The sequence below is a fragment of the Roseixanthobacter finlandensis genome (assembly GCF_043195105.2).
GTDB lineage: Bacteria > Pseudomonadota > Alphaproteobacteria > Rhizobiales > Xanthobacteraceae > NCEH01.
On record NZ_CM195536.1, the window covers coordinates 962,695 to 1,424,067 of the forward strand.

At 65.4% G+C, this 461,373-nt stretch carries 390 protein-coding genes, 6 tRNA genes and 13 pseudogenes (2 of these 409 cut by a window edge); 214 read left to right on the top strand and 195 right to left on the bottom strand.

Annotation, left to right across the window (positions count from 1 at the left end; translation table 11 throughout):
• Window positions 1-557: the 3' portion of a 2'-deoxycytidine 5'-triphosphate deaminase gene (locus V5G24_RS04625; protein ID WP_394080000.1), read on the top strand. Its footprint begins 556 nt before the window's first position; the window shows 557 of its 1,113 coding nt (coding positions 557-1,113); its start codon lies off the left edge, out of view; its stop codon occupies window positions 555-557.
• 261 nt (window positions 558-818) lie between these two features.
• Here the strand turns inward: V5G24_RS04625 and V5G24_RS04630 are convergent, their stop codons facing one another.
• Window positions 819-3,080, bottom strand: coding sequence for an FUSC family protein (locus tag V5G24_RS04630; protein ID WP_394080002.1), 2,262 nt, complete (start codon window positions 3,078-3,080; stop codon window positions 819-821).
• A gap of 127 nt (window positions 3,081-3,207) precedes the next feature.
• Window positions 3,208-3,522 (bottom strand): hypothetical protein, encoded by a 315-nt coding sequence (locus V5G24_RS04635; RefSeq protein WP_394080004.1) that lies wholly within the window; start codon window positions 3,520-3,522, stop codon window positions 3,208-3,210.
• Between the two features lie 308 nt (window positions 3,523-3,830).
• Here V5G24_RS04635 and zapE point away from each other — a divergent pair, with 308 nt between their 5' ends.
• The 7 genes from zapE (at window position 3,831) to lpdA (ending at window position 14,504) form a co-directional block, all read left to right on the top strand.
• A complete protein-coding gene (gene zapE, locus V5G24_RS04640; protein ID WP_394080006.1) occupies window positions 3,831-5,012 on the top strand; it encodes a cell division protein ZapE in 1,182 nt (393 codons plus the stop codon).
• A gap of 221 nt (window positions 5,013-5,233) precedes the next feature.
• Window positions 5,234-6,199 carry a malate dehydrogenase gene (gene mdh, locus V5G24_RS04645; protein ID WP_394080008.1) on the top strand — a complete coding sequence of 322 codons (966 nt, stop codon included), beginning with the start codon at window positions 5,234-5,236 and terminating at the stop codon, window positions 6,197-6,199.
• 131 nt (window positions 6,200-6,330) lie between these two features.
• Window positions 6,331-7,533, top strand: coding sequence for an ADP-forming succinate--CoA ligase subunit beta (gene sucC / locus V5G24_RS04650; RefSeq protein ID WP_394080010.1), 1,203 nt, complete (start codon window positions 6,331-6,333; stop codon window positions 7,531-7,533).
• Window positions 7,533-8,417 (top strand): succinate--CoA ligase subunit alpha, encoded by an 885-nt coding sequence (sucD, locus tag V5G24_RS04655; RefSeq protein ID WP_394080012.1) that lies wholly within the window; start codon window positions 7,533-7,535, stop codon window positions 8,415-8,417. Before sucC ends, sucD begins: the two co-directional genes overlap by 1 nt.
• 341 nt (window positions 8,418-8,758) lie before the next feature.
• Window positions 8,759-11,713 (top strand): 2-oxoglutarate dehydrogenase E1 component, encoded by a 2,955-nt coding sequence (locus V5G24_RS04660; protein ID WP_394080014.1) that lies wholly within the window; start codon window positions 8,759-8,761, stop codon window positions 11,711-11,713.
• 51 nt (window positions 11,714-11,764) lie between these two features.
• On the top strand, window positions 11,765-12,988 hold the full coding sequence (odhB, locus tag V5G24_RS04665; protein ID WP_394080016.1) for a 2-oxoglutarate dehydrogenase complex dihydrolipoyllysine-residue succinyltransferase: 1,224 nt from the start codon (window positions 11,765-11,767) through the stop codon (window positions 12,986-12,988).
• A 112-nt stretch (window positions 12,989-13,100) separates the two neighbouring features.
• Window positions 13,101-14,504, top strand: coding sequence for a dihydrolipoyl dehydrogenase (gene lpdA, locus V5G24_RS04670; RefSeq protein WP_394080018.1), 1,404 nt, complete (start codon window positions 13,101-13,103; stop codon window positions 14,502-14,504).
• 94 nt (window positions 14,505-14,598) lie between these two features.
• Here the strand turns inward: lpdA and V5G24_RS04675 are convergent, their stop codons facing one another.
• Both V5G24_RS04675 and V5G24_RS04680 read right to left on the bottom strand, forming a co-directional pair.
• Window positions 14,599-14,796, bottom strand: a complete 198-nt coding sequence (locus V5G24_RS04675) for a hypothetical protein (RefSeq protein WP_394080020.1) — start codon at window positions 14,794-14,796, stop codon at window positions 14,599-14,601.
• A gap of 345 nt (window positions 14,797-15,141) precedes the next feature.
• Window positions 15,142-15,549, bottom strand: a complete 408-nt coding sequence (locus V5G24_RS04680; protein WP_394080022.1) for a VOC family protein — start codon at window positions 15,547-15,549, stop codon at window positions 15,142-15,144.
• Window positions 15,550-15,745: 196 nt separating this feature from the next.
• Between V5G24_RS04680 and V5G24_RS04685 the strand changes: the two genes are divergently transcribed.
• Window positions 15,746-16,306 carry a hypothetical protein gene (locus tag V5G24_RS04685; RefSeq protein WP_394080024.1) on the top strand — a complete coding sequence of 187 codons (561 nt, stop codon included), beginning with the start codon at window positions 15,746-15,748 and terminating at the stop codon, window positions 16,304-16,306.
• Between the two features lie 12 nt (window positions 16,307-16,318).
• On the opposite strand, the gene V5G24_RS04690 is transcribed toward V5G24_RS04685, so the two are convergent.
• Entirely contained in the window at window positions 16,319-17,302 is a 984-nt protein-coding gene (locus tag V5G24_RS04690) for a tyrosine recombinase XerC (RefSeq protein WP_394080357.1), read from the bottom strand.
• A 155-nt stretch (window positions 17,303-17,457) separates the two neighbouring features.
• Between V5G24_RS04690 and V5G24_RS04695 the strand changes: the two genes are divergently transcribed.
• Window positions 17,458-18,093, top strand: coding sequence for a PadR family transcriptional regulator (locus V5G24_RS04695; RefSeq protein ID WP_394080026.1), 636 nt, complete (start codon window positions 17,458-17,460; stop codon window positions 18,091-18,093).
• A gap of 303 nt (window positions 18,094-18,396) precedes the next feature.
• Here V5G24_RS04695 and V5G24_RS04700 read toward each other — a convergent pair whose 3' ends face one another.
• The gene (locus V5G24_RS04700; RefSeq protein ID WP_394080028.1) at window positions 18,397-18,906 is read right to left on the bottom strand and encodes a YaiI/YqxD family protein; all 510 of its coding nucleotides are present in this window, start codon (window positions 18,904-18,906) and stop codon (window positions 18,397-18,399) included.
• Between the two features lie 119 nt (window positions 18,907-19,025).
• Here V5G24_RS04700 and V5G24_RS04705 point away from each other — a divergent pair, with 119 nt between their 5' ends.
• Window positions 19,026-19,826, top strand: coding sequence for a phosphatase PAP2 family protein (locus V5G24_RS04705; RefSeq protein WP_394080030.1), 801 nt, complete (start codon window positions 19,026-19,028; stop codon window positions 19,824-19,826).
• 67 nt (window positions 19,827-19,893) lie between these two features.
• On the opposite strand, the gene V5G24_RS04710 is transcribed toward V5G24_RS04705, so the two are convergent.
• From V5G24_RS04710 to lgt, 5 genes are all read right to left on the bottom strand, one after another.
• Window positions 19,894-20,826 carry a ribose-phosphate pyrophosphokinase gene (locus tag V5G24_RS04710; RefSeq protein ID WP_394080032.1) on the bottom strand — a complete coding sequence of 311 codons (933 nt, stop codon included), beginning with the start codon at window positions 20,824-20,826 and terminating at the stop codon, window positions 19,894-19,896.
• Window positions 20,827-20,936: 110 nt separating this feature from the next.
• Window positions 20,937-21,626: a hypothetical protein gene (locus V5G24_RS04715; protein ID WP_394080034.1), complete on the bottom strand. Its 690-nt coding sequence runs from the start codon at window positions 21,624-21,626 to the stop codon at window positions 20,937-20,939.
• Between the two features lie 108 nt (window positions 21,627-21,734).
• The gene (gene pgeF / locus V5G24_RS04720; RefSeq protein WP_394080036.1) at window positions 21,735-22,502 is read right to left on the bottom strand and encodes a peptidoglycan editing factor PgeF; all 768 of its coding nucleotides are present in this window, start codon (window positions 22,500-22,502) and stop codon (window positions 21,735-21,737) included.
• On the bottom strand, window positions 22,499-23,638 hold the full coding sequence (locus V5G24_RS04725; protein ID WP_394080038.1) for a class I SAM-dependent methyltransferase: 1,140 nt from the start codon (window positions 23,636-23,638) through the stop codon (window positions 22,499-22,501). The genes pgeF and V5G24_RS04725 overlap by 4 nt, the downstream gene beginning before the upstream one ends.
• A complete protein-coding gene (lgt, locus tag V5G24_RS04730; protein ID WP_394080040.1) occupies window positions 23,635-24,474 on the bottom strand; it encodes a prolipoprotein diacylglyceryl transferase in 840 nt (279 codons plus the stop codon). The genes V5G24_RS04725 and lgt overlap by 4 nt, the downstream gene beginning before the upstream one ends.
• Before the next feature lie 199 nt (window positions 24,475-24,673).
• Here lgt and V5G24_RS04735 point away from each other — a divergent pair, with 199 nt between their 5' ends.
• The 5 genes from V5G24_RS04735 (at window position 24,674) to V5G24_RS04755 (ending at window position 27,835) form a co-directional block, all read left to right on the top strand.
• Window positions 24,674-24,991, top strand: coding sequence for an accessory factor UbiK family protein (locus V5G24_RS04735; protein WP_394080042.1), 318 nt, complete (start codon window positions 24,674-24,676; stop codon window positions 24,989-24,991).
• 278 nt (window positions 24,992-25,269) lie between these two features.
• Window positions 25,270-25,770: a type III secretion system chaperone family protein gene (locus tag V5G24_RS04740; protein WP_394080044.1), complete on the top strand. Its 501-nt coding sequence runs from the start codon at window positions 25,270-25,272 to the stop codon at window positions 25,768-25,770.
• Window positions 25,771-25,835: 65 nt separating this feature from the next.
• Window positions 25,836-26,672, top strand: a complete 837-nt coding sequence (gene proC / locus V5G24_RS04745) for a pyrroline-5-carboxylate reductase (RefSeq protein WP_394080046.1) — start codon at window positions 25,836-25,838, stop codon at window positions 26,670-26,672.
• Between the two features lie 71 nt (window positions 26,673-26,743).
• Window positions 26,744-27,424 carry a TetR/AcrR family transcriptional regulator gene (locus V5G24_RS04750; protein WP_394080048.1) on the top strand — a complete coding sequence of 227 codons (681 nt, stop codon included), beginning with the start codon at window positions 26,744-26,746 and terminating at the stop codon, window positions 27,422-27,424.
• Window positions 27,425-27,469: 45 nt separating this feature from the next.
• The gene (locus V5G24_RS04755; protein WP_394080050.1) at window positions 27,470-27,835 is read left to right on the top strand and encodes a tRNA-binding protein; all 366 of its coding nucleotides are present in this window, start codon (window positions 27,470-27,472) and stop codon (window positions 27,833-27,835) included.
• A gap of 51 nt (window positions 27,836-27,886) precedes the next feature.
• Here the strand turns inward: V5G24_RS04755 and fae are convergent, their stop codons facing one another.
• Both fae and V5G24_RS04765 read right to left on the bottom strand, forming a co-directional pair.
• Window positions 27,887-28,396, bottom strand: a complete 510-nt coding sequence (gene fae / locus V5G24_RS04760; RefSeq protein WP_348844499.1) for a formaldehyde-activating enzyme — start codon at window positions 28,394-28,396, stop codon at window positions 27,887-27,889.
• Between the two features lie 245 nt (window positions 28,397-28,641).
• Complete coding sequence (locus V5G24_RS04765) at window positions 28,642-29,922, bottom strand: glycoside hydrolase family 2 TIM barrel-domain containing protein (RefSeq protein ID WP_394080052.1); 1,281 nt, start codon at window positions 29,920-29,922, stop codon at window positions 28,642-28,644.
• A gap of 163 nt (window positions 29,923-30,085) precedes the next feature.
• On the opposite strand from V5G24_RS04765, the gene V5G24_RS04770 reads away from it, so the two are divergent.
• The 5 genes from V5G24_RS04770 (at window position 30,086) to V5G24_RS04790 (ending at window position 35,559) form a co-directional block, all read left to right on the top strand.
• Complete coding sequence (locus tag V5G24_RS04770; RefSeq protein WP_394080054.1) at window positions 30,086-31,453, top strand: NAD(P)H-dependent oxidoreductase; 1,368 nt, start codon at window positions 30,086-30,088, stop codon at window positions 31,451-31,453.
• A 97-nt stretch (window positions 31,454-31,550) separates the two neighbouring features.
• Complete coding sequence (locus V5G24_RS04775) at window positions 31,551-32,471, top strand: metallophosphoesterase family protein (protein ID WP_394080056.1); 921 nt, start codon at window positions 31,551-31,553, stop codon at window positions 32,469-32,471.
• Between the two features lie 149 nt (window positions 32,472-32,620).
• Complete coding sequence (locus tag V5G24_RS04780; protein ID WP_394080058.1) at window positions 32,621-33,187, top strand: Spy/CpxP family protein refolding chaperone; 567 nt, start codon at window positions 32,621-32,623, stop codon at window positions 33,185-33,187.
• A 417-nt stretch (window positions 33,188-33,604) separates the two neighbouring features.
• On the top strand, window positions 33,605-34,930 hold the full coding sequence (locus V5G24_RS04785; protein WP_394080060.1) for an MFS transporter: 1,326 nt from the start codon (window positions 33,605-33,607) through the stop codon (window positions 34,928-34,930).
• 167 nt (window positions 34,931-35,097) lie between these two features.
• Window positions 35,098-35,559, top strand: a complete 462-nt coding sequence (locus V5G24_RS04790) for a hypothetical protein (RefSeq protein WP_394080062.1) — start codon at window positions 35,098-35,100, stop codon at window positions 35,557-35,559.
• Between the two features lie 53 nt (window positions 35,560-35,612).
• Here V5G24_RS04790 and V5G24_RS04795 read toward each other — a convergent pair whose 3' ends face one another.
• Complete coding sequence (locus tag V5G24_RS04795; RefSeq protein ID WP_394080064.1) at window positions 35,613-36,620, bottom strand: LysR family transcriptional regulator; 1,008 nt, start codon at window positions 36,618-36,620, stop codon at window positions 35,613-35,615.
• Window positions 36,621-36,717: 97 nt separating this feature from the next.
• Between V5G24_RS04795 and V5G24_RS04800 the strand changes: the two genes are divergently transcribed.
• The 8 genes from V5G24_RS04800 to V5G24_RS04835 all read left to right on the top strand — a co-directional run bounded on the left by V5G24_RS04800 (window position 36,718) and on the right by V5G24_RS04835 (window position 48,085).
• Window positions 36,718-37,140 (top strand): DoxX family protein, encoded by a 423-nt coding sequence (locus V5G24_RS04800; protein ID WP_394080066.1) that lies wholly within the window; start codon window positions 36,718-36,720, stop codon window positions 37,138-37,140.
• 620 nt (window positions 37,141-37,760) lie between these two features.
• Entirely contained in the window at window positions 37,761-38,612 is an 852-nt protein-coding gene (locus tag V5G24_RS04805; RefSeq protein WP_394080068.1) for a hypothetical protein, read from the top strand.
• Between the two features lie 55 nt (window positions 38,613-38,667).
• A complete protein-coding gene (locus V5G24_RS04810) occupies window positions 38,668-42,045 on the top strand; it encodes a beta strand repeat-containing protein (RefSeq protein ID WP_394080070.1) in 3,378 nt (1,125 codons plus the stop codon).
• Between the two features lie 83 nt (window positions 42,046-42,128).
• Window positions 42,129-42,863, top strand: coding sequence for a SapC family protein (locus V5G24_RS04815; protein WP_394080072.1), 735 nt, complete (start codon window positions 42,129-42,131; stop codon window positions 42,861-42,863).
• 11 nt (window positions 42,864-42,874) lie between these two features.
• Window positions 42,875-43,708: a SapC family protein gene (locus V5G24_RS04820; RefSeq protein ID WP_394080074.1), complete on the top strand. Its 834-nt coding sequence runs from the start codon at window positions 42,875-42,877 to the stop codon at window positions 43,706-43,708.
• A 2-nt stretch (window positions 43,709-43,710) separates the two neighbouring features.
• On the top strand, window positions 43,711-44,946 hold the full coding sequence (locus V5G24_RS04825; protein ID WP_394080076.1) for a glycosyltransferase: 1,236 nt from the start codon (window positions 43,711-43,713) through the stop codon (window positions 44,944-44,946).
• Window positions 44,947-45,035: 89 nt separating this feature from the next.
• Complete coding sequence (locus tag V5G24_RS04830) at window positions 45,036-46,763, top strand: type I secretion system permease/ATPase (protein WP_394080078.1); 1,728 nt, start codon at window positions 45,036-45,038, stop codon at window positions 46,761-46,763.
• Window positions 46,763-48,085 carry an HlyD family type I secretion periplasmic adaptor subunit gene (locus V5G24_RS04835; RefSeq protein WP_394080080.1) on the top strand — a complete coding sequence of 441 codons (1,323 nt, stop codon included), beginning with the start codon at window positions 46,763-46,765 and terminating at the stop codon, window positions 48,083-48,085. The genes V5G24_RS04830 and V5G24_RS04835 overlap by 1 nt, the downstream gene beginning before the upstream one ends.
• 157 nt (window positions 48,086-48,242) lie before the next feature.
• On the opposite strand, the gene V5G24_RS04840 is transcribed toward V5G24_RS04835, so the two are convergent.
• The 4 genes and pseudogenes from V5G24_RS04840 to V5G24_RS04855 form a co-directional block, all read right to left on the bottom strand.
• Entirely contained in the window at window positions 48,243-50,726 is a 2,484-nt protein-coding gene (locus V5G24_RS04840) for a hypothetical protein (RefSeq protein ID WP_394080082.1), read from the bottom strand.
• On the bottom strand, window positions 50,723-53,182 hold the full coding sequence (locus tag V5G24_RS04845) for a glycosyltransferase (RefSeq protein ID WP_394080084.1): 2,460 nt from the start codon (window positions 53,180-53,182) through the stop codon (window positions 50,723-50,725). The genes V5G24_RS04840 and V5G24_RS04845 overlap by 4 nt, the downstream gene beginning before the upstream one ends.
• A 35-nt stretch (window positions 53,183-53,217) precedes the next feature.
• Window positions 53,218-53,748, bottom strand: coding sequence for a class I SAM-dependent methyltransferase (locus tag V5G24_RS04850; protein WP_394080086.1), 531 nt, complete (start codon window positions 53,746-53,748; stop codon window positions 53,218-53,220).
• 641 nt (window positions 53,749-54,389) lie between these two features.
• Window positions 54,390-56,213: pseudogene (locus V5G24_RS04855) on the bottom strand (tetratricopeptide repeat protein); the annotation flags it as partial.
• Window positions 56,214-56,427: 214 nt separating this feature from the next.
• On the opposite strand from V5G24_RS04855, the gene V5G24_RS04860 reads away from it, so the two are divergent.
• Window positions 56,428-57,297 (top strand): 4-(cytidine 5'-diphospho)-2-C-methyl-D-erythritol kinase, encoded by an 870-nt coding sequence (locus tag V5G24_RS04860; RefSeq protein WP_394080088.1) that lies wholly within the window; start codon window positions 56,428-56,430, stop codon window positions 57,295-57,297.
• Complete coding sequence (locus V5G24_RS04865) at window positions 57,294-57,614, top strand: YnfA family protein (RefSeq protein ID WP_394080090.1); 321 nt, start codon at window positions 57,294-57,296, stop codon at window positions 57,612-57,614. The genes V5G24_RS04860 and V5G24_RS04865 overlap by 4 nt, the downstream gene beginning before the upstream one ends.
• Window positions 57,615-57,618: 4 nt before the next feature.
• Here V5G24_RS04865 and V5G24_RS04870 read toward each other — a convergent pair whose 3' ends face one another.
• Both V5G24_RS04870 and V5G24_RS04875 read right to left on the bottom strand, forming a co-directional pair.
• The gene (locus V5G24_RS04870) at window positions 57,619-60,573 is read right to left on the bottom strand and encodes a DUF4114 domain-containing protein (protein ID WP_394080092.1); all 2,955 of its coding nucleotides are present in this window, start codon (window positions 60,571-60,573) and stop codon (window positions 57,619-57,621) included.
• 189 nt (window positions 60,574-60,762) lie between these two features.
• Window positions 60,763-61,770 (bottom strand): polyprenyl synthetase family protein, encoded by a 1,008-nt coding sequence (locus V5G24_RS04875; protein WP_394080094.1) that lies wholly within the window; start codon window positions 61,768-61,770, stop codon window positions 60,763-60,765.
• 113 nt (window positions 61,771-61,883) lie between these two features.
• Between V5G24_RS04875 and V5G24_RS04880 the strand changes: the two genes are divergently transcribed.
• From V5G24_RS04880 to V5G24_RS04910, 7 genes are all read left to right on the top strand, one after another.
• The gene (locus V5G24_RS04880; RefSeq protein WP_394080096.1) at window positions 61,884-62,105 is read left to right on the top strand and encodes a putative signal transducing protein; all 222 of its coding nucleotides are present in this window, start codon (window positions 61,884-61,886) and stop codon (window positions 62,103-62,105) included.
• 112 nt (window positions 62,106-62,217) lie between these two features.
• Entirely contained in the window at window positions 62,218-62,988 is a 771-nt protein-coding gene (locus V5G24_RS04885; protein ID WP_394080098.1) for a tRNA1(Val) (adenine(37)-N6)-methyltransferase, read from the top strand.
• A gap of 114 nt (window positions 62,989-63,102) precedes the next feature.
• Window positions 63,103-63,993 (top strand): S49 family peptidase, encoded by an 891-nt coding sequence (locus V5G24_RS04890; protein ID WP_394080100.1) that lies wholly within the window; start codon window positions 63,103-63,105, stop codon window positions 63,991-63,993.
• A gap of 22 nt (window positions 63,994-64,015) precedes the next feature.
• Window positions 64,016-64,228: a hypothetical protein gene (locus V5G24_RS04895; protein WP_394080102.1), complete on the top strand. Its 213-nt coding sequence runs from the start codon at window positions 64,016-64,018 to the stop codon at window positions 64,226-64,228.
• 527 nt (window positions 64,229-64,755) lie between these two features.
• Entirely contained in the window at window positions 64,756-65,919 is a 1,164-nt protein-coding gene (locus V5G24_RS04900) for an FAD-dependent oxidoreductase (protein WP_394080104.1), read from the top strand.
• A gap of 316 nt (window positions 65,920-66,235) precedes the next feature.
• Window positions 66,236-67,456, top strand: coding sequence for an efflux RND transporter periplasmic adaptor subunit (locus V5G24_RS04905; protein WP_394080106.1), 1,221 nt, complete (start codon window positions 66,236-66,238; stop codon window positions 67,454-67,456).
• 65 nt (window positions 67,457-67,521) lie between these two features.
• Complete coding sequence (locus V5G24_RS04910) at window positions 67,522-69,492, top strand: MacB family efflux pump subunit (protein WP_394080361.1); 1,971 nt, start codon at window positions 67,522-67,524, stop codon at window positions 69,490-69,492.
• A 199-nt stretch (window positions 69,493-69,691) separates the two neighbouring features.
• On the opposite strand, the gene V5G24_RS04915 is transcribed toward V5G24_RS04910, so the two are convergent.
• Complete coding sequence (locus V5G24_RS04915; protein WP_394080108.1) at window positions 69,692-70,834, bottom strand: DMT family transporter; 1,143 nt, start codon at window positions 70,832-70,834, stop codon at window positions 69,692-69,694.
• 433 nt (window positions 70,835-71,267) lie between these two features.
• Entirely contained in the window at window positions 71,268-72,320 is a 1,053-nt protein-coding gene (moaA, locus tag V5G24_RS04920; RefSeq protein WP_394080110.1) for a GTP 3',8-cyclase MoaA, read from the bottom strand.
• Window positions 72,321-72,456: 136 nt separating this feature from the next.
• Here moaA and V5G24_RS04925 point away from each other — a divergent pair, with 136 nt between their 5' ends.
• Complete coding sequence (locus V5G24_RS04925) at window positions 72,457-72,834, top strand: gamma-butyrobetaine hydroxylase family protein (protein WP_394080112.1); 378 nt, start codon at window positions 72,457-72,459, stop codon at window positions 72,832-72,834.
• A 21-nt stretch (window positions 72,835-72,855) separates the two neighbouring features.
• Here the strand turns inward: V5G24_RS04925 and V5G24_RS04930 are convergent, their stop codons facing one another.
• Complete coding sequence (locus V5G24_RS04930; RefSeq protein WP_394080114.1) at window positions 72,856-74,586, bottom strand: formate--tetrahydrofolate ligase; 1,731 nt, start codon at window positions 74,584-74,586, stop codon at window positions 72,856-72,858.
• Between the two features lie 386 nt (window positions 74,587-74,972).
• Between V5G24_RS04930 and V5G24_RS04935 the strand changes: the two genes are divergently transcribed.
• Window positions 74,973-75,755: a 3-hydroxybutyrate dehydrogenase gene (locus V5G24_RS04935; protein WP_394080116.1), complete on the top strand. Its 783-nt coding sequence runs from the start codon at window positions 74,973-74,975 to the stop codon at window positions 75,753-75,755.
• 25 nt (window positions 75,756-75,780) lie between these two features.
• Window positions 75,781-77,064 (top strand): patatin-like phospholipase family protein, encoded by a 1,284-nt coding sequence (locus tag V5G24_RS04940; RefSeq protein ID WP_394080118.1) that lies wholly within the window; start codon window positions 75,781-75,783, stop codon window positions 77,062-77,064.
• A 76-nt stretch (window positions 77,065-77,140) separates the two neighbouring features.
• Here the strand turns inward: V5G24_RS04940 and V5G24_RS04945 are convergent, their stop codons facing one another.
• From V5G24_RS04945 to V5G24_RS04955, 3 genes are all read right to left on the bottom strand, one after another.
• A complete protein-coding gene (locus V5G24_RS04945; RefSeq protein WP_394080120.1) occupies window positions 77,141-77,281 on the bottom strand; it encodes a hypothetical protein in 141 nt (46 codons plus the stop codon).
• A gap of 69 nt (window positions 77,282-77,350) precedes the next feature.
• Entirely contained in the window at window positions 77,351-79,033 is a 1,683-nt protein-coding gene (locus V5G24_RS04950; RefSeq protein WP_394080122.1) for an NAD+ synthase, read from the bottom strand.
• A gap of 49 nt (window positions 79,034-79,082) precedes the next feature.
• The gene (locus V5G24_RS04955) at window positions 79,083-79,547 is read right to left on the bottom strand and encodes a tRNA (cytidine(34)-2'-O)-methyltransferase (protein ID WP_394080124.1); all 465 of its coding nucleotides are present in this window, start codon (window positions 79,545-79,547) and stop codon (window positions 79,083-79,085) included.
• Window positions 79,548-79,814: 267 nt separating this feature from the next.
• On the opposite strand from V5G24_RS04955, the gene petA reads away from it, so the two are divergent.
• Genes petA through V5G24_RS04970 form a run of 3 tightly spaced genes read left to right on the top strand, consistent with a single transcriptional unit; the run spans window position 79,815 to window position 82,504 of the window.
• Window positions 79,815-80,339 (top strand): ubiquinol-cytochrome c reductase iron-sulfur subunit, encoded by a 525-nt coding sequence (gene petA, locus V5G24_RS04960; protein ID WP_394080126.1) that lies wholly within the window; start codon window positions 79,815-79,817, stop codon window positions 80,337-80,339.
• Between the two features lie 36 nt (window positions 80,340-80,375).
• Window positions 80,376-81,647 carry a cytochrome b gene (locus tag V5G24_RS04965; protein ID WP_394080128.1) on the top strand — a complete coding sequence of 424 codons (1,272 nt, stop codon included), beginning with the start codon at window positions 80,376-80,378 and terminating at the stop codon, window positions 81,645-81,647.
• A gap of 20 nt (window positions 81,648-81,667) precedes the next feature.
• Complete coding sequence (locus V5G24_RS04970) at window positions 81,668-82,504, top strand: cytochrome c1 (protein WP_394080130.1); 837 nt, start codon at window positions 81,668-81,670, stop codon at window positions 82,502-82,504.
• A gap of 286 nt (window positions 82,505-82,790) precedes the next feature.
• Here V5G24_RS04970 and V5G24_RS04975 read toward each other — a convergent pair whose 3' ends face one another.
• The 9 genes from V5G24_RS04975 to V5G24_RS05015 all read right to left on the bottom strand — a co-directional run bounded on the left by V5G24_RS04975 (window position 82,791) and on the right by V5G24_RS05015 (window position 90,763).
• Window positions 82,791-83,840, bottom strand: coding sequence for a sulfate/molybdate ABC transporter ATP-binding protein (locus tag V5G24_RS04975; protein ID WP_394080132.1), 1,050 nt, complete (start codon window positions 83,838-83,840; stop codon window positions 82,791-82,793).
• The gene (cysW, locus tag V5G24_RS04980) at window positions 83,837-84,745 is read right to left on the bottom strand and encodes a sulfate ABC transporter permease subunit CysW (protein WP_394080363.1); all 909 of its coding nucleotides are present in this window, start codon (window positions 84,743-84,745) and stop codon (window positions 83,837-83,839) included. Before cysW ends, V5G24_RS04975 begins: the two co-directional genes overlap by 4 nt.
• A gap of 5 nt (window positions 84,746-84,750) precedes the next feature.
• On the bottom strand, window positions 84,751-85,608 hold the full coding sequence (cysT, locus tag V5G24_RS04985) for a sulfate ABC transporter permease subunit CysT (protein WP_394080134.1): 858 nt from the start codon (window positions 85,606-85,608) through the stop codon (window positions 84,751-84,753).
• A gap of 159 nt (window positions 85,609-85,767) precedes the next feature.
• Window positions 85,768-86,784, bottom strand: a complete 1,017-nt coding sequence (locus tag V5G24_RS04990) for a sulfate ABC transporter substrate-binding protein (RefSeq protein WP_394080136.1) — start codon at window positions 86,782-86,784, stop codon at window positions 85,768-85,770.
• A gap of 146 nt (window positions 86,785-86,930) precedes the next feature.
• Window positions 86,931-87,656, bottom strand: a complete 726-nt coding sequence (locus tag V5G24_RS04995) for a phosphoadenylyl-sulfate reductase (protein WP_394080138.1) — start codon at window positions 87,654-87,656, stop codon at window positions 86,931-86,933.
• 9 nt (window positions 87,657-87,665) lie between these two features.
• Window positions 87,666-88,166, bottom strand: a complete 501-nt coding sequence (locus V5G24_RS05000; protein WP_394080140.1) for a DUF934 domain-containing protein — start codon at window positions 88,164-88,166, stop codon at window positions 87,666-87,668.
• Window positions 88,153-89,808: a nitrite/sulfite reductase gene (locus tag V5G24_RS05005; protein ID WP_394080142.1), complete on the bottom strand. Its 1,656-nt coding sequence runs from the start codon at window positions 89,806-89,808 to the stop codon at window positions 88,153-88,155. The genes V5G24_RS05000 and V5G24_RS05005 overlap by 14 nt, the downstream gene beginning before the upstream one ends.
• Before the next feature lie 23 nt (window positions 89,809-89,831).
• Window positions 89,832-90,146 (bottom strand): DUF2849 domain-containing protein, encoded by a 315-nt coding sequence (locus V5G24_RS05010; RefSeq protein WP_394080144.1) that lies wholly within the window; start codon window positions 90,144-90,146, stop codon window positions 89,832-89,834.
• Window positions 90,147-90,352: 206 nt separating this feature from the next.
• Window positions 90,353-90,763, bottom strand: coding sequence for an ArsR/SmtB family transcription factor (locus tag V5G24_RS05015; RefSeq protein WP_394080146.1), 411 nt, complete (start codon window positions 90,761-90,763; stop codon window positions 90,353-90,355).
• A 144-nt stretch (window positions 90,764-90,907) separates the two neighbouring features.
• On the opposite strand from V5G24_RS05015, the gene V5G24_RS05020 reads away from it, so the two are divergent.
• A complete protein-coding gene (locus V5G24_RS05020; protein WP_394080148.1) occupies window positions 90,908-91,888 on the top strand; it encodes a quinone oxidoreductase family protein in 981 nt (326 codons plus the stop codon).
• A gap of 56 nt (window positions 91,889-91,944) precedes the next feature.
• Window positions 91,945-93,036 carry an NADH:flavin oxidoreductase/NADH oxidase gene (locus tag V5G24_RS05025; protein ID WP_394080150.1) on the top strand — a complete coding sequence of 364 codons (1,092 nt, stop codon included), beginning with the start codon at window positions 91,945-91,947 and terminating at the stop codon, window positions 93,034-93,036.
• Window positions 93,037-93,046: 10 nt separating this feature from the next.
• On the opposite strand, the gene V5G24_RS05030 is transcribed toward V5G24_RS05025, so the two are convergent.
• The gene (locus V5G24_RS05030; RefSeq protein ID WP_394080152.1) at window positions 93,047-93,979 is read right to left on the bottom strand and encodes an NAD(P)H-dependent flavin oxidoreductase; all 933 of its coding nucleotides are present in this window, start codon (window positions 93,977-93,979) and stop codon (window positions 93,047-93,049) included.
• A 228-nt stretch (window positions 93,980-94,207) separates the two neighbouring features.
• Between V5G24_RS05030 and V5G24_RS05035 the strand changes: the two genes are divergently transcribed.
• Window positions 94,208-94,999 carry an enoyl-CoA hydratase-related protein gene (locus V5G24_RS05035; RefSeq protein ID WP_394080154.1) on the top strand — a complete coding sequence of 264 codons (792 nt, stop codon included), beginning with the start codon at window positions 94,208-94,210 and terminating at the stop codon, window positions 94,997-94,999.
• A 103-nt stretch (window positions 95,000-95,102) separates the two neighbouring features.
• Entirely contained in the window at window positions 95,103-95,288 is a 186-nt protein-coding gene (locus tag V5G24_RS05040) for a hypothetical protein (protein WP_394080156.1), read from the top strand.
• 206 nt (window positions 95,289-95,494) lie between these two features.
• Here V5G24_RS05040 and V5G24_RS05045 read toward each other — a convergent pair whose 3' ends face one another.
• A complete protein-coding gene (locus tag V5G24_RS05045; protein ID WP_394080158.1) occupies window positions 95,495-96,091 on the bottom strand; it encodes a protease inhibitor Inh/omp19 family protein in 597 nt (198 codons plus the stop codon).
• A 298-nt stretch (window positions 96,092-96,389) separates the two neighbouring features.
• Between V5G24_RS05045 and V5G24_RS05050 the strand changes: the two genes are divergently transcribed.
• The 7 genes from V5G24_RS05050 to V5G24_RS05080 all read left to right on the top strand — a co-directional run bounded on the left by V5G24_RS05050 (window position 96,390) and on the right by V5G24_RS05080 (window position 104,311).
• On the top strand, window positions 96,390-97,160 hold the full coding sequence (locus V5G24_RS05050; protein WP_394080160.1) for an SDR family NAD(P)-dependent oxidoreductase: 771 nt from the start codon (window positions 96,390-96,392) through the stop codon (window positions 97,158-97,160).
• Window positions 97,161-97,198: 38 nt separating this feature from the next.
• Window positions 97,199-97,786 (top strand): CDP-alcohol phosphatidyltransferase family protein, encoded by a 588-nt coding sequence (locus V5G24_RS05055; RefSeq protein WP_394080162.1) that lies wholly within the window; start codon window positions 97,199-97,201, stop codon window positions 97,784-97,786.
• Window positions 97,787-97,827: 41 nt separating this feature from the next.
• Complete coding sequence (locus V5G24_RS05060) at window positions 97,828-98,916, top strand: AI-2E family transporter (RefSeq protein ID WP_394080164.1); 1,089 nt, start codon at window positions 97,828-97,830, stop codon at window positions 98,914-98,916.
• Between the two features lie 4 nt (window positions 98,917-98,920).
• Entirely contained in the window at window positions 98,921-99,667 is a 747-nt protein-coding gene (locus tag V5G24_RS05065) for a P-loop NTPase family protein (protein ID WP_394080166.1), read from the top strand.
• A gap of 49 nt (window positions 99,668-99,716) precedes the next feature.
• Window positions 99,717-101,912: an RNA degradosome polyphosphate kinase gene (locus tag V5G24_RS05070; protein ID WP_394080168.1), complete on the top strand. Its 2,196-nt coding sequence runs from the start codon at window positions 99,717-99,719 to the stop codon at window positions 101,910-101,912.
• A 34-nt stretch (window positions 101,913-101,946) separates the two neighbouring features.
• Window positions 101,947-103,434: an exopolyphosphatase gene (ppx, locus tag V5G24_RS05075; protein ID WP_394080170.1), complete on the top strand. Its 1,488-nt coding sequence runs from the start codon at window positions 101,947-101,949 to the stop codon at window positions 103,432-103,434.
• Between the two features lie 214 nt (window positions 103,435-103,648).
• Window positions 103,649-104,311 (top strand): class I SAM-dependent methyltransferase, encoded by a 663-nt coding sequence (locus tag V5G24_RS05080; protein WP_394080172.1) that lies wholly within the window; start codon window positions 103,649-103,651, stop codon window positions 104,309-104,311.
• Window positions 104,312-104,403: 92 nt separating this feature from the next.
• Here V5G24_RS05080 and rnd read toward each other — a convergent pair whose 3' ends face one another.
• Together rnd and V5G24_RS05090 are read right to left on the bottom strand one after the other, a co-directional pair.
• Window positions 104,404-105,573: a ribonuclease D gene (gene rnd, locus V5G24_RS05085; RefSeq protein ID WP_394080174.1), complete on the bottom strand. Its 1,170-nt coding sequence runs from the start codon at window positions 105,571-105,573 to the stop codon at window positions 104,404-104,406.
• Window positions 105,574-105,630: 57 nt separating this feature from the next.
• Window positions 105,631-107,955 (bottom strand): bifunctional diguanylate cyclase/phosphodiesterase, encoded by a 2,325-nt coding sequence (locus V5G24_RS05090; protein ID WP_394080176.1) that lies wholly within the window; start codon window positions 107,953-107,955, stop codon window positions 105,631-105,633.
• Between the two features lie 234 nt (window positions 107,956-108,189).
• Between V5G24_RS05090 and aspS the strand changes: the two genes are divergently transcribed.
• Window positions 108,190-109,962 carry an aspartate--tRNA ligase gene (gene aspS / locus V5G24_RS05095; RefSeq protein ID WP_394080365.1) on the top strand — a complete coding sequence of 591 codons (1,773 nt, stop codon included), beginning with the start codon at window positions 108,190-108,192 and terminating at the stop codon, window positions 109,960-109,962.
• Window positions 109,963-110,021: 59 nt separating this feature from the next.
• Here the strand turns inward: aspS and V5G24_RS05100 are convergent, their stop codons facing one another.
• Window positions 110,022-112,034: an aq_1923 C-terminal domain gene (locus tag V5G24_RS05100; RefSeq protein WP_394080178.1), complete on the bottom strand. Its 2,013-nt coding sequence runs from the start codon at window positions 112,032-112,034 to the stop codon at window positions 110,022-110,024.
• Between the two features lie 157 nt (window positions 112,035-112,191).
• On the opposite strand from V5G24_RS05100, the gene V5G24_RS05105 reads away from it, so the two are divergent.
• Window positions 112,192-114,474, top strand: coding sequence for an NADP-dependent malic enzyme (locus V5G24_RS05105; protein WP_394080180.1), 2,283 nt, complete (start codon window positions 112,192-112,194; stop codon window positions 114,472-114,474).
• Between the two features lie 227 nt (window positions 114,475-114,701).
• On the opposite strand, the gene V5G24_RS05110 is transcribed toward V5G24_RS05105, so the two are convergent.
• The 3 genes from V5G24_RS05110 to V5G24_RS05120 all read right to left on the bottom strand — a co-directional run bounded on the left by V5G24_RS05110 (window position 114,702) and on the right by V5G24_RS05120 (window position 120,474).
• The gene (locus V5G24_RS05110; RefSeq protein WP_394080182.1) at window positions 114,702-117,890 is read right to left on the bottom strand and encodes an autotransporter domain-containing protein; all 3,189 of its coding nucleotides are present in this window, start codon (window positions 117,888-117,890) and stop codon (window positions 114,702-114,704) included.
• Window positions 117,891-118,163: 273 nt separating this feature from the next.
• Complete coding sequence (locus V5G24_RS05115) at window positions 118,164-119,471, bottom strand: cell wall hydrolase (protein ID WP_394080184.1); 1,308 nt, start codon at window positions 119,469-119,471, stop codon at window positions 118,164-118,166.
• A 67-nt stretch (window positions 119,472-119,538) separates the two neighbouring features.
• Entirely contained in the window at window positions 119,539-120,474 is a 936-nt protein-coding gene (locus tag V5G24_RS05120; protein ID WP_394080186.1) for an ArgK/MeaB family GTPase, read from the bottom strand.
• A gap of 445 nt (window positions 120,475-120,919) precedes the next feature.
• Between V5G24_RS05120 and chrA the strand changes: the two genes are divergently transcribed.
• The gene (gene chrA / locus V5G24_RS05125; RefSeq protein WP_394080188.1) at window positions 120,920-122,128 is read left to right on the top strand and encodes a chromate efflux transporter; all 1,209 of its coding nucleotides are present in this window, start codon (window positions 120,920-120,922) and stop codon (window positions 122,126-122,128) included.
• A gap of 98 nt (window positions 122,129-122,226) precedes the next feature.
• Entirely contained in the window at window positions 122,227-122,568 is a 342-nt protein-coding gene (locus V5G24_RS05130) for a rhodanese-like domain-containing protein (RefSeq protein ID WP_394080190.1), read from the top strand.
• A gap of 53 nt (window positions 122,569-122,621) precedes the next feature.
• Here V5G24_RS05130 and V5G24_RS05135 read toward each other — a convergent pair whose 3' ends face one another.
• Genes V5G24_RS05135 through V5G24_RS05145 form a run of 3 tightly spaced genes read right to left on the bottom strand, consistent with a single transcriptional unit; the run spans window position 122,622 to window position 125,720 of the window.
• On the bottom strand, window positions 122,622-123,782 hold the full coding sequence (locus V5G24_RS05135; protein ID WP_394080192.1) for a response regulator: 1,161 nt from the start codon (window positions 123,780-123,782) through the stop codon (window positions 122,622-122,624).
• Window positions 123,782-124,219, bottom strand: a complete 438-nt coding sequence (locus tag V5G24_RS05140) for a response regulator (RefSeq protein WP_348847424.1) — start codon at window positions 124,217-124,219, stop codon at window positions 123,782-123,784. The genes V5G24_RS05135 and V5G24_RS05140 overlap by 1 nt, the downstream gene beginning before the upstream one ends.
• Complete coding sequence (locus tag V5G24_RS05145) at window positions 124,212-125,720, bottom strand: CHASE3 domain-containing protein (protein WP_509292286.1); 1,509 nt, start codon at window positions 125,718-125,720, stop codon at window positions 124,212-124,214. Before V5G24_RS05145 ends, V5G24_RS05140 begins: the two co-directional genes overlap by 8 nt.
• Before the next feature lie 228 nt (window positions 125,721-125,948).
• Between V5G24_RS05145 and V5G24_RS05150 the strand changes: the two genes are divergently transcribed.
• Window positions 125,949-127,334: a glutamine synthetase family protein gene (locus V5G24_RS05150; protein ID WP_394080197.1), complete on the top strand. Its 1,386-nt coding sequence runs from the start codon at window positions 125,949-125,951 to the stop codon at window positions 127,332-127,334.
• A 367-nt stretch (window positions 127,335-127,701) separates the two neighbouring features.
• On the opposite strand, the gene rpoD is transcribed toward V5G24_RS05150, so the two are convergent.
• From rpoD to V5G24_RS05165, 3 genes are all read right to left on the bottom strand, one after another.
• Window positions 127,702-129,705, bottom strand: a complete 2,004-nt coding sequence (gene rpoD / locus V5G24_RS05155) for an RNA polymerase sigma factor RpoD (RefSeq protein WP_394080199.1) — start codon at window positions 129,703-129,705, stop codon at window positions 127,702-127,704.
• Window positions 129,706-129,909: 204 nt separating this feature from the next.
• The gene (dnaG, locus tag V5G24_RS05160; RefSeq protein ID WP_394080201.1) at window positions 129,910-131,832 is read right to left on the bottom strand and encodes a DNA primase; all 1,923 of its coding nucleotides are present in this window, start codon (window positions 131,830-131,832) and stop codon (window positions 129,910-129,912) included.
• A 246-nt stretch (window positions 131,833-132,078) separates the two neighbouring features.
• Window positions 132,079-132,537, bottom strand: coding sequence for a GatB/YqeY domain-containing protein (locus V5G24_RS05165; RefSeq protein ID WP_394080203.1), 459 nt, complete (start codon window positions 132,535-132,537; stop codon window positions 132,079-132,081).
• Window positions 132,538-132,778: 241 nt separating this feature from the next.
• On the opposite strand from V5G24_RS05165, the gene carA reads away from it, so the two are divergent.
• Window positions 132,779-133,984 (top strand): glutamine-hydrolyzing carbamoyl-phosphate synthase small subunit, encoded by a 1,206-nt coding sequence (gene carA / locus V5G24_RS05170; protein ID WP_394080205.1) that lies wholly within the window; start codon window positions 132,779-132,781, stop codon window positions 133,982-133,984.
• A 177-nt stretch (window positions 133,985-134,161) separates the two neighbouring features.
• Here the strand turns inward: carA and V5G24_RS05175 are convergent, their stop codons facing one another.
• Window positions 134,162-134,851: a GntR family transcriptional regulator gene (locus V5G24_RS05175; protein WP_394080207.1), complete on the bottom strand. Its 690-nt coding sequence runs from the start codon at window positions 134,849-134,851 to the stop codon at window positions 134,162-134,164.
• Between the two features lie 319 nt (window positions 134,852-135,170).
• Between V5G24_RS05175 and V5G24_RS05180 the strand changes: the two genes are divergently transcribed.
• The 4 genes from V5G24_RS05180 (at window position 135,171) to oxlT (V5G24_RS05195) (ending at window position 140,281) form a co-directional block, all read left to right on the top strand.
• Complete coding sequence (locus tag V5G24_RS05180) at window positions 135,171-135,638, top strand: CBS domain-containing protein (protein ID WP_394080367.1); 468 nt, start codon at window positions 135,171-135,173, stop codon at window positions 135,636-135,638.
• 244 nt (window positions 135,639-135,882) lie between these two features.
• Window positions 135,883-137,112 carry a formyl-CoA transferase gene (gene frc, locus V5G24_RS05185; RefSeq protein ID WP_394080209.1) on the top strand — a complete coding sequence of 410 codons (1,230 nt, stop codon included), beginning with the start codon at window positions 135,883-135,885 and terminating at the stop codon, window positions 137,110-137,112.
• A gap of 89 nt (window positions 137,113-137,201) precedes the next feature.
• The gene (gene oxlT / locus V5G24_RS05190; RefSeq protein WP_394080211.1) at window positions 137,202-138,506 is read left to right on the top strand and encodes an oxalate/formate MFS antiporter; all 1,305 of its coding nucleotides are present in this window, start codon (window positions 137,202-137,204) and stop codon (window positions 138,504-138,506) included.
• A gap of 467 nt (window positions 138,507-138,973) precedes the next feature.
• A complete protein-coding gene (gene oxlT / locus V5G24_RS05195; protein WP_394080213.1) occupies window positions 138,974-140,281 on the top strand; it encodes an oxalate/formate MFS antiporter in 1,308 nt (435 codons plus the stop codon).
• Between the two features lie 141 nt (window positions 140,282-140,422).
• Here the strand turns inward: oxlT (V5G24_RS05195) and V5G24_RS05200 are convergent, their stop codons facing one another.
• The 6 genes from V5G24_RS05200 to V5G24_RS05225 form a co-directional block, all read right to left on the bottom strand.
• The gene (locus tag V5G24_RS05200) at window positions 140,423-140,656 is read right to left on the bottom strand and encodes a hypothetical protein (RefSeq protein WP_394080215.1); all 234 of its coding nucleotides are present in this window, start codon (window positions 140,654-140,656) and stop codon (window positions 140,423-140,425) included.
• A 182-nt stretch (window positions 140,657-140,838) separates the two neighbouring features.
• On the bottom strand, window positions 140,839-142,500 hold the full coding sequence (gene pgi / locus V5G24_RS05205; protein ID WP_394080217.1) for a glucose-6-phosphate isomerase: 1,662 nt from the start codon (window positions 142,498-142,500) through the stop codon (window positions 140,839-140,841).
• Window positions 142,501-142,513: 13 nt separating this feature from the next.
• The gene (gene pgl / locus V5G24_RS05210) at window positions 142,514-143,224 is read right to left on the bottom strand and encodes a 6-phosphogluconolactonase (protein ID WP_394080219.1); all 711 of its coding nucleotides are present in this window, start codon (window positions 143,222-143,224) and stop codon (window positions 142,514-142,516) included.
• Between the two features lie 49 nt (window positions 143,225-143,273).
• Complete coding sequence (zwf, locus tag V5G24_RS05215) at window positions 143,274-144,749, bottom strand: glucose-6-phosphate dehydrogenase (RefSeq protein WP_394080221.1); 1,476 nt, start codon at window positions 144,747-144,749, stop codon at window positions 143,274-143,276.
• A gap of 365 nt (window positions 144,750-145,114) precedes the next feature.
• Window positions 145,115-145,345: a 30S ribosomal protein S21 gene (gene rpsU, locus V5G24_RS05220; protein ID WP_348847404.1), complete on the bottom strand. Its 231-nt coding sequence runs from the start codon at window positions 145,343-145,345 to the stop codon at window positions 145,115-145,117.
• A gap of 222 nt (window positions 145,346-145,567) precedes the next feature.
• Window positions 145,568-148,930: an Rne/Rng family ribonuclease gene (locus V5G24_RS05225; protein WP_394080223.1), complete on the bottom strand. Its 3,363-nt coding sequence runs from the start codon at window positions 148,928-148,930 to the stop codon at window positions 145,568-145,570.
• A 701-nt stretch (window positions 148,931-149,631) separates the two neighbouring features.
• Between V5G24_RS05225 and V5G24_RS05230 the strand changes: the two genes are divergently transcribed.
• From V5G24_RS05230 to prfB, 3 genes are all read left to right on the top strand, one after another.
• A complete protein-coding gene (locus V5G24_RS05230; protein WP_394080225.1) occupies window positions 149,632-151,146 on the top strand; it encodes an N-acetylmuramoyl-L-alanine amidase in 1,515 nt (504 codons plus the stop codon).
• Window positions 151,147-151,383: 237 nt separating this feature from the next.
• Entirely contained in the window at window positions 151,384-153,834 is a 2,451-nt protein-coding gene (locus V5G24_RS05235) for a penicillin-binding protein 1A (protein WP_394080227.1), read from the top strand.
• 241 nt (window positions 153,835-154,075) lie between these two features.
• Complete coding sequence (gene prfB, locus V5G24_RS05240; RefSeq protein WP_394080229.1) at window positions 154,076-155,206, top strand: peptide chain release factor 2; 1,131 nt, start codon at window positions 154,076-154,078, stop codon at window positions 155,204-155,206.
• A gap of 57 nt (window positions 155,207-155,263) precedes the next feature.
• Here prfB and bcp read toward each other — a convergent pair whose 3' ends face one another.
• Window positions 155,264-155,734, bottom strand: coding sequence for a thioredoxin-dependent thiol peroxidase (gene bcp / locus V5G24_RS05245; RefSeq protein ID WP_394080231.1), 471 nt, complete (start codon window positions 155,732-155,734; stop codon window positions 155,264-155,266).
• Window positions 155,735-155,868: 134 nt separating this feature from the next.
• On the opposite strand from bcp, the gene V5G24_RS05250 reads away from it, so the two are divergent.
• Entirely contained in the window at window positions 155,869-159,426 is a 3,558-nt protein-coding gene (locus V5G24_RS05250; protein WP_394080233.1) for a YhdP family protein, read from the top strand.
• Between the two features lie 148 nt (window positions 159,427-159,574).
• Window positions 159,575-159,979: a PRC-barrel domain-containing protein gene (locus tag V5G24_RS05255; protein ID WP_394080235.1), complete on the top strand. Its 405-nt coding sequence runs from the start codon at window positions 159,575-159,577 to the stop codon at window positions 159,977-159,979.
• A gap of 53 nt (window positions 159,980-160,032) precedes the next feature.
• On the opposite strand, the gene tyrS is transcribed toward V5G24_RS05255, so the two are convergent.
• Window positions 160,033-161,277 (bottom strand): tyrosine--tRNA ligase, encoded by a 1,245-nt coding sequence (gene tyrS, locus V5G24_RS05260; protein ID WP_394080237.1) that lies wholly within the window; start codon window positions 161,275-161,277, stop codon window positions 160,033-160,035.
• Window positions 161,278-161,368: 91 nt separating this feature from the next.
• Between tyrS and V5G24_RS05265 the strand changes: the two genes are divergently transcribed.
• Window positions 161,369-162,478, top strand: coding sequence for an anhydro-N-acetylmuramic acid kinase (locus V5G24_RS05265; RefSeq protein ID WP_394080239.1), 1,110 nt, complete (start codon window positions 161,369-161,371; stop codon window positions 162,476-162,478).
• Window positions 162,479-162,545: 67 nt separating this feature from the next.
• Here the strand turns inward: V5G24_RS05265 and V5G24_RS05270 are convergent, their stop codons facing one another.
• Window positions 162,546-163,208, bottom strand: a complete 663-nt coding sequence (locus V5G24_RS05270) for an alpha/beta hydrolase (RefSeq protein ID WP_348847392.1) — start codon at window positions 163,206-163,208, stop codon at window positions 162,546-162,548.
• Between the two features lie 318 nt (window positions 163,209-163,526).
• On the opposite strand from V5G24_RS05270, the gene V5G24_RS05275 reads away from it, so the two are divergent.
• From V5G24_RS05275 to V5G24_RS05305, 7 genes are all read left to right on the top strand, one after another.
• The gene (locus tag V5G24_RS05275; protein WP_394080241.1) at window positions 163,527-164,714 is read left to right on the top strand and encodes a cysteine desulfurase family protein; all 1,188 of its coding nucleotides are present in this window, start codon (window positions 163,527-163,529) and stop codon (window positions 164,712-164,714) included.
• Window positions 164,715-164,873: 159 nt separating this feature from the next.
• Complete coding sequence (gene sufB / locus V5G24_RS05280) at window positions 164,874-166,343, top strand: Fe-S cluster assembly protein SufB (RefSeq protein WP_394080243.1); 1,470 nt, start codon at window positions 164,874-164,876, stop codon at window positions 166,341-166,343.
• A 145-nt stretch (window positions 166,344-166,488) separates the two neighbouring features.
• Complete coding sequence (gene sufC, locus V5G24_RS05285; protein WP_394080245.1) at window positions 166,489-167,244, top strand: Fe-S cluster assembly ATPase SufC; 756 nt, start codon at window positions 166,489-166,491, stop codon at window positions 167,242-167,244.
• A gap of 10 nt (window positions 167,245-167,254) precedes the next feature.
• Window positions 167,255-168,595, top strand: coding sequence for a Fe-S cluster assembly protein SufD (gene sufD / locus V5G24_RS05290; RefSeq protein ID WP_394080247.1), 1,341 nt, complete (start codon window positions 167,255-167,257; stop codon window positions 168,593-168,595).
• A gap of 388 nt (window positions 168,596-168,983) precedes the next feature.
• Window positions 168,984-170,231, top strand: coding sequence for a cysteine desulfurase (locus tag V5G24_RS05295; RefSeq protein ID WP_394080249.1), 1,248 nt, complete (start codon window positions 168,984-168,986; stop codon window positions 170,229-170,231).
• Window positions 170,228-170,602, top strand: coding sequence for an SUF system Fe-S cluster assembly protein (locus V5G24_RS05300; protein WP_394080251.1), 375 nt, complete (start codon window positions 170,228-170,230; stop codon window positions 170,600-170,602). The genes V5G24_RS05295 and V5G24_RS05300 overlap by 4 nt, the downstream gene beginning before the upstream one ends.
• Before the next feature lie 6 nt (window positions 170,603-170,608).
• Window positions 170,609-171,073, top strand: a complete 465-nt coding sequence (locus tag V5G24_RS05305) for a VOC family protein (RefSeq protein WP_394080253.1) — start codon at window positions 170,609-170,611, stop codon at window positions 171,071-171,073.
• A gap of 393 nt (window positions 171,074-171,466) precedes the next feature.
• On the opposite strand, the gene V5G24_RS05310 is transcribed toward V5G24_RS05305, so the two are convergent.
• A complete protein-coding gene (locus V5G24_RS05310; RefSeq protein WP_394080255.1) occupies window positions 171,467-172,393 on the bottom strand; it encodes a formate/nitrite transporter family protein in 927 nt (308 codons plus the stop codon).
• Window positions 172,394-172,568: 175 nt separating this feature from the next.
• Between V5G24_RS05310 and V5G24_RS05315 the strand changes: the two genes are divergently transcribed.
• Window positions 172,569-172,955: a HesB/IscA family protein gene (locus V5G24_RS05315; RefSeq protein ID WP_394080257.1), complete on the top strand. Its 387-nt coding sequence runs from the start codon at window positions 172,569-172,571 to the stop codon at window positions 172,953-172,955.
• Between the two features lie 70 nt (window positions 172,956-173,025).
• Window positions 173,026-173,110 (top strand) — tRNA-Leu (locus V5G24_RS05320).
• Window positions 173,111-173,148: 38 nt separating this feature from the next.
• Here V5G24_RS05320 and V5G24_RS05325 read toward each other — a convergent pair.
• The 3 genes from V5G24_RS05325 to V5G24_RS05335 form a co-directional block, all read right to left on the bottom strand.
• The gene (locus V5G24_RS05325) at window positions 173,149-173,850 is read right to left on the bottom strand and encodes a DUF938 domain-containing protein (RefSeq protein ID WP_394080259.1); all 702 of its coding nucleotides are present in this window, start codon (window positions 173,848-173,850) and stop codon (window positions 173,149-173,151) included.
• 515 nt (window positions 173,851-174,365) lie between these two features.
• Window positions 174,366-175,139: an SDR family NAD(P)-dependent oxidoreductase gene (locus V5G24_RS05330; protein WP_394080261.1), complete on the bottom strand. Its 774-nt coding sequence runs from the start codon at window positions 175,137-175,139 to the stop codon at window positions 174,366-174,368.
• 42 nt (window positions 175,140-175,181) lie between these two features.
• On the bottom strand, window positions 175,182-176,408 hold the full coding sequence (locus V5G24_RS05335) for an MFS transporter (protein WP_394080263.1): 1,227 nt from the start codon (window positions 176,406-176,408) through the stop codon (window positions 175,182-175,184).
• A 134-nt stretch (window positions 176,409-176,542) separates the two neighbouring features.
• On the opposite strand from V5G24_RS05335, the gene V5G24_RS05340 reads away from it, so the two are divergent.
• The gene (locus V5G24_RS05340; protein WP_394080265.1) at window positions 176,543-177,463 is read left to right on the top strand and encodes a LysR family transcriptional regulator; all 921 of its coding nucleotides are present in this window, start codon (window positions 176,543-176,545) and stop codon (window positions 177,461-177,463) included.
• A gap of 643 nt (window positions 177,464-178,106) precedes the next feature.
• Here the strand turns inward: V5G24_RS05340 and V5G24_RS05345 are convergent.
• Entirely contained in the window at window positions 178,107-179,069 is a 963-nt protein-coding gene (locus V5G24_RS05345) for an AraC family transcriptional regulator (RefSeq protein ID WP_394080267.1), read from the bottom strand.
• 203 nt (window positions 179,070-179,272) lie between these two features.
• On the opposite strand from V5G24_RS05345, the gene V5G24_RS05350 reads away from it, so the two are divergent.
• The 3 genes and pseudogenes from V5G24_RS05350 (at window position 179,273) to V5G24_RS05360 (ending at window position 181,011) form a co-directional block, all read left to right on the top strand.
• On the top strand, window positions 179,273-180,043 hold the full coding sequence (locus V5G24_RS05350) for an alpha/beta hydrolase (protein ID WP_394080269.1): 771 nt from the start codon (window positions 179,273-179,275) through the stop codon (window positions 180,041-180,043).
• Between the two features lie 197 nt (window positions 180,044-180,240).
• A pseudogene (locus V5G24_RS05355) lies at window positions 180,241-180,432 on the top strand (alpha/beta fold hydrolase); the annotation flags it as partial.
• Between the two features lie 75 nt (window positions 180,433-180,507).
• Window positions 180,508-181,011 (top strand): annotated as a pseudogene (locus V5G24_RS05360) (DUF302 domain-containing protein).
• Between the two features lie 292 nt (window positions 181,012-181,303).
• Here V5G24_RS05360 and V5G24_RS05365 read toward each other — a convergent pair.
• On the bottom strand, window positions 181,304-181,732 hold the full coding sequence (locus V5G24_RS05365) for a winged helix-turn-helix transcriptional regulator (protein ID WP_394080271.1): 429 nt from the start codon (window positions 181,730-181,732) through the stop codon (window positions 181,304-181,306).
• Window positions 181,733-181,823: 91 nt separating this feature from the next.
• On the opposite strand from V5G24_RS05365, the gene V5G24_RS05370 reads away from it, so the two are divergent.
• Entirely contained in the window at window positions 181,824-183,197 is a 1,374-nt protein-coding gene (locus tag V5G24_RS05370; RefSeq protein WP_394080273.1) for an amidohydrolase family protein, read from the top strand.
• A gap of 594 nt (window positions 183,198-183,791) precedes the next feature.
• Here the strand turns inward: V5G24_RS05370 and V5G24_RS05375 are convergent.
• Window positions 183,792-184,058 carry a helix-turn-helix domain-containing protein gene (locus V5G24_RS05375; RefSeq protein ID WP_394080275.1) on the bottom strand — a complete coding sequence of 89 codons (267 nt, stop codon included), beginning with the start codon at window positions 184,056-184,058 and terminating at the stop codon, window positions 183,792-183,794.
• Between the two features lie 253 nt (window positions 184,059-184,311).
• Here V5G24_RS05375 and V5G24_RS05380 point away from each other — a divergent pair, with 253 nt between their 5' ends.
• Together V5G24_RS05380 and V5G24_RS05385 are read left to right on the top strand one after the other, a co-directional pair.
• On the top strand, window positions 184,312-185,631 hold the full coding sequence (locus V5G24_RS05380; RefSeq protein WP_394080277.1) for a hypothetical protein: 1,320 nt from the start codon (window positions 184,312-184,314) through the stop codon (window positions 185,629-185,631).
• A 277-nt stretch (window positions 185,632-185,908) separates the two neighbouring features.
• On the top strand, window positions 185,909-186,934 hold the full coding sequence (locus V5G24_RS05385) for an aldo/keto reductase (protein WP_394080279.1): 1,026 nt from the start codon (window positions 185,909-185,911) through the stop codon (window positions 186,932-186,934).
• Window positions 186,935-187,047: 113 nt separating this feature from the next.
• On the opposite strand, the pseudogene V5G24_RS05390 reads toward V5G24_RS05385, so the two are convergent.
• Window positions 187,048-187,829 (bottom strand): annotated as a pseudogene (locus tag V5G24_RS05390) (IS5 family transposase).
• A gap of 135 nt (window positions 187,830-187,964) precedes the next feature.
• Here V5G24_RS05390 and V5G24_RS05395 point away from each other — a divergent pair.
• A complete protein-coding gene (locus tag V5G24_RS05395; protein ID WP_394086234.1) occupies window positions 187,965-188,177 on the top strand; it encodes an Imm27 family immunity protein in 213 nt (70 codons plus the stop codon).
• A 79-nt stretch (window positions 188,178-188,256) separates the two neighbouring features.
• Here the strand turns inward: V5G24_RS05395 and V5G24_RS05400 are convergent.
• Window positions 188,257-188,457 (bottom strand): annotated as a pseudogene (locus tag V5G24_RS05400) (DDE-type integrase/transposase/recombinase); the annotation flags it as partial.
• Window positions 188,458-188,535: 78 nt separating this feature from the next.
• Here V5G24_RS05400 and V5G24_RS05405 point away from each other — a divergent pair.
• The 7 genes from V5G24_RS05405 (at window position 188,536) to V5G24_RS05435 (ending at window position 192,380) form a co-directional block, all read left to right on the top strand.
• A complete protein-coding gene (locus tag V5G24_RS05405; protein ID WP_394085885.1) occupies window positions 188,536-189,027 on the top strand; it encodes a DUF8051 family protein in 492 nt (163 codons plus the stop codon).
• A 195-nt stretch (window positions 189,028-189,222) separates the two neighbouring features.
• Window positions 189,223-189,771 carry a TetR/AcrR family transcriptional regulator gene (locus tag V5G24_RS05410; protein ID WP_394085886.1) on the top strand — a complete coding sequence of 183 codons (549 nt, stop codon included), beginning with the start codon at window positions 189,223-189,225 and terminating at the stop codon, window positions 189,769-189,771.
• On the top strand, window positions 189,761-190,138 hold the full coding sequence (locus V5G24_RS05415; protein WP_394085887.1) for a nuclear transport factor 2 family protein: 378 nt from the start codon (window positions 189,761-189,763) through the stop codon (window positions 190,136-190,138). The genes V5G24_RS05410 and V5G24_RS05415 overlap by 11 nt, the downstream gene beginning before the upstream one ends.
• Entirely contained in the window at window positions 190,135-190,473 is a 339-nt protein-coding gene (locus V5G24_RS05420; RefSeq protein WP_394085888.1) for a TfoX/Sxy family protein, read from the top strand. The genes V5G24_RS05415 and V5G24_RS05420 overlap by 4 nt, the downstream gene beginning before the upstream one ends.
• Window positions 190,474-190,647: 174 nt before the next feature.
• Complete coding sequence (locus V5G24_RS05425) at window positions 190,648-191,019, top strand: DUF2239 family protein (protein WP_394085889.1); 372 nt, start codon at window positions 190,648-190,650, stop codon at window positions 191,017-191,019.
• Window positions 191,016-191,456 carry a DUF1330 domain-containing protein gene (locus V5G24_RS05430; RefSeq protein WP_394085890.1) on the top strand — a complete coding sequence of 147 codons (441 nt, stop codon included), beginning with the start codon at window positions 191,016-191,018 and terminating at the stop codon, window positions 191,454-191,456. Before V5G24_RS05425 ends, V5G24_RS05430 begins: the two co-directional genes overlap by 4 nt.
• An 18-nt stretch (window positions 191,457-191,474) precedes the next feature.
• Window positions 191,475-192,380, top strand: coding sequence for an alpha/beta fold hydrolase (locus tag V5G24_RS05435; RefSeq protein ID WP_394085891.1), 906 nt, complete (start codon window positions 191,475-191,477; stop codon window positions 192,378-192,380).
• A 420-nt stretch (window positions 192,381-192,800) separates the two neighbouring features.
• On the opposite strand, the gene V5G24_RS05440 is transcribed toward V5G24_RS05435, so the two are convergent.
• The 3 genes from V5G24_RS05440 to V5G24_RS05450 form a co-directional block, all read right to left on the bottom strand.
• Complete coding sequence (locus V5G24_RS05440) at window positions 192,801-193,457, bottom strand: SDR family NAD(P)-dependent oxidoreductase (RefSeq protein ID WP_394085892.1); 657 nt, start codon at window positions 193,455-193,457, stop codon at window positions 192,801-192,803.
• A 157-nt stretch (window positions 193,458-193,614) separates the two neighbouring features.
• Entirely contained in the window at window positions 193,615-194,508 is an 894-nt protein-coding gene (locus V5G24_RS05445) for an alpha/beta fold hydrolase (RefSeq protein WP_394085893.1), read from the bottom strand.
• Between the two features lie 65 nt (window positions 194,509-194,573).
• The gene (locus V5G24_RS05450) at window positions 194,574-195,437 is read right to left on the bottom strand and encodes a type 1 glutamine amidotransferase domain-containing protein (protein WP_394085894.1); all 864 of its coding nucleotides are present in this window, start codon (window positions 195,435-195,437) and stop codon (window positions 194,574-194,576) included.
• A gap of 16 nt (window positions 195,438-195,453) precedes the next feature.
• Here V5G24_RS05450 and V5G24_RS05455 point away from each other — a divergent pair, with 16 nt between their 5' ends.
• Window positions 195,454-195,603, top strand: coding sequence for a hypothetical protein (locus V5G24_RS05455; RefSeq protein ID WP_394085895.1), 150 nt, complete (start codon window positions 195,454-195,456; stop codon window positions 195,601-195,603).
• Window positions 195,604-196,140: 537 nt separating this feature from the next.
• Complete coding sequence (locus tag V5G24_RS05460) at window positions 196,141-198,972, top strand: helix-turn-helix transcriptional regulator (protein ID WP_394085896.1); 2,832 nt, start codon at window positions 196,141-196,143, stop codon at window positions 198,970-198,972.
• 75 nt (window positions 198,973-199,047) lie between these two features.
• On the opposite strand, the gene V5G24_RS05465 is transcribed toward V5G24_RS05460, so the two are convergent.
• The 9 genes from V5G24_RS05465 to V5G24_RS05505 all read right to left on the bottom strand — a co-directional run bounded on the left by V5G24_RS05465 (window position 199,048) and on the right by V5G24_RS05505 (window position 209,739).
• Window positions 199,048-201,165, bottom strand: coding sequence for a xanthine dehydrogenase family protein molybdopterin-binding subunit (locus V5G24_RS05465; protein ID WP_394085897.1), 2,118 nt, complete (start codon window positions 201,163-201,165; stop codon window positions 199,048-199,050).
• Entirely contained in the window at window positions 201,162-202,151 is a 990-nt protein-coding gene (locus V5G24_RS05470) for an FAD binding domain-containing protein (protein WP_394085898.1), read from the bottom strand. Before V5G24_RS05470 ends, V5G24_RS05465 begins: the two co-directional genes overlap by 4 nt.
• A gap of 3 nt (window positions 202,152-202,154) precedes the next feature.
• Window positions 202,155-202,631, bottom strand: a complete 477-nt coding sequence (locus tag V5G24_RS05475; protein WP_394085899.1) for a (2Fe-2S)-binding protein — start codon at window positions 202,629-202,631, stop codon at window positions 202,155-202,157.
• Window positions 202,632-202,639: 8 nt separating this feature from the next.
• Complete coding sequence (nicT, locus tag V5G24_RS05480) at window positions 202,640-203,776, bottom strand: Nickel transporter NicT (RefSeq protein WP_394085900.1); 1,137 nt, start codon at window positions 203,774-203,776, stop codon at window positions 202,640-202,642.
• Between the two features lie 112 nt (window positions 203,777-203,888).
• Window positions 203,889-204,920 carry a DUF4331 family protein gene (locus tag V5G24_RS05485; protein WP_394085901.1) on the bottom strand — a complete coding sequence of 344 codons (1,032 nt, stop codon included), beginning with the start codon at window positions 204,918-204,920 and terminating at the stop codon, window positions 203,889-203,891.
• 27 nt (window positions 204,921-204,947) lie between these two features.
• The gene (locus V5G24_RS05490) at window positions 204,948-205,769 is read right to left on the bottom strand and encodes an alpha/beta fold hydrolase (protein WP_394085902.1); all 822 of its coding nucleotides are present in this window, start codon (window positions 205,767-205,769) and stop codon (window positions 204,948-204,950) included.
• A gap of 108 nt (window positions 205,770-205,877) precedes the next feature.
• Window positions 205,878-206,924, bottom strand: a complete 1,047-nt coding sequence (locus tag V5G24_RS05495) for an alpha/beta hydrolase (RefSeq protein ID WP_394085903.1) — start codon at window positions 206,922-206,924, stop codon at window positions 205,878-205,880.
• A gap of 365 nt (window positions 206,925-207,289) precedes the next feature.
• Entirely contained in the window at window positions 207,290-208,363 is a 1,074-nt protein-coding gene (gene cydB / locus V5G24_RS05500) for a cytochrome d ubiquinol oxidase subunit II (RefSeq protein WP_394085904.1), read from the bottom strand.
• Window positions 208,364-208,365: 2 nt separating this feature from the next.
• A complete protein-coding gene (locus tag V5G24_RS05505; RefSeq protein ID WP_394085905.1) occupies window positions 208,366-209,739 on the bottom strand; it encodes a cytochrome ubiquinol oxidase subunit I in 1,374 nt (457 codons plus the stop codon).
• 505 nt (window positions 209,740-210,244) lie between these two features.
• Here V5G24_RS05505 and V5G24_RS05510 point away from each other — a divergent pair.
• A complete protein-coding gene (locus V5G24_RS05510) occupies window positions 210,245-211,222 on the top strand; it encodes an AraC family transcriptional regulator (RefSeq protein ID WP_394085906.1) in 978 nt (325 codons plus the stop codon).
• A gap of 166 nt (window positions 211,223-211,388) precedes the next feature.
• On the opposite strand, the gene V5G24_RS05515 is transcribed toward V5G24_RS05510, so the two are convergent.
• Window positions 211,389-212,009, bottom strand: coding sequence for a sensor histidine kinase (locus tag V5G24_RS05515; protein WP_394085907.1), 621 nt, complete (start codon window positions 212,007-212,009; stop codon window positions 211,389-211,391).
• Window positions 212,010-212,247: 238 nt separating this feature from the next.
• On the opposite strand from V5G24_RS05515, the pseudogene V5G24_RS05520 reads away from it, so the two are divergent.
• Window positions 212,248-212,987: pseudogene (locus V5G24_RS05520) on the top strand (helix-turn-helix domain-containing protein); the annotation flags it as partial.
• A gap of 58 nt (window positions 212,988-213,045) precedes the next feature.
• On the opposite strand, the gene V5G24_RS05525 reads toward V5G24_RS05520, so the two are convergent.
• Window positions 213,046-213,642 carry an NAD(P)H-dependent oxidoreductase gene (locus V5G24_RS05525; protein ID WP_394085908.1) on the bottom strand — a complete coding sequence of 199 codons (597 nt, stop codon included), beginning with the start codon at window positions 213,640-213,642 and terminating at the stop codon, window positions 213,046-213,048.
• A 644-nt stretch (window positions 213,643-214,286) separates the two neighbouring features.
• On the opposite strand from V5G24_RS05525, the gene V5G24_RS05530 reads away from it, so the two are divergent.
• A complete protein-coding gene (locus tag V5G24_RS05530) occupies window positions 214,287-214,376 on the top strand; it encodes an NAD(P)-binding protein (protein WP_394085909.1) in 90 nt (29 codons plus the stop codon).
• Window positions 214,377-214,614: 238 nt separating this feature from the next.
• On the opposite strand, the gene V5G24_RS05535 is transcribed toward V5G24_RS05530, so the two are convergent.
• Window positions 214,615-215,628 (bottom strand): SDR family NAD(P)-dependent oxidoreductase, encoded by a 1,014-nt coding sequence (locus V5G24_RS05535; protein ID WP_394085910.1) that lies wholly within the window; start codon window positions 215,626-215,628, stop codon window positions 214,615-214,617.
• 51 nt (window positions 215,629-215,679) lie between these two features.
• The gene (locus V5G24_RS05540) at window positions 215,680-216,741 is read right to left on the bottom strand and encodes an aldo/keto reductase (protein ID WP_394085911.1); all 1,062 of its coding nucleotides are present in this window, start codon (window positions 216,739-216,741) and stop codon (window positions 215,680-215,682) included.
• Between the two features lie 60 nt (window positions 216,742-216,801).
• Between V5G24_RS05540 and V5G24_RS05545 the strand changes: the two genes are divergently transcribed.
• Window positions 216,802-217,812 carry an AraC family transcriptional regulator gene (locus V5G24_RS05545; protein WP_394085912.1) on the top strand — a complete coding sequence of 337 codons (1,011 nt, stop codon included), beginning with the start codon at window positions 216,802-216,804 and terminating at the stop codon, window positions 217,810-217,812.
• 1,204 nt (window positions 217,813-219,016) lie between these two features.
• Here the strand turns inward: V5G24_RS05545 and V5G24_RS05550 are convergent.
• Window positions 219,017-219,906: pseudogene (locus V5G24_RS05550) on the bottom strand (LysR family transcriptional regulator).
• Window positions 219,907-220,125: 219 nt separating this feature from the next.
• Between V5G24_RS05550 and V5G24_RS05555 the strand changes: the two are divergent.
• From V5G24_RS05555 to V5G24_RS05565, 3 genes are all read left to right on the top strand, one after another.
• On the top strand, window positions 220,126-221,061 hold the full coding sequence (locus tag V5G24_RS05555; RefSeq protein WP_394085975.1) for an aldo/keto reductase: 936 nt from the start codon (window positions 220,126-220,128) through the stop codon (window positions 221,059-221,061).
• A 42-nt stretch (window positions 221,062-221,103) separates the two neighbouring features.
• A complete protein-coding gene (locus tag V5G24_RS05560) occupies window positions 221,104-221,655 on the top strand; it encodes a nuclear transport factor 2 family protein (RefSeq protein WP_394085913.1) in 552 nt (183 codons plus the stop codon).
• Between the two features lie 133 nt (window positions 221,656-221,788).
• Entirely contained in the window at window positions 221,789-222,124 is a 336-nt protein-coding gene (locus V5G24_RS05565; protein WP_394085976.1) for an Atu4866 domain-containing protein, read from the top strand.
• Window positions 222,125-222,152: 28 nt separating this feature from the next.
• Here V5G24_RS05565 and V5G24_RS05570 read toward each other — a convergent pair whose 3' ends face one another.
• The 3 genes from V5G24_RS05570 to V5G24_RS05580 form a co-directional block, all read right to left on the bottom strand.
• Window positions 222,153-223,178 carry an SDR family oxidoreductase gene (locus V5G24_RS05570; protein ID WP_394085914.1) on the bottom strand — a complete coding sequence of 342 codons (1,026 nt, stop codon included), beginning with the start codon at window positions 223,176-223,178 and terminating at the stop codon, window positions 222,153-222,155.
• Window positions 223,175-224,143: an AraC family transcriptional regulator gene (locus V5G24_RS05575; protein ID WP_394085915.1), complete on the bottom strand. Its 969-nt coding sequence runs from the start codon at window positions 224,141-224,143 to the stop codon at window positions 223,175-223,177. The genes V5G24_RS05570 and V5G24_RS05575 overlap by 4 nt, the downstream gene beginning before the upstream one ends.
• 134 nt (window positions 224,144-224,277) lie before the next feature.
• On the bottom strand, window positions 224,278-225,285 hold the full coding sequence (locus V5G24_RS05580) for a LysR family transcriptional regulator (protein ID WP_394085916.1): 1,008 nt from the start codon (window positions 225,283-225,285) through the stop codon (window positions 224,278-224,280).
• A gap of 43 nt (window positions 225,286-225,328) precedes the next feature.
• Between V5G24_RS05580 and V5G24_RS05585 the strand changes: the two genes are divergently transcribed.
• Window positions 225,329-225,658 (top strand): nuclear transport factor 2 family protein, encoded by a 330-nt coding sequence (locus tag V5G24_RS05585; protein WP_394085917.1) that lies wholly within the window; start codon window positions 225,329-225,331, stop codon window positions 225,656-225,658.
• On the top strand, window positions 225,655-226,443 hold the full coding sequence (locus tag V5G24_RS05590; RefSeq protein ID WP_394085918.1) for an SDR family oxidoreductase: 789 nt from the start codon (window positions 225,655-225,657) through the stop codon (window positions 226,441-226,443). Before V5G24_RS05585 ends, V5G24_RS05590 begins: the two co-directional genes overlap by 4 nt.
• 275 nt (window positions 226,444-226,718) lie before the next feature.
• On the opposite strand, the gene V5G24_RS05595 is transcribed toward V5G24_RS05590, so the two are convergent.
• The 3 genes from V5G24_RS05595 to V5G24_RS05605 form a co-directional block, all read right to left on the bottom strand.
• Window positions 226,719-227,528: an NAD-dependent epimerase/dehydratase family protein gene (locus V5G24_RS05595; RefSeq protein WP_394085919.1), complete on the bottom strand. Its 810-nt coding sequence runs from the start codon at window positions 227,526-227,528 to the stop codon at window positions 226,719-226,721.
• 4 nt (window positions 227,529-227,532) lie between these two features.
• Window positions 227,533-227,904 (bottom strand): MarR family winged helix-turn-helix transcriptional regulator, encoded by a 372-nt coding sequence (locus V5G24_RS05600; protein ID WP_394085920.1) that lies wholly within the window; start codon window positions 227,902-227,904, stop codon window positions 227,533-227,535.
• 235 nt (window positions 227,905-228,139) lie between these two features.
• On the bottom strand, window positions 228,140-229,039 hold the full coding sequence (locus V5G24_RS05605; protein WP_394085921.1) for a LysR family transcriptional regulator: 900 nt from the start codon (window positions 229,037-229,039) through the stop codon (window positions 228,140-228,142).
• Window positions 229,040-229,134: 95 nt separating this feature from the next.
• Here V5G24_RS05605 and V5G24_RS05610 point away from each other — a divergent pair, with 95 nt between their 5' ends.
• On the top strand, window positions 229,135-229,968 hold the full coding sequence (locus V5G24_RS05610; RefSeq protein ID WP_394085922.1) for an SDR family oxidoreductase: 834 nt from the start codon (window positions 229,135-229,137) through the stop codon (window positions 229,966-229,968).
• A gap of 45 nt (window positions 229,969-230,013) precedes the next feature.
• Window positions 230,014-230,511 (top strand): lipocalin-like domain-containing protein, encoded by a 498-nt coding sequence (locus V5G24_RS05615; RefSeq protein ID WP_394085923.1) that lies wholly within the window; start codon window positions 230,014-230,016, stop codon window positions 230,509-230,511.
• A gap of 63 nt (window positions 230,512-230,574) precedes the next feature.
• On the opposite strand, the gene V5G24_RS05620 is transcribed toward V5G24_RS05615, so the two are convergent.
• Window positions 230,575-231,507: a LysR family transcriptional regulator gene (locus V5G24_RS05620; protein ID WP_394085924.1), complete on the bottom strand. Its 933-nt coding sequence runs from the start codon at window positions 231,505-231,507 to the stop codon at window positions 230,575-230,577.
• A 169-nt stretch (window positions 231,508-231,676) separates the two neighbouring features.
• Here V5G24_RS05620 and V5G24_RS05625 point away from each other — a divergent pair, with 169 nt between their 5' ends.
• The 3 genes and pseudogenes from V5G24_RS05625 to V5G24_RS05635 all read left to right on the top strand — a co-directional run bounded on the left by V5G24_RS05625 (window position 231,677) and on the right by V5G24_RS05635 (window position 234,416).
• The gene (locus tag V5G24_RS05625) at window positions 231,677-232,669 is read left to right on the top strand and encodes an MBL fold metallo-hydrolase (RefSeq protein WP_394085925.1); all 993 of its coding nucleotides are present in this window, start codon (window positions 231,677-231,679) and stop codon (window positions 232,667-232,669) included.
• 30 nt (window positions 232,670-232,699) lie between these two features.
• Entirely contained in the window at window positions 232,700-233,782 is a 1,083-nt protein-coding gene (locus V5G24_RS05630; protein WP_394085926.1) for an aldo/keto reductase, read from the top strand.
• Window positions 233,783-233,831: 49 nt separating this feature from the next.
• Window positions 233,832-234,416: pseudogene (locus V5G24_RS05635) on the top strand (dioxygenase family protein).
• An 85-nt stretch (window positions 234,417-234,501) separates the two neighbouring features.
• Here V5G24_RS05635 and V5G24_RS05640 read toward each other — a convergent pair.
• A pseudogene (locus tag V5G24_RS05640) lies at window positions 234,502-234,849 on the bottom strand (SDR family NAD(P)-dependent oxidoreductase); the annotation flags it as partial.
• 128 nt (window positions 234,850-234,977) lie between these two features.
• Between V5G24_RS05640 and V5G24_RS05645 the strand changes: the two are divergent.
• Window positions 234,978-235,286 carry a hypothetical protein gene (locus tag V5G24_RS05645; RefSeq protein WP_394085927.1) on the top strand — a complete coding sequence of 103 codons (309 nt, stop codon included), beginning with the start codon at window positions 234,978-234,980 and terminating at the stop codon, window positions 235,284-235,286.
• Between the two features lie 28 nt (window positions 235,287-235,314).
• Here the strand turns inward: V5G24_RS05645 and V5G24_RS05650 are convergent, their stop codons facing one another.
• The 5 genes from V5G24_RS05650 to V5G24_RS05670 form a co-directional block, all read right to left on the bottom strand.
• Window positions 235,315-235,926, bottom strand: coding sequence for a class I SAM-dependent methyltransferase (locus tag V5G24_RS05650; protein ID WP_394085928.1), 612 nt, complete (start codon window positions 235,924-235,926; stop codon window positions 235,315-235,317).
• Entirely contained in the window at window positions 235,920-236,561 is a 642-nt protein-coding gene (locus V5G24_RS05655; RefSeq protein ID WP_394085929.1) for a DedA family protein, read from the bottom strand. The genes V5G24_RS05650 and V5G24_RS05655 overlap by 7 nt, the downstream gene beginning before the upstream one ends.
• A 3-nt stretch (window positions 236,562-236,564) precedes the next feature.
• Entirely contained in the window at window positions 236,565-237,545 is a 981-nt protein-coding gene (locus V5G24_RS05660; RefSeq protein WP_394085930.1) for an SDR family oxidoreductase, read from the bottom strand.
• A 21-nt stretch (window positions 237,546-237,566) separates the two neighbouring features.
• Complete coding sequence (locus tag V5G24_RS05665; RefSeq protein WP_394085931.1) at window positions 237,567-237,935, bottom strand: DUF1330 domain-containing protein; 369 nt, start codon at window positions 237,933-237,935, stop codon at window positions 237,567-237,569.
• A gap of 291 nt (window positions 237,936-238,226) precedes the next feature.
• Window positions 238,227-239,150, bottom strand: a complete 924-nt coding sequence (locus V5G24_RS05670; RefSeq protein WP_394085977.1) for an AraC family transcriptional regulator — start codon at window positions 239,148-239,150, stop codon at window positions 238,227-238,229.
• Window positions 239,151-239,313: 163 nt separating this feature from the next.
• Between V5G24_RS05670 and V5G24_RS05675 the strand changes: the two genes are divergently transcribed.
• Window positions 239,314-240,630, top strand: a complete 1,317-nt coding sequence (locus tag V5G24_RS05675) for an MFS transporter (protein WP_394085933.1) — start codon at window positions 239,314-239,316, stop codon at window positions 240,628-240,630.
• Window positions 240,631-240,736: 106 nt separating this feature from the next.
• Window positions 240,737-241,588: an SDR family oxidoreductase gene (locus V5G24_RS05680; protein ID WP_394085934.1), complete on the top strand. Its 852-nt coding sequence runs from the start codon at window positions 240,737-240,739 to the stop codon at window positions 241,586-241,588.
• Window positions 241,589-242,952: 1,364 nt separating this feature from the next.
• On the opposite strand, the gene V5G24_RS05685 is transcribed toward V5G24_RS05680, so the two are convergent.
• The 5 genes from V5G24_RS05685 to V5G24_RS05705 all read right to left on the bottom strand — a co-directional run bounded on the left by V5G24_RS05685 (window position 242,953) and on the right by V5G24_RS05705 (window position 255,364).
• Window positions 242,953-243,729: a response regulator transcription factor gene (locus V5G24_RS05685; protein WP_394085935.1), complete on the bottom strand. Its 777-nt coding sequence runs from the start codon at window positions 243,727-243,729 to the stop codon at window positions 242,953-242,955.
• Between the two features lie 64 nt (window positions 243,730-243,793).
• A complete protein-coding gene (locus tag V5G24_RS05690) occupies window positions 243,794-245,803 on the bottom strand; it encodes a sensor histidine kinase (protein WP_394085936.1) in 2,010 nt (669 codons plus the stop codon).
• 390 nt (window positions 245,804-246,193) lie between these two features.
• The gene (locus V5G24_RS05695; RefSeq protein ID WP_394085937.1) at window positions 246,194-247,402 is read right to left on the bottom strand and encodes a TIGR03032 family protein; all 1,209 of its coding nucleotides are present in this window, start codon (window positions 247,400-247,402) and stop codon (window positions 246,194-246,196) included.
• A 24-nt stretch (window positions 247,403-247,426) separates the two neighbouring features.
• The gene (locus V5G24_RS05700; protein ID WP_394085938.1) at window positions 247,427-253,879 is read right to left on the bottom strand and encodes an autotransporter outer membrane beta-barrel domain-containing protein; all 6,453 of its coding nucleotides are present in this window, start codon (window positions 253,877-253,879) and stop codon (window positions 247,427-247,429) included.
• Between the two features lie 675 nt (window positions 253,880-254,554).
• Complete coding sequence (locus tag V5G24_RS05705) at window positions 254,555-255,364, bottom strand: phospholipase D-like domain-containing protein (RefSeq protein WP_394085939.1); 810 nt, start codon at window positions 255,362-255,364, stop codon at window positions 254,555-254,557.
• 89 nt (window positions 255,365-255,453) lie between these two features.
• On the opposite strand from V5G24_RS05705, the pseudogene V5G24_RS05710 reads away from it, so the two are divergent.
• The 6 genes and pseudogenes from V5G24_RS05710 to V5G24_RS05735 form a co-directional block, all read left to right on the top strand.
• Window positions 255,454-255,773 (top strand): annotated as a pseudogene (locus V5G24_RS05710) (DUF932 domain-containing protein); the annotation flags it as partial.
• A pseudogene (locus V5G24_RS05715) lies at window positions 255,773-256,102 on the top strand (S26 family signal peptidase); the annotation flags it as partial. The pseudogenes V5G24_RS05710 and V5G24_RS05715, both read left to right, overlap by 1 nt.
• A 46-nt stretch (window positions 256,103-256,148) precedes the next feature.
• A pseudogene (locus V5G24_RS05720) lies at window positions 256,149-256,495 on the top strand (DUF736 domain-containing protein).
• A 215-nt stretch (window positions 256,496-256,710) separates the two neighbouring features.
• Window positions 256,711-256,971, top strand: coding sequence for a lytic transglycosylase domain-containing protein (locus V5G24_RS05725; protein ID WP_394085940.1), 261 nt, complete (start codon window positions 256,711-256,713; stop codon window positions 256,969-256,971).
• 690 nt (window positions 256,972-257,661) lie between these two features.
• Window positions 257,662-258,363, top strand: coding sequence for a hypothetical protein (locus tag V5G24_RS05730; protein ID WP_394085941.1), 702 nt, complete (start codon window positions 257,662-257,664; stop codon window positions 258,361-258,363).
• A gap of 793 nt (window positions 258,364-259,156) precedes the next feature.
• Window positions 259,157-259,432, top strand: a complete 276-nt coding sequence (locus V5G24_RS05735) for a helix-turn-helix transcriptional regulator (protein ID WP_394085978.1) — start codon at window positions 259,157-259,159, stop codon at window positions 259,430-259,432.
• On the opposite strand, the gene V5G24_RS05740 is transcribed toward V5G24_RS05735, so the two are convergent.
• The 7 genes from V5G24_RS05740 to V5G24_RS05770 all read right to left on the bottom strand — a co-directional run bounded on the left by V5G24_RS05740 (window position 259,407) and on the right by V5G24_RS05770 (window position 266,326).
• On the bottom strand, window positions 259,407-260,663 hold the full coding sequence (locus V5G24_RS05740) for a tyrosine-type recombinase/integrase (RefSeq protein WP_394085942.1): 1,257 nt from the start codon (window positions 260,661-260,663) through the stop codon (window positions 259,407-259,409). The two genes, V5G24_RS05735 and V5G24_RS05740, sit on opposite strands and share 26 nt — an antisense overlap.
• Window positions 260,664-260,957: 294 nt before the next feature.
• Window positions 260,958-262,520 (bottom strand): glutamine-hydrolyzing GMP synthase, encoded by a 1,563-nt coding sequence (guaA, locus tag V5G24_RS05745; RefSeq protein WP_394085943.1) that lies wholly within the window; start codon window positions 262,518-262,520, stop codon window positions 260,958-260,960.
• A gap of 384 nt (window positions 262,521-262,904) precedes the next feature.
• Complete coding sequence (locus V5G24_RS05750; RefSeq protein WP_394085944.1) at window positions 262,905-263,126, bottom strand: hypothetical protein; 222 nt, start codon at window positions 263,124-263,126, stop codon at window positions 262,905-262,907.
• A gap of 78 nt (window positions 263,127-263,204) precedes the next feature.
• Complete coding sequence (locus V5G24_RS05755) at window positions 263,205-263,861, bottom strand: hypothetical protein (protein WP_394085945.1); 657 nt, start codon at window positions 263,859-263,861, stop codon at window positions 263,205-263,207.
• A gap of 72 nt (window positions 263,862-263,933) precedes the next feature.
• Window positions 263,934-265,232 (bottom strand): RsmB/NOP family class I SAM-dependent RNA methyltransferase, encoded by a 1,299-nt coding sequence (locus tag V5G24_RS05760; RefSeq protein WP_394085946.1) that lies wholly within the window; start codon window positions 265,230-265,232, stop codon window positions 263,934-263,936.
• A gap of 5 nt (window positions 265,233-265,237) precedes the next feature.
• The gene (locus tag V5G24_RS05765) at window positions 265,238-265,909 is read right to left on the bottom strand and encodes a 5'-methylthioadenosine/S-adenosylhomocysteine nucleosidase (RefSeq protein ID WP_394085947.1); all 672 of its coding nucleotides are present in this window, start codon (window positions 265,907-265,909) and stop codon (window positions 265,238-265,240) included.
• A 72-nt stretch (window positions 265,910-265,981) separates the two neighbouring features.
• The gene (locus tag V5G24_RS05770) at window positions 265,982-266,326 is read right to left on the bottom strand and encodes an MAPEG family protein (protein ID WP_394085979.1); all 345 of its coding nucleotides are present in this window, start codon (window positions 266,324-266,326) and stop codon (window positions 265,982-265,984) included.
• A 196-nt stretch (window positions 266,327-266,522) separates the two neighbouring features.
• Here V5G24_RS05770 and V5G24_RS05775 point away from each other — a divergent pair, with 196 nt between their 5' ends.
• Window positions 266,523-267,155: a low affinity iron permease family protein gene (locus V5G24_RS05775; protein WP_394085980.1), complete on the top strand. Its 633-nt coding sequence runs from the start codon at window positions 266,523-266,525 to the stop codon at window positions 267,153-267,155.
• A gap of 125 nt (window positions 267,156-267,280) precedes the next feature.
• The gene (locus V5G24_RS05780; protein WP_394085949.1) at window positions 267,281-267,811 is read left to right on the top strand and encodes a gamma carbonic anhydrase family protein; all 531 of its coding nucleotides are present in this window, start codon (window positions 267,281-267,283) and stop codon (window positions 267,809-267,811) included.
• 122 nt (window positions 267,812-267,933) lie between these two features.
• Here the strand turns inward: V5G24_RS05780 and V5G24_RS05785 are convergent, their stop codons facing one another.
• Window positions 267,934-268,590 carry a transglutaminase-like cysteine peptidase gene (locus V5G24_RS05785; protein WP_394085950.1) on the bottom strand — a complete coding sequence of 219 codons (657 nt, stop codon included), beginning with the start codon at window positions 268,588-268,590 and terminating at the stop codon, window positions 267,934-267,936.
• A gap of 186 nt (window positions 268,591-268,776) precedes the next feature.
• Between V5G24_RS05785 and V5G24_RS05790 the strand changes: the two genes are divergently transcribed.
• On the top strand, window positions 268,777-269,529 hold the full coding sequence (locus V5G24_RS05790) for a rhomboid family intramembrane serine protease (RefSeq protein ID WP_394085951.1): 753 nt from the start codon (window positions 268,777-268,779) through the stop codon (window positions 269,527-269,529).
• Between the two features lie 149 nt (window positions 269,530-269,678).
• Window positions 269,679-270,110, top strand: coding sequence for a CBS domain-containing protein (locus tag V5G24_RS05795; RefSeq protein ID WP_394085953.1), 432 nt, complete (start codon window positions 269,679-269,681; stop codon window positions 270,108-270,110).
• 89 nt (window positions 270,111-270,199) lie between these two features.
• On the opposite strand, the gene V5G24_RS05800 is transcribed toward V5G24_RS05795, so the two are convergent.
• The 3 genes from V5G24_RS05800 to folE all read right to left on the bottom strand — a co-directional run bounded on the left by V5G24_RS05800 (window position 270,200) and on the right by folE (window position 272,646).
• Window positions 270,200-271,258, bottom strand: coding sequence for a patatin-like phospholipase family protein (locus V5G24_RS05800; protein ID WP_394085954.1), 1,059 nt, complete (start codon window positions 271,256-271,258; stop codon window positions 270,200-270,202).
• Between the two features lie 143 nt (window positions 271,259-271,401).
• Window positions 271,402-271,887, bottom strand: coding sequence for a phosphoribosyl-AMP cyclohydrolase (gene hisI / locus V5G24_RS05805; protein WP_394085955.1), 486 nt, complete (start codon window positions 271,885-271,887; stop codon window positions 271,402-271,404).
• A gap of 45 nt (window positions 271,888-271,932) precedes the next feature.
• Window positions 271,933-272,646 carry a GTP cyclohydrolase I FolE gene (gene folE / locus V5G24_RS05810; protein WP_394085956.1) on the bottom strand — a complete coding sequence of 238 codons (714 nt, stop codon included), beginning with the start codon at window positions 272,644-272,646 and terminating at the stop codon, window positions 271,933-271,935.
• A 355-nt stretch (window positions 272,647-273,001) separates the two neighbouring features.
• Between folE and V5G24_RS05815 the strand changes: the two genes are divergently transcribed.
• The 6 genes from V5G24_RS05815 (at window position 273,002) to V5G24_RS05840 (ending at window position 282,041) form a co-directional block, all read left to right on the top strand.
• On the top strand, window positions 273,002-273,469 hold the full coding sequence (locus V5G24_RS05815; protein ID WP_394085957.1) for an iron-sulfur cluster assembly scaffold protein: 468 nt from the start codon (window positions 273,002-273,004) through the stop codon (window positions 273,467-273,469).
• 328 nt (window positions 273,470-273,797) lie between these two features.
• On the top strand, window positions 273,798-274,067 hold the full coding sequence (gene yidD / locus V5G24_RS05820; RefSeq protein WP_394085981.1) for a membrane protein insertion efficiency factor YidD: 270 nt from the start codon (window positions 273,798-273,800) through the stop codon (window positions 274,065-274,067).
• Between the two features lie 122 nt (window positions 274,068-274,189).
• Window positions 274,190-275,407: an alpha/beta fold hydrolase gene (locus V5G24_RS05825; protein ID WP_394085958.1), complete on the top strand. Its 1,218-nt coding sequence runs from the start codon at window positions 274,190-274,192 to the stop codon at window positions 275,405-275,407.
• Window positions 275,408-275,551: 144 nt separating this feature from the next.
• Window positions 275,552-277,528: a threonine--tRNA ligase gene (gene thrS / locus V5G24_RS05830; RefSeq protein WP_394085959.1), complete on the top strand. Its 1,977-nt coding sequence runs from the start codon at window positions 275,552-275,554 to the stop codon at window positions 277,526-277,528.
• 410 nt (window positions 277,529-277,938) lie between these two features.
• Window positions 277,939-278,808 (top strand): outer membrane protein, encoded by an 870-nt coding sequence (locus V5G24_RS05835; RefSeq protein ID WP_394085960.1) that lies wholly within the window; start codon window positions 277,939-277,941, stop codon window positions 278,806-278,808.
• Between the two features lie 248 nt (window positions 278,809-279,056).
• Complete coding sequence (locus tag V5G24_RS05840; RefSeq protein ID WP_394085961.1) at window positions 279,057-282,041, top strand: autotransporter outer membrane beta-barrel domain-containing protein; 2,985 nt, start codon at window positions 279,057-279,059, stop codon at window positions 282,039-282,041.
• Window positions 282,042-282,085: 44 nt separating this feature from the next.
• Here the strand turns inward: V5G24_RS05840 and V5G24_RS05845 are convergent, their stop codons facing one another.
• Window positions 282,086-282,562, bottom strand: a complete 477-nt coding sequence (locus tag V5G24_RS05845) for a DMT family transporter (RefSeq protein WP_394085962.1) — start codon at window positions 282,560-282,562, stop codon at window positions 282,086-282,088.
• A gap of 37 nt (window positions 282,563-282,599) precedes the next feature.
• A complete protein-coding gene (locus V5G24_RS05850; protein ID WP_394085963.1) occupies window positions 282,600-283,619 on the bottom strand; it encodes an RgsD C-terminal domain-containing protein in 1,020 nt (339 codons plus the stop codon).
• A 220-nt stretch (window positions 283,620-283,839) separates the two neighbouring features.
• Here V5G24_RS05850 and V5G24_RS05855 point away from each other — a divergent pair, with 220 nt between their 5' ends.
• Together V5G24_RS05855 and V5G24_RS05860 are read left to right on the top strand one after the other, a co-directional pair.
• The gene (locus V5G24_RS05855) at window positions 283,840-284,403 is read left to right on the top strand and encodes a nitroreductase family protein (RefSeq protein ID WP_394085964.1); all 564 of its coding nucleotides are present in this window, start codon (window positions 283,840-283,842) and stop codon (window positions 284,401-284,403) included.
• A gap of 47 nt (window positions 284,404-284,450) precedes the next feature.
• On the top strand, window positions 284,451-285,437 hold the full coding sequence (locus V5G24_RS05860) for a rhamnan synthesis F family protein (protein WP_394085965.1): 987 nt from the start codon (window positions 284,451-284,453) through the stop codon (window positions 285,435-285,437).
• Between the two features lie 20 nt (window positions 285,438-285,457).
• Here V5G24_RS05860 and V5G24_RS05865 read toward each other — a convergent pair whose 3' ends face one another.
• The 9 genes from V5G24_RS05865 to V5G24_RS05905 all read right to left on the bottom strand — a co-directional run bounded on the left by V5G24_RS05865 (window position 285,458) and on the right by V5G24_RS05905 (window position 295,564).
• Window positions 285,458-286,561, bottom strand: coding sequence for an alginate O-acetyltransferase AlgX-related protein (locus V5G24_RS05865; RefSeq protein ID WP_394085966.1), 1,104 nt, complete (start codon window positions 286,559-286,561; stop codon window positions 285,458-285,460).
• Window positions 286,562-286,565: 4 nt separating this feature from the next.
• On the bottom strand, window positions 286,566-287,984 hold the full coding sequence (locus V5G24_RS05870) for an MBOAT family O-acyltransferase (protein WP_394085968.1): 1,419 nt from the start codon (window positions 287,982-287,984) through the stop codon (window positions 286,566-286,568).
• Between the two features lie 42 nt (window positions 287,985-288,026).
• Window positions 288,027-288,809, bottom strand: a complete 783-nt coding sequence (locus tag V5G24_RS05875) for an NAD kinase (protein WP_394085969.1) — start codon at window positions 288,807-288,809, stop codon at window positions 288,027-288,029.
• A gap of 665 nt (window positions 288,810-289,474) precedes the next feature.
• On the bottom strand, window positions 289,475-290,488 hold the full coding sequence (locus V5G24_RS05880; protein WP_394085970.1) for an amino acid ABC transporter substrate-binding protein: 1,014 nt from the start codon (window positions 290,486-290,488) through the stop codon (window positions 289,475-289,477).
• A gap of 88 nt (window positions 290,489-290,576) precedes the next feature.
• Window positions 290,577-291,218 carry a L,D-transpeptidase gene (locus tag V5G24_RS05885; protein ID WP_394085971.1) on the bottom strand — a complete coding sequence of 214 codons (642 nt, stop codon included), beginning with the start codon at window positions 291,216-291,218 and terminating at the stop codon, window positions 290,577-290,579.
• A gap of 340 nt (window positions 291,219-291,558) precedes the next feature.
• Window positions 291,559-291,633: transfer RNA gene (locus tag V5G24_RS05890), tRNA-Thr, on the bottom strand.
• A 228-nt stretch (window positions 291,634-291,861) separates the two neighbouring features.
• Complete coding sequence (locus V5G24_RS05895) at window positions 291,862-293,532, bottom strand: MFS transporter (protein ID WP_394085972.1); 1,671 nt, start codon at window positions 293,530-293,532, stop codon at window positions 291,862-291,864.
• A gap of 311 nt (window positions 293,533-293,843) precedes the next feature.
• On the bottom strand, window positions 293,844-294,692 hold the full coding sequence (rlmB, locus tag V5G24_RS05900; RefSeq protein ID WP_394085973.1) for a 23S rRNA (guanosine(2251)-2'-O)-methyltransferase RlmB: 849 nt from the start codon (window positions 294,690-294,692) through the stop codon (window positions 293,844-293,846).
• An 89-nt stretch (window positions 294,693-294,781) separates the two neighbouring features.
• Window positions 294,782-295,564: a molybdate ABC transporter substrate-binding protein gene (locus tag V5G24_RS05905; protein WP_394085974.1), complete on the bottom strand. Its 783-nt coding sequence runs from the start codon at window positions 295,562-295,564 to the stop codon at window positions 294,782-294,784.
• A 297-nt stretch (window positions 295,565-295,861) separates the two neighbouring features.
• Here V5G24_RS05905 and V5G24_RS05910 point away from each other — a divergent pair.
• The 12 genes from V5G24_RS05910 to rpoC all read left to right on the top strand — a co-directional run bounded on the left by V5G24_RS05910 (window position 295,862) and on the right by rpoC (window position 310,903).
• Window positions 295,862-295,946, top strand: a tRNA-Tyr gene (locus tag V5G24_RS05910).
• Between the two features lie 331 nt (window positions 295,947-296,277).
• Window positions 296,278-296,351 (top strand) — tRNA-Gly (locus V5G24_RS05915).
• A gap of 268 nt (window positions 296,352-296,619) precedes the next feature.
• Window positions 296,620-297,810: an elongation factor Tu gene (gene tuf / locus V5G24_RS05920; RefSeq protein ID WP_509292236.1), complete on the top strand. Its 1,191-nt coding sequence runs from the start codon at window positions 296,620-296,622 to the stop codon at window positions 297,808-297,810.
• A gap of 242 nt (window positions 297,811-298,052) precedes the next feature.
• Window positions 298,053-298,129: transfer RNA gene (locus V5G24_RS05925), tRNA-Trp, on the top strand.
• A 309-nt stretch (window positions 298,130-298,438) separates the two neighbouring features.
• A complete protein-coding gene (gene secE / locus V5G24_RS05930) occupies window positions 298,439-298,636 on the top strand; it encodes a preprotein translocase subunit SecE (protein ID WP_394085982.1) in 198 nt (65 codons plus the stop codon).
• A gap of 8 nt (window positions 298,637-298,644) precedes the next feature.
• Entirely contained in the window at window positions 298,645-299,175 is a 531-nt protein-coding gene (gene nusG, locus V5G24_RS05935) for a transcription termination/antitermination protein NusG (protein WP_394085983.1), read from the top strand.
• A gap of 255 nt (window positions 299,176-299,430) precedes the next feature.
• On the top strand, window positions 299,431-299,880 hold the full coding sequence (gene rplK, locus V5G24_RS05940; protein WP_394085984.1) for a 50S ribosomal protein L11: 450 nt from the start codon (window positions 299,431-299,433) through the stop codon (window positions 299,878-299,880).
• A 5-nt stretch (window positions 299,881-299,885) separates the two neighbouring features.
• Window positions 299,886-300,584, top strand: coding sequence for a 50S ribosomal protein L1 (gene rplA, locus V5G24_RS05945; RefSeq protein WP_394085985.1), 699 nt, complete (start codon window positions 299,886-299,888; stop codon window positions 300,582-300,584).
• Between the two features lie 667 nt (window positions 300,585-301,251).
• Window positions 301,252-301,770: a 50S ribosomal protein L10 gene (gene rplJ / locus V5G24_RS05950; protein WP_394013499.1), complete on the top strand. Its 519-nt coding sequence runs from the start codon at window positions 301,252-301,254 to the stop codon at window positions 301,768-301,770.
• 54 nt (window positions 301,771-301,824) lie between these two features.
• Window positions 301,825-302,199: a 50S ribosomal protein L7/L12 gene (rplL, locus tag V5G24_RS05955; protein ID WP_394085986.1), complete on the top strand. Its 375-nt coding sequence runs from the start codon at window positions 301,825-301,827 to the stop codon at window positions 302,197-302,199.
• Between the two features lie 264 nt (window positions 302,200-302,463).
• Window positions 302,464-306,594, top strand: a complete 4,131-nt coding sequence (gene rpoB, locus V5G24_RS05960; RefSeq protein ID WP_394085987.1) for a DNA-directed RNA polymerase subunit beta — start codon at window positions 302,464-302,466, stop codon at window positions 306,592-306,594.
• A gap of 127 nt (window positions 306,595-306,721) precedes the next feature.
• Window positions 306,722-310,903: a DNA-directed RNA polymerase subunit beta' gene (rpoC, locus tag V5G24_RS05965; RefSeq protein ID WP_394085988.1), complete on the top strand. Its 4,182-nt coding sequence runs from the start codon at window positions 306,722-306,724 to the stop codon at window positions 310,901-310,903.
• 185 nt (window positions 310,904-311,088) lie between these two features.
• Here rpoC and V5G24_RS05970 read toward each other — a convergent pair whose 3' ends face one another.
• From V5G24_RS05970 to V5G24_RS05980, 3 genes are read right to left on the bottom strand one after another with little or no spacing between them, the layout of a single operon-like run.
• Complete coding sequence (locus V5G24_RS05970) at window positions 311,089-312,513, bottom strand: ATP-binding protein (RefSeq protein ID WP_394085990.1); 1,425 nt, start codon at window positions 312,511-312,513, stop codon at window positions 311,089-311,091.
• Entirely contained in the window at window positions 312,510-313,232 is a 723-nt protein-coding gene (locus tag V5G24_RS05975) for a response regulator (RefSeq protein WP_394085991.1), read from the bottom strand. The genes V5G24_RS05970 and V5G24_RS05975 overlap by 4 nt, the downstream gene beginning before the upstream one ends.
• A gap of 11 nt (window positions 313,233-313,243) precedes the next feature.
• Window positions 313,244-313,792, bottom strand: a complete 549-nt coding sequence (locus tag V5G24_RS05980; protein ID WP_394085992.1) for a MarR family winged helix-turn-helix transcriptional regulator — start codon at window positions 313,790-313,792, stop codon at window positions 313,244-313,246.
• A 213-nt stretch (window positions 313,793-314,005) separates the two neighbouring features.
• Here V5G24_RS05980 and V5G24_RS05985 point away from each other — a divergent pair, with 213 nt between their 5' ends.
• The 3 genes from V5G24_RS05985 (at window position 314,006) to V5G24_RS05995 (ending at window position 318,179) form a co-directional block, all read left to right on the top strand.
• On the top strand, window positions 314,006-314,896 hold the full coding sequence (locus V5G24_RS05985) for a branched-chain amino acid aminotransferase (protein WP_394085993.1): 891 nt from the start codon (window positions 314,006-314,008) through the stop codon (window positions 314,894-314,896).
• Between the two features lie 143 nt (window positions 314,897-315,039).
• Window positions 315,040-316,335 carry a dicarboxylate/amino acid:cation symporter gene (locus V5G24_RS05990; protein ID WP_394085994.1) on the top strand — a complete coding sequence of 432 codons (1,296 nt, stop codon included), beginning with the start codon at window positions 315,040-315,042 and terminating at the stop codon, window positions 316,333-316,335.
• 527 nt (window positions 316,336-316,862) lie between these two features.
• Window positions 316,863-318,179, top strand: a complete 1,317-nt coding sequence (locus V5G24_RS05995; RefSeq protein WP_394085995.1) for a dicarboxylate/amino acid:cation symporter — start codon at window positions 316,863-316,865, stop codon at window positions 318,177-318,179.
• A gap of 188 nt (window positions 318,180-318,367) precedes the next feature.
• Here V5G24_RS05995 and V5G24_RS06000 read toward each other — a convergent pair whose 3' ends face one another.
• The 4 genes from V5G24_RS06000 to uvrC form a co-directional block, all read right to left on the bottom strand.
• Window positions 318,368-318,865 carry a molybdenum cofactor biosynthesis protein MoaE gene (locus tag V5G24_RS06000; RefSeq protein ID WP_394085996.1) on the bottom strand — a complete coding sequence of 166 codons (498 nt, stop codon included), beginning with the start codon at window positions 318,863-318,865 and terminating at the stop codon, window positions 318,368-318,370.
• Window positions 318,866-318,869: 4 nt separating this feature from the next.
• A complete protein-coding gene (gene moaD / locus V5G24_RS06005; protein WP_394085997.1) occupies window positions 318,870-319,121 on the bottom strand; it encodes a molybdopterin converting factor subunit 1 in 252 nt (83 codons plus the stop codon).
• A complete protein-coding gene (gene pgsA / locus V5G24_RS06010) occupies window positions 319,118-319,756 on the bottom strand; it encodes a CDP-diacylglycerol--glycerol-3-phosphate 3-phosphatidyltransferase (protein WP_394086043.1) in 639 nt (212 codons plus the stop codon). The genes moaD and pgsA overlap by 4 nt, the downstream gene beginning before the upstream one ends.
• Before the next feature lie 88 nt (window positions 319,757-319,844).
• Window positions 319,845-321,947 carry an excinuclease ABC subunit UvrC gene (gene uvrC / locus V5G24_RS06015; protein WP_394085999.1) on the bottom strand — a complete coding sequence of 701 codons (2,103 nt, stop codon included), beginning with the start codon at window positions 321,945-321,947 and terminating at the stop codon, window positions 319,845-319,847.
• Window positions 321,948-322,154: 207 nt separating this feature from the next.
• On the opposite strand from uvrC, the gene V5G24_RS06020 reads away from it, so the two are divergent.
• From V5G24_RS06020 to cobT, 9 genes are all read left to right on the top strand, one after another.
• Window positions 322,155-322,748, top strand: a complete 594-nt coding sequence (locus tag V5G24_RS06020) for an outer membrane protein (RefSeq protein WP_394086000.1) — start codon at window positions 322,155-322,157, stop codon at window positions 322,746-322,748.
• 206 nt (window positions 322,749-322,954) lie between these two features.
• A complete protein-coding gene (locus V5G24_RS06025; RefSeq protein ID WP_394044221.1) occupies window positions 322,955-323,653 on the top strand; it encodes an outer membrane protein in 699 nt (232 codons plus the stop codon).
• Window positions 323,654-323,859: 206 nt separating this feature from the next.
• Window positions 323,860-324,495: an outer membrane protein gene (locus V5G24_RS06030; RefSeq protein ID WP_394086001.1), complete on the top strand. Its 636-nt coding sequence runs from the start codon at window positions 323,860-323,862 to the stop codon at window positions 324,493-324,495.
• Between the two features lie 251 nt (window positions 324,496-324,746).
• Window positions 324,747-325,739 carry a Gfo/Idh/MocA family protein gene (locus V5G24_RS06035; RefSeq protein ID WP_394086002.1) on the top strand — a complete coding sequence of 331 codons (993 nt, stop codon included), beginning with the start codon at window positions 324,747-324,749 and terminating at the stop codon, window positions 325,737-325,739.
• Between the two features lie 23 nt (window positions 325,740-325,762).
• Window positions 325,763-326,917, top strand: a complete 1,155-nt coding sequence (locus tag V5G24_RS06040) for a DegT/DnrJ/EryC1/StrS family aminotransferase (protein WP_394086003.1) — start codon at window positions 325,763-325,765, stop codon at window positions 326,915-326,917.
• A gap of 173 nt (window positions 326,918-327,090) precedes the next feature.
• On the top strand, window positions 327,091-328,659 hold the full coding sequence (gene murJ / locus V5G24_RS06045) for a murein biosynthesis integral membrane protein MurJ (protein WP_394086004.1): 1,569 nt from the start codon (window positions 327,091-327,093) through the stop codon (window positions 328,657-328,659).
• 140 nt (window positions 328,660-328,799) lie between these two features.
• Window positions 328,800-329,987 (top strand): efflux RND transporter periplasmic adaptor subunit, encoded by a 1,188-nt coding sequence (locus tag V5G24_RS06050; protein WP_394086005.1) that lies wholly within the window; start codon window positions 328,800-328,802, stop codon window positions 329,985-329,987.
• 12 nt (window positions 329,988-329,999) lie between these two features.
• Window positions 330,000-333,206, top strand: coding sequence for an efflux RND transporter permease subunit (locus V5G24_RS06055; protein ID WP_394086006.1), 3,207 nt, complete (start codon window positions 330,000-330,002; stop codon window positions 333,204-333,206).
• A 63-nt stretch (window positions 333,207-333,269) separates the two neighbouring features.
• On the top strand, window positions 333,270-334,295 hold the full coding sequence (gene cobT / locus V5G24_RS06060; RefSeq protein WP_394086007.1) for a nicotinate-nucleotide--dimethylbenzimidazole phosphoribosyltransferase: 1,026 nt from the start codon (window positions 333,270-333,272) through the stop codon (window positions 334,293-334,295).
• 42 nt (window positions 334,296-334,337) lie between these two features.
• Here cobT and V5G24_RS06065 read toward each other — a convergent pair whose 3' ends face one another.
• Window positions 334,338-335,537: a sensor histidine kinase gene (locus V5G24_RS06065; protein WP_394086009.1), complete on the bottom strand. Its 1,200-nt coding sequence runs from the start codon at window positions 335,535-335,537 to the stop codon at window positions 334,338-334,340.
• 143 nt (window positions 335,538-335,680) lie between these two features.
• On the opposite strand from V5G24_RS06065, the gene V5G24_RS06070 reads away from it, so the two are divergent.
• From V5G24_RS06070 to V5G24_RS06090, 5 genes are all read left to right on the top strand, one after another.
• The gene (locus V5G24_RS06070; RefSeq protein ID WP_394086044.1) at window positions 335,681-336,166 is read left to right on the top strand and encodes a thermonuclease family protein; all 486 of its coding nucleotides are present in this window, start codon (window positions 335,681-335,683) and stop codon (window positions 336,164-336,166) included.
• 69 nt (window positions 336,167-336,235) lie between these two features.
• Entirely contained in the window at window positions 336,236-336,847 is a 612-nt protein-coding gene (locus V5G24_RS06075) for a glutathione S-transferase family protein (protein WP_394086010.1), read from the top strand.
• 84 nt (window positions 336,848-336,931) lie between these two features.
• Window positions 336,932-337,627, top strand: coding sequence for a uracil-DNA glycosylase family protein (locus tag V5G24_RS06080; RefSeq protein ID WP_394086011.1), 696 nt, complete (start codon window positions 336,932-336,934; stop codon window positions 337,625-337,627).
• Between the two features lie 151 nt (window positions 337,628-337,778).
• Window positions 337,779-338,921: an Mrp/NBP35 family ATP-binding protein gene (locus tag V5G24_RS06085; protein WP_394086012.1), complete on the top strand. Its 1,143-nt coding sequence runs from the start codon at window positions 337,779-337,781 to the stop codon at window positions 338,919-338,921.
• 157 nt (window positions 338,922-339,078) lie between these two features.
• On the top strand, window positions 339,079-340,170 hold the full coding sequence (locus V5G24_RS06090) for a TRAP transporter substrate-binding protein (protein WP_394086013.1): 1,092 nt from the start codon (window positions 339,079-339,081) through the stop codon (window positions 340,168-340,170).
• 80 nt (window positions 340,171-340,250) lie between these two features.
• Here V5G24_RS06090 and V5G24_RS06095 read toward each other — a convergent pair whose 3' ends face one another.
• Window positions 340,251-340,664, bottom strand: coding sequence for a hypothetical protein (locus V5G24_RS06095; protein WP_394086014.1), 414 nt, complete (start codon window positions 340,662-340,664; stop codon window positions 340,251-340,253).
• A gap of 261 nt (window positions 340,665-340,925) precedes the next feature.
• Between V5G24_RS06095 and V5G24_RS06100 the strand changes: the two genes are divergently transcribed.
• The 3 genes from V5G24_RS06100 (at window position 340,926) to sciP (ending at window position 344,859) form a co-directional block, all read left to right on the top strand.
• The gene (locus V5G24_RS06100) at window positions 340,926-341,858 is read left to right on the top strand and encodes a glycine--tRNA ligase subunit alpha (RefSeq protein WP_394086015.1); all 933 of its coding nucleotides are present in this window, start codon (window positions 340,926-340,928) and stop codon (window positions 341,856-341,858) included.
• Window positions 341,859-342,022: 164 nt separating this feature from the next.
• Window positions 342,023-344,257 (top strand): glycine--tRNA ligase subunit beta, encoded by a 2,235-nt coding sequence (gene glyS / locus V5G24_RS06105; protein WP_394086017.1) that lies wholly within the window; start codon window positions 342,023-342,025, stop codon window positions 344,255-344,257.
• Between the two features lie 326 nt (window positions 344,258-344,583).
• Window positions 344,584-344,859, top strand: a complete 276-nt coding sequence (sciP, locus tag V5G24_RS06110; RefSeq protein WP_348847339.1) for a CtrA inhibitor SciP — start codon at window positions 344,584-344,586, stop codon at window positions 344,857-344,859.
• A gap of 37 nt (window positions 344,860-344,896) precedes the next feature.
• Here the strand turns inward: sciP and phnN are convergent, their stop codons facing one another.
• The 9 genes from phnN to phnG form a co-directional block, all read right to left on the bottom strand.
• Window positions 344,897-345,481, bottom strand: a complete 585-nt coding sequence (phnN, locus tag V5G24_RS06115) for a phosphonate metabolism protein/1,5-bisphosphokinase (PRPP-forming) PhnN (RefSeq protein ID WP_394086018.1) — start codon at window positions 345,479-345,481, stop codon at window positions 344,897-344,899.
• Complete coding sequence (locus V5G24_RS06120) at window positions 345,478-346,632, bottom strand: alpha-D-ribose 1-methylphosphonate 5-triphosphate diphosphatase (protein WP_394086019.1); 1,155 nt, start codon at window positions 346,630-346,632, stop codon at window positions 345,478-345,480. The genes phnN and V5G24_RS06120 overlap by 4 nt, the downstream gene beginning before the upstream one ends.
• Before the next feature lie 71 nt (window positions 346,633-346,703).
• Window positions 346,704-347,453 (bottom strand): phosphonate C-P lyase system protein PhnL, encoded by a 750-nt coding sequence (phnL, locus tag V5G24_RS06125; RefSeq protein WP_394086021.1) that lies wholly within the window; start codon window positions 347,451-347,453, stop codon window positions 346,704-346,706.
• Window positions 347,454-347,465: 12 nt separating this feature from the next.
• A complete protein-coding gene (gene phnK / locus V5G24_RS06130; protein WP_394086022.1) occupies window positions 347,466-348,257 on the bottom strand; it encodes a phosphonate C-P lyase system protein PhnK in 792 nt (263 codons plus the stop codon).
• Entirely contained in the window at window positions 348,254-348,730 is a 477-nt protein-coding gene (locus V5G24_RS06135; RefSeq protein WP_394086023.1) for a GNAT family N-acetyltransferase, read from the bottom strand. Before V5G24_RS06135 ends, phnK begins: the two co-directional genes overlap by 4 nt.
• Window positions 348,727-349,647 carry an alpha-D-ribose 1-methylphosphonate 5-phosphate C-P-lyase PhnJ gene (locus V5G24_RS06140; protein WP_394086045.1) on the bottom strand — a complete coding sequence of 307 codons (921 nt, stop codon included), beginning with the start codon at window positions 349,645-349,647 and terminating at the stop codon, window positions 348,727-348,729. Before V5G24_RS06140 ends, V5G24_RS06135 begins: the two co-directional genes overlap by 4 nt.
• Before the next feature lie 5 nt (window positions 349,648-349,652).
• Window positions 349,653-350,834, bottom strand: coding sequence for a carbon-phosphorus lyase complex subunit (locus tag V5G24_RS06145; protein ID WP_394086024.1), 1,182 nt, complete (start codon window positions 350,832-350,834; stop codon window positions 349,653-349,655).
• A gap of 3 nt (window positions 350,835-350,837) precedes the next feature.
• A complete protein-coding gene (phnH, locus tag V5G24_RS06150; protein ID WP_394086025.1) occupies window positions 350,838-351,437 on the bottom strand; it encodes a phosphonate C-P lyase system protein PhnH in 600 nt (199 codons plus the stop codon).
• Entirely contained in the window at window positions 351,437-351,895 is a 459-nt protein-coding gene (phnG, locus tag V5G24_RS06155; RefSeq protein ID WP_394086026.1) for a phosphonate C-P lyase system protein PhnG, read from the bottom strand. The genes phnH and phnG overlap by 1 nt, the downstream gene beginning before the upstream one ends.
• Before the next feature lie 149 nt (window positions 351,896-352,044).
• Between phnG and phnF the strand changes: the two genes are divergently transcribed.
• The gene (phnF, locus tag V5G24_RS06160; protein ID WP_394086027.1) at window positions 352,045-352,809 is read left to right on the top strand and encodes a phosphonate metabolism transcriptional regulator PhnF; all 765 of its coding nucleotides are present in this window, start codon (window positions 352,045-352,047) and stop codon (window positions 352,807-352,809) included.
• 109 nt (window positions 352,810-352,918) lie between these two features.
• Here phnF and V5G24_RS06165 read toward each other — a convergent pair whose 3' ends face one another.
• The 7 genes from V5G24_RS06165 to V5G24_RS06195 all read right to left on the bottom strand — a co-directional run bounded on the left by V5G24_RS06165 (window position 352,919) and on the right by V5G24_RS06195 (window position 359,911).
• A complete protein-coding gene (locus tag V5G24_RS06165; protein WP_394086028.1) occupies window positions 352,919-353,116 on the bottom strand; it encodes a c-type cytochrome in 198 nt (65 codons plus the stop codon).
• A gap of 26 nt (window positions 353,117-353,142) precedes the next feature.
• Window positions 353,143-354,003, bottom strand: a complete 861-nt coding sequence (phnE, locus tag V5G24_RS06170) for a phosphonate ABC transporter, permease protein PhnE (protein ID WP_394086029.1) — start codon at window positions 354,001-354,003, stop codon at window positions 353,143-353,145.
• Complete coding sequence (phnE, locus tag V5G24_RS06175) at window positions 354,000-354,896, bottom strand: phosphonate ABC transporter, permease protein PhnE (protein ID WP_394086030.1); 897 nt, start codon at window positions 354,894-354,896, stop codon at window positions 354,000-354,002. Before phnE (V5G24_RS06175) ends, phnE (V5G24_RS06170) begins: the two co-directional genes overlap by 4 nt.
• 62 nt (window positions 354,897-354,958) lie before the next feature.
• Window positions 354,959-355,879: a phosphonate ABC transporter substrate-binding protein gene (phnD, locus tag V5G24_RS06180; RefSeq protein ID WP_394086031.1), complete on the bottom strand. Its 921-nt coding sequence runs from the start codon at window positions 355,877-355,879 to the stop codon at window positions 354,959-354,961.
• A gap of 192 nt (window positions 355,880-356,071) precedes the next feature.
• Window positions 356,072-356,884, bottom strand: a complete 813-nt coding sequence (gene phnC, locus V5G24_RS06185) for a phosphonate ABC transporter ATP-binding protein (RefSeq protein WP_394086032.1) — start codon at window positions 356,882-356,884, stop codon at window positions 356,072-356,074.
• A gap of 725 nt (window positions 356,885-357,609) precedes the next feature.
• Window positions 357,610-358,869, bottom strand: a complete 1,260-nt coding sequence (locus V5G24_RS06190) for an amidase (protein WP_394086033.1) — start codon at window positions 358,867-358,869, stop codon at window positions 357,610-357,612.
• A gap of 49 nt (window positions 358,870-358,918) precedes the next feature.
• The gene (locus tag V5G24_RS06195) at window positions 358,919-359,911 is read right to left on the bottom strand and encodes a polysaccharide deacetylase family protein (RefSeq protein ID WP_394086034.1); all 993 of its coding nucleotides are present in this window, start codon (window positions 359,909-359,911) and stop codon (window positions 358,919-358,921) included.
• A 222-nt stretch (window positions 359,912-360,133) separates the two neighbouring features.
• On the opposite strand from V5G24_RS06195, the gene V5G24_RS06200 reads away from it, so the two are divergent.
• From V5G24_RS06200 to V5G24_RS06220, 5 genes are all read left to right on the top strand, one after another.
• Window positions 360,134-360,961, top strand: a complete 828-nt coding sequence (locus V5G24_RS06200) for an SDR family NAD(P)-dependent oxidoreductase (RefSeq protein WP_394086035.1) — start codon at window positions 360,134-360,136, stop codon at window positions 360,959-360,961.
• Window positions 360,962-361,104: 143 nt separating this feature from the next.
• Window positions 361,105-361,953 carry a pyridoxal kinase PdxY gene (gene pdxY, locus V5G24_RS06205; RefSeq protein WP_394086036.1) on the top strand — a complete coding sequence of 283 codons (849 nt, stop codon included), beginning with the start codon at window positions 361,105-361,107 and terminating at the stop codon, window positions 361,951-361,953.
• A gap of 67 nt (window positions 361,954-362,020) precedes the next feature.
• A complete protein-coding gene (locus V5G24_RS06210) occupies window positions 362,021-362,917 on the top strand; it encodes a PhzF family protein (protein WP_394086037.1) in 897 nt (298 codons plus the stop codon).
• A gap of 122 nt (window positions 362,918-363,039) precedes the next feature.
• Window positions 363,040-364,137 (top strand): alkene reductase, encoded by a 1,098-nt coding sequence (locus V5G24_RS06215; protein ID WP_394086038.1) that lies wholly within the window; start codon window positions 363,040-363,042, stop codon window positions 364,135-364,137.
• Window positions 364,134-364,883 carry an NUDIX hydrolase gene (locus V5G24_RS06220; RefSeq protein WP_394086039.1) on the top strand — a complete coding sequence of 250 codons (750 nt, stop codon included), beginning with the start codon at window positions 364,134-364,136 and terminating at the stop codon, window positions 364,881-364,883. Before V5G24_RS06215 ends, V5G24_RS06220 begins: the two co-directional genes overlap by 4 nt.
• 406 nt (window positions 364,884-365,289) lie before the next feature.
• On the opposite strand, the gene V5G24_RS06225 is transcribed toward V5G24_RS06220, so the two are convergent.
• A complete protein-coding gene (locus V5G24_RS06225; protein WP_394086041.1) occupies window positions 365,290-365,628 on the bottom strand; it encodes a hypothetical protein in 339 nt (112 codons plus the stop codon).
• A 536-nt stretch (window positions 365,629-366,164) separates the two neighbouring features.
• Here V5G24_RS06225 and V5G24_RS06230 point away from each other — a divergent pair.
• Window positions 366,165-367,757, top strand: a complete 1,593-nt coding sequence (locus V5G24_RS06230) for a 2-isopropylmalate synthase (protein ID WP_394086042.1) — start codon at window positions 366,165-366,167, stop codon at window positions 367,755-367,757.
• Between the two features lie 267 nt (window positions 367,758-368,024).
• On the opposite strand, the gene V5G24_RS06235 is transcribed toward V5G24_RS06230, so the two are convergent.
• Window positions 368,025-370,250 carry a DUF6600 domain-containing protein gene (locus V5G24_RS06235; protein ID WP_509292287.1) on the bottom strand — a complete coding sequence of 742 codons (2,226 nt, stop codon included), beginning with the start codon at window positions 370,248-370,250 and terminating at the stop codon, window positions 368,025-368,027.
• Between the two features lie 292 nt (window positions 370,251-370,542).
• Between V5G24_RS06235 and V5G24_RS06240 the strand changes: the two genes are divergently transcribed.
• From V5G24_RS06240 to V5G24_RS06255, 4 genes are all read left to right on the top strand, one after another.
• Window positions 370,543-371,523, top strand: a complete 981-nt coding sequence (locus V5G24_RS06240; protein ID WP_394086049.1) for a tripartite tricarboxylate transporter substrate binding protein BugD — start codon at window positions 370,543-370,545, stop codon at window positions 371,521-371,523.
• Between the two features lie 160 nt (window positions 371,524-371,683).
• On the top strand, window positions 371,684-372,145 hold the full coding sequence (locus V5G24_RS06245) for a tripartite tricarboxylate transporter TctB family protein (RefSeq protein ID WP_394086050.1): 462 nt from the start codon (window positions 371,684-371,686) through the stop codon (window positions 372,143-372,145).
• Between the two features lie 10 nt (window positions 372,146-372,155).
• Complete coding sequence (locus tag V5G24_RS06250) at window positions 372,156-373,655, top strand: tripartite tricarboxylate transporter permease (protein WP_394086051.1); 1,500 nt, start codon at window positions 372,156-372,158, stop codon at window positions 373,653-373,655.
• A 107-nt stretch (window positions 373,656-373,762) separates the two neighbouring features.
• A tRNA-Lys gene (locus V5G24_RS06255) sits at window positions 373,763-373,838 on the top strand.
• Between the two features lie 492 nt (window positions 373,839-374,330).
• Here the strand turns inward: V5G24_RS06255 and V5G24_RS06260 are convergent.
• Window positions 374,331-374,909, bottom strand: coding sequence for a TetR/AcrR family transcriptional regulator (locus V5G24_RS06260; protein ID WP_394086052.1), 579 nt, complete (start codon window positions 374,907-374,909; stop codon window positions 374,331-374,333).
• Window positions 374,910-375,013: 104 nt separating this feature from the next.
• On the opposite strand from V5G24_RS06260, the gene V5G24_RS06265 reads away from it, so the two are divergent.
• The 4 genes from V5G24_RS06265 to V5G24_RS06280 all read left to right on the top strand — a co-directional run bounded on the left by V5G24_RS06265 (window position 375,014) and on the right by V5G24_RS06280 (window position 377,545).
• Window positions 375,014-375,415, top strand: a complete 402-nt coding sequence (locus V5G24_RS06265) for a thioredoxin family protein (RefSeq protein ID WP_394086054.1) — start codon at window positions 375,014-375,016, stop codon at window positions 375,413-375,415.
• A gap of 10 nt (window positions 375,416-375,425) precedes the next feature.
• Window positions 375,426-376,148: a cytochrome c biogenesis CcdA family protein gene (locus V5G24_RS06270; protein WP_394086055.1), complete on the top strand. Its 723-nt coding sequence runs from the start codon at window positions 375,426-375,428 to the stop codon at window positions 376,146-376,148.
• A 177-nt stretch (window positions 376,149-376,325) separates the two neighbouring features.
• Entirely contained in the window at window positions 376,326-377,015 is a 690-nt protein-coding gene (locus tag V5G24_RS06275; protein ID WP_394086056.1) for a haloacid dehalogenase type II, read from the top strand.
• A gap of 242 nt (window positions 377,016-377,257) precedes the next feature.
• Window positions 377,258-377,545, top strand: a complete 288-nt coding sequence (locus V5G24_RS06280; protein ID WP_394086057.1) for a hypothetical protein — start codon at window positions 377,258-377,260, stop codon at window positions 377,543-377,545.
• 181 nt (window positions 377,546-377,726) lie between these two features.
• Here the strand turns inward: V5G24_RS06280 and V5G24_RS06285 are convergent, their stop codons facing one another.
• Complete coding sequence (locus tag V5G24_RS06285; RefSeq protein WP_394086058.1) at window positions 377,727-378,335, bottom strand: short chain dehydrogenase; 609 nt, start codon at window positions 378,333-378,335, stop codon at window positions 377,727-377,729.
• Window positions 378,336-378,392: 57 nt separating this feature from the next.
• On the bottom strand, window positions 378,393-379,340 hold the full coding sequence (locus V5G24_RS06290) for an AEC family transporter (protein WP_394086059.1): 948 nt from the start codon (window positions 379,338-379,340) through the stop codon (window positions 378,393-378,395).
• Window positions 379,341-379,689: 349 nt separating this feature from the next.
• Between V5G24_RS06290 and V5G24_RS06295 the strand changes: the two genes are divergently transcribed.
• From V5G24_RS06295 to V5G24_RS06330, 8 genes are all read left to right on the top strand, one after another.
• On the top strand, window positions 379,690-380,475 hold the full coding sequence (locus V5G24_RS06295; RefSeq protein WP_394086060.1) for an alpha/beta hydrolase: 786 nt from the start codon (window positions 379,690-379,692) through the stop codon (window positions 380,473-380,475).
• A 65-nt stretch (window positions 380,476-380,540) separates the two neighbouring features.
• On the top strand, window positions 380,541-382,211 hold the full coding sequence (gene mdcA, locus V5G24_RS06300) for a malonate decarboxylase subunit alpha (protein WP_394086061.1): 1,671 nt from the start codon (window positions 380,541-380,543) through the stop codon (window positions 382,209-382,211).
• A gap of 11 nt (window positions 382,212-382,222) precedes the next feature.
• Entirely contained in the window at window positions 382,223-382,540 is a 318-nt protein-coding gene (gene mdcC, locus V5G24_RS06305) for a malonate decarboxylase acyl carrier protein (protein ID WP_394086062.1), read from the top strand.
• Window positions 382,533-383,462, top strand: a complete 930-nt coding sequence (locus tag V5G24_RS06310) for a biotin-independent malonate decarboxylase subunit beta (RefSeq protein WP_394086063.1) — start codon at window positions 382,533-382,535, stop codon at window positions 383,460-383,462. Before mdcC ends, V5G24_RS06310 begins: the two co-directional genes overlap by 8 nt.
• The gene (gene mdcE / locus V5G24_RS06315) at window positions 383,449-384,180 is read left to right on the top strand and encodes a biotin-independent malonate decarboxylase subunit gamma (protein WP_394086064.1); all 732 of its coding nucleotides are present in this window, start codon (window positions 383,449-383,451) and stop codon (window positions 384,178-384,180) included. Before V5G24_RS06310 ends, mdcE begins: the two co-directional genes overlap by 14 nt.
• Window positions 384,173-384,847: a malonate decarboxylase holo-[acyl-carrier-protein] synthase gene (mdcG, locus tag V5G24_RS06320; protein WP_394086065.1), complete on the top strand. Its 675-nt coding sequence runs from the start codon at window positions 384,173-384,175 to the stop codon at window positions 384,845-384,847. The genes mdcE and mdcG overlap by 8 nt, the downstream gene beginning before the upstream one ends.
• Complete coding sequence (gene mdcB, locus V5G24_RS06325; RefSeq protein WP_394086067.1) at window positions 384,823-385,719, top strand: triphosphoribosyl-dephospho-CoA synthase MdcB; 897 nt, start codon at window positions 384,823-384,825, stop codon at window positions 385,717-385,719. Before mdcG ends, mdcB begins: the two co-directional genes overlap by 25 nt.
• Before the next feature lie 47 nt (window positions 385,720-385,766).
• Window positions 385,767-386,648, top strand: a complete 882-nt coding sequence (locus V5G24_RS06330; RefSeq protein WP_509292288.1) for an acyltransferase domain-containing protein — start codon at window positions 385,767-385,769, stop codon at window positions 386,646-386,648.
• Between the two features lie 71 nt (window positions 386,649-386,719).
• Here V5G24_RS06330 and V5G24_RS06335 read toward each other — a convergent pair whose 3' ends face one another.
• The 4 genes from V5G24_RS06335 to V5G24_RS06350 form a co-directional block, all read right to left on the bottom strand.
• On the bottom strand, window positions 386,720-388,288 hold the full coding sequence (locus V5G24_RS06335) for an MDR family MFS transporter (protein ID WP_394086069.1): 1,569 nt from the start codon (window positions 388,286-388,288) through the stop codon (window positions 386,720-386,722).
• A 1-nt stretch (window position 388,289) separates the two neighbouring features.
• Window positions 388,290-389,519 (bottom strand): HlyD family secretion protein, encoded by a 1,230-nt coding sequence (locus V5G24_RS06340; protein WP_394086070.1) that lies wholly within the window; start codon window positions 389,517-389,519, stop codon window positions 388,290-388,292.
• A 128-nt stretch (window positions 389,520-389,647) separates the two neighbouring features.
• Window positions 389,648-390,307, bottom strand: a complete 660-nt coding sequence (locus tag V5G24_RS06345; RefSeq protein ID WP_394086109.1) for a response regulator transcription factor — start codon at window positions 390,305-390,307, stop codon at window positions 389,648-389,650.
• The gene (locus V5G24_RS06350) at window positions 390,301-392,007 is read right to left on the bottom strand and encodes a two-component system sensor histidine kinase NtrB (RefSeq protein ID WP_394086071.1); all 1,707 of its coding nucleotides are present in this window, start codon (window positions 392,005-392,007) and stop codon (window positions 390,301-390,303) included. The genes V5G24_RS06345 and V5G24_RS06350 overlap by 7 nt, the downstream gene beginning before the upstream one ends.
• A gap of 228 nt (window positions 392,008-392,235) precedes the next feature.
• On the opposite strand from V5G24_RS06350, the gene V5G24_RS06355 reads away from it, so the two are divergent.
• Entirely contained in the window at window positions 392,236-393,081 is an 846-nt protein-coding gene (locus tag V5G24_RS06355; protein ID WP_394086072.1) for a helix-turn-helix domain-containing protein, read from the top strand.
• A 344-nt stretch (window positions 393,082-393,425) separates the two neighbouring features.
• Here V5G24_RS06355 and V5G24_RS06360 read toward each other — a convergent pair whose 3' ends face one another.
• Window positions 393,426-393,800: a response regulator transcription factor gene (locus tag V5G24_RS06360; RefSeq protein WP_394086073.1), complete on the bottom strand. Its 375-nt coding sequence runs from the start codon at window positions 393,798-393,800 to the stop codon at window positions 393,426-393,428.
• 266 nt (window positions 393,801-394,066) lie between these two features.
• A complete protein-coding gene (locus tag V5G24_RS06365) occupies window positions 394,067-394,315 on the bottom strand; it encodes a hypothetical protein (protein WP_394086075.1) in 249 nt (82 codons plus the stop codon).
• 523 nt (window positions 394,316-394,838) lie between these two features.
• Between V5G24_RS06365 and V5G24_RS06370 the strand changes: the two genes are divergently transcribed.
• Window positions 394,839-395,264, top strand: a complete 426-nt coding sequence (locus tag V5G24_RS06370) for an organic hydroperoxide resistance protein (RefSeq protein WP_394086076.1) — start codon at window positions 394,839-394,841, stop codon at window positions 395,262-395,264.
• 23 nt (window positions 395,265-395,287) lie between these two features.
• Window positions 395,288-396,067: an SDR family NAD(P)-dependent oxidoreductase gene (locus V5G24_RS06375; protein WP_394086077.1), complete on the top strand. Its 780-nt coding sequence runs from the start codon at window positions 395,288-395,290 to the stop codon at window positions 396,065-396,067.
• A gap of 121 nt (window positions 396,068-396,188) precedes the next feature.
• On the opposite strand, the gene V5G24_RS06380 is transcribed toward V5G24_RS06375, so the two are convergent.
• Window positions 396,189-397,613 carry an aldehyde dehydrogenase family protein gene (locus V5G24_RS06380; RefSeq protein WP_394086078.1) on the bottom strand — a complete coding sequence of 475 codons (1,425 nt, stop codon included), beginning with the start codon at window positions 397,611-397,613 and terminating at the stop codon, window positions 396,189-396,191.
• A 257-nt stretch (window positions 397,614-397,870) separates the two neighbouring features.
• Window positions 397,871-400,759 (bottom strand): ATP-binding protein, encoded by a 2,889-nt coding sequence (locus tag V5G24_RS06385; protein ID WP_394086079.1) that lies wholly within the window; start codon window positions 400,757-400,759, stop codon window positions 397,871-397,873.
• A gap of 386 nt (window positions 400,760-401,145) precedes the next feature.
• Here V5G24_RS06385 and V5G24_RS06390 point away from each other — a divergent pair, with 386 nt between their 5' ends.
• From V5G24_RS06390 to V5G24_RS06405, 4 genes are all read left to right on the top strand, one after another.
• A complete protein-coding gene (locus tag V5G24_RS06390) occupies window positions 401,146-402,285 on the top strand; it encodes a C4-dicarboxylate TRAP transporter substrate-binding protein (protein ID WP_394086080.1) in 1,140 nt (379 codons plus the stop codon).
• Window positions 402,286-402,330: 45 nt separating this feature from the next.
• Complete coding sequence (locus V5G24_RS06395; RefSeq protein ID WP_394086081.1) at window positions 402,331-402,852, top strand: TRAP transporter small permease; 522 nt, start codon at window positions 402,331-402,333, stop codon at window positions 402,850-402,852.
• Window positions 402,849-404,156, top strand: a complete 1,308-nt coding sequence (locus tag V5G24_RS06400) for a TRAP transporter large permease (protein ID WP_394086082.1) — start codon at window positions 402,849-402,851, stop codon at window positions 404,154-404,156. Before V5G24_RS06395 ends, V5G24_RS06400 begins: the two co-directional genes overlap by 4 nt.
• Before the next feature lie 225 nt (window positions 404,157-404,381).
• Window positions 404,382-404,552: a hypothetical protein gene (locus V5G24_RS06405; RefSeq protein ID WP_394086083.1), complete on the top strand. Its 171-nt coding sequence runs from the start codon at window positions 404,382-404,384 to the stop codon at window positions 404,550-404,552.
• 95 nt (window positions 404,553-404,647) lie between these two features.
• Here V5G24_RS06405 and V5G24_RS06410 read toward each other — a convergent pair whose 3' ends face one another.
• The 10 genes and pseudogenes from V5G24_RS06410 to V5G24_RS06455 form a co-directional block, all read right to left on the bottom strand.
• Complete coding sequence (locus tag V5G24_RS06410; RefSeq protein ID WP_394086084.1) at window positions 404,648-405,376, bottom strand: SDR family NAD(P)-dependent oxidoreductase; 729 nt, start codon at window positions 405,374-405,376, stop codon at window positions 404,648-404,650.
• Between the two features lie 151 nt (window positions 405,377-405,527).
• Window positions 405,528-405,739, bottom strand: a pseudogene (locus V5G24_RS06415) (IS3 family transposase); the annotation flags it as partial.
• A 69-nt stretch (window positions 405,740-405,808) separates the two neighbouring features.
• Window positions 405,809-406,840: an alcohol dehydrogenase AdhP gene (adhP, locus tag V5G24_RS06420; RefSeq protein ID WP_394086085.1), complete on the bottom strand. Its 1,032-nt coding sequence runs from the start codon at window positions 406,838-406,840 to the stop codon at window positions 405,809-405,811.
• Window positions 406,841-407,044: 204 nt separating this feature from the next.
• Entirely contained in the window at window positions 407,045-408,562 is a 1,518-nt protein-coding gene (gene adh / locus V5G24_RS06425) for an aldehyde dehydrogenase (protein ID WP_394086086.1), read from the bottom strand.
• Window positions 408,563-408,806: 244 nt separating this feature from the next.
• Complete coding sequence (locus tag V5G24_RS06430) at window positions 408,807-409,772, bottom strand: helix-turn-helix domain-containing protein (protein ID WP_394086087.1); 966 nt, start codon at window positions 409,770-409,772, stop codon at window positions 408,807-408,809.
• Window positions 409,773-410,097: 325 nt separating this feature from the next.
• Window positions 410,098-410,625, bottom strand: coding sequence for a GNAT family N-acetyltransferase (locus V5G24_RS06435; RefSeq protein ID WP_394086088.1), 528 nt, complete (start codon window positions 410,623-410,625; stop codon window positions 410,098-410,100).
• Window positions 410,626-410,640: 15 nt separating this feature from the next.
• Window positions 410,641-411,201 (bottom strand): phage tail protein, encoded by a 561-nt coding sequence (locus V5G24_RS06440; RefSeq protein WP_394086089.1) that lies wholly within the window; start codon window positions 411,199-411,201, stop codon window positions 410,641-410,643.
• Window positions 411,202-411,246: 45 nt separating this feature from the next.
• Window positions 411,247-411,783 (bottom strand): phage tail protein, encoded by a 537-nt coding sequence (locus V5G24_RS06445; RefSeq protein WP_394086090.1) that lies wholly within the window; start codon window positions 411,781-411,783, stop codon window positions 411,247-411,249.
• 37 nt (window positions 411,784-411,820) lie between these two features.
• Window positions 411,821-412,366, bottom strand: a complete 546-nt coding sequence (locus tag V5G24_RS06450) for a phage tail protein (protein ID WP_394086091.1) — start codon at window positions 412,364-412,366, stop codon at window positions 411,821-411,823.
• 267 nt (window positions 412,367-412,633) lie between these two features.
• Window positions 412,634-412,924, bottom strand: a complete 291-nt coding sequence (locus V5G24_RS06455; RefSeq protein WP_394086092.1) for a hypothetical protein — start codon at window positions 412,922-412,924, stop codon at window positions 412,634-412,636.
• 181 nt (window positions 412,925-413,105) lie between these two features.
• On the opposite strand from V5G24_RS06455, the gene V5G24_RS06460 reads away from it, so the two are divergent.
• The 6 genes from V5G24_RS06460 (at window position 413,106) to serA (ending at window position 420,366) form a co-directional block, all read left to right on the top strand.
• The gene (locus V5G24_RS06460) at window positions 413,106-413,756 is read left to right on the top strand and encodes a sigma-70 family RNA polymerase sigma factor (protein ID WP_394086093.1); all 651 of its coding nucleotides are present in this window, start codon (window positions 413,106-413,108) and stop codon (window positions 413,754-413,756) included.
• On the top strand, window positions 413,753-414,394 hold the full coding sequence (locus V5G24_RS06465; RefSeq protein ID WP_394086094.1) for an NrsF family protein: 642 nt from the start codon (window positions 413,753-413,755) through the stop codon (window positions 414,392-414,394). Before V5G24_RS06460 ends, V5G24_RS06465 begins: the two co-directional genes overlap by 4 nt.
• Window positions 414,395-414,490: 96 nt before the next feature.
• On the top strand, window positions 414,491-416,506 hold the full coding sequence (locus V5G24_RS06470) for an acyltransferase family protein (protein WP_394086095.1): 2,016 nt from the start codon (window positions 414,491-414,493) through the stop codon (window positions 416,504-416,506).
• 202 nt (window positions 416,507-416,708) lie between these two features.
• On the top strand, window positions 416,709-417,119 hold the full coding sequence (locus V5G24_RS06475) for a DUF3597 domain-containing protein (protein WP_394086096.1): 411 nt from the start codon (window positions 416,709-416,711) through the stop codon (window positions 417,117-417,119).
• 273 nt (window positions 417,120-417,392) lie between these two features.
• The gene (locus V5G24_RS06480; protein ID WP_394086097.1) at window positions 417,393-418,568 is read left to right on the top strand and encodes a phosphoserine transaminase; all 1,176 of its coding nucleotides are present in this window, start codon (window positions 417,393-417,395) and stop codon (window positions 418,566-418,568) included.
• A gap of 211 nt (window positions 418,569-418,779) precedes the next feature.
• A complete protein-coding gene (gene serA, locus V5G24_RS06485; RefSeq protein WP_394086099.1) occupies window positions 418,780-420,366 on the top strand; it encodes a phosphoglycerate dehydrogenase in 1,587 nt (528 codons plus the stop codon).
• A 78-nt stretch (window positions 420,367-420,444) separates the two neighbouring features.
• Here serA and V5G24_RS06490 read toward each other — a convergent pair whose 3' ends face one another.
• The 6 genes from V5G24_RS06490 to V5G24_RS06515 all read right to left on the bottom strand — a co-directional run bounded on the left by V5G24_RS06490 (window position 420,445) and on the right by V5G24_RS06515 (window position 423,581).
• Complete coding sequence (locus V5G24_RS06490) at window positions 420,445-421,416, bottom strand: DMT family transporter (protein WP_394086100.1); 972 nt, start codon at window positions 421,414-421,416, stop codon at window positions 420,445-420,447.
• 113 nt (window positions 421,417-421,529) lie between these two features.
• The gene (locus tag V5G24_RS06495; RefSeq protein ID WP_394086101.1) at window positions 421,530-422,087 is read right to left on the bottom strand and encodes a disulfide bond formation protein B; all 558 of its coding nucleotides are present in this window, start codon (window positions 422,085-422,087) and stop codon (window positions 421,530-421,532) included.
• Window positions 422,088-422,097: 10 nt separating this feature from the next.
• Window positions 422,098-422,253: a DUF5993 family protein gene (locus V5G24_RS06500; RefSeq protein WP_394086102.1), complete on the bottom strand. Its 156-nt coding sequence runs from the start codon at window positions 422,251-422,253 to the stop codon at window positions 422,098-422,100.
• Window positions 422,254-422,351: 98 nt separating this feature from the next.
• A complete protein-coding gene (locus V5G24_RS06505; RefSeq protein ID WP_394086103.1) occupies window positions 422,352-422,957 on the bottom strand; it encodes a nitrile hydratase subunit alpha in 606 nt (201 codons plus the stop codon).
• A 9-nt stretch (window positions 422,958-422,966) separates the two neighbouring features.
• Window positions 422,967-423,251 carry an SH3-like domain-containing protein gene (locus V5G24_RS06510; RefSeq protein ID WP_394086104.1) on the bottom strand — a complete coding sequence of 95 codons (285 nt, stop codon included), beginning with the start codon at window positions 423,249-423,251 and terminating at the stop codon, window positions 422,967-422,969.
• A 24-nt stretch (window positions 423,252-423,275) separates the two neighbouring features.
• A complete protein-coding gene (locus V5G24_RS06515; protein WP_394086105.1) occupies window positions 423,276-423,581 on the bottom strand; it encodes a nitrile hydratase in 306 nt (101 codons plus the stop codon).
• Window positions 423,582-424,049: 468 nt separating this feature from the next.
• Between V5G24_RS06515 and V5G24_RS06520 the strand changes: the two genes are divergently transcribed.
• From V5G24_RS06520 to V5G24_RS06530, 3 genes are all read left to right on the top strand, one after another.
• On the top strand, window positions 424,050-424,895 hold the full coding sequence (locus tag V5G24_RS06520) for an ABC transporter permease subunit (protein WP_509292289.1): 846 nt from the start codon (window positions 424,050-424,052) through the stop codon (window positions 424,893-424,895).
• Window positions 424,895-425,698: an ABC transporter ATP-binding protein gene (locus tag V5G24_RS06525; protein WP_394086107.1), complete on the top strand. Its 804-nt coding sequence runs from the start codon at window positions 424,895-424,897 to the stop codon at window positions 425,696-425,698. Before V5G24_RS06520 ends, V5G24_RS06525 begins: the two co-directional genes overlap by 1 nt.
• Window positions 425,699-425,793: 95 nt before the next feature.
• Window positions 425,794-426,810 (top strand): ABC transporter substrate-binding protein, encoded by a 1,017-nt coding sequence (locus tag V5G24_RS06530; protein ID WP_394086108.1) that lies wholly within the window; start codon window positions 425,794-425,796, stop codon window positions 426,808-426,810.
• A 151-nt stretch (window positions 426,811-426,961) separates the two neighbouring features.
• Here the strand turns inward: V5G24_RS06530 and V5G24_RS06535 are convergent.
• Together V5G24_RS06535 and V5G24_RS06540 are read right to left on the bottom strand one after the other, a co-directional pair.
• Window positions 426,962-427,713 (bottom strand): IS5 family transposase gene (locus V5G24_RS06535; protein WP_509292270.1). Its coding sequence is split into 2 segments (ribosomal slippage): window positions 426,962-427,383 and window positions 427,383-427,713, totalling 753 coding nucleotides; the frame shifts between segments, so codons are not numbered across the junction.
• A gap of 237 nt (window positions 427,714-427,950) precedes the next feature.
• Window positions 427,951-428,829, bottom strand: a complete 879-nt coding sequence (locus V5G24_RS06540; RefSeq protein WP_394085384.1) for a VOC family protein — start codon at window positions 428,827-428,829, stop codon at window positions 427,951-427,953.
• Between the two features lie 334 nt (window positions 428,830-429,163).
• Between V5G24_RS06540 and V5G24_RS06545 the strand changes: the two genes are divergently transcribed.
• Together V5G24_RS06545 and V5G24_RS06550 are read left to right on the top strand one after the other, a co-directional pair.
• Entirely contained in the window at window positions 429,164-429,781 is a 618-nt protein-coding gene (locus V5G24_RS06545; protein ID WP_298309107.1) for a TRAP transporter small permease subunit, read from the top strand.
• 139 nt (window positions 429,782-429,920) lie between these two features.
• Window positions 429,921-431,729: a TRAP transporter large permease gene (locus tag V5G24_RS06550; protein WP_394085481.1), complete on the top strand. Its 1,809-nt coding sequence runs from the start codon at window positions 429,921-429,923 to the stop codon at window positions 431,727-431,729.
• A gap of 93 nt (window positions 431,730-431,822) precedes the next feature.
• On the opposite strand, the gene V5G24_RS06555 is transcribed toward V5G24_RS06550, so the two are convergent.
• Together V5G24_RS06555 and V5G24_RS06560 are read right to left on the bottom strand one after the other, a co-directional pair.
• Window positions 431,823-433,796: a methylmalonyl-CoA mutase family protein gene (locus V5G24_RS06555; protein WP_394085385.1), complete on the bottom strand. Its 1,974-nt coding sequence runs from the start codon at window positions 433,794-433,796 to the stop codon at window positions 431,823-431,825.
• A 121-nt stretch (window positions 433,797-433,917) separates the two neighbouring features.
• Window positions 433,918-434,157, bottom strand: a complete 240-nt coding sequence (locus V5G24_RS06560) for a GlsB/YeaQ/YmgE family stress response membrane protein (RefSeq protein ID WP_394085386.1) — start codon at window positions 434,155-434,157, stop codon at window positions 433,918-433,920.
• 352 nt (window positions 434,158-434,509) lie between these two features.
• Between V5G24_RS06560 and ccrA the strand changes: the two genes are divergently transcribed.
• Both ccrA and V5G24_RS06570 read left to right on the top strand, forming a co-directional pair.
• Window positions 434,510-435,796 carry a crotonyl-CoA carboxylase/reductase gene (gene ccrA, locus V5G24_RS06565; protein ID WP_394085387.1) on the top strand — a complete coding sequence of 429 codons (1,287 nt, stop codon included), beginning with the start codon at window positions 434,510-434,512 and terminating at the stop codon, window positions 435,794-435,796.
• 256 nt (window positions 435,797-436,052) lie between these two features.
• Window positions 436,053-437,231, top strand: a complete 1,179-nt coding sequence (locus V5G24_RS06570) for a TIGR03862 family flavoprotein (RefSeq protein WP_509292317.1) — start codon at window positions 436,053-436,055, stop codon at window positions 437,229-437,231.
• Here the strand turns inward: V5G24_RS06570 and V5G24_RS06575 are convergent.
• The 11 genes from V5G24_RS06575 to rpsT all read right to left on the bottom strand — a co-directional run bounded on the left by V5G24_RS06575 (window position 437,221) and on the right by rpsT (window position 454,111).
• Window positions 437,221-437,784, bottom strand: a complete 564-nt coding sequence (locus V5G24_RS06575) for a DUF924 family protein (protein ID WP_394085389.1) — start codon at window positions 437,782-437,784, stop codon at window positions 437,221-437,223. The two genes, V5G24_RS06570 and V5G24_RS06575, sit on opposite strands and share 11 nt — an antisense overlap.
• Window positions 437,781-438,956, bottom strand: a complete 1,176-nt coding sequence (locus V5G24_RS06580; RefSeq protein ID WP_394085390.1) for a CobW family GTP-binding protein — start codon at window positions 438,954-438,956, stop codon at window positions 437,781-437,783. Before V5G24_RS06580 ends, V5G24_RS06575 begins: the two co-directional genes overlap by 4 nt.
• Window positions 438,957-439,656: 700 nt before the next feature.
• Window positions 439,657-441,123 carry a D-alanyl-D-alanine carboxypeptidase family protein gene (locus V5G24_RS06585; protein WP_394085391.1) on the bottom strand — a complete coding sequence of 489 codons (1,467 nt, stop codon included), beginning with the start codon at window positions 441,121-441,123 and terminating at the stop codon, window positions 439,657-439,659.
• Window positions 441,124-441,320: 197 nt separating this feature from the next.
• Entirely contained in the window at window positions 441,321-443,105 is a 1,785-nt protein-coding gene (locus V5G24_RS06590; RefSeq protein WP_394085392.1) for a glucan ABC transporter ATP-binding protein/ permease, read from the bottom strand.
• A 152-nt stretch (window positions 443,106-443,257) separates the two neighbouring features.
• Complete coding sequence (gene gyrB, locus V5G24_RS06595; RefSeq protein ID WP_394085393.1) at window positions 443,258-445,681, bottom strand: DNA topoisomerase (ATP-hydrolyzing) subunit B; 2,424 nt, start codon at window positions 445,679-445,681, stop codon at window positions 443,258-443,260.
• Between the two features lie 335 nt (window positions 445,682-446,016).
• Window positions 446,017-446,697 carry an arsenical resistance protein ArsH gene (gene arsH, locus V5G24_RS06600; protein ID WP_394085482.1) on the bottom strand — a complete coding sequence of 227 codons (681 nt, stop codon included), beginning with the start codon at window positions 446,695-446,697 and terminating at the stop codon, window positions 446,017-446,019.
• A 945-nt stretch (window positions 446,698-447,642) separates the two neighbouring features.
• Window positions 447,643-448,296: a L,D-transpeptidase gene (locus V5G24_RS06605; RefSeq protein WP_394085394.1), complete on the bottom strand. Its 654-nt coding sequence runs from the start codon at window positions 448,294-448,296 to the stop codon at window positions 447,643-447,645.
• Between the two features lie 136 nt (window positions 448,297-448,432).
• Window positions 448,433-449,614, bottom strand: a complete 1,182-nt coding sequence (recF, locus tag V5G24_RS06610; RefSeq protein WP_394085396.1) for a DNA replication/repair protein RecF — start codon at window positions 449,612-449,614, stop codon at window positions 448,433-448,435.
• A gap of 178 nt (window positions 449,615-449,792) precedes the next feature.
• A complete protein-coding gene (gene dnaN, locus V5G24_RS06615) occupies window positions 449,793-450,917 on the bottom strand; it encodes a DNA polymerase III subunit beta (protein ID WP_394085397.1) in 1,125 nt (374 codons plus the stop codon).
• Window positions 450,918-451,228: 311 nt separating this feature from the next.
• The gene (dnaA, locus tag V5G24_RS06620) at window positions 451,229-452,650 is read right to left on the bottom strand and encodes a chromosomal replication initiator protein DnaA (RefSeq protein WP_394085483.1); all 1,422 of its coding nucleotides are present in this window, start codon (window positions 452,648-452,650) and stop codon (window positions 451,229-451,231) included.
• A gap of 1,194 nt (window positions 452,651-453,844) precedes the next feature.
• The gene (gene rpsT / locus V5G24_RS06625; RefSeq protein WP_394085398.1) at window positions 453,845-454,111 is read right to left on the bottom strand and encodes a 30S ribosomal protein S20; all 267 of its coding nucleotides are present in this window, start codon (window positions 454,109-454,111) and stop codon (window positions 453,845-453,847) included.
• A gap of 340 nt (window positions 454,112-454,451) precedes the next feature.
• On the opposite strand from rpsT, the gene V5G24_RS06630 reads away from it, so the two are divergent.
• From V5G24_RS06630 to V5G24_RS06660, 7 genes are all read left to right on the top strand, one after another.
• Complete coding sequence (locus V5G24_RS06630) at window positions 454,452-454,841, top strand: hypothetical protein (RefSeq protein ID WP_394085400.1); 390 nt, start codon at window positions 454,452-454,454, stop codon at window positions 454,839-454,841.
• A 185-nt stretch (window positions 454,842-455,026) separates the two neighbouring features.
• Window positions 455,027-456,010 (top strand): complex I NDUFA9 subunit family protein, encoded by a 984-nt coding sequence (locus tag V5G24_RS06635; protein WP_394085484.1) that lies wholly within the window; start codon window positions 455,027-455,029, stop codon window positions 456,008-456,010.
• Window positions 456,011-456,062: 52 nt separating this feature from the next.
• On the top strand, window positions 456,063-456,767 hold the full coding sequence (locus V5G24_RS06640; RefSeq protein ID WP_394085401.1) for a phosphoribosylanthranilate isomerase: 705 nt from the start codon (window positions 456,063-456,065) through the stop codon (window positions 456,765-456,767).
• The gene (gene trpB, locus V5G24_RS06645) at window positions 456,764-457,975 is read left to right on the top strand and encodes a tryptophan synthase subunit beta (protein ID WP_394085402.1); all 1,212 of its coding nucleotides are present in this window, start codon (window positions 456,764-456,766) and stop codon (window positions 457,973-457,975) included. The genes V5G24_RS06640 and trpB overlap by 4 nt, the downstream gene beginning before the upstream one ends.
• Window positions 457,972-458,325: a hypothetical protein gene (locus V5G24_RS06650; RefSeq protein ID WP_394085403.1), complete on the top strand. Its 354-nt coding sequence runs from the start codon at window positions 457,972-457,974 to the stop codon at window positions 458,323-458,325. Before trpB ends, V5G24_RS06650 begins: the two co-directional genes overlap by 4 nt.
• Before the next feature lie 67 nt (window positions 458,326-458,392).
• A complete protein-coding gene (trpA, locus tag V5G24_RS06655) occupies window positions 458,393-459,232 on the top strand; it encodes a tryptophan synthase subunit alpha (RefSeq protein ID WP_394085405.1) in 840 nt (279 codons plus the stop codon).
• A gap of 131 nt (window positions 459,233-459,363) precedes the next feature.
• Entirely contained in the window at window positions 459,364-460,449 is a 1,086-nt protein-coding gene (locus V5G24_RS06660) for a linear amide C-N hydrolase (RefSeq protein WP_394085406.1), read from the top strand.
• A 77-nt stretch (window positions 460,450-460,526) separates the two neighbouring features.
• Here the strand turns inward: V5G24_RS06660 and mctP are convergent, their stop codons facing one another.
• On the bottom strand, window positions 460,527-461,373 hold the 3' portion of the coding sequence (mctP, locus tag V5G24_RS06665) for a monocarboxylate uptake permease MctP (RefSeq protein WP_394085407.1). It continues 641 nt past the right edge of the window; the window shows 847 of its 1,488 coding nt (coding positions 642-1,488); the start codon falls outside the window, past its right edge; its stop codon occupies window positions 460,527-460,529.

Genomic DNA, 461,373 nt, shown 5'->3' on the forward strand with positions numbered 1-461,373 from the left:
TGAATGCGGAAAAGCCCGATGTGGTGGGCGGCGGCATCGCGGTCGGGGTCGATCTGGCGGGGGAGGCCTGGGGCGGGCTTCTCGGCTTCCGCGCCAAGCGGCACACCGGGGTTGTCGACGTGGATCGCCGCAACGCGCTCGATGTCGAGGATTTCTGGGAGCCGATCCGGGCGCGCGGGCGCACCAGCCTGGTGCTCGATCCCGACGCCTTCTACATCCTCGCTTCGCGCGAGGCGGTGCAGGTGCCGCCGGCGTTTGCCGCCGAGATGGTGCCGTTCGACCCGCTGGTGGGCGAATTCCGCGTGCATTATGCCGGCTTCTTCGATCCCGGCTTCGGCCATGCGGCGGCGGGCGGCAGCGGCGCGCGCGCGGTGCTGGAAGTGCGCTCGCGCGAGGTGCCGTTCATCCTCGAACACGGCCAGACCGTGGGGCGCCTGGTCTATGAGCGCATGTCCGATCGGCCGAAGGCGCTGTACGGGGAAGGGCTCGGCTCCAATTACCAGGGCCAGGGGCTGAAGCTCTCCAAGCATTTCCGCGCCTTCGTGCCGGCGGCGTGAGGGTGCGCCATCCGGCGGGCGGGATCCTCGGACAGATCGACATTCGTGGTCCGGCGCTTTTGCAGCAGAACATCGTCATGCACGGGCTTGACCCGTGCATCCACGCAGGCCCGTTGGTGCCATCCGTTCAAGACCGGTGGGTCGGCCCGGCGTGGGTGGCCGGGACACGCCCGGCCATGACGGCCGGTCAAAAAAGGACAATCGCGCGCACCTGCCGTCAGGCGCCTCGACGATGCACCACGCGCTGAATGTCGATCGGCTCTAAGCCGCCTCCAGCTCCTTGTGGGCGACGGGCTTTGTGGCATGGGCCTCGGCGGCGGGATTGAGCAGCGCGCGCAGGTCGGCGAGCGGGCGCAGCACCGCTTCGGAAAAGCTCAGATAATCCGCCACGAACGGCAAGAGGCGGCGGGTGCCCTGGTCGTTCGCCATCTCCAGCGCGATCGACACCGCCGCGTCGAGTTCCGGCGCGGCGCCGGGATTGGCGGCCGGGGTCGCCAGCCCCAGTGCCTGGTCGAACGCGGCGAGCGTGCGGGCGCGCGCGGCCTCCAGGATGGTCACGGTCTCCGGCGGGGGCGAGAGCGTGTCGAGCCGGTGCGCCACATCCTCCAGCAGCGCCAGATAGGTGATGAGGATTTCCAGCGTGGACACCAGCGTCACCACGTCCCCGGCCGAGCGATGGCCGAGCGAGGTTTCCGCGCCAATATGCGGCAGGCGTTCCGACAATTGCCGCAGGTCGGCGGACAGCGCGGCGGTCACATTGCCGATCTCGCCGGGAACACTGCCCTTGCGGGGCCAGCAATTGGCGAAGGCGGCGCGGCATTGGCTGACCATGCCCACCACCTGGTTGCGGATCTGGTCTGCCACATAGACCGGCAGCACCACGAACGAGACCACCAGCGCGATGACGGCGCCGATGGCGGTCTCATAGATGCGCGCGACCATGCCGTCTGCGCCGAGGCCGGTGACGAGGTGCAGCCCCACGATTACGGACAAGCCGGTGGCGGCGGAGGCGACGTCGTAGCGGTCGCGCTGGGTGACGAGGCCGATCATCTGCGCGATCAGGCAGGCGGCGGCCAGCAGCCAGACGTTCCTGTCCAGCCCCACCACGAGGGCGATGCCGATGACCGCGCCGGCGAGCGTTCCCACGGTGCGATAGCGCACCCGCACATAGGTTTCGCCCAGGCTGTTGCCCAGCACGAACATCACCGTCATGGTCGCCCAATAGGCATGGTCCAGCCCCACCACCAGGTCGAGCGTGGTGGTGATGGCGGTGGCGACCAGGCCCTGGATGGCGACCTTGACGTAAAACGGCATGCCCTGCGGCGCGGCCGGAGCCGTCGCCATGCCGGGCGGCGGCGGGCCGGGCGTGATCAGGCCGGCGGCGGAGCCGGGCGCCACATGCCAGCGGGAGGTATCGACGCTTTCCAGGCGCGAGAGATCGCTGACCACCAGGAACAGCCGGTCGAAGGCGGTGACAGCGCGCAGCAGCGCCAATTGCTCCTGGGCGGGGATATCGGGCGCCATCGCCGCCTCGCGCAGCCGGCCGATGGCCTTGCGCATGCGCTCGGTTTCCTCGAACGGCTGGCCGAGGCCGCGCTCCAGGTGACGGGCGAGCTGATCGGCGCAGGCGGCGAGCGGCAGACGCCAGGCGCCCTCCGAGCCCCGCGGATCGGGAATGCAATCGCCCAGCAATTGGGTCGCCACCCGCAGCCGGTACACCAGCGAGCGCACCGCCTCGATATATTCGCGGGCCTGTGGATCCTCGGCGGCGGCGTTCACCAGCGCCGCGCGCACGCGGATCTTGATCCGCTCCAGCATGTCCGCCGGTGCCGGAGGCACGTGCACGCCCGCCCGCACGCAGGCGCCCAGCAGCCGAAGGTATTCGCCGACCGTCTCGCCGGCTTCGATCACGCAGCTGGAATAGACCTTCAGCGCCGAGGGCCGCCCAAGGGTGAAGCGGACCAGGAAGGTCACGATCCCGCCCTGCACCGCCGCGAGCAGCAGCCAGGCGGCCTGGGTGCGGGTGGGGTGCAGCACGGCGGCGACGGTGGCGATGATGATGAGCGCGATGCCCATCCGCTGGCCTTCCATGCCGAAGCGCCGCAGATACAGCGCGATGCAGGTGAGCGGCACCAGCATCAGCTTCATGGCCAATTCGTTGGCCGGCGCGTTTCCCGGCGCCGCGATCACCACGGCCACCAGCAAGGCGATGGTCATGGCGAACAATTTGCAAAAGCTGATGGCTTCCGCCTTGCGGCTGGCCGAGGGGGTGAAATTGATCAGCACCAGCGCCGTCATCGCGCCCGCCATGGGGAAGATGACGTCGAGATTCAGCGCGAAGGTGCGGGAGGTTGCGTAGCCGAGGCAGATGACCAGGATGAAGGAGATGGCGAGGTGCAGCGCGCGCGTGCTGTCAATGCCGCCGGGGTCGTGGTCCGACAGCCAGCGCGCGAGCCGTCCGACCAGCGTCGGGGCCGCACCGCTGCCGGGCTCGTCGAACGCGCCGACCTGCGGGTCCTGCATCGCTTCACCCCTTCGCGATTCAAGTCGTCGGATCGCAAAGGTTCATGGCGCGCGGCAAAAGTCCAGAGACCCGCCGCGGTGTCCCGCGCGGCGTGCGGCGGCGGGGTCGCTACTTTGCGGGAACGGGCTATTGAACGACATAGCCGCCCCGCGGCACGACCATCACGGGAGCGCTCTCGATCTGATACTGATAGGCCGGCACATAGACGCGCGGCGCCGGCAGGATCATGGTGGAATTGCGCCCGCCCACCGACTGCGACTGCTGGTCCTGGATCAGCATGTATCCGCCATGGGCGCGCAGATAATCCATCTGGCGCAATTGCACTTGGCTGTCATTGACTTGGTTCACGGAATCGTCGGCACGCGCGGCGGCGGACATGCCGGACGCGGCCGCCAGGGTGAGCGCGACGAGGGCGGTGCCGGTGGCGATGAACTTGTTCATGGCGAACTCCTTCAAACGGGCGCACCTCCTCGTTCGCGAGGAACCGCGCCGTTGCGGGGCATGCCCGCAGATTGCGATGTGATGTGCGGCCCGGGAGGGAGCGCGGCGCGCTCGGCTCGGGCCGGTCTGTCAAGGAAACGCACGAGCGCGCGCTTGGTTTCCTCGGATCCTGCGCATTTCGCCGGTCCGCCCTGCGCCGGCGGGTTCTTTCGCGATGCAAAATCGCGTGCGAAAATCGTTCAAATTTTACCGCGCATGCTCTAAAGCGGCGCTCGGTGCCGCGCGTCACGCCCGGCCCTGGAGGAGACATGATGGCGGCTGGCGCGCGCGTTCTTTCCCGCTATGAAGCCATGGTGCGCGCGGGGGAGATCACGTCCGATCCCGCGCAGGCCGCCGTGGTCCAGGCCTTCGCCCGTCTGGAGGTGGAACTGCGCGACCGCCTGCTCGCCCGCAAATCCTCCGCGCTCGGCTGGCTGTTCCACCGCCGCACCCCCACCGCGCCGCGCGGCCTCTATGTCTACGGCGAGGTCGGGCGCGGCAAGACCATGCTCATGGACCTGTTCTTCGAGAGCGTGGAGGTGCGCGGCAAGCGGCGCGCGCATTTCCACGAATTCATGGCGGACGTGCATGATCGCATCTTCGCTGAGCGCCAGGCGCAGAAGCGCGGCGAGCGCAAGACCTCGGACCCGCTCCAGCCGGTCGCCGACGATCTCGCCAAGCAGGTGCAACTGCTGTGCTTCGACGAATTCCACGTCACCGACATCGCCGACGCCATGATCCTCGGCCGGCTGTTCCAGAAGCTGTTCGCCGACGGCGTGGTGGTGGTCGCCACCTCGAACGTGAAGCCGGACGATCTTTATGCCGGCGGCCTCAATCGCGCGCTGTTCCTGCCCTTCATCGCCATGATCGACGAGAAGATGGAGGTGCTGAACCTCGACGCGCGCACCGACTATCGCATGGAGAAGCTGGAAGGCCTGCCGGTATGGTACGAGCCGCTCGGCCCCGCCGCGCACGAGGCGCTGGATCGCGCCTGGGCGAAAATCGCCGGGCCTGACGGTGGGCGGCCGACGGCGATCGCCAATCACAGCCGGCTGATTCCGGTGCCGCTGGCCGGCAATGGCGCGGCGCGCTTCTCGTTCGCCGATTTGTGCGCGCAGCCGCTGGGGGCAGGGGACTATCTGCGCATCTCGCGCGCCTTCCACACCGTCGTCATCGAGGGCATTCCGGTGATGGATGGCGACCATCGCAACGAGGCCAAGCGCTTCATCTCGCTGATCGACACCTTTTACGACGGCGGCGTGAAGCTGATCGCCTCGGCGGCGGCGGAGCCGGAACAGCTCTATGTGGGCTCACAAGGCGCGGAAGCGTTCGAATTCGCCCGCACGGTCTCGCGCCTGCACGAGATGCGCTCCACCGAATATCTCGGGCGCACCCACGGCCGGGCGGATTCGGCAGCCTCCGGCAATACCACCGGCCTGGTGGAGACCTAAAGGCGCGCGTCATCACCCTGTCGCGGGCGTCGGCAAACACTGCCGGCTGCGTGTTCGTCCTTGGACCAATTGGCAGCTTCGGGGCGATGTCTATAAGCAGAGCCGGGGCTTGGACGGCAATTGTGCGGTGCGCGCGTCTTGAACCCCCTGCCGGATGGGAGTAGTCAAGCCCCGCTCGGCCTTGGCCGCTCCTTTTTGCCCGTATCCGAGGATCCTCTCACATGGCGCGCAATAAGATTGCTTTGATCGGAGCCGGCCAGATCGGCGGCACGCTCGCCCTTCTGTCCGGGCTGAAGGAACTGGGCGACGTGGTTCTGTTCGACGTGGCCGAAGGCACGCCGCAGGGCAAGGCGCTGGATCTCGCGGAACTCTCCCCGGTCGAAGGCTTCGACGCCAAGCTGACGGGCGCGAATTCCTATGAGGATATCGCCGGCGCGGATGTGGTAATCGTCACCGCCGGCGTGCCGCGCAAGCCGGGCATGAGCCGCGACGATTTGCTCTCCATCAATCTGAAGGTGATGGAGCAGGTGGGCGCCGGCATCGCCAAATATGCGCCGAATGCCTTCGTGATCTGCATCACCAACCCGCTCGACGCCATGGTGTGGGCGCTGCAGAAATCCTGCGGCCTGCCCAAGGAGAAGGTGGTCGGCATGGCCGGGGTGCTGGACAGCGCCCGCTTCCGCTATTTCCTGGCCGACGAGTTCAAGGTCTCGGTGAAGGATGTGACCGCGTTCGTGATGGGCGGCCACGGCGACACCATGGTGCCGCTGATCCGCTATTCCACGGTCGCGGGCATCTCGGTTCCCGACCTGATCAAGATGGGCTGGACCACCCAGGAGCGCATCGACACCATCATCCAGCGCACCCGTGACGGCGGCGCGGAGATCGTCAACCTGCTGAAGACCGGCTCCGCCTTCTATGCCCCGGCCGCCTCCGCCATCGCCATGGCCGAGAGCTATCTGAAGGACAAGAAGCGCGTGCTGCCGGCGGCGGCCTATCTCTCGGGCGAATACGGCCTCAAGGACCTCTATGTGGGTGTCCCGGTGGTGATCGGCGCCGGCGGCGTCGAGCGCATCGTCGAGGTCGAGCTGGACCGCACGGAGCGGGCGAATTTCGACAAATCGGTATCGGCCGTGCAAGGCCTTGTGGATGCTTGCCTCAAGATCGCGCCCGATCTGAGCAAGTGAATGAAGTGCGCGACGGCGGTCCTCGGGCCGCCGTTTCCCTGTCGGGCGGGTTCAACCGCCGGCTTTGACACTCCGAAATGTTCCACTCCATCCGGGGTGGGTCACTTCGAAACCCTTAGGGACGAAGCCCCATGAACATCCATGAGTACCAGGCGAAGGCGCTGCTGAAGAGCTACGGCGCGCCGGTTTCCCGCGGCATCGCGGTGTTTAATCCGGACGAGGCCGAGAAGGCCGCGACCGAGCTCGGCGGTCCGCTCTGGGTCGTGAAGTCCCAGATCCACGCCGGCGGGCGCGGCAAGGGCAAGTTCAAGGAAGCCGCTGCGGGCGAAAAGGGCGGCGTGCGGCTCGCCAAGTCGGTGGAGGAGGTGAAGGCCTTCGCCGGCCAGATGCTGGGCAACACCCTCGTCACCATCCAGACCGGCCCGGCCGGCAAGCAGGTGAACCGCCTCTATATCGAGGACGGCTCCGACATTGAGAAGGAATTCTACCTCTCGCTGCTGGTCGACCGCACCACCTCGCGGGTGTCCTTCGTCGTGTCCACCGAAGGCGGCATGGACATCGAGGACGTGGCCCACAATACCCCTGAGAAGATCATGAGCTTCTCGGTCGATCCGGCCACCGGCGTGCAGCCGTTCCACGGCCGCAAGGTGGCCGACGCGCTCGGCCTTGGCGGCGATCTCGCCAAGCAGGCGGGCAAGCTGACCGACGTCCTGTTCAAGGCGTTCGTCGCCACCGACATGGAAATGCTCGAGATCAACCCGCTGATCGTCACCAAGGACAATCGCCTGGTGGTGCTCGACGCCAAGGTGAGCTTCGACGGCAACGCTTTGTTCCGTCATCCCGATCTGGTCGAACTGCGCGACCTGACCGAGGAAGACGCCAAGGAGATCGAGGCCTCCAAGTATGACCTCGCCTATATCACGCTCGACGGCACCATCGGCTGCATGGTGAACGGCGCGGGCCTCGCCATGGCGACCCTCGACATCATCAAGCTGTACGGCGAAAGCCCGGCCAACTTCCTCGACGTGGGCGGCGGCGCCACCGAAGAGAAGGTGACGGCGGCGTTCAAGATCATCACCGCGGATCCCAATGTGAAGGGCATCCTGGTGAACATCTTCGGCGGCATCATGAAGTGCGACGTGATCGCGCGCGGCGTCCTTGAGGCGGTCAAGGCCGTCGGCCTGGAAGTGCCCCTGGTGGTGCGCCTGGAAGGCACCAATGTTGAACTGGGCAAGCAGATCATCCGCGAGAGCGGTTTGAATGTGATCCCCGCCGATGATCTCGACGACGCCGCGCAGAAGATCGTGGGCGCGGTGAAGAAGGAAGCTGCGTGATGTCCGTGCTTATCGACGCCAATACCAAGGTCATCACCCAGGGCTTCACCGGGAAGAACGGCACCTTCCATTCCGAGCAGGCGATCGCCTACGGAACGAAAATGGTCGGCGGCACCTCGCCCGGCAAGGGCGGCACGACGCACCTCGGCCTGCCGGTGTTCGACACCGTGATCGAGGCGCGCGAGGCCACCGGCGCCGACGCCTCCGTGATCTATGTGCCGCCTCCGGGCGCGGCGGACGCGATCCTGGAAGCCATCGACGCGGAAATCCCGCTGATCGTGTGCATCACCGAGGGCATCCCGGTGCTCGACATGGTGAAGGTGAAGCGCGCGCTCTCCGGCTCCAAGTCGCGCCTGATCGGGCCCAATTGCCCGGGCGTGATGACCGCCGGCGAATGCAAGATCGGCATCATGCCGGGCAACATCTTCAAGCAGGGCTCGGTGGGCGTTGTGTCGCGCTCGGGCACGCTGACCTATGAGGCGGTGTTCCAGACCACGCAGGAAGGCCTTGGCCAGACCAGCGCGGTGGGCATCGGCGGCGACCCGGTGAAGGGCACCGAATTCATCGACATCCTGGAGCTGTTCCTGGCGGACCCGAAGACCTTGTCGATCGTGATGATCGGCGAGATCGGCGGCTCGGCGGAAGAGGATGCGGCGCAGTTCATCGCGGACGAGGCCAAGCGCGGGCGCAAGAAGCCGATGGTTGGCTTCATCGCCGGCCGCACGGCGCCTCCGGGCCGTCGCATGGGCCATGCGGGCGCGATCATCTCGGGCGGCAAGGGCGGTGCGGAAGACAAGATCGCGGCCATGGAAGCGGCCGGCATCCGCGTCTCCCCCTCGCCCGCGCGCCTCGGAAAGACCCTGGTCGAAGTCCTCAAGGGCTGATCGCAACCGGCCCGGCGGCCGTGCTGCCGGGCCCTTTGCTCCTTTTGCGGGCCTGCCGCTCATTTCGCCACGGCGGCGTGGCCTGCATGGGAGGCAGTTCGGCCCTGCGGATAAAGCTGCCAAAAGGACACGGATTGTCCCTTCCGTGCACCCTGCGGCAGGTTTATGTACGGGGCGTCGATCGTCGCGCCTCCGGCTGAGCCGGGGCGTTTCGGTCGAAAGGCTGGGATCTTAGCCGTCCCAGTCTCAACTTTGTGGCAGCGCTCGGCGCTTGGGGCTTGGTTTTCGGAGCCAGTTGCGCTCTTAAAGCCACGGCGCCAAGGCCATCCGGGATTAAGCCCATGTCGCGTGCGGACCAGAACGAACAGCTTCTCGCCACCTCCTTTTTGTATGGAGGTAACGCTCAGTGGATCGACGATCTCTATGCCCGCTACGAAGCTGATCCAGCTTCGGTGGATGCGCAGTGGCAGAGCTTCTTCGCCGCCCTGAACGATGATCCCGCCCAGGTTCGCAAAAATGCCGACGGCGCCTCCTGGAAAAGGCCGAACTGGCCGATCCATGCCAATGGCGAACTGGTCTCGGCCCTCGACGGAAACTGGATCGAGGTCGAGAAGAAGGTCGCGGACAAGGTCCAGGCCAAGGCCCAGAAGGCCGGCATCGAATTCTCCTCCACCGACGTGCAGCAGGCGACCCGCGATTCCGTGAAGGCGCTGATGATGATCCGCGCCTATCGCATGCGCGGCCATCTGCATGCCGACCTCGACCCGCTCAAGCTCACCCCGCCGCGCGAGGCGCCCGAGCTCGACCCGGTGTCCTACGGCTTCTATGAGGCCGATCTCGACCGCAAGATCTTCATCGACAACGTGCTCGGGCTCGAATTCGCGACCGTGCGCGAGATGATCGCCATCCTGCGCCGCACCTATTGCCGCACCATCGGCGTCGAATTCATGCACATCTCCTCGCCCGAGGAGAAGGCCTGGATCCAGGAGCGCATCGAGGGGCCGGACAAGGAAGTCAGCTTCACCCGCGAGGGCAAGCGCGCGATCCTGAACAAGCTGGTGGAAGCCGAGGGCTTCGAGAAGTTCCTCGACGTGAAGTACACCGGCACCAAGCGCTTCGGCCTGGACGGCGGCGAGAGCCTGATCCCGGCGCTGGAGCAGATCATCAAGCGCGGCGGCAGCCTCGGCGTCGAGGACATCGTGTTCGGCATGGCCCATCGCGGCCGCCTGAACACGCTGACCCAGGTGATGGGCAAGCCGCACCGCGCCCTGTTCCACGAGTTCAAGGGCGGCTCCTGGGCCCCCGACGAGGTCGAGGGCTCGGGCGATGTGAAATACCATCTCGGTGCTTCGTCCGACCGCGAGTTCGACGGCAACAAGGTCCATATCTCGCTGACCGCCAACCCCTCCCATCTCGAGATCGTCGATCCCGTGGTGCTCGGCAAGGCGCGCGCCAAGCAGGACCAGTTGAAGGACAGCGAGCGCGTGAAGGTGCTGCCGCTGCTGATCCACGGCGATGCCGCCTTCGCCGGCCAGGGCGTGGTCGCCGAATGCCTCGGCCTGTCCGGGCTGAAGGGTCACCGCACCGGCGGTTCGATCCATTTCATCATCAACAACCAGATCGGCTTCACCACCAATCCGCGCTATTCGCGCTCCTCGCCTTATCCTTCCGACGTGGCGAAGATGATCGAGGCGCCGATCTTCCACGTGAACGGCGACGATCCCGAGGCGGTGACGTTCTGCGCAAAGGTGGCGATCGAGTTCCGGCAGCGGTTCCACAAGCCTGTCGTGATCGACATGTTCTGTTACCGCCGCTACGGCCACAACGAGGGCGACGAGCCTTCGTTCACCCAGCCGCACATGTATAAGGTGATCCGCCAGCATCCGAGCGTGCTCGATCTGTATTCCGGCCGCCTGGTGGAAGAAGGCGTGCTGGAAACCGGTGAGGTGGACAAGCTCCGCGCCGCCTGGCGCGAGCGGCTGGAAGGTGAATATGAGGCGGGCCAGGCCTATAAGCCCAACAAGGCCGACTGGCTGGACGGGCGCTGGGCCGGCTTCAAGGCGACCCACGAGGATGATGATCCGCGCCGGGGCGACACCGGCGTCGCGCTCGATCGCCTGAAGGACATCGGCGCCAAGATCACCCGCGTGCCGGAGGGCTTCACCGTCCACCGCACCATCCAGCGCTTCCTCGACAATCGCCGCAACGCGATCGAGACCGGCGAGGGGATCGACTGGGCGACCGGCGAGGCGCTGGCCTTCTGCAGCTTGCTGGAGGAGGGCAGCCCGGTCCGCCTGTCGGGCCAGGATGTGGAGCGCGGCACCTTCTCCCAGCGCCATTCGGTGCTGACCGACCAGGAGAACGAAGCACGCTACAAGCCGTTCAACCATCTCACGGCCGACCAGGCCAAGTACGAGGTCATCAATTCGATGCTCTCGGAAGAGGCGGTGCTCGGCTTCGAATATGGCTACACCCTCTCCGAGCCCAACACGCTGGTTCTGTGGGAAGCCCAGTTCGGCGACTTCGCCAACGGCGCGCAGGTGGTGTTCGACCAGTTCATCTCCTCGGGCGAGCGCAAGTGGCTGCGCATGTCGGGCCTCGTGTGCCTGCTGCCGCACGGCTATGAGGGCCAGGGGCCGGAGCATTCCTCCGCCCGCCTGGAGCGTTATCTCCAGATGTGCGCGGAAGACAATATGCAGGTGGCGAACTGCTCCACCCCTGCCAATTACTTCCACATCCTGCGCCGCCAGATGAAGCGCGAGTTCCGCAAGCCGCTCATCCTGATGACGCCGAAGTCGCTGCTGCGCCACAAGCGGGCGGTCTCCAGCCTGGCGGACCTGGCTGAAGGCACCACGTTCCACCGCATCCTGTTCGACGATGCCCAGTCGCATCCGACCGCGGATTCGGTGAAGCTGGTGGCGGACGACAAGATCCGCCGCGTCGTGCTGTGCACCGGCAAGGTCTATTACGATCTCTATGAGGAGCGCGAGAAGCGCGGAACCACCGACGTGTACCTGATGCGCGTCGAGCAATTGTTCCCGTTCCCGCTCAAGACCCTGGTCCAGGAACTCTCGCGCTTCAAGAACGCGGAAGTGGTCTGGTGCCAGGAAGAGCCGAAGAACCAGGGCGCCTGGGCCTTCGTGCAGCCGTATCTGGAATGGGTGCTGGAGAATATCGGCGCCGTTTCCAAGCGTCCGCGTTATGCCGGCCGTCCGGCGTCCGCGGCCACCGCCACCGGGCTCATGTCCAAGCATCTCGCGCAGCTGAAGGCGTTCCTCGAGGACGCCCTCAGCTGAGGACTGGCTCTCTCGCTCGATAACCCGCCCCAACGAAAGAAGACGATCCCCATGGCCACCGAGATCCGCGTTCCAACGCTCGGCGAATCCGTGACGGAAGCGACCATCGGCAAGTGGTTCAAGAAGCCGGGCGAGGCGGTGAAAGCCGACGAGCCGCTGGTGGAGCTTGAAACCGACAAGGTCACCGTGGAAGTGCCGGCGCCCGCCGCCGGCGTGCTGGCCGAAATCGTCGCCAAGGATGGCGAGACGGTCGGGGTCGGCGCGCTGCTCGGCATGCTCGGCGAAGGCTCAGGCGCTGCCGCGGCGCCCGCTCCCAAGGCCGAAGCTCCGAAGGTGGAAGCGCCCAAGGCTGCCGCCGCGCCCGCCAAGCCCGCGCCCGCCAAGGCGGCTGCCACCGACGCCAACGGCCCTGCCGTCGCCCGCCTCGCGGCGGAGAGCGGCGTGTCGCCGGCCGGCGTGGACGGCTCCGGCAAGGACGGCCGGGTGACCAAGGGCGACATGCTCTCGGCCATCGCCGCCGTGCAGGCCGCGCCCGCCCCGGTCGCCGCCCGCGCGCCGTCCTCGGCGAACGAAGCCGCGCTCGAAGAGCGGGTGAAGATGACCAAGCTGCGGCAGACCATCGCCCGCCGCCTGAAGGACGCCCAGAACACCGCCGCCATGCTCACCACGTTCAACGACGTGGACATGAGCGGCGTCATGGGCCTGCGCGCCCAGTTCAAGGATGCCTTCGAGAAGAAGCACGGCACCAAGCTGGGCTTCATGGGCTTCTTCACCAAGGCCGTGATCCAGGCGCTCAAGGACATCCCGGCGGTGAATGCCGAGATCGACGGGCAGGATCTGGTCTATAAGAATTATTACAACATCGGCATCGCGGTGGGCACCGAGAAGGGCCTTGTGGTTCCGGTGGTGCGCGACGCCGACCAGATGTCGGTGGCCGAGATCGAGAAGGCCATCGCCGCCTACGGCCGCAAGGCCCGCGACGGCAAGCTCGGCATCGAGGACATGCAGGGCGGCACCTTCACCATCACCAATGGCGGCATCTACGGCTCGCTGATGTCCACCCCCATCCTCAACGCGCCGCAGTCGGGCATTCTCGGCATGCACCGCATTGAGGAGCGGCCGGTGGCCATCAAGGGCCAGGTGGTGATCCGCCCGATGATGTATCTCGCGCTCTCCTACGACCATCGCATCGTCGACGGCCGCGAGGCCGTGACCTTCCTGGTGCGCGTGAAGGAAACCCTGGAAGATCCGGCGCGCCTCGTTCTGGATCTGTGAGTTCAAGCAACATCTTCCGCCGTCATGCCCGGGCAGTGCCCGGGCATCCACGCGACGCCCGGCGGACGTGGATGGCCGGGCCCGGCCGTGACGACCTGATCGGAGTAGTCTCATGTCCTACGATCTCCTCGTCATCGGCACCGGCCCCGGCGGCTATGTGTGTGCCATTCGCGCGGCCCAGCTCGGCCTGAAGGTCGCGGTGGTGGAGAAGCGCGCCACCCATGGCGGCACCTGCCTGAATGTGGGCTGCATCCCCTCCAAGGCGCTGCTCTACGCCTCTGAATTCTTCGAGGAAGCGGGCCACAAGTTCGCCTCCATGGGCATCGGCGTCAGCACGCCCACGCTCGACCTGCCCGCCATGCTCGCCTTCAAGGACAAGGGCGTGGACGGCAATGTGAAGGGCGTCGAATTCCTGCTGAAGAAGAACAAGGTCGACGTGTTCTTCGGCGCCGGCAAGATCCTCAGCGCCGGCAAGGTGGAAGTCACCCTCAATTCCGATGGCTCCAAGCAGGTGGTCGAGACGAAGAACATCGTCATCGCCACCGGCTCCGACGTGGCGCAGCTTCCCGGCGTGACCATCGACGAGGAGCGTATTGTCTCCTCCACCGGCGCGCTGACTTTGGCGAAGGTGCCGGGCAAGCTTGTGGTCGTGGGCGCGGGCGTGATCGGCCTTGAGCTCGGCAGCGTGTGGCGCCGCCTTGGCGCGCAGGTGACCGTGGTGGAATATCTCGACCGCATCCTGCCCGGCATGGACGGCGATGTGGCGAAATCCTTCCAGCGCATCCTGGCCAAGCAGGGCTTCGACTTCAAGCTCGGTACCAAGGTCACGGGCGTCGACACCAAGGGCAAGACGCTGAAGGTGTCCATCGAGCCCGCCGCCGGCGGCGCGGCCGAGACGCTGGAGGCGGACGTGGTCCTGGTGGCCATTGGCCGTGTCGCCTACACCGCCGGGCTCGGCCTCGCGGACATCGGGGTGGAGACCGACACACGCGGCCGCGTGGTGGTGGATACCCACTTCAAGTCGAGCGTGGACGGCATCTATGCCATCGGCGACGTGATCGCCGGCCCCATGCTCGCCCACAAAGCCGAGGACGAAGGCGTCGCGGTGGCGGAGATCCTGGCCGGCAAGGCGGGCCATGTGAATTACGACGTGATCCCCGGCGTGGTCTACACGTTCCCGGAAGTGGCCTCCGTCGGCAAGACCGAGGAAGAGCTGAAGGAAGCGGGCATCGCCTATAACGTCGGCAAATTCCCCTTCACCGCCAACGGCCGCGCCAAGGTGAACAACACCACGGACGGGTTCGTGAAGATCCTGGCCGATGCCACCACCGACAAGGTGCTCGGCGCCCATATCATCGGCGCCGAGGCGGGCGAGCTGATCCACGAATGCGCCGTGCTGATGGAGTTCGGCGGTTCGTCCGAGGATCTGGCCCGCACCTGCCATGCCCATCCCACCCGCTCGGAAGCGGTGAAGGAAGCGGCTATGGCGGTAGAAAAGCGCGCCATCCACATGTGAGCCGAGGGGCTGGCCGCCGTTCCGGTGGCCGGCCCTTTCGCGAAAGCGGCGTCGTTAAATCGGCGTTGCGAGAGCTGCGTCGCGAGAGCCAGGCTCAGGTGCGCTTGCTGGGAATCGGCGCGGACACCGTGGCGGTGGAATCCGTGGTGCTGACATCGGCCGCGGCATCGGGCGGGCAATTGGCGAACGCGGCACCCGCCGAAGCGGCGGCGAGGATGCCCACGGTCGAAAAGGCCAAGATCGAAAGCGCCAGGATCGGGAGCGCGCGCAGGGCGATTGCAGTCGGTCTCATTCGTCTCACTCCCGTTGTATCCAGGGTGTGAGGCTAGATCCGCGATTGCGAGCCGGCGAAGCCCGAATAAATCGCATGTGCCCGCGAAAGCGGCAAATCACCGGCCGCGCCGCTTCCGATCACGGAAAGGTGAGGCCCAACGCTGGGTTGTGCCCCTTTCGCCGCCTTCGGATGACGGGACGCGCGCCCGGCCAAGCCGGCGTTGCCGGCAAAAAACGCACCAAGCCGGCGTTGCCGGCAGCACGTGAGAATCCCCGCAAGGGCAGCATCGGCGGCGTGGGTCCGGGGGGCGAAAAGCCGGCCGCGCGGGGCCGGCCTTTCTGTTCGGGGTGGCGCGCGTCGGCCTCAGTCCGGGCTGAAGGTCACGGCTTCGATCCGCCAGCCGTCCGGGTCGGTGAGGAAGCCGGCATAATAGCTGGGGCCATAGGCTGGGCGCGGTCCGGGCGCGCCGTTGCAGGCGCCGCCGGCCGCGAGGCCCGCCGCGTGGAAGGCGTGCACGCCGGCCCGCTCCGCCGCCTTGAAACAGAGATGCGTGCCCGCCGGACACGCGATGGCGGCGCCCTTGCGCTCCTCCAGCCAGAACGGCGGTGTGTCCTCCGGCGCCGCCGTGGCGCGGCTGAAGCCGGCCGAGCGGGTGCCGGTGGGCTCGTCGTAAAGCACGGCGGCGACGAAGCCGAGGGGCGCAAGCGCGCGCTCGTAGAAGGTGAGGGAGCGGTCGAGATCGGTAACGCCGATCGAGATATGGTCGAACATGAAAAAGCGGTCTCCGGAAAAGCCACGACGGAGGCTGCGCGCCGGCGATTTCCCGTGCACAAGGCGTCTCGCGCCGCACGCCGGCCGCAGCCCCCCGCGCATGATTTGCAATCCCCGCGCCAATTGCCCGCGCGCCAATTGCGGCTTGCGCCACGCGGCCATTGAAACGCACCCGGCAATGGGCCATGTCTGGGCCATGGTTTCTTCCCCTCCGCCGCCCGAGGCGCGCAGCCGCCTGCATCCGCTGTTCGTGTTGCTCGCCGTGGTCTTCCTCGTGGAGGCGTGGCTGTGGCGCAAGCTGGCGCCCATGGTGCGCTGGTGTGCGGATCTGCTGCCGTTCGAGGCGTTCAAAGCCGCCCTGTCGCGCTGGGCGCATCGCCTGCCGCCCTATGGCGCGTTCGCCCTGTTCGTGGTGCCGCTGCTGCTGGTGGAGCCGCTCTACGTCGTGGCGCTCTGGGCGTTCGCGCATGAGCGCTGGATGTTGGGCAGCGTCGCCGTGGTGATGGAAAAGCTGGTGGGCGTCGCGCTCATGGCGTTCCTGTTCGATGTGTGCCGGGCGCAGCTTCTCTCCATCGGTTGGTTCGCGCGGCTGTTCAACTGGCTGGTGCGGGTGAAGAACTGGGCCGAGGCGGAAGTCGCGCCGGTGAAGCTGCGGATCCAGGAGATGATGGCGCGCATCCGCGCCGCGACGCCCGGCGGCGGCATCTGGCTGCGGGTGCGGGCGCTGCGGCGCCGGGCCTTTTCCTCGCGTTCCTGACTCTCAAGAATCTCAGGCGCGGGGGTGGGCGGCGCGATAGGCCGCCATCAGATGGCTTTCGTCCAGCGCGGTATAGATCTGCGTGGTGGAGAGCGAGGCGTGGCCCAGCAATTCCTGGATGGCGCGTAATTCTCCGCCCCGCGCCAGCAGATGGGTGGCGAAGGAATGGCGCAGCGCGTGCGGCGTCGCGCTATCGGGCAGGCCGAGCGCGCCGCGCATGCGCTCCACCGCGAGCTGCACGATGCGGGGCGAGAGGGGCCCGCCGCGCACGCCGACAAACAGCGGGTCGTCGCGCTCCAGCAGGTGGGGGCAGGCTGTCACATAGGCGCGCACCGCGTCCACCACCGGCGCGATCAGCGGCACCATGCGCGTCTTGTTGCCCTTGCCGGTGACGATGATGTGGTCCACCGGCCCATCGGGCGGGATCTGGCCGGCGGTGAGGCCGAGCGCTTCGGAGATGCGCAGGCCCGCGCCATAAAGCAAAGCGAGCACCGCCGCGTCACGCATCAGCACCCAGGTTTCCCGTTCTTCCCCGGCGCGGGTCTGTGGATCGGTGAGCGCGCGGGCGGCCTCGACGCCGACCGGCCGTGGCAGGGCGTGCGGCACCTTGGGCGCCCGCACGGCGGTGAGCGCGCCCACCGCGCCCTGGCCCTCGCGTTCCAGATGGCGCGCGAACGAGCGCGCGGCGGCGAGCAGCCGCACCAAGGTGCGCGGGGCAACGCCCTCGGCCTTGCGGCCGGCGATCACGGCGCGCACGTCGGCCGGGGTGAGGGCGGCAAGATCGGCGAGCGTGGGCGCGCCGCCGAGATGCAGCGCGAGCCGGTTCAGCACCAGAGCGAGATCGCGCGCATAGGCCTCCTGCGTCTTGGCGGAGAGCCGCCGTTCATGGGCGAGGCGCGCGAGCCAGGCTTCCACGGCGGCGCGCATCTCCGCGCTCAGGGGCGCGAGTAGGCCCTTAATGGCGCGGGCTGCCTTCTGCGCATCGGTCATGGCCATGGCGGCGTTGTCTCCCTGCAAGCCCAGCAGCATCCCATCCGCATCCTAACCTGCGCCTTTTAACGAAGGGCTGCACGCCCCCTCTTGCGGAAAAGATATATCTAACGATATAAAAAGGCGTGAACCTATCTTTAGATATATCTCAGGAGTCCAAAATGTTTGGATGCAGACACCACAACGGCGGACACCACGGCGAAGGCCGTCGTTTCGAAATGGCGCGCGGCGATGAAGGCGGCTTCGGCCGGGGCGGCGGCCATGGTCGCGGCCGGGGCGGCGGCGGCGACATGTTCCGCCTCGGGCGCATGCTGGCCCAGGGCGATCTCAAGCTGCTGGCTCTCGCGCTGATCGCCGAGCAGCCGCGCCACGGCTATGAGCTCATCAAGCTGATCGAGGAAAAGACCGCCGGCTGGTATTCGCCGAGCCCCGGCATCGTCTATCCCACCCTCACCTTCCTGGAAGAGGCGGGCTATGTGACGGCCGAGAGCGAGGGCGCCAAGAAGCGCTATGCCATCACCGCCGAGGGCGAGGCCTATCTGTCGCAGAACCGCGATTTCGCCGATGCCCTGCTCGGCCGTCTCGCCGAGATCGGCAACAAGATGAGCCGCTTCCGCCGCTGGATGGGCCGGGGCGAGGGCGAGGGATCTTCCCACGCCGAGCTGCCGCGCCTCGTGGAAGCCGCGCTGGAAAACCTGCGCGATGTGTCCGGCCAGCGGCTGGAGGCCAATCGCGGCGCCGAGACGCGGATCGTCGAGATCCTCGCCCGCGCCGCCGCCGACATCCGCGAGGCGTGAGCGCCGCCGCTCCGCTCCGCGTGCCGACCGCGCGCGGAGCGCAGGCGAACCGGATGCCGGTTCGCGGGCAAAAACCAGCCGTCCCGGCCCCTCCGCCGGGGCGGCCGGGCGGGATCCGATGGCGCGCCTGCGGTTCGCGCGGGGCGCGGATTCATTCGCGCCGAACGTTCGGCCGAAATCGGGGTTTCATCGGCCGCAGACCCACGGCGAAGCGTCCGTAAACCGCTGTTCGTCCGCGCTAAGTCATTGTTTCACGTGAAACATTTTTCATGAAACGCGCCTGCGCCACGCGTTTTCGCGGGCTTATTTGCCACCTGCCGCACCATAGCCGGCCCGTTTCAGCCGCACGATGGCGAGATCCAGCGCGGACAAAAATTGCGAGCGATCGCGCGGGGAAAACGGCGGCGGCCCGCCGGTGGTCGCGCCGGCGGACCGCAATTCGTCCATGAGGTTGCGGGTCGCCAGCGCCATGCCGATGCTGTCGGTGGTGAAGGGCCGCCCGGTGGGGCTGATCACATCCGCCCCCGCCTTCACGCAGCGGCTGGCGAGGGGCACGTCGGCGGTAATCACCACATCGCCCTTCGACACCCGCTCGGCGATCCAATCGTCCGCCACGTCCGGCCCGCTCGGCACCAGCACCCGCTCGATATTCTCCGAGCGGGGCAAGGCGATGGGGCTGTTGGAAACCACGAACACCTTCAGCCCGTGACGCTCCGCCACGCGATAGATTTCCGCCTTCACCGGGCAGGCGTCGGCGTCCACATAAAGCGCGATGGGTGCTTCCCTTGGGGCCTGTTTCGCTGGCACGATCATGGCCGCTGCATCGCATCCTTCCCCGCCCGCCGCAACCCGGCTTGCGGCGGCGCGTTGACGGGCGAAGCGAACTTCTGCATGGGACGGCCAAAAATGGGACAGGCAAAAATGGGACAGGCATGAACCCGCTGCTGACCGCCGTGCGCACCCGCCTAAAGGCCGTTCCGCTGCTCGGGCCTGTGTTCACGCGGGTGAGCGGGCTGGAGCGCACCACCCTCGCCATCGTCGGCCTCACCGCCGCCGCGCTCTATGCCTTCCTGGCGCTGGCCGGCGAGGTCATGGAGGGGGAGACGCGCGGCCTGGACGAAGCCATCCTGCTCGCCTTGCGCAATCCGGCGGACAAGTCCGATCCCCTCGGCCCGCCCTGGCTGGAAGAGAGCATGCGCGATCTCACCGCGCTCGGCGGCATCACTGTGCTGGTGCTGGTGACATTGGCGGCCATCGCCTATCTGCTGCTGGTGCGCCGGCGGCTGACCGCGCTGATGGTGCTCGGCTCCATCGCCGGCGGCGCGGTGCTGAGCAGCACCGTCAAGATCCTGTTCGATCGTGCTCGGCCGGATCTGGTGCCGCACGGCATGGCGGTCTATTCGGCGAGCTTTCCGAGCGGCCATTCCATGATGTCCGCCGTTGTCTATCTCACGCTCGGGGCCTTGCTCGCCCGCGCGCAGGTGCGCCAGCGGGTGAAGGTGTATCTGCTGGGGCTGGCCGCCTTCGTTACCGTCATCGTCGGCTTGAGCCGGCTGTATCTCGGCGTGCACTGGCCGACCGACGTACTCGGCGGCTGGGCGCTGGGCGCCGCCTGGGCCGCCGCCTGCTGGCTGGTGATGCTGTGGCTCCAGACCCGCGGCGAGATGGAGCCGGAAGCCCCGACCCCGGCGGAAATCCCCGAGGCCAACGTCTCCTCTCAGGCCGACGTCTGAGGGCAGCGGCGCCGAAAACGGCAAGGGCGCCCGTGGGGCGCCCTTTTCTCGGGGGAAGCTGTGCCGGTCAGTCGAACAGGCTGGAGACCGATTCCTCGTGCGCCGTGCGGGCCACCGCCTCGCCAATCAGCGTGCCGATGGACAGCACGCGGATGTTGCGCGCCACCCGCACCGCCTCGGTGGGCTGGATGGAATCGGTGATCACCAGTTCCTTGAGCTTGGAGGCGGTGATGCGCGCCACCGCGCCGCCCGAGAGCACGCCGTGGGTGATGTAAGCGTGCACTTCCTTGGCGCCGCGCGCCAGCAATGCGTCCGCCGCATTCACCAGCGTGCCGCCGGAATCGACGATGTCGTCCACCAGGATGCAGGACCGGCCGTCCACATTGCCGATCACGTTCATGACTTCGCTTTCGCCCGGCCGCTCGCGCCGTTTGTCGACGATGGCGAGCTGGGCGTCGATGCGCTTGGCCAGCGCCCGGGCGCGCACCACGCCGCCCACGTCCGGGGAAACCACCATGACATTGTTAAGGTCGAACCGGTCCTTGATGTCGCGCACCATGACCGGCGCGGAATAAAGATTGTCGGTGGGGATGTCGAAGAAGCCCTGGATCTGGCCGGCGTGCAGGTCGAGCGTCATCACCCGGTCGGCGCCGGCATGGGTGATGAGATTGGCCACCAGCTTGGCGGAAATCGGCGTGCGGGGGCCGGGTTTGCGATCCTGGCGGGCATAGCCGAAATAGGGCAGCACCGCCGTGATGCGCTTGGCCGAGGCGCGGCGCAGCGCATCGATGATGATCAGCAATTCCATCAGATGGTCATTGGCCGGGAAGGATGTGGACTGGAGGACGAACACGTCCTCGCCGCGCACATTCTCCTGGATCTCCACGAAGATCTCCATGTCGGCGAAGCGCCGGACCACCGCCTTGGTCAGGGGCGTGGAGAGATAGGCCGCGATGGCTTCGGAGAGCGCGCGGTTCGAATTTCCAGCCACAAGCTTCATGGATACAGTCTCGGTCGACACCGGCACGCCGTCCGCACGATGCAGTGGCCGCCTTAAGAATTCGGGCAACCTGTAGGCACCCGCCACGGCTTTTGTAAAGCCTGCGAAACTCAGTGCTGCGCGAACGCGAGCGTTGTCGTGGGCTGCGGCGCGTCCTGCGGCTCCGCCTGCGCGATGGGCGGGCCATCGGTACCGATCGGCGCGCCCGCCGGGGCGGCCGGTGCCGCAGCCGGGGCCGGATCCGCCGCCGCAGGTGCCGCCGCCTGGCTGGACGCTGCCTGGCTGGGCGCCGCGGGCAGGCCGGCGGAAACCCGGCCGCTGGCCGGCACTCCCAGGGTTTCGGCGAGGCTCGCCATGGACTTGCCAGCGATCTTGGCGAGCACGGCTTCGTCGCACACCGCCCAGGCATCGCCCTTGACGCGCTTGGTGGTCTCTTCCCCGGTGATGCGGGCGACGCGCTGCTTGTCCGCGTCGAACACGTCCCAGGCGTAGGCGACTGAAGTGGTGGCCTTGTCGGAATGGACGGCGAGATAGCCGCGCACCCGATAGGCGGCCTTATCGGTTCGGGAGACCACCGCCACCTGCTGTGCGTCGGCTTCCGCGCTGAGGCGAGTCACGAGCTTGTCGAAGGTGGGCTTGGGCGGGCCGTCGATGGATTCGAAGGACAAAGTGCGGCTGGCAGAACTCGCCGTGCCGCCATCGGTCTGGCATCCGGCGAGCGCAAGTCCAACACCAAGGACCAGAAGGCGCGAACCAAAGCGCACCGTTTTCCAGCGTGTGTTGGTGCTTGCGTCCGGCATGCGGCGCTCCCCGTCTGTGATCCACAGGAGGGTTAGCGGCAATCCGGCATCAGGTCCAGAGAAACGGTTAAGGCATCGTTAACGGGGGTGAAAATCTTGTGCGCCGGCTCAAATCAGGGCGATAGCGGCCACCATTCGGCCGTAATCGGCCTCCCGCCGATGGGTCGAGCGGCGATAGCTGAAGAAGCGGTCGGGGTCGGAATAGGTGTCGAGCTTCAGGTCCTCCACGGCGGTAACGCCGGCCTCGGCGAGGCGGTGGGCGATGAAGCCCGGCAGGTCGAACAGGGCATGGCCCTCCCGCTCCGCCGCAATGAAGAAGCGCGCGAAACTGCGGTCCGTATCGATGAATCGGGTGATGAAATCTTCGCCGACCTCATAGCTCGGCTGGCGAATCAAAGGGCCGATGGCGGCGCGGATGTTGGCGCGTCTCGCGCCCAATTCCTCCATGCGGCGCAAGGTGGAGTCGAGCACCCCGCCGAACGCGCCCTTCCAGCCCGCATGCGCCGCCCCCACCACTCGGGCCACCGGATCGGCGAACAGAACCGGGCCGCAATCGGCCACCGTTATAGTGGCGCCGAGGCCCGCAACGGCGGTCACGACCGCATCCGCCTGGGGCGCGTCCTCCCGCGTCCAGGGCGTGGAGAGGATGACCGCGTCGGGCGAATGCACCTGCCAGCAGGCGACAAGCGCCTGCGGGGCGACGCCGATCTCCCGCGCCATGCGGGCGCGGTTTTCCAGCACGTTGGCGGGATCGTCCTTGGAGCCAAGCCCGCCGTTGAGGCTGTCGTAGAGCCCCTGCGAGACCCCGCCGCGCCGGGTGAAGAAGCCGTGGCGGATGCCGGGGAGGGCGGCGAGCGAGGGGGCTTCGACCTTCATGGCGTGTTCTCCGCAAAAGCTTCGGACGGGGCAAACCCCGGCGGTGGATCGCGCGGCGCGGCGAAGGCCGGGCCGGTGAGGCAGAGCACCTTGAACAAGGCGCCCATTTCCTTCTCCCCCGTGCCGGCGAGGCGGGCGAGGGCGGCAGCGATCGCGTCAGCCTGGAGGGGAGATGCGGTCGCCTGAAGGCGCTCGGCCCGTTCGCGCAGGCCGAGGCGCAGCAGGAATTCGCCCTGGGGCACCGGGCCGAACGCACCGGCTCCGGCCGCGCGCGCGGCGCGGGCGAGGGCCGCGAAATCCACATGGGCGGTGAGATCCGCTTCCCCCGGCTCGGCCAGGGGATCGACGAATGCATGGGCCTTCATGGCCTGGAGCGTATCGCCGAAGCCGCTTTGCGCATGGCCGTAATCGATCACCAGCGCCGCGCCGTCCTGAGCCGCGAGGCGGTGGGCGAGCGCTGCCAGCGCGGGGCTTTCCAGCCGCTCCAGCAGGACGCCGGGCGGATGCGGCGGCGGGATATGGCGCGCCAGTACTTCCACCAGGCGGGCAGGGTGGGGATCGACGCCGAAGGTGAGGTCCCCGGCGGCATCCAGCCCGACCCGCCGCTCGTGCCAGCCTGCGGTGCTGCGGATGAACTGGGAAATGGGCAGGGCGTCGAAGAATTCGTTGGCGAGCACCAGGACCGGGCCGTCGGGCACGTCCTCCAGCCGCGTGTGCCAGGAGATCGGATGGACGGTCGCCGCGTTTGCCAGGGTCGCCTGCTGGCGCGCGCGCAGCACCGGGCTCATCTCCACCAGATGCACCCGTACCGCATCGCTGAAGCCGGGCAGCAGGCGGGTGGCGCGCAGGGCATCGGCCATCAGCGTGCCCCGGCCGGGGCCGAGTTCCACCAGATGTATGGGATTGGGGCTGCCCATCTGCTGCCAGGCGGCGAGCACCCACAGGCCGAGCAGTTCCCCGAACATCTGGCTGATCTCGGGGGCGGTGATGAAATCGCCAGCCGCGCCGAACGGGTCGCGCGTCATGTAATAGCCATGGCGGGGATGGCCGAGGCACAGGTCCATGTAGCGCGCGAGCGAGATCGGCCCCTCGCTCGCGATCAGGGCCTTGATCTCCCGCCCGAGGGGGCTCGTCACCTCTGCGGGCCCGGATCGAAGCCGTGGACGGGACGGCTCAGGGCATAGATCACGATGCCGAGGCCGGCGATCACCACCGGCAGGGAGAGGATCATGCCCATGGTGGTGCCATAGGCGAGATAGCCCACCTGCGGGTCCGGCTCGCGGAAGAATTCGCCGGTGATGCGCCCGAGCCCGTAGCCGATGCCGAATATGCCGGCGGCAAGGCCGGGACGGCGCAGGCCGCCGAGCCGCACCACCAGCAGCATCACCAGGAACAGGAGCACACCCTCCATCGCCGCTTCGTAAAGCTGGCTCGGGTGGCGCGGCACATTGCCGCCGGTGGGAAAGATCACCGCCCACGGCGCGTCGGAGGGGCGGCCCCACAATTCACCATTGATGAAATTGGCGATGCGGCCGAAAAACAGCCCGATGGGTGCCACTACGCCCGCCACGTCCAGCAGCGAGGGCACGGGGATTCGCCGTGAGCGGGCGAACAGCACCAACGCCAATATGGTGCCCGCAAGCCCGCCGTGGAACGACATGCCGCCCTTCCACACCATGACGATCTCGGCCGGATGGGCGAGGAAATAGGGCAGGTTGTAGAACAGCACGTAGCCGATGCGGCCGCCGAGGATGACGCCGAACGTCGCCCAGAACAAAGCGTCGTCGAGATCCACCGGCTTCATGGGCGGGCGCCCGCCCCACAGGGCGTTGCGCGTCACCAGCCAGCGCGCGAGCTGCCAGCCGATCAGCAATCCGGCGATATAGGCCAAGGCATACCAGCGGATGGCAAGCGGGCCGATTTCGATCAGCACCGGGTCCAGGGCCGGGAAGGGAATGGCGAAATTGATCATGAAACCCCCAGCAGGAGGTGGGCCGGACGGGCGTTCACCATGGGCGGGCGCTTGCCCGCCGACCCGTGGCATGTGCCCGCAGGCGCGCCGTCCGTCAAGGTGACGCAGGGGCGCTCTTGCAGTGCGGCGCGCCTATGCCCATTGTCTTTCCAGGTATAAGGCATGCGCCGTGTGCGCAGTGGAACGAGAGTTTGCTCCCATGACCCAGACCACAGGCCGGATTTTCGACGAGATGGCGCGCCTGGTGAATGACGCGGCCGGCGTCGCCCAGGGGATGCGGCGTGAGGCCGAAACCGTGGCGCGCTCGCAGATGGAGCGGTTCCTGCGCGACATGGACCTTGTGAAACGCGAGGAATTCGACGTCGTGAAGGACATGGTCGCCGCCGCCCGGCTGGAGAATGAGCGCCTTGCCCAACGACTCGCCGAACTGGAGGCGAAGCTCGCCGCGCAGGCGCCCCACGCGCCGGGCGAGGGCGGCTTTTCCGGCACGCCGGGCGCCGGTCCCGGCCCGGTGTGAGCAAGGTTCTGGCAAGGTGTGAAGACTAAACCACAATCTGTCGTAGCGGTGCCACGTTGCGCCGCGATATAGTGGGTCTATTGGCGATTCGTAGCCGGATCGTCGCGCTGAGCGCGACGGGGCGCAGCTTCGTCAAGGCAAACCGGTCTCAGGCGGCCGGTGCAGCCGCCGGTACGCTGCGTCGCGCAAATCCTGGCTGGCTTTGAGTGCCCTGGCTTTGAGTGTCGTTGCTGCCGTAACCGACCCTCTCCGCGTCCCTCAAACCGCGAGGTCGAGGCATGTCTCTCATCGACATCGAAGCTGAAGCTCCGGCTAATCCCGTGGATCTGGTGGAACGGCTCGCCGCCGTGCACGACTGGTCCTTCGAGCGTTCCGACGAGGACGAGATCACCCTCTCGCTCAACAGCCGCTGGACGGACTGCCATGTCTCGTTCCAATGGATGGATGAGATCGAGGCGCTGCATCTCGCCTGTGCCTTTGACTTCAAGGTGCCGGACAACCGCCGCACCGAGGTGCTGAAGCTGCTGGCGCTCATCAACGAGCAGATGTGGCTTGGCCATTTTGACATTTGGTCGCAGGAAAACGTCATCATGTTCCGTCATGCCCTGGTGCTGACGGGCGGGGCGACAGCGAGCGACCGCCAGTGCGAAGCCATTCTCGGCGCCGCCATCGATGCCGTGGAACGCTATTATCCGGCGTTCCAGTTCGTGGTCTGGGCCGGCAAGTCCGCCCGCGAGGCCATGGACACGGCGCTTTTCGATACGGTCGGAGAAGCTTAAGACTGAGCCACCCACGATCGCGCGCGGAGCCGGGCACCGGCTCCCGCGCCCATTCAGGTGTGCCCATGTCGGTCGATCTTCTGAAGTCTTTGAACGGTCCCGTCGTCCTCGTGGGCGCCGGCAAGATGGGTGGGGCTTTGCTCGACGGCTGGTTCCGTCTGGGCCTTGAGCCCGCCAAGGCGGTGGTGCTGGATCCCAACCTGCCGGGGCCGGCCGCCGCCGCGCTTCTTGCCTGTGGCGCGCAGCCCAATCCCGAACTCTCGCAGATCCCCGATCCCGCCGTGCTGGTGCTGGCGGTGAAGCCGCAGGTCGCCCCGGCGGTGCTGGCCACCGTGCGCTCGCTGGTGAAGCCCGGCACGGTCGTGGTCTCCATCATGGCCGGCCGCACCCTCGGCTTCCTGCAGGAAGCCCTGCCGCGCGGCAGCGCCGTCGTGCGCACGATTCCCAATACGCCCGCCGCCATCGGCCATGGCATCACGGTGGCCGTCCCCAATGCGGCGGCGACCGCGGCGCAGCGCGAGGTCGCGGCGGCGCTGCTCGGGGCCGTCGGCCCGGTGGAATGGATCGAGGATGAGGAACTGATGGACGCGGCGACCGCCGTCTCCGGCTCCGGTCCCGCTTATGTGTTCCTGCTGGCCGAGACCCTCGCGAAGGCCGGCGTCGCGGCAGGCCTGCCGGCGGCGCTGGCGGATCGGCTCGCGCGCGCCACCGTCTCCGGGGCCGGCGCGCTGATCGCCCAATCGGGCATCGAGCCTTCGACCTTGCGCGAGAACGTCACCTCGCCCGCCGGCACCACAGCGGCCGCGCTGGGCGTGCTGATGGATCCCACGACCGGCTTCGCCCCGTTGCTGGAAAAGGCGGTCGTGGCGGCGACGCGCCGCTCGAAGGAACTGGCGAACTGATTCTGCGTCCTGGCCCCTTGCCGCCCGCCGGTTGAGGGGCCACCTGGATTCGGGGCCTCAAGGAGCACGCCATGACTTGCGAGACCACACGGGACGCGTGCCTGCGGGCGTTTCTCGACCTCCTGGCGGACCGCCCCTTCGAGCGCATCGCCCTCGCCGACGTGGCCGAGCATGCGGGCGTGCCGCTCTCGCAGCTGCGCGTGGAATGCGCTTCGACCTCTGACCTGCTGGACGCATTCGCCCGCGCCACGGATCGCCATGTGCTGGCGGAAAGCGGCGCTGACCAGTCCGGGCCAATTGAGGGGGAAAGCCCGCAGGAGCGCCTGTTCGAGGTGCTGATGCGGCGGCTCGATGCGCTGGAGCCCCATCGCGAGGCGGTTCGCTCGCTCCTGGCCTCGGCCCGCCGCAACCCGCTGCTGGCGGCGCATTTGCTGAAGATCGGCACCCGCTCCCAGCATTGGATGCTGGCGGCCGCCGGCATCGACACCACGGGACTTGCCGGCGACGTGCGCGCCCATGGGCTCGCGCTGCTGTTCGCGCGCCTGCTTGACACCTGGCTGAAGGACGAGGACCCCGGTCTCGCGCGCACCATGGCGGCGCTGGACCGGGAACTCGGCACCGGGGCGAAGATGCTGGATATGCTGGACGATCTCGCCTTCATCGCGCTGCCCTGGCGCAAGCGGCGGCGCTCGGCGGTGGAGCCGCCGCCCCCGGGCGCGCAGGCCCCTGGCACGCAAGCCGGCGCCGCTTGACCGGCCTTTGCTGCCCACGCTTAAGTCGGTGCGCACGGAGAGCGGATGATGAGCGACGACACGGCGACCGGGACGGCGCCGATCACCTATGACGATTTCCTGAAAGTGGACATCCGCGTCGGCACCATCGTCGGCGCCGAGCCGTTTCCGCAGGCGCGCAAGCCGGCGATCAAGCTGCGCATCGATTTCGGGCCGCAGATCGGCATCAAGAAATCCTCGGCGCAGATCACGGTGCATTATGCGCCCGAGGAATTGATCGGCCGGCAAGTGGCGGCGGTGGTGAATTTTCCCCCGCGCCAGATTGGTCCTTTCCTGTCGGAGGTGCTGACCCTCGGCTTTCCCGATCCCGACGGCGCCGTGGTGTTGATCGGCCCGAGCCATGTGGTGCCGGACGGCGGACGCCTGTTCTGAAGAGGCGAGCAGCCCGGCGGACCGGGCTGCCTTGAGGCCGGGGCAGGCTCCTCAGGAGGCCGCGAACGGGTGATGGGCGGTCTTCGCCTTGGCCACTACGTCGGCGGCCTTGGGCTCGCCGCTCACCGCGCGGGCGATGGCTTCCTTGGTGGCCTGATAGTTGAATTGCTGGATCTTGGCGTCGTCCGTGGCTTCCCAATGGATGAACACGCCGACGCAGATGAAGATGTCGTCGGCTTCCTCGGCGGGAATGGTGCCGTCCTCGACGGAATCGGTCACCGCCTTGGCGACCGCATATTGGGCCGGGCCGAACATTTGCACCGCCTGGCGCGCATCCTTGATGGTAACTTTGTTGAACAGCACCGTATTGGGCTTGGCCAGCAGGTTGGGTTCCACCACGGCAAGCAGGGTGGTGAAGCCGTCCTTATTGTTGGTCAGCGCGTTGACGAAGGCGGTTTCGGCCGAGGAGCCGCGCGGGCCCATGATGAGGTCGATATGCGCCACTTCATTGCCGTCGCCGACGAGGGATTCGCCGACCAACAGCTTGTTGATCTTCGCCATGAGAGCGTTCTCCATGCGTGAAAAGACCGAGACACCGCGCTTGGGTACGCGGTCCGTTATGCCTCGGCTATCCTTGTTGCGGCGTTCGGCGTCGTGTCGAACCGGTTGGCTAGATAGCGCTTTGACCGGACAAGCCTAAGCCCGTCGCGCGCCTGGGCGCAAGCAGTGCACCGCGCCGCGCCCCGGTCCGCGCACGCCCACGAAAGGGCGCGCGCTTCGGGCCGCCGCCGGCCGCATTGGGCGATCTATCTCACCTCGAACGGAATATTTCCGGTGGCGGCGGCGCCGCGTCCATCGCGCAAGGTGACAAAGACGCGATAATGTCCGGCGGCAAGCCCCTGGATCCGCACGCTGGTCAGCGTCGGATCGTGCAGCCCCTCGGGAAACAGCGGGGGCACCGGCTCGGCATCGCCGCCAACGCCGCGCACCGGGGTTTCGCCCATGATCTGCCATTCCACCTTCAGCGGGTCCCCATCGGGGTCGGTCGCGGCCAGCGCCACCTGCACTGCGCCCGCGCGATCGAAGCTGTTCGGTCCGCGCAGCTGAAGCGAGAGAATGCGCGGGGCGTGATTGATGCCGATCGGCAGGCTGCCGTCGAGCTTGGCTTTCGGGTCGGCGGGCGGCTGGCCGCCCCAGGATTCGGCCATCGCCTCAACCGTCTCGGTCCATTCGCCGGAGGGCAGGAACAGGCTGTGCCAGGTGGGCGTCACCTCTTGCTTCTGACCCCAATAGAACGGCAGGGCGCCGGTATGGCTCTGCTTCAGCGCGGTGAGATAGCGTCGCACCTGGTCCGCCTTGGCGGTGGAGGTGGGCTCGATGGGGGCGCCCCACGGGGTCTTGCCGGCCTGCCATTGGCCGATCGCGCCGAGTTCGGTGACGATGATCGGCCCGGTCCAGCCTTGCGTGCGGGCGCGGCCGACGATGGTGAGCAGGCTGTCGCCATAAGCATTGAGGCCGAGTACATCAATGCTCGGGGCGAGCCGCTTGAGGGTCGACACCTTGTCGGTGCCGGTATCCGCCAGAACGGCCATCACCGGATGGGCGGGGTCCAGGGTCTTGACCAGTTTCGCGGCCTGCTCGATGGCCGGCCACACCGGCTCCGCCTCGGCGGAGGTCAGTTCGGTCTCCACTTCATTGCCGACGCCCCAGAGCAGCAGCGCCGGATGGGTCCGGTAGCGCTCGACCATGCGCTGCAACTCGGCCAGCTGGCCCTCCGCTGCGGCGCGATCGCCATAATTGAAGCCGCGCCGGGGATGCTCCAGCCAGAAGCCGACGATCACCTTCAGCCCCGCGCGCTGGGCGCTGTCGAGGATGTCGCCGGGGTCCTGGCCGTAGGTGCGCACCACGTTCGCGCCAGTCGCCTTGAGGTCCGCCAGCCGTTTCACGCCGGCCGCGCCATTGGGCACGAAGGGCACGCCATCCAGCAGCAGTTCGGTGCCCCGCACGGTGACGCCGCTCGCCATCACCGGGGACGCGCCCGCGAGCGCGAGCAGAAACGATAGGGCGGACGCAAGGGTAAGACGCACGGGTGACTCCTGAGGAACGGGCGCTTTAAGCAGAGATAAGATCCACGACGCAGAGGAAGACAAGCGAAGCAAGCTCACCTTATTGTGGCAAGAGCCGCTCTGCGCGCGATGCAGACAAGACGGCAAAGGCTCGCACCGGGCCAAATAACAGGAGGACGCCCGCATGAATCTTGCCCGCAAACTCAAAGCCCGTGCCGCCGAAGGCCGCCCCGTGCGGGTCGGCCTGATCGGCGCCGGCAAGTTTGGTTCGATGTTTCTGGCACAGGTGCGCACGACGCCGGGCATGCATCTGCTCGGCATCGCCGACCTGTCGGCAAGCCGGGCCCGCGCGGCCTTGACGCAGACCGGCTGGGACGTGGAGGCCGCTGTCGCCGCCGATTTCGACACCGCCCGCCGCACCGGCGGCACCGTGATCACCGAGGACGCGAATGCGCTGATCGCCGCCGACGGGCTGGAAGTGATCGTCGACGCCACGGGCAGCCCCTCCGCTGGCATCCGTCACGCGCTCGCGGCCATCGACCACGGCCGCCATGTGGTGATGGTGACGGTGGAGGCGGATGTTCTCGCCGGCCCGCTGCTGGCGCGCCGGGCCGATGCGGCGGGGGTGGTCTATGCTGCCGCTTATGGCGATCAGCCGGCGCTGGTCTGCGAGATGGTGGACTGGGCGCAGACCTGTGGCTTCCGGGTGGTGGCGGCGGGCAAGGGCACGCGCCATCTGCCCATCTTCCACCAATCCACCCCGCAGACGGTGTGGAAGAACCTCGCCATTTCCGAGGAGATGGCGCAGGCCGGCGGAATGAACCCGCAGATGTTCAACTCGTTCGTGGACGGCACGAAATCCGCCATCGAGATGGCCGCGATCTCCAACATGACGGGATTGAAGGCGCCGCGCGACGGCCTGCTGTTCCCGCCCTGCGGCGTCGACGACCTGCCGCGCATCCTGTGCCCGCGCACGGACGGGGGCATTCTGGAGGAGGCGGGCATGGTGGAAGTGGTCTCCTCGCTGGAGACCGACGGGCGGCCCGTGTTCCGCGACCTGCGCTGGGGCGTCTATGTGGTGCTGCAGGCGGACCCCTCCCAGCGCGGAGATTATTCGCGGCGTTGCTTCAAGGAATACGGAATGATCACGGATCCCTCCGGCCGCTATACTGCGCTTTACCGTCCGTTCCATCTCATCGGCATGGAGCTGGGTGTCTCGGTGGCGGCAGCGGCCTTGCGGCACGAGGCGACCGGCAGCGCCATCGGCTTCTTCTCGGATGTGGCGGCCACCGCCAAGCGCGACCTTAAGGCAGGCGAAATGCTCGACGGGGAGGGTGGCTATACGGTCTACGGACGGATCATGCGGGCGCAGGATTCCCTGCGCGACGGGGTGCTGCCGATCGGCCTTGCTCATCATGTGAAGCTCAAGCACGACGTCCCGAAGGGGCAGGCGGTGCGCTGGGCGGATGTGGAGATCGCCGACAGCGACACGGTGCGCTTCCGCCGCCAGATGGAGGCCGAGTTCGCCCTTGCGGAGCCGCTTCCGGCCTGAATTTACGGAACTTTCCACCGCCGGCGCGAGTCCTGCTCGCGCCGGCTCCAGCGATGGTTTAAGCAGGGCGCCGCAAGGATCGGAAGGACCGCCCGCAATGTTCGTGCTCGCCCATCTCTCCGACCCGCACCTTGGCCCCATTCCCGAGGCGCGGCTCTCCGAAATCCTGGGCAAGCGCTTTTTCGGCCTCATGAACTGGATCGGCGCGCGGCGTCGGAACTTCGGCGCCACGACGCTCGCCGCGCTCATGGATGACCTCAAGGCACAGGCCCCGGACCATATCGCCGTGACCGGGGACCTGGTGAATCTCAGCCTGCCGACCGAATTCGACACCGGCGCAACCTTTCTGGCGTCGCTCGGCACCCCGCAGGATGTCTCGGTCATTCCCGGCAACCATGATGCCTATGTCCGCTCCGCCTTGAGCTATCATCTTGAAAGATGGGCGCCTTTCCTGGCTGGCGATGAGTCCTGCCCGGATACGCCGCTGGATGTGGGATCGTTTCCCTATGTGCGACGGCGCGGGCCGGTGGCGCTGGTGGGCGTCTCCACCGCCATCCCCACGGCGGTGTTCCTGGCCAGCGGGGAAGTCGGCGAGGCGCAGTTGCATCGCCTGCGCGAAATATTGATTTCGTTGAAGAAAGAAGGCCTGTTCCGGGCGGTGATGATCCATCATCCGCCGGTCGGCGAGCGGCGTTACCATCGCGACCTGCGCGATGCGGTGGCGTTCCGGCGGGTGGTGGCGGAGGAGGGCGCCGAATTGGTGCTCCATGGCCATGACCATCGCGCCTCGCTCGGCACGATCGAAAGCGTGGACGGGCCGGTTCCGGTGGTAGGCGTCCCCTCCGCGTCCGCCGGGCCGGAGGATGGGCGCGGGCCTGGCCGCTATAATCTCTACCGTATTTCCGGCGCACCCGGTGCCTGGCAGTGCCAGATGGAAAGCCGGGGCTATCTCGCCGGAGACACCGACGTGGCGCGGCGCGACCTGCGCCAGCTCGTGGGCTCGGAGCCCGCAATCTGACCGCGCATCACCAACGCGCCTTTCCAAAGTGTAATGTTGATGAACATGTATTAAGTAACGTCTTAAGCAGAGCTATATTTAAGTTACCGAAGTTTAAGTTGCGAAATAACGCTGCGAATTTAAGAGTCGGGTCATCCCAGGAGGATGACATGAAGACCTCGATTATCGCCGCAGCCACTGCCGCCGCTCTCGCCAGCTCGCTTGCCGGTTTCGCGACCGGCGCTTCCGCGCAGACCGCCGCGCCTGCGACCCAGGCGACCCCCGCCCAGGCCGCTCCGGCCGGCAAGGGTCAGGCGCCCGGCTCGGAAGATCGCGGCGGCTGGCGTCCGAGCCCGGCCGACCGCGCCGCGCTGACCGATGCCCGCATCGCCGCCATCAAGACCGGCCTGAAGCTGACCCCCGAGCAGGACAAGCTGTGGCCGGCGGTGGAAACCACCCTGCGTGACGTCGCCAAGGAGCGCGCCGCCCGGTTCGCCGCCTTCCAGGCCGAGCGCAAGCAGGGCGCCAAGCCGGACGCGATCGAGCGTCTGCGCGATGCGGCCAAGGGGCTCAATGCCCGCGCGGCTGATCTGGTGAAGATCGCCGATGCCGCCGATCCGCTTTACAAGACCCTCGACAACGGCCAGAAGCGCCGGCTCCAGATCCTGGTGCGCCAGGAAATGCCGCGTGGCCCGGGCCACAAGATGCATGAGGGCCGCCCGCACCAGCGCGGTTGACCCTGCGGCCGGCGCGACGGCACACGAAATCGCCGCCGCGGGTGCCACATACCGGACCTAAGGCCGAGGAATGACGCGCTCGAACGCCAGCCCCCCAAAGGCTGGCGTTTTGCTTTTGCCCGGATTGCGCTAGCGCCTCTCGGGGTAGGTCCGGTCAACCGCGGCGCCAGACCTTCCCTCATTCGTCATCGGCCCGCAACTCGAACCCACGCACCACTCATGAACGCTACGCATGGACGACGTGACGAAGATTGATTTTTCGTTGGTTCCGCTCGGTCATAGTCTGCGTTAATCGGGAGACTGGCTTTGCTCGCCGGCGCGTGTGGCGTCGGCGCGCTGCCAGGGCCTCTCGTTTGAAATTCCCGGGTCTGGGAAAATCCCTTCCACGCCCGCAGGTGACCGGCAATGCGCTCTTCCATGGAACCTTATCCTCCGGCGCATTCTCCCGCCGCCGCGCAAACATCCGCCGCGCAAACGCCCGCCGCGCAAACGCCCGTCGCCCGAGAGCCGGGCGCCCCGCAGAAGGGCGGCGCGGCGGTGCCTGTGCTGCTGGTGCTGTGTGCCGGATGCCTCATCGCGCTGATTTCGTTCGGGCCGCGCGCCTCCTCCGGCTTTTTCCTGCTGCCCATGTCGAACCAGTTCGGCTGGGGCCGCGACGTGTTCGGCTTCGCGCTGGCCTTGCAGAACCTGTTGTGGGGCCTGGGTTCGCCGTTCGCCGGGGCGATCGCCGACCGGTTCGGCATCGTGCGGGTGATGTGCGTCGGAGCGCTGGTCTATGCGGCGGGCCTCGCCCTGATGTCGGTCGCGATCACGCCGGGCCTGCTCAATCTCAGCGCTGGCGTGCTGGTTGGCTTCGGTCTTTCCGCCTGTTCGTTCAATCTCGTTCTCGCGGCCTTCGGCAAGCTGCTGCCGGAGCGCTGGCGCTCGCTCGGCTTCGGCGCCGGCACGGCGGCGGGCTCGTTCGGCCAATTCCTGTTTCCTCCGCTCGCCACCGGCCTGATCTCCCAGGTGGGCTGGCAGGAAACCCTGATCGTCTTTGCCGCCGTGATTCTGCTCGTGGTGCCGCTCGCGTTCGCGCTCTCGACTCGCGGCACGCAGACGGCAGGGGGCGGGCCGGTGGCCGCCCCGCGCCAATCCATTCGCGGCGCGCTCGGCGAGGCGTTCGGCCATCCCAGCTACGTGCTGCTGGTGCTGGGCTTCTTCACCTGCGGCTTCCAGCTCGCCTTCGTCACCGTTCATATGCCGGCCTATCTGGCGGACCACGGCATCACCGCCGGGGTCGGGGCCTCCACCCTGGCGCTCATCGGCCTGTTCAACGTCGTCGGCTCGCTGAGCGCAGGCGCGCTTTCGAACCGCTTTTCCCGCAAGTATCTCCTGGCGGCGATCTATGCGGCACGCGGCATTGCCATTGCGGCCTTCATTCTTTTTCCCATCACCCCGCTCACCTGCCTGCTGTTCGGGGCGGCGATCGGCCTGCTGTGGCTCTCCACGGTTCCGCCCACGTCCGGGCTTGTGATGCTGATGTTCGGAACGCGCTACATGGCCATGCTCTATGGCTTCGCCTTCTTCAGCCATCAGGTGGGCGGCTTCCTGGGGGTGTATCTGGGCGGTGTGCTTTATGAGGCGTTCGGCTCCTATGACGTGGTGTGGTGGCTCTCGGTGGCGCTTTCCTTTGCGTCGGCCGCGATCAACCTGCCGATCCGCGAGCGGCCCGTGGAGCGCCTGGTGCCCAGCGGCGCTTAATCGATTGTCGCGCGAATTCCATGATTTTCCGGCGGTTCCAGCACCTTGCGCGGCGCGGCGCGGGCGGGGCGGCGGCGTGGGCCGGCAAAAGCCGGCTTTGCATCCTTGCCCCGGCTGGCGAGTCCGGTGCATGGTCTTTGTTAACCAAAATCGCTTATCGAAGAGACATGCGAAGCATTTTCCTTGCGGCCGCCGGATGGACCTTGATCGGGATAGGTTCGGCTGGCGCTCAGAGCCTCAGTCCCGATCAGGCGCGCGCCTTCGTCGTGGGGCGGACATTCGCGTTCAATTGCTTTGAAGGCACGACCGGTGCCGGCCGTATCTTCCCTGACGGTTCCGTTGCGGGAACCATCACGCTGCGCGCCCAGGGCCCGGCGCGCTATGTGCGCCTGCCGCCCAATACGGTGCGCGTGCGCGGAGAGAATGTATGCGGCTTCATCGAGGGCATGACCTTCGAGCCGTGCTTCGAGGTCAACAAGACCGGTGCCGCCACGTTCCGCGGCTCGCTCGCCGGCGTGAACACCATGTGGTGCGAATTCACGCGCCTCGGCGCCGAGGCGCCGCAGGTCGCCACCCGTCGCCGGCCCAAGGCGCGGGACAATGCAGTAGCGCAGACCTCCGCCGAATAGGGGCCTGCCAGCGCCTCCCCCGTGCCGTTTGGCCGGTGGAGGGGGCCGCCGTGTCAGTCCGCGTCGACGGGCGGGATCCCGTCGTCCGCCTCCTGTGCCAGATCCCAGGCGCCCGTTCCCCGTGCCGGCGCTGATCGGGCCTCCCTCAGCTCGCTTTCCGGCGGGAGGGCTTCTTCCTTTCCCTCGATGGCGGAGCGGTGGCGCATCAGCTCGCGCCCCACATGATCCATGAAGGCGCGCACCCGCGCCGTCGCGCGCAGGTCCGGATGGGTCACCAGCCACAGGCTCGCGACCATCGCGGCATCCGGGGCCACGAGGCGTACCAGGCCAGGCGTCGCTGCGCCGATGAAGCAGGGCAGCACTGCGAGCCCGATACCCGCCGCCGCCGCTTCCGCAAGCCCGAGCACGGTGTTCACCCGATAGACGATGCGATCGTCGCCCGCGCGCTCGCGCAGCCATTTCATGGCGCCGACCTGGGCGAAGTTCTCGCTGAGCCCGACCCATGGGTGCGCCCGCAGGTTCGCGGCATCGAACGGGGCCTGGGTCAGCAGGTCCGGCCGACCGTAAACGCCCCAGCCGATGGTCGCGATGCGCCGCCCCACGAGCGTGTCGCCGGGGCGCTCGCTGGCGCGGATGGCGATGTCCGCATCACGCTTGGTCAGGCTGAGGGATTGGTTGGAGACCAGCACTTCCAGCCGGATTTCCGGATAGGCGGCATGGAACGAGGCGAAGATCGGCGTGAGCAGGTGCACCAGCAGCGTATCGTTGGTGGTCACCCGCAACTCGCCCGACGGCCGCAGATCCTGGCCCGTGATGCGGCGCTCGACGGCGAGAATGTCCTCGGCCATGCGATCGGCCAGCCGCACCATCTCCTCGCCGGTTGGAGTTGGGGCATAGCCGCTGCGTGCGCGCTCGAACAGGCGCGTGCCGAGCGAGGCCTCCAGCGTGCCCAGGCGGCGGAACACCGTGGAATGATTGACGCCGAGCATTTCCGCCGCCCCGGCGAGAGAACGCGTCTCGGCCACGGCCTTCACGAGGCGAAAATCATCCCAGGCGATCATATGTGCATCCGTGCAAGCGAGACCAGGCAATTCCGAGTATGGCTGTGCGTGGAGGGAAAAGCTACCTAGGGACCAGTTTAAATCCCTGGAGGTTCCAATGATCGATCTTCGTACCGCTCCCTACGGCCTGTTTCTCCTGCGCGTCGCCCTGGGGGCCATGTGGGTGTCACATGCGCTCATCAAGTATTTCGTGTTCACCGTTCCCGGCTTTGCCGGCTATCTGGCAAATGTGGGCATGCCGGGGTTCCTGGCGGTGCCGGTGATCGGGGTCGAACTGATCGGCGGCTTGCTGATCATCGCGGGTGTCTACGCCCGGCCGGTCGCGCTGCTTCTCATTCCGGTGATGCTGGGCGCCCTTTCGGTACATGTGGGCAACGGGTTCCTGTTCTCCAGCGCCGGCGGCGGCTGGGAATATCCGGCATTCCTGGTGATCGTTTCGGTTGTGGTGGCGCTGGCCGGGGAGGGTGCGTTTGCGCTGCAGCGGAGCGCGCAGGGCGGCCGGATTAATTTTGCCAGCTAAATTTATTGAGGCATTCCGCTAAGGGAATCGATTCCGGACCATCTCCCCCAAAAAATTGTTTCCGAAATGGCGGCTTTTTCTCTCACCGGCGAAGGCCGCCATCGCGAATGAGGCGCGTTCCAACGGCGGGAAAGTTAAATAGTACCGACCTTCTGTGCCATTTTGAACGCCTTCTCTGTTAATCCGGCCTTTGCCGGAAAAAGAGGCAAAAAAATCACGCGCACAATTAATGCCCTCTGGCATGAAACCTGCTGCCTTATTTTCTCCCCTTTGTCTGCATCCGGAGGTGGAGTTTCGGCTCGATGCGCGCTGTGTGTAGTATTTATTTTTGTTTTTATTTCATCAATTTCGAAAAAAATAAGTAATTCAAAGATCGTATCATTGAAACTTTAATTATGACGCAATAGATTTTGAAATCTATCTACTTTCTATAAAAATTAATGAACTTTTATACGCAATTTTGAGAGCGAATAGAGCGTAAATTGCGTTTATTTTGTTGAACTTGTGCGCTGCCGCGAAGCATTGGGCGATTGACGCTGCCCAGCCGGCCGGGCATAATTGTGATTAGTAAATTCCAGGGCTAAATGGGGGCTTCTGTGGCGGCTGACGGCGACATCCGAGTGTCGAGCGTGAATGTAGAGCCGGGACTCTACATTCTTCGCTATGCCTCCGGCGCCGCTGTCCGGTCGTCCCCGCTCGTGGAAGTTGCGTGCGATCCCCGGGCGCAGCAGGTCGTTTCGATCATATCTGATCCGCGGGTTGCGGCTGGGGTGCTTTCGGGGCCGGGTGCGGCGCTGGTGGTTCGGGCCGTCGCGCCGGCGAGTTTGCGTTTGGCTGTCCGGGCGGCAGAGCCTGGCGGTTCGCTGGAAGCACGAATTACGCTTGAGGCGGTGTCTCGTATCGCGGCTGCTTCGGCGCCTGTCGCGGATCTGGATGGGCGGGCGCCGCTTGGTGTCGTTCCGGTGATTCCGGCCGCCGGGGCGATGGCGTCCGCGGCGGTGCAGATTTTGGGTCATCTGGCGCGGCGCGGCGATGTCCGGGTCGGTTCAGGCGAATGGCTGGGCGGTCCTGCGGCGCCGCTCCCCATCGAGGGCGTTGCGGTTGCGGGCGTGCCGTCGTCGCTTGGTCTTGAATATCAGGTACGCAGTGGCGGGCGGAAGGTGCAGTGGTCTCCCTGGGTTCCAGCTGGGAGCTTTGCGGGGTCTCGCGGCCGGGCGATGCCGCTTCTTGGAATTCGGTTCCGTCTCGGATCTGCCGGGGCGGAGTTGCGGGCGGAAGCCCTGTTTCTTGGTTCACCTATTGTATCGCGTAGCGGGTCTGAGGTGGAGCTGGTCGGATTGTCGGATCTCGATCCGATGGTCGGGCTGTCTTTGTCCTTGTTGGACGCCGAAGTGAAATACGCGGGTGACGTTTCATCCGTGACGCGAGATGCGGCAGCCAAGGTTCGTGTGTTCAGGGCTGGTGCGCTTTAAAATCTAATTTTTGATTTCGTCACGCTGATGGCGAGCGGCGTGGTGGGGGTGTTTCATGGCGATCTATAATCTGACCGAAGCGCAGTTAGTTGATGGCGCCCAGGCCCAGGGCTGGGAGCCTTTGACCGACAGTGGAATCATTACCTCCGAGCAGCAGGAGCAGATCATTGCCGCGCTGACGCAGGCGGGTGTCTATAGCGACACGGACCCTGACGCCACGGCGAAGATCGAGGCTTTTGAGACCGGCGGCGCGGGTAGCATTCCCACTGACCCATCCGTCAAGGCCGTCATCTACGAGACGTCCGACAATGTGGAAGTGGATATTCCCGACACCAATTCCGCGGCCGGCCTGATTTATGTGACCGGTAGCGGCGATGATGTGCTGTTCACCAGCGCCACATCGACGGTGCTCATCGCCGGCTCCGGCAGTGACTTTCTGGATGCATTTTCGACTGGCAATATCCTGTACGGCGATGACGGCGACGACGGCCTCATCTCCGAGGTCGGCGGCAACACGCTTTATGGCGGCGGGAATGATGACGCCATCGTCACCACGGTCGGCTCGAACCTCGTTTATGGCGACGCCGGGAACGATACCATCACGGGCGGCGTCGGAGGCGAAGGCGGCAACGACGTCGACACGCTCTATGGCGGGGATGGCGCCGATTCCATCACGTCGCTCGGCACTTACAGCGCGCTGTATGGCGATGCAGGCAACGATACTCTGGCTGGCTTGAGCGGGCAGGATACGCTCTATGGCGGCGCCGACAATGACTTGCTGACGGTTTCCTCGGGCAGAAACCTTCTATACGGCGACGCGGGTAACGACACGCTTGTGGGCGGCGGCACTGGTGCAGATACGCTGTATGGCGGCGACGGCGTCGATCAGTTGAGATCCGCCGGCAGCTTCGACTTGCTTTATGGCGATGCCGGCGCGGATATCCTTCAGGGCTTCAGCGGTAACGACACCCTCTACGGCGGTGACGATGGAGACAACCTGTTTGTTCTGTCGGGCACGAACGTCCTTTATGGCGATGCAGGCAATGACAGCCTGACCGGCGGCACGGGCGCCGAGCCGGGCGTTGGCAGCAATCAATATTATGGCGGCGACGGCAATGATCAGATCATTTCCGTCAACTCCTACTCTTCCCTTTATGGTGGAGCCGGTACCGATGCCCTGACGGGCTTCAGCGGCAAGGATACGCTCTATGGCGGTGACGACGGCGACAGCCTGACCGTCGCGAACGGTAATAATATCCTCTACGGCGATGCTGGCAACGACACGATGTCCGCGGGCAGCGGCGGCGGCACGGATACGCTTTATGGCGGTCTGGGCAATGACGCGCTCTATGCCGTCGGGTCGCATGGATTGCTGTATGGCGACGCCGGAAAGGATGTCCTGGTCGGCTATAGCGGGCAGGATACCCTTTACGGTGGCGACGACGAAGATAATCTGGTTGTCGGAGCCGGCAGCAATATTGCGTATGGCGGGGCTGGGGTCGATACGATCCTCGGTGGCATCGGTGGCATCGCCGGATTGGGCGTGAACCAGCTCTACGGCGATGATGGCGCCGACAGCATCACCGCATTGAATGTCTATGCTTCCGTGTATGGCGGCACTGGAAACGACACGCTCACCGGCTTCAGCGGTCAGGACACGCTCTATGGCGGGGCCGACGATGACCGCATCGCTGTCGCCTCTGGAAACAATTTTCTATATGGCGATGAGGGCAACGATACGCTGAATGGTGGCAGCGGCGGCGGAACCGATGCCCTCTACGGCGGCGCTGGTACCGACACTCTCTATGCCACCGGATCGTATGCGGTCATGTACGGCGATGCCGACGCGGATAGCCTGAACGGCTTCAGCGGCCAGGATACGCTCTATGGCGGCACCGAAAACGACACCCTGAATGTATTCTCCGGCAACAACCAACTGTACGGCGGATATGGCGACGATACGCTGGTCGGCGGAATGGGCGCGGCCCTCGGCGTGGGGAGCAATCTGTTCCACGGTGATGACGGCGACGATACCATTACTTCGGTCAATTCCTACTCGCTGCTATATGGCGACGCCGGCGCGGATAGACTTCAGGGCTTCAGCGGCCAGGATACGCTCTACGGCGGGGACGACAACGACAGGCTCGATGTCGCGACCGGAAACAATCTTCTGTATGGCGATGCCGGTGCGGACACGCTGAATGGTGGCAACGGCGGCGGTACCGATGCGCTGTACGGCGGCGCTGGTACCGACAGTCTCTATGCCACCGGATCGAATGCCGTCATGTACGGCGATGCCGACGCGGACCGTCTGTTTGGCTTCAGCGGCCAGGATACGCTCTATGGCGGCACCGAAAACGACAATTTGACGACCTTCGACGGCAACAACCAGCTGTACGGCGGATATGGCGACGACACGTTGATCGGCGGCACCGGCGCAATCCTGGGCGCGGGAAGCAATCTGTTCCACGGCGACGATGGCAACGACACCATTATTTCGGTCAATTCCTACTCGCTGCTGTATGGCGATGCCGGGGCCGACACGCTGACCGGCTTCAGCGGCCGGGACACGCTCTACGGCGGGGCCGACAACGACACCCTGATCGTCGCTAATGGCAGTAACCTGCTCTATGGTGATGACGGCTCCGATCTTATGACCGGCGGTAACGGCATCGGCGCCAATACGCTCTTTGGCGGCCTCGGCGATGATCAGCTGTTTAGCGGCGGATCCAATGGCGAGCTGCATGGCGATGCGGGCAATGACTTCCTGCGCGGCTATAGCGGCGCGGACACGCTATATGGTGGTGACAACAATGACAGCCTCCAGGTCATTAGCGGCGGAAACCTGCTCTATGGCGATGGCGGTAATGATACGCTGACCGGCGGCGCGAGTGGTACTATCGACCACTTGTTCGGCGGCGCTGGTGCCGACAATCTTACCTCGCTCGGCACCCATGCGGAAATGTATGGCGATGATGGCAACGATAACCTGACCGGCTTCTCGGGCCAAGACACCTTGTTCGGTGGCGTCGGCAGCGATCAGCTGGTTGTGGTGAGCGGTGATAACCTGCTGTACGGCGACGCAAACAACGATTACCTCACGGCGGGCTCGGGCAATGACACCCTGTTCGGCGGCTCAGGGAACGATCAGCTGAATGTGCTTGTGAACGGCACTTCGGCGCTCTATGGCGGCGATGGCAACGACGTGTTCTTCCTGTCCTCCCAGACGGGTGACCATACCGTCGATGGCGGCATTGGCGGCGACACCTTGTTTCTCTTCGGACGTGACTATAATCCCGCTGACGTCAGCACCAATTCATCCACGGGCCATACCACGATCACCTTCACGGATCAGGTCATCTCCGTGGACAATATCCAGGATGTGTACTTCGTGGGGTCGACCACCCAGCATATTACTCTGCCTGGCAGCTGAGGCGCCGAAGCGCTTTCTTGCTCTTGACACTCTCAAGGCGCCCCGGCATTGCCGGGGCGTTTTTGTTTCCTGAAAGACCGCTTATGTTCGAGGGCCTTTATTCGCGCCTGTTACGATTGGAAGGCGATGTGGGGTATCGCCGGATCTTCTCGCCGTGGGCTTACCAGGTGGTCCGCGAACAACAGGTCATCCCGGTCGTGCACATGGAGGCGCTTGACCTGGCGGCTTGGTATCCGCTCGTGTGGTTGCGCGACGAAGGCGGAGCTGAGCTGCTTGCGCTCCGCTCGTTTCTGACCCGCGGCGAAGGGCATGCGCCCAATGCGTTGCGCATCACCCGCGCGCTGCCGCTGCTGCTCCAGGCATATCCGTTCGCCAGTCCACCAGACCTGCCGACCAGCAGCATGTTCGTGGATGATGCGGTCGCCGACGAACCGGATAACAACGGGGCCACGATCCTGGCGTCGAACGGGACGCCGAGCAAAGCCAGCACGCAGCGCATGTACGCCGCCGCATATTTTCGTTCCGCCTATGACATCACCCGCGAAATGAGCGCGCATCTGGATGCCGCGGGCCTGCTCGAGCCCTGGGTGATGGGATTGCCCGAGGAACCGCCGCTCGGCCCGTTCCCTGCGTTTCTCATCCTGCGGCCGAGCGCCTTTGCCAGCGATGCGTTCCGGCCGTTCGTGCAGACTTTCGGCCTTGCCGGCATGCGCCTTCTGAACGCGCACGCCCTCTCGCTGTATCGTGCCAGCGTGCTGTACCAGAATGCGCGGCGGGCCCTCGCCCCGCGGCAACTTGCAGGCCTTGCCTCGGCGTGAGAAGAGAAAACGTGGATCAGGATATCTTCGGCTTTCGGCCCATTCGGCAAAGTGAGACGAGCCTCTGGTCTCGCCCGCGCAGCTTTGCTTTTGCCGAAGCGATGGAGCGCGTCGCGCTTGCCGAATCCGAATTGCTCCAGGCCAGCCATCATTTGCCGATCCTGGTGGAAACCACGCGCCAGAAAGTCCAGGTCGTGGCCGGCCTCTCTGGGCGCCTGCTGCGGCACCCGCTCCTGGATGGCGAGGGGCGGTGGTCGCGCCCCTATGTGCCGCTGCGGCTGCGCTGCCTTCCGTTCACCATCGCCCTGACTCCGGGCGAGGGCGACCCCAAGGTGACGGTCCTGGTCTCCGACATGCTTTTGTCGACCCAGATGCAGTCGGAGGGCATGCCGATCGTCAGCGAAGACGGCACCGCCAGCCAGGCGGTGGTCGAGCTGATGCGGCTGTTGTTGCGCGCGGAGGCGGGAAACGCGGCCCTGGCCCTTGCGGCCGAGCAATTGATCCTGGCCGATCTGCTGCTGCCCATCGGCCCCTCGCGCGAGGGGGGCACGCTCTGGACGGTCGCAACCGAGCGCCTGGCGGCGGTTACGGCGGCGCGTGCCGCGCTGCTGGCAAAGCCCAGCATGCTGGGCTCGCAACTGCTGTTCTGCCTGCTGTTCTCGCGGCGAATGCTGCATGCGAATCTCGGCACGGAGGTCCATCGCATCGAGACGCCGGAGACCGGAACGCCGCAGGCCGTGCCCGCCGCGGACTCGGCCAATCTCAGCGCCCTGAATTTCGCGATGGATGAGAGTGACCTCGTGCCCCTGGATGCCTTGGCCGCAAACGGGGCGGAGTCGACCTGAGCATGCCCACCGCTCTGTTCGTGCACAATAGTTTCCCGGCGCAATATCGGCATCTGGCTGCGGCGCTGGCGGCGCGGCCGGGATGGCGCGTGTTTGCCTTCGGTTCGAACACGGCCCAGCCTCTGCCGGGCGTGACGCTGCTGAAGTATAATTTCGAACCGGAGCTGCACGGGGCGGAGGGGGTCCATCCGTTCGCGCGTCGCTTCAATAGCGAATGCTACCGCGCTGAACAATTGGTCTATCTGTCCAATGCGGTTCGCAGTAACGGCGCCGAGCCGGACATCATCTACGCTCATCCCGGATGGGGCGAGACCTTGCCTTTGCGAACCATCTTTCCGCAGGCCAAGATCGTGATGTTTTGCGAATTCTTCTATCACGCGCGTGGTGCGGATGTGGGATTCGATACGGAATTCCCGCAGTTCGGAATGGACGGCCTGGTGCGCATCGAAATGAACAATGCAACCATGGCGCTGTCTTTGCTCCAGGCCGATTGCGGCGTCGCGCCCACCGAATGGCAGCGCAGCGTCTATCCCGCGGAGATGCACAGCAAGATCAAAGTCATTCATGATGGCATCGACGTGGAGGACGCGATTCCCGACCCCACGGCGCAGCTTGTCCTGTCGGGCGGCGCGGGCACGTTGCGGGCGGGCGAGAAGATCATCACCTATGTGGCGCGCAATCTTGAGCCCTATCGGGGTTTTCACATCTTCATGCGATCCTTGCCCGAGGTGCTCAATGCGCACCGCGATGCGCGCGTGCTGATCGTCGGCGGCACTGATGTATCCTACGGCCGGCGCTCGGTGGACGGGCGAAGCTGGCGCGAGGTTTTCGCGACCGAGGTGGCCGGGCAGCTCGATATGTCCCGGGTGTTTTTTCTTGGCCACGTGCCGCGCAAGGTCTTCCTGAAGGTGCTTCAGGTCTCCGCGGTGCACGCCTATCTCACCTATCCGTTTGTGTTGTCCTGGTCTTTGCTCGAGGCAATGTCCGCCGGTTGCCTGGTGGTGGGCTCGGACACGGCTCCGGTCCGGGAGGTGATATGGGACGGTCACACCGGGCTGCTGACGCCCTTCTTCTCGCACCACTATTTGGCGCAGAGGATGATCCAGGCGCTCGACACGCCGCGGGCGTTTGATGGCATCCGGCGCGAAGCGCGCGCGAGCGTGGTTCGCCGCTTTGCCGTTGCCGATTGCGTTCAGCGTCAATTGGCTCTCGCCGATGATCTTCTGGCCTTACGTTAGGGTAAATGATCTGCAATGGGCAGTTGGCAGCCCTCTGACCGCAGCGCAGCAATGTGCTATGTTGCGTGTGTCGAAATCTGGGATTGCGTATGACCCGAGCGAATTCCCCAACATTTATTGCGATCCGAGATCTCATTCCGGCGTATGTCGGGTTGTTTCTGTTGAGTGCGTTTCTTCCGATCTTTTTTCTCGTCGGGCCCTTGTTTGGTTATCTGGTAAGTTCGCGTGTTCTGCCCAGCCGCAGCCTGAGTTCCCTGGCTGTTCTTGTGATTATTGCGCTGTTCTTGATGGTGATGGGCGCCATCATTGATCATATCCGGGAAAAGGCGCTGGGCCGCATTGGAATTGCGCTGGATGCGCGCCTCAGCAAGGCGTTCTTCGCCACGCTGCATCGTGAGGACGCCGCCAACAGATTGACGGCCACCACCCTTGCCGACCTGGATTTCGTTCGGGAGTTTCTGACCGGTCGGGTGGTGACGGGGCTCTTCGATGCCCTTTGGTCGCCCGTCCTCATTGCCTGCTTGTTCATGATTCACTGGCTCTACGGGGCAGTTTCGCTGGCGGCGATTTTGATCCTGAGTGGCCTGTCGCTGTTCAATCAGTGGGTGGTGCGCGAGGATAGCTCGCGCTATCTCAAGGTCGCCGGCGCGACCAGCGAGTTCGGCGCCGCCCTGTCGCGTAATTCGGAAACCGCGCGTGCGCTGGGCATGATGCCGCCCTTGCGCGACCGCTGGCATTTGATGCATTCCGCGATGCTGGGATGGCGCGAGGAGGCGGGGCGGCGCGCGGGCATTGTGCGATCGGCATCGCGTTTCGTGCAAGCCAGCCTGTACGTTGCGGTTTTCGCCGTGGGTGCCTTGCTGGTGATGGCCGAACAGGTGGATCAAACCGCTATGTTCATCGCGATGATGCTGATCATGCGGGGCGTTTATCCCATCGAAGCTCTGATCTCCAACTGGGAAGCCATCAGCCGATTTGCCCCGGCGCGTCATCGGTTGGACGCTGCCTTTCTGGGGGCGGAGCGCGCGCAGCGCATCTCCTTGCCGCGCCCGGACGGCCCGTTCATCGTGTCGCGCATCTGGGGCGCGGCGCCGGGCAGCGACAAGGTTATCATCAGCGACGTCTCCTTCACGGTCTATCCAGGCCGTGTGCTGGCGATCGTCGGCCCCTCGGGGGCGGGCAAATCCTGCCTCGCGCGCCTGCTGGTGAATATCTGGACTCCGCGCCGTGGCACCATTTCACTCGGCGATCACGATTTCACCCATTGGAACCCGGACGAACTCGGGCGCCTGGTCGGATATGTGCCCCAGGACGTGGAGTTCATGCCCGGAACGGTGGCGCAGAACATCGCGCGGTTCGATCCGGTTCAATGCGAGGATACGCAGATGCTGGTGGAGGCGGTTGAGATCGCCGGCGTCCAGGACGTGATCCGCAGCCTGCCGGATGGTTTCAATACCCCGATCGGGCCTGGCGGCTATGTGCTGTCGGGCGGCCAGCGCCAGCGCATCGCCATGGCCCGCGCTGTGTTCGGCGATCCCTATCTCATCGTCATGGACGAGCCGAATGCCAATCTCGATTCGGTCGGCGAGCAAGCGCTCGGAAGCGCGATCCAGCGCCTGCGTTCTGGCGAAAAGGTGGTGATATTGGTGACGCACCGCATGAGCTTGCTCGCCTTTTGCGACGACCTCCTGGTGCTCAACGGGGGCGCGGTCCAAGCCCATGGGGACCGGGACAATATCGTCAACCGCCTGCCACGCCTGAAGGCTACGCCCGCCTTGACGGTGATCGGCGGCGATCGCGATGATCGGGAAGCCTGATGCTCGACAATTCCTATCTTCTGAAGGCGCCAGTGGCGCCGAGCGACTGGAAGGCCGTGCTTTCCTGGGGGTATCTGATCGTTGCGCTCTCGCTGGCGGGGACGCTGGGATGGGCGACGTTCGCCCGCATCGACAGCGCGGTGATCGCCAGCGGCGTCGTCTCGGTGGAATCCAACCGCAAGACCATCCAGCACCTGGAGGGCGGCATCGTCGGCGAGATCCTGGTGCGGGACGGAAGCGTCGTGAATGCGGGCGATGTGCTGCTGCGCCTTGATCCTACCCGCTCCGAGGCGACCGCGCAGCTTTATCGCAAGCAATTGGCGCAGGCCCTGGTCCTGGAAGCGCGCCTGGAAGCGCAGCGCAACATGGCGGACAGCATTACGTTTCCGCCGGAAGTCACCGCCATGATGAAAGACCCGATCGTGGCGGATGCGGTGAACGACAACAAGAAGCAGTTCGAGGCCCGCCGCGATTCCCTGCTCGGGACGCTCAATGTCAATGCCTCGCAGGCCCTGCAGGCGCAGCGGGATATCGAACAGGCCCAGATCCAGCGCACCAACAACCAGGAACAGCTGGTGACCGTGAATCAGGAATTGGAGGCTCTGCGCGAGTTGAAGGCGAAGGGGCTCGTCTCGGTTCCCCGGATCGCGGCCACGGAGCGCCAGCAGCTGACCATGCAGGGGCAGATCGACGCTGCGACCGTCGCAGAAGCCAAGGGGCAGGAGCGGCTTCGCGAGCTCAGTGCCCAGGCCGAGCAATTGCGCAAGGAGTACCGCCAGGAAGCGGCCAATCTCGTTTCAGACGTGCGCAAGGCCATCGGAGATGCGCGCCAGCAGATCGTTGTGGCCCAGGACACCCTCTCCCGCATCGAGATCAAGGCGCCGGTTTCCGGCATCGTGCAGCAGATGAAGGTGTTCACCATCGGCGGCGTGATCCGGGCGGGCGACCCGATTATGGATATCGTGCCCGCCTCCGACACGCTCGTCATCCGCTCCAAGGTCCTGCCCGTCGATATCGATCGTGTGCTGATCGGCGAGGATGTGCGGATCCAGCTGCCACAGTTCCAGTCCTACGGCAGCATGTCGATGAAGGGCAAGATCCGCACCGTGAGCGCCGATGCGCAACAGGATTCGCCGACCACCGCATCCTATTATGCCGTGGAGGTGGATGTGGACCGCAAGTCGATCCCGGAGGAGATCAACGACAAGCTGATGCCCGGCATGAATGCCACGGCCATCATGCCCACCGGACGGCGCACGGTGATGCAATATCTGCTGAGTCCGCTGATCGATCGGCTTTCCACCGCCCTGCGCGAGCGCTGAGCACGCTTGATCGGCTTCCTTGGTCGGGCTGAAGGAGGCTCCACGCCCCTTCAGCGGGACGCCCCTTTTCGCGGATCGGGTGGTCGGGCAGCGCTTCAAATATCGCGGGTGAGGCGTTTTTCGGGCGCGCACCGGCGCCGGTGCGCTCGAAGCGGCGTCAAAGCCCGGCCGGCCAGCCCTGCGGCGGCTGCGGCTCGGCAATCCGGGGAGCGGGACGCATCGGCGGCCAGCACAAGGCGCTATAGGGTGCCCCCTCCCGGGTCAGGATGGGATTGTAAAGCAGGTCCTGCGCGAGGGTGGCGCTCCAGCGTGCGCGTAGGCTCCGCAATTCCCGGGCGCGGGCGGCCGCCAGCGGCGAGCGGCCGAGCGCTGAAGTGCCGATTCGGCCCGGCGCAAGGTCGCGCACCACGGCGTTCGGCGTCATCACCAGGCGCTTGCCGCGTGCCCGCAGCCGCAGGCTGGCGTCGATGCCGGCAAAGAAGGTGGGGAAGCGCAGCGCATCCAGGCCACCGAGATCGCGCAGGAGCGCGGGCCGCACGGCCACGCAATCGAAGCTCAGCGCCGAGACCTCGTGCGCCACGCGCAGCAGATCGCCATAGCCGGGGTCCGAGATCCGCCGGCCGGCGAAGGCGCGCACCACATCAAGGTTGGGGCCGAGCACATAGCCCGCGTCGCAGACATGGTCCTCCGCGTCGATCACGAGCGGCGCCACGGCGCCCGTGTCGCGTCCCTCCAGCCGGCAGCGCAGTTCGTCGAGCCAATCCTCGTTGAGGGGGGCCATGCCGCCGGAAAGGAAGATCACCGACTGGCCTTCCGCGCCCGCCACCACCGCATTGAAGGTTTCGGCGCCGCGTGGATTGGCGCGTTGCAGCACTTTGACCTTGGGCAGAGGGGAAAGCAGCGGCGCCAGGGCCGGATTCACCTTGCCGGGGGGCAGGATGATGATCAACTCCCCATCGACACGGCGCAGGGCCGGCAACGCCGCCCGCAGGCAGCGTTCCGCCAATGCCGGATATGAGGCCGCATCCACAACCAGGTCGACGCGTTCGCGCGGTGGCGCCCGGGCAATGCGCACGGCGGGCAGGCATTCGCCGATCGCGATCGCCTGTCGGGCGATCTGCTTGGTGACGGCGAGATGTTCCGCCGTCGCCCGGTTCAAGGCGGCGTGTCCTCGTCGCAGGCACGCCGCCGGCACCCGCGCCAGCGCGCCCGGCATATGAACGATGGCGCCGACCGGCAGCGGATGAAAGTCATAAAGGAAATTGGCCAGCCGGAAGACGGAATTGGCGCCGCGCTTCAGCGCCGTGCGCAGGGCCGGCGTGCGCAGCACGAAGCAGCGGGCGGCAAACCCCTGCTCCAGGCTGCGTTCATAATCGGCGGCGGGGAAGGCGAGGGGCCAGACGGTGCCATCGGCCTCTTCCACATCCACGTCGGCGAACAGCATGATGGCGCGGGGATGGTCCGCCAGCGCCTGGGCGATCCGCGTCACGCCGCCGGGCCGCAGGCGCGCGCCGGCGGGGAGGAAGGCGAAGGCGGTGCTGTTCCGCGCCTCGCCGGTCATGAAGGCACCCAGCGGTGCGGGATCGAAATTCGCCTTGGCGCCATCGCTCGGCAATGCGCCGGCGACCCATTGCCCGCCTTGGTGCTGAAGTGCGCCGAAGGAGACGTCGAGCGCGTCTTCCCCCAGAAAGACCAAAGCGAGTTGCTCCGCCGCCGTGCCTTCGGGCAGCGCGAGCGCCGGCGCGGGGGGCTGTGCGGCGCACCAGGCTTCGTATTCGGTGAAGGGGAGGGAGCGGGGAAACAGCTTTTCGTGCAGGTCGATGCGGACCGCTTCGGAATGCCGGTCCGACCCGTCGTCTGGAAATTGGCGCTCGAGCAGCGCACGCACCGGATCGGCGAAGGCCAGGAAAGGCACGGCGGCGCCGCCCACCGGCTGCCCATTGCCCACCGCCTGCCCTGCACCGATCTCCTGTTCTGTGCTCATCTCCTGCCCGCCGCTGATGTCCCAGCTGCCGACCGATGGGCCGGCGATGGTGAATACGGCCTGATGCAGGCGCCCGTCGGCGAGGGTTTGCGGCAATTCCAGATCAAAGCCGCGCACCGGCTGGAGCACGCCATCGGCGAAGGCGCCGCCCCAGCGGTCCGCCGGGACGTCCATCACCGCATCGCCATCCACCGCCACCAGAATACGCGGCGTGGCGGCATCCTCGCCCGAGCCGGGCTGGCGCACCCAGCCGCGGAACCTGAGGTTGCCGAGCCATTCCACATGGCCGCGCGCGGCCTCGCCCGCCGGCTCGACCGGCTCGGTCAGGGGCAGGACTTCGTCCACATTGGCCAGCCGCGCCTCAAAGCGGGTGGCGCTGGCATGCACCGGGGCGGGGACGAGGAACTGGAAACCGTAGCAGCCATCGCCGATCCCCGCTTCGGCGAGCACCGGATGGAACAGGTCCGCGCGCGTGACCTGGATCGGCACGCCGTCCACCAGCAATTCCACCACATGGCGCCGCGTGAGGTCTTCCGGGTCCATGACGAAACCGGAGAAGCCGGTCTCGCCCGAGGCGCCGAATGCCGCCCGCACGCCGCATGCCATGGGCACGCCGATGGCCACCATCTCGGACAGGGCAGGGAGAGCGGAATTCATTGCGGGGGCAGGCTCCTGATCCAGTCAAGGATGTACCGGACAGCTTCGGAATTTGCCATGTCCGGCGCAAGAACCAGATCGCCGATGGCACCGGTGCCTACGCCAAAGAACGCGCATGGTAAATTGCTGCGCCCCGCCGCCATGGCCAGCGGATGGCCGAGCCCTTCGCGGTCGGCGATGACGATGCGGCCGATCTCCAGCGCGGCCATCAGGTCCGCCGCCTCATGGGCCTGCACGGGACCCAGCACCACCAGTTCGGGAAGGCTGGCAAGGGCACGGTCGTCGAGGCTCGAGCCGAGCACGAACAGCGCATTGCCCGCGCCCGCGGCCCTCAGTGCCAGGGAGAGCGCATGCGCAAGCCCGTGGGCGCGCGCCTCCGGATGGGGCAGCAGCAGGCCGATCGGCGCATCGCTCAGCGGCACCGTCGCCCGCGCGGTCGTCCGGAACGGGCCGGCCGCGTCCCGCACTTTCCACGGCAGCACGAGGCGCTGGCCGCGCACCGCTTGTGCGATCTGCTCATGGGCCGGCGACACGGCGCCGATGGCCGGCTCGGCGAAGACGGGCCAGAGCCGGGCGGTCGTGCCCGGGCGAACCGGCAGCGCATGGATGCGCACCTCGATCGAAACACCGAGGCCGCACAGAATCTGCCAGAGAGCATCCGGCAGCGCTTCATGGCCGAGCACCTCGATCTGCGCGAGCGGGCGCCGGGCGAGATCGGCGGCGAGCGCGAACGCATCCTCGGGGTTCGCGAGGTCGAAACGCAGATTTTGCGGAAAGCCGCCGTCCGAGGCTGAAAGATAGAGGTGCCAGGCGCCGGGGCGGCCCTTGAGCGCGGCGCGCAGCACCGGCGCGGCCGCGTCTTCTCCATGCGCGTGCAGCAGCGCGTCCGCAGCCGTGGCGAGGTTCGGTCCGTGCACCAGCAGGCGCACGGGGCGACTGTCCGGGGGCAGGTCGGCTTCGATGGCGGCGCGCACGCCGCGCAAGGGATCGGCGGCCACGAAGCTTCCGCACGCCGCCTCATAGGTGGGAAACGCGGCGCCGAGGCGCTTGAGGTTGCGCACCACGAGGCCGCGCTTCTCGCCCTTGAAGGAGCGCGTGCCCTCATGCCCCACATAAAGGTCCGCCGCGCACACATTGCGCCAGCCGAAGGCGCGCGCGCGCAGGCAGAAGTCGGCATCTTCCAGATAGCCGCGCCCCCAGCCTCCCGATAAATGGCCGACATCGTCGAGGCAGCGGCGGGTGATGTAGAGGCAGAAGCCGATGCCGCTCGGCAGGTCGATGACGACGCCGCCATTGGTCCGCTCGGCGCTCGCGTCGATGCGTGCCAGCGCCTTGGCGTCGGGCAGGGGATTGGCGCGGAACGGAACCGGCAGGCTCACGAACTCCCCATTATTGGAGAGCGGAACCACCGTTCCGATATCCTCGGCGCCATAGGCGGCGGCGCGCAGCCGTTCGGCGAACCGCGCCGGCAGCACCGTATCGGCGTTCAGCAGCAAGATGTCCCCGTGCGGGATCGCGGCGATGCCGCGATTGACCGAGCGCACGAAGCCGAGGTTGAGCGGGTTGTCCAGAATGTCGAGATGGGGCGCGGAAAGCCCGGCCAGATAGGCGCGCAGGTTGTCGTCCGGCGGATCGTCCGCCACCAGCAGAATGCGGGTGTCGATCGAGGGGCGGTGCGCCAGCACGCTTTCGATGCAGCGCTGCGTTGCCGCCGCATCGTCATGGACCGGAATGAGGAGGGTGAGATGTTCGCCCCGTTCATCGTCCCGTCCATCCTGGGGGGCGGGCGCGCGGCGGGCAGGAACCGGCTCCGGCGCGGTCTGCCGCACCAGGCCGTACCGCTGGTCTCCCACGCGCACGAACACATGGGCGTCCGCCGGCGGTAGGGAAAGTTCGATCGCGGCGGCGCGCCCGAATGGCGCGGCCAGGGGGTGGTCGCCCTGCGGGTCGAGCGTCCAGCTCTCCTGTCCGTCCGGGGTGAGGAAAACCAGGGCGGCGGTCGCGTCCGCCGGCCATGTGGCGAATCCGTGCAGGCGGCCGGCGGACCACTCGAGATGGGCGAAGGCCGCGTGGCCGATCGCCCGCAGGGCGCGCAGCGCGGCCCCACGCAGGCCGGGCTCGGCGGCGGTGCCCGCGAGGCGCAACGCGGCCTGCTCCTCCTCGGCGGCGGTGCCGTGGCTGAACAGGATGGCCGCCGCGCTCGCCTCATGCGGATCGAGCGCGATCAGCCGGCGCGCGGCCCGCACGGCCCCCTCGGCCCGGCCCAGCATCAGATAGGCATAAGCGAGGCGCAGTAGGTCGGCCGGCGCGTCCACCGCTTTGCCGCGTGTATCGCGCTCGGCCTCCGCGAGGGCGATCAGCGGACGAACCGCCGCCTCGGCGGTATCGGCTTTCAGCCCGAGTAGAAGTGACCCGCGCGCGGTCTGCAATCCCGTTCGCGAGGCGCGCTGGTCCACGGTCCCGGTCACCGGCGCGGACCCATGGGCGGGGCCTAGGCCGTGCGCGCGCGGGGCGCTGCTTCGCGGGGGTCTTGCAGCAACGCCGCTTGCGGCGTGCCGGACAGGCAGTGGTTGGCCAGATCCATGGAGCCGACGAGCGCCAGAACCCACAGATCGTAGGAGCCGCCTTTCATGGCGCGCACCTCCCGGAACCCGGCGGCCACCAGCTTGTCCGCCAGCCGCCGCAAGGTGAAGCCGGTGTTATGGGCCATATGGCTCTGCCCGGCCGCGACCGAGGCGGAATGGCCGAACAGCATGTCCAGCGCCGTGATCGGCCCCGCCGGCGAGACATAAGCGACGTCTTCCAGCCGGCCATCCGCCACCAGCTTGGCGATGCTGGCGATGTCGGGGCAGGTGATCAGGGCGAATCCGTCGCCGCTCAGAATCCTGCGGAATTCCGCCATGGCCAGCGGCACTTCGTGGGCGTGCAGATGCTCCACATTGTGCGAGGACCAGACGGCGTCGAAGCTGCCATCCTTGATCTGCGGCATGGAGACCATGCTGCCGACGATGTCGGGTGCCACGCGCGGTTCGATATCAAGACGGACCTCGGTCCATTCCTGGCGATGAAAGGCCGGGTGGAGTCCTTTGCGTGTCGCAGGACCGGATCCGACGTTCAGGACCCATCGCTGCAAGCGCTCAATCTCGTCCGCCGGCAATTATCGTCTCCCTTGCCACGCTTCGGCAGCCCTTGTTTGGATCGTTTTGGGGTCTTCCGCCCCGCTTTTCGTCACCTGGAGGGCAGATTGAATTTGTTCTTAAATAACATGATGTGCCCGCCTCTGCCAGAGCCGGGCGCGCGGGCGAATCGCGCCCGCCGACGTCATGGCCGCGCCGCTGATTTCTGAAGCATGGCGAGGCGGGTTTCCTGGCGGGTTTCCTGGCAGATTTCCTGAGGAACGCACGCGAGGCAAAGGGGTGCGCAAGGGGCGCAAGGGGCGCCGAGAAGAGGGCGCCGAGAAGGGGCGGTGGATCGAGGACCAGGCTCATGAAAAAAGGGGCCGTGCGGCCCCTTTTTCTGCTCCGTTCGCGAGGCCCGGCGCCGGCCGTGCCCTCAATTGCTCTTCTGCCCGTCCGCCTTCGGTGCATCGGTCTTCGGTGCGTCGGTTTTGGGTGCATCGGATTTGGGTGCATCGGCAGGTGAGGGTGCATCCGCCTTCGGTGCATCCGCCGTGGGCGCGTCGACCTTGGGAGTGTCACCCTTGGGCGCATCGGCCTTTGGGATATCGGCTGGGGCGGGAGCATCCACGGCTGGCTTGTCCGCACCGGTCTTTATGTCCGCGGGCTTGGCCTCCGCAGGTTTTGCATCTTCCGCCTTTTTCACCGGGGCATCGGCCGGGGCAGCACCTTCGGGCGTGGTCGTGTCGAGGCCGTCCTTGATCTTCTTGACGATCTTGCCGAGGTCTTCCGGCTCGGGCTTAAGGTCGCGCGCATGATTCCACTGGAAGGTGGCTTCCAGACGCCGGCCCACCTTCCAATAGGCGTCCCCGAGATGGTCGTTGATGACCGGATCCTGCGGCTTCAGCTCCACCGCGCGCTCGAGGTCCGAAACCGCGTCGTCATAGCGGCCGAGCTTGAAATTGGCCCAACCGAGGCTGTCGACGATGTAGCCGTCGTCGGGCCGCAGCTCCACGGCCTTGCGGATCATGGCGATGCCTTGGTCGAGGTTGGTGCCCTGGTCGACCCACGAATAGCCGAGATAATTCAGCACGTGCGGCTGGTCGGGATAGAGTTGCAGCGCCTTCTTCAGATCGGCCTCGGCCGCCGGCCAGTTCTTGCTGCGCTCGTTGCAGATGCCGCGGAAATAATAGAGCGCCCAATTGGCCCGCGTCGGGTCCGGCAGCAGGGCGAGGGCTTTGCTGTAGGTGGCGGCGCATTCGCCGAACATCTTGCGGCCCCGCTCGATGCCGGCGAGAGCGACCAGCGCCTCCAGATCCTTCGGATTGGCCTTGATGAGCGCTTCGAGATGCTTGCGGGCCTCGGCGGTCTTGTCGGTGGCGTCGAGATTAATCGCCAGCTGCACCTCGGCATTGCGCTTCAGGGGCGAGGAGGCGGGGATCTTGTCATAGACCTGGATCGCCTTTTCCGGCTGCTTGAGCTGCTCATAGAGGTCCGCGAGCGACAGGCCGGCCAGCGGATGGTCGGGATCGAGCCAGAGGCCGAGTTGCAGATAGACCAGCGCGAGGTCCTCGCCGCCCTGGCGCGCGAGCGCCGCGCCGAGGCCGTAGAGCACTTCGGCCGCACCCTCCTGGGGCGTGCGCACCAGCGGCGGCAATTGGTGCCCCGCCTCGAGTTCCTTCAGCGCGGCTTCCACCAGCGGGTGGCGCGGCATCAGCTTGTCGAAATTCCTGTAAGCCGCGATGGCGGCCTCGGTCTCGCCATTGCGCGAGGCCCAGCGGGCATAAGCGTCGATCGCCCGCAGCGTGACCGGCTCTGTCTTCATCGCCAGTTCCAGGCGCTTGCCGGCTTCCTTCTTGTTGCCGCTAACGTCGAGGATCAGCCCGGCATGCAGGTTCTTGAAGCTGGCGTACCAGTCCGGTCCCTGCAGGCGGTCGATCATTTCGACGCCGGCCTTGGGCGTGCCGGAGCCGACCATGGTCCAGGCGGCGAGCAATGTGGCCGTGAGATCGCCGATGGGGCCGCGCACCGACAGGGACAGATTGGTCCGCGCGGTGGTGTATTTCGCGGCCTTGATGGCGCGCGTCGCCAAGGCGAGGCGGGCGATGCGGTGGGACCGATCCACCTTCACCAGCCGGTCGGCGAGCGGCATGGCTTCTTCGACGTCGCCGTCCACCAGCATGGCGAAGAAGGCGCGTTCCACCACCTCGTCATTGCGCGGATCGAGCTTGAGCAGCGCGCGCAGATAGGCAACGGCGGCCTCGGTGTCGCGTTCCGAGCCGGCGAGGCGCGCCGCGAGGTAACTGCCCGAGAGGGTGGCATCGGAGATGGGCGGAAAATCCGCCCGCGCGGCGCCGGGCGCCACCGTCATCAACGACACGCAGAAAGCGGCCGCGATGGCCAGGGGCGAGCGAATGAGCGAAATCTTCACCGGGCAGAAATCCTGGAAGGAGCGTGGGGCTGAGAGAAACCGCGCCACATGGCGGGAGGATGGCGACTTTCCGCAAACCTCGCAAGTTACGTCAGCGGTTCTGTCTTTCGACGCCGCTTGCGGTCCGCGGGCCGGCACGCCATAAGCCAAAATCATGCAAAAGCTTGTGGCGCGCGCTCCGGCAAAGGTCAATCTGACATTGCGCGTCCTGCGCCGGCGCGCGGACGGGTTTCACGATCTCGCGAGTCTCGTGAGCTTCGCAGGGGCAGCTGACCTGCTTTCCCTAGCGCCAGATGCGGCGTTCGGCCTCGAAGTGACCGGGCCCACCGCGCCGGCCGCCGGCCCCCAGGGCGAGAATCTGGTGTTGCGCGCGGCTGATGCCCTTCGGGAACGGGTCGGCGGGCTGCGACTCGGGCGGTTCCATCTCCTGAAGCGCCTGCCGGTGGCGGCGGGGATTGGCGGCGGATCCTCCGACGCGGCGGCCGCCCTGCGCCTGCTGGCCCAGCTCAACGGCCTGGATCTGGCCGATCCGCGCGTGATCGACGCCGCGCGGGTGGTGGGCTCGGATGTGCCGGTGTGCCTCGCGCCGCGTGCGCGCATGATGCGCGGGGTGGGCGACCAGCTCTCGCCGCCGCTCGATTTGCCGCCGCTGCCGGCGGTGCTGGTGAACTGCCGCGTGGCGGTGCCGACCGCGCCGGTGTTTCGCGCCCTCGGCCTGCAGCCGGGCGAGGACTTGCCCGGTCCGCCCCATGGCGAGGCGATACCGGCCGGGCGCGCCGCTTTGCTGGATTTTCTCGCCCGCACCCCCAATGATTTGGAGCCGCCCGCGCAAAGCGTGGCCCCGCAGATCGGGCATGTGAAGGCCCTGCTGCAATCCGATCCCCGCGTCCGGTTCGTGCGCATGTCCGGCTCGGGCGCGACGGTGTTCGCGCTCACCGACACGTGCCGCGATGCCGCCGGGCTCGCCAAGGCCGTGAGCGCGGCCCATCCCGATTGGTGGGTGCGCCCCACGGTGCTGCGATGACCCTTCTTGCTTATGTCGTCGCGGCGCTCGCCGAGATCGCCGGCTGCTTCGCTTTCTGGCACGTGGTGCGGGGGGACGGGTCCCATTGGTGGCTGGTGCCCGGCTTCGCCAGCCTCGCGGTGTTCGCCGGGGCGCTGACGCTGGTGGAGTCCGCCGCCGCCGGGCGGGCGTTCGCGGCCTATGGCGGCATCTATATCGTCGGCTCGCTGGCCTGGATGTGGGGCGTGGAGGGCGTGCGGCCGGATCGCTATGACGCCATCGGCGCCGCGCTCTGCCTTGCCGGCGCGGCGGTCATCGTGTTTGGGCCGCGCGGCTGAGGGATCAGATCAGCCAGCCGTCGCCGCTGGTGCTGGTGAAATCCAGCTGCACGATCAAATCATTGTAATCGTGGTCGCCGCCGCCGGCCAGATCCTCCCAGCCCCAGGTGTTGAGCCCGTAGCTCCACAGATGGGTCACGCCCGCGCCGTCGGCCTGCTCATTGGCCTGCGCGAACCCCCAGAAGGTGTTGGCCCCGTTGGTGAGCTTCATGGCGATGATGTCGCCGGTATTGACCCTGGTAATCTCGGTCTGGGCGTAATTGCCCCAGCCCGGGCCGTCGATGGAGGTCTGTCCGTCGACGGTGTGATAGGCGCGGGCCTGCGCCGCGTCGGCATAGCCGGCCGCGCCCGGCGCGAGGCCGCCGATATCGCCGTTCAGATCATCCACCTTGTAGAAGGTCAGGTGGGTCTCGTCGGCGCCGTTCTGGCGCAGGCGCACCACCACGTCCTGGCTGTTGGCGCCGCCGGCGGTCTCGGCGATGGCGACGGGGCGGGCGAGCGTCACGGCGGCATCCTCGGTTCCGAACGCGGCGAACCCGAAGGTCGAAGTGAGCGCGGCCTGGTAGAGCGCCAGGGCATCCGTGCCTGAGGTCGCGGAGAGGGCGGCACCGTTCGCCACATGGATCGAGCCGGGGGTTGCCTGCCCGACGCCATCGAAGACACGCACCAGATCGGGATCGAAATCGCTTTGCAGGGATTGTTGGGCGAGCCGGCTGGTCCAGGCCAGATCGCCGCCGCCGCCTTGGGCCGTGAAGCTTTGGCCGCCGGCCGAAAGGGAGAAGCTGCCGTCCATCCCCTGGGATTGCACCAGCAGGGTCTGGCTCGCGTCACTCACCGCGTGGGTGGTGTCGACGATGCCGAGCACGGCGGGCGCATCGGAATAGATCTGCGCATGGGCGATGGCGGTCAGGGCTCGGGCGAGCAGCAAGCCGTTCGGGGAGCCGAGCCCGGTGGTGTAATCATAGCCCGACTCGGCATCGAACCCGAGGCCGGTTGGAACGACATAATCGCCGCTGTTCTCGTCCAAGACCGCGCCCGGGGTGTCTTTCGTCGCCACATAATAGGTGGAGATGTTGTTGCCGAGCGAGATGTCGTTGAACGCGCCGGGGGCAATGGCGGCGGCCATATAGAGCAAGTCGTTATAATAGCCGAGCTGCGGCAGATGCTGGTTCTCGAAAACAGCGTCGAACTGTGCCGTCAACGAGGCCCAGAGCGGCGTTGCGGCGCTGGTGCCGCCGTCCCCGTGGGTGAGGGTCCCGGTGCTTGGATCGTTCAGGTAAGAGGCGCTGAGCACATAATAAAAGGCATTCCCCGATGCGAGCGCCGACACGTCCGGCGCACCGCGGCCGGTCGCAACGGTGGGGCCGATGCTGGTGGGGGTGAGGCCGAAATCGGTCTGGTAGCTCGGCGTGCCCTGGGTGGTGTCGACGCCGCCGCTGCTGGAATTGTTGGAGCTGTAGGAGGGACTTAATTCGCCCTTACCCGATTTGGAATAGCTGAAGTAATAATTGTTCCAGGTGGTCTCGAACAGGCGGAGCAGCGGGTCGGTCTGGGTCGGGTCACTGTTCGCAACCATGTTGGTGGGGAGCGTGGTCAGGCCGGCGGCGGTCATCGCCATCAGCAGATCCAGGTTCGGCGTATCGGACATCACTTGCGCGACCAGATCGCTCGCGGGCACCCCGGTGGCGAGGGTCGGGTCGGACTGCGCGCTGGCCAGCGTGCTGATGGACGTCCCGCCCACCACGATGGTGGTGGAGACCGTGTGCGAGGTTCGCAGCAAGGGGCTGCCGCTGCCATATTCAGTCTGCGAGCCACCGTCGCCGGACGAGAGAAACACCGACATGTTGCGCAAGGCCGCGTCGGTGAACAGATCCGAATAGGCAAGATAGAAAAGCGAATTGGGTGTTGGCTCGGCATCTTCCGGGAACGAGGAGGTGAGGATGCCGGGATTATTCACCAGATCCCAGATGGCTTGCTGGTATGAGGTAAAATGCGTGTCGCCGACGAAACTATAGAGCAGCTGGGTGCTGTTCGGGGCGGCGGATGCGACCACCGATATGTCGAGGGCCGTTTCATCGATGAAGCCGGTCCAGCCGGTGGGATCGGCACCTGGCAAGACCTGGAATTGCTCCGCCGTCATGGCCGGCAGATTGAGCGCGGCGCGATAGGCGTTGATGCCGGCGAGAAGCGTCGCGGGATCCTGCGTGGGGGGTTCGACGAGCGCGATGGCGGGTGTGGCGATGCTGGAATCGAGCGGAAAATTATAGGCATCGGCGATCACGGCCGGCGTGGAAACGACCGCGTTGCCGCCATTGCCAATGCCCTGGTCGCCTGTCGGCGGCGTATAAGCGGAAACGCCGGTCGCCACGGCGGGCGTCACGACGGAGACGTTCTGATCCACCCACAGTCCGCGCACGCTGCCGAAAATCGATTCAGGCAGGGACAGATTGCCGGCCCATGCATAGAAGACGTCGCTTCCGTCCGCGACCGTCAGCAATGGCGTGTTGAAGAGGCTTTCGAACTGGGCCGGTGTCAGTTGGAGCCAGACGGTGCGGGACTCGGCCGAGGAAATATAGCCGGGGTCGGTCAAGAGCGCGCTTGCGCCAATCCCGTTCGCAGGGGCGTTGATATAATCGATGACCGCCTGATAGGTCAGCGGGTTCGCGCCATAGGTGTTCCAGACCTCGGTCTGGCTCGCCAGAGCGACTTGCCGTTCCGCCCAGGAGCTTTCCAGCAGGGCGGTTGGATCATTCTCCCGGTTCAGCGTCAGCGCCACATTAATGAGCGCGTCTGTCCCGGTCGCGGCGGTGACGCTGGTGGCACCGTAGAGCGACCTGAAGAGAGCGTCGGTCTGGGTGCCGGCGCGCGCGTCCGTAAACTGTTGGTTGGTGGCGAGCTGGAACGCATTCGCGTCTAGGAAGCTGGAATTGTCGACGACGTCGTAAGTAATCGCGACCATGGATCGTGTGCTCCCCCGCACCCCGAAAAACCGCAGTCACCTTAAGCTTGGACCTACCGCGATGGAACCGGAGTTCCGGCCATACGCACCAATTTTACCACACCATCGCACCGCAGCAACAGTTTGAGCGGAAACCGATGTTGATGCGAGGTGAGCCGAGAACAGGCGCGATGAGCGACAAATGCGGGCTCAGTGCGCGCGGGAGATGCAGAAATCCACGGCTTCCATCAAGGCGTCCTTGGCCCCGCCCGGCGGGAACAAGGCGAGGGCGTCCTTGGCGATGGCGCCATAATGACGCGCCCGCTCGATGGTATCCACCAGCGCGCGATGCTTGGTGAGCAGGTGGATGGCCTGTTCGAGCTCGGCATCCTCGCACGCGTTCTGCTCCAGGCTGCGCTGCCAGAAGGCGCGTTCCTGCGCATCGCCCCGGCGGAAGGCGAGCACCACCGGCAAGGTGATCTTGCCCTCGCGGAAATCATCGCCGACATTCTTGCCGAGCTTGGCTTGGCTGCCGCCATAGTCCAGCGCATCGTCCACGAGCTGGAAGGCGATGCCGAGGTTCATGCCGTAGGAGCGGCACGCGCCTTGTTCCGGTTTCGGGCGGGCGCCCAGCACCGCGCCGACTTCGCACGCGGCGGCGAACAATTCGGCCGTCTTGCCGCGGATCACGGCGAGATAATCATCTTCCGAGGTCTCGGTATTCTTGGCGGCGGCGAGCTGCATCACCTCGCCCTCGGCGATCACGCAGGCAGCGTTGGAGAGGATGTCGAGGCATTGCAGCGAGCCCACCTCCACCATCATTTTGAACGCCTGGCCGAGCAGGAAGTCGCCCACCAGCACGCTCGCCTCATTGCCCCACAGCTTGCGGGCGGCGAGCTTGCCGCGCCGCATGTCGCTCTCGTCGACCACGTCGTCGTGCAGCAAAGTGGCGGTGTGCATGAACTCCACCGAGGCGGCGAGCTTCACATGGCCTTCGCCGCGATAGCCGCTGAGCGCGGCGCAGGCGAGGGTCAGCATGGGGCGCAGCCGCTTCCCGCCACCCGAGATCAGGTGGTTCGCGACCTCGGGGATCATCGCCACATCCGAGCCGGTGCGGGCCAGAATGGTGGCGTTCACGCGCTCCATGTCCCCCTTCACCAGGCGGACGAGGGCCTCGATGGATGGGTCGGTCGGCTCGAACGGAAGGACGACGGCCAAGAAACGCTCCCGCTTGTCATTCTGTGGGCGGCACCATAGGGATGGCGATGGGTGCCGTGCAAGCGTGAGGCGTACCCGGAACGCCGCCCCGGCGCAAATCCGACGGAGAATTGATGCGCGATCTGGTGCGGACCAATGATCTGGTGCTGATTTCCGCCATCGAGGCGCTGCTGACCGCCGCCGATATCGGCCATATGGTCGCGGACAGCTATGTGAGCGCGCTGGAAGGCTCCATCGGTGTCATTCCTCGCCGGGTCCTGGTGCTGGACGAGGACCTCGCGCAGGGACGCCGCCTGCTGCGAGAGGCGGGCCTCGGCGACGTGCTGTGCGATTAGCCCGTTTGCGCGCGGAGCGGACGCTGGTTCACATGAAAAACACGCGCCTGGACAATGAGATAGGGCCTTTTCCCGTTGCCCTGAACCGGGCACGCACCCGAGGCTTGGCCGCATGAGCCCCGAGCCTTTACCGCCCGCTGTGACACAGGACCGCGTGCTGGGCGGGCGGCTCGTGCTGTGCCAGCCGGAAAAGGGCCATCGCGTGGGCCATGACGCCATTCTGCTCGCCGCCGCCGCGCCGCGCGAGGCCCGCCGCCTCGCCGATTTCGGCGCCGGGGTGGGCAGCGCGGGCCTCGCCGCCTTGCTGCATTTGCCGCAGGCCGAGGCGGTGCTGGTCGAGATCGACCCGGCGCTCACTGATCTTGCCGGGCGGAACGTTGTGGCCAACGGGTTTTCCGAGCGCTGCGCCGTGGTGTGTGCCGATGTGCTGGCCCTCGCGCGGCCCGGCGGGCCGCCGCGTCCCGCCGCCGATAGCCTCGACCTGGTGCTGGCGAACCCGCCCTTCAATGCCACGCAGGCCCACCAGACCTCCCCCGACGCGGGCCGCGCGCGCGCCCATATGGCCGATGCCGAAACGCTGAGGGACTGGGCCACCGCCGCCTATCGCTGCCTCGCGCCGGGCGGCACGCTCGCCATGATCCTGCGGCCGGAGGATCTTTCCGCCCTGCTTGCGGCGCTGGAGGGCCGGTTCGGCGCCGTGCGGCTGCTGCCGGTTCATCCCCGGCCGGAGGCTCCGGCGGTGCGGCTGATCGCCCGCGCCATCAAGGGGCGCCGCACGGCGCCTGCGATCCTGCCCGGCCTGATCCTGGCGGAGGCGGACGGCGCGCCGGGCGCGCGGGCCCAGGCGATCCTGAGCGACGGCGCGGCGCTCGACATGGGATAGGCGTGCGGGGGCGAGGCCGTTCACCGGCTGGCTTTGCGGCAACAAGGGCGATTGCCCTTGCCGTTGCGACCGCGCACCATGAATTCACCGGAATGTGCCCCGACACAGGTGTTCATGGACGATTCCTTCCTCGCCTCCCTGCAAAGCGGCTTTCGCCGCCTTCTGCCCGCCCGCTGGCGCAATGACCTGACGACGGTGCCGGTGGTCCGCCTTTCCGGCACCATCGGCATGAGCGCGCCGTTCCAGCAGAGCCTGACGCTCGCCGGCGTCGCCAAGACGCTGGACCGCGCGTTCGCGGTGAAGAAGGCGCCCGCGGTGGCGCTCATCATCAATTCGCCGGGCGGCGCGCCGGTTCAGTCCCACCTCATCCACAAGCGCATCCGCGCCTTGGCCGAGGAGAAGGAGAAGCATGTCTTCGCCTTCGTGGAGGATGTGGCGGCCTCCGGTGGCTATATGATCGCCTGCGCGGCGGACGAGATCTTCGTCGATCCCTCTTCCGTGGTCGGCTCCATCGGCGTCATCTCCGCCGGCTTCGGCTTCGACAAGCTGATCGAGCGCTTCGGCATCGAGCGGCGCGTCCACACCGCCGGCACCCGCAAGATGATGCTCGACCCGTTCCAGCCCGAGCGGGAAGAGGATGTGGAGCGGCTGAAGGCCTTGCAGCGCGAGATCCACCAGATGTTCGCCGACCTCGTGCGCCGCCGGCGCGGCCCGGTGCTGTCGGGCGAGGACGAGATGTTGTTTTCCGGCGAGTTCTGGGCCGGCGCGCAGGCGCTTTCGCTGGGGCTCGCGGACGGCATCGGCGATCTGCGGGAGATTCTCCAGGCGCGCTACGGGCGCGCGGTGCGCACGCCGCTGATCACGGCGCCGGGCGGCTGGCTCGGACGGCGCGTGCCGGGCGTGGGCAGCGCGCTGCCCTCCGCTGGCGCTGCCGGGGCGGGGCTGGCCCAGGGCCTCGCGGGCGTTGCCGAGGAACGGGCCCTGTGGGCGCGCTACGGGCTGTGATCGTCAAGCAAGGGGAAAGGCCATGCCTGCGTTTCTGATCGTCATGCTGGGCGCCGTGGGCGCGGTGGCCGCCGCGCGGTTCCTGGCGCGCGAGGGGCGCCGCGTCAGCGAAACCATGGATGCCCATCGCGCGACCGGCGGCCAGACGTCCGCCGCCGGGCCGGTGGATCAGGAAAAGGTCCAGGTGCTGGTGCGTGATCCCAAGACCGGCACCTATCGTCCTCGCCAAGGCTAAGGCGGATCGACATTCTGCGGCGTGGTGGATGGCCGAGGCGCCGGACGGCAGGTGAGCGCCATGGTCTTTCCTTCACCGGTCGTCGTCTTTTGCCCACCATGGCCGGGCGCGTCCCGGCCGTTTACGCCGGGCCGAACCTGCGGGCCTTGAAGAGCCGGTGCCAGCGGTGTCGCGGGGATCCCCGGGACCCGCCCTCAAATGACGGGGATACACCGCTACCGACAATGACCGACTCCGACTCCGGCGCCACGCGTGGACATGCTGATCGTCTGTTCGGGGTAGATGTCCATGTACGGCGCGCCTTCCCTCACTCGTAAGACGGTCCTCGTGATTGTTGCGCGCCGTCGATTGCTGTAAGCTAACGGTGTCGCGAAAAATGACAGCCTGTCCGCAGGCCGTCGCATGCATCCTGGCCAGCGTCTCGCGCGGCCAGGCCAGCGTCTCCCAAACCAACCGCCTGACCAAAAGGCCATCGCTGCGATCAGAGCCCTTGGGTGCTGCTGGCAAGCGACGGCAGGAGCGCGACCATGCTTAACCCCATAACGATCATCGGCGCCGGCCTCGGCGGCCTGACCCTCGCCCGTGTTCTGCATCTCCACGGCATCCCGGCGACAATCTACGAAGCTGAGGTCTCTGCGAGCGCAAGAACGCAGGGAGGATTGCTCGATATCCACGAGCACAACGGCCAGATCGCCCTCAAGGCCGCAGGACTTTTCGAGACCTTCCTCGGCCTCGTTCGACCCGGCGAAGACGCCAAGCGGATCGTCGACAAGGACGGCCATATCCTCTTCGACAAGCCCGGGAGCCATGGAGGGGATCGTCCCGAAATCGACCGGGGCGATCTGCGTCAGATGCTAATCGACGCCCTTCCGCCTCAAGCGATCAAATGGGGTCACAAGGTCATCGCCATCGAGCCACGCGGAGAAGGGCGGCACGAAATCATTTTCGCCAACGGTTCCGCAGCCGTATCGGACCTGCTCGTGGGCGCCGACGGCGCTTGGTCGAAGGTCCGCCCGCTACTTTCGGACGCGACGCCCGGCTACACTGGCACCTCGTTCATCGAGACGACCGTGTTCGATGGCGATACGCGCCTCAAGGCCAGCGCCGACGCGATCGGCGACGGCACTCTGATGGCCGTCACGCAAGGCAAAGGCGTCCTCTCGCACCGCTATGCCGATGGAACGCTTGGTTCCTACGTCGCCCTGAACAGGCCGGAGGCTTGGTTCGCAACCCTGGACTTCGCCGATGCAAGAGCCGGTCTTGCCCATGTCGCCGAACAGTTCGCGGGTTGGGCGCCTCAACTGACCGCCCTGATTACGGAGAGCGACACAACCCCCATTCTGCGCCCCATCTATGCGCTTCCCGTCGGTCATAGCTGGAAGCGCACGCCTGGCCTGACCCTGGTGGGCGACGCGGCGCATCTGATGTCCCCCTTCGCGGGGGAGGGGGCCAATCTCGCCTTGCTTGACGGCGCTGAGCTCGCCCAAGCGATCATCGCCACGCCGGATGACATCGACGCCGCGCTCGCAGCGTACGAGAGCAAGCTGTTTCCCCGAAGCGCGGATGTCGCCGATGAGACCGCCCGCAACCACGAGCGGTTCTTCGGCGTCGATGCGCCTCACAGTGTGGTTGCTCTCTTCAATCGCGGTCAGGTAGAGGGCGTCGGCGCTCCTAAGCCGCCGGCTTCGTGATGACGATCTTGAATGTCCGCGACGGTTCGAAGTCCGCCGTAACGCCCGACGGCAAGCAGACCTTCAGATCGCCGCCGCCAGGAATTGTCGGCTTTGGGGAATACACGCCCGTGCATGACGAGGATCTGCTGCAACGGCGTCAAGCCATGAATGGCGATCGGTCCCAGGCTGTCTCCGCCAGGGGGCGAGGCGTGCGGCGGACGGAAATGCGCGGAAACGTTTCTTCCCCAACGTTACAGGGAATTCACTGAACCCAAGGTCACGTGCCGCTTATCCTTGGCGCCAGTCGGGCTTAGGGCCGCGTGGCGGATCGGTGATGCTTCAGAAATCGGAACAGGCGGGGGTGTTCGCGCCACCTGCCGGGAAACGGCGCGGGCGGCGCGCCTGGTGGATCGCCGGGGCGGTCGCGGTGCTGGCGGGGGCGGGCGGCTATTATGCCTACGGCCTTTCCGGCGCGACTGCGACGCCGGGCCTCGCCACGGTGCCGGTGGTGCGCGGCGACATCCAGCAGACGGTGACCGCGCTCGGCACCATCAAGCCCAAGACCTATGTGGACGTGGGCACCCAGGTGTCGGGCCAGTTGCGCAAGGTCCTGGTGGCCATCGGCGACGGGGTCCAGAAGGGCCAGTTGGTCGCGCAGATCGACCCCACCGTCTACCAGACCAAGGTGATCGGCGATCAGGCGCAGCTCGACAATCTGAAGGCGCAGCTCGCCCAGCAGCGGGCCCAGCTCGACCTCGATAAATTGCGCGACGACCGCGCCACGCGCCTGCTCGCCAGCAAGGCCGGCAGCCAGGATACGGCGGATGCCGCCGCTGCCACAGTGCGCATCGGCGAAGCCAAGATCGCGGCGCTGCAAGCCCAGATCAAGCAGACTCAGGCGACTCTGGACGGGGATGTCGCCAATCTCGGCTACACCGAGATCTTCGCGCCCATCACTGGCACCGTGGTTTCCATCACCTCGGTGGAGGGCCAGACGCTGAATGCCAACCAGACCGCCCCCATCATCCTGCGCGTCGCCGATCTCGACACCATGCAGGTGTGGGCGCAGGTGGCCGAGGCCGATATTCCCAAGGTGAAGGTGGGCATGGAGGTGTATTTCACCACGCTCGGCATGCCGGACCGGCGCTTCACGGCGAAAGTGGTGCAGGTGCTGCCGACGCCCGACACGGTCAACGACGTGGTGCTCTACAACGTGCTGATCGACGTGCCGAACCCCGAGCGGCTGCTGATGACCTCCATGAGCGCGCAGGTGTTCTTCATGCTCGGCGGCGCGAAGGATGCGCTGCTGGTGCCGCCGAGCGCGGTGCGCCCGGTGGCCCGCGGCGGCAGCAAGCGCGAGGCGCGCAACGAAGCCACCGTCCGCGTGCTGGTGAATGGCGAGGTGCAGACCCGCGCCGTGAAGACCGGCCTCTCCAGCCGCACCCAGGTGCAGATCACCGAAGGGCTGAAGGAGGGCGAACTTGTCGTCACCTCGGCCGATCCCTCGGCGCAGCGCGTGACGCGCGGCCCCGGCATGCCGCCGCCGCCGTTTTGAGCATCCTCGCGCGCGCCGGCGCTCCGGCAGGATCCCTTGACGCGGCCAAAGGCACGGCCGCGCCCATCGCGGATGCATCCGCGTCCGTCCATGAGGGCATCGGCGAGCCGGTGCTCGACCTCAGCCACATCAGCCGCATCTATCCGAGCGGGGAAAGCGTGGTGCGGGCGCTGGACGATATTTCGCTCGCCATCCGGCCGGGCGAATATGTCGCCATCATGGGCCAGTCCGGCTCCGGCAAGTCCACCTTGATGCACATCATCGGCTGCCTGGACCGGCCGGACCGCGGCAGCTACCGCGTGCTCGGCCGCGACATCGCGGAGCTGGATGCGGACGAGCTGGCGGCCCTGCGCTGCCGCACCTTCGGCTTCGTGTTCCAGCGCTACAATCTCCTGCCCGCCATCTCGGCGGAGGAGAATGTGGAGATTCCCGCCATCTATGCCGGCCGTCCCAAGGCCGAGCGGATCGCCCGCGCCAAGGCCTTGCTGGGCCGGCTGGGACTCGCGGAGCGGGCGGAGCATCGCCCCTCCCAGCTCTCGGGCGGCCAGCAGCAGCGGGTCTCCATCGCCCGCGCGCTGATGAACGAGGCGCCGGTGATCCTCGCCGACGAACCCACCGGCGCGCTCGACAGCCATTCCGGCGAAGAAGTGCTGCGCCTCTTGAAGGACCTGAACCGCGAGGGCCGCACCATTCTGCTGATCACCCATGATCCGCAGGTGGCCGCCCATGCGGACCGGATCGTGCGGTTGCAGGACGGGCGCATCGTCTCCGATGAGCGCCCCGCCCCGCCGCCCGCGCAAACGCCGCTCGCCAGCCATCGCATGCAGGTGCGCAACCAGTTCCTGCCCGACCTCGGAGAGGCGGTGAAGATGGCGTTCCGCTCCATGCACGCCAATCTGTTCCGCACCCTGCTGACCCTCTTGGGCGTGATCATCGGGGTTGCGGCGGTGATCGCCATGCTGGCGATCGGCCAGGGCAGCAAGCAGGCGGTGCTGGATCGCATCGCCTCCATGGGCACCAATCTGCTGGTGGTGCGGCCCGGCGCGCCGGGGGTGCGCTCCACCGGTTCCAACGCCTCGCTGGCCTATGAGGATGCGCTCGCCATCGCGGCGGACATTCCCAATGTGCGGGCGGTCTCCCCGGAACGCTCCACCACCGCCACGGCGCGGGTGGGCAATATTGATTATGCGACCTCGATCCAGGGCACCGGGCCGGGCTATGTGGTGGCGCGCGACTGGGGGATGCGGGATGGCGCCATGTTCACCGAGGCGGACGTGGAGGGCTATGCGCCGGTGGTGGTGCTCGGCGCGACCGTGGCGAAGGTGATGTTTCCTGGCGTGGGGAACCCCGTGGGCCGCTACATTCTCATTAAGAACGTGCCGTTCGAGGTGCTGGGCGTATTGGCGCCGCGTGGGGCGAACGCCTTCGGCATGGACCAGGACGATCTCGTCCTGATGCCCATCTCCACCGCCTTCATGCGGGTGTTCGGCCGCCGGTTCCTCGGCGCGGTGACGATCGCGGTGGAGGATGTGGCGCGGATCGACGAGACGCAGGAGGCGATTTCCGTGCTGCTGCGCCAGCGCCACCGGGCGGAGGATTTCCAGATCCGCAACACCTCCTCGATCCTGGAGATGGCCACCGCCACGTCCGATACCTTCACCCGCCTGCTGGGCTCGGTGGCGGCGATCTCGCTGCTGGTGGGCGGCATCGGGGTGATGAACATCATGCTGGTCAGCGTCACCGAGCGCACCCGCGAAATCGGCATCCGCATGGCGACCGGCGCGCGGCGGTCCAACATCATGCTGCAGTTCAACACCGAGGCGCTGGTGATCTGCGGCGCCGGCGGGCTCGTGGGCGTGGTGCTGGGGCTCGGCACGGCCTTGCTCTTGAAGACCCTCGGAACCCAGGTGGCGTTTTCCGCAGGTCCGCCCTTGCTGGCGTTCGGCTGCGCCTTCCTCACCGGCCTGCTGTTCGGCTATCTGCCGGCCCGCAAGGCCTCGCGGCTCGATCCCGTGGCGGCCCTCGCCTATGAGTGAGGGCGTGCCCGGCGCGTTTGCAGCAAAGCATCGTCATGCACGGGCTTGTCCCGTGCATCCACGCGGCCCCGCCGGTGCCAGCCTTTCAAGGCCAGCGCGGGGGGCCCCGGCCATGACGAAAGAAAAAGAACGACCCAAAGACGACGGAAAAGGAAGCGCCCCGTCTCGGGTCCCGGCGTGGTCCGGACTGGCAGGTCGCCTATGAGTGGGGACACTCGCGGGTGATGGCCGCGCTCTGGGGGGCGCCGCCCTTGGTGGTTTTGGCGGGCGGGGCATCGTCATTGGCCGGCGGCGAGAGCCGGGCGGCGACGGCGCCGCCGGCCGCGGCCGGGATCGGCGAGGCCATCGGCGGCATGACCGGAGCGGCCCCGAGCGGGGCGGCCTCAAGCGGGGCAGCCTTCGTCCCTGCGGCCTGCTCCGCCTCGCGTGCCTTTTCTACCTCGCGTGCCTTGGCATCCTTGCCCGCCTTGCGGCTGCGCGCGGCCTCCTGCTGGATCGAATAGAGCCCGGCTCCCACCACCAAAATGGTGCCGATGGTGGCCCAGCTGTCCGGCACATGGCCGAAGATGAAATAGCCGTAGATCAGCGCCACCGGCACCATCACATAGCGCAGCGGCGAGACCACCTGCACCGGGGCGTGGCGGAACGCATAGACCAGCAGCAGATTGCCGAACGCGAAGGTCGCGCCCGCCGCGACGATCAGCGCGCCGCCCGCGAGCGTCGGTATGCTCCACGGCTCCCAGGCCGCGAAGGCGGCGCCGGTGACCCCGAGCGCGATCGTGCTGGAGAGCACCACCACGCCGCCCGGCACATGGGCGCCGATACCGCGGGTGACGATATCGCGCAGCGACCCGCAGGTGGCGGCGATCAAAGGCAGGATGGCGAACAAAGAGAAGGTCGCGGGATCGGGATGGGCGACGACGACCGCGCCGGAAAAGCCGATGGCGATGGCGATGGCGCGCTTCAGCCCCACCTTCTCGCCCAGCAGGGGCACGGCGAGCGCGGTGGTGATGAGCGGGGCCGCCATATAAATGGTCGTGGTGGTGGAGATGGGCAGCACCGCCAGCGCGATCACATAGAGGAAGGTGGTCGCCGAATCGAGGCTGGATCGGGCGATCACCTTGGGCCGGAACGCGCCCAGCGCATGGCGCAGTTCACCGGTGAAAGCCAGCAGCGCGAGCACGAACAGCGTCGCGAACACCGAGCGCGCGCCCAGCACTTCGCCCACCGGCAGATGCTGGGTGGCGAGCTTCAGCATCATGTCGTTGGTGATGAACAGCATCATGGCGGCGATCATGGCCGCGATGCCGCGCAGGGTGGGGGACATCCGGGGCAAGCTCATGCCGCGTCCCCCGCAAGGCGGGGCTGTCGCGCCGCGCGGGGGGCGGCGATGGCGAATGCGCGGGCGATGTCGGGGCGGGTCGGCATTTCTGCCTCGTTCGTGGGCAATGTCCCACAGACCTAACCGATTTGACCTGTCCGCGCCGTTGCCGATTGCGCGGAGCGCAAGGCCAAGTCCCTCGCCCCTGGCATGGGTGCGCCATGGCGGTGCCGCAATGTAAAATGGTTTCCTAACCGCCGGTTGGAAATTTCAGATCCGGCATCGCCGCGATCACCGCCCTCATGCCCGGCCTTATGCCGGGCATCCACGCAGAGCCGCCCGTGCCAGCGGGGACAAACCTGCCCCGGCCGTGCCGCGTGGATGGCCGGGACAGGCCCGGCCATGACGACGGGAAGCGCCGGAGGAGGCTGCGACCGTTCGCCGGGCGAACTTTTTAACCGCCGGTGGTGCTCATGTGCCGGTGGACCGCCGGCTGGCGGGTCTGGCGGTCGATGACGAAGTCGTGGCCCTTGGGCTTGCGGAAGATCGCCGCGTCGATGGCGGCCTGGAGCACGCCGTCGTCGGGCGAGGCGCGCAGCGGGGCGCGCAGGTCGGCGGCGTCTTCCTGGCCGAGGCACATGAACAGCGTGCCGGTGCAGGTGACGCGCACGCGGTTGCAGCCCTCGCAGAAATTATGGGTCAGCGGGGTGATGAGGCCTAGCCGCCCGCCGGTCTCCTTCACCTCCAGATACCGCGCCGGTCCGCCGGTGCGATAATCGATGTCGGTGAGGGTGAAGCGCTGCGCGAGCTGTTCGCGCACCTGCGAGAGCGGGAGATATTGGTCCACCCGCTCCGCGCCGACTTCGCCGAGCGGCATCACCTCGATCAGGGAGAGGTCGTGGCCCTCGCCGTGGCACCATTCCATGATGGAGGCGATTTCGTGCTCGTTCACATCCTTGAGCGCGACCGCATTGATTTTCACATGGATGCCGGCGGCCTTGGCGGCGCGCACGCCTTCCAGCACCTTGCCGAGATCGCCCCAGCGGGTGATGGCGCGGAATTTCTCCGCATCCAGCGTGTCGATGGAGACATTGATGCGCTTGACCCCGCAGGCGGCGAGGTCGGCGGCATAGCGGGCGAGCTGGGAGCCGTTGGTGGTGAGGGTGAGTTCTTCCAGCCGGCCGGTGTCGAGATGGCGCGAGAGCGAGCGGAACAGGGTCATCACGTCGCGCCGCACCAGCGGTTCGCCGCCCGTGAGGCGCAGCTTGCGCACGCCGCGCGCCACGAAGGCCGTGCACAGCCGGTCCAGCTCCTCGAGCGTCAGCAGATCCTGCTTGGGCAGGAAATTCATGTGCTCGGACATGCAATAGACGCAGCGGAAATCGCATCGGTCGGTGACCGAGACCCGCAGATAGGTGACCGCGCGGCCGAAAGTATCCACCAGCGGGCTCAGCGCGCCGGCGGCGCTTCCGCCGCGATCGATGATGTCTCTGAAGGGTGCGCTCACCTTATGCTCCGATTCCCCATGGCTTATGCTCAACCGCTCTGACGTCGGCTTGAACCTGCATTATATCGTATGCCCGGCACCAAATCATAGGCCCGCGCGATCAACACTCGCTGACCGGCCCGCGCAGGAGAGCAACATGACATCGGCCGACCCCGCCGCGCCCGAGACCTGGCCCACGGAAGTGCGCCTGATCCACGACAAGCACGCCCTTCAGGTGAGCTTCGACGATGGCTCCAGCTTCACCTTGCCGGCCGAATATCTGCGCGTGGAAAGCCCATCCGCCGAGGTGCAGGGCCATGCGCCGCATGAGAAGATCACCGTGCCCGGCAAGCGCGCGGTGCGCATCGTCGCGGTGGAGCCGGTGGGTGCCTATGCGGTGCGCCTCGGCTTCGACGACGGCCACGGCACGGGCCTTTATACGTGGCCTTTGCTGCGCACCCTCGGCCTGGAGCAGGAACAGCGCTTTGCGGCCTATCTCGAAGCCTTGCAGGCGCAGGGGCTGTCGCGGGGCTAGAGCGCGATCAGCCTTAGTTCCTCAGGACAGCCCGCCGATGACGCCGTGTGCATCCACGAAGATGTGCTCGGCCGCCGGCACCGAGGGCAGGCCGGGCATGGTCATGATGTCGCCCGCCAGCGCCACCACGAAGCCGGCGCCGGCGGAAAGGCGCACCTCGCGCACGGGCAGGATGTGATCGCTCGGCGCATTGCGCGCCTTGGGGTCGGCCGAGAAGCTGTATTGCGTCTTGGCCATGCACACCGGCAGGGCGCCGAAGCCGGCCGCTTCCAGCTCGGCGAGGCGCGCGGCGGCGGTGGCGCTGAAGCTCACGCCGCCGGCATGATAGATGCGCTTCGCCACGGTCTCGATCTTCTGCGCCAGCGGCATGGCGTCGGGATAGAGGGGCGCGAAGGCATTGGGGCGCGCGGCGAGCGCCACCACCTCGTGCGCCAGCGCCTCGGCCCCGGCGCCGCCGTCCGCCCAATGGGTGCACACATGCACATTGACGCCGAGCGCGGCGAGGGTGGAGCGCACCACGTCCACCTCGCGCGGAGTGTCGGAGGTGAAGCGGTTCAGCGCCACCACCACCGGCACGCCGAAGCCGCGCATGTTCTCCACATGGCGCACCAGATTGTCGATGCCGGTATGGACGGCGCCGAGATTCTCGGCGGAAAGCTCTTTCACCGCCACGCCGCCGTGCATCTTCAACGCCCGGATGGTGGCGACCACCACCACCGCGTCGGGGGCAAGGCCCGCCTGGCGGCACTTGATGTCCATGAATTTTTCCGCGCCGAGATCCGCGCCGAAGCCGGCTTCGGTCACCACATAATCGGCCAGCGCCAGCGCGCTGCGGGTGGCGATCACGCTGTTGCAGCCATGGGCGATGTTGGCGAACGGCCCGCCATGCACCAGGGCCGGCGTGTGCTCCATGGTCTGCACCAGATTGGGCTGGAACGCATCGCGCAGCAGCGCCACCATGGCGCCGATGCCCTTCAGTTCGCCGGCCGTGACCATGCGGCGGCCACGGGTCTGGCCGATCACCATGCGGGCGAGGCGCTCTTCCAGCTCCGGCAAGGACTTGGCGAGGCAGAAGATGGCCATCACCTCGCTCGCCACCGTGATGTCGAACCCATCCTCGCGCGGAAAGCCGTTGGGCGCGCCGCCGAGGCCGGTGACGATCTCGCGCAGCGCGCGGTCGTTGAGGTCCAGCACGCGCCGCCAGCTGATGCGCCGGGCGTCGAGGTCCAGGGCATTGCCCCAATACATGTGATTGTCGATCAGCGCGGACAGCAGATTGTGCGCGGCGCCGATGGCGTGGAGATCGCCGGTGAAATGCAGGTTGATGTCCTGCATGGGCACGATCTGCGCCCGCCCGCCGCCGGTCGCCCCGCCCTTGGAGCCGAAGCAGGGGCCGAGCGAGGGTTCGCGCAGGCACACGGCGGTGCGCTTGCCGATGCGGGTGAGGGCATCGCCGAGGCCGATGGTGGTGGTGGTCTTTCCCTCTCCCGCCGGGGTCGGGCTGATGGCGGTGACGAGAATCAGCTTGCCCGGTTTCGCGTCCGCGCGGCTCGGGGCGATGGCGCCGTTCCCGTCCGTGAGGGTGCGCACGAAATCCTGCGAGAGCTTGGCCTTGTGCGGGCCGTAGCGAAACAGCGCGTCGGCGGGAATGCCGAGCTTCGCGCCCACCTGCTCGATCGGCAGGGGCACGACGCTTGCGGCGATGGCGGCATCGCTTGTGGGGTCGATCTGGCGTGCCGTCGTCTGGTGCATGCGGGTGTTTCCCGGTTTTACGTCACAAGCGCTCTAGCCGGGAGTTGCAGAGGCGGCAAGCCTTGGCCGGCCGCAGGGGTGTCAATGGCGCCTTATTTTGCGCATGCGCGACGCTATCCAGGGCGAATGCTGCCCCGCCGCGCCGTGCCGGCGCGTGTGCCGCGACCTCGTGCGTCGCCTCGTGTGCCACGCCTGTTGTCCCATCTCCCTGTCCCACCCGCCGCGTCATACCCTTGTTTGCATTGCACCGCGGCGGCGGAGGGAGCAAGGTCGCGGCGCGAGGACCAGGAACGCCGGCGTGACGCCAGCGTCACACCGTCCCGCTAAACCATCGCCATCGGCCCCCGTTTTGCGTGCGGGCCGCATCGAGCTTGAGGGATAGAACCATGCTGAAGGGTAAGGTCGCCGTCGTTACCGGGTCCACCAGCGGTATCGGGCTCGCTTATGCGCGCGCCTTCGCGGAGCAGGGCGCGAACGTGGTCATCAATGGCCTCGGCGATGCCGCCGCCATCGAGGCCGAGCGCACCAAGATCGAGAGCGACTTCGGCGTCAAGGCGCTCTATTCCGACGCCAACATGCTCAATGCCGAAGAGATCGGCGGCATGGTGAAGCTCGCCGAGACCGAGTTCGGGGCCTGCGACATCCTGGTCAACAATGCCGGCATCCAGCATGTGGCGCCGATCGAGGAATTCCCGATCGAGACCTGGAACACGATCATCGCGATCAATCTCACCGCCGCCTTCATCGCCACCCGCGCCGCCATCCCCGGCATGAAGGCGAAGAAGTGGGGCCGCATCATCAATACCGCATCGGCCCATGCGCTGGTCGGCTCGCCCTTCAAGTCGGCCTATGTGGCGGCCAAGCACGGCATCGCCGGCCTCACCAAGGTCACGGCGCTGGAAACCGCCACCTTCGGCATCACCTGCAACGCCATCTGCCCGGGCTATGTGTGGACGCCCCTGGTGGAGAAGCAGATTCCCGACACCGCCAAGGCGCGCGGCATGACGGAAGAGCAGGTGAAGCGCGACGTGATCCTCGCCGCCCAGCCCACCAAGGAATTCATTACGGTGGAGGAAGTGGCGGCGCTGGCGGTGTTCCTGGCCTCCGACAATGCCCGGTCCATCACCGGTTCCATGCAGCAGATCGACGGCGGCTGGGTCGCCGAATGAGGGTCCTGCGGCGGGAGCCGGTCCGATGAGATTGCGCGGCCGATCCAAGGGCGCCACTCCGGACGCGGCCGCCGCCGCAGAGTCTTTGCCGGGAACCACGGCCGGCGGGGTGCAATCCCCCGCCGGCATGGCCCGAGACCCGGCCTCAGACGCGGCGGAGATCGCGGCGAGCAAGGGACCGGAGAAGGCACCTAAGGGCACCGGCGGGAAGAGCTCCAAGGCCTCCGCCACCAAGGCATCGAGTCCGAAGACGTCGGGCGCCAAGGCGTCCGGAGCGAAGTCTTCCGGCGTCAAGTCGATTTCCCTCGCGCTCCAGGGCGGCGGCGCCCATGGGGCCTTCACCTGGGGCGTGGTGGACCGCATTCTCCAGGAAGACCGGCTGGCCATTTCCGGCATATCCGGCACCAGCGCCGGGGCGATGAACGCGGTGGTGCTCGCTTCCGGCCTTGCCAAGGGCGACCGCGAGCAGGCGCGCGGCGCGCTGACCCAGTTCTGGCGCGACGTCTCCCGTGACGGGCGCATGTCGCCGATCCAGCGCTCGGCCTTCGATCGGCTGATGGGAAACTGGTCGCTCGCCAAGAACCCGGCCTATCTCGCCATGGAAGTCGCGGCCCGGTTCTTTTCCCCTTATGATTTCAACCCGTTGAACATCAATCCGCTGCGCGAGATCATCGACGCCCATGTGGATTTCGAGGCGATCCGCGCCTCGGACGTGAAGGTGTTCATCTCCGCCACCAATGTGCACACGGGGCGCGCGCGCATCTTCGGCCACGCGGAGATGACCGCCGACGCGGTGATGGCCTCGGCCTGCCTGCCGTTCCTGTTCCAGGCGGTGGAGATCGACGGCGTGCCTTATTGGGACGGCGGTTACATGGGCAATCCGCCGCTGTTTCCGCTCTATGAGAAGGCGGATGCGGACGACATCGTCCTGGTGCAGATCAATCCCGTGGTGCGTGAGCAGACGCCCCGCACGGCGGCTGAAATCCAGAACCGCATCAACGAGATCACCTTCAACGCCTCGCTGCTCTCCCAATTGCGCGCCATCGACCACGCGACCCAATTGATCGAGCAGGGGCTGTTGACGCGCTGGACCCTGGGCGGCTCGGGCTATCGGCGGGTGCGCCTGCATCGCATCGGCACCGACCAATTGGTGGATTTCGACCTCTCCTCCAAGCTCAATGCCGAATGGGCGTTCCTGCAACACCTGCGGGACGTGGGGCGCAAGGCGGCCGAGGATTTCCTCGCCGCCCATTTCGACGACCTCGGCAAGCGCTCCACCCTCGACCTGCGGCTGGAACTGGCGGATTAGGACGGATTGCTCGTCCCGGTTCGGGGCGGCGCCACGTCGAGGCGCCGGACGTCGGGTGCGTGCGATTGTCTTTCTTTCACCAGCCGTCATGGCCGGGCTCGTCCCGGCCATCCATGCCGGGCCGCCGGCACGGGCCTTGAAAAGCTGGCGCCAGCGGCGCCGCGTGGATGCACGGGTCGAGCCCGTGCATGACGAGGATCTGCTGCAACGTCGTCAAGCCAGGAAGGCGATCCACGGGAGGACCGAACGCGGACCCACAGCCCCGGTCCGGCGTGGCTCCCCGCCCTCAGCCGGGATCGCGGAAGCGGTTGGTGATGGGATAGCGGCGGTCGCGGCCGAAATTGCGCACTGTCACCTTCACCCCAGGCGCCGCCTGCCGGCGCTTGTATTCGGCAAGGTTCAGCATGCGGTCCACCCGCTTCACTAGAGCCGCGTCGAACCCTTCCGCCACCAATTGCGCCACCGAGGTTTCCGATTCCACCAGCCGGGCGAGGATGGCGTCGAGCACCTCATAGGGCGGCAGCGAATCCTGGTCCTTCTGGTTCTCGCGCAATTCGGCGGTGGGCGGCTTGTCGATCAGGCGCGGGGCGATCACCTCGCCGTCCGGGCCGAGCGCGCCCACCGGCTTCCAGCGATTGCGCAGATGGGAGAGGCGGAACACCTCGGTCTTGTACAGATCCTTGATGGGATTATAGCCGCCGTTCATGTCGCCATAGAGCGTGGCGTAGCCGGTGGACATTTCCGACTTGTTGCCCGTGGTCACCACCATGGGGCCGAACTTGTTGGAGATCGACATCAGCAGCGTGCCGCGCACGCGGGACTGAAGATTCTCCTCCGTCACATCCTTCTCGCGGCCGGCGAACAGAGGCGCGAGCATGCCTTCCAGCGCTTCCACGGCCGGGGCGATGGGGACGATATCGTAGCGCACGCCGAGCTTTTCGGCCACTTCCGCCGCATCGACGAAGCTGTCGGGCGAGGTGTAGCGATAGGGCAGCATGATGCAATGGACCTTGTCCGGTCCGAGCGCATCCACCGCCATGGCGGCGCAAATGGCGCTATCGACCCCGCCGGAAAGGCCGAGCACCACGCCGGGAAAGCCGTTCTTGGTCACATAATCCCGCAGCCCGAGGACGCAGGCGGCATAATCGGCCTCGTCGCCCTCGATCCGGTCGGCCAGCGGCGCCTCGATGCAGCGCCAGCCATTGGCGAAGCGCTCCCACACCGTGAGGCGCACGCGCTCCTGGAAGCCGGGGAATTGCATGGCGAGGGTGCGGTCGGCATTGAGCGCGAACGAGGCGCCGTCGAACACCAGTTCGTCCTGGCCGCCCACCTGGTTCACATAGAGCAGCGGCAATCCGCTCTCCACCACGCGCGCCACGGCGATGTTGGCGCGCTCGTCATAGACCGAGCGGCGATAGGGCGAGCCATTGGGGACGATGAGGATTTCCGCGCCGGTCTCGGCGAGGCATTCCACCACGTCCGGACCCCAGATGTCCTCGCACACCGGCACGCCGAGCCGCACGCCCTTGAACGGGATCGGGCCGGGCAGGGGGCCGGGCACGAACACGCGCTTCTCGTCGAACACGCCGTAATTGGGCAGGTCCACCTTGTAGCGGATCGCGGCGATGCGCCCCGCCTCCAGCAGCAGCACGGCATTGTGGAGCCGGCCGTTGTCCACCCAGGGCGCGCCCACCAGCAGGGCCGGGCCCTCGGCGCTTTCGGCGGCGAGCGCCTCGATGGCCTGCCGGCAGGCCTGCTGAAACGCCGGCTTCAGCACCAGGTCCTCGGGCGGATAGCCGCACAGGAACAATTCGCTGAACACCACGAGGTCGGCGCCCTGCGCCTTGGCCTCGTCGCGCACCGCGCGGATGCGCGCGGCATTGCCCGCGACATCGCCGACCACGGGATTGAGCTGGGCGGCCGCGATCAGCAGCCGGTCTGCGGGGGCGGGAGAAGCAGGTTCGATCATGGCATCGCAGGTTTAGCCGCCGCGGGGCGCGGGCGGAAGGGGTGAAGGATCAGGACGAAGCGGGAAAGCCGTGCGTCTGCCGCAACCCCTCGGCGAGCGCGATGCCGGCGGACACAGCCACATTGAGCGAGCGCAGGCCGGTACGCAGGGGAATGAGCAGGCGCGCATCGGCGCTCGCGTGCACCTCCGGCGGTACGCCGGCCGACTCGCGCCCGAACAGCAATACATCTTGCGGGGAAAACGCGAACTCAACGTAAGGCGTCGCCCCGCGCGTGGTGAAAAGCACCAGCCTTCGCCCCTCCGCGCGCCGCCAGTCCTCGAAGGCCGCGAACGAATCGTGCCGTACAAATTCCACATGGTCGACATAATCCATGCCGGCCCTGCGGAAGGCGGCGGCGCCGAGCGGAAACCCCGCCGGCTCGATGAAATGCACGGGAACGCCAAGGCACGCGCCGGTGCGCAGACAGGTTCCCGCATTCTGCGCGATGTCTGGACAATAAAGGGCGAGGATCATGGGGTCGCGGTCTCCGCAGGGCAAATATGGCCAGATCTTGCCAGGGTTCAGGCAGAAGCAGGACCGCGTGCCGCATGGCGGCGATCTGGACAAGGGCAAAAGAGGGTGCAATTAGAGGCACTCGAAGGTGGCTCTTTGCGTAAGCGGAGCTGTCACATTCGACCTCGCGTCGCGCGCGGCCCGGCCTGGGATTCCCGTGCAACGATTATCCCGCAGGAACTGCGCGCCGCGATGGTCTGATCGGACAGACGAGTGAGGACAAGCGCCGTGGCACATACGGAGACGTCGGGAACCAACCGCCGGGACTTCCTTTATATCGCGACCGGCGCTGTCGGCGCGGTGGGAGTGGCCGGCATGATCTGGCCGTTCGTCTCCCAGCTGCAGCCGGATGCCTCCGTGCTCGCGCTCTCCACCACCGAGGTGGATTTGTCGCCGATCCAGGAAGGCCAGATCGTGACCTTCATGTGGCGCGGCAAGCCGATCTTCGTGTTCAACCGGCTCGCGAAGGATGTGGAACTCGCCCGCGCCGTGCCGCTCAACCAGCTGATCGACCCGCAGACCGACCAGGACCGTGTGAAGGCCGGCCACGACAAATGGCTCGTGGTGATCGGCATCTGCACCCATCTCGGCTGCGTCCCGCTCGGCCACCAGGGCAATTACGACGGCTGGTTCTGCCCCTGCCACGGCTCGCAATATGATTCGTCCGGCCGCGTGCGCGTCGGGCCGGCGCCGCTGAATCTGGCGGTGCCGCCGTACACTTTCGTTTCTGACTCCAAGATCGTGATTGGCTGACGCGCGGTCGTCGCCCGCTCAAAAAAGGTTGGACCCATGGAAGGACATTCCACCTACCAGCCCCAGGGAAAGATCGCGCGCTGGTTCGAGAGCCGGTTGCCGATCATGGGGCTCATGCATTCTTCGGCGGTGTCGTATCCGACCCCGAAGAATCTGAACTATTGGTACACGTTCGGCGCCATCCTCACGATGATGCTGGGGGTGCAGATCCTGTCCGGCGTCGTGCTGGCGATGCACTACACGGCGTATGCGCCGATCTCCTTCGCCCGTGTCGAGCACATCATGCGCGACGTGAGCTTCGGCTGGCTGCTGCGCTACATCCACGCCAACGGCGCCTCGATGTTCTTCATCGCGGTCTACATCCACATTTTCCGCGGCCTCTATTACGGCTCCTACAAGGCGCCGCGCGAGGTGCTGTGGATCCTCGGCGTGATCATCTACCTGCTGATGATGGCCACCGCCTTCATGGGCTATGTGCTGCCCTGGGGCCAGATGTCCTATTGGGGCGCCACCGTCATCACCAACCTCTTCTCAGCCATCCCGGTGGTCGGCACGGTGATCGTGGAATGGCTGTGGGGCGGCTATTCGGTCGGCGACCCGACCCTGAACCGCTTCTTCGCGCTGCATTATCTGCTGCCCTTCATGATCGCGGGCGTCGTGATCCTGCACATCTGGGCGCTGCACCACGTGGGACAGAACAATCCCGACGGCGTGGAAGTGAAGAGCGTCGCCAAGGACACCGTGCCCTTCACCCCGTACGCGACGGTGAAGGACATCTTCGGCATGGTGGTGTTCCTGCTGTTCTTCTCCTACTTCATCTTCTACATCCCGAACTACATGGGCCATCCGGACAATTACATTCCGGCCAACCCGCTCTCCACCCCCGCGCATATCGTGCCGGAATGGTACTTCCTGCCCTTCTACGCGATCCTGCGCTCGATCCCGGACAAGCTCGGCGGCGTGCTCGCCATGTTCAGCGCCATCGCGGTGCTGGCCTTCCTGCCCTGGCTTGACACCTCCAAGGTGCGCTCGGCCCGCTATCGTCCCCTCTACCGCCAGTTCTTCTGGATCTTCGCGGTGGTGGCGGTGGGCCTCGGCTATCTCGGCTCGCAGCCTGCGGAGGGCGGTTTCGTCATCGCCTCGCGCATCCTGACGGCCTATTATTTCATTCACTTCCTCATCATCCTGCCTCTGCTCGGCCTGTTCGAGCGCCCGAAGCCGCTGCCGGCCTCCATCGCGGACGCCGTCCTGGCGCGCAATGGCGCCACGGTGGTTGCGGGCGCGGCCGCCCCGCAGACCAAGGGCTGAGCGAGCACGCGGAGAGAGAGATGATCAAGCGCAGTATCCTCTTCGGTGCCGTTGCGGCGGCCCTCGTGTTCGGCGCGCCGGCACGGGCCGCCGAAGGCGGGCACGACGACCTTCCCCACCGGGAATCCTGGTCGTTCGCCGGCCCCTTCGGCAGTTTCGACCAGGGGCAGCTCCAGCGTGGCTTCAAGGTGTTCCGTGAAGTCTGCGCCAGCTGCCACTCGGCCAATTTCTTCTATTTCCGCAACCTGGCGCAGCCCGGTGGCCCCGGCTTCAGCGAAGCCCAGGCCAAGGCGGTGGCGAGCGAATACCAGATCACCGACGGGCCGAACGACCAGGGCGAGATGTTCCAGCGCCCCGGCCGCCTCTCGGACCAGTGGCCGGCGCCGTTCCCGAACGATCCGGCCGCGCGCGTCGCCAATGGCGGCGCCCTGCCGCCGGACTTTTCGGTGCTCGCCAAGGCGCGCGCCAGCCATGTCGGCTTTCCCGGCTTCATCTTCGACGCCTTCACCCAGTATCAGGAAGGCGGCGTGGACTATATCCACGCGCTGCTGACCGGCTATGTGGAGCCGCCGGAAGGCATGAAGGTGCAGCCCGGCCTGCACTACAACAAATATTTCCCCGGTCACCAGATCGCCATGCCCAAGCCCATCAGCGACGGGCAGGTGGAATACACCGACGGCACGCCCGCGACGCTGGATAATTATTCCCGCGACGTGTCGGCCTTCATGATGTGGATGGCCGAACCCCATCTCGACGCGCGCAAGCGCATCGGCTTCCAGGTCATCATCTTCCTGTTCGTGTTGTCCGGCCTGCTCTACTTCACCAAGAAGAAGGTCTGGAAGGACGTGGCGCACTAAGCGCCGCTTCCGCCACCGAGAAGACCGAAGGGCCCCCATGCGGGGCCCTTTTCTTTTGGGTCGGTCAACCTGCGACAGGTCCGTACGGTGAAACGGCGCTTCAGGCCGCCGCATTTAGCTCGCCGAAATTCGGCGTGTTGAACTTCGGCCGAAATGGCGGTGTCATTGACGCGAGAGGCACGGAGAAGCCTCAGGAAACCTCTGTTCGTCCGCGCTAAGTCCTTGTTTCACGTGAAACATTTTGCCCCAGCGGGGCAGTGCCCCATTGTTCGGCGCCGATTTTTCCCTAAGCCTCGGCCCCAAACACCCGGTAGCGGCGCGGCACGAGGCCGACCTGCGAACCGATTTCCAGCCCCTCCCCAAACGGCACCGCCGCTTCCACCACCACATGCCCGCTCGGCACCACGATCTGGATATCGGCCCGGCGGATCGGCCCAAAGGTGCGCACCGCCAGTACCTTGCCGAAGAACGGCGCCTGCGCCGGATCCGCCAGATCCACCTCGTGCGGCCGGGCGAGCAGGCGCGCCGGGCCTTCGCTGGCGCCTTGGGAATCGAGCGCAATGGCCCGTTCGCCCAGGAACAGCCGGCCGCCCCGTACATCCGCCGGCAGGGAGAGGCTTTCTCCAATGAAATCATGCACAAAGGCCGTGGCGGGGGTGTCATAGACCTCGCCCGGCGTGCCGATCTGCTCGATCTGGCCCTTGCCCATCACCACCACCCGGTCGGCCAGTTCCAGCGCCTCCTCCTGGTCGTGGGTCACCAGCACGGAGGTGACGGGAAGTTCCTCATGCAATTGCCGCAGCCAGCGGCGCAATTCCTTGCGCACCTTGGCATCCAGCGCCCCGAACGGCTCGTCCAGCAACAGGATGCGGGGGGAAATGGCGAGCGCGCGGGCGAGTGCCACCCGCTGGCGCTGACCGCCCGAAAGCTGGGCGGGATAGCGCTCCGCCAGCCAGTCGATCTGCACCAGGGCGAGCAATTCGTTCACCTTGGCGCGGATCGCGGCCTCGGGAAGCTTGCCGGCCCCCTTGCGCACCCGCAGGCCGAAGGCAACGTTTTCGAACACGCTCATATGGCGGAACAAGGCGTAATGCTGGAACACGAACCCCACGTTGCGCTCGCCCACCGAGCGGTTCAGCGCATCCGCGCCATCGAAGCGGATTTCGCCGCTGTCGGGCCATTCCAGCCCGGCAATGATGCGCAGCAGCGTGGTCTTGCCCGAGCCCGAGGGGCCGAGCAGCGCCACCAATTCGCCGGTGGGAATGTGCAGGTTCACCGCGTCCAGCGCCGTGAAGGCCTTGTAAGTCTTGGTGATATTGACGACGTCGATGCTCATCGGGGTTCCTCCTCCGCAAGCCGGCTTTCCAAAACGGTCTTGGCGATCAGCGTCACCAGGGCCAGCAGGGCGAGCAGCGAGGCGACCGCGAACGAGGCGCCGAACTGATACTCGTTGTACAAAATCTCGATATGGAGCGGCATGGTGTTGGTGAGCCCGCGCACATGGCCCGACACCACGGAGACCGCGCCGAATTCACCCATGGCGCGGGCGTTGCAGAGCAGGACCCCATAGAGCAGTGCCCATTTCACGTTCGGCAAGGTCACCCGAAAGAAGGTGGAGAGGCCGGAGGCGCCAAGCGAGATGGCGGCTTCCTCCTCCGCCGTGCCCTGCTCCTGCATCAGCGGGATCAGCTCGCGCGCCACGAAGGGAAAGGTGACGAAGATGGTCGCCAGCACGATGCCGGGCAAAGCGAAGATGATCTTGATGTCCCACGCCTGGAGCGGGGCGGCCAACAGCCCCTGGCTGCCGAACAGCAGCACATAAATCAGCCCCGCCACCACCGGCGAGACCGAGAATGGCAGGTCGATCAAGGTGATGAGCAGGCTCTTGCCGGCGAATTCGAACTTCGCGATGGCCCAGGACGCCACCAGCCCGAAGATCACATTCGCCGTCACCGAGATCGCGGCCACCAGCAAGGTGAGGCGGATGGCGGCGAGCGCATCGGGATCGCTGAGCGCCGCCACATAAGCCGCGGCCCCGCGCTTGAAGGCCTCCACGAACACCAGCAGCAGCGGCAGGCCGATGAACAAGCCGAGAAACGCCAGGGCGATCAGGGTGAGGGCGATGCGCACCGCCGCCGGCTCGGTGCGGGCGGGGCGATGCCCGTTCTGTGCCCGCGCCTGTTTCGCCAGGGTCGGCGGCCCGTCGGACGCGAGCGGCTGGGCGAGCGCGGCCGGCTCCAGGGCGCTCAACGCTCCCTCCCGCCGCGTGATTCTGCCCAATGCTGCAAGCGGTTGATGATGAACAGAAGGACGAACGAGGCGAGCAGCATCACGCTGGCGATGGCGGTGGCATCGGCATAGCGGAATTCCTCCAGCCGGATCACGATCAGCAGCGGGGCGATTTCCGAGACGCCGGGCAGATTGCCGGCGATGAAGATGACGGAGCCATATTCCCCGACCGCGCGGGCGAACGCCATGGCGAAGCCGGTCAACAGGGCGGGCCAGATGCTCGGCAGCACCACCCGCCATATGGTCTGGCCTCGGGTGGCGCCGAGGCTGGCGGCGGCATCCTCCAGCTCGGCGTCGAGATCGGCCAGCACCGGCTGCACCGTGCGCACCACGAACGGCAGGCCGATGAAGACCAAAGCCACCAGAATGCCGAGCGGGGTGAAGGAGACCTGGATGCCGAGCGGCGCCAACAGGCCGCCGATCCAGCCGTTTTCGGCATAGAGAGTGGTCAGCGCGATGCCGGCAACCGCCGTGGGCAAAGCGAAGGGAATGTCGATGATCGCATCCACCACCCGCTTGAAGGGAAAATCATAGCGCACCAGCACCCACACAACGAGGCCGCCGAACACGAGATTGATGGCGGCGGCGGCGAGCGAGAGGCCGAACGAAATCTGCAACGCATGCAGGGTGCGCGCATTGCTCATGATGACCAGGAGCCGGTCGAAGCTCAACTCGCTGGTCTTGAGGAACAAAGCGGACAGCGGCAGCAGAACGATCAGGCACAGCCATGTCAGCGTGAGCCCGAAGGTGAGGCCGAAACCCGGAATGACGCTCGGCTTGCGGAAGGTGAGCCGCGATGCGGTGGCAGTGGCCATCGTGTTCTTTCGGTCAGATCCCCGATGCCGGCGATCCTGATCCCATGAGGGCGCTGGGGAAAGGGGGGAAGAGAAGGCGAAACCGGCGCAGGCGCCACATCCGCCGCGGGCCGGTTGCTCCCACCCCTGGAACCAGGAGTGGGAGATGTTCGGTCCAGATCAATTTGAATAGATCTGGTCGAAGACGCCGCCGTCGGAGAAGTGCGTCTTCTGCGCCTTTGCCCAACCACCGAACACCTGATCTATGGTGAATAACTCCACCGGCGCGAACTTGTCTTTGTATTTTGCCGCGATCGCGGGATCGCGCGGGCGGTAATAGTGTTTGGCAGCGATCTCCTGGCCTTCCGGCGAATAGAGATATTTCAGATAGTCTTCGGCAACTTTGCGGGTGCCGTGCTTGTCCACGACCTTGTCGACCACCGCAACCGGCGGCTCGGCGAGGATCGAGAGCGAAGGGGTGATGATGTCGAACTTGTCCGGCCCCAGCTCGTTGATGGAGAGATAGGCCTCGTTCTCCCAGGCGATCAGCACATCGCCGATGCCGCGCTCGACGAAGGTGACGGTAGAGCCGCGCGCGCCGGTATCCAGCACGGGCGCGTTCTTGAACAGGGCAGCGACGAACGCCTTGGCTTTGGCCTCATCTCCGCCATTGTGCTTGAGCGCATAGCCCCAGGCCGCGAGATAGTTCCAGCGCGCCCCGCCGGAGGTCTTCGGGTTCGGCGTCACCACCTTGATGCCGGGCTTGATGAGGTCGTTCCAATCCTTGATGCCCTTGGGGTTGCCCTTGCGCACCAGGAAAACGATGGTCGAGGTGTAGGGCGCCGCATTGTCCGGCAGGCGCTTTTGCCAATCGGCCGCGAGCAGGCCGCGCGCGGCGATGGCGTCGATGTCATAGGCGAGGGCGAGGGTCACCACGTCGGCTTCCAGCCCGTCGATCACCGAGCGGGCCTGCTTGCCGGAGCCGCCGTGGGACTGGCGCACCGTCAGCGTGGTGCCGGGATTGTCCGTGGCCAGCTTCGCCGCGAACGCCTTGTTGAATTCCACATAGAATTCGCGGGTCGGATCATAGGAGACGTTGAGCAACGTCACCTCGGCGGCGAGGGCCGGCGCGGCCGCGAGCGAAAGGGCCAGAGTGGCCGCCGCAGCGAGGCGGGAAAATGGGAAGCGAGCGGACATGGTTCCTCCGGCTGGCATATCCCTGCCGCACCGGACGCCATGGCGACCGGGACGAGGGATCGTTCGGATTTACGAACGATGTCACCGCTTTCCCGGCCGGTCAATATTTTAACTTAACAAAATCGATAGATTTTTATATTACACGTTCAGGCGGTTCTTTTCAGGTGAATGCCGCATTCCGTCTTGGCCGCACCCCGCCAGCGCCCAGCGCGCGCATCCTCGCCCGGCGCGACGCGGCTGGTGCAGGGCATGCAGCCGACGGAGGCGAAGCCGAATTTTTTCAGCGGGTGCTCGGGCAGTCCGTGGGCATGGATCCATCCCGCGATTTCCGCCGGGCCAAGGGCCGCGAGCGGGTTGAACTTGATGCGATGGCCATCCGCTTCCACCACCGGAATGCGCAGGCGCGTCGCCGCCTGGTAGCGCTTGCGCCCGTTCAGCCAGGCATCGAAGGGCGCGAGCGCGCGCTCCAGCGGCTCCACCTTGCGCAGGGCGCAGCAGGCGTCGGTGTCCGAGGCCCAGAGATCATTGTCGCCGTCCCGCGCCGTGCGGGCGGCTTCGTCGGGATGGGAGGTCAGAACCTGCGTCAGGCCGAGACGGTCGATGAGTTGATCGCGATAGGCCAAAGTCTCGGGAAAGAGATGGCCGGTGTCGAGGAAGAGCACGGGCATCGTGCGGTCCACCTGCGCAACCATGTGCAGCAACACCACCGATTCCGCGCCGAAGGACGACACATTGGCCACCCGGCCGGGGAAGGCGTCCTGCGCGGCGGCGATAATCGCCAGCGGGTTGGCATCCTCCAGCCGCGCATCCAGCAGGGCGGCGTGGCGCGCGAGCGTGACTTCGAGTTCGGGCAGGGGCGACAGATCGCTCATGGCAAGTCCTCAGCCCTGCCGCACGGCGGCAAGGCGGGCCCGCAGGGCGGTGGGACGTCCATCGGCCGTGGGCTGGTAGAACACGGAATAGGTCTTCAACGCGTCTTCCAGGGCGCCGGCGTCGGAGGCCTTGGAAATCTCGAACGCATTGAAGCCGCAGCGCACCATCATCAGCAATTGGTCGCGCAGCACATTGCCGGCCGCGCGGAGCTCGCCGGTGAAGCTGAGCCGTTCGCGCAGCAGCCGCGCCTGGGTGTAAGCGCGGCCGTCGCGGAACTTCGGAAAGGTCAGCACGATCAAGGCGATCTGGTGCAGGTGCGGTTCCAGCGCGAGCACGTCCGCGTCATTGGGCACCAGCACACCCACCGGCTCGTTCCGGCCGGCAAGCGCTTCGTGCTCGGCCAGGAAGCGGGCGAGCGGGATCAGCGCCGGCCCGGAGGGCAGGGGCGCGCCATCGTCAACGCGCACGAAGGGGTCGGCAGCGGCGACGCCGTTCTTAACCAGCGACATAGGCGCGCTCCTTGAAGGGCTCGATGCCGAGGCGCTGAACCACGGAAATGAAGCTTTCGGATTTGTCGTGGCGCAGCGCGAGATAGGTATCGACGATGCGTTCCACCACATCGACCACCTCGGTCTCGGAGACCGCAGGCCCCAGCAATTCGCCCAGGCGCGCCTTGTGATTGGCCTTTCCGCCCAAGGTGATCTGGTAGAATTCCTGGTCCTTCTTCTCCACCCCGAGAATGCCGATATGGCCCACATGGTGGTGGCCGCAGGCGTTGATGCAGCCGGAGATGTTGATGTGCATGCGCCCCACGTCGGCGATGCGGTCATTGTCCGCGAACCGCTCGGTGATGCGCTGGGCGAGCGGGATTGAGCGGGTGTTGGCGAGCGAGCAGTAGTCGAGACCCGGGCAGGCGATGATATCGGTCACGAGGCCGACGTTGGGGGTCGCGAGGCCCTGGGCGGAAAGCTGCTGCCACAAGGCGTAGAGGTCCTTCTGGCGCACGTGGGGCAAGGTGAGGTTCTGCTCATGGGCGACGCGGATCTCGCCATAGCCGTAACGCTCTGAAAGATCAGCGATGGCGTCCATCTGCTCGGCGGTGGCATCGCCCGGCGGCTTGCCCACCGGCTTGAGCGAAATGGTGACGATGGCGTGGCCCGGCACCTTGTGGGCATTCACGGAATTCGCATGCCAGCGGGCAAATTCGCGGTCCTTCGCCAGGGATTCGGCGAGTTCCGGCGATTGTTCGGGCAGAATTTCGAAATCCGGCGTCTGAAAGTGAGCGCGGATGGTCTCAAGGGCGGCTTCGTCGAGGGCGAGGGCGCCGTCCTTGATCTGCGCCCACTCCTCTTCCACCCGGCGGGTGAATTCCTCGGTGCCGATTTCATGCACTTGGATCTTGATGCGCGCCTTGTAGATATTGTCGCGCCGCCCGCCGGAATTATAGGTGCGCAGGATCGCTTCCAGATAGGAGAGCAGGTCGCGCTTGGGCAGGAACTCGCGCACGGTCTTGCCGATGAACGGCGTGCGGCCGAGGCCGCCGCCGACGATCACCTCGAAGCCGGTTTCCCCATCCCTCTTATGCAGGCGCAGGCCGATGTCGTGCACGCGGATGGCGGCGCGGTCGTGCTTGGCGGCGGTGATGGCGATCTTGAACTTGCGAGGCAGATAGGTGAATTCGGGATGCAGCGTGGACCATTGGCGGATGATTTCCGCATAAAGGCGCGGGTCCTCGATCTCCTCAGGCGTGGCGCCGGCCCATTGGTCGGTGGTGGTGTTGCGGATGCAATTGCCCGAGGTCTGGAGCCCGTGCATGCCGGCCTTGGCGAGGTCGTCCATGGCGTCCGGCAGTTCGGCGAGCTTGATCCAGTTGAACTGGATGTTCTGCCGGGTGGTGAAATGCCCGTAGCCGCGGTCATAGCGGCGCGCCACATGGGCGAGCGCGCGCATCTGCGGGGCCGAGAGCGTGCCGTAGGGGATCGCAATCCGCAGCATATAAGCGTGCAATTGCAGATAGACGCCGTTCATCAGCCGCAGCGGCTTGAACTCTTCTTCGTTCAATTCGCCGCTGAGGCGGCGCTCGACCTGGTCGCGGAACTCGCGGACCCGCTCCTGGAGGAAAGTACGGTCGAACTCGTCATAGACATACATCGTATCGATCCGGTGCGGGGCGCTCAGGCGGCGCGGTCCAGGGAGACTGTGGGGCCGTAGACGCGGATGCGCTCGCGCAGATTGACCGGCGCGGGCTTGCCGTCGGCACCGAGCGTGGCGGCGGCGGCATAGGCGCCCACCGCGCGGTTCTCATCGCCATGGGCCGTGTTCAGCAAGGCCAGCGCCTGCTCGGAGGTGGTGGCCACCGCCGCGTCGGCGATCTGCTCGGACCAGTCATGGGTCGGCGTCAGCCACACGGAGACGCCATCCGACAGGCGGTTGGCGGTGACGACCGTCGGGCCGTGGATCTTCAGCTTCTGCTGTAGCGGGGAGGTCATGGTCCCTGTCCGGTCGTCCTTGCCAGGCGCGGGAGTGCGCCGAAATAACAACGAATAATCGTATTATAAGAGGATTATCGCTTCGTCGAATTGTAAAATAGGTCGGTTCACGGCGCAATCAAGAATTCTCACATGGCGTCCATGTGAGAATGATCGATTTTACGTTAGCATGATTTCAAAAATGATGCAGCGCAGCACGGCGCGCCTCAGGCGCGGGCGGTCGCCTTGGGGGGCATATCGCCCTGCGCGGAAGCGAGTGCCTCGCCTGAAGGGGCCTCCGCCGCTGCGGCTTTGGCCGCTTCGCGGGCGGCTTCGTGCATCAGCAGATCAAGCAGGCCGGGGAAACGCCGGTCCAGCTCGGCGCGGCGCAGGCTGCTGACGCGGCCGTTGCCGCGATCCACCTGGAAGATCAGGCCGGCCTCGCGCAGCACGCGAAAGTGATGGGTGCGGGTCGCCTTCGCCACCGGCATGCCGAACGTCCCGCACGCGCGTGGCGTCTCGCCGTCTTCCTGGAGAAGGGTCAGCACCACCTTGCGCCGCAACGGGTCCGCCAGGGCTGCGAAGATCTTGCCCAGTTCCATCTCTTCGGGGGCGGGGTGGCCTGCGGCGTCGGGCACGCTTTCTCCTTCATTCGGACCGGCGCGAGAGTGCCCGCAACACTCGGTCCTTTCCTCGTAGGTACGACTTGCATCGTACCTGAAGCGGGTTTAGGTACGATGGAAAGCGTACCTCATACGGGGCGCGCAGCAAAGGGCATGAGCATGACGCAAGCGCGTGAGGTCAGGATCGCGGCGTTCGGGCCGGCGGATGTGATGGGAATCGAGACGCGGGACCTGCCCGCGCCCGGCCCCGGCGAAGTGCAGGTGCGCCAGAGCGCCATCGGCTTCAATTATATCGACGTCTACCAGCGCTCCGGCATCTATCCGCTGCCGTTGCCGTCCGGTCTCGGCCATGAGGCGGCCGGCGTCATCGCGGCGGTGGGCAGCGAGGTGCGCGATCTCAAGGTGGGCGACCATGTCGCTTATATGAATGCCGGCCTCGGCGCCTATGCGGACCTGCGCAATGTGCCGGCTGAGCGGCTGGTGAAGATCCCCGCCGGCATCAGCGACGAGCAGGCCGCCGCGCTGATCTTCAAGGGTCTCACCGCCCAGTATCTGGTCAAGAAGACGTATGCGGTGCAGCCGGGCGACATGGTGCTGATCCATGCCGCCGCCGGTGGCGTGGGTCAGATCCTCGCAAGCTGGACCAAGGCGCTGGGCGCCTTCGTGGTCGGCACCGCCGGCGGACCGGACAAAGTCGCCACAGCGCTTGCCGCCGGCTGCGACGTGGCGGTGGATTATTCCAAGCCCGACTGGGTGGAAAAGGTGCTGGAGGCCACCGGCGGCCGCAAGGCGCGGGTGGTCTATGATTCGGTCGGCAAGGACACGCTGCTGAAGTCGCTGGACCTCACCGCGCCGTTCGGCCTCGTGGTCTCCTATGGCGCCGCTTCCGGCAAGCAGCCGCCCATCGACCCGGAAATGCTGAACAAGAAGGGCTGCTTGTTCCTCACCCGCCCGTCCGTGTTTCCCCACAATGCCGATGTGGCGACCTTCCGCGCCAATGCGGCGGATCTGTTCGCCGCCGTCGCCGCCGGCATGGTGAAGGCCACCATCGGCGCCCGCTTCCCCCTCGCCGATGTGGTGAAGGCGCACCAGGCCGCCGAGGCGCGCACCACGCAAGGCGCCATTCTGCTCATTCCCTGAAACCCTTCCTTCCGGCGGCATGCTCCCGCGCGCCGCCTCACGTCCGGACCTGAACCATGAGCCAGCTCTTCACGCCCATTGCCTTGGGCAATCTGACGCTTGAGAACCGCATCATCATCGCGCCCATGTGCCAATATTCCGCCAAGGACGGCGCGGCCACCGATTGGCACCTGATCCATCTCGGCAATCTCGCGCTCTCCGGCGCCGGCCTGCTGATTCTGGAAGCCACCGCGGTTGAGCCGGACGGCCGGATTTCCCCGGACGATCTCGGCCTGTGGTCGGACGCGACCGAGGCGGCACTCGCCAATGTGGTGGCCCGCGTGCGCGCGCACTCGCCGATGCCGCTCGGCATCCAGCTCGGGCACGCCGGCCGCAAGGCCTCCGTGAACGTGCCCTGGGCCGGCGGTGGTGCGATTCCCGCCTCGGCCGGCGGCTGGCGGCCGCACGCCCCTTCCGCCGTGCCCTTCAATCCGGCGGACGAAGCCCCCATCGCCCTCGATGAAGCCGGACTCGCGCGGGTGAAGGAGGCTTTCGTCACCGCCGCCCGGCGGGCGGATCGCATCGGCTTTGAGCTGATCGAGATCCACAATGCGCACGGCTATCTGCTGCACCAGTTCCTGTCTCCGCTCTCCAACCAGCGCACGGATTCCTACGGCGGCAGTCTGGAAAACCGCATGCGCTTCCCGCTGGAGGTGTTCGAGGCGGTGCGGGCGGCGTGGCCGAAGGACAAGCCCATCAGCGTGCGCGTTTCCGCCACCGATTGGGTGGACGGCGGCTGGGATTTGGAGAGCACCATCGCCTTCGCGAAGGAGCTGAAGGCGCGCGGCTGCGAGCTGATCCACGTCTCCACCGGCGGCCTCTCGCCCAAGCAGCAGATTCCGCTGAAGCCCGGCTATCAGGTGGAATTCGCCGAGGGTGTGCGGAAGGCGACCGGCCTTGCGACCATCGCGGTCGGCCTCATCACCGAACCGCAGCAGGCGGAAGACATCGTCGCCTCCGGGCAGGCGGACATGATCGCCCTGGCGCGCGGCATCCTCTACGATCCGCGCTGGCCCTGGCATGCGGCCGCCGCCCTCGGCGGGCAGGTGCACGCCGCGAACCAGTATCTGCGCTGCCAGCCCTCGGGCCTGCGGTCGCTGTTCCGCTGAGCGGCGCGCCTTACAGCAGCCGCGCGGCGCTCTCCCGCGCGGCCTGAAATTCGCTGATCAGCCGGCGGCACAATTGCGCCGCCGGCGGCGCATCCAGCACCGCGCCGACGCCCTGGCCGGCGGACCAGATGTTCTTCCAGGCCCGCGCCTCATGCTCCAGGTCGAGCTTCTTGCCCTCCGGCAGATTGTCCGGGTCGAACCCGGCGGCCTTGATGCTCGGGCGCAGGAAATTGGCGTTGATGCCGGAAATCGCGGCGGTATAGACCACGTCCGCCGCATGGGCCTGCGCGATCATCTCCTTATAGCCGTCCGGCGCCGCGCTCTCGCGCGTGGCGATGAAGCGCGTTCCGAGATAGGCGAGGTCCGCGCCCATGATCCGCGCCGCCGCCACATGGGCGCCGGTGGACATGGCGCCCGACAGGATGATCGTGCCGTCGAACACCGCGCGAATCTCCGGGATCAGGGCGAACGGGCTCAGGGAGCCGGCATGGCCGCCCGCGCCCGCCGCCACGGCGATGATGCCGTCCACCCCCGCTTGCGCCGCCTTTTCCGCATGGCGGCGGCTGATCACATCGTGAAACACCAGCCCGCCATAGGAATGGACCGCCTCCACCACCTCGGGCACCGCCCCGAGCGAGGTGATGACCAGCGGCACTTTCTTGCGCACCGTCATCGCGATGTCCGCCTCAAGGCGCTCATTGCTGCGGTGGACGATGAGATTGACGCCATAGGGCGCAGCCTCCGCTTCGCCGGCGAGACGGCCTTCCACCTCGTCCAGCCAGTCGCGATAGGCTTCGGTCGAGCGCTGGTTCAGCGCCGGGAAGGTGCCGAGCAGGCCGGAGCGGCAGGTTTCCACCACCAGATCTGGATTGGAGACCAGGAACATGGGGGCGGCGATGATCGGCGCCTTGAGACGGCCTTCGAGGGCGGCGGGCAGGGGCATGGGCGGTCCTTCCTGGGTGATATCTTCCGCGTTCGGTGCGGTGATGTCGCGGTTCGTTGATTTGGCGGCTCTCTCCAGCCATGGCGGGTCAGCCGGCCGAGGCGGCGGCAGTGTGTGTCACCCTTTCCAATGGGGCAAGGGGTTGACCTATGCGTTGACCTGGGCGCGGCCCCGGTGCAGCCTGCGCTCCAAGCCGCCCGCGATGCGGCATCGACAGGGAGAAATGACGTGTCCGAGAGCGAAACCATCCTGCTGCGCATTGCCGACGGCATCGCCCGCATCCGCTTCAACCGGCCCCAGGTGTTGAACGCCCTGAACGAGCCGATGATCCTCGCCTTCCGCGACGCCGCCGTGAAGGTGGCGGGCGATGCCAGCGTACGCGTGGTGATCCTGTCGGGCGAGGGGCGGGCATTCCTGGCGGGCGGGGATGTGGGGCGGTTCCACGCGGCGGGGGCTTCGGCGCCGGATGTGGTCAGCGACCTGATCGTGCCGTTTCACGAGGCCATCACGGTGCTCAACGGCCTTGCCGCGCCGGTGATCGCCTCGGTGAAGGGCGCGGTGGCGGGCGGCGGACTCAGTGTCGCCATGGCGGCGGACCTGGTGATCGCGGCCGATGACGCCCGCTTCACCATGGCTTACAGCCGCATTGGCACCAGCACCGACGGGTCTGCCAGTTGGAGCCTGCCGCGCGTGGTCGGCCTGCGCAAGGCTTTGGAGCTTGCGTTGCTGTCGGACGTGATCGACGCCCCCGAGGCGCTGCGCATCGGCCTGATCAACAAGGTGGTGCCGCTTGCCGAGCTGGAGGCGCAGACCGATGCGCTGGCGGGCCGGCTCGCCGCCGGCGCGACCGAGGCCCTCGGGCGCATCAAGGCGCTGATGCGCGGCGCCTTCAACAATACGCTGGCAGAGCAATTGGAGGCGGAGCGCGCGGCGTTCATCGCCTGTGCCGGCACAAGCGACTTCGCCGAGGGAGCGGCGGCCTTCGTGGAAAAGCGCGCGCCGGTCTTCACCGGGCGCTAAACGGCGCCGGGCCACGGACGCATATAACAATAGAAAAATGTTATATTGACTTAAATTCCAAGATGCGGATAGATAAATCTATTGCGCAGATGGAATGTGTCGAATGATCGTGTCCGCCCCCCGTTCCGCTCCTGTGGCGCGCACCCGTCCCTGGCGGGACTGGGCGCTGTTCGGCGCGGCGTATGCGGTCGTTCTGGCGCTGCTGCTGGGCGGCCTTTCCGGCGTGCAGCGCACCGCCGGCGCGAGCGTCGCGCCGCAAGCCGCAATGCAAAGCGTCGCCGTCCGCTAAGGCGGAGCGCGGGGACGCCCTTTGAAAAGGCCAGTTGAAATTTGAATGTGCCGCGCTGTGCGGCGGGCGGCTTCTCCGCGCGGGCTTGAAGCGCAGGCTACGGACTTTGGAACGGCGGCTTCTGGGAGGCTGCGGCCTCAGGGGCACCCGCCGGCCGGCGGGTGGATCGGCGCGGCTTGGCGGCCGGGCTTTGGCCGCGCAGCGACTTAGCGGGTCAGAACGATCGGCTGGTTGTTGTCGGCGATCACGCCCACATAGCGATTGGCGCCGGAGGGCTGGAGCCGGGCGGTGATCTTGCCCACGTGATTCTGGAGCACGATGTCCGCGCCCAACACGTCCCATCCCTTGGTCATGAAGATTTCGCTCGGACAGGAAATGTCGGCCTGGGCGGCAAGCCCGCTCGCGCCGCGCACCGTGGACAGCGTGACCGGGCAGCTGTGCTGGCCGCCGTCCCAGGCGAACGTCCAGGCGCCCGCCAATTGTTCCTGCTCGTTGCTCGCGGCATAGGCCGTGCCGCCGGGATTGACCGGCGGCGGGGTGAGGGGAACGGCGCTCGCGTTGGCGACCGCCGTGGGCGTGACCGCCGACGCGGCCGTGGCTGCATTGGCGCCGGAGGCACGCGGGACAGAGCCGGCGGCGGCTGGGGCCGGCATCGGCGCGCTCTCGACCGAAGCGGTCGGCGCGGACAGAACCCGGTTGGAGTCTACGGCGCTCGTCTTCGTTCCGAAGCCATCCAACTCGGTGCTGCACCCCCCAAGAGCCAGCGCTGAGGCGAAGACCGCCGAAGCGGACAGGAACTTCATCAAATCTTTCTCCGGACCTGACCGCAACTTAGCGACACCCATTTTCTCACGCCACCGTCAAGCTTGCGCAAAAAGCGTTAACGCCGGCTCAAAAACAGGCTGCCACAGGCTCCCCCGGAGGCGGAGACCGTAAGCCGGAACAATTTATCGAGAACATGGCAGGAGCATGACCCAGGGGTGCCGCGACAAGATGCCGTGGTCCTGGCGCATGCCTCGCCCAGGCGTCCATGCCGCGCGCCCGCTTGATTATGCGGCCCCCTTCTTTCTCTATGTGCTGCCAAATCGTTCGGAGTGATCCATGTACCAGATGCTCGACCCCAAGACGCTGACCGTCCTCATCACCGGCGGAACTTCGGGCATCGGTGCCGCCACCGCCCGGCGATTCCTGGCCGGCGGCAGCAAGGTCATCGTCACCGGCCGCCGCGCTGATCGCCTGGCGGCGCTCGCCGCCGAGTTCGGCGATGCCATCCACACCCTGGAACTCGACGTGCGCGACTTCGAGGCCACAAAAGCCGCCTTCGCCGGTTTGCCCGAGCCGTTCGCCAATTATAACGTGGTGTGCGCCAATGCTGGCCTCGCCATGGGCCTCGAGCCGGCCCAGGCGGCGAATATGAGCGACTGGGAAGAGATGGTCGCCACCAATATCAACGGCGTGCTCTACACCGTGCGCGCCACGCTGCCCGCGATGATCGCGCGCGGAGAGGGGCATGTGGTGTTCACCGGCTCCGTGGCCGGGGATTACCCTTATCCGGGCGGCAATACCTACGGGGCGACCAAGGCGTTCGTGAAGCAATTCTCGCTCAATGTGTGGGCGGATGTGGTCGGCACCGGCGTGCGCGTCACCAATGTGGAGCCCGGCCTGACCGAGACCGAATTCTCCATCGTGCGCTTCAAGGGCGACGAGGATCGGGCCAGCAAGATGTATGAAGGCGTGAAGCACTTGACCGGCGAGGATATCGCCGAGCAAATCTTCTTCTGCTGCACCGTGCCGCGCAATGTGAACATCAATCGCATCCACGCCCTCGCCGCGGACCAGAGCTTCAGCGCGCTCTCCGTCAAGCGCAAATGAGGCGGCGCAAATGAGCGGGTGCGGATGAGAGGGTGCACATGAGCCACACGGATCCCGGCCGGATGCGGCCGGCCGGGTCGGGGAGGGGCGGCGCGGTGAGCATCCCCAACCTCATCACGCTCGCCCGCATCCTGCTGGTGCCGATCCTGGTGTGGTCCATCGCCTCGGGCGAGCTGGAACTGGCCTTCTGGCTGTTCGTGCTCGCCGGCGCCTCGGACGCCGTGGACGGCTTCCTTGCCAAGCGGTTTCACATGCAGACCGAGCTTGGCGCCTATCTCGACCCGCTGGCGGACAAGGCGCTGCTGATCTCGATCTATGTCTCGCTCGCGATGGTCGAACTGATCCCGCGCTGGGTCGCCATCGCGGTGGTGACGCGCGACGTGATGATCATCGGCGCGATCCTGCTTTCGGTGCTGCTGGCCCAGCCGGTGAAGATCCGCCCGCTGGTGGTGTCCAAGGTGAATACGGCGGTGCAGATCGCGTTCGCCGCCTTGGTGCTGGCCAGCGCCGGGCTTGACCTTAACCCAGGCCGCGCGTTCGAGGTGGGACTGGTGGCGGTGGGGCTCTTGACGGCGCTTTCGGCGGCTGCGTATCTCGCGGAATGGATGCGCCACATGGCGCGCTGACCGCCGAGAGCGGCGTACCGGCGCGGGGTCCGGGAGGAGCGATGGCCATTCAGCTTCAGCTTCGCTTCTGGATCGGCGCGCTGTTTGCCGTCATCGTCGGGCTGTGGCTGTTGCGCGGCATCCTGTTACCCTTTGTCGCGGGTATGGCCCTGGCCTATTTCCTGAACCCGGTGGTCGAGCGCGTGTCGCGCATCGGTCTCGGCCGCACGCCGGCGAGCCTTGCGCTGGTGGGCATCCTGGTCCTGGTGGTGGTGCTGCTTCTGCTGGTGGTGCTGCCGCTGCTCTCCAGCCAATTGTTTGAATTCATCACCAATCTGCCGGCCTATGTGACGCGCCTGCAAAACCTGGTCACGCAGGAAAACCGCGAGTGGCTGAACCGCTTCTTCGGCGATCGCCTGCCGGATGTTCAGCGCTCGCTCGCGGACCTGATGTCCCAGGGCGTGAGCTATCTGCTCGGCCTGCTGACCTCCCTGTGGTCCGGCGGGCAGGCGCTGCTGTCGGTGTTCGCGCTGGTGGTGGTGACACCTGTGGTGGTGTTCTACGTACTGTGCGACTGGGACCACATGCTGATGACCGTGGACAGCTGGATTCCGGTGCACCAGCGCCCGGTGATCCGCCGGCTCGGCCGTGAAATGGACATGGCGGTCGCCGGTTTCGTGCGCGGGCAGGCGCTGGTGTGCCTCATCCTCGGCACCTTCTATGCCGTGGCGCTGACCATGTCGGGGCTGAATTTCGGCCTGCTGATCGGCATCGTTTCCGGCCTCATCACCTTCATTCCCTATGTCGGCTCGCTCACCGGGCTGATCCTCGCCATGGGGGTCGCCATCGTTCAGTTCTTCCCCGACTGGGCCATGATCGGCACCATCCTGGGCATCTTCCTGGTGGGCCAGACCGTGGAGGGCTATATCCTGTCCCCGAAGCTGGTGGGCGACAGCATCGGCGTGCACCCGGTGTGGCTGATGTTCGCCCTGTTCGCCTTCGGCTATCTGTTCGGCTTCGTCGGCCTGCTGCTGGCGGTGCCGCTGACGGCGGCAGCCGGTGTGCTGGTGCGCTTCGCCTTCAGCCAATATTTCCACAGCCCGCTTTACACCGGCGACGATGCCGGCTCCTCGTCCAGCGAGACGGTGTGAGCCCATGGCCGGGCGCGATCCCTCCGTTCGCCAGCTGCCGCTCGATCTGCCCAGCCGGCCGGCCCTGCTGCGGGAGGATTTCCTGGCCGCGCCGGGCAATGCCGCCGCGCTGGCGCTGGTGGATTCCTTTCCCGACTGGCCGGCGCGCGTGGTGACCCTGGTCGGCCCCGCCGGCGCCGGAAAGAGCCATCTCGGGGCGATTTTCGCCCGCCGGGCCGGTGCCCTGACGCTTCCGGCAGCCGGGCTTACGAGCGCCGGGGTGCCGCAGGCGTTGGCCCAAGGCGCCCTGCTGCTGGAGGATCTGGCGGCCGGAGCCTTCGACGAGGCGGCGCTGTTTCATCTGCTGAACCTCGCGCGCGAGCAGAATGCCTTCGTGCTGATGACCGCGCGCACGCCGCCGTCGGCGTTCGCGCTCGCCACCGCCGATCTCGCTTCGCGGCTGCGCGCGGTGCCGGGCGTGGAAATCGCGCCGGCGGACGACGCCTTGTTGGGCGCGGTCCTGGTGAAGCTGTTCGCGGACCGGCAGATCGCCGTGGATGAGGCGACCGTGCAATATCTGCTGCTGCGCATGGAGCGCACGGTGGAGGGCGCGCAGGCCCTGGTCGCCGCCATCGATAGGGCGGCGCTGGCGGCGCGCCGGCCGGTGACGCGGACGCTCGCCGCCCAGGTGCTGCGCGCGGAAAAAGACTTGCGCGGAGAAAGTACAAGCGACTTCAGTGACGAAGACGACGCGGAGCCGCCACCGTCATAGAGTGGTCATGCAAGACGGCCATGTTCCGCCGGAAAATGGGGGTCTATCGATGAACGCGAATGACACCGTCGCCTTGGCCTTGGTCGAGGATTTTGAACCGGAGGCCAGTGTGGATACCGTTCTCGAGCTCGCGGGTTCCCCGCAGCGCTTCATCAACCGGGAAGTCTCTTGGCTCCACTTCAACCGCCGCGTGCTGGAAGAAGCCTCCAACAGGAGCCATCCCCTGCTGGAGCAATTGCGCTTCCTCTCCATCTCGGCGAACAATCTCGACGAATTCTTCATGGTGCGCGTGGCCGGGCTGAAGGAGCAGATCCGCGAAGGCGTGACCGCGCTCAGCCCCGACGGCCTCACCCCCTCCGAGCAACTCGCCACCATCATGGACGGCGCCGGCAATCTGATTTTCGACCAGCAGGCCCGCTGGCGTGAACTGCGCGTGGAACTGGCTGGCGTCGGCATCGTCCTGGTGGACGGCTCGGACGTCACCGCCGCCGACATCGAGCGCCTGGAAGCCCACTTCCTGCACCATGTCTTCCCGGTGCTGACGCCGCTCGCCATCGATCCGGCCCATCCCTTCCCCTTCATTCCCAATCTCGGCTTCTCGCTGGCGCTGCAGCTGGTGCGGCAGAGCGACGGGCGCGGCATGAATGCGCTGATCCGCATTCCCGCCAAGGTCGAGCGCTTCATCCGCCTCGCCGACGGTGAGGGGACGAGCCTGCGCTTCATCACGCTGGAGCAGATGATCGGGCTGTTCATCGCCCGCCTGTTCCCCGGCTATGCGGTGAAGGGCCAGGGCGTGTTCCGCGTCATCCGCGACAGCGACCTCGACATCGAGGAAGAGGCCGAGGATCTGGTGCGCCTGTTCGAGAGCGCCCTGAAGCAGCGCCGCTACGGCTCGGTGATCCGCATGGAAGCGGATTCGGCCATGCCGGACGAACTGCGCAATTTCGTCGCCCGCGAGCTGAACGTGAAGGACGAGGAAATCTTCGTCGTCACCGGCGTGCTGGCGCTGAACGAATTCTCCCAACTGGTCTCCGTGGACCGGCCGGACCTGAAGTTTCCGCCCTACAATGCGCGATTTCCCGAGCGCATCCGCGACCACGGCGGAGACTGCTTTCTGGCAATTCGCGAGAAGGACATTCTGGTTCACCACCCTTATGAATCCTTTGATGTGGTGGTTCAGTTCCTGCGCCAGGCCGCCCGCGACCCCAACGTCGTCGCCATCAAGCAGACCCTCTACCGCACCTCCTCCGACAGCCCGATCGTGAAGGCCCTGGCGGAGGCGGCCGAGGCCGGCAAGTCGGTCACCGCGCTGGTGGAGCTGAAGGCCCGCTTCGACGAGGAAGCCAATATCCGCTGGGCGCGTGACCTGGAACGCGCCGGCGTGCAGGTGGTGTTCGGCTTCATCGATCTGAAGACCCACGGCAAGCTGTCCATGGTGGTGCGCCGCGAAGGCGGCACGCTCGCCACCTATTGCCATGTGGGCACCGGCAATTATCACCCCATCACCGCCCGCATCTACACCGACCTGTCGTTCTTCACCGCCGACCCGGTGATCGCGCAGGACGTGGCGCGCATCTTCAACTTCATCACCGGCTATGCGACGCCGGGCGAGCTGGACGTGATGGCGGTTTCCCCCACCACGCTGAAGCCGCGCATCCTCCAGAACATCGCCGAGGAGATCGAGCACGCCCGTGCCGGCCGCCCGGCGGCGATCTGGCTGAAGTGCAATTCGCTGGTGGACCCCGAGATCATCGACGCGCTCTATGCCGCCAGCAATGCCGGCGTGAAGGTGGATTGCATCATCCGCGGCATCTGCTGCCTGCGGCCGGGCATTCCGGGCCTGTCCGAGAACATCCAGGTCAAGTCGATCGTCGGGCGGTTCCTGGAACACAGCCGCATCTATTGCTTCGGCAATGGCCATGCGCTGCCGCATCCGCATGCCCTGGTCTATATTTCCTCGGCCGATCTGATGACCCGCAACCTCGACCGCCGCGTCGAGACGCTGTGCCCCATCACGACCCCCACCGTGCACGAGCAGGTGCTGGATCAGATCATGGTGGCCAATCTTATCGACAACGAACAGAGCTGGCGGGTGTTGCCCAACGGCTCTTCGGAACGCATAGTCCCGGCGCCGGGCGAAGAATCATTCAACGCCCATCGTTATTTCATGACCAATCCGAGTTTGTCCGGACGTGGAAAGTCTCTCAAAGATTCTTCGCCGCGCAGCCTCTACGTCCGCCGCTAAGGGCGGCGGGCCCGCGCCGCACACGAGCGATCACGTGGCAGTGGCGGCACCTGTTGCCGTCATCGACATCGGGTCAAACTCGGTGCGGCTCGTGGTGTATGAGGCGCTTAATCGCGCGCCGACCCCCATCTTCAACGAGAAGGCGCTCTGCGGTCTCGGTCGGGAAGTGCTGTCTACGGGACGGCTCGCCCAGGATGCCGTGGAACGCGCCCTGTCCGCGTTGAAGCGCTTCCGCGCCCTGTGCGACGCCATGGGAGTCGGGGTGGTCTATGCCCTCGCCACCGCGGCCGCGCGCGATGCGGAGAATGGCCCCGCCTTCATCGGCGAATGCGAGGCCATCTGCCGGACGCATGTGGAGATTCTCTCCGGTCGCCGCGAGGCGGAACTCGCGGCCTTCGGCATCGTCTCCGGTGTCCATGGCCCGGACGGGGTGGTGGGCGATCTCGGCGGCGGTTCGCTTGAACTGGTGGATGTGAAGCGCCTGAAGGTCGGCGCCGGCATCACCTTGCCGCTCGGCGTGCTGGCGCTCCAGGATCGTTCCGGCAAATCGCTGCGCAAATCTGAAAAGATCATCCGCGATGCCGTGCGCGAGGTCCCGGTCCTCGCCGGCCTTGCCGGTCGCACGTTTTACGCCGTCGGCGGCACGTGGCGCGCTTTGGCCCGCCTGCACATGTTCCAGAAGGGCTATCCGCTGCACGTCATGCACGGCTATGTGCTGCCCGCGAAGGAAGCCATCGACTTCACGCGCATCGTTCATCGCGCCGATGCCGAAGCCCTCTCCCATATCGACGCGATCTCGGATGCGCGCCGCTCTTTGCTCGCCTATGGCGCGCTGGTGCTGGAAAATGTAGTGCGCGAGGGGCGGCCCTCTGAGGTCGTGATTTCCGCCCTCGGCGTGCGCGAGGGCTTGCTGTATTCGCTGCTCGATCCGGAACAGCGCAAGGAAGATCCGCTCCTTGCTGCCGCCCGCGAACTGAACGAATTGCGTTCGCGCTCGCCGCAGCATGGCGAGGAATTGGTGCTTTGGACGGATTCCTTCTTTGAATCCTCCCGCGCGCTGGAAGAAAGCGCCGATGAGCGGCGCCTGAGGCAGGCGGCCTGCTTGCTGGCGGATATCGGCTGGCGCGCCCATCCCGATTATCGCGGCGAGCAGAGCCTCAACATCATCGCCCATGCCGCGTTCGTGGGCGTGGACCATCCCGGCCGGGCCTATATCGCGCTTGCGGTCTATTTCCGGCACATGGGCCTGTCCGAGGACGAATACGCCCCGCGCATCCTGGAACTGGTGTCCACCGGAATGCTGGACCGCGCCCGCATCCTCGGGGCCTGCATGCGGGTCGCCTATCTGCTCTCCGCCGCCATGCCGGGTATCCTGCCGCGCACGGAGCTGGAGGTGCGCGGCGAAACCGTGGTGCTGAACGTACCGCACGATCTCGCCGACCTGATCAATGACCGTGTCCACAGCCGCCTGCGGCAGCTCAGCAAGCTCATCGGCCGCGAGCCGGTGGTGGTGACGGTCTGAGGCAGCGCCGCCTGTCTTGATCCCTGCGGTCGTGGTTCCGGCGACCGGCCCGGCCCGTTTTCCACCCGCGCCCGCCCGAGGGACGCGCACGGCTGCGCCCAATGGCATGACGAATTTATTGTTTCGCTCGTTTTGTAAACCGTGTAATTGCATGCGACGGCGGTGTCGCTGCGGAAAATGATTGTTTTTACTCTAATATGGGTCCGGGGTTCGAATGGTCGATGTACAAGAAATTTATCGGGCGAGATTTCTTGAGACCGGCTTGAATAAGCGTTCCGAGGTGTGGCGTATTCTTTGCCGCGAATTCTTCAATCCGTTGATCGGCGCGCAGAAAGACGTCCTGGATCTCGCTTGTGGATATGGCGAATTTATAAATAACGTATCTGCTCGTTCCAAAACGGCCATTGATATCAATCCCGATGCGCCCAAGTATCTCAATTCAGATGTTCGCTTCGTCATGACGCCGGCGACCGACCTTGCCCCGATTGAAAGCAACAGTCTCGATATTGCCTTTACGTCTAATTTTCTCGAACACTTGCCCAATAAGGAATGTTGCGATCAGGTGATCGGGGAAATCCTGCGCGTCCTTCGCCCGGGGGGGCGGTTCGTGATCATGGGGCCGAATATTCGCTATGCCTATCGCGAATACTGGGATTTCTACGACCACTATCTTCCCCTTTCCCACCTCTCCCTGGAAGAGGGGCTGAAGAAAAGCGGGTTCGAGGTGGTGCGCAATGTTCCCCGCTTTCTGCCCTATACGATGAAGTCCAGCTTGCCGACGGCGGGATTCCTGATTTCCGCCTATCTCAAAATGCCGTTTGCCTGGCGCTTTTTCGGCAAGCAATTCCTCGTCGTCGGGCAGAAGCCGGCGCGCTGAGCGGCAATCAGCGCCGGCAAGGATTGGCTCTTCCCGCGGGCAGGAAAAGCCCGCGCAGCCCTCCCTACGGCTCGGTTTAATCCGAGGCTTCGTCAATCCGAGGCTTCGGCGCCGGTGCGCTCGACGGCCACCACGCGGCCGCGATCCACCGCCAAGGCCAGTTGGCCGGCTTTCAGGGCCAGGGCACGGTTGCCGAACAATTCGCGGCGCCATCCGCTCATGGCCGGCACATCGGCCTCGTCGCTCACCGCGATGCGCTCCAGATCGTCCGTCGTGGCGATCACCTTGGCCGCCACCGCATGCTGCTCGGCGGTCATGCGCAGCAGCACTTTCAGCAGTTCCACCGTCGCCGAGGCGCCGTTCGGCAAGGGCTTGTCGCGTTCGATGCGCGGCAGAGTCTTCGGATCGCGGGCGAGCCCTTTGCGAACGGCCTCCAGGACGGCCTCCCCATAGCGCGAGCGCTCGAACCCCTTGGGCAGGGAGCGCAATTCCGCCAGCTTCTCCGGCGTCTGCGGCTGCTGAAGGGCGATCTCGCCGATCACATCGTCCTTGATGATGCGGCCGCGCGGCTGGTCGCGGGCCTGCGCCTCGCGCTCGCGCCACGCCGCCAGTTCCACCAGCACCGCCAGCTCACGCGGTTTGCGCACGCGGGATTTCAGGCGCTCCCACGCATTCTCCGGCTCCTGGCGATAGGTGGCCGGCGAGGTGAGCACCTTCATCTCCTCGCCCACCCATTCGCTGCGCCCGCGCGCCCGAAGGTCTTCCAGGAGCTTGAGATAGATATCGCGCAGATGGGTGACATCGGCGATCGCATAGACCAATTGCGCCTGGCTGAGGGGGCGGCGCGACCAGTCCGTGAAGCGCGAGGATTTGTCGATGGCGTGGCCGCACAGGCGCTGCACCAGCTGGTCGTAGGAAATGCTGTCGCCATAGCCGAGCACCATGGCCGCCACCTGGGTGTCGAACACCGGATGGGGAATGATGCCGGCGAGGTGCCAGACGATTTCGATATCCTGGCGCCCGGCGTGAAACACCTTCATCACCCGCTCGTTCGCCATCAGCGCGAAGAAAGGCGACAGGTCGATGCCATCGGCAAGGGCGTCGATGATGATGGCCTCGTCCGGCGTGGCAGCCTGGATGACGCACAATTTCGGCCAGAACGTCGTCTCGCGCAGAAACTCTGTGTCGACGGTGACGAAATCGTGGCGGGCCAGGCGCTCACAGGCCGCTGCGAGCGCCTCGGTGGAGGTGATCGGATCCATGTGACAAACCATAACGGAAGGCATGTGGGCGGCGAAAGACCCTCGCGCGCATAGAGGTCAAACCTTTGCCTCTTTTGCCAAGCGCATGGCGTCTTCCGGCGTGCCCGGATGGCCCAGAAAATAGCCCTGAACATAGGTGCAGCGTTCTGCCCGCAGGATTTCCAGCTGCTCCGCCCGCTCCACGCCCTCCACGATGGTGGAGACGGAGATCGCGTCCGCCAAACCCTGCATGGCGCGGATAATGGGCAGGGAATGGGTATCGTGACCCAATCCGTTGACGAAGGTCCGGTCGATTTTGATTCGATCAATGGGCAGCGTGCGCAGATAGCCGAGCGAGGAATAGCCGGTGCCGAAATCGTCGATGGCGACGCGGATGCCGCGGCTGCGGAAGTTCTGGAGGATCTCCCGTACGGTCGCGCCCTCCTGGAGCAGGGTGGTCTCCGTGAGCTCAAGTTCCAGCCGGCGCGGAGCGAGGCCGGAGCGCCGCAGGGCGCCGTTCACCTGCGCCTCCACCTCCCCGGTGCGGAACTGGATCGGCGAGAGATTGACCGAAACGGTCAGCGGCGCCGGCCACGTGGCGGCCACGAGGCAGGCTTGTTCGAGCACCCAGGCGCCGATGGGCACGATGAGGCCGGTATCCTCCGCCGCGGGAATGAAGGTGGCGGGCGCGACGATGCCCCGACTCGGATGGCGCCAGCGCAACAGCGCCTCGAACCCGGCGAGGGCGCCGCTCTGGCAGGCGAAGATGGGCTGGTAGCACAGGAAGAACTGCTGCTCGCGCCAAGCTTCGTCCAGATCGAGCTGAAGCGTGCGCCGGGCGACGGCGGCGTGCTCCATCTGTCGCTCGAACAGGCGGCAGAGGCCACGGCCGTCGTTCTTGGCGCGATAGAGCGCGAGATCCGCGTTTTTCAGCAATTCCACACCCAGGCGCGCATCCTGCGGCGCCAGCGCGATGCCGATGCTGCCGCCGGCGATGACCCGGTGGTGGTTCAGCGTGAATGGCTCACGGATGGCGGAAATGATCTGCTCAGCGAGGGCGCGCGCATCGACCGCCCCGCCGCCCCGCTGGAGGATGCCGAACTCGTCGCCGCCGATCCGGGCCAGCATGTCGCCGGGCCCGAGATAGTCTTCCATCCGCCGGGCGACCGCGCATAGCAGATCGTCGCCGATGGCATGGCCGAGCGTGTCGTTGACGGATTTGAAATAGTCGAGGTCAAGGAACAGCAGGGCAAAGCTCTGGGTGTCCATGTCCTCAGCGAGGAGCGCGTCGAGCTGCTCGAGAAAATGCAGGCGGTTCGGCAGCGCGGTCAATTCGTCCTGGCGCGCGGTGCGATAGGCGTTCTGGGCGAATTCCTGCTGCGCCCGCAGATGGCGCACAGCCGTGATGACGGCCACCGTGATGGCGAGGCAGATCAGCCCCGACGCCACCAGGATCGGCAAGATCTGCGCCCGCACCGAGCGTGAGACGTCATCGGAGGTGTCGCTCACCATGATGGACAACGGGAAATGCGCCAGGTTCTGGAACGCCGACAGCCGCTCCTGCCGATCCACCAGACCCGGCGGGATCAGCCGCTCCTGCGCACCCGCCGCATTCGCGGTGGCGATCAGGTGGCGCATCAGCGCGCGCTGCGCTGTCGGTTCGATGGTGTCCGCCACGGGCGGATAACTGGCGAGCACCACGCCATCCTGCCGGCACAGGGCGATGAAGCCGCCGGACCCCAGATCGATGCCACCGTAAAATTTCTCGAAATAGCTTTGCCGCATGGCGGCGAGGATCAGGCCGAGAAAGCTGCCGTCCGGTGCTGAGAAGCGATGGGCGAGATAAATGGTCGGCGTTCCCGTGCCCCGGTTCAGCACCGGGGCGCTGACGAACTGGGTGCTGGCAAGACCGGTGGTGAGGGCGTTGAAATAATCGCGATCCGACACATTCACATCGGGAATGGGCCAATAGCGCGAGAAGTTCAGCAACTTGCCCTTGGTACCGATGATGGTGATGGCATCGATCTGCGGCAAGCCGTGGACGCGCTGCCGGATGATCTCGTGCATTTCATAGGTGGAGGCGGCGCGTACGAGGCTGTCCGGGTCGGTTGCCCCGAGCACATTCAGGCGCTCGATCAAACTGCGCTGGATCTGTTCGGCGCCTTGGAAGGCGCGGTCGGTCTGCTCCGACAGGGTAAGGGCGAGGTTCTCCAACTCGCGATGGCGATCGCCGAGCGCGCGGTCCCGCAGATAGACAGTCAGCAGGATGGTTGCGACAAGGACGGTGACGATAAACGCGCCGCCCAATCCCACTGCCCAGCGTGCGGCATCCCACGAGCGCACGCGTTCCGTCGTGCCGTTCGGGGTTGCTACCTTTGGTAAACTGACGGTTGCTTCCATCATGTCTCAATCGCGACGCATTGCACGCCACATTTCACGTTATACGCGTTGGTTGGGCACCAACAGGGGCTGCATATGGTGCGCAGCAGCAAATCCCCTTGAGGCCGGGCCGGATTTCGAGGCAGCCTTGACAAGCAGGGGCGCCCATGCACCTTCCGGCGGCCTGCTTCGCCCGTCCTTTGCGGCAGCGCGTTTGTCCCCAGGTTGTCCGAAAGGCCGCTCGTCATGTCCCCCGCCATGCATCGCTACCGCACGCACACCTGCGGCGCGCTCACCGACGCCCTGGTGGGCGAAAGCGTCCGGCTGTCCGGCTGGTGTCACCGCATCCGTGACCATGGCGGCGTGCTTTTCATTGATCTGCGAGACCATTACGGCCTGACCCAGGTGGTGATCGACCCCGACAGCCCGGCCTTCCAGGCGGCGGAAAAGGTGCGTGCGGAATGGGTTGTGCGCATCGACGGCAAGGTGCGCCTGCGTCCCGACGGTACCGAGAATGCGGACCTGCCCACCGGCAAGGTGGAAGTCTATGCGGTGGCGCTGGAAGTGCTGGGCGCCGCGGCGGAACTGCCGCTGCCGGTGTTCGGCGACCAGGATTACCCGGAAGACATTCGACTAAAGTATCGCTTCCTCGATTTGCGGCGCGAAAAACTTCACAATAATATTATGCTGCGTGGTCGCGTCATTGATGGTTTGCGCCAGCGGATGAAGCAGGGCGGCTTCTTTGAATTCCAGACGCCGATCCTCACCGCCTCCTCGCCCGAGGGCGCGCGCGATTTCCTTGTGCCGTCGCGCATCCACCCTGGCAAGTTCTACGCGCTGCCCCAGGCGCCGCAGCAGTACAAGCAGCTGATCATGATGAGCGGCTTCGACCGCTATTTCCAGATCGCGCCCTGCTTCCGCGACGAGGACCCGCGCGCCGACCGCCTGCCGGGCGAGTTCTACCAGCTCGACCTGGAAATGAGCTTCATCGAGCAGGAAGACGTGTTCGCGGCCATGGAGCCCGTGATCACCAGCGTGTTCGAGGAGTTCGGCGGCGGCAAGCCCGTAACCAAGGTCTGGCCGCGCATTCCTTATGCCGAGGCCCTGCGCAAATACGGCTCCGACAAGCCGGACCTTCGCAATCCGCTGGTGATGCAGGATGTCTCCGAGCATTTCCGCGGCTCGAACTTCAAGGTGTTCGCGCGCATGCTCGAAGACCCGAAGAACCAGGTGTGGGCGATCCCTGGCCCCACCGGCGGCAGCCGCGCCTTCTGCGACCGCATGAACTCGTGGGCGCAGGGCGAGGGCCAGCCGGGGCTCGGCTATATCATGTGGCGTGAGGGCGGGGAGGGCGCCGGCCCGCTCGCCAACAATATCGGCCCGGAGCGCACCGAGGCGATCCGCCAGGCCCTCGGCCTCAAGGCGGGCGATGCCGCTTTCTTCGTCGCCGGCGACCCCTCCAAATTCTACAAGTTCGCCGGCCTTGCCCGCACCAAGGTGGGCGAGGAACTGAACCTCGTGGATACCGAGCGGTTCGAGCTGGCCTGGATCGTCGATTTCCCGTTCTACGAATGGTCCGACGAGGAGAAGAAGGTCGACTTCTCCCACAACCCCTTCTCCATGCCCCAGGGCGGCCTCGAGGCGCTCCAGGGTCAGGACCCGCTGACCATCAAGGCGTTCCAGTACGACATCGCCTGCAACGGCTATGAAATCGCCTCCGGCGGCATCCGCAACCATCGCCCCGAGGCGATGCTGAAGGCGTTCGAGATCGCCGGCTATGACGAGGCAACGGTGGTGGAGCGGTTCGGCGGCATGTACCGCGCGTTCCAATATGGCGCGCCGCCCCATGGCGGCATGGCGGCGGGCATCGACCGTATCGTGATGCTGCTGTGCGGCGCCTCGAACCTGCGCGAGATTTCGCTGTTCCCCATGAACCAGCGCGCCGAAGACCTGCTCATGGGCTCGCCCGCCGAGGTGACGCCCAAGCAGCTGAAGGAATTGCACATCCGCCTCAACCTGCCGCAGAAATAAGCGCAGCTGACAGGCGCCGAAACGAAGCGAACGCCCTCCGCGCGGAGGGCGTTCGTGTTTCAGGGGCCGGCGACGAGGTCCAGCGAGAGCTGGCGCGCCGTGGCAAGGGGGTCGTCGTCCTGGACGAGATCCACCAGCTTCACATCGCCCGTGGGGGTCAGCGTGAGGGTGAGCGTTTTCGGCGTCTTGAGGAATTGCACCAGCGCCGCGCCGATGCGCTCGGCATTGGGAAAGTCGGCGCTGAGGTCGTGCGCCTGCTCCTGCACCGCCGTGATCAATGCGGCGCGCATCTGCTCGATATCGCCATTGGTCAGATCGACATAGGCGCGCAACGCGAGTTCGGCCGCTCCGAGATTGACGAGCACGAGCTTCACCGGGCCGAGCGCCGCCTGGTCCATGGCGCCGAGGGCAGTGGTGCCGTTTTCAAAGGCGGTCGGAGGGATATGGGTGAGCCGGGCGTCGAGCGACAGGCTGAAGGCGTCGTCCACCTGTGCGCTCGCGGGGCCGATCACGATCGCCTGCGTGCCCTGATCATAGCCCATGTCGAGCTTGAAGCTCAGCGACGCGCTGGTCATGCCGGCCGCGACCAGAAGGTTGAACGGGGCTCCGTCGGCTTCCGTGATCGGACCGGTGATTTCCCGCGCCTGCAGTTTGAAGCGGGTCGGGAGGGCGCCGATGAACTGGTCCCAGGAGACGGCGAAGCGGCCGACGGAAAAAGTGCCGCCCAGCTCCGGCTGCGGCACCGTGAGATCCGCGAACTCGAACCCGTCCAGGACGTGGAACAGGGCCAACACCGAGTCAGCCGAGGGATCGGTGCCTTCGCTCGCGGTCTTCGGCGCCAGATCCATCATGGCCACGAGCGAAAGGCCGTTCAATGTGGCGTTGCCGAGGGCGATCACGGAGGCATCCGCGCCATGATTGATGAGGCCGTCAATCCGCATGCGCTCGAGCTTGCCGGCGGCGTAGCCGGTCATCGTGAGATTGGCGAGTTCCAGCTTGCCGCTGGCTGCGGAAAGGGATGCGTTGCTCATGGAGATGCTGGAGAAGCCGACGCCCTTGAGCACATCGGACGTGAGCGCGATCAGCCGCGCCGATTCTTCCGTCGAGAGGGGATGGCCGGGCTGCGACAGCGCGCTCAGCGCGTCGATCTGGGCAAGGTTGAGCAGGCCTGGATCAAGGGCGACGCCCTCGGCGAGGAGGTTGCTCACCATCAATGTGGCGCCGCCGTCCTGGGTCAGCGAATAACTGCCCGCGGACGCGCGGCCATAGAGCGGCATATAGCCGGAGGGCGCCGGCTGGCCCTGGGGCTGAGTCTGCGTCAGCGCCAGCAGCGGCGCGGTGTCGACGGCGGTGATTTCTATCTGCTCCAGCGTACCGACGAAGCCCTGCGAAGCGCTCTGGGATCCGCTCTGCCCGTGCACCCCGATGCGGTCGAGGCTGACATGCGCGATGCGGCCCTGGCCGATGTTCTCGGCGAGGAAAGCGCCATAATCCACATTGAGGCTCCGCGCGTCGGTTCCGGGCGTCCGCGGCGTCGCAGCCACGGCGGCGAACTGGACCCGTGCCGTGGCGTGCGGCAGGCGGATGCGATCGGCGCGCATGGCGGCGAAATGCTGGAGCGTGGCGCGCAGCGTCGCCGCGCTCGTGGCGGCGACCGGCGGCAGGATGAAGGCGGCCGGGCCGGAATAGCCGGCGATCTCAACCAAAGGGGTCTCATAGGTGGTCTCGCCGTCCGCGCTCCTGGTGTGCACCTGCACGCCGTGCAGCGTCACCGAATCGGCGGTGATACGTGCGCCGGAGGGCGGGGCGAGGCCGTCGGCGGTCAGGCGGGCGATTTTGACGGTGCTGCTGCCGTCGGCGGCGGTAATGGTGATGTCGGCGACGCTCAAGGCCCGGTTCGGCAAGTCAAACGCGATCTCGCCATGGCTGGCCTGCGTACCGGAGTCCCGCAGGCTGGCGAAAATCTTCTCAACTTCCCCGCGTGCCTTTTCCTTGCTCCAGACGCTCAATCCGAAATAGCCGCCAACCCCGAGAACGACCAGCGCCAAGGCGGCCAGGAGGGCCTTTTTCATGGGTGCACCCTTTTCAGTCTGCGGTTGCGGCCAGATCGGCGCGGCGACTTCGTGCGCTGCCGAAAAAGGTAGCGCTTACCCGTGACATCCCTGCTGCCGAGGGCTACCGTGCCGCCGGTTTTGAAACAAGCTATGTTTAAGAAGGGTCGGGAAGGGAATGGCGTCTAACATCTCAGATGATCTGCGCTCGGGAGCTCTGATTTATCATCGCCTGCCCCGGCCCGGAAAACTCGAAATCCAGGCCACCAAGCCCTTGGGCAACCAGCGCGATCTCGCGCTTGCCTATTCGCCTGGCGTCGCCGCCGCGTGCATGGCCATCAAGGCCGATCCGCTTCAGGCCGCCGAGCTGACCATCCGCCAGAATCTGGTGGGCGTGGTGTCGAACGGCACCGCCGTGCTCGGGCTCGGCAATATCGGCCCGCTGGCGTCCAAGCCGGTGATGGAAGGCAAGGCGGTTCTGTTCAAGAAGTTCGCCGGCATCGATGTGTTCGACATCGAAATCGCCGCGAACGAGGTGGACCATATCGTCGAGACCGTGGCGGCCCTGGAGCCGACCTTCGGCGGCATCAACCTTGAGGACATCAAGGCGCCGGAATGCTTCGAGGTCGAAAAGCGCCTGCGTGAGCGCATGAAGATCCCGGTCTTCCATGACGACCAGCACGGCACGGCCATCATCGTCGGCGCGGCGGTGCGCAACGCCTTGGAAATCGGCAATCGGAAGATCGAGGATCTCAAGATCGTCGCCTCGGGTGCCGGCGCGGCCGCGCTCGCCTGCCTCAACCTGCTGGTGACGCTCGGCGCCAAGCGCGAGAACATCTGGGTTTGCGATATCGAGGGCGTGGTCTATGAAGGCCGCGAGACCCTCATGGATCCCTATAAGGCGATCTATGCGCAGAAGACCGACGCCCGCTCCCTCGGCGAGGTCATCGACGGGGCGCATATCTTCCTCGGCCTGTCCGCCGGCGGCGTGATGACCCAGGACATGGTCAAGCGCATGGCGGATCGCCCGCTGATCCTCGCGCTTGCCAATCCCAACCCGGAAATCATGCCGGAAGAGGCGCGCACCGCTCGCCCCGATGCCATGATCTGCACCGGCCGGTCGGACTTCCCGAACCAGGTCAACAACGTCCTGTGCTTCCCCTACATCTTCCGCGGCGCGCTCGATGTCGGCGCCACCGACATCAACGCGGAAATGAAGATGGCGGCGGTGGAAGCCATCGCGGCGCTCGCCCGCGAGACGCCGTCCGACGTGGTGGCCCGCGCCTATGGCGGGGAAACCCGCTCGTTCGGGCCGGATTCGATCATTCCCTCGCCGTTCGATCCCCGCCTCATCCTGCGCATTGCGCCGGCGGTGGCGCGCGCGGCCATGGAAACCGGCATCGCCACCCGGCCGATCACCGACTTCGAGCTTTATGCGGACAAGCTGGATCAGTTCGTGTTCCGCTCCGGCTTCATCATGCGCCCGCTGTTCACCCGCGCGAAGCTGGACAAGAAGCGCGTGATCTATGCCGAGGGCGAGGATGAACGCGTGCTGCGCGCCGCGCAGGCGGTGGTGGAGGAAGGCATCGCCCGGCCGATCCTGGTGGCGCGGCCGAGCGTGCTCGAAACCCGTCTTCAGCGCTTCGGCCTGTCGATCCGTCCGGGCACCGATTTCGACCTGATCAATCCCGAGGATGATCCGCGCTATCGCGACTATGTGCGCACCTATGTGGAGATCGCCGGCCGCAAGGGCGTGACTCCCGATGCCGCCCGCACCCTGGTGCGGACCGACAATACGGTGATCGCCGCGCTCGCCGTGCAGCGGGGCGAGGCGGATGCCATGCTCTGCGGCATCGAGGGCCGCTTCAATCGCCGGCTGCGCCATGTGCGGGACATCATCGGCCTCGCGCCGGGCGTGCAGGAACTTGCCGCGCTCTCGCTGCTGATCACGCCCAAGGGCAATTTCTTCATCTGCGACACGCAGATCCAGAATGAGCCGACGGCCGCCGATCTCGCGGAAATGACCATTCTCGCCGCCGCCCACGTGCGGCGCTTCGGCCTTGAGCCGCGCATCGCGCTGCTGTCCCATTCCAATTTCGGTTCGCACGAAACCTCATGCGCCAAGCGCGTGCGCGGTGCGCTGCAACTGATCCTGCAACGGGACCCCTCGCTGGAAGTGGATGGCGAGATGCAGGCCGATGCGGCGCTGCTGGAGGATGTGCGCGAGCACGTGTTCCCCGGTTCGCGCCTCTCGGGCGCCGCCAACGTGCTGGTGATGCCCGATCTCGACGCAGCCGATATCGCCTACAACATGATCAAGGTGCTGGGCGATGCGCTGCCCGTGGGGCCGATCCTGATGGGCACCGCCAAGCCGGCGCACATCCTCGGCCCGTCGGTGACGGCCCGCGGCATCGTCAACATGACCGCCGTGGCGGTGGTGGAAGCCCAGGGCGCGCTGTGATGCTGGCGGCCTCGGTGTTCAGCCGAGGCCGCGGCATCGTTCGCGCGCAAGAGGCACGCTCGAAAGCGTGAAGGCCGCAAGGGCCGACCGACTGGGGGATGCGTGCGGATCGGATCGCTCTGCGAGTGGCGGAAAAGCAAACGGCCCGGCATTGCCGGGCCGTTTGCTTTTCAACGATGACGGGCTCGTATGGTCACCGTGTTTGTATGGTCACCAAGTTTGGGAGCTCACCATGTGTAGCGCAATCCGAGCGAGACGGCCTGGGCGGTCACATTGTCGCTGAGCTGGAGCTCGTATTGCGCAGACACCCGCAGATTGTCGTTCTGCTGGGCGGACAGACCGGCCGCAAGGACACCGATATTGTGCCCGATCCCCGTGCCCGTCACTGTGAACGGGGCGGCCGGAGCGCCGATGAGACCGGCTGTCGTCGCCACGTCGGTGTCGCCGAAATTGTAATAATAGCGCGCGCTGAGCTCGGGGCTGAGGGTGAAGGTCCCGGCATTGTACAGCGTGGAGAGCCGAGCGCCGACCGACGGCATGATGAGATCGAGGGTCTGCGATCCCACAATCAACCCGGCTGAGCCGGCGGTGGTTTCTGTGAAGGCACCGCGCGTGAGGTGATACCAGTCGAAGCCCAAGCTGGGCTCGAAGGAGCCGGTGCCGAAAGCATAGACCCCGCCCGCCTTCGCCGAGAGTGATACATCATTGCCGTCCGACGAGCCGGTCGCCAGCCGCGAAAGGGTGCCGAAGGCGAGCAACCGGTTGGTGGAATAGTCCGCATAGGCATAGGCGAGCGTTGCGTCGAGGAAGAGATTGCCCTGCTGCAGCGAGCCATAGGCGGAAATCTGGTAGGTGTCGGCGCTGGCGTCGCCCGAATTGACGCCCTCGGTGCTGAAATTGCCATAGGCGAAGCTGACGCCGGCAAGTCCGGTGTCAAAGCTCTTATCGACGCCGATCAGCACGCCGACACCGGTCATGTCATAGCTGCCCGCGCCCGCGACATTGGCCGGGCCACCCAGCACCCGCGCCCATGCCGACACGCCGTTCGGTTCGCGATCTCCTCCGCCCGCTGTGCCACTTCCCGTCTGGTTCATCGCATATGAGGCGTCCGCCAGGGCACCGCCAAGGCCTGAATTGTCGGCGCCGACGGAGAATGCGCTTGTGCCGGCGGCTACGGTGCCGATGTCGCGTCCGGCCCTGCGGGCGGACATGCGATCCTCCAATGCGCGGGTGAACTGGCCGCGTTGGATGGCGCTCGACGTGAGAAGATTGCCGATGGAGACGCCCGACAGCTGATCCAGGGCATTGGCACCGGCGGCATTGGTGCCCGAGGTATCCAGGCCGTAAAAGACGTTGTCGAGGTCACCCTGGCTGACGGAAAGATAAGAGGCGTTGAGATGGGCGGCCACCGCGCGCTGGTTGGCGCTTACGGCCGGCGCGGCGAAGTTACGGGCGAAGGTGACCGCGACCGTGCCAGCCCCATAGTGCAGCGTTTCGGAGAGGAAGGGCGAGAGGTCGACGACCTCGTCATAGGCACCCGCCACTGTGCCGGTGGAGGTCGCAAAGGCGAGCGTCTGGGTGGTGAGCTTGTCGGTGGGATCGGTGACGATGCTGATGGCGCCATCCATGGTGAAATTGCCGGTCACCACGAGCTGGTCGCCACGACTCGCATCCACTTCCAGGCTGTAGATGCTGCTGTCGGTCAGGGTCAGGTCGCCGTCGATGGTGAGGGTACCGATGGAATTGCCCGGCGCGATGAGGCCTGCGGCAAGGATACCGCCGCCCTCGTTCTTCCGGCCGGTGATGATGGTGCCCGAACCACCCAGCACGGTGCCGCTTTGGGTCTCTATCCGATAGCTGATGTAAGGATTGGTGGTATTGACCTTCAGCGTCCCGCCGGCGAGTGAGGTGAGCTGACGCCCCACACCCTTCACGGCCTCGGTCATGCCGTCGGCAGAGGTGGCCATGGTCGAGCGGATATCCAGCACGCCGGCCCCGGTCTTGGTGAGGTTGCCGTCGCCGGAGAGCGTGTTGCCCGTAAGGGTCAGGGTCACATTGCGATCGGCGTCAAATGTGCCGCCGGCACCGGTGATGGTTACATTGCGCTGCATCGCGAAGCTATCGCTCGCGGAGATCGCGCCACCGCGCAAGGTCAGCAGTCCGGACCGGGCGCCGAGATTGGCGTCGGAGGAGACGCGCACGGTGCCCGCGTCGATACGCGTGCCGCCAGCATAGGTATTGGCACCGGCCAGGGTGAGGGTCGCTTCGCCCTGCTTGATGATCGATCCTGCACCGCCGATGGTGCCGGCAAAGGTGCGCGGACGCAGTTCAATATTTGCCACATAGGGCAGGGCGATGGTAACGGGCGCGCCGTATTCCAGCCAGTCCGTGTTCTGGGCGTACTGGGCAATCATTTCGTGGGCTTTTGTCGTGGGATGAAACTGATCCCAAAACAGATAGTCTCCGACGTTCGCAGCCGAGCATGCGCCTGCATATGCTCCGGTGTCCGCATCAATGCAATTGTCTTTGGAGTTCTTAAAGCCATAGGCGGTCGGGTTGACCTGGACTTCCGCAAGAAAAGCTGCCGCATCCACAACGACTATGCGCGCGCTATTGTGGTTCGCCTGCGAAAATTCGTCGCCGAGTTTGTAGAGTTCAGATTTCAGGCTTCGATTTGTGTCCTTGACCGCATCGCTTAATTCCCGCCGGACGTTTGCTTCCAAGGACGAAAGTTTAGGCGTCGTGCTGACGTCAGCAACCGTCCACACGTAATATGTGGCTCCACTTTGAGCGATATCTTTGCGGTCATCCATACTTTTCTGGATACTGCGCAATGCCACCGGAACGTTCTTTAAAATCGCGTTCTTTTCGGTGTTGAGATCATCTTTGTATCCAATTAAATTTTGAAAGCTTCCGTCTTCAATATATTGTCTGAAATTATTTCCTCCAATCGTAAGCGTAATCAGAGGCTTGGATCCGTAATCCGTTGCGGGATTATTGGGAGAAAAATAAAACGTTGTGTTTCCGAATAGTCCGAGGCCTCTTGAGACAACAAGTTTTCCACCAGCTTTGTCTTTAAAATTAGTTACTTGTTCTTCAAGATGGCGAATTATAACCAGGCGCTTATCATAATAATTGCCGGTTACCGCTCCGCCCCAGGCCAGATTTCGATCTTTGTTGTATTGAATATTATTCAATTTTGACAAATATTCGACCCATACTTCGCCATTAGAGAAATGGTTATTGTAGTAAAGGGGTCCTTTTGGATAGGGTGAAACCAATAGACCGCCGGTCCGCCCCACGTCGGTCAGGCTATCACCCAGGCTCCAAAGGCTGGTGTATTTCGGCGGCGCGGTTTGCGCGAGGGCTGTGCTGGAAAGCAAGGCAAGCGAAACGGCCGCAAGAAATGAGCGCATGGACCCCCCCAAGAAAATAGAATCCTGCCCGGCCGGTGGCCGGGGCTGAATGAAACAATGTCTAGGTTTGCAGAGGCGCTTGCGTTCTGAATTTGGTCGGTAGGCTGTGCGCGGGCTCCAAAATCTGAACACTATAACATCAGTGTGAGCCCGTTTCCCGGCTATAGTGCCGGTATACCTCCTTAGGTAAAGGGAGATAATGACAGTCGTGTGAATTTATTCGAAAGTGAGGCGTGACTATCGCAATAGTGGAAAGATCAGGAAAGAATAGGTTCAGCCGTCCCAGCGGCGCGGGCGATAGAAGGTGTGCACGCCAATCCGGTCCAGCTTGCGCATTTCGCGCACCCAACTCGGCCGCACCCAATAGGCGTGATAGTGGGTCGCTCGGCCGACGCTTGAAAGCCAGAGCTTGCCGTCCAGCATGTCGGAGGCGATCTGCTTGGCCTGCACCCACATGTCGGGCTCGCGGATCACGTCCTTCACATCGTCGCAGGCGAAGGTGAACTGGCAGGCGAGATGGCGGTGGGCGTTCTGATAGACAGTCTTACAGACGTCGTTGGGATAATAGCCCGAGAACACCCGGTTCATCACCACCTGGGCGACCGCGATCTGCCCGCGCTTGGGTTCGCCCCGGCTCTCGAAATAGATGGCTTCGGCCAGGCACTTTTCCGCCCGTGCGCGGGCCGGGCCGGCGAGGGCGAGGCGGGTCGCCGGGCTGGCGTCGCCGCTCATGAGGCCGCTGGCCTCTTCTTCTTCCTGCGGGGGAACCGGCGGCATCGGCGGCAGGGCCGAAGCGCTCGGCGGCAGCGCAGCATATTCGAAGGGAAGCGGGGGAAAGAGCGCGCCGCTCTGCCCGAACACTACCCGGATGTCGTGCACGATCGGCGTGTCCTGGGATGTCCGCATGCCTTGCGCCGTGCCCTCGCTGGCATCGAGCGAGAGGCCGGCTGCATCGGGGGCTTCCAGCTCGGCGTCGTCCTGTGCGCTGCCGGGCGGCGGCGGTTCGCCGAAGATCAGCGCCTGCGGCGGCTCGCTGGTGGTGTCGAACGCGCTCATGTCGGGGCCGAAGGTGGAGGGGACGTCCTCTTCGGCGGCGATGCTTTCCTCGTCCATCCCCGGCAAGGTCAGCACCTGGTCGAGCGCGAGTTCGAGATAGGCGCCGTCGGCATTGGGCGAGGGGCCGAACACCGCTGGGGCCTCCGCGTCCTGGTCCCGCTCCGAGAGCAGGACAGCGGGATCGCTGGGCGGAAGCGCGCCGCCCAGCACCAGCGGCGGGGGATAGGCATAGGTGCTGTCGGCATTCGCGGGGACCGAGGCGGTGGAGGCTGCCGCGACCCGCACGCTCGCCTGCGGGGTGGCCGGGTCCGGCGCGGAGGGGGCGAGCAGGGGTTCCCATTCCAGCGTCGCAACGCGCAGCGCCCGCACCGGCGCGGAGAGCAGGCCGCCCTGGGCGCGCTCGGCCGCCGCGCGGGACAGGAAGATGTCGGACGGCAGCATCTGCGGGCGCGCGGCCGTTGCGACAAGGCATCCGGCCAGAGCCAGAATGCACGCCGGCAGGCGCACGCCGAAATACCGAACCATGGGATTGCCCTCACAGGAAGTCAGCGAACGAACGCCGACGCCTGGAGAGAAAAATCACTTATCAACCTTACGAGCGGGTTAAGCGCGCCGCAAATGCCGCCTCGCGGCTGAACGGGCCGCTCGCCGCAACCGCCATTTTGCGGGAAAGGGCGAGCCCTTCGGTGCCGAATCGCAGGCGAATGGCCTCCTCCACCCAGCGCTGTTCCTGCTCCGCCCGCTGCGCCGCGAGTCGCCCGTCCAGCGCGAGATGGGCCTGATGGGCGGCAAGCGCCGCGTCGAACGCCTCCAGCCCTTCTCCGCTGGCGGCGGAGAGCCGAATTACCGGCACCGTCCATTGCGTCGGCAAGCCGCCCAGCGAGAGCGCGCCGCTGACATCGGCCGCCGCGCGCCGGGCGATATCGGCCATGTCGCCCTTGGTGACGACGATGATGTCGGGCAATTCCATCACCCCCGCCTTCATGAACTGGAGGCTGTCGCCCGAGGCCGGCTGGATGCACAGGACCACGCTATCCGCCACGAGCCCGATATCGGCCTCCGACTGGCCGACGCCCACGGTCTCGACGATCACGAGATCGAACACGGCGCGCATCAGCACGACGGCGGCCACCGCATCGTCCGACAGTCCGCCGAGCCGATCGCGCGCCGCCATGGAGCGCACGAATACGCCGCGATCCTCCGGGTCGGTCTGGATGCGCGCCCGATCCCCCAGCAACGCGCCGCCCGTGCGGCGCGAGGACGGATCCACCGCCAGCACCGCCACCGTGCGGCCCGCCGCGCGGGCCCGGCGCACGAGCGCGTTGGTGAGGGTGGATTTGCCAACGCCGGGCGGCCCGGTCAGGCCGAGGACGAGCGCCTTCGGCTCGCGGGCGGCGCGGTCCAGCAAAGCCACCAGGGACGGTTTGCCGCGCGCGGTTTCCACCGCCGCGAGCGCCATCGCCATCGCCCGCTTTCCACCGGCGCGCAGGGTGTCCAATTCGGGAATCTGGGGAATATGGGCAGACATGACGGGAAGTCTAAAGCATGCTTCCGGCCGGCAGAAACCTGGGGGCAAAATAAAAAGGCGCCGGCTTGCGCCGACGCCTTTCCACTGATCGGACACGTGCGGGGGAACGACCCGATCAATAGCTCTGTCACCGCCCAGGCAGGAGACATGCACCGGCAAACCCAGGGCCTGTCCCGCCCAATTGTCATGCAACGCACGGCTGCAACAAGTGGCAGGATTTGTTGAGTCTAACATACCAAGCTCAACATGAACGAGAGATGAGCAGGCTGCTCAGATCGAGTTCATTAGAGGTATTTTTGTAGCGATTAAGAGCTCTGTCCGACATTCGCCGCCCCGCACCTTGCTTCACCCCCTTGTTTTCATTCAAGGACAGGAGCGCTTCCTCCCTCTTCGGAACCAGAGGGGGCGGCGCCGCGCGTTCGCTTCTCTTCGCAGGATGGTCCGGATGCCCTTACAATCGCAGCGGGTATTAAACGTAATTGATCTGTTGAAATTATTCGGCGTTTTCCTGCGCCTCGGCCTGACCTGCTTTGGCGGCCCGATTGCCCATCTCGGCTATTTCCGCGCGGAATTCGTGGTGCGCCGCGCCTGGCTCACCGACAGCGCTTATGCCGATCTCGTCGCGCTCTGCCAGTTCCTGCCCGGTCCCGCCTCGAGCCAAGTCAGCATGGCGGTGGGGCTGATGCGTGCCGGCCTGCCGGGCCTGTGCCTCGCCTTCATCGGATTCACCTTGCCCTCCGCCGTGCTCATGGTGACTTTCGCCCTGATGCTGGACCGGGTGGGCGGGCTCGGCGGCGCGGGCTGGGTGGCGGGCCTGAAGGCGGCGGCGGTCGCGGTCGTGTGCCATGCGGTGCTGGGCATGGCGCGCAGTCTTTGCATGGAAAAGCGCACCACCTCCATCGCCCTTTGCGCCGCCATCCTCGCGGTTTGCCTGCCGGGGAGCGGGGGGCAATTGCTGGCCATCGCGCTCGGGGCACTCGCGGGCTATGTCCTGCTCCATGCGGTGACCGGCGCGGCCGGCGATCCATTTCCCCCGCTCGGCATTTCGCGGCGTATGGCGGTCGGTGCCCTGGCGCTGTTCGCCGCCGGCCTGCTGCTCCTGCCGCTCGCCGCGCAGTTGTCGCAATCGGGCGGATGGGATCTGGCGGAGCGTTTCTTCCGCGCCGGATCGCTGGTGTTTGGCGGAGGCCACGTGGTGCTGCCGCTGCTGGACGCGGAGACCGTGGGCACCGGACTGGTGTCGAAGGACGCATTCCTCGCCGGCTATGGCGCGGCGCAGGCGATGCCGGGCCCGCTGTTCACCTTCGCCGCTTTCCTCGGCGCGGTGGCGCAGCGCCCGCCCTCGGGCATTACGGGCGCGAGCATCGCGCTGCTGGCGATCTTTGCCCCGTCCGCTTTGCTGGTGGTGGGCGCGGTGCCGTTCTGGGAGCGGCTGCGCGCCGCGCCAGCGGCCCGGCGCCTGCTGGCGGGGGTGAATGCCGCGGTGGTCGGCCTGCTGGGCGCGGCCCTGTGGACCGTGGTCCTGCCGGAGGGCGTCACCGGGCCCTATGCCTTTGCGCTGGCCGTGGCGTGCTATCTCGGGCTCGCAGTGTGGCGGATGCCGGCCTGGGCGGTGGTGGTGCTCGCCGCGGCAGCCGGTGCCCTCGTCCTGTAGGGATGCGGTCCGCGTCCGTTCCGCCGATTTCGCCGCGCGGCGCCCCTTGCGCCGAACCTCGGGCTTCGCCACCTTCATGTTTTTCCAGGACCGATCTCATGAGCGAAACCAATCCCTTCGGCGGCCGCATCACCCATCTCACACCTGCCGAGGTCAAGGCCGGCATGGAGGATGGCAGCATCCTCCTCTTGGATGTGCGCGAGCCTGACGAAATCCGCGCCGAGCGCATCCCGAATGCCGCGGTGATGCCGCTCTCCGCCTTCGATCCCTCCGCCTTGCCGGACGCGCAGGGAAAGAGAATCGTATTCTCCTGCCGCTCGGGCCAGCGGTCGCAACGCGCGGCGGCCATCGTGCAGGCGTCGGGCCTGCCGCTGGAAGAGCATATGCAGGGCGGGATTATCGGCTGGAAGCAGGCGGGCTTTCCCACTGAGCGGGGCTGAGCGAACGGCCGCGCCGGCCCTGCCTTCGGGTATCGCAGGCCGGCGCCGATGCGTCAGAAGCTACCGATCGCAGGCTGGGCGCGGGTGAACCGCAGGGAGACGCGGGCCCCCCGCGCGCGCGGCTCGAAGGTGAGGTCCGCGCCGAGCTTGTTGGACATGGCGCGCACGATGCGGTTGCCTAGACCGTTCGATTGGGCCGCGATGTCGGGCGAAATGCCCGCCCCGTCGTCCTCCACCGCGAGCAGGATCTGGTCCCCCTCGCAGCGCAGCTCCACCCGCACCGGGCCCGAGCCGCCGGGATAGGCATATTTCGAGGCGTTGATCACCAGTTCGGTCACGATCACGCCGATGGCGACCGCGCGATCGGGGTCGATCTCGATCGGGTCCGCCTTGATGGAGAGGGTGACACCGAATTCGGCGTGTTTGGCGGAAACCTGGAGATCGTCGAGGAGGGAGGACAGATATTGGTCCGCCGCGACGGTCGTGACCTGGTCCGAGGTATAGAGCCGCCGATGCACCTGGGCCACCGCCGCGACCCGCCCCCGCGCCGCGTTCAGCGCCTCCTGAACTTCCACATTCTCCGTGGCGCCGGCCTGGACATGGAGCAGCGAGACGATGATCTGCAAGGAATTGCCGACCCGGTGATTCATTTCCCGCAGCAGCAGCGCGCGTTCGGCGGCGAGCGCTTCGAACCGGTCGCGCGCGGCGCGGATTTCCGCCTCGGCCGCCTCATGCGCCTTGCGCATCTTCACCGCGTCGAGCGCGGCCGCGATGGCCGAGCGCAGCAGCTCGATGAAATCCCCCTGGATTTCCTTCACCACATAATCGGTGGCGCCCGCCTTCAGCGCGGCGACGGCGATGCGGCTCTCCTGGGTGCCGGTGACATAGACCACGGGCGGGGGATCGGGCAGCGCGCGGATCGCGGCGAGGGTTTCCAGGCCGTCCTGTCCGGGCATGTAATGGTCGAGCGCCACCACATGGATGCCGCCCTGCGCCAGCCGGGCGAGGCCATCGGTGCCCGAGGTCGCGGTCTCCACAACATAGCCGAGCCGCCCCAGCTGGCGCTGCACGAGACGGCCGAGGCCGGGATCGTCGTCGACATAGAGCACCCGCACGGCGTCCGCCTGCGCGCCGTCCACGCGCGCGCCATCGACCTGCGCGGCGGCTTCGCGCGCACGCCTTGGGACCTCGTCGGGCTGCGCCGCTTCGGGCATCACTTGGCCTTTGGCACCTGGATGACGGAAAAGAACAGGCCCAACTGACGGATCGCGTTCGCGAAATTCTCGTAATTGACCGGCTTGGTCACATAGACGTTGGCGCCGAGGTCATAGCAGCGCTGGATTTCCACCTTGTCGTCGGTGGTGGTGAGCACGACCACGGGCGACAGCCGCAGGTGCTCATTCTCCTTGATGCGCTTGAGAATATCCACCCCGGTCATGTCCGGCAGGTTGAGATCCAGCAGCACCAGCAGGGCGCGGCCGGCATTCTGGGCGGCGGTGCCGTCGGGTCCGAACAGGAAATTGACCGCGCTCGTGCCGTCGGTGAAGGGAAGAATCTCGTTCAGCACGCCGGCGCGGCGGATATTCTTCTCGATCAGACGGGCATGCCCCTCGTCATCCTCGATCATGATGATGGTGACGTGCTCAGTCATGCTTTCCCTCTTCGGCATTCTGTACCAGGCGACGCGGCAGCGTGACCTTGAAGGTCGTGCCCCGCCCGAGTTCCGAATCCATGATAATTGCTCCGCCCATTCGTCGCACCAAGGTGCGCACATGGGCAAGACCAATGCCTTCCCCCGGCCGGTCCTGAGGACCTGAGCGGCGGAACAATTCAAACACTCGGACCTTGTCGCGCGGATCGATGCCGCGCCCGTTGTCGCTCACCAGATAGGTGATGTATCCGGGGGTCTCGCTGGCGGAAATCTCGATGCGGCCCGGCACGCCGGCGCGCAGATACTTCACTGCATTGTCGATCAGATTGGCGAAAATCTGCTCCAGCGCCAGGCGGTCGCTGACGATCGGCGGCAGCGGGCCGACCTTGAGGGTCGCGTCGCGCTCCAGCAATTGGTGCGCCATGGTGGCGCCGATAGTCTCCACCAGCGGCGCGACCTCCACGGGTACCGGATGAAACTCCGCGCGCCCCTGGCGCGACAGGTCGAGGATCGCCTTGATGAGCCGGTCCATCTTCGTGATGGACGCCTTGATGAAGCCGAACGCCTCCTCGAAATCGCGCCCCAGCTCGGCATCGCCCGCCGCGTCCGTATCATTCGCCTTTTCGCGCAAAGCGGCGAGGCGATCGAACAGGTCGGTGCGCAGGGCTTCCAGCTCGCTGGTGAAGCCCATGATGTTCACCAGCGGCGAGCGCAGATCGTGGCTGACGATATAAGCGAAGCTCTGAATCTCATTATTGGCTTCCTGGAGATCGGCGGTGCGCTCCAGCACGCGCCGTTCCAGGCTCTGGTTCGCGTTCGCCACCTGCTTGTGCGCGTCGCGCAGGGCCTCGGTGTTGCGCTGGACCAGGTGCATGGACAGGCCGGCAAGCCCGATGATCGCGACCACGCCGACGAGATTCACCAGCAGCAGCCACAGGCTGGTCTGGTTGGACGAGGTGGTGCGCTGGGCGAGCAGCCGCTCTTCCTGGTCCTTCATGGCATCGATCTGGGTGGTGATCTCGCGCATGAGGGTCTCGCCGCGATCGGTGCGCACGATCTTGAGGGCGCCCGCCACATCGCCGGACTTGAACATCTCCACGGTCTGGCGCAGTTCCGCCAGCTTCTGGGCAACGTTCGGCTCAAGCGCCCCGAGTGCCTGCTGGCGCTCGGGATTGTCCGCCGTGGTGGCGCGAGCCTGCAACAGCGTGGGCGCGACCTGCGCAAGGGTCTCCTCGAAAAATTCCAGATAGCTGGTATCGCCCGTCAAAAGATAGCCGCGCTGCGCGCTCTCCGCGCGCCGCACCATGATCTGCACCTGGGAGAGCATGTTCTCCACCCGAAGCGTATGGCTGACCTGGGCTGAATCCTCCTTCGCCCGGTTCACCAGCCAGATGGAGGCGGCGCTGATCGCGATGAGAACCACGAAGCCGAGGGCCAGAACGGCCGACTGGCTCAACCCGCGGGACCGGCGCAGAGGTTCAAGAAGAGGCAGGGACGTCAAAGACCGGGTCTCCGTGCGAATGGGCGGCCATCACACGCGCAGCGCGACGATGGAGGGGCACGCATCCTCCTGGACCGGGTGATCCAAGAATAGCGCGGCTATCCCTCTGGAAACAACGTTCGGCCAAGGAAGTTGCAGGCAGGTGGAAATAAAAGCCGAGCCACAGCTTGTAGGTTCCGCGCCGACGCGCTTGGATAAGCGCACGATCTCATTGCAAGTTGGAGTATCATGCAGCGTTCAGGAGCCGGCACCCTTCCTCAAGATGCCACCGGAGCCGCCACGCTCGGCGAGGCGGACGCTTATGTCGAAGCCCACGGGGTGCCCGACATCGTCGAAGTGCTCCTGCCGGACACCAGCGGAGTGCTGCGCGGCAAATGGCTGCCCGGCCATGCGCTGTCCAAAGTCTGGGACAGTGGGGTGCCGATTCCGCTCTCCATCTTCGGGCTGGACGTGTGGGGGTGCGAGGTCGCGGAGACCGGCATTCACCTTGAAACCGGGGACAAGGATGGGTTGTGCTGGCCCGTGCCCGGCACGCTGAAGCCGGTGCCCTGGTCGCCGCGCGCCGCCGCCCAGGTGCTCATCACCATGCATGAGCCCGACGGTACGCCCTGGATTCTCGATCCGCGCCAGCAATTGGCGAAGCTGGTGGACCGGCTCGCCGCCCTCGGCCTGACGCCGTGCGTCGCCTTCGAGCTGGAATTCTATCTGCTGAAGCCCGGCGCGGAGGGCGCCCCGCCCGAGCCGGTGTTTCCCGCCACCGGCCAGGCGCGGCAGAACATGTATGCCATGTCGGATCTCGATGCGTTCGCCCCGGTGCTGCACGACATGCGCGCGGCGGCTGAGGCGCAGGACCTGCCCACCGATACGGTGATCTCGGAAGCCGCGCCGGGCCAGTTCGAGGTCAATCTCTACCACCGCGCCGACGCGCTCAAGGCGGCGGATGATGCCATCCTGCTGCGCCGTGCCATCGAGGGCGTGGCCCGCAAGCACGGGCTGCGCGCCACCTTCATGGCCAAGCCGCTCGCCGATTTCGCCGGCAACGGCATGCATGTGCATGTGAGCCTGCAGGATCGCGACGGCCGCAACGTGTTCGCCCGCGAAGGCGGGGAGGGGGACGCCCTGCTGCGGCACGGCGCCGGCGGGCTGCTCTCCACCATGGCGGACGCGACGCTGCTGTTCGTGCCGAGCTATAACGGCTATCGCCGCCTCGTGCCGGGCTCCTACGCGCCGACCGGCATCACCTGGGGCTACGATAATCGGTCCGTGGCCGTGCGCGTGCCCAACGGCCCGCCCCAGGCGCGGCGCCTGGAGCATCGCATCGCCGGGGCCGAGGCGCATCCACATCTGGTTCTCGCGGGCATTCTTGCCGGCATCCTGGAAGGCATCGAAGCGCAGATCGAGCCGCCGGAGCCGCTCATCGGCAATGCCTATGATTATGACGTGCCGCGCCTTTCGCCTTCCATGGCGGAAGCGGTGCAGCGGTTCGCCGGCTCCGATTTCATCGCCCGCGCGTTCGGGGAGGAATATCGCCGGGTCTATGCGGTGATGAAGCAGGCCGAGCTGGACGCCTTCACGCGGGTGATCCTGCCGCTGGAATACGAGACCTATCTATAGCATCCCGGCCGCGGCGTCGGTTCGTCGCGGCCGGCGGGCCACCGCGCCTTGAGGCAGATCAAGGTGGCATGAGCCGGCGGGATTAGCGTTGCGCCCCTAACATTTGGGGGAGCAACGCCATGCCTGCCGATATCGCCATCGTCATTTCCGCCATCGTCGCCGCCTTCGTCCTGTTCGCGGCCGTGCTCGCATGGGCGGATGTCTACACCGGCAAGGCGAAGTCCTGACGGCCGGGCCGGTGCCGCGGCACCGGCGCGGGAGGTCGGCCAAGGGGCCGGCCAAGAGGTCGGAAAAGCATTGGCGCTGAACGAAAAAGGCCCGGCGCATTGCCGGGCCTTTTGACTTCAGGGGCGCGGCTGCGCCCGGCTTAGTTATCCAGGAACGAGCGCAGCTTGCGCGAGCGGCTCGGGTGCTTGAGCTTGCGCAGGGCCTTGGCTTCGATCTGGCGGATACGTTCGCGCGTGACGCTGAACTGCTGGCCCACCTCTTCCAAGGTGTGATCGGTGTTCATGCCGATGCCGAAGCGCATGCGCAGCACGCGTTCCTCGCGCGGGGTGAGCGAGGCGAGCACGCGGGTGGTGGTTTCCCGCAGGTTCGACTGGATCGCCGCGTCGATGGGCAGGATCGCGTTCTTGTCCTCGATGAAGTCGCCGAGATGGCTGTCCTCCTCGTCACCGATGGGCGTTTCGAGGGAGATCGGCTCCTTGGCGATCTTCAGGACCTTGCGGACCTTTTCCAGCGGCATGCCGAGCTTCTCCGCCAGCTCTTCCGGGGTCGGCTCGCGGCCGATCTCGTGCAGCATCTGGCGCGAGGTGCGCACGATCTTGTTGATCGTCTCGATCATGTGCACGGGAATGCGGATGGTGCGCGCCTGATCGGCGATCGAACGGGTGATCGCCTGGCGAATCCACCAGGTGGCATAGGTTGAGAACTTGTAGCCGCGCCGATACTCGAACTTATCGACCGCCTTCATGAGGCCGATATTGCCTTCCTGGATCAGGTCCAGGAATTGCAGGCCGCGGTTCGTGTATTTCTTGGCGATGGAGATGACGAGGCGCAGATTGGCTTCGACCATTTCCTTCTTGGCCTGGCGGGCTTCCTTCTCGCCCTTCTGGACCATTTGCACGATCTTGCGGAATTCCGCGATCTCAAGCGCGGTCTCGGTGGCGAGCGCGTGGATGTCCCCGCGCAGGTCCTTGATGCCGTCCTTCTCGTGGGCGACGAAGCCCTTCCAGCCCTTGGAGCCGAGCTTGGAGACCCGCAGCACCCATTTCGGGTCCAGCTCATAGCCCTGGTACTGCTTGAGGAAGTCCTCGCGCTGTACGCCATAGCTCTCGGCGAGGCGCAGCAGGCGGCCTTCGAGGCCCACGAGGCGCTTGTTGATCTCGTACAGCTGCTCCACCAGGGCGTCGATGCGGGCCTGGTTGAGGGAGAGCGACTTCACGTCGAGGACGAGGTCTTCCTTGAGCTTCTTGGCCTTGCGCTCCTGCGCCGGCGACAAGGTCTCGTTGTTGAGCCGGGATTCGACGTTCTGGTCCTGCAGGCGCCGCAGCTTCTTGTAGCTGTCGGCGATGCGGTCGAAGGTCTCCACGACCTTCGGCTTGATCTCGGTTTCCATGGCGGCGAGCGACAGGGAATTCTCCATGTCGTCCTCGTCGTCGCCGGGCGAGGCGCCGTCGCCCAGCAAGCCGTCCTCGCCGGCCTCCGGGGCGAGCGCGGTCTCGCCTTCCATGACCGGCGGCGGCACGTTCTTGCCTTCCGGGCCGGCATAGGTGGCTTCCAGATCGATGATGTCGCGCAGCAGCACGCGGCCTTCGGTCAGCTCATCGCGCCAGATGATGATGGCCTGGAAGGTCAGCGGGCTCTCGCACAAGCCGGCGATCATCGCCTCGCGGCCGGCCTCGATGCGCTTGGCGATGGCGATTTCGCCCTCGCGCGACAGCAGCTCCACCGTGCCCATCTCGCGCAGATACATGCGCACGGGATCGTCGGTGCGCTCGGCCGGCTCGGACTTGCTCTCCGAGCGGGCGACCGCACGGGGCGCGGCTTCGGTGAGTTCGCCGCCCTCGACCTCTTCCGGCTCGTCGGCGGCTTCGGTCTCTTCCGCCTGCTCTTCCTCGGCTGCCTCTTCGGCCTCAACGACATTGATGCCCATGTCGTTGAGCATCGCGAGGGTGTCCTCGATCTGCTCGGAGGTCACTTCCTCGGAGGGCATCACTTCGTTGAGCTGCTCATAGGTCACATAGCCGCGGCGCTTGGCGTTCTTGATCATTTTCCGAACGGCCGCGTCCGACAGGTCGAGCAACGGCCCGTCGGGGCTGTCGTTCTCCTTCTCCGGCGCTTCGGTCGCTTCGGTCGCCTGCTTCGCCATGGACATCTCCTGACAAGTCGCCGCGTGTGTTCCACGGCGAAACGGCGACGCAACCCCAAGAGGATTTCGCCGCCTTCCCTTAATCGCGTGGGCGACCCTAGGGCCGTCCCGTTAAATCAGCCTGAACCGGACCGCCTGTGAAAGCGGAAGGTTCCATTTGCGCAGCGCACCACACTGCGGCAAGAAAGGGCCACGCTTGGTGATTCACACCGATCGTGCAGAGCCGCGTCCGGACGACGCGCCGAATCCCTCGACCAGGGCTTCGGTCCCCTCCACGGCCGAGAGGCGTTCCCGCACATCGCGCAGCCATGCGAAATTGGCTTCGCTCGGGTCATCTCCCAGAGAGCGTTCAGCCTCCCTCAATTCTCTAGATAACGCGTAAGCCTTGCGATGCAAGGCCGTACACTGGCTCCACCAGAGCCTGACATCCTCTGCGCCGGTATCAGGATAGGCTGGCCAGTCCATTCTGGGGTTTGCGACCGCCCGTGCGCGCCGGGAAAGCGCCTCGACGCCCATTTTTTCCAGCTGATGGGCAAGACTTTGCGAATCACCCGCCTTGCCTTCCATATGGGCATCGAGCAAAGCGCGCCGCAGGGTGTCGGCGTCAGCGTTTGCGAACGGCAATTCGGCGATATCCTCGCCATTCTCGTCCATCAGCCAGGGGTGGTTGAGCAGGCAGAACAAAAGCAGCGCCTCGCCCCGCGGCAGGGAGGACAGGGGGCCGCGGATCAGCGAGGTGCGGGACAATTCCCCGCCGCCGCGCACCACGAGGGGTTCCTCGCGCGGCTTGAACCGCCCGCCGCGCATATCGGGGTTGCGCGCACGGCCTGCCGCAACGAAGCCGCGCGCCTCGCGTGGCGGGGAGAGCAGGCGCTTCAGCCGCTCGTTCAAATCCTGGCGATAATGCCGGCGGACATTTTCGTCGGCGATGGTTGAGACCACTTCGCCGATGCGGGCTTCGAGCGCGGCGCGGCGCTCGGGGGTTTCCAGATTGGCGCCCTCCAGCTCGCGCGCCCACAGCATTGCGGCGAGCGGCTCGGCGCGGGCGAGCACCGCCTCCATGGCGTCGCGGCCACTGCGGCGGATCAGATCGTCCGGGTCCTGGCCCTCGGGGAGCATGCCGAAGGAGAGGCTGCGGCCGGGCTTGAGATGGGGCAGGGCGAGATCTATCGCCCGGAACGCCGCGCGCCGGCCGGCCTTGTCGCCGTCGAACAGCAGCACCGGTTCCTCGGCCATGCGCCAGAGCAATTGCAACTGGTCCTCGGTGAGGGCGGTGCCGAGCGGGGCAACGGTGCCCTCGAACCCCGCTTCCACCATGGCGATCACGTCCACATAGCCTTCCACCGCGATCACCCGCGCGCCCTTATGGACCGCCGCGCGCGCGGAAAAGCCGTTGTAAAGCAAGGATCCCTTATGGAAGAGGACGGTTTCCGGCGAGTTGAGATATTTCGCCGCCACGTCCTTTTCCAGCGCCCGCCCGCCGAACGCCACTACCCGGCCCTTGAGGTCGGTGATGGGAAACATCACCCGGTCGCGGAACCGGTCGTAGGGCACGGGAATATCGTCGCCGGCGATCAGCAGGCCGGTTTCCACCATGTCGGCGACGCTCACGCCCGCCTTGCCGAGCGCTTCCTTCAGCGCATAGCGATCGGGCGCGGCATAGCCGAGATGGAAGCGCTTCTGGATGGTGGGGCCGAGATCCCGGTCGGCGAGATAGCCGCGCGCCTTGGCCCCGGCGCGGGCTTGGAGATTGTCCTCGAAATAGCGCGCGGCAAGCGCCATCACATCGTGCAGGGAGCGGCGGCGCTCTTCCTTCGCGGCGGCTTCCGGCGTCACCTGCGGCAGCGCAAGGCCGGCCATGGACGCGAGCCGCTCGACCGCCTCGGCGAACGGCAGGCCCTCGGTCTCCATCAGGAAATCGAACACGTCGCCATGCTTCCCGGACGAGAAGCAATGGTAGAAGCCCTTCTGGTCATTGACGAAAAACGAGGGGGTCTTCTCGGCGTTGAAGGGCGAGAGGCCGGCGAACTCGCGCCCCTGCTTCTTCAGCTTGACGCGCCGACCCACCACTTCCGACACGGGAAGCCGTGCGCGGATCTCATCGAGGAATGAGGGTGGAAAGCGCATGGGTTGGATGTCGACTCGCGTCTCATGCGCATTTTAGCGCGGGAATGGACAATCGGGCACCGTAGCGCAGATGCGGGGCGGTTTCTCGTCTATGCCCGCAATCCCCTTAATTCACAGGTGTCGGCCTTTCCGGGGCGCGGCTCCCTCATGCATCGAAATGCGCCCTCTCCCGCGTGCGGGGGAGGGTTGGGGAGGGGGCGGGCAAGCCTGTGCGGGGCGCGTAAAGCGCGCGGCCCTCCCCCCTGCTCACGCCGCCGTCAGCGCGTCCTTGACCCAGGCGGAAGCCTTGCCGAAGTCGATGGCGCCGGCGTGGCGCTCCTTGAGCACCGCCATGGTGCGGCCCATGTCCTTGATGCCCTTGGCCTCAATCTCCGCGACCACGCCGGCGATGATGGCGCGGGTCTCATCTTCGCCGAGCTGGCGCGGCAGGAAATCCTGGATCACCGAGATTTCCGCGCGCTCCTGCTCGGCAAGCTCGGGGCGGGCGTTCTCGGTATAGATGCGCGCGCTTTCCTCGCGCTGCTTCACCATCTTGGCCAGCAGGGCGCGCAGGTCATCATCGCTCAGCGGGTCCTTGCCGAGGCCGCGCGCTTCGATATCGCGATCCTTCAGCGCGGCGTTGACGAGGCGCAACGTGGAAAGGCGCACCTTGTCGTGGGCCTTCATCGCATCCTTAAGGGCGGTGTTGATGTCGTCGCGAAGCAATGTCTGTCCTCTTGAAACTGTGTTGCGGCGCACGTTCGCGCCGTCGGGCACCGGACCCGCCGGTTCAGGGGCGGCGGCGCGCGGCCCCGATCCTTGGCGCCGGTCGAACCCGGCCGGCGGGCCGAAAGCGCACCCTCGACCCCGCATATACCCCGAAACTGGAAAAATCCCGAGCGGAATGGCGGGCAAACGTGCGCGAAGCACTGGAAGTGCGGCGCGTGACTCATTATCTAGGCGAGCCATGACGCAGGAACAAGATCACGCAAACGTCCCGGCCGAAGGCTGGGCCGAGCCGAAGCCGACCGCGCTTCTCGTGCTCGCCGATGGCACCGTGCTCGAAGGCTTCGGCCTCGGCGCTGTGGGAGAGGGTGTTGGCGAGGTGTGCTTCAACACCGCCATCACCGGCTATGAGGAAATCCTCACGGACCCTTCCTATTCCGGCCAGATCATCACCTTCACCTTTCCGCACATCGGCAATGTGGGAACCAATGAGGAGGACATCGAAACGGTGTCCATGGCCTCGGCCTCCGGTGTGCGCGGCGTGGTGCTGCGCACGGCGGTGAGCGATCCGTCCAATTATCGCGCCACGCGCGGCCTCGACCAATGGCTGAAGGCGCGCGGCATCGCCGGCATCAGCGGCATCGACACCCGCGCGCTCACGGCGCTGATCCGCGACACCGGCATGCCCAACGGCGTGATCGCTCATGCGCCCGACGGCGTGTTCGACATTGCGGCGCTGAAGGAGAAGGCCCGCGCCTGGCCCGGCCTGGAAGGCATGGACCTCGTGCCCGGCGTCACCTCGGTGCAGCGCTTCGAGTGGGATGAGACGCCCTGGCAGTGGAATGCCGGCTATGGCACCCGCACCGAGGGCAAGTTCCATGTGGTGGCCATCGATTACGGCGTGAAGCGCAACATCCTGCGCCTGCTCGCCCGCGCCGGCTGCCTGGTGACGGTGGTGCCGGCCACCACCTCGGCGGACGAGGTCATGGCGCTCAAGCCCGACGGCGTGTTCCTCTCCAACGGCCCGGGCGACCCGGCGGCGACTGGGGACTATGCCGTGCCGGTGATCCGCGAGCTGATCGCCCGCAACGTGCCGACCTTCGGCATCTGCCTCGGCCACCAGATGATCGGGCTCGCGGTGGGCGGCCGCACGGTGAAGATGCACCAGGGCCATCATGGGGCGAACCACCCGGTGAAGGACCTGACCACCGGCAAGGTGGAGATCACCTCCATGAACCACGGCTTCGCCGTCGATCGGGAGAGCCTGCCGAAAAATGCGGTGGAGACCCACGTCTCGCTGTTCGACGGCTCGAACGCCGGGCTCTCGCTCGCCGACAAGCCGGTGTTCTCGGTGCAATATCACCCCGAGGCGAGCCCCGGCCCGCAGGACAGCCATTATCTGTTCGACCGCTTCGTCGCGCTGATGGCGAAGAACAAGGCGGCCTGAACGCTTTAGGCGCTCCTTCCCAGAGCGCGATCCGATCAAGTTGAATCAATTTGATCGGTGGATCGCCCTCTAACTTTATGAAAGAGAACGCGTTATCCGATCAGCTTGCGGTGCAAGCTGATCGGTGCGCGCTCTAGAGAGGGGCGCCGCCGGGCGCGGTCCAGAGCCCCGAAAACCTCAGTCCAGAAAATCCCCGTGCGCGAGCACATGCTTGGCGATGCCGAGCGTGTGCTCGCGCACGAGGCGTTCGGCCAGATCCCCGTCGCGTTTCTCGATCGCCTCGACGATGCGTGTGTGATCGACGATGGAGCGCTGGGCGCGATGGTCCTGCGCGATCGTCACCTTGCGCACGCCGCGCATGTGGGGGAACAGGCTGTCCGTCGTGTCCGCGATCAGCTGGCAGCCGGACATGCGGATGATCTGGCGGTGGAAGGCGAGATTGGCGGCGGAATATTCGGAGACGAATTCTTCCGGATTGCGATCGGCGAAGGCGCGGACATTCTCGCGCAGCATGCGGATCTCGGCGTCCGAGGCGTGCTGGCAGGCGAGGCGGGCGGCCATGCCTTCGAGCGCGGCCCAGACCGTGATCATCTCGAGGATTTCCTGCTTGGTCTTGCGCACCACGAAGATGCCGCGGCGGGGCACCGAGCGCACATAGCCTTCCTGTTCCAGCAGGGTCATGGCTTCGCGGATGGGGGTGCGCGAGACGCCGAGCTTTTCGGAAAGCTGTCGTTCCTCCAGCCGGATTTCCTCGGCGTGGCTATAGATGTCCATCTCCATGATGGCCGCCTTAAGCGCCTTGTATGCCTTCATGCGGAAGCTCGATTCGGTTTCGATCGGCTTCACATTGATGTCCTGGTACGTCATCTCACCCCTTGCCCCGACTGCGCTGCGCGCGGCCCGCCACGCCCCGCCCGCCCGGCGGGCGAAATACATCATACTGTGATGGCATCGAATATAGCTTTGGGCAAGTAATGCCGGCAAAGCCAAGAGTCGCACTTTGTTGTGCTGCAGTGCAGCGCAGGCAGTTTGGAGTGATTCCGCATCGCTTATTGACACTGGGTATTTTGCATACCAGCATAGGATCAATGATGCGGTCGCAGTTTTTCCGTTCGGGAAGGGCAGCGGCCGAGCCTTCGACAACCGCGGGCAAACCGTGGGCGCACAAGGTGAGGAACAGCTGATGATTACCGTCGACGACATTCTGCGCGAGAAGCGTGACACCCGCATCGTCACCGTGCGGATGAACGAGACCGTGGCGACCGCCGCCATGGTGATGAAGCGGGAGAATATCTCCAGCGTCGTGGTCAAGGACGTCTGCCGGACCGAGGGCAATACGGTGGTCGGCGTCTTTTCCGAGCGCGACGTGACCCGCGCGCTGGTCGAGCATGGCGCCAATACGCCGAACGTGACGGTGGCGACGCTGCTGAAGCGGGCCGTGATCTCGTGTGAACTGGCAGATTCCATCGCCACCGTGCTGCATCTCATGAATGCGCACCAGGTGCGCCATCTGCCGGTGATGGTGGAGCACAATCTGGTGGGCGTGATCAGCGCCACCGACCTGATGCGCCATTATCTGCATGAAGAAGAAGTGCACACCCATGCCGAGCAGGCCGACAGCGGCCTGACGGCCGGGCTCGCGGCGCTGCGCTGACGCGTTTTCCTGCGCGCAAAAGGGTGCGCGCCGCGGATCGGCGGCGCGTGCAGCAGGCGTTTGCTACAGTTTTTCGATGTGATCGCCGCAAACCGTTTGCGACGTCAGGGTGACAATGATATTTCTGTATTTGGCATACGAAATTCAATAGACGGCATATCAGGCATGGCGCATGATGATATGCCGTTGCAAGCCGGCACAGATCGGCATCGCAAAGTGGTCAGGGACGTTCCAGGGGTTTGGCATGAGCAAGGCACTTGAAGGTGTGCGCGTGCTCGACATGACGCACGTGCAGTCCGGTCCGTCGGCAACCCAGTTGCTGGCTTGGCTGGGCGCCGATGTGATCAAGGTCGAGATGCCGCGCCGTGGCGACATCACGCGCACCCAGTTGCGCGACAAATCCAATGTCGACAGCCTCTATTTCACGATGCTCAACGCCAACAAGCGCAGCGTCACCCTCAATATCAAGTCGCAGCAGGGGCAGGATGCCCTGGTCCGCCTGATCGAGCGGTGCGACGTGATGGTGGAGAATTTCGGCGCCGGCGTGCTGGAGCGCCAGGGCTTCTCCTGGGCGCGCATCGAGGCCATCAATCCCCGCATCATCTACGCCTCCATCAAGGGCTTCGCGGAAGAAAGCGGGCTGGAGGCGAAGGCCTATGAGACCATCGCCCAGGCCATGGGCGGCGCCATGAGCACCACCGGCTGGCGCTCCGGCCCGCCGACCGCCGCCAGCGTCCAGGTGGGCGACACCGGCACCGGCATCCATTGCGTCGCCGGCATCCTCGCCGCTTTGTTCCAGCGCACCGTCACCGGGCGCGGCCAGCGGGTGGACGTCGCCATGCAGGATTGCGTGATGAACCTGCTGCGGGTGAAGCTGCGCGATCAGCAGCGCCTCGCCAGCGGCCCCTTGAGCGAATATCCCGGCGCGCCGGCGACCGAGAGCGTGCCGCGCGCCGGCAATGCCTCGGGCGGCGGCCAGCCCGGGGCGGCGCTGCGCTGCGCGCCCGGCGGCGAGAATGATTATTGCTACGTCATCATCCAGCCCCAGGGCTGGGCGCCGCTGATGCGGCTGATCGGCCGCAAGGATCTGATCGACGACCAGCGCTTCGCCAGCCATGAGGCGCGGGCGCAGCGCATCGACGCGTGCTTCGAGCTGATCGAGGCGTGGACGCGCCAGCGCACGAAATTCGAGGTGATGAAGGCCTTGCAGGCGATCGACGTGCCCTGCGGCCCCATCCTCTCCACCAAGGACATCATGGAAGACCGCGCGCTCTACGACCGCGGCTTTCTCGTGGAGGTCCCCCATCCCGAGCGTGGGACCTATGTGACCGTCGCCTCCCCCATCCGCCTGTCGGAAAACGACGTGCCGGTGGAGCGGGCGCCTCTGCTTGGAGAGCACACAGAAGAGGTGCTCTCCTGGGTCGGCTTCAGTGCCGAAGATATCGCGACTATGCGCGCCACCGGCGTCGTGTAATCCATCAGCATGCCGCCCCAAGAGGGACCCAAGGGTGGGGCGGTTCATCTTATAAAATAAGAAGAGAATGACTTGCAAAGGGTAGGAAAATGGGATCGTCGGAGTCAGGTGGCACCGCCATTGTGACGACAAACCGCTGGCTGCAATTGATTGCCGGCGTCGTCTGCATGGTCGCTGCGGCTAATATTCAGTATTCTTGGACCTTGTTCGTCCCGGAAATTCAAAATGCGCACGGCTGGAGCCGGGCGTCGATTCAGATTGCCTTCACCGTGTTCGTGGTCGTCCAGACTTGGCTGACGCCGATCGAAGGCTATTTCATCGACAAGTACGGCCCGCGGAACGTCGTGTTCGTCGGCGGCTTGTTCACGGGCTTGTCCTGGGTCGTGAATTCCTATGCCACCTCACTCGCCGGCTTTTATCTTGGCGCGGCAATCGGTGGTATCGGCGTCGGCTGCGTGTATGCCACCTGCATCAACAGCGCGCTGAAATGGTTCCCGGACAAGCGCGGCCTCGCGGTCGGCCTGACGGCGGCGGGTTATGGCTCGGGCACGGTGCTCACCATCATCCCGATCGCCAACATGCTGAAGAGTTCCGGCTATTCGGAGACCTTCTTCCTGTTCGGCCTGATCCAGGGCGCGGTCATTCTTCTCGCCGCCGGCTTCCTGCGGGCGCCCAAGAAGGGTGAAGTGACGTTCTCGTCCAGCGTGGCGCAGAGCCGTCGAGATTACACGCTTGGCGAAGCCCTGCGGACTCCTGTGTTCTACGTCATGATGACCATGTTCATCTTGACCGTTACGGGCGGTCTGATGGCTGTGGCCCAGCTCGGCGTGATCGCGGAAGATCTCGGCGTGAAGAAGGTCGAGGTCAATCTCTACTTCTTCGCCATGGCGGCGCTGCCGTTCGCCCTGATGCTTGACCGTATCCTGAACGGCGTTTCCAGGCCGCTCTTCGGCTGGGTTTCCGACCATATCGGCCGCGAAAAGACGATGTTCTTCGCTTTTGCGATGGAAGGCATCGGAATCGTCGCACTCGGCGCATTCGGCCACAATCCGTGGGCGTTCATTATCCTTTCGGGCGTGGTGTTCCTGGCCTGGGGCGAAGTTTATTCGCTATTCTCGGCCACCACTGCTGATACATTCGGCAGCGCACATGTCGGCAAAATCTATGGCGTTCTTTACTGCGCCAAGGGTGTGGCCGCACTTCTCGTGCCGTTTGCAAATATTTTGATGGAAGCGACTGGAAGCTGGTCCACGGTTCTCTATACCGTCGCGATCATGGATCTGACCGCTGCTTTCATGGCCCTCTTCGTTCTGCGGCCGATGCTGAGGAAGCATCACCAGATGAACGCCGATGCGGCCGCCCGCGCGACGCTTCAGGCTCCGGTCGGCGCCTGATCCAACAGCCCTCTGCCGCCTTCGGGCGGCCCCTTGAGGCCCTGGCTCTGCCAGGGCCTTTTTTTTGGCCCGCAGTCCGCGATCCGGCCCATGGCCGCCGAAGCGGATTTTAATTGTATCTGTATCGCTCCTGCGCATACTGGTATTGGTAGGATGAAATTCGCACGGTACGCCGTAAAAAATACATTGAATATTGTATTTAGATTAATTTCACTTCGTCATTTGTCGAAATCATTTGAAGATTTCGCCCCATCTTCTCCGTCAGCTGCCGAAAAACCTGCAATTGCGCGGGTCCAGTAGCTGTTACATTACCGCAAATTGCATGTTGCATACGGTATTTTGCATCGAACATCCAAGTCTGGTTCGCAGCGGGCCGCTCAAAACGAGCCCGCCACCAACAAGAATGGCGACCGTCACGGGCCGTTCATCGACTTGAATTCGATGACCCCAATAGGGAAGGGTAGGAAATGCCGTCTGTTGAGTCTGTGCAGAAGGGGCCCATTGGCGGGCGCTGGATGCAGCTGGTGATCGGCGTGATCTGCATGTCGATGATCGCCAACCTGCAATATGGCTGGACGCTGTTCGTCGAGCCCATCAATGACAAGCACCAATGGGGCCGCGCGGCCATCCAGGTCGCCTTCACCATCTTCGTTCTCACCGAGACCTGGCTGGTCCCGATCGAGGGCTGGTTCGTGGACAAGTACGGCCCGCGCATCGTCGTGCTCATCGGCGGCTTCCTGTGCGGCCTCGGCTGGGTCCTGAACTCCATGGCCGACACGCTGGTCCTGCTTTACGTGGCTGCGGCCATTGGCGGCGTCGGCGCGGGCGCGGTCTATGGCACCTGCGTCGGTTCGGCACTGAAATGGTTCCCGGATCGCCGTGGCCTTGCCGCCGGCATCACCGCCGCCGGCTTCGGCGCGGGTTCGGCCATCACCATCATTCCGATCGCGGCGATGATCGCCTCGCAGGGCTATCAGCAGACCTTCCTGGTGTTCGGCCTGTTCCAGGGCGTGGTCGTGATGGCGCTGTCGATCTTCCTCCAGGCGCCCAAGCCCGGCCAGCTTCCGCCGGTGACCAACAAGGCCGCCACGCAGAGCCGCCGTGATTACGGCCCGGGCCAGATGCTCAAGGCCCCGGTGTTCTGGGTCATGTATGCGATGTTCGTGCTGGTTGCCGCTGGCGGCCTGATGGCGACGGCGCAGCTCGGCTCCATCGCCAAGGATTTCAACATTGCCGGCGTGCCGGTGAGCCTGATGGGCATCACCCTGCCGGCGCTGACCTTCGCGCTTTCCATCGACCGCGTGCTGAACGGCCTCACCCGTCCGTTCTTCGGCTGGGTGTCGGACAATATCGGCCGCGAGAACACCATGTTCATCGCGTTCTCGCTTGAAGCGGTGGGCGTGCTCGCGCTCGGCCATTTCGGCTCGAACCCGCTCGCCTTCGTGCTGCTGACCGGTCTCGTCTTCTTCGCCTGGGGCGAGATCTACTCGCTGTTCCCGGCGACCTGCGGCGATACGTTCGGCTCCAAGTTCGCCACCACCAATGCGGGCTTCCTCTATACCGCCAAGGGCACCGCCTCGCTGGTGGTCCCGATTGCGAGCGTCGCCGTGGCGCAGCTCGGCAATTGGGACCTGGTGTTCCTCATCACCGCCGGCGTGAATGCCCTGGCGGCGCTGATGGCCCTGTTCGTGCTCAAGCCCATGCGCGCCCGCTTCGTCGCGGATGCCAAGCTGGTGACGGCGGCGGAAACCAAGGCCGCCCAAGCCGCCCACTGAGCCTTGCTCGCCCACTGAGTCTCCTCATGTCCGGCGTCCCAGACGGGGCGTCGGGCGGGAGATGAGGGCTAAGGTTCCGAAGGCAGGCGTTCGCGCCTGCCTTTTTCGTTGAACAGGTTTCGTCGAACAGGACGCGGGCGATCAGAAGCCGCGCGGAAAGGACGCAACCGCAGGCTCGCGGCTCTGATTGTCCTTGTCCCCGCCAAACAGCGTGCCGGCGGTGCGGGTCTGCTCCTGGCCCATCAGCGCCATCTCGGCGGGGATGCCGGGGCCGCCGGCGGCAGCCATGAAGCTCTTGGGGTTGCTGAAGCCGATCACGGCGCCGGTGACGGCAATTCCGAGGATGGCGAGAGCGACGAAATCGAATGCGGTCATTTTAGCCTCCAGGCGTGCCCTTGCACGCCGCCCGTTGCGAGCACTCGGGTCATCGCGCTGACGACCCCTGTCCTCATTTCCGAGTGCCATACTGACCGAATTCGCCCTCCTTGTGGTATACATAATACGCAGAGGCTCCCCCTCATTGCTGCATAGCAGCAATAAAGGCGTCTTCGCGGGCCTTAACTGGCTGAAAGATTTCGCAAGTGCGAGATCAGCCCCGCGGTGGAGCCCGAGGTTTCCACCGGTGCCGCGCCGCCCTTTACCGCCGGCAGCAAAGCCGTGGCCATTTCCTTCCCGAGCTCCACGCCCCATTGATCGAAGGCGTTTATTCCCCAGATCGCGGCTTCCGTGAACACGCGATGCTCATAGAGCGCGATCAGCCGGCCGAGCGTGAACGGGTCGAGCAGCGTATAGGCCAAGGTCACCGAGGGCCGGTTGCCGGGGAACACCTTGTGCGGCGCGAGTTCGGCGATCCGCGCCTCGCTCATGCCCCCGGCGCGCAATTGCGCCTCCACCTGCGCCAGCGAGCGCCCGCGCAGCAGCGCTTCCGACTGGGCGAGGCAATTGGCGATCAGCAGGTCGTGGTGGGCGGCGAGGGCGGGTTCGTGCCCCTGGGCGGCGATCAGAAATTCCACCGGCACCACATCCGTGCCCTGGTGAAGAAGCTGGAAGAAGGCGTGCTGGCCGTTGGTGCCGGGCTCGCCCCACACGATCGGGCCCGTCGGCCGCGCGACCGGGGTGCCGTCGCGCGTCACGCTCTTGCCGTTGCTCTCCATGTCCAATTGCTGGAGATAGGCCGGAAACCGCGCGAGGCGCTGGTCGTAGGGAATGATGGCGCGGCTCGCATAGCCGCAGACATCGCGATGCCATACGCCCACCAGCGCGAGCAACACCGGCAGGTTCTGTTCCAGCGGCGCATGGCGGAAATGATCGTCCATGGCGGCGCCGCCGGCGAGGAAATCGCCGAACGCGGCCGAGCCGATGGCGATCATCACCGGCAGGCCAATGGCCGACCACAGGGAATAGCGTCCGCCCACCCAGTCCCAGAAGCCGAACGTGCGTTCCGCCGCGATGCCGAACGCGCCCACCTTGTCGAGCGCCGTGGAGACGGCGGCGAAATGGTGCCGCACCGCCTCCTCGCCCAAGGCCGCCGCGATCCAGGCGCGGGCGGAGGCGGCATTGGTCATGGTCTCGATGGTGGTGAAGGTCTTCGAGGCGATGATGAACAAGGTCGTGGCGGGCGTGAGCGGCTTCAGCACGTCGCTCAGATGCGCGCTGTCCACATTGGAAACGAAATGCAGGCGCGGCCCGTCGTGATAGGGCGCGAGCGCGAGCGTCGCCATCACCGGCCCAAGGTCCGAGCCGCCGATGCCGATGTTCACCACATCGGTGAAGGTCTGCCCGCGATGGCCGGCGATGGTGCCGGCGCGCACCGCGTCCGCAAAGGCGAACAGCCGGCCGAGGGTCTCGCGCACCTGCGCCTTCACGTCCGTGCCGTCGATTTCGAGCGGGTCGGCGCCGCCGTCGCGCAGCGCCACGTGGAGCACGGAGCGCTGCTCGGTGGAATTGATGCGCGCGCCGGCGAACATAGCCGCGCGCCGCTCTTCGACGCCGGTGGCGCGGGCCAGCTGGAGCAGCAGGCCGAGGGTCTCGTCCGTCAGCGCGGTCTTGGAGATGTCCAGCAGCAGGTCCCCGGCGCTGGCGGAAAAGCGGGCGAAGCGATCCGGGTCCGCGAACAGTTCCACCAGAGGCGTGCCGGCGGCGCGGGCCTCGGCGGCGCCCAGCGCCTGCCAGAGGGCTTCGGCTTCGGTCCCGGACGCGGAAGCAGGGGCATCGGTCATGGTCGGATCTCCGTCAGGGGCACCACAGCACGTCAAGCGGGGCGCGGGCGCGCAGCACGGCGCGGATGGGCAGGGCCTCGGCCGGGCCCTCCGCGCGTGCCGCCTCCAGCACCGCGCGTTTGCCGGCGCCCTCGATGTGCAGCAGCAAGGTCTGTGCCGCCAGCAGCGGCGGCAAGGTGAAGGTGATGCGCGGCTCGCCCGCCGCCTCTGCGCGGATCGCGATCAGGGGGGCGGTGCCTTGGGGGTCGAGCGCGGCCGGCAAGGCTGCGGCGCCGGGAAAGAAAGAGGCGGTATGGCCGTCGTCGCCCATGCCGAGCACCACCGCCGCGAAGGGCAGGGGCAGGCCGGCAAGGCTTGCCTGCGCCGCCGCGAGACCTTCCTCGGGCGTCGCCGCGCCGGTGTAGAGCGGCAGGAAACGCGCCTGGGCGGCGGGTCCCCGCAACAGGTGCGCGCGCACCAAAGCGGCGTTGGAGCGCGGCGAGGCCTCGTCCACCCAGCGCTCGTCCACCAGCGTCACGTGTACGCGGTTCCAGTCGAGCGGCGCCCCGGCGAGCGTTTCGAAGAAGCGCGTGGGGGTGCGCCCGCCGGAGACCGCGAGGCTCGCGGCGCCTGTTGCGGCGATGCGCGCGCGCAGGGCTTCCGCCACATGGGCCGCGAGCGCGCGCGCCAGCGCATCCGGCCCGTCATAGGCGGCGAAGGCGACCGGGGTGAGGGTGGCATTCATGGGCGGCTTTCGGGCGGAAGAGGCAGATCAGCAGGAAGGCGATGGGGCCTCAGGCATCGTCCATCCAGGTGCGCCCGTCCCGCTCGATCAGCGCGATCGCGGCGGAGGGGCCCCAGGTGCCGGCGGTATAGGATTTCGGCGCCTCGCGCAGGTTGCGCCAAGCGTCCAGGATGGGATCGATCCATTTCCATGCGGCTTCCACTTCGTCGCGGCGCATGAACAGGGTCTGGTTGCCCCGCACCACATCCATAAGAAGCCGCTCATAGGCGTCCGGGTTCCGCACGCCGAACGCCTCGGCGAAGCTCATGTCGAGCGGCACATGCTGAAGGCGCATGCCGCCGGGGCCGGGATCCTTGATCATCAGCCACAGCTTCACGCCCTCGTCGGGCTGGAGGCGGATCACAAGATGGTTCGCCACGATCGGGCCGGCCTGCTCGTCGAACACCGAATGGGGGATCGGGCGGAAGGCCACCACGATTTCCGACACCCGGCTCGCCAGCCGCTTGCCGGTGCGCAGGTAGAACGGCACGCCGGCCCAGCGCCAATTGCCGATTTCCGCCTTCAGCGAGACGAAGGTTTCGGTCTGGCTGGTGTTGGAGCCGAGTTCGTCGAGATAGCCCGGCACCGCCCCGCCCGAGGAGGCGCCGGCGCGATATTGGCCGCGCACGGTGAGGGCCGCGACATTGCTCTCGTCGATCGGTTCCAGCGCTTTCAGCACCTTCAGCTTTTCGTCGCGCACCGCGTCCGCGTCCATGCACACCGGCGGCTCCATGGCCACCAGGCAGAGCAGTTGCAGCATGTGGTTCTGCACCATGTCGCGCAGCGCGCCGGCGGTGTCGTAATAGCCCGCCCGGCCGGCGACCCCGAGGCTTTCCGCCACCGTGATCTGCACATGGTCGATATGGGCGTGGTTCCACACTGGCTCGAACAAGGCATTGGCGAAGCGCAGCGCCATCAAATTCTGCACCGTCTCCTTGCCGAGATAATGGTCGATGCGGAACACCGCTTCCTCGCGGAACACCCGGCCGACCGCCTCGTTCACCGCATGGGCGGAGGCGAGATCCTTGCCCACCGGCTTTTCCACCACCACGCGAGTCATGGGCGTGACGAGATGGTGCGCGCCGATGCGGGCGCAGATGTCGTCGAACAGATCGGGCCCGACCGCGAGATAGAACACCCGCACCTTGTCGGCGCCGGGCGCGAGCAGGGCCGCGAGCGCGTCCCACCCCTCGTCGGACACCGCGTCCACTTCCACATAATCCACCCGCGCCAGGAAGCGCTCCAGCTGCGTGCGCTCGACCTGGTCGATGCCGTCGCGATCCTCCACCGAATCCCGGGCGAAGTCCTGGAATTGGGCGCGGGTCATGGGGCGGCGCGAAACGCCGATGATGCGGGCATCGTCCGGCAATTGGCCGGCGCGATCGCGTTCGAACAGCGCCGGGAGGAGCTTGCGTTTCGCGAGGTCGCCGGTCGCTCCGAACACGATGATGTCGAACGGTTCGACCGTGATGACGCGAGCAACCATGGGGACCTCCAGTTGACGGCCCAGGGCGCCGTCACGCGAGACGATACTCGTCTTCTACCAAATCCCACGCGTCTGTGTTGCGACTGCGAGGGACGGATGTTGATATCGCCTTTGTGAGGTGCTGCGCCAGATGCGCCACGGTCGGCGCGCCGGCGCAGGTGCGGCGCCACCCGGATCCGAGTCGGGAGACGATTCGGCAGGAAATGCGGGCCCCAAGGGCGCCGGTGCTTGCGGTCGGTGCTTTCATCGGCTGCGTCACGGTGTCGAGCGGCTGGCGCAGAACGCAAAAAACCCGCGCGGCGGGCGCCACGCAGGTATCGCTTCAGCTCAATCCCTCGCCAGCCGCTTGGCGGCTGGAGACCCGCTCAGCGGGTGGGGCGGGGCTTGCTGGGGATCAGGCCTTCGCGCTGGGCGCGCTTGCGGGCCAGCTTGCGGGCGCGGCGAACGGCCTCGGCCTCTTCGCGGGCGCGCTTCTCGGACGGCTTCTCGTAGTGACCACGCAGCTTCATCTCGCGGAAGATCCCCTCACGCTGCATCTTCTTCTTGAGCGCCTTGAGGGCCTGATCGACATTATTATCGCGGACGAGAACTTGCACGTGTTGCCTCTTCGAGCTGTTGCGCCGAGCGAACTTGCACTGGTCTGAAAAACATATCCGGAAGCAGGAGGGGCGCTCTCACGCCGGACCGTCTCTGCCGGAAGGAGCGCTCTCATATCAGAGGCTCCGGTCTTTGTCCACACTTGCTCCGCAGGCCAAGGGCATGGCGGAAGTAAAAAGGGCGGCACGGGGCCGCCCTTTCGCGTTTGGGACCGGCGCGCCTCAGGCGCCGCCGAACAGCTTGCGCTGCCACCAGCCGGAGCGGGGCTTGGCGGCGGGGCCGGCTTCCTGGCTCTCGCTGGCTTCCACCGGGGAGGGCTGGGCCAGCGGCGCTTCCGCCTCTGCGCTCGCACCCGGCTCGGCGGCGACGATATCGGCGTCGGCGATCGGCACGCTGGCGCTTTCCTGGTTGGACGCCGCAGCTTCTGCGGCGGGGGCGAGCTCGCCGGCAGGCGAAGAGTCCGCCGGGGCCACGGTTTCCGCAGGGACGACAGGTTCCACCGGGATATGGGGTTCCGCCGGGGCGAGGGCGCCGTCCTCGGTCACGATCACGGGCGCCTTCTCGCGCACCGTCGACCGGCGGCGCGGAGCGGGAGTGGGTTCCGGCTCTGCCGGTGCCTCGGCGACCGCACGCGGCGCCGGCTCGGGCGCCGGGGTGGGCGTGAAGGAAGCGGGCGCTGCTTCCGCGTGCGGCGCTGCTTCCGACTCGAGTGCGGCATGGGCCGCGGGAGCTGCGTCCGCCTTGGGCGTCGCATGGGCGACGGGCGCCTCGATGTCGGCAGGCGCGCGCACCGGCGCCGCTTCGAAGGCGGCTTCGCTGAGGGCGACCGGGGATTCGGCGCTCAGGGTCGTCTCGGCGCCGTCCGCCTCGCCTTCGCCTTCGGCGGCAAGGTTACCTTCGGCGGCCAGCGTGCCTTCGGCATCTTCGTCCTCGCCGGAGCGGGGCGCGCCCTCCTCGCCTTCACGGCGATTGCGGCGGCCGCCACGGCGACCGCGCCGGCGCCGACGGCGCTCGCCCTCGGTCTCGCCACGGACATCGCCTTCCGCGCGGTCTTCGTCGTCGGATTCCTCGCCTTCGCCTTCGCCATCGGCGGCTGCGGCGAGGTCGTCACCTTCGGCGGCTTCGCCTTCGCCCTCGGCGGGCAGGCTGCGCGGCTCGCCGTCGCGCTCACCGCGCCGACGCCGACGCCGACGGCGGCGGCGATTGCCATTCTCGTCGACGCGCTCGGCGCCGCCTTCGCCATCCGCCTCGGCTTCGCCTTCGCTCTCGCCGGCCTCGGCCTCCTCGCCGGTGTCCTCATCCTCCTCCTCATACTCCTCCTCGGGGAGGATCGAATCGGGATGCACGGCCTTGGAGAGGCGCGGGGCGGCCGGCGGCGGCACGGCAAGATCGCCCTTCTCGATCAGGAAGGGCTGGTGGCCGGTGACGCTTTCGTCCGCCGTGATCAGCAAGGTGACCGAGAAGCGCTCTTCCAGCTCGCGCAGATGGGCGCGCTTCTGGTTCAGCACATAGAGCGCCACTTCCGCGCGGGTGCGGGCGATCAGATTATGGGTGGCGCCGCGCACCAATTGTTCTTCGAAGGCGCGCAGCAACTGCAGCGCCACCGAGGCCGCCGAGCGCACATGGCCGGTGCCGCCGCAGGTGGGGCACACCTCGATGGAGCTTTCCAGCACGCCGGTGCGGATGCGCTGGCGCGACATTTCCATCAGGCCGAAATGCGAGATCCGGCCCACCTGGATGCGCGCGCGATCGTTCTTCAGGCAATCCTTGAGCTTGCGCTCCACCGCCCGGTTGTTGCGCTTCTCCTCCATGTCGATGAAGTCGATGACGATCAGGCCGGCGAGATCGCGCAGGCGCAGCTGGCGCGCGATTTCCTCGGAGGCTTCCAGATTCGTCTTGAGCGCGGTGTCCTCGATATGGTGCTCGCGCGTGGAGCGGCCCGAGTTCACGTCGATGGAGACCAGGGCCTCGGTGGGGTTGATGACGATATAGCCGCCGCTCTTGAGCTGGACCACGGGGGAGAACATCGCATCGAGCTGATGTTCCACGCCGTGCTTGGCGAAGATCGGCTGGTGGTCGTTATAGGCGATGACATTCTTCACATGGCTCGGCATGAGCATGCGCATGAAGTCGCGGGCCTCGCGGAAGCCATCCTCGCCGGCGACGTGGATATCGTCGATGTCCTTGTTGAACAGGTCGCGGATGGCGCGCTTGATTAGCGAGCCTTCCTCATACACCAGGCTCGGGGCGCTGGAGGTGAGGGTGAGTTCGCGCACCGTCTCCCACAGGCGCAGCAGATATTCGAAGTCGCGCTTGATCTCGACCTTGGTGCGGTTGGCGCCGGCGGTGCGCAGGATGATGCCCATCCCTTCCGGCACCTCCAGGTCCTGCACCACTTCCTTCAGGCGCTTGCGATCCACCGCATTGGTGATCTTGCGCGAGATGCCACCACCACGGGCGGTATTGGGCATCAGCACGGAATAGCGGCCGGCGAGCGAGAGATAGGTGGTGAGGGCCGCGCCCTTGTTGCCGCGCTCCTCTTTCACCACCTGCACCAGCATCACCTGGCGGCGGCGGATGACTTCCTGGATCTTGTAGGAGCGGGCGCGGCGCTGGTGCGAGCGCTCGGGCACCTCTTCCATGGCGTCGTCGGAGCCCATCTGCTCCACGCCTTCGTCTTCTTCCTCGCCGTCCTCGTCCTCGTCGTCCTCGGCGGAGCGGCGGGACTTTTCCGAACCCCGGCGGCCGCGCGGCGCACGCTCGCGCGGCTCACGCTCGGAGGTTTCGCGCTCGGAGGTTTCGCGTTCGGCGGTGTCGCCGTCCGACGTCTCGCCCGCGCCATCCTCGGACGGCAGGATCGGGCTGTCCTCGCGGTCGGCGAGGGGGGCTTCCTGGCGCGCCTCGTCCTCGAAGGCGGCGCGGGCGTGAAGCCCGGCTTGCTCCTGGGGGGCGGGCAATTCGCTGTCGACGTCGGATTCGCGCTCGTGGCTCGCGCCCGCCTCGTGGGCGATGATGTCGGCGACGTCGGTGGACGCCGGCAGGTCGCGCGGATCGACCGGGATTTCCTCGCCGGTGTCGGTCTCGGCATAATCGCCGCGCCGCTCGGCGGGCGCCTCGTCATCGTCGTCCGAGGCCGAGCCGCCGGAGATCTGGCCGTCCTCGATGGTTTCCACCACGTCGGATTCGTCGATTTCCTCGACATTGCTCGAGACGCTCTCATCCGACGACGGACGGCGCGACTTCGGCCGCTCGCGGCGGCGCTCGCGGCGCTCGTCTTCCTCATCGGCCGCGCGCGCGGCGCGCTCTTCTTCCTCGATCAGGGCCAGGCGGTCGGCGACCGGGATCTGGTAATAATCGGGATGGATCTCGCTGAAGGCGAGGAAGCCGTGGCGGTTGCCGCCATATTCAATGAAGGCGGCCTGAAGCGAGGGCTCGACCCGCGTCACCTTGGCCAGATAGATATTGCCCCGCAATTGCTTGCGGGATGCGGACTCATAGTCGAATTCTTCGACCCGGTTGCCGCGCACGACCACGACCCGGGTCTCCTCCGGGTGGGTCGCATCGATGAGCATTTTGTTGGGCATGGAAATCTCTCTGCGCGGCGTCGGAGACACAGCTCCGCGACGGTCGGCGCGGCAAAGCCTGCGAACCGCCGGTACGCCTGAAATTGAAGCGGGAGGAGACAGAGGAGCTGTAGCGCGCGGGGGTCATTTCGACACCCTCCGCATCGAGACACACGGGCGCACATGGTGCGCGCTGTTCGTGCGGTTGAAAGTCATGCCCTCGGCTACTCGTTCCTCAGCGAAGCATCAGACCAGGCGAGTGCCCGGCCCCGGCATACGGCAGCCCGATTCCCCCCGACAGACAGCTTCCTCGGCGGCATGAGCGACGCGAGCGGCCGTCCAGTCGCGCGCTTTGGGCGCGCGCGCCGCAGGGTGGCACACTCAAATCCTTGAGCAGCCTGCGACGGGAGATGCCTGACCAGCTTCAGGAAAGTGGAAGTTCCCAAGCAGGACGACATCAGCGGCAGCCGCGGCAGCCGGGGGCCGAAGAGCCTGTTCCGGAACGCGAACCGTATACATCTCCTTCTTACCCGTCCCGCTCGCCTCTTGGCAAGGTTCATGCCTGTTCCACCTGCAACAATGTCATCCGGGCCTGTGTCGGGCCGGCCACGGGCCCGCGAGAAGTGGGCCTCGCGTCAACCTTGGATTAACGAAAGCGCCCCTATCCGGTACATATGGCAAGTCTTGCCGTCTCCGGAGGCGGACAGGGAAGGTTCCTGGACATGTGGGCCCGCATTCAGCGCGCCGGATGGACAAAAGCGGCGCCGGCATCGCGCCAGCTGCGCCGTGCCATCTCCTCGGTGTGTATCTCAGACCGTCCGTTCGCGCCCCGCGCCGCAGGTGCGTGGCCGCAGCCTGCCGCGGCGCACCTGCTGGGCCAGGCGCTCGTTCTCGCCCGGGTTCTCGTTCTGGGTCTGGTGGGCTTCATGGGACTTTGCCTCGCTTCCGCCGCCCCCGCCGGCGCCGCAGAAGCTTTGGCGGTGCAGATCGCGGCGCGCCCCGATGCCGTCCCCGGCGCCGCCGCGTCGCCTGTGGCTCCGGCCGAAGCGGCGGCCAGTCCCGCCGCGCCGGGCCCCGCCATCGCCACCGACGCGCGCCTGGCCGGGGATGCCCAGCGCACGCGCCTCGTGATCGATCTCAGCCGGCCGGTGGAATTTAGGGCCTTCACCCTGGCCAATCCCTATCGCGTCATTCTCGACCTCCCGGAAGTGCGCTTCGCCTTCGATGCCTCCAAGGGGCAGACCAAGCGCGGCCTGGTGAATGCCTATCGCTATGGCGATTTCGCGCCTGGCAAGGCGCGCGTGGTGGTCGATCTCGCCGAGCCGGTCACCATCGACAAGGCGTTCGTGCTGGAAGCGGTGGACAACCAGCCGGCGCGCCTCGTGCTCGACCTCGTCAAGACCGATGCGGCCCATTTCACCTCCACCGTGGCCACCGCCGCCGAGGCACGCGGCGCGCCGCCGGAAGTGGAACATGTGGATACCCCTGCCGATGGCGACACGCGGCCGGTGATCTGCCTCGATCCCGGCCATGGCGGGATCGATTCGGGCACCACCGGGGCCAGCGCCTTCGCGGAAAAGAACATCGTGCTGGATGTGGCGCTGACGCTCCGAGACAAGCTGGAGGCGAGCGGAAAGTATCGCGTCGTCATGACGCGCTCCACCGACACCTTCATCCCGCTGGGCGAGCGGGTGCGAATCGCCCGCGCCAATCGCGCCGCCCTGTTCGTCTCCATCCATGCCGACGCGCTCGCCCGCAATGACGGGCAGGCCCGCGGCGCCAGCGTCTACACCTTGTCGGAGACCGCCAGCGATGCCGAGGCGGCGCAGGTGGCGGAAAAGGAGAACAAGGCCGACCTGATCGCCGGCATCGACCTCTCCGAGGAGAGCGATGCGGTCGCCGGCATCTTGTTCGATCTCGCCCAGCGCGAGACGAAGACTTTTTCCGCTTTGTTCGCCCGCACCCTCGTGGGCGCCATGAAGGGCGTGGGGCGGATCCACAAGTCGCCCTTGAAATCGGCCGGCTTCCGCGTGCTGAAGGCGCATGACGTGCCCTCGGTGCTGGTGGAGCTGGGCTATATGTCGAGCCGCGAGGATCTCAGGCTGATGACCTCGGACGCCTGGCGCGACAAGCTTGCGGACGCCATGCAGAGCGCCATCGCCGACTTCTTCGCGACCCGGGTCGCCGGCGGCGCGGGTGCCCCCGCGCCCGTCGCCACGGGAAGCCTTCCGCGCTGAACCGTCGCGCGCGATCGACCGCGGTCGAATCCTGCCGCAAGGTGAGAGTCGTCCTTTTTGACGCTCCGTCGTGAAGCAGCCACTTTTGGCCAACATAGCCGTCCCAGCGGCATCGAATTACGATCTTCTCGTGCCGCGACCCTTGCACAAAAGGGACGAATGCGGCTTTTGGACAGGCTCGCCCGCATCGGGCAGGAAAAGCCGCTTTGCGGGTGTCGTGGAGGGAGAGCCGGCGAAATGCGGCTGCTGTTGAGGTTCTTCGGATTTCTGTTCGCCTTCGGCACGCTGGTGTTGCTCGCCGGAGCGGCGGGGGCGACCTATTTCGTCTGGAAATATTCCCAGGACCTGCCCGACTACACCCAATTGCAGAATTACGAGCCGCCGGTGATGACGCGCGTCCATGCGGACGACGGCGCCCTGGTGGCCGAATGGGCGCGCCAGCGCCGCCTCTATATTCCCATCCAGTCCGTGCCCAAGCTGGTGATCGAGGCGTTCCTGTCTGCCGAGGACAAGAATTTCTACGAGCATGGCGGCATTGATCCGTCCGGCATTTTCCGCGCCGGCATGCTCTATCTCCAGAATTACGGCTCGAACCGGCGGCCGCAGGGCGCCTCCACCATCACCCAGCAGGTGGCGAAGAACTTCCTGCTGACCAATGAGGTGTCCTTCGACCGCAAGATCAAGGAAGCGCTTCTGGCGCTGCGCATCGAGCGCGCCTATTCCAAGGACCGCATCCTCGAACTTTATCTCAACGAGATCTATCTCGGCATGGGCGCCTACGGCATCGCCGCCGCCGCTTTGGTCTATTTCGACAAGTCGGTCGAGGACCTGAACATCCAGGAAGCGGCCTATCTCGCCGCCTTGCCCAAGGCGCCGTCCTCCTACAATCCGTTCCGCGAGCGCGAGCGCGCCACCGACCGCCGCAACTGGGTCATCGACCGCATGGCGGAGAACGGCTACATCACCGCCGCCCAGGCGGAGGCCGCCAAGAAGTCCACCATCGACGTGACGCCGCGCCCCACCGGCGCGCAGATCTTCGCGGCGGAATATTATGCCGAGGAAGTGCGCCGCCAGATCTATGAGCGCTATGGCGAGACCAAGCTCTACGAGGGCGGCCTCTCGGTGCGCACGTCGCTCAATCCGAAGATGCAGATGATCGCCAAGAAGGCCCTGTCCGACGGCCTGGTGCGATACGACGAGCAGCGCGGATGGCGCGGCCCGGTCAATCATATCGACATCTCCGGCGACTGGGGGCAGAAGCTCTCCGAGCTGAAGGCCTATTACGACATCCCGTGGAAGCTCGCGGTGGTGCTTGATTCGGGCAAGGACACGGCGCGCATCGGCATGCAGCCGCCGCGCGAGAAGGCGGGCGGCGTCTCTTCCCAGCGCGACCTCGGCCTGATCAATCTTGACGGTGTGAAATGGGCCCGCTGGACCAAGGGGCCGGACGCCTACAAGGCGGTCAGCTCGGTCGCCCAGGTGCTCAAGCCCGGCGATGTGATCTATGTGGAGCCGATCGTCGGCAAGGACGGGCAATATCGCCTGCACCAGATCCCGGACGTGGAAGGCGCCATGGTGGTGATGGAGCCGCTGACCGGGCGCGTGCTCGCGCTCTCCGGCGGCTTCTCCTATGACGAAAGCCAGTTCAACCGGGCGACCCAGGCGCTCCGCCAGCCCGGCTCGTCCTTCAAGCCGATCGTCTATTCCGCCGCGCTCGACAATGGCTATACGCCGTCCACCGTGGTGCTGGACGCGCCGATCGAGATCGACCAGGGGCCGGGCCTCGGGGTGTGGGCGCCGGAAAACTACGCCAAGAAATTCTATGGCCCGCAGACCCTGCGCTTCGGCCTGGAACAGTCGCGCAACGTGATGACGGTGCGCCTCGCCCAGGACATCGGCATGCCGCTGGTGGCGGAATATGCCAAGAAGTTCGGCGTCTATGACGACATGCTGCCGGTGCTCTCCATGGCCCTCGGCGCGGGCGAGACCACGCTCATGCGCATGGTCGGTGCCTATGCCATCATGGCCAATGGCGGGCGCAAGGTGACGCCTTCGCTCATCGACCGCATCCAGGACCGGTACGGCCACACCATCTATCGCCACGACGAGCGCGAGTGCCGCGGCTGCGATGCGGACAGCTGGCACAACCAGCCCGAGCCGACCCTGATCGACCGCCGCCCGGTGGTGCTCGACCCCATGACCGCCTATCAGATCACCTCCATGATGGAGGGCGTGGTCCAGCGCGGCACCGGCACCGCCCTGAAGGATCTCGGCCGGCCGGTGGCTGGCAAGAGCGGCACCACCAATGACGAGAAGGACGCCTGGTTCGTGGCCTTCACGCCGGAAGTCGTGGTGGGCGTCTATCTCGGCTACGACAAGCCCAAGCCCATGGGCAAGGGATCCACCGGCGGCGTGCTTTCCGCCCCGATCGTGCGCGACTTCATGAAGACCGCCCTGGCCGACCGGCCCGCCATTCCGTTCCGCGTGCCGCCGGGCATCAAGCTGGTGCGCATCAATCCCAAGAGCGGATTGCGCGCGGGCACGGGCGACAACGCGATCCTGGAAGCCTTCAAGCCGGGCACCGCGCCGCCGGACAGCTATTCGGTGATCGGCGCGAGCGATGCGCCGCTCACCGTGACGCCGGAAGCCGACCGCGCGGTGCGCGCCGGCACCGGCGGGCTGTATTGAGGGTGTCGTCTTCCTTCCCCTCCCGCTTGCGGGGGAGGGCTAGGGTAGGGGCATCTCTCCCCGCTTAATCCCGGCCGTGGACGGTCCCTGCGACCCCATACCCTCCACCCCAGCCCTCCCCGCAAGGGGGGAGGGTGTCGGTTCGGCGGGCGTGGGCGTTTCGCGCTCTTTAGCCGCCGCCCGTTTACAGGCGGGCGCGCCGCCGCTACTTTCCGCGGCCCTCGGATCAGAAAGGTTTCCCATGCGTGCGGAGCTCGCCGCGAAAGTCGACGAGATCAATCAGTCCGTTGATCTGCTGCGTCAGCATCTCAATGTGGACCGCTCGCGTCGGCGCCTCGCCGAATTGAACAACATCGCCGAGGATCCGAACCTCTGGAATGATCCGGAGCGGGCGCAGAAGATCATGCAGGAGCGCACCGGCCTTGAGGATGCGCTCGGCGCCATCGACCGGGTCAACCGCGATCTCGCCGACAATGTCGAATTGATCGAGCTTGGCGAGGCTGAGGGCGATGAGGGGGTCATCTCGGAAGCCGCCGCCGCGCTCGACGGGCTGAAGGCCGAGCTCGCGCGCCGCGAGCTGGATGCGCTGCTTTCGGGCGAGGCGGATTCCAACGACAGCTACCTGGAGGTCCATGCGGGCGCCGGCGGCACCGACAGCCAGGACTGGGCGGAAATGCTGCTGCGCATGTATCGGCGCTGGTGCGAGCGCCACGGCTTCAAGGTGGAGCTGATGGACGAATCGCAGGGTGAACAGGCCGGGCTGAAGTCCGCCACCATCCAGGTGAAGGGCCACAATGCCTATGGCTGGCTGAAGACCGAAGCGGGCGTGCACCGCCTGGTGCGCATCTCTCCGTTCGATTCGAACGCGCGCCGCCAGACCTCGTTCGCCAGCGTCGACGTCTATCCGGTGGTGGACGACCGCATCGTCGTGGACATCAAGGAAGCCGATGTGCGGGTGGATACCATGCGCTCCGGCGGCGCCGGCGGCCAGCATGTGAACAAGACCGAATCAGCGGTGCGCCTCACCCATCTTCCCACCGGCATCGCGGTGGTGAGCGAGGGCGACCGCTCCCAGCACAAGAACCGCGCCACCGCCTGGAACATGCTGCGCGCCAAGCTCTACGACCTGGAGCTGAAAAAGCGCGAGGCCGAGGCGATCGCGGAGCAGGCGGCCAAGACCGATATCGGCTGGGGCCACCAGATCCGCTCCTATGTGCTCCAGCCCTATCAGCTGGTGAAGGACCTGCGCACCGGCGTCACCTCCGGCACGCCGCAGGAGGTGCTGGACGGCGACCTCGACCCGTTCATGGAAGCCGCCCTCGCCCAGCGCGCCTATGGCGGCGGGCCCGATCAGGTCGAAGACGTGGAGTGAGACGCGCCGTGTGAGACAGACGACGGCGCCCTTCGCGCGGCGCCGTCGTCCCCGGATTCACAGCGCCTTCGCGGCTTCCAGCACCTCTTCCGCGTGGCCGGCGACTTTCACCTTCGGCCACACCCGGGCGATGGTGCCGTCGCGGTCGATGAGCAGGGTGACGCGCTCTATCCCCATGTATTTTCGGCCATACATGCTCTTTTCTCCCCACACGCCATAAGCCGTGAGCATGGCCGTGCTCTCATCCGAGCCAAGGGGAATCTCAAGGTCGTACTTGGTCTTGAACTTGTCCTGCTTGCCGACCGGATCGGCCGACACCCCGAGAATGGCGGTGTCGGCCTGCGCGAATTCGGCGCGCAGGCCGTTGAAGGCAATGGCTTCCTTGGTGCATCCCGGGGTATCAGCCTTGGGATAGAAGTAGAGCACCAGCTTGCGGCCGGAAAAGTCGGCGAGGGAAATGGTGCCGCCGCCGTCGCGGGGCAGGGTGAAAGCGGGGGCGGGGGCGCCCTGTGGGGGAATTTCAGCCAAGTGCCTTCCTTTCGACGTGTCGGTGTCATACCGCCTGAGCCAGATGCCCTTGCCTGGAAAACAGGATCGTACATTCTGGCGCCGCACCATGCGGGCGCGGGGGCGCCAGTCGGCACGCGGAGGGTGGCATAGGGATGAGCGAAAACGCGAGGCAGCTCAAGCCGGGCGAACGGCATGTGCGGCGTTCGCGCCTGCAGGGCATCGCCGGTGCGCTCGTGCCCCGCAGCCGTGCCGCGCGCCTGGCCATGTGGCTGCTGGTGGGCGTGTTCGCGGTCGGCGGCATTGCGGCGCTCACGGCGTACGCGCTCATCTCCCAGGGCATTGTCACCGCAAACATCGCGACCCCTTATATCGCGCGCGCCATCGAGGAGCGCCTCGGGCCGAATTACAAGGTCAAGATTGGCGCCACCACGATGGAGACCATCGAGGAGGGGCGCACGGTCGTCATCGTCCACGACATCCGCGTCACCGGCCCCGGCGATGAACTGGTCGCCAGCGCCCCGAGCGCCGAGGTGGAACTGGAAGGCAGCCTCCTGACGCTGTCGCCGCGCGCGCGCAGGATCGATTTGATCGGCGCGGAGATGACGGTGAAGATCGCCGCGTCCGGCTCGGTCGCGGTGGCCACCGGCAAGGGCGCGAAAGCGATCACCACGACGCCGAGCGGCGAACCGCTGGTGCCCCCTTTGACCGCCACGACGCCCGCGCCGACCGCTCCCTCCGCTGGCGCGACGCCCGGCACGCAAACCTCGCCCGGCGCACAAGCCCCCGTCGTCGCGGCATCCGCGGGCGTGACGCGCGCGCCGGTGTCGGATCCCCTCGTGCTCAAAGGCCTCGCTCAATGGCTGGAGCAATTGGAGCGCGGCGGACTCGACGGGGGAGCGCTCGAGGACGTGGGCCTCAAGGACGGCACGCTCGTGGTGCAGAACGAGGCGAGCGGCCGCAAGGTGACGTTCGACGACATCTCGATCCGCCTCGCGCGCCCCGCCCATGGCGGCGTGGTGCTGACCTTCACCGTGAAGAGCCCGCACAGCACCGCCACCCTGGTCGCCACCATTGGCCCGGTCGCCGACCGCGAACGCACGGTGATGCTTGACCTGAAGGACGTCTCGACGCGTGATCTGGTGCAGGCGTTTAGCCAGGATTGGCGGCGCTTCTACATGGACATGCCACTGTCCGCCTCGCTCAACGCCCGCCTCGCGCTCGACGGCAATGTGCGCGCCGCCAATGCCAAGGTGCAGCTCGGCGCCGGCCAGATCGGCAATGGCGAAGATGTCCTGGAGCGCTTCACCCTGGATGGTGCCGAACTGGCGCTGACGCTAGACCCGCAGCGCCGCGTGGTGGCGATCGACCAATTGATGGCCAGCAAGAACGCGAACAAGGTGGACTTGCAGGGCGAGGTGAAGGTGCCCGCCGCCGCCGACCAGGACTGGCCCTACACCCTGCGGCAGCGCGAAGTGGTGTTCGCCGGCCCGGAAATGCCCGATCCACCCCTGGCGCTCACCTCGGTGGAGGTGGCCGGGCGCTACACCCCGCCCAACAAGCAATTGCTGTTCGAGAAGGGCGGCCTGACCAGCGCCGCCGGCGGCCTCAGCTTCACCGGCATGGTGGATTTCGGCATCGACGTGCCGGCCATCAAGCTGAATGCGGTGGGCTCGCGCATGCCCTCCAGCACGGTGCGCCGCTTCTGGCCGGTCTCCATCGCCCCGCCGGCGCGCACGTTCGTGCTGGAGAATGTCACCGGCGGCACGGTGGATGGCTCCACCATCGTCGTGAACATGCCGCTGGACCTGATCGGGCAGAAGGAAATCCCGCTGCCCGAGGATGCGGTTCATCTGGAGATGAGCGGCACCGGCTTCACCATCCAGGCGCTCAAGGGCCTGCCGCCGATCCGCGACGCCAAGCTCAATGTGGTGGTCACCGGGCGCACGGTTCGGGTGAACCTTCCGGAAGGCACGGTGGTGACGCCCGGCAACCGCAAGCTCGCCATGACCGACGGCGTGTTCTTCATGCCGGATTATTTCCCCCGCGAACCGCGCAGCCAGATCCGGGTGAAGATCGACGGCCCAGCCGATGCCGGCATCGAGGTGCTGGGCATGGATGCCCTGAAGGGGCCGGCCGGTGCCTCATATGATCCCGCCACCACGCGCGGGAAGCTCTCGGCCTTGGTGCAGATCAACATCCATTTCCGAAAAGTCGCGGACCCGGCGGACACCGATTATTCGGTGGAGGCGACCCTGACCGACTTCGGCGTCGACAATATCTTCGCCGGCCAGCGCATGGAGGGGGCAACGGTCTCCGTGTTCGCGACGCCCGCCGGCATCCTGCTGCGCGGCGACGGCAAGCTCGCAGGCGCGCCCGCGACCTTCGAATATGAGAAGAAGAAGGACCAGGCCGACGCGGACCTGCGCGTGAACGCCACGCTGGACGATTCCGCGCGCAGCAAGATCGGCATCGGCCTCACGGCAGTATCGGGGCCGGTGCTGCTGAAGCTGGTGGGTGCCACCAATAACCAGGAAACCAAGGCCAATATCGAGCTGGACCTGACCGCGGCGCGGATCTCCGATCTCATCCCCGGCCTGTCGAAGCCGGCCGGCCGCCCGTTGAAGGCGCGCTTCTCCACGGTGGATACCGGCACGCGCATCAAGATCAACGAACTGGTGCTCGACGGGTCCGGCGCGCTCATCAAGGGATCGCTGGAACTGGCCGACAATGGCGATGTGAACGCCGCCAATTTCCCCACCTTCCAGCTTTCCGACGGCGACAAGGCGAGCCTCAAGGCCGACCGTTCGGGCGACGTGCTCCGGGTGCGCATCACCGGCGACGTGGTGGATGCGCGCGGCATCATGAAAAGCCTCGTCGGCAGCCCGGCCGCGCCCAAGGACCCCAAGACCGGCAAGCCGCAGCGCAACCAGGATGTGGATGTGGAGGCGAAGATCGGCGCGCTCACCGGCAATAATGGCGAGGTGCTGCGCCAGATGGACCTCACCGTGAGCCGGCGTGGCGTGGAGCTGCGCAACTTTTCCCTGAGCGCCAAGGTGGGGCGCGAGGGCAATCTCGCCGGCGAGATCCGCAATACCGATGCCGGCCGCCGGGCCCTGTTCCTGCGCACGTCGGACGCCGGCGCGGTGCTGCGCTTCCTGGAGATCTATCCCAAGATCGAGGGCGGCGACATGTGGGTGGTGGTGGACCCGCCGCGCGGCGACAGCTCGCCCCAGGAAGGCACCGTCAATATCCGCGATTTCGTGGTGCGCGGCGAGCCGGGGCTCGAGAGCCTGAGCGCGGCCGCGCGCGATTCATCCGGCCGCCAGGAGCCGGGAACGGCGGTGTTCCAGAAGGCGCAGGCCAAGTTCATCCGCACGCCGGGCAGCGTCACCATTCGCGAGGGCGCGATCTGGGGGCCGGTCGCGGGCGTGACCGTGGACGGCACCATCGATTTCGCCGCCGAGCGCATTTCCATGCGCGGCACCTATGTGCCGGCCTACGGATTGAACAATCTGTTCAGCAAGGTGCCGGTGATCGGCATGCTGCTGGGCGGGGGGCCGAACGAGGGGCTGGTGGGCGTGACGTTCGAGGTCGCGGGCCCCATGAGTGGGCCGACCTTGCGGGTCAATCCCCTCTCCGCCGTGGCGCCGGGGTTCCTGCGCAAGATGTTCGAGTTCCGCGATTCCAGCGATACGCCTCCGGTGCGTTGACGCTGATAAAATCGAGTAACGTCAGGGTATGAAGCGCCTGCGATCCAGGTGATTTTGGCATTTTACACCCAAGCCTCAGTTTATGGGCTCGGAACCTATCGTGCAGATTGGCGTTCCTGTTATGTAATTTGATACAGGAGCAATATTAATGCGCAAAGTCCTACTCGCCCTGACCGCTGTTTCCCTAATCGCAGCGCCCGTAGGGTCCGTAATGGCGCAGAATGCTGTCGCCGTTCAGTCCGACACTTTCGTCACTGCGAAGCCGACCGATGTTCTCAGCTATAACCTGATCGGGCTGAATGTCGTCAACGGCCAGAACGAGACGGTCGGCGAGATCAAGGACCTGATGCTGTCGCAGGGCAACCTCGCCGGATACATCATTTCGGTCGGCGGCTTCCTGGGCCTGGGCGAACGCTATGTGGTGGTGCGCCCCAGTGCCGTGAAGGTCGCCTATTCCGAGAATGACAAGAAATGGACGGCGATGATGAGCGCCACCAAGGAGCAGCTGAAGGGTGCCCCGGAATTCAAATATGAGGGGCGCTGGAAGCGCTGATCCGTCATCGGTTCTGAAAAGGCCCCCGGAAGGGGGCCTTTTTTATTGGGCATTCAGACCGGGCGCAGGAGCACGTGCTTCTTCTTGCCGAGCGAGAGCTTGATGACGCCTTCCGCCGTGAGGTCGTGCAAGCCGAGCATGGCTTTTTCGTCGGTGACGGTGGCGTCGTTCACCTTCAGCCCGCCGCCCTTGATCTGCCGGCGCGCCTCGCTGGTGGAGGCAACCAGGCCGGCAGCGACGAATGCCGCCGCGACCGAAAGGCCAGCCTCAAGCTGGCCCTTGGCGACGTCCACGCTCGGCAGGTTCATGGCGAGCGCCCCGTCCTCGAACGTGCTGCGGGCGGTCGCCTTGGCCTCCTCGGCGGCGGCGCTGCCGTGCAGCAGGGCGGTCGCCTCGGTGGCGAGAACCTCCTTGGCGAGATTGATCTCCTGGCCTTCCAGCGCGCCGAGGCGGGCGATCTCGTCCAGCGGCAATTCGGTGAACAGCTTGAGGAAGCGCACCACGTCCGCATCCCCGCTGTTGCGCCAATATTGCCAATATTCATAAGGGCTCAGCAGCTCGGCATCGAGCCACACGGCGCCGCCGGCGGTCTTGCCCATCTTGGCGCCTGAGGAGGTGGTCAGCAGCGGCGTGGTGAGCGCGAACAGGTCCGCACCATGCATGCGGCGGCCCAGCTCCATGCCATTGACGATATTGCCCCACTGGTCCGAGCCGCCCATCTGCAAAATGCAGCCGTGGCGCTTGTTCAGCTCCACGAAATCATAGGCTTGCAGGATCATGTAATTGAATTCGAGGAAGGTCAGCGGCTGCTCGCGCTCCAGCCGCAGCTTCACCGAATCGAAGGTCAGCATGCGGTTGATGGTGAAGTGCGGCCCGACTTCCCGCAGCAGCGGGATGTATTTCAGCTCGTCCAGCCAGGTCGCATTGTTCTCCATCTTCGCGCCGGCGCCAAAATCCAGAAACCGTTCGAACACCTTGCGAATCGAGCCGATATTGGCGTCGATCTGCGCGTCGGTGAGCATCTTGCGGGCTTCGTCCTTGCCGGACGGGTCGCCGATCTTGGTGGTGCCGCCGCCCATGAGCGCGATGGGATTGTGCCCGGTGCTCTGGAGCGTGCGCAGCATCATGATGGAGAGCAGGTGCCCGGCATGCAGGGACGAGGCCGTGGCATCGAAGCCGATATAAGCGGTGATCGGCCCTTCGCACGCCTTGGCGTCCAGGCGCTCGGCATCGGAACACTGGTGGATATAGCCGCGCTCGTCGAGCACGCGCAGGAAATCGGAGCGAAAGGCAGTCATTGAGGTCCGCACAACAGGCTTTGGAAAGGCGGCTGGTGTAACAGGTCTGACGCGCGATTGCATCGGGGGGAAGCGCATGGGGGGGAAGCGCATGCGGGCTCTGGGGCTGATGAGCGGCACGTCCATGGACGGCATCGATGCCGCCTTGATCGAGACCGATGGCGAACAGGTGTTCTGGCTCGGGCCATCGACCACCTATCCCTATGCGCCGCAGATGCGCGCGCTGCTGGAACAGGCGATGGCGGACGCGCGGGGCGTGAATTCCCGCGATGCCCGGCCCGGCGTGCTGGGTGAGGCGGAAGCGCGCATCACCGCCCTTCATGCCGAGGCCGTGCGCGCCTTGCTCGACCAGATGCGCCTTGCGCCGGGCGATGTGGACGTGGTGGGCTTCCACGGCCAGACCCTGCTGCACCGGCCCCATGCGCGCCTCACCTTGCAGATCGGCCTCGGCCAGGCGCTTGCAAATGCGCTGGGGGTGAAAGTGGTGGGCGATTTCCGCGCGGCGGATGTGGCGGCCGGCGGGCAGGGGGCGCCGCTGGTGCCCGTGTTCCACCAGGCCCTGGTGGGCGCGCTTGGGCTTGAGGGGCCGGTGGCGGTGCTCAATATCGGCGGGGTGGCGAACGTCACGATCATTGACGGCGACGCCGATCCCATCGCCTGCGACACCGGCCCCGGCAATGCATTGCTGGACGATTTCGTCTTCGCCCGCACCGGCATTCCCTTCGATGCGGACGGGCTTTTGTCGGGCGCGGGGCGGGTGGACGGCGCGGCGGTCGCGCGCGTGCTGGCCCATCCCTTCTTCGCGCTGCCGCCACCCAAATCCCTGGATCGCAACGAATTCCGCACGTTTGTGGCGGAGCGCGTTGCGCTCGACGGCTATGGGACCGAGGATGGGGCGGCGACGCTCGCCGCGATCACGGTGGCCTCGGTCGCCGCGATTGTGCCCCTGCTTCCCGTACGGCCCGCGCGCTGGATCGTCGGGGGCGGCGGCGCCCGCAATCCGACCCTTCTCGCCATGCTCGCGGAGCGGCTCGGCGTCCCCGTGGTGCCGGCGGAGGCCGTCGGCTGGTCCGCCGATGCGCTGGAGGCGCATGCGTTCGGGTTCTTGGCGGTGCGGACCCTGCGGGGGCTGCCGCTGACCTTCCCCTCGACCACGGGCGCGCCGCAGCCGCTCACGGGCGGGGTGGTATTCCACCCCTGACGTCGCTCCGAAACGAAAAACGCGCGCCTTTCGGGCGCGCGTGGTTTCTTGCGAACGAAGCCTTGCTTCAGGCTGCGCTGGTGGTGCGGGCGCCGGGGAGGCGCTTGTCGAGATAGGTGCCGACCACGTTCATCAGCTCGTCGGTCTTGCCGTCGAAGAAGTGATTGGCGCCGGGCACGATCTGCTGCTCGATCACGATGCCCTTCTGGGTCTTCAGCTTTTCCACCAGGGTGGCGACCGCCGTGGTGGGCACCACCGCATCCTTGTCGCCATGGACGAACAGGCCGGAGGAGGGGCAGGGCGCCAGGAAGGAGAAGTCGAACAGGTTCGCGGGCGCGGCGATGGAGATGAAGCCTTCCACCTCCGGCCGGCGCATCAGAAGCTGCATGCCGATCCAGGCGCCGAAGGACACGCCGGCGATCCAGCAGGCGCGCGCGTCCGGGTTCACCGACTGCGCCCAGTCGAGCGCGGCGGCGGCGTCGGAGAGTTCGCCCGGGCCATGGTCGAACGAGCCCTGGCTGCGCCCGACGCCCCGGAAATTGAAGCGCAGCACCGAGAAGCCGCGGTTCACGAACTGATAATAAAGATTGTACACCACGGGATTGTTCATCGTGCCGCCGAACTGCGGGTGCGGATGAAGAATGATCCCGATGGGGGAATTGCGGGTCTTTGCGGGCTGATAGCGACCCTCAAGCCGCCCCTTCTCGCCGGTGAAGATGACTTCTGGCATGGACGTCCGCAACCTCTCGGCGGGCAGCAGCAAAGGCGGGACAGATGCTGTTCGGCCGGGCCGAAACACAAACCTGCCCAAAGACGTCTTCGCGAGGACGTCTTGACTTGGCCTGGACGCCGCCCTATCTATTTAGAATAATTCTAATTTATCCCTTCCGGCCGCGCGATGTTAACAACGCTGCGGGGCAGAGACGGATGAAGTCTGACATATGGATGAGAAGATGCCCAATTGCAAGCCTTCGGTCCGGGATGCGCGCTCTGCCGCAGCGCCGGGTCGGGGCTGTGCAATGGCGATGACGATCGCGAGGGCGCGACCATGAGCGCGGCACCCTCGGCACGGGTCTTCCTCGATCATAACGCCACCTCTCCCTTGCGGCCGCAGGCGCGCGCGGCGATGCTCGATGCCCTCGACCAAGGCGGCAATGCCTCCTCCATCCATGCGGACGGGCGCGCCGCGCGCCAGCGCGTGGAACAGGCGCGCCGCGAGATCGCCGCGCTCACGGGCGCCGATCCGCGCGGCATCGTCTTCACCTCCGGGGCGAGCGAGGCCAATGCCCTGGCGCTCCATCCCGCCCTTGAGGTGCGCGGGCGGCGGGTCACGTGCGACGTGCTCCTGGCGGGCGCGGGCGAGCACCCTTCCGTGCTGCAGGGCCATCGCTTCGCACCGGAGCAGGTCGAAACCCTTCCTTTGGACACCGACGGCCGGATCGATCTCGAAGCTCTGGATAGCGCGCTCGCGCGCCATGCGGCGGCGGGGCGGCAGGTGCTGGTGTCGGTGATGCTGGCCAATAACGAGACCGGCATTCTCCAGCCGGTGGCGGAAGTCGCGGCGCTGGCCCATGCGCGGGGCGCGGTGCTGCATTGCGATGCTGTGCAGGGGGCCGGGCGCATCGCGCTCGATATCGGGGCGCTGGGCGCGGATTTTCTCACCCTGTCCTCCCACAAGCTGGGCGGCCCCCAGGGCGCCGGCGCGCTGGTGGCGGGGCATGGCGATAATGTTGTGCGCCAGCCGCTGATCGCCGGCGGCGGGCAGGAGCGGGGCCGGCGCGCCGGCACGGAGAATGTCGCCGCGCTCGCCGGCTTCGGCGCGGCGGCGCGCACCGCCGAGGCCGAGCTTGCGACGGAGGGCGCGCGCCTTGCCGCCTTGCGCGATCGCCTGGAAGCGGGCCTCATCGCTTGCGTGCCGGATGCCATGGTGCTTGGGGCGAATGTCGCGCGCCTGCCCAACACGGTCTGTGTTATATTCCCCGACATCAAGGCCGAAACCCTGGTGATCGCCCTCGATCTTGCCCATCTATCAGTGAGCGCGGGTTCCGCCTGCTCCTCGGGCAAGGTCGGTGCATCCCATGTGCTGAAAGCCATGGGGCTCGCGGAACAGCACGCGCGCGGCGCGATCCGCCTGTCGCTCGGCTGGTCGAGCACGAATGAAGATATCGACGCGGCGCTGGCGGCCATCGGCCGCACGGTGCCCCGCGTCAGAAATCGCCCGGAACGGGCGGCTTAGAGTAATTCCAGAAAAAGTTTCTCGACTTTTTAGATCTGGAAATGCTCCAAGCACAGCGTGGCGGGAACAGGATGGCGGCCGCCTTCAGGGCAGCGCCATCCCCTCGCCGAAGGACTTGACCCGCGGGCCTTGACCCCGCGCGGGAGAGGAGACGAGAAGATGCCTGCAGTTCAGGAGACGGTTGATCTCGCCCGATCGATCGATGTGGACCAGTACAAATACGGGTTCGTCACCGATATCGAGAGCGAGAAGGCCCCGAAGGGCCTTTCCGAAGACACCGTCCGCTATATCTCGGCCAAGAAGAACGAGCCGGAATGGATGCTGGAATGGCGCCTTGACGCCTATCGGCGCTGGCTGACCATGGAAGAGCCCACCTGGGCCCGGGTCAGCTATCCCAAAATCGATTTCCAGGATTATTATTATTACTCCCAGCCCAAGGCCAGGCCGAAGTCGCTGGACGAGATCGATCCGGAAATCCTCGCCACCTATGACAAGCTCGGCATTCCTCTGCGTGAGCGCGAGGCCCTGCTCGGCATCGAGAGCAGCGCGCCCCGCATCGCGGTGGACGCGGTGTTCGACAGCGTGTCGGTGGCCACCACCTTCAAGGCGGAACTCGCCAAGGCGGGCGTGATCTTCTGCTCCATCTCGGAAGCCATCCGCGAGCATCCCGAGCTGGTGAAGCAGTATCTCGGCTCGGTCGTGCCGGTGTCGGACAATTTCTACGCCACGCTGAACACCGCCGTGTTCTCCGACGGCTCGTTCGTCTACATCCCCAAGGGCGTGCGCTGCCCCATGGAATTGTCCACCTATTTCCGCATCAATGAGCGGAACACCGGGCAGTTCGAGCGCACCCTCATCATCGCCGACGAAGGCGCCTATGTGAGCTATCTGGAAGGCTGCACCGCCCCGCAGCGCGACGAGAACCAGCTGCATGCCGCCGTGGTCGAGCTGGTGGCGCTGAAGGATGCCGAGATCAAATATTCCACCGTCCAGAACTGGTATCCCGGCGACAAGGACGGCAAGGGCGGCATCTACAACTTCGTCACCAAGCGCGGCGATTGCCGGGGCGACAATTCCAAGATCTCCTGGACCCAGGTGGAAACCGGCTCAGCCATCACCTGGAAATATCCGAGCTGCATCCTGCGCGGCGACAACAGCCAGGGCGAATTCTATTCCATCGCCATTTCCAACGGCTACCAGCAGGTGGACAGCGGCACGAAGATGATCCACCTCGGCAAGAATACGTCGAGCCGCATCATCTCCAAGGGCATCGCCGCCGGCCATTCGGAGAACACCTATCGCGGGCAGGTGACGGCCCATCGCCGGGCCACCAATTCCCGCAATTTCACGAATTGCGACTCGCTGCTGATCGGCAACAAGTGCGGGGCGCACACCGTGCCCTATATCGAGGCCAAGAATTCCAGCGCGGTGTTCGAGCACGAGGCGACCACCTCGAAAATCTCCGAGGACCAGATGTTCTACTGCCTCCAGCGGGGTCTCTCGCAGGAAGAGGCGGTGGCGCTGATCGTCAACGGCTTCGTGAAGGACGTGCTCCAGCAGCTGCCCATGGAGTTCGCCGTGGAGGCGCAGAAGCTCATTTCCGTGAGCCTGGAAGGCTCGGTGGGCTGAGGCCCGCCGAACAGCCCGCCCCTCGCCGTGCCCCGATGCGGGGCGCGGCCCGCCGCCCGACCTGAAATGTCGCGGCGCCGTTCCGCGTGAGGCCGAAGAGGCCGCGCGGATTCCGGCCGCCGCAGTGTGACGAATGGAAACGAACATGGCTTTGCTCGAAATCAAGAATCTGCACGCCCGCATCGACGACAACGAGATCCTCAAGGGCCTCGACCTGACCGTGAAGGCCGGCGAGGTGCACGCCATCATGGGGCCCAACGGCTCCGGCAAGTCCACGCTCTCCTATGTCCTCGCCGGCAAGCCGGATTATGAGGTCACCGCCGGCGAAGCGCTGCTGGACGGGCTGAACCTGCTGGACATGGCGCCCGAAGAGCGGGCCTCCGCCGGCCTGTTCCTGGCGTTCCAATATCCCATCGAGATCCCCGGCGTCGCCACCATGACCTTCCTGCGCACGGCGCTGAACGCACAGCGCAAGGCGCGCGGGGAAGAGGAACTCTCCACCCCCGAATTCCTGCGCCTGGTGAAGGAAAAGGCCGGCCACCTCGGCATCAGCCAGGACATGCTCCGGCGCGGGGTGAACGTGGGCTTCTCCGGCGGCGAGAAGAAGCGCAACGAAATCCTGCAGATGACCTTGCTCCAGCCGAAGGTCTGCATCCTGGACGAGACCGATTCCGGCCTCGATATCGACGCGCTGAAGGTGGTCTCCGAGGGCGTGAACGCGTTGCGCTCCCCCGAGCGCGGCATGGTGGTCATCACCCATTACCAGCGCCTGCTGGACCATATCGTGCCGGACGTGGTGCATGTGATGCACAAGGGCCGCATCGTGCGGACCGGCGGCAAGGAGCTGGCGCACGAGCTGGAGGCCTCCGGCTATGCCGGCTACGGCCAGGACGCGGCGTGAGGATCGGATCATGACCATCCATAACCAGCCGGTCCGAACGGCCGCCGAAGACCAATTGCTCGCCACCCTGGACGCGCGCGTGGCGCAGGACACGCTGAGCGGCCCGCTTGCCGCCCGCATCGGCGAAGTGCGCGAAGCCGCGCTCGCCGCCTTCCGCGAGAACGGCTTGCCGCATCGCCGGGTGGAGGAGTGGAAATACACCGACCTGCGCGCCCTGATGCGGGATGCGTTCGCGCCCATCACGACGCTCGGCGACGGCGCGGCGGCGGAAGGCCATCTGCGCGCGGTCAGCTTCCCCGGCGCGCGGCGCATCGTGTTCGTGAACGGCGTGCTGGCGCGCCAGCATTCCGATCTGGTGGGCCTGGAGCCCGGCCTGTCGGTGATGCCGCTCTCGAGCGCCATCGCCAAGGGGCACGGCGCGGTGGAGAAGCTCGGCACGCTCGCGCCGCAGCGCTATGACGGCGCGCTGGCGCTCAACACCGCCTTCCTCGGCGAGGGGCTGGTGATCCATGTGGCGGATGGCGCGACGATCGCGCGGCCGCTCCATATCGCCCACGTGTTCACGCTGGACGATGCGGCCGCCACTTATTCCCGCAGCCTGGTGGATGTGGGCGTGGGCGCCAGCTTCACCCTGGTGGAAAGCTTCCAGGGCCGCGCCGGCGTCGCCTATCAGCAGAACGATGCCATCGAGCTGTTCGCCGGCGACGACAGCCATGTGGATTATATCCGCCTTCAGGAAGAGGGCGACAAGGCGATCCACCTCGGCACCTTCATGGCCGATATCGGTCGGGACGCGAAGTTCCACACCTTCGGCCTCACCTCCGGCGCGCAGGTGGCGCGGCTCAGTGTCTACGGGCGCTTCTCCGGCACCGGCTCGCAGGCCGGCCTGCGCGGCGTGACCTTGCTGAAGGGCCGCCAGCATGCCGACGTGACCTTGCTGCTGGACCATGCGGTGGCCCATTGCGAGAGCCGCGAATTGTTCAAGACCGTGCTGGCAGACGAGAGCCACGGCGTGTTCCAGGGCAAGATCGTGGTGCGCCCGGACGCGCAGAAGACCGACGGGCGCATGATGAGCCAGGCGCTCCTGCTCGGCGAGACCGCCGAGATGGACAACAAGCCAGAGCTTGAGATCTTCGCCGACGACGTGCAGTGCGGCCATGGCGCGACGGCGGGCGATCTCGACGAGGACCTGCTGTTCTATCTCAAGGCGCGCGGCATCCCGGCGAAAGAAGCCGAGGCCATGCTGATCCAGGCGTTCGTGGGCGAGGCGCTGGAATTCGTGGAAAACGACGATCTGCGCGATAGCCTGATCGCCCGTGCCGAGGCGTGGCTGAAGACGCGCGCGGCGTGAGCTGACGAGCTTCCCTCTCCGCCCGAGCGTGACGGTCGCGAAGTCCCCTCTCCCGCTTGCGGGGGAGGGCTAGGGAGGGGGAAGGTGCGGTTCTTCATTGGCGCGGCTAGTACGTCGCCGAGACAGCCCCCACCCCAACCCTCCCCCGCAAGCGGGAGAGGGGGCAATCGTTCCCTCCACGCCGCTTACGGAAGAACGGTGAATTCCCTCTCCCGCTTGCGGGGGAGGGTGAAGGTTCTATAGGTCCCCTCTCCCGCTTGCGGGGGAGGGCTAGGGAGGGGGAAGGTGCGGTTCTTCATTGGCGCGGCCAGTACGTCGCCGAGACAGCCCCCACCCCAACCCTCCCCCGCAAGCGGGAGAGGGGGTTATCCGGCAAGGAATGATCCGAATGACTGAGACGCATCCCGCAGTGGCCAACGGCAGCTATGACGTCGAGAAGGTGCGCGCCGATTTCCGCGCGCTGTCGATGGAGGTCAACGGCCACCCCCTGAGCTATCTGGACAATGCCGCCTCGGCCCAGAAGCCGGCGCAGGTGCTGGACCGGATGCGCCACGCCTATGAGTTCGAATATTCCAACGTCCATCGCGGCCTGCATTATCTCGCCAATGCGGCGACCGAGGCTTATGAGGGCGCGCGCGAGACCATCCGCGCCTTCTTCAATGCCGCCAGCATCGATGAAATCATCTTCACCCGCTCCGGCACCGGTTCGCTGAACACGGTGGCGAGTTCGCTCGGCCAGTCGATCCAGGCGGGCGACGAGATCGTGCTCTCCATCATGGAGCACCATTCCAATATCGTGCCCTGGAATTTCCTGCGCGAGCGCAAGGGCGCGGTGATCAAATGGGCGCCGGTGCGCGAGGACGGCTCGTTCGATTTCGAGGCGTTCGAGCAGCTGCTGACCCCGCGCACCAAGATCGTCGCCATCACCCAGATGTCGAACGTGCTCGGCACGGTGACGCCCATCAAGGAGATCGCCCGCGCCGCCCATGCGGTGGGCGCGAAAGTGGTGGTGGATGGGTGCCAGAGCGCGGTTCACATGCCGGTGGACGTGCGGGACCTCGATGTCGATTTCTTCGCCGTCACCGGCCACAAGCTCTATGGGCCGACCGGCATCGGCATTCTCTACGGCAAGCTCGATCTGCTCGCCCAGATGCCGCCTTACGAAGGCGGCGGCGAGATGATCCGGGAAGTGAGCGAGGATCGCGTGACCTACGCCACCCCGCCGCACCGCTTCGAGGCCGGCACCCCGCCCATCGTCCAGGCCATCGGCCTCGGCGCGGCGCTGGATTATATGAATTCGCTCGGCCGCGAGCGCATCGAGGCCCATGAGCGGGAGCTTTCCGCTTATGCCCATGAGGTGCTCGGCGCCATGAACAGCCTGCGCATCATCGGCACGGCGGCGGGCAAGGGCGCCATCATTTCGTTCGAGATGAAGAACGCCCATCCCCATGACGTTGCGACCGTGCTGGATCGCTATGGCGTCGCGGTGCGCGCGGGAACCCATTGCGCTCAGCCGCTTCTGGCCCGATATGAAACCACGGCCACTTGCCGGGCTTCACTCGCCCTTTACAACACGCGCGCCGATGTGGACCGCCTTGCGGCGGCCTTGCTGAAGGCGCAGGATCTGTTCGCATGACGGAAACGGCGCTTAACGACACCCCGAACGCCCCGGAAATCAAATCCACGATTCCGGAAGCCGAACTGGCGCGTCTCACCGACGACATCGTCGCGGCCATGAAGACCGTCTATGACCCCGAAATCCCGGTCGACATTTACGAGCTGGGGCTGATCTACAAGGTGGATATCGCCGACGACCGCTCGGTCGCGGTCGAGATGACGCTGACCACGCCCAATTGCCCCTCGGCTGCCGAACTGCCGGGCATGGTGGAAAACGCAGTGAACACGGTGGAGGGCATCGGCGGCGTGACGGTGGAAATCACCTTCGATCCGCCGTGGGACCAGGGCCGCATGTCGGAAGAAGCCCGCGCCACGCTGAATTTGTGGTGAGCGGCCGTGGCGGGCGATCCTCTCGCGCCGCCCGTTGCGCCCCCGGGTGCGCCTCCTCTTGCGCCGCCATTGGGGCCGGTCCTGGAGACCGGCCTTTATGTGGCGGATCTGGCGCGCGCCGCCGCTTTCTATGAAGGCGTGCTCGGCCTGTCCCCCATGCTGGCCGACGCGCGGTTCCGCGCCTATGCCCTCGGTGGTACGGTGCTGCTCCTGTTCAAGCGCGGCGCCGCGAACGAGACCGTGACCCTGCCGGGCGGCACCATTCCGCCCCATGACGCAGCCGGCCGCGCGCATGTGGCCATCGCCATCGCCGCCGAGACGTTGGCGGACTGGCGCGCCCATCTCGCGCGCCATGCCATCCCCATCGAAGGCGAGATGGTCTGGCCCAAGGGCGGCGTGAGCCTCTATTTCCGCGACCCCGACGGCGCGCTTCTGGAGCTCGCCACGCCGGGCCTGTGGCCGAATTATTGATGCAGGCCGCGCCCGGCGGAATAGGTCCGATCGCTATTCAGCGGCGTGGTGGATGGTCGAGGCGCCTGAGGTTGGGTGCGCGCGATTGTCTTTCTTTCACCGGTCGTCATGGCCGGGCCTGTCCCGGCCATCCATGCCGGGCTGCCCGTGTGTGCCTTGAAAGACCGGTGCCAGCGGTGCCGCGTGGATGCACGGGACAAGCCCGTGCATGACGATGTCTCCCGCGACGATGGCAAGCCGTGAATGTCGATCGGTCCCGGAATCATCCGCGTCGCCGAAGAGTTGGCCGAACGTTCGCCCGAAATGCCGGTTTGGTCCGCCGCAAGGGCGCGGTAAAGCGTCACGAAACCCCTGTTCGTCCGCGCTAAGTCATTGTTTCACGTGAAACATTTTTCAAACCTTGGGGCGCCCGGCCGTGCGTGCAGGCGGTTTTCCCGCCCCCTCGTCCTTCATTTCGTCCTTCACCTGCCCATAGGCCAGCAAGGCGAACAGGGCCGATCCGCCGATCACATTGCCGATCAGCAAAGGCAGGATGAACCCACCCAGCGCTTTGCCGAGGCCGATTTCGCCCCGCGCCGCGAGATAGAAAATCTCCACCGATCCCGAGACCACATGGGACAGCTGAAGCAGCGAGATCAGCCCCGTCAGCGCAACGATGATGATGACGCGCGAATGCTCCGCGCTCGGCAAAAGCCAGGCCACGGTTGCAATCAGCCAGCCGGCGACGATGCCGCGCAGCAGGGCATCAATAGGGGTAAGCGTCGCAAGCTCGCGCGAAATGGCGAGGATCGCTTCATCGATCTCGGCCGGCAGGATCAAGCGGGTGGAGAGCAGGGCGGCGAAGATCGCCGTGCCAACCATATTGGCGGCGAACACCACGGCCCAGATGCGCGCCAGCGCCGCCAGCGCGGCGCGCGTGGGCTCCGCCAGAACGGGCAGGACGGCGGTCAGCGTGATTTCCGTAAACAGCTGATAACGCCCGAGAATCACGATCAGGAAGCCGAGCGAATAACCGATGCTCTCGATGATTGGGCGCCACGGCGCATCGGGCAGATGGGCATGCAGGGCCGCCTCGGCCACCACCGAAAAGCCGATGGACAGCCCGGCCGCGAGCCCCGACCACCACAGGCTCGCCACCGGCCGGCGCAATTCGTCCACCCCTTCGCGCCGGATCACCTCATAGACCGCCAGCGGGCGCAGGTTGCGATGCTCCTCCACCTGCGCATGCTCCTGCGCGGAGAGATCCTTGGGCGCATCCTCCTCCAGGGTGTGACCCTCGGCCGGGTCCTCTAACCCCTCCGCCGTCGTGCGTCCCGCCATGCCAGGCCTCCTATTGCCAAGCTGAACGCCGCAGCCCGGTTTCGGTTGCATGGCGGTCCTCCGCCGTCCACGCGCAAGGCCCACATGCGAAGCCCTTGCCGGGAGCGTCGGGGTACCCCATTTTAGATGCACTTATCCGCCGGCCTTGAACCGGCGTGGTTTGGAGTTGTGAAGAATGGCTGCCCCTCGTCCCCGCCCGCCCGTCATGCGCATCACCGATGCCGCCGCCGAACGCATTCGCCAGATCATGGCGCGCTCGGAACCGCCGGCCGAAGCCGTACGCGTGGGGGTCAAGAACGGCGGATGCGCCGGCATGTCCTATACCCTTGATTACGCGCCCGAAATCACCCCGCGCGACGAGGTGGTGGAGGACAAGGGCGTGAAGGTGATCGTCGATCCCAAGGCGATCCTGTTCCTGCTGGGCACCGAGATGGATTATAAGACCGACAAGATGTCGGCGCAGTTTGTGTTCAACAATCCGAACCAGACCTCGGCCTGCGGCTGCGGCGAGTCGGTGGCGATTACGCCCGTCACCACCGAGCAATTGGAAGGCCGCGCCTGAAGCGCCAGCGCGCCACCACTGGAATGGTTGTCGGCACGCAAGCTCTCGCATAAGGTCCGCGCAGTTGAAGGCGGACGTGGCGGAATCGGTAGACGCACGAGACTTAAAATCTTGCGCCGCAAGGCGTGCGGGTTCGAGTCCCGCCGTCCGCACCAGTCCGGTCCTGAAGGCAGTCGTGAGACGGCGGCGGGCTTCAGCGCTTGCGAAAAATCACCGACAGATTGTTCGCGGGCATGTCGTGGACCTGGTCCAGATCGAAGCCCAGGTCGTGCGCGCGCTGCACCACATCTTCCAGATCGCGGACGCCCCATTGCGGATTTTCTGCCCGGAGCCGCGCGTCGAAAGCTTCATTGCCGGGCGAGGTGTGCCGTCCCTCCCGGCGATAGGGACCGTAGAGAAACAGGATGCCGCCTGGCGCGACGACCGTGCCCGCGCCGCGCAACAAGGCCTGCGTCGCCGAGGGCGGGGCGATGTGAATCATGTTGATGCACACCACGGCCGCCACGTTCTCGGCCGGCCAGACCGCATCGTGGACGTCGAGAGGGCAGGGCGCATCGACGTTGGGCAGGGGTGTCTGCCCAAGCCGGATCGCGATGGATTTCAACGCACCTGCATCCCGCTCGGTCGGCCGCCAGCGGATGTGCGGCATCGCCTGGGCGAAATGAAGCACATGCTGCCCGGTGCCGCTGCTGACCTCCAGCACTTCGCCCTGCGCAGGTAACAGGCGCGTGAGAAACTGAGCGATCGGTCCCTTGTTTCGTTCCGCCGATGGACTGACGATCAGGCCGTCGGCCAGCATTTCCACGGGTTCGCAGCGCATTTCAGTTCCGTCCTCAAATCGCGGCCCATTCGGCGCGTTGACCAGCCACATTTCGTCGAAACTGCGGAAGCTCATGGCTTCCTTGATCCGGCGCTTCTCCCGCTGCTTCTCGATAGCGACCGCCCGTCCGCGATCGCCCGCTGTGCATCCAGGCATAGCTCGCGAGAGCAAGATACTTCCCGAGATACACGGTCTCCCGTCGCGCGTTCAGCCGATACTGGCTCGCGCGCCGGAATTGGTCAAACCAGCGGCGATTTTGTCTTTCCAAAGATAGCCTCCAGCCGGCAGCACTTTTGAGGTCGCTTCCTGGAATGCTTTGAACGACGCCGAGGCCGCACCATATAGGTCGGCGCGCCGAAAATGATCGCGTACGCGGCATTGAGATCATCCCAGCGCTGCGGCGCTTCTTCGAGGGAAAGGAGCGGAGGACTGGAGCCGCGAGCCGCCAGCACCCCTTCCGCCACCCCACCGCTTTCCGAGCGGTGTGGCCATAGCCCGAATGATAGACGATCGCGATGCGGATACTGTCCTCCGCGTGCGCACAATAGGGACTGTTTTCTTCGATGTTGCTCACTAACGTCGATGCGTGATCAGAGGCCGAGTTTCAGCCCTGACAATTGTTCGCAGATCTCGATCAACTGCTCCTGCAGGTCGGTATCCCGGCAGGCTGGATGAATCTCGCGGGGCTGCATGTGATAGAAATAGCGCCCCGTCACCGTCGCGGCCGGATCGTCGCTGACTGCAAGCCAGGCCTGTGTCCGGTGGGCCTGGTCGAGATCATCGGACGCACCCGGACCGCCCATGCGTGTTGCCACCCAGCCCGGCTCCAGAGCGTTCGACAGGGCATCCGGCCAACGGCGGGCAACGGCAAAGGCCAAAAGCACATCGTGCAGCTTGCTTTCCGAGTAGGCCTGCATGCCGTCCCACCGACGTTTCGTCCAGGTGACGTCCTCAAGATCGGACGACGCGCTGCGGTGCAGGCCAGAACTGAGATAGACAAGCCGCTCCGGCCTTTCCATCAGCGCCGTGAGAATGAACGGCGCCAGGGTGTTAATGGCGAAGACATGGGGCAACCCATCACTGGTCTCGATGCGACGCGCCTCGCGATAGCCAATGGCGACATTGTGGATGACCGCATCATAGGGGCCATGCCGGTTGGCACTCTCGGCAAGCCTCCTAGTGGCGCGAATGGTCGAGACGTCGCCCCCGACCACCGCATGTGCCGCAGGCAGCGCGTCCACGGCGGTCTTGGCGCGCTCGTCGTTTCGTGCGTGCAGGACGACTTCGTGGCCTTCCTCCGCCAGCAACGAGGCCGTCATGAACCCAAGGCCGGTCGAGGAACCGGTGATGAATATGCGTGCCAATGATCTTCTCCTTGGCGTGTTGAATCTTGCTTTGCTGGGGGGTCATTTCGGCGCGTGTTTCAGCGCGATCAGCAGCGCGGGAATGCCGATGACCGCTGAGATCGGCATGATCGACCACGGTCCCGCGTGATCGACGATCACCCCTCCGACCAGCGCACCCGCCGCTATCGCGCCGTTATAGGCGGAAACGTAGAGCGAGGACGGCGCCTCCGGTCCGTCCAGATGGGCTGCCGCCTTGAATACCCAGGTCTGCATGAGAACCGGCAAGGCAGTATAAGCCGCGCCCCAGATGAGGAGCAGGGCAATAACAAGCCCCTGGTTCGCGCCGGCAAAGGTGAGAGCGGCAAAGCTGGCGATCAGGACGATCATCGTGACGAAGAGCGTTGGCCGATAGCCACGCGCCATGATCGGCGCGACGCCAAAATTGCCGGCCAGCCCCGCGGCGCCGTAGGCCAGCAGCAGGCCGCCGATCCATGAGGTCTGAAAGCCCGTCACCTGCTCGAGGAACGGCGCGATGTAGGTGAAGGCAAGGAAATTCGCCGTCATGATCAGTGCCGTCACACAGACCGCCGCGCGCAGGGGCCTTTCCCGCCATGCCTCGGCGACCGTGCAGTGATTGCCGTCATGGCTCGCGGCAAGATCGGGCAGGGTCAGCCACATCTTGATGAAGACGGCGAAGGAGAGGATCGCGAGCACGACGAAGACGATGCGCCAGCCGGCATAATTGCCCAGGAAGGTGCCTGCGGGAATGCCGAGCACGGAGGCGAGCGCCAGGCCGCCATAGACCGCTGACGTGGCCCGAACAGCGTGTTTCTCGGGAACGATCCGCACCGCCATGCTGGCCGCCGTCGACCAGAAGATGCCGATGGCAGCGGCGACGATCAACCGGCTTGCCAAGAGCATCGGATAGCTCTGGGAAAAGTATGTAAGGACGTTGCCGAGGGTGCAGGCCAGAAGAAGGCTGAGCATCAACCACTTGCGGTTCCAGCGCCGGGTGGCGGCCGTGAGCGGCGTCGCCGCCATCGCAACGAGCAGGGCAAACCCTGTGACGAGGAAACCGGCTTGTCCGAGCGACACACCGACGCCTTCCGCCATCTGGGGCAGGATGCCGATGGGCATCAATTCCGTGCTGACGAAGGCAAATGTTCCCAGTGAGAGGGCAATAACGGCAAGCGCTTCGGCCAGAGGCGAGCGCCGTTTGATTTCACCTATAAAGGCGCTCGTGGGGGTGGGCTCTCCCTGATGCTGATGAATAGCGTGTTCAGCCATGTCAAATCTCCGGTTTGGGTTTGACCAAACATGCCGGAGAATTATTGGTGCTCATAACGTCGATTTGTCGTATAAATCATGACTGAAAGTCATGTATCGCCTGATATGCGCCGGAGACATCCAGGGAGTCGAGGATGAATTTTGACGGTCGTATCCTGTCCGGCGTTGGCGTGCTGGCTGCTGTTGTCGAAAGAGGCACGTTTGCAGGTGCAAGCGAGATGCTCGGTCTCACCCCGTCCGGGGTCAGCCGGTCGATTTCGCGGCTGGAAAACCGGCTGGGTATCCGGCTGTTCGACAGGACGACCAGATCGCTGCACCTGACCGATGAGGGCATGCGGTTCTACGAGGCCGTCGTCTCGCATCTGGAAGGTATCGAAGAAGCGGCGGGCGCCGCATCCGGGGCCGCCAGCGCGGTACGTGGCCGTTTGCGGGTCAATGTCGATCCGTTCTTTTCCGGGCTGGTGCTGGCGCCGCATCTCGGCAGTTTTTTAGAGCGTTACCCCGAGTTGCAGATCGAGATTCACACCCGCGATGATGTTGGCGATCTGGTCTCGGAAGGCATGGACGTCGCTGTCCGCTTCGGACCACAGCCGTCGTCGTCGCTGATTTCACGGCTCCTGCTGGAGACGCGCATCCTGACGGTGGTGGCGCCTTCCTATCTCGAAGCACACGGCAAGCCGAAACGGCCGGAGGATCTCTCCGATCACGCCTGCATCCAATTCCGCAATCCTCTGACGGGGCGGCCCTTCGAATGGGAATTCCAGCGCGACAAGCAGATCCTGCCTGTCCCGACGAGTGGTCCGCTCCTGCTGACGGATGTCAACACCATGCTGCAGGCCTGTCTCGCAGGAGTCGGTGTGGCGCAGGTCATGTCCCTGGGCATCGGGCACTGGATCGCAAGCGGCGCGCTGGTCGATCTCTTTCCTGACTGGCCGGATGAGACATTTCCGCTTTTTGCCATTCACCCATCCCGTCGCCACCCGGCGGCCAAGGTCCGCGCCTTCCTGGATTTCTGCGCCGAACTCGCGGGGAATGAACCGCCGAGCGTAAGTTAGCTGCCGTCGAGTCTCGACAATGAACAACGACGTGAATTCGCTAAGACGAATGCTGCGGTGGGCGCTTTACCGTCATGCGCAAAAAAAAAGCGGGCGGCGGCACTTCTTCCTTCAGTCACTAAGCTCAATAAACGTACCGAAAAAGATGCTTTCAAACCGGTTGTATTGTTGCAGTGTCTTACGTATCTCATGGTATAGAAGTTTAAATATTGCACTATTTTGCTAGTGCGCGACGAGTTATTTGATGATGCGCGTTATATGATGTTTATCGAGGCCGAAAATAATCGTATATTCTACAATGATTTCGATTTATTGCGCTAGCTCACGCAATATTTCACTCCCACTCTAATTTTTTTTACCCTAAGAAGCTGATATGATTGAAGAATAAAACTTCTGGATGCGTATGCCGTGAAAGATACGGTCAAAGACATAGCTTTATGCATTTGCCGGGTTTTCAGGGGCGACGCTGGCCCAAAAAATTCCGTGCACTATCGACATCGATCGCTCGATTTTCGAGGTCTCTGCCTAAAGGGCGGGATCGGATCGTCGCAGAAATACCGTCATCATCGGTGCCCGTAATTTCAAAGCGTCCACCAAGACCATAGACGATGACAAAATGGCATGGGTGTTAGTTTCGTTGAGATCAACCAACGACTTCTGCTTCAGGAAGGCTCCTTTGCTTTCGGCCACCGTCAGAGCGGCGAACGGCTCGGTAACGCCCAGGCGATAGGCCGTGATGTCGATGGAACAGTTTCGAAAATGCGGCCGCAGTCTCGTAGCCGACACGGCTCGCAATCCGTGCAATCCCATCGTCGCTTGTTTCGAGCAGAAACGCAGCCTCCGACATCCGACGTGCGATCAGATAACGGTACATGGACTCGCCAACGAGCTTGGTGAAGCGAGCCGAAAACGCTGAACGACCGAGCCCAACACGTTGCCCGAGGTCGTCGAGAGTCCAGGGGCGATCCGGTCGGTCATGGATTAACTGAAGCGCCGGCCCGATGTGCGGATCCGCCATCGCCCCCAGCCACCCCCCTTCTCCGGGGGCGAGAGACTTGACCCAGTTGCGCAACACCTCGACGAAAAGCACTTCTGTCAGGCGTGAGAGCGCGACACCTTGGCCGGGCCGCTCATGCGCCGACTCGCTCACCATGCGCCGCAGAATCGCTTCGAGCCACGCGCCGTCTTCCGCCGGCTTCAGAAGAAGCACGGGCGGAAGTAATTCCAACACGCTGCCGCGTGAGGGCCGCGCCACAGTGAACTTGCCACAGATCATCGTCGAATACGGCTGCGCGCTGCCGCCGTGATGAACAACGCCGAGATGCGCGGAAGATCGATCGAGGTCGATGACCGAAAATGGTGGCGTCCGGCGATCCGAATAAAACTTGTGGGGCTCGCCGCGCGAGATGACGACGAAGTCACCCGCGGTCATCTGGAGTTCTTGTCCCTGTTCGAGTGCAAGGGTCGCTGAACCACGACTGAGATAGTGGAACAGGGCGTAGGGGCGCTGTGGCAACGCCAGATTCCACGGATGTCCCAGCTCGAAGTGGAAGAGCAGTGTCCCGCCGAGGCGCACGCGATCGAGAACTTGGGCGAGGATGTCCATCCTTTGGATGTTAATGCAACGGACGGTCGGACACAATATTTGGACGATTGACGCCTTAACGTCCGGGGTCCTCTGCGCCATCTCACGTCACAGCAGCCCGACGTGTCGCGCGGTTATCTCATCGCAGATGGACGAACCGCGACTCGCAGGCGCGCCTGCCTTCCGCAGGTAAGCATCGTCCGTCGTCTCAACAGGAACAATCAATGCGAAATCTTCTCCTCTCGACTGCCGCCGTTCTCGTGGCCGGAGCGGCATTTGCCGCCTCCGCCCAGTCTGCTGAGCTGCCCAAGGGGACGGTACACAATATCGTCCTCGTCCATGGCGCTTTCGTCGACCAGACGAGCTGGAAGCCGGTTGCCGATATCCTGACGAAGAAGGGCTACAACGTTACGCTCGTCGAAAACCCGCTGACTTCGCTGGCAGCGGACGTCGATGCAACCAAGCGGGCGCTCGCGGAACAGAAGGGCAAGACCGTTCTTGTTGGCCACTCCTGGGGCGGTGTCGTCATCACGCAGGCCGGTAACGACCCCAAGGTCTCGGCGCTCGTTTACGTCTCCGCATTCGCACCCGACGTGGGACAATCTCTGGCGACCCTGGCCAAGAGCGGACCGGCCACCGAGGGTGCCGCTGCGATCCATCCCGACGCCAAGGGCAACCTCTACATCGATCCCAAGGTATTTCCGTCGGCAGTCGCTGCTGATCTTCCCCCAAAGATCGCAGAATCCCTGGCCAACCATCAGCTTCCGTTGAACCACACGGCGTTCGAGGCGCCGGTCGATACGGCCGCATGGCGCGACAAACCCACGTTTTACGTGATCAGTACCAAGGACAAGGTGATCGCACCCGAGGCGCAGAAATTCTTCGCGACCGAGATGAAGGCGCAGACGACGGAAGTCGCGGGCAGCCATGCCTCGCTCGTCGTTCATGCCAAGGAAGTCGCGGCCGTGATTGAAAAGGCCGCGCTCGTGAATTGACCACACCGCTCCCGGCACTTTCGTGCCGGGAGCGCCACGCTTGCTCGGCGGGCTACGGAATGCCTTGCACCGCGAGCGGCTCAGACCTGGTCAAAACCGCAACTGTCACTCCATCTCGATTATCTATGCCAAGCATCCGGAGGATGACATGACTGAAATTGACACCGCGAGCCAGGGCGCCTCCACACTAGAAACGGCGCCCTATCCGCCAGCCGACTCTTGTGGTCAGTGGCAGCCACGATACCATGCTGCCCGCGAACAATGCCTACGCAATGTTCAAGGAACTCAGCAACGCCCAGATGGTCCTCTACCCCGATTCCGGCCATGGTGCGCTCTTCCAGCACCACGAAACGTTCGTCAGTCACGTCCGGACCTTCCTGGAAAGGTAACCGGCGGCGGAATGATCCCCGGCGCCATCCGGCAATCAGACGTTTTTATCCATACGAGTTGTTGCTGAGACCAACATGACAATCGCTGTGGTCGCAGCGGAGCGTTTCAGCCTCACATGTTACAAGCCCTTCGACGCCGTTGTGGCCGCGCTCAAATCGGCAATTGGAAAACGCGATATAATCGAATTTTTCGACGCGACGAGGGCAGTACATTCCTTCGCTGATCTGGAGCGCCTTGTGCACCGTGCGCTCGGCCGCACAGGCCTCATGCTGTTCGCGGAATTCGACCTCGGCGCCGATCTGCGCTGTGAGACCGGCTCGCGGACTCCTAACAGCATGCGATTTCTGGTGGGAAAGCCACTCATAATGAAAGAAATGTTCAAGCACGTTCCCGATGCTGGATTCTACGCGCCTGTTACTGTCCTTATCGATGAATGTCTCGATGGCGTTCATATCTAGTACGATAGGATTGAGAGCTACTTGATGCCGTATGGAAGTGCAGAAGCACTTGCCGTCGCCCGCAATCGCGATGCGAAAATCACAAGCTTGCTGCGGGAATATGTAGGACTAACTTCCTGAAGACATTTTCGCCCGGTGAAAGTGAGCGTCTCATAGCGAAAATCGCGCAACGTGAGAAGGCAACGGCGTGACGCGAGTCAGACGAAAGAATCAACACGCATGGCTTGTCCAGGCGGCGAAAATACACTCCTATAGATCAGTCGCAATCCTTAGGACGATGGCGATTCTGGAGAATGCCCAGCCGTGGTAAATTTTCTGAACCACGAAGTATAGATCGCGATCCAGGATAAATTTCGTCGGCGTTTCCAGAACGGGCGCCGAACTTGGAACCAGGAGAACAGCTCCGAGTACCTCAATTCCGACCCGTCTCATTCTGCGGATCGGCTGGTTTTGACTGCGCGCCTTCCCCGCGATGCTGACCGACTTCGTCATCATATCTATCCTGCGCCCCACGAACGCCCTCTGCATGTTTCGCCGTCCAAAGGAGGAGCGTGGTGACGGGCTCGTCGAGCGAATAGCCAAGCTCCGTAAAACTATACTCGACCCCAAGCTGTCGCCCATCGATGACACGCCGGCGGATCAGCCCGTTCCTCTCCAGCCGACGGAGGCACGAGGCGAGGCTGCGCTGCGAGATGTCGGGAATGTCCCGCCGGATCGCGTTGAAGCGGCGAACGCCCGCGTGATCGCAAAGCGATCCCAGCACCAACAGCGTCCATTTGTCCGCGATGAGATCCAGCAGCACGCGGTCGCGCCGCAGCTCGGGATCGATGGTATCGGACATGAGTAACTCCAGTGATACCAAGTGCCGTCAACGTGCGTAATGTACATCTGGTATCGATTTGATACTAGTCGGTCATTGCAAGGAGACACGCGTGACCGCAAGCACCCAACGACCGCGCACCCTGTTCAAGGGCGCGACCATTCTTTCGATGGATCCGGCGATCGGGGATATCGTCAACGCCGATCTGCTCGTGGACGGCGATCGGATCGCCGCGATCGGAGCCGGCCTCGACGTCGCGGACGCCGACACCATCGACGCATCGCGCGCCATCCTCATGCCGGGTTTTGTCGATGCGCACCGTCACGCTTGGCAGGGCACGCTGCGCCAACTCATGCCCAACGTGGACACGCTCGACGCCTATGTGCAGGATACGCACCTCACATTGGCGCCGCATTATCGGCCCGAGGATCATTATGTCGGCAATCTGCTGACGGCGCTTGGCAGCCTGGATGCCGGGACGACCACGATCGTGGATGCCTCCCACAACGCCCGCAGCCCGGAGCATACCGACGCATGCCTCGATGCGTTGCAGGACGCGGGCATCCGCGCCCTGCACATGCCCGGCAAGCCGCTGGTCGGCGCTTGGGCGGAGCACTGGCCACACGATCTGAAGCGGCTGAAGAGCGCGCGGTTCGCATCGAGCGACCAATTGCTCACCCTCGGACTATTCTGCACGCCCGATCCCGGCATTTGGGCCTTCGCGCGCGAGACAGACTTGCGCATGCTCATCGAGTTTCTTGGACCGATGGCCTCCATGCTCGACGGGCTGGAGGATCAGCTCGGCCCGGACCAGATTTTTAACCACTGCACCAGCCTGCCCGAGGCGACCTGGCGCGCCTTCGCCGAGCGGGACGTGCGCGTGACCGTCGATCCGCGTTCGGATGCCCAATATGCCCTCGCCGACGGGGTCTTCGCCTGGCAGCAGGCGGTGGATCATGGCATGCGCCCCGGCATCGGCACCGACCTGGAAACCGCCTATGGCGGCGACATGCCGACGGAATTGCGCGTGGCCTTCGCCCTGCAGCGCGCCACCGCACAAAGCCGGCGCTACGCCGGAGATGAAGCGGCGCCAGCCCCCGTACGGGTTGAAGACCTGCTGCGGGCGGCGGCCATCGACGGGGCCCGTTGCGCGGGGCTTGATCATCGCACGGGCAGCCTCACGCCGGGCAAACAGGCCGATCTTATCCTCGTGCGGACCGACGGGATCAGCCTGTTGGGCACCAACAACGCCGCCGGAGCGATCGTCCACGGTGCCGACCGCTCCAACATCAGCGACGTGATGGTCGCAGGCCGCTTCCGCAAGCGAGACGGGCAAATGGTCGATCTGAATCTGGAGGGGCTCCGGCGCCGCGTCGAAGCATCGCAGGATCATCTGTTGTCGTCCGTCGGCCACGTTCGCAACCCGCTCGCCTCGAGCTTCGGGCCGCTCAGCCGCGAGAAGCAGCCGGCATGGACTGGCCGCTGACGGCCGGAAGGTTGCGCTCACGCAGGCGTGCCTTGCGGCGAGCCTCCATCTTGGTCTGTCGATCTAACACCAGGGTGAACAGGTGGCGCGGGGGCGGAGTGGCGTCGTCGAACAGTGGGCTGAGCCCTTCGGTGAGACGAATGGTGTCGATGGCTGCCGCAGGCCTGATGGCGGTTGCCGGCGACTTGAATAGTAGATCAAGAACGGCGGCCTGTCAGATACCCATTCAGGAAGTACGATCTCCAGCTCGCCTGCCTCAGCCTTCCGGAGCCGCCGCAGCCAGTAGGCGAAATCGATCCTGGACTACGAGGGCGACGCGTCCGCGCGATCGGCGTCGGCGAACCGACCACGGCCCACTCCAATGGCTCGGTGGGGGCGATCCCGATCATGTCGCCCGGCACGCGATCGCCATAACGGACCCCGGCGTCGAAGCCTTTCGCGCCGATATCGACGAAGCGGTCACACCGACGACGTCCAGATACCTAGCCGGGTACTTGGAGACGTACTGCGGCATTGCGGGACTAAGTGCGAGCCGCGCGGCGTCACGAAGGATGTTGAACCGTAACCGGCCAGCCGGGGGCTGCCGACTGGCAGTCAATGTCGCCAGCGCGTCGCTGATCGTCCTGAATCCGGTTTCAAGCTGCGACGCCAGTTGGGCGGCCGCTTCCGTCGGCCGGATTGAGCGACTGAATCAATTAAGAAGGCGCGTATCCAGAGATGGGCTTCCAGCTTGCGCGGGCGATGACTGAGCGCCGAGGGACTTACCCCAAGTTCGATCGCTGCCTGGGTCGTGCTGCCGCGGCGAACGATGGTCATGAACACACTGAGATCTGCCAGCAGCGCGCGCTCGAAACCAGACATCACCCACCTCAAGGCAGTATTGAGCAGAACTCACAGAACGAAGTGGGACGACCGGGCGTTCCTGAACAAATCTCATCACCGAGAGGAGAATGCAGTGGACTATGTTCCGCTCGGCCGCTCCAGCATGAAGGTCTCGCGCTCTATCCTCGGTGGCGGACCACCAAATGCAGCTCGGCAGGATCGGGCAACTATCAGGGCGGATCAGGCTAGGTCGAGGCCCGGCATCTCACCATATTGCGGAGCGGCGCCGCAGTTGAAGGTGACAGCGGAGCCGCCGAGCCGCTGGCTCTGGTTTCGTATCCGGACAAACGGGACTATCACGATGTGCGCAAGAAATAATCCGGTCTTTGTCGGCCGCGATCTCGACTCCTTTGAAGAATTTTTCTTCTACATGGAGCGGGTCGCACCAACACTGCATATCCACGCTGTCCATTTGACAGGTTCTACTCACAGGGACGACTGGGTGCAAGCATGGCGCGAGCTCCATCGGACGAACCCTCTGCTACGTGCACGAGTGGAAAAGGCGCTCGGTAAGCGACCGCACTTCGTTGAAACCGACCGGGACTCGCCGCTTTACATCACCGACTGGAATGTGATCGTCACGCTCGAGATGCTGGCGAAGAGCGCACTAGCCCGGCCATTTGCCGACGCTGGCGTCGATATGGTGAGGCTGGAAATCCTCCACCGGCCAAACGAGTGCCTTCTCATTCTCTCGGCTCACCACAGCCTGTATGACGGAATGGGAACACTGCTTCTCCTGCAAGAGCTCCTGGCAATCGTCGGCGGCGAACCAAGCAGGAACAAGGAGCAGCGGTGGACCAGCTTGCGCGAGCTGGTCGGAGCACCGCCCCATGGTGCATATACCTCGACACTTACCGAGGGCGCAGGGGCCGGCAGCTCAGACCCGGTGTCAACGGCCCGTTCTGTGGGGACGGCGGACGTGCGTCATCTGGTGCTCGATCGGGCGCTGACCATTCGCCTCGAAGAGGGGGCGCGAGCAAATGGCACCACCCCGCATGGCGCCCTTATGGCGGCGTTTCAGATCTCTGGGGCACGCAGCGTGCCCGATTGGGCCGACAAGGGACTCAACTGCAATACCGCTCACAATGTTCGGCCCGCACTCGAGGAGGGCGGCGATATGACCGGCATGTTGACCATGCCGATCGTGACCCACCTGAATCCGATCTCGGATCGCCCCTTCTGGGAGATCGCTCGCACCGCCCAAAAAGGGATCGCCCCTGGCCGCAGCCCGGCAGGGAGGTTGGCGTTCATCGAGGCGATGGACGCGCTCACCAGCGAGGAAGTCACCGCGGCGGCATTCCTGCAAAAAGTTCTTGCGAGCCCGATCCAGTATCAGCTGATGATAACCAACTATGCCTCTTACAGACCCCGTTCCGATTTCGGCCATCTACGCATCGCCTCGATCATAACGGGAGTGGACGGCGGCGGTCCCCAAACCCAGACGATCGGCTGCTGTACGGTCCATGGCGCGCTCAACATATCGCTGATCAGCAAGCGCCCCCTCGCCAATTTGCTCGAGAATTGCCGGGACGTTCTCGCCAGTTACGTATGACTCACAGTTCAACCGAGCTGCCATCACAGCACTCGGGCGGCCGCTGGAGCGTTACCCTTCCGGAATCCGACGGGAGCCGGGTGGATTATCGGCGGTTCCTGCGACGCCCTGGCGGACCTTGCCCGCCAGGTTGATCCTGCAAAGAGGACAGGCCAATGCTGTATTCTGCGAATAATCGACGAGAATTTTCTGCGATGCCGCCGTTGCCGCGCGCGGAATACTGATGCCGCCAATGGCCGGCGCCGCCACCCAATCCCGAACGACAGGAGCACACCCGATGACCAACCGCGCAAAGCAGATTTTCAAGCCCGAGTTCAAGTTCGGTCTGGGCGGCGTGCCGCTCGGCAACGAGTTCGACAAGCACACCGATAAGGAGGCCGAAGCGACGCTGGAGACGGCCTGGGCCATAGGCGTGCGCTATTATGATGTCGCGCCCTGGTATGGCTTCGGTCTCTCCGAACGTCGTTTCGGTCACTTCCTGCACAACAAGAGCAGGGACGATTATCTCCTATCCTCAAAGGTCGGAAAGCTTTTCAAGGCGTCGAAGAACAACCGTCACGCTGAGATCTTTCCGCTCTCGGACTCGCCCAACGATCTGGTCATCGACTACACGGCCGACGGCGTGCGTCGCTCGATCGAGGATAGTCTTCAGCGCCTTGGCGTTTCCCACCTGGACATCGCCTTCGTCCACGATCTGTCGCCCGACTTTGCCTATTTTCCGAACGGCTGGGAGGAGCAATACGAGATCGCGCGCAAAGGCGCTTTCCCGGCGCTCTCGCAATTGCGCGACGAGGGCGTCATCCGCGCCTGGGGTGTCGGTGTGAACACGCCCTATGCGATTCTGAAGGTGATCGAGGACGCGGATCCCGACGTCTGTCTGTGCGCTCGTCAATACTCCCTGATTGATCACGCCAATGCGCTCAATCAAGTGTTTCCGGCCGCACGCGAGAAGAACGTCTCGCTGGTGATTGGCTCGTCGCTCAATGCTGGCTTTATCTCCGGCAGCCCGCGCTACAATTATGGCAAGGAGAACTTCAAGATACCTCGGGAGGTCATCGAAAAGCGCGAAAAGCTCCGCGCCATCGCTGCGCGCCATGGGGTGGATCTGCGCACTGCGGCCTTGCAGTTCTCCGCAGCGGGATCAGAGGCCGTCGCCCTGGTCGTCGGCGCGCGCAGCGACCAGCAGATCCTGGAAGACTATAATTCCATGCAGGCGAAGATCCCGGTCGCCTTCTGGGCCGAGCTCAAACAGGAAAAGCTGATTGAGGCTAACGCTTCACTGCCTGCCGCCCCGGCCTCATAGTGACCGGGGCGGCCTCGATTCGGCGTAGCCCCCAGCCACGCCCTGACCTTGTCGGCGCAGGAGCATTGGTGCTGCCGTGCGGTTGACGCCTTTGGCGAAAGCAAAGCCCTGGCCTAGGTTCTGTTGACAAAGGCCGGTAGCCAGATTTTGGCGGCGGCGAGATTGAGGAAGGCGAGGAAGGATTTCGCAGTTTTGTCGTATCGAGTGGCGATGCGCCGGAACTGCTTCATCCGATTGAACATGCGCTCGATACGGTTGCGGTCCTTGTAGCTCTGGAAGTCACAGGCGACCGGCTCTCGCCGGTTTGATCTGGGCGGGATGACAGGCAAGATGCCGTGGACGAGCAGGCTTTGCCGAACTTCATCGCCATCATAGCCCTTGTCCGCGAGCATCAGCCTGGGCTTGGCAACATCGAAGTCGAACAGGTCCGGCACGGCCTCGTAGTCCGACGTCTCGCCGCCGGTCAGAACGAAACCCAGAGGGCGTCCTTGACCGTCCGCGCGGGCGTGGATCTTGCTCGTAAAGCCGCCGCGGCTTCGACCAAAACCCTCCTTATGAGTCCCCCTTTTGCGCCGGCGGCCTGACTGTGGCCCCGGACGGTGGTGCTGTCGATCATATGCTGCCAGTCGTCGGTCAGCCCGAGATCGACCAAGGTCTGGAGCAAGGCGTCCCACACGCCCTGCTCGGCCCAGCGCCGGAACCGGACATAGACCGAGTTCCATTTACCGTAGCGCTCGTGCATGTCTCGCCACGGGCACCCAACGCGCAGCACGTGAAGCATGCCATTCAAGAAAGTGCGATTGTCGTAGGACGGACGGCAACCCCGACCACGCTCGGCAGGCAGCAACGCGCCGATGATCGTCCACTCTTCGTCCGTCACATCACCGCGATTCATGATTGCCTCCTTCGGGGGAGGAGGGTTGAATCATGGGAAATGCGAACTTGGAATCCTTTGATGATGGTCGGATCCGAAATCGTTCCTCCCGATCGCGCAGACCTGGCAGATCAATGGATTATGCGAGGCACGCGAATGAGCATTGAGGGGGATGCAGCCGAAATCGATGCTCTCCTGTCAACAGAGCTGATCCATCTCGCAGCAACGGAGGGGGGCTGGCGCAAGCTCTATCGACATCGCGCGACCGGCAGCTTTTGGGAACTATCCTATCCCCAGAGCGAGATGCACGGCGGAGGGCCAAGACGCCTTCGCGAACTATCCCTGACAGCGCCCGAGCAGTGGCGATGAGCCACTTTGTCAACAGAACCTAGGCAGCAACCCATCGTCCAGAGTTGGCTGGTCTGGATCTCGGTTTCGATGCTGACGTTGGCTTGCCGGGTAGAATGTAGTGCCATTCCACCCGAGCCGCGTCGGCCCATGCTAGAATGGCGTTGGAGGTGAACTCGCTGTTGTTGTCGCTGACGATCGTCTTCGAGTGGCCGCGCTTTGTCAGCAGCCTTTCGAGTGCGCGAGCGACCCTCACCCCGGATAGCGACCTGTCCGCCACCCATGCCAGGGATCGGCGGGTGTTCACCGCGATGCTCGCGCCAAGTGCGGGCGTCAGCGCATTGGTGCAGGCTGCCACGTCATCTTAAGGATTGGTCGAATGCTAGGCTCGCGCCATGTCATCACCACGCTTTTGGTCGCTTCCGCTTTGAATTTGGCGCTGATGGTGCCCGGAGGCTTCGTCGAAACGCGTGATTTTAGCGCCTATCCCGCCATGGTTCTGGGCGCATTCAATGTGTTTCTGACCGTGCTCGGTTTGGGAAGCCTCGTGCTCGCATATATTATCGCAAAAACCAGCAAAGGAAACGGGTGGGCAGGACTTGCCGGCCTCGCCTTCGTCGGCGTCTACCTGCTCGATCTCGGCCGTATTTTCCCCGTGCCGCCCAATCCGATGTCGACGCTCCTGGCAACGCTGGAATGGATCGGTGCAGGACTGGGTATAGCCTTGGCTGCATCGTCCGTTGCGCTTCGCGGCGCGGCGAATACAGCAACCTCGGCCAAGCCAACGCTTCCCATGACGGTCGTGTTAGGTCTCGTCCTCGTGGCGCTGATCATTGTGGCATTTGCAACCAAGTCTGCAATGGGCATCTAGACCGCGTAGCGGCATAGGGGTGGCGACCGCAAAGGCCATGTGCCGCGCAGAAGGCTATGGTGTAGACATCGTTCTCGTCCGGGTCTCGCGCGGCTCGCGGCGGTGGCGGACATCGCCTGTTCGTCGCGCGAAGGGGCTTGATCTAATTTCATAACGCGCATTATGTAATGCATGTTGTGAAATGGAGCTCCGGAAATGGCCCGCCCGCGCACCTTCGACGAAGACCGTCTCTTGACCGGCGCGATGCACGTGTTCCGCCGTCAGGGCTTTGCAGCAAGTTCCGTGCGCGATCTGGAGGAGGCGAGCGGCATGACCTCCGGAAGCCTCTACAACAGCTACCGCGACAAGCAGGGCCTCTTCGAGGCCGCATCCGCCCACTACAACCGGACGGTCCTCGCCCGCCGTATCGAGGATCATGCGCCCGAGGGCGCGGGCATCGCGGGCCTTCGGCGGCTGTTCCTATCCCTCCTGCGCGAGCCGGACGGAGGCTCGTCCGGCTGTCTGATCACCAACAGCGCGGTCGAATTCGGCGGCAAGGAACAGGCCGGTTTCGTCACCGAGGGATTGGCCGTCCTCCGCGCCTGTTTCGCCGATCGTCTCGGCGGCAATGACACGGAGGCCGTCGGCTTGCTCGCGCTCTATCAGGGCATCCTCGTTCTGATCCGGGCCGGCTACGACAAGGCCGCGCTCGAAGCGATGATCACGCAGCATTTCGAGACATTGGAGAAGCGCCATGGATGCTGAAGCGCTCTGGTCCCGCTATGCCGCGATCTGGTCGTCCGACCCGGCGCGGCGGGAGAGCGAGTTGAAGGAATGCCTCGCCGACGACGTCAGCTACTGCGACCCGAACGGTCCGCTGAGGGGGCGGGCCGCACTATCCGACTACATGGCCGGCTTCCAGCAGAGCGTGCCGGGCGGCCGTTTCCGGATCGTCCAGGTGATCGCGCACAACGGCCGGTCTCTCGCCCAATGGGCGCTCCAGAATGCGGACGGCGCCGTGCTGCAGCTTGGTGCGAGCTTTGCCCATCATGATGGCGAGGGGCGCCTGAAGGAGATCAGCGGGTTCTTCCCGCTGACGTCGTCGGACCCCGCGGCGGACGCCTCGACATGACGTCGCAGCGGGCGCTGGCCGAAGACTACGCCGCCAGGATCGACGGTCTCGGCCCGATTTCCGTGCACCGGTATTTCGGCGGCGCGAGCCTGCGGGCCGATGGCGTCCAGTTCGGCTTCGTCATGAAGGGCGTCCTCTATCTCAAGGCCGACGAACTCAGCCGCGGCGCCTTCGAACGCCATGGCTGCGCGCCGTTCAGCTACCCGGGCGCCTCCAGGCAGGTGACGGTCGCGGCCTATTACGAGGCACCAAGCGAGATCCTCGACGACCCCGAAGACTTGTCCGGCTGGGCAGCGGATGCGCTCAGGGCCGCCCGTTTGGTTCGTCGCCGATGACGGCACGACCAAACATGGAGCCCCTCGAGACCATCTCGCAAATCAGTGCAGGACGCAGCGGGCTGCGCCGGCTCGCGCGCGCCGTCGGACTTGAGCGAAATTTCATCCGGGTAATATTGACGGATCATTTTCGCCCGGGTATTAAGTCGCCATCGTCTTTCCGGTGCGCGCTCAATGTCCGGCCTGCTGTCAAAACCCCATAAGGCCTTCGAAGGCCATCGATTGCTGCTCGCCGGCCCGCTGGTCGCGGTCGCTCTCGCCGTCAAGACCGCGACAGAAAACGGCGCGCCGAACACGATCCTCGTGTTCGACAAGCGGCAAGCACGACGGGCGGCGCAGGAGGCCGCCTCTCACTTCATGCAGGCGATTGCGGGCGACCTGCCCGGCTATGAAGAGGCAACGCGCGCGCTCTTCTCAGACGATCGCCCGAGACTGGGGCACAGCATCGCCGACTGGCCGCACGACATCCGCGCGCACGCCCTGCGCCTGGCGTTCGGCGTGCCGGATGCCCCGACATCGGAGCGCGACCGAAAGGAAACGCCATGACCGCGTCCGCCGGCATCGGCTACCTCGAACCGACGCAAAGCGCCGGCAGGCTTTTCGTGCAGCGCGGCCTCGAAGGCCCTGTCATCATGCTGAACCTGCTGCGGTTTCGGGAGGTGGCCGATTACACGGCCCATCCGGACCTCGCGCCGGCCGCGCCGATCAGCGGCGTGGAAGCCTTCGATCGGTATTTCAAGCCCACGCTGCCCTTCTTGCGCGCGAGCAGCGGCGACGTCGTGTTTCTCGGTGCCGGCGGGCCGTTCCTGATCGGGCCGGAGGACGAGAGGTGGGACAGGGCGATGCTGGTCCGCCAGACGAGCGTCGCCGCCTTCCTCGCCTTCGCGCGCCATGACGCCTATCTGGCGGGCCTCGGCCACCGCACCGCAGCCCTGGAGGACTCGCGCCTGCTGCCTCTCACCGAATTGCCGTTCTCGGCGTGACCCGGAAAGAGCGCGACCATGAACACAGTGAAAGCCAATGGCATCGATCTGGCCTGGGATCATTTCGGCCGCGAGGGCGATCCGGCGATCCTGCTGATCGCCGGCATGGGCGTTCAGATGATCCGCTGGGCCGTCCCGTTCTGCGAAGAACTGGCGGCGCGCGGCTATCGCGTGATCCGTTTCGACAATCGCGACGCCGGGTGCTCGACGCATCTTGGTCACTACGCCCCGCCGGACTTCGGCGCGTTGGCCGCCGCGCTCATGGCCGGGCGGCAGCCCGACGTTCCCTATACGCTTCATGACATGGCTGCCGATGCGGTCGGCCTGCTCGATGCCCTCGTCATCGATCGGGCGCATGTGGTCGGCCTGTCGATGGGCGGCATGATCGCGCAGATCATGGCGAGCGAGTATCCCGAACGGGTCCTGTTCCTGACCTCGATCATGTCGGGCACCGGCAATCCGGCCCTTCCGCAAGCCGAGCCGGACGTCATGGCCCTGATGATGCGCCCCGCGCCAGATCCGGTCTCGGACGAGGCCGGATTTCAGGCGCACAGCCTCGCGTTCACGCGCCGCATCGCCGGCCCAGGCCACCCGGTCGACGAGGCGGCACATCGCGTCCTTGTTCTGGAGGAGGTCGCTCGCGCCTATGATCCGGGCAGCACCGGACGGCAGATCGCCGCCATGGCCGTGGCCGGAGATCGTCGCGCGCGCCTCGGGAGCGTCGGCGTGCCGACGCTCATCATCCATGGAACGGACGATCCGCTGATTCCTCCGGCCTGCGGTGCGGATACCGCCACCTCGATCTCGGGCGCAGAGTTCATGCTGATCGACGGCATGGGACACCACCTGCCGGCCACGCTGCATCGCACGGTCGCGGATGCCATCGACCGTGTGGCGAAAAGGACACCGCCGAACATCCGGTAACGCACTTGGCTCAAGATCGCCGGCCGAACACCGCCGCGCCGCTCTATTCCGATCGCGTTCTCATCGGCCGCTGTCCTCCGACATATGCGGCGCATGCATCCGGTCACGACACACTTTCAATCCGCACTCGATTGTTCTGAGTGATAGTAACGTGCTGATTTTTCGGCGTAATATTTTTGCACACGACGAAGAACCGTCTCCCCGATCCGCTGAATTCAAAAGGAAATTTCGCAGATTCAGAATCTGGTCGATTCCAGCGACTATCGGCATCGATTGGTCGATTTCGCCGCGACGGCACATCGATTCAGAGCCAAAATACGAATGCAACTGTACTGCTAAGAGGGATCCAGAAGTCATGATGGAACTCCTTTTCTAAAGGGAGTCGATCGGAGCGCGGGGCCGATCAGCCGTTTCCTGTTCTCAGCCGGCGGGCGTATATACGGTCTCCACCTGCCACGAACCGGCGGGCTGGCTGTGCAGTTGCCAGAACTGTTCGGCGACGGCATTGGCGTCTTTGCTGTTCATGACGAGGCCTGCGACGGTAACGGTCGCGACGTGGACGCCTTTTTCCCGGAACGGCTCGAAGATGCCTTGCGCCAGCGCGCGAATACCTGCCTTACCGATGCTCAGAGAGAGAAAATCCGGATGCGGCTGAAGGCCGAAGCCGCCGCCTGTGAACAGGATGGAGCCTGAGCTGCGTGCGATCATGTTGCGCGCCGCAGCCTGCGCAGCGACCATGGCGCCACCGATATTAACAGCGAGATCATAGTTGAACGTCTCGCGCGGTTGATCTGCCAACGTAGCCTTTCGCAGCGAGGCCGCATTGAAGTGCAGAACATCTATTCCGGCGAAATCGCTTTCGACGTGCGATACGAGCGCTGCGACGCTTGACGGTTCAGCTGCATCGACCCTGCGTACTTCGACCTTATGGCCCTTCGCCGCGAGCTGCCCTGCAAGCTCCTTCGTCTTGGTCTCGTTCCGCGCACTCAAGATGACCCGGAAACCTTCCCCGGCAAACCGCTCGGCTGTCGCCAGGCCCATACCCGGACCGGTGCCAATGCTAAGAAACGTCTTCATGATCTACCTCCTCAACAATGGGATAACCCAACGTGTTCATCTTCGCTCGACGCCGAGAAGCGCTCGAGATGCGACGCTTCAATGCGACCAGTGAATCGAAACGGCCGCTGACCAACAGGTTGCTTCGCGCTTCGCTTGGCGCATTGCCGATTCCACCTCAAGCGACGGAGTTGGCTGTTGATAGCGTCTCAATAAGAATTCGGGCGACGGCGTCCGGACTTTCCAGCGAAGCGATATGCCTTGTGTCCTTGAGGATGATCATCTTCGCACCCTTGATCAGGGCCCGGTCTGCTTCGCGCTCGCCCGGGCGCGACCAATCATGATCGCCATAGACCAGTGTCACCGGGGCATTGATCTGAGCGTAATGCGATCGCGCTGAGACGTAGCTCGGAAGACCTCTGTAAACGGCGCGCGCAACCTTTGCGTAGCCGGGTCGCTTTCCCCCTTTCACCAGTTCGTCAAGCAGGTCCGGCGGCAGGCGGCGCGGGTCGTGAAAACCGCCGCCCAAAATACCGGCGAGCGAGGACTTGCTTTCCATGGCAGCGAACATCGGCCCGATTAGGGGTGCACGCACGCTTTTGATAAGGACCGACGCGAGCAAGTTCGCCCGCTCCGCGCCCGGCAGATAGTCGTAGGGGTTAAAGGCGACGACCTGTTTCACGCGATCGCCGAGCGCCGCAGCCGCCGTCAAGGCCAGTGTGGCGCCCAGCGACTCGCCGGCCAGCGTGATGTCGCGTAGGTCGAGCCGTTCGATGAAATTGACAACATGCTGCCGCATCGCCGGCTCCCGATAGTCGGCGCCGGGCACGATGTCCGACCAGCCAAAGCCCGGATAGTCGAACGCGTAGACGGTGAAGTGATCGGTCAGCTTAGGGATCACCCGTTGATACAGGTCGAGCTGTGTCCGGATCGAATGCAGCAGCACCAGCACCGGGCCCTGCCCCGCCCGCAAATAGCGCACCTTCGGGCCGCCGTCGGTCAGCGACAGGAATTGCGGTTTCTGATCGGGCCACCAGCGGCGCGTGTAATCGACGGCATCTTGCATCGTCATGATCGTTCTCGTTCGTAATGTCTGGATGTTGCGCCGGCGGTGCGGCGATGCGCGCGCCCGATCGCTCAGGCTGCGCCCGCCTCGAGCACTTCGGCGAAGGTGCGGGCAAAGCTGTGGGCGTCGCCGGGCCAGCGCGCCGAGATATAATTCCCGTCCCGCACCACCCAGGCGGGGCGCTCGTCCGTCGCCGTGTCGCGCGCCAAGCCGCTCGTCTTGCGCTTGAACTCGGGATCGCTCGCGGGCACGTCGCTGAAATCTGAGGGGCTCGCGAGCGCGCGCGTCACCTCCTGCTGCACGGACATGTATCCGAAGGGTTGCCCCGCCGCCTCCACGTAGGTGCGATAATAGTTGGGATCCCAGAAGCGGCCGAAATGCGCGAGTGTGTTGCCCTTGCGTTCGATTGCCCAAGGCAGCGTCGTGGTTTTTCGCCCATAGAGCACGGACCGGCCGTCGCCGCGCTTGCTCCGCGCAGCCAGCAGCACGCCGTGGCAGATCGCCGCCACCGGCTTTTGCTCAGCGAAGAACGCGACGGTGATGCGCTGAAGAATACTGCTTTCGAAAAATTCGCGCATACCGCGCGCCCGGTGCCCGCCGCCGAGCACCAGGGCATCGAAGTCCCCGGGCTCGATCTGGTCCCAGCGCATCGGGTTCATGAAGGCCGGATCGCGCAGCATCTCGGCATAGGCGTTCCGGGCGTCTGAATTGGCACCCAGCAGACGGCCGAGGACGCGGAGATGGCGCAGCACCGGGATGCCGCTCCAAGGGTCGAGCCCGATACCCGAGAGCATGATTGGGTCGCAGGCGCTTGGCTTGCCGTCGGGTGTCGCAAAAACGACCCGATGACCGCGCTGCGTCAGAATCTTCCAGCTCACCGCGACTTCCGTGGGGTCGAAATCGCGGCTGGGGATCGGGAGCAGAATGAGGCTCATGGCGAGAGTCCTTTCGATGGAAACGGTTGGCCACCGGTGGCTCGAGATCGAGTGCTCGCGCTACAAGACACGGCGCAATATCGACCTCGCGGCGCTGCGACCCTCGACCACCGCCGATGACCTCGACGGTGGAAAGTTCCTCTCCAACAATTTCGACTGGCGGTGAGTTGACGGTCAGACCTTTCTCCATCGGTGGCAACTCGGGTACAGCTTCAGCGATCCAAGCATTGGTGACCTCTGTGCACTAAGCGAAATGCTGCGCAGGGGTCTTTCCAAATCCATGCGTGGCATTTCAAGATCTTGTTTTTTTCAACGTCGCCTTCGACAGGCCCGTGCCGCATTCCCCACCTCGGACGTGCAATCGATCGCACATGCGCACCGCGCGTTTTTCAGATTCGTGTTTTTCGTCGGTCGTGAACAAAGACTAAGCGGCCGAACGTGAGTCTCTTTTTTGGGGTCTTGCGCGATTCGAGATTCCAGGATTTTGCGGCTTCGGGGTCATGTTGCGGTTTCGGTTTGCGCCCCCCGTGGGAAGTCACCATCCGGCACCACCGCGCGAATGAACGGGAAATGCTTCGATCCACGCTCCCGCTTGGGGAGCGCAAGAAGAGGCGTACCGCCGATTTCTGACGACCAGTTGATCCCGCGCCCGTTTATATCCGGCCTGTCTCGCGATATGGCGATCTCATAAGGACACGAGACGATGGCACGGCGCTCAAGCAAGGCAGATCCATCCGGGCAGCGGCGGCACGGCCCCCGTGACGCCGCGCGGGGAATACTGCCGGATTTCCAGGGGCGCGAGGCCGATATCGCCCGTATTGAGAAACTGTTAGACCACGTCGGGGATGGTGGTAAAGCGCTGCTCATCAGCGGCGAAGCTGGGATCGGCAAGACGACACTGCTGGAGTTTGCGCAGGTATTCGCCAGACAACGTGGGTTTCGTGTGCTGTACATGTCGGGGGTAATCGCCGAGGCGCATCTGCCCTTTGCTGCCCTCCAGCAGGCCGTGGGGCCGATCTTGCGGCAGGCCGAGAAGCTGCCGCAGCGGCAGCACGCAGCTTTGCTCGCGGCCTTCGGCCTGGGCGATGACACGACGGTGCCGGATACATTCCTGGTTGCGCTGGCGACGCTTACTCTCCTGACGGAGAGTGCGGTGCGCAAACCCATCCTGCTGGTGGCGGACGACATCCAATGGCTGGATCAACCCAGCCACGACGTGCTCTCTTTCATCTCTCGTCGGCTAAGCTCCGATCCAATCGTTCTCTTGATGGCGGCGCGGAGCGATTCGGAAGAAGCTTTCCCGCATTGGAGCGTCCCGCGGCATCAACTAACAAGGCTCGACGCTGCTGCCGCAGAGCGTCTGCTGGACGCCGAGTCGCCCGATCTGCCGCTCGATCTACGGCAGCGGTTTCTGGACGTGGCCGCAGGCAATCCCTTAGCACTGGTAGAGTTGCCGCGCGGCGAGCGCAAGCCAGAGACGGGCGAGTCGCACTGGGTTCCGCTGACCGATCGCCTAGAGCGTGCTTTTTTCAGCCGGGTCTCGGTCCTTCCGACGGCCACCCGCGCGCTGCTGCTGATCATCGCAGAGAATGACAGCCGATCCATCCGCGAGGTATTGGACGCAGGCGAAGTGCTGCTTCACGAAAAAGTAGCACTTGAGACGCTGGCGCCGGCCGCATCGGCGAGGCTGATCGAGATTGCCGCGGGGGAGGTGCGTTTTCGGCATCCCCTCGTCCGGTCCGCAATCCACCAGGCATCCAGCCCGGTGATGCGTCACAATATCCATGCCGCATTGTCGCGGGTCATCATAGACGAGCCGGATCGTCGAATATGGCACCGGATGGCATCGGCCGTCGGACCTGATGAGGCTTTGGCCGCGGAGCTCGACGCCGCCGCCGCGAGATCGCAACGGCGGGGCGCGCTTGCGACGGCGATCACCGCGCTGGAGAACGCGGCGCGACTGAGTGGTGCGGCCCTGCCAAGAAGCGAACGGCTCCTGCGCGCCGCCGAGTTCGCCGCCGAGTTGAGCCAATCGGAAACGGTGGAGCGCTTGCTGCGCAAGGCCGATCTCGATCGGCCACCGCTGCGGGTACGGGCACAAGTCGCGTGGATTCGCGAGATGAGCCAGCCCCTAACCGTTAGCGACCTCTCGCGGATTTCCGCGTTGATCGCCCTTGCGGCCGACGCCCGCGCCGACGGCGCCAATGATCTGGCGCTCGACCTGTTGTGGCGCGCCGTGCAGCGCTGCTGGTGGAGTAACGTCGAAGATTCGGTGCGCGAGAGCATACTCGCAGCAGCCGGTGAACTCGGATTGCCGAAGACAGACGCGCGCCTGATCGCGATCCCCGCCTATGCCGGACCGCTGACGCACGGCGGAGACGTATACCGGAAGCTGCAGGCATATCCCACAACGGGCGTCGGCGACCCGATGGCGGCACGGATCCTGGGGTTGACGGCCAACACCATCGGCGCATTCGATTTCGGCCTCCGTTGGTTGACCGAGGCAAGTACGGCATTGCGTGAGCAGGGGCGCCTCGGTGAGCTGGCGCGCGTGCTCTTCTCGCGGAGCGTTGCGGAGACCGAGACAGGCGACTGGATGGGCGCCCTGAGAAGCTCCGCGGAGGCGATTCGGTTCGGAGAAGAAACAGGACACGCGATCTGGGTCGCCGCGGCGACGATTGTGCAAGCCAGACTTGCTGCCATGCGGGGCAACTTCGAGGCCGCGGAGGCCCACGCAGTGCAGGCCGAGCGGCTGGTGCTGTCGCCAGGCTCCAGCTTCTGGCTTGCCATGCTGGAGAATGCGCGCGGCATTGCCGCGCTCGGCGCCGGTCGGCCCGCGGAGGCTTACGAGCACCTGCAGCGTGTCCACACGCCGGGCGATCCCGCCTTCAACACCAGCCTGCAGTTCTACTGGCTCGTGGACTACGTCGAGGCTGCCGCGTCCTGCGGTCAAGAAGCGGCTGCCCTCTCGATCATCGAAGAGGTGGAGCGGCATTCTGCACCCGTGGCTGTGCCGTGGGTGCGGATGATGCTCTACCATGGCAAGGCCTTGCTCGCCTCGCCGAACCGCGCGGAGATGTTCTTTCAGCGCGGTCTCGGCACGGCGGCACAGAACTGGCCGTTTCTGCGCGCGCGTTTGCTGCTGGCCTATGGTGGATGGCTGAGGCGGCAGCGCCGAATTGCCGAGGCACGCGTACCGCTGCGGACGGCGCGGGAGGTATTCGATGCGCTAGGCGCCTCACCGTGGAGCGAGCGCGCGCGCCTGGAACTTCGCGCTGCCGGCGAAGCAACCCGCCCGCGTGCCGAACTCATCCTCGACGCCCTGACGCCGCAGGAGTTGCAGATCGCGGAGCTCGCAGCGGGTGGGCTTTCCAACAAGGAAATCGGCGCCCGGCTATATCTGTCGCACCGAACCGTCGGCTACCACCTGCACCGAGTCTTTCCGAAACTCGGGATCACCGCCCGTGCGGGTCTGCGTGCCGCGCTCGATCGCACACCACAGGCCCCCGACCTGCGACGCCGGTCAGCGGAGTAGCCATCCGATGGAAGCGGTCACACCGGTCCGCTTCCGATGTTCCGCGACAAGGATTGAGACATGCCGGGCGAGCGATCACTCTTTGGCCAGAAGCTTCTCAGGCAGGATCGGCAGCTCACGGATGCGCAGCCCGGTTGCATGGAAGACCGCATTGGCGACCGCCGGGGCGACACCGACCACGCCGATCTCCCCGACGCCCTTGCCGCCAATAGGGCTTGCCACCTCGTCGAACTCGTCCACCCAGACTGCATCGACTGCTGGGATGTCGGCATTCACCGGCAATGGAACTCCAACGAGATTTTTCGAAAGGAACCGGCCGAGGCGCGGCTCGAATATCGAGGCCTCCATCGCCGCCATGCCCCAGCCCCAGATCATGGCACCGATCAACTGGCTCTTCGTCGTCCGCGGGTTCAGGACGCGGCCGACCGAGTAGCTGCCGAGCATTCTGCGGAGGCGAAGCAGACCAAGCGCGCGGTCCACGCCCACCTCCACGAACACGGCGCCCCAGGTGCGCATCGCATTCGGCGAGGCGCCGCCATCGATCTCCAATTGCACGCCCTCGCCGGGGCTGAAGCGGCCGAGCGCTGCCTCGGACTCGCGGCCCGACCAGCGTAGCAAAGCGAGCGGATCGCCCTCGCCGAGCGAGGCTCGGATCTGACGGCAAGCATCGAGCAGAGCGGCGCCAACGCACATTGCGCTCGCCGAGCAGAATGTGCCGCAGGCTTCCGGCAGCGTCGAATCGCCATTGCGGATCTCCACCCTGTCGGGCGGTAGGCCGAGCGCATCGCCGACAAGTTGCGAGAAGATCGTGAACACGCCAGTGCCGATATCGTTGAACGAGGATTCGAGCAGGGCGGTGCCGTCCGCGCGCAAGCTCACGCGGGCGGCGGCGGGCAAGCGGAAGGACCCCATGGTGGCACTTGCCATGCCCCAGCCGACCATCCAGTCTCCGTCGCGTTCAGCCTGGGCCGGACGGCGGTGCCACCCGAAACGCTCGGCGCCGAGTGCATAGGCCTCGAGCAAGTTCTTGGATGACCAAGGTTTGCCGCTGACAGGGTCAACCTCGGCATGATTGCGCAGTCGAAGCTCCAACGGGTCCATGCCGAGCGTATAGGCAAGCTCATCCATCGCGCTTTCGAGCGCCCACATCCCGGAAGCCCCTCCTCCCGGTGCGCGCAACGGGGTGGGTGCGCCGGCGGTGATCTCCTCGACCCGCTCGTGGGTTTCCAGCGCCGGCACCGCGTACATCGCTCGTCCGGCCTGAGTCGCAGACTCGACGAAATCCTCGGTGGAGGACGTCACGTTGACCGAGTCATAATGTAGTGCCGTGAGCCCGCCGTCAGGCGTGGCGCCGAGTTCGATCCGGTGACGCGTCAAAGGCTGATAGCCGGTCATCGTGTACATTTGAGCCCGTGAGAGCACGAGTTTGACCGGGCGACCGGACACGCGTGCCGCCGCTGCCGCGAACAGGGTATGCCACTTCGGAAAGGCCTTGGAGCCGAAACCGCCGCCGGTGTGAGGGCACATCACCCGCACCCGCTCCGGCGGCAGACCGAGCGCCTTCGCCAGCATCTGCCGCGTGCCGGCAGTCCACTGCGTGGCGTCGTGCACGACGAGGTCTTCGCCCTCCCACCAGGCGAGTGTGGCGTGCGGCTCCATTGCATTGTGATGCCGCGATGGCTGCGCGTATTCGGCAGCGATCCGATGGGTCGCTTGGGAGAAACCGGCAGCAAGATCGCCTTTGGCGGCATCGACTGCGGCGAAGATGTAGCCGCTGTCTGACACTGGCGGGCGGGGATTGGATTGGCCCGGCGACTTTACCTCGGCCGGTGCGATCGTGACGCGCACGCGGTGCGCTGCGGCTTCCGCCTGCTCGAGCGTTTCGGCGAGCACCATCGCCACCGGCTGACCCTCGAAGCGGATGGTGTCGTTCCGCATAGGCGGCAGGCTGAACATCAGCGGCACCGGAACGGCGGTGAATTGCGGCAGATCCGCTTGCGTGAGAATGCGGATGACGCCTGGGCCGTGCGCCGCCTCTTCAGTATCGAGAGACGTAAGCTGGCCCGCCGCGGGGGCCGTGACAAGAACGGCGTGGAGCTTGTCCGGCCGGTCGAAGTCCGCGGTATAGCGCGCGGCGCCGGTGACCTTGATGCGTCCGTCCGGGCGCGCGAAGCGTTGGCCGACCGTGTTCATGGCGTCATCTCCGCGACAAGCCGGATGGCCCTGAGCACGAGGTTGCGACCGAGCGCGATCTTGTAAGCATTATGGGCGAGCGGCCGGGCTTCGGCAAACCCGCTTTCTACTGCCGCGGTGATTGCGGCAGCGCCGGGCTCAAGTCCAGCAAGTGCCTGTTCCGCAGCCGTCAGGCGCCACGGACGCGCGGCCACCGACCCGAGCGCGACGCGGGCGCGTGCGATCCGCCGCCAGACATCGAGATCGAGCGCGAGCGCAACCGAGACCGTCGCATATTCGTAGCTCTCGCGTTCGCGGATCTTGATATAGATTGAGCACGGCGCTGAACCCGGAATCTCGATGGCGGTTATCAGTTCACCCTGCTCCAACACCGAATTCCGATCCTGCCCAGCATCTGGCGGAAGGTAGAATTCGTTGATTGGAATGCGCCGTCCACCCGCGCCGCATGCCGTGATCACTGCGGCGTCGAGCGCCGCAAGCGCCACCGCAGGATCGGAGGGATGGGTCGCAACGCATATATCGGACCAGCCGAAGATGGCGTGGCGGTCGTTGAGGCCATCGCGAGCGGCGCAGCCCGAGCCCGGTCGCTTCTTGTTGCAGGGGAGCATCTCTTCGGCACGGAAATAGGGGCATCTCGTCTTCTGCAGGAGGTTGCCGCCGATTGTCGCGAGATTGCGTATCTGCGCAGAGGCGGCACTCAGGATCGCCTGGGACAGCACCGGAACCCGCGCCACGACGGCCGGAGCGAGCGCTACATCGTTGAGCCGCGCGAGCGCGCCAATACGCAAGCCTCCGTCTGGCAATGTCTCGATTGCGTCAAGGCCAGAGAGGTGCGTGATGTCAAGGATGCGGGCGGGGGCGGCGATTTCGAGCCGCATCCAGTTCAAGAGCTCGGTGCCGCCAGCAAGGAATGCTGTGCCCGGCTCCCGACCCGCAGCCAACGCCTCGGAGACGACGGCGGCCCGCGAATAGGTGAAACCCTGCATGGCTCAGTCTCCCGCGGCCTGACGGACCGCCGCGACGATCTGCGGATAGGCGGCACAGCGGCAGATATTCCCGCTCATCCACTCACGGATTTCCGCATCGGACCTCGTGTGCCCCTCGGCGATGCAGGCAACCGCCGACATGATCTGACCCGGGCTGCAAAAACCGCACTGGAAGGCATCCTGGTCGACGAAGGCTTGCTGGACTGGATGCAGCATCCCTTTCTCGTCAGCCAGCCCTTCGATGGTCGTGATCTCGCGTCCGGCGGCGGCGGCGGCCAGCACCAAGCAAGCATTCACCCGCCTTCCATCGAGGTGCACGGTGCAGGCGCCGCATTCCCCAAAATTGCACCCCTTCTTCGTTCCAGTGAGTCCTAGATACTCGCGCAATGCATCGAGCAGCGTGACGCGCGCATCGAGCGAGATCGAATGCTCGCGGCCATTGACCTTGAGCGTTAGATCCAACTGCTCGCGAAACTTCATTCGGCCCGTCAGCATTTCGAACCCCCGTTCGTGTTCAAGGCATCGTCTGAGTAAACTTGCGGAACATCACGCCTTTCATTTCCGGACACATGCAGCGCAATCGGCACGACCGCACCTGCGAAGTCGCCGCGCCGCAGCGATCCGCCGCCCGGTCCAGCGCCTCTGCGCTTGCGTAGCGCGACAGCGACGGCCCATATCGCAACGAACAGTCCGACAATAATGAAGCCTATTGCGTTGAGATCGACGCCCCTCGCCCAATTCCAAAATGCGCCGTCGAGGTTCAACTTCTCCCCGAGCAATGCCGCGATCTCGACCGTCCCGATAATCAAGGCCACAAGGATGGAAAGGCCAGTGACGACGAGATTGTAATAAATTTTGCGCTCGGGTTTGGCGAGTGCCCAGCGGTAAGTGAAGCTCATGAAGACACCGTCGATCGCGTCCAGGAGCGACATGCCGGCGGCAAAAAGAACCGGCAGGCAGAGAATGGCGTACCAGGGCAGACCAGATGCCGCCCCGGAGGTCGTCAGCACCAGCAATGCGATTTCGGTTGCCGTGTCGAAGCTCAGGCCGAAGAGCAAGCCGACGAAATACATCTTGTGCGGCTTGTCGACGATTCGCATCGCCGGCGCCGCGAGACGGCCCGTGAAGCCGCGGCTCTCGAGTGCGCCACCGATCGACGCCCCGTCGTGATGTCCCGCCCGAACCTCGCGAAAGGTCCGCCAAATCCCGACAAAGATGACGAGGTTGAAAGCGGCGATAACGTATAAGAACCCGCTCGAAACTATGGTGCCCATCAGGTCCGCGAAATTGTGCAGCGACGAATAGTCGTCGAGCAGCCGGCCGACGGCGCCACGGACGCCGAGAGCCAGCAGCAAGGTCAAGGCGAACACGACGCTTGAATGACCGAGCGAGAACCAAAATCCGACCGACAAAGACCGCCTTGCATCGTGCGCCAGCCGGCGCGTCGTGTTGTCGATGGCGGCGATGTGATCGGCATCGAAGGCATGCCGCATGCCCAGAAGATACGCGGCGATGCCGACCCCGATGTCGAAGGCCTTGCCGCCGACGCTCAAATGCTGCGGCACGACGATGACGAGCAGGACGAGCCAGCCGACAATGTGGAGCGCGGCGACGACTATGATCATGCCGATCAAGCTTCTCGCTGCATCGGCATTGTCGTCCCAACGCGGCCGCAACCATGGCGGGCAACGGCAACTGGTGATCATGGACATGAGCCTGATGGGTCGCATCCTGAATTCATGCGACCGTGGGAACATACGGGAACGCCGCCCGCGGCTTCGACGTCACCGTCTCTTTGCCGATACCGAGGCGAACAGGAGCGTTGGCGGCGATCGAAAACATGACATCGGGAGCGTTGTCGGTCAGCGACCGGCCGTTCCATTCGACAAAGCCGAATACCGCCGGCGTGCCGACCTCGTAGGGGAGGATATTTGGCAAGAACCGCCGCGCGACCTTCTCGCCGTAGGCCCGCGGGCTCTCCGCGGTGCCGGTTGCCGATACGACCCCGGCGATGGCCCTGGCGATGGTCTCGCCGTAGGTCGCGCGATCGTCGGCCGGGCGGCCGGCGTCCAGACGATTGCCGAGGTCTTCATTGTATTGGGTGAACAACGGATGGATCATCGGCAAGCCGATACGGTTGATCGAACGCCATCCACCCGAGTCGGTGGCGAGGGTCGCCACCGCCCAAACACCAATCCGTTTGCCGCCGGCGCCGTTGAGCAACTCCGCATCCGGCACTTCAAGCACGATGGCATAGACCGTGTGTCCGGCGAAGAGGTTCTTTGCCCGGCTCGGCGTCCAGTCGCCGAGATTGATCGGCGTGCCGTCCTGGAAGGCGTGACCGACGGCGTGAAGCACGTCCGGCTCGATCCAGAACGGGTCGCCCGCTTTGCCGGCCCAGACACGCAAGCCAGCGGGCGTGGCGGCGGGTTCCCCGGTGACACCCCGGACGACGACTGAGCCCGCCGCATTCGGGTCGACAGCGGCGGCCCCCCGTATCGAACGCAGCACGAAACGCTGCCGGCCATTGGCATCGCGCTCGTCGAAGACGAGCCGATATGTGAGGTCCTCGACAGCGTCGCCATCGAGGTCGATTTTGAACTCGTACATGCCCTCAGGGTGATAACCCGGCACAGGGATGTCGCCGGCGATGGAGTGGCAGACATTGATCACAAAGACCGTGCCCTTTTCACCGCGGAAGACGTAGAGGTCCGTGATGTCCAGGCGGACGTCTTCGCGGGCGATCGGTGAATCGAGATGATGCGACATGGGTAGTGACCTTGAGGTATGGCTTGCTCAGTTGCGAATGAACGCGAGGAGTGCCTCGTTGATGATGTCTTTGTGCGTCGTGCACATGCCGTGCGGCGCGCCCGGGATCACCTTGAGCTCCGCCTTCTTCACCAGCTTTGCCGACAGCGCACCGGCATCGGCGAACGGCACGATCTGATCGGCGTCGCCGTGCAGGATCAGCGTCGGCACGTCGATCTTCTGGAGGTCGTCGGTCTGATCGGTCTCCGAGAAGGCCTTGACGCAGAAATAGGACGCCGGAAAGCCACACATCATGCCCTGAAGCCAGAACGACTGCCTGACGCCTTCGGAGGCCTCGACGCCGGGCTTGTTGTAGCCGTAAAAGGGGATGCTCAGGTCCAGCCAAAACTTGGAGCGATCAGCCACAATGCTGGCACGGATGTCGTCGAATACCTTGAGCGGCAGGCCGCCCGGGTTGTTCTCGGTCTTGAGCATCAGCGGCGGCACAGCGCCAATCAGCACCGCCTTGGCCACGCGCCGCGTACCGTGGCGCGCGATGTAGCGGGCGACTTCGCCGCCGCCGGTCGAATGGCCGATGTGGATGGCATCCTTGAGATCGAGCTTCGCCGTCAGCTCGGCGAGATCGTCCGCATAGGTATCCATGTCGTTGCCCTGCCAGGGCTGGCTCGAGCGGCCGTGGCCGCGCCGGTCATGGGCGATGACGCGATAGCCGTGGGTGCCCAGGAAGAACATCTGGTCCTCGAAGGCATCGCCGCTGAGCGGCCAGCCGTGGCTGAAAACGACGGGCTGACCAGCGCCCCAATCCCGATAATAAATCTCGGTGCCGTCTTTCATTTCGATGACTGACATTGCAAAGCCTCCTTCAATCTCGAGCGTAATCCGCTGTCGGATGTTTCTGAGCCGGCTAGCGCACGCGCACTGCCTCTGGCGCGCGCGCGGCCGATTCGGGAACGGCGCTTACTGCGTGGCGGCCGGCGTGAGATGGCTGCGAATGCCATCGCTGATCTGCTGTAAGGCCGCCTTGACTTCCGGCAGGCTGCGCAGCGCGTTCAAAGCCACGAAGTCGTGGATCATGCCGTTGTAGCGCACCGCGGTGACTTCAACGCCTGCGTCCTTCATCTTGCGGGCGTAAGCCTCGCCCTCGTCGCGCAGGGGATCGTTCTCCGAGGTGACGACAATCGCGGGCGGCAGGCCTTTCAGCTCCTCCTTGCTGGCGCGTAGCGGCGAGACATAGGGGAGGTTTTTGGTCTTCTCGTCCGGCGCGTAGAGATTCCAGCCATAGGCCATGAAGGCGCGGGTGAGGAAACGGCCGGTACCGAAATCGCGATAGGACGCCGTATCGACGCTGGCATCGGTCGCCGGGATCATCAGTACCTGATAGCTAATCTTCGGTCCCTTACGGTCCTTGGCCATCAACGCAAGCGCCGCCGTCATGTCACCGCCCACCGAATTGCCAGCGACCGCGATGCGGCTACCGTCGGCTCCGATTTCGTTGCCATGCGCGGCAATCCATTTCAGTGCGGCATAGGCTTGGTCCATCTGCGTGGGGTAGCGCGCCTCCGGCAGCGGCGTGTACTCGACGAAAACGCCGACCTGGCCCGACTCGACGACGAGGTCACGCAACAGGCGCTTGTGATTGGCGAAATTGCCGATAATCCAGACGCCGCCGTGGATGAACAGCACCACGCCCGGCTTTGCCGCCGGGTGCTCCGGCGTCATGATGTAAAGCTTCACCTCCTGGCCGTCCTGATTGATCGTCCGGTCGGTGACTGTCACGCCAGACATGTCGACCTGCGTCTTGTTCTGCAGAGCGGTGAAGATCTCCTGTGGCTTGGGCTGCGGAAGCCGCCAGAACGGTGTGCTGTCTTTGTTGATCTCGTTGAGGAAAGCACGCACCTGGGGATCGATGCGGTCGTCGGTTGCAGGGTTCGGCCCGGCGACGGCCTGTTGCGCCATCAGCGTCAGCCCTGTGACCAGCAGAGCGAGTGTCTTGGACAAACTCATGAACTCGTTCTCCTTGTGTTGCCCCGGATTAAGGCTGCCACGACGAATACACTGAGATAGTGCTTTGGTATTTTCCTTTAGCGCTGGTTCTTGTTTAGAACGACCGTGATGCTCTTGGACACGCGCTTATCGATAAGATCTGGCATTTGCGAATTTTGGAATAGAGTCTTGCCGCTGCGTCAGCGCCTGTGCCGCAGAAAATCTTCCGGGGCTCGTCGCCGGACGGAGGTGCTTTCCGAATCGGAAATCGACTGTGGCCGAAGGAGAAAAAATTAGGGCATCAGCCGATATAAACCCGTCTCTTATTTCCAATATTCCGTCACGCATGGCGGAGACTGGGAGCGGACTTCGCGCCCGATACAACTCTACGGGAGATGCGGCTCCTTGTGAGGATCGGACTCCCGCCTGGCCCAAATGGTGGGCACTTCGTCAGCGTCACCCTCGAATGCGTCGAGACTGGTCTTCCCGCGAAATACCCAATAGGCGTTGAACTGATAGGCAAGGACAATGGGAATTACGAAGCACAATCCAATGCCGACAAAGGCAAGCGTCTGCGGGTCGGCGGCACCGTCCCAGATCGTGATCTGCCGCGGCACCACGTAGGGCCATAGGCTGACACAAAGGCCGAGAAAGCCGCAAAGAAAGATAATGATCGACAAGGCAAAGACCTCGAATTCGACGCAGCGCCCGGTGCGTAGCGAATGCCACGCCGTCATAAGGGCCGCGGCGGCGACGACCGGGATCGGCGCAAGCCAGGCGATGTTCGGGAACGAGAACCAGCGCTCCACGACTGCGGGCTGGCTAAGAGCGGTCCAGATGCTCACAACCGCCATCATGATCGCGGTCAGAGCAACTGCCACCTTGCCGGCGCTGCGGGCAAAGGCTTGCGTCTGGCCTACCGTTTTCCAGACGAGCCAACCTGCGCCCATCAGCGTGTAGCCGCCGATAAGGCCGAGGCCACACAGCACGCCAAGCGGGCTGAGAAAGCTGAGAGCGCTCCCGGCGAACACGCCGTTTTCAACGTTGATGCCGCCGATGAAGCCGCCAAGCACCAGCCCTTGTGCGAAGGTCGCAATGATCGAACCGCCGAAGAAAGCGAAGTCCCAGGCGCCGCGTGAGCCGCGGGCATGGGCGCGGAAGGTGAAGGCAATGCCACGAAAGATCAGCGCAAACAGCATCAGGATGATCGGCACGTAGAAAGCCGGCAAGAGAATATAATAGGCTGGCGGAAACGCCGCAAAGAGGAACGTCCCGCCGAATACCAGCCAAGTCTCGTTGCCATCCCAGACCGGCTCAATGCTCGCCATCATCAGGTCACGGTCGCCGTCCCGTGGCGACAGTAGGAACAGAATGCCAATGCCGAGATCGAGACCATCCGCGAGCACGTAGATAATGATGCCGAAAGCGGCAGCACAAGCGAAGAGGAAGGGCATATCCATAATCATCGCTCCGCTGGAGTCGGCACCGGAGTCATGTGTGGTGCCGCACTTGTCTCGGGCGCATAGACCGCCGTCGGTGGCCCCTTCAGCACCTGGCGAGAGGCGAAATAGAGGAAGCCCGCGAATAGCATGAGATAGATAATCAGGAAGCCGGCGAGCGACGTTGCGACCGCATACGGTACGACCGGAGAGGCAGCAGCCGCAGTGCGCAACTGGCCGTAAACTACGAAGGGCTGACGACCCGTCTCGGTCACCGCCCAGCCGGCAAGCACGCCGACAAAACCGAGTGGCGTCGCCGCGACCGCCAGATACTGGAACCAGCGCGTGTCGTAAAGGCGTCCGCGCCAACGCAGGACCGCGCCGGTGATGGCAAGGACGAGCAACAGCAGCCCGATGCCGACCATCGCGCGGAAGGCAAAGAATACGACCGGTACGTATGGCCGGTCCCGCGGCGGCACGGCCTTGAGGCCCTGTACGGTGCCGTCCCAACTGTGCGTGAGATAAAGACTGCCGAGGTGCGGGATACTGATCTCGTAGAGATTCTTTTCCGCCGTGTCGTCCGGCCAGGCGAAGATCGCCGCCGGCACGTCGCCTTGCGTATTCCACAAGCCCTCCATGGCCGCGAGCTTGGTCGGCTGGTGCTTCCCGGTGTTGAGTCCGTGCAGATCGCCCAGAACGAATTGCAGCGGTACCAGCAAGAGCGCCGCCCACATCGCCATCGACAACCCAACACGCGAGCTTTCGACAAAGCGGCCGCGCAGCAGCTGAAAGGCCGACACACCGCCGACCACAAAGGCGCCGGTGATGAAGCTCGCGCAAACCATGTGCATCAACCGGTACGGAAAGGACGGGCTGAACACGACCTGCCACCAATCCACCACATGGAAAATGCCGTTGGCGTCCGCCACCGCCCCGGCCGGCGTCTGCATCCAGGAATTGGCAGCGAGAATCCAGAACGTGCTGGCGAGCGAACCGGCGGTGACCATAATACAAGCGAACAGGTGCAGCCCGCGCGAGACGCGGCCCTCGCCGTAAAGCATGATACCAACGAAGCCCGACTCGAGAAAGAAAGCGGTCGCCGCTTCGTACATGAACAACGGCCCGAGCACATTGCCGACCGCTTTAGAAAAACCGGCCCAGTTAGTGCCGATCTCATAGCTCATCACCACACCGGTGATGACGCCCATGCCGAAGCCAAGTGCAAACAGCCGCATCCAGAAACGCATAAGTTCGCGATAAACTGACCTTTCGGTCCACCACCATAGAATACTCATCCAAGTAACGAACGCCGAGAGCCCGATGGTCAGCGTCGGCCACAAGATATGGTACCCGACGGTGAACGCAAATTGCAGGCGAGATAGAGTCGCGGCGTCCATTATTATTACGAGCCTCCAAATGAGGCGCCACCGAGGACGCGGCGCGATTTAATCCGCATGTCGATCGCGGTTCTTTTTGATTTTTGCTCATTGTTTCGGCGATTCGTGAGAAGTCGAGCGATGGGGGCGCGCATACGATCCCGAATTCGCGGCGGAGTTCGGCTTTGCGACCAGCGCGGAGAACCATTCTGGCCACTTCGTTTGAGCCGCATTTTTACTGGAATAGCCGCGCTGTTCTCGTCGCGCGGCCGGCGACCACCTGCACAGGTTATTCCAAGAATAGGAATCACGCCTGCTCACGCCCCGCAGGCGACGCTTGTGCAGGCTAAAGGTCAATATTTCTGAGCGGCTTCGTCATCTGACCGGTCATTTGACAGAAGCGACGGCTTTCCTCGCCGCATAGGCTGCAATCTCCGAAAGCCAATGAGCCTTTGCATGGCGAAGCGGACAAATAGCTACGCTCCAGGCAACACCGCGCAGTCCTCGCACCATCAGGAATGAGACTTTGAAACCGGAACACGAATATTCAGATGCCGGCGACACGCCATATCTGGGAACACAGCGGACATCTTCTTGTCGCAGCGCGACTCGGCCCACCGAGACAAACCCGCTGGCGGTCAACGAACTGCGGATTTTCGACGCCGATGTGCTCGTGAAGCGCTCCGAAGAATGGGCCGGCGGCAGAGCCGTGCTGGTTGATCGCCAACCGCGCGCCGAGTTGACGAAATTTGCACACTGCTTGACTCGGCACACGATCGCGCTGCACGTCGAGGGCGCTAACACATCCGCGACCCTGAAATACGACGACGGCAATCAAGACGTGACGGGCAGCACGGTGGGCCAGGTCATGTTCGTTCCGGCAAGGCGGCGCCTTGAAGGCTTTGCCGATTACCCATCGAAATTTCGGCACTTGCTGCTGACGCTCGATCCGCAAATGCTCGATTGCGAGTGTGACAACACGGTCGACTTTGACACGCTGGATTTGCCCTATCGGCAGAACCTCAATGACGGCGTGATCGCCGGGCAGATGCGAGTGCTGCAGAGTGAGCTCGATCAGCCGGGGCCGCTCAGCCGCCTGTTTGTGGAAAGCCTGTGCTGCGAAATCGCGGTGCGCTCGTTGCGGATCTGTACCAGACGGGAACCTATGCGCATCAGTAGCGGTCTCGCGCCGCGACGCTTACGCCTAGTAAAGAACTACATCGAAGCCAATCTCTCCAACAATATAACGTTGGCGGACCTCGCTGCCATCGCCGATGTGAGCGCCTCGCACTTCTCGCGCGCCTTCCGCGCATCGACCGGCATTGGCGCGCACCGATATATAATCCGGCAGCGGATCGAACAAGCCAAGCGGCTGCTGACTGAGAGCAAAATGTCGATCGCTGAAATCGCCCTCGCCGCCGGCTTCGGCAACCAGAGCCATCTGACGACGCACTTCCGTCGCGAAGTCGGTACGACGCCGGCACGGTTCAGGAATCTGGCCTGACGGCCGGCTTTTGCCACTCCATCGAGAGCGGGAGCGCTGGACGCCTTGCGCTCCGCAAGACCGCACTCGCGCGGATTGTCGCAGTGTGCGGACGTATGGTTGTAGCAAAATTCTTGAATGGGTCGCCTGATGCAGCAAGGTTTCAAATGGCGTCGCGGCTAATCAATTAATTACTGTGGACGGGAAAGACCACGATCGACGCCGAGCCCTGCGCTCCAAATTTCCAGGAAAAATTACCGTTCAGGCTCTCCGCCAGCGAGCTAATGATCTTCAACCCACCTTGCGAGCGCGACTTGCCCGAATTCCGGCCGTTGTCGGTCACGATGCACAAGGCGACGCCCTCCTTCTCGATCAGACCGACGCGAATCGTCCCGCCCTGGCCGCTGAAGGCATGACGCACAGCATTGGTGATGAGCTCGTTCACGATCATGCCAAGCATCCAGCAGCGCTCCGACGCCAGCGCCATCGGCTGGGCGGCAATCACGATCTTGATATTCAGGCTGTCCAGTTTCGAGCGGCTGACCGCATGGCACAGGCGGCAAAGGTAGTCAGCGACATCGACGGTCGTGCCGAGATCCGGCATCTGCAGCGCCCGATGGACGCGGGCGTAATGCTCGAGGTGCTGCTGGACGTTGCCGAGCGCGCTCTGCACTTGTTGGTCGCCGCTGCGCGAGGCCGCGAGCGAAACTATGTAGACCGCCGAGGCGAACTCGTTGCTGATGCGATGCGTAATTTCGCGCATGAGCAGGCTTGCATCGGGCAAAGTCGGTTTCACGAGCACGTTCATTGCCACTCTCCCGAATTTGACATGGGCTTCCAGCCGTTCGCACTATCACAGCAAATTTGGAAATCGATCGATATCAGTTTGCTGCTCGTTTTTTCCGCTTCCTGTCTTGTTCGCCCCCTGATTTTGCTGCGTGTTGGCTTTGGCTCAACTTCTCCCACCGCCCGATCGCGCTTTCGCTACCAACCTTCCTCCTTGGCACGCTCGGCGTCGGCCGGAATGTGCTTCCCCAGCTTGACCGACCGGCACGGCGAAGACCACTTCCTGGCGCTGGCAGGCGCGCTTCATGGAAGAGGGTGTCGAAGGGCTGCTGCGCGACAAGACGCGGCCGCCGGGCCAACCGCCCGTGGCCGACGATAAGGCTGCGGCCGTGGTCGCGCTGACGCTGAAGCCGCTGCCACCCACTGGACGCGCGGGCCATGGCCAAGGTCGCGGGGCTGGCCGTCTCCACGGTGCAGAAGATCTGGAAGGCCCATGGTCTGGCCCCGCAACGCTGGCGGCAGTTCAGGCTCTCCAACGATCCGGCCTTTGCCGATAAGCTCAACGATGTCGTCGGGCTCTACGTCAGCCCGCCGGCCCATGCCCTGGTGCTGAGCCTCGACGAGAAGTCGCAGATCCCGGCGCTCGACCGCACCCAGCCGGGCCTGCCGCTGAAGAAAGGGCGCGGCGCCACCATGACCTACAAACGCCATGGCACCACCACGCTGTCATTCTCGACAACTATGCCGCCCACAACCACGAGAAGGTGCGGGCTTGGCTCGACCGCCACCCGCGCTGGACCTTCCATTTCACGCCGACGTCCAGCTCATGGCTGAACGTGGTCGAGGGCTTCTTCGCCATCCTGACGCGCGGGCGCCTCAAACACGGGGTGTTCCGGTCTGTCGTCGATCTCCAGGCCGCCATCAACCGCTTTATCGGAGAGCGTAACCAAACGCCCAAGCCCTTCGTCTGCGGGCCGACCCCGAAGCGATCATTGCTGCTTCTCCACAGCCGACCTTCGCGATAGGGCTAGAGTCGGCTCATCGCTGGCGTTTAGGCGCTACTCTGGCTTCCACGGCTCAGGCGGCGCGGCGGCCAAGCGCACGTGCCGCCTCGACGAACTCGGCCCTGAGATCTGGAGGTGCGTCCATCGCGCTATACAGCGCAAGTCGCCGTACAGGGCGAAAGCCGCAGTGCCCGAGGACGCAGCTGGAAATCCAGCGCCAGAACAGGTCGCCGCGGAACAACACGCCGAGGATTCGTGGTGAGTTCTGCGCGTGTAGATCACACGCGCAGAACGCCCCTTCAGCAGCGACTGAAGGTAGGGAAAACGTGTGTGGTAGCGCATCGCGAAGTCCAGCAGAAATACACGATCGACATATCCCTTGAGCAAGGTGGGCCCTGCCCACCACCAGTTTGGCGAGACGATGACAAGGTGCTCGCACCATTGGATCAGCGCCTGCTGCCCAATGGTGTCAGGCTCGAGCGACTTCTGGTTATGAAAGCCGGCCCTCAGCACCAGATCAAACTTCAGGTCGCGGAGGGCGATGCTTTTGATTTCGTGACCGCCGGCCCTAGCGCCGCCATCGTATGCCGCCGCCAGAGCGTCTGAGAAGCTGCCCACGTCCGGATGCGCATTTAGAAGGAGCACTTTCATTGCAGCTCACTCGGCGGATTGCCGCACGGGGATCGAACAGAGGGGGTCTTACGGAACGGCGTGCATTAGCCGCCCGCTTTGATCACGGCTTCGATATGCCGCGCAAGCTTCGGCACGCTGGCGGTCACAGCCATCAGTTCGCCGACACTTTGCGACGCGTCATCCGGCCATGCCACGCCGCCGAGAGCATTCGCGATGAGCGTACAGCAGCGAAGCAAGGATGCCGCAGACGACCAATGCCTTTCTCGTGATCACCTCAACCTCAAGGACACGGATTGGCGCATCGACGGCACCCGCTCTGTGATCGCAACACCGCAATCTCTCGGGAGTGCGCCGTTGGTTATAATTTTTGATCGAGCCACCAGAAGCGGCCTTGATCAATCTTCGCCGGACCCGCTCCGCAGAAAACGCCGAACGAGGCTGGCGTCGTTCTGGTGCGATTTCTGGGTCAGGCCTTCAGAAATGACCCGGCACACGCAGTCCACAGCGGAATCACACGTGATCAGTTCCGTCACGACGGACAAAATTTGTCGTGCTTTCGCACGCCGCCTTATGACTCGGATCAAATACGCCATGCGCCTCTGATGCTGTTGATACTCGCTTTACTACAATCAGATGGGCTCGCCATGACGAGTCAAAGTCGCATGATCGTTATCATTGGCGGTGGTATCGCCGGGTTGTGTGCAGCAGTCTACGCTCGAAAATGTGGCTATGAGGTCGAGCTTCTCGAATAGCACGATAGTCCAGGTGGACTGGCGACCAGTTGGAAACGGGGCGATTACACCTTCGAGACCTGCCTGTACCGGCTGCTTGGCTCCAATCCGGACGGCACCTTGCACGCGCAATGGCAGGAAGTGTGCGGCGTCGACGTCGATCGGCCGAATTGCAGAATCTTTAGCCAGGGCGGGTTTGCCAGCCTGACTGAAAAAAGACTGTCAGCCTCAAAGTCTTCAGTTCCGCATTGCGGGCACCTCAGCTTTGGACTGAGATACCGGTAATCTCCTCGCTTCTGCGCCAAAGCTTTTCGGCCGCGTCCGGGTCGATCGCATAGGCTTCGACGCCGGTCAGGCGATTGGCCCGATCTTCGCTGCCCAGATTGACGGAACCGCCCTCCGGCAGCACGGGCGTGATGTCGGAATCGGCGCAGTACACACCGCCTTTGCCGTCAAGCTGCGGGCTGACCGCGCACCAGACGTGGGTGGCCGCTCCCTGCGGCACCGATTTCAGGTCGCGACTCAGATCGACGACCGGCCGATCATTCTCATCGACGAACCCGGTCTTTTTCAGCATTTCCACCCCGACGTGCGAACCGAGATTGGTTCCTGCGATCCCGCCGGGATGGAGCGCGAACGCGCGGATGCCCACTTCCTTGCCGCGCCGGTCGAGGGCGACCGCGAAGAGGATGTTGGCCGTCTTCGACTGACCATAGGCCTTGAAAGGCTCATAGGCGCGGCGCTCGAAATTGATGTCGTCGAAAACGACCGGCGAGAAGCGGTGTCCGGCGGACGAGACCGAGACGACGCGCGCGCCACCGGCCCGCTGAAGTGCCGGCCAGAGCCGCAGGGTCAGTCGAAAATGGCCAAGGTGGTTGGTGGACAACTGCAGCTCATTGCCATGCGCATCGCGCTTCAACTCGGGGAGCGCCATGATGCCGGCGTTGTTGATGAGCAGGTGAAGCGGCAGACCCGATTCAACGAAGTCGCGTGCGAAGCGATCAATCGAGTGGGGATCGGTGAGGTCCATCGATTGAACCTCCATGCCGCCGCCTGCTTCGGCGATGGCCTTGCGCGCGCGCTCGACGTCACGCGCCGGCACGATCACCCGCGCGCCGGCGGAAGCGAGCGTGCGCGCCGTTTCAAGCCCAAGGCCCGAATAGCCGCCCGTCACGATCGCCACACGACCTACGAGGTTGACGCCCTTGATAACGTCCACGGTCGTCGAAGCCCGGCCAAACCCGCTGCCGATCGGTGCCTGTGCTGTGGTCATTGCTAGATCTCCGTTTTCATGAAGCCGTGGGCCAGCTTGTTGCGGTTAAGCCTAAAGACCCGATGGTGCCGGCGCGGTTCGCCCATCCACCGTCATGCCGGGAAAGCCGAGCATCGGAGCGAGCGTTGCGTTATTCTCGGCCGGAAAGTTCAGCTTCGGCTTGGAGACATCGTCGAGCTTCTTGATCTGCTCCGCCGACAGCGTGAGGTCGATGGAATCGAGGTTGGCGAGGAGCTGATCGACACGCCTCGCGCCGATAAGCGTGGAACTCACTCCGGGCCGCGACCGGACCCAGGCCAGCGCGACCGACGCTGAACTAACGCCCGCTTCCGAAGCGACGGCCGCGACCGCCTCAATGACGTCGTAGTCGGCTTCGCTTGGGACGCCCACCAAGCCCGTGCGCTTGGTATCGACATCGCCGCCGTTCCCGCGTTTGAACTTGCCGCTCAGGAACCCGCTCTTCAAAGGTGACCAGGGCATGATGCCCATTCCCAGCGCTTGAGCCATCGGAAAGAGTTCCCCCTCGCTTGTGCGCTCAAGCAACGAATATTCGAGTTGCAGCGCGATGATCGGCGCCCAACCGCGGAAGTGGGCTATCGTCTGAGCTTCAGCCGTCTTCCAGGCGGGAATGTCAGAGAATCCCACGTAGCGAATCTTGCCCGCCGTCACGAGATCGTCGAGACCGCGAAGCGTCTCCTCGACGGGCGCGGTTTGATCCCAGTTGTGGAGCCAGTAAATGTCGATGTAGTCGGTCTGCAGACGCTTCAGCGAGGCCTCGCATTGCTGGATGAGCGCCTTGCGCCCCGCGCCGCCGCCGTTGGGGTCTCCGGGAAATAGATTGCAGTAGAACTTCGTGCTCAGCACGATCCCGTCGCGGCGAACATCCCGCTGCCGAAGGTAGTCGCCGACGATCGTCTCGGAATGCCCGCCGGTGTAGATATTCGCCGTATCGATGAAGTTGCCGCCGCGATCGAGATAGGTAGACATCATCTCATGCGAGACTTCTTCGCTCGCACCCCAGCCGGCGTCTTCGCCGAATGTCATGGAGCCGAGGCACAGCGGACTTACGCGCAAGCCCGACCGGCCCAGCGTGATGAAATGGTTAAGAGGCATGCAGGACTCCTTTGGTTGGCGAGGGTTGCTCCTTGATAAGACGTCCGCTTTGAATGATGAATGATTGATCGTGCGAGATTCATGCGAGATAGTACAATTATGCGCACCGACCCGCTCTCAGATGTCCTTGATCTCGCCGATGCTCGCTGCGTGCTGACCGGCACGCTCATTGCCGGAGGCGGATGGGCGCGAAAATTCAAGCGCTCGGACGCGATCAAGTTTCTTGCCGTTGTCCGAGGGACGTGCTGGCTGTCGACCGAAGGCAGCCCGGCCGTTCCGGCTCGCTTCGAGGCCGGCGACGTCGTAATCACGAACGGAGCCCCAGGTGTCATCCTCGCCAGCGCTGCGGAATGGCTGGCGAATGCTCTTTCCACACCGCTTGAACGGGATGCAGACGGCAACCTGCGCGCCGGGGACGGCTCCGATTTCATGATGATCGGAGGGCTGCTGGAGGTCAACGAGCAGCGATGCGGCTTTTTGCGGGAAAGTCTCCCTCCGCTGGTACATGCCAACGGTCAGAGAAGCGAAGCCGCCAAGCTTCGCTGGATCCTTACAGAATTGGCAGAGGAGACGCAGCGCAAACGCGCCGGTTCGACGACTGCGATCATGCACTTGGCAAAGCTGCTGTTCGTGGAGGCTTTACGGCTGCACATCGAATCCACGAAATCGGACAAATCTGGGTGGCTCATCGCGCTTGACGACAGGCGCATCTCTATCGCGCTCCGAGAAATACATGCTCAACCGTCGCATGCGTGGAATTTAGAGGAACTGGCGAGGCTGTCCGGAATGTCGCGGACATCCTTCGCGGTACAGTTTCGCGATGTCGTTGGCATCCCGCCTTTGACCTACGTGCTCAACTGGCGGATGCGCCTGGCCGAAAGAGAGCTGAGCGAGACAGATCACTCCGTTGCCGATATCGCCTGGTCACTCGGATATGGGTCCGAGAGCGCCTTTAGCAACGCTTTCAGCCGGGCGACCGGCGTGTCGCCAGGCCGCTTCCGAAAGGAGGCGATGCAGACCTATGCCGAACGCCGACGCAAGGTGGACCGCCGCGCGGTCGAAGCCGAATAGGTTTCTGTGGCCCAATGCTTCATCGGTTGCGGGAGAACGCGGGGGATCTTGTGTGGAGCAATCGCCGTCACTTTTGGAAGGGTGCAGAATCGTCTGGAGGAAATGGCCGGGTTCTATCTCGCGATCCGTCAGTCGGTGGAGACGGCGCTGCGGCGGTGGCACGCAAGTAGGCCGCGATAGCTTGGGTTCCGTGGCCAAAAGAACGTCACAGGCAGCACTCGTGTCTGACGGCCTTTTCAAAACGCGGGCAAGATCTTTGCATGAGACTGTCGGAAGCGCCGTCAAATCGGTCCGCTATAATTGGACCGATGAGTGACCATCAGTGGAAATCAACGGCTTAACGCAATCCGATTTGCAGTCAACAATGGAGGACGAATGATCAATGAGCTATCCTGTAGCCCTATATCTTTCCTAAGCCATTTCCCTCCGGACCCCTCCAGGGCATCGCATCCCCCTACTTCCACTCGAATATTTTTTTCCGCCCCAAGCATCTGATATGTTTGAAAAATAACTTTAGCGGCTGAGCATACCGTGAACTGTACCGTCAAAAACCTAGCCCTTTGATTTTGCTGGCTTTTCAGAGGCGAACCTAGCTGGAAAAATTCTGTGAACTATCGGCATCTATTGGCCACTTCGCAGAGAGGCACAGATCGCAAACGTCGAATCTGACGCACGGATAAAGTACCGCCAAAACTGGCAATATCAATGCTCCCATCTTGATCCCGGATCGTTGGGATCTAGCACATTGCGTGTACGATAGAGGTTGAGAGGGTGAAGACAGTTTCTCGGGAAGAGCTCTGCGAGCAGGTTTGGTTCAAACCCATGACTAAATTTGCCGCAGACTATGGTGTACGTGTACGGCGTTGAAGAAGATCTGTGATCGCCACCAAATTCCGACACCAGAAAGTGGGGTACTGGGCGAAGCTGGATACGGCTAACGGGTAAACAAGGAAGCCCTACCGTCACTGACCGAAGCAAACTTAGCTTACAGTCAGAATATCAGGAAGTTCCGAGTAGTATCTGTCTCCGTCGGTGCGCGAAGCCAAAAAGAAGGCAGCATGATTCCCAACAGGCTGCGACTTGGTGAACTGCGGCACCTGGGGATCCGCGCTCGCGACCGGGGCACCTTGTCGCGGTGGGCCGTTCTTCAACAGTCCCGACGCTTGCGGCAATAGGCCAGAGCCGCCCCGGTAGATCCTTGGCGCTATCGCCACCGCTTTACGTGGTCGACCAGGGCCCGAAGCTTCGGGGCAAGATTCCGCCGGTTGGGGAAATACAGAAAGAAGCCCGCAAATGGCGGGCAAAAGTCTTCGAGAAGAGGCACCAACTGGCCGGATGAGACATAGGGCCTGAAGGTCTCTCCATGCCGAAAGTTATGCCTCCGCCCGCGCAGGCGGTGCGGATCATCAGCCACATGTCATTGGTGGTGATCTCTGGATCGACGGCGACGTCGTACTCACGCCCTTCTTCGCCGAACTCCCAGCGGTAAGGCGCTGTCTGCGGCGCGGGACGCCAGCCGATGCAGCGATGCTGCGCCAGCTCGGACGGATGCGAAGGCTTGCCGAACCGCTCGATATAGGCAGGTGCGGCGACCACGGTCTGGCGCTGCTCGCCCGACACCGGGATGGCGATCATGTCCTGGTCGATCACTTCGCCAAGCCGCACCCCCGCATCATATCCCTCCGCCACGATGTCGAATTCCTCATCCGTGACGGTCACGTCGATCTGAACAGCCGGATTGGCGTCAGCGAAGCCGGCCAGCAGTGGCCCTGAGATGAAACGTTCCGCGATCGATGACACCGCCAGCCGCAAAAGGCCGCTCGGCGCGCTGTCCTGATCCGCTGCGGCGTCCAGGGCCAGGCCGACCTCGGCGATGGCCGGCGCCACGCGCTGGAAAAGCTGCTCACCGACTTCGGTCAGGCTGACGCTACGCGTCGTGCGCTGGATCAGCGCGACGCCAAGGCGATCCTCGAGGCGACGGATGGTCTGGCTTACCGCCGGCCGCGTCACGCCCAGGTGCTCGGCGGCCGCGCGGAAGCTTCGCCTCTCCGCGACGGCCAGAAAGACAGAGATTCCAGTGAGATCGATAGCCATTGGTAAGCTGAATTTACCAGCGCAGTTATCATTGGGCAAGTTGTCCGGTGGGCTGACGGCCCCTAGTTTTCGATCAGCGAATTCAGAGGGACCCAAAATGACGCTTACTGACTACAGGTTGCTGGGACGCTCGGGTTTGCGTGTTTCGCCGTTGAGCCTGGGCACCATGAGTTTGGATCGGATTGGGGCTGGGGTGCGGATAGTAACGAGGCCCGCCGCATCTTCGATCTCTACATCGATCGAGGCGGCAATTTCATCGATACCTCGGTGAACTACACCAACGGGGCGGCCGAACGCTTCCTCGGGGAATTCGTCGGCGACAAGAGGGAGCGGCTCGTTCTCGCGACGAAGTTTACGATGGCCCGCGAGCCCGGCAATCCCAATTCGGGCGGCAACCATCGCCTCAACATGGTGCGGTCTGTCGAGCAAAGTCTGAGGCAGCTCGTCACCGACCGGATCGATCTCTTCTACCTCCACGGATGGGACATGACGACCCCGCCGGAAGAAGTGATGCGGGCCCTCGACGACCTCGTCCGGTCCGGCAAGATCCTCTATCTCGGCATCTGCAATACGCCTGCCTGGCGGATCGCCGAAATGCAGGCACTCGCCGCCAAGCGGGGATGGTCGCCCTTCGTCGCGCTCCAGATCGAATACAGCCTGGTGGAGCCCACCGTCGAGCATGAGCTCATGCCGATGGCCGCAACGATGGGGCTCGGCGTACTCCCCTGGTCGCCGCTGGGTGGCGGCGTGCTGGCCGGCAAATACTCCAAGGCGGATGTCTGGGATTCACGCGATACCGCGGTGTCCCCCAGCCGCAAGGGCGTCATCGCTTCATCGGGGCATCTCACCGAGCGCTCGATCGAGATAGCGCAGGAAGTTCGCGAGGTGGCCGAGGAAGTGGGATCGACGCCGTCCCAGATCGCACTGGCGTGGACGCTCGCGAACCCGACGGTCGTGTCGCCCATCATGGGCGCCCGAACCCTCGCCCAGGCGGAGGAAAATCTGGACGCTCTCGAAGTGACGCTGTCGCCAGAGCAACTCGATCGCCTGAACCGGGTCAGCGAACCCGATCCGATATTCCCGGCCCGCTTCGTGGAACGCCCCTTGGTTCAGCAGCTCATCTTCGGCGGCGCTTCCGTGGCTCGCCGCAGCTGAAAGACCAATCGCCTCCCGCATGCAAACGAAAGGAACGATCCCATGACCCTCTTTTCATTGCGTTCCCGCCTTGCAGGCGCGGGCCCCAGGCTGCTTATCGCCTCGGCATTCCTGGCCGTCATCGCGCCGGCACATGCCAAGATCACAGGATCCGACCCCGGCGCGGAGATCCATGACACTGCCGTCGAAGGACGAAACAAGGCCATCGTCCACGATGCTTTCGAGAAATGGCGTGAAGGCACCTACGTCTTTGCCGCGCTGCTCGCCCCCGATGTCGTCTGGACGATCCACGGCTCTGGCCCGGTGGCGGGCACGTACCGCAGCCAGGACGACTTTGTCGAACGGGCGTCGCGCCCCCTGACAAGCCGTCTCGCCACCCCGGTCGTACCGGAGGTGCGCAGTATCTATGCCGTCGGAGACACGGTTCTCATCCGCTTCGACGGTTCGGCGACGACAACCTCGGGCGCACCGTATCGCAACCAGTTCCTCTGGATGTTCCGGATGAAGGACGGCTTGGTCATCGAGGCAGAGGCGTTTCTGGATCTCGTCGCCTACCAGCAGGTCGTCGAAAACAACGAGCCGCGCGCGCAATAGCCGGAGGTCGCGCGGCCGTTCCACGGCCAGCCTCGCGCGCCGCGCGCGGGTCAACCGGCCTCGAAACCCCGGCGGCACCCCGTTCGGCGTTCGGCGCGGCCCACTACCACAGCCGCCTTTTGGGAGCCCGATGATGCGACACGCATTTGCAGTCCTGATGACCGCCACACTCTTGAGCCAGTCCGTACAAGCTGAGGAAACCACATTGCAAGCGAACCATCCCTATGCCGGCATGTGGGTGACCGACGATGGTCGTGTCCGCCACGAACTCCTGCCCAATGGTCGCTATGTCGAGGCGCGCGGCACACGCGAGCGCGCCTATGAAGGCCGTTATGAAGTCGCCGGCACGCATATCGAATATTGGGACGACAAGGGCTTCACCGCCGACGGCGACTTCGTGGACCTCGACACCTTGCATCACGGCGGCATGATATTGCGCCGTCGAGCGGATTCAACGGCAAAGCCCTGACGCCGCGTCGCTGGCCCGATTGGGCGGCCTATCGGGTCCTCCCGACCAGAGAAGTCGCCGCCGCAACGATCGCCGCGCGGGGCTCGCGCGGGGTCCAGCCGAGCACGTCCTGAGCTTTCTCATTCGATGTCTTCTTGGCGTAGCCAAGGTCGGCAACGAAAGGACGCATCTCGCTGTTGAAGCGGGCGGCGATGCGGACCACGAAGTCGGGGAGCGCCCGCGTCGGGACCCGCTTGGCTGCATCGCCAAGCGCGGCCCTGATAGTGGCGCCGATTTCCTTCAGGTTGAGCGCTCGGCCGTTCGACAGCAGGAACCGCTCACCGGCCGCAGCCGGGTTGGTCATCGCCATGACATGCGCGCTGGCCACGTCGCGGACATCGACCACGGGTATGAAGAGGTTCGGGACCACCGGCATCGCGCCGTCGAGCATGCGCTGGACGATGTGGTTCGCCCCGGAAATCTCCTTGCCCATCACCGGCCCCATGACCGCTACCGGCAACATCGTCGTCAGTTCCAGGCCGCCGTCCTCGGCGGCGATGAAATCCCAGGCCGCGCGTTCGGCAAGGGTCTTGCTCTTGCCGTAGGCATCGACGCCGGGCCCATCGAGAATCGTCCAGTCGGCTTCGGTGAACACATGGTCGTTATGCGGGTGCCCCCAGCTCACGGCGTGGAATGCGGAGGTAAGAACAACCCGCTTTACCCCCGCGTCGCGGGCCGCGCGCAGCACGCGCAGCGTGCCTTCGCGCGCGGGGACGATCACATCCTCCTCGTTCGCGACCCGCCCGGGCTGGACCGGCGAGGCGACATGCAGGACGACATCCATGCCGGCGACGGCCTCCGCCCAGCCCTGGTCGCAGAGGAGATCGGCCGCGACGAAGCTCAGCCCGTCGGAATGAACCATGCCCGCGTCCTTGAGGACGCCACGCGCCGCCGCTTCCTTGTCCAGCGACCGGATGGTGGAGCGGACGAGATGGCCTTGCTCCAGAAGCTTGAGGATACAATGCCCGGCGATGAAGCCGGAACCGCCGGTGACAAGAACGCGCTGCTGATTCATGACGGGTTGCCTTTGTGAACGCGATGATCGTCGGCCAGTCGGTCGCGCCAGCGTGTCGGGGTTGTCCGCTCCCAGCGGCGGAAGGCCCGAACAAATGAATTGGGCTCGGCGAAGCCAACCAGCATGGAAATGGCCACCGCATCGAGCTCGGTGGTGGCGAGCAGCCGGTTTGCTGTGGTCCGCCTGACGCCCGCGAGCTGCCCTTGAAAGCTGGTCCCGAGCTCATGGAGCCGGCGTTGAAGCGTGCGGTCGCTGAGATTGAGGCGCTTCGCCACCGCCGCGACACTCGGTCCGCATCCCTCGCTCAATTGCCGTGCGATGGCGACGCATACCTGTCCCACAAAAGCGGGAAAGCCCTCTCCTTCACGGATTCGCTGCTCCAGGCCCTCCAGCACATGCGCGAAGGCGCCGCCGTCCGCGGTGAGAAACGGAACGTCGAGCGCTGCGGGATCGAACACCATTGCGTCACTCGCGGCCCGGAAAACGATCGGGCAACCGAAGTGGCGACGCAGGAGCCCCTCGTCGGTCGCGCGCCGCGTTAGTTCGAGCCGGATCGGCCTGGCCTTCCCGCCGGTGCCCCGCCGGGCGAGCTGGTTCAGCGAGGCCATGGTCATATCGACCAGCAGGCGTGGCACCGGTCCGGTCGCCTGGAGCCAGCGATATCGGACGACGGCTTCGCCGCCTTTTACCTCGACCTCTACGAATTCGGGGCAGGTCAGGCTTTTGTACCGGGAGAGCGCAGCGAGCGCGTTGCGAAAGTCGGGCGCGTGCAAGGCGACGATCGACCCGACGCCGTAGCCACGCGCGATCCCTTCGTCACCAAAGCGAATGCCTGCGCGGGGGTCAGGAAACTCCTCCTCGGCCGCCGCCCAGATCTGGAAGAATTCGTCCGTCACCCACGCATTCGACATCGACACGCCCGCACGGGCGCACAGCCGCTCAATCGGCATGCCGAGCGTCGACAAGACGCCGGTCGGCAGCGAAAAGGTATGGGGGCTTCGCATGGACGGAACATAGGCGTGCCGGGCAATCGCAACAAATCCGATCGCGCCAATCGGCGATGAATTCGCGGCGGCCGAAAGCCCGTTAGCGGCGCACCTTAGTCTATCGGCCGCATCGCGGCATCGTTGCCTCCACTATGTCGCCGCGCGAAGTCGACGAACGCCTTGAACGCGGCGGTCGGATTGCGCCGGCTCGGATAGTAGAGGCTCAAGGGCGACAGAGTGGGCGTCCAGTCTTCAAGCACGCGCACAAGGCGGCCTGCCTGGATGTCGTCCCGCACGTCGGACTCCATTGCCAGGGTGAGGCCGACGGAAGCGAGGGCGGCGGTGCGTGCGAGGCTCGCTTCGTCGAGGGTAATGGCGCCCTCCACGTCTATATGGACCGATTGTCCATCCTGCTCGAACGGCCAGCGGTAGATCGCGCCATCGGGAAGCCGGACGCGGAGACAGGAATGCCCGGCGAGATCCTGGGGGACCATGGGCGTCCCGTGCGCTTTCAGATAGCTCGGTGTACCCACCACGACATTGCGCCGCGCGCCGCCCAATGGGAGTGCGATCATGTCGACTGGCACAAGAGCTGAGCTACGGACGCCGAGGTCGAAGCCACCCGCCACAATATCCACGAGGCGACCCTCTGTGACGATGTCGACGTGAACCTGAGGGTGAATGCGGAGAAACGGCAGGACAAGCCACGAGAAGATCTCCCGCGCCGCTGTCGGAAAGGCGTTGATGCGCAGCGTGCCCGAAGGCGTGGCCCGTTGAGAGCGCGCAACCTCCATCGCCTCATGAATGTCCTGTACGGCAGGAGCGACTTGCGCGACGAACCGTTGACCGGCCTCAGTTAAGGAAACGCTTCGCGTCGTCCGGTTGAAGAGCCGTACTCCGAGCGTGTGCTCCAGCTTTCCCACCGCATTGCTGAGCGCGGTCGTCGAGACCCCGAGCTCAAGCGCAGCCGTGCGGAACTTGCCCCGGCGGGCGACCATGAGAACTGCGTCCAATTCCGTCAGGCTGCTTTGCACAATTATCCCGACTTTCTTGATGAGACATCTCAAATTGTCCCGATTATCGCGTGAGCTGTCCATCACTATGTTGACTGGCAACCGCATTTGCAGCCGCCGCGGCTGCGACCGCAGTAATCAGGAAAGAACAATGGCGCTCGAACTTCCAACCCCAATCGCCGCATATGTGGCCGCAAACGCCCGCCTGGACGTTGACCGCATGCTGACACCCTTCGCAGCCGACGCCGTCCTCCGCGACAACGGCGCCGTTTTTCGGGGGCGCGCCGCAATCAGGTCGTTGCTTGAAGAGGCCGTGGTCGGGACGAAGGCGATTTTCACGCCAGACACCGTGCGGCACGAGGACGGTCAGGTGGTCGTCGAGGGCCCCGCCCATGGCGACTTCAAGGGCAGGGCGATCCGCTTCACCTACCGCTTCACGCTCGAAAACGACGCGATCCAGGTTTTGGAGATCACGGCATGACCATCAAGGCTGATCCGACCGAGTTCGCGGGCAAGCGCGTGCTCATCAGCGGCGGCACCAAGGGTCTGGGCCGCGCCACCGTCGACCGCTTCCTGGCCGGCGGCGCCCGAGTAATCACCTCCGCCCGCGGAAACTTGGAGCCCATCGACGGCGTCGAGTTCGTCCAGGCGGACCTAACCACGGCCGAAGGCGGGGAAGCCCTGGCCAAGGCGGCGCTCGAGCGTCTGGGCGGCGTCGACATCCTGGCCCATGTGATCGGCGGCTCGACCACGCCCGGCGGCGGCTTTGTCGTCTTAACGGACGACCACTGGCTCTCCGAACTGAACCTGAACCTGCTGGCCACGGTCCGTCTCGATCGCCTCCTGATTCCGCAGATGATCGAGCGGGGCGCCGGCGCGGTGGTGCACGTCACCTCCATCCAGTCGGTCCTGCCGCTTCCCGAGGCGACCACCGCCTACGCCGCCGCCAAGGCCGCGCTCAGAACCTACAGCAAGTCGATCTCCAAGGAGCTTGGACCGAAGGGCGTGCGGGTCAACGTCGTGTCGCCCGGATGGATCATGACCGAATCTTCCGTAGACCTTCTGAAGCGCATTCAGGCCGCCAATGGCAGCACGATCGAGGAGGCGCGGCAAGTCGTCCTCGACAGCCTGGGCGGGATCTCGATCGGGCGTGCGGCCGAACCTTTTGAGGTCGCTGACCTCATCGCCTACCTGGCCTCTGATCGCGCTGCCTCGATCCACGGCGCCGAGTTTGTTATCGACGGCGGGACCGTTCCAACCGTCTGATCACAGGGACTTGTCCACGCTTGGCCGAATTGCCAAGCGTGGACAGACGCCTGACGATGCCCTGGCGCTCTCAACGTCTGCTCTCCCGGCAACGAGCGACTGTCCACGCCTCACCTTCTCGGTACCGTTCGCCGGCCGACCTGTAGAGCTGCCGCGCCATGAAGGTTCGGAGAGGTATTCGCGCCAGCAAAGCATCGAACGCTCGGTCGCCGCAACGCCCGCACGTGCGCACAGCCGTTCGATCGGCATGCGTTCGACGCGTCTTGAACGGGCCCTTAAATCAACCCTTCTTGTTGGGCCTGATAGACCGAACGGACACTGCAATGAAAACCCAGGCTGCGGGCAAGGGAGCTATCCACGTGCAGGTACCAAGGGTGTGAAAGCGGTTCGGCGCTCGATTCCATTTGTACACCGAGGAGGCCGGTGAGCTCATAAATCGAGGCCGGGGCATCGTCGGCGACATTCACCACGAGCCGATCGAACGCACCCTTCAGCGCCAATTGGACTGCCGTGGCGATGTCACGATGGTGCACCGTGCTCATGCGTTGCGCGGGATGCCAACTGCTGACGTGTTTGGGAAGAGATTCGAAATGTCCGTCGCCGTCGCCATAGACGAACGGGAACCGGATGATTGACCAGTTCAGGCCGCTTTCCCGCAATTCCTGCTCTGCGGCCAGCTTGCTCGCGGGATAGGCGTGATGGGGATTGACCGGATCATCTTCTCGGCCAGGGTGCGGATTGTCGTTGTTATAGACATGACTGGTGCTCGACAGGATGAACCGCGCATCGGGAGCATGCGCCCGCGCGGCGGCGATCAGGTTGCGCGTTCCATCGCGGTTGCTCTTCCAGATGAGATCGCTGTCCTGCGTGCGAAATACTGCGGCCAGATGCACAATGGCGGAAACCCCGCGTACGGAAGTTGAGAGGGTCGCAGGGTCGAGTATGTCGCCCATGGCGGCCTCAACGCCGTCAGGGCATGCTTTGCCCGCCCGCAGCAAAACACGGCAAGGAAAACCCGCTTCGACCAGCCGCGGAAGAAGGCGCTCGCCAACAAGCCCGGTGGCCCCCGTAATGAGTATGGTCATCTGCTCAATCCTTTCGCAAAAGGTTCTGCAGTCGTTCCGTCGCCGATTGCAGGACGCGGATTGTCGTGGCCAACTCGGCTGCATCGATGCTGCCGAAGGCAGCTTCATGAATGAAAGAAAGATCGGGAAGTTCGCGCCACAGCGCCTCACCTGCAGCGGTCAACGTCAGCAGACGCTGACGTTGATCTTCTCCGCTTGAGGACTGCTCAACCAAGTCTTTGCGAACGAGAGTCGAGATGATGCCGCTCAAGGTCGCCCGTTCAAGTTCGAGTGCGCGACCAAGGTCACGCTGAACCGATGGGCCGTTGTTGGCGAGATGGCAGAGGATGAACCATTGCGTGGAACCCAGGTCGTAGGGTCGCAAGGTCGCATCCATAAGGGCGCGGCCCGCGAAGTAACACCTCTTCGTCCACGCTGCCGCTGAGACGAGCTCCGGATCCTTCCGACTGCTCACAAAAAGACCTCTACTTTGTTCGTTACCATACAATAATGGTATGGTAACGAACAAATGTCAAGAAGCGAAGACCTCCGAACTGGGTCGCGGCGTTCAAAAGATGCCCGGCAAGCCTCCTCCCGCCTGCCTGGGAGATGGTGCGTCCGCCTTCGCGGCGTCATCGGGTCCTGTCCAGCTGCTTCAACAGGTCGACAAAGGCCCGCAGCGGCGACGGCACGTGTCGGCTACGCGGGTAATAGAGCGCCAGACCCGGTGTCGGCGGGCACCAGTCATCGAGAACGGTCACAAGCTGACCCGATTTCAGAAATGGCTTGGCGAAAGGCTCGGGGACATAGGCGATGCCGCGCCCGGCTGTCGCTGCCTGCACGATGAGATCATTGTCGTCGAGGGTGAGATTGCCGGGCACGTCCACCGCGATCTCGGAACCGTGTTTGGCAAACTCCCAGCGATAGCGCTTCGCGCTGGGCAAACGTTGACGGATACAGCGATGCACATGGAGGTCGTCGGGCGTCTTCGGGCGCGCGCTGCCCTCCAGATAGGACGGCGAGGCCACGGCTATGAAACGCACGTCGTCCCCGAACTTCACTGCAACCATGTCTCGCGGAACGGCCTCCAGCAGGCGCACGCCGGCATCGAAACCCTGCTCCACGATATCGACGAGCCGTCCCTCCGATACCAGATCGATCTCGACATCGGGATAGAGATCGAGAAATCGCGGCACGAGGTCTGTGAGCAGGATGCGGGCGCCGCCCTTGTTCGCGTTGATCCGCAGCGTGCCGCTGGGGGTCCCGCGTTCTTCCGATAGGGTGTCGAGCGCCTGGTCAAGATCCTGAAGAACCGGGTCGAGGCGCGCGAGCAGTCGCGCGCCGGCATCGGTCAGCGACACGCTGCGCGTCGTTCGGTTGAACAGCCGAACGCCCAGCTTTCCCTCCAGGCCGATTATCGCGTGGCTGAGTGCGGAGCGCGAAACGCCCATGACATCGGCGGCCCGGCGGAAACTCCGATGATTGGCCACCGCTGCGAAAGCGGCCAGATCGTTCAGGCTCGGACGGGTCATTCGTGATCACTCTTCACCACTTCATCCCATATTGACGATCTTATATCACCAATATCCGCCCTCTACATCCCAGGAGTGACAGATGGAGAGTTGATATGCCCAAGACATGGTTCATTACCGGCGCCACTTCGGGCCTCGGCCTTGAGATGGCGCAACAACTGCTCGCCAGGGGGCACAGGGTGGTCGCAACCGCCCGCCGCCCCGAAGCCCTGGAGCAGCTCAGGCCGGATCACCCGGACCGATTGGATGTTGTCCAGCTCGATCTGGCAGAAACGGACAGCATCACCTCCGCGGTCGAGAGCGCTTTTCAGCGATACGTACGGATAGACGTGATCGTCAGCAACGCGGGCTATGGCCTGTTCGGGGCCGCAGAAGAGGTCTCGAAGGCGCAGATCGACCGGCAGATCACCACCAACCTCGCAGGATCCATCCACCTGATCCGTGCCGCGCTGCCCTTTCTTCGAAGGCAACGCGGCGGACGGATCGTCCAGGTTTCTTCCGAGGGCGGGCAGATCGCTTATCCGGGCTTCAGCCTCTATCACGCGACCAAATGGGGCATCGAGGGCTTCGTCGAATCCGTCGCACAGGAAGTGGCTCCCTTCGGTATCGACTTCATCATCGCCGAACCGGGGCCGACGGGCACGAACTTCGGTGCCAACCTCGACCGTGCAGAGCCTTTGGCTGCCTATGAGGAAACCCCTGCCGGCGCCGTTCGCCGCGCGATCAGTGACGGAAGTTTCGCGATCAAGGGCGACGCGGCGCGGACCGTGGCCGCAATGATCGCGGCTGCCGAGAGCGACGCGCCGCCATTGCGGCTGGCGCTGGGCAGCACAGCCTATGCCTCGATTTCACAGGCGCTTTCCGCGCGCCTGAAAGCCCTTGAGGCGCAGCGGGGAGTGGCCGATTCCGCCGACCGGCAGGATCCGTGAACCGCATCAGCGTCCTGAAAACACGGACATAAAGAGAGGACAAACATGTCCATTCGACCAACGCTATTGGCGATCGTTCTCAGCATCGCGTCTTCGTCTGCATTTGCGCAGACCGCCGCCGACAATCAGGTATTGGGCACCTGGAAACTGGTGTCGGCGACCATTGATCCAGGTGGGCAAGATATCCCGGCCTATGGTCAGAACCCCAATGGCCTGCTCGTCTTCACGCAGGACATGCACTTTTCGGCAGTGATCACCGATGCCGATACCCCGCGCTTTGCCTCGGATGCCCGTGGCAAAGGGACGGACGAGGAAAACCGCATGGCCGTGTCACGCAACATCGGGTTCTTCGGCACCTATACCGTCGATGAGAGGGGTGAATTCAGCGGCAACCGTGTGGAAGGGGCGACATTCCCGAACTGGGTTGGCAGCGTCCGGACCCGTGATGACCTCACGCTGGTCGTCGCCGGAGACCGCATGACCGAACATTTTCGGCGTCCGGAAGGGACCGAAATCAGGATCGAATGGCAGCGCGTCAAATGAGGCGCTACGCATGATGCTTGACCCAACATCGCTTGGTGGTCACCGACCGCCGTTGCGAACGTCTCAGCCGACCGGCGCGATGGGGTGCCGTTGCGTTCGGGCCTGCCAGTCGTAGCTCCGAACGTAATCGAGAAATGCTCTCATGGTAGCGCTGGGGAGGCGACGGCTCGGATAGTACAGAAACCAGTGCGGCAATGTCGGGCTGCAATCGGAGAGTAGTTCAACAAGCTCGCCATTCAGGATATGCGGTTTGGCATAGTCATCGAAAACATGGGCTATTCCTCTGCCGGCCAGCGCCGCCTGCAGCTCGTTGTGCGCCGAGCTGACCATCAGGCGGCCCCTGGGAGTGACCTCTATCTCTTCGCTTCCGTCGGCAAACCGCCAGGTGGCCAAGGTACCCCCAGGATATCTGCGCTTGATGCAGTCATGGCTGACGAGATCGTGCGGAACCTGCGGCTGACCATGCTTTTTGATGTAGTCCGGTGAAGCGACGATCGCATAGCGAAGTGCCGGTCCGAGCGGGAGCGCGATCATATCCTGCGCCAGTTGCTTGCCGAATCTCACGCCGGCATCGAAGCTCTTTTCGACGATGTCGATAACCGCCGCATCGCTGATGATTTCAATGCTCACCTCGCGATAGGCATCCATGAAGTCGAATGCCAGCGGGCAAAGATAATGATCGACGGCCGGCGCCGGGGCGTTGATCCGAAGCGTTCCGGACGGAGTGACCCTCAGCTCGTCGACTTCGGCCACCGCAAGCCGGATATCACTCAACGCTGGGGCCAAACGTTCGAGGAGGCGCTGTCCTGCTTCCGTGGGGGACACGCTCCTCGTCGTACGATTGAGCAGTCGGATCCCGAGCGCCTCTTCCAGGGCGTTCATCGTCTGGCTTAAGGCCGACGACGACACGCCGCGCTCAAGCGCCGCCGCGCGGAAACCGCCACACCGGACGATCGAGACGAAGACATCGAAGCTGTCGAGCCGAACAGGGTTCATTGGGAAGCTATTCTAATCATGCCGATCGCAATTGCGCATCTTATCGGCTGAATAGCCCCATGTCATGGTTCCGCAAGGTATCTGCCGCGCACGGCTTGCTTTCTCTCACCAGCCCCCTCGGCCCCGACGCCGGAACGAAGAGCGCGTGCACGAACGAAAGGGAAAACCGATGAATGCCTTCACCCTCAACCGACGCGCCATCATGCTGTCCGCCGTCGCAGGCGCATCGAGCGTGGTCGTCCCGGCCATTGGCGGTTCCGGTAGCGCGAAGGCCCAAGCCACACCCTCGCTGAGCGGCAATTCCGGCTGCTACCGCTTCCGTGTCGGCGACATCCGGGCGACCGTTTTGAGCGACGGCGTCATTGGCGGCCCGCCGCGTGTCTATGCGAGCGATGCGCTCGAGGCGGAGCTTCAGGCGGTGTTGCGGCGCGCATTTCTTCCCACCGACCACATGACGCTTAACCTCAACACGCTTCTGATCGAAACCGGCGGCCGCCGGATTCTGATCGAGGCCGGCGCGGGCAAGACGATGGGGCCGAATGGCGGCCGGATCTTCGACAACCTCGCGGCGATCGGCCTGAGCGCGGCGGACATCGACACAATCGTCATCTCGCACACCCATCCGGACCATGTCGGCAATCTCAGATCCGCCGACGGCGGCAAGGCCTTCCCCCGCGCCACGGTCTTCGTGCCGAAGGCGGACTGGGATTTCTTCGTCCGCACCGATCCGGATCTTTCCTACATGCCGGTGCCCGAGGAGTTCCGCCTGCGCTTCGCGGCAAACATTAAGAACAGCCTCGAACCAGTCATGAACGATGTCGAGCTTTACGAAGCCGGCGCCGAGATCGTGCCGGGCCTCACGACAATTGTCGCATCTGGCCACACGCCGGGCATGGCGACCTTCCTCATCCACTCCGGAAACGACCAGCTGCTGCTGACGGCCGATCTTGCCTACCACCCGGTCGTCAACGTCGACAATCCCTGGCTTCCGGGTCCCGACCGCGACAAGGAGACCGCGCTCGCCTCCCGCCGTCGCATCTTCGACAGGGCGGCAGCCGACCGCATTCCCGTACTCGGCTTCCATTTTCCGTTCCCCGGCCTTGGCCGGATGCTCAAGACCGACAGCGCCTACGCTTGGGTCCCCGCCAGCTGGCAGTTCTGACTTCAGGAATAATCGAGCAGGGAACCTCTCATGAACCAGTCAAAGATCAATCGTCGCGATTTTCTCGGAACACTGGGAACCGCGGCAACCGGGCTGGCGCTCGCCGGCCAGACCACCGCCACGGCGCAGGCCCAGGACACGACCTCCGCAGCCTCTGGCGCCAATCCCGAGGCGCGGACCCGTACCCTGCCCCGCACGGGCGAACGGGTGACCACGCTGGGTCTCGGCACCTTCCTCACCTTCGACCTGAAGCCCGGCGATCGTCGCGACGCTCTTCGTCAGGTCTTCGAACGCTATGTCGCCGCCGGCGGCAGCGTGGTCGACACCTCGCCGCTTTACGGCTCAGCCGAAGTCAGCGTCGGCCAGTTCATGGGCAAGTTCGAAGGCTCGGACGAGATGTTCCTCGCCAACAAGGTCTGGGCGACGGGCGAATATCTCGGCGACGAAAGCCATGCGGTGGAAAGCTTCAGGCAGTCGCAGATGCGAACCTGGCGCGACACGATCAATCTCATGCAGTGCCACAGCATCACCAACGCGCCAGTTGTCATCCCGCTGATGAAATCCTGGAAACAGGACGGCCTGATCCGCCATGTCGGAGTGACCCATCACGAGTCGGCCGCGCAGGAGCAACTGCTGGCGATCGTCGAACGCGGCGATGTCGATTTCATCCAGACGAACTACTCCATCTTTAACCGCGACGCCGAGCGCCGCCTGCTTCCAGCGGCCGCCGACAGGGGCGTCGGCGTGCTGATCAACCTGCCGCTGGAAAAGGCACGTCTGATGAAGGTGGTCGAGGGCCAGCAGCTTCCCGGATTCGCCGAGGAATTCGGCGCGACGAGCTGGGCCCAGTTCTTCCTGAAATGGGTCATGGCGCATCCCGCCGTCTCCAGCGTGCTCTGCGGCACGTCGAACGCCGACCATAGGAGTGACAATGTCCAGGCGATGACCGGCCCGCTTCCCGACGCGCGCATGCGTGCCCGCATGGTCGCCCACATGGAAACGATCCCCGGCTTCGGCTCCATCGGCTCGATGCCCTGGTATCCTGACAAAGACAACATGTATTCCGGCCTCATCAGGCAGGCGCAGGCCAACGCCGTGGAGCGGCTGCGATAACCGCCCCGGCCACGTCATCAGCAACCTCATCGAACCCCAGAGACCGACCTTGCCCTCCACCCGACGCTCTCTGCTGACGGCCTTTCTGACACTGCCCCTCATCGATGCCGCCAGGACGGGGGCCTTCGCGCAAGCCGCACCCGAATTGCCGCTGACACTCTCTTTCGACGATGGGGACGACCTCACGCTCGAAAGGGAGGCCGGCCCCTTCTTCCGGCCGAACTCGCCGCTCGGACGCGATCTTTATCCCGACGCGCCCGGTGGCGAGCGGATCACCGTCGCGGGATTCGTCTTCGACAATCGCTGCCGTCCACTCGCCGGCAGCCTCATCGAGATCTGGCATGCGGACGAGAACGGCAACTATGACAACGTCGGTTTCCGTTTTCGCGGACACCAGTTCACCGACGCGCAGGGGCGCTGGTAGTTTAACACCATCGTACCGGCGCTTTACCCCGGCCGAACGCGTCACTTCCATTTCAAGGTCCAGCGTCCGGGCGGCCGCGTCCTCATCACGCAGCTCTACTTTCCCGGAGAGCCCTAAAATGTCGGAGACAGGCTTTTTCATGAGACACTTCTCCTCGACATGAAGCCGACCGGAGGCGGGCATTTCGGTCGTTTCGACTTCGTGGTGTGACCGCAGGCTAAGGGGGCCGGGTTCCCAGCCTCGGCCGCGTCACGCAGCGCCCCTTGGCAACGGGCCTATGGTGGCGGGGCGAACGTCAGGCGTTGAAGCCGGCGTCCACATTGAGAACCGCCCCCGTAATCAGGCTTGCAGCGGGACCGGCAAGGAACGCCACGGCACTGGCGATCTCACCGGGCTCCCCAAACCTGCCGAGCGACGTGAGGCTCCGCTGATAATCAGCGTTCTCACCATTGGCAGGGTTCACGGTGATGCCTTGAGGGCCGAGTTCACGCGAAAGGCCTCGTGTGAACGACAGAAGTGCCGACTTCGACATGGAATAGGCCGTCACCCCTGGAAACGGAACACGCTCGGCAAGCGAGGAGCCGATGGAGACGATGCGGCCTCCAGATGAAAGGTGCGGGATCGCTGCCTGGGCGAAGAGGACTGACCTATGAGGGACTGGTCTGGACCCGGTTCCGGAAGGCTGCGACCGCGCGGGAGGCAGCGCTAGCATTTCTCCAGGATTCCGCCGTGGCCATGACGGGTGGAGATTGCGATCTGCCGCATGGATGCATGGCGACGCTCGCCACGGTGGGCAGCGAAGGACATTCCGAACTCGGCGAGTTCATGCGAGCCACGCGCGCGGGAGGCTTCGATCTTTTGAAGGCCCGCTTTGACAAAGCAAAGGGCGACGGGGACCTCCAGGTGACGGCGGACACCACCAAGCTCGCGAGGTTCGTGCAGACCGTACAAAGCGGCATGTCGATCCGCGCCCGTGACGGTGCGGATCGCGCCGAACTCTCCGCCGTCGCGGAAATCGCCCTGGCCGGCTGGGACCAAATCACGTCCACGATTGATCACGGGAAAAGGGACAAGGCCTGATCCTGATGTCAGCCACCGACTTATTGCGTCAGGAGCGGTCCGCAGTCGCGTCACGTACCCGAAGGGCCTTGCGACGCTGGATGCGGTAGACGGCAGCCGGAGGCACGTTTGCAAAGGTGCCTCCCACATAGCTGGCCTTAAGGCCTAGCCGGTCGAGCAGCGGGCGCGATACCGGACAGCGCGGGCCATAGGTGAACTGGTAAAACGCACCGTTGGCGCGAAGATGCGCGAAGGCGCCTTCCAGGATCGAATAAACCGTTCGTGGTGCCATCGACAAAAGCGGCAAGCCGCTGATGACGGCCCCTGCCGGGGTGTCAGCGAAAAGCTCAACATCGCGCAATCGCGCCGCGTCCATGCACAATGTCTTCGCACGAGGGAAATCGGCATTCAACTTTGCGGCAAACCTTGCACCGAATTCAATGAGCGCGAGGTTCTCCTCGGCAATGCCTCGCGCCAGCAGAGCACGTGTGAACACGCCCGTTCCGGGTCCAAGTTCGAGGATCGGCCCGGTATCCGCAGACACCTCCGACACGATCAGAGCTGCCAGCGCTCGGCCGGATGGCGTCACGGCGGCCACCCTGAGCGGTTCGGATAACCAGGCGCGGAAGAACTGGAGGGTCTCTGACGACCTGCTCAGCATGCTTGATCCTCCGAAGAGGTCCGGCACCAATTGGTTCGCCCAAGCAGGCGCCAGATCAACACGGACAGCATCTCAACCGCCAGAACGAGGAACAGGAACTTGATGGCCAAGGCTGATGCATTGAGGTCGGGGATCGACTGGGCGGCCGCGTAGCCCGCGGTGAGGAACACCCCATTCCAAAGGGCGATGCCCAGCAGAGTGCCGGCAGCAAAGCGCCACGCATCCAGGCGAAGAAGTGCGGCTGCCAGCGGCGCGACGAACCGAACTGTCGGGATGATCTGCGCGATCAGGGACAGGCTCCGGTCGCGCGCCTGGAAGGAGATGAGCATCCTGTCAATGCGCTTCGATGGCAGGCCCAGGAGCCGCCCGGTTCCATACAGGAGCTTGCCGGATACATCCTGCCCAACAGCACGGACGACGAGGAAGAGCGCCAAACTGGCGAACAAGCTTCCGCAGGTCGTCATGATGAAAGCGGACGGCAGCGACCAACTGTCTTCGACCGCCGCCATGCCGATGGCGACCAGCATGCCGTGGGACGGCAATGCCGGGACGAAGCGTTCCGCCAGTCCGACTGCAAACAGACCGAGGACTCCGTAAAGGGCAATCCAGTCTACGAGACTTGCGAGCGGGTCCATCCCTCAGGCCTCCGCGGGAATGCTGGGCCCATTCGGACGGGTATGGAGAGGTGTTGCAGCCGCAGCGATGAAATTGACGTTCGCCAGCGTTTCCGAGACGTCCCAAAGCCGGCGGGCGACGTGCAACTCCAATGCGGCTGGCGGGATTGCCGCCTCGCTCGGATGGCCGCGCGTCTCCGAAAGCCTGTCGGGACCGTAGTATCTCCCGCCTCCCGCCTCCGGTGACGTCGCTGCGAACAATGTGGGCAGCGCTCCCTGCGCCGCCGGCTGAAACAGAAACCACAGGATCGACCGCAAAAGTCCCTGGGCACTGTATCGCCCTGGGGCATTGTGCAGAAGGTCGGTTCGCGAAATCCCGGGATGGGCCGCAATACTCGTCAGGCCCCAGCCCGCTTCGTCGCTGCGGCGCTGAAGCTCGAGCGCGAATATCAGGCAGGCGAGCTTGGACTGTGCGTAGACGGGCATCGGCTGATAGGCTTTTTCGGCCTGCAGATCGTCGAAATTGATAGCTGCATTGCGGCGCACGGCGATACTGGACAGGGTGACCACACGAGGATCCTGCCCACGGCTGAGCAAAGGCAACAGATGCGCACTCAGCGCGAAGTGGCCGAGATAGTTGGTCCCGAACTGCAGTTCGAACCCATCCGTCGTCGTCTGGCGCTGCGGCGGCGTCATGACGGCGGCATTGTTGATCAGAGTGTCGACCCGCTCCCGGCTCTCGCACAACCGCTGTCCGAATGCGGCGACAGAGGCCAGATCCGCAAGATCAACGGGCTCGAAGCTCACGCGCGCATCTTTCACCGACTGCCTGATACGGGCGACGGCATCGCTTCCCTTGCGCGGGTTTCGCCCGGCGATAATGACGTCGCCGCCGGCGCGCGCAAGCGCAAGTGCATCATGGAAGCCGAGGCCACCAGTGCCCGTGACAACGATTGTTCTGCCGTTCTGGGACGGCATGTCCTGGGTGGTCCAATTCTTTCGCATCCGGAAATTCTTTCGTCGCCTTTAGGCGGAAGCTGCCTGGAGAGGCTGCAATACGGCTTCAGTGAGCGCCGCCTCCCGCAACGGTGCCGCCTTGTCCCGGTAGTCGGCATCCATCGCCAAATTGGCGAATGCCCGGCGGCTGGGGTAACGCACGAGGGCAACCGCGTCCCAGGTCTGTCCGAGCTCTGCCGAAAGAGCCGGGAGGCCATTGCCCACATAGACGATCTCCGCCCCGAAACGGGCGACGATCGGCGTGGCGACGGCGAGGTAGTCGGCGTATCGCTCCCTGCCGCCGCCTTCCTGGAACCGCAGGAGGTTCAGCATGACGACGGCTTGTCCGTCGTCTTCTTTCAGGAAGCTATCGAGTGCATCTTCAATGAGCGTAAGCATACCACCCTCGGATCTGGGTTCATTGACGGGTTCGGCCTGACGCAAACGTTCCGGCGGCCATCATTGTCGAAGGAAATCGGCAACGCGTTCGTTGGCGATCAGAACTCCAAGCTAAATGGTGTACCCAATGATCAGAATACCCGAACCTTCAGGAAATTTGCCTGTTCCTGCAGATGGGGATGGTTTCGGAAGGTTGGTTCAGCTTTGGCCACACAGGCGACTGGAGCCACCAAAAGAGCGGCTCCTGGCAGTATTGCCTGGAGCAGTCGCTTTCAGCGACATGGGAGGCAGCTACGCAGTCTGCACCCTGCGACCGACATATTCGCTATACAGGCGCTGCTGATTCATGACGTCACGCTTCGGAGCAACGCCAAACATCCGCGAATATTCGCGGCTGAACTGCGACGCGCTTTCGTAACCGACCTGGTAAGCCGCGTCGGCCACGTTCGCATCTTCCATAACCATCAGGCGCCGCGCCTCAAGAAGGCGCAACTGTTTCTGGAACTGCAACGGCGTCATCGACGTCATGGCCTTGAAGTGCTGATGGAACGACGAAAGGCTCATTCGCGCCACTTCCGCCAATTCCTCCATACGCAGCGTCCGGGCGATGTCCTCGTGCATGAGGTGGAGGGCTTTCGCGACCCGGGCGGCGTTCGACTCCGGCTCGGCCAGCTTGCAGAGTTCGCCGCCATTCGGGCCGCTCAAAAGCCAGTAGCAGATCTCACGCATGACGGACGGAAAGAGGATCGGGATCGCCTTCGGTGTCTCGCACATCCGCAGGAGGCGGAGAACGCAGTCCGCCAAGGGCTCATCGACCTGCCGCACGAACAGGCATGGCCCGGAGCTGGCAGGAGGCGCCGGCGGAACGTCCAGTTGTTCCAGCACGTCGCGGATCATCGCGACGTCCAGCTCAAGCGTTAATCCGGTATAGGGCGCATCTGGGCTTGCCTCGACGATGTGCCCCGTCGCCGGCAGCGTCATGCCAACAGCCAGACACTCCATCGCGCCGTAGCGAAGCGTGTCCTTACCCAGGATGATTTCCTTCGCCCCCTGGAGCACGACGCAGATCGACGGCTTATAAACCTGCCGCATCCGCATTCGCTGCTTGAAGGAACGGACGATATTGAAGCTGGCAATCGGCGTCGGGAACACGCCTTGCCCCCCGCCCTGGGCCTCGATATAGGCGATGACGGCCCCGAACAGCGATGGCGGCACCCGCACCTCCGGAGGGTTGCGAGGCCAGCGCAGCACTTGGCCTCCTAGTGGCAACCTATCGTCACCCGCAGGATTGGGCAAGTTTTTTGAGGCTTCCGGCATTCTGATCATCAGACACTCCATCTAGCTTGAGGATGCGAACCAAGCGAGGAGTGCGTCGAACATGGCAGAAGCCGCCGCGCGGTCAATAGATATACAAAAAACTTTTCCGCCACTTCCGGAGAAGCCCCCAAAACAATATGCGCGGGGTTGGCGCGTCGCCGCAATTTGCACGACGCTTCTTCTTATAAACGCGTTTTCCCAGATCGACAGAATACTTCCCTTCATCTTGGCCGAGGCTATCAAGGCGGACCTCGGGCTGAGCGACACCCAGATGGGCCTGCTTACGGGCCTCGCCTTCGCAGTTTGCTATTCGCTGCTGTCGTTGCCTCTCGCCCGAGCCTCGGACCGAGGGTCGCCTCGCTTCGTCCTGGTTTCGTGCATTTTGCTCTGGAGCGCGATGACGGCGCTCGGTGGCTTCGCCGCAAGCTTTCTACTGCTGGCGATCACGCGTTTCGGCGTCGCGTTCGGAGAAGCCGGCGCCGTACCTGCCGGCCATGCGCTGATCGGCCGCAAGATCCGGCCGGAGCGTCGCGGCCTGGCGATCGGCCTTTTCGCCATGGGCATCCCGCTCGGCACCATGATCGGCTTCGCCGCCGGCGGGGCGATCGGCGATACGCTGGGATGGCGCACCGCCATGATCGGCGCCGGAGCCATCGGCGGGATGGTTGCTCTATTGGCCTTCATTGTCCCGGGGCCGACCCCGACGCTCGCCCGCACGGCCGCCAACAGCGAACCGTTCCTACGATCCTGTCGCCGATTGCTGGCCTCCCCGGCGTTTCGCTGGCTGTGCATCGCAGCGATCTTCCTCGGCTTCGCCGCAGCGCCCTTCTACGCCTTCTCCGCTCCGTTCCTCATCCGCACGCACGGCTTCAGCGCGAGCGAGGTGGGACTGGCTTTTGGCCTCTTGCAGGGCCTGATGGGCATTATCGGCACGCTCCTGGGCGGACGCTGGTTCGACCGCGCGGTGAGCTCGGGCACGGGGAAAGTGCTCGGGCCGCCGGCCATTCTCTTCCTGATCGCCAGCGCAACCACGAGTGCAGCCTTGTTCGCGCCGGCCGGCTGGTTGTCGATCGCGCTGTTGGTGCCGGGGATGCTGTCCTTCTCATTCCTGCTGCCATGGGCCTTCGGCGCTGCCCATCTCGTCGCTGGCGAAGGTAAGCAAGCGCAGGCGTCTAGCCTCGTGATGATCGGCTCCGGCCTTCTTGGACCGGCGCTCGGACCGGTTATCGTCGGCATGGTCAGCGACGCGGTGACAACTGCGCAAGTTGCCAATGGCCTTGGCTTCGGGCTGCTGGTCGTCCCGATCGCCAGCGTCCTGACGGGCACCACCTTGCTGATCGCAAACGGGCACATCGCCGCTTCGCTGGGACGACAGTGACTTTCGTCTCCTCCGATCGGCCGACAAGAGGCGCTGGTCCGCCAATCGCCCAGCGGGCCGCATCGATTGCAATCAAACCACTCGTATCGAGAAAGGAACCATCAGAATGTCCGATGCTGACACCTCACGCCGCACCTTCATGACCCTCGCGGCCGCCGCTCCCGCGGCTCTCGCCATGGGAAGCACGGCTTCAGCCCAAGCAGCCACGGCCAGCCCAGCAACGCTCCCTGGCGCCGGCAGGGCGGTCGTCGTCACCGGCTCGTCGCGGGGCATCGGCGCTGCTACCGCCAAGCGTCTGGCGCGCGATGGCTTTGCCGTGACCGTGAACTACCTCACGAACCGTGATCTCGCTGCCCGCGTCGTGGCCGACATCGAGGCGGCTGGGGGGCGCGCCATCGTTCGCCAGGCCGACGTTGCCGATCCCGCAGCGGTCAAGGCTCTGTTCGACGCCAATGAGCAGGCATTCGGGGGCGTTGATGTGGTGGTCAACAATGCGGGCATCATGAATGTCGGCCCCTTCGCCCAGATGACGGACGCGGCCTTCGATCGAATGATGGCAACTAATGTCAAAGGCAGCTTCAACGTGCTGCGCGAGGCGGCACGGCGGACGCGTGACGGCGGCCGGATCATCAGCCTGTCTTCAAGCATCATCAAGACGCCTCCTCCGGCTACGGGTGCGTATGCCGCCACGAAGAGCGCCCAGATGCTTTTTTCCAGCGTCCTTGCGAAGGAGTTGGCCGGTCGCAACATCTCGGTCAACGCGGTGGCGCCTGGCGCCGTCGACACGCAGCTCCTCCGGCAGCATGGCGAAGAGGCGCTCCGCGGAATTCCCGAACAGACCCCCCTCGGTCGCCTGGGCCTACCGGAAGATATCGCCGGTGTCATCGCGCTTCTCTGCTCGCAGGATGGCGCCTGGATTGATGCTCAAACCGTATTCGCGAACGGCGGGTTGGGGTGACGGAAAGCCGCCTGCTGATCGCAAACTGGCGCGGCACCGAGGCGACGGTTACACGCAGCCTCGCCTCGGGCAGGTCGCAGCGACAGGTGGACGCGTGGTCTGCCCATGCACCCGGGCGCATCGGCGAAATGGCGCTATATCGACCCAGCACACCTCAAGCATGGCGGCGCCGATCCGGCCGACGCCTTGCGGGCTTTACGATAGCAGGGTCTGGCAGGCATCCGGCATTGCCATGACAATCATGATCGCGAGCTTCAGGAGCATTGACCAGGACATCTGGAAAACCATGTCCGCCGACGGAGTACCGGAGTGACAGGTCTAGCCGTCAGAACTATAGCGGTAAATTCCGGGAACAAGCAAAAACTCCTGAACGACCGATGTTAGGGCGCAAAGCAGAGCCGCCTTTGTACACGCAATCTTACGCCAGAGCACTCCGATCCGTTGAAGCGGCTTTACATCATTGCGAGAGTGCGCGCAGATCGGTTCTGCGGAACAGACGACGTGGGCAAGATCAATGGGAATAGGAAACGGCCGAGAACGGCAATCAAACGACAGCGAAAACCACCGCCGAAACTACGCTATTGCCGCCGCTTGTATCCGTCACTCCCACTCTAATGTTTTTTCGACTCTAATGAATTGATTTTCCTACAGAAAAACTTCATTTCGGCGCCGAGATCCGTGACGTAGGCCGTCAAAAAGCTAGCCTGCTGATTTTGTTGGAGTTTTTGGCAATTTACGCACAGAACAATTCTGTGAACTATCGGCATCTATCGACCGTTTCGCGATGAGACATAGACCTCAAGCCGCGGAAGCTCTTGCCTCCGAAAATGTACCGTCAAAATCGGCGAAATCACATCTCTGCTTCAGACCGTTCTGGGAATACCGCTTTGGCGCTATCGTCTCGCCATGTCCCCGGCCTTCTGGTGGCTTTGGTGAGGTTGTCCACGATTGGCCGGTGAATTTGATCGCGATTTCGTCTGGAGGTGATTAGCCCTCTGAGGGTTGCGTGCTTCGCTTTCGCGGCACTCTGATTTTATAACGAGCACAGCCACGACGATGTTTACGTTTGACGAGGCCATCCCAACAGCAGCATCGACGAATTCCTGCCGTGGCCCTATCCAGCACGGCCAGCCCTCAGCGACGTGGCCTGAGGGACGCTTACTCAGAAGCGGTGTGTGGTTTCGCTAAACTCATCCGGTCGATACGGGATGGAGCCAGGTCAATGAGAGCTTCATCGTCTTCATGAAAAAAGGCGGACATTTCGCCGGCTCCGACGGCGGCGCCTTGGAAAAGCGGCGCCGTCAGACGGAATTACGATCAGCCAGCGGGGCTGGTTGCGGAGCGCCTTTGGATTGGCTTCGTTATTATTGGGCTTCGCTGTTAAAGGCGTATCCGAAGCCCCGCACCGACCGGATTGGAAACTCGTGTCCGCAGATTTTTACTGCTTTGCGGCGCAAGCGGAAGATCAACACCTCCAGATGCGCCGCCCGCGTGGTCTGTCCGCAGTCGGTTTCTTTCAATGCAGCATTCAAATCTTCTCGGCTAACCGGGCATCCCGGCTCATCCATGAGCCGCGCCATGAGGCAGCGCTCATGCTTGCTCAGACTGACCTCGTCGCCGTTCGGACTGCGCAATACCCAACGCGCGGTGTCCAATGTCCAGCCGGTGGACGCATCGCGCTGTCCAAGCTCCACCGTGCCGAGACGCGCATGGAGATTGCGAATGACCAGCTTCAGCTCGGTCATGTCAAACGGCTTGACCAAATAATGATCCGCACCGAGCGACAATCCATGCAATCGATCGTGCAAGGCGGAACGACCCGTGAGCATGACGACCCGAGCGCGGCTTGCAAGCTTCAACCGATTGATGGCGGAAAACCCGGTTTCACCGGGCAGGTTCACGTCGAGCACGATGATGTCGGCGGCTTCTTCCGCTAGGGTGCGCTCGAGGCCGGCAATGGTGTGCGCGGCGCGCACCGTCATGCCTGCAATTCGCAGGTATTCAGCGAGACTTTCGCAGAAATCAATGTCGTCCTCCACCACGATCACCCGGATCGCGGCACATGCTCCCTCCATGAGATTCCCCCGTTCTTCCCGCACCACCAAAATCCCGCTTGCTGAAGTCTCCCAGGTGCCTTTCAAGCCGAACGTGATCTCCTGCGGCCCACGGCAACGTGCGTCACGGCAAACACGCCGACGCTCGATCTCAGGCTGACACTTCGCTCTCACGCGCAGCGGGCAGCACCATGATGAACACACTGCCTCCGCCCACGGCATCTTCCACGCGCACAGTGCCACCGTGAAGTGACGCGATTCGAGCGACGATGAACAGGCCAAGGCCAGCGCCTGGCAGCGATGAATGAGCGTCTGATCGATAATAGCGCTCGAATATCGTCTCCCGCTCAGAGGGATCGACCCCTGACCCCTTGTCCTCCACACGGATCTCGACCGCTTCCTCCGTGGCGCCAAAGGCCAGTGTCACAGGACCGGAACTATATTTGAGCGCATTGCTCACAATATTGCCTACCGCCACGCGCAGTAACAGCGGATCCACCGCCACTCTGAGTTGCTCAGGCCCGTCAAGCTGGATGTCTCGCTCGCTCTCGATCCCACCATCACGAGCGATCTCCGTCAGCAGCGCGTGCAGATCCACGTGACGTACACGCAGTTCCAACGACGCCCGATCCAGCCATTCCTCGGCCAAAAACGTATCGATCAGCCCCCCGAGGCGGCGCGTTGCCCGGCCGATCTTGGCGAGTTCGCGCGTGTCCATTGGCGCGAGCGTGCTGGTTCCATGACGGATCACATCCACCGCCGCTCCGATCGTCGAAAGGGGTGTGCGAAATTCGTGGCTCACCATGGATAGGAGGTTGCGTTGCTCCCGCAGCGCTTGGCGTAAGGCGTGTGTGCGCGCCTCGACGGCGACCTCAAGCGTTTTTTCATTCCGGCGCGAGGCCGCAAGCAAGTCCTGCTCCAGTGCTTGGCGCGTCCTCTGGTGCGCCTGGATCGCTACGATAACACCGACAAAGATGGCCACGATCTGCGCCAATACCAACGCCGGAAAAATCCAGGCGCTGAGGCTGGTGAGCGGCAAGAGCCCCAGCACCCGCCCAGAATATGCCATTAGCACGAAGCCGGAAAGTGAAAGACCAATGAAGTACCAGAGGCCGGAAGGCTCACCTGCCCTCATCCATCGATAGGCCGCCAATATGGTCAAAAGGGAGAAGATGATCGACAACACCAGCAAGATCGATAGCAGCGGCTGGTAGAAGCCAAATGGAGTCAGCGCCGCGCCCACGGTGGAAAATGCCAGGAAGGTCCACATGAAGCGGCGGATCCACGGCATGTTGGCAAACCCGCGAAAGACGTCCATTATCAGGAGGGCCATGGAACCGGCGGTCAGATACAGCACGAGTGCATGGACGCTGTAGATGATGAAATGCGAAAACCCGGCGAAAAGTTGCAGGGCAAGACCGCTAATGAGGATCTGCAGTGCAGTCATGAAGCTGGTGTTGATGCCGAGCAGCACCAGGGTGCGCTCCCTTAGCCACGCTCCCATGATCATTGCGGCAACACCGAGCAGTGCGGCAGCGCCGAGTAGCATCGACAGGATCGTGGTGACGGAAACAATGTACCCAACAAGATCCGGAAGGCGCCAAAGGTCAACCTGTGCGCGTATCGACCGGGTTCCCGCGATGCGGATATAGACGACCTGTTCTTCGTCCAGAGGCACATCCATGCGGAACACAAATAGCGAAACCGGCATATAGCGGTTGGCCACCGGAACTCCGGTGCCAGAGCGCAGCCACATATCGACAATACGGCCATCGGCGCCGCGCACCGGAACAAGAGCATCCACGCTGTCAGTTAGAGGATGCGCATCTACGGCAAGCCACCATTCGCCGTCCCCAGTGTCCGAGGCGCGCAGCGCAAATCTCAACCACCACACGCCCGCCCTGTCGAGGCCTGGGTTGAAAGCCCCCTCTAGGGGACGGAAACGCCCCTCGACCGCTGCACGCTCGATCGCCGCAAAATCCATCTGGCCCGAGATGTCATGAAATGCGGACAGGTGACCTTGTACGGAGACCGATGCCCGTTCGCCATCCAAATTGAGCGGCGCGCCGACGCTTGAAGACGACGAGCCGACCAACCAGATGATGCAGATAAGCGGAAGAAACCAAAGTACGACACCGTACCTGCACGCCCCCCGCACCATCCCTGCTCCCCCACGTCACTGGTCGTTGGTTGCTTGCCACTTTGCAACGCTGCATTCTCCTACGGCGCTCCGGCGACAAACCGGGTAGCCCTAGTTAAGTGGAGCGCCCCCTCTGGCATAGCCTTTTTCATTTTCTCAGAGGGGTACAGCACTATCCGATCTGCCGCTGCGCCAAACCAGTAGTTCCGCGACAGATCGCGCCGCTTACACCGTCAAACAGGCTCGATCCAATCGCCAGAGCGGACTCACCGCCGCACGGAAGTTAGGGGCAATGTCACATCAACCAAGGACCGGGAGACAGAGATCAACAGCTTCCTTTACACAGTAACGACAGCCTGAACCGGTCGCTGGTGTCGCGCACGCAAGCGGGCGACACCCACAGCCGCTCAATTAATCACTCCCCGATGGCAGGCGCCGGTCGAGCGGTTGATCGGGGGCTTCGATGGTGATGAAGCTTGCCAGATCCGGGCCGAACGTCGGAAGGGCCATGGGGCAGCGCACGCCAGGCAGCACCGCGACGTCAAATAATTCGCGTACGCCGCCATCTAGCCGCAACCATTCGACGATATCGCCGTTGCGCGGATTGACGATCTGAACGCCGCACCAGGCCTCCGCCCCGCGCTTGTCCAATTCCTCCTGAAGCTGAAGGCCACTGAACACGCCGTCTCGCCGCGCCAGCGACAACCCGATGAATGCGTGACCATCATGGAAGGAGAGACCACGCATGAAGCCCGGACAGAAGGTGACGCGTTCGCGCGCGCCGGTGTCCCGATCGATGCGGGTCAGATAGCCATTGCCGGAATCCAGAACCCACAGGGCCCCATCGTGGATACGGGGCGAGTGCGGCATGGAGAGCCCGTCGGCGATGATGGCGTCCGTCGTCACATCGATCACCACGCCGCCATCCCGGCGCCGGTCACGCCAACCGTCAACAATGTCGCTCGTGGACACCGCCGTGACATAGCGGGGCTGGCCATTTTCCATACACATGCCGTTGAGATGGCACCGATCTTCCGGCGCTAGGCGCGAGATGAAGGCGGGCCGCCAGACCGGCTTGAAACTATGCACGACGCTGTCGGTCGCCAGGCAAGAATATTTCGTATTGACGAAAATCAACTGGCCGGCCGCATCAATGCCCATCTCATGCACATCAAGGTCCGACACAGTCTGGCCGCGCCGCGGCACATAGAGACGGTCGAAATGCTCGTTTGCCACCTCGTTGAGTCCGAGCACGTTCTCAAACCGCCAGATCTGCGCCAATCCTGCCAGAAGCAAGCGCTGGCCGTCGCCGATCAGGCCCATGGCGCGCACGAAATTGCGCTGATGAACCGAAAGCGCGCCGTTCTGCAGCACCCCCACCAGGAACAGTTGTCCCGTCTGGTAGGAGGTAAAGGCGATGGAGCAATTGTGCAATTGCAGCCATTGCGGCAGGCCGCGCGAGCACGAGATGTGGGTGACAACGTCTTGCACCGCCTGCGGCGCATCGGCGGGCGGGAGACCTGCCGCTTCAACGGTGGGCTCCGGCGCGGGATTTGGCTGATCACTCAAGGCGTTTGCTTTCGTCGAGCGGACCGACCGATGGCCTTCTGAAAAGGCCATCGGAGTAGGGGACTGAGCGGCAAATCAGAACTTATACCCGAGCCGCAGGGACGCACCCTGGGCAAGATAATCCTCGGCCACGTTCGCGGTATATTGCAGCTTCACTTCGACGCCGCTCACATTTTGAATGTCAAGGCCGAGATCGAGCCGACCCACCATGTCCGCGACCGGCGAGAGGGTCTCAAAGGCCTGCATGCCCGGCGCGTTGACGAAGGTCGCGCGGGACGACCATGTGTCGCCCGAGAGGAAGCTCACGCCCATGACCGCGAACGGCCGCGCCACCGTATTATCATCCAGAGCAAACCGGCCGCCGACCTCCAAAGCCGGCGTGATGCCATAGAAGGTCGACGATCCACTCTGCACCGCAAGGTTAAGGGGGCCGAGCCCAGTTTCCGTGTAGCCGATCTGATTGATCGACATGACATCAACATCGAGCATCGGCTTTGCATACCACGCATTGTTGAAGATCAATTCGTGGGACGCGCGTGCCCGCCCGAACAGGAAGTAGGAGGTCGGGGACCCTTCGGCGAGAGAGGAGAGCGAGCCGACCGAAACGGTGCGTGTTGAATCGCCCCAATTGTATCCGCCGCCAGCGGCGAGGGCGAACAACCACGGTCCCATCTGGCGCTTGAGGGCCACCGCACCAAATCCCGTCTGATTGTCCAGCGTTTCCGCCCGGCCCGTACCTTGGTAAGAGCTGCTCTGGTAGCCGATCGTGGCCCCAAGGAACCAGTCCTTGGCGATCTCCTTCTGCCGCCCGACCTGCATACCCGCCATACTGCCGGAGAAGCCCGAGAAGCCGTTTGAACCGGTACGGTCGGCGACCCCACCAAGCACGCGCGCCCAATCGCAACTGCCTTCCTGAAGCAGCACGCCATCGCCCTCGAACGCCGGACAGCTCAGCACGCTCGATGCGGTCGCAATGGCGGTTTCGGTCGCGGTGGAGAGCGGGACCAGCGAGGTGCTGGAATAGATCGAGTTGATCAGGGACGGATAGTTCGCGGGCGTCGCACTATAGAATTGACCGAAGACGGCGCCAAGCGCGGAGGTCGCGGGTGACCCGAGTGTGGCGCCATTGGCGATGACGTTCCACGCACTTTGTAATCCGCCGCTCACCTTCTGCTGGTTGGTGTTGAGGTTGGCAGTGAGGCTGGAACTGGTGAAATTCGCGCTTTGCACCGAGAAGCCGTACCAGCCATCCGCCTGCAAGGTAGGAGAGGTGAATTGATATATCGGCGTTGGCAGTACGGTGACGGGATCTGTCACGACGCCGCCTTCGGCCTTGAACAGATCCACCGTCACATTCGGCAGCAAGGACACAGCGTTGAGCGTGACCGCACTCTGCCCGGACAGTGTGCCCCCAACGATGAACCGATCAGATGTGCCGTGTACCATATCGACATCTGCGACAATACCGCCATTGCCCGTCAGATTACCCGAAAATGTCGTAGTGACGAACGATCCGGTTCCGCCGACATTGACCGTTCCATAATTTTCGAAGGAGCCAACTTGTACCTGTGTTCCGCTAATGAAAGTGCCGGAGACGGTATTGTATACTTTGTTTCCGATGTTGCCGGACAGCAAGAGATTACCTTGAAGCAACCCGGAGTTCGTCACCGCTGTGATATTCGCACCGACCGTCTGAATGGCGATCCCGTTGGGCGACGTCGCGCCCACAGCACCCCCCTTGGCGATTTGGATGCCCGTGTTCCTGCCCACGGCATAGATGGCGCCGGCGCTGGCGCCGCTGGCGTTGACAACGCCGCCTGCCTCCACGGCGATATCATTTGCGTCACTGCCGGCCTGCGAGAAAATACCCCAGGCGCCCTGTCCAGCCACGTGGATTTGGCCTGAGGTCGTGATCTGGACGTTACCCGTTCCGCTGCTACCGCCGCGTTGGAGCGAACCGGCATAGGTGACGCCGTTCTTTTGAAACACACCACCACCACCGGAGAAGGCTTGCGCGAAGATACCGTGGGCATAGGCGCCGGAGGTGACGATCGCTGCCCCGGTCGCGAGGGTTACGGCAACGCCCCCGCTGGTACCGCTGCCGCTGGTGTAGGCATATTTATCAGACACCGGCGCATAGATCTGAAACTTCTGCGTCGCATCTGCGGTGAACGCCCCGCCACCGGCGATGGACTGCGCAACAACACCAATTGCGCCATCACCGGAGGTGTAGATCCGCGACGTCCCGTTGAGCGACACATTTACTGCGTCAGAGATTCCGCTGGCGCCGGTGGACACGAAAGAGACGTCCTTGATAGCAGCGCTTATCGTCGACATTACGCCCCCGCCCGCGCCGATGGATTGCGCGAGAATGCCGATATTGCGGGTTCCGTAAGTCGCAATGGCGCCATTGGCGTTCACTGTCACGGCACCTCCGTTCGCATTGCCGCTGCTGGCCATGCTGCCGAGGGAAATCTTTAGAGCATCGCGCACATAAGCGGCGCTTGCGGTAGTCGTATCGCCGAACGCCGCGGCGAAGGTTCCGCCGCCGCCGCCGATGGATTGCGCAAGTATGCCGAAGGCGTCGGTGCCCTCCACCCCGCCGCCCGTCGAGATGACCGTGTTCTCAAGCGTCGTTACGGTCACCGCTCCGCCATTGCCGCTGGCGGCGGTCGTGGTCGTATTGCCGAAATGGATTTTGGTCGAGGGTATGGAGAAGCCGGTGGTTGCGCCGGAGCCGCCACCACCGCCGATGGACTGGGCCAGCACACCGTGCGAGCCGAAACCGGAGGTTCTGATATTGCTGGCATAGACGCTCACCGCGCTGCCATTGCCGCCCGAGCCGCCGCTGGCGCCGATAGTCAGGTCAGCCGTGAAGGGGCCGGTTGCGCCAGCGCTGCTGCTGCCGTTGGACACCGCCGCCGCGCCACCGCCGCCGCCGATGGATTGCGCGGTGATGCCGTTGGAGAGGATGCCTGAAGTGATAATGCTGCCATTTGTGACGCTGCCGCCGGGCTGCGAGCCGCCGCCATAACCCCCGTTCGACTTGCCGACAACGATGGCGCCGCCATCTCCGCCGGCGCCGCCATCGGACCCGACCGTCACGTTGAACGTGGCCGTCTGGGCCGCCGTATCGCCCTGCGGCAGGTAATTTGTGATGCTGCTGGGCGTCGGCACGGTGAGCGAGGAATCGCCCGCCCCACCCATGCCGCCGCCGCCGCCGATGGATTGCGCCAGAATTCCGTCCGCCCAATCCCCGCTGGTCACGATATTGCCGGCGTTCCAGGCATACACGGTGCCGCCGTTCCCGCCTGCGGTTCCCGCGGCACCGAGCCCGATGACAATGCCCACAGTGCCGCCAGCTGTGCCGCCGCCGCCACCCGATGTGCCGCCGCCGCCGCCGATGGACTGGACCAACATGCCGCGGGAATCATTGCCCGATGTCGAAATGGTGCCGACATTGCCAGCCGCGGCGAAGCCGCCCGCCCCGCCATCGCCGCCGGTGGCGCCGAGGCCGACTGAAAGGCTTACCGAAACCTTGCCCGCCGCCGATTTGCTTTGCGCATTGCCGGTGGTGGCATTGCCGCCGCCGCCACCGATCGACTGCACCATGATGGCGTCGGAGAACTGCCCCGTGGTGGCGATCCGGCCCTGGTTGAACGCTTCAGCGTAGCCGCCCGCGCCGCCACCGCCGCCGGTTCCGCCCAGCGACGTGCTGATGGAGAAGTTGAAGGCCTGAGGATCCGCCGCACCGGTCGCGTAATTGATTACCTTCGGCAGAATTCCGGCCGAGCTATTGGCGCTGGAATCGCCGCCGGCGCCGCCGCCGCCGCCGACCGACTGGACCAGCATGCCCACCGAGCCGTGGCCGCTGGTGTAGATTTGCCCGGAGGACGTGTTCGTCGCGAAAGCATTTCCGCCATTCGCGGCGGTTCCGCCTTTGCCCCCGTGGGAAAAGCTGATGGCCACGGCCAAGGTCGCCTTAGGATCGCTGGGATCAACCGGGACACCGGCCACAAGGGATTTCGCAGCAGAGGACCCGCCGGCACCACCGCCCCCGCCGATGGACTGAACCGTGATGGCAGCGGAATCATAACCCGACGTGCGGATGATGCCGCCGCTGGTCGCTTCCGCTGTCCCGCCCGTACCGCCCCCGCCGCCACTGCCACCGAATGACAGAGAAATGCCGATGCCGAGCGACGCGGACGTCGCCTTGGAGGCGCCGCCGGTGCCGCCGCCGCCACCGATGGACTGGACGAGCAGGCCGGTGCCGTTGGTGCCCGAGGTTGTAATGCTGCTGCCGGCATAGGTTCTCACCTGCGCCGTTTGGCCGTCGCCTCCGCCGCCGCCTGAGCCGCCCTTGGAGGCAGATATGACTGTGCCCCAAGAGGTCGCCTTGCCGCCTGAGCCACCACCGCCGCCAATGGATTGCGCGATGATGCCGCCGGCATATTCGCCCGAAACAACGATGGCGCCGGAATGCTCCACCGTCACAGTTCCGCCATCGCCACCATTGCCGCCAGAACCGCCGACAGCAAGGACCAAGCCATGCTTGTTGCGGCCATTGCCGCCGCCGCCACCGATGGACTGCGCAACGATTCCGTGCGCCTCTGAACCGTAAGTGGTGATCACGCCACCATTGGCGACGTTAACCGATCCGCCGTTTGCCCCGGAACTTCCAGACGCCCCGACCGGGCCGAGCAGGGCGAGGACGCCGGGGCCGCCATTCGTGCCGCCGCCGCCCCCAATGGATTGCGCGAGGATACCAATGCCGCCGCCCGTATAGACCGTGCCGCTTGACGTATCGACGGCGCCGGAGGCAGTCGCCGTATAGCCGCCGACTGTCGTGATACGACCATAATTGCGCACGGTGACCGTACCGCCCGCAGCCCCCCCGCTATTGCCGCCGAGCGACTGCTGAGTCCCGACAGAGACGTCGATGGCTCCCTGGGAGGTTGTGGGGAGAGTGCCGTTTGATGACAGCGCGCCGCCGCCGCCGCCGATGGATTCGGCCAGGATGCCGTGGGAATCGCTTCCCTGGGTGGAGATCGCACCCGTATTGGTGATGGCGACATTCCCGGCGGATGCCGAATTGGCGTTCTGATCGCCCCAGACGAACGAGCCTGCCCCGGAATATTGGAACATGCCCCCACCAGCGCCAGCCGATATCCCGACGATCCCGTGGGATTGCGTTCCCGTCGTCGCAATGGAGAAGGCACTGGTGATCGAGACGTTACCGGATTCGCCCCCTTGGGCTGTATCGCTGCCCGTGCCTACAGACTTGCTCTGCCCAACACCGCCATTGCTCAGGGCAACGATGCCGGAAGAATAGGCGCCGGCCGTGGTGATGGACCCGGAGCCTCGCAGAGACACGGTAACGGCACCACTTGTTCCGCCGTGATAAGATGTATCGTTGCCCTGTCCGCCGTAGCTCTGAGCATAGATGCCGGGCGAAGAACTTCCCTTGGTGATCAGGCTGGCGTTGGCGCCATAGGCATTGACGGTGACATCACCCGCGTCGCCGCCGTTGCCGCGATAGCCCGAACCGCCTCGACTGACGGCTGAAAGGGCTGCGCCGGAACTATAATGGTCGCCATACGGGCCGCGTCTCTCCCAGGACGCCGTCGTTGCAACAGTGCCGCCAAAGGCCTGCGACGCGGTGCCGAGATAGATCCCGACGGACGCAGCACTGCCCCCATTCCCCTGTTTGCCCTGCCGTCCGGCCGCGCCACCATAGGATGACGCCTCCACCCCGACACCAGCTTGGGTAGAGGTTACTTGCCCCGCAGTGAGGAGCACAGACACGGCGCCCGCATCGCCGCCGCTTCCGTCAATATTGTTGTCGCCATTCGGTATTCCACCGCGTCCGCCGGTGCTGGTCGCCACGATCGCAGCGCTTGTCGCGGTCACGTCACCAGAGGTTACAATGGTCACCGCACCAGTATTACCGCCTCGCCCGCCGGTATTTCCGCTCTCCTGCGTATCACCGCTACCAAAACCGCCATAGCTCGCCGCGAAAATACCCACGGCCTGCTTGGACGTGGCCTGAATCGCACCCGCGTTGGAAATGTAGACATTTCCGCCGGCGCCACCCCAGACGTCGTTGGCTTTTCCAGGAATATTGTTGCCGCGACTGATGGCTGAAAGACCATAATTGGTCGACCCCTGCGCCGCAGATGGATCGGAACTACCAATAAGCAAATTCGGTGATTGAGATTCTGTTACATTAATAATAGCATTATTCGTAATTGAAATATTCATTCCTGGCTGGGAAGCGTTCGGAGAACTATTTGTGTACCAATTATAAGACCCGCCATTGCCCAGCTGCGGGATTGAGGCGCTGCCCGAGATGGTGCAGGAGAAGGTGGTCGCGCTAATGTCCGCGCTACTCATCCCCGCCGCCGAGGGCGGATTGCACGTCGACTGACCGTAGGCACGCGAATAGAGTGGCAACAAGACGGGCACGCCGACGAAGCCGGTGATCAGCGCTGTCGATTGAAGCAGAAGCGAAGCGGTGAGGCGGCGCATTTGCGTCACAGTGGGAGAAGATACGGCTGGGTCTTTGCTTGACCGTTCGATCTTCCGACGATTGCGCGTACTCATCATCACCCTCCCCACGAGGCTTACTGCTATAGATGTCTCTGAGATCCGAGATGCCATTCCCCAAAGCACGTCAGATGAAGCAGGTCACGATACCCACTATGGGTAAGGGCCACCTAGGTCTGGCGCCCGCGTTCACTCCGGCATCCGGTTGACCCTCGCTATCTTTTTTTCCTACCCCACCGCGGTATCCTAGATCAAAACCGGCAGGCGCCTGTCAATAAGACTAGGCAAAAATAGGTCATTTGCGACATGTTATTTTATGTAATAATTATTAAGACACTAGAATCATACAATAAAAATAATTTCTGATTTATCGCATCTGATTTGTGGTGCAATTATTGTTGCCTGAGGCGAACAACCAAGTCCCGGTCTATCAGGGGGATGAAATTTGCCCTCAACTGACGAGATGAGCTCGCGGATCGACACCCTGTTCGGTCTGCACATGGCGATCCCTTGGGAGCAGCTGCCGTTCGAGAGGGCCGGATGTTCCGGGATGACCCGCTGGTGCCGGCTGCGCGGCTGACAGGATGCCGGCGTATGGAACTGTGACGATCGGGAATGGAGCCTAGATCAGAGGGCGCCTTGTAGCCGAGCAGGCTCTCAACCTGGAGCGAAGTGCACCCGTCGGGCGTTTCGCTCGGTGGCGCCGAAGCTGTCTTGCCACCAATCATCGGTCTTCAGGTACTTGGGCCGGTCGTCTTCGTCGCGCCAAGCCAGCGACTCGCGGAAGGCGTGATGGCTCCAAAGCCGCATATACTCGCCAAGGTAGATGTCGGCCACGCGCGTATCGCCATGGACGATGATCATGTTCTCGTCGTTGTCGACGATCGACGCCCTGCTGAAATTAGCCGAGCCGCACACCACGATTGGGTCGGTGCTTAGCGGGTCGACCAGCATGAATTTGTTGTGGATGTACTCGACGTTGCTGCTGAAGCCGGACAATCGCTCCTTGAGCCACCCGTCGATGGCGTTGGTCGCGATGAAGGAGCCTACCGCGAAGACGTTCTCCGGCATGTTGCGAAGCTGCTGAATCGCTTCCTCCTCCGCGATCCGCTGAGGACTGCCCTTCTTCAACGGTCGGGTCTTCTCTTCCATGAGGGCGAAGCGGAGGCCCGCTGTCGACCGGCGATAGACGTCCTTGAAAAGGTCGTGCATGCCGAAAGCGAACGTGATGAACAGCCCGCTCCGCGCGCTCAAGGCGTAGTCCGCAAGCAGCTTCAGTGCATCCGGATCGACGGTTTTGCCCGGATCGGTCCGCGGGCTGAAAAAGAGCGACGTGCCGGGGGAAGGCGGATGTCCGGGTAAGGGCGAGACCCGCTCGACGGCAGCGGTCAACGTGGCGTCGTTCGGGTCGTTGGCCAGCTCCGTCCAGTAATCGAGGAAGGCTTGGGCAACGGTGCCGTCCTTCACGACGTGGGCGACGTTCGAGTGTCCGAAAATTCCGTTCCGGGAGAAATTGGTCCCGCCCGTCCAGACCTCCGTCGGTTGGCCGCCACGCAGCAGGACGCGGCGACGCCGAGCGGCTCGCGCTCGTGCTGCCGGGCTCCGATCAGCCGATCGCCCCCACCCACTGGAGTTTCGGCCAGTAGCCGCGCTCGTTGGCGCGCCGGCGGCCTACCTCCGCCAGCTGCCTGCGCCACTCGCCGGCATCAATCTCCAGGAGGGCCTCACCTCGCACCGAGCCGAACAGGTCAAGACGCTCGAGATCGAAGATGGCCGCGTCGAGCTGTGCGCCGTCACCCGGCCCGACTATGGCCGCATCTTTGACCATGAGCTGGTCTCGGCCGTGCAGCGGATCGCAGGCAATGGCACGGGCGATATCTGCCGCGTGGCGTGCCGCTGTTGAAGCGAGTCGCCGCGCAAACAGGCCAACGGGTCCGCCGGACCGGGCTCGCCATCACGGTCGACGGCGTGCCGATGGGCGACGCTCTCGATCGCGATCGTCGCGGCCGCTCGCTGCCCGTGTGGCAAGGCTACCGGTTGGTCGCGGCCGGCGAGCTGTTCCTGATGAACTGGCACGTCCGCGACAGCCTCGATGGCCGCTATTTCGGCCGCTTCCCGCCGCCTCGGTGATCGGCCCGACCACCCCCCCTCTACACCGACGAGGACGGCGATGGCCGCTTCGTCTGGCGCGCGCCGACGCGGTGACGGCGCGCCCGAGATCCTGTCCACCGCAGTTTGAAGGAGACGGCCCATGCCCGTGATCGGTCAATTCACCCGCGAGGACGATGGCTTCATCGGCCACCTGACGACGCTGTCATTGCCTCAGGACATCATCATCGTCGCGGCCGAACCATCCGATGCAGAGAACGCGCCCGATTTCCGCGTCCATGTGCTCGACACCGTGAGCAACGAGACCGGAGCGGAGATCGACGCCGGCTGGAAGCGGACCGGCGAGAAGGCGGGCGACTACGTCTCGCTGCAGCTCGACGATCCACCTTCGAACATCCGATCCGTGCAAACCTCTTCCAGTCAGGCGACGACAAGTCCGCCTGGGGTCTGCATTGGAAACGCCCGCCAAAGCGCGGCGAGCGGGACTGAACGATGCCCGCCGCGCGCCATCAGCCTGCCGCCGGAGGGAGGATCGCCCTCCGACGTGCAGGACTCCTTCTCCTTTCTGGCCTGATCCACGCCACACCTGGGGCAAACCCAGCCGGCGCACAGCCGATCGGCCTTCGCGCAGCGATCCCTATGGCGCTTACATCGCCGAGGCGGCGCAGTGGTTCGGCGTCCCCGAAGCCGGGATTCGCGCCGGCATGCCCGTCGAAAGCGCCGGCTGCGTGAGCGTCATCTCGTCGGCAGGCGCGATGGGCCTGATGCAGATCATGCCCGCCACATGGGCCGAACTGCGGGTTCGTCATCGGCTCGGCGGCAACCCATACGATCCGCGCGAGAGCATTCTGGCGGGCGCCGCGTATCTGCGCGAAATGCACGATCGCTACGGATCGCCCGGCTTCCTGGTGGCCTACAACGCCGGTCCGGGTCGTTACGAAGAGTATCTCGCCGGTCGCCCATAGCCGGCCGAAACGCGCGCCTATGTCGCGACGCTCGCCCCGATTGTCGGCGGCGGTGAACTCGCCGGCCCCGTCGTGGCCGCGGCCACCGATCCGCTAGCCTGGACGCGGGCGCCGCTCTTCGTCGTGCAGTCGTCTGGCAGTGGACCTGCCGCGCCCGTGCAGTCCGAAAGCGCGCCCGGTGACATCACGGCGGCTGCACCGGAGCGCGATCAAGGCCCGGTGGCTTCGCCCACCGATGGCTTTTTCGTCGCGCGCAATGTCCCCGGCGGCCCCGATGACCGCGTTCGCACTCGTTCGCATGGTGGCGTGGTCTGGCGGGCTCATGGCGGTCAGGAGAGGTGGAGCAGGCAGCACAACCGCACGATGGCAGGATAAAAGCGCACACATTGCGCGGCGGGCGGGGTATTGTTTTTCCTATTTATTTGACAAATATCGACGCATTGCGTCGCCTGACAGCAATGTGCGGGCTTCACGGCGATCTTGTTGGTTGAACGATTAGGCACACATTGTCATCGTCTGATGTCCGCCTGATGATCATTACCCCTGGGTTTTGGATCGCGGGGCCTGCCACTTCTGGATCGTGGCCGAGAGAAGGGCTTCTCGGCAGAAACGCCGCCCCTGATCGAGGCGAGTCGCCTCTCCACAACGTGCCTGCACTGACCGCCGATGCCCCGTACGAGCTTCGCGCGCATGTTGGTGAAGTTCTGCCAGCAGCGTGCACCGACCGTCCTGTCGCCCCGTGACGCCGACCGGTTCCGGAACTGGCTGTTCGATCTCCTCGCCGCGCTCATGCCGCCGCCCCTGACGGAGCGCGATTATGACTGGCATGCGATCGCTCACGCCTGTGATGTGGATCATGCCGATTTGCAGCGTGCCGGCTCCGTGCTTGCGCCTGGCCTTGATGCCTTACGTCGTGAGTTGGCGCGCCGCGGCCATGTCACGGTGAAGCGTTCCGCGGCGCGCCGCACACCGCCCAGCTCCGAGCGGGGTACGCTTCATCGCGGTGCTGACCAGCAGGAAGCTGTGCCGCGCCGACGCGGCCCTCGGGCAAAGCCGATCGTCGAGTTCCCCGAGAGCGACGGTCGGCCCTGGACGGACCCGCCCTCATTCGCCGATGCGCTCGATCTTCACATGCGCCGCCATGGCGACAGAGCGAAGCATCTCGCCCGCGCCCTTGAAGCGAGCGCGGCCCAGGTAGATGCCACTGCGCTGAATATGAGGCGCCCCGGCGTGAAGGTGCCGCGCGCCTCGCAAAGCCTCGCGGCGCTACCGTCTGCCGCCCGGCTACTTCCGATCGAAGCTGCCGAATGGAGATTGCTGCACATCAGCGGGGACCATTGCCGGCATCAGTCGCGTGGAGAGACGACGACTCGCCTAGCACCTGCCGCATGATTTTGATCGGCGCGTTGAAGGAGCGGGAGGAGAACCTTGAGTGGGTACAGCGCGTGGTGATCTCGGGAACGACCGACTATCGGCGCTTCCAGGCCGCCGCCATGAGGTAGCGCTACTCGATCCGGTTTCCCGGCCTGCTTGATCAGTCCTCGCGGCCGCGCGGGCTCTATCGGTTTTGCCGAGAGGAGGATGGATCGCTACCGGACCCGACCTTGCGAGTGCGGCGCTCGATGCGCCGCCCCGGCTGGCCGAGGAGATGGCCGATCTCGTCCGGTTCAAGACGGCGACGTTGACGGCCTTCGGCTATCGGCGCAATGGCGTATGGGGTGAGGAGACGGCGTCGCAGAAGGTCGAGCATCTCGGCCTGATGTTCGGCGCGCTGGCCGCGTCACCCAGCGGCGCGGTCCACGGCTTCGGGGTGCCGCTGGAGAATCTGAGCTTCAGTCTGCTGGTCTTCCCGATCGTGTGGGACTGGTCCATCCAATGGCGCGAGCGTCGGCGCGGCTTCAGCACCGCATGGGAAGTCGACATGCTACGCATCGCTGTCGCGCTCACCCGGTCGGAGACCGGTTGGCTACGGCAGAATACGCAGCCAGTGGAGCGCATCCGCCCAATTTCCAATCTGATCACCGAGCGCGATGGTGCTGCGGCCCCGCGTACGTCAAAATTTACCTATCCTCACATCCGATTTCTGCGCCAGACCCCGAATTTGCCACACGCCACTCGGAAGGGGCTTCTGGCATCGGCACCTATCGTTCTCAATCGCCTGCGACAGCCGCGAAGGAGATTGAGCATGGGCCAGAGTGAGACTTTGGAAATCAGGAAGACCATCAGGCGGCACCAGTTGCGCGAGATGGTGCCTCTGGCCGACAGCACGATTTACGAGATGGAACAGCGCGGCGAATTTCCACGCCGTTTCGCGCTATCACCGCGCTGCATCGTCTGGGATCTCGCCGAGGTCCAGGCGTGGTTGCTGGCGCGGCGCGCGAAGCCTATCCATCGCGCACAACATCCCGACGTCACCAAGCGCAAGTCCCACCCGGTCAAAGGGCAGGATCGAGCGCGATAGACGGCATGACTGTCGGCAGCAGCGTCGGAACATACTTCCGGCCGTCGATCCAGGCGTCCACGGTATCCGCCCACTCCTGCATCATATGCCGGCGCTGCACCTCATACTCGGCCTTGTTGTAGACGCCGCGCGATGAACGTCCGTCCTCATGCGCCAGGCACTTTTCGATCCAGTCGCTGTTAAAGCCCAGCTCATTCAGCAGCGTCGAACCCGTGCGCCGCAGATCGTGGACGGTGAAAGGTTCCAACGGCAGCCCCTCCTTCTTGGCCTGTTCGACGACGGCGTAGGTGATACGGTTGAAGGTCGCGCGGGACATGGGGGCATCCGCGTCGTACCGAGATGGCAGCAAGTATCGGGAGTTGCCGGAGCAGGTCTTGAGCGCGATCATGATGTCCAATGTCTGTCGGCACAGGTAGACATTGTGCGGCTTCGACCGTTTCATGCGTTCCTTCGGGATCGTCCAGACGGCGTTGTCGAAATCGATCTCGTCCCACACTGCATCCTGCAACTCACTTTTCCGGACCATGGTGAGGAGGAAAAGTTTCATGCCGAGGCGGATTGTCGGTAGCGTCGCGACATGCTCGAGCTGTCTGAACATGATGCGGATCTCGGCGGGTGAAAGCGCGCGGTCCTTCGGGGTAAAGGTGGCGATCGAGGCCGGACCGACGTCATCGGCCGGATTGGCGACCTTCTCGCCGTGCAGAATGGCGAAACCGTAGATCTGCTTCAGAATATCCCGTACATGGATGGCGGTCGCAGGCGCACCCCGCTCGACGATCTTGCCGCAATGGGCGCGCAGGTCATCAGGTGTGATCTCTGTCAGAAGTCGGTTCCGCCAGACGGGCATGAGTTCGCGTTCGAAGATGGAGCGACGCATCGCACGCGTGCTGTCGGCCATCGTTGCGTTGGTCAGCCATTTCTCGCCGAATTGGCCGAAGCTCTTTGCTTCCTTGATCCGGCGCTTCTCCCGCTGCTTCTCGATGGCGGGAGACCGTCCCTCGGCGATCGCACGCCGCGCGTCGATGCATAGCTCGCGAGCCCTGGCGAGCGATATTCCGTCACGGGCATATCTGCCGAGATAGACAGTCTCCCGCCTGCCGTTCAGCCGATAGTCGAGCCTGAACGAGATAGCACCCGATGGCGCGACGCGCACATACATGCCGTCACGATCGGATACCTTGTACATTTTAGCTTTTTGTTTCAAGCACTTGAGTGCTGCATCGGTCAACATTTCGGGTCTCCTCGCGGAAAAGTACCGTCACGCGGTTTTTGGAGGCCGATGGCATGTAAAACGCTTATATTTCAGCGACTTATATCGAAAAAAGTACCGTCATGAGCCTCATTGCTCCTGACGGTACTTTCGTTTTTCCAGTTGATCAATGGGGGTGAGGCCCGTCAGCGAGGCCGTCGCACGCGATCTATGCCCACCGATAGAGGTCGATAGGCATAGGAGAAATTTATTTTTGCTTTCAGTGCGTTAGGTCGCATCGCGGCGTAGTTTCGGATACGCTCGGATGGGCCTGAATCATTCCCACTCAATCGTTCCCGGGGGCTTGCTCGTCACGTCATAGACCACCCGGTTGATGCCTTTTACTTCGTTGATGATGCGGGTCGCGGCGCGGCCGAGGAAATTCATGTCGAAGGGGTAGAAATCCGCGGTCATGCCGTCCACCGAGGTCACGGCGCGCAGGGCCAGGACGTGGTCATAGGTGCGGCCATCGCCCATCACGCCAACAGTGCGCACCGGCAGCAGAACGGCGAAAGCCTGCCAGATCACGTCGTAGAGGCCGGCGGCGCGGATTTCCTCCAGATAGATGGCATCGGCCTTGCGTAGGATTTCCAGCTTCTCCGGCGTGATCTCGCCGGGGCAGCGGATGGCGAGGCCCGGCCCCGGGAAGGGGTGGCGGCCGACGAAGCTCTCCGGCAGGCCGAGTTCACGGCCGAGCACGCGCACCTCGTCCTTAAACAGGTCGCGCAGCGGCTCCACCAGCTTCATGTTCATGCGCTCGGGCAGCCCGCCCACATTGTGGTGGCTCTTGATGGTCACCGAAGGCCCGCCGGTGAAGGATACGCTTTCGATCACGTCGGGATAAAGCGTGCCCTGGGCGAGGAAATCCGGCGCGCCCTTGCCGTCGGAGGCGATCTTCTTTGCCTCGGCGTCGAACACGTCGATGAACAGCTTGCCGATGGTCTTGCGCTTGGTCTCAGGATCGGTGACGCCCGCGAGTTCGCGCAGGAACAGATCGGCGACATCCACATGCACCAGGGGAATGTTGAACGTGTTGCGGAATAGGGAGACCACCTGCTCCGCCTCGCCCTGGCGCATCAGGCCATGGTCCACGAACACGCAGGTGAGCTGGTCGCCGATCGCCTCATGGATCAGCACCGCCGCGACCGCTGAATCCACCCCGCCGGAGAGGCCGCAGAGCACCCGCCGGTCGCCCACCTGGGCGCGGATCTTGGCGATGGCGCTGTCGCGGAAGGCGCCCATGGTCCAGTCGCCGGAGAGGCCGGCGATGCGGCGCACGAAATTGCGCAGCAGCTTCGCGCCGTCGGGCGTGTGTACCACCTCGGGGTGGAACTGCACGGCGTAGAACCGCCGGCTTTCATCGGCGATGGCGGCGAAGGGGGCGTTGTCGGAGGTAGCGATCACCTCGAAGCCCTCGGGCAGGGCGGTGACGCGGTCGCCGTGGCTCATCCACACCAGATAGCGCTGCGCTTCCTGCCACACCCCTTCGAACAGGGCGCTGGGCTTCTTCACCTCGACTTCGGCGCGGCCGAATTCGCGATGGTGGCCGCCCTCCACGGTGCCGCCGAGCTGGGCCGCCATGGCCTGTTCGCCATAGCAGATGCCGAGCACGGGAATGCCGGCCTCGAACACCTCCTGCGGCGCGCGCGGGCTCTCGCCCTCGATCACCGAGGCGGGACCGCCGGACAGGATGACGGCCTTGGGATTGAGCCGCTTCAGCGCCTCCTGAGCCTTCTGGAACGGCACCACCTCGGAATAGACGCCTTCCTCGCGCACGCGCCGTGCAATGAGCTGGGTCACCTGGCTGCCGAAGTCGATGATGAGGACGGTGTCTTGCATGGCGGCGCGGCTTTCCGGCGGGAGTGGCGAGGATTGCGCCCTCCTTTAACGGCAAAGTCGCGAATTGCCAAAGCGCGCGCCGCCTCGCGGTGCGCGGCTCACACATGCCGTGGACGCAGGGCCGCGCGCGTGGCGCCTTAGGACGGATCGACATTCACGGCTTGGTGCCGCGTCGAGGCGCCTGACGTTGGGTGCGCGTGATCGACTTCCTTTAATCGGTCGTCATGGCCGGGCGCGTCCCGGCCATCCACGCCGGGCCGAACGTGCAGGCCTTGAAGAGCCAGTGCCAGCGGTGCCGCGTGGATGCACGGGACAAGCCCGTGCATGACGACCGGTTAAAGAAAGACGATCGCACACACCCGACTCGAGGCAGCCAAAGTAGTGCTAGATCGAAGCCCAATGGCCTTCGCAGCCCTCGGGGGCCGCGGTGGCGGCTGTATGGCGCTTCTTCAGCTCGGTGCAGCCATAGGCGCGGGCTTCTTCCGGCAGATGGGAATTGATGGCGACGCCGATCTGGTCATAGGGCGAGGACGCGGCGAAGACATAATAGGCCCAATAGCCGCCGACGGCGAGAATGAGCACCACGAGCAGGCGGATGATAAACATGGCAATCTCCCGGGTCCGATTGGCGCGCGAGCGCAACCGCTGCGCTAAGGACGCTTCGGGGGAGGGGAAGGTTCCGTGCTAGGGGCAGGCGATCGGCATTCCAGATGCCCAGATCTGGAGCAGGCCCCCGGCGGGAAGAGTTTGTAAAGAGGCGACCTTGAAGCATTGTCCTCCGGCGAGGATGAAGTTTGTACGCCCCCAGGCGGCAGGTGCTGGGCGGGCGTTGACAGCTGTGGACGCTCGAATGACATCGCCAACCTTCAGTGAGGACGGGGTCTGGTTGTTCTGGAAGCTGAAATTGCTTTCATCATTACTGTATCCAACGGCCACCCACGACACGATAGGCTGCGGCGTGTGTGCGGATGTGGAAGGTTGAACCGGAGCCACCTGGGGCGCGTCAGCTGCCTTGCCCGCAAGTTCGAGGCTCTGCCTATAGCTGCTTGTGAGGGATTCGATCAGGGCGACGATAGATTCGCGGTCAGAGCAGACGTCCTTGACGATTGCGCTTGGTCGTTCGAAGTCCTCACTCGTCAACTTTCTTTCCTGATGGAGGGTGACTAGAAATTTTCCTTGTTCAACGCAATATCTTTTGTGCTCATTCCAGATGTTTATAGCTCCGAATGCGATGGTCCCTATGATGGCTACGATCAATAGTCCAAGCTTGTTTGTATTTTCCGCAAAAGTTGAGAATCGTCCCTTGGATTTATCTGCATTCGCAGTGCTGTCGTCGACCATTGCATTACCCCAATTAGCTCTCGGCTATTTTGGGGTAATGCAGGGAAAATTCAATCAAAGATTGTAAAAACCTCACCCCCGCTTCAACACGCTCACAAAAAAACCATCCGTCCCCGTCCGGCGCGGCGTCAGCAGCAGGCCTTCGGGGGTTTCCAGGGCGGCTGTGCGCAAAGCGAGGCCGGGGGCGCCCAGCGCTAGCACTGCTTCCACCGGCGGAACCACCGAGAAATCCGGGTGCTTCTCCAGCAGGGCGCGGATCTGGGCGCCGTTTTCCACATCCAGCAGCGAGCAGGTGACATAGGCAAGGCGGCCGCCGCTCTTCACATAGCGCGTGGCGGCTTCGAGGATTTTTGCCTGCTCGGCGGTGCGCTCGGCCAGCGCGCCGGGGCGCATGCGCCATTTCGCGTCTGGGTTGCGGCGCCAGGTGCCCGTGCCGGTGCAGGGTGCATCGACAAGGACCAGGTCCATCTGGCCGGCGAGGTCGGCGAGCACGTCGGCATCCCCGCGCGGCGCGCGGATCTGCACATTGCGCACCCCGGCGCGCGCAAGCCGCTCGTGGATCGGCTTCAGGCGGCGGATGTCGGAATCATGGGCATAGAGCTGGCCCTTATTGTCCATGAGGGCGGCGAATTCGAGCGTCTTGCCGCCGGCGCCGGCGCACAGGTCCAGCACCTGCGAACCGGGCAGGGGGCTCGCGAGGATGGCGGCGATCTGCGAGCCCTCGTCCTGCACCTCCACTTCGCCCTTCACGAACGCGCCCTCGGATGTGAGGGGCGGGGCCTTGCCCTCGGCGTCGAGAATGATGCGCAGCGACAGCGGCGACCATTGGCCCGGCTGGGGTGAAAGATGGGAGAGTTCGGCGAGCGCGGCGTCGGCCGTGGATTTCAGCGTGTTCACCCGCAGGTCCAGCGGGGCGCGGGAGGCGAGGGCGCGGCCTTCCTCCACCCGGTCCGCGCCGAACACCACGTTCAGATAGGGATCGAGCCATTGGGCGTAATCGCCTTTGACCCAGGGGGCGGCGGTCTCAAGACTCGGATTGGCGAGGCGCGCGGTTTCCTCTGCGCTCAACGGCGCGGGCGCGAAGCGGGCGCCGTCGCACAGGCGCGAAATGGCGTCCAGATCGAGCCCGCGCATCACCGCGAGCGTGCCGAGCACCAGGGCGCGCGGCGTGTCCGCGCCCATCACGTGCGCGGCCGAGGCGCGCCGGCGCAAGGTGTCGAACACGAGGCCGGAAATGGCGGCGCGATCGCCCGAGCCGGCGAAGCGGTGGGCGAGGCCCCATTCCTTGAGGCTGTCACCGGCGGGACGGCGCTTTGCGGCGATATCGCCGAGCACCTCGATGGCGGCGGACAGGCGGGCTGAGGGGATCAATTCAATCAGGTCCTTGGGGCAAGAAGGGGGGCAAGGGGGAAGGCACCGGCTTTCACCTGGGCCTCGAAATGATCGAGCGCGGCGGCGAGCCGCTCATCGATCACGTGCAGATATTCCGTCCAGTCTTCATAGCGGGACAATTCGGTGCGCCCGTCGCTGATGCCGCGCAGGCCCACCAGCGGCACGGCGAAGCGCTGCGCTGCGCGCAGGACTGCGAAGGTCTCCATGTCCACCATGTCGCAGGAAATGGCATCATAGGCCGCGCCGGAAATGATCGCGCCGCCGGTGGAGAGCGAGGCGGCCGCGATGCCGGGAATCTGGTGGGGAATTTCCACCAGGGCCGGCAGGTCGAGAAACGGCGTGCGCCCCTTCTCGAAACCCAGCGGGGACGCGTCCATGTCGCGATAGGCGAGGTGCGACACCTGATAGATGCCGGCATGCTCCAGCGCGCGGGCGCCGGCCGAGCCGAGCGTGAACACCAGGTCGGGCAAAGCGTCGGCGGCGGCGAGGTGGGCGAGGGCATGGGTGGTCGTCATCGCCGCCTCCACCGGCCCGACGCCGGTTATCAAGGGATCGATGCGCGCGCGCAGATGCGGCCCGTATTCCATCTGCGTCGCCATGACGAACAGGATGTCGAGATCGCCGACGGTGCGGACGTGGCGGGACGGGTCTTCCATCGCAAGGCAATCCAGGAAATGCGTGAGCCGCACTCCTCGGCTGGCGCGGCGATCCTGTCAATCACCCGGGCCTCACACATTGAGCAGGATCGCCAGCGCGAACAGCACCCACATGATGGCCAGCGCAATGGCGCCCACCGCATAAGCGGAGAAGCGGACGGACAGCGGGTTCGACGTGGTGAAGACGAAGGCATGGACGATGCGCGAGATCACGAACACCCAGGCGAGCACCACGAACACGATGTCCGCCTTGCGCGTGAACAGGGCCAGCACCGTGATCACATAGAACAAGACCGGCAGCTCGAACTGGTTCGAGAATGCATTGGCGAAGCGCTGGGCGCGCGGGGGATAGGTGCTCGTATCCTCGGCGGCGGCGGCACGGGAGACTTCGCCGCTGGAGAGGGCGCGCATGCGCACCGGCAGCAACGCGAACAGCAGCAGGAAGGTGAGGCCCACTTCCACGAACAGGGGCAGCAGGATCATGGCGACGGTCATGGATCGGCCTTTCACGTGCGTACGGCGGGGGGACGCTGGTTGCGCCTCCATTGCACCGCTCATGGTGAGGAACCTCGAGCACGGCGGCACGTTCCATCCTGGAACAGGAAACCCAGCCATGCCCGCCTTATCTTCTCCGGCCTCTTCGTCCCCGGCCCAGCCCTCGGGCGGACCCGACGCACGACAGGTGGAACGCGGCCGCGCCCCACGCCCGTTCTTCACGCGCTTGGCGCAGGAGGTGTCGCGCTATGCCGGCAAGCCCGCGACCTTCGTGTGCGCGGTCGCCATCATTCTCGTGTGGGGCGCGACCGGGCCGCTGTTCGGCTACAATGATACCTGGCAGCTGATCATCAACACCTCCACCACCATCGTCACCTTCCTGATGGTGTTCCTGATCCAGAACAGCCAGAACCGCGATACCGCAGCGCTCCAGATCAAGCTCGACGAATTGATCGCGCGCACCGAGGGCCCGCGCAACGCGCTGCTGGATCTGGAGGATTTGGACGAGGAGACGCTCGACAAGCTGCGGCTGGAATATGCGCTGCTGGCTGACCGCGCGCGGGAAGAGAGCAAGGCGCAGGGTGGCGCGGGCGATCCCGGAGCCGTCGCGCATGAGACCGCTCCGCTGGAAACCGCCGAGAAGGGCGCGGCCGGGGCCACGCCGGAGGCTGCTTCCTCGCCCGGTCCCTGCGACGGCGGCCGCAAGGTGGCTGCGGCGGATTGTCCTGATCTGCCGGGCCGCGCCGCCTGATCCTGCGCGTTTGCCGCGGCGCCAGGGGCGGCCGCCGGCGTAGCGGCCACCTAGCCCCGGATGCCGAGGCGCGCTAGGCAGGGGGCGGAACGCGCCGGACGAGGGGCGCGGGGAGATTGGGATCCATGCCGCTTTATTCCCTGGACGGGGCCGGCCCGGAATTGCCGCCCGCGGGCCGCTATTGGATCGCGCCCGACGCCACCCTGATCGGCCGTGTGATCGTTTCGGAAGAGGCGAGCGTCTGGTTCGGCACGGTGATCCGGGGCGATAACGAGGCGATCTTCATCGGCCCCGGCACGAACATCCAGGAAAACTGCGTGCTGCACACCGACCCCGGCTTTCCGCTGCATCTCGGCGCCGGCGTCACCGTCGGCCACATGGCGATCCTGCACGGCTGCACGGTGGGGGACGGCAGCCTCATCGGCATGGGCGCAACCGTGTTGAACGGCGCCCGGATCGGGCGCAATTCGTTGGTGGGCAGCAATGCCTTGGTGACCGAGGGCAAGGAATTTCCCGACAATTCGCTGATCGTCGGCGCGCCGGCACGGGTGGTGCGCGAATTGGATGAGGCTGCGATTGCCGCCCTCAAGGGCGCGGCGCAGCGCTATCAGGCCAATTGGAAGCGCTTTGCCGCCGGTCTCAAGCGGATCGACTGAGGCAAGGCGCAAGAGCCAGATCTGCCTCTATTCAATAAATTAGACGGCTATTCACCGCCATATGGAACCACCCAGTGGTTCTATATGCGCGGATCGCGCGCTCGCTAAGGGGAGGGGGCGGCTCAGCGCCCGCCGCCACCTACCACTGGGGGAGAGCGCGTGTCGCCAAGCGAAACCCACAGCGTGGGGTCGCCCTGCGACTGGCGCTTCACATAGCGATAGCCGGTGTCCTGCCAGGGCAGGATTTCATTTTCCTGATTGTCGAGGATCACGTCGCCCCGGTCGGTCACGACGGTCAGCACGGCGTGGCCGTCGCCTTCCTTGTCGCGCACCACGGTGATGAGCAGCACCGAGGCCGGCCAGCCGAGGTTGATCAGCGCGCGGCGCTTGGCCAGCACGTAATCCTCGCAATCGCCCTTGCCGTCGTCGGGATAGGCCCAGCGCTCCACTTCGCCATAATGGTCCATGTCCGTCACGGGAGCGATCGAGGTGTTGAAGCTGCGGTTCACTTGATCGAGCGTGGAGAGATGGGGCGCATCGAGCGGGACTTGCGGGATGAGATCGCCCTCGGCAACGCAGTCCACCTTGCTCTCGGCGCAGAAGCGCACATAGCCGATGGGCGCGGAGGTGCCCCCCACGGCCTGGAGGTGCGGCACGAGGACCGGCGACAGGCTCGCATGGCGCCGCTCACCGGCGACTGCGTTCCCGGCGCCCGCCATCAGCAGGGCCGCAAGCAGAAGCTTTTTCGCTAAGTGAAACTTCGCAAGATGAAACGGCATGGCACGCTGTCGCGAGGGGTTAACAACTTCATAATGCCTGAGGTTCGCCGCATTCGCGCCGTCAACCTTTCATTAACCTTAACGGGCGTTAACGACCTTGGCCAGGGGAAGGCTGCGGCGCGATGGACGCCCCTGCACACGCGCTTTTTCCTTGCTGCGGACACCGCGCCCCCTTATGTGCGGGGCGTGCTCAACCTCAGCGATCCACGCCGCGCGCCGCCCCGCGAGCCGGTGTTCAACATTCCAGGCGTCGTGGCGCTGCTGGCCCTGGTCATGGCGGCGATCGCGTTCGCGCGCGAATTCCTGCTGGACGAGCAGTCCAACGTCATGCTGCTCGCCTATTTCGCCTTCATCCCGGCGCGCTATGACGCCGCGTTCGCGCTGCCCGGCGGGCTCGGGGCGGATATCTGGACCTTCGTGAGCTATGCCTTCCTGCACGCCAATCTCGTGCATCTCGGCGTCAATCTCATCTGGATGCTGGCGTTCGCGACTCCGGTGGCGCGGCGCTTCGGCACGGCGCGCTTCCTGGCCTTCGTGGTGGTCACGGCGGCGGCCGGTGCGCTTGCGCACCTTGTCGCCTATCCCGACGCCATGGTGCCCATGATCGGCGCTTCGGCGGTGGTCTCCGGGGCCATGGCGGCGGCGGTGCGCTTTGCATTTTCGCCCGGCGGTGCGCTTGGCCGGCCGGTGCGCGGCGCCCCCGAGCATCCGCCCGCCGCCTCGTTGTTCGGTGCGTTCCGCGAGCCGCGGGTCCTCACCTTCGTGGCGGTCTGGGTGGTGGTGAACTTCCTGTTTGGTGCCGCCATTACGCTGCCCGGCACGGAAGGGGCGGAAGTGGCCTGGCAGGCGCACATGGGTGGCTTTTTCGCGGGCCTGCTGCTGTTCCCGCTGTTTGATCCCATTCCCCGCGCGGCGGTGCCTTCACACCCTCCGCGCTGAGGCCCATGCTGAAATACCAGTCAAACGTCCGCGCGCGCCATCATGCGGGGTTGCGGATCGCGCCATCGCGGATGATCATTCCTTCAAGGCAATACCGGTGAGCGTCAATAACGCCGGATCCGCCTCTCACTAGGGAATGGAGGTCAGCCATGACCGTAGGCATTATTCTTCAACGCAAGACATCGGGTCTCGTCACCATCTCGCCGGAGGCCTCGCTGACGCAAGCGGTGCAGAGCCTGTCGCAGAATCGCATTGGCGCCATCGTCGCGACCGGGCCGGACGGGAACCTCGAAGGCATTCTGTCCGAGCGCGACGTGGTGCGCATCCTCGGCGAGCGCGGGCCGGATGTGCTGTCGCAGCCGGTCTCCTCCGTGATGACGCGCGCGGTGGTGACCTGCACCGCCGACGAGACCGTCCCCGCCATCATGGAACGCATGACGCGCGGGCGCTTCCGCCACGTTCCGGTGGTGTCGGGCAGCAAGCTGGTGGGCATCATCTCGATCGGCGACGTGGTGAAATATCGCGTCGAGGAGATGGAGCGCGAGAGCGCGGAACTGCGCGACTACATCATGACCGCCTGAGGCGACAAAGGTCGGGGCGGGGGCGCCCAGACCTGCTTTCGCGGCGTGCCTGCCCGATTGGGCGCGCCGCAACACCTATTTCAGCGCCACTATTTCAGCGCTTCCATGGCGCTGTGCACATCGTCCACGATCCGTTCCACCGCCTCGCGTCCGGCGGCGATGGCTTCTTCCGCGCGGTGGAAATCGAACAGGCCGATCTTGGCGAGCTTGGGCGAGACCGTGACATCCGGCGGATCCCCCGCGAGGCGGGAGCGCGCGATACGGTCCTGGGTGATGTTGAAGGCGTCGATCATCACCGCCGAGATCCCGCGCGGTCCCTCGCTCGGCCCGGAGAGGAATTGCCGGCGCAGCATGCGGTCCGGCCGCAGCATGCGCGAGAGCCCTTCCTTCTTGTGCTCCACCACCACGTCCGCCACCTCGGCGATGGCGCTGCCATGGTCCTGGATCACGGTGCCGCGTCCGAAGATCTCGGAATTGAGATTGACCGCGATCACGATCCGACCGCCGAGCGCACGGGCCGCCGAGACCGGCACCGGATTGACCAGCGTGCCGTCCATCAGCCAGCGCCCGCCCACCTTGGCCGGGGTGAAGATGCCCGGCAGGCAATAGCTGGCGTGGATCGCCTCCACCAGTTCGCCGCGCGTCAGCCAGATTTCATGGCCGGTGCCGAGCTCGGTGGCGATGCAGCCGAACACCACCGGCAAATCCTCGATGGTGAGATCGCCGAGTTCCAGGCGCATGCGCTCCATCAGGCGGCGCCCGCCGATGAGGCCGGCCGCGCCGAGGGAGAGATCGAGAAAGCCGAGGACGTTGCGCTTGTTGAGGCCGCGCGCCCAATCCTCCAGCGCGTCCAGCTTGCCGGCCGCCCAGATGCCGCCGACCACCGCCCCGATGGAGGTGCCGGCGATCACGCTCGGGCGAATGCCATGGGCTTCCAGCGCCCGCATCACGCCGATATGGGCAAAGCCGCGCGCCGCGCCGCCGCCCAGGGCAAGGGCGATCTTCGGCCCGCCCTTGCGGCCGGCCTTCCACGGCGGCTCGACCTCGCTCTGCGCTTCCAGGGCAGGGGCGACCTCGGGAGGAAGGTCGGCCTCGGCTTCGCTCTGGGCTTCGTCGGTGCGAGTGCGGCGGGTAAAACCTTGAAACATGCGCGACCTCCGACCGGCCGGCGTGCCGGTGGCAAGCTCCGGGACTCAAACCCTTCTAACCGTGTTTGATGTCCGAAGCGTGGCTTTGTCACGATGCGCCATGGGGCTGGTGCGAGGCTGCGCCCGCAGTGTTCAACACATCCTTAATCGTGCGAATGGCCGGCATGGTCGCCATAGACCGCCTTCGGATCGAAGCGCGGCGCGTCGCCGGTGAATTCCAGCGGCGTTTCGGCGGAGGCTTTGCCGCCGATGGGCACGCGACGATAGAAGCAGGAGCGCCGCCCTGTGTGGCAGGCGGCGCCCGTGCCGCCCATCTCGACTTTCAGCAAAACCGCGTCCTGGTCGCAATCCACGCGGATCTCCAGCACCTTCTGGGTATGGCCGGAGCTTTCGCCCTTCTTCCAGAGCTTCTTGCGCGAGCGGCTGTAATAATGCGCCTCGCCGGTCTCGATGGTGAGGGCGAGCGCTTCCTCATTCATGAAGGCGAGCATCAGCACCTCGTTCGTCACCGCGTCCACGGCGATGCAGGTCATAAGGCCGTTGGCGTCGAAGCGGGGCGTGAGGCGCGTGCCTTCCTCAAGTTCGGCCGTGCCGGTGCTGGCCGCGAAGACGGGGGTCTGGACGCTCATGAAAACTCCAATGGGCTGGTGCCGGCGGGCACCGCTCCGAGGGGCTCAGCCCTTGGCGCGCACCAAGGTGATGAAGCGCACCTGCTCGGCCGGGTCATCGCGGAACGCACCGGTGAACTGGCTGGTGACGGTGGAGACGCCCGCCTTGGTGATGCCGCGCATGGCCATGCACATATGCTCGGCCTCGATCATCACGGCAACCCCGCGCGGCTTCAGCGTCTCGTCCAGGGCGGAGATGATCTGCGAGGTCAGATGTTCCTGGGTCTGCAGGCGCTTGGCGTAGATGTCCACCACCCGCGCGATCTTGGAGAGGCCGACCACCCGTTCCACCGGGAAATAAGCGACATGGGCCTTGCCCACGAACGGCACCATGTGGTGCTCGCAATGGGAATAGAAGGGGATGTCCCGCACCAGGACGAAATCGTCGAAATTGCCGATTTCGCCGAATGTGCGGTCGAGCGCCTCGGCCGCGTCGTGGCGATAGCCGGAGAATAATTCCCCATAGGCCTTCACCACCCGATGGGGGGTTTCGAGCAGGCCCTCGCGGTCCGGGTCCTCGCCGATATAGGCGAGCAGGGTGCGAACGGCGGCCTCCGCCTCGCGCTTGGAGGGGCGCGCGGGATCGTGCGCTTCGTCCGCTGCCGCATCCTGCGGGGCATCTTCGTGCCGCTTGGCCTGCGCCTGGAGATGTTTCACATGCTTGCGGGCCTTGGCCTCGTTCTCGGCCTGCGCCCGCAGCAATTTCACGACCGCGTCCATACCCAACTCCGTTCGACCCGCCACGGACGCAGTCCGGGCGAGAGTGTCACCGGTGTCGGCTACGCATGCGCGGACCCTCACTTTCCGCGCCCCACCGGAAGCCCCGGCGGCGGCCTTGCCGTCCGTTTTGCGCGAAGCGTCGCCGGCGGGAGGCGGCTCCCGAGGGGTAAGCTTCGCAATCAGGCGCCAGCGTCTTCCGCCGCGCCGCACATGGACTATATAAGACGGCGAACAGGCAACGCAAAGTGCGCTTTTGCTTGAGCGTGCCTCGCAAACCGCATGGCAGCGCGCCTTTACGGGCCGTGGCCGGGCGGGCCGGATGATGACGCCGCCATGGGGCGGCCGGGATCGCACGATGATCAACGACGTCTATAATACCCGTATCCTGGGCTATGCCGCCGATATCCCCCGCATCGGCCGGCTGGACCATCCCCAGGCCAGCGCGACCGCCCATTCGCGGCTGTGTGGCTCCACCGTGACCGTGGACGTGGCGCTCGATGGCGACACCGTGAGCGATTTCGCCCATGAGGTGCGCGCCTGCGCGCTCGGCCAGGCGTCTTCCTCCATCATGGCGCGCCATGTGGTGGGTTCGAGCGTCGCCGAATTGCGGGCGCTGCGCGAGACCATGCGCAAGATGCTGAAGGAGAACGGCCCGCCGCCCGCGGGCCGCTGGGCAGAACTGGAAGTGCTGGAGCCGGTGCGCGACTACAAGGCGCGCCACGCCTCCACGCTGCTGACCTTCGACGCGGTGGTGGACGCCATCGACCAGATCGAGGCCAAGGCCGGCACCGTGCCCCCCGCGCCGGCGACCGCCGGGAGCTGAGCGGGCGCGGCCGTATCTGATCTCCGCGGGGCGTCTCGGCTTTGGCGGACAGGGCGGGTGTGCTTCTCGGCGGATGCACGGCATCGCGGATCGGATGCGGCTTGTCCGTTCAACTCGCAGAAGTGCCACAGGCGAGGGCCGTCCGGAAATGGGCAGGATCAGCAAGGCGAGGATCGATTTACGCATGGCGATGAAACAGGCCCCGGATCGGGGCGGGCGGCTCAGCGTCGGGGAGTCTCTCCCGTGGGGTCGTCGACGGCAAGGCGTCGTCGCGCGCCCGTCCTTGGCCTCCCGCATCGGCACCGCCGTGGCGCGCCTGCCGCGCCTGATCCTGCGCGCGCCCATCCTGCTCTATCGCTACACGCTGTCTTCCTTCATGGGGCGGCAGTGCCGCTATCTGCCCACCTGCTCGGAATATGCCGACGAGGCGATTTCCCGCCATGGCGCCTGGGCGGGGGGGTGGATGGGTGCGGCGCGGCTGTGCCGCTGCCATCCCTGGGGCGGATCGGGGTTCGACCCGGTGCCCCAATGCCTGCCCGCCGACGCGCGCTGGCATCGGCCGTGGCGCTATGGGATCTGGCGCCAGCCACCGGAATGAGCGGGGCTCTCGGCAGGGCGCGCGGGCGTTTTGTTTCCCGTCACACCTTGGCACCGCGAATGCGCTATGCCGTTTCCTTCATGCCTCGGTTGGGGAGTCGGCCGGTGACGATACGCGGGTTCTTGTTCAGTTTGGTGTTGAGCCTGTCAACGGTGCTCGGCTGCGTCGGCAGTGCGTTTGCGGTGGAGCAGGGACCTGCGGCGGATGCCTTTTATCTCCCGCCCGCCCCGCTGCCGGAAGGCGTCGCCGGTTCGCCGATCTGGGCGCGGCTCCTTTCGGGCACCATGGCGCTGCCGAGCGCCGCGCGGAACACGCTGGTGCTGTACCGGTCCGTGGACCCTGCCGGCAATCCCGTGGCTGTATCCGGGACCGTCGCGATCCCGAAGGGCACGCCGCCCGCGGGCGGGTGGCCGGTGATCACATGGACCCACGGCACGACCGGCCTCGCGGCCATCTGCGGCCCGTCGCGCGACACGGATGCCGGGCCGGAACACGGCTATATCGCCGATATCCGGGCGCTGCTCGATCCGTTCGTCGCCAAGGGCTATGCGGTGGTTGCGACCGATTATCAGGGCCTGGGCGTCGCGGGCTTCCACCCCTTTCTCCAGGGCGTGCCGAACGGCAAGAATGCCCTCGACATGCTGCGCGCCGCGCGCGTGCTGGAGCCGCAGATTGGGACGAAATATGCCGTCATGGGCCACTCCCAGGGCGGCCAGGCGGATCTGTTCACCGCCGCTGAAGGACCGTCCTACGCGCCGGAGCTTCAGCTTGTCGGCAATATCGCCATGGCGCCGGGCACCCATATCGCCGACCGGCTCGCGGCGGTGCGCGCGTCCGACAAAGTGGAACTGGCGCTGCCTTACGTGCTGTATACGCTGCAGTCCTATGCCACCACCGACACGGCCATCGACCTCGGCCGCATCCTGACCGCGAAGGCGCAGCCGTATCTGGCAGAGCTTCAGCAGGGCTGCATGACCAAGGCCCTGACCGACAGCTATTGGGCCACTGCTATCGCGAAGGACCAGTTCCTGGCGGATCCGGACCTTGCAGTCTTCCTCAAGATGGCCGCGCAGAACGAGCCCGGCACGCTCGCCATTTCCGTGCCGACCCTGGTGATGCAGGGCACCGCCGACGTGACCGTGCGCCCGCAGGATACGGACGCTTCGGTCCGCGATCTGTGTGCCAAGGGGAATGTCGTGACCTACAAGACTTTTCCGGGCCGCGATCATGACGGCGTCATGGCCGCCGGTGCCCCGGATGCGCTGGCCTTCCTCGCCGACCGCTTTGCCGGCGCGCCTGCCACCGGCAATTGCGCGGACCTCCCGAAAGCGGCGCCCTAAGGACCGGCTGGCCGGGCGCATCCCCGCGGCTGGGTAAGCTTCGCACCGGCTTCGCCCTTTACGGCGCGCGCCGGGCGGCTTAGAGGAGGCCGCTTCAACAAGAGCCTACCTGCGGGGTACGCAGGAGTGGGCAGGAGAAGACCTATGGTTACCCTGACTTTCCCCGATGGCGCCCAGCGCGAGTTCGCCCCCGGCACCACGGGCGCCGATGTGGCCGGCGCCATTTCCAAATCGCTGGCCAAGAAGTCCGTCGCGATCGTCCTCAACGAGACGCTGACCGACCTCTCCGACCCCATCCTCGAGGATGCCCGCATCCAGATCGTCACCCGCGACGATCCCCGCGCGCTGGAGCTGATCCGGCACGACGCGGCCCATGTGCTCGCCGAGGCGGTGCAGAGCCTCTATCCCGGGACCCAGGTGACCATCGGTCCGGTGATCGAGAACGGCTTCTATTACGATTTCGCCCGAAATGAGCCTTTCACCACCGATGATCTGCCGAAGATCGAGGCGAAGATGCGCGAAATCATCGCCAAGGATCGCCCCTTCACCAAGGAGGTCTGGTCCCGCGAGGAGGCCAAGCGCGTGTTCGCCGCGAAGGGCGAAGCGTTCAAGGTGGAATTGGTGGACGTCATTCCCGAGGGCCAGGATCTGAAAATCTACAAGCAGGGGGAATGGTTTGACCTCTGCCGCGGCCCCCACATGCCGTCCACCGGCAAGGTCGGCAACGCCTTCAAGCTGATGAAGGTGGCCGGCGCCTATTGGCGCGGCGACAGCAACAATCCCATGCTAACCCGCATCTACGGCACCGCCTGGCACGACCAAGCCGCCCTGGATGCCTATCTCCATCGCCTGGAGGAAGCGGAAAAGCGCGACCATCGCCGCCTCGGCCGGGAGATGGATCTGTTTCACTTCCAGGAGGAGGGGCCGGGCACGGTGTTCTGGCATTCCAAGGGCTGGACCCTGTTCCAGAACCTGGTCGCCTATATGCGCCGCCGCCTGAAGGTGGAATATGCCGAGGTGAACGCCCCGCAGGTGTTGGACAAGTCACTGTGGGAGACTTCAGGCCATTGGGGCTGGTACAAGGAGAATATGTTCAAGGTGCAGTCGGCCGGTGACGACACCGAGGACGAGCGCGTGTTCGCGCTCAAGCCCATGAACTGCCCCGGGCACGTGCAGATCTTCAAGCACGGGCTGAAATCCTATCGCGACCTGCCGCTGCGCCTCGCCGAATTCGGTGCCGTGCATCGCTACGAGCCCTCGGGCGCGCTGCACGGGCTGATGCGCGTGCGCGGCTTTACCCAGGACGATGCCCACATCTTCTGCACCGAGGAGCAGATGGCGGCCGAGTGCCTGAAGATCAACGATCTGATCCTCTCCACCTATGCCGACTTCGGGTTCGACGAAATCATCGTCAAGCTTTCCACGCGGCCGGATAAGCGGGTCGGCTCGGACGCGGTGTGGGATCATGCGGAGGACGTGATGATGCGCGTTCTCAAGCAGATCGAGGAACAGTCCGGCGGCAAGATCAAGACCGGCATTCTGCCGGGCGAGGGCGCGTTCTACGGGCCGAAGTTCGAATACACCCTGAGCGATGCCATCGGCCGGGAATGGCAGTGCGGCACCACCCAGGTGGACTTCAACCTGCCGGAGCGCTTCGGTGCCTTCTATGTGGACGCCGATGGGCAGAAGAAGACGCCGGTGATGATCCACCGCGCCATCTGCGGGTCCATGGAGCGCTTCACCGGCATATTGATCGAGCATTTCGCCGGGCATTTTCCGCTCTGGCTCGCGCCGGTGCAGGTGGTGGTGGCGACCATCACCTCTGAAGCGGACGATTATGCCGCCGAGGTGACCGCGGCGGCGCGCGCCCGCGATCTGCGGGTGGAAAAGGACATTCGCAACGAGAAGATCAACTACAAGGTGCGCGAGCATTCGCTGGCCAAGGTGCCGGTGCTGCTGGTGGCCGGAAAGAAGGAAGCGGCGGAGGGGACGGTCTCGATCCGCCGGCTCGGCAGCCCGGACCAGGTCTCGATGCCGCTCGGTGCCGCCCTGGACCTGCTGGCGGGTGAGGCGGTGCCGCCGGACCTCCAGCGCCGCGCGGCTGTGAGCCACGCCGCGTGAATGGCGTCGCGAGCCATCCCCCGTGAAGGTCCGTTGAGCCTACGCTGAAACGACAGACCCGGCTGCCTGCGGCCGGGTCTCTGGCGCCGGACCCGCTGCGCCGCTTTCCGGAACGGCCGCGTGAGGCAGGGTGTGCTCGCCCTTGATCGCGTGGCATTCAGCGCAGCCGCGGGGGTGGAACTCTTTGGCTCTCATCGTGAATCCGATGGCTTCTCCCGCCGGTCCTCTTTAGCTTCGCATGAGGATTCGGGATGGCGGATGAAGGGCCGAAGCGTCCGGGCGGTCGTTCGGGCGGTTGTTTCAGCGCTGCATCTTCGTTCATCGCGCCTTTTTTATTGCTCCGCTTCGACTTCTCGGCGGATTGAGCCGCATACGGGCTTCGCGGCCGGGCGGTTTTGATGAGGGCGCGCATGAACAGGACATTTTCCGTCTTGGCGATAGCGGGGGCGCTGGCAGCGATCGGGCCAAGCGGCGGCGCGAACGCGCAGTCCACCAGCGTGCCGAACAGCGGCTTCTTCGTCGGCGCGGGCGCGAGCTTCAATTCCACGCAGTTCACCGATCAATTGCTCTATTCGCAGGGCGTCTCCAGGATTTATCAGGGCGGCGTGCAGGTGGGGGCTGGCTCCGCCGGCGGGGCCGTGATCCCCGATTTCGGCAATGCCTCCACGTTCGCCGGGACCGGGCAAGCGGGCTATTTTCAACATCTTCAAGGGAGCGATTGGCTCTGGGGCGCAAAGGTTTCGTACAATTACCTTGGCGCCAGCGCCGAGAACAAGACACTGGCGGTGCCGCAGGCTGGTTCGTTCACCGGCAGCAGCCCGGACAGTTTCAGTGGCAATGTGGTGGTGCAGTCCTACACCACGAGCGTCACCAATCAGCTGGCATTGATCCCCTTCGTCGGGCGGTCGTTTGAGAAGAGCTTCGTGTATCTTGGCGCGGGGCCGACATTGTCCCAGGTCAAGCACGACATGAACGGCACCATCGGATTTGCCGCCATCAACGGCAGCCACTTCAACATCACGGGCACGCCGGCGAACTTCTCGTCCTCGCAATGGGTACTCGGCGGCGCGGCGGTGGTTGGCGCCACTTATTTCTTCGCACAGACTTGGTTTTTGGATCTCAGCTATACCTATGCTGTAACGCAGACGAAGACGAATACCTACGGCGGGCCGTTTTCCAGTTCGACCGACGGCTATGACGATATCGGAATTCTGAGCGGATACTTTTCCGGTGGCACGACAACGCACGCGCTGACGATCTCGCTCAATAAGACGTTCTGAGTCGAAAGGCCGGGGGTAATCGGTTCCTCTTTTTCCGTGCAGCGCACGATTCCTGAAATCAGGATGCAATGCAACAAAATGGCTTTATGCAGGGAAACTCTGGATCGACTGTGTTCAAAAGAGCACGCGCTCGTCGGTTTTACAGTCGCTGACGTGGTGTGTCGCGAATTAAAGCCATATCACTGGATTTCATCTGCGGCTCTGTTAATGATTTTAGCGTTGTGGTTTTGGGTTGGGAATTGCTCGTCATGAATAAGGCTGCCATTCGCGGACGCTTGCTGTCGTCCTGTGCGTATTTTTCCATGGCCGGCCTTGCCGCGTGCGCCTTTGGCGCGCAAGCCAATGCCCAGCCGCCGGCGCCGGCACCCACCCCCTATACGACGCTGAATTACGGCGCGACCGGCACCTTCCTGACCGGCATTCGCGGCAATACGATTGTCGGCAATTACGTGGTGCCCGGCACCACCGCCACCGGAGGGCTGCTGTACAATATGACATCCGGTCAGTGGTCGGCCATGCCGGTCGCCACGGCCAATGGGGTGAATTATCCCGGCGCCATCGGCTCGTCGCCGTATGGGCCGAGCTTCGGCAACCAGGGCGGCGTGCTGCGCACCGTGGGCAGCTATATCACCGCGGCGTCTTCGCCCTACGATCTCAGCTATCTCTATGATGGGGCGGCAGCGCCGAACCAGCAGATCACCCAGCTGGCGTATCCCAGCGCGCCCGGCAACCCGACCCTCTACACCATTGCCCACAGCACGTTCGGCGACCAGGTGGTGGGCAATTACGACACCCGCCTCGCGACCGGCAATTCGATGATCTACACGATCTCGACCGGCACCTATGTGACCAACAACAAGCCCGGCGCGGCCAGCACCACCGCCTATGGCGTCTATGGCAACATGATCGCCGGGGGCTATTTCGATGTGCCGGGCGGCGGCATCGGCGCCGAGCACGGCTATCTCTACAACCAGACTACCGGCACCTGGGCGACCTACGACCATCCCGGCGCCGTGGTCACGCATCTGGAAGGCATCACCGGCGCCGGGCGTTCCGGCGAATATAATATGGTGGCCGACTGGGTGACGGTGGACGGCGAAGTGCATGCCGGCGTGCTGCATGTGGACGCGCTGGGCATCCCCACCTGGTACGAAATCAATATCCCGGGCGCGTCGCTCGTGTCCTCGAACTCGGCCTATGGCGATACGGTTGTGGGCATTTATCTCACCCCCGGCTCCACCACGCCCAACGGCTATGTCGCCACCATCGCGGGCATCTACAATCCCATCCGCAACACCGGTACGCTGACCTCAAGCGCCGACAATTCCGCCGCGTTGTCCGGCAGCATCGGCGACGACATCGTCAACAGCGGCACTGTCAAGGTCAGCGGCAATGGCGGCGTCGGCATGCGCGGCGAGACCTATGGCGTGCTCACCAACACCGGCACCGTCACGTCCAGCGGCATCGCGGGCGCGGCGGTGGACCTGCACGGTCTCTACGGCACCTTCCTGAACTACGGCACCTTGCAGACGACCATCGAGTCCGACGCCGTGCGGAGCGGCCTCGACGCCAGCGGTACCGTCATCGTCAATATGGGCATCATCGACGGCCGCATCGCCGCGACGGCGGGGCTGGACAAGAGGTTCGAGAACAGCGGCTGGCTCGGCGTCAGCGGCAACGGGCCGTCGATCACCCATCTGTTCGGCGGCACCTTCGTCCAAACCTCGGCCGGCACGCTCTCCTTGCGGGTCACGCCCGGCAGCAACGACTTCTTCGGCATAACCGGCGTGGCGCGGCTCGCCGGCACGCTGGAGGTACCCTTCCTCACCTCGACGCTGTCCAATAGCTACACCTTGCTCGCCGCAACGGGCGGCACGACGGGCGGGTTCGAGACGCTGACCACGCCCGGCCTGCCCACCTATGTGAGCGCGGCGCTCGCCTATTCCGGCACCACCGTGGCGCTGAACCTGACCTCGCAGATGGCCCGGCAGGCCGGCCTCACGGCCAACCAGTCCGCCGTCGGCGGCGCGGTGGATCTCGGCTTCAACAGCGGTATCCTGCCGAACGCTGCGACCCCCGGCGCTGCGGCGCTCAACGGCCTCTACAGCCTGAGCGCAAGCCAGCTTCCGGCGGTTCTGAAGGGGCTCTCGGGCGAAGCCTATGCCAGCGAGCAATCGGTCCTGATCGGCGACGGCATCTACGGCCGGCAGGCGGTGATGGACCGTCTGCGTCAGGGCGCTTATGCCGGCCAGTCCGGGGCGATGGGGGCGCTCGCCTATGGCGGGCCGGCGGCCATGTCCTTTGCCGGTCCGGAAGCCGCCGCGCAGCCGGCGCCCACCACCGCGCTTGGCGCACTGGCCTATGCCACCAAGGCGCCGGCCGTCGCTCCGGATCCCACCACCGGCAGCACCACCATTTGGGCGCAGGGCTTCGGCGGCTGGACCAATCTCGACGGCAACGGCAATGCCTCCAGCGTGAGCGAGAGCATCGGCGGCATCATTTCCGGCGCCGACATCCGCGCCGGCGACTGGCGCATCGGCGCGGCGCTCGGCTATTCCCAGTCGAACGCCAATGTGGACGCGGTGGCGAGTTCCACCGAGGTCAACAGCATGCTGCTGGCGCTCTATGCCGGCACCAGCGCGGGCCCGTGGAACCTGCGCCTCGGCGCGAGCTATGCCTTCAACCAGATCGATGCGACGCGCACCGTCTTCGTGCCGGGCCTCGCCCAGCAAGCCAATGCGCAATATGACGGCGGCACCGCGCAGGTGTTCGGCGAGGTCGGCTACGGCTTCGCGGTCCAGCAGGTCGCGTTCGAGCCGTTCGCGGGCCTTGCCTGGGTGCAGCTCAACACCGATAGTTTTGCCGAGAGCGGCGCGGTGGCGGGTCTGTCCGGTGCGTCGGCTTCGGCTGGGGTGGGTTATTCCTCGCTCGGCCTGCGAGCCGCGACGTCGATCGCGCTCTCCAACGGCATGGTGCTGGCGCCCCACGCCTCGGCGGCCTGGCAATATGCCTTCGGGGATCTCGACCCCACCGCGCAGCTCGCCCTGCGTGCCCTGCCGGGTGCGAATTTCACGGTCGGCGGCGTGCCGCTGGCGGAAAATACCGCGCTGCTGGAAGTGGGCGCGGATCTCAACCTATCGGCCCAGGCCCGTGTCGGCCTGTCCTATGTCGGCCAGTTCGCCGACGGCGTCAGCGTCAATGCCCTCCAGGCCAATATCGCCTGGAGGTTCTGACCGCCCATCCCGCGTGCCCGGCGGCGACGCGTCGCCGGGACGGGTCAGGAATCGCGCACGGCGCTGAGCAGCCGGTCGCCGAACAGCATGAAGATCACGCCCGCCATGATGATGAGGGCGCCCACCAGCTTCACCGGGGTCAGCCTGCGCTCGATCAGCCCCACCAGCCCGTAATGGTCGAGCGCCAGCGATGAGATGAGCTGGCCGCAGATCACCAGCGCCAGCAGGCTGGCGAGGCCGATCTTCGGAACCAGATAGATCGAGCCGATGATGAAGGCGGCCCCGAGAAACCCGCCGCACAGCTTCCACAGCGGCTGGCCGGGAAGTGCCGCGAGCGCCGCGGGAATGCCGCCCTGCGCCACGGCGACGACGGTGAGGAATATGGTGCCCACCAGGAACGAGAACAGGGCGGCGAGAATGGTGTTGTGACCGAAGGCCTGGGCGAGCTGGTTGTTGATGGGCGCCTGAAGCGAGATGCACGCCCCGATGATGAAGGCGGCGGCCAGATAGAGGGTCGTCACAGGCAGGCTCCGGGTGCGGCGGAAGAGGGCGGCGGTCTCATTTGTTGATGACCTCGACCTCGCGGTCCTTGCCCGCCTCCACCTTGAAGTCGCGGCTGATGACCTTTCCGTCATTGCGGGCAATTGCGGTATAGTCGCCCTCGCTGAGCACGACCGTGGGCAGGGCGCCGATGGATTCCTTGATGGAATCGCCGCCCGGCGTCACGATCGACCATTGGGTGTTGGCCTGGGCCTCCCCGCCTTTCTCCGCCACCAGCTTCAGCACGATTTGCGCGGCGCGGTGGTGGAAGGTGGCATCCGTGAGCTTGCCCGCCTGCACGTTGACGTCCGCGCGCACCACCGCATTGGCGTCGCCATAGGTGGAGACCACGTGATACGTGCCTTCCGGCAGCAGCACCACGTCGCCGGCATTAGCGCCGCGATAATAGGGCTGGGTGGAGGTGCGGCCCTGGAGGAACGAGCCTTCGTAAATGTCGAAGGTCAGCTTCTGGCCCGGAATGATCTTGGATTCCACGTCGGCCTCTAGCCGCAGGCCGCCCGCCGGCAGCACGAATTGTTCGCGACGTGCCACCGCACCCACTTGCAGCCGCTGGGCGGCGGTGGAAAACCCATAGGTGACATGAACGATATAGCCGCCGGGGTTGAGGAAGAACACCGGGGCGGGATCGGTGCTCTCGGCGACGAGGGGAAAGGCGCCGGAGGCTTCGGGCGTATCGGCGAACACGCGCCACATCAGCCCGTGGGGAATGGCGGGCCCGTCGGCGCTGAAGCGGGCGAACACGCCCACCGTGGTCTTGCCCGCCGGCGCGGCCGGAAGCACCGCGTGCGGTTCGCGGCTGGGGGCCTGCCCCTGCGGCGTGGTGCGCAGGCCGGGATTGGTGCCGAGCGCGGGCGGGGCGGAAAAGGCATCGATCGGCGGCGGCGCGGGGGAAGCGCCGGCAAACGGCATGGCCTGGCCGAAAGCCGCGCCATTCGCCAGCGCGGCGGCCACGAACGGGAGCAGCAAGGGAAACAGCCAGTTCCGCCGGCGGCGGGCGGCTTCGATCTTTCGGCGCATGGCTCCTGACGTGCATCGAAACCGCGGCGGTTTCAAGTCACCACAACGACATTGCCCGTGTCCGCGCGCCGGCAGATCGCACAGGGAGCGCTATGTCGCTTTTGGCTGCCGCGCCCGGCGTGATAAGGCAGGCGCGGAAAATGTGGGCGTAGCCCTCCCTCGCCGCCCTTAGGCGCGGTGACCGGTGGGACCGTGCCGCGCGATTGCTTGAAGGTTTGCCATGTCCGACATTCTTGAGGTGCTTCGCACCCGCCGTTCCACCCGCATTCTCGATTTCGCCGAGCCGGGGCCCTCGCCGGAGCATCTGCGCGACATGCTGACCATCGCCGCGCGCGTGCCGGACCATGGCAAGCTCGTGCCCTGGCGCTTCATCCTGCTGGAAGGCGAGGGGCGCGCCCGCGCCGGGGCCGCGCTCGCGGACGTGCTGACGCAGGTGGAGCCGAACGCGCCGCCGCGCCGCGTGGAGGACGAGCGCAACCGCTTCCTGCGCGCGCCCGTGGTGGTGGCGGTGGTCTCCAGCGCCGCGACCCATGTGAAGATCCCGGAAATCGAGCAAGTCTTTTCCTCCGCCGCGGTGGTGGAAAACCTGCTGATCGCGGCGACCGCGCTCGGCTATGGCGTGACCTGGCTCACCGAATGGCCGGCTTATGAGCCCAAGGCCCGCGCGGCGCTTGGCCTTGCCGAGCATGAGCGCATCACCGGCTTCGTCTATATCGGCACCGCGACTCAGAAGCTGGAGGATCGCCCCCGTCCGAACCTCGACGAGATCGTCACCCGCTTCTGAGCTGTGGCGGCGGTTCGCCCGAGGGTTGGCGCCAGGGAGAGCAGGCGATGGTGTCGTTCAAGGCGCGGATGGAAGCGTCCAAGCAATTGCTGATCGCCGCGCTGGATGTGAGCGCGCGGGTCAATCCCGTGCGCCGCATCCGCAAGGCGCTGCGGCTATTGTCCACCGTGTCCGCCGCGCCGGTGCAGGAGGATCGCGACGTGCTCGGCCCTGCGTTTCGCGCTGTGCGCCTGCCGGCGGCCTCGCTCTCCGGCGGCCCGGTGTGCCTGATGGTGACGGCGGCGGCGGACGGGCGGGTGTTCGGCCACACTCTTCGGCTGTGCGCAGATCTGCGGGCGAGCGGCATGCAGGTGGTGCTGATCATCGCCACCGACCGGCCGGACCTCGATTGTCTCGATCCCGGCCCTGACGTTGCCGACGCCGTGGTGACGCGGGAGAACCACGGCTATGATTTCGCTGCCTGGGCGGCCGCGCTGCGCTACCTGCCTGAGGTGTGGGCGGCGCCCGAGGTGCTGTTCGCCAATGACAGCGTCTATCATTCCACGGCGGCCCTCGCCGCGACGCTGGAGCGCCTGCGCAGCAGCCCTGCCGATGTGGCGGCCCTGACGCAGAGCGCGGAGCTTGCCCCCCATTTCCAGAGCTATCTGTTCCTCTACAAGGCGTCGGCGCTCGCCCATCCCGCCACGCGGGCTTTCTGGGGCGAGGTGCGCTCGCTCGGCGACAAGTTCCAGATCATCCGCGATTACGAGGTTGGGCAGCGCGCGGTGCTGGAACGCGCGGGGCTTGGTGTGGACATCCTGTTTCCGGGCACCCCCGGCGCGCAGGGCGAGAACCAGTTGCACCAGGGCTGGCGCGACCTGATCGCCGCCGGCTTCCCGTTCGTGAAGGTGCAGCTGCTGCGCGACAATCCCTATGGCGTGGACCTCGCCGGCTGGCGGGCCTTTCTCGACCGGGCGGATTTCGATGTGAAGGAGATCGCCTTTCACCTCGGCGCCGGGCGCGACGGTGCGGCGGCCTTGCTGGAAATGCGCTGACCTTCACGCGCTGAGATCTCTCAGCCCGGCGGCATGCCGATGGGCTGCCCGCGGCAGGGCAGGGACCGTTCCGTGACCATATAGATCACCAGATCGGGCTTGAAGCGCTCGACCGCCGGCCATTCGAACTTGCAGGCGCTGTGGTGCATCCAGGCAAAGCGGCTCGCCACCCGCTCCAGCAGGCGCGGCCAATAATGCTGCGAGAAGGAATCGCCGATCACCAGGATGCTCGGCCCCGCATGCCCGGTCGCATAGGCATAGGGCTGGAACGGGTCGTCCGCCGGGCGCTCCGGCATCAGCCCCTTCAGGGGAGTCAGGACCGGCTTGGGATTGGAGGCGATCTCGCCGTAATCCTTGTCGCCGGTGGGGTTCGCCTCGCCGAGATAGCGGGCAAGATCGCCGGAGGGCGCATCCTGCAAGGGGCCGATCGCGCTTTCGGGCGCGATCTCCAGATCGGGCCGGCCGGCGGCGGCCATCATGGCGTTGAAGGCGAGCACCGAGCTGCGCTGGTTCCAATGGGTGTCGGTGCGGCGGAACACCGGCCCCTGCGCCTTCGCCGCGATGAGAATCGGACGCAGGTCCACATAGGCGATGCCGCGCTTTTCCATCTGCTCGGTGAGGAAATCGAGCTCGGTGGGATGGGTCATCTGCCCGCGCGCCCATGCCGGCAGCTTCTCCGGCAGCACGGTCGCGGCATTGGGCGGGGAGGAGACCACCAGCTTCGCTCCGCGCGCTTTCAGCAGGGCGTCGAGGCGCGAGAGCGTGTCGGCAAGCTCGGTCATGGGCTTGATGCGGAACAGCCGGCCCAGCGACTGCTCCAGCGTCTGTTCGCCGGTGAAGAACATCTGCCCGCCCTCACCCAGCAGCACCGGCCGTTCGCGGGTGGACTTCATGGCCCGCAGATAGGTCGCATTGCCCGCCATTATGAGGCCGCGAAAGCCGTAGCGGCCGTTGATGAAGGGGTCGAGCCGCTCGGTGGCGTGCACCCACCAGCGTTCCTGCGGCGTCGTCATCAGGCGCACCGGGCCGGGCAGGTCCGGCAGCACAAGACCCAGCGTCGGCAGGGTGAGCACCGCCATGAAGAAGAAGCACCACCAGCGGCGGTAGGCGAGCAGGAGAGACATGCCGCTAGAACCGGAAATAGAGGAAGGGGCTGTAATTGGATGCCCCCACCGTGATGAACGACAGCACGAACAGCACCAGCATGATCAGGCTGTCGCACGCGCCATAGGCGAGCCGCCGCATGTTCGGCGAGAGCGGGCCCGCGGGCAAGGTGGGCAGGCCATACATGGCCAGCGGCCAGGCAAGGATCATCACCGCGATGGTCAGCGGTTGGAGCGCCACCAGCAGGCCCGGCGCCAGCGGACCGAAGCCGTTGAGGCCGATCATGCCGGCGAAGATGTCCATGGCCTGCGGCAGGCCAAGTGCGCGGAACCACACCCAGCCGAACAGCACCACCAGCAGCACGTAAAGATGGCTCACCACCTTGGGCCCGGCGGCGAGCGCTTTGCCGAAGCGGGTGCGCTCCAGCACCAGGAAGGCGCCGTGATGCGCGCCCCAGATCACGAAGGTCCAGCTCGCCCCGTGCCACAGGCCGCACAGCAGGAACACTGTCCATAGATTGAGCGCGGTGTGCAGATGCCCATGCCGGTTGCCGCCGAGCGGGATATAGACATAGTCGCGGAACCAACTCGACAGGCTCATGTGCCATTTGCGCCAGAAATCGGTAATCGACAGCGCACCATAGGGCAGGCGGAAATTGCGCGGAAACTTCAGGCCCATGGCGAGGGCGAGGCCGATGGCCATGTTGGAATAGCCGCCGAAGTCGAAATAGATCTGCAGCGCGTAAGCGAGCACGCCGATCCAGGCGGTGAAGAAGTTCGGCGCGGTGGTCTGGTCGAACACCATGGTGGCGAGGGGGGCCACCTCGTCCGCGATCAGCACTTTCCAGGATAGGCCGATGACGAAGATGCGCAGGCCCGCCGAGACCCGGCCGACCGTGGTGCGCCGCGCGCGGATGCGGTGGGCGATGGTGGAATAGCGCACGATCGGACCCGCCACGAGCTGCGGGAACATGGTGATATAGACCGCGATCTCCTCCAGCCGGCCATTGGCGCGCGCGCGTCCGCGATACACGTCCACCAGATAGGAGATGGCGTGGAAGGTGAAGAAGGAGATGCCGAGCGGCAAGGCGAGGTGCACCACCGGCACCTGGACGCCGAGCGGCTCCAGCAGCACGTTCAGGTTCTCGGCCAGGAACCCGGCATATTTGAATACGATCAGGCCGGCGAGATTGAGCGCCACCGCGAGCGCCAGCATGGGCAGCCGCTTGCCCGGCGGGCGGGCGCCCAGCACTTGCGCCAAAGCGAAATTGCCCAGCATGGAGGCGGCGAGCACGAGCAGATTGAACAGGCCGCCCCAGGCATAAAACACAAGCGAGAAGGCGAGCAGAACGAAGTTCTTGGCCCGAACCCCGGGGGTCGCGAAATAGCAGACCAGGAAGGCGGGCAGGAAATAATAGAGGAATGTAACGGAGGAAAAGACCATTTCACTCTGTTCTCGGGTCGCGCCGGGGCGCGCTGGTCAAAATCAGTAGACGAATTGCTCGCGCAGAATGCGTTCGTCCAGGCTGTGGTCGGGATCGAACAACATATCCATGGAGGACGTCGGATCGAGCCGTGCGGATACGCTGACGATGTCGCGCACTTCGTAATGGTCCGCAACCGCGCTCACCGGCCGCTTTTCCGGCTCCAGCACGGAAATGTCGATGCGCGCCTTGTCCGGCACCAGCGCTCCGCGCCAGCGACGGGGGCGGAAGGGAGAGATGGGCGTGATGGCGAGCAGCGCGGTGCTCAGCGGCAGGATCGGCCCATGGGCGGAGAGATTATAGGCGGTGGACCCGGCGGGCGTCGCGACGATCATGCCGTCGCAGATCAGCTCCTCAAGCCGCACCTTGCCGTCGATCGAGACCCGCAGCTTGGCGGCCTGATAGGTCTGGCGCAGCAAGGCCACTTCATTGATGGCGGGCGCCTGGTGGCGTGTTCCGGCGCGGTCGACCGCCTCCATGATGAGCGGGTGGATCACCACATGCTGGGCGGCGGCGAGCCGCTCGCGAAGCGAGTCCTCGCGATAGGTGTTCATCAGGAAGCCGACGGAGCCGCGATGCATGCCGTAGATCGGCACGCCGCGGTCGCGGAAAGCATGCATGGTCTGGAGCATCAGCCCGTCGCCACCGAGCGCGACGATCACGTCCGCATCGGCTTCGGCCACATCGCCATAGCGTTGAATCAGGCGCGTGCGGGCGGCCTGGGCCTCGGTGGTGTCGCTGGCCACGAAGGCGATCTTCTCGAGGCGTCGGCTGGGCTCGCTCATGCGGACGGTCGCGCGGCGACCCCTTCTTTCGGTGCCGGCACAGCACCCGCGCCTTTCGTATCGGGCCACGCCGCGCTTGTCGAGGCAGGCCGTGGTCCTGTTTGTCGCGGCCGCAAGGGCAGGCCTCAGAGGATCGAGTTCCAGCCCCGGGCACGCCGCCCCTCACCCGCCCGCAGCGCGGTCGACCTCTCCCCGTGGGGGAGAGGTGGGGACGGAGAGGGGGGAAGGGGGCATTGAGACCAACACATCCGGCGGCAAGGCTTGAAACCCGTCCCGCGCCCCAGATCGGGAAGCCCCCTCTCCCCGTCGGGGAGAGGGTTGGGGTGAGGGGGCACCCACCGCCCACCGCCGCCTCTCGGCAAATCACCACGCACGCCCCTCACCCGCCCGCTGCGCGGTCGACCTCTCCCCGTGGGGGAGAGGTAAGGAAAGAGAGGGGGAAAGGGAGATTGAGACAGACAAATCCGGCGGCAAGGCTTGAAACCCGTCCCGCCCCCCCAAAAAAAATCGTGAAGCCCCCTCTCCTCGTTGGGGAGAGGGTTGGGGTGAGGGGGCACCCGTCGCGAACCGCCAGCTCTCCTCAAAGCGCGGCGCCCGAGCCCCTCACCCGCCCGCAAGCGGGCGACCTCTCCCCTTGGGGGAGAGGTGTGACCTTAGAGGTGGGCTCAGCGCACGGGCGGGGCGTATTGGATGCCGCCGGTGCTCCAGAGCTGGTTGATGCCGCGCGGGATGCCGAGCTTGGAGCCGGCGCCCACGTTGCGTTCAAACACTTCGCCGTAATTGCCGACGGCCTTCACGATGCGCACCGCGAAATCCTTGGTGAGGCCGATCTGCTCGCCATAATTGCCGTCGGTGCCGACGAGGCGCTTCACGTCCGGCTTCTCGGACTTCAGGGCCTGATCGAGATTGCCGCTGTTCACGCCCAGTTCCTCGGCGTTCAGCATGGCGTAATGGGTCCATTTGACGACATTGAACCACTGATCGTCGCCCTGGCGCACCACGGGGCCGAGGGGCTCCTTGGAGATCACGTCCGGCAGCACGATATGATCGCCGGGCTTGGCCAGCACGAGACGCAGCGAATAGAGCTGCGACACGTCGGTGGTGATGGTGTCGCACTTGCCGCTCTCATAGGCCTTCACGACCTCGTCGGAAGACGGCAGGGAGATCAGCTCGAGCTTCATGTTGTTGGCGGCGAAATAATCCGTCGCATAATTGGCGGCGGTGGTACCGGCCTGGACGCAGACCTTGGAATTGTCCAGCTCCAAGGCCGAGGTGATCTTGCGCGCCGAGCGCACCATGAAGCCCTGGCCGTCATAATAGGTGATGGGGCCGAACAGCAGGCCGAGTTCGCCTTCGCGCTGCAAGGTCCAGGTGGAATTGCGCGAGAGCACGTCCACCTTGCCGTCCTTCAGCGCGGCGAAGCGCTCCTCGGCGTTCAGCGGCACGAACTTCACCTTGGAGGGATCGTTCAGCACCGCGGCGGCGATGCCGCGGCACAGGTCGACGTCGAAGCCGCTCCACTTGCCGGTGGCGTCCGGATTGGAGAAGCCGGGCAGTCCGCGGCTGACGCCGCACACCAGCTCGCCGCGATCTTTGACCGCCTTGAGCGTCTGCGCGCTCGCGCCGTGCGCCGACAGCGCCACGACGGCGCCGGTCAGCAACGCCAGGAGTGTCTTCATGAATCCCGCCCCATTGAGGTGATTGGAGGTAAGACGAAGCCGCCGCGGATGCGGCGGCCGTTGCTGCGGCACCGGGCGGTGCCGTGGATCAGAGCGTGACCGCCTGGCGCACGATGACCTTGGTGCCCACGGGAACGCGGGTGTAGAGGTCGATGATCTCGCTGTTCACCAGACGGAAGCAACCCGAGGACACCGCATAGCCGATGGTGTCGGGCTGGTTGGTGCCGTGGATGCGGTAGACCGTGCCGCCGAGATAGAGCGCGCGCGCCCCCATCGGGTTGCCCGGGCCGCCGGCCATGAAGCGGGGCAGATAGGGCTGGCGCTGGATCATCTCGGCCGGCGGCGTCCAATCGGGCCATTCGGCCTTGCGCACCACGGTGACGAGGCCCTTCCAGGTGAAGCCGTCGCGGCCGACGCCGATGCCGTAGCGCAGCGCACGGTTGTTGCCTTCAACCAGGTACAGGAATTTGTCGTCGGTGCTGATGATGATGGTGCCCGCCGGCTCGGTGGTGCGGAAATAGACCGGCTGACGCTTGTAGGCCGGGTCCATGTCCACCTCGTCGTCCGCGGGCGGGACGAGGCCGGGCTGGTCGCCGATGTCGAGCGTCGCGCCCGGAAGGCCGCGCTGCGGCACCGGCGTCGACTGCGCCATGGCGTAGGAACCAAACGCGAACGCGCCGACCTGAAGCAGGGCGGTCAGCGCCAGGGTCTTGAACAGTTTGGGCATCATGCCGGCCTCTTTCTTCGCGCCCCCAAGGAGCTTCGCGGACAGAGACTGGCAAGACAGGGTTAAAATTGCGCTTTCGGCTTCGAATGCCGGGCGCAAGATGCCCCTGATGCCGCTCTCCCCGTTTCCGTCCCGCGTGCCGCGCAAAGACGGCACACCCCATGCTTCGATTAGCCGAGCTTGCGGGCCAGGAAAAGTGAAAAAGCTTGACGTCTCTCCCGGTCACGCCGGTTTGCGCCGCGTCAGGCCGAAAGGCGCGGCGGGCGCCGCTGCTTCGCACGCACACCAGGCACTCTGCGGCTGAGGCGCGGCTCATTCGAAGCCGGGACCATGGCGAGCGGGCTGGTGCCGGTTGAGGGGATTGAACCCCCGACCTTCGGTTTACAAAACCGCTGCTCTACCGCTGAGCTAAACCGGCTTCGGGCCTGCGGCGCATGGGTGCCGTGGCCATCTGCGCCATGCCTATCAGCGCCGGGCGGCCGGAACAAGATGTCGTCTTGTTGGTCCCCAGATGCTGGGGGAGCAAATGCGGCGCCGCAAACGCAGACGGCCCCGCCGAGGCGGGGCCGTCGCGGAGGGATGGCCGGGGCAGCCGGCGTCTCCCCCTTGGCCGGCCCGCGAGGGGCCGGCCACCGGAACTCTTGCCTCAGTGCGAGTGCCAGTCGTCGAGGTTCCGGTTCTTGGTCTCGGGGACGAACAGCAGGCCGATGACGAAGGTCATCAGGGCGATGACGATCGGGTACCAGAGGCCGTAGTAGATGTCGCCGGTGGCGGCCACCATGGCGAAGGCGGTGGCCGGCAGCAGGCCGCCGAACCAGCCGTTGCCGATGTGGTAGGGCAGCGACATGGAGGTATAGCGGATGCGGGTGGGGAACAATTCCACCAGCGCCGCCGCGATCGGCCCGTACACCATGGTCACGAAGAGCACGAGCACGAACAGGATGCCGATGACCGCGGCCGGCTGCGGACGGAAGATGTCGAACGGATGCGCCATCTTCACGATGTTCGCATCGCCCGCCTTGGGATAACCTGCACCCTGCAGCGCGGCGGCGGTCGCCTTGCCGAAGTCCGGACCGAACGGCACCACGGTGTCGTTCACACGGATCGTGGTCGGGGTGCCCGCGGGCGCCACCTCGGTGGTGTAACGCACCGAGGATTTGGCGAGGAAGTCACGCGCCAGATCGCACGGGGCGGTGTAGACGCGCGTGCCCACCGGGTTGAACAGGCTGCCGCAGGTCGCGGGATCGGCGACCACGGCCACCTTCACCGACGTGATCGCCTTTTCCAGGGCCGGATTGGCCGCGGTGGTGATCATGTTGAACAGCGGGAAGTAGCAGGAGGCGGCGATCAGGCAGCCGGCGAGGATGATCGGCTTGCGGCCGATCTTGTCCGACAGCCAGCCGAAGAACACGAAGAAGCCGGTGCCGAGCACGAGCGACCAGGCGATCAGCAGGTTGGCGGTATAGCCGTCCACCTTCAGGATCGATTGCAGGAAGAACAGCGCGTAGAACTGGCCCGTGTACCACACAACACCCTGGCCGGCGGTGAGGCCGAGCAGCGCGATGATGACGAACTTCAGGTTCCGCCACTCGCCGAAGGCTTCCGACAGCGGGGCCTTGGAGCCCGTGCCTTCTTCCTTCATGCGCTTGAAGGTGGGGGATTCGTTCAGGGTCAGACGGATCCACACCGACACGCCGAGCAGGGCGATGGAGATCAGGAACGGCACGCGCCAGCCCCAGGCCGCGAAGTCGGCTTCGCCCACCACGGAACGGGTGACGAGGATGACGATCAGCGACAGGAACAGGCCGAGCGTGGCCGTGGTCTGGATCCACGAGGTGTAGAAGCCACGCCGGCCCTGCGGCGCATGTTCCGCCACATAGGTCGCCGCGCCGCCGTATTCGCCGCCGAGCGCGAGGCCCTGCAGCAGGCGCAGGGCGATCAGGATGACGGGGGCGGCAAAGCCGATGGTCGCCGCATTGGGCAGGATGCCGACGATGAAGGTCGACAGGCCCATGATCATGATGGTGACGAGGAAGGTATATTTGCGCCCGACGAGATCGCCGAGGCGGCCGAACACCAGGGCGCCGAAGGGGCGCACCAGGAAGCCGGCGGCGAACGCCAGCAACGCGAAGATATCGCGGGTCGCAGGGGGGTAGGCGCTGAAGAACTGGGCGCCGATGATGGCCGCAAGCGAGCCGTAGAGATAGAAATCATACCATTCGAAAACCGTGCCCAGGGACGAGGCGAAGATAACCTTCTTCTCCTCCCGGGTCATCGGCACGCCCTTGGCGACGGGCCCCGCAGTTGTCACAGTCATGAAGCTTTCCTCCCTCAAGGATCGGTGCGCTTCCCCAAGGGGGAAACGGATCTCATGGCACGCACGTCGCGCGACCGGGCGTTCCTTGTGGAAATGGCAGCCGCGCCCCGGCCTGTGGCCGAAGCGGGTTTTTCCTCCAGGTTTTGCCTCTCCGCATCATTGAACGTGCGGATTGAATCGAGCGGACGCCGGAGCGCCGTGGAAGAAAGATGAACGAGCTTGATCGACCTTGCGATTGGCAAATGGTCTTAGATGCAGGGCGAAAAATGCTGCGCTGCAACCCAATAGGGCGGCGTAGCCGAAAGAAAAACTCAGCCGGCTTTCTTCAGCGCGCGCCGTGCGATACCGAGCGAGAGAGCGGCGGCATTGGAGACATTCAGGCTCTTGATGGCGCCGGGCAGGTCGATGCGGGCCAGCACATCACAGGTCTCGCGGGTGAGCTGGCGCAGCCCCTTGCCTTCGGCGCCGAGCACCAAAGCGAGCGGGGCGTGCAGCTTGGTGTCCTCGAGGTCGGCTTCGCCTTCGCTGTCGAGCCCGACCACCAGCATGCCGTTGTCCTTCAGCTCGGTGAGGGCGCGGGACAGGTTTGTGACGAGGCAGAACGGCACATGCTCCAGCCCGCCCGAGGCGCTCTTCGCCAGCACGCCGGTGGCCGGCGGGCTGTGGCGGGCGGTGGTGATGATGGCGCCCACCGCGAACGCCGCCGCCGAGCGCACGATCGCGCCGACATTGTGCGGGTCGGTGATCTGGTCGAGCACCAGCACGAGGTCGTGCTTCGCCGCCTGCCGCAGCGCGGGCGAGGGGAGGTGGTCGGAATGCACCAGCAGGCCTTGGTGCACCGCGTCAGGGCCGAGCAATTTGTCGATGTCGCCGGGCCGCACCATTTCCGGCGCGATGGGGAGCTTGAAGCCCTCCTCGGCTAGGCGATTGATGGCGTTCTCGGTGGCGAGGATCTTGCGGAACCGCCGCTTGGGATTGGCCAACGCCTCGGTCACCGTATGCCAGCCGTAGAGCAGGGCGACATCGTCCTCGCCCTCCCATTTGGGAGGGGGGCCGCCGGCACGGGGACGGCGCGGCGGAAACGGGCGCTTGCCCGCCTTGTCGCCGAAGGCGGGGCGGGAGCCGGGACGGGATGGGGGGCGGCTTGGCCGATCAGACATGGCCACAGCGATGTCAGAGCCGGCCTGCCCGCGCAAGGGCCAAAGGCACCAAACGGCGTCAAACGTGCCGCTTGCGCATGGCGAGGGGGTCAGGGACCGGGCGCCGTCATGCCCTTTTCCGCCAGCACTTTGGCGGCCTTCGGTCCGGTGAGGACGCCGATCAGCGCCTGGACGGTGGCGCGATGCAGCGTGCCGGCGGCGATGGCGGCGCCATAGATGGTCTCGCTCTGGATTTCCGCCGGCAGCGGTCCCACCAGTTCCGCGCCGTTCACAGCCAGGATCTCGCTGATCTGGTGCAGGGCGAGATCCGCCTCGCCGGAGACCAGGCGGCGCGCCACAAGCCCGCCGGGCACGAGCAGGCTCTTCGCCTTCATCTCCTGCGCGATGCCGAGTTTTTCGAACAGGCGGATCAGATAGGGGCCGCTCGATCCGCCCGAGGCCGGGTCGATGAAGGCCACTCTGCGCGCATTCAGCAGCGCCTGGCGGAACGCGGCGAGGGTGGAAATGTCCGGCTTTGGCGCACCCGCCGGCACGGCCACGCCGATGCCCACGCGTGCCACCTCAGTGGGCGGTGCCGCCGTTATGCGGCCGCTGCGCGCGAGGGTTTCAAGCGCCGACGGCGGCAGGATCACGAGGTCGAACCGTTCTCCGCCGGCGATCCGCTTCACCAGCGCGCCCGCGGTATCGTTATCCACAAGCAGGCTATGCCCGCCGGTCGATTCGAAATCGTCTTTCAGCGCCATGAGAACCGGCTTGTACGCGCCGGCCGTCAGCACTGTGAGCGTCGCTGTCTCGGCGCTCGCGCAGCCAAGCGCGAGGCCCAGCAAGGCGAGCGGCAGGCGGGCGTTCTTGAAAATTCTGGACGTGATCATGAAAGCCTCGGCTGGGAGCGGCAGGCGCAGCATGCCTCGTCTCTCCCGCAGCATGCCTTATCTATACAGCATGCGCGCGTCCCGCGCGGATCAACCGATGTCATCTTAGCGCCGTGGATGAGGCTTCATTTCCGGTTGACTTGTGCCGGAGCCCCTCACATAAAGCCGATCCTTGTGAACCCGGAGCCCTGCTTCGGGCGCGCAGAAAGGACCCGAGCCGGCTTCCGGCCTGTGGTCCGCGCTTGAAACCTCAGCCGAACATTGGCAGATGAGGGACAAGACGACGGGCGTCGATGTGGAGGGGTGCCCGAGTGGTTAAAGGGGACGGACTGTAAATCCGTTGGCTCTGCCTACGTTGGTTCAAATCCAACCCCCTCCACCACCCGTCGTCGCGCGCCTGTGGCGCGCTTTTTCGGACGGAAGAGTCTGAGGAAAGACTGCGCCGGGTAGGTCGCCCGCACAAATCCGTGCTGCTTCATGCGTTTCGGGGTGAGCGCCGCATCGCCGGAGCGCGCGCCTGTGCATGGATCCAGGTGGGGCTTTTGCGGTGGAATCTCCTGTGTTATGGCTGCGGCGCGCCATGATGGGCATGCGGGAGCGGGCAGCGGCACGGCAAGGCCGGGTTCGGTCCCGGCATGGGGGCGGCGGGTTCGGGATCGCAAGACCGGACGCGATCGCTCCGCCCGGCATGGTTCGTCCGCTTCGCGCGGTACGCGGGTGTAGCTCAATGGTAGAGCAACAGCCTTCCAAGCTGATGACGAGGGTTCGATTCCCTTCACCCGCTCCAGATCATGTGCGTCAGCTGGCCCACGCGTCAGGCTGAGCGTCCCGGATGTTTCGGACGCACGGCCGCGCTGACGGCACCGGGGCGCGTGGCGCGAATCAGGGCGGGAGAGCGCGCCGATGCCGCCGCATAGGGCGCCCGGCATGGTGTTCCGCATGCCCCCTGTGCGCTTCGGGCGCAGGCCGGGTCTTGCGAACTTCTCCGAAACCCCCTATCCCACGGCGGCCTTTTTGCAGCCTGACACGGCGCCACCGAAGAACTGAGAGAGAAGATGGCCAAAGCAAAATTTGAACGCAACAAGCCGCACTGCAACATCGGCACGATCGGTCACGTTGACCATGGCAAGACGTCGCTGACGGCCGCGATCACGAAGGTGCTCGCGGAAGCGGGCGGCGCGACGTTCACGGCGTACGACCAGATCGACAAGGCGCCGGAAGAGAAGGCGCGCGGCATCACGATTTCCACGGCGCACGTGGAATATGAGACCACGAACCGCCATTATGCGCACGTGGATTGCCCGGGCCACGCCGATTATGTGAAGAACATGATCACCGGCGCGGCGCAGATGGACGGCGCGATCCTGGTGGTTTCGGCGGCCGACGGCCCGATGCCGCAGACCCGCGAGCACATCCTTCTGGCCCGTCAGGTGGGCGTGCCCGCCCTGGTGGTGTTCCTGAACAAGTGCGACATGGTCGACGATCCCGAGCTTCTGGAGCTCGTGGAGATGGAAGTGCGCGAGCTTCTGTCGAAGTATGATTTCCCGGGCGACGACATCCCGATCATCCACGGTTCGGCGCTGATGGCGCTCGAGGGCAAGTCTCCCGAGCTCGGCCATGACGCGGTGCTGAAGCTGATGGCGGCCGTCGACAGCTACATCCCGCAGCCGGAGCGTCCGGTTGACCTGCCGTTCCTGATGCCGATCGAGGACGTGTTCTCGATCTCTGGCCGCGGCACGGTTGTGACGGGTCGCGTCGAGCGCGGGATCATCAAGGTGGGCGAGGAAGTCGAGATCGTCGGCATCCGCCCGACCACCAAGACGACGGTGACCGGCGTTGAAATGTTCCGCAAGCTGCTGGATCAGGGGCAGGCGGGCGACAACGTGGGCATCCTGGTGCGCGGCACCAAGCGCGAGGACGTGGAGCGCGGTCAGGTCGTGTGCAAGCCGGGTTCGGTGAAGCCGCACACGAAGTTCAAGGCCGAAGCCTATATCCTGACGAAGGAAGAAGGCGGCCGTCATACGCCGTTCTTCACCAACTACCGCCCGCAGTTCTACTTCCGCACGACGGACGTGACGGGCATCTGCACGCTTCCCGAGGGCACCGAAATGGTGATGCCCGGGGACAATGTTTCGATGGACGTGGCCCTGATCGTCCCCATCGCCATGGAGGAGAAGCTGCGCTTCGCCATCCGTGAAGGTGGCCGGACCGTCGGCGCTGGCGTCGTCGCTTCCATCATCGAGTGATCCTGCGCCGCACGGCGATTTGGACCGAACGGGCCGGCTGCAAAGCCGGCCCGTTTGCGTTTGGATGTGCTTTGCGTTTCCCTGCGCGCCGCAGCACGTCCCCGAAGCGCAGCTTGGGGATAGCCGGCGGGCGCCCGCCAAGGCCTCTTTACAGATGCTGTTTCGCTGACTAGACACAAGGCCCCGATGCGCTGGGTCGTTTTCCCGGCGCGGGGGTGCTTACCCGTCGCGTGCGCGGGCCTAGGAGTGTAGCTCAACTGGTTAGAGCACCGGTCTCCAAAACCGGGGGTTGGGGGTTCGAGTCCCTCCACTCCTGCCAGGCGCGGCGAAGGTTCGGGCAAGTATAAATCTGGCGCGGCGCAAGCGGGCGGCCGGACGGACCGGGAAAGACACCAGGGCTTGAGTTGCAAGCCGGCGCATTTCCTGATCCACAAGAGGGGATGATCCGTGGCGTATCGGCGATTGCCGGCGCCACGAAGCCGGGCGTGCCCGGTCCGTATTCCGCGAGGTGCTGCGGCACCGGGCGGAGATGGTTTTGGAACGGCCGGCCCAGGGCCTTTGCTCCGGGCGGCCGCCAGCGAGGAGAAGGCATCGCGCGGGCGCAGGTTCGCGGGGATGCCGAGGCGACATGGCGAAGATCAGCCCCACCGAGTTCTTTCAGCAGGTCCGCACCGAAACCCGGAAGGTGACCTGGCCGACCCGGCGCGAAACCCTCATCACCACCGCCATGGTGTTCGTGATGGTGCTGATCGCGTCCGTTTTCTTCCTTATCGCCGACCAGGTGATACGCTTCGGCGTGAGCCAGCTCCTGACCCTCGGCCACTGAGAGCGCCCATGTCCTACCGGTGGTACATCGTTCACGCTTATTCGAACTTCGAGAAGAAGGTCGCCGATTCGATCCGCGAGCAGGCGGAGCAGCGCGGGCTGACCGATTTGTTCGAGCAGATCCTGGTGCCCACCGAGAAGGTGGTGGAAGTGCGCCGCGGCCGCAAAGTGGATGCCGAGCGCAAGTTCTTCCCAGGCTACGTGCTGGTGAAGATGGACCTCACCGACGAGGCGTTCCATCTCATCAAGAACACGCCCAAGGTCACGGGCTTTCTCGGCGCCGACAACAAGCCCATGCCGATCTCCGAGAAGGAGGCCATGCGCATCCTTCAGCAGGTCCAGGAAGGCATCGAGCGGCCGAAGCCCTCGATCAGCTATGAGGTCGGCGAGACGGTGAAGGTCTCCGACGGCCCGTTCGCCTCCTTCAACGGCATCGTCGAGGAAGTGGACGAGGGACGCTCGCGCCTCAAGGTCGCGGTCTCCATCTTCGGCCGCGCCACGCCGGTGGAACTGGAATTCGCCCAGGTGGAGAAGGTCTGAGCGCAGGCTGCGCCTCGGCCCCTCCCAGCGGCCGGCGACCCTTGCGCCGGCGCGATAATTCCATTATGTGACCCGCTTCCTGTCCGGCCCCGGATTTCCGATCCGGGGCCGGACAGGTTTTTCGGCCCCTCCTTCTTAGGGAGTGGCCAGCGTGGGAGGTGACGGAGCGTCTCGCCAAACGCTCCTGCGACCCGCACCACGCACCCCGGTCCGAACCGCCGCGCGCGGCTTCGGCCATGTTACGGGAGTTTTGAAATGGCGAAGAAAATCACCGGTTACGTCAAGCTGCAGGTTGCGGCTGGCAGCGCCAATCCGGCGCCCCCCATCGGACCCGCGCTCGGCCAGCGCGGTCTGAACATCATGGAATTCTGCAAGGCGTTCAACGCCCAGACGGCGAAGGAAGAAAAGGGGATGCCCATCCCCGTCGTCATCACCGTCTATCAGGATCGTTCCTTCACGTTCGAGCTGAAGACCCCGCCGATCTCGTACTTCCTCAAGAAGGCCGCCGGCCTCGAGACGAAGAAGAAGCCCGGCTCGGGCTCGAAGACGCCCGGCAAGGGCAGCTTCGTCGGCAAGGTCACGCGCGCCCAGCTCGCCGAGATCGCCGAGAAGAAGATGAAGGATCTGAACTGCGATTCCGTGGAAGCGGCCGTTCAGATGATCGAAGGCTCGGCCCGCTCCATGGGCCTCCAGGTTCAGGGGTGAGCACGATGGCGAACCAAGGCAAGCGCATCCGCGCAGCTCACGAAGGCATCGACCGCCTGAAGCTCTATGGCCTCGACGAGGCCCTGACGCTCCTCAAGGAGCGCACCACCGCCAAGTTCGACGAGACCATCGAGGTCGCGCTGAACCTGGGCGTGGACCCGCGCCATGCGGACCAGATGGTCCGTGGCGTGTGCAACCTGCCGAACGGCTCGGGCCGGACCGTGCGCGTGGCGGTGTTCGCCCGCGGCGCCAAGGCTGACGAAGCCAAGGCGGCGGGCGCTGACATCGTCGGTGCGGAAGACCTGCTGGAGAGCATCCAGGGCGGCACGATCGATTTCGATCGCTGCATCGCGACCCCGGACCTGATGCCGCTGGTCGGCCGTCTCGGCAAGATCCTCGGCCCGCGCGGCCTGATGCCGAACCCCAAGGTCGGCACCGTGACCATGGACGTGAAGGCCGCCGTCGCCGCCGCCAAGGGCGGTGCGGTGGAGTTCCGCGTCGAGAAGGCCGGCATCATCCACGGCGGCATCGGCAAGGCCTCGTTCCCGGCCGACAAGCTGGCCGAAAACATCCGCGCCTTCGTTGACGCGGTTGTGAAGGCCCGTCCCACCGGCGCCAAGGGCACCTATCTGCAGCGCGTCGCCGTGTCCTCGACCATGGGCCCCGGCATCAAGGTGGAGCCCTCCACCGTGCTCACCGCCTGAGCCTTCGGCACGCAGGAATGAAGAGGCCGGGCCTGTGCCCGGCCTTTTTCTTGACCCGGAAGAGGGGCTTGGTCGGGACCTGCGACGCAGGCGCCTGTGCCAGGATTTTCGGATGGTCAAGCAAAAAATGCGAAAAGGGCGTGACAAGTCGCGCCCGAGCCTCTATATGGCATGTTTCGCTGGTGTGGAAACACAGCGGCGTTAATAGATCGAGCTTCCGCCCGGAAACGGGTGGAGGGGCTGGGAGGGTTCGCCCGCCCGGCCTCATTGCCTGTCTGATCTGCCGGTTCTCGAACCGGGAAATCGGAGAGGCAAGAGTCCTGTCCGAGACTGCAGGCGCCATGCTCGCATGGCTTAATCCTCGCCAGACAACCTCGCCCGAGGCTGTCCTTTGGAGGGCCAGCATAGACGGGGAAGACCGGATTTCGCGCGATGCGCACCCGCGTGTCGCAACAAGATCGGTTCGAACCAGTGCCTTGTGGCCGGTGACCCGGTTCCCGAGGGGACAGGGCATGTGAGCGTCGCGCGTGCGCGGCCGGCATGTCTGATGAGGATATATCCCTTGCGGATATATTCACGTGTTGACGTTCCGGGAAGCGGACGAGCGGCAAGGCGCAACCGGTGGAGCCGGCTTTCGGTTCCACCACAGGCTTAAAGAGAGCCAGACGTGGATCGAGCGGAAAAACAACAGCTCGTCACGACGCTTACTGAAGTGTTTCAGAACACTTCGGTCGTCGTGGTGGCCCACTATTCCGGCCTCACCGTAGCTCAGCTGTCGAAACTTCGTCGGCAGATGAAGCAGAACGGTGCGACCGTGAAGGTGGCGAAGAACCGCCTCGCCAAAATCGCTCTGGAAGGCTCCGACGTTGCCCACGTGGCGACCCTTCTCAAGGGTCCCACGCTGATCGCTTATTCGAGCGATCCTGTGGCAGCGCCGAAGGTTGCCGTCGAGTTTGCCAAGGGCAACGACAAGTTCGTTATCCTCGGCGGCGCGATGGGCAAAACGGCCCTGAATCCGGATGGTGTGAAGGCTTTGGCCACCATGCCCTCCCTGGATGAACTGCGTGCGAAGCTGGTCGGGCTTATCCAGGCCCCGGCCACCAAGATCGCCCAGCTCACCACCGCGCCGGCAGCAAAGCTTGCCCGCGTGTTCGGGGCCTATGCCAAGCAGGACGAGGCCGCGTGAGGCGGTTGGATCTCGCAAACCTGAATTTCGAACCTATCTTAGGAAGACACGACAATGGCTGACCTGACCAAGCTCGTTGACGAGCTGTCCTCCCTCACCGTCCTCGAGGCCGCCGAACTGGCGAAGCTCCTCGAAGAGAAGTGGGGCGTTTCCGCCGCTGCCGCCGTTGCGGTTGCGGCTGCCCCGGCCGGCGCCGCTGCGGCCCCGGTCGAAGAGCAGACCGAGTTCACCGTGATGCTCGCGGCTGCCGGCGAAAAGAAGATCGAAGTCATCAAGGAAGTCCGCGCCATCACCGGCCTGGGCCTCAAGGAAGCCAAGGACCTCGTCGAGGCCGCTCCCAAAGCCGTCAAGGAAGGGATCGCCAAGGACGAGGCCGAGAAGCTCAAGGCCCAGCTCGAGAAGGCTGGCGCCAAGGTCGAGCTCAAGTGAGCTTTTGAAAGCGAGGCGGCCCCGGGTTTTTCCCGGGGCCGCTTCATCTGTCCCGGCGGGCTCTGGCCGGCGGGGCGCGTAGGCAGAGGACGGTTCTCCCGGTCGCCGCTTGAGGCGACGACCCGGCGAGCCGTTGCAGATGGAGGGGAATGGCTCTCGGGCCCCCAACCCCTTCGTCGCGGGAGCAATGGCGGTCTTAAGGGCCGGAGCGAGTGCCTTGTCGGGGCGCGTTCCGTGCAAGGGCCAGGACGGACGAGGATCGAGATGGCGCAAACGTTCACCGGTCGCAAGCGGATCCGCAAATTCTTCGGAAAGATCAAGGAAGTCGCGCAGATGCCGAACCTCATCGAGGTTCAGAAGGCATCCTACGACCAGTTCCTCCAGATCGAGGAGCCGAAGGGCGGGCGCGTGGACGACGGTCTCCAGGCGGTGTTCAAGTCGGTATTCCCCATCTCGGACTTTTCCGGCGCGGCCATGCTGGAATTCGTCAAGTATGAGTTCGAGCAGCCCAAGTATGACGTGGACGAGTGCCGCCAGCGCGGCATGACGTTCGCCGCCCCGCTGAAGGTCACGCTGCGCCTGATCGTGTTCGATGTCGATCCCGACACCGGCGCGAAGTCCGTCAAGGATATCAAGGAGCAGGACGTCTACACCGGCGACATCCCGCTGATGACCATGAACGGCACGTTCATCGTCAACGGCACGGAGCGCGTCATCGTCTCGCAGATGCACCGTTCGCCGGGCGTCTTCTTCGACCATGACAAGGGCAAGACCCATTCCTCGGGCAAGCTGCTGTTCGCCGCCCGCATCATTCCGTATCGCGGCTCCTGGCTCGACATCGAGTTCGACGCCAAGGACATCGTGCACGCGCGCATCGACCGTCGCCGCAAGATCCCGGTGACGAGCCTGCTGTACGCGCTCGGCCTCGATTCGGAAGAGATCCTCGACACCTTCTACGAGAAGATCCTCTATTCGCGGGCGAAGGACGGCTGGCGCATGCCGTTCGATCCCAAGCGCATGAAGGGCTATAAGGCGGTCTCCGACCTGGTCGACGCCGATACCGGCGAAGTCGTGGTCGAGGCCGGCAAGAAGCTCACCGTGCGCGCCGCCCGCCAGCTCGCCGAGAAGGGCCTCAAGGCCCTGAAGATCTCCGACGAGGAGATGGTCGGCCAGTTCATCGCGGAAGACCTGGTGAACGCCGCCACCGGCGAAATCCATGCCGAAGCCGGCGAGGAAATCACCGAGAAGCTGCTGAAGGTGCTCGAAGAGGCCGGATACAACGAGATCCCGATCCTCGACATCGATCACGTCAACACCGGCGCCTATATCCGCAACACCCTGGCGGTTGACAAGAATGTCACGCGCGAGGACGCGCTGTTCGACATCTATCGCGTCATGCGCCCCGGCGAGCCGCCGACGATCGACAGCGCCCAGGCCATGTTCCATTCGCTGTTCTTCGATCCTGAGCGCTACGACCTTTCGGCCGTGGGCCGCGTGAAGATGAACATGCGCCTTGACCTCGACGCCGAGGACACCGTGCGCATCCTGCGCCGCGAGGACATCCTCTCGGTCATCCGCACCCTGGTGGAATTGCGCGACGGCAAGGGCGAGATCGACGATATCGACCATCTCGGGAACCGCCGCGTGCGCTCGGTCGGCGAGCTGATGGAGAATCAGTATCGCGTCGGCCTGTTGCGCATGGAGCGCGCCATCAAGGAGCGCATGTCGTCCGTCGACATCGACACCGTGATGCCGCAGGACCTGATCAATGCGAAGCCGGTGGCGGCGGCGGTGCGCGAGTTCTTCGGTTCGTCCCAGCTCTCGCAGTTCATGGACCAGACCAACCCGCTCTCCGAGATCACCCACAAGCGCCGCCTTTCGGCGCTTGGCCCGGGCGGCCTGACCCGTGAGCGCGCCGGCTTCGAAGTCCGCGACGTGCATCCGACCCATTACGGCCGCATCTGCCCGATCGAGACGCCGGAAGGCCCGAACATCGGCCTGATCAACTCGCTGGCGACTTTCGCGCGCGTCAACAAATACGGCTTCATCGAGGCGCCCTATCGCCGCGTCACCGACGGTCATGTGACCGACGAGGTGGTCTATCTCTCCGCCATGGAGGAGGGGAAGTACCACGTCGCGCAGGCCAACATCCCGCTCGACGCCAATGGCCGGTTCGAGGAAGACCTGATCGTCTGCCGCCATGCCGGCGACGTGCTGCTGGTCTCCCCCGACCGCGTCGACTTCATGGACGTGTCGCCCAAGCAATTGGTATCGGTCGCCGCCGCGCTCATCCCGTTCCTTGAGAACGATGACGCGAATCGCGCGCTGATGGGCTCGAACATGCAGCGTCAGGCGGTGCCTCTGGTCCGCTCCCAGGCGCCGCTGGTCGGCACCGGCATGGAAGCGGTCGTGGCCCGGGATTCCGGTGCCGCCATCGCCGCCCGCCGGACCGGCGTGATCGACCAGGTGGACGCCACCCGTATCGTTATCCGCGCAACGGAAGAGGCTGATCCCTCCAAGTCGGGCGTCGATATCTATCGCCTGATGAAGTTTCAGCGCTCCAACCAGTCCACCTGCATCAACCAGCGTCCGCTGGTGCGTGTCGGCGACCAGGTGAATAAGGGCGACATCATCGCCGACGGTCCCTCGACCGAGTTGGGCGAACTGGCCCTTGGCCGGAACGTGCTCGTCGCGTTCATGCCGTGGAACGGCTACAATTTCGAAGATTCGATCCTGCTCTCGGAGAACATCGTCAAGGAAGACGTGTTCACCTCGATCCACATCGAGGAATTCGAGGCCATGGCCCGTGACACGAAGCTCGGCCCCGAGGAAATCACCCGCGACATTCCCAACGTTTCGGAAGAAGCGCTGAAGAATCTCGACGAGGCCGGCATCGTCTATATCGGCGCGGAAGTGCGCGCCGGCGACATCCTGGTAGGCAAGATCACCCCCAAGGGCGAGAGCCCGATGACGCCGGAAGAAAAGCTGCTGCGCGCCATCTTCGGCGAAAAGGCCGCGGACGTCCGCGACACCTCCCTGCGGCTGCCCCCCGGCACCACCGGGACGATCGTGGAAGTGCGCGTGTTCAACCGCCACGGCGTCGACAAGGACGAGCGCGCGCTGGCCATCGAGCGGGAAGAGATCGAGCGCCTCGCCAAGGACCGCGACGACGAGCAGGCGATCCTGGACCGCAACGTCTATGGCCGCTTGACCGAGCTGTTGGACGGCAAGGTGGCGATCGCCGGCCCGAAGGGCTTCAAGAAGGACACCGAGGTGACGCGCGCCGCGCTCACCGAGTATCCGCGCTCGCAATGGTGGCTGTTCGCCATCGCCGACGACGCGCTGATGGCCGAGATCGAAGCCATCCGCGCGCAGTACGACGAATCGAAGAAGCGGCTGGAACAGCGCTTCCTCGACAAGGTGGAGAAGCTCCAGCGCGGCGACGAATTGCCCCCCGGCGTGATGAAGATGGTCAAGGTCTTCGTCGCGGTGAAGCGCAAGATCCAGCCCGGCGACAAGATGGCCGGACGCCACGGCAACAAGGGCGTGGTCTCGCGCATCGTGCCGGTGGAGGACATGCCGTTCCTGGAAGACGGAACCAATGTGGACATCGTGCTCAACCCGCTGGGCGTGCCGAGCCGCATGAACGTCGGCCAGATCCTGGAGACGCATCTGGGCTGGGCCTGCGCGGGCCTCGGCCGGCAGGTGGCTGCCGCCATGGACGCCTATTACGGCAAGAAGGACCTCGCCCCGGTCCGCGAGACGCTTGAGACCATTTATGGTCCCGAGGACATCACCGTGCTCGACGAAGGGCAGGTGCTGGAGCTGGGCGAGAACTTGCGCAAGGGCGTGCCGATGGCCACCCCGGTGTTCGATGGCGCCCACGAAGCGGACATCGAGACCCAGCTGGAAAAGGCGGGCCTCGACCGCTCCGGCCAGTCCACCTTGTACGACGGGCGCACCGGCGAGCCGTTCGATCGTAAGGTCACGGTCGGCTACATCTACATGCTGAAGCTGCACCATCTCGTGGACGACAAGATCCATGCGCGGTCGATTGGCCCCTATTCGCTCGTGACCCAGCAGCCGCTGGGCGGCAAGGCGCAGTTCGGCGGCCAGCGCTTCGGCGAAATGGAAGTGTGGGCGCTCGAAGCCTATGGCGCGGCGTACACGCTCCAGGAGATGCTGACGGTGAAGTCGGACGACGTCGCCGGCCGCACCAAGGTCTATGAATCCATCGTGCGCGGCGAAGATTCCTTCGAGAGCGGCATCCCCGAGAGCTTCAACGTTCTCGTGAAGGAAATGCGCTCGCTGGGCCTCAACGTCGAGCTGGTGAATTCCAAGACCGGGCGCAACGTCAGCCCCGGTACCCGCGAAAATCTGCCCGCGGCCGAATGAGGCCGCGCCTGTCGGAAGGCGGGGGCGCGGCGCGCCTTCGCTCTCCTGCCGATAAGATCCTGCATTTTCTGGTCGAAACCCCATCAGGCGGCATGAGGGGCGAACGACCGAGCCGAAGGAGACGGTCATGAATCAAGAGGTGATGAATCTCTTCAATCCGGCGACCCCGGCTCCGACCTTTGATCAGATCAAGATCTCGATCGCGAGCCCGGACAAGATCGCGTCGTGGTCCTACGGCGAGATCAAGAAGCCGGAGACCATCAACTACCGCACGTTCAAGCCCGAGCGTGACGGCTTGTTCTGCGCGCGCATCTTCGGTCCCATCAAGGACTATGAGTGCCTGTGCGGCAAGTACAAGCGCATGAAGTACAAGGGCATCATCTGCGAGAAGTGCGGCGTGGAAGTCACGCTCTCGCGGGTGCGGCGCGAGCGCATGGGCCATATCGAGCTGGCCGCTCCGGTGGCGCACATCTGGTTCCTGAAGTCGCTCCCGAGCCGCATCGGCCTGCTGCTCGACATGACGCTGAAGGACCTCGAGCGCATCCTGTACTTCGAATATTTCGTCGTGCTGGAGCCCGGCCTGACGCCGCTGAAGTATCGTCAGCTCCTCTCGGAGGACGATTATCTGCGCGCCCAGGACGAGTATGGGGATGACAGCTTCACCGCCATGATCGGCGCGGAAGCCATCCGCGAGCTGCTGCGCTCCATGGACCTCGACAAGATCGCCGCCGATTTGCGCGTCGAGATCGCCGAGAGCACCACCGAGCTGAAGCCCAAGAAGCTCGCCAAGCGCCTGAAGATCGTCGAGGCCTTCCAGCTCTCCGGCAACAAGCCGGAATGGATGATCCTGACCCATGTGCCGGTGATCCCGCCGGACCTGCGCCCGCTCGTCCCCCTGGACGGCGGCCGGTTCGCGACCTCCGACCTGAACGATCTCTACCGCCGCGTCATCAACCGCAACAACCGCCTGAAGCGCCTGATCGAGCTTCGCGCGCCGGACATCATCATCCGCAACGAGAAGCGCATGCTTCAGGAAGCGGTCGATGCGCTGTTCGACAACGGCCGTCGCGGCCGCGTCATCACGGGCGCCAACAAGCGCCCGCTGAAGTCGCTCGCCGACATGCTGAAGGGCAAGCAGGGCCGGTTCCGCCAGAACCTGCTCGGCAAGCGCGTGGACTATTCCGGCCGCTCGGTCATCGTGGTGGGCCCGGAGCTGAAGCTGCATCAGTGCGGCCTGCCCAAGAAGATGGCGCTGGAGCTGTTCAAGCCCTTCATCTACGCCCGCCTCGATGCCAAGGGCCATTCGGCCACCGTCAAGCAGGCGAAGAAGCTGGTGGAGAAGGAGCGTCCCGAGGTTTGGGATATCCTCGACGAGGTGATCCGCGAGCATCCCGTGATGCTCAACCGCGCCCCGACGCTCCACCGCCTCGGCATCCAGGCGTTCGAGCCGGTGCTGATCGAAGGCAAGGCGATCCAGCTTCACCCGCTGGTCTGCTCGGCGTTCAACGCGGACTTCGACGGCGACCAGATGGCCGTGCACGTTCCCCTTTCGCTGGAAGCCCAGCTGGAAGCGCGCGTGCTCATGATGTCGACCAACAACATCCTGCACCCCGCGAATGGTCAGCCGATCATCGTGCCGTCGCAGGATATCGTGCTCGGCCTCTATTATCTCTCGATCATGCGCGACAACGAGCCCGGCGAGGGCATGATGTTCGCGGACATGGGCGAGATCGACCATGCGCTGGCCGCCAAGGCGATCACCCTGCATACCAAGGTCAAGGGCCGGTATGTGGGCGTGGATGCCGAAGGCAAGCGCATGTCCAAGATCTATGACACCACGCCCGGGCGCATGAAGCTCGGCGAACTGCTGCCGAAGCATCCCAAGGTTCCCTTCGACGTCGTCAACAAGGGTATGACGAAGAAGGAAATCTCCAACATGATCGACACGGTGTACCGTCACTGTGGGCAGAAGGAGAGCGTGATCTTCTGCGACAAGATCATGTCGCTCGGCTTCTACAACGCGTTCCGTGCGGGCATCTCCTTCGGCAAGGACGACATGGTCGTGCCGAAGAAGAAGTGGGAGCTGGTCGAGGAGACCCGCACCCTCACCAAGGAATACGAGCAGCAGTACAATGACGGCCTGATCACTCAGGGCGAGAAGTACAACAAGGTCGTCGACGCGTGGGGCAAGTGCACCGACCGCATCGCCGACGAGATGATGAAGGAAATCTCGGCGGTCCGTAAGGATCCGAAGACCGGACGCGACCGCCAGATCAATTCGATCTACATGATGTCCCACTCCGGGGCGCGTGGGTCGCCGGCCCAGATGAAGCAGCTTGCCGGCATGCGCGGCCTCATGGCCAAGCCGTCGGGCGAGATCATCGAGAGCCCGATCATCTCGAACTTCAAGGAAGGCCTGACCGTGATGGAGTACTTCAACTCCACCCACGGCGCACGTAAGGGCCTCGCCGATACCGCGCTCAAGACGGCGAACTCGGGTTACCTCACCCGCCGCCTCGTGGACGTGGCGCAGGATTCGATCATCACGGAAGTGGATTGCCACAGCGAAAACGGCATCCACATGCGGGCCATCGTGGACAGCGGCCAGGTCGTGGCCTCGCTCTCCTCGCGTGTGCTCGGCCGTACCGCCGTGGAAGACGTGGTGGAGCCGGCGACCGGCACCATCATCGTCCCCAAGGGCGAGATGATCCAGGAATGGCACATCGAGCGGATCAACAAGTCCGGCATCCAGGAAATCAAGATCCGCTCGGTGCTGACCTGCGAGACCCGCAACGGCGTGTGCGGCACCTGCTACGGGCGCGATCTCGCCCGCGGCACGCCGGTGAACATGGGCGAGGCGGTGGGCGTCATCGCCGCGCAGTCCATCGGCGAGCCGGGCACCCAGCTCACCATGCGTACCTTCCACATCGGCGGCGCCGCGCAGCTCGCGGACTCCTCCTTCGTGGAAAGCAATTTCGAGGGCACCGTCAAGGTCCGCAACCGCAACGTGGCGCGGAACTCGGAAGGCGATCTCATCGTCATGGTGCGTAACCTTGCCGTGGTGATCGTCGATCAGGACGGCTCGGAGCGCGCGGTTCACCGCATCCAGTACGGTTCGCGCCTCAAGGTGGACGAGGGCGACACCATGAAGCGCGGCCAGCGCATCGCGGAATGGGACCCCTATACCCGTCCCATCCTGACCGAGGTCGAAGGCACGGTGGCGTTCGAGGACCTGGTCGAAGGCGCCTCCATGAACGAGGCCATCGACGAGGCGACCGGCATCGCCAAGCGCGTCGTGACCGACAGCCGTGTCGGCCGCGGCTCGGAGCTTCGCCCGGCCATCCTCATCAAGGGGAAGGACGGCAAGATCCTCAAGCTCGCCCGTGGCGGCGAGGCGCGCTATTCGCTGCCGGTGGAAGCCATCATCTCGGTGGATCCGGGCAACACCATCCGCGCCGGCGACGTGGTCGCCCGCGTGCCGATGGAGAGCGCCAAGACCCGCGACATCACGGGCGGCCTGCCGCGCGTGGCGGAATTGTTCGAGGCGCGGCGTCCCAAGGACGCGGCGATCATCGCGGAAGTCAGCGGCACCATCCGCTTCGGCCGCGACTACAAGAACAAGCGCCGCCTGATCATCGAGCCGCAGGACGGTGGGGATCCGGTCGAGTACCTGATCCCGAAGGGCAAGCACATCCATCTCCAGGACGGTGACGTCGTGGAGAAGGGCGACTTCCTGGTGGACGGCAACCCGGCGCCGCACGACATTCTGGCGATCAAGGGCGTGGAAGAGCTCGCGGCCTTCCTCGTCAACGAAATCCAGGAGGTCTACCGGCTCCAGGGCGTGAACATCAACGACAAGCACATCGAAGTCATCGTCCGCAACATGCTCCAGAAGGTGGAAGTGGACGATTCCGGCGAGACCGAGTTCCTCGACAACGAGCAGGTTGACCGGATCGACTTCGCGGAAGCCAATGAGCGGGCCGTTGCCGAAGGCAAGAAGCCGGCGACCGGGCATCCGGTGCTGCTCGGCATCACCAAGGCGAGCTTGCAGACCCGTTCGTTCTTCTCGGCGGCCTCGTTCCAGGAGACCACCCGCGTCCTCACGGAAGCGGCGGTCAACGGCAAGGTCGATCCGCTGGATGGCCTGAAGGAAAACGTCATCGTCGGCCGGCTCATCCCGGCGGGCACCGGCGCGCAGATGGCGAAGCTGCGGGCGGTCGCGAACTCCCGCGACGACCTCATCGTCGCCACCCGCGAGCAGAGCGACGGCCAGCCCCTCGTGGAAGGCCCCGCCGACGCGGCGGAATGAAGCGGGTCTTCAAGCCCGATCTGTGAGACACGAAAGGCCGCCCCTCGGGGCGGCCTTTTGCGTTGAAGCGGGCGTTCGGCCTGTTTGCCGGAGCGTTTCGCGGTCATCGCGCGGACATTCACCGAAATCCTCCGAAAAGGCGCGGCGATCACGGCGTCAAGCGCTTCTCCGCGCGGTTCGGCAACTCACACCGGCAGGCGCACCGTGGCTCGCAATCCGCCGAGCGGGCTGTCGCCGAGGATGATGTCGCCGCCATGGGTGCGGGCAATGTCGCGGGCGATGGCCAGGCCGAGCCCCGAGCCGCCGGCATCCTGGTTGCGCGCATCGTCGAGCCGCAGGAACGGGCGGAACACTTCCTCGCGCTTTTCCAATGGGATGCCGGAACCGTCGTCGTCCACATTCACGCTGAGCCACCGGGCATCGCGGGTGGCGGAGATTTCCACCGTGCGGGCATAGCGCACCGCATTGCTGACGAGATTGCCGATGCAGCGCTTGAGCGAATCCGATTTCACCTGAACCAGAGGCGGCCCCATGAAATTGGCGCGGGCAATGGCGCCATGGCGCTCGGCATTGGTGCGCAGATCCTCGATCACCTGCGCCATGTCGGTCAGCGAGGCCTGCTCGCCCGGATCGCCGCGCGCGAACGCCAAATAGGCTTCCAGCATGCCCTGGAGTTCGTCCACATCCTTGCGCAGCGCCTCCACCTCCGGCCCTTCGCCGAGGAAGGCGAGTTCCAGGCGGAAGCGGGTGAGAATGGTGCGCATATCGTGCGAGACGCCCGCCAGCATGGTGGTGCGCTGCTCGATCTGCCGCTCGATGCGCCGCTTCATCTCCAGGAACGCCACCGCCGCCCGCCGCACCTCGCGGGCGCCACGGGGGCGGAAATTCTCCACATCGCGCCCCTTGCCGAACGCCTCGGCGGCATCGGCAAGATTCTCGATCGGGCGAATCTGGTTGCGCAGGAACAGGATGGCCACCGCAAGCAGCACCAGGGATGTACCCACCATCCAGAGCAGGAAGATGTGGGAATTCGAGGCATAGGCCGATCCGCGCCGGGCGAAGATACGCAGCACCACGTCGGGCATCTTCACCCGCACCTCGATCAGGCTGGAGCGGCCGACCGTGTCGATCCAATAGGGTTCTGAAATACGCCGGCCGATTTCGCGCGAAAGCGCGCTGTCGAGGATCGAGAAGAACGGCTGCGGCCCTGGCTCGGGCAGCGGATCCGGCGGCAGGATGTCGAGAGTCAGTTCCAGATTCTGCCAGGCGATCTTGCGCAGGACGGTCGCGTCCTTGTCGTGCGGAAAGGCGGCATAGAGCGCCACCACCGCGGCGATATCCTGGCTGACGGCAGCGGAAAGGCGGCGGGTGACGGTGTTGTAATGGCGCTCCATGAACACGAAGGCCACGACCGATTGCAGGATCACCATGGGAATGACGATGATCAGCAGCGAGCGGGGATAAAGCCCTTTCGGCGTTACACGATTGAACCAGGCGCCGAAACGGGCATTGGCATGGGCGAGCCGGCTGCCAAGGCGCCGCATTGCGGTTCGGAAGGCCTCCATCGCGCCACCTCCGCCTGCGGGCTTGATCTCCTGGCGCAAGCTCATGGGGTCACAACCAGCCGGTAGCCGATGCCGCGCACGGTCTGCACATAAGTGGGGTTCGCCGGATCGCGCTCCACCTTGCGGCGCAGGCGGTTCACCTGCACGTCCACGGCCCGCTCGCTCGCCGCGCCGTTGCCCGCAAGCGCCATGCGCGGCACGGTCTCGCCGGGGTTTTCCGAAAGCGCACGCAGCATGTCGCGCTCGCGCTCGGTGATGCGCAGGATCTCGCCGCCGCGGCTCAATTCGCCGCGTGCGAGGTGGAAGCTGAATTCGCCGAAGCGGACCTCCTCGATGGCCTTCTGCGGCGCCGGCGCGGCGCGCTTGAGGATCGAGCCGACGCGCAGCAGCAGTTCGCGCGGCTCGAACGGCTTGCCGAGATAATCATCCACCCCCGCTTCCAGGCCCACGATGCGGTCCTGGATTTCCGAGCGCGCGGTGAGCATGAGGATCGGCACCGTCGAGGTGATGCGCAGCGAGCGGGCGAGATCGAGCCCCGACTCCCCCGGCATCATCACGTCCAGCACCAGCAGGTCGAATTCCAGCCCTTCCAGGCGCCCGCGCGCCTCCAGGGCGGAGGCGGCGGTGGTGACGCGATAGCCATGCTCGCTCAGGAAGCGCGAGAGCAGGGTCCGGATTCGGTTGTCGTCGTCCACCACCAGCAGATGGGGCGCGTCGTCCGCGGGCGCCGGCGGAGCGGGATGGGGGGTCGTCAATTCGGTCATGTCTCGTGCCTTCAGGCGGTCCGCGCGCGGGCGGATGCGGCGCGCCGGGTGAGCCGCTCCACCTCGGTGCGATCTTCGGGGTCGATCATGGCCACAAGAAAGCGCTGCGCCGCCTCGCGCGCGCCGGGCCCGCATTCTTCCAGCGCCAGGGCGATGCGCTGGCTCTGGAGGGCGACGAACTCGCGGGCCAGGGCCTGCCCCTTCATGGTGGGATAAAGCAGGCGCTGGCGGCGGTCGGACGCGCCGGCGCGGCTCTCCACGAACCCCTCGTCCACCAGCTCGCGCAGCACCCGGCCGAGGCTCTGCTTGGTGATGCGCAGGATGTCCAGGAGGTCCGTCACGCGCATACCAGGATGGCGATTGACGAAGTGCAGCACGCGATGATGCGCCCGGCCAAAGCCGAGGGGCGCGAGGATGGCATCCGGATCGCCGACGAAGTCCCTGTAAGCGAAGAAGAAAAGTTCGATCAACTCCACCAGCGACTCGGCCTGCGGGGCGGCGGCCGGCCGGTCGGGCTGGGACGCTTCGGGGGCGGTGGGAAGGGGATTTATGTCAGCCATGTTGACTTTTTTCGGTCCGATCATTACTCACAGGCTTGCGGTCGCGAAAGGATCGGTCTCCAATAACCCATCTGGAGTTCGATCATTGCGCCTTTCACAGCCTGCACCATATGTCAGATGTGAAAATATCCGTACCGGGCACGGCTGCAAAGGGCAGCCGTCATGGGAGGCGAAGGCCGTCTTAAAGACGCGGCCGGATCAGGAGTTAAGACCATGAGTGGTGGAGAGCCTTTCGACAAACGCGACGGTTGGATCTGGTTCGACGGCGTCCTGGTGCCTTGGGCCGACGCGAAGATTCACGTCCTCTCCCATGGTCTGCATTATGCCAGCTGTGTGTTCGAAGGCGAGCGTGCCTATGGCGGCACCATTTTCAAGAGCGCGGAGCATTCCGAGCGCCTGCGCCTCTCGGCCGAAATGCTGGATTTCACCATTCCCTACGGCATCTCCGAGATCGATGCCGCCAAGCGCCTCACGCTGGAAAAGAACGGCCTGGTCGACGCTTACGTGCGCCCGGTCGCCTGGCGCGGCAGCGAGATGATGGGCGTTTCGGCGCAGTCCAACACCATCCATCTCGCCATCGCCTGCTGGGAATGGCCGAGCTATTTCGACCCCGAGCAGCGCCAGAAGGGCCTGCGGCTGGACCTGGCGGAGTTCCGCCGTCCCGATCCGGCGACTATCCCTTGCCGCGCAAAGGCTTCGGGCCTGTACATGATCTGCACCATCTCCAAGCATAAGGCGGAGCGGCGCGGGTTTGCGGATGCGCTGATGCTGGATTATCGTGGACTGGTGGCGGAATGCACCGGCGCCAACATCTTTTTCGTGAAGGATGGCGTCATCCACACGCCAAAGCCCGACTGCTTCCTGGACGGCATCACCCGCCGCACGGTGATCGGGCTGGCGAAGAACCATGGAATCGAAGTGGTTGAACGCGCGATCAAGCCGGAAGAACTCGCAGATTTCACCGAATGTTTCATCACCGGCACCGCCGCCGAGGTGACCCCGGTGGGCGAGATCGCCGACTGGCGGTTTGCCCCGAGCGGCATCACCCACCAGCTGATGGATGCCTATAGCGCGGCGGTGCGGCCGCAGCAGGCGGCGGCGTAAGAAAAAGCGCTATACTTACGTTAGGCCAATATTGCCCTTCGCTGAGGGGCAGCGCATAAGCGAAACCGAGGGGCGGCAACAGCCGCCCCTTTGTTTTTAGGTGTTCGTCGACCTCACAACGCGGCAACGCGAGGGGAAACGCCATGCGCCGGCCATTGTACAAGGTGCTTTACGTCCAGGTTCTGTTTGCCGTGTTCTGCGGCCTGCTGCTTGGCGCGTTCTTCCCCCATACTGGCGCGGCGATGAAGCCGCTCGGTGACGGCTTCATCAAGCTGATCACCATGATCATCGCCCCCGTGATCTTCTGCACCGTGGTCGTCGGCATCGCCAGCATGCGCGACGTGAAGAAGGTCGGGCGGGTGGGCGGCAAGGCGCTGCTGTATTTCGAGGTGGTCTCCACCTTCGCCCTGGTGCTCGGCCTGATCATCGGCGAGGTGGTGCGGCCCGGCGACGGTTTCAATGTCGACGTGGCGAGCCTCGATACCAAGGCGATCGCCAATTACACCACCCAGGCGGCACATACCTCCACCGTCGATTTCCTGCTGAACGTCATCCCGCACACCTTCGTCAGCGCCTTCACCGCCGGCTCGATCCTGCAGGTGCTGATGATCTCGATCCTCACCGGCTTCGCCATCGGCGGGCTGGGTGACCAGGGCGAGCCGGTGCTCAAGGCGGTTCTGGCGATCGAGAAGGTCGTGTTCGCCATCGTGAAGATCATTCTTTACGTGGCGCCGATCGGCGCGTTCGGCGCCATGGCTTTCACCATCGGCGCTTATGGCCTGTCGGCGCTCGGCAATCTGCTGGAGCTGATCGCCACCTTCTATCTCACCGCCATCCTGTTCGTGGTGCTGGTGCTCGGCACCATCGCGCGGCTGGTGGGCTTCAACGTGCTGAAGCTGGTGCGCTATATCCGCGAGGAATTGCTGATCGTGCTTGGCACGTCGTCGTCGGAAAGCGCGCTGCCCCCGCTGATGCGCAAGCTGGAGAATGCCGGCGCCTCCAAGTCGGTGGTCGGCCTGGTGATCCCCACCGGCTATTCGTTCAATCTCGACGGCACCAACATCTACATGACGCTGGCGACCCTGTTCATTGCCCAGGCTACCAACACCCCGCTGACGCTGGAACACGAGCTGATCGTGCTGGCGGTCGCCATGCTCACGTCCAAGGGCGCGAGCGGGGTGACCGGCGCGGGCTTCATCACGCTCGCGGCCACGCTGGCGGCGGTGCCGGAAATTCCGGTGGCGGGCATGGCGCTGATCCTCGGCATCGACCGTTTCATGAGCGAATGCCGCGCTTTGACGAACATCACCGGCAATGCGGTGGCAACCCTGGTCGTGGCGCGCTGGGAAGGGGAGCTGGATCTCGAACGGCTGAACGCGGTGCTTGACGGCAAGGATGTGCCGCCGCTGGTCGCCGAGGCGCAGGCCGCGCGCATCTGAACGGGGTACCCGGCCTCGGGCCGGGCGGTATCGGCTGCAGGGGCGGCGCCCTCTTTCCAGCACCCTCTTTCCGGCGCACTCTCGCCGGCGCCCCTTTGCCGGCCGGACTCTCCGTCCGAACCCACCGGCCACCCCGCTTCGGCCAGACGCTCCGGGGCGGCCCCATGGGCTATCCCTTTCGGTTGGGCCCATCGGCTCCGGTAACCCCCTTGGCTCCCTTAGCCCCCACCTCCCTCAGCCTTCCCTTCCTTGGCCCGCTTGGCCGGGAGCACAGCCCATGCGACGGCCCGCTTTTGCGCATGGCCGGCGCCGCGGACGGGCAAATGCGCCGGTATTCCCATCTGATTTCCCGCCTTTCATCAGACTGCCATTGATGGTCGCGTTTTATGACGTGCGCGATGGAGTCCTCCTTTCCGCCCGCTTCCTGCGTGGGGTGGAAAGACTGTGACCGGCGCGACATCCGGAACGGAAATGCGGACCCGCCCTGCCACCTCGGCCGGACAGCGGGATCGCAGGACCTGGAAGGCATGACCCACTCGGCGTTGGAGAGTTTGATGCGGCGTCCCTTCTACAAGATCCTTTATGTGCAGGTGCTGTTGGCGGTCGTGTTCGGGGTGCTGCTGGGCGTGGTCTTTCCGCATGCCGCCGAGGCGATGAAGCCGTTCGGCGATGGTTTCATCAAGCTGGTGAAGATGATCATCGCGCCGGTGGTGTTCTGCACGGTGGTGGTGGGGATCGCCGCCATGGGGGACGTGAAGCGCGTCGGCCGGGTGGGCGGCAAGGCGCTGCTGTATTTCGAGGTGGTGTCCTCCTTCGCGCTGGTCATCGGCCTCGTCGTCGGCAAGGTGATGCAGCCGGGCGCCGGCTTCAACGTCGATATCAGCACGCTGGACGCGACGAGCGTGTCCGGCTTCACCAATCAGGCGGCGCACACCTCGACCATCGATTTCCTGCTGAACATCATTCCCAAGACGCTGGTCGGCGCTTTGGCGGAAGGGGAGATACTCCAGGTCCTGTTCGTCGCGATCCTCACCGGCTTCGCCCTGAGCGCACTCGGCCCGACCGGCGAGCCGATCCTGAAGGCGATCCGCCAGGCGGAGGCGCTGATCTTCGGCATCGTCGCCATCCTGATGCGTGCCGCCCCGGTGGGGGCGTTCGGCGCCATGGCGTTCACCATCGGCGCCTATGGGCTCGCCTCCATCGGCAATCTGCTGGAGCTGATCGCCACCTTCTATCTGACGGCGGCGCTGTTCGTGGCGCTCGTGCTCGGCACCATCGCCAAGCTCGTGGGCTTCAATATTTTCAAGCTGCTCTTTTATATCCGCGAGGAATTGCTGATCGTGCTCGGCACCTCGTCCTCGGAAAGCGCGCTGCCGCAGCTGATGCGCAAGCTGGAGAATGCCGGCGCCTCGAAATCCGTGGTCTCGCTGGTGGTGCCAACGGGCTATTCGTTCAATCTCGACGGCACCAACATCTATATGACCCTGGCGACCTTGTTCATCGCCCAGGCCACCAACACGCCGCTGACGCTGGAGCATGAATTGATGGTGCTCGGCGTGGCGATGCTCACCTCGAAGGGGGCGGGCGCGGTGACCGGCGGCGGCTTCATCACGCTTGCGGCGACCCTGGCGGTGGTGCCGGAAATTCCGGTGGCCGGCATGGCGCTGATTCTCGGGGTGGACCGCTTCATGTCCGAATGCCGCTCGCTCACCAATTTCATCGGCAATTCGGTCGCGACCTTGGTGGTCGCGCGCTGGGAGGGCGAGCTTGACCTCGACCGTCTGCATGCGGTTCTGGATCGGCGCGACGTGGTCGCGCTGGACGCGAGCGCCGCGCGGGCCTGATCCTTAGAGCCTGATCTGCCCCTATTGAATCCCCTTGGGCGTTTCAATAGGGGCAGTGAATCCGCCTCTATTCAATAAGTGAGAGGGCCGGCCGCAACTGGGGCCGGTCGGGACGCGACGGCGCGGAAAGAGCGGGGCGACCGACCGGCTTATTTCCCCTACCGCGCCCCGGCGCGGTGGGCGTCGCCCTATTTCCAGCGCTCGGCGGCGGCGTCGTCGGTGCTCTTGGCCTCGACCCAATCGCCCGAACCTTCACGATCCTCCTTCTTCCAGAAGGGCGCGCTGGTCTTCAGCCAGTCCATGAGGAATTCGGCGGCCGCAAACGCGGCGCCGCGATGGGGCGAGGCGGTGACCACGAGCACGATGGGATCGCCCGGCACCAGACGGCCGTGGCGGTGCACGATGCGCGCGCCGAGCAGCGGCCAGCGCTGGCGGGCCTCCGCGATCAGGCGGCCCATCTCCTCTTCCGCCATGCCGGGATAATGCTCCAGCGTCAGCGCGGTGAGGGCGGTTCCGTCCGCCGCCATATCGGCCCGGCAGAGGCCGGCGAAGGTGACGACCGCGCCCACGTCCACGCGCCCGCGGGTCATGGCCTCGGCCTCGGCAGCGGCGTCGAACGGCTCGGCCTGCACGCGCACGCCGAAGGGATCGGCGGGGGGAGGGGGGAGGGGCGGGACGGCGGTCATGGCCTCAGCCGCCGGTCATGGGCGGGAAGAAGGCGATTTCCCGTGCCCCGGCCAGCGGGGCATCGCCCTTCACATGGCGCCGGTCGAGGGCCGCGCGCACCACCGCCGGATTTGAGAAGGCGTGGGCATGGGCGGCATCGCGGGTCGCCAGCCAATGGGCAAGTTCCGATACGGTCGCGACCTCGGGCGGCACCGGGATGTCCTCCTCGGCGAGGCCCACGCGCTCCCGCAGCCAAGCGAAATAGAGGATCTTCACCGGTCATCCTCCACCAGATGCCGCGCGCCGGCGCGGAAATAATCATAGCCCGTATAGAGGGTGAGGACGGCGGAGATCCACAGCAGGCTCAGGCCAACAAATGTGACGCCGGGAATCACCAGGTCGCCGGCCGGACCCGCGAGCAGGAAGGCCACCGCCACCAGTTGCAACGTGGTCTTCCATTTGGCGAGCCGCGAGACCGGAACGCTCACATGCAGCTCGGCCAGGAATTCGCGCAGGCCGCTCACCAGGATTTCCCGGCACAGGATCACGATCGCCGCCCAGAGCGACCAGCCGCGGATGGTGCCGTCGGACGCGAGCACCAGCAGGCATATGGACACCAAGAGCTTATCGGCGATGGGATCGAGCATCCGGCCGATGGCCGATTGCTGGGACCAGGCGCGGGCGAGATAGCCGTCGAAGAAATCGGTCACGGCGGCGGCGATGAACAGGCCCAGCGCCACCCAGCGCAGCCAGATGCCGCCGTGCAGGATGTCGGACCAGAACATGCAGGCCGCAACCAGGGGCACCGCCGCGCACCGGGAATAGGTGAGAATATTCGGCAGCGACAGGACAAGCCCGCGCTCCTTGCTGGTGCGGGGCCGCGCGCTGGGTCTGGTTTGGGCCTCGGCCATGTTGATGCGGCTCATTCTTGGTTCGGGTTGCTGGCACCATGCCCCGGAATGCAGGCGGGGTCGAGGCGGGTGTCCACGCCGGCGCGTGTCAGCGTCCCGGCTGGCTATGGAAATAGCCATATATGGCCTGCGCGGTCGAGGCGTTGATGCCCGGCACCTGCTCAAGATCCGCGAGCGAAGCCTGCTCGATGGCCTTCAGCGTTCCGAAATGCCGCAGCAAGGCGCGTTTGCGCGTGGGACCCACGCCGGGAATGGCCTGTAGGCCGGCGTCCGTAATGTCTTTCTTGCGGCGCGCGCGATGCGAGCCGATGGCGAAGCGATGGGCTTCATCGCGCAGGCGCTGGACGAAATAGAGCACCGGGTCACGCGGCTCCAGGCGGAACGGCTGGCGGCCGGGGATGAAGAATTGCTCGCGCCCCGCTTCCCGGTCGAGCCCCTTGGCGATGCCCACCAGGGGCACGTCGGTGATGCCGAGTTCCTCGAGAATCGCACGCGCGGCATTGAGCTGGCCAAGGCCACCGTCGATGAACACGAGGTCCGGCCAGGGGGAGGTGGCATCCGCCTCGTCCGGCACCGCGGGCGCGGGATCTTCCAGGGCATCGGCCAGGACGGCGCCGGGCGCCGCCTCTTCATCGGCGAGAGGCGCGTCGGCGGCAGGCGCGTGCGCGTGTTCCTCTACGGTGGGCGCGGCGCCGCGCGGCGCTTCCTTCACCAGGCGGGCGAACCGGCGGCGCAGCACCTCGCGCATCATGCCGAAATCATCGCCCGGCGTGATGTCCGTCGATTTGATGTTGAACTTGCGATACTGGCTTTTGCGGAAGCCTTCCGGCCCCGCCACGATCATGCCGCCCACCGCATTGGTGCCCATGATGTGGGAATTGTCATAGACCTCGATGCGCTGGGGCGGCCCCTTGAGGGCGAACGCTTCCTGCACGCCCTCCAGCAATTTCGCCTGGGTCGCGGTCTCGGCCAGCTTGCGGCCCAGCGCCTCGCGCGCGTTCTGCAAGGCGTGGCTGACCAGATCCAGCTTCTCGCCCCGGCGGGGCGTGGCGATCTCGACCTTGGAGCCGGTCTTCTCGCTCAGCGCCTCGGCGATCAGCGCCTGTTCCTCCACTTCGTGGCTGAGCAGGATCAGGCGCGGGCAGGGCTTGTCCTCGTAGAATTGGGCGATGAAGGCGCCGAGCACCTCGCGTTCGTCCAGCGATTTGTCGGCGCGCGGATAATAGGCGCGGTTGCCCCAGTTCTGGCCGGTGCGGAAGAAGAACACTTCGATACAGGTGGCGCCGCCCTGCTGATAGCAGGCGAACACGTCCGCCTCTTCCACCGAGCGCGGATTGATGCCCTGGCTGCCCTGGACGGCGGACAGCGCGGCGAGGCGATCGCGCAGGCGCCCCGCGCGCTCGAATTCCAGGGCCTCGGAGGCCGCCTCCATCTCGCGCGCCAGCTCTTCCTTCACCGCCCGCGACCGTCCGGTGAGAAAAGCCCGCGCCTCGCGTACCAGCTCTGCGTAATCTGCATGGCTTACTTCGCCGGTGCAGGGGCCGGAGCAGCGCTTGATCTGGAACAGCAGGCAGGGGCGGGTGCGATTCTCGTAATAGCTGTCCGAGCAGGAGCGCAGCAGGAACGCCCGCTGCAGGGCGTTGATGGTGCGATCCACCGCCCAGACGCTGGCGAACGGGCCGTAATAATGCCCCGGCCGGCTGCGCGCGCCGCGATGCTTGAGGATCTGCGGGGCCGGATGATCCGCCGTGATGAGAATGTAGGGAAAGGATTTGTCGTCCCGCAGCAGCACGTTGAAGCGCGGCTTCAGCTGCTTGACGAGGTTCGCTTCCAGCAGAAGCGCTTCGGATTCGGTGCGGGTGGAGACGAATTCCATGGAAACCGTCGCCGCGATCATGCGGGCGATTCGGTTGGTGTGGCCGACCAGGCGGGTATAGCTGAGCACCCGCTTCTTGATGCTCTTGGCCTTGCCCACATAGAGCACCGTGCCGTCCGCCGCGATCATGCGGTAGACGCCGGGCCCGGAGGGCGCGTGCTTCACCGCGCGCGCGATCGCCTCCCGCCCGGTGGCGAGGGTGCCGGGGGCAACCTCGCCTTCGGCTTGGGTCTCCAGCACCAGCGCGGCTTCCTCGTCGGTGTCCTGGGGGTCGAAGCTATCGTCGGGCTGGTCGAGGGGCGGGCGGGCGATCATGGCTGCAAGGTAGGGATAAGCCGCCGCCAGGGCCAGGGGGGCGAGCGCGGGGCACCGGATTTACCCTTTGTTTACCCTGACTTTGTAATGCCTGAGGCCAAGCGGGGTGTTGGCCAGACTTCCTTTGCCATTTCCGACTTATGCCTTTTGCGGGATCCGGCTGCGGCGGGTTTATCGGCAGGAGGATGGAGGATGAGCAGAGGTTGGTTGGCCATCGCCGCCACATGCATCAGCCTGGCGGCGCCAGCCAGCGCCGCCGACATGGCGCAATATGGCAATTATGGCTCTGCGGCTCCGGCCGGGCCGTTTTCCTGGACCGGCTTCTATCTTGGCGCCAACGCCGGTTACGGATGGGGAACGGCCGCGTCCGAGAGCCCGGGCGGTTTCATCGGCGGGTTGCAGGGCGGATATAATGTCCAATTCGCCGGTTCGCCGCTCGTTGCCGGCCTTGAGGCCGATTTCGACTGGTCCGGCATCAGCGCGGGCGCATTCAATGTCGATTACCTTGGAACCGTAAGGGCCCGACTGGGTTTCGCTTTTGACCGGGTGATGGCCTACGCGACAGCGGGCTTCGCCTATGGCCAGGGGCAGTTTGAGGTCGCGGGGCTGAGTAATTCTCAGTCACATTCTGGCTGGACGATCGGAGCGGGCGCAGAATTTGCCCTCGATCGCAACTGGAGTGCCCGTGCGGAATATCTTTACGTCGATCTTGGTAGTTCTACTTACTCGTCATTGATCGGACCGGCCTCGGTCGGGTACGACGGTAATGTTCTGCGTGCAGGCGTGAACTATCGTTTCTAAAATCTTAAGCTGGGAAATTAGAACCGTATTGGCCGGAAGCTTGGGTTTGCTACCCCTTGATTGCCAATTGTGTTCTGATGTAGTCTCCTGGTCACAATGTCGCCCTGTTTTCTTGGGGCGGTGTTGCTCCAGGGTGACAGACGGGACGGTGGACTCGCTGTAAGGTCCGCTCATTCTGGTTTCGCATCGTAATGAAGGGTGTAACAATGTTGAAGCGCGCTCTCGCCGGGGTCTCTGCCCTGGCCCTCCTCGGCGGCGCCGCCTCTGCGGCCGACCTCGCCACCAAGTATCCCGTCAAGGCCGTGGCCGTCGTCCCGGTCTTCTCCTGGACCGGCTTCTACCTCGGCGGCAACGTCGGCTGGGGCTGGGCGAGCAATTCGTTCAACGTCTCGCCGTTCTATGGCGCGCCGTATTCCAACTACAGCGCTGGCGATGCCAACGGCTTCCTCGGTGGTGGTCAGATCGGCTACAACTACCAGTTCGCCAACAACATCGTTCTCGGTGTTGAGGCCGACGCCCAGTGGGGTTCGATCTCCAACAGCAGCCTCATCCTGAGCGGTCCGTTCATCGGCGCGAATGTTGAGCCCGAAATCAAGACCTTCGGCACCATCCGCGCTCGCGCCGGTTATGCCATGGATCGTTGGCTGCCCTACATCACCGGTGGTGCTGCTTGGGAGCGCGTGAGCTTCGGCAACTTCTACGGCGTCGACACCTCCACCACCAATTGGGGCTGGACCATCGGCGGCGGCGTGGAATACGCCTTCACCAACAACATCACGGCCAAGGTCGAATACCTGTATGCCAACTTCCAGGGCAACACGTATTCCATCCCCTCGACCCTCGGTTCGATCAACACCGACCTCGACGTGAACACCGTCCGTCTCGGCGTGAACTACAAGTTCTGATCGCTGATTGGTTTCGGCTGATTTTAGACCCCGGGCGCGAGCCCGGGGTTTTCTTTATGTGGACGGAGGTAATTTAATGCCGTCCGAGGATGCGCGGCGCCACGGAGAGACCCTCTCCCTGCCACGGCTTCGCCTTCCACGCGCCATCTCCGGGCCGGCCTCAAGGCGGATGCTCCACCTCGACGGTAAGTGTCGAGGTGCGTTTTATGAAAAGGCTTCTTCTGTCTGGTGCGCTGCTGAGCACTCTGCTCGCAGCTCCCGCCATGGCGGCTGATCTGAGCAGGCCCGCCCCCGCGCGGGCCCCGGTGATTTCGGCGCCGCCCGTGTTTTCCTGGACCGGCTTCTATATCGGCGGCAATGCCGGCTACAGCTGGGGCTCGGGCAAGGATGCGGCCGATTTCTATGGGCTCAATCCCTCCGGCTGGTCCGCAGGCGGGCAGGTCGGCTATAATTACCAATTCGTGAACAATGTTCTGGTGGGCGTGGAGGCCGACCTTCAGGGCGGCGACATCTCCAGCGGCGCCTATGGTCTCTCCAGCAAGCTGGATTATTTTGGCACCGTGCGCGCGCGCCTGGGCTATGCCTTCGACCGCGTGCTGCCCTATGTCACCGGCGGCCTCGCCTATGGCAAGAACACCATCACCGATTTCGGCTTCAGCGATTCCAACACCCATGTGGGCTGGGCCGTCGGCGGCGGCCTGGAATATGCGCTGACCAACAATTGGACCGCCCGCGCCGAGTATCTCTATACCGACCTCGGTTCGAAGACTTATGACAATATCGGCGCCGATGCTGGGGTGACCTCCAGCACCACCCGCCTGGGCGTGAATTATAAGTTCTAAACCTTCGCAAAAGCCGTATCGACAAGGGGATGCGCCACCGCGCATCCCCTTTTTTGTGGGCTGGGCGCGGCAGCGGCCGCCGCGGGGAAGCATCGCATTACCGCGGCGGAATTTGCCGCATTGCAGCATGTCCGGTAATACGCCGACGCAATTCTTGAACGTCGCAAGGGGGCTAACGGACCCACGCGGCTCGCGTCCGGCGCACCTCCCGTGATAGGAGCCGGACGAAGCGACAAAGAAAGAGGCCTCTCATGGCTCAGGACAGAGCATCACTGGGGCAGCGCCGCATCCGCGTTGGCGTTACCGGCATCGGCATCATGGGGTCCAACCATGCCCGCGTGCTGTCCCAATTGCCGGGCGCCGAACTGGTGGCCATCGCCGATCCCGACGCCGGACAGGCGGGCCGGGTCGCCGGCTTCCTCGGCTGCCAGGCGGTGGCGGATCATCATGCGCTGCTGGAACTGGGCCTCGACGCCATCATCGTCGCCGCGCCGACCCATCTGCATCACCCGATCGCGCTGGACATCATCAATGCCGGCACCTCGGTGCTGGTGGAAAAGCCGGTTGCTTCCACCGCCGAGCAGGGCCGCGAGATCATCGCCGCCGCCAAGGCGCGGGGCGTGACGCTGATGGTCGGCCATGTGGAGCGCTTCAATCCCGCCGTGCAGACGGTGAAGGAAGCGATCCGCGGCGAGGACCTGCTCTCCATCGCCATCACCCGCGTCGGCCCGTTCCCGCCGCGTATGTCGAATGTGGGCGTGGTCATTGACCTTGCGGTGCACGACATCGATCTGATTCGCTGGTTCACCGAATCCGACATCGTCGAATTGCAGCCGCAGACCTCCAGCGCCATGGCCGAGCGCGAGGATATCGCGCTGCTGCAATTCCGCACCGCCTCGGGCGTGCTGGCGCACATCAACACCAATTGGCTGACGCCCTTCAAGGCGCGCACGGTGCATGTGGCGACCCGCAAGAAATATGTGATCGGCGATCTGCTGACCCGCCAGGTCACCGAATGCTTCGACTATCGGCCGGACGGCGCCTATTCCATGCGCCACCTGCCGGTGGCCTATTCCGAGCCGCTGCGCACGGAACTGGAGAATTTCCTCCAGGCGGTGCGCACCGGCAATCCGCCGCCGGTCACCGGCGAAGAAGGTGTCGCGAGCCTGGAAATCGCCATCGCCTGCCTCAGCGAGCGCGCGGAAGCGAAGGCGCGCACGGCCCGCCTTCGAGCCGCAGGCTGAATGGCCCCTTTCAAGGACTTATCATGACGTCTCACGTGAAGGCTCAGATGGCACCGATTCCCTTCATCGACCTCGCCGCCCAGCGCCAGCGCATCGGCGCACAGATCGATCAGGCCGTGCAGGGCGTGCTGAATTCCTGCCGCTTCATCAATGGCCCGGAAGTGGCGCTGCTGGAGGAGCGGCTTGCCGCGTTCGCCGGCTCGAAATATGCCGTGGCCTGTTCCAGCGGCACGGATGCGCTGGCGCTGCTGCTGATGGCGTGGGACGTGAAGGCGGGCGATGCCGTGTTCTGCCCCGCCTTCACCTTCTGTGCCACAGCCGAGGTGGTGCCGTGGGTCGGCGCGACGCCGGTGTTCGTGGATGTGAAGGAAGACACCTTCAACATGGACCCGGAGAGCCTGGAACTGGCAATTGATGTCGCCAAGGACCATGGGCTGATCCCCAAGGTGGTGATTCCGGTGGATCTGTTCGGCCAGCCGGCCGATTATGATGCGCTGCTGCCGATCGCCGAGCGGCACGGGCTGAAGGTGCTGGCGGATACCGCCCAGGGCTTCGGCGGCACCTGGAACAACAAGCGCACCGGCAGCATCGGCGACGCCGCCGCGACCTCCTTCTTCCCGGCCAAGCCGCTCGGCTGCTATGGCGACGGCGGCGCCATCTTCACCGATGACGCGGAGCTCGTCACCGTGCTCAAGAGCGTGCGCGAGCACGGGCAGGGCGTGGACAAGTACCAGAACGTGCGCATCGGCATGACCGCGCGGCTCGACACCATCCAAGCGGCGGTGCTGCTGGAGAAGCTCGCCATCTTCGAAGAGGAGATCGCCGCCCGCGAGAAGGTGGCCGCGCGCTACAATGCTGCGCTGGCCGATGTGGCGGTGGTGCCCTTCGTCGATCCGCGCGCGACCTCGGTGTGGGCGCAATATACCATTCGCCTCGCTCCGGGCCGCCGCGATGCGCTGGCCGAAGCCCTGAAGGCGGAAGGCATCCCCACCGCCGTCTATTATCGCATCCCCATGCATCTCCAGCCGGCCTATGGCGCCTATCCGGCGGCGGGCGCGATCCTGCCGGTGGCCGAGACCTTGTGCGAGGAGGTCATCAGCCTGCCGATGCACGCCTATCTCGACGCGGCGACGCAGGACCGCATCATCGCCGCCGTGCGGCGCGCGCTCGCCGAATAAAGCGCGCGCGCCGAATGGCGGGCCACCATAGGCGCCGGGTCCTGTGGCGCTGAAACGGAGCCTGTGGGCGGGCGGCGGCTTTCGCTTATGCTGCGCGGGCGATTCGACGCGACGGGTGCAGGCCCGTCGCGTGCGCACGCAGCCATTGTCCGCCTGTCACGAAAAGCCGGTTCATGTTCCGCAACATCCTTTCCGTCGGCGGGCTGACGCTGCTCTCGCGGCTCGCCGGCTTCGTGCGCGATGTCGTCATGGCGGCCGTGCTGGGCGCCGGGCCGGTGGCGGATGCGTTTCTCGTCGCGTTCCGCCTGCCCAATCATTTCCGCGCCATCTTCGCCGAGGGCGCGTTCAATGCCGCCTTCGTGCCCACCTATGCCCGGCTGAAGGAGCAAGGTGGGATTGCGACCGCGCGCGCCTTCGCCGATGAGATTCTCACCGCCATGGCGCTGGTGCATGGCGTTCTGCTGGCGGGCGCGCTGGCGTTCACGCCCCAGTTCGTGGGCCTGCTGGCTCCCGGCCTTGCCGATGACCCCGAGCGGTTCGCGCTCGCCATCACGCTGACGCGCATCACTTTTCCCTATCTGGCGCTGATCTCGGTGGCGACCTTGATCTCCGGCGCGCTGAATGCGTCCGACCGGTTCGCCATGGCGGCGGCCTCTCCCATCCTGCTGAATGTGTGCATGGTCAGCACGCTGCTGAGCGCGGCGGCGTTTCCCACGGCCGGGCACGCGGCGGCGTGGGGCGTGCTGATCTCGGGCGTCGGGCAGGTGATTCTGGTGGGCTGGGACGCCGAGCGCACGGGCATCGGCCTGCGCTTCGGCCGGCCGCGCCTCGATCCCGGCACGCGGCAATTCCTCAAAGCGCTCGGCCCGGCCATCATCGGATCGGCCGGGGTGCAGATCGCCTTGTTCGCCGACACCATCATCGCCACGTTCTTGCCCACCGGCGCGCTCTCCGCGCTTTATTATGCCGACCGCATCAACCAATTGCCCATCGGCGTGGTGGGCATCGCCATCGGCACGGTGCTGCTGCCCGAGATGTCGCGCCGGCTCGCCGGCGGCGATGATGCGGGGGCCGCCCATGCCCAGGCCCGCTCCATCGAACTGGCGGTGTTGCTGGCGCTGCCGTTCGTAGTGGCGGCGCTGCTGATTCCCGATCTCACCATGCGTGCTTTGTTCGCGCGCGGCGCCTTCACGCGCGGCGATGCGGCGGAGGCGGCCGCCACCTTGCAGGCCTATGGCATCGGGCTGATCGCCTTCGTGGTGGTGCGCGCCTTCATCGCCCCGTTCCACGCGCGGGGCGATACCGCGACCCCCATGAAGGCGGCGCTGCTGGCGGTGGCGATCAATGTGGCGCTGAAATTCGCCCTCATGGGCACGCTGGCGCAGGTGGGGCTGGCGCTCGCGACCGCACTCGGCGGCTGGATCAATCTTGGCCTCTTGATCTGGTTCGCCCGCCGGCGTGGCCTTCCTGTGGGCGATGGAACCTTGCCGGGCAATCTCGTGCGGCTGGCGGTGTGCGGCCTTGTGCTGGCAGGGGTGCTGCTGGGCGCAGGTCCCCTGGCGGCGAAGCTCACGGCGGGATTCGCCTTTGCTCGCGAGGAAGTGATCTTCCTCCTGGTGGTCGGTGCGGGCGGGCTCGCCTATGCGCTTTCCGTTTGGGCAATGCTGGGTCGCCGGTTCCTGCGGGGTCTGGCAGGGCGGCGCGCCACCGATGCCGTGAAAGCCACGCGGCAGCCCGATTGACGCTTTAAAGCGTTTTGCATTGCACATCGCTGTGCTATGCGACCTTCGCTAGTGACGTGGCTCGTCGGTTGCGGAAGGCGCCGCCCGTCATTTCTGACAATCAAGAGGCGCCCCTTGCGGCGCCTGTCGGAGCCTCATTCATGTCCGTATCGGCCCGCCTTCCGCTTGCCGCTCTTTTTGCGTTTGGTTTTGTTCTCGCGGGGTGCAGCCAGCCGCAGCAGCAGGCCGCGCCTCCGCCCCCGGCTGTGACGGTCGCGAAGGCCAAGAGCCAGACCATCACCGATTATGACGAATATGTCGGGCGCTTCGTTGCCATCAACGAGGTGAACGTGCATGCGCGCGTCTCGGGCTATCTCGCGCAGATCCATTTCACCGACGGTCAATTGGTGAAGGAAGGCGACCTGCTGTTCACCATCGACCAGCGGCCGTTCAAGATCGCCCTGGACTCGGCCCAGGCCAATCTGGCGGTCGCGAAGGCCAATCTGGACTTCGCCCAGACAGACCTCGAGCGCGCCCGCACGCTGCTCCAGGACAAAAATTCCAACGCCATTTCCAAGCAGGCGTTCGATCAGCGCACCCAGACCGAACGCACCGCGGCCGCCACGGTGCAGGCGCAGGAAGCCGCCGTCGCCTCGGCCAAGCTCGATCTGGAATTCACCGAACTGCGCGCGCCGGTCGATGGCCGCATCGGCGACCGCCGGGTCTCGGTGGGCAATTACGTGCTCGGCGGCGCCGGCGCCGCGCCCACGCTGCTCGCGATCATCGTCTCCACCGACCCGATCCGCTTCGAATTCACCTTCGACGAAGCCTCGCTCCTGCGCTACCAGCGCCTCAACGAGGGCAAGGCCCTGACCGGCGGGCCGGTGAAGCTGAAGCTGATCGACGACAAGAGCTTCGTGCATGTCGGCAAGATGGACTTCCTGAACAATGTGGTCGATCGCGCCACCGGCACGATCCGCGGCCGCGCGGTGTTCGACAATAAGAACGACCTGTTCCGCCCCGGCATGTTCGCGCGCATCCAGCTGCCCGCCTCGCCGCCCTATCAGGCGCTGACCGTGCCGGATGTCGCGATCGGCAGCGAGCAGCTGCGCAAGTTCGTCTATGTGGTCGGGCCCGAGAATGTGATCCAGCAGAAGTTCGTCGAGATCGGCCAGCTGGAAGGCACGGCGCGGGTCATCAAGTCCGGCCTTACGCCTGAGGATCTGGTGGTGGTGAACGGGCTGATGCGCGTGCGTCCGGGCGTGAAGGTGACGCCGCAGGAAGCCCCGGCGACGCCCGCCGCCGCACCCGCCGCCAATTCAGGTTCAAGCGCCACCACGGCGAAGTGAGGAGAAGACCCCATGCGCTTCTCCCATTTCTTCATCGACCGTCCCATCTTCGCGTCCGTCGTCTCGGTGGTCGTGCTGATTCTCGGCGCGGTGTCCTACCTGCGCCTTCCGGTCGCCCAATATCCCGAAATCGCGCCGCCGGTGATCACCGTGACCGGCCAATATCCCGGCGCCAGCGCCGAGGTGGTGGCCGAGACGGTGGTGACTCCCATCGAGCAGCAGATCAACGGCGTGGAGGGCATGCTCTATGTCTCCTCCAATTCCTCCGCTGACGGCCGCTTCTCGATCTCCGTCACCTTCGACCTCGGCACCAATCTCGACATCGCCCAGGTGCAGGTGCAGAATCGCGTCGCCATCGCCCAGCCGCGCCTGCCGCAGGAAGTGCAGCAGATCGGCATCGTGACGGCGAAGAGCTCGCCCGATCTGATGCTGGTGGTGAGCCTTTATTCGCCCGACGGCTCGCGCGACCCGCTGTTCATCTCCAATGTCGCGAACGTCCAGATCAAGGACGTGCTCTCGCGCATCGACGGCGTCGGCTCGATCACCGTGTTCGGCGCCCGCGACTATGCCATGCAGGTGTGGCTCGACCCGCAGCGGCTCCAGGAATTGAACCTCACCGCAGGCGACGTCGTCACCGCGCTCCAGGCGCAGAACGTGCAGGTGGCCTCCGGCGTGCTGAACCAGCCGCCGGTGCCGCAGCAGCGCGCCTTCCAGATCGCGGTGCGCACGCTCGGGCGCCTGTCCGATCCCGTCCAGTTCGGCAATGTGGTCATCAAGCAGACCAACACCGCGCTCGTGCGGCTGAAGGATGTGGCCCGCGTGGAGATCACCGCGCAGGATTATTCCTCCACCTCGTTCCTCGACCGCGACGTCGCCATCTCACTCGGCGTATTCCAGCGTCCGGGTTCGAACGCGCTGTCCACCGGCAATGCGGTGGTGGCGAAGATGGCGGAGCTGGGCAAGGAGCTGCCCTCGGGCCTGAAATACGCGATCTATTACAACCCCACCGAATTCATCCAGCAGTCGGTCGAGGCAGTCCTCCATACCATCGGCGAAGCCGTGGTGCTGGTGGTGCTGGTGGTGATCCTGTTCCTGCAGACCTGGCGCGCCGCGATCATCCCGATCCTGGCGATCCCGATCTCGCTGGTGGGCACCTTCTTCGTCATGACGCTGTTCGGCTTCTCGCTGAACAATCTGTCGCTGTTCGGCCTGGTGCTCGCCATCGGCATCGTGGTCGACGACGCGATCGTGGTGGTGGAGAATGTGGAGCGCAACATCGAGGCGGGGCTCAGTCCGCGCGATGCCGCTTACAAGACCATGGACGAGGTGGGCGGGGCGCTGGTCGCGATCTCGCTGGTGCTCTCGGCGGTGTTCATTCCCACCGCCTTCATCACCGGCATCTCGGGCCAGTTCTACCGCCAGTTCGCGCTGACCATTGCCGGATCGACCCTGATCTCGCTGCTGGTCTCGCTGACGCTCTCGCCCGCCATGTGCGCGCTGCTGCTGCGGCCGCATGCGCACGCGGATGCGCCGGTTGCCTGGTATGCGCGGCCGGTGGTCGGCTTCTTCCGCATCTTCAACCGCATGTTCGAGAGCTTGGGCAACGGCTATGCCTGGATGACCCGGCGGCTGGTGCGCATCGTCGCGCTGGTGCTGATCGTCTATGTGGGCATCGTCGGCTTCGGTGGCTATCTGTTCGTGACGACGCCCCAGGGCTTCATTCCGCAGCAGGATCGCGGCTATCTGATCGTCGCGGTGCAATTGCCGCCCGGCGCCTCCATGCAGCGCACCGAAGCGGTGATGAAGGCGGCGGCGGATCAGGTGATCGGCACCCCCGGCGTCGGCCATATAATCAACATCGCCGGCTTCTCGGGAGCGACCTTCACCAATGCGCCCAATGCCGGCGCCATGTTCGTGATCCTGGAGCCGTTCTCGGAGCGCGGTGGCGACCCCACCCGCACCGCGACAGCGGTGCAGGGCACCTTGTTCCGCAAGCTCGCCTCGATCCAGGAAGCGCTGCTGATCGTGGTTCAGCCGCCGCCGGTGCAGGGCATCGGCAATGCCGGCGGTTTCCGCATGATGGTGGAGGACCGGATCGGCGCCGGCTATCCGGCGCTCCAGGGCGCGGTCTATGCCATGATGGGCGCTGCGGCCAAGACCCCCGGCCTGATGCAGGTCTATTCGCTGTTCGAGACCTCGACACCGCAGATGTATCTCGACATCGACCGCTCGAAGGCCCAGTTGCTCCAGGTGGACGTGGGCAATGTGTTCGCGGCGCTCCAGACCTATATCGGCTCGAGCTATGTGAACGATTTCAACCTGTTCTCGCGGACCTTCCGCGTTCAGGTCCAGGCCGATGCGCCGTTCCGCCTCGATCCGAAGGACATCCTCGCCATCCGCGTGCGCAATGCGGCGGGCGACACGGTGCCGCTCGGCTCGTTCACGACCATCTCGGACATTTCCGGTCCCTACCGCGTGCCGCGCTACAATCTGTATCCGGCGGCGGAACTCGACGGCAGCCCGGCGCCCGGCTATTCCCAGGGCCAGGCGATGGCGATTATGCAGAAGCTGGCGGCGCAGGTCCTGCCGCAAGGCTTCTCCTATGAATGGACCGCGCTCGCCTATCAGCAGCAGAGGGCCGGAAATACCGCCATCTTCGCGTTCGCGCTCGGCGTGGTGTTCGTGTTCCTGGTGCTGGCGGCACAATATGAGAGCCTGACCTTGCCGCTGGCGGTCATCCTCATCGTGCCCATGTGTCTGGTGGCGGCGCTGCTCGGCGTGATCCTGCGGGGTCAGGACAACAACATCCTCACCCAGGTGGGCTTCATCGTGCTGATAGGCTTGGCGGCGAAAAACGCGATCCTGATCGTCGAGTTCGCCAAGCAGCTGGAAGACCAGGGCCACGGGCGCCAGGAGGCGGCGGTGGAAGCCGCCCGGCTGCGTCTTCGCCCCATCGTGATGACCTCGCTCGCCTTCATCCTCGGCGTCGTGCCGCTGGTGTGGGCGGTCGGCGCCGGCGCGGAATTGCGCCAAGCGCTCGGCACGGCGGTGTTCTCCGGCATGATTGGCGTGACACTGTTCGGCCTCATCTTCACGCCGGTGTTCTATGTGACGGCGCGCTGGCTGGCCGCGCTGGGCCGCAAGCGGGCCAAGGACGGTTCCGGCGATCATCCCGCCGGACCGCATCCGACAGGTGACCATCCCGCTCCGGCGGAATAGAAAGGTGCGCGGCTGAAGCCGCGCGCCCTTCCCATCGAGGGCGTCATCCTCATTGAGAGCGTCATGCACTCTGCCGAAACCGGTCTTCCCTTCGACGATATCCGCCACCTGATCGCGACCCTGCCGGGCCCGGACGAAGCGGCGCGCGACGCCGCCCGCGAACGGCAGGGCCAATTGGTGAAGCCGCCCGGCGCACTCGGGCGGCTGGAGGATATCGCCGCCCATCTCGCCGCCTGGCAGGGCAAGGCCATGCCCACGGCGGACCGGCCCATGGTCGCTGTGTTCGCCGGCACCCATGGCGTGACCGAGCGCGGCGTCTCGCCCTATCCCAATTCCGTCACCAAGCAGATGCTGGACACCTTCACCGCCGGCAAGGCGGCGGTGAACCAGATCTGCGCCACCTTCGATGCCGGGCTGCGGGTGTTCGACCTCGCCCTCGACCTGCCCACCGGCGACATCACCCAGGAAGCGGCCCTGGACGAGCGAGCCTGCGCCGCCACCATGGCGTTCGGCATGCAGGCCATCGCGGGCGGTGCCGACGTGCTGGTGCTGGGCGAAATGGGCATCGGCAACACCACGGTCGCCGCCGCCATCTGCCATGGCCTCTATGGCGGCACGGCGGAGGAATGGGTCGGCGCCGGCACCGGCGCGTCGGGCGAGGTGCTCGCCCGCAAGATCAATGCCGTCCGCGAAGCCGTGGAGTTGCACCGGGCCGCGCTCGACGATCCGCTGGAGGTGCTGCGCCGCCTCGGCGGCCGGGAGCTGGCCGCCATGGCCGGCGCCATCATCTCCGCCCGCCATGAACGGGTGCCGGTGATCCTCGACGGCTATGTGGTGACCGCCGCCGCCGCCGTGCTTCATGCGCTGGACCCGACCGCCCTCGACCATTGCCTCGCCGGCCATGTGTCCGCCGAGCGGGCGCACCGGCAATTGCTGGAAAAGCTGGGTCTGGAGCCGTTGCTCGACCTCGGCATGCGGCTCGGCGAAGGCTCGGGCGGGGCGCTGGCGGTGGGCATCGTGAAGGCGGCGGTCGCCTGCCATCGCGGCATGGCGACGTTTGCCGAAGCGGGCGTCTCCGACAAGGACTAAAGACCGACGGTCCTCGGTCTTCGAAAGGGCGCACCTGGCCGGCTATTCAGCGGCCGGGGCCAGCGCGATCTCCAGCCTTGAAATGCGCTGCGCCTCACTGGCCTCGCGCGCGTCTTCCTGCGCCGACAGCGCGCGGGAGGGCGGGAAGGTCACCTGCGCGCGGGTCCCGCCCGCCGGCCTCGGCTCCAGGGTGAGGCGCGCCCCATGCAGCGCGGCGAGGCCGCGCGCGATGGCGAGCCCCAGCCCGGCGCCGCGCCCGGTGGCAAGATCAAGACGGCTCTCCTTATTGTGCGCCGACAGTTTCAGCGGCAGCTCGGCCGCGCCGATGCCCGGCCCGGTATCCTCAATGGCCAGGAACGGTGCGCCGGTTTCGCTCGTGCCCACGTGGAGGCTCACGGTTCCGCCGGCCGGGGTGAATTTCACCGCATTGGCGAGCAGGTTCAGCGTGATCTGCCGCAACGCCCGCTCGTCCGCCCACAGGCGCGGTGCCGTGGGCGCGGCGACCACGGCGAGGCGCATCGCCTTGCCGTGCGCGGACAGGCGCATCATGTGGGCGCAGTCCGCCGCCAGCGCATCGAGGGCGACCGCCGTCTCCAGCAAGGTGCGATGGCCGGTCTCGATGCGCGCCACGTCCAATATGTCGTCTGCCAGTGCCAGCAGATGGCGGCCCGAGCTGTGGATGTCGCGGGCATAATCGCCATAGGTCGCGACCGCATGGGCGCCGAGCACCTCATCGGCCATCATTTCTGAAAAGCCGATCACCGCGTTCAGCGGGGTGCGTAATTCGTGGCTCATCTCGGCGAGGAAGCGCGACTTGGCCGCGTTTTCCGCCTGCGCATCGGCGATCGCCCGTTCGGCGCGCACAGCCGCTTGCGTCAACCTCGCCAGAGCCCGCGTGCCAGCCCGAAGCGCCTGGCGCAGGCGCAGCCCCTGCCGGGCGGCATCGAGCGCGGGGGGCACGGCAGCGGCCAGGATGAGCGCCACGAATAGGGGCGGGGGCTGGAGGAGGGCCGCGAGCAGAACGAGCCCCAGCGCGGCGCCGGCCGCGATCGCCAGCCGCCCCGCCGCCCGCCGCGCGGCGAACTGGGCCGCGTGCAGATGGCGGGTCGCCTGGGGCAGGTCAGACTGGGGCAGGTCAGACTGGGGAAGGTCGGAGTGCTGAACCTTGCGGAATCCATTCGGCATCCCGGCCCCGGTGGGGCCGAGGGCGGGGCGAGCGCCAGAGCCGAAAAGGCGTTCCATGGCCCGAACCTTCCGCGCACCCGCGGGCAGGTGAGTCTGCCCATGGGAGGTTTCATGATGACTCCTGCGCGAGGAGGGTTAATGAAAGGTTAACGCGGCGGCGCCCCATTGACCATGCGCACGGGAATCGCGTCTTGCACCGCATGCGCCTGCGCGATCTGCTCACTGCCGCTGCCCTTCTGCTGGCTCTCGCCGCCCTCGCGGCCCTGCTGACGCGTGCCGATGAGATCACCGGCCCGGCCTTCGCCGTGGATGGCGACACGCTGCACATCCTGGATCTGCGCGTGCGGCTGGACGGCATCGACGCGCCGGAACTGGCCCAGGCCTGCGGCGCGCCGGGCGCGGCCTGGCCCTGTGGCGCCGAGGCGCGCCGCAGGCTGGAGGATCTCCTCGCGGTGCCGCTGGTCACCTGCCATCTGCGGGGCACCGATGCCTATGGGCGGCGCATCGGCATCTGCACCGCGCGCGGCCGCGACGTGGCGCGCGTGATGGTGGAGGAGGGCCTGGCGCTCGCCCTGTCCGGGCGCACCTACAAGAGCGATCAGGACGCGGCCAAGAGGCAGGGCCTGGGCCTCTGGACCGGGCCGTTCCAGCGCCCGGCGGACTGGCGCGCGGACCATCCGCGCTGATCGTTCACGCGCGCTCTTGACCCGCGCGGTGCCGCGTGGTGACTGCCGCGAGATACCGGAGGCGACGCCATGCAGCTTTACATGACCACGGGTGCACCCAACCCGCGACGGGTCGCCATCTTCCTCGCGGAAAAGGGGATCACGGTCCCCACGGTCGAGGTCAATCTGACCAAGCTTGAGCATTGGCAGGACGAATTCGTGAAGCTGCATCCGCGCCGCCGGGTGCCGGTTCTGGAGCTCGATGACGGCACGGTGATCGCCGAGACCATCGCCATCTGCCGCTATTTCGAGGCGGTGCAGGGCGAACCGCGCCTGTTCGGCACCACGCCGACCCAACAGGGCGTGGTCGAGATGTGGCAGCGCATGGTGGAGATTGAACTTCTCATGGCGATCCAGTTCGCCTTCCGCCATCTGCACCCCCGCATGGCGGAGCGCGAGCAGCCCCAGGTCAAGGAATGGGGCGAGGCCAACAAGCCCAAGGTGCGCGACTTCCTGAATTTTCTCGATGGCCAGCTGGATAGCGCCCCGTTCGTGGCCGGGGGAAGCTTCAGCGTCGCCGACATCACCGCCTTCGTGGCGATGGACTTCGCCGCAAATGCACGGATCGAAATTCCGGACGAGTTGAAGAACATCGCCCGCTGGCGGGCAGAGATGGCCGAGCGGCCGGGCTTCAAGGCCTGAACCACCCTTCCGCCGGCAAGATGCCATCCCCATGTGAAGCGGCCGCCGGTGTGGCGGTGGCTTCAACTGGGCCGGCGCGTGTCGATGGTGAAGGCTGAGATCGGGACGGACATCGGCGCGGCCGCCGGAACGGGTCCCGCCCGGAGCGAGGATCTCGCCGCGCTGGTGGCCGATATCCGCGCCTGCCGCGCTTGCGTGGAGGCGCCGTTGGGGACGCCGCTGCCCCATGCGCCGCGCCCGGTGCTCCGCGTGTCGCCGACCGCGCGGATCCTGGTGGCGAGCCAGGCGCCGGGCACCAAGGTACATCTCTCCGGCCTGCCGTTCACCGATGCCTCGGGTGATAGGCTGCGCGCCTGGATGGGCGTGAGCGCGGACGAATTCTACGATGTGGCGCGCATCGCCATCGCCCCCATGGGCTTCTGCTTTCCCGGCCAGGATTCGGCCGGGGGCGACCTGCCGCCGCGCCGGGAATGCGCGCGTTTGTGGCATGACCGGCTGTTTGCCGCCTTGCCGCAGTTCGACATCGTGCTGACCATCGGCCGGCCGGCGCAGGCCTATCATTTTCGCCGCCTTGGCCTTGGCGATCTGCTTGGCTCCAGCCTGACGCAGACGGTGGAGAACTGGCGCGCGGTGCGGGCGGCGGCGGGGCGGCCGCGCCTCTATGCCTTGCCCCATCCCTCCTGGCGTAACACCGGTTGGCTGAAGCGCCACCCCTGGTTCGAGGCCGAGGTCCTGCCGGAGCTGCGCGCCGACGTGCGCCGCGCCCTGTCCGCCGCCTGAGGGCAGCCGCTCCCGCGCGCGCTTCCGCATCTTTCCGGCGGCGGCACCTTGTGCCAAGCCTTGCCTCCCGCCACCTGATGCTTTACCGCCCCGACGTGAATGCGCGGCGGTCACCCGGCTTGCGGGTGTCGGTCCATGAAGGAGACGCGGAATGTCCGACGTGACGGAAGCCGAGGTTCGGGCAACGCTCGCTCAGGTTCGCACCCCTGAAGGCGTGCCGCTGTCCGCCTCGCCCGCCCTGTCGGGCGTCGTCGTCACCTCCGGCAAGGTCTATCTTTCCATCAATGTGGACGCGGCGCAGGCCCGCGCCTGGGAGAGCGTGCGCATCGCCGCCGAGACTGCGGTGAAGGCGCTGCCGGGGGTCGCCTCGGCTTTGGTGGCGCTGACCGCCGAGCGCAAGATGGGCGCGCGTCCCGCCGGCGCGCCGCCGGCCGGCCCGGGCCACAGCCATGGCGCACCGGGCGGGGCGCCCCCGCCCGCGCGCGCCATCGAGGTGCCGGGCGTCGCCGCAATCATCGCGGTCGCCTCCGGCAAGGGCGGGGTGGGCAAGTCCACGGTCGCCATCAATCTGGCGCTCGGCCTGCGCGATCTCGGCTTGAAGGTCGGCCTGCTGGATGCCGACATCTACGGCCCCTCGGTGCCACGCCTGTCCGGCGTGCACGGCAAGCCGGAGCTGGTGGACGGGCGCACCATGCTGCCACTGGAGAATTTCGGCCTCCAGCTCATGTCCATCGGCTTTATGGTGGAGGAGGACACCCCCATGATCTGGCGCGGGCCGATGGTGATGTCGGCCCTCTCCCAGATGCTGCGGGAAGTGAAATGGGGTCCGCTCGACGTGCTGGTGGTGGACATGCCGCCCGGCACCGGGGACGCGCAGCTCACCATGGCGCAGCAGGTGAATCTGGCCGGCGCGGTGATCGTCTCCACGCCGCAGGATCTGGCGCTGATCGACGCGCGGCGCGGCATCGCCATGTTCAACCGCGTGAACGTGCCGATTCTCGGGGTGGTCGAGAACATGTCCTATTTCCTGTGCCCCCATTGCGGCGAGCGCTCGGACATTTTCGGCCATGGCGGGGCGCGGGACGAGGCCAAGAAGATGAACGTGCCGTTTCTCGGCGCGATCCCCCTGCATATGCGCATTCGCGAGATGTCCGACGCCGGCGTGCCGATCCTGGTCAGCGACCCGCAGAGCCCGCAGGCGGAGACCTATCGCGAGATCGCCCGCAATGTGCGCGCCTCCATGGAGCGCACCAGCGCCGGCGCGCGCAAGGCCCCGAAAATCGTGATCGAATAGATCACATCAGCGGGATGACGTTGCGGCATCTGCGAATTTTCTTCCTCGCGCCGGTCGCCAAGGTGGGGTTGCATCCGTTAGAAGAAAGTCGCGGATGACCCCGCGACACTTTGGTCTTACGCAGGTGGTCATAAAAGAATTTCAGGGAGTGCAATCAATGAAACGCCGTGAGTTCCTCACCGCCGCCGGCGCGGGTGTCGCCGCTTCCACCGCCATCGCCATGCCGGCGATCGCCCAGACGATGCCCGAAGTGAAGTGGCGCTGCACCTCGTCCTTCCCGAAGTCCCTCGATACCATCTACGGCGCCGCCGAGCTGATGGCAAAATCGGTGGCGGAAGCGACCGACGGCAAGTTCCAGATCCAGGTGTTCGCTGCCGGCGAAATCGTGCCCGGCCTGCAGGCGCTCGACGCCACGCAGAACAAGACCGTCGAGATGTGCCACACGGCCTCTTATTATTATGTCGGCAAGGATCCCACCTTCGCGTTCGGCTCGGCCTTTCCGTTCGGCCTCAACGCCCGCATGATCAATGCCTGGTTCTACCATGGCGGCGGCCTTGAGCTGCTCAACGAATTCTACAAGAAGTATAACGTCTACATGCTCCCGGGCGGCAATACCGGCGGGCAGATGGGCGGCTGGTTCCGTAAGGAAATCAAGACCGTCCAGGACCTCCAGGGTCTGAAGATGCGCATCGCCGGCATCGCCGGCCAGATCATGGCCAAGCTCGGCGTCGTGCCGCAGCAGCTGGCTGGCGGCGACATCTATCCCGCGCTGGAAAAGGGCACCATCGACGCCGCCGAATGGGTCGGCCCCTATGACGACGAGAAGCTCGGCCTCCAGAAGGTCGCGCAGTATTATTACTATCCCGGCTGGTGGGAAGGCTGCGCCTCGCTGACCTTCTTCTACAATATGGAAAAGTGGAACGAACTGCCGAAGAATTACCAGGCGGTTCTGCGCTCCACCGCCGCCCAGGCCAACCTGGACATGCTGGCCAATTACGATGCCAAGAACCCCAAGGCGGTTCAGAGCCTCGTCAAGGCCGGCGCCCAGCTGCGTCGCTTCCCCAACGAGATGATGGACGCCTGCTATAAGGCCGCCCAGGAACTCTATGAGGAAATCGGCGCCAAGAACCCGGACTTCAAGAAAGTCCACGATCACGCCAAGGCATTCCGCAACGAGGAATATCTGTGGTGGCAGATCGTCGAATACACCTATGACGATTACATGGTGCGCGCCCGCACCCGCGGCTGATAAAAACTTATTATATCGACGCGAGAACGCCCGGAATGCAGCGCATTCCGGGCGTTTTTATTTAGCGATTTTTATGCCGCTCAGCGGGTGGCGCCCGGCGTCGCCTGGGTGCGGCCGCCTTCCTGCGCCGGACCCTTGTGCGGATCCTGACCGGCGGCAGTGCCGCTGCGCGGGGTGATCGAGCCGGTGCTGTCGGTGACGCCGCCATTGGTGCTGCTGCCGCCGGGGGTCGCCTGGGTGCGGCCGCCCTGCTGCGCAGGGCCGGAATGGGGATCACCGGCGGTCGTGCCCGAGCGCGGGGTGGGCGCGGCGGCCTTGTCATTGGGGGCGATCACGCCGGAACCGCTGGCACCGGGAGTCGCCTGCGTCCGGCCACCTTCCTGGGCCGGTCCCTTGTGCGGATCCTGGCCGGCTGCGGTGCCGCTCATCTGGGCGGAGGCGCCGATGGTCGAGAAGGCCAGGAACGCTGCCGTGGCCAGAGTGAGTTTACGCATGCTGTGTTCTCCTTAAGTGAACTCCCACTGCGCACCCAACGCGAGCCTCGTTAAGTTGGTTCAATCACACAAAGTTTGAGCGCGGGCATGGCGCTAGACGGGAACCGGTCCGCTGCTGCTTGATCTCGCTTGCCCGCCCGCCTAGTGTCCGCGCGCGTTCCTGAGGGGAGCGCCTCGCGTGCTCAAAGGCCGCGGTGCGGGGCGGGAAGCGGCGGGGCCGCCGCCCGCAATCCGCGCCGCCGCCGCAGTCAGAACGATGCCATGATCGATCCCGCGCTTCCGTCCCATATGCGGCCCGACCGGTCCTTCCAGGGCCTCCTGCTGGCGCTCCAGCGGTTCTGGGCGGACCAGGGCTGCGTGGTGCTCCAGCCTTATGACATGGAAGTGGGAGCCGGCACCTTCCATCCCGCCACCACGCTACGGGCGCTCGGCCCCAAGCATTGGCGCGCCGCCTATGTGCAGCCCTCGCGCCGCCCCAAGGACGGGCGCTATGGCGAGAACCCCAACCGGCTGCAGCATTATTACCAGTTCCAGGTGATCCTGAAGCCGTCGCCGGACGATCTCCAGGACCTCTATCTGCGCTCGCTCGCCGCCATCGGCATCGACACGGCCCTGCACGACGTGCGCTTCGTGGAGGACGATTGGGAGAGCCCGACGCTCGGCGCCTGGGGCCTTGGATGGGAATGCTGGTGCGATGGGATGGAAGTCTCCCAATTCACCTATTTCCAGCAGGTCGCGGGCTTTGAATGTTCGCCGGTTTCGGGCGAGCTGACCTATGGGCTGGAGCGCCTCGCCATGTATGTGCAGGGCGTCGAGAATGTCTACGACCTGAATTTCAACGGCCGCGAGGGGGCCGAGAAGACCACTTATGGCGACGTGTTCCTGCAGGCGGAAAAGGAATATTCGCGCCATAATTTCGAACATGCCGACACCGACATGCTGTTCGAGCAGTTCAGGATGGCGGAAGCGGCCTGCGCGAAATATCTCGCGGCCGGAGACGCCGGCGCGCGCCATCTGATGGCCCAGCCGGCCTATGACCAGTGCATCAAGGCCTCGCACGTGTTCAATTTGCTGGATGCGCGCGGCGTGATCTCGGTCACCGAGCGGCAGAGCTATATCCTGCGGGTGCGTGAACTCGCCAAGGGTTGCGGCGCGGCCTGGCTGAAAACCGAAGCCGGCGGCGCTACCAGCTGAGGCGATGTGCAAGGAGGTCCCAGGAGCCGCGCGCCGCGGCCCTGCCGGCGCGGGTCCATCTCGACGCGATCCGCGAAACCCTCTAGGCAACAGCCAGACCTGACTTCACTCCAGAAGGCGCCCGCGCGCCGCCCCCCGTCCCGCGGGAGGATGAGCCAAAGCCAATGCCCGATCTGCTCCTTGAACTGTTCAGCGAAGAAATCCCGGCCCGCATGCAGGCGCAGGCGGCCGAAGCGCTTCGCAAGCTCGTCACCGACGCCCTGGTGGAACGCGGCCTGCTCTATGAGGGTGCGAAAGCCTTCGTGACGCCGCGCCGGCTCGCGCTCGCGGTCCACGGCCTGCCGGGGCGTCAGAGCGATACGCGCGAGGAGAAGAAGGGGCCGCGCGTCGGCGCGCCGGAGGGGGCGATCCAGGGCTTCCTGAAGAGCGCGGGCCTTGCCTCCATCGACCAGGCGAGCATCCAGAGCGACCCCAAGAAGGGTGATTTCTACGTCGCGGTGGTGGAGCGGCCGGGCCGCCCGACAACCGAGGTAATCGCCGAGATCGTGCCGCAGATCGTGCGCAGCTTCCCGTGGCCGAAGTCCATGCGCTGGGGCTCGGGCAGCCTGCGCTGGGTGCGGCCGCTGCACTCCATCCTGTGCACCTTCGGCACCGAGGTGGAAGATCCCGAGGTGATTGCATTCGAGATCGACGGCATCGTCTCCTCCGACATCACCTACGGCCATCGCTTCCTGGCGCCGGCGCCCATCAAGGTGCGGCGGCTGGAGGATTATCTGGCCAAGCTGGAGGCGGCCAAAGTGGTCGTCGACCGCGACCGCCGCAAGGATATCATCCTCGCCGACGCGAAGGACCTCGCCTTGGTCCACGGGCTCGACCTGGTGGAAGACGATGCGCTGCTGGAGGAAGTAGCGGGGCTGGTGGAATGGCCCGTCGTTCTCATCGGCGCGTTCGAGGAGGAGTTCCTCTCGATCCCCGACGAGGTGATCCGCGCCACCATCCGCGCCAACCAGAAGTGCTTCGTGCTGAAGGACCCGAAGACCGGGCGCCTCGCCAACCGCTTCATCCTGATCTCCAATATCGCCGCGAGCGACGGCGGCGCGCAGATCGTCGCCGGCAACGGGCGAGTGATCCGCGCCCGCCTGTCGGACGCGAAATTCTTCTGGGACACGGACCGCAAGGGCACGCTGGAAGGCCGGCTCGGCAAGTTCGATTCCGTCACCTTCCATGAGAAGCTCGGCAGCCAGGGCGCGCGCATCACGCGCATCGCTCGCCTCGCGCAGGAGATCGCGCCGCTGGTCGGCGCCGATCCCGCGCTTGCCGCGCGCGCCGCGCTGGTGGCGAAGGCCGACCTGCTGACCGAGGTGGTGGGCGAGTTCCCCGAGCTTCAGGGCCTGATGGGCCGCTATTATGCGGAGGGCGAGGGCCTGCCGGCCGAGATCGCCGCCGCAAGCGAGGATCATTACAAGCCGCAGGGTCCCTCCGATCGCGTGCCCACCGCGCCGGTGTCCATCGCCGTCGCGCTGGCGGACAAGATCGACACGCTGGTCGGCTTCTGGGTGATCGACGAGAAGCCGACGGGCTCGAAGGATCCCTACGCGCTGCGCCGCGCTGCGCTCGGCGTGATCCGCATCGTGCTCGACAATAATCTGCGCCTGCCTTTGCTGCCGCTGCTGGTCTCGGCGACGCGTCCGATTCTTGGCGAGGCGCATTATGCCAGCCATCCGCACGATGTGTTCCACGTGGGTGCGCTGGCCGACAAAATGGTCAGCGACCTGCTCCAGGGCCTTGCCCGGCGGCTTCTGAAGCTGGCGCCCGGCGCGGACCTGCCAGCCATCGAGCGGGCCGAAGGGCAGACCCTGTCCGGCGACGTGGCGCGCGACCTGCTCGCCTTTTTCGCCGAGCGGCTGAAGGTGCACATGCGCGAGCGCGGCGCCCGCCACGATCTGGTGGACGCGGTGTTCGGCCTTGAGAACCAGGACGATCTTCTGCTGATCGTACGCCGTGTGGAGGCGCTCCAGCGCTTTCTGGAAACCGAGGACGGCAAGACCCTGCTGGCCGGCTATCGGCGCGCGGTCAATATTCTGCGCATCGAGGAGAAGAAGGACGGCGAGCGCTATGAGGGGCCGGCGGATGCCCGCTTCCTGGTGGAGCCGGCCGAGGAACGCCTCGCGGCCATGATCGAGACCGTCAAGCCCCAGGTGGTGGAAGCGGTGGCGCGGGAAGATTACGCGGCCGCCATGGCGGCGCTCGCCCATCTGCGCGGGCCGGTTGATACCTTCTTCGAGGCGGTGACGGTGAATGCGAGCGAGCCGCAATTGCGCATCAACCGTCTGAAGCTGCTGGATGAGATCCGCGCCTCCACGCGCGCAATCGCCGATTTCGACCGGATCGAGGGATAATTCCCCGCCCGCCGCGCGGCGGGCATCCTCCAATACCATCGGACGCCGCCGTGCCTTGCGTAAAGCGAGAGCGCGGCGGTTGCCGTTTTGCCGGGTTTGTTTCGGTTCGTCTTTCCGCGCCTGGATGAGCCTGCGTTTTCGTTTCCAGTTATCGTGGGCGGTAATGGCAATTGCGCGAGTATGACTTGCGCATTTACATATAAGTTATAGGTTTTAACTCGCGTTAATAGAAGTAAATAACACCTTTTTATTGTCCTTTAGGGAAATCTTCATCGCCACCTGTCACAGTCGCCCAGGGTTGGGTTGAGTAATGGGTGAGCGTAGCAATGACCGATGCCTATCGGCCTAGGGTGAAATACGTGATCGGGCCCGATGGGAGCCCGTTGACCATCGCGGATCTGCCGCCGCCGGACACTCGACGTTGGGTGATACGGCGCAAGGCGGAAGTGGTGGCGGCGGTGCGCGGCGGGCTCATCAGTCTGGAAGAGGCGTGCAAGCGCTATACGCTCACGGTGGACGAGTTCCTGTCGTGGCAGGCCTCCATCGACCAGCACGGCTTGCCCGGTCTGCGCACCACGCGCATCCAGCATTATCGCAATTAAAGCCGGCCGGTGGGCCGGGCTTCGCCGCGCGGCCGGGTCAGGCCGGCGCGTGCGCGGCGATGAAATCGGTGAGGCGTGTGCCGCATTCCGCCGGCGGCCCGACATTCTCAAGCAGGAGATCGGGCTGAAGGTCGATCTGCGGCGCCCGCTCCAGGCGCTCGCGGATATCGTCCTCCGCTTCCCGCCCGCGCAGGGCGAGGCGGGCGGCGCGCACCGCGACCGGCGCGCTCACATGCACCACGAACAGGCGTGAAAAGCGTTTGCGCGCCCCCGGCAAGGTGGCGCGTGAGCCGTTGGCCACCACCACGTCGCCCGCGCGCACCTGCGCCGTCACTTCCGCCCCGAGGGCGTAGGAGAGGCCGTGCGCCTGCCAGGAGAGCGCGAATTCTCCCTGTCGCGCGGCGAAATCCGCAACGCTCAAGGTGCCGTGTTCCTCGCCCGCACCTGCCGGGCGGGTCACCAGCCGGCGCGCGAAATGCACCCGCGCATTGTCGCTCAGGCGCGCCCGCGCAAAGTCCAGCAGCGTGTCCTTGCCGGCGCCGGACGGGCCGACCACCAGGATCAGCGCTCCGGGACCGAACGGCGGCGCCGTCTCGACGATCGCGTCCTGCATCAGGCTCATGCCACGCGCCGCCCCTCACGCCACACGGCGGTGGCGACCGGTAGTTCGCCCGCGAGGCGCACCCGCACCAGATCCGCCCGCTTGCCCGGCGCGATCTCGCCGCGATCGGTGAGGCTTGCCGCGGCGGCGGGCGTGCGGGTGACCATGGCGACGGCGTGCGGCAAGGTGATCTGGCTTTCGCGCTGGGTCAAATCGAAGGCGGCCCACAACAGGCTGGACGGCACATAATCCGACGACAGGATATCGAGCAAGCCCGCCTGCGCCAGCGACTGGGCCGAGACGTTGCCGGTGTGGGAACCGCCGCGCACCAGATTGGGCGCGCCCATCAGCACGCGAATGCCGGCGGCATGGGAGAGGTGAGCGGCCTCGTGGGTGGTGGGGAATTCGGCGATGGCCACGCCGTCGCCGATGGCATCCGCCACATGGGCGTCGGTGCCATCGTCATGGGAGGCCAGCACGATTCCCCGATCCCGCGCGATGGCAACGAGGCTTGCCCGGTTCTCGCGCGAGAAGCGGTCGTGAAACTCCAGGCGGGCTTTGACGATGACGTCCATCTCGTCGTCGGTGATGCCGCTCTTCTTCTTATAATAGCTGCGGAATTGGTCGATGGTGGCGAACTGGCGCTGGCCCGGGGTGTGGTCCATCAGCGAGATCAGGCGCACGTCGTGCGCGTCCATGATCGCCTGTGCTTCCTCCACCACCGTATCGGTCGCGACTTCGCAGCGCAGGTGGATGAGATGATCGGCGCGCAGGGCGCCGGCGGCGCGGGCCTCGGAGAGTGCGGTGGCGAGCAAAGGTGCATCGCCATCCATGCCCACGGCGCGCCGGTCAGGCCATACTCGGAGCGAATCGAACACGGTGGTGATGCCCGAGGCGGCGATCTGCGCATCATGGGCGAGCACCGCCGCCACCGGGTTCCAGCGCACCTTGGGACGGGGCGCGAGATGGCCTTCCACATGGTCCGTGTGGAGTTCCACCAAGCCCGGCAGCAGATAATCACCCGCGAGATCCTCGGCGCCATCAGGCACCGCGCCGGTTCCGATTTCGACGATCCGCCCGTCGCGCACGCGCACATGGCCGTTCAGGACCTCGTCGGCCAGAACGATACGGGCATTGGCGAAAACGCTCTCGCCGGTGGAATGAGCGGACATGGCAAAGCCTTTTCATCGCATCGCCGCGCGCGGAGGCGCACCCCGGCAGCCGGCGAAAGGGGAGGCCGCGCCTAATGCGCGGCGGAAAAACCGGAAACGTCCACGACCTGGTCGGCCACCGCCTCGCGCACCTCGCCATCATGGAAGATGCCGAGCATGCCGACCCCGGCCGCCTTCTTCTCGCGGATCAGCTCGATCACCACCGCGCGGTTGGCTGCGTCGAGGGAGGCCGTGGGCTCGTCCAGCAGCAAGAGGTCCTGGGCGCCGATGAAGCCGCGGGCGATGTTCACCCGCTGCTGCTCGCCGCCGGAAAAGGTCGCGGGCGGCAGGCCCCAGAGGCGCTCGGGCAGATTGAGCCGGGCGAGCAAGGTGCTTGCCCGCGCCAGGGCGGCGGTTGCCTCCACGCCCTCGGCGCGTAGCGGCTCCGCCACCACGTCGAGCGTGGAGACGCGGGGAATGACGCGCAGGAACTGGCTGACATAGCCAATGCGCTCGCGCCGCAGGCGCAGCATCCGGCGCGGCGCGGCGCGGGCCACGTCCACCTGCTCGGCGCCGTCGGCGATCAGGATTTCGCCGGCATCGGTGCGGTAATTGCCGAACACCATCTTCAGGATGGAGCTTTTGCCGGCGCCCGAGGGACCACCGAGGGCGACGCAGGTGCCGGCGCGCACCTCGAAGCTCACGCCTTCCACCACCGGCAGGCGCATGCCCTCGCGCAGATGCAGGGTGAAGGCCTTGGAAAGGCCGCGCACCTGCAGGAGGGGGATGGCGGACGCATGCACGCCACCAGCGGCCGGCGTGAGGGAGATATGGGTGTTCATGGCAGTGACCCCTTATGCCGCCAGCACCGAGGAGACGAGCAGTTGGGTATAGGGCTCGCGCGGGTCGTCGAGCACCTGGTCCGTCAGCCCCTCCTCGATCACCCGGCCGTGGCGCATCACCAGGATGCGATGGGAGAGCAGGCGCGCGACCGCCAGATCATGGGTGACGATGATCACCGCGAGGCCGAGGTCGGCCACCAGCGAGCGCACGAGGTCCAGCAGGCGCGCCTGCACGGACACGTCCAGGCCCCCGGTGGGCTCGTCCATGAACACGAGGCGCGGGCGGGTGACGAGATTGCGGGCGATCTGCAACCGCTGGCGCATGCCGCCGGAGAAGGTGCGCGGATCGTCGTCCATGCGGTCGCGGGCGATCTCGACACGGTCGAGCCAGTCGCCGGCCTCGTCGCGGATCTCGCCATAATGGCGCCAGCCGACCGCCATCAGCCGTTCGCCCACATTGCCGCCGGCCGAGACCGCCATGCGCAGCCCCTGTTCGGCATGCTGGCGCACGAACCCCCAGTCGGTGCGCAGCAACAGCCGCCGCTCGGCTTCGGACAGATCGGCAAGGTCGCGCATCACGCCGTCGCGCATGCGGTAGGAGACGGTGCCTGCACTCGGGTCCAATTCGGTGGAGAGCAGGCCGAGCAGCGTGGACTTGCCCGAGCCGGATTCCCCAACGATGGCCACCACCTCGCCCGCATGGACGTCGAGGTCCACATCGCGGCAGCCGAGGCGGGCGCCGTAGAATTTCGTCAGGCCGCGCGCGGACAGCAGCGGCTGATCGTCGTCGGCAAGGGCGCTCATGCATCTTCTCCCGCAAGCTCGATATGGAAGCTGAGGCCGTGGCGCGCAAAGCCGAGCTGCTCGTAGAAGGCGTGGGCGCGCGTGCGCTTCTGGTTGGAGGAGAGGACCAGCTTGTAGCAGCCCTTTTCCGCCGCATAGGCCATGGCGACGCGCATCATTTCCCGGCCGATGCCGGCGCCCTGCATGTCGGGCGCGACAACCACATCCTCGACGATCGCCGAGGGGGCGCCGAGATGGCCGAGATTGATCATGATCAGCAGCGCGAAGGTGCCGACCACCACGCCGCCGGCCTCCGCGACATAGAGCTTGTAGTCGGGATAATCGGCGAAGCGGCGGAACAGGGTCTTTGCTTCGTCGAGGGTCAGCATGGCGCCGTCGTCCATGCCCGGCTGGGCATAGAGCGCCAGCACGGCCGGCAGGTCCGCTTCGTCCGCGTGGCGAACCGTGAGGGTGGGAGCGGCGAGCACGCTCATGCGGCATCCTCCGCGGACGCGCCCTGCGTCGGCACGCCGTCCACGGGCACGCTCTCCACGGGCACGCCGAGTTCGCCCACATGGCCTTGCTCGCGCCGCTCGGCGCAATAGTCGGTGTCCGAGCACACGAACATGCGCCCGCCCTTGTCGTCGAGCACCACTTCGTCGAGATAGACCCCCCTCGCGCCGCAGAGCGCGCAGGGTTTCGCGAAATGCTGCACCTCGAAGGGGTGGTCCTTGAAATCCAGCGACACCACGCGGGTGTGCGGGGGAAGCGCATAAATGCGCTGCTCGCGCCCGGCGCCGAAGAGCTGGAGTGCCGGACTGTCGTTCAGCTTGGGATTGTCGAATTTCGGGATCGGCGAGGGGTCCATCACATAGCGGCCCGACACCGACACCGGATAGGCATAGGTGGTGGCGATATGGCCGTGGCGGGCGATGTCCTCATAGAGCTTCACATGCATGAGGCCGTAATCGGCGAGGCCATGCAGCTTGCGGGTCTCGCTCTCGCGCGGCTCCAAAAACCGCAGCGGCTCGGGGATCGGCACCTGATAGACCAGCACCTGCCCGGCGTGGAGCGGGGCTTCCGGCACGCGATGGCGGGTCTGGATGATGGTCGCATCCTGCGTGCGGGTGGTGGTGGCGACCCCAGCCGTGGTCTCGAAGAAGCCGCGGATGGCGACCGCATTGGTGGTGTCGTCCGAGCCCTGGTCGATTACCTTCAGCACGTCGTCCGGACCGAGGATCGAGGCGGTGACCTGCACGCCGCCGGTGCCCCACCCATAGGGCATGGGCATCTCGCGGCTGGCGAACGGCACCTGATAGCCGGGAATCGCGATGGCTTTCAGGATCGCCCGGCGGATCATCCGCTTGGTCTGTTCGTCCAGATAGGCGAAATTATAGGTGATGGCCGGCATCTGGCTCATTCCGCCGCCTCCGCATGTTCGCCCTTGTCGCCGGCGGGCTGGTCGCCGACGGGCTGGCCGTCGGCGTCCCGGTCGTTGTCGGGCTGGTTGTGGGATGCGCGCATGCGGCGCACCAGGTCCAGCTCGGCCTGGAAATCCACATAATGCGGCAGCTTCAGGTGCTCGACGAAGCCGGTCGCCTGGACGTTGTCGGAATGGGAGAGCACGAATTCCGCATCCTGGGCGGGGGCGGATTTCTCCTCGCCCAGTTCGGCATGGCGCAAGGCGCGCTCCACCAGGGCCATGGACATGGCCTTGCGCTCGCTCTGGCCGAACACGAGGCCATAGCCGCGCGTGAATTGCGGCGGCACCTGCGCCGAGCCGTGGAATTGCGTCACCATCTGGCATTCGGTGAGGCGGATTTCGCCGAGCGGAACGGCAAAGCCCAGTTCCTCCACGAACATGCTCACCTCCACCTCGCCGATGCGCACCTCGCCGACGAACGGATGGGTCCGGGCATAGCCGCGCTGGGTGGAATAGCCGAGCGCCAGCAGGAAGCCTTCATCGCCCCGCGCGAGATTTTGCAGGCGCACCGAACGGTCGGCCGGGAAGGCGAGCGGGGCGCGGGTGATGTCGCCGGGCTCGGTGCCGTCGTCCGGCGGAGAGGCCTCGATCAGCCCTTCGTCGCCGAGCAGGTCGGTCACGCGCGCCATCGCCACCGGCGGATCGGCCGGCGTCACCCGGGGCGCATCCTGCCGTGCGGCGGGCGTGCTTTCGGCCGGGGCGGCGGCGAAGGTGGCGAGGCTTGGATCCAATAGGCGGTGGGTATAGTCGAAGGTCGGCCCCAGCACCTGCCCGCCGGGCAGGTCCTTGAAGGTGGCCGAGACGCGGCGGCGCACGCGCATGGCGCCGGTTTCCACCGGCTGGGCATAGCCGAAGCGCGGCAGGGTGGTGCGGAACGCGCGCACCAGGAAGATCGCCTCGATCATGTCGCCTCGCGCCTGCTTGAGAGCGAGCGCGGCGAGGCTGCGATCATAGAGGCAGCCCTCGGCCATGATGCGGTCCACGGCGAGGGTGAGCTGTTCGGCGATCTGGTCGATGCCGATTTCCGGCACGCCGGGATTGCCGCGCCGGGTCTCGGCAAGCAGGGCATGGGCGTTGCGGATGGCGGTCTCGCCGCCCTTTACGGCCACATACATGGCTCAAGCCTCCCCGATGACGCGAGCCGAGCGCGGCAGGCCGAGCACGGCTCCCGGCGCGACGAGGATGAGGTCCACGCCTAGCGGAAACAGCTGCCGGTTGGCGGCGAGGCGGGCGGAAAAATCGGCGGGCAGCGGCGCGGCCGCAAAGCCCACGCGGGTCTCGATGCCCGGCCCCTCCAGCTGGATCGGGCCTTCGCCGAGGGTCGTCACCTGCACCACCAGCGTGGTGGAGCGGTCGGGATAATCCGGCTCGCCGAGGGCGAAGCGCGCGAAGTCCGGCAAGGCCGACCCATCGGCGATCAGGGCGAAGCGCCCGGCGGCGGGCGCCTCGACCAGCGGTGCGGAGGTGTGAAAGCGCAAAAAGGCGGCGACCGCCGGCGCAGCGGCCAGGGCCGGATCCAGCCACACCGGAGTTTCATAATCCAGCAGCGCCAAAGCGATGGCCGCCATATCGGGCGAGAGCGGCGCGGGCGGGGCGAGACGGGTGCGCAGCGGCACCGGAAGGCCGGGACGGGCGAGCGCCCACATCACCGCCTTGAAAACCTCCTGCGCCTCGCGCGGGGCGTCGGCGAAGCCGGACGCCAATGCAGTGGCGGGCATTAATCTTCTCCCCGGACCATGGTGAAGAAATTCACCTTGGTCGCTTCGGTCTTGGCGGCGCCCTGCGTCACTTCATCGTCAAGGCGGCGGCGTACATCGGTTAGAGCCAGTTCGACGGTGCCGCGCAGGGCTTCGTCCTGCCACAGAGCGTCGAGGATGGCGGCGGCTCGTGCGCGTTCTGGCTCGCGCCCGAGCATATAGGAGACACCGGTGGCCCCCGCTTCGAGTTGCACCGCCGCACGCGTCACGGTGGCTTCACCCAGGTTGAAGGGCGAGCCATCCCCGCCGACGCGGCCGCGCAGCATGGCGAGGCCGACGTCGGGCGTCCGCAACTCCCGCATGGGAGGCAAGGGTGCGAATCGCTCGACGGCGGCTTCGAGCTCTTCGCGTGTGGCGCGCGAAAGAAGGCGCATCATTTCGATGCGGCGGGCGGTCGCGTCGTCCGGGCTGTCGTTCATTGCGCTCGATCCTCGGGTCAGGTGCAGCGCGATCTGCCGGGTGGAGGTATCGTGTCGGTGCCTCTGGAAATAGTTTGTATAATAAGATATACAAATAAGCAAGGCACGCGGGCAAAGCGGGCACAAAAATGATGGGAACGGTGACGACCATGGACGAAATGGGTCACGCTGCGATGACAGATGCGGTGGATGCGGATGTGAAGCGCGGGTCGGGGATTGCGCTGTGGAAGCAGATCGCCGAACGCCTGGAGGGCGAGATTACGTCTGGCCTCTACGCGCCGGGCGCGCGGCTGCCGGTGGAGGCGGACCTTGCGCTGCGCTTCGGCGTCAACCGCCACACCGTGCGGCGCGCCCTGGCGGTGTTGTCCGAACAGGGGATGATCGAGGCCACCGCCGGGCGCGGCACCTTCGTGAAGGACGCCCCGCTGCGCTATCCCATCGGCACGCGCACGCGCTTCTGCGAGATCGTGTCCGCCAACGGGCGCGAGCCGTTCGGCCGCTGTCTCGGCTCGGTGGTCGAGCCGGCGAGCCGCGAGGTGGCGCAGGGGCTGGAGATTCCCGAAGGCACGCCGGTGCTGGCCATCGAGACCATTCATGAAGCGGATGGCGTGCCGATTTCCTGCGGGCGGGCCTATTTCCCCCAATCCCGCTGCCGCGACCTCGATCTCGTCTATGCCGCCACCGGTTCGCTGACGCGGGCGCTTGCCACCATCGGCATTCTCGATTTCCGGCGCCGGGAGACCCGCGTTTCCGCCCGCCCGGCGAACGAGACCGAGCAGGAACGCTTGTCGCTCAGTCCCGGCCGGGCTGTGATGGTGGTGGAACGGGTGGACGTGGAAGCCAACGGCACGCCCTTGCAATGGGGCCGCGCCAGCTTCGCCGCTGACCGGGTGCAACTCGTCATCAAGCCGTGAGAGCGGGCGGCATCGGGCATGGATCGGGGCCGAACGCCCCATCGAAAGCAGCCGACCGAAGACCGGTCGGTTCCGCACTTCAACGAGACGCTCAGGTCGTGGTCGGTGTTTACTTCAAGGTTTTCAGATAGGCGATGACGGCCGTGACGTCCTCCGGCCTCTTCAGGCCGGCAAATGCCATCTTGGAGCCGGGGACAATGCTCTTGGGATTGGCCAAGTATTTACTGAGGGTCGCCTCGTCCCACGTGAGTCCGGAATTCTTCATGGCGGCGCTATATTGATAGCCCGCGACGCTCCCGGCCTTCATGCCGACGATTCCGAAGAGTCGTCGCCTCAGACCACCTCTTTTCGGCCGATGATGGCGAAGCGCAGGCGCGAGGAGATGAAATCGATCACCGCCACCATCACCAGCATCATGAGGATGAGCACGCTCACCTTCTGCCATTCCAGCACGCGGATCTGCTCCACCAGGTGAAGCCCGAGCCCGCCCGCGCCGACGATGCCGACGATGGTGGACTGGCGCGAATTGCTCTCGAAAATATACAGCACCTGGCTGGTGAGCACCGGCATCACCTGCGGCAGCAGGCCGAACCGCACCGCATCCAACCCCGTGCCGCCGGTCGAGAGAATGCCTTCCACCGCCTTGCGGTCGGTGGCCTCGATGGCTTCGGAAAACAGCTTGGCGAAGATGCCCACGCTGGCGGTGGCGATGGCCAATATGCCGGCGAACGGGCCGAGCCCCACCACGGTGACGAAGATCAGCGCCCAGATCAGCCGGTCGATGCCGCGCACCACGTCCAGGAACCGCCGCACCAGCATATGGAGGAAGAAGTTCGGCACCACGTTGCGGGCGGCGATGAAGCCGAGCGGCACCGCGATCACCGCGCCGATGAAGGTGCCGAGGAAGGCGATCGACAGGGTTTCGCCCAACGCGTGGATATAGAGCGGAAATTGTGTGCCGGGATCGGGCGGCACCATGAGGGTGAGGAACAGCCACAGCTGTCGGATGCCGCTGCCGATGCGGGCGAAGCTGAATTCCAGCTGCCACATGGCATAGGCCGCCAGCACCACCAGCGCCACGAGGCAGCCGGCGGTCCAGACGCGGCGCGCCAGCGAAGGCGTGAAGATCTGCGGATGCAGCGCCGCGAGGCGGGCGCGATCCGCGGCATCGGGGGCGAGGCGGGCGCGGTTCATGAACGGCGCTCCGTGCCCAGCAGCGCATGGCGCACGCGCTCGGTGACGAGGTCGATGATCACCACCGTGCCGATGATCAGCAGCAGGATGGCGGAGACATCGGAATAATAGAATTTGCGCACCGCCTCCACCAGGTCCTGCCCGATGCCGCCGGCGCCGACGAAGCCCATGATCGCGGCTTCGCGCACATTCTCTTCAAACCGCAGCAGGCCGTAGGAGGCGAAATTGGAGAGCACCTGCGGCAGCACCGCGAAGCGCACGGTCTGCACCCAATCGGCGCCCGAGGCGGTGGCGCCGTCCACCGGCTTCATGTCGATATTCTCGACCACCTCGGCGAACAATTTGCCGAGCGCGCCCATGGTGTGGATGGACAGCGCCAGCACGCCGGGCATGGGCCCGAGGCCGAACGCCACCACGAACAGCAGGGCGAACACGATCTCCGGCACGGTGCGGCAGAATTCCAGGAAGCGGCGCACGCCCATCCTGATCCAGGGGGATCGCACGAGATTGGCGCTGGCGAGGAAGCACAGGCAGAAGGCGCCGAGGCCGCCGAACACCGTGCCGAGATAGGCGATCAGGATCGTATCCCACAGCAGCTTCAGCCAATGGTCCAGGTTCCAGAACCATTCGCCGAGGTCGGCGGCCAGATTGGCGAAGGTGAGCGTGGGCGTGATGTCGTAGAAATAATTCCCGAGCCGCCCCGCATTGGCCAGGAACACGGCCGGCTTCACCTCGCCCATCCAGGAAGAGAGGGCGATGCAGACCACGATCACCGCGAGGCCGATATAGACGTGGCGCCGGCGCGAGGCCATGGCCGCCGCATAATGGCGGGCCAGCGGCGCGAGTTGCTCGGCCGGAAGGGTCGCGAACGCGTGGGGCAGGGGAAAGGGCATGGGGCGTTGGTTCCGAACCTGCGGGAACGGACGGCCCGCCGAAGCGGGCCGCCCTTTCGGCGTCAGGACGCCTTCTTCTTGCGCAGTTCGTCGACGAACTTGATCAGCTCGATCACCGGCTTGTAGGCCGCGTTGTCGACCGGCTGCCAGGGCTGGGCCTTGCCTTCATAGATCTTGTCGAAAGCGGCCTTGTCGTTCTTCTGGATCGAGAAGAAGGCTTCGCGGATCTTCGCCTTCAGATCGTCCGGCAGGTCCGTCAGATAGGCATAGGGCGAGTTCACGATGAGGTCGGACTTGTAGATGATGCGGTAGTCCGCGTATTTCGCCATCCCCTTGCGATCCATGCGCATGAGGTTGGATTCGTTTTCATCGTTCCACCAGTTGAAAGCTGCGTCGCAGGTGCCCTGCTGCACGGCGATCACGGCGTTCTCGTGCGAGCCGGCATAGACCACCTTGCTGAAATAGGCGTCGGGGGTGATGCCCATCTTGCTCAGGGCGTAGCGCGGCACGTTGTTGCCGGAGGTGGAGTTCGGGTCCACCAGGCAGAGATTCTTGCCCTTCAGATCCTCGATCGACTTGTAGGGGCTGTCGGCCTTCACATAGAGCACCGAGTGATAGCCCTTGGTGCCGTCCTGGTTCACTTCGATCGCGAAGGCTTCGGTCTTCACGCCGGTGAGCAGGGCGCGGGCGAAGGAGGCCGGGCCGTAGGCGGCGATCTGGACGTTGCCGGCGCGCTGGCCCTCGATCACGGCCGCATAATCATTGGCGACGCGCAGGGTCACCTTCACGCCGAGCTCCTTGGAGAGATAGTCCATGAGCGGCTGATAGCGGTCCGTGACGCCCGAGGCGTTCTCGGCCGGGATGACCGCGAACACCAGCTCGGGATATTTGGCTTTCCAATCCTGGGCGGCGGCGGCGCCGGCGAAGCCGGCGGAGAGCACCGCGGCGGTCGCCACGGTCATGAGGGTACGACGGGTCAGCATGTCTCGCTCCTTGAGGATGCGGGGTCTGGATGCGGGGGTACGAAAACGCTTGAAATCACGCGTACTTTTGGAAAACCGCGCGCGGCCATGGGCTGCGCGAAGCGGGGGTCGCATGCGCTGTCGAGCGTCCGCGCGCGCCAGCGGCGTGCCCGTGCTGGCGCCCGGCCGCCACGCGCATGGCGGCGGGCGGGGTCACACGGCGGCGGCTCCCGGCACCAAGGCGGGTTCGAATTCCGGCTCGGTGGCGCCGTGCATGTCCATCACCTCGCCGGCCTCGAGGCCGTAGAGTTCGCGGGCAACCCCTTCGGTCAGGGCTTCGGGCGCGCCGTCGAACACCACGCGGCCGGCGGCCATGCCGATCAGGCGATCGCAATAGGTGCGGGCGAGATCGAGCGAGTGCAGATTGCACAGCACGGTGATGCCGAAATGCTTGTTGATGCGCAGCAGCGCGTCCATCACCACCTTGGTGTTGCGCGGATCCAGCGAGGCGATGGGCTCGTCCGCCAGGATCAGCCCCGGTTCCTGCACCAGGGCGCGAGCGATGGCCACGCGCTGCTGCTGGCCGCCCGAGAGGCTGTCGGCGCGCTGGGCGGCCAATTGGGCGATGTCGAACTGGTCGAGCGCGGTCAGCGCGACGGCCTTGTCCTCCTCGCTCCACATCTTGGAGAGCGCGCGCCAGCGCGGCATGGTGGAGAGGCGGCCCATCAGCACGTTCGTGAGCACGTCGAGCCGACCCACCAGATTGAACTGCTGGAAGATCATGGCGGCCTGGGCGCGCCACAGGCGCAACTCCCGGCCCTTCAGCGCCGTGACATCGACGCCGTCATAGCGGATCGCGCCGCCGCTGGACGGCTGCAGGCGATTGATCATGCGCAGCAAGGTGGACTTGCCGGCGCCTGAACGGCCGATGACGCCGATGAAGGCGCCCTGACCAATCTCAAGGTTGACATCCGAGACAGCGACCTTTTCGCCAAATCGGCAGGTCAGCCCTTCGATCACCATCATCTGGTTTTGCTCCGGTGCTTGCCGGGACATTTCCTTAAGTGGGCGCCGCAACAATCTTATGACAGTGCGGTGATTGGATGCCGTTGCGCCCTTGCAAATCCTCCAAGGTCGAGCTTCATAAATTTGTCACGGACGTCACAATCCGGTCGGAAAACCTATTTGTTGGGACAAAAGTACATTTAATGCCAAGGGCCTAAGGCGAGAGGCCAATCGCCGCCTGGTCGCAGCCGGGGCACAGGAGCAGCGGTTTGGCGGGGCGGAAGCCGGCGGGCGGACAGACGCACGCATCCGCGCGGGCGGGCCGCTTGCGAAGCCTGGAAGGCCGGTGTTGTCGAGGCCGATGGGTGTGGAGGAGGCACGCGGCGCCGGAGATTTTCTCTCCAGCGCCGCGTCGATCGACCTGCCCTTCGCGATTTTTGGTCTTTTACGAAGGCGGCTTGAGCGTGTGGCCAAACTCAGATCATGCCGAGCAGCACCGCGCCGATTACGGCGAAAGCGGTACTCACTTTGAGCATGTCGAGTATCGAGCCCAGGTCCACTTCTCAAGTCCCTTTTTGGTCGATCTCCGCGCGAAGCTTAGCAAAGACCAAAAAATGGAAAAGGAAATAACGCTGCCGCGATGCGGCGCTTTATCTTGCGCCGCAGCGTCGATTTTCGAGAACTGAACGATACCATCCACATGACGGTATCGCACTGCACATTGGGCTGTTTTGATATATTGTATTTCAGCTTTGCAGCGCGCGTTCCGCGAAGGCAGCGACGGTCAATGCCGTCCGATCCCGGCCAAAACGCCCCACGATCTGCACCCCCATGGGCATGCCATTGGTGCCCGAAAGGCCGGTCACGTTCACCGTCGGCGTGCCCATCAGCGTCCACAGCCGATTGAAGATGGCGGACCCGGTGGTGCTATAGCCTTCCGGCGCCGTGCCGGGCGCGGAGAAGGTGAGGATGGCGTCATAATCGGCGAAGAAGTCCCCCAGCCGCTGGCGCGCGCGCTTGGCGGTGCGGCGGGCGGAATCATAATCATCCGGCTGCACCTTGGCGGCCTGCTCCAGATAGCGCGCCAGCAGCGGCGAGAGCAGGTGGCGCAGGCGGTCATATTCGTCGGCGAAGGCGATGGCGCCTTCGAAATCCTGGATCGTGGCGTGGATCGCGTCGGCGGCTTCCAATTCGGCCGGCAGCGCGACCTCGCTCACATGGGCGCCGGCGGCCTCCATCGCCCGCGCGGCCTGGTCGAGCGCCGCATGGGCGTCGGCGTCGGCCAGGTCGGCACGCACGGTGCGGATGACCGCAATGCGCGGCGCCTGCGCCACCTCGGCACCGATGTCGAGGTCGCGCCCGGTGAGGCCGGCGGCGGCGAACGCCACGTCCTGAACCCGTGCGCCGAACAGGCCGATGGTGTCGAGGTGCCAGGAGAAGGTCTTCATGCCCATGGTGGGCAAGGTGCGGAAGGTCGGCTTATAGCCGGTGACGCCGCAATAAGAGGCCGGCCGGATGACCGATCCGCCGGTCTGGGTGCCGAGGGCGAGCGGCACCATGCCCGCCGCCACCGCCGCCGCGGAGCCCGCCGAGGAGCCGCCGGGTGTATGGCTGAGCCGGCGCGGATTGCGCGTGGCGCTCGGTTCCAGGAAGGCGAATTCCGTGGTCACGGTCTTGCCGAGCAGCACGCCGCCGCCGCGCCGCGCCTGGCTCACCACCGGCGCGTCGGTGGCGGGACGGTGGCCGGCAAAGATCGGGGAATTATATTCGGTGGGCAGTTCTCGCGTATCGAGAATGTCCTTCACCGCGAACGGCAGCCCGGCGAGCGGGCGATCGGCCTGGCCCGGCGCCTGCGCGGCTGTGCGGGCGGCATCGAGATCAAGGACGGCGAACGCGCGCACGTCTTTCTCATGCTCGTCGATCGCCTGCGCGCACAAGTTCACAAGGTCGAGGGGCGTGAGGCGGCCGGATCGCACATCGTGGGCAAGGTCGCGGGCGAATAGCATCGGAAGGTCTTTCTTTTTGGTTCGCAGGTCGGGTTGAGGTGAAGCGGCTTCAGGGACGCGAGAGGATGTGGCGGCCGCTGCGCGCGGCCTCGTCATAGACGCGCGTGTCACCCGGACGCTCTGAATAGCAGGTCGAGGCGATCACCGGCTTGCCGGCCGCGATCAGGTCGGACACCGTCACAAAGCCATAGCCTTTCGCCCGCAGCGCCGGGATCAATTGCCTGAGAGCCTCCGCCGTGTGCTTGCCGCGCCCGTTGGCGTGCATCAGCACAATGGAGCCGGGGCGGATCGAACGCAGCATATTCTGCGCCATCAAGGTCGCACCGAGGAAGGCGGGGTCGGCGGAATCCACGTCCCACTGGATCGCTAGATGGCCGGTCTCGTTGACGTAATTCATCGATTCCGCATTGCACGAGCCATAGGGGAAGCGAAACAGCGCCGGGCGGGCGGGCACCTGCGCCAGCATGCAGCCGGCCTGCGAGGCAGTGGCGCGGGAAAGGCCGAAGGCGGTGTCGGCATCGTCCACCTGCCGCGTCATGGCTTCCCCGGTCTTCACCGCGAGATTGGCGTGGGACCAGGTGTGGTTGCCCATTTCGAAGATCGGATCGGCCAGGATCTGGGCCGCGCGGTCGGGATGGCTCACCATCCATTTGCCGCCGCCGAAGAAGGTGGCGGGCACATGCTCCGCGCGCAGATAATCCACCAGGGCGCCGTCATAGCCGGAGACTTCGCCCGAGGCCTCGCACAAATCGAAGGTGAGCGCCACCAGCTTCACCCCGGCCGGCAGGTCCACCCGGCGGATAGAGCCGGACAGCGATGCCGGCACGGGCTGGGCCGGGGGCAGGCGCACATCGGGCAGGGAACCGGCGGCGGCGGCGCGGCGCACCACCTCCTCCCCCGGCCGCGCGCGCAGGGCCTCCGGCGCATAGCAGGCCGGTGCGGCAAAAGCTGGCGAGATGAGCGCCGACGAGATGAGCGCCGGCGAGATGAGCGCGGGCCCTGCGCAGGCGAGCGCCAGCAGGCCGGCGGCGGCGCGCCGCACGGGGGCGGGGCAGGACAGAAGAGCGAAGGGTAGGGGAAAAGATAGGGGCATCGTGGGGTGGGAGTGGCACGGTCCGCGTGGCCTCGCAAGGCTTACCCGCGCAAAGCTGCGGGCGCGGCCTTGCAGTCGGCGCAAACCACCGCCGGACACCCCCCGCGCGCCTTGCGGAAGGCGCGTGGGGCGCCGAAGATCGGCACCATGCCGGCGCGACAGGACACCAAGATGGCCCCAGCTTCCTCCCCCGCGCAAAGCCGCGCCCCTTCCACCGGCGAGCCGCGCCTTGCCCTGGTCACGGGCGGCAGCGGCGGCATCGGGCTGGAGTTCGCCCGCCTCCTGGCGCGCGACGGGTTCGCCTTGATCCTGGTGGCGCGCGATGCCGCCCGCCTGGAGGAGGCGGCGCGCGATTTGCGGACCGCCGGGGCGGTGGAGGTGCAGGTGCGCGTCGCCGATCTTGCCGATCCAGCGGTGGTGGACAGGCTCGCTGCCGAAATCGCCCGAACGGAGCTGGACGTGCTGGTGAACAATGCCGGATTCGGCGCTTATGGGCCGTTCGTCGACGCCGATCTTGCCGCGACCGAGGGCATGATCGCCACCAATATCGCCGCCCTCACCCTTCTGACCCGCGCGGTCCTGCCAGGCATGCTGGCGCGCGGACAGGGGCGGATCGTGCAGGTTGCGTCCACCGCCGCCTTCGCGCCGGGCCCGTTCGCCGCCGTCTATGCCGCGAGCAAGGCTTATGTGCTCTCGTTTTCCGAGGCATTGAGCGAGGAATTGAGCGAGACCCAGATCGCTGTCACGGCTCTGTGTCCCGGGCCCACGCATACCGGCTTTGCCGCCCGGGCCGGCATGGGGGCGACGCGGGTGTTCCGCGGGCCGGTGGCCGATGCCCGCACGGTGGCGGAAGCGGGCTATCTCGCGATGCTGGCGGGCAAGAGGGTGGAAGTGGTCGGGCTTGCCAACCGCTTGATGACGTTCGCGGTTCGGCTCGCGCCCCGGCGGTTCCTGGCGCGTGTCAGCCGCCGCGCCTACGCCCAGCCGCCGGAGGACTGAGCCGCGCCTTATGCCCTTGGGTCGTGCCCGTGGGTCGTGGCGGGCCACCATCAGCGCGGCTTCTGGCGCGGATCAGCAAAATCCATTTGTGCTGCCGGCCGATGCGCGCTAACGCCGCCGCATCCTTCCGAGCGGGCGCGGCCATGAACCTCCTCTCCATTCAGTCCCATGTCGCCTTCGGCCATGTGGGGAACGCATCCGCCGTCTTTCCCTTGCAGCGCCTGGGCGTCGAGGTGTGGCCCATCCACACGGTGCAATTCTCCAACCACACCGGATACGGGGCCTGGCGCGGGCAGGTGTTCGAGGCCGAGCTGGTGCTCGAACTGGTGGAAGGCATCGCCGAGCGCGGCCAGCTGGCCCGGTGCGACGGCGTGCTGTCCGGCTACATGGGGTCGGCCGATCTCGGCGCGGCGATCCTCGCCACCGTGGCGCGGGTGCGCGACGCCAATCCGCGCGCGACCTATTGCTGCGACCCGGTGATCGGCGATGTGGGGCGCGGCATCTTCGTGCGGCCGGGCATTCCCGAATTCATGCGCGACGTCGCCGTGCCGGCGGCGGATGTGATCACGCCCAACCAGTTCGAGCTGGAATGGTTGACCGGGCAATCACTTGCGACCCGCGCCGATGCGCTCGCCGCCTGCGCGCAGCTTCAGGCGAGCGGTCCCGGCGTCGTGCTCGTCACCAGCCTGCACACGCGGGAGACGCCGGCACAGTCCATCGACCTGCTCGCCTGCGGTCCGGAGGGGCGGTTCCTGGTGCGCACACCCAAGCTCGACGTTTCGCTGAACGGGGCCGGGGATGCGATCGCGGCCCTGTTCTATTTCCATTGGAAGCGCAGCGGCAGCGTTGCGGTGGCGCTTGGGGCGGCCGCCTCCTCGATCTACGGCTTGCTACGGCGCACCGATCAGGCCGGGGCGCGGGAATTGTTGTTGGTTGAGGCGCAGGAAGAGTTCGTGCGACCAAGCCGCGTCTTCACGCCGGAGGCGGTTTGAGGCAAAACTGTGGCTCTTGCCGCGCGAGCCCGTCCTCTCGCGTTTCTGCCTCACCGGATGCCCCGCCATGCCGCGCCGTTATGTGACGCTCGATGTCTTTACCTCGCGCCCGTTCGGCGGCAATCCTCTGGCGGTAGTGCTGGACGCCGCCGGGCTCGACGATGCGGCGATGCAGCAGATCACTCGCGAGTTCAACGTCTCCGAAACGGCGTTCGTCCTGCCGCCGAAGGACCCCTCTCACCGGGCGCGGGTGCGCATCTTCACCACCGCCCATGAGATGCCGTTCGCCGGCCATCCCACCGTTGGCGCGGCGGTGCTGCTGGCGCTGGAAGACAAGCTCCCCAAGGGGCAGATGCGGCTGGAGGAGCAGATCGGCACGCTGATCTGCGAGGTGACCAGCGATGCCACAGGCGCCCGCAAGGGCAGCGCCACCTTCATCGTGCCGCGCCGCAGCACGCTGGAGGACGTGGACATCTCCCGCCAGGCCTGCGCGGATGCGCTCAATCTCAGCGTCGGCGACATTGGTTTTGACGCCCACCGCCCGGTGGTGGCCTCGGCGGGGGTGCCGTTCCTGTTCGTGCCGGTGGCGGACCTGACCGCGCTCGCCCGCGCCCGGCCGGACGAGGCGGCCTTCATCCGCAACCTCGGCTCCTATGGCGAGGCGCTCTATCTCTATACGCCGGACGAGGAGGGCGACGCCGATTTCCGCGCCCGCATGTTCTCGCCCGGCCTCGGCACCGAGGAAGATCCCGCCACCGGTGCCGCCGCCGCCGCCTTTCCCGCCGTGCTGCTGGATGCCGAGGCGCGGGTGGAGGGCAATCACAAGGTGCGCATCGACCAGGGCTTCGAGATGGGTCGGCCGAGCCGCATCAATCTCGGCTTCACGGTGAAGGGCGGCCATGTGGTGGAGGCGACCATCGGCGGCACTGCGGTGGTGGTGGCCGAAGGCGTGCTTCACCTCTGACGTTTCCCTAAGGGGATATGGCGAAAAAGTGTTCGCCCGACCCCTTGGCTGCGGCCGTTGTAGATCTATCTGCGCTGCATCGCACCATTGCCGGCCGCAGGCCGCAAACCGAAGGCATTCCCATGAGCGACGCGAAAGCCACGCTGTTCGACACGTATCGCCTCGGCGACCTCACCCTTCCCAACCGGATCGTGATGGCGCCGCTGACCCGCAACCGGGCGCTGCCCGGCTTCGTGCCCGGCCCGCTGACCGTGGACTATTACACCCAGCGCGCCTCCGCCGGCCTGATCATCACCGAGGCGACGCAGATTTCCCAGCAGGGCCAGGGCTATCAGGACACCCCGGGCATCTATAGCGCCGAGCAGGTGGCCGGCTGGAAGAAGGTGACGGACGCGGTTCACGCCAAGGGTGGGCGGATCGTCGTGCAGCTCTGGCATGTGGGCCGGGTCTCCCACGTCTCGCTCCAGCCCAACGGCGGCGCGCCAGTGGCGCCTTCCGCCATCACCGCCAAGACCAAGACCTTCGTGAACAATGGTTTCGTAGAGACCTCCGCGCCGCGCGCCCTGGCGCTTGAGGAGATTCCCGGCATCATCGCCGATTATCGCCGCGCCGCCGCCAATGCCATCGCCGCCGGCTTCGACGGGGTCGAGATCCACGCCGCCAACGGCTATCTCCTGGACCAGTTCCTGCGCGACGGCGCCAACAAGCGGACCGATATCTACGGCGGTTCGATCGAGAACCGCGCCCGCCTGCTGCTGGAAGTGACGTCGGCGATCATCGCCGAGATCGGTGCCAAGCGTACCGGCCTGCGCATTTCCCCGGTCACCCCGGCGAACGACCTGACCGACAGCAATCCCCAGGCGCTGTTTAACTATGCGGTGGAAGAGCTGGAGAAGCTGAAGCCGGTCTATATCCATGTGGTGGAAGGCGCCACCGGCGGCCCGCGCGACGTCGATCCGAGCTTCGATTTCGAGCAGCTGCGCGCCCGCTATTCCGGTGCCTGGATGACCAATAACGGCTATGACCTCGCGCTTGCGGAAAAGGTGCTGGCGGACGGCAAGGCGGACCTGATCGCCTTCGGCCGGCCCTTCATCTCCAACCCGGACCTGGTGGAGCGCCTGCGCACCCGCGCGCCGCTGAACGAGATGAACCGCGAGACGCTCTATGGCGGCGGCGCCGAGGGCTATACCGATTATCCGGTGTTGGAAGCGGTGGCGTGAGCCCTGGTTCGGAGGCGGGTGGGACCGTCCTCCCGGTCGCGGATCGCGTGTTCGGCACGGTGTTGCCGTTCACCGGCTTCGATCTTCGGATCGCGGCCGAGGTCTGGACCGAGGCGGAGGCCCACCGCTCCGAGATTGATGCCGAGTTCGCCGTCCAGCGCGCGGCCAATCCGCATCTGTGGAACGGCCGCATCCTGGTGCTGCGGGAGTTCGCCTTCGTAGGCGGGCTCCTGCGGGGCCGTTTTTTGGAGACCGATTTCGCCACGCTGCTGTGGTGGCGGGCGCGCGACTGGCCGGAGCTTGGCGCCTGGAACGCCTTCGCCTTGTGCGCCCTCCAGGGCAAGGACGGCGCGTTCGTGATGGGCGAGATGGGAGCGCGCACGGCCAATGCCGGGCGGGTGTTTTTTCCCGGCGGCACGCCCGACCTCAATGATGTCACGGCGGACGGACGGGTGGATCTGGAGCAATCCGCCCTGCGGGAATTGCGTGAGGAAACCGGCCTCGATCCGGCCTTGATCCATGCCGATGGCGGCTGGTGCGCGGTGTTTGATGGCGCGCGGCTCGCCCTGGTGCATCGCCTGGTGTTCGACATGACGGGCGAGGAGATCGCCCACCGCATCCGCGATTTTATCGCCCGGGAAAGCGAGCCGGAACTTGCCGATGCGGTGGTAATTCGCGACCGGACACAGATCACGGACAAGGTCACATCCTTCGCCGCAACCTATCTGCGCCATCATCTGCCTTGAGGCCGATCGCCTTTCATGGCTTGACGCCGTCGCAACAGAGCATCGTCATGCACGGGCTCGACCCGTGCATCCACGCGCCACCGTTGGAACCGGCTTTTCAAGATCCGCGCAGTCGGCCGGGCGTGGATGGCCGGGACGAGCCCGGCCATGACGGGTGCATCTGGATGTCAACCGGACCTCACTCAGGCGCCCGGGGCATCGGCGAAGCCGACGGGGACGGCGGTGCGTGGTTGGGCGCTATCCAAGCGGGCGGGAAGCCTTGGTTCCTCCAAAATGTTTCACGTGAAACAATGGGTTAGCGCGGACGAACAGCGGTTTACTGAGGCTTCACCGTGCCTTTCCGGCAGATGACACCGTTTTTTCGGGCGAACGTTCGGCGCGAATGAATCCGGCCGGCATCCGCGCCCTACGGATAGCCGTAGCGGGCGCGGATGGCGGCGAGCTGGTTGCGCGACTCGCTATCCTTGCCGGCGGCGCAGGTGGCCTTGGGCGTCGCGAGGTCGGACGAGATCCGCTTGAAGACGCTTTGGTTGAGATTGCCGCTCGCCGCGTCCGCATCCACCACCTTCATGAAATTCGCCAAGGCCGAGGTGCAGCTGGCCGCGCCTGCGGTCGAATCGGCGGCCGAGCCCATGGCGGCCGGCGCCACCGCGGGCGGCGGGGATGAGGTGGTGGTACAGGCGGCAAGAAGCAGCCCGGCGAGAAGCAGCCCGGCGAGGGTGCAGGCGGACAGGCGAGCCTTCATGGCATACTCCCGTTCAAGACTGTGAAGGGTGGCGCCTCGCGCGGTCCGGGGCAAGGGGCAGTGATGAGGCACGCGGCGCGGAGAAACGTGTTCTGTGTCGGCGCGGCCCGGCGTGGACCGCACGCCCCTCGGCGCGCCTCCTCAGCGCGCTTCCTCAACGCGCCTCTTCAACGCGCCTCTTGGCGTAGGCATCGCGCGGGAAACTGCGTCGCCCGCGCGCGGCCTCCTTGTGCCGCCGTCGCAATTCGTCTATCAGGGCCGTTAGAGAGCCATTGAGTGAGCGAGCCGCGAACCGTGTCGTCACATCGGACGAACTGCGCAGGTCCCTCCTCCCGCACCCCCTGGGTGGCGGGAAACGCTCTCATTCTGCGCGCGCTCCTTCTCCTTAGCCGCCCCTGAGGGCCGGCCGGGCGCTGCGCGCCTGGGCACTCAGGGGATCGGATCTGAACGAGACATCAGCGCAATTGCGGCCCGCCCTCCCTTAAGACGCCAGATGCGCGCGGGAGACCGGCCGAGACCCGAGAAGGACCGAGCCAATGACCTCCCATACCGACGCCTCTCATTCCGAGACGCCCGCCGCCACCGGCTCCGAGAAGGACCGCGTGGTCATCTTCGACACCACCTTGCGCGACGGCGAGCAATGCCCCGGCGCCTCCATGACCCTGGAAGAAAAGCTCCAGGTGGCGGAATTGCTGGATGAAATGGGCGTCGACATCATCGAGGCGGGCTTCCCCATCGCCTCCATCGGCGATTTCGAATCCGTGGCCGAGATCGCCCGCCGCTCCAAGCGCGCCGTGATCGCCGGCCTCGCCCGCGCCATTCCCGGCGATATCGCCCGCGCCGGTGAAGCGGTGCGCCATGCCCGGCGCGGCCGCATCCACACCTTCGTCTCCACCTCGCCGATCCATCTGGAACACCAGATGCGCAAGACGCAGGAAGAAGTGCTGGAGATCATCACCGCCACCGTCACCCAGGCGCGCAACCTGGTGGAAGACGTGGAATGGTCGGCCATGGACGCCACCCGCACGCCGCTGGATTATCTCGCCCGCTGCGTGGAAGCCGCCATCAAGGCCGGCGCCACCACCATCAATCTGCCCGACACGGTCGGCTACGCCACGCCCGACGAATATCGCACCATGTTCCGCACCATGCGGGAAAAGGTGCCGAACGCGGACAAGGCGATCTTCTCCGTGCATTGCCACAATGATCTGGGCCTGGCGGTGGCGAATTCGCTGGCCGGCCTGGAAGGCGGCGCGCGGCAGATCGAATGCACCATCAACGGCATCGGCGAGCGCGCCGGCAATGCCGCCCTCGAAGAAGTGGTGATGGCGCTGACCGTGCGCCGCGACGTGCTGCCCTATACCACCGGCGTGCAGACGCAGATGCTGACCCGCGCTTCCAAGCTGGTGTCGGGCGTCACTTCGTTCCCGGTGCAGTACAACAAGGCCATCGTCGGGCGGAACGCCTTCTCGCATGAGAGCGGCATCCATCAGGACGGCATGCTGAAGCACAACCAGACCTATGAGATCATGACCCCCGAGAGCGTGGGCGTCACCAAGACCTCGCTGGTCATGGGCAAGCATTCCGGCCGCGCCGCCTTCCGCGACAAGCTGAAGACGCTGGGCTACGAATTGGGCGAGAACGCCCTGAACGATGCCTTCACCCGCTTCAAGGACCTCGCCGACCGCAAGAAGGTGGTCTATGACGAGGACATCGAGGCGCTGGTGGATCGCGGCATCGCCGCCGCTTATGACCGCACCAAGCTGATCTCGCTCTCCGTCATCGCCGGCACCCACGGCCCCCAGCGCGCCACCATGAAGCTGGAAGTGGACGGCAAGGTGATGACCGAGGAAGCCGAGGGTAACGGCCCGGTGGATGCCACCTTCAACGCCATCAAGGCCCTGGTGCCGCACCATGCCAAGCTGGAGCTGTACCAGGTCCATGCGGTGACCGAGGGCACGGACGCGCAAGCGGAAGTCTCCGTGCGCCTGGAGGAGGATGGCAAGGTGGTCACGGCCCGCGCCGCCGATCCCGATACCCTGGTCGCCTCGGCGCAGGCCTATATCACCGCGCTCAACAAGCTGGCCGTGAAGCGCAACAGCGTGAACGCGCAGGCCGCTGTCGGCTGAGCAGCCGGGTATTTCTGGCGGTCGCTCGATCGAAAGCTTCGTCATGGCCGGGCGTGTCCCGGCCATCAGGCGGGTGCCCAGGAGGCGGGCGTCCATCAGGCGGGTGCCCAGGCGCGGCGTCCACCCGAGATGAGGCGAAGAACGCGCCGACGGTTGGGCGTGGATGCCCGGCTCAAGGCCGGGCATGACGACCGAATAGCGGCCGTTCAAGTGAATTTTTGAGCGAACACAAGGGAGAAGGGCCGGGCGCATTTGCCCGGCCCTTTTTCATTTGCCGTCCTTGTCGCCACCCGGACCACCCGCGCCAGGAGGAGGACCACCCGGACCACCCGGGGGAGGACCGGGGGGCCGCTCGGCTTGCGGCGGTTTCGCGGCGGGCGGCGGACCGGCAGGCCGTGGCCGCGCCGGCTCTGCCTGGGGCGCGCGCTGGGCTGGCGGCGGGGCGGCTGCCGGCCGCTCCACCTGCGGCGGGCGTTCGGCCTGAGGGGGCCGCTGGGCTGGGGGCGGCGGCGCCGGGCGTTCGGCCTGCGGCGGGCGATCTGGCGGAGCGGGTCGCTCGCGCCGCGGTTCCGGGCGGGCGGCGGCCGGCGGCGGGGCGGGCCGTTGGGGTGCGGCCTCGCGCTCCTTCTGCGCAGGGCGCTCCGGTGCCTCGCCACGCGGGGCGGGCGGAGGCGCGGTCTTCTCCGCTGGCGCGCCGCGTTCGGCCGGCGGGGCGCGATCCGGCGTGCGGTCCGGGCGATCCGGCTGCGAGGGCCTCTGGGGCGCAGGCTGGCCGGCATTCGGAGGCGGCGGCGGGCGATCCGGCGGACCCTTGCGGTCGTCCGGGGCACCGGTGCGCGCGCCCGGCGGGCGTGGCGCATCGGGGCGTGGCGCATCGGGGCGAGCGGAATCGGGACGCGGTGCGCCGGGCGGCGTCGTCGGCCGCGCCGGAGCGGGAGGCGGCGGCGCTGCGCGGTCCGGCCGCTCGGCCTCGGGCGGGCGCGGGGCATCGGGGCGGGGCGCCCCGGGCGGCGGCGTTGGGCGATCTGGCCGCGCCGCGCCGGACGGCGAATCGGGACGGGGTGCGCCAGGAGGTGGGGCACCGGGAGGCGGTGGGGCATCCGGCCGCCCTGCAGCGCCGGGCGGCGGTGCGGGGCGCTCTCCGGGACCGCCGGGCGCGGGGGCGCCCGGCGGCGGAGGAACCGCCTGGGGCGTCGAGGGGGCGCCGGCGGGAGGGCGCGGGTTCGGCACTTCCGGCTTCGGCGCCTCGGGACCGGGCGATTGGGCCGGCGTCGCGGCGGGCGTTCCGGCGGGCGCCGTGGCGGGCAGGGCATCCGGGCGCTCGCGCTGCAGGCGCTGAATCACCTCGTCGGCGCGCTGCTGGCGCTGCTGGAACACGTTCTGCTGCGCCTGCTCGCGCTGGCGGATGGCGCGCGTGCGCTCCTGCTCGAAGGCCTGCGCGTTGCGCTCGGATTGCGACCAGCGCTGCTCCAGCTCGCCGCGCTCGGATTGCCGGAAGCGCTGAAGATCGCGCTGGTAGGCCTGCCGGTCGCCATCCCAGCGCGCCGCGCGCAGATCCTGGCGCTGCTGAATGCCCAGCACCGCCAGCAAGGCGGCCGAGGGGGCGGAGAGGCCCGGCCCGTCGGTGCGGACATATTGATTGATCACCACCCGCCGGTCGGGCGCGATCTCGCGGCTGTAGCGCGGCGGCGCCACCGCCGGCCCGCGCGCCACGAAGGGACGATAGATGCCGATATAGGTGCCGTTCGGCGCGATGAATTCCTCATTATAGCGGTCCACATGGACCATCTGGCGCGTCACCACCGGGGTGGCCGCGATCCCGGCGAACGCGTCCGCTGCGACGAACCGCGTCATCATCGCGCCGTCGCGATAGACCGGGTCGTATTCGCGCGGGTCGTTCTCCAGCCAGGGACCGATCTGCGCGATCGGCTCCACCCGCACGCCAAGGTCGGGGGCGGAGATATAGCGGTCCTCGACCACCACCCAGCTTTCCGCGACCGGCGCCTCATAGCGCTTGGGGGCGCCATAGGCGAAGCCGCGCGCGTCGGGGGCGATGGGTGCCCAGCCGGTGCGTTCGCCGCCGCGCCGCCATTTCACCCAGGCCGGCGCCCAGGTATCGCCCGGCACCCAGAACCAGCCATATTCGGGCTCATAGCCCCAGCGGCCGTAATGATAGGTGGCCCAGGCGAACGGCTCGCCCGATTCCCAATACCAGCCGGCATCGGTCCAAATCCAGCGGCCCTCCTGATACGGCCGCCAGGAGGCATCGAGGCCCGAGGGCACCCACACATAGTCATATTCGGGATGGGCGACCCACGTGCCGTGCTCGGCGAGCGGGGCATAGAATACGTCGATGTTCACCCGCGCCTGCGCGTCGCCGGAGGCTTGGCCGGGCGATCCGCCGCCTTGCGCCCAGGCGGCCGTCGCCGGTCCCTGGAGGAGGAAGCTCACCGCGAGGCCGGCAATCAAAAGCGGGCGAGAAATCTCGGTCATTCATGGGTGCTCCGTTGCACCATGCACAACGACGGCGGCGCGCGCCGGTTCCCGTGGCGAAAATAGAACAACAAGGCAAATCATAGACTTATTGGAGGCAATGTGGTTTTGCGCTGTCGTTTTTGCGAAAATCCCGAGCGTGGTGCAGTGCAAACCCGTCCTCCTTTGGGGAAGCTGTGAAAAAATAAGAGTAAAGTCCGGCTTGACTGGAGCCCCGCCGACCTTCTTCAACGTAAGCAGGGGAATATTCTCGCAGGCCAAAAAAGCCCCCGCCGCTTTCATGGAGGACCCTATGCGCATGAAGCACGCACTCGTCGCCGCCGCTGCATTCCTTGGCCTGGCCGTCGGCCCGGCCGGCGCGCAGCCGGCCTATCCCACCCGCCCCATCACCATGGTCGTGCCGTTCTCCGCTGGCGGCCCCACCGACACGGTGGCGCGCCTCGTCGCCGAATCCATGTCGAAGACGCTCGGCCAGCAGATCATCGTCGAGAATGTGGGCGGGGCGGGCGGCACGCGCGGCGCAGGCCAAGTGGCGAAGGCCAATCCCGATGGCTACACTGTGCTGCTTCATCATATCGGCCAGGCGACCGCGGCCACGCTGTATCGCAAGCTGCCATACAATGTGATCACCGATTTCGAGGATGTCGGCCTCGTCACCGCCGTGCCCATGACTTTGATCGCCAAGCCCGGCTTCGAGCCGAAGACGATCACCGAGGTGATCGACTATGTGAAGAAGAACAAGGATCGCGTCACCTATGGCAATGCGGGCGTGGGCGCCGCCTCGCACCTGTGCGGCATGTTGTTCATGTCCGCCATCGGCACCCAGATGACCACCGTTCCCTATCAGGGCACGGGCCCGGCCATGAACGATCTCGTGGGCGGCCAGATCGACCTGTTGTGCGACCAGACCACCAACACCACCGGCCAGATCAAGGGCGGCAAGGTGAAGGCCTATGCGGTCACCACCAAGGACCGGGTGAAGTCTCTGCCCGACCTGCCCACCATGCAGGAAAGCGGGCTGAAGGACTTTGAAGTCGCGGTGTGGCACGGCGTCTATGCGCCGAAGGGCACGCCCAAGGAGATCGTCGACAAGCTCAACGCCGCGCTGAACACGGCGCTGGAAGATCCCAAGGTGGTCGCCCGCTTCGCCGACCTCGGCACCGAGCCCGAGCCCGAGGATCACCGCAGCCCGGCCTACCACAAGCAATTCCTGGCGGCGGAAGTCGCCAAATGGAAGCCGGTGATCGAAGCCGCGGGCGTCTACGCCGACTGATCGCGCGAAGGCGGCGCATTTTGCGCGGCCTTGGATACGGAAACGTCCGGCGGGCACGCGCCCGCCGGACGTCCTGTTCGCGATCGAGGAACGCCGCGATCGAGGAACGCCGCGCCGCCGCCCTGCGGGGCGCGCCGCCAAGAAATCAGGGATGGGGTCGATGGGGTTCATTCGCAATCCGAAGGATGTGTTGTCCGGCCTGCTGTTCATCGCGCTGGCGGTGATCTTCGGCCTGCAAACGCAGCAATTGGCCATGGGCACGGCGGTGCGCATGGGGCCGGGCTATTTCCCGCTGCTGCTTTCCGTCCTGATGGGAATTTTCGGCCTGATCGTGCTCATCAACGGCCTGCGCTTCGAGGGTGACCGCACCACCTCGATCGCTTGGCGCGCCCTGATTCTGCTGACGGCCTGCACGGTGTTTTTCGGCGCCGCCATCCGCCCGCTCGGCTTCCTGCCGACGCTCGGCATCACGGTGTTCGTCTCCGCGCTCGCCAGCCAGAAGTTCCGCCTCACCACCGCGCTCGCCATCACCGCCGTGATGGTGGTGTTCTGCTGGGCGGTGTTCATCCTCGGCCTCGGCCTTCCCTTGTCCCTGCTCGGCCCCTGGCTGGGCGGCTATTGAGGAGCGCGCCGTGGAACTCATCGACAATCTCAGCCTCGGCTTTTCCGTCGCGCTCTCGTTTCAGAACCTGTTCTACTGCTTCATCGGCGTGCTGCTGGGCACGCTGATCGGCGTGCTGCCGGGGCTCGGGCCGATCGCCACCATCGCCATGCTGTTGCCGATCACCTTCGGCCTGCCGCCGGTGTCGGCGCTGATCATGCTCGCGGGCATTTATTACGGCGCCCAATATGGCGGCTCCACCACCGCGATCCTGATCAATCTGCCGGGGGAATCCTCCTCCGTGGTGACCGCCATCGACGGCCACCAGATGGCGCGCCAGGGGCGGGCGGGGGCGGCGCTCGCCACCGCCGCGCTGGGCTCGTTCTTCGCCGGCACGGTCGCGACCTTTCTGCTGGCGGTGTTCGCCCCGCCGCTCGCCGACCTCGCGCTGCAATTCGGGCCGCCGGAATATTTCTCGCTGATGGTGCTCGGCCTCGTCGCCTCGGTGACGCTCGCGTCCGGCTCGGTGGTGAAGGCGCTGGCGATGATCGTGCTCGGCCTGCTGCTGGGCCTTGCCGGCCAGGACATCTATACCGGCGTGCCGCGGTTCGATTTCGGCGTTCCCGATCTCGCCGACGGGTTCGATTTCGTGGCGCTGGCCATGGGCATGTTCGGGCTCGGGGAAATCATCCGCAATCTGGAAGACGAATCCCAGCGCAGCCTGGTCGCCGCCAAGGTGAAAAGCCTGATGCTCACCAAGGACGAGTTCAAGGCGATCATCGCGCCGGTGATTCGTGGCACCGTGCTCGGCTCGTTCCTGGGCATCCTGCCCGGCGGCGGCGCTATGCTCTCCTCGTTCGCCGCCTATTCCATCGAGAAGAAGATTTCCAAGACGCCGGGGCGCTTCGGCAAGGGCGCCATCGAGGGCGTGGCGGGGCCGGAGAGCGCCAATAATGCCGGCGCGCAGACCTCCTTCATCCCCATGCTGACCCTCGGCATTCCCTCCAACCCGGTGATGGCGCTGATGATCGGCGCGCTGATCATCCAGGGCATCACGCCCGGGCCGAACGTGGTGACAGAAAAGCCGGATCTGTTCTGGGGCGTGATCGCCTCCATGTGGATCGGCAATTTCATGCTGGTGCTGCTGAACTTGCCGCTGATCGGCATCTGGGTGCGGCTGCTCACCGTGCCCTACCACATCCTGTTCCCGGCCATCGTCGCGTTCTGCTGCATCGGCGTCTACAGCGTGAACAACAACACGTTCGACGTCTACACCATGGCCCTGTTCGGGGTGCTGGGCTATGTGCTGGTGAAGCTGGATTGCGAACCCGCGCCGCTGCTGCTGGGCTTCGTCATCGGCCCGATGCTGGAAGAATATTTGCGCCGGGCCATGCTGATTTCGCGCGGCGACGCCACCGTGTTCGTCACCCGCCCGATCTCCGCCGTGCTGCTGTTCCTGGCGGTGGCCGCGCTGGTGGTGGTGCTGCTGCCCTCGGTGCAGAAGACGCGCGAGGAGGCGTTCAAGGAATGAGAAAAGCGCCGCCCGAAAAACGGCGGCGTTTTCCACAGGTCGCGCTGGACAGGGCAAAATAGCTCTGCTACACGACCACCTCCCGACGAGGACACGTCTTCGCGGCGGGGCGCATAGCTCAGTTGGTAGAGCAGCTGACTCTTAATCAGCGGGTCCTAGGTTCGAGCCCTAGTGCGCCCACCATTTAAATCCAAAGACGCAGGTGGTTTCGCCGTTTCAGTTTCAAGACCTGAAACGGTTTTTGAAACGGTCTTCGCTTCGGTTTGCGACGGGGCCGCACGGCCTGCGATTCTGCGCGATGCGCTTCTCGTGCCGCAAGCGCGTCGGATGTGGCCAAGGCCCAGGGCATCGCAATTCCAGGCAATCGGGCCGTGGGGGTGTATCGAAACGACTTCGCGCGCTGCATGCTCGCGGCAATGCTGCCCGCCGACACCCCAGGCACCGGGTTCCACATCCTCGATGGTGACTCATGTGACCTGATGCAGGCCCTCGCCCTCCGCCGAGAGCATGGCGTCGGTGACCTTGCGGATCATGTCCTGCTTCTGCTGAAGCGTCAGGTAGCCCCCTCAGCCTCGCAGTCCATCCTGCTGTTACACTTTTCGCGTTGTGCGAGGCGGGCTGCCCATTTCGGCCGTGATGCCTCCGGGATGGCGGCCGGATCCGTCATCGGCCATCTCAGCGCTTCTGCTGCGGCAGTGCGGACCGGGCGATGCTCTCCAGGAGCGCGCGGTTCTCGCCCAAGCGCGCGAGCACGCGGACCGAGATGACCGCCGACAGGAGGCGGCGGGCAACATCCTCTGAGCGCATGCCGGCGTCGACGGAACCCTCCTGCTGCGCCCGTTCGATGGTGCGGCGAAAGCCGTCTTCCACTTCCTTGAGACCGTTCCTGATGTCCGCACCGAGTTCAAGATCAATGGGCGCGACCTCCATGGCGGCGTTCACGAGGAGGCAGCCACGGCGGTCGGAGAGGGAGGCGGCAACGAGGTCCGCGAAGAAATCGTGCAGAGCGGCCAGCGGATTGGCGGCGGCATCGAGCTCAGCCATCCGGCGCCGCGACGAGAGATCAAGATAGCGCTGGAGCGCGCGGACGAACAGTCCCCGCTTATCTCCGAACGCATTGTAAAGGCTTGCCCCGCCCATCTGCATCCGGGCCGCGAGGTCCCTGATGGAGGTCGCGCCATATCCGTTCTGCCAGAAGCCGGCGACGGCGGCGTCGATGACCTCTTCTTCGTCGAAGGCGCGGTGTCGTCCCACGGGGCGTGCTCCTTGAAACGTGACCTGTGCATTGGGAATCTTCGTTGATTTTTTTAGATCGCGCGATCAAAAAAAACAAGCACCGATTTCTCAGGAGGACCTTCATGAAACGACTGCACCCGCTGCTCGCCGGGCTGACCTGCGCTCTGGTCCTGCTGGGATCGCTCTCCGCTTCCGCCGCCGAGCGCAAGCCCTTCGACCCGGCCGTCTTTGCGGCTGCCCAGGCGGCGAGTGCGCCCATTCTGGTGGAGATCTCGGCCCCCTGGTGCCCCACCTGCAAGGCGCAAAAGCCGATCATCGATGCCCTGGCCGCGCAGCCGGAGACCAAGGCTTTGGTCATCTTCGAGGTGGATTTCGACACGCAGAAGCCCGTGGTTCGCAGCTTCAACGCGCAAAGCCAGAGCACCCTGATCGCATTTCGGGGCAAGACCGAGACGGCGCGGTCGGTGGGCGACACCAACCCCGCTTCGATCGCCGCGCTGGTGAAATCGTCACTCGCCCGGTGAGGCGCGGTTCATGACCTTCGGCGACAGCTTTCTCGCATTCCTGGCCGGCATCCTGTCGACGCTGTCGCCATGCGTGCTGCCCATCCTGCCCTTGGTCTTGGGGGCAGCGGCCTCGCAACATCGGCTGGGGCCTGTCGCATTGGCGGGCGGCCTTGCCTTGTCCTTCGTCACCATCGGCCTCTTCGTCGCGACCATCGGCTTTTCCATCGGTCTCGATGCCGGGGTGTTTCGGGCCGTCGCAGCGGTGCTGCTGATGGCGGTCGGCCTCGTTTTGCTCGTGCCGATCTTCCAGGCGCGCCTGGCAAATGCGGCAGGTCCGGCGTCCGGCTGGGCGCAAGAGCGGTTTGGCGGTTTCTCCGCCACCGGGCTGAAGGGGCAGTTCGCCGTCGGGCTATTGCTCGGTGCGGTCTGGAGCCCCTGCGTCGGTCCTACCCTCGGGGCCGCGTCCGTGCTCGCCGCCAAAGGCGAGAACCTCGGCGAGGTCGCCCTGGTCATGCTCGCCTTCGGCCTCGGCGCGGCCTTGCCGCTGCTGGGGCTGGGGATGCTCTCGCGCGAAGCCATGATGCGCTGGCGTGACCGGCTGGCGCAGTTCGGCCAAGGCGGAAAGTCCGTGCTCGGCGGCCTCCTCCTCATCATCGGCCTGCTCATCCTGACGGGCCTCGACAAGCGCCTGGAGGCGGCCCTGGTGGAGGCTTCCCCCGCATGGCTCACCCATTTGACCACGCAGTTTTGACCGGTCGCCGCATGCGGAGGCAATCCATGACTGGCCTCGACATTCCGTTTCTGCACCAGCCATTGCGCACGCTCGGGGTCGTCCCGCCGTTCGATCGTGATTGGCGTAGTGTATAGAGAGCGCCGCTGGCTGCGAGCCGAGGACAGCGGGACCGAAACCGACGAGGAGGGCATCCACATGAATTGCGCACCGCTTCAAGGAATCAGGGCCTGCGTCTTCGACGCGTACGGGACCCTGTTCGATGTCACGTCTGCGGCACAGGACTGCTCCGATGTGCTGGCGGACAAATCCGCCCCGCTTGCCGCGCTGTGGCGCGACAAGCAGCTTCAATACACTTGGCTGCGCGCCGCGCAGGGACGGCACGCTGATTTCCATCAGGTGACCGGTGATGCGCTCGATTTCGCCCTGGAGACCCTGGCGATCAGCCATCCGGGCCTGCGCGAGCGCCTGATGGGCCTTTATTTCACCCTGCGCCCCTTTCCCGAGGTGAGTGAAGTTCTGCATCGCCTCAAGGCGGCCGGACTGCGTCTTGCCATCCTGTCCAACGGCAGCCCCGCAATGCTCGATGCCGTGGTCAAGGCCGCTCAGCTCGGCGACGTCCTCGACGCGGTGCTGTCGGTGGAGGAAGTCGGGGTCTTCAAGCCCCACCCCAAGGTCTATCAGCTTGCGCTCGACCGGCTGGACCTGCCCGCGTCGGCTGTGTCCTTCCAATCGTCCAATGCGTGGGACGCCCACGCGGCTTCGGCGTTCGGGATGCGGGTCATCTGGTGCAACCGCTATGGGCAAAGACCCGAACGGCTTCCCGGGAAACCCGATCGCGTGGTGACGTCCCTTGCCGCTCTCCCAGACCTGGTCGGGGCGGCTTAGGCGCGCTCAAGACGGCCGCCCTTTGACTCTGACGGATTTTTTCAAATCTAACCCGAATTTTCCACCTGATAGTAGTAATGGAAATTACTAGCCTATTATACATCAACTAATATATGCGTTTTGTTGCTTTATAATTTTCGATAAAACGACATATACGATGGTTTATTTTAAATAAATTTCCGGATAATTTCGGATTTAAATGGGTTGGGTATTATTATTCCGTCAACAACGGAGTAAATTCCATGTCTATCAAATCTACCTTGCTTTCCCTCGGTGTCGCAGCCACCCTTTTGTCTGCTGCCGGCACCGCCTTCGCCGATCCGTATACGGCGAAGGAAAATCAGATGCAGCGCGCCGTCTCCGCCGAAGAAAGCCTGACGCCAACCTCGAGCACTGCTGCCGCAACGGAGCAGCAAAAGTTCGAGCGGCCCAGCGCTTTCGATACCCCGGGGCCCTATTACGCCCCTGACGGTGTGTTGCAGTCCGGCAATCCACACTGGGGCCCCGCCCAGGATGCGGATGACAATTGAGCGCTATTCACCAAGAGGAAAAGGGGCTGATTTTCGGATCAGCCCCTTTTTTATGATCGAACTCAGGGATGTCCTCAATAATGCCTCTGCTCGGGTGCCAGCGGCGCGGACCTCAGCTTCCATGCCCGGTGCCCGGCCCTCCATCTGGACCGCTTCGGTCGCTCGAGCGATATCTCAAAACTCAGCAATCGGTCTTGTGGAGCTTCAGAATGCGGCCGGTCATGGGGTTTGCGATCGCCCGGAGATAGGCCCGCGCGACCTCCCGAGCGGAGACAGGTGTGTAGCCCAAAAAGTAGGGGTGGAAGGCAGTCGATTCTGCAAGAACTGTTGGGCTGATGCAGTTGATGCGCACGCCCCGGGGTAGTTCTGCCGCCGCTCCCCTCACAAAGCCCTCGACCAAGTGATTGACCGTCGTGCCGATCGTTCCAGCGGGAATTCGCTCGTCGCTGAGGATGCCCGAAATCAGCGTAAAGGATCCGCCGTCGGCGATGAACGGCAAGGCGGCCCGGACAAGATTGATCTGGCCCATGCCTTTTTCGGTGATGGATTTTGCCCATTGTTCGTCAGTCGCCAACTCGAACGGAGCGGGGAACACATCGCCGGCGGCGCTCGCAACCGCTTCGAACCTTCCCAAATTGCTGAACAAGGCTTTCAAGCTCTCCGGGCTGGTCATGTCAGCTTGCCGATCACCGGATTTCCGTCCGACCGCAACGACTTCATAGCCGTGCTCCTGCAGCATCTGCTTGACGGCGGAGCCAATCGTGCCCGTACCAAAGACAACCGTCTTCATGTTGTTTCTCCTTCATGATCATGAAGCTCGAACCGGTGCGTTGCTTGAAAACTGCGTCTACGCGGGAAACAGCAGCGCGATTATCATCGCCATCGTCAGGGCGCTGAAGAGTGTGCTCGCGATTACGATGGAGCCGTCGGTTGCCGAATCCTGCCCGTAGCTGACCGCAAAGAGAATGCCGAAGAAGCCGGAGGGAATGGCGGCGAGGAGAATGGCCACCCGCGCCGTGTCCATCGGCACGGAGAGTCCGATGACCGCGGCGCCGGCCAGCAGCGGGCGCATGATGTCGGCCACAAGGGTAGCGGCGATCACCTTCCAGGACGGCCGGAACGGCTGGGCTGAAAGCACCAGGCCCGTCAGGAAGAGAGCGACGCCCGCGGCCGCCTGTCCGATCAGCGAGAGGCTTGCCGCGGCGATGGAATAAAGCTCAATGCCGGCCAGCGACAGCGCGATGCCCGCCATGGGCGCGAGCACCACCGGCTTCGTCATGGCACGCCTCAGCGCGTTCGCGATGCGCTTACTCCCGCCCTCGCATTTCGCGTCTCTCCGGGCATGAAGCTCGACGATGACAAGCGTAATGGGGCTGACCATGATGGAGCCGGCGGCGATGGCGACGGCCACCTGGATCTGCCCCATGGGCCCGAGAACTGCGGCAGCGATGGGAAGGCCCACGCCCGCGAGATTGGGGAAGGCGACCGTCAGCGCCTGAAGCGCGGCATCGCCGGGATCAGCCGCCAGGAACCGCCGCGCGCAGGCATACCACCCCACATATATGGCGAGCATGACGGCGCTGAGCAGAAGAAACAACGGGACCTCGGCAATGATCTCGCTGCGCGGGGCCGAAGCCATGGCGACGAACAGGGATGCCGGCAGCGCGAATTCCATGGTGAGGGAATTCAGGCTGCCCACGTGCTGGTTGTCGATCTTCCGGGCTTTCCCGGCAGCGTAGCCCAGCGCCATCACGAAGAATAGCGGCGCAAGCGCCATCATGATTGCATGGATCATCGGCGGATAACCTTTCCCGTGTGCTGGAACCACAGGAGCAGGATGCGGCGGATCAGCCGGTTGTCATGTAAATAAATGAAAATTCGGCAGCCCCCACTGGCGGTCTCGCCACCCATGAGCAGATTCTCTCTCTCACAGGGTGATCCTCCAGGTTTTTTTTATACCTTGGTATTATTACATTATGCGAAGATAGAACAACTTAAAACCATCCGGCGATCAAAATATAAAATATCAACATTACAGTGATTTTCGCAAATTTTCGCATCTTTACTCGTATTCCAGGCCTGTTTCTGGGAGTTTTCTTCTCGCCAATGGGGCGCACCCGCCCTGCAATCGACGAGGTAATGCCATGTCGTTCCGCCGTATCCGCCCCGCTTTGATGCTCGCATCGCTGCTCGCTTTGGCCGCTCCGGCCACGGCTTCGGCGGAGCCCATCAAGAACATCGTCCTGGTGCACGGCGCCTGGGTCGATGCCTCCGGCTGGAAGCCGGTCTATGACATCCTGAACAAGAAGGGCTTCCGCGTCTCCATGGTCCAGGAGCCCGAGACGTCGTTCCAGGACGATGTCGCCGCCGCCAAGCGCGTGCTCGACATGCAGGATGGACCCACCATCCTGGTCGGCCACTCCTACGGCGGCTCCATTATCACCGAGGCGGGGGTGCACCCCAAGGTGGCCGGCCTCGTCTATGTCGCCGCCCATGCTCCCGATGTGGGCGAGGATGAGGGCGAGCTCGGCAAGAAGACGCCGAGCGTGCTGGCGAAGACGCCGGGCGCCATCGAGAAGACGCCGGACGGCTACACCTATCTGAACCCCAAGCTGTTCGCGAAACTGTTCGCGCCGGACCTGCCGAAGGAGCAGGCGGAATTCGAATCCCGCTCGCAGGTGCTCGCCAAGGCCGAGGTGTTCAGCACGCCGCTCACCGCTGCGGCGTGGAAGACCAAGCCCAGTTGGGGTATCGTGGCCGGCAACGATCAGATCATCAATCCCGACCTGGAGCGCTTCTATTACCAGCGTGCCAAGGCGCCCTTTATCGTCATCGAGGGCGCCAGCCATTCGGTCTATGAATCCCATCCCAAGCAGGTCGCCTCCGTGATCGAAGAGGCCGCCCGCAAGGTCGGCGAGCCGAGCAATTAGGCAACCCCGATGCCGTCGCGCCGCCCAGGCGCGGCGGCTTTCTTCCCGGTGCATGAGGTTCGCCCATGACTGCCCCATCGAATAGTCCATCGCAACGCGCATGGGATACGGCCCGCCAATCGCGCGACCAGCGCCTGTCGGCCGCCAGCCCCTATGCCAGGGGGAAGCTTGTCTCCCACCAGGATGCGACGAAGCTTCTGGAGGCGGTGGTGCGCCCGGGAGACCGGGTGTGCCTGGAGGGTGACAACCAGAAGCAGGCGGACTTCCTCGCCGCCCGGCTGGCCGCGGTTGATCCCTCCGTGGTGAAGGATCTGCACATCGTGCAGTCCGGCGTGGTTCTCGCGGAGCATCTCGACCTGTTCGAGGCCGGCATCGCGCGAAAGCTGGACTTCTCCTATTCCGGCCCACAGGGCGCGGCGCTCGCGCGGGCGCTCAAGGCCGGCAAGATCGAGCTCGGGGCAGTCCATACCTATCTTGAGCTGTTCTCGCGCTATTTCGTCGATCTCACGCCCCACGTGGCGCTCACCGTGGCGCGCGCGGCGGACCGCGACGGCAACCTCTATATGGGGCCGAACACCGAGGATTCGCCCGTGGTCATCGAGGCGACCGCCTTCAAGCAGGGCATCGTCATCGCCCAGGTGAACGAGCTGGTGGACACCGTGCCGCGGGTCGACGTGCCGGGCGACCGGGTGGACTTCGTCGTGGTCGCGCCGTCGCATTTCTATGTGGAGCCGCTGTTCACCCGCGATCCGGCGCAGATCACCGAAACGCAGATCCTCAGCGCCATGATGGCGATCAAGGGCATCTACGCGCCCTACGGCGTGAAGCGCCTGAACCACGGCATCGGCTTCAACACGGCGGCGATCGAGCTGATCCTGCCCACCTATGCCGAGCGGCTGGGACTGAAGGGCAAGATCGCGACGCACTTCGCCCTGAACCCGCATCCGACCCTGATCCCAGCCATCGAGACCGGCTGGGTCGAGCAGGTGCACAGCTTCGGTTCGGAAGTGGGCATGGACGACTACATGCGCGCGCGGCCGGACATCTTCTTTACCGGTCGCGACGGCTCCATGGCCTCGAACCGCATGTACTGCCAGTCGGCTGGCCTCTACGCGACCGACCTGTTCATCGGCTCGACGCTGCAGATCGACCTGCAGGGCAATTCCTCCACCTTCACCCGCGACCGCATCGCCGGCTTCGGCGGCGCCCCGAACATGGGCTCGGACCCGCGCGGCCGGCGGCACGCCAGCGATGCCTGGCTCAAGGCCGGGCGCGAGGCGGCGGGCGACGCGCAGGCGCTGCCGCGCGGGCGAAAACTCGTCGTGCAGATCGTCGAGACCTTCGGAGACAAGATGGCGCCCACTTTCGTCGAGAGCCTGGACAGCATCGAGCTCGCGAAATCCCTCGATCTCGCCTTGCCGCCGGTGATGATCTATGGCGACGACGTCTCCCACATCCTCACCGAGGAGGGCATCGCCAACCTCCTTCTGTGCCGCACGCCCTATGAGCGCGAGCAGGCGATCCGGGGCGTCGCGGGCTATACCGATGTCGGGCGCGCGCGAGACCGCAAGACGGTCGAGGAATTGCGCGCACGTAAGGTGATCCAGCGGCCCGAGGATCTCGGTATCGACCCGCTGAATGCCAATACGAGCCTGCTTGCCGCGCGCTCCATCAAGGAGCTGATGCATTGGTCGGGCGATCTCTACGACCCGCCCCACAAATTCCGCAACTGGTGAGGAGCCGGCCCATGGAAACCCTCAAATTCCGCCACACGACACGTGGCCCCGCCGCCGGCATGATCCGCAGCGCCCTCGTCGGCGTCGTCGGCTCCGGCAATCTCGAAGTCCTGCTGGAACGCACGCTCCAGGCGACCGAATGCACGGTTGAGATCGCCACCCCGGTGCGCGGCTATGACGAGGTGTGGGAGGCGGTCATCGCCGACTTCGTCGAGCGCGCCTCGCCCGGCGGCCTGCGCATCTCGATCAATGACGGCGGTGCCCGGCCCGATACGGTGATGCTCCGGCTGTTGCAGGGCGCGCGGACCATGGAGGTCGGCCATGACTGACATGCGCCTCATCGAAGCCGGCTCCGTGAGCTGGTTCCTCTCAACCGCCCGCGAGCGCCTCGTGCATCTGCTCGATCAGGGCAGCTTCACCGAGTTTCTGCCGCCGACCGAGCGGGTGCAGAGCCCGCACCTCGCCTTGTTCGACCTGCCGGCGGCCTTCGACGACGGCATGATCGTCGGGCGCGGGCGACTTGAAGGGCGCGACGTGCTGGTGGCTGCGCAGGAGGGCCAGTTCATGGGCGGCACCTTCGCCGAGGTCAGCGGCGCCAAGCTCGTCGGCTTGCTGCGCGCGGCGCGCAACGATGCGAAGCTGCCGCGCACGATGCTTCTGCTGCTGGACAGCGGTGGGGTGAGGCTCCAGGAGGCCAATGCGGGCGAGCTGGCCGTCGCCGAGGTGATGCGCGCCATCGTGGAGGCGCGGGCCGCCGGAGTCGCTGTGATCGCGCTGGTGGGCGGACGGGCGGGCGCCTTCGGTGGCGCCGGGCTCACCGCCGCCACCTGCTCGGCCATCGTCATCTCCGAGCAGGGGCGCACGGGTGTCACGGGCCCGGAGGTGATCGAGACCAACAAGGGCGTCGAGGAATTCGACTCGCAGGACAAGGCCCTGGTCTGGAGCGTGACCGGCGGGCGCACCCGGCGCCTCATCGGCGGCGCAGATGCTTATGCCGATGACAGCATTGCCGGCTTCCGAGGAGCTGCCCTTGCGCTCATCGACCGCGCGCCAACCTTCGATCTCGCGACGCTCAAGGCGGAGCAGGCGCGGCTCGCCGTGCGGGTCGAGCGCCTTGGTGCGTGCAGCGTGGCGACGCAGATGTGGGCCGCCCTCGGCCTCCCCGATCCGCAGGCTATCGGCAATATGGACGACGACGCCTTCCGGGCGGTGGTCGCGGGCGTGGAAGGAACAGATCATGACGCTCGATGAGATCCTGGACAGCCTTTTTCCCGCGGGCCATGTCGTCGCGCGTCACGCCGATCATCTGATCCTCGGCACCGGCAAGCGCGCCGATGGCGGCACGGTCGAGGTGATCGGCATCACGGACGGCGAAGCGCTCGGCATCACCGGCATCCTGCCGCTGGCGGACCGCGTGCTCGACATCATCGCCGCGGGTGGCACGGCGCCGATCCTGGTCGTCGTCGACACCCAGGGACAGCTCATGTCCCGCCACGACGAGATGCTCGGCCTCAACGAATATCTGGCCCATCTGGCGAAATGCCTGCACCTGGCGAGCCGGAGCGGCCATCCCACCGTGGGGCTGAACTATGGCAAGGCCGCCGCCGGGGCCTTCCTCGCCACGGCCGGCGCCACGGACATCCTCATCGGCCTGCCTGGCGCCGAGCCGGCGGTGATGGACCTGCCTTCCATGGCGCGGGTGACCAAGCTGCCGCAGGCGAAGCTGGAGGAGCTGTCCAAGACGACGCCGGTCTTCGCGCCGGGTCTTGCATCCATGACTGCGGTGGGAGCCGTGGCGGAGGTGTGGGATCCTGCAAAGCCTCTGGCGGACCAGTTCGAAGCAACGCTGGCGGCTATCCCCTCCCACGATGTCCGGGACACGCTCGGTGCCGAGCGCGGCGGCCGCCCCGTCGCGGCGCAGATCGCGCGGCGCGTGGCGGATCAGGCCTCCGGTGGCCACCATGCCTAGCCATCCCTATCGCCGCCATGATTTGCTGCGGATCGAGCCGAAAGCGTGGCGCGGCATGCTCGCCGCCACGCATGGCGTCGACCCTCTCGCCGGAGAGGCCCGGCAGCTGGTCGAAGGCTGGGCCGGACGCGGCTGGCCGGTGATCGTGCGCCGCTGCGGCGCGAACGACCGGGACGACATCGCGGTCGGCCTGCCGCTGCCGCCCGCGCTCGGCAAGCTGAGGCTCGGCTTCTTCATTCCCGCCGACAGCGGGATAAACGCCATTGCGGCCGTCTCGCCGGCCGAGGCGGCACGGTCGGTCCCCACCACCCTGCGGCCGCAGTTGGAGGCCATCACGGCCCTTGCTGTACGGCTTGGGTTACGGCCAGCCGTCTTCGGGGCGCTGCTCTGGCAGCACCTGACGGAGCTTGCCTATCTGCGGCCCGGCTCTGACATCGATCTGCTTTGGCCGGCGCCGCGCCCGGATAGGCTGGACGAACTGCTCGAGGATCTCGCAGCACTCGATGCCGCAGGTCCCGCTCGGCTCGATGGGGAGATCGTCCTGCCCGCCGGCGAAGCCGTCAACTGGCGCGAGCTGCATGGCGCGCTTGTCCGCGCCGGCGGCACGGTCCTGGTCAAATCCATGCACGGAGCGGAACTCAGATGCGCGCGACGCCTCTTCGCGTGACCGCAGGCTTGCCGAAGCGCGCTCCGGCGCAGGGCCGGGCGCCGCTCGCGCCCGCCGATGCCGACCGGATCGGCCAGATGGCGGCGGATGCGCTGCTTGCCGAAGTGGACACCTGGCCGAAGCCCGGCCTCGTCAGCCCGCTCGACAATGGCAGCCATGACGACATGGATTACGGAACGTTCTTGCGCAGCATTGCCGCGCTCCGCCCCTTTTACACCGAGCTCGCCGTCGCGGGTTCGGTGGATGCCGACATGAACGCGCTGCGCCGGATCGGCCAGCACGCGGAAGACGCCATGCTCGCCGCCACCGGCGGGGTGAACACCCATCGCGGCGCCATCTTTGCGCTGGGGCTGCTTTGCGCGGCCGTAGGCGCGGCGGGCGCCGAGCGCTCCCCCCTTTCGGCCGAACGGCTGATGCTGGCCGTCGGCAAACGCTGGGGCAGCGAGATCCTGCGCGGTCCCATCCCGCTGAACAGCCATGGCAGCGACGCGCTGCGGCGCTACCGCGCCGGCGGCGCGCGGTCGGAGGCGGCACAGGGTTTCCCTCACGCGCGGGACATCGGCTTGCCGGCGCTGCGAGCCGGACGGGCACTCGCGGGCAACGAGGACGCCGCGCGCGTGCATGCCTTCTTCGCGCTTCTGGCGGCGATGGAGGACACCAACCTGCTCCATCGCGGCGGCGCCGAGGGCCTGGCGGATGCACGCGCTGACGCGCGCGGCTTCCTCCTTGCCGGCGGCGTGGGCCGGGCCGACTGGCTCGCCTACGCCACCGCCGTCCACCGCCGGTTCGTCGCACGACGCCTCAGTCCCGGCGGCTCGGCCGATCTTCTCGCCGTGACGATCTTCCTCGACCGCGTTGAGCGCGCGCCTTGAGCGGCATTGCAATTCTATGCTCGGGGCAGGGCGGCCAGGGCCCGGACATGTTCGCGCTCGTCGCATCCGAGCCGGCGGCGGCGGCGGTCTTCGCGGCAGCGGCCGCGGTGCTTGGCGGCCACGATCCGCGCGACCTCGTGCGGCAAGGCGAGGCGGTCATCCATCGAAACGATGTGGCCCAGGTGCTGTGCTGCACGGCGGCGTTGGCGGCGTGGGCCGTGATCGGTCCGGCCGCGCCGCGCCCGCTCGCCATTGCCGGCTATAGTGCCGGAGAAGTGCCGGCCTGGGCGGTCGCGGGCATCATCGATGTGAAGACGGCTTTTCATCTGGTGGCGCGCCGCGCCGGCCTCATGGACGAGGAGACGCACGAGCCTTGCGGGCTTGCCGCCATCGTCGGCTTGCCCGGCACTGTGGTCGACGGTATCTGCCGTGCCCACGCGCTCAACATCGCCATTATCAACGGCCCATTGCATTTCATCGTCGGCGGCCGCGCGGCCGGCCTTCAGCCGGCTTTGGCCGATGCCGCGGGCCGCGGCGCCACCCGCGCGACGATGCTGCCCATCCACGTGGCCTCGCACACCCCGCTTCTTGCGGCCGCAAGCGAGCGCTTCGCCGTGGTGCTCACACATGACGTGGCAGATACGGCCCTGCCGGGTGGCGTGCGGCTGATCAGCGGAATTGACGGCATGCCGGTTCGCAACCTCGCCGGGGGCCTCGCCAAGCTCGCCGCGCAGGTGTCCACAACCATCGATTGGGCGGGCTGCATGGATGCCTGCCGTGCCGCCCGCCCCGCCCGTGTGCTCGAACTTGGCCCCGGCAATGCGCTGGCGCGGATGGCGGGCGAACTTGCGCCCGGCATACCGGCGCGCAGCGTCGCGGACTTTCGCACCGCGGAGGGGCTGCGCCGCTGGATCATGTCGGCGCCTTGAACGCACTGCGGGTCAAATCCGCCGTCCATCAGGAAAGCCGTCGACCGACCGATCTCATTCGACCGGAGTGATCATCCCTTCACTGGCCCGTTCGCGCCCGCTTTGCGCGTAAGCATGACGGCACAGGCCGCAAAGAGGAGAATGCCGCCGAGCACGGCGAAGGTATCGGAAAAGGCCATGATGAGCGCCTGCTGGGCCACCAGCTTGCCGAGCAGGATTTCGGCCTGGTGATAGGCCCGCTGCGGGTCCGGTATGCCGTGCTGGAGGAAGTAGTCCTGCATCTGCGCCAGAAAGCCGCGCGTGGTCTCGGCATAGGGCGTCACCGACTGCCCGATGATGTTGGAGTGGAACTGCTCGCGCTTGCTGATCACTGTGGCAAGTGCAGCCGTGCCGACGGCGCCGCCCAGGCTGCGCATCATGTTGAAGATGCCAGAGGCGGCGGCGGACTGGGCTGGCGAAATGCCGAGCATGGCGATGCCCGTCAGGGGAGAGAGGACGATCGCCTGTCCCAGCGCGCGGACGATGTTGGTCCACATCAGCTGGTCGCCGCCCACGTCGAGATCCAGATGGGTGTTCATGAAGCAGCTGGCCGCGAAAATGGCGAGCCCGACGCAGACGATGGCGCGGGAATCGAACCGCTTCAGCAGCATCGGCACGAAGGGGATGATGAGGAGCTGCGGCAGCCCCACCCAGGCCAGGACCATGCCGATCTGTTCGGCATTATAGCCCTGGACCTCATCGAGATAGCTGGGCAAAACGAAGACCGAGCCGAACAGGGCGCAGCCCACCATGGTGTTGGCGAGCGTGCCGAAGCCGAAATTGCGTCCTGTCAGCAGACGCAGCTGGACGGCCGGCTTCTCAATGGTGAGCTCGATGGCGATGAAGATGGTGAGGCACACCGCTGCCACCGCCGACAGGTGCAGGATCTCGGGGGAGCCGAACCAGCCCTTCTGGTTGCCTTCGTCCAGGACCGTCTGGAGCGCCCCCAGGCCGACCGCCATGAAGGCGATGCCGAACCAGTCGCCTTCCCTCAGAAGCTCGAGCCGCATGGGCGCGCGCTCGAGCGTCGGATAGAGCAGCGCGAGCATCACCGCGCCGGGGATGATATTGACGAAGAACACATATTGCCAGCCGTAATGCTCGGTCAGGTAGCCCCCGATGGTGGGGCCGATGGACGGCCCGAAGGTGGCCGTCATGGCGAAGGCGGCAATGCCCAATGGCCGCTGGTGCAGCGGCAACTTCGTCAGAATGATCGTGAAGGCCATCGGGATCATCACGCCGCCGCTGAATCCCTGGAGCCCGCGCAGCACGATCATCTGGCTGAGGCTGGTGGCGAACGCGCAGCCCACCGAAAAGATCAGGAACAGCGTGGCATTGCCGATCAGGAGGCGGCGGAAGCTGAAGACGCGGCTCAGATAGTCCGTCAGCGGGATCATGATGATCTCGCCGATCAGATAGGAGGTGGAGATCCACGTCCCGTTGTCGGAGCCGGTGCTGATGCCGCCCTCGATCTGCGGAAGGGAGGAATTGGTGATCTGGATGTCGAGGACCGCGATGAGTGCGCCGAGCATGCAGCCGGTCACAGCGATCCAGGTGCGAAGGCTCGCACCCTCCGGACCGTCCTGCGCGCGGGCGTCCATGTCACTCCTCCCCCGTTGCGGGCCTGCCCTGGGAGGATGGCGCCATGGTGGGCGCTGCCATATCGAGCGCCGCCGCCGCAGGAGGAGAAGTCGGCTCCCGCACCGAGATGGTGGTAGTCACCGACATGCCCGGTAGAAGCCGGCCGGCCAGCGGATCGGTGCGGTCGATGGTGACCTTCACCGGGATGCGCTGGACGATCTTGGTGAAATTGCCGGTGGCATTGTCCGGCGGAAGCAGGGCGAATTCCTGCCCGCTGGCCGGCGCGATGCTATTCACCACGCCGCGGACGGGGGTGCCGGGGAACGTGTCCACGGAAATGCTCACCGGTTGGCCCCGCCTCACATCGGTGAGCTGCGTCTCCTTGTAGTTCGCAACGATATAGGCCGCCTGTAGCGGGACCACGGCGAGAAGCTGCGTGCCGGGCTGCACATACTGGCCGACGCGCAGCGTGCGGGCGCCGACCACGCCGTCGACGGGCGCGCGCAGCGTCGTATAGCCGAGATTGAGCCGCGCTTGGTCGAGGACGGCCTGATTGTGCGCAAGGGTCGCCTTGGCCTGCTCCAGCTGGGCCTTTAGCGTATCGGCCTGCTTCAGGGCCGCCAGCAAGGCGGCCCTGTCCTTGGCCAGGGTCGCCTTCGCCTGCGCGATGGCCGATGCCGCCTGCTGGGCGTTCTGGACGCTGCCATAGCCCTCATTGGCGAGCGTGGCGTAGCGCTTGTCGTTCTGCTCCGCATAGAGTTCGGCGGCCTGATGCACGTCGATGGTGGCCCGCGCCTCGTCGATCAGCGCCTGTTGCTCGGCGATCTGCGCGGTGAAGTTCGCGATGCTGGCCGTGGCCTGGGTGACATCGGCCCGGGCTTGGTTGACGCTCGCCTCATAGTCGCGCGGGTCGATGGTCGCCAGGATGTCGCCGGCCTTGACGGTCTGGTTGTCATTCACCTCGACGGTGCGCAGATAGCCGGAAACCTTGGGCGCGATGGTGACAACGTCCGCCTGCACATAGGCATCGTCGGTCGTCCGTTCGAACCGCCACGACGTCCAATATTCGAACCCGGCATAGGCGAGGCCGCAAAGCGCCAAAAGCCCCACCGCGCTCACCAGGAGCAGGCGAAAGCGGGAGTGGGCCGGCCGCTGCTCGGGGGGCGGAGCAAGCGGCGGCGCATCGGGAAGGTTGACCGGCGGCACGACGCGCTCGGCCGTGGCGGGAGATGGATTCACGGCGATGTTCATGGGTCGCCCTCCAGGCGGTCGGGTATCGTCGGAGCATTATCGGACGGCACCCGTGCCGGGTCTTTCCGAAGCCCACGTCCCTATCGCAGGAGCACGGCGGAGAGGCCTTCCGCCGCGATGGCCGACGCTTACGTCCTGGCGCTCGAAAGGCCCAGAGCCTCCGCCATGCGGACGAGGTCCGCCAATGAGCGGGCTTCCATCTTCCGCATCACATGCCCGCGGTGAATCTTCACCGTGATCTCGCTCAGGCCCACCTCCGCCGCCACTTGCTTGTTCATCAGGCCCGAGGTGACCAGCGCCATGATCTGCTTCTCGCGCGCCGTGAGGGTCTCATAGAGCGTCTGGACATCGGAGACGGCCTTCTTGGCCTCCCGCCGCGTCTGATCGAGGGCGATGGCGGTCGAGACCGCATCCAGCATGTCCTGGTCGCGGAATGGCTTGGTCAGGAAATCCACCGCGCCCGCCTTCATGGCCCGGACCGTCATGGGGATATCGCCATGGCCGGTCATGAAGATGATGGGCATGTCCACGCCGGACTTGGCGAGCTGGGCCTGAAAATCGAGGCCGCTCACCCCCGGCAGCCGGATGTCGAGCACGAGGCAGCGCGGGACATCTGGGAGCGTGGCGCCGAGCAGGTCAGCGGCGGAGGCGAAAAGCTCCACCTTCAGGCCGATGGACCGGAACAGGCTGGAAAGCGCCTCACGCAGCGCCGCATCGTCGTCGACCACGATAACGAACGGTTCTGTGGATTGCAGGGGATGGCGGGATGGCGGGCGGGTGGTCACGATCCGGCTTCCTCAATCACAGGCAGCATCACCTTGAAGCACATTCCGCCTTCATCGTTTAACGCGGCGGAAATACGGCCGCCATGGGCTTCGATGATCGATCGCGAAATCGACAAGCCCATGCCCATTCCGTCTGTCTTGGTGCTGTAGAAGGCGTCGAACAGCATGGGTAAATTCTGCGGGTTTACGCCGGGGCCGCTGTCTCGAACCTCCATAACCACGGCCTTATCGCCTTCCGTGACGGTGAGGGCCGTGCGGATTTTCAGATGCCGCCGTCCTTTTGGAACCGCCTCCATGGCCTGAAGCGCATTCAAAGCGAGATTGATGATGACCTGCTGGAGCTGGACCCGGTCGCCGAGGATCGGGGGCAGATCTCCGCCAAGGGAAAGATCGAACGACACACGATTGCTCGACAGTTCCCGCTCGAGCAAAAGGAGGACATCGTCCACCACTTCGTTGATGTCGGTCGCCACGTGAAGCGGGTCGCTGCGACGCGCAAGCGATCGCAGCCGGGCCACCACGTCGCTGGCCCTGCGGCCATTGCGGATCATCTGCTGGACCGTCGCCCGCGCCTCCTCGATGTCTGGAACTTCCCGTCCGAGCCAGCGCAAGCACGCTTCGCCATTGGTGATCACGGCGGCGAGCGGCTGGTTGACTTCGTGGGCGATGGACGCCGTCAGCTCTCCCATGGTGGTGATGCGCGTTACGTGCGCCAGCTCGGCCTGCGCCTGGTGAAGTGCATTTTCGGCCCGCTTATGCGCGGTGATGTCGCTGTTCGTCTCCATGGTGGCCAAAGGCCGGCCGCGCTCGTCGCGCTGAAGCGACCAGCGGCTCATGATCACCAAGCGATCACCCTTCCCTGTGGTATGCACGAGTTCGCCTTCCCACCGTCCGGTGCGATGGAGCTTGGCTTTGATCTCGGACACCGGCGAGGGGAAGGCGGTCTGCAGAAGCGCCGCCGCCTTCCGGCCCACGGCCTCGTCCCGCGGCCAGCCATAGAGCTTCTCGGCGCCATGGTTCCAATAGGTGATGGTGTCGGCATCATCACGCACGAAGATCGCGTCGTGCGTCAGATCGAGCAGGTCGGCCTGCTCGCGCAGCGAGCGCGTCGCCTTCTGGTTTCGGAGCGACAGGAGGGTGGTCACGGTGATGGCAGCGATGCTCACCACGCTGCGCATGGTGGCGGCGAGACCATAGTCCTGCCCATGAATGATGGTGAAGCTCAGCAAGGTGAGGCAAATGCAAGCGCCGCCCACCAGCAGCAGGCCGCGGCGCTCCAGGAAGCTGGCGGAAAACAGGACAACGCCGACGTAGAGCACCGCGATCGCCATATCCAGCGGGGACAGCGTATCGACAATGAAGATTGTCGCCGCGAGCCCCGCCGCCATGGTCGGCATGAGCCACCCTCGGGATGGCTGACCCTCATGCAAGCCGGAATCTAGGGTACTCTCTGAGCTGGACATTTCGTCCTCGGCGATTGGTGTGGCTTCAGATCGAGTCTGCGAAGCTCGGCGGATTTGGCAAGTGCACGCGGATGTTGCGCGCATATGCTTCGGGAAGATTGCGGGTTTTCTGTGCAGCTGTCTTGCCGAACCACCCTTGGAGGTCGAAATCGCACGTCGTTCTGCGTGCGGCTCCGGTCCTGCCGCGGCCGGCAGTCGCCACACTGTTTGCCCTTCTCTCGTGTTTCCAGTCTTGACCATACGTAAGTATGCGCACCTCACACTCCCCGCATGTCTGTCCAAACCCACGTAGAATGGAGAGATGGTTCATTCATAATATTATCTGGTCATCAAAGTTGGCGACCGGAGCGCATCCAACGGCAAGAGGTGAGTATTAGTCCATCCATATACAATGAATGTATTTGAATGGACAAAGACAAATTCTCTTCGGAAAGATGTCCGGCCGCGCTCCTTCGAGGAACCCGGGCCATGTCGATCAATGTCTCCCCGCCCTTCGCCGGCTTCGTCTCGCATGTCGTCGATGGAACAAGGCAACCCGCATCGCTGGAGTTGCTGTCCCAGATGGCTGTGCCGGCGGGCGCCCCGCATGACGCCCTGTCCATGCGGCTTCAGCACATGGGGATGGTCGTCGCCATAACGGCCCTCGACCGGCATGCGCCGATGACTGCCTGGGAGGGCGCTGCCGGGTCGATGGGCATCGACGGTATCCATTTCCAGGTGGCTGGCCACGCCATCCAGAGGCTCGGCCTGCCTGATGACCCTGCGCGCGAAAGCGCGCGACCCACAGCCTGCGAGGACCCGGTTGTCGAGAGCCTGTCCCGCGCCCTGGAGCGCGCCGAGCGGGGCGAGGATGAATATGGAAGCATCTGTGCCGACGCGCTGCGCCTTGCCATCGCGACGCGGCTGCTCATGGCGCGCGCACCCTCCGGCGATATTCAGGTCCGCGAGCCGGAGCCGGCGGCGCCAAAGACCAAGACGGGGCTCCCGAAATGGCGCCTCAAGCGGGTGGAGGCCTATATCGAGGCACATCTCGATGGCGCGGTGACCCTTGCCGACATGGCCTTGGCCGCAGGCCTCAGCCGGATGCATTTCGCCTCCCAGTTCCGTATCGCGACGGGCATGCCGCCACGCGAATATCTGCTTCGGTGCCGGATTGAGCGAGCCCAGCGCATGCTTCTGGAGACCGGTGAGCCGGTGGTGGAGATCGCGCTCGCGGTGGGCTTCCAGACCCAGGCCCATTTCACCACCGTGTTCCGCCGCTTCGTGGGCGACACGCCCTGCAGGTGGCGCTGTGCGAACCGTTGCTGCCACTGACCCCTCTTTCTTCGCGCCGCATGCGCCTCAGGAACGCGGCGACTGATGCGTCCAGGCAGCGCCGATCCCTGCGGCAGTCTCTTGGAGTCGACGCACGGGCTTGCCTGTCTCCCTCTGCCTCACCCTGGCCGGATGCGCTGCCTTGTTTGCCGGCTCGGCCATGCGCGGTGAAGCGCCCGGGTTTTGGCGTCGCAGTCCTTGGCGCTGGATGGCCGGTGTCTGCGTGATCCTGAACATTGCCCTGATCGAAGCCGGGCTGTCCTGCTGTCCGCCAACTTGCAGTTCGGCAGCTTCTGATCATCCGTCACACGATATCCGCGGATATCATGCGAGGTCCGCGGATATCATGCGGGCGCGCCAAGCGCGCGGTCGATGCAGTCGATGATGGCACTGCCGTCGAACGGCTTGCTCAGAAAGCCCACGGCGCCCGCCGCCATGGCCTTGCGCCGGATACGCTCCTCCGGAAACGCGGTGATGAAGATCATGGGCACCATATTGCCCTGCGCCCTCAATCTCGCCTGCAGCTCGATGCCGGATACGCCCGGCATCTGGATATCGGTGATCAGGCAGGACGTGTCATGCACCCGCTCGGAATTGAGGAACGCATCGGCCGAGGCGAACGTGCTGGCACGCAGGCCCAAGGAGCGTATGAGGCTCTCGAGGGCTGTGCGCACAGCTTCGTCGTCGTCAACGACGGTTATGATCGGGTGGTCGGACACTTTGAAAATCCTTTCGTCGGCCGTCGCTTCGTGCCTGGCGCCGGCGCATCCGCGTTTTGGGAAAGATGGCCCCAAACGCCGGAAAATTAAATCATACGGTAGTTTGCTGGCCGCGGCGGGAAAGGGCTTATTGACCGCCCCAGATCCGTCCTGCGATGCACGCATAAACGCGTTGAACAGGCGGGCGATGTCACGCCCGCCTGTTCAGGTCACTCACGGGAGGCCGCCGATACGGCGGCGGCCGCTTCCGCGCGGAGGGATCTGGATCACTCCACGTCCGGGTCGAAGGCCGGACCCCAGTGAGGATTGACCTCCTGGTGGAGCGGCGCCTGCTGGGCACTCTGTGAAACCAGCTGCGGATTCGCAGGGGCATAGGGGCTCAGCGTCTCCTCAGCGGAGACGCGATACTGCTCCGCATTCTCGGGGCCGATGCCGGGATCCGCGAAGGCGGCGGTGGACGCTGCCATCACGGTGAAGGTGGAAACGATAGCCAGGGTCTTCGTCAGGGTATTCATTGTGCTCACTCCTAGTTGAATGAGGAGAATGTACCCGGACGAGATCTGTAATATAATTCTACAAGTGTTTTGTTTTGCGCCCGTTGGTTTCTGACTCGCCATCCTTAAGTATAGTTCAGGCGCTCTGGCATGGAAATTCTACGGTAAGGCCCGCCCGCCGACATTGGGGGCCGTGCCAAAGGATCTGCGGATGAGAGGCCCATACGCAAGGATTAGGGCGGAGGCCCTATGGCTGATAGGCGGTGAGACGCGATCCTCGCAATGATCTGGTCAACAGGCGGAGGGGATCACCATGCACGCCGCATCTAAGCTGACGATCATTCTTGGCACGCTTGTTTTCGTTCTCGTAGGCGTCGAGATGTCTCCGGCAGATCCCGTCCTGATGCAGGGACAAGATGCAGCCGAACTCGCGCAGACGAACGGAGGCCCGCCGCCCGCGAGCGTTCAAGCAAGCCTGCCCGCCCCCGCGAGCATTCTCGTTGCCCCGAAGGGCTAACCACCCTCCCATAAGAAGGTTTCTCTCATGACCATTCTTTACTCCACCAAGGTCACCGCAACCGGGGGCCGCAAGGGCACGATCCGGAGCGAGGACGGCATCCTCGATCTCACGCTCGCCCTCCCGAAGGAGCTGGGCGGCATGGGCGGGGCCACCAATCCCGAGCAGCTTTTCGCCGGCGGCTACGCGGCCTGCTTCGAGAATGCGCTGCTGCGCGTGGCGCGGGAGTCCGGCCACCGTTTTGCCGATGGGGACGTCGAGGTGGTCGCCGAGATCGGGCTGAGCCGCAACGAGGCCAATGCCTTCGTGCTGCACGCGGCGCTCGCCATCACCCTGGCCGGGGTCGATCAGGCGATGGCGGAGCAGCTGGTGCACGGCGCCGATGCCATCTGCCCCTATTCCAATGCCATTCGCGGCAATGTGGATGTCACCAAGACGGTGACGGTGCGGTGATGACCGCAGATGAGGAGGAAGACATGAGCGACAGTTTGGATACCACGCCTTCGGGCAAGATCGCGGTCGTCACCGGCGGCAGCCGCGGGCTCGGGCGCAGCACCGTGCTCGCCCTGGCGAAGAACGGGGTGCACACGATCTTCACCTATCGCGCGAACCGCGTCGAGGCCGACCGGGTCGGCAGCGAAGTGGCGGAGCAGGGTTGCCGGTCGATCGCGCTGCCGCTCGATACCAGCGACATCGCATCGTTCGACGGCTTTGTGACGCGTGTGCGCCAGGCCCTTGCCGATCTGGGCGCCGACCGTTTCGACTATCTGGTCAACAATGCCGGCACCGCGCACCACAACTCCATCGAGCAGACGACGGAAGAAGAACTGGACGCGCTCTACAATGTCCATTTCAAGGGCGTGTTTTTCCTGACGCAGAAGCTGCTGCCTCTCATTCGGGACGGCGGGCGCATCGTCAATCTCTCCTCTGGCCTGACCCGCATCATCGTTCCCGGCAGCGCGCCCTATGGCGCGATGAAGGGAGCGGTGGAGGTCCTCACGCGCTACATGGCCAAGGAGTTCGGTCCGCGCGGCATCGCCGTGAACGTCGTTGCGCCCGGGGCCATCGCCACCGATTTCAGCGGCGGCATGGTGCGCGACAATCCCGAGATCGCCCGCCGCATCGCCGAGATGACCGCGCTCGGGCGGGTGGGACAGCCGGACGACATCGGGCCCATGGTTGCGTCCCTGCTCTCCGAAGCGAATCGCTGGGTCAATGCGCAGCGCATCGAGGTCTCAGGCGGCATGTCCATCTGATGGCCACACCCCGACATTCCCTTTGGGAAGCCGGAGTCGGGTCGGCTCCGTGAGGCCCGGCTGGCTGCGATCGCGCAGACCTCCGTCCGGGTCCCGTGCCGTCGGCGTTGGGCGGCTCCCTTCACATCGACAGCGCCTGCCATTCGATGAATTCATCGGTACGGCGGACGCTGTGCATCCAGCCCATGCACTTCAGATTCTGGTGGGAGGAGGCGTCGCGCAGCGCGCCACCCGGGCCGTTGATCGAAACCACCTGCGCGCGCAGCCGGCCGGCGACGACCCGAGCGAGTTCCGGCTCGGAGGTCCAGACGGCCGCGGTGGCGCCATAGCCACCGTCATTCGAGATCTGGATGGCCTGATCGATCTCGTCATAAGGGATCACCAGAATTACCGGGCCGAGTATCGTTTCCCGCGTAATGCTCATCTTATGGAGCGTATTCGAAAGGACGGCCGGCTGGAGGAAGGCGCCAGTGGCGTCGCTCATGTCGATCGGCACTCCGCCGAATACGAGCTCGGCCCCCTCGGTAGCGCCGCGTTCGATCGCTCCCATCACCGCGTTTCGCTGCTGCCGGGAGATGAGCGGTCCGATATCGGTATCGGGGGCCAGCGGATCGCCCAGCTGCAACAGCGCGGTCGCCTGGCGCAGGGCGGCGACAAGCTCGCTCTGGCGATGGCGCGGCACAAGGAATCGATCCTGCCGCGCGTGCCACTGGCCGCTGGCAAACAGGCTGATGTCGCGCAGGCCCTCGACCGCCGAGGCGATGTCGACATCGGGAAGAATGATCGCCGCCGAGCGCCGCCCGGTCTCGAGCGTCAGCGGGTTTGACCGCGACGACGCGATGGAGGCGAGGCGCCGGCCGTCCGGATCGGACGTGGAAAGCGCCACGCGGTCGACGTCGGGATGCCCGGCGAGGTGTTCTGCGGTCTCTCCCACGGTCACGAGGATGCTGAGAACGCCTTCGGGCAACCCGGCTTCCATCATCAGTTCGCCGATGATCTGGCCGTCCAGCGCGGTGATGGGATTGAGGGCCAATATGACGGCACAGCCGGCAAGCAGCGCTGGGATGAGCCAGCCGACCGCCATGCTATGCGGCGCGTTCCAGGCGGGCATGGCCACCACCAGCCCGGCCGGTTTGCAGGTGATCGTCATGTCGCCGGCGGCCTTCCCGCATCCGTGTGTGCGGGACCGTGCAGCTTCGAGATAGAAGGCAGCCTGGGCGGCGAGGCGGTCACCGAGCAGAGCGTTGAAGCGCAGCGGTATCGCGTTCTCACGGGTGATGAGCGTCAGCAGGGACGGCAGGCGTTCGACATAGGACGACAGGAACCGCTCGACGACATTCATGCGCTGGGAAAGCGGATGCCCCGACCAGACGCCGGTGTCGATCGCGTGCCGGGCCGTCCGGACGGCAAGGTCCACGTCCGCAAGACTGGCAAGGGGCGCAACGCCGACCCATTCCCCATTGAACGGCGAGCGAACCTCGCACAGACCGCCGCCAAGCGGCTCCATGCGCCGGCCGCCGATGAAGTTAAGATTATAAACCACCATCTCCGAAAATCTCCGGCGTCGGACGCGGAGCTAGCAATCGCCCTTTCGAGGCGCGCGACGACGCTCATTGGCAGGGTCCGCAGATGATGGCCCGACAGCCGGGGCGAGGCTCGTTCAGCCCTGTAAATCCGCGTAAAGACTGCGCCTCTGTCTGTGAGCGGGCGCGGCTCTTGCCAGAGCCTGATCCGATCAGGTTGAATCAACCTGATCGGTGAATCAGTCTCTCAATTGTTGATAGAGAGCGGGTCGATCGCACTCTAGGCGCCGTCCGCCAGCAATCTGCGGGCAACCGGCAGGAACGGGCTCGGCGCATGCTCGGCGAACCGGCAGCAGATGTCGGCGAGGGCCGATGCGGTCTCCGCCCGCGGATCCAGGCGATGTCGCGCCAAGGCGATCTTGAGCTCAAGATGATGGGCAGATTGGCGTTTTGCCATCTCCAGCCCCTCCAGCATCAACTGGTCCACGCTCTGGGTGGAAGCACCCGCCGTGGCTTCCAGTTCCGCCCGCGCGAGGAGAAGGTCGGCAAGAAAGCAGCTGCCGCCGCAGGCGTGCGCTTTCTCCAGCGCCGCTGTGGCCGTGGCGCGTGCCGCGTCGATGAGTCCGAGCTGGCCCTGACCGCGTGCCAGGTTCACCATGATCTCCACGGTGATGACGTGATGGTCCTCGATCTGGCAGAAGGCCAGAGCCCGCTCCATGGCCCTCACGCCCTCTTCGGGCCTTCCCCGAAGGACGGCGAGCGTGCCCAAGAGTCCCTCGCTGACGACCCTGTAGGGCGTGAGCGCATGTCGGGAGGCGTGATCCACGGCCCGGCACAGACGCTGCTCGGCGAGGTCCAGCTCCTCATTCCACAGCGCAACCTCGCCCGTGTACATGAGCGCAATGCAGATCGAGACCGGATGGCCCCGGCGCTCGGCCTCTTGGATGCTATCCTCGGCAAACCGCGCGGATCGCAGCGTGTCGCCGCGCAGCCAGAACGTCCGTGCCATGATCTCCATGGCGCGGACGCGATGGTCATAGCCGAAATAGTCGACATTGGCGGGAGCGGCCACAGGGATGTGCTCGAACCCGCGCTCGCCAAAAACCTGCGACTTCAGTTGATCGCCCACAAGATGATGGCTGCAGCCGATCATCCATTCGGCCATGGCCATTGCTTCCGGCGTGCCGACGGCGGCACTGAGCTCCGCGCACCGCTCCGCGACGGCAAGCGAGCCGCGGAAATTGCCGATGCGCGTCAGGAAGATATGCTCACCGCCGAGCAAATGGAGTTCATGCGTCGGCTCGTTCAGCCTCGCTGCCAGCGCCTGGCCGTGGGCGATGGCCGAACTGGTCGTGCCGCGGTTGCCGCGGGTGAACATGGCTCCAATGGTCAGCCCTTCCAGCAGCAGCAACTCGACATGGCTCCCGCGGGTGTCCTCGCCCATCGCCTCGAGCGCCATGCGGCACCAACTCTCGCATTCACCGAGCAGCGCCAGGCCGAGAAAGAGGGGTGCAGAGATCGCCGCGAGCGCAACGAATGCGTCGCGGCGCGCGCCGTCGGCCTGGCCCCAGCGCAGCGAAGCGCGGATGTCGCCGATGCGGACAGCGTGCGCCGAGAGGTCTCGGCCGCTGAATATGGCCGTGTCCAGCTTGTCCGTGCGCAGGACATCGATGAGATGCTGGATCAGCCGCTGAGACATTGCGTCGGATTCATCGGCCTCTTTAAGCTTACGGTTTGCGAAGGCCCGGGTCGTATCCAGAAGGCGGAAATAGACCGGCGAGCCGCTCGCTGAAGCCCAGATCAGCGATTTGTCGACCAGCCCGGTCAGCGCGCTGGCGACAGCGAGCTTGTCCTCCTCCGCATCCGCGGCGACCGCCAGGGAATCCTTGAGCGTGAAGAGGCCAGCGAAAACCGACAGGCGGCGCAGCACGCGCTGATCGCGCGGTGACAGCAGCGCATGGCTCCAGTCGAACACGGCGTCCAACGTCTGATGCCGGGCAGGGGCGCCCCTGCGTCCCTCCCAGTATAGCCGGACACTGTCGCTGAGCATGTCCGCCACCCCCCTCAGCCCGAACGTGCCGGCGCGGCTCGCGGCCAGCTCGATGGCGAGCGCCATCCCGTCAAGGCGCCGGCAGATGTCGGCAACCAGTTCTGCGCCCGCGTCATCCAGCAGCGCGCGATGGCCGCTGGTCGCGGCGCGGTCCATGAAGAGCTGCACCGCGGGGAAGGTCAGCGCCTCGGCCGCCGTGAGCGCCGCCCCCTCCGGCGGGGCGGCCAGAGGCGGCAGCAGGTGCACGTGCTCCCCCTCCACCCGCAGCGCCTCACGGCTGGTGGCGAGCAGGCGCAGCTTCGGCAATTCACCGAACAGGCGGGCGCACAGGGCCGCGGCGGCGTCGATCAGGTGCTCGCAATTGTCGAGGATCAGCAGCATCGGCCGGCCCTGCAATTGCGCGACGATGATATCTTCGGTCTGGCCTGGCTTCGATACGATCCCAAGGGTGGTGGCCAAGGCGGAAGGGACCAGATTTGGATCGCGCACCGGGCTGAGGTCGACAAAGGCGACGTCGCCATCCTTTCGAGTCTGGATCGCATGACCGACGAACAGGGCGGCCGTGGTCTTGCCCATGCCACCGGGGCTGACGAGTGTGACGAAGCGATGGTCATTCAACATCCCGACCAGATCGTCCACGAGCGGGTCGAGCCCGACGATGCGGGCCGCCGGCAGCGGAAGCCGCTGCGCGGGTCGGATCTGGGGCTTGACCGGCTCATCCGGCGCGCCGTCACCGAAGCCGGATACCGACGCGTGCGTCGGGCCCGAGGCGGTGTCTGACCAAGAGACCGGTGCAACGAAGCAATAACCGCGGCCGACCAGGTTCTCGATATACTCGCCGTGCGCCTCGCCGCCGTTGAGTGTCTTGCGCAACGCGGAAATGTGCACGCGGAGATTGGCTTCCTCGACCGTCAGGCCGGGCCACGCGTGAGCCAGGAGCTGGCGGTGGGTCAGCACCTTTCCGGAATTCTCCACCAGGGCGATGAGCAGGTCCATCGCCCGGCTTCCGACCGGGATGACGTCCCCGTCGCGCGCCAGCCGCCGGCGGGCGGGGTTCAGCGTGTACGGCCCGAAGATCGCCATCCGCCCGGCGGGGGCATGGTCGGAGACCTCAGGCATATGCGGCCTTGCGACCGGCGCGCGGCGTCATCTGCGGCATGGAGGGCCCACGCCAATGTCCCACGGACAAGCGCGACCTGTCATTCGAGGCCTGTGGCACGAAAAGCTCCTCCCAAAGCCGGTTGATTACGCCGCCAGACATCGTCGTGACCAAAGCTCGATTCACCCCATCTCGGAAATGTGATCAGGGGGCACCGGCTTCCGAACTGGAGGCATTGCACCGCTGCGCCCCCGTCACGGCGCTGCTGGTGCATTTTCATTGCCGCCAATTTACGCGGTATTCTTCTGGCCGACCATAGGTCTGTGCTAGGTTATAGGGATGTCTGACGTCCTCTCACCGCCATGCGGCGTCAGATCCATTTCTGCCCAGGTGTCAGAGTGGCAAGATGAGCCGTGGAGTGGTGTACGCCCTGGCCGGTCTCTTCCTGGCGGCGGCATTTCGCCCGCTGGGCGCGGCCGAATTATCCTTTGCCATCGGCCACCCGCCGCAATCCTACCTCGTCAGGGGCGGCGAGGTCTTTGCCGCAGCCCTTCGCCAGGAGACCGGGGGCGAGGTGACCGCGCGTGTCTATGCCATGTCGCTGCTCAGCTTGGCGGAGACGTCGCCCGGGCTCCGCGCCGGGCTCGCCGATATCGGGGTGGTGCTGACCACCTACCAGGCCGGAGAATATCCTGCGACCAACCTGATCCACGACGCATCCATGGTGCTGGACAGGTTCTCCAGTCTGCCGCGCCGGTTGAAGGGGGCCGCCTATGCGCCGGCCATGGCCGAGTTCATCCTGACGCGCTGTCCGGAATGCGTCGCGGAATTCGCCCGCCAGAACCAAGTGTACACCGGCGCGGCCGCGACCACCCCCTATGCCCTCAGTTGCGTTCGTCCCGTTCGTTCCGTGGCGGAGCTCCGTGGCGCCCGGCTCAGGGTCGGCGGCGCGAACTGGGCGCGCTGGGCCGAGGCGATGAAGGCCGTGCCCGTCACCATGGCCGGCAACGAGATGCTCGAAGCACTGACGCAGCGCATCGTCGACTGCGTCGTCCTATCCCTTCCCGATGTCCGCAACTTCGGCTTGAGCGGCTCGATCCGCTCCATCACGGCGGATGTTCCCGGCGGGGTCTATGTGGCAGCCTTCGCAAACGTCAACCGCGATGTCTGGCGCAGGCTGACGGCCGCGCAGCGCAGGGCCGTCCTGAAGGCCACCGCCTGGGGAACGGCTACCGCCAATTGGGCCTATAGCGAGGGCGAGCAGCAGGTGATCGGGCAGACCATGGCGGCTGGCGGCACCGTCCACGAGGCCGACGCGGCCGTCCGGGAGGCGAGCGCGCGCTTCACTGAGACCGACCTCGGCCGGCTTGCGGAGATTTACGCCGCCCAGGGCGTCGCGCGCAGCCGGCAGATGCTGGACGAATTCCTGCCGATCCTCGAACGATGGGCGCTGCGTGTGGGCCACGTCTCCTCCGCCGAGGAACTGGCGGACATCTATTGGCAGGATCTCTATTCGAAGGTGGACGTAAGCGACCCCGGCCGCTGAATTGCCGGCACGCCACACGTGAAAGCCGCGCCAGAGGGGTATGGGGTGAGCAGGATCATTCGGCTGATCGATGCGGCGGCTCGGGCGGGGGCCGTCCTGGGCAGCGCGGCCGTCCTCTTGATGATGGTGCATGTCGCGCTCGATGTGGTGGTGCGCAAGCTGCTGGGGCAGCCCCTGCCGGGAACGCTGACCACCGTGACGCACTACTACATGGTCCTCATTGTCTTCGCGCCACTGGCCCTCGTCGAGCGGCACGGGGGCCACATCTCGGTCGATCTCCTGGTGCCGCTCCTGCCGGCCCGCGTGCAAAGGCTCATGCAGGCGGCGAGCGGGCTTGCCGCCGGTCTGATCATGGCGCTGGTCGCCTGGCGCGGCTGGATGGATGCGGTGCGCGACTGGGAGGTGAGCGCGGCGCAGGTGCAGGGCAGCGCCATCATGCCGGTATGGCCGGCTCATTTTGCCGTCCCAATCGGAGCCGGGCTCCTGGCCACCGCCTTTCTGCTGCGTCTCGCCCCTCTCTTGTCCGGCGATGCCTCTTCCCAGCGGCAGCCGGAGCATGAGCCGTGAGTGGTATCGAAATCGGCCTGCTCGCGCTGGTTTTGCTGATTGCCGCTCTGCTGCTCGGCATGCCCATCGGCCCGGCGCTCATTGGTGTCTCCTTCCTCGGCCTGTGGGCGGTGAAAGGGTGGACGGTGGCTCTCGGTGCCCTCGGCGTCGTGCCGTTCAATTTCGCGGCAAACTGGGTTCTCAGTTCGCTGCCCATGTTCCTTCTTCTCGGCCACCTATGCCACCGCGCCGGGCTGACCGACGGCATGTTCCGGCTGGCGCGGCTATGGCTCGCCGCCGTTCCGGGCGGGCTCGCCATCGCCTCGGTCCTCGGCGCCACCGGCTTTGCCGCAATGTGCGGCTCCTCGCTGGCGTGCTCGGCGACGATCGGCAAGATCGCGATCCCGCAGATGATCGAGGCCAGATACCACCCCCAACTCGCAGTGGGCTCGGTCGCGGTGGCGGGAACCATCGGCGCACTGATCCCGCCGTCGATCATCCTCATCTTCTATGGGCTGATCGCCGAAGCGCCGGTGACGCTGCTCTTCCTTGCCGGCATCAGTGCCGGGCTCCTCACATCCATCGGCTATATCCTCGTCATCCTCATCCGGACCCGGCTCGACCCCTCGCTCGCGCCGCCGGTCGATCACAACGCCACCCGGGCCGAGCGGCTCGCCGCGCTGCGCGAGAGCTGGCCGGTCATCCTCCTCATCCTCGCGGTCTTCGGCGGCCTGTTCGGAGGCATATTCACCCCCACCGAGGCCGGCGCGGCCGGCGCGGCGGCGGCGGCGCTCATCGGCTTTGCCAAGCGCTCACTCAGCCTTCGCGCCTTTACCGAAGCGCTGGGAGAGACGGCGGGCACGACCTGCGCCCTCATCCTGATCGGTATCGGCGCGAGCCTGCTGGCACGGTTTCTGACGCTCAGCGGAACCGGAGTGTTCCTAACCGATATCTTCGCCGTGCTCGGCGAGCGCCCGGCGGCACTGATGCTGGCCATCACGCTGCTCTATGTCTTCCTCGGATGCTTCCTCGAGCCCATCAGCGCCATGTTGATCACCTTGCCGATCGTCCTGCCGCTTGTGGCCAAGGCGGGGCTGGATCCGATCTGGTTCGGCGTCGTCCTGACGAAGCTGCTGGAGTTCGGCATGCTGACGCCACCGGTCGGCCTCAACGTTTTCGTCATCAAAGGCGTGGTCGGCGACCTTATTCCCACTTCGGAGATTTTCCGCGGTGTGTTCTGGTTTCTCCTGATGGACATGGCCGTGCTCACGCTGCTCATCTGCGTGCCCGATATCGTTCTCTTCCTGCCGTTCGTGCTCGGATAAGCCTTCGCGGCTCCAGTGATCGATGACCTGATACGATTCTTAACGGCACTTTACGCCGCTTGGCTCCCCTTATGCGTCGCGCCAGCTAAGCTGATCTTGCCTCGTGGACCGATGGAGACAGCAATGGATCGCAATCATGGATGTTCGCCTCGTCCCGTTGGGATGGATGGGCTTACGAACCGACATGGATGGTCTCCAGGTGAAACCGACCCCGTACGCCGAACCATGGCCAATGCGGTGACGGCTATCCTGCTTCAGGCCGAGGTGATCCGCCGCCACGCAACGGATGATGGCCTGCTGGAGCCTGTGCTCGAAAGCGCCAGCGAGCAGATCACGCTCAACGCCAAGCGAATATGGAACCAAATGGAAGCCACCGTTCTGAAGCCGATGACATGAAAGGGTCCCGCAGCGGACGATCAGCATAATGCCCGACTTGGCGATGCGAGCCGCAATCCGCAACCAAGCCGGGCCCTCTGCACACGCCACCTTGCTCAAACCTGAGCCCGGCCGCCATCGACGAAGAGCTCGATGCCCGTGACGAAGGTCGAATCGTCAGACGCCAGAAACAGAGCCGCCTTCGCCACCTCCTCGGCGTGCCCCATGCGACCCATTGGGACGGTGCTTTTGAGCGTGCGCCGCGTTTCCTCAGGCAGACTCGCGAAGATATCTGTATCGACCGGGCCGGGACTGAGGACATTCGAACGGATCCGGCGGCCCTTCAGTTCGATGGTCCAGCCGCGCACAAAGTTGCGAACCGCCGCCTTACTCGCTCCGTAGATCCCCAGCCCGGCCGTGCCCTTCATCCCCGCGACAGAACCGGTGAGGATGATAGCGCCCCCATCGTTCAGAAGCGGCAGGGCTTTCTGCACCGTGAAGAGCGTACCCTTGACGTTGACGTCGAAGACCTTGTCAAACTGAGCCTCCGTAATCTCGTCTATCGTCGCGAGTTCACCAACACCCGCGTTGGCTACGACGATGTCCAAAGCTCCTCGCGCGCCAATAATTTCGTAGAGTCGATCCAAATCGTCGAGCTTGGATACATCGCCGTTGACGCCCACAGCGTTCGGCCCGATCGCCTGGACCGCCTCGTCGAGCTCCTTCTGACGACGTCCCATGATGAAGACAAAGGCGCCCTCGGCCGCGAATAGTTTGGCGATCGCAAGGCCAATCCCAGCGTTGCCACCCGTAACGACTGCCGTCTTCCCTGCGAGCTTGCCCATTTGCGCACTCCTCTTCGCTTGAGGTCCAGGGGCCAATCGCGTGTTGCGGCCGCTGCGTCTGGCAGGCACTGCAGGCCGACGGGCAGGGCAAAGGCCAGAAGCTTGCCAAGTAGGCGCTCCACAAAGTCGCCAGGCAACGACTCGTCGAGCCTCGCCCGATATCCAGGGCACGCCGAACCGACACCTTCCATGCCTCGCGCACCCGGTCCACAAGCTCGCGCCTGCGCGTGGGCCTCAGCGCTTTTTTGACAGCGCGTGCTGCAACATCGCCTTGGCGAATGACAGCTCCGCCACAATCCGCTTCAGCTTAGCGTTCTCATCCTCGAACTGGCGCAGACGCCGCATCTCAGACGGCATCAGGCCGGAGCACATCATGAAGCTGTGCGCACCCGCGCCGGGACGAGGTCTCGGCGCGGGTGGCGGGTCGCGCGATCAGGCCGCGAGGTCGAGCACGATGCGGCCTTCGATCTGGCCTTTGTGCATCTTGTCGAAGATGGTGTTGATGTCCTCCAGCCTGGCGGTGGAGACCGTCGCCTTCACCTTGCCGTCGGCCGCGAAATCCAGCGATTCCTGAAGATCGAGGCGGGTGCCGACGATCGAGCCGCGCACCGTGATGCCGTTCAGCACCATGCCGAAGATGTCGAGCGGGAAGCTGCCCGGCGGCAGGCCGTTGAGGGCCACCGTGCCGCCCCGGCCGACCATGCCGATGGCCTGCTCGAACGCCTTGGGGCTCACCGCCGTCACCAGCACGCCCCGGGCGCCGCCGCCAGTCTCGCGCCGGATCGCCTTTCCCGGATCCTCGTGCAGGGCATTCACAGTGAGGGTGGCGCCGAGGCGGCGGGCAAGATCAAGCTTGGCATCGTCCACGTCCACGGCGGCGACATTGAGCCCCATGGCCTTGGCGTATTGCACCGCCATGTGGCCGAGCCCGCCGATGCCCGAGATGGCCACCCAGTCGCCGGGCTTGGTGTCCGTCACCTTCAGGCCCTTATAGACCGTCACCCCGGCGCACAGCACCGGCGCGATTTCCACGAAGCCGAGATTGGCCGGCAGGTGGCCCACGAAGTTCGGGTCCGCCACCACATATTCGGCAAAGCCGCCATTCACCGAATAGCCGGTGTTGAGCTGGCTTTCGCACAAAGTCTCCCAGCCGCCGAGGCAGTGCTTGCAATGGCCGCAGGCGGTGTAAAGCCACGGCACGCCGACCCGGTCGCCTTCCTTCACATGCTTCACCCCGGCACCGACGGCGGAGACATAGCCCACGCCCTCATGCCCGGGAATGAAGGGCGGGTTTGGCTTCACCGGCCAGTCGCCCTCGGCTGCGTGCAGGTCCGTATGGCAGACGCCAGAGGCGCGGATCGCCACCTGGATCAGGCCGGGGCCGGGCTCGGGGATCGGGACTTCATCAATGGTGAGGGGTTGACCGAACGCGCGGACGACCGCCGCCTTCATTGTCTTCGCCATGGCACTTTCCTCCGGTTTTTTAGAAGCCGGCGCATGCTGTCTGCGACCGGCGTTGAGAGCTGGTTTTTCACGCATCTGGAGCGCGCGGCGCGCCCTCCCATCCCCGCCCGCGACGTGGGCGGGAATTCCTGGGGGAGCAGGGTCCCGGGAGCGGACGCCAAGGTCGCGCGCCCGGAACCGGGAGCTCCAATACTTCAGCGGCGCTCAGAAGAAGCCGAGCTTCTTTGGCGAATAGCTGACCAGCAAATTCTTGGTCTGCTGGTAATGATCGAGCATCATGGAATGGTTCTCGCGCCCGATGCCCGATTGCTTGTAGCCGCCGAACGCCGCATGGGCGGGATAGGCATGGTAGCAATTGGTCCACACCCGGCCGGCTTTGATGGCGCGACCCATGTGGTAGGCGCGGCTGCCGTCGCGCGTCCACACCCCGGCACCGAGCCCGTAGGGCGTGTCATTGGCGATGGCGAGCGCCTCGTCCGCGTCCTTGAAGGTGGCGACCGACAGCACCGGGCCGAAAATCTCCTCCTGGAAGATCCGCATCTTGTTATGGCCGTGGAACACGGTGGGCTGCACATAATGGCCGCCGGCGAGATCCCCCGGCAATGTGGCGCGGGCGCCGCCGATCAGCAGGTCCGCGCCTTCGTTTCGGCCGATGTCGATATAAGAGAGGATCTTGTCCAGCTGCTCCGCGGAGGCCTGGGCGCCGATCATGGTCGCGGGGTCCAGCGGATCGCCCTGCTTGATCGCCGCCACCCGCTTCAGGGCCGCCTCCATGAAGCGGTCGTAGATGCTCTCCTGGATCAGCGCGCGGCTCGGGCAGGTGCACACCTCGCCCTGGTTGAGCGCGAACAGGACGAAGCCCTCGATCGCCTTGTCGAAGAAATCATCGTCCTCGGCCGCCACGTCCTGGAAGAAGATGTTCGGCGATTTGCCGCCGAGTTCCAGCGTCACGGGAATGAGGTTCTGGCTCGCATACTGCATGATGAGCCGGCCGGTGGAGGTCTCGCCGGTAAACGCGATCTTGGCGATCCGGTTGGAGGAAGCCAGCGGCTTGCCCGCTTCCAGGCCGAAGCCGTTGACGATGTTCAGCACGCCGGGCGGCAGGATGTCGGCGATCAGCTCGGCCAGCACCAGGATGGAGGCCGGGGTCTGTTCCGCCGGCTTCAGCACCACGCAATTGCCGGCGGCGAGCGCGGGCGCCAGCTTCCACACCGCCATGAGGAGCGGGAAGTTCCACGGAATGATCTGTCCCACCACGCCCAGCGGTTCGTGGAAATGATAGGCGATGGTGTCGGGGTCGATCTCGGAGATGCCGCCTTCCTGGGCGCGGATGGCCCCGGCGAAATAGCGGAAATGGTCGATGGCCAGCGGCAGGTCCGCATTCAGCGTCTCGCGGATCGGCTTGCCATTGTCCCAGGTTTCGGCGCGGGCGAGCAGGTCGAGATTATCCTCCATCGCCTGGGCGATCTTGATGAGGATCAGCGCGCGGTCGGCCACGCTGGTGCGGCCCCACGCATCCTTCGCCGCATGGGCGGCATCGAGGGCGGCCTCGATGTCGGCGGCTTCCGAGCGGGCGATCTCGCACAGGAGCTGGCCGTTGATTGGCGAATGGTTCTCGAAATAGCGGCCGCTGAGCGGCTCCGCCCATTTGCCATTGATGAAATTGCCGTAGCGCGCCTTGAAGGGCGGGTACGAGGTGCGAATGAATTCCGGCTTGTTCATGGGGTTCCTCCGGGGGAGGCGGATACGGCCGGAGCGCCCGCGGGCGGATCTGGCCGGTCCATCTCTTCGTTGCGGGAGCGAGGCGCGCCGGGAGGCGGAGCGCCGGGCGTTCCGAACCGGCGAGCACCCGCCGCTTGCCGCGCGGCAAGGTCTGCGGAGGATCGGGCAAGGATTTGCCGCTGTCAGCGGAAGCGGGCCATTTCCCGGCCCCGACCTGTCGCAGGAATGCGACAGGTGCCGGCCCTCAATGGGGACGGTCGAGCTGGAGGCGGGACAGTTTGCGGTGCAGCGTGGCGCGCGAGATGCCGAGCATGCGGGCCGCCGCCGAGACATTGCCGCGCGCCCGGGCCATGGCGCGCTGGACCACGCCGCGCTCGCCGGCGCTGAAATCGTCCGCCCGCTCCTGACGGCCGAGCAGATCGTCGGCGGGAAAGGGCGTCGCGAGCCGCTGCTCGGTCAAGCCGAAGGCCAGGCGCGCGCACCGGCTGGCGCCGATCACCAGATCCTCCCGGTCCACCGCCAGCAGGCCCCTTGGCCCGCGATCATCATCCGCCACCAGGATCCGCGCATGGCTGAAGGCGGCGCGGAAATGGCGCTGCTCGATCCGCTGCGCGGCCTCCACGGTCGCGGCGGCGATCAGCTTCAGCAAGGCCGGGGTGAGGTCCGACCGACAGGTGGAGACATCGAGCGCCGCCGCCAGGCGACCTTGGGCGTCCCATATGGGGGCCACCGTGCAGCTGAGCCCGATATTGCGGGCCAGGAAATGCTGCTCGCGGTGGACGGTCAGGGCGCGCGCTTCCGCAAGACAGGTGCCGATGCCGTTGGTGCCCTCGCTGGCTTCGCTCCACACCATGCCGGTCCACAGGCCGAGCCGGCGGAAATCGACATCGTCGCCGGACGCCCCGCGACGGACCAAGGGAACCGCATCGGCGTCGGTGAGCATCACGCAGCAGCCGGCTTCCCCGGCCATGTGGAACAGCCGGTCCAATTCCCCCCCGGCGAGGCCGGCGAGCAGGTCGAGCTGCTCGAACGCGCGGGCAAATTCCCCTTGGGACAATCGCCGCGGAGGTCGCCCGTTGGCGGGGTCGAGCCCGTAATGGACCAGGGACCGGGACCAGGAAGCGGCAATTGCGGAACGTGCCGTCGCCCCATCGTCGCGCAGGGTGGAAAACACCCTGTCCGCATGATAGGCGTCGCAACGCTCGCTCATCACCCGCCTCGCGTTCCCATCCGCATTCCGATGTCCTTCCAGAGGGACATTATGACGATGCGGTTGCGGCAAATGAACCATCGGCGAACGCGACGTGTCAACCCACGGACGGCAATCGGCCGATCGTTCCGGGCGGTGCGTTGCTGGATCCTGTGCGGGGTTTTTTCAATAAAAGAAGGGGTCTGCTTGCGCCGGGATCTGGCGGATCTGGACCATCATCTCGGTTTCATTGGCTTTTTTGCGAGAGAGCCGCGCGCTCGTCCGCCGCTGAAGACTGTGCTGGTGCTTGGACGCCGTACCGATATGTCGCGCCTCTGAATGCCGATCAGCCCCGAAGTTCGGCACCGGGATGCGCGGGCGGGGCCGGCCAGACCATCTTCTGATAGACCCCGTCGCCCGGATCGACCGCCCGAAATCCGAGGCGCTGATAGAGCCGGCAGGCCGGGTTTCCGATCGCCACATGCAGGCTCACCGTGCGGCCCTCGTCCGCCGCCTGCGCGCAGACAGCGCGCAGCAGCGCGGAGCCGAGCCCGGCATTGCGGTTTTCGGGATGAAGCGTGATGTCCACCACGCGCAGGTCGTGCGGCGTCGCGAAGAGATGCAGCAGGCCGATGGGGCGGGCATCCCGCGCGATGATCATCTGCGCGGCGCCCGGATAATGGATTGCGTAATGATGTTGCTGAAAGCGGTACTGGTCGGCCAAGAAGGCGCGCAATTGCGCCTCCGGCCAACCCGCCGCGGCCAGCGTGTCGCGCCGAACGCCGATGAACAGGTCTTCCAGGAAGGCCCGGTCCTCCGCACGCACGGCGCGCTGCTGCACGCCGGGCGGCAAGGCGAATGTACCCGCGGTCATGGGGCGCGCGCCGGCTCAGTCCGGGACCGGATATTCGCCTTCGTTGCAGATGCAGAAGATGAAGGACAGCACCGGCTGCACATTGAGATGGGCGCCGCCGCCGCCGGCCGGGGAAATGGTGCTGAAGTCGAGCGTGGTGTCGGGATTGGCGGGCGTCTGGAGCGCCGGCCAGTTGGTGCTGGTGGTTCCCGTCGGCAATGTGACGGCGGCGGGATAGCTGGTGCTGCTCGGCCCCGCAGTCTTGTTGGCGATGTTGCCGGACACGTTCACCCGGTGTGTCAGGTGATTGTGGGCGGGCATCTGCGTCTCATTGAGCGCGATCGCGGGTGCGCCCGCGCGGGTGCCTCGCTGAAAGGTCTGCGTGGCACCGGCAGATACGCCGGTACAGACGGCGGCGCTGCCGCGCAGATCCGGAAGGCGGAAATCGTTCCTTCCGTCGCCACCATAGGTATTGCCGAGGATGGTGAATAGCGCCTGGAATTCACGCACCTGCAACAATTGCCCGTCGCAGGACATCCAGTTCTGTGGCACGTAATTTGTTGAAAAAATGCGGACTTCACCAATATATCCGTCCATGTCGCCGCTCCCGTTCTTGAATTTTCCACGAACTTCTGAGAGTTATTATCCCGACGGAAAGATCCCGCGCAAAGCGATGATGTAATTGATGCCGAGCACCGGCATGAGGTTGGAATGCGGCGCGCCGCCGCCGGAGACTGAGATCGCGACGCTGGCGAAGTCGTCATCGGTGGTGGCGGCGCCCGCGGGCGGGTTGGTATAGGGGACGAAGGGAGATGGGATGGTGGCAAAGGTCAGATCGGGGCCTGGCGCGCGGCTTGTTCCCGGCCCGGTGCTGGCTTGCAGCGGGTGGTTGTGGGTCGGCATCGTGGCGTTGGTGAGCGCCACGCTCTCGGCGCCCACGGCCTGCCCGAGGGTATAGGTCGAGAGGTTCGTCCCATGGCCCGTGCCGAGCGGGACGCGGCCGTTCATTTTGGGCAGCATGAAATTGACTCTGCCGTCGCCGCCATAGACCGTGCCGAGCAGCGTGAAGAGCGCTTCGTTTCCGGAGATCGGAAGCGTCGTTCCATCGCAGAAAACCCAGCCACTGGGCGGCTTCAGGCCGGCGAACATGCGGATCTCGCCGATATAATATTCAGCCATGCTTCTATCCTTTCCTTGAAGAGCACGTCACGGCGGATCAGGGGCGCGGGGGATAAAGGCCCTGGGTCGCGATGCAGAGATTGAATGCGAGCGAAGGCTGGATGTTCAGGTGGGCGCCGTTGCCGCCCTCATTGCGAATGGCGTCGGCCTTCACGGCAGTCAGCTGTGTCGCGGCGCCGTAATAATTGGCCTGCGGCTTGCTCGCGTCGACCTGGGTGACCTGGGCGAACACCGCGTTGTTCGGCGCGTTCACCGTGCCCTGCTGGGTTGAGACGCAATAGAGATGGGTATGCGCCGGCAGCTCGGCCTGCGTGAGCGTGACGGTTTCCACCCCCATGGGCGTGTTGAGCGCAACGGTGATGCGGTCAGCCAGGGGCTGGGTATTGAAATACACGGGCACCCGTCCGCGCAGGTCCGGCAGGGCGAAGTTGGCGCGGCCGTCGCCTCCGAACCGGTTGCCCAGCAGTGTGAACAGCGCCTGATTTTGCTGCACCTGCATCAGCTGGCCTTCGCATTTCGCCCATCCGTAGGGGATTCGGTCGTAGGGAAAAATGCGGATTTCACCCAGATAAAAATCGCTCATTGGCGCCTCCGGCGAAATGTTCTCGTTGCGGTGTTTGCAACTCTAGGCAGCATTTCATGGCAACAGCAACCACTTTTAAGTGTGTGCTTCTGTTTTGCAACCTGTGTGGCTCGCGCGGTTGCATTCGCCGTGTGCGATTCGTGCGCAAGGCATGTTCCGCCCCGCAATGTCGGCAGAAATGAATGCGCCCGCGATCGGCGTCGCGGGCGTGGGTTTCGGCATTTCGGGCGGGGGACGAACCCCCCGCCGGGGCGCGGTGTGGAGGGATCAGTTGTTGCCGATGCCGCGGTCGCCCTGCGAGAGGAACAGCGCGTCCTTCTGCGACAGCGCGTGGGTCTCGGGCTCGGCGAAGATATGGGTCGCGCCATGCGGTGCGGCGGTCACGCCATAGCCGAGGGCGGTGTCGGTGCCGCGCATCTCGCCGACGCTCGCGGCGGACTGCGCGGCGACCGAGTAATTCTCCTTGATCATGGCGGCTTCATATTCGTCGGCGCGCGCGGCGCCAGCGAACAGGATGGCGGCACCGAGCGCGAGCAGGGGGAAAGAGAACTTGTTCATCGAAGTGTCTCCAAGTGTTAGTGGGTTAGTGTTCGTGGGTTACACTCCCTATTCCGTTGCCCGTGCTCTTTCAGTTACAGGTACAGATAAAATCAAATTCAATCTCATGTGAGATGTTTGCCTGTAACCTTTTGCGGAAATTTCACGGATCACGTGCGCTCGCGGGCCTTTTTGGCGAGGCATGGGCGCTAAACCCGCAGTCGTCTCGCGGGTTCGTGATGGTCATGTCGGTAACGAAGCGCGGTGCCGCTGCGAAGTCCTCGTAAATGAGGACAGCATGCAGAGCGCCGATGTGGATCTTGATCACTTGATGATTGCCAGCCAGGCCGGCGACGCACAGGCGCATCACGACCTGCTGCGCCAGGCCTCGACGCATCTGCGCGCCTATTTTCGCCGCCAGCTTTCGCGCTATGGCCATGGGTTGGATGCAGCCGAGGATCTGCTCCAGGACACACTCTTGGTGATCCATACGCGCCGGCAAGCCTATCTGCCCGGATCCCCCGTGCTGGCATGGATCTATGGGATCGCGCGCTACAAATTGATTGATTTCCTGCGCGCCCGGCACCGATCATTCTCACATCTGCCCATCGAGGATGCGGAGCATGTGGCGGCACAGGATGGATATGAGGGCATTGATACGGCGCGCGAGCTGCGAAAGGCGCTGGCGAGCTTGCCGAACAACTTCCGCCTGCCCATCGAATACGTGAAGCTCGAGGGCCTCAGCATCGCCGAGGCGGCAGCCCGCACGGGCATGTCCGATGCCGCCATCAAGGTCAGCATTCATCGCGGCATGAAAAAGCTCGCCGCCATCCTTTCGGAGGCACGCCCATGAATACCGACGACCTGATCGACTTTCTCGCCACGCGCGTCGAGCCGGTCGATCCGCATCGGCAGGATCGCCAGGCGCTGGCGGCGCTTCTCATGTCGTTCGCCGCCGCAACCGCCGCCGTGATCGTCGCCTTGGGCCTGCGCGCGGACCTGATGGAGGCCATGGTCTCCGCCGGCTTCGCCATGAAAATCGGCTTCCTGGTGACGCTGGTGGCGATCGCGCTCTGGGGCCTGCGGAAGGGCGCGCGCGCGGGGGCGGCGGATCCGGTGCCGCTCGGCCTGCTCTGCGTGCCGCTGGTGCTGCTGTGGATGCTCGGCGCGCTGGAGCTGGCGCGGCTTCCGCTCGCCTCCTGGCGCGCCACCGTGCTGTTTTACGAATGGCCGGTGTGCCTGCTGTCCATTCCCCTGCTTTCGGCCTTGCCATTGGTCGCGCTTACCTTGGTGGTGCGCGAGGGGGCGCCGACGCATCTGCGCTATTGCGGAGCGCTCACAGGCTTGTGCGCGGGCGGGCTCGGCGCGCTGGCCTATGCCGCCTACTGCCTCAACGACACGCCGGTCTATGTGGGCGTGTGGTACGTGGCTGGCATTGCCGCCGTCACCGCCTTCGGCTGGCTCATGGGGCCGCGCATGCTGCGCTGGTGAGGGTGCGCGTTAGCGGCGCGGCGCCTGCGGGCGCTATTGTGCGGCGGGCGCGCGGGGGATAAAAGCACCCCTCGGCGTTCCGCGGGTTGCCCCTTCATGAATCAGTATAGGGCCGATATCGACGGCATAAGGGCGATCGCGGTTTCCCTTGTCCTTGTGTTTCACGCCGGATTTTCGTTTCTGCCGGGCGGATTTATTGGCGTTGACGTGTTTTTCGTCATCTCCGGTTATCTGATCACGGACAATCTGCTCCAGGCGATGCGCGCCGGGTCGTTTTCGCTGCTGGATTTCTATGATCGGCGGGTTCGGCGCATTCTGCCGGCGCTGCTGGTGGTGATCGCCGCGACGCTGGGCGCGGGCTTTTTGATCCTCGCGCCGGGCGCCTATGCGGTGCTCGGGCGCAGCGCGGCGTTCGCGGCGCTCGGCATTTCCAATTTCTTCTTCTTCCGCAATACCGGCTATTTCGACGGCGCGGCCGAGGCGATGCCGCTGCTCCACACCTGGTCGCTGGCGGTGGAAGAGCAATTCTATCTCGCCTGGCCGCTGGTGCTCTATGGCGCCTATCGTGGCGCGAGGCGCTGGCCGCGCCTGCTGCCGCTGGTGGTCGCGCTGGTGGTGGGCCTGAGCTTCGCCCTCGCCGCGCAGAAGGTGGCGGAAGGGGCGAAAAGCGCTTTCTATCTGCCCCTCGGCCGGGCCTGGGAATTGGCGCTGGGCGGCGCCCTGGTGCTGGCGCGCGATCGTCTCGCCCGGCTGCCCGGCTTCGTGGCGCAGGGGCTGAAGCTCGCCGGCCTCGGCCTCATCATCGCGCCGGCGCTGCTGCTGACCGCCGCCAGCCCGTTTCCGGGGCTCAACGCTTTGGCGCCGGTGCTGGGCGCGGCGCTGCTGCTGATGCCGACCCGTGGCCCGACCCTCGGCGCGCGGCTGCTCGCTTTGCCGCCGCTACCCTTCATCGGCCGCATCTCCTATTCGCTCTATCTCTGGCACTGGCCGGTGCTGGTGTTCGCGCGCCAGTACCAGAACGGCGATCCGCTGGGGACGGGGGAGGCGCTCGGCGCGCTCGCGGCTTCCGTGCTGCTGGCATGGCTCTCCTGGCGGTTCGTCGAACAGCCGTTCCGCGTGCGCCGCTTCGCCGCGCGCAAAGTGGTGCTGGCGGGAAGCGCAGCCTGCCTGCTGATGGCCGCGCTCTCCTTCGGCATTTATCGCGCCGACGGCATTTCCGGCCGCGTCTCGCCGCAATTGGAGGATCTGGGCTCGCTCGCGCGCATGTGGGCTTGGCCGTGCCCGCAGCAGGTCTCGCTGGATGGCGGGCCGAGCGTCTGCGTCGCCGGCGCCGATTGGGCGAGCGCCAAGACGCGCGGCGTGATCTGGGGTGACAGCCATGCCGAGCATCTGATGCATCTGCTGGATGTCGCGGGGCGCAAGACCGGCACGGCGGTGGCGCTGCTGCGCATCTGCCCGGCCATCTTCTCCGAGGACGGGTTGCGCCGCAAACCGGTGGGCCTGCCGCCGGAATGCGAGCGCACCTATCGCGCCACCCTCGCCATGCTGAAGGCGAACCCGCAGATTAATCTGGTGATGCTCGCCTCGAACTGGGGCTTCATGCCGGATTCGGTCTATCGCCGGGAGGGGGACGCGACCAGCCACGAGGCGGGGCTGCGGCTGATGCGGGAAACCTTCCTCGATCTCTTGCCGCGCCTCGCCTCGCCGGGCCGCAGGATCATCCTGTTCGCGGACATTCCCCATTGGGCGAGCGACCCGCTGCCCTGCGTCGCCGCCCACGACGGCTCGCTGCTGCGGGCGCCCTGCCGACGCGAGGTGGACCGCCTCACCCCGGCCGAGTTCGGCCAGGACCAGCGCGACGTGGATGCGATGTTCCGCTCGCTGCGCGGGGTGCGGGACGATGTGGTGGTGGCGGTGCCGGCGGACAAGATGTGCGACCAGAGTGGGTGCATGGCCCGTTTCGACGGGCAGTTCCTGTATTTCGACCGCGATCATTTCCGCCGCAACATTCCCCTGGCGACGCGCGAGCGTTTCGCCGATCTGCTCGGCCTGCCGGCGCTGATCGACGTCGGGGGCGGCGGGGCAAAGGCGGCGGCGCAGGCCGGGGAATGAGCGGGCGGCGGGAAATTTCCCGCCGCCATGACGGATGCGGGCATCATAGGCCGCGAATGTCATGCCCCGTTTGTCATGCCGTGTTCATCTATGGTCGCACAGGCTGGTTTCGTCCGTTGCGCGCAATCGCGCGCTCGGCGGGCGGCATGCGAACCATTCCGCAGCGGGGGCGTTCTCTGGGCGGAGCACGCAGGAGAAGCAGATGAGCATCTTTGGAAAGATCGTTTCCGCCATTTTCGGCCACTCGGCTCAGGCCGAGACCGTAGCCCCGGCTGACGCGCCGTCGCCCGGCGGCACCTCGGGCGGTGCTACGCCTCCCGTTCCCGGCGCGACGCCCGCCGCCCCGGCCGCCCCGGCGGTGGACGTGGAAGCTGTCCTCACTGGCCTTGCCGCCAAGAACAGCGAGAAGCTGGACTGGCGCCATTCCATCGTCGACCTGATGAAGCTGCTGGACCTCGATTCCTCGCTCGCGGCACGCAAGGAACTCGCCCACGAGCTGAATTATTCCGGCGACACGGGCGATTCCGCCACCATGAACATCTGGCTGCACAAGCAGGTGATGGCGAAGCTGGCCGAGAACGGCGGCAAGGTTCCCGAAGACCTGAAGCGCTGAGGCTAGGCGACCGAGCCCACGCGCAGGACCCCCCACGCGCAGGACCCCCGCGCCCCACTCTGGGCGCGGGTCTTTTCGCGGACATGTGCCCGCGCTGGAGGTAAGAGCAGCACATGTATTCATCGCCCGACGGACAATCAGGGAAGCAATCCTGACATAAGCCCAAAGTTTTCGTGAGCGCGGCTGCTCTTGCCTTGCGCGACGGAAAGGCCTATTGCCCGCGGCGGGACACTCCTCCCCAACGAGGAGCGCCCATCTGAAAGGATGGCCATCATGACGACGACTGACGCTCCGGCGACCCGCCCGGAGAACCCTAATTTTTCGTCCGGTCCTTGTGCCAAGCGTCCCGGCTGGACGCTGGACGCCCTGCGCGACGCGCCGCTCGGCCGCTCGCACCGCGCCAAGATCGGCAAGACCAAGCTCAAGCAGGCGATCGACCTCACTCGCGACGTGCTCGAAGTGCCGGCCGATTATCGCATCGGCATCGTGCCCGCTTCCGACACCGGCGCGGTGGAGATGGTGCTGTGGTCCATGCTGGGCGCCCGCCCGGTGGACATGCTCGCCTGGGAAAGCTTCGGCGAAGGCTGGGTGACGGACGTCGTCAAGCAGCTCAAGCTCGCCGACGCGCGCATCATGACCGCGCCCTATGGCGAACTGCCGGATCTCAAGGCGGTGGATTTCACCCATGACGTGGTGTTCACCTGGAACGGCACCACCTCCGGTGTCATGGTGCCGGATGCCGACTGGATCCCGGCCGACCGCGAAGGCCTGACCATCTGCGACGCCACCTCGGCGGCGTTCGCCCAATCGCTCGATTTCGCCAAGCTCGATGTGGTCACCTTCTCCTGGCAGAAGGTGCTGGGCGGGGAAGCGGCGCACGGCATGCTGATCCTCTCCCCGCGCGCGGTGGAGCGGCTCGAAACCTACAAGCCCGCCTGGCCGCTGCCGAAGATCTTCCGCATGACCAAGGGCGGCAAGCTGATCGAGGGCATTTTCGAGGGCGAGACCATCAACACGCCCTCCATGCTGTGCGTGGAAGATTATATCGACGCCCTGGAATGGGCGAAGATGGTGGGTGGCCTGCCGGGCCTGAAGGAGCGCTCCAACCGCAATTTCGAGGCCATCGCGCAATGGGTGCACCGCACCGATTGGGTGGATTTCCTGGCCAAGGACCCCGTCACCCGCTCCAACACCAGCGTGTGCCTGAAGGTGGTGGATCCGGACGTGACCTCCCTTCCCGCCGACGCGCAGGCGGCCTTCGCCAAGGCGCTCTCCGCCGGCCTGGAAAAGGGCGGCATCGCCTATGACATCGGCGCCTATCGCGATGCCCCTCCCGGCCTGCGCATCTGGTGCGGCGCCACGGTGCAGGCCTCCGACGTGGAAGCCTTGACCCATTGGCTCGACTGGGCGTTCGCCGTCGCCAAGGGCTCGCTCGCCAAGGCGGCGTGAGGGTTCGCCCCTAAGCGCAATCGGCTCCCTCTCCCGCTTGCGGGGGAGGGTGGGGGAGGGGGCAGACGCCAGCCTCTCCTATTTTCTTAGCGCTTCCGGCCTTTGGCCAGCCCCCTCCCAACCCTCCCCCGCAAGCGGGAGAGGGCTTTGACGACCCGGCCTGCCGCATGTGCGCGGCCGCACTCGCAAACCCAATTCCGGAGCCCACACCATGGCCCCTCGCGTTCTCATTTCGGACAAGCTGTCCGCCGCCGCCGTGCAGATCTTCAAGGATCGCGGCATCGATGTTGATTTCCAGCCCGACCTTGGCAAGGACAAAGACAAGCTGGCCGAGATCATCGGCAATTATGATGGCCTCGCCATTCGCTCCGCCACCAAGGTGACGCCGAAGATCCTGGAAAAGGCGACCCGCCTGAAAGTCATTGGCCGCGCCGGCATCGGCGTCGACAATGTCGACATCCCGGCCGCGACCGCCAAGGGCGTGATCGTGATGAATACGCCCTTCGGCAATTCCATCACCACCGCCGAGCATGCCATCGCCATGATGTTCGCGCTCGCCCGCGAAATCCCCGCCGCCGATGCCTCCACCCAGGCCGGCAAGTGGGAGAAGAACCGCTTCATGGGCGTCGAGCTCACGGCCAAGACGCTGGGCATCATCGGCTGCGGCAATATCGGCTCCATCGTCGCCGAGCGCGGCGTCGGCCTGAAGATGAAGGTCATTGCCTTCGATCCCTTCCTCTCCGCCGAGCGCGCCAAGGACCTCGGCGTCGAGAAGGTGGAACTGGACGACCTGCTCGCCCGGGCCGATGTCATCACGCTCCACACGCCGCTGACCGAGAAGACCAAGAACATCCTCTCGGCGGAAAACCTCGCCAAGACCAAGAAAGGCGTGCGCATCATCAATTGCGCGCGCGGCGGCCTGGTGGACGAAGTGGCGCTGCGCGCCGCCCTCGACAGCAAGCACGTGGCCGGCGCCGCCTTCGACGTGTTCACAATCGAGCCCGCCGAGACCAACCCGCTGTTCGGCCATCCCAATGTGATCTGCACCCCGCACCTCGGCGCCGCCACGACGGAAGCGCAGGAGAATGTGGCGCTCCAGGTGGCCGAGCAGATGAGCGATTATCTGCTGTCGGGCGCCATCTCCAATGCGGTGAACTTCCCCTCCATCACCGCCGAGGAGGCCCCCAAGCTGAAGCCGTTCATCGAGCTTGCCGAAAAGCTCGGCTCGTTCGCGGGCCAGCTCACCGAGACCGACATCAAGACCGTGCGCATCACCTATGAGGGCGCGGTCGCCGAGCTGAAGGTGAAGGCGCTGACCAGCGCGGCGGTCGCCGGCCTGCTGCGCCCGATGCTGGCCGACATCAATGTGGTCTCCGCCCCGAGCGTCGCCAAGGAGCGCGGCATCGTGATCGAGGAAACCACCCGCGCCGCCGAGAGCGACTATGACAGCCTGATCACCCTGACCGTCATCACCGACACGTTCGAGCGTTCGGTGTCCGGCACGGTGTTCGCCGATGGCCGCCCGCGCATCGTCAACATCAAGGGCATCAAGGTGGACGCTGAGTTCGCGCCCTCCATGCTCTATGTCACCAATGAGGACAAGCCGGGCTTCATCGGCCGCTTCGCCAGCCTGCTGGGCGATGCGGGCGTAAACATCGCCACCTTCGCCCTCGGCCGCGATCGCCAAGGCGGGGATGCCATCGCGCTCGTGGAAGTGGACGGCGCGCTGCCCGCCGACGTGATCGCCAAGGTGGAAGCCCTGCCCCAGGTGAAGCACGCCAAGGGCCTCGCCTTCTGAGGGCTGTCCAAACGCGCGGACGCTGAAGCATAAGACAGCCGCCGGATCGCATCCGGCGGCTTTTTGCTGTTCGGCGAGTCAGGCCGGGGCGGGTGCGCGGGCGCGGGTGGCGGTGATGATGCCGGCGATCACCAGCGCATAGCCGACCCCGTGGAACCATTCCACCTGCTCGCCCAGCACCAGGATGGCAAGCGCCGAGCCGAACACCGGCATGAGGTGGAAGAACGGCGCCGCGCGATTGGCGCCCACCAGCTCCACGCCGCGATTGAACGCCATATAGGCGATCAGCGATGGCGCGGTCATCACGAAGCCCAGCACGGACAGCGTCATGCGGTTGAAATGGATGACGTGGCCCTGGCTGATCTCGAACAGCGCGAACGGGATGAGCAGCAGCGCGCCCATGCCCATGATCACGGTGAGGAAGGACAGCGAGCGCATGGGCGGGCGCAGCCGCAAGTTCGCGGCATAGAAGGCATAGATCACGAGCGCCGCGATGATCCAGATATCGCCCACATTGGGCTTGAGGTGCAGCAGAACGTCGATGTCGCCCCGGCTCACGATCACCACCACGCCCAGCAGCGAGATGATGATGCCGGCGATCTGGCCCTTCGAGAGCCGGTCGCGAAACAGCAACAGGCTCCAGAGCGCGATCAGCAAGGGCGAGGAGGATTGCACCAGCAGGCCGTTCAGGGCCTGGGTATATTGCAGCCCGTAATAGCTCATGGCGTTGTAGCAGGCGATGCCACACGCCGAGAGGACCATCAGGAACAGCCAGTTGCGCCGCACGAGCGGCCAGTCGCCGAGCACCTGGCGATAGGAAAAGGGCAGCAGGATCAGCGTTGCTCCCGCCCAGCGCAGGCAGGCGAGCGTGATCGGCGGGATGTGGCCCGCCACGAAGCGGCCCAGCACCATGTTGCACGCCCAGAGAAGGGCGGTGATGGACAGCAGCAGATAGGGCGCGTTGTTGATGCGGTGGCCCAGCCGTCCGAGGGGCGAACGGGACATGGGCGCGTGGGGAACGGGCGATTGGGGAATGGGCGGAGGGGACATGGGGCTTCCTGGCGTGCCGCCTTTTCAGGCATTTCACACGCCAGGAAAAGAGAATTTTGATGCAGGACCCATCACAAGCGTTGATGAGTCCTGCGCCATAGCCAAGCTGCCGCTTATTTTCCCAGCAGCTGATCGAGCAATTGGTAGGAGGTAGGATTGTCAGCACACATGCCGCCGCCGCATTCCAGCACGGTCGACAGCCCGTTCGCCAACGCCATCGCGGTTGCGAGCGCCACCGCGACCAGGGCGAAGCGGGTGGGGCGGCCGGGCACCGCCTCCGGAGCGAACTGGCGGTCGAACAGCAGCAGAATCGCGCCGCCGAGGGCGATCACGCCGAACACCGCCGCCGCCCAGGCATAGAAATGGATGCCGAAGAAGGCATCGCCATAGGTGCCCTCGCCGGGAATGATGTGCAGCAGCGTCTGCCGCACCGACACCATGCCGCCGGCGAAGGCCGAGAGAATCATGATTGCATAATGGCTCGGCCGCGGGCCGAACTTCACGTTCAGGGCGAGGCCGATGCCGGCGCCCACGAAGCCGGCGCGTTGCAGCAGGCACAGCGGGCAGGGCAGGTCGTTGAACACGATCTGGTCGAAGAACGCCGCCGCCAATACGGCGGAGACCGCGAACAGCCCGAGGGCATTGAGAGTGCGGGAGAGGGAAGGTGTCACGCCGGCTTCCTCACAGCACCAGGTTGAGCGGATCGGTGGCGTGCATCTTGAACAGCGTCAGCAGCGCCAGCAGCGACAAGCCCCAGACCAGCATGGAGGGAACGCGCTGGCCCGCGAGGATCAGCGCGAACGCAACGAAGAAACCGAAAAACGGCAAGGTCATCATGGACGCAGCCCCCCTGGGCCAATTCCGGCCGTGCGCGCCGCGCGCCGATTCCGCAGCGAGAGTTTAGCGCTCTTGGGGGGTGAGCGGTGGCTTAATCCTCAGGGGCTCAATTTCGCTGCGTCGAAGCGGATCACGTCCGCGCCCACGAGCGAATCCGCGGTGACGATCTCGATCAGCTCTTCGTTCGTCCAGCCCAGGGTCTCCGGTGGCTGCATGGGAAGGACCATCCAACGATAGTCCGCAGTGCTGTCGACCACGCGGATCTCGGTCTCCCGGGAAAAGTGCATGCCCCATTCTTCCAGCAGAGCGCGCGGGTTGCGGGCGGCGCGGGCGCGATAGGCAAAGGATTTGTACCAATGCGGAGGGTAGCCGAGCAGCCAGCGCGGATAGCAGGAGCACAATGTGCAGACGACCAGATGATGAACGCTCGGGGTATTCTCGAGCACGCCGAGCGGCGGCCCGCCGGCGGGATAGAAGCCGAAGCTTTCGGCGGCTGCGGTTCCGTCCCGCAGCAGGAGATCCTTGAATTCCGGGTCGGTCCAGGCCTTGGCGACCAGGCGGGCACCATTGCGCGGGGAAGCTAAAGCCGCAGCGTCCATCCGCTCGCGCAGCGCCGCTTCGGTGACGACGCCTGCAGCCTGCAGATGCGCGATGAGCCGATCCAGCATGACGACGCTGCGCGGGTCCTGATCAGTTTCGGCCATGGCGCGCTCCTAGTCCTTGAGCCAGTGTTCGTACACTTCGACGAGGATGGAATCGCCCGCCTGGGCTTCCCCCGGCCAGAGCTCGTCGAGGGAAAAACGGACATGGTAGAGCTTCCGGCGCACGGTCGGCCGCCCGAATGCCAGATCGCCCGGATCCTCATACGCGCCGAGGAATGCAAGGATCCGCCCGCGCTTGCCCCTGAGATAGGACGGAGTCCGCACGTGGCAGGGACCACGTTCCTCGGGCCAGTCGGCCATCACCGTGACATCACGGTCCAGGGGAAGGTCGAGCATGCAGGCCATTCCTTCTCGATGCCGCTATTCGATGTTCAAAAACAAGTCCGGATCAATAATTCCCTTCTCGCCCAAGATCAGGATAATGGATCTCAGCCATTTTTCATAATAAGATAACGTATTATAGTCCTCGACGCTCAAGGATTCGATGCCGCGGCGCAGCTCGTCCACCGTCATGATCCCGCTGGCACCAAGCACCAGACGCAGCGCGTCGCAGCGCCGCTCAAAATCATTCAGCTGAACCGGGCGCGGATCTTTCTCGACCGGCAGGCACATGAAGCGCGACTGGCCGCCGAGATCGTGAGTTGCCGCCCGCTCAAGATTATCCATGTCTCAAGGGCCCTTGGTTCGCATTCGGATCGTCCGCGCATCCCTGGGTTTGGTAGCTGAATCGAGATCCGGATGTAAACACGAGGCCACAAGCGCCCTCATCACCATCTGCTGATTTTTCCAGCGCGGCCGAGCCACCAGATTGATGTACCCGGCCCGGCGCGGGCGACTTTGCCTCGCACGTAGCCGGAGTAGCTCCATTTGCCTATAATCGTGGCAAATAATGCCTGAAATAGAAGCAATAGTTTTATAGCCAACGATTGAAAATAATATGCAGTGTGCTTACGATCTTGTCGGTCGGGTAAGGGAAAACCGGTTTCTCAGCGCTTCAGTGCGCTGAAATCTTAAGTTGTAGTCCTGCTGTTGCGGGCGCGTTTCGGTATTGCATTTTGGATTGCTTGCAGTCCGGCTTCGGTCTGCGCTTGAGGGCGGGGCGAATACGCCGCGATCTGAGCGGCGGCGGCAGGAATGCACATTCAGTCGGGATCAATGGCTGGCATGGCGGAATCGTTATCTCTTCCCCTGAGGGCTTGCGTCATGTGGTCGGGCTGGCGCCGGTTGCGCAGATGGGCCCTCAGGCTGGCCGGTCTGGGTACGCTGGTCGTGGTCTGGCAGACGCTTTCCTCATTGGGCTACCTCAATACGCTTCTGTTTCCTCCGCCGAGCGCGGTCGCCGTGACGTTGATCGACCTGCTGCGTGATGGAAGTCTTCTGGAGAACAGCTGGGCAAGCATCCAACGGGTGCTCGCCGGGTTCGCGATGGCGAGCATCGTCGGCATTGCCTTCGGTATTCTCCTGGGGTGGTCGGAACTTGCGTCCGAGGTGCTGAAGCCAATCATCGAAGTCATCCGGCCAATCCCGCCGATCGCCTGGACCCCGCTCGCCATCCTTTGGTTCGGCGTCGGCAATTCCCCGAGCTATTTCCTGGTGTTCATCGGCGCGGTCTTCCCGGTGTTCGTGAATACCTATGTCGCGGTGCGTGGCATCGAGAAGAGCCAGATCAACGCGGCGCTGTGCCTCGGGGCGCGTCCGATGCTCATCCTCACCGATGTGATCGTTCCGGCCGCGCTGCCGATGATCTTTCCGGGCCTTCGCATCGCGCTGGGGGTCGGCTGGATGTGCGTCGTGGCGGCGGAACTGATCGCGGCCCAGTCCGGCCTCGGCTACATGATCCAGCAGAGCCGCATGATGCTCATGACCTCGAGCGTCCTTGCCGGAATGCTCACCATCGGCGCCATCGGCTATGCCGCGAACAGCCTGATGCTGATGCTGGAGCGCCGGGTGATGCGCTGGCGGTCCGAGGCGGTCTCGTGATGGCAAGCTCCGCAATTTCCATTCGCGGCGTCTCGAAGCGGTTTGCCGGCCACGATGACGCGAGCGGCACCCTGGCGCTGGCCCGGGTCGATCTCGAGGTTCGCAAAGGCGAGGTGCTGATGTTGCTCGGCCCCAGCGGCTGCGGCAAGTCGACATTGTTGAATATCATCGCAGGTTTTCTTGCCCCCTCCGAGGGAGAGGTGCTGCAGGACGGCGCGCTCGTCAGCCGACCCGATCCGCGCCGGACAGTGGTGTTCCAGGATTATGCGCTGTTTCCCTGGAAGAGCGTCCAGGAGAATGTCGAGTTCGGCCTGAAGGCGAAGGGCGTGCCGAAGGCCGATCGGCGCCGGCGCGCCCGCGAGGTGTTGCGGACCGTCCGGCTGAACGGGTTCGAGGAGCGTTATCCGCACGAGCTTTCCGGCGGCATGAAGCAACGGGCCGCGATTGCCCGTGCCATCGCCGTGGATCCGGAAGTCCTGCTCATGGACGAGCCGTTCGGCGCGCTCGATGCGCAGACCCGTGTCCTGCTCCAGGAAGAGCTTGCGCGGATTTCCGCGGAAACCGGAATGACCATCATTTTCGTCACGCACTCCATCGACGAGGCGGTCTTCCTCGGCGACCGCATCGTCGTGATGAGCGCGCGTCCGGGGCGGATTCGCGAACTCCATGACGTTTCGCTGTCTCGCCCAAGACTGCCCGATATCCGCTCCGACCCCGAATTCCGGCGGCTCGCCGACGGCTTGTGGGAGTCCCTCCGCAAGGATTGGCAGCACGAGGCAAGCCAGGTCGCGGCGGCGGTTTGAGCCGGTGCGATGACGGGCCGCCCGCGCAGCGGCGCCTGCGGTCCAGCACATTCATCCACGCACGCAGTTCCCGTGCCTGAAAAAGGGGGTTTGTCATGAAGCGCTGGGCATGGGGTTTTGTCTTGAGCCTGTTTGCGGTTGGTTGCGCAACCGGGAGCTACGCCGCGGATACCATACGGATCGGCTGGCAACCGACGTCGACCGTCAGCAGCCAGATCGCAAACACATTGGCGCGGACGGACATTCTTGAGCGCAACGGTCTCAAGGGCGAGTTCATCATGTTCACCTACGGGCCAGCCGTGAACGAGGCGCTGGTTTCGGGTGCGATCGATGTCGGGTTCATCGGCGATCTGCCGTCCATCGCCCTTGCAGCCGCGGGGGCGCCGACCACGGTCGTCGCCCGCCAATCCACATTCCGGGGCGCGATCCTCGCCACCAGCAAGAGCGGCATCACCAGCGTGCAGGACCTCAAGGGCAAGAAGCTCTATGGGCCGGTCGGCAGCTCGATCCATCTTGCGGCGGTGGCCATGCTTGCCGATGCCGGGCTGAAGGCGGGAACGGATGTCGAGGTGGTCAACATGGGGTTCGTCGACCTGTCGGACGCCATCGCGGCCGGGCGTGTCGATGCGGTCTTCATCTGGGATCCGTGGATCGAATTTTTCGTCAGCAAGGGCTTGGCGAAGGTCATCGCGTCCGACACCTCGCTGACCATGGTCGTGGCCGCCCGGAACGACTTCCGTACCAAGTCGCCGGACGTGATCCGCCGCTTCCTGGTGGCGCAAAAGGAAGCGCTGGCTTACGCCGCCGCCCATCATGACGAGGCGAATGCCTGGTTCCGCGATTCCGCCGCCGCCAAGTCGCTGCCGGCCGATGTTGTCGCCACGGCGACGGCCTATGATCCGCAATGGGCGGTCAAGGACGTGAACGCGCTGCGCGTCGCCATGACGCCGGCGGAGATGGATCGCTATCTTAATCTCGGCAAACTGGCCGGGCAGCTGAAGGTTTTCCCCCGCGTGCCGGACTTGAAGACCACGACCGACATGAGCGTGGCCGAGACTGTCGACAGCACCAAGATCGATGCCGGCGCAGCGCCGGTCACCGTCAAGCCCTAGAGCCGGATCTGCCCATAGTGGATGGCCTTGGGCGTTTCACTATGGGCAGTGAATCCGCCTCTATTCAATAAGTTAGAGGACGATTCACCTCCCATATGGAACCACCAAGTGGTTCCATATGGGAGGATCGCGCTCTAGGCTCCAGACTCAATCAGGTCCACCAGATGACGATAGCGGCAAGCGTGACGGCGGCAGCGAAGTTCACGGCGAGCTTGTCGTAGCGGGTGGCGATGCGTCGAAAATCCTTGAGGCGACAGAACATGCGCTCGATGAGGTTGCGCTGCTTGTAGGCGACCGGGTCGAAGGGGTGCCGGTGTTTCCGGGTTGGATTGTTCGGAATCACCGGCATGGTGCCGCGATTTACCAGAAACTGGCGAAGCCCATTGCTGTCGTAAGCGGTATCGGCGGCACACATACGTCCCGGCGGCAGCGGTGCCAGCAGAACGGCTGCCGCCCTCACATCACCCAGTTGGCCGGCCGTTATTTCGAAGGCGATGGGGCGTCCGCAGCCGTCGACGACGGCATGGATTTTGGTGGTGCGTCCGCCGCGCGAGCGACCAACCGCTTGCGCCGCCTCCCCCCTTTTCCCCCACCTGCAGAGCGGTGAGCTTTGGCAGTCGTGCTGTCGATCATCTGCACGTCATCCGGGGTCACGACGATGAGCGCCTGAAAGAGGCGCTGCCATAATCCACGGCCGGACCAGCGATGAAACCGATTGTAGATGGTCGTCGGTGGACCGTAGAACGCGGGACAATCTTGCCAGCGGCATCCCGACTTAAGGACGTGAATGATACCGCTTAGCACCCGACGGTCATCAACACGGCGGGCACCAGGCCTATTACGCGGAAGGTGCGGTTCAATCGCGGCCCACTGCAGATCACTTAGCCAGAATTCGCCTGCCATGACCCAAGCTCCTTCGATTGGAAGTTTGAATCACGACAGGCATTCCAGCTCAAGAGCTTGATTGGGTTTTAACCCTAGAGTATTTTCGAGGGAAGTGGACACCGGTTCGCGTGAAGAAAATGCGATAACGCAATGAATTAGGGCATTTCATCGTTTCCGGGAAACGATGAAATGCCCTAGCTGGCGGCACCTTCCGGCCTCATGTGGCTCGCATGGGGACCCGTTGACGCAAGGCTGTCAGTCCACGCCAAGGACGGACAGTCTTGCGCGGTTTCCTGCGGAATCCTCCAGAAGCACCGCGCCGGCCTCTTCCGCCAGCGTCGACCCCGCGGCGGCAAACCTCTGCCGGAGGGTTGCGAGGTCCGACGCGGGCAGCGCGATGTCAAACCGGTCCAGGCCGCCGGCATTGGGGGGAACGCGTGGCGTGCCTTGCGAGTGCCACACGTTCAGGCCGAGATGGTGGTGGTATTTGCCAGCACTCACGAACAAGGCGCCGGGATAGCGCGCCATCACGTCGAACCCGGCCAGCTCCACCCAGAAGCGGTGCGCGGCGGCAAGGTCGTTCACTTTCAGATGAACATGTCCGACGTCCGTCCCGGCGGGCGCGGGGCCAAGGTCCGTGCTTTCGGCGGCGAGGTTGGTCAGGTCGAGGCGCAGCGTCGCCATCTGGAGCGTGCCGTCGGGCCCGAACCATTCGGCCCTCGGGCGGTCGCGATAGATCTCGATGCCGTTGCCGTCCGGATCGTCGAAATAGAGCGCCTCGCTCACCAGATGGTCCGAGGCGCCGAACGGCACGCCGTGCGCTCGCAGTACATTCATCCGCACCGCGAGGCTGGCCCGGTCGGGCACGCGAATGGCGGTGTGGAACAGGCCCGGCGCACGGGCCGGCGGCGCCACCGCATCGGGCGCGTCTTCCAGCACGATGATGGCCTTATCGCCGGCGCCGAGCACGATGCGGCCCGCTTGCGGGGCGAGGCGGGTGAGGCCGACCACCTGCTCATAGAAGGCCGCGAGCTGATCCGGCGTGCGCGTGCGCAGATGAACCGCGCCCAGCCGCAAGGCGGCGGACAGGCCGGCGTGCGGCCCGACGGGAGGGGACAGAGTGGAAACAGACATGGCAAACTCCTGCGCCGGCTTCTGCCTCGGCTCCTGCGCGCCGGGGCACAGGCCTGCGCGCGATGGATCGAGGGTCCGCGCGGCGGATCTATTTCATCAAACTTATGCACGCGCTCGCCGCCGCGCCATTGCAGCGATGCAAACATCCACGTGCAAACCGCGCCGGCACATCCACGCGACCGCCCTCATCCTGTTGAAAGCCCGTGCCCGGCAGGCCTTGTGACGCTTAGACGATAGTTGAGGCTTGAATGCATTTAGGGCTCCCTTATGGTGCCCGGCCAATGGCGACGTGAAAATCAGATCGCCTCAAGTGGAAATGCGGGGACACTCCCAAATGAACATTCTGCTCGCGCTCAGCCGAGCGATCGATGCCGTGAACATCCGCATCGGCAAGGCGGTGGCATGGCTGATCCTGGTGGCCGTGCTGGTGTCGGCGCTGAATGCCGTGATCCGCAAGGTCTTCGATCTCAGCTCCAATTCCTGGCTGGAATTGCAATGGGTGCTGTTCGCGGCGGTGTTCCTGCTCTGCGCGTCCTGGACCTTCATCGACAACGAGCATATCCGCATCGACATCCTCAGCTCGCGCCTGTCCAAGCGCACCCGCGACGGCATTGATATTTTCGGGCATATCTTCTTCCTGATGCCGTTCGCGATCGTGCTGCTCGTGACCTCGATCCCGTTCGCGCTGAATTCCTACGGCATCAACGAGCAATCCCTGAACGCTGGCGGCCTGCCGCAATGGCCGGCCAAGGCGCTGGTGCCCATCGGCTTCTTCTTCCTGCTGCTCCAAGCGATTTCCGAGCTCATCAAGCGCGTCGCCATCATCACCGGGCGCATGGAGGACCCCAACGAGAATGTGGGCGGTCATCTCGCCCTCGCCGCCGAGGCGGAGCGTTTGCTGGCGGATGCCGACCGGGTCGACATCCCCCTCGAACCGACCCCCAAGGCCTGAGCGGGAGAACAGAAGAATGTCCGCGTCCCGCACCTTTAAGGTCGGCCTTGTGCTCGCCTGTGCCCTGGTCCTGCTTGGGCTTTCCAGCGATTTCGCACTCGCCGCCGAACCCGGCCTGCGCGGCTGGTTCACCCACAATATGGCGCCGATCATGTTCGGCGCGCTCGTGCTGTTCCTGCTGCTCGGCTATCCCGTGGCCTTCGCGCTGGCCGCGAACGGCCTGATCTTCGGCCTCATCGGCATCGAGCTCGGCCTGTTCCGCCCGGATTTCCTCCAGGCCCTGCCCGAGCGCGTCTATGGCACCATGAACAATGAGGTGCTGCTCGCGGTGCCGTTCTTCACCTTCATGGGGCTGGTGCTGGAGCGTTCCGGCATGGCCGAGGACCTGCTCGACACCATCGGCCAGGTGTTCGGCTCGATCCGCGGCGGCCTTGCCTATGCGGTGATCTTCGTCGGGGCGTTGCTGGCGGCTACCACCGGCGTGGTGGCGGCCTCCGTGATTTCCATGGGCCTGATCTCGCTGCCCATCATGCTGCGCTATGGCTATGACCGGCGCGTCGCGACCGGCGTCATTGCGGCGTCGGGTACGCTGGCCCAGATCATCCCGCCGTCGCTGGTGCTGATCGTCATGGCGGACCAGCTCAACCGCTCGGTCGGCGACATGTATACCGGCGCCTTCCTGCCGGGCCTCATTCTCTCGGGTCTTTACGCGGGCTATATCTTCCTGGTCTCCACGCTGTTCCCGACAGCGACCCCCGGCCTGCCGCTGGAAGCGCAGAACCTGCGGGACCCCCAGCAGAAGATGATGCCCTCGCGCATCCTCGGCGCCATCGCCGCGGCGGGCCTCTCGGTGTTGATCGCCACCGGCTCGCTGCCGGGGCTGACCGCCGGCTTCATTCCCGGCGTCGCGAATCCGGCGGTGTGGGGCGTGGTCTCGTTCGTGCTGCTTTATTTCGTGATGTCCGGCACCGCCAAGCTGCTGACGCCCTCGCTGTTCATCGCGCTGGCGCTCGCCATTGCTGTCGCCATCACCATCATGCAGCGCGGCAGCGTGAAGTTCGGCGCCGATTACGTGGTGCTGACCATGTCCATGACGGTGGGCCTCGCCTTCGTGGTCGCGGTCATCAACCGGGTGTTCAGGCTCGGCCTGCTCTCGAAGCTCGCCGAGCAGGTGGTGTTCGTGATGGTGCCGCCGCTGGCGCTGATCTTCCTGGTGCTCGGCACCATCTTCATCGGCGTTGCGACTCCGACCGAAGGCGGCGCCATGGGCTCGGTGGGCGCGATCCTGCTGGCCTTGGCGCGCGGACGGCTGAGGTTCGACCTGCTGCGGCAGGCGACCTATTCCACCGCCAAGCTCTCCGCCTTCGTGCTGTTCATCCTGCTCGGTGCGCGCGTGTTCTCGCTCACCTTCTACGGCGTGGACGGGCACCGCTGGGTCGAAGAATTGCTGACCTCCGTGCCCGGCGGCCAGACCGGCTTCCTCATCGTGGTCAATCTGCTGGTGTTCGTGCTGGCCTTCTTCCTCGATTATTTCGAGCTGGCCTTCATCATCATCCCGCTGCTGGGGCCCGCCGCCGACAAGCTCGGTATCGATTTGATCTGGTTCGGCATCATCCTTGCTGTGAACATGCAGACCTCGTTCATGCACCCGCCGTTTGGATTTGCGCTGTTCTTCCTGCGCTCGGTGGCGCCGAAGGTGCCCTATCTCGATCGCGTGACCGGCCTGCGCATGGAGCCGGTGACCACGGGGCAGATCTATTGGGGCGCGGTGCCGTTCGTGATCATCCAGATGATCATGGTGGCGCTGGTCATCCTGTTTCCGCAGATGGTGACGCATTACAAGGCGGGCGGCGTGTCGCTGGATCAGAACCAGATTCAGCAGCAATTCGACAGCATATCGCCCAATATCGGCGATCCGCCGCCCCCGGTGCTCGATTTCGGCAAATAGCCGGCGGCGAGCCCGCAAAAAAAGAGCGCCAATCTCGGTTGGCGCTCTTCTTGTTTGTGCGGTGAGGAGGTTCTGCGCGCGGAAGACCGTGGCTCAGGCGGCCTTCTGCGCCTCGCGATCCACGATGGCGACGATGTCGGCCATGATGCGGTTCAGCTCGAAATTCTTGGGCGTATAGACCGCCGCCACGCCGAAGGCCTTCAGCTGGATTTCGTCTTCCATCGGAATGATGCCGCCCACCACCACCGGCACGTCGGTCAACCCCTCGGCGAGCAGCCGGTCCATCACGTCGCGCACCAGCGGCACATGGGAGCCGGAGAGGATGGAGAGGCCGATGACATGGACGCTCTCCTCGAGCGCCGCGTTGACGATCTCGGCCGGGGTCAGGCGGATGCCCTCATAGACCACTTCCATGCCGGCATCGCGGGCCCGCACGGCAATCTGCTCGGCGCCGTTGGAATGGCCGTCCAGGCCCGGCTTGCCGACCAGGAACTTGATGCGGCGGCCGAGCTTGGCGGAGACCGCCTCGACGCTGGCGCGTACCTCGTCCAAGCCCTGGGTGTCGATGCGCGCGGCGCGGCCGACGCCGGTGGGCGCGCGATATTCGCCGAACACCTCGCGCAGGCACGCGCCCCATTCCCCGGTCGTGATGCCGGCCTTCGCGCAGATGATCGAGGGCTCCATGATGTTGCGCCCCTCCTGCGCGGCGCTGCGCAGGCCGGCAAGCGCCGCATCCACCGCCGCCGGATCGCGCGCCGCGCGCCAAGCCTGAAGGCGGGCGATCTGCTCCGGCTCCACATGCTCGGGCACGGTGAGGATGGAGCCTTCGCCGGTGGTGAGGGGGGAGGGCTCGGTCTCGGTCCAGCGGTTCACGCCGACCACCACCTGCTCGCCGCGCTCGATATTCTCCAGCCGGCGGGTGTTGGATTCCACCAGCGCCTGCTTCATGTAGCTGTTTTCCACCGCCGCCACCGCGCCGCCCATGGCCTCGATGCGCGCCAGTTCGTCGCGCGCCTCGTCCTTCAGCGCCTCGACCTTCTTGGCGATCTCGGTGGAGCCGTCGAAAATGTCGCCATAATCCAGCAGGTCGGTTTCATAGGCCACCACCTGCTGCATGCGCAGCGACCATTGCTGATCGAACGAGCGCGGCAAGCCCAGCGCCTCGTTCCAGGCCGGCAATTGCACGGCGCGTGCGCGGGCCTTCTTGGAGAGCGTCACCGCCAGCATCTCCAGAAGAATACGATAGACGTTGTTCTCCGGCTGCTGCTCGGTGAGGCCGAGGGAATTCACCTGCACGCCATAGCGGAACAGCTTCTGCTTGGGGTCGGTGATGCCGTAGCGGTTGATGCAGATCTCGTCCCACAGATCCACGAACGCCCGCATCTTGCACATCTCGGTGATGAACCGCATGCCGGCATTCACGAAGAAGGAGATGCGCCCCACCACCTCGCCGAACACCGCGCCCTGGGCTTCACCGGAATTCTTCACCGTGTCGAGGATGGCGATGGCATTGGCGAGGGCGAAGGCGAGTTCCTGCACCGGCGTCGCGCCGGCTTCCTGCAGGTGGTAGGAGCACACGTTCATGGGGTTCCAGCGCGGCAGGTGCTCGGTCGTGAAGACGATCACGTCCTTGGTGAGCCGCATGGAGGGCGCGGGCGGGAACACATAGGTGCCGCGCGAGAGATATTCCTTGATGATGTCGTTCTGCGTGGTGCCCTGGAGCTGCTTGCGATCTGCCCCCTGCTCGTCGGCGGCGGCGATATAGAGCGCCAGCAACCAGGGGGCGCAGGCGTTGATGGTCATGGACGTGTTCATCTCGGCGAGCGGAATGTCCTGGAACAGGGTCCGCATGTCGCCGAGATGGGAAATCGGCACGCCCACCTTGCCCACTTCGCCGCGCGCCAGGGGGTGGTCGCTGTCGTATCCGGTCTGGGTGGGCAGGTCGAACGCGACCGAGAGGCCGGTCTGGCCCTTGGCCAGGTTGGAACGATAGAGCCGGTTGGAGTCCGCGGCAGTGGAATGACCCGCATAGGTGCGGAACAACCAGGGTTTATCGCGGCTGGTCATTGTCACGTCCTCATTCTCCACCCAACAATTGCAATAATGTGCGCTGCAACGCGGCTGTCGTCGATTGGAAAATATGCGGAGCGGCGCAGAAATCTTCCGCGCTGCATTCGGCGCTGCTGGGTCAGCGTTTCACGAGGCTGATGACGAACAGCAAGATCACCGCCCCGATGGTGGCGCTGATGATCTGGCCCAGCAGCCCGCCGACGATGAACACATTCCCGAACAGGAAGCCGCCGATCAGCGCGCCGACGATGCCGACCGCGATGTTGCCGAGCACGCCGAAGCCGACACCGCGGAACAATTGGCCGGCGAGCCAGCCGGCGATTGCGCCGATGAGGAGCATTCCAATAAGGCCGATCATGGCGATCCTCACAAAACGAGTGGAAGCGCGGGTGCGCGCCGAGGCGTGGATTTTTGCCTGAAAGCCGCGAGCCGGTCGAGTGTGCGCGTGCATCATCCGCGCCCTGAAACGGTGTATTTTCGTCGCGGCCTCGACCAAAGTCTGGGGCGCGCCCAGCGCCCGTGCTGTGCAACCTTGCCCGCATATGCCGGCACATGCGCCGTTATCGGCCCGGCCTGCATGCGGTTGCAGCCCGGAGGCGGAAAGTATTGACGCGTTATAAACGGGGCTCGCCAGCGGAATTTTCTCTGCTACGCTGCAACGCGAAACAAATGCGGCCGAAACGGCCCCGGAGGAAGGAAGGACGGGAGCAATGGGTCAGAGCGCAGTCGCCAGCACGCCGCAGGGCGCCGCCGTGAAGGATCTTTACGAGCTGGGCGAGATCCCGCCCCTGGGCCATGTGCCCGCCAATATGTACGCCTGGGCGATCCGCCGCGATCGCCATGGGCCGCCGGAAGAATCCTTCCAGGTCGAGGTGGTGCCCACCTGGACCCTCGGCGAGACCGACGTGCTGGTGCTCGTGATGGCCGCCGGCGTCAATTACAACGGGATCTGGGCCGGCCTCGGCGAGCCCATCTCCGTGTTCGACGTGCACAAGCTGCCTTACCATATTGCCGGTTCCGATGCCTCGGGCATCGTCTGGGCGGTGGGCTCCAAGGTGAAGCGCTGGAAGGTCGGCGACGAGGTCGTGGTTCACTGCAACCAGGACGACGGCGACGACGAGGAGTGCAATGGCGGCGACCCGATGTTCTCGCCCTCCCAGCGCATCTGGGGCTATGAGACGCCGGACGGCTCCTTCGCCCAGTTCTGCCGGGTGCAGGCGCGCCAGCTCATGCCGCGCCCGCTGCACCTGACCTGGGAAGAATCCGCCTGCTACACGCTCACCATGGCCACCGCCTATCGCATGCTGTTCGGTCACCCCCCGCATGCTGTGAAGCCGGGCGATTATGTGCTGGTGTGGGGCGCCTCGGGCGGCCTCGGCGTGTTCGGCGTTCAGCTCGCGGCCGCCTCCGGCGCGCATGTCATCGGTGTGATTTCCGACGAGACCAAGCGCGACTATGTGCTCGGCCTCGGCGCCAAGGGCGTGCTGAACCGCAAGGACTTCAAGTGCTGGGGCCAGCTGCCCAAGGTCAATTCGCCCGAATATACCGAATGGACCAAGGAAGCCCGCAAGTTCGGCAAGGCGATCTGGGACATCACCGGCAAGCGCGACGTGGACATCGTGTTCGAGCATCCGGGCGAGCAGACCTTCCCGGTCTCCACCCTGGTGGCCAAGCGCGGCGGCATGATCGTATTCTGCGCCGGCACCACCGGCTTCAACATCACCTTTGACGCGCGCTATGTGTGGATGCGCCAGAAGCGCATCCAAGGGTCCCACTTCGCCCATCTCAAGCAGGCCTCCGCCGCGAACCAGTTCATCATCGACCGGCGCGTGGACCCCTGCATGTCGGAAGTGTTCCCGTGGGATCGCATTCCCATGGCGCACACCAAGATGTGGAAGAACCAGCATGCGCCCGGCAACATGGCGGTGCTGGTGAACGCTCCACGCACCGGCCTGCGCAGCTTCGAGGACGTGCTGGAAGCAATCGCCGCCGGCTGATCCGGCCGCATCGCGACCGCGCGGGCTCCCATTCCGCGCCCCGAGGTTCCGGCCCCTATCACCGGCACCTCGCACCCGCTCCTGTAATATGTCTGGTCCCCACCGGGGCCAGACATAGCTTTTGCTTCCGATCCGGGCGGCGGGCCTCTACACCCATGCGATGACCCCACCGCCCGCACAGCCCTCCGCCCAGAACGAGTCTTCGCGCCCCGGCGCCACCCATGTGGCGGTGATCGGCGCCGGCCCCGCCGGGCTCATGGCCGCCGATCGCCTGGTGGCGCAGGGCCATCGGGTGAGCGTGTTCGAGAAGATGCCATCGCCCGCGCGCAAATTCCTCATGGCGGGGCGGGGCGGGCTCAATCTCACCCATAGCGAGCCGCTGGAACATTTCCTCTCCCGCTACGGACAGACCGCGCCGCTGCTGGACGGGGCGATCCGCGCCTTTCCGCCCGATGCCACACGCGCGTTTGCGGCGGAACTCGGCGAATCCACCTTCATCGGCTCCAGCGGCCGCGTGTTTCCCGACAGCTTCAAGGCCTCGCCCATGTTGCGCGCCTGGCTGCGGCGGCTCGGGACGCTCGGCGTGGAACTGCGCACGCGGCATGACTGGCGCGGCTGGGCCCCCTCCGGCGCCCTGATGTTCGAGACCCCCGACGGGCTTAAAGAGATCGCCGCCGATGCGACGCTGCTCGCGCTCGGCGGCGCTTCCTGGCCCCGGCTCGGCGGGGATGGGGGCTGGGCGGAGCATCTGACGTCACGCGGCATCGCGCTCGCGCCGTTCGCGCCGGCCAATATGGGGCTCGAGATCGACTGGTCCGCACCGTTCCGCGAACGATTTGCCGGCGAACCGCTGAAGCGCATCGCCCTTTCCTGCGCCGGCGCGGGCCCGGTGCGCGGCGAGGCCATGGTGACGGCGCGCGGGCTCGAGGGTGGGGCGGTCTATACGCTCTCCCGCGCGGTGCGCGACCGCCTCGCGACCGAGGGCGAAGCCCATCTGCGGCTCGACCTACGTCCGGATTTCGACCAGGCGCTGATCGCGCGGCGGCTGGCGACCGGGCCGCTGAAGCAATCCCTCTCCAACCGCCTGCGCAAGGCGGTCGGCCTCTCGCCGGTGGCGGTGGGGCTGTTGCGCGAGGCGGCGGGCGTCACACTGCCCACCGATCCGGCCGCGCTCGCGCGCCTGATCAAGGCCGCACCCATCAAGGTACGCGCGGTGGCGGGGCTGGAGCGGGCGATTTCGAGCGCCGGCGGCATCGGCTTCGATGCGCTGGACGATCATTTCATGCTGCGCGCCGTTCCCGGCACTTTTGCCTGCGGGGAAATGCTGGATTGGGAAGCCCCCACCGGGGGTTATCTGCTCCAGGCCTGCTTCGCCACCGGCCGGGCGGCGGCGGAGGGCATCTCGGCGTTCCTCGCGGCGCGCGCTACCCCCTGAAGCCGCCGGCCGCGAGATAGGCCGCTTCCTCCGCCGTCATGGTGCGGCCGAGGATGGGATTGCGATGGGGGAAGCGGCCGAAGCGGGCGATCACGTCGCGATGGAGGATCGCGTATTTCAGTTCCTTCTCTTGGCCCAGCTTCTCATAGAGCGCCACGCACCGCTGCTGGCAGGCGAAATCCTCCGCATGCATCAGCGGCAGAAAGAAGAAACCGCGCAGCGCCGGTTCGAAAGATTGCTCGAACCCGCGTACCAGGGCGCGGTCCGCCACTTGGCGCGCGGCGGCATCGGTGGCGAAGGCGCGCGGCGTGCCGCGGAAGACATTGCGCGGCACCTGGTCCAGCAGCAGCACGAGCGCCAGCGCGCCGTCGGCGCTGTCCTCATAATCCGCAAGCAACCTCGATCCTGCGCCACGGGCGACCGCATCCTCGTGCGCCGGCAAAAGCCGCGCGCGCACGTCGGCATCGAACGCGGGATCGGAGGAGAACCAGCGATCATAACCGGCGGCGCGCCAGAAGCCGACGATCTCGGACGGAGTGGGCAGCAAGCTCATCGCGCGCCTCTCATGCCGGCGGGGGCGAGGGGATTGTCAGTGAGCGCCGCGCGGTCCGGCGTATCCACCTGCGGGATGCCGAGAAACGCGGAGAACAGGCGCCGCACCACCGCCGGGTCGAGATCGCGCACGATCATCACGAGCCGCGTGCGGTGGTCGTCGTCCGGCCAGGCGGGCAGGCGGGTGGGCGGGTGCATCACATGCTGCACGCCGTGCAGCACGATGGGGGCGTCCGGATCGTCGGCGAGTTTCACGATGCCCTTCAGCCGCAGCAGGTTCGCCCCATAGGTGGCGCGCAGCAGCTCCAGGAACAGGTCGAGGGTGGAAGCGGAGATGGCGGCATCGGTCGCCAAGGTGAACGCCTTGATTCGTTCGTCATGGCGATTGGGGTCATGCGACGCGCCGGTCTCTTCCTCGGCGGCGGCGATGCGCTCCTCCGCCAGCCAGCGGGCGACATCGGGGACTTTGCCGCTCGGATCATAAAGGCCGGCCTGGAGCAGGGCTTCGCCCGTGGCCTCGCCCTTCGCGGCATCGAGCAAAGGCGCGGCGGGGGCAAGCTGGCGCAGCCGCGCTTTCAGGGCCGCGAGCGCGGCGCGCTGGGCCTCGGTCTCCACGAGATCGGTCTTGGTGAGCACCAGCCGGTCGGCCATGGCCGCCTGCTTCACCGATTCGCCTTGGGCATCGAGGGTGGCGTCGCCGTTGATCGCGTCCACCACCGCCACTACGCCGTCCAGCCGATAGCGCATCACCAGATAGGGATGGGTCATCAGGGTGAAGAGGATGGGGGCGGGGTCGGCGAGGCCGGTGGTCTCGATCAGCACGCGGGAGAAGGGCGGCAGGCGGTTGTTGTCGCGCCCGCGCAGCAGGTCTTCCAGCGCGGTGACGAGGTCGCCGCGCACGGTGCAGCACACGCAGCCGCTCGCCAGCAGCACCACGCCTTCCGAGACCTCGCGCACGAACAGATGGTCCAGGCCGATCTCGCCGAATTCGTTGATCAGGACGGCGGTATCGGCGAGCGCGGGGTCGGCCAGCAAAGCGTTCAGCAAGGTGGTCTTGCCCGCGCCGAGAAAGCCGGTGAGCACCGTGACCGGGATCGGCTCGGGCGGTCCCGCCCGTTTCGCGGGGGAGGATGCGGCCGGTGCGGCCTCGGGGAGCGGCGGCGAGGAAATCATGTCATGTCATCCGCGAGGCGGGTCGCCTCAGAGGGGCGCCGCCGAACCAGGACCGCGCTCGCCTTGCCTATAGGGCAGTGCGGGCGAGGGGCCAAGCGGCGGCGGCGCCGATTGTCAGGCGCCGATTGTCCGGCCAAGCGCGACGGGCCAGTGTGGCTTACGAAGCGCGGCGGGATTCTGCGGCAGGGCTGTCAAAGCATCCGGCGCAAGGCGAGTTTTGTGCCTTGCCTTCGTACCTTGCCCATGAAGACAGATGGGACGGGCGCGCGCCGCCGCAAGGGCATGGGGCAAGACCGGCATGCGGGCGGAATTGGCTTGTGGGCGAGACCTGCATACGGGCGGCACCGTCATGTGGGCCTGCGCCGCCCTCTATGCAAAATGACGTACGCCGCGCGATCGCTATCCATGCGGCCGGGCGCGTCGCTCGCTCCGGGCGCTGCCGGGCTGCGAAGCCGGCGGGATCAAGGGCGTCCGACGCGGATGAGCTCAGTCAGGGATAGGCGCGGATAGGGATAGTTGCAGTCAGGAATCGCCGCAGATGCGGGCTGCGTTCCACCGCAGCGCCGCCTGGCCTTGACCCTTCAGGCCTTGACCCTTCAGGCCTTGACCCTTCAGGCCTTGGGCGTCCGGTCTTGGGCGTCCGGCCTCGAACCGCTTTGGGCCATCCGGCCGGACGTCTGCCCTGAAGGGGCGCAAAAGCTCAGGCGCCGGGCTTGGTGCGGGCGGCCGGCGGCGGGCCGAAGGTGAGCGGATCGGCAGCGTCGATGGTGGCGGGCTTGGCCGGCTTCGGCTTCGGCTTGGAGGCCGGCTCGGCGGCGGCGGTGGCGCCGGCGGGCGTGGGCTTCTTGGCGGGCGTGGGCGCGCTGGTGGCGGTGCTCGCTTCCTTGGCCGGAGGCTTGGGCTTTGCAGCCGGCTTCGCGGCAGGTTTGGCGGCCGGCTTTTCGGCCTCTGTATCGCTCTTTGCCGCGGCATTCTTCGGCTTGGCGGCAGGCGCCTGCGGGTCCGCGTTGGCGGTGGCGGCGGGCTTCTTCTTCGGCTTGGGCTTCACCTCCGCCGGCATGGCGGTATCCGGGGACATCGGTGCGTTGCGTGGGCCGACGAACACCGGGATCGGCGGCATGGAGGGCGGCAGGTTTTGCAACAACGCTGCGCCGGCGCCCTTGCTCAAGCCGGCGGCAAGGTCCGCCGAGACTGCATAGGCGTTCGGCCCGGAACCGGGTGCACCGTACGCGTTTTCGTCCTCGTTCTCTGCCGCCTGCACGGCGCGCTTGCGTCCGCAGATCTGGGGCGACATGTCGGTGGGCGTGCCTCCCGTGTCGACCACCGTATCCAGCGTCGGCGAGGCGGCGCCGAAGATGGACCAGGAGGGCTGGAAGCCCTTTTCGAACAGCAGCGCCGCCTGCTCGGTGCGGGCGACTCCCGAGGGCGCGCCGAGAATAACTGCGATAAGCCGCTTGTTGCCACGCGTGGCGGTGGCCACCAGATTGAAGCCCGAGGCGCAGATGAAGCCGGTCTTCATGCCGTCGGCGCCGGGATAGCGGTCGATCAGGCGATTGTAATTGCGCAGTACCCTTTTGCCGATCTTGATGGCGGGGATGCGGAACAGCATTTCATGTTCTGGAAAATGATAGATCAGCGCCCGCGCCAGCACCGCGAGATCGCGGGCGGTGGTGAACTGGTCGCTATTGGGCAAGCCGTTGGGATTCTCGAAATGGGAGCCGGCCATGCCGAGGCGGGCGGCGGTGTCGTTCATCTCGGCGACGAAGGACGGCACGCTGCCGCCCACCCCTTCGGCGATCACCACCGCCATGTCATTGGCCGATTTGACCAGAAGCATCTTCAGAGCATTGTCGAGCGTCACCTGGGTGCCCGGCGCGAACCCCATCTTGGTGGGCTGCATGGAGGCGGCATAAGGCGAGACCGTCATCAGCGTATCGGGGGTGATGCGCCCCTCGCGCATGGCGTTCAGCGCCACATACACTGTCATCAGCTTGGTGACGGAGGCGGGATACCAGGGCTTGCCGGCTTCCTGCTGTTCCAGAACCTTGCCCGTGTCCGCTTCCACCAGGAGGATCGGGGTGGCGTGGCCTGCGGTCGCGAGCGCGCCGAGGGCGGCGATCGCGAGGGTCAGGCGGCGCAGCGCGCCGCGCGCGGACAGACAGGACAAGCCCGGCAAAGTTGGCTCCGTAGCTGGAAAGACCCCCGTGGCCTTGCTTTCCTTAGCTCTTTTCAGAGCATCCGGAAAGATGAAAGCGGCATGCGCGACCCTGCCATGCAAGCGTCAGCTTGGACGGGGGTCACGTACGGCGCCTGAATCGCGTGTCTCCAGGCGACGCAGGATGCCGCGCCGCATTGCGGCGGTTCTCACGTTTCCGCGAGCGGACGAACCACATGCGTGCCATCGTCCAGGAATTGGGCCCGCGCCAGTTCCGCGAACCGCCCGCCGAGCCGCATCAATTGCTCGAAACTGCCCGCCTCGACGATGCGCCCGTCGTCGAACACCAGGATACGGTCGGCATTGCGCACGGTCGCGAGCCGATGGGCGATGACGAAGGTGGTGCGGCCTTTCATCACCTCGTCCAACGCCGCCTGCACCTTGGCTTCGGTGGTGGCGTCGAGGGCGCTGGTGGCCTCGTCGAGGATCAGGATCGGCGGATCCTTGAGCAAAGCGCGGGCGATGGAGAGGCGCTGGCGCTCGCCGCCAGACAGAGCCCGCCCGCGCTCGCCCACCAGGGCGTGCAGGCCTTCCGGATTGCGCTCCACCAGTTCCAGCGCCTGGGCACGGGACAGGGCGAGCCGCATCTCCTCCGGCGTCGCATCGGGCTTGCCAACCCGGAGATTGTCTTCGATGGAGCGGTTGAACAGCATCGCCTCCTGGAACACGACGCCGATCTGCCGCCGCAGCGAGGAGAGCGTGATGTCCCGGATGTCGGTGCCGTCCACCAGCACGCGGCCGGACTGGGGATCGAACACCCGGTGCAGCAGGGCAAGCGCGGTGGATTTGCCGGCGCCTGTCGTGCCCACCAAAGCGATGGTCTCCCCCGGCGCGGCGTGCAGGCTCACATCGCGCAGCGCCGAGCGCTTGCCGTCATAGGAGAAAGACACATTCTCGAAGCGCACGTCGCCCTTCACCGCCGCGAGGTCCGGGGCGCCGGGCCGCTCGCGCACGGCGCCGACAGTGTCCAGCACCTCGAAGAACTGGCCGAGCCCCGGCGCGCTCATCACCAGATGATTGACGAAGCTCACGGTGTGGTCGAGCCGGCCGATGAGCATGGTGGCGAAGCCCACATAGGTCACGATATCGCCGATCGCCGCGAGCCCCTGGAGATGCAGCCAGGTGCCGATCAGCAGGATAGCGAGGATGGTCAAGGTGGTGGCGGCCTTGGTGGCCATGGACACCACCGCCCACCAAGACAGAACGGGAATCTGCGCCGCCAGGAGCTGGGTCGCTGTGGCGCGCAGGCCGCTCACCTCGGCTTCGATGCGGGTATAGCTCTGGATCACCGCCACATTGCCGAGCGCGTCGGTGGCATGCTCGGCGAGGCTGGAATTGTGCTCCTCCACCTCCTGCTGCATCGCCTGGGTGCGGTTCAGCACATAGGCCGTGACGATACCGAACACCACGATCAGCGCGATCAGCACCAAGCCGAGCCGCCAATTGATGTAGATGCCCACCGGCAGGAGAACCAGCAGCGAGACGATCGCCGCGCAATCCTCGCGGAAGAAGGACAGCCACGTGCTCCAGAGCGAGTCGGTGCCCTGGAGCATCACCTTCAGCAGGCGGCCCGAATGGGTCTCGCCATGAAAGGAGAGGGGCAGCTGAAGCACGTGCTCGAAATATTCGGTGAGTACGCCCAGCCGCCGGCGATGGGCGAGGCGGTCGGCATGCAGCGAGATCAAAACGCCGGCGACGATGTTGAACAGGCCGAAGGCAACCCAGGCCGCGAGCAGCGGGGTGAGAATTGTGACCAGCGAGGGGCTGCCCTCCCGCTGCGCCCCGGCCAGCGCCTCGATGATGCGACCGAACAGGATCGGCTCGGCGAACTGGGCCATGGCCAGCGCCACATTGCCGATGGCGAGCGCGAGGCCCACTTTGGCCAACGGCCCCAGCATGCTGAGGGCTCTCGCATAGATGCGCAGCAATTGCATGGGCCCGTCCTCCCCGGATCGCGGCGCAGCAAAGCCGAGATAGGAGGCGCCCGCAAGGCGGCGAACCGCGCCTTGCGGCTATTTCGGCGGGCAGGGCGGACAGAGGGGGCGGAGGGCTCCGCCGTCACCCTGCGCTCGCGCAGGATCCGCGATCACACGTCCACGCTGGCCTTCAGCGCATTCTCCTGGATGAACTCGCGCCGCGGCTCCACCACATCGCCCATGAGGCGGTTGAAGAGATCGCCCGCGGCATCGACTTCCTTCACCTTCACCTGGAGCAGGGAGCGGGCGTTGATGTCGAGCGTGGTTTCCCAGAGCTGGCCCGGATTCATCTCGCCCAAGCCTTTGTAGCGCTGGAGCGAGAGGCCCTTGCGGCCGGCGTCGGTGACCGCGTCGAACAGGTCCACCGCGCCCAGAAGCACGGTCTCGTCGCTCTTGCGCTTCAGGCGCGCTTCACCCGCGAACACCCCGTCGAGGGCGGTGGCCAGCGTATCGAGGCGGCGGGCGTCGGGCGAAACCAGGAAGGTGGCGTCAAGGAAATTGGTTTCCAGCACGCCGCGCACCGTGCGCGAGAAGCGGAACCCGGTTTCGTCGGCGACGCCGGCCCAGCCGCGCTCGGTCTCTTCGGCCAGCATGTTGAGGCGGCGCGTCACCTCGGTCATTTCGGCCTGGGCGTCGCGCTCGCGCAGCAGATGCGGCTTGAGCGCGCCGGCGAGCGCGGCCTGTTCCACGATTGCCTTGTTGTAGCGCGGGTGGAGCGCATTCAGCGCGCCGCGCAATTGGCGCGAGGTCTCGACCACGGCGGCAAGGTCGGCGCCGGTGCGCACCTCGCCCGAGGCGAGATAGAGCGCCGCATCGTCGAGGCCGACATTGATCAGATAATCCTCAAGCCCACGCTCGTCCTTGATATAGGTTTCGGACTTGCCGCGCGCCACTTTGTAGAGCGGCGGCTGGGCGATGTAGAGATGCCCATTCTCCAGGATTTCCGGCATTTGCCGGAAGAAGAAGGTGAGCAACAGCGTGCGAATGTGGGAGCCGTCCACGTCCGCGTCGGTCATGATGATGATCTTGTGGTAGCGCAGCTTGGCGATATCGAAGTCATCGCGGCCGATGCCGGTGCCGAGCGCGGTGATCAGCGTGCCGATCTGCTCGGAGGACAGCATCTTGTCGAAGCGCGCGCGCTCCACATTCAGGATCTTGCCGCGCAGGGGCAGCACGGCCTGGAAGGCGCGGTCGCGGCCCTGCTTGGCGGAGCCGCCGGCCGAGTCACCCTCGACGATGAAGATTTCCGACTTGGCGGGGTCGCGCTCCTGGCAGTCGGCGAGCTTGCCGGGCAGGGAGGCGATGTCGAGCGGGTTCTTGCGGCGGGTCAGTTCGCGGGCGCGGCGGGCGGCCTCGCGGGCGGCGGCGGCTTCCGCCACCTTGCCGACCACGGCCTTGGCCTCGGCCGGATTTTCCTCAAGCCAGGAATTCAGCGCCTCGCCCACCAGCGCCTCGACCACCGGGCGCACTTCGGAGGAGACCAGCTTGTCCTTGGTCTGGGAGGAGAATTTCGGGTCCGGCACCTTCACGGACAGCACGGCGGTGAGGCCTTCGCGGCAATCCTCGCCGGAGAGCGTGACCTTTTCTTTCTTGGTGATGCCGGAGCTTTCCGCATAGCCCATCACCTGGCGCGTTAGCGCGGCGGCAAAACCCGTGAAATGGGTGCCGCGATCGCGCTGCGGGATGTTGTTCGTGAAGCACAGGATGGTTTCGTGATAGCTGTCGTTCCAGGACAGCGCCGCTTCCACCTGGATGCCGTCGCGCTCCGAGCGGATCACGATGGGCTTGGCGATCACCGCCGTCTTGGAGCGGTCGAGATAGCGCACGAAGGCTTCCACGCCGCCTTCATACATCAGGTCCTCGACACGAACGTCCGGCGTGCGGGCGTCGGTGAGGCGGATGCGGACGCCGGAATTCAGGAACGCCAGCTCCCGCAGACGGTGTTCCAGGGTGGCGAAATCGAATGCGATATGGGTGAAGGTTTCCGGGCTGGGCGTGAACGTCACCATGGTGCCGCGCTTGCCGGGAGGGGCATCGCCCTTCACCACCAGCGGGGCTTCCGCGTCGCCATGGCGGAAGCGGATGAAATGCTCCTTGCCATTGCGCCAGATGGTGAGGTCGAGCACCGTGGACAGCGCGTTCACCACCGAAACGCCGACGCCGTGCAGGCCGCCGGAGACCTTGTAGGAATTCTGGTTGAACTTACCGCCGGCGTGCAGCTGGGTCATGATGACCTCGGCCGCCGAGACGCCTTCCTCATGATGCAGGTCGGTGGGAATGCCGCGCCCGTCGTCGGTCACGGTCACCGAGCCGTCGGCGTTCAGCGTGACGGTGACTTCATTGGCATAGCCGGCCAGCGCCTCGTCGATGGCGTTGTCCACAACCTCATAGACCATGTGATGCAGACCGGAGCCGTCATCGGTGTCGCCGATATACATGCCGGGCCGTTTGCGCACGGCATCGAGGCCCTTCAGCACCTGGATGGATTGTGCCCCGTAGTCGTCGGGGGATGCCGCGGGCGCGGGTTCGGCCATGATGTGTCTCGAATCGTTGGAACGCTTGGATATCTTTTACCGCAAAGCCGCGGTTATTTGGTGGCAAGTGCCCATCTTATGGCCACCGCGACCGCGTGCCAGGGTCCGCGCCGTCAGCGCAGGGACCGCCTGATCGAAACGGGCGGCGTTGCATGCGAGAACAGCGGCAAGAAGGGCAGGGCGTGCCAAATCCATCACGCACGTGTGCGCCCGCGCGCGACGAACGTCAAGCCGGCAAGGCGTCGCTCTGCGCGCGGGCCGGGGCTCACGCGGGGGGTGGCTGTCGCGGCGCGAAGCAGGCCGAGCCGCCACGGGCTCCGCGCGCGCCGCCGGGATCAGCGGCCAGCCGGAGATTTCTTCGTCAATGCATCCTTGCGCGCGCTGAAATGGTCGGTGAGACAGGCCGAGGCGCCCCGGGTCAGCAGAGTGAATTTCATCAGTTCCTCCATCAGGTCCACGACACGATCATAAGAGGACGATGGCTTCATGTGTCCCTCTTCGTCGAACGCGTTATAGGCCTCGGCGACGGAGTATTGGCTGGGGATGGCGATCATGCCCATGCGCTGGCCGAGAATGCGCATCTGATCGACCGCGTTGAAGGATCGCGTGCCGCCGGAAATCTGCATCAGCGCCAGCGTCCTGCCCTGCGTAAGCTGGGCTGCGCCGGTGGCAAGGGGCAGGGCAGGGAGCAGGGGCAGGGGCAGCCAGTCGACCTGCGCCTTGAGGATCGTGGTCATGGCGCCATTGCTCTCCGGGCTGCACCACACCTGGCCTTCGGACCATGCGGACAAGCTGCGCAGCTCCGCGACCTTTGGATGGTCCGCCGCGGTATCGTCGGGCGGGGGCAGGCCCAGCGGCTCGAAGATGCGCACTTCCGCCCCCAGCGTCTCGAGCAGAGCCCCCGCCTCCAGGGTCAGCAGGCGGCTGTAGGCGCGCGATCCGGCCGAACCATAGAGCAACAGGATGCGCGGCGGATGAGGCGGGGGCGGGGCGAACAGGGCCTGCGTATCGGGCATGCGGAACGCTTCGCCCAACGCCTGGCCCGGGACGCTATGTTCAGCCAAGGCGCGGTCCCCCCGCGTGGAGTAGGGGCGCAATCCCGGGTTGCAGGATGTTCCGAAATCTTAGTGCGCGGGTGATGTGCACGGTATCGCAGGCCTATTTTGATCGGCGGTGATCGACATGAACGGCCTCCTACGTCGGCAGCTCTGGGCATCCCTTCCGGCTCCGCCAATGTCCGTGTGGAACCGGAAAATTTATCGGCGGCCCGCACAAGGGGCGCTGGTGATCTCGTGCATGTACACAACCGGAGCGTCTTGCGCGGGAAGGGACAAGGTGTACGCGAAGATCCTGCGCGCGGGATGGATAGGATCGGTGAACGTTCCGGCAAGCGTGAATCAATGGGCGACGTTAATATAATCACCATTGGGCCAATTTTGAACATCGAATTCTTCACGATGATCTCAAAAATAACGAAGATCGCCAGTCAGCCGGGACGCCATTGCATGCCTCCGAAGCGGGGGGGTGGGCCGGTGCGGGCGCCGATCGAGCTTTTTTGGGTGGCGACCGTGGGGGCCTCACCGGACCAGCGGGATCGCACAGCGATGCAGGCGATGCGAGATGATCGACGCCCGTGCGGTGCCGCGCACCCGCGCACGACCAGCGCGGAAGAGGGGGCAGATGGGGGAGAGGGAATTTTGCGGCGCGTTGGGTGCGCGCGATTGTTCGCGGCGCAATTGTCCGCCTCACGCCGCGCGCAGGCGGAGGGGGGTCCGGCAAGCTCGGGCAGGTCGCTCGGGCGGGGTGCCGCTAAAGCGCGGATGACGCCACCGGACGGGCGGTCTGGATCAATGGAAATGTCGGGCCACGAAGGCCCGCGCTCCGACCTGCCCCAAGCAAGTGGGGCGGGAGCGCAGTGAATGCGCGGGTCCCGGAGTGGTCCTCAGGCGAACCGGCGGGTCTCAGCGCTGGACATAGACCCGCGTGCCCAGCGGAACGCGCTGGTACAGATCGATGATGTCCTGGTTGAGCAGGCGGATGCAGCCGCTCGACACCTGCTTGCCGATGCTGTCCGGCTCGATGGTGCCGTGCAGGCGGAACATGGTGTCGCGGTCACCGTCATAGAGATAGAGCGCGCGCGGGCCGAGCGGATTGGTCTCGCCGCCCGGCAGGCCGGCGGCATAGGGGCCATAGCGTTCCGGCTGGCGCGCGATCATGTTCGCCGTGGGCGTCCAGTGCGGCCATTTTTCCTTGCGCTTGATGGTCGCCCAGCCGCTATAGCTATAGCCCTGCTTGCCCACGCCCACGCCGTAGCGGATCGCCTTGCCGCCCTTCTCGACGAAATAGAGAAACTTGTTCTCGATATCGACGACGATGGTGCCGGGCGGATATTTGGTGGGATAGTCGACGATCTGGCGCAGGTAGATCGGGTCGATCTCCGACACGTCCACCGCATCCACCTCGAACGGCTCGCCAGGAACCGGGCCGTACATTGAAAGCGCCGCCGTGGAGGGGGCACCGCTATTATCGGTGACGCAAGCCGCTAGGAACAGCGGTGTGCCGAGAACGAAGAGCCGCCGGCTCAGAACGGCGGTGGGAAGGCTTTCGCTGGGCATGGGTCCCCGAAGCTGCTGCGAATCATGTCCACTTGGGTAGCATGCGCGGATTCGCGACGGGTGGCGAACGCGCCACACAGAGGGAAAAAGCACGGCCCGCCTGCGAAAAGCTCGTCCCGGGAGGGCGCGCGGCGTGTCAATCTTCCGCAACGACAGAGCCGGGGCTGACGGTGAAGCGCCGCGCCCCGTCAAGCCCTGCGAACACGCTCGGATCCGCCCCCGTCATCCAGACCTGCGCCCCGAGCCGGGCCAGCGCGGCGAATAGGCCGAGCCGCCGCTCGGCGTCGAGATAGGCCGCCACATCGTCCAGAAGCACAATAGGCGCAAGGCCTTGCATGGAAGCGACCAGGCGCGCGTGGGACAAGGCGAGGCCGATCAGCAGGGACTTTTGTTCGCCGGTGGAGCAGCGCGCCGCAGGCAGCGCCTTTTCCGCATGCGCCACCGTGAGGTCGCTCAGATGCGGCCCTTCCAGGGTGCGGCCGGCCGCCCGGTCGCGGGGCCGGCTGTCACGCAAAAGTGCGCGGTAGCTGTCTTCCACCCGCAAGGCCGGCGCATCGGACAGCATGCGTTCCACGTTTCCGTCTAGGGCGATCGCCGCAAGCGGAAAGGGCGATGAGGTGTCGCGGTCCGCGGCGATCTCGGCGGCGAGGCGGGCGACGGTCTCAAGCCGCGCGGCGGCAACCGCAATGGCCAGCTCCGCCAATTCGCGTTCAACTGCGTCGAGGAAGCGCGCGGTGCCGCCTTCCTCCAGTAGGCGATTACGCGCGCGCAACGCGCGTTCCAATGCGTTCACTCGCGTACCGTGTGTACCGTCCACGGCCAGCACCAGCCGATCGAGGAACCGGCGCCGGTCGGAGGGCGGACCGATGAACAGGCCGTCCATATCCGGGGTCAGCCAGACCACCTTGAGATGATCGAGGAAGGCGGTGGCGGAGGTTACGCTTTCGCGCTCGATGCGGCAGCGGCGCGCGCCGCCCGCACCTGCATCCATTCCGGTGCCGAGATGCGCCGGGCCGCAGATGCCCTCGATCTCGGCCGCGACGGCCCAGGAGCCATCGCCCGGATGCTGCGCAACCGTATCGAGCGCCGCGCGCCGCAGGCCGCGCCCCGGCGACAGCAGGGAGATGGCCTCCAAAAGATTGGTCTTGCCTGCGCCATTGGGGCCAGAGAGGACGATGGGGCCTTGATCCACGCTGAGCTGGGCGGAGCCATAGGAGCGGAAGCGGGTGAGAATCAACTTGCGGACCAGAGCGCGCGGCCCGGTTCGTGAAAGGGCGGGAGCGGCGGCGCCGGACGCGGCATCAGGCGCGCGGGTCATGCGATCTCAAGTCGGTTGAGGAACGGCGGGCGGAAACCTGAACATGGTCCTCGCCGCGCCGGACGCAAGGGGCGCCGGACGCAAGGGTCGCTGGAGTAAACGGCACCACGGCGAAGGGCGGGGGCGGGGCAGGGGGAACGGCGCGCTCCGCCTTGTTTTGAATCGCACCCGCCTCGGTTCACACCCGCATGGGCATGAGCACGTAGAGCGCATCGCTCTTGGTGCTGTCGCGCACCAGCGTGGGCGAGCCGGAATCGGCGAGCTTCAACTCGGCCGTGTCACCTTCGAGCTGGGCGGTGATGTCGAGCAGGTAGCGGCTGTTGAAGCCGATATCGAGCGGCTCGGCGGCATAATCCACCTCGAGTTCCTCGGTGGCGCTGCCGGAATCCGGATTGGTCACGGAGAGTACCAGCTTGCCGTCGGTGAGCGAGAGCTTCACCGCGCGGCCGCGCTCACTCGACACGGTGGACACGCGGTCCACGGCGGCGGCGAAATCCGCCTTGTCCACCAGCAGCACCTTGTCGTTGCCGGCCGGGATGACGCGGTTGTAATCCGGGAAGGTGCCGTCGATCAGCTTGGAGGTCAGAACGATGGCGCCCACCGCCACCCGGATCTTGGTGGTGGAGAGCGAGACGGTGACTTCCGCGTCCTTGTCCTCCAGCAGCTTCTGCACCTCGGCGACCGTCTTGCGGGGCACGATGATGCCGGGCATGCCGGCCGCGCCCTCGGGCGCCTCAAGCTCGGCCTGGGCGAGGCGGTGCCCGTCGGTCGCGACCGCGCGCAGGGTCGCCTTGCCGGCGCCCTTGGCCTCGGCCACGTGCAGGAAGATGCCGTTCAGATAATAGCGCGTCTCCTCGGTGGAGATGGCGAACTGGGTCTTGTCCACCAGGCGGCGGAATTCCGCCCCCTTCAGCTTGAAGGCATGGGTGAATTCGCCCGCGGCGAGATCGGGGAAATCTTCCTGCGGCAGGGTTTGCAGGGTGAAGCGGGCGCGGCCGGCGCGCACCGCCAGGGTGCCGCGGTCGCCGCTGGATTCCAGCAGCACCTGCGCGCCCTCGGGCAGCTTGCGCACGATGTCGTAGACGACGTGGGCCGGCACGGTGGTGGCCCCCTCCTGGTCCACCTGGGCCGGGACGGTTTCAACGACTTCCAGATCGAGGTCGGTGGCCTTCAGCTCCAGTCCCGACGCGCCGGTGCGGATGAGCACATTGGCGAGAATCGGAATGGTGTTGCGGCGTTCGACGACGCGATGGACGTGGCTGAGCGACTTCAGAAGCTCGGCGCGTTCGACGGTGACCTTCATTGGCCCGGACCCGTAACTCTCGTGCGGGGAAACTAAGCACGCCCTGGCTGGCGCCAGTGCGGCCCGCGACCGGATCGTTCACAACGAACCCGTGGGCCGCAGACATTGCCGCCCGCGCTGCACCAAAGCAAGGGCATCTGGCCGCTTTTTCCCCGTTGCCGACGTGGAAGGCGGGCAATTCCCGCGTAGCGCGCCCCTCGCGCCCCCGTGCGGCCTCGTTTCAGGCGCACGGATCGGCTTTTCCGCGCTCGATCAGACGCGGCGGCAAAGGGCAGGGGCGAGGGCAGGGGGCATCCCCGGCCCAAGAACTTTCACTCGTTGACGAGCTTCTTCAGCGCCTCGATCTCCTCCGCGAGTGCCCGGTCGGTGGCGATCAGGCCGTCGATCTTGCGCACTGCATGCAGAACCGTGGTGTGATCGCGCCCGCCGAAGCGGCGGCCGATTTCCGGTAGGGAGCGCAGGGTCAGCGTCTTGGCCAGATACATGGCGATCTGGCGCGGCTTAACCACATTGGCGGTGCGGCGCTGGGACAGCAGATCGGCGCGCGAGACGTTATAATGCTTGGCCACGACGCGCAGAATCTCGTCCACCCGCACGCGCTTGGGATCGCATGGGCGCACGAGGTCGCGAACGGCGTTCTCGGCCATTTCCATGGTCACCGGCTCGCCGGTGAGCTTGTTGAAGGCGAGCAGTTTGTTCAGCGCGCCATCCAGATCGCGCCCGCTCTGGCCGACCGTGCGGGCCAGCAGTTCCAGGACATTGGCGGGAACCGAGAAGCCGCGATGCTGCTCGGCGAGGGCCGAGGACCGGGTCTTGAGGATCTGAAGGCGCAGGTCCTCTTCCAGTTGGCCGAGTTCCACCACGAGGCCACCGGCAAGGCGCGAGCGCACCCGGTCGTCGAGCGCGTCGAGCTCCGACGGCGGACGGTCGGCAGCCACGACGACTTGCCGCCCGGCATCCATCAGGGCGTTGAGCGTGTGGCAGAATTCCTGCTGCATGTTCTTGCCGGTGAGGAATTGCAGGTCGTCGATCACCAGCGTGTCGATGGACCGCAGCGCATCCTTGAAGGCGATGGCGGCATGGGTCTTCAGCGCGGCGACGAAGCCGTACATGAAGCGCTCGGCGGTGAGATAGACCACGCGCCGCCCGCGGCTCGCGCCGGCCCAGGCCACCGCCTGAAGCAGGTGCGTCTTGCCGAGGCCGACGGCCGCGTGAAGATAGAGCGGGTTGAAGATCGGCCCGGCCCCGGGCACGGCCTCCGCCACCTGACGGGCGGCGGCATGGGCGAGCGTGTTGGACTTGCCGAGCACGAAGGTCTCAAACGTGAGGCGGGCGTCGAGCGGCGAGCCCGCGCCCACGTCGGCGGGCATGGCGGAAGCGGCGACAGTCTGGGGGCGCGGCTCGGCGGCGCGCTCGACCACGACTTCGCGATGCTCATTGGCGGCTTTCAGCGGAATGGCGCGGGCGACGGCGGAGCGCACGGACAGATCCACCTTGCGCGCGGTGCCGCTCTCCTCCTGCCACAGCTCGGCGAGGCGCTCGACATAATGATCCTGGATCCAGGCCTTCAGGAAGCGCGTGGGCACGGAGAGATGCACGCGGTCCGCGATGCGGTCCAGCTCGATGCGGGCGAACCAGCTGGTGTACGATTCCTCGCCGATCTCCTCACGCAGGCGCTGGCGAACCCGGTCCCATTGCTGCGCGCAGAAATCCGCTGCCGACGGAGCGGTCATGGTGGGGCGAAACTGCGCGACGTCCACGGTTTCCGGTTTCAACATGAGGGTCTTTCCCGCCCGGGGCGGGTCCCTGGTTGCGACGCGGAGAGCGTTCGCGCCGGTGACGGCGCGTCTCCTAGTCCAAGTGAATGAGAAGGTGAAGGTGTAGCGACGAAAGTGGGCTTAAGCCCGCATTTTCGTCACGAGGGCGCCCGGCGGGCGGGGTCCTCGACGGCGCGATCACGAAGCCGCTCATCCCGGTCGCGGCCGACGGTCCCGAAGGCCTGTTCGCGACGAAAATGCAGTGCGTCTTCGCTAGGTCTAGCGCCTGAGAGAGAAGTCATGGCCGCCCCATTCGCCGTCGAACAAAACGTTCGCCGGTTCTCCAATAGATAGAATAGTTTTTTGTTTATTTCTCTGTCCTGGATCAATCAAAGGATCAAAGACAGACTATCCCAAAAACCGGAACAATACGCAGGTGAAATGTACACGCAGCGCGGGAGGGGAGGTGAGACGCTAACGCACATAATACACCCTCCCTCCATCCACGAAGAGTCGTGAAACTGCTGCTCTATTGATGATTTCCTCGGGATGTCCCTCAGAGGTGAGATTGAACATACACAGGGCATGGGGAGGGTGCAACGGCTTTCCCGGTCGCACCCCAATCCGGTGGAAATCGGGTGACAAACACATTTCTCCCGCCGCTTTAGTTCAGCCGGCAAACCTCTGACTCGACTGCGAGATTCGCAATCCTTAACGGTTCAGGAGGCGGTCCTAGGATTCAAATCAAGAAGTATTTTGATACCTCTATTCCGACCTCCCGTAGAGGTACTTCTCGCCTTGGCCCATAACCCGTTAAGCTTCATGAGTTTTTCCTGATCGGTCAGAAGGCGTGGACGAACTTCGTATGGATGGGCTTCGACTTGACCTCGCGCCGGTTAACGGCTAGGCGCCGGCCGGGACGAGAATCACGGGCTTTTTGGCGGAAAAATCGCCGGCGGGTGTTCGCCGGCTAAGGCGGGAATATGGTTCCGATGCCGTACCGGCAAGCCCGCCTCGGGGGCGAGGAGGGCTGGCGGGCGGCGGACCCGCAGCGGGGATCCGCGTCCGCCCTTTCGGCGCAGCTTTAAAATAAAAAAGCCCGGCAATGCCGGGCCATTCTATTGCTAAGCTTCGGCGCGGCGCAACGTGCGCCGCGATCTTCAGCTCACATCACGCGCTCAGCTTGCTGACGCGGGCCGCGAGGCGGGAAACCTTGCGGGAAGCGGTATTCTTGTGAAGAACACCCTTGGTCACCGCCCGCATGATCTCGGGCTCGGCGACCTTGAAAGCCGCGCTGGCGGCCGTCGCGTCGCCGGTGGCGAGGGCATCTTCCAGCTTGCGCAAAAAGGTGCGGACGCGCGAACGGCGGTTCCGGTTAACCTCAGTGCGACGCTCGATCTTCCGCGCCGCCTTTTTGGCGGAGGGCGTATTGGCCATCGGCCGTCCTCTATCACGTTATCGCACGCAAACCATGGCCAATGCGGCCCGTTTGCGCTGCGTCTGAATGGCTGAACACGCCGGCAACCTCGGTCGCCAGCGAAGTGTCGGCGCTTATAGGAGGAGGATGGCCAGCAGTCAACTCCAGATGCGCCGGCGGCGCCCAAGCCGCGCCGATTTGATCCAATTAAATGCAGCCGCGTCGGATCTTTCCCTTCAATACGCGCTGTGAGGCTTGCGTCGGCGGGCTTGGTCTACAAAATACGGGCGCGGAGCGTGGGCGGGACCGCGGACCGCGCCCGCCCGCGCCGCCGCACGAAACCGTTTCGGAGGAATCACCATGGTTGCATCCAGTACCGCTGCCAATATCCCGCCGCGCAAGCATCCGCCGGAGACCGCCGTATCGGATTTCCTCGTGACGCTGAACGCTCTGCTGAAGGACAACCAATATACCGCGCTCTCCGATGCCTTCGTTGCCTTCGCGAAAACTCATCCGGGCCTGGACTTCTTCATCGAGGAAGCGATTCCCGCTCGGGTTGCGGACCACGTGTTGAGCAGGAGCGGCGCCGCTTCCGCCTTCACCACCTTCACGCTGCAAAATCCCAATTGGGCGGTGGACCTCCAGCGTTCCGCGCTCGATCCGCTGGCCTTCACCCAGAACATCAACGACATCGAGGCCAAGGTGGCCGCCCTCGTCGCTGCCGCCAAGGCTCCCAAGTCACCGGCCTGACGCGCGCCGGTCCGAATCCTTTTGCGCGGAGCGTCCAAACCGGCGGTCCGCGCCTGAGGGTGGACGAACTGTCCCGCGACGCCGAGGCAACTGGACGACGCCCCGCGCAATCGCGTATGTCACGCACAAACCTATAGAGCAGGTCGCCGCGTGCGCGCGAGCCGGAGGAATAGGGCATGAGCGAAGTGACGGTGGCCGATCGGCCCGTGACGGACAGCTTGGTGACGGTGTTCGGCGGTTCCGGCTTTCTCGGCCGTTATGTTGTGCGCGCCCTGGCGCGCCGCGGCTATCGCATCCGCGTGGCCGTGCGGCGGCCCGATCTTGCGAATTTCCTGCTTCCTTATGGCTATGTGGGCCAGATCCAGCTGGTGCAGGCCAATGTGCGCTTCGCCGATTCGGTGCGTCGGGCCGTGCAGGGGTCCGACTTCGTGGTGAATCTTGTCGGCGTCCTCGCCGCGCGCGGCCGCCAGAGCTTCGACGCGGTGCATGTCTATGGCGCCCGCGCCATCGCCACCTCCGCCGCCGAAATGGGCGCGCGGGTGGTGCATGTCTCGGCCATCGGCGCCGATTCGACCGCGGCCGCCGCTTATGCCCGCACCAAGGGGCTGGGCGAGGAGGCGGTGCGCGCCGCCGTGCCGGACAGCATCATCCTGCGCCCGTCGCTGCTGTTCGGCCCGGAAGACGATTTCTTCAACCGCTTTGCCGCCATGACGCGGTTCGCCTTCGCCTTGCCTTTGATCGGCGGCGGCAAGACGCGCTTCCAGCCGGTGTTCGTGGCCGATGTGGCCGCCGCCGTCGAGCGGGCGGTGGATGGCAAGGCGAAATCTGCCACCATTTATGAACTCGGCGGGCCGGAAGTGCGCACCTTCCGCGAGCTGATGGAATTGCTGCTGCGAGAAATCGGCAGCCATCGCATCCTGATGGACCTGCCGTTCGGCGTGGCGGACCTGATGGCCCGCGTGCTCGGCTGGATCCCGGGTGGCAGCTCCTTGCTGACCCGCGATCAGGTGGCGATGCTGCATTTCGACAATGTGGTCTCGGACGCCGCCGTCGCGGAACATCGCGCCATCCAGGATCTCGGCATCCTGCCCGCCGCCATGGCGAGCGTGCTGCCGAGCTATCTTTGGCGATTCCGCAAGGCGGGACAGTTCACCCGCATCGAGACCTGAGGCGGATCTGAAACGGGACAAGGTGCGGCGCGCCGCGCCCGACGGTGGTGACATGGGCGCGTTGGTTGCGGGTGGGTCCAGGCCGGGCATCGAGGTGAAGATCTGCGGCGTCAACAGCGCCGCCGCCCTCGACGCGACGCTGGAGGCCGGTGCCGATCTCGTGGGCTTCGTGCATTTCGCCAAAAGCCCGCGCCATCTCCATCTGTCCGATGCCGCCGCGCTCTCCGCCCAGGTCAATGGCCGGGCGCTTAAGGTGGCGCTGCTGGTGGACCCGGACGACGCCTTGCTGGGCGATATTCTTGAAGCGGTGAAGCCGGATATCCTGCAATTGCACGGCCGCGAGACGGCCGAGCGGGTGGCGGCGATCCGCGCGCGCTTCGGCCTGCCGGTGATGAAGGCGCTCTCCATCGCGCGCGCCGCCGATCTCGACGTCGTCCCCGCCTATGCGGCCGTATCCGACCGTCTGCTGTTCGATGCTAAGCCCGCCCCGGACGATCTTTTGCCCGGCGGCAACGGGCGGGTGTTCGACTGGTCTGTGCTCGACGGCCTTGACCCCGGTCGCCCGATCATGCTTTCGGGTGGTCTGGACCCGGACAATGTGGCGCAGGCGATTGCCCGCGTGCGGGTCGACGGCGTCGATGTCTCCTCCGGTGTTGAAAGCGCGCCGGGCGTGAAATCGACGGAAAAGATCTTTGCCTTCGTCCGCGCCGCGCGCGCGGCGTCCCTTGCCTCCAGGGTGGAAAGCCAAGCCAAGTGACTGCGTTGAATTCCTATCGCACCGGCCCGGACGAGCGCGGTCATTTCGGCATCCATGGCGGCCGTTTCGTTGCCGAGACCCTCATGCCCGCGGTGCTGGAGCTTCAGGCCGCCTATGAGGCCGCCAAGGTCGATCCCTCCTTCAAGAGCGAGATGGACGGCTATCTCACCCATTATGTCGGGCGTCCCTCGCCGCTGTATTTTGCCGAGCGCCTCACCGCGCATCTCGGCGGCGCGAAAATCTATCTCAAGCGCGAGGAGCTGAACCACACCGGCTCCCACAAGGTGAACAACGTCCTCGGCCAGATCCTGCTCGCCCGCCGCATGGGCAAGAAGCGCATCATCGCCGAGACCGGCGCCGGCCAGCACGGAGTCGCGACCGCGACGCTGTGCGCCCGCTTCGGCCTGGAGTGTGTGGTCTATATGGGCGCGGTGGATGTCGAGCGGCAGAAGCCGAACGTGTTCCGCATGAACATGCTGGGCGCCACCGTTGTGCCGGTGCAGTCCGGCACGCGCACGTTGAAGGATGCCATGAACGAGGCGCTGCGCGATTGGGTGACCAATGTGCACGACACCTTCTATTGCATCGGCACGGTCGCCGGTCCCCACCCCTATCCGGCCATGGTGCGCGACTTCCAGTCGATCATCGGCACCGAGGCGCGCGCCCAGATCCAGGAGATGGAAGGCCGCCTGCCGGATTCCCTGGTCGCGGCGGTGGGCGGCGGCTCCAACGCCATCGGCCTGTTCCACGCCTTCCTGGATGATCCCGATGTGGAGATTTTCGGCGTCGAGGCCGCGGGCCACGGGATTTCCAGCGGCCAGCATGCGGCCGCCATCATCGGCGGTCGGCCGGGCGTGCTGCACGGAAATCGCACCTATCTGCTGATGGACGACGACGGGCAGATCAAGGATGCGCACTCCATCTCGGCCGGCCTGGATTATCCCGGAATTGGGCCGGAGCATTCCTGGCTGCATGATATCGGCCGGGTGAAATATATTCCCTGCACCGATGCCGAGGCGCTTGAAGGCTTCATGCTGCTGTCGAAGCAGGAAGGCATCATCCCGGCGCTGGAATGCGCGCATGCCATCGCCAAGGTGATGGAAATCGCGCCCACCAAGCCGAAGGATCATGTCATGATCGTCAATCTGTCGGGCCGTGGAGATAAGGACATCTTCGCGGTGGCAGAGCTTCTGGGGGGCCAGATATGAAATTTGCATCTGCTTGCGCGGCTCTGGGCCTCGCTCTTCCGCTCTCTTTCGCCGTTCCGGCCGTTTTGCCCGCAAGTGCGGCGCCGGCCGGCCTCTCCCTGACCACGGGTTCGGTGATCACCGATCCGACCGGCGCCTTCATCAGCGTGCAGGTGGCCAACACCGGCACCTTGATGCTGAGCCAGATCGTGGTGACCTGCGATTTCTTCTCCAAGAGCAAGAAAAAGCTCGGCACCTCGTCCACGACGCTGTTTTCCACCTTCCCCGGCATCACGGGGGCGGATCAGGTGCGCCTGATGGGCGCCACCAGCGCCGTATCGGCGACCTGCGCCATCACCAGCCCGAACTGAGCGGGTCTCATTTTCCCCGGCCGCGTGCGGCCGGCCCCCTTCGCGGGGGACGAACAAAAGACGCATCATGACCACCCGCATCACCGCCCGTTTCGCTGCCCTCGCCGCCGAAGGCCGTCCCGGCCTTGTCACTTTCATCACGGCGGGCGATCCCGATGCCGCGACCTCTTTGGCGATTCTCAAGGCCTTGCCCGCGGCCGGCGCCGATGTGATCGAACTGGGCGTGCCGTTCACAGATCCCATGGCGGACGGCCCGGCGATCCAGGCCGCCGGCCTGCGCGCGCTCAAGGGCGGGCAGACGCTGGCGAAGACGCTGGGCATGGTCCGTGCCTTCCGCGGCGGCGACGGCGCGACGCCGATCGTGCTGATGGGCTATTACAACCCGATCTATATTTATGGCGTCCCGCGCTTCCTGGCGGATGCGAAGGATGCCGGCGTGGACGGCCTCATCGTGGTCGACTTGCCGCCGGAAGAGGACGACGAATTGTGCCTGCCCGCGCTTGCCGCCGGGCTCGATTTCATCCGCCTCGCCACGCCGACCACCGACGACAAGCGCTTGCCGGCGGTGCTCGCCCATACGGCGGGCTTTGTCTATTACGTCTCGATCACCGGCATCACCGGTTCCGCGACGCCTGACGCCGATCTGGTGTCGGCCGCCGTGGCGCGCATCAAGGGGCATACGGATCTGCCGGTGGCGGTCGGCTTCGGCGTGAAAACCCCGGCCCAGGCGGCAGCCATCGCAGCCGGCGCCGATGCCGTCGTCGTCGGTTCGGCCCTGGTGGATGTCGTGCGCGCCTCGCTGGATGAGGCTGGCGCGGCGACGCCCCGTACGGTGACGGATGTGGAAACCCTGGTGCGCGATCTCGCCGCGGCGGTGCGCGGCGTTGCTCGCCAAGCGGCGGAATAATAGGCCGGGCCGCCCCGGCCGCGGGCGCGTGACGGCACGCGAGGCGCGTGAAGCGCGGCGCTCTTGATCCGCCTCATGGCGGCGCGCGCCGGGCGGTTCATGCTTCCTTCCATCGTCATGGGAGGATGGACATGCCCGGTTCGCGCGTCACCCGTTTCATCGCCGCCTTGCTCGCCGGCACGCTTCTGGCGGCAAATCCGGCCGCCGCCTGCACCCGCGCGCTTTATACCGGCGCTGACGGCCTCGTCATCACCGGCCGCTCGATGGATTGGGCGGAGGACATGCGCACCAATCTGTGGGCTTTCCCGAAAGGCATGGCGCGCGACGGCGCTGCCGGGCCGACGGCGCCGAAATGGGTCTCGAAATACGGTAGCCTCATCGCCTCGGGCTATGATGTCGGCACCGCCGACGGCATCAACGAGGCCGGGCTGGTGGTGAACCTGCTCTATCTCGATGAATCCGACTATGGCGGCGACACCGGCAAGCCGCCCATGTCGATTTCGGTCTGGGCGCAATATGTGCTCGACATGTTCGGCTCGGTCTCAGAAGCCGTGGCAGCGCTGGAGAAGGAGCCGTTCCGCATCATCGCGCCGGTGCTCCCGAACGGGTCCCCTGCGCAGCTTCACCTTGCGCTTTCCGACGCCAGCGGCGATTCCGCGATCCTGGAATATATCGGCGGCAAGCTCGTCATCCACCATGGCAAGCAATATCAGGTGATGACCAATTCGCCGATTTTCGACCAGCAATTGGCGCTCAACACCTATTGGGAAGAGATCGGCGGGCTGACCTTCCTGCCCGGCACGAACCGCGCGTCGGATCGCTTCGCCCGCGCCTCGTTCCTGATCCATGCGGTGCCGAAGCAGGCCGATCCGCGCTTCATTTCGGCGGTGCCGGGGCAGAGCTATGCCAATCAGGCGGCGCTCAGCGTGCTCGGGGTGATGCGCAGCGTCGGCGTGCCGCTCGGCATCACCACGCCAAACCAGCCGAACATCTCCTCCTCCCTCTGGCGCAGCGTCGCGGACCAGAAGAACAAGGTCTATTTCTTCGATTCCTCCACCAGTCCCAACGCCTTCTGGGTGCCGCTCGCCGACCTCGACCTCAAGGAGGGTGCGCCAGTGAAGAAGCTCATTCTGGAAGGCGGCAAGGTCTATTCGGGCAATGCGGCGGCGCAGTTCGAAGCGGCGCCGGCCTTCACCTTCCTGCCGGGGAAGCCATAGGCCTCGCCGTAGGGCCGGAATGGCTCCCAGCCCTGGCCCTTTCGCGACGCCGGCGGCTCTCGACCGCCGGCGGCCCCTCAGGCGCGCGCCATGCGGCGGGGCGCAAGCAGATCCAGCAGCGCCGTGCCGAGAGCCGCCACCACCAGATTGGCGACCAGCGCCAGCAGCCCGACATAGATCGTGTACGACTCGCCCCCGAGGATCAGCCGGTGCACCGGCACCAGCCCGTCCGAGAAGACGATGAACGATCCGCCGCCGATGCCCACCACCCAGCCGGCAAGGAGAGCGCCGGCGCGGAACCAGCGGGTGAACAGGCCGAACACCACCGCCGGGAAGGTCTGGAGGATCCAGAGGCCGCCCAGCAATTGCAGGTCGATGGCGAATTTGGTGGGCAGGAAGATGATGCAGGCGAGCGCGCCCACCTTCACCACCAGCGACACGATCTTCGCCACCTGCGCTTCGCCCGCGTCGGTGACCGCCGGGTTCACATAGGCCTTCCACACGTTGCGGGTGAACAGATTGGACGCGCCGATGGACATCACCGCCGCCGGCACCAGCGCGCCGATGCCGATGGCGGCGAAGGCGAAGCCGGCGAACCAGCTCGGAAACAGGGTCTTGAACAGCATCGGCACCACGTCGGTGGGGCTCGTTACCTTCACACCGGCCGCGTGCGCCATGTAGCCGAGCAAAGCGATAAGCCCCAGCAGCACCGTATAGGCGGGCAGCAGGATCGCGTTCTTTCGGATAATATCCCCGCTCTTGGCGGCGAACACGCCCGTGAGCGTGTGGGGATACATGAAGGCGGCGAGCGCCGAGCCGAGCGCGAGCGTCGCATAAGGCAGCATCTGCTGCGGCTGGAGAGTGAGGCCGGTGGCGCCGCCCTTGGCCTGGAAGGCGAGGTCCGCCGCGTGGAACACGGCGCCA

Bases quoted from the DNA above. Each gene is read 5' to 3' on its own strand.
- sucC (WP_394080010.1), top strand. From the start codon at position 6,331: ATGAACATCCATGAGTACCAGGCGAAGGCGCTGCTGAAGAGCTACGGC.
- V5G24_RS06310 (WP_394086063.1), top strand. From the start codon at position 382,533: ATGACTGACATGCGCCTCATCGAAGCCGGCTCCGTGAGCTGGTTCCTC.
- V5G24_RS04700 (WP_394080028.1), bottom strand. From the start codon at position 18,906: ATGATCGTGCCAGCGAAACAGGCCCCAAGGGAAGCACCCATCGCGCTT.
- V5G24_RS05985 (WP_394085993.1), top strand. From the start codon at position 314,006: ATGAGTGGTGGAGAGCCTTTCGACAAACGCGACGGTTGGATCTGGTTC.
- V5G24_RS05200 (WP_394080215.1), bottom strand. From the start codon at position 140,656: ATGACCGCATTCGATTTCGTCGCTCTCGCCATCCTCGGAATTGCCGTC.
- V5G24_RS06525 (WP_394086107.1), top strand. From the start codon at position 424,895: ATGGCAAGCTCCGCAATTTCCATTCGCGGCGTCTCGAAGCGGTTTGCC.
- V5G24_RS06055 (WP_394086006.1), top strand. From the start codon at position 330,000: ATGCGCTTCTCCCATTTCTTCATCGACCGTCCCATCTTCGCGTCCGTC.
- V5G24_RS04815 (WP_394080072.1), top strand. From the start codon at position 42,129: ATGTTCGAGGGCCTTTATTCGCGCCTGTTACGATTGGAAGGCGATGTG.
- V5G24_RS05540 (WP_394085911.1), bottom strand. From the start codon at position 216,741: ATGCCTCTTAACCATTTCATCACGCTGGGCCGGTCGGGCTTGCGCGTA.
- V5G24_RS04660 (WP_394080014.1), top strand. From the start codon at position 8,759: ATGTCGCGTGCGGACCAGAACGAACAGCTTCTCGCCACCTCCTTTTTG.
- V5G24_RS04870 (WP_394080092.1), bottom strand. From the start codon at position 60,573: ATGGTCGCGATTACTTACGACGTCGTCGACAATTCCAGCTTCCTAGAC.
- V5G24_RS05535 (WP_394085910.1), bottom strand. From the start codon at position 215,628: ATGACCACAGCACAGGCACCGATCGGCAGCGGGTTTGGCCGGGCTTCG.
- V5G24_RS05340 (WP_394080265.1), top strand. From the start codon at position 176,543: ATGAATTTTGACGGTCGTATCCTGTCCGGCGTTGGCGTGCTGGCTGCT.
- V5G24_RS06660 (WP_394085406.1), top strand. From the start codon at position 459,364: ATGCCCGGTTCGCGCGTCACCCGTTTCATCGCCGCCTTGCTCGCCGGC.
- V5G24_RS06405 (WP_394086083.1), top strand. From the start codon at position 404,382: ATGGCCAATGCGGTGACGGCTATCCTGCTTCAGGCCGAGGTGATCCGC.
- V5G24_RS06515 (WP_394086105.1), bottom strand. From the start codon at position 423,581: ATGGATAATCTTGAGCGGGCGGCAACTCACGATCTCGGCGGCCAGTCG.
- V5G24_RS05345 (WP_394080267.1), bottom strand. From the start codon at position 179,069: ATGGACATCCTCGCCCAAGTTCTCGATCGCGTGCGCCTCGGCGGGACA.
- pdxY (WP_394086036.1), top strand. From the start codon at position 361,105: ATGAACCTCCTCTCCATTCAGTCCCATGTCGCCTTCGGCCATGTGGGG.
- V5G24_RS05110 (WP_394080182.1), bottom strand. From the start codon at position 117,890: ATGCGCTCATTTCTTGCGGCCGTTTCGCTTGCCTTGCTTTCCAGCACA.
- V5G24_RS05090 (WP_394080176.1), bottom strand. From the start codon at position 107,955: ATGATGGAAGCAACCGTCAGTTTACCAAAGGTAGCAACCCCGAACGGC.
- frc (WP_394080209.1), top strand. From the start codon at position 135,883: ATGAGCAAGGCACTTGAAGGTGTGCGCGTGCTCGACATGACGCACGTG.
- V5G24_RS06465 (WP_394086094.1), top strand. From the start codon at position 413,753: ATGAATACCGACGACCTGATCGACTTTCTCGCCACGCGCGTCGAGCCG.
- V5G24_RS06545 (WP_298309107.1), top strand. From the start codon at position 429,164: ATGAACATTCTGCTCGCGCTCAGCCGAGCGATCGATGCCGTGAACATC.
- V5G24_RS04830 (WP_394080078.1), top strand. From the start codon at position 45,036: ATGACCCGAGCGAATTCCCCAACATTTATTGCGATCCGAGATCTCATT.
- V5G24_RS06245 (WP_394086050.1), top strand. From the start codon at position 371,684: ATGGGGTTCATTCGCAATCCGAAGGATGTGTTGTCCGGCCTGCTGTTC.
- V5G24_RS05060 (WP_394080164.1), top strand. From the start codon at position 97,828: ATGGCCATTCAGCTTCAGCTTCGCTTCTGGATCGGCGCGCTGTTTGCC.
- V5G24_RS04935 (WP_394080116.1), top strand. From the start codon at position 74,973: ATGCTGAAGGGTAAGGTCGCCGTCGTTACCGGGTCCACCAGCGGTATC.
- mdh (WP_394080008.1), top strand. From the start codon at position 5,234: ATGGCGCGCAATAAGATTGCTTTGATCGGAGCCGGCCAGATCGGCGGC.
- V5G24_RS05970 (WP_394085990.1), bottom strand. From the start codon at position 312,513: ATGAGCTTGCGCCAGGAGATCAAGCCCGCAGGCGGAGGTGGCGCGATG.
- V5G24_RS06135 (WP_394086023.1), bottom strand. From the start codon at position 348,730: ATGAGCGTGCTCGCCGCTCCCACCCTCACGGTTCGCCACGCGGACGAA.
- V5G24_RS06455 (WP_394086092.1), bottom strand. From the start codon at position 412,924: ATGAACAAGTTCTCTTTCCCCCTGCTCGCGCTCGGTGCCGCCATCCTG.
- phnC (WP_394086032.1), bottom strand. From the start codon at position 356,884: ATGATGGTGATCGAAGGGCTGACCTGCCGATTTGGCGAAAAGGTCGCT.
- V5G24_RS04635 (WP_394080004.1), bottom strand. From the start codon at position 3,522: ATGAACAAGTTCATCGCCACCGGCACCGCCCTCGTCGCGCTCACCCTG.
- V5G24_RS06075 (WP_394086010.1), top strand. From the start codon at position 336,236: ATGCAGCTTTACATGACCACGGGTGCACCCAACCCGCGACGGGTCGCC.
- V5G24_RS06000 (WP_394085996.1), bottom strand. From the start codon at position 318,865: ATGACCGCCGTCCCGCCCCTCCCCCCTCCCCCCGCCGATCCCTTCGGC.
- phnG (WP_394086026.1), bottom strand. From the start codon at position 351,895: ATGAACGACAGCCCGGACGACGCGACCGCCCGCCGCATCGAAATGATG.
- V5G24_RS05405 (WP_394085885.1), top strand. From the start codon at position 188,536: ATGCTAGGCTCGCGCCATGTCATCACCACGCTTTTGGTCGCTTCCGCT.
- V5G24_RS05630 (WP_394085926.1), top strand. From the start codon at position 232,700: ATGAACCAGTCAAAGATCAATCGTCGCGATTTTCTCGGAACACTGGGA.
- V5G24_RS06025 (WP_394044221.1), top strand. From the start codon at position 322,955: ATGTTGAAGCGCGCTCTCGCCGGGGTCTCTGCCCTGGCCCTCCTCGGC.
- V5G24_RS06140 (WP_394086045.1), bottom strand. From the start codon at position 349,647: ATGCCGGCCATCACCTATAATTTCGCCTATCTGGACGAACAGACCAAG.
- lpdA (WP_394080018.1), top strand. From the start codon at position 13,101: ATGTCCTACGATCTCCTCGTCATCGGCACCGGCCCCGGCGGCTATGTG.
- V5G24_RS04690 (WP_394080357.1), bottom strand. From the start codon at position 17,302: ATGGCCATGACCGATGCGCAGAAGGCAGCCCGCGCCATTAAGGGCCTA.
- V5G24_RS06050 (WP_394086005.1), top strand. From the start codon at position 328,800: ATGTCCGTATCGGCCCGCCTTCCGCTTGCCGCTCTTTTTGCGTTTGGT.
- V5G24_RS04840 (WP_394080082.1), bottom strand. From the start codon at position 50,726: ATGAATTCCGCTCTCCCTGCCCTGTCCGAGATGGTGGCCATCGGCGTG.
- V5G24_RS04975 (WP_394080132.1), bottom strand. From the start codon at position 83,840: ATGAGCATCGACGTCGTCAATATCACCAAGACTTACAAGGCCTTCACG.
- V5G24_RS05410 (WP_394085886.1), top strand. From the start codon at position 189,223: ATGGCCCGCCCGCGCACCTTCGACGAAGACCGTCTCTTGACCGGCGCG.
- nicT (WP_394085900.1), bottom strand. From the start codon at position 203,776: ATGATCATAGTCGTCGCCGCGCTCCACATTGTCGGCTGGCTCGTCCTG.
- rplK (WP_394085984.1), top strand. From the start codon at position 299,431: ATGGCGAAGAAAATCACCGGTTACGTCAAGCTGCAGGTTGCGGCTGGC.
- proC (WP_394080046.1), top strand. From the start codon at position 25,836: ATGTCGGTCGATCTTCTGAAGTCTTTGAACGGTCCCGTCGTCCTCGTG.
- V5G24_RS05975 (WP_394085991.1), bottom strand. From the start codon at position 313,232: ATGACCGAATTGACGACCCCCCATCCCGCTCCGCCGGCGCCCGCGGAC.
- pgsA (WP_394086043.1), bottom strand. From the start codon at position 319,756: ATGGCCGAGGCCCAAACCAGACCCAGCGCGCGGCCCCGCACCAGCAAG.
- V5G24_RS06090 (WP_394086013.1), top strand. From the start codon at position 339,079: ATGAAACGCCGTGAGTTCCTCACCGCCGCCGGCGCGGGTGTCGCCGCT.
- V5G24_RS04885 (WP_394080098.1), top strand. From the start codon at position 62,218: ATGAGCCCCGAGCCTTTACCGCCCGCTGTGACACAGGACCGCGTGCTG.
- gyrB (WP_394085393.1), bottom strand. From the start codon at position 445,681: ATGGCCGAACCCGCGCCCGCGGCATCCCCCGACGACTACGGGGCACAA.
- V5G24_RS06530 (WP_394086108.1), top strand. From the start codon at position 425,794: ATGAAGCGCTGGGCATGGGGTTTTGTCTTGAGCCTGTTTGCGGTTGGT.
- zapE (WP_394080006.1), top strand. From the start codon at position 3,831: ATGATGGCGGCTGGCGCGCGCGTTCTTTCCCGCTATGAAGCCATGGTG.
- V5G24_RS04715 (WP_394080034.1), bottom strand. From the start codon at position 21,626: ATGCCGGACGCAAGCACCAACACACGCTGGAAAACGGTGCGCTTTGGT.
- V5G24_RS05275 (WP_394080241.1), top strand. From the start codon at position 163,527: ATGAGCGCGGCACCCTCGGCACGGGTCTTCCTCGATCATAACGCCACC.
- adhP (WP_394086085.1), bottom strand. From the start codon at position 406,840: ATGGCGAAGACAATGAAGGCGGCGGTCGTCCGCGCGTTCGGTCAACCC.
- V5G24_RS05645 (WP_394085927.1), top strand. From the start codon at position 234,978: ATGGCGACGCTCGCCACGGTGGGCAGCGAAGGACATTCCGAACTCGGC.
- V5G24_RS04925 (WP_394080112.1), top strand. From the start codon at position 72,457: ATGACATCGGCCGACCCCGCCGCGCCCGAGACCTGGCCCACGGAAGTG.
- V5G24_RS05050 (WP_394080160.1), top strand. From the start codon at position 96,390: ATGTACCAGATGCTCGACCCCAAGACGCTGACCGTCCTCATCACCGGC.
- V5G24_RS04775 (WP_394080056.1), top strand. From the start codon at position 31,551: ATGTTCGTGCTCGCCCATCTCTCCGACCCGCACCTTGGCCCCATTCCC.
- V5G24_RS06365 (WP_394086075.1), bottom strand. From the start codon at position 394,315: ATGAATACCCTGACGAAGACCCTGGCTATCGTTTCCACCTTCACCGTG.
- V5G24_RS05460 (WP_394085896.1), top strand. From the start codon at position 196,141: ATGGCACGGCGCTCAAGCAAGGCAGATCCATCCGGGCAGCGGCGGCAC.
- V5G24_RS05325 (WP_394080259.1), bottom strand. From the start codon at position 173,850: ATGAGCTTCCGCAGTTTCGACGAAATGTGGCTGGTCAACGCGCCGAAT.
- odhB (WP_394080016.1), top strand. From the start codon at position 11,765: ATGGCCACCGAGATCCGCGTTCCAACGCTCGGCGAATCCGTGACGGAA.
- V5G24_RS05045 (WP_394080158.1), bottom strand. From the start codon at position 96,091: ATGAAGTTCCTGTCCGCTTCGGCGGTCTTCGCCTCAGCGCTGGCTCTT.
- V5G24_RS05885 (WP_394085971.1), bottom strand. From the start codon at position 291,218: ATGATGCCCAAACTGTTCAAGACCCTGGCGCTGACCGCCCTGCTTCAG.
- V5G24_RS05750 (WP_394085944.1), bottom strand. From the start codon at position 263,126: ATGTTTATCATCCGCCTGCTCGTGGTGCTCATTCTCGCCGTCGGCGGC.
- V5G24_RS06335 (WP_394086069.1), bottom strand. From the start codon at position 388,288: ATGGACGCCCGCGCGCAGGACGGTCCGGAGGGTGCGAGCCTTCGCACC.
- V5G24_RS05445 (WP_394085893.1), bottom strand. From the start codon at position 194,508: ATGACGATGCAAGATGCCGTCGATTACACGCGCCGCTGGTGGCCCGAT.
- V5G24_RS05265 (WP_394080239.1), top strand. From the start codon at position 161,369: ATGCGGGCTCTGGGGCTGATGAGCGGCACGTCCATGGACGGCATCGAT.
- V5G24_RS04780 (WP_394080058.1), top strand. From the start codon at position 32,621: ATGAAGACCTCGATTATCGCCGCAGCCACTGCCGCCGCTCTCGCCAGC.
- mdcA (WP_394086061.1), top strand. From the start codon at position 380,541: ATGACTGCCCCATCGAATAGTCCATCGCAACGCGCATGGGATACGGCC.
- V5G24_RS05515 (WP_394085907.1), bottom strand. From the start codon at position 212,009: ATGAACGTGCTCGTGAAACCGACTTTGCCCGATGCAAGCCTGCTCATG.
- phnN (WP_394086018.1), bottom strand. From the start codon at position 345,481: ATGAGCCTGATGCAGGACGCGATCGTCGAGACGGCGCCGCCGTTCGGT.
- V5G24_RS04790 (WP_394080062.1), top strand. From the start codon at position 35,098: ATGCGAAGCATTTTCCTTGCGGCCGCCGGATGGACCTTGATCGGGATA.
- V5G24_RS04795 (WP_394080064.1), bottom strand. From the start codon at position 36,620: ATGATCGCCTGGGATGATTTTCGCCTCGTGAAGGCCGTGGCCGAGACG.
- V5G24_RS06280 (WP_394086057.1), top strand. From the start codon at position 377,258: ATGTCTATCAAATCTACCTTGCTTTCCCTCGGTGTCGCAGCCACCCTT.
- phnH (WP_394086025.1), bottom strand. From the start codon at position 351,437: ATGCCCGCCACTGCATTGGCGTCCGGCTTCGCCGACGCCCCGCGCGAG.
- V5G24_RS04970 (WP_394080130.1), top strand. From the start codon at position 81,668: ATGATCAAGCGCAGTATCCTCTTCGGTGCCGTTGCGGCGGCCCTCGTG.
- V5G24_RS06490 (WP_394086100.1), bottom strand. From the start codon at position 421,416: ATGTCCCCTCCGCCCATTCCCCAATCGCCCGTTCCCCACGCGCCCATG.
- V5G24_RS05465 (WP_394085897.1), bottom strand. From the start codon at position 201,165: ATGAACACGGTCGGCCAACGCTTCGCGCGCCCGGACGGACGCATCAAG.
- V5G24_RS05595 (WP_394085919.1), bottom strand. From the start codon at position 227,528: ATGACCATACTCATTACGGGGGCCACCGGGCTTGTTGGCGAGCGCCTT.
- V5G24_RS04750 (WP_394080048.1), top strand. From the start codon at position 26,744: ATGACTTGCGAGACCACACGGGACGCGTGCCTGCGGGCGTTTCTCGAC.
- V5G24_RS05065 (WP_394080166.1), top strand. From the start codon at position 98,921: ATGGCCGGGCGCGATCCCTCCGTTCGCCAGCTGCCGCTCGATCTGCCC.
- V5G24_RS05565 (WP_394085976.1), top strand. From the start codon at position 221,789: ATGCGACACGCATTTGCAGTCCTGATGACCGCCACACTCTTGAGCCAG.
- V5G24_RS04895 (WP_394080102.1), top strand. From the start codon at position 64,016: ATGCCTGCGTTTCTGATCGTCATGCTGGGCGCCGTGGGCGCGGTGGCC.
- rpoC (WP_394085988.1), top strand. From the start codon at position 306,722: ATGAATCAAGAGGTGATGAATCTCTTCAATCCGGCGACCCCGGCTCCG.
- V5G24_RS06380 (WP_394086078.1), bottom strand. From the start codon at position 397,613: ATGGTGGTTTATAATCTTAACTTCATCGGCGGCCGGCGCATGGAGCCG.
- V5G24_RS06475 (WP_394086096.1), top strand. From the start codon at position 416,709: ATGAGCATCTTTGGAAAGATCGTTTCCGCCATTTTCGGCCACTCGGCT.
- zwf (WP_394080221.1), bottom strand. From the start codon at position 144,749: ATGGTTGCTCGCGTCATCACGGTCGAACCGTTCGACATCATCGTGTTC.
- V5G24_RS04930 (WP_394080114.1), bottom strand. From the start codon at position 74,586: ATGCACCAGACGACGGCACGCCAGATCGACCCCACAAGCGATGCCGCC.
- phnE (WP_394086029.1), bottom strand. From the start codon at position 354,003: ATGAACCGCGCCCGCCTCGCCCCCGATGCCGCGGATCGCGCCCGCCTC.
- V5G24_RS06225 (WP_394086041.1), bottom strand. From the start codon at position 365,628: ATGAAGGCTCGCCTGTCCGCCTGCACCCTCGCCGGGCTGCTTCTCGCC.
- dnaG (WP_394080201.1), bottom strand. From the start codon at position 131,832: ATGCGCTTTCCACCCTCATTCCTCGATGAGATCCGCGCACGGCTTCCC.
- uvrC (WP_394085999.1), bottom strand. From the start codon at position 321,947: ATGATCGCCCGCCCGCCCCTCGACCAGCCCGACGATAGCTTCGACCCC.
- V5G24_RS04950 (WP_394080122.1), bottom strand. From the start codon at position 79,033: ATGATCGAACCTGCTTCTCCCGCCCCCGCAGACCGGCTGCTGATCGCG.
- V5G24_RS06200 (WP_394086035.1), top strand. From the start codon at position 360,134: ATGGCCCCAGCTTCCTCCCCCGCGCAAAGCCGCGCCCCTTCCACCGGC.
- V5G24_RS05150 (WP_394080197.1), top strand. From the start codon at position 125,949: ATGCAGCGTTCAGGAGCCGGCACCCTTCCTCAAGATGCCACCGGAGCC.
- V5G24_RS05420 (WP_394085888.1), top strand. From the start codon at position 190,135: ATGACGTCGCAGCGGGCGCTGGCCGAAGACTACGCCGCCAGGATCGAC.
- V5G24_RS05115 (WP_394080184.1), bottom strand. From the start codon at position 119,471: ATGGTTCGGTATTTCGGCGTGCGCCTGCCGGCGTGCATTCTGGCTCTG.
- V5G24_RS05655 (WP_394085929.1), bottom strand. From the start codon at position 236,561: ATGGACCCGCTCGCAAGTCTCGTAGACTGGATTGCCCTTTACGGAGTC.
- mdcB (WP_394086067.1), top strand. From the start codon at position 384,823: ATGCGCGCGACGCCTCTTCGCGTGACCGCAGGCTTGCCGAAGCGCGCT.
- V5G24_RS05495 (WP_394085903.1), bottom strand. From the start codon at position 206,924: ATGAGTTTGTCCAAGACACTCGCTCTGCTGGTCACAGGGCTGACGCTG.
- V5G24_RS05440 (WP_394085892.1), bottom strand. From the start codon at position 193,457: ATGAAGACGTTTCTTAGCATTGGCACCGGTCCGGGTATGGGCCTGGCG.
- dnaA (WP_394085483.1), bottom strand. From the start codon at position 452,650: ATGACCGCTCCGTCGGCAGCGGATTTCTGCGCGCAGCAATGGGACCGG.
- rpoD (WP_394080199.1), bottom strand. From the start codon at position 129,705: ATGGCGAAGCAGGCGACCGAAGCGACCGAAGCGCCGGAGAAGGAGAAC.
- V5G24_RS06215 (WP_394086038.1), top strand. From the start codon at position 363,040: ATGAGCGACGCGAAAGCCACGCTGTTCGACACGTATCGCCTCGGCGAC.
- V5G24_RS04880 (WP_394080096.1), top strand. From the start codon at position 61,884: ATGCGCGATCTGGTGCGGACCAATGATCTGGTGCTGATTTCCGCCATC.
- V5G24_RS05980 (WP_394085992.1), bottom strand. From the start codon at position 313,792: ATGGCTGACATAAATCCCCTTCCCACCGCCCCCGAAGCGTCCCAGCCC.
- oxlT (WP_394080211.1), top strand. From the start codon at position 137,202: ATGGGATCGTCGGAGTCAGGTGGCACCGCCATTGTGACGACAAACCGC.
- V5G24_RS05140 (WP_348847424.1), bottom strand. From the start codon at position 124,219: ATGACTGAGCACGTCACCATCATCATGATCGAGGATGACGAGGGGCAT.
- V5G24_RS06030 (WP_394086001.1), top strand. From the start codon at position 323,860: ATGAAAAGGCTTCTTCTGTCTGGTGCGCTGCTGAGCACTCTGCTCGCA.
- V5G24_RS05475 (WP_394085899.1), bottom strand. From the start codon at position 202,631: ATGAAGTTTCGCGAGCAGTTGGATCTAACGCTCAAGGTCAATGGCCGC.
- V5G24_RS05990 (WP_394085994.1), top strand. From the start codon at position 315,040: ATGCGCCGGCCATTGTACAAGGTGCTTTACGTCCAGGTTCTGTTTGCC.
- V5G24_RS04630 (WP_394080002.1), bottom strand. From the start codon at position 3,080: ATGCAGGACCCGCAGGTCGGCGCGTTCGACGAGCCCGGCAGCGGTGCG.
- V5G24_RS04710 (WP_394080032.1), bottom strand. From the start codon at position 20,826: ATGAAGCTTGTGGCTGGAAATTCGAACCGCGCGCTCTCCGAAGCCATC.
- V5G24_RS06210 (WP_394086037.1), top strand. From the start codon at position 362,021: ATGCCGCGCCGTTATGTGACGCTCGATGTCTTTACCTCGCGCCCGTTC.
- V5G24_RS04755 (WP_394080050.1), top strand. From the start codon at position 27,470: ATGATGAGCGACGACACGGCGACCGGGACGGCGCCGATCACCTATGAC.
- tuf (WP_509292236.1), top strand. From the start codon at position 296,620: ATGGCCAAAGCAAAATTTGAACGCAACAAGCCGCACTGCAACATCGGC.
- V5G24_RS05815 (WP_394085957.1), top strand. From the start codon at position 273,002: ATGATCAACGACGTCTATAATACCCGTATCCTGGGCTATGCCGCCGAT.
- V5G24_RS05690 (WP_394085936.1), bottom strand. From the start codon at position 245,803: ATGGTGCGGGGGGCGTGCAGGTACGGTGTCGTACTTTGGTTTCTTCCG.
- V5G24_RS05855 (WP_394085964.1), top strand. From the start codon at position 283,840: ATGTCCGACATTCTTGAGGTGCTTCGCACCCGCCGTTCCACCCGCATT.
- V5G24_RS05665 (WP_394085931.1), bottom strand. From the start codon at position 237,935: ATGCTTACGCTCATTGAAGATGCACTCGATAGCTTCCTGAAAGAAGAC.
- V5G24_RS04890 (WP_394080100.1), top strand. From the start codon at position 63,103: ATGGACGATTCCTTCCTCGCCTCCCTGCAAAGCGGCTTTCGCCGCCTT.
- hisI (WP_394085955.1), bottom strand. From the start codon at position 271,887: ATGAGCGTCCAGACCCCCGTCTTCGCGGCCAGCACCGGCACGGCCGAA.
- V5G24_RS05395 (WP_394086234.1), top strand. From the start codon at position 187,965: ATGAGCATTGAGGGGGATGCAGCCGAAATCGATGCTCTCCTGTCAACA.
- V5G24_RS05620 (WP_394085924.1), bottom strand. From the start codon at position 231,507: ATGAACCCTGTTCGGCTCGACAGCTTCGATGTCTTCGTCTCGATCGTC.
- V5G24_RS06510 (WP_394086104.1), bottom strand. From the start codon at position 423,251: ATGCTCGACCTTCCCCTGGACCGTGATGTCACGGTGATGGCCGACTGG.
- V5G24_RS05025 (WP_394080150.1), top strand. From the start codon at position 91,945: ATGAGCCAGCTCTTCACGCCCATTGCCTTGGGCAATCTGACGCTTGAG.
- V5G24_RS05610 (WP_394085922.1), top strand. From the start codon at position 229,135: ATGCCCAAGACATGGTTCATTACCGGCGCCACTTCGGGCCTCGGCCTT.
- V5G24_RS05850 (WP_394085963.1), bottom strand. From the start codon at position 283,619: ATGCGCCGAAAGATCGAAGCCGCCCGCCGCCGGCGGAACTGGCTGTTT.
- V5G24_RS05615 (WP_394085923.1), top strand. From the start codon at position 230,014: ATGTCCATTCGACCAACGCTATTGGCGATCGTTCTCAGCATCGCGTCT.
- cobT (WP_394086007.1), top strand. From the start codon at position 333,270: ATGCACTCTGCCGAAACCGGTCTTCCCTTCGACGATATCCGCCACCTG.
- V5G24_RS05840 (WP_394085961.1), top strand. From the start codon at position 279,057: ATGAATAAGGCTGCCATTCGCGGACGCTTGCTGTCGTCCTGTGCGTAT.
- V5G24_RS05995 (WP_394085995.1), top strand. From the start codon at position 316,863: ATGACCCACTCGGCGTTGGAGAGTTTGATGCGGCGTCCCTTCTACAAG.
- V5G24_RS05175 (WP_394080207.1), bottom strand. From the start codon at position 134,851: ATGACGTACCAGGACATCAATGTGAAGCCGATCGAAACCGAATCGAGC.
- V5G24_RS05080 (WP_394080172.1), top strand. From the start codon at position 103,649: ATGGTCGATGTACAAGAAATTTATCGGGCGAGATTTCTTGAGACCGGC.
- V5G24_RS05530 (WP_394085909.1), top strand. From the start codon at position 214,287: ATGATCGTTATCATTGGCGGTGGTATCGCCGGGTTGTGTGCAGCAGTC.
- V5G24_RS05795 (WP_394085953.1), top strand. From the start codon at position 269,679: ATGACCGTAGGCATTATTCTTCAACGCAAGACATCGGGTCTCGTCACC.
- V5G24_RS06040 (WP_394086003.1), top strand. From the start codon at position 325,763: ATGACGTCTCACGTGAAGGCTCAGATGGCACCGATTCCCTTCATCGAC.
- V5G24_RS05730 (WP_394085941.1), top strand. From the start codon at position 257,662: ATGTTGGTGAAGTTCTGCCAGCAGCGTGCACCGACCGTCCTGTCGCCC.
- V5G24_RS05585 (WP_394085917.1), top strand. From the start codon at position 225,329: ATGGCGCTCGAACTTCCAACCCCAATCGCCGCATATGTGGCCGCAAAC.
- V5G24_RS04995 (WP_394080138.1), bottom strand. From the start codon at position 87,656: ATGAGCGATCTGTCGCCCCTGCCCGAACTCGAAGTCACGCTCGCGCGC.
- phnK (WP_394086022.1), bottom strand. From the start codon at position 348,257: ATGAGCGCCCTTGCCGACGACGATCAGCCGCTGCTGTCCGCGCGCGGC.
- adh (WP_394086086.1), bottom strand. From the start codon at position 408,562: ATGAACAAGCCGGAATTCATTCGCACCTCGTACCCGCCCTTCAAGGCG.
- V5G24_RS05375 (WP_394080275.1), bottom strand. From the start codon at position 184,058: ATGTCTGGTTTCGAGCGCGCGCTGCTGGCAGATCTCAGTGTGTTCATG.
- V5G24_RS06340 (WP_394086070.1), bottom strand. From the start codon at position 389,519: ATGAACATCGCCGTGAATCCATCTCCCGCCACGGCCGAGCGCGTCGTG.
- V5G24_RS06605 (WP_394085394.1), bottom strand. From the start codon at position 448,296: ATGCCCAGCGAAAGCCTTCCCACCGCCGTTCTGAGCCGGCGGCTCTTC.
- V5G24_RS06650 (WP_394085403.1), top strand. From the start codon at position 457,972: ATGAAATTTGCATCTGCTTGCGCGGCTCTGGGCCTCGCTCTTCCGCTC.
- V5G24_RS05295 (WP_394080249.1), top strand. From the start codon at position 168,984: ATGACTGAGACGCATCCCGCAGTGGCCAACGGCAGCTATGACGTCGAG.
- V5G24_RS05700 (WP_394085938.1), bottom strand. From the start codon at position 253,879: ATGCGCCGCCTCACCGCTTCGCTTCTGCTTCAATCGACAGCGCTGATC.
- V5G24_RS06560 (WP_394085386.1), bottom strand. From the start codon at position 434,157: ATGATCGGCCTTATTGGAATGCTCCTCATCGGCGCAATCGCCGGCTGG.
- V5G24_RS05860 (WP_394085965.1), top strand. From the start codon at position 284,451: ATGGTGTCGTTCAAGGCGCGGATGGAAGCGTCCAAGCAATTGCTGATC.
- V5G24_RS05490 (WP_394085902.1), bottom strand. From the start codon at position 205,769: ATGTCAGTCATCGAAATGAAAGACGGCACCGAGATTTATTATCGGGAT.
- V5G24_RS06350 (WP_394086071.1), bottom strand. From the start codon at position 392,007: ATGGTCAAGACTGGAAACACGAGAGAAGGGCAAACAGTGTGGCGACTG.
- V5G24_RS05680 (WP_394085934.1), top strand. From the start codon at position 240,737: ATGTCCGATGCTGACACCTCACGCCGCACCTTCATGACCCTCGCGGCC.
- V5G24_RS05300 (WP_394080251.1), top strand. From the start codon at position 170,228: ATGACGGAAACGGCGCTTAACGACACCCCGAACGCCCCGGAAATCAAA.
- rnd (WP_394080174.1), bottom strand. From the start codon at position 105,573: ATGGATCCGATCACCTCCACCGAGGCGCTCGCAGCGGCCTGTGAGCGC.
- folE (WP_394085956.1), bottom strand. From the start codon at position 272,646: ATGGACGCGGTCGTGAAATTGCTGCGGGCGCAGGCCGAGAACGAGGCC.
- V5G24_RS06290 (WP_394086059.1), bottom strand. From the start codon at position 379,340: ATGATCCATGCAATCATGATGGCGCTTGCGCCGCTATTCTTCGTGATG.
- V5G24_RS05070 (WP_394080168.1), top strand. From the start codon at position 99,717: ATGAACGCGAATGACACCGTCGCCTTGGCCTTGGTCGAGGATTTTGAA.
- V5G24_RS05255 (WP_394080235.1), top strand. From the start codon at position 159,575: ATGCGCAAAGTCCTACTCGCCCTGACCGCTGTTTCCCTAATCGCAGCG.
- V5G24_RS06460 (WP_394086093.1), top strand. From the start codon at position 413,106: ATGGGCGCTAAACCCGCAGTCGTCTCGCGGGTTCGTGATGGTCATGTC.
- V5G24_RS06575 (WP_394085389.1), bottom strand. From the start codon at position 437,784: ATGAGCTTGCTGCCCACTCCGTCCGAGATCGTCGGCTTCTGGCGCGCC.
- V5G24_RS05350 (WP_394080269.1), top strand. From the start codon at position 179,273: ATGCGAAATCTTCTCCTCTCGACTGCCGCCGTTCTCGTGGCCGGAGCG.
- V5G24_RS05455 (WP_394085895.1), top strand. From the start codon at position 195,454: ATGGAAACGGTTGGCCACCGGTGGCTCGAGATCGAGTGCTCGCGCTAC.
- sufD (WP_394080247.1), top strand. From the start codon at position 167,255: ATGACCATCCATAACCAGCCGGTCCGAACGGCCGCCGAAGACCAATTG.
- rlmB (WP_394085973.1), bottom strand. From the start codon at position 294,692: ATGTCTGATCGGCCAAGCCGCCCCCCATCCCGTCCCGGCTCCCGCCCC.
- V5G24_RS05560 (WP_394085913.1), top strand. From the start codon at position 221,104: ATGACCCTCTTTTCATTGCGTTCCCGCCTTGCAGGCGCGGGCCCCAGG.
- V5G24_RS06390 (WP_394086080.1), top strand. From the start codon at position 401,146: ATGAGCCGTGGAGTGGTGTACGCCCTGGCCGGTCTCTTCCTGGCGGCG.
- V5G24_RS05425 (WP_394085889.1), top strand. From the start codon at position 190,648: ATGTCCGGCCTGCTGTCAAAACCCCATAAGGCCTTCGAAGGCCATCGA.
- mdcG (WP_394086065.1), top strand. From the start codon at position 384,173: ATGCCTAGCCATCCCTATCGCCGCCATGATTTGCTGCGGATCGAGCCG.
- V5G24_RS05135 (WP_394080192.1), bottom strand. From the start codon at position 123,782: ATGCCCGAAGCGGCGCAGCCCGACGAGGTCCCAAGGCGTGCGCGCGAA.
- V5G24_RS06540 (WP_394085384.1), bottom strand. From the start codon at position 428,829: ATGTCTGTTTCCACTCTGTCCCCTCCCGTCGGGCCGCACGCCGGCCTG.
- V5G24_RS05010 (WP_394080144.1), bottom strand. From the start codon at position 90,146: ATGACCTCCCCGCTACAGCAGAAGCTGAAGATCCACGGCCCGACGGTC.
- pgi (WP_394080217.1), bottom strand. From the start codon at position 142,500: ATGACCGATGCCCCTGCTTCCGCGTCCGGGACCGAAGCCGAAGCCCTC.
- V5G24_RS05315 (WP_394080257.1), top strand. From the start codon at position 172,569: ATGGCTGCCCCTCGTCCCCGCCCGCCCGTCATGCGCATCACCGATGCC.
- V5G24_RS05430 (WP_394085890.1), top strand. From the start codon at position 191,016: ATGACCGCGTCCGCCGGCATCGGCTACCTCGAACCGACGCAAAGCGCC.
- V5G24_RS05525 (WP_394085908.1), bottom strand. From the start codon at position 213,642: ATGAAAGTGCTCCTTCTAAATGCGCATCCGGACGTGGGCAGCTTCTCA.
- V5G24_RS06500 (WP_394086102.1), bottom strand. From the start codon at position 422,253: ATGATGACCTTGCCGTTTTTCGGTTTCTTCGTTGCGTTCGCGCTGATC.
- V5G24_RS06235 (WP_509292287.1), bottom strand. From the start codon at position 370,250: ATGACCGAGATTTCTCGCCCGCTTTTGATTGCCGGCCTCGCGGTGAGC.
- aspS (WP_394080365.1), top strand. From the start codon at position 108,190: ATGCATCGCTACCGCACGCACACCTGCGGCGCGCTCACCGACGCCCTG.
- V5G24_RS05590 (WP_394085918.1), top strand. From the start codon at position 225,655: ATGACCATCAAGGCTGATCCGACCGAGTTCGCGGGCAAGCGCGTGCTC.
- V5G24_RS04695 (WP_394080026.1), top strand. From the start codon at position 17,458: ATGTTTGGATGCAGACACCACAACGGCGGACACCACGGCGAAGGCCGT.
- lgt (WP_394080040.1), bottom strand. From the start codon at position 24,474: ATGATCAATTTCGCCATTCCCTTCCCGGCCCTGGACCCGGTGCTGATC.
- V5G24_RS05415 (WP_394085887.1), top strand. From the start codon at position 189,761: ATGGATGCTGAAGCGCTCTGGTCCCGCTATGCCGCGATCTGGTCGTCC.
- fae (WP_348844499.1), bottom strand. From the start codon at position 28,396: ATGGCGAAGATCAACAAGCTGTTGGTCGGCGAATCCCTCGTCGGCGAC.
- serA (WP_394086099.1), top strand. From the start codon at position 418,780: ATGGCCCCTCGCGTTCTCATTTCGGACAAGCTGTCCGCCGCCGCCGTG.
- V5G24_RS06070 (WP_394086044.1), top strand. From the start codon at position 335,681: ATGCGCCTGCGCGATCTGCTCACTGCCGCTGCCCTTCTGCTGGCTCTC.
- V5G24_RS05735 (WP_394085978.1), top strand. From the start codon at position 259,157: ATGGGCCAGAGTGAGACTTTGGAAATCAGGAAGACCATCAGGCGGCAC.
- ccrA (WP_394085387.1), top strand. From the start codon at position 434,510: ATGGGTCAGAGCGCAGTCGCCAGCACGCCGCAGGGCGCCGCCGTGAAG.
- phnD (WP_394086031.1), bottom strand. From the start codon at position 355,879: ATGCTGACCCGTCGTACCCTCATGACCGTGGCGACCGCCGCGGTGCTC.
- trpA (WP_394085405.1), top strand. From the start codon at position 458,393: ATGACCACCCGCATCACCGCCCGTTTCGCTGCCCTCGCCGCCGAAGGC.
- V5G24_RS04785 (WP_394080060.1), top strand. From the start codon at position 33,605: ATGGAACCTTATCCTCCGGCGCATTCTCCCGCCGCCGCGCAAACATCC.
- V5G24_RS05755 (WP_394085945.1), bottom strand. From the start codon at position 263,861: ATGGTCGACGACAGCACTGCGAATGCAGATAAATCCAAGGGACGATTC.
- V5G24_RS06385 (WP_394086079.1), bottom strand. From the start codon at position 400,759: ATGCCTGAGGTCTCCGACCATGCCCCCGCCGGGCGGATGGCGATCTTC.
- V5G24_RS06550 (WP_394085481.1), top strand. From the start codon at position 429,921: ATGGCGCCGATCATGTTCGGCGCGCTCGTGCTGTTCCTGCTGCTCGGC.
- V5G24_RS06240 (WP_394086049.1), top strand. From the start codon at position 370,543: ATGCGCATGAAGCACGCACTCGTCGCCGCCGCTGCATTCCTTGGCCTG.
- oxlT (WP_394080213.1), top strand. From the start codon at position 138,974: ATGCCGTCTGTTGAGTCTGTGCAGAAGGGGCCCATTGGCGGGCGCTGG.
- V5G24_RS05800 (WP_394085954.1), bottom strand. From the start codon at position 271,258: ATGTTTCAAGGTTTTACCCGCCGCACTCGCACCGACGAAGCCCAGAGC.
- V5G24_RS06570 (WP_509292317.1), top strand. From the start codon at position 436,053: ATGGCCGCCGATCGCCTGGTGGCGCAGGGCCATCGGGTGAGCGTGTTC.
- V5G24_RS06480 (WP_394086097.1), top strand. From the start codon at position 417,393: ATGACGACGACTGACGCTCCGGCGACCCGCCCGGAGAACCCTAATTTT.
- V5G24_RS05870 (WP_394085968.1), bottom strand. From the start codon at position 287,984: ATGGTCTTTTCCTCCGTTACATTCCTCTATTATTTCCTGCCCGCCTTC.
- V5G24_RS06085 (WP_394086012.1), top strand. From the start codon at position 337,779: ATGTCCGACGTGACGGAAGCCGAGGTTCGGGCAACGCTCGCTCAGGTT.
- V5G24_RS05005 (WP_394080142.1), bottom strand. From the start codon at position 89,808: ATGTATGTCTATGACGAGTTCGACCGTACTTTCCTCCAGGAGCGGGTC.
- V5G24_RS05580 (WP_394085916.1), bottom strand. From the start codon at position 225,285: ATGCGGTTGCCAGTCAACATAGTGATGGACAGCTCACGCGATAATCGG.
- V5G24_RS05545 (WP_394085912.1), top strand. From the start codon at position 216,802: ATGATTGATCGTGCGAGATTCATGCGAGATAGTACAATTATGCGCACC.
- V5G24_RS05105 (WP_394080180.1), top strand. From the start codon at position 112,192: ATGGCGTCTAACATCTCAGATGATCTGCGCTCGGGAGCTCTGATTTAT.
- V5G24_RS06450 (WP_394086091.1), bottom strand. From the start codon at position 412,366: ATGAGCGATTTTTATCTGGGTGAAATCCGCATTTTTCCCTACGACCGA.
- V5G24_RS05225 (WP_394080223.1), bottom strand. From the start codon at position 148,930: ATGCCCAACAAAATGCTCATCGATGCGACCCACCCGGAGGAGACCCGG.
- tyrS (WP_394080237.1), bottom strand. From the start codon at position 161,277: ATGACTGCCTTTCGCTCCGATTTCCTGCGCGTGCTCGACGAGCGCGGC.
- V5G24_RS05880 (WP_394085970.1), bottom strand. From the start codon at position 290,488: ATGAAGACACTCCTGGCGTTGCTGACCGGCGCCGTCGTGGCGCTGTCG.
- V5G24_RS06520 (WP_509292289.1), top strand. From the start codon at position 424,050: ATGCACATTCAGTCGGGATCAATGGCTGGCATGGCGGAATCGTTATCT.
- V5G24_RS06275 (WP_394086056.1), top strand. From the start codon at position 376,326: ATGAATTGCGCACCGCTTCAAGGAATCAGGGCCTGCGTCTTCGACGCG.
- V5G24_RS05310 (WP_394080255.1), bottom strand. From the start codon at position 172,393: ATGGCGGGACGCACGACGGCGGAGGGGTTAGAGGACCCGGCCGAGGGT.
- prfB (WP_394080229.1), top strand. From the start codon at position 154,076: ATGCGTGCGGAGCTCGCCGCGAAAGTCGACGAGATCAATCAGTCCGTT.
- V5G24_RS05435 (WP_394085891.1), top strand. From the start codon at position 191,475: ATGAACACAGTGAAAGCCAATGGCATCGATCTGGCCTGGGATCATTTC.
- V5G24_RS06410 (WP_394086084.1), bottom strand. From the start codon at position 405,376: ATGGGCAAGCTCGCAGGGAAGACGGCAGTCGTTACGGGTGGCAACGCT.
- sciP (WP_348847339.1), top strand. From the start codon at position 344,584: ATGACCGATGCCTATCGGCCTAGGGTGAAATACGTGATCGGGCCCGAT.
- V5G24_RS05740 (WP_394085942.1), bottom strand. From the start codon at position 260,663: ATGTTGACCGATGCAGCACTCAAGTGCTTGAAACAAAAAGCTAAAATG.
- V5G24_RS05120 (WP_394080186.1), bottom strand. From the start codon at position 120,474: ATGTCTGCCCATATTCCCCAGATTCCCGAATTGGACACCCTGCGCGCC.
- V5G24_RS05270 (WP_348847392.1), bottom strand. From the start codon at position 163,208: ATGCCAGAAGTCATCTTCACCGGCGAGAAGGGGCGGCTTGAGGGTCGC.
- V5G24_RS04810 (WP_394080070.1), top strand. From the start codon at position 38,668: ATGGCGATCTATAATCTGACCGAAGCGCAGTTAGTTGATGGCGCCCAG.
- rplL (WP_394085986.1), top strand. From the start codon at position 301,825: ATGGCTGACCTGACCAAGCTCGTTGACGAGCTGTCCTCCCTCACCGTC.
- V5G24_RS04740 (WP_394080044.1), top strand. From the start codon at position 25,270: ATGTCTCTCATCGACATCGAAGCTGAAGCTCCGGCTAATCCCGTGGAT.
- V5G24_RS06440 (WP_394086089.1), bottom strand. From the start codon at position 411,201: ATGGACGGATATATTGGTGAAGTCCGCATTTTTTCAACAAATTACGTG.
- recF (WP_394085396.1), bottom strand. From the start codon at position 449,614: ATGACCCGCGCGCCTGATGCCGCGTCCGGCGCCGCCGCTCCCGCCCTT.
- V5G24_RS04915 (WP_394080108.1), bottom strand. From the start codon at position 70,834: ATGAGCTTGCCCCGGATGTCCCCCACCCTGCGCGGCATCGCGGCCATG.
- V5G24_RS06445 (WP_394086090.1), bottom strand. From the start codon at position 411,783: ATGGCTGAATATTATATCGGCGAGATCCGCATGTTCGCCGGCCTGAAG.
- carA (WP_394080205.1), top strand. From the start codon at position 132,779: ATGACGCAGGAACAAGATCACGCAAACGTCCCGGCCGAAGGCTGGGCC.
- V5G24_RS05895 (WP_394085972.1), bottom strand. From the start codon at position 293,532: ATGACTGTGACAACTGCGGGGCCCGTCGCCAAGGGCGTGCCGATGACC.
- V5G24_RS06095 (WP_394086014.1), bottom strand. From the start codon at position 340,664: ATGCGTAAACTCACTCTGGCCACGGCAGCGTTCCTGGCCTTCTCGACC.
- glyS (WP_394086017.1), top strand. From the start codon at position 342,023: ATGCCCGATCTGCTCCTTGAACTGTTCAGCGAAGAAATCCCGGCCCGC.
- V5G24_RS05605 (WP_394085921.1), bottom strand. From the start codon at position 229,039: ATGACCCGTCCGAGCCTGAACGATCTGGCCGCTTTCGCAGCGGTGGCC.
- V5G24_RS05250 (WP_394080233.1), top strand. From the start codon at position 155,869: ATGAGCGAAAACGCGAGGCAGCTCAAGCCGGGCGAACGGCATGTGCGG.
- V5G24_RS04685 (WP_394080024.1), top strand. From the start codon at position 15,746: ATGGTTTCTTCCCCTCCGCCGCCCGAGGCGCGCAGCCGCCTGCATCCG.
- V5G24_RS05835 (WP_394085960.1), top strand. From the start codon at position 277,939: ATGAACAGGACATTTTCCGTCTTGGCGATAGCGGGGGCGCTGGCAGCG.
- V5G24_RS06190 (WP_394086033.1), bottom strand. From the start codon at position 358,869: ATGCTATTCGCCCGCGACCTTGCCCACGATGTGCGATCCGGCCGCCTC.
- V5G24_RS05030 (WP_394080152.1), bottom strand. From the start codon at position 93,979: ATGCCCCTGCCCGCCGCCCTCGAAGGCCGTCTCAAGGCGCCGATCATC.
- V5G24_RS04675 (WP_394080020.1), bottom strand. From the start codon at position 14,796: ATGAGACCGACTGCAATCGCCCTGCGCGCGCTCCCGATCCTGGCGCTT.
- murJ (WP_394086004.1), top strand. From the start codon at position 327,091: ATGTTCCGCAACATCCTTTCCGTCGGCGGGCTGACGCTGCTCTCGCGG.
- V5G24_RS05600 (WP_394085920.1), bottom strand. From the start codon at position 227,904: ATGGATGCGACCTTGCGACCCTACGACCTGGGTTCCACGCAATGGTTC.
- V5G24_RS06580 (WP_394085390.1), bottom strand. From the start codon at position 438,956: ATGATTTCCTCGCCGCCGCTCCCCGAGGCCGCACCGGCCGCATCCTCC.
- V5G24_RS05055 (WP_394080162.1), top strand. From the start codon at position 97,199: ATGAGCCACACGGATCCCGGCCGGATGCGGCCGGCCGGGTCGGGGAGG.
- V5G24_RS06355 (WP_394086072.1), top strand. From the start codon at position 392,236: ATGTCGATCAATGTCTCCCCGCCCTTCGCCGGCTTCGTCTCGCATGTC.
- V5G24_RS05650 (WP_394085928.1), bottom strand. From the start codon at position 235,926: ATGCTGAGCAGGTCGTCAGAGACCCTCCAGTTCTTCCGCGCCTGGTTA.
- pgl (WP_394080219.1), bottom strand. From the start codon at position 143,224: ATGAATGCCACCCTCACCCCGGTCGCCTTCGCCGCCTATGACGGGCCG.
- V5G24_RS05000 (WP_394080140.1), bottom strand. From the start codon at position 88,166: ATGTCGCTGGTTAAGAACGGCGTCGCCGCTGCCGACCCCTTCGTGCGC.
- V5G24_RS04940 (WP_394080118.1), top strand. From the start codon at position 75,781: ATGAGATTGCGCGGCCGATCCAAGGGCGCCACTCCGGACGCGGCCGCC.
- guaA (WP_394085943.1), bottom strand. From the start codon at position 262,520: ATGCAAGACACCGTCCTCATCATCGACTTCGGCAGCCAGGTGACCCAG.
- V5G24_RS05485 (WP_394085901.1), bottom strand. From the start codon at position 204,920: ATGTCGCATCATCTCGATTCACCGATCGCCCGCGAAGACGTCCGCCTG.
- V5G24_RS05365 (WP_394080271.1), bottom strand. From the start codon at position 181,732: ATGTCCGATACCATCGATCCCGAGCTGCGGCGCGACCGCGTGCTGCTG.
- rpoB (WP_394085987.1), top strand. From the start codon at position 302,464: ATGGCGCAAACGTTCACCGGTCGCAAGCGGATCCGCAAATTCTTCGGA.
- V5G24_RS05660 (WP_394085930.1), bottom strand. From the start codon at position 237,545: ATGCGAAAGAATTGGACCACCCAGGACATGCCGTCCCAGAACGGCAGA.
- V5G24_RS05780 (WP_394085949.1), top strand. From the start codon at position 267,281: ATGCCGCTTTATTCCCTGGACGGGGCCGGCCCGGAATTGCCGCCCGCG.
- V5G24_RS05130 (WP_394080190.1), top strand. From the start codon at position 122,227: ATGAGCGAAACCAATCCCTTCGGCGGCCGCATCACCCATCTCACACCT.
- V5G24_RS06295 (WP_394086060.1), top strand. From the start codon at position 379,690: ATGTCGTTCCGCCGTATCCGCCCCGCTTTGATGCTCGCATCGCTGCTC.
- V5G24_RS06165 (WP_394086028.1), bottom strand. From the start codon at position 353,116: ATGAAGGCCGGGAGCGTCGCGGGCTATCAATATAGCGCCGCCATGAAG.
- V5G24_RS05725 (WP_394085940.1), top strand. From the start codon at position 256,711: ATGCCCGTCGAAAGCGCCGGCTGCGTGAGCGTCATCTCGTCGGCAGGC.
- sufC (WP_394080245.1), top strand. From the start codon at position 166,489: ATGGCTTTGCTCGAAATCAAGAATCTGCACGCCCGCATCGACGACAAC.
- sucD (WP_394080012.1), top strand. From the start codon at position 7,533: ATGTCCGTGCTTATCGACGCCAATACCAAGGTCATCACCCAGGGCTTC.
- nusG (WP_394085983.1), top strand. From the start codon at position 298,645: ATGTCCTACCGGTGGTACATCGTTCACGCTTATTCGAACTTCGAGAAG.
- V5G24_RS06435 (WP_394086088.1), bottom strand. From the start codon at position 410,625: ATGACCGCGGGTACATTCGCCTTGCCGCCCGGCGTGCAGCAGCGCGCC.
- V5G24_RS06145 (WP_394086024.1), bottom strand. From the start codon at position 350,834: ATGTATGTGGCCGTAAAGGGCGGCGAGACCGCCATCCGCAACGCCCAT.
- V5G24_RS04800 (WP_394080066.1), top strand. From the start codon at position 36,718: ATGATCGATCTTCGTACCGCTCCCTACGGCCTGTTTCTCCTGCGCGTC.
- V5G24_RS05100 (WP_394080178.1), bottom strand. From the start codon at position 112,034: ATGAAAAAGGCCCTCCTGGCCGCCTTGGCGCTGGTCGTTCTCGGGGTT.
- mdcC (WP_394086062.1), top strand. From the start codon at position 382,223: ATGGAAACCCTCAAATTCCGCCACACGACACGTGGCCCCGCCGCCGGC.
- V5G24_RS06640 (WP_394085401.1), top strand. From the start codon at position 456,063: ATGGGCGCGTTGGTTGCGGGTGGGTCCAGGCCGGGCATCGAGGTGAAG.
- phnL (WP_394086021.1), bottom strand. From the start codon at position 347,453: ATGAACACCCATATCTCCCTCACGCCGGCCGCTGGTGGCGTGCATGCG.
- V5G24_RS06370 (WP_394086076.1), top strand. From the start codon at position 394,839: ATGACCATTCTTTACTCCACCAAGGTCACCGCAACCGGGGGCCGCAAG.
- rplA (WP_394085985.1), top strand. From the start codon at position 299,886: ATGGCGAACCAAGGCAAGCGCATCCGCGCAGCTCACGAAGGCATCGAC.
- V5G24_RS06555 (WP_394085385.1), bottom strand. From the start codon at position 433,796: ATGACCAGCCGCGATAAACCCTGGTTGTTCCGCACCTATGCGGGTCAT.
- V5G24_RS04955 (WP_394080124.1), bottom strand. From the start codon at position 79,547: ATGATCCTCGCCCTTTATTGTCCAGACATCGCGCAGAATGCGGGAACC.
- V5G24_RS05235 (WP_394080227.1), top strand. From the start codon at position 151,384: ATGCGGCTGCTGTTGAGGTTCTTCGGATTTCTGTTCGCCTTCGGCACG.
- V5G24_RS05570 (WP_394085914.1), bottom strand. From the start codon at position 223,178: ATGAATCAGCAGCGCGTTCTTGTCACCGGCGGTTCCGGCTTCATCGCC.
- V5G24_RS06375 (WP_394086077.1), top strand. From the start codon at position 395,288: ATGAGCGACAGTTTGGATACCACGCCTTCGGGCAAGATCGCGGTCGTC.
- V5G24_RS04770 (WP_394080054.1), top strand. From the start codon at position 30,086: ATGAATCTTGCCCGCAAACTCAAAGCCCGTGCCGCCGAAGGCCGCCCC.
- V5G24_RS06230 (WP_394086042.1), top strand. From the start codon at position 366,165: ATGACCTCCCATACCGACGCCTCTCATTCCGAGACGCCCGCCGCCACC.
- V5G24_RS05905 (WP_394085974.1), bottom strand. From the start codon at position 295,564: ATGATCACGTCCAGAATTTTCAAGAACGCCCGCCTGCCGCTCGCCTTG.
- V5G24_RS06630 (WP_394085400.1), top strand. From the start codon at position 454,452: ATGGTTGCATCCAGTACCGCTGCCAATATCCCGCCGCGCAAGCATCCG.
- V5G24_RS04860 (WP_394080088.1), top strand. From the start codon at position 56,428: ATGCAAAAGCTTGTGGCGCGCGCTCCGGCAAAGGTCAATCTGACATTG.
- V5G24_RS04905 (WP_394080106.1), top strand. From the start codon at position 66,236: ATGCTTCAGAAATCGGAACAGGCGGGGGTGTTCGCGCCACCTGCCGGG.
- V5G24_RS06065 (WP_394086009.1), bottom strand. From the start codon at position 335,537: ATGGAACGCCTTTTCGGCTCTGGCGCTCGCCCCGCCCTCGGCCCCACC.
- rpsT (WP_394085398.1), bottom strand. From the start codon at position 454,111: ATGGCCAATACGCCCTCCGCCAAAAAGGCGGCGCGGAAGATCGAGCGT.
- V5G24_RS06285 (WP_394086058.1), bottom strand. From the start codon at position 378,335: ATGAAGACGGTTGTCTTTGGTACGGGCACGATTGGCTCCGCCGTCAAG.
- V5G24_RS05040 (WP_394080156.1), top strand. From the start codon at position 95,103: ATGATCGTGTCCGCCCCCCGTTCCGCTCCTGTGGCGCGCACCCGTCCC.
- V5G24_RS06080 (WP_394086011.1), top strand. From the start codon at position 336,932: ATGGTGAAGGCTGAGATCGGGACGGACATCGGCGCGGCCGCCGGAACG.
- secE (WP_394085982.1), top strand. From the start codon at position 298,439: ATGGCGAAGATCAGCCCCACCGAGTTCTTTCAGCAGGTCCGCACCGAA.
- V5G24_RS06505 (WP_394086103.1), bottom strand. From the start codon at position 422,957: ATGGCCGAAACTGATCAGGACCCGCGCAGCGTCGTCATGCTGGATCGG.
- sufB (WP_394080243.1), top strand. From the start codon at position 164,874: ATGCCTGCAGTTCAGGAGACGGTTGATCTCGCCCGATCGATCGATGTG.
- V5G24_RS05625 (WP_394085925.1), top strand. From the start codon at position 231,677: ATGAATGCCTTCACCCTCAACCGACGCGCCATCATGCTGTCCGCCGTC.
- V5G24_RS05385 (WP_394080279.1), top strand. From the start codon at position 185,909: ATGACCAACCGCGCAAAGCAGATTTTCAAGCCCGAGTTCAAGTTCGGT.
- dnaN (WP_394085397.1), bottom strand. From the start codon at position 450,917: ATGAAGGTCACCGTCGAACGCGCCGAGCTTCTGAAGTCGCTCAGCCAC.
- arsH (WP_394085482.1), bottom strand. From the start codon at position 446,697: ATGCCCGATACGCAGGCCCTGTTCGCCCCGCCCCCGCCTCATCCGCCG.
- V5G24_RS05775 (WP_394085980.1), top strand. From the start codon at position 266,523: ATGCCCGCCTTATCTTCTCCGGCCTCTTCGTCCCCGGCCCAGCCCTCG.
- V5G24_RS04900 (WP_394080104.1), top strand. From the start codon at position 64,756: ATGCTTAACCCCATAACGATCATCGGCGCCGGCCTCGGCGGCCTGACC.
- V5G24_RS04680 (WP_394080022.1), bottom strand. From the start codon at position 15,549: ATGTTCGACCATATCTCGATCGGCGTTACCGATCTCGACCGCTCCCTC.
- V5G24_RS05450 (WP_394085894.1), bottom strand. From the start codon at position 195,437: ATGAGCCTCATTCTGCTCCCGATCCCCAGCCGCGATTTCGACCCCACG.
- V5G24_RS06100 (WP_394086015.1), top strand. From the start codon at position 340,926: ATGATCGATCCCGCGCTTCCGTCCCATATGCGGCCCGACCGGTCCTTC.
- cydB (WP_394085904.1), bottom strand. From the start codon at position 208,363: ATGGATATGCCCTTCCTCTTCGCTTGTGCTGCCGCTTTCGGCATCATT.
- V5G24_RS05020 (WP_394080148.1), top strand. From the start codon at position 90,908: ATGACGCAAGCGCGTGAGGTCAGGATCGCGGCGTTCGGGCCGGCGGAT.
- V5G24_RS04825 (WP_394080076.1), top strand. From the start codon at position 43,711: ATGCCCACCGCTCTGTTCGTGCACAATAGTTTCCCGGCGCAATATCGG.
- V5G24_RS04835 (WP_394080080.1), top strand. From the start codon at position 46,763: ATGCTCGACAATTCCTATCTTCTGAAGGCGCCAGTGGCGCCGAGCGAC.
- V5G24_RS05230 (WP_394080225.1), top strand. From the start codon at position 149,632: ATGTGGGCCCGCATTCAGCGCGCCGGATGGACAAAAGCGGCGCCGGCA.
- V5G24_RS06430 (WP_394086087.1), bottom strand. From the start codon at position 409,772: ATGAGCGAGCGTTGCGACGCCTATCATGCGGACAGGGTGTTTTCCACC.
- V5G24_RS06330 (WP_509292288.1), top strand. From the start codon at position 385,767: ATGTTCGCGCTCGTCGCATCCGAGCCGGCGGCGGCGGCGGTCTTCGCG.
- V5G24_RS05785 (WP_394085950.1), bottom strand. From the start codon at position 268,590: ATGCCGTTTCATCTTGCGAAGTTTCACTTAGCGAAAAAGCTTCTGCTT.
- V5G24_RS05865 (WP_394085966.1), bottom strand. From the start codon at position 286,561: ATGTCTCTCCTGCTCGCCTACCGCCGCTGGTGGTGCTTCTTCTTCATG.
- V5G24_RS05675 (WP_394085933.1), top strand. From the start codon at position 239,314: ATGGCAGAAGCCGCCGCGCGGTCAATAGATATACAAAAAACTTTTCCG.
- V5G24_RS05335 (WP_394080263.1), bottom strand. From the start codon at position 176,408: ATGGCTGAACACGCTATTCATCAGCATCAGGGAGAGCCCACCCCCACG.
- V5G24_RS05695 (WP_394085937.1), bottom strand. From the start codon at position 247,402: ATGGCCTTTTCAGAAGGCCATCGGTCGGTCCGCTCGACGAAAGCAAAC.
- V5G24_RS06265 (WP_394086054.1), top strand. From the start codon at position 375,014: ATGAAACGACTGCACCCGCTGCTCGCCGGGCTGACCTGCGCTCTGGTC.
- mdcE (WP_394086064.1), top strand. From the start codon at position 383,449: ATGACGCTCGATGAGATCCTGGACAGCCTTTTTCCCGCGGGCCATGTC.
- V5G24_RS04865 (WP_394080090.1), top strand. From the start codon at position 57,294: ATGACCCTTCTTGCTTATGTCGTCGCGGCGCTCGCCGAGATCGCCGGC.
- V5G24_RS05765 (WP_394085947.1), bottom strand. From the start codon at position 265,909: ATGGAAGACCCGTCCCGCCACGTCCGCACCGTCGGCGATCTCGACATC.
- chrA (WP_394080188.1), top strand. From the start codon at position 120,920: ATGCCCTTACAATCGCAGCGGGTATTAAACGTAATTGATCTGTTGAAA.
- thrS (WP_394085959.1), top strand. From the start codon at position 275,552: ATGGTTACCCTGACTTTCCCCGATGGCGCCCAGCGCGAGTTCGCCCCC.
- V5G24_RS05505 (WP_394085905.1), bottom strand. From the start codon at position 209,739: ATGGACGCCGCGACTCTATCTCGCCTGCAATTTGCGTTCACCGTCGGG.
- V5G24_RS06035 (WP_394086002.1), top strand. From the start codon at position 324,747: ATGGCTCAGGACAGAGCATCACTGGGGCAGCGCCGCATCCGCGTTGGC.
- phnF (WP_394086027.1), top strand. From the start codon at position 352,045: ATGGACGAAATGGGTCACGCTGCGATGACAGATGCGGTGGATGCGGAT.
- cysT (WP_394080134.1), bottom strand. From the start codon at position 85,608: ATGGCCACTGCCACCGCATCGCGGCTCACCTTCCGCAAGCCGAGCGTC.
- V5G24_RS04990 (WP_394080136.1), bottom strand. From the start codon at position 86,784: ATGTCCGCTCGCTTCCCATTTTCCCGCCTCGCTGCGGCGGCCACTCTG.
- V5G24_RS06120 (WP_394086019.1), bottom strand. From the start codon at position 346,632: ATGTCCGCTCATTCCACCGGCGAGAGCGTTTTCGCCAATGCCCGTATC.
- V5G24_RS05470 (WP_394085898.1), bottom strand. From the start codon at position 202,151: ATGCAGGGTTTCACCTATTCGCGGGCCGCCGTCGTCTCCGAGGCGTTG.
- V5G24_RS06270 (WP_394086055.1), top strand. From the start codon at position 375,426: ATGACCTTCGGCGACAGCTTTCTCGCATTCCTGGCCGGCATCCTGTCG.
- V5G24_RS06590 (WP_394085392.1), bottom strand. From the start codon at position 443,105: ATGCAATTGCTGCGCATCTATGCGAGAGCCCTCAGCATGCTGGGGCCG.
- pgeF (WP_394080036.1), bottom strand. From the start codon at position 22,502: ATGAAGGTCGAAGCCCCCTCGCTCGCCGCCCTCCCCGGCATCCGCCAC.
- V5G24_RS06470 (WP_394086095.1), top strand. From the start codon at position 414,491: ATGAATCAGTATAGGGCCGATATCGACGGCATAAGGGCGATCGCGGTT.
- V5G24_RS04705 (WP_394080030.1), top strand. From the start codon at position 19,026: ATGAACCCGCTGCTGACCGCCGTGCGCACCCGCCTAAAGGCCGTTCCG.
- V5G24_RS05875 (WP_394085969.1), bottom strand. From the start codon at position 288,809: ATGAGCGAGCCCAGCCGACGCCTCGAGAAGATCGCCTTCGTGGCCAGC.
- V5G24_RS04965 (WP_394080128.1), top strand. From the start codon at position 80,376: ATGGAAGGACATTCCACCTACCAGCCCCAGGGAAAGATCGCGCGCTGG.
- V5G24_RS04735 (WP_394080042.1), top strand. From the start codon at position 24,674: ATGACCCAGACCACAGGCCGGATTTTCGACGAGATGGCGCGCCTGGTG.
- phnE (WP_394086030.1), bottom strand. From the start codon at position 354,896: ATGCCCTTTCCCCTGCCCCACGCGTTCGCGACCCTTCCGGCCGAGCAA.